The organism is Paraburkholderia sp. BL6669N2 (assembly GCF_003387275.1).
Lineage (GTDB): Bacteria > Pseudomonadota > Gammaproteobacteria > Burkholderiales > Burkholderiaceae > Paraburkholderia.
Genome location: NZ_QUNA01000002.1, coordinates 748064 through 1209436 on the forward strand (window position 1 = coordinate 748064; position 461373 = coordinate 1209436).

A 461373-nucleotide genomic window follows, 5' to 3' on the forward strand; every position below is an offset into this window, starting at 1 on the left:
TCCCCCTCGCGGGAACTCTCCAACCTTAAGCAGGTGTTTAAATTAAGGGGAAGGTCGCGTCGAGACCTGCAGTCGCCGCGTCATCGAGGCGAAAGCAGCTACTTCTCAGGCAGACACATAACTGTCAGCGGGTATGGGTTCAAAGCACGATAATCTGCGTTCTATCGGACATCAGGCATATCGACCCGGAGGTCGGGAGCGCTGGGGCGGTTCCGATCACTAGGGACGGCATTTCGCCCATCTCACTAGGGTTACACCTAATACGAATGCAACTTGCGTTCGCATTTCGACGTCAGTATATTTATCGAACGCTCATTTGAGGTCGCGTCGAACGGCGCAGACGCGCGACGGAGCGGCGAGCGGCTTTCTGTACGACCGCACTCAATGTGGAATCGAGATGCACGTTGGCAACCTGGTTCAATCGAGGTTGCAGTTGGCGCCCCGTCCTGGATGCTGGTGATGGAAAAAGTTTTGACGTCGAGAGCATCGGCTCACCGATGAAAATCCGGCTCAATCGGAGACAAATGAGTCTGTAAATGCGCGAAGACGCAACGACTAACGACAGAATTGTAGTCCCAGTCAGAGGAAATTATGCAACTGTTCGGTCAGATGATGTATCAGCCAATGCTCCTGTCGTCACTGCTTGAGCGAGCTGCGCGCCAATACTCCGGAGTGGAGATCGTTTCGCGCGACGCTGAGGGAGACATTCATCGCTACACCTACCGCGATTGCCATACTCGCTCGGGTCAGCTCGCTCAGGCTCTGCAAGCCTATGGAATAAAAGTCGGCGACCGAATCGGTACCCTTGCATGGAACGGCTATCGCCATATGGAGACTTACTACGGGGTGAGCGGTATAGGTGGGGTATGTCACACGATCAACCCGCGTTTGTTTCCCGACCAGATCGCTTACATCATCAACCATGCGCAGGACAGGATGGTCTTCTTTGACGCATCTTTCGCGGCCTTGGTTGAGCAAATTGCGGGGCAATGTCCCCGTGTCGAGCGCTGGGTCATGCTTTGTGAAAAAGCGCCACTTCCGCCAAGCTTCAGTATCAGTGTTGAAAGTTATGAGGATCTGATCGGCGGCCTCGACGAAAATTTCGAATGGCCTCACTTTGATGAGAGGTTAGCTGCGGTGCTTTGCTACACGTCTGGAACTACCGGTGATCCGAAAGGGGTTTTGTATTCACACCGGTCGCTCACGTTGATGGCTTTCAGTTCAGCACTGCCTGACTCGTTGGGACTGTCCGCTGTGGAAACGGTCGCCCCGGTTGTCCCCATGTTCCATGTGAACGCCTGGGGATTGCCGTTCTCCGCTCCGTTGGTCGGTGCGAAGCTCGTCTTCCCTGGCGCAAAGCTTGACGGGGAGTCTCTTCACTCGCTTTTTGAGCAAGAGGGCGTGACCTTGTCAGCAGCGGTTCCGACGGTGTGGCTGGGATTTGTTGACTACATGCGCCGTAGCGGCAAGGCGACCCAAACGTTCAAACGGGCCATTGTTGGCGGTGCTGCGTGTCCCCCTCAGCTTGCTGCCTCGATGCGGGAAGTTGGTGTGAAAGCTGTCCATGCATGGGGAATGACGGAGATGTCGCCACTTGGCACCGTCTGCTCCAGATCGCATGAACTTGCGCATGCGGGAGAGGATGAATGGGCGAGAGTGAGTACAAAACAGGGCCGAGCGCTTCCGGGCGTCGAGTTGAAAATCGTTGGACCAGATGAGACGGAACTTCCGTGGGACGGTACGTCGGCGGGAGAGTTGATGGCGCGCGGTCACTGGGTGGCGGACAGTTATTTCGGCAGCGATAAGTCGACCTTGCGAGATGGGTGGTTCCCCACCGGAGATATTGCAACCATCGACCCCGACGGTTACATGCATATCACCGATCGAAGTAAGGATGTTATCAAGTCGGGTGGCGAGTGGATTTCTTCGATTGAACTGGAAAATATCGCGCTTTCACATCCGGACGTTGAAAGCGCCGCTTGCATCGGTTGTGCGCATCCGAAGTGGGATGAACGCCCCCTACTGGTCGTCGTAAGGCGGGAAGGTTCATCATTGGATGCGTGGCAATTGCTCAGTTTCTACAGTGACAAGGTTGCCAAATGGTGTATTCCAGATGACGTCGTATTCGTTCCGTCTTTGCCGCTTACCGCGACAGGAAAGTTGCAGAAGGTCGCTTTGAGGCAAAAGTACGGCAACCACTTCGTCGATTCGCTTGGGCGAACATGACCCACTGGTCATACACCATTGTGCTATGCAGAACAACCGTTCAGTGGGAATGTGCACACTTCGGGGTGCCCACGCGTCGAAACTGCAATCGTAGACGGTGGCAATGGTGGTATCGGCCGGGAGCCGTGCATATCCGATCCACTCGGACAAGTGCACGGCGGAGAGAAAGCTACTGATGGTTGAGGAAGGAAGGCTGTCGTTCCTTCTTCGACGACCTGCAGCACTTGTCCTCAGCTCCCGAATCGCCGTATAGGCGTGACGAAGCCCAGCGGAGGCCACAGCTTGAGTCGAGATGCGTCGACACACGTAAATGCAATAGATGATCAGCTTCGCACACCGCCAAAGCGGATAGGAGCCGACTATTTCCCGTGGATCGGTGTCAGTCGGCACGCTAGCGCAGTACAGCTACCCGACCATAGACGTCCAATTTCCGGACGCCACCATGTGCATGGTCTTTCACGTGCTGAGTCCGCGGCCCCATATCACTTCTTGGAGAATCGCTTGTGAGTGCCGTTTTCAAAGACAACCAGAGGTGGCTCCGGAAATTCGGACAGTTCATTGAGTGGAAAAGCTGGGGCGTGAGTCGGTCATAATGGCCGGCGACAAGGAACCAGAAGATGACGAAACGAAACCGACGGACACACTCACCGGCATTCAAGGCAAAGGTGGCACTAGCGGCGCTCAAGGGCGACAAGACGCTGGCAGAGTTGGCCCAGCAATTTGATGTCCATCCGAACCAGATCACGGACTGGAAGAAGCAGTTGCAGGAGCGGGTTGCCGATGTGTTCGACGCGGGCAACGCGCCCCCAGCTGCACCGCCAATCGACGTGAGGGTGTTGCACGCGAAGATCGGACAGTTGACGTTGGAGAATGATTTTTTAGAAAGCGCGCTCAGCAAGGCGGGACTGCTGGGCGTAAAGCGATGATCGATCGTGATCACGCCCTGCCGGTGACGCAGCAGGCCCGGCTGTTAGGCATAAGCCGCTCGAGTGCCTATTATCAGCCGCGTGAGGTCAGCGAAGCGGATCTGAAATTGATGCGCCGGATTGACGAGCTTCACCTCGACCATCCATTTGCCGGGGCGCGAATGTTGGCACGTCTACTGCGTCGCGAAAGTATCACAGTCGGACGCAGGCACGTTGGCACCTTGATGAAGCGCATGGGCGTCGAGGCGTTGTATCGCAAGCCAAACACGAGCCGCAAGCATGCAGCCCACAGGATCTGGCCGTACCTGCTGCGCAACCGGAAAATCGATCGGGCCAATCAGGTCTGGGCGCTCGATACGAGCTATATCCCGATGGCGCGGGGCTTCGTCTATCTGACGGCCGTCGTGGACTGGGCGAGCCGCCGGGTGTTGGCGCACCGGGTGGCGATCACACTAGAGAGCTGCCATGCTGTCGAGGCGCTGGAGGAAGCGTTTGCGAAATACGGGCCGCCTGAGATCGTCAACACGGATCAAGGAAGCCAGTTCACCGCAACCGAATTCACCGACGCGGTTCTCGGCCGGAAGGTTCTCCTGTCGATGGACGGAAAAGGCGCCTGGCGTGACAACGTGTTCGTCGAACGGGTGTGGCGCAGCGTCAAATATGAAGAGGTTTATTTGAAAGCGTACGACTCGGTAGGCCACGCGCGTCGCTCAATCGGCAATTACCTGAACTGGTATAACCAGAATCGGCCTCATTCGAGGCTGGCCGATCAGACGCCGGATGAAGCATACTTCGCCACGCTGCCAGCGATAAAATCGGCAGCTTGATTGCCCCAACAATTCCACTTAAAAATCTCGGGACCCTGTCCGAACAAGCGGCGCCACCTCTACCTGCTCGCAGGACAGCATGCCATCATTAAGGGCGCCGGTCGTGGCATAAACAAGCGCATTGCCGAACGTCGGTGTAACCTCGGCTCGCTGCCGTTTGGCGACATGCTGCTCGACTCGTTGAAGTCACCTTGACACCTGTCGAATGCTTCGATCGGCTCTGTGCATAACCGTCTCAGTCGCGGAAGCGCGAATACGCTGGCCAATCAATTGAAACTTCCAGACATACTTCATTTCCACGAAAGTAACGCGCAATTCGTGTCTTTGTCAGCCTGCTTGGGTGATCTAACGCTTTCGAGCGCATTTCAGCCGATTTTTAGTATTTCGCATCGTCGTGCGATTGGATATGAGGCATTGCTTCGGGCGCGCGATCCTCTCGGAAACGAGGTTCAACCACTTTCGATTTTGGACGGTCCCATTGAACCGGGACGTTGGAGCAATCTCGAAAGGGGAGTCCAGTGGCTCCATGCTTCAAACTTCGTGCAGATGGCGAACGCCGGTGATCAGTTGTTTCTCAACGTCCGGCCGGATGGATTTATAGTCTCTGAGGCCTATCGCCAACTGGTCGAGAACAGCATGAGGCGCTTGCAGCTGGCACCTGACCAGGTTGTCTTGGAAGTGTTGGAGATGCCAAACGGTGATCTTCAGCAATTGGTGGACGGCGTTGCCTCATTTCGCCAGCTCGGCTTCCTGATAGCACTCGATGACTTCGGTGCCGGGCACTCCAATATTGACCGTGTCTGGCAACTTCAGCCCGACATCGTCAAACTTGACCGAAGGGTAATTGAGCGAGCCGCTCAGAACCCACGCTGGGCTCGTCAGCTTCCGAGGTTAGTGTCGTTATTACACGAAACCGGCGCGTTGGTTTTGGTCGAAGGCGTGGAGACGCAGCATGAAGCTTTGCTAGCGATAGAGGCCGATTCGGACTTTGTACAGGGATTTTATTTCGCACGTCCAGCTCAAAGCGGCGCTGACGAAGCTTCGAACCGGGCAACTATGGATTCGCTATGGCAGATGTTTCGTGCTCGCGTCGAGGAAAACGTGCGAAGGGAGTCGGTCCTGCTGGCGACTTACACTGCTGCCATGCAGAAAGCAGCCGAGCGTTTTGAGGCCGGCGTTGATCTGGCACAGACGTGCGAGGAATTTTTGCAGCTGGAAGGTGCTGAGCGTTGCTTCTTGTTAAACGCTCAAGGTGAGCAAAACGGTGCAGACCTCACCGCCACGCGAGGATGCGTTTCGCCGTCCGACCTGCTTCGCGCAGGTGTAGACGCGTCGGGAGCTTGCTGGGAACGGCGGCCCTACTTTCGAAATGCAATAGCTCAGCCGGGCAAGATACAAGTCACTCGCCCCTACCTGTCGATTAACGCGATTCATCTATGCGTCACGTTTTCGATCGCCGTCCTCGTTATGGAAGCGCTTTGGGTCTTATGCGCCGATATTAACTGGCAACATGTGGTGGATCGTTGCCGAACTGACAATGCGGCGCGCTGGGACTCGTGAAGAACAGTGCCACGTGATCTCTGCTTCCATCCGTTCGGGGAGGTAGTGCTCCAGGGCGTTCTAACAACCCGCGTTTGGCAACCACGTGCATCTCGTGCTGTCTAGAAAGGAACCATGGGAGAAGCGACCTTTGCCCGCCTTTGTGGCGGGCTTTTTTTCGCCGGAAGATTCCTATCAAAGCTGCACGGTCAATATGCTGTATCGCAAATCGCGAAATTTCGTGATGTCGAAAATCAGCGTATCGGCTACGCCGCACGTTATCCGCTGCTCGTTTGCCGTCGACTTGGCCCATGGCCCAGTCCAGAACGTTGCCGGCAAGCAATAAGAAAAATGAAAACTACTCAGAACCTTAGCGAATCAAGACGGGTGTCGCGCCGGGAAAGACCTCAGACTCGCTGCTATTGCTGGCTGGTCGTGGCCGATGACATCGGGGCACGCGGGGTGAGGTGCCCACGCCATCAGCCCGCATACCTTGCGGCTTGTTATTTGCGTAGCCAAATTCCGATACCTCACCAGCATCGTTGAGTAGTGCGCTAGGGTTGGCCCTAGCTTGTTGCTCTCGTCAGGTCGCTCTTACGATTAAAGCGGAACGAGAATCGCATTTACATTAGTGTAGGTGAAAAACCCAACCAACCGAGCGATGGACTGAATATGAAATTTTTGAAATTCGCCTCCGTGGCACTTGCAGTTGCTTCCGTGTTTGCGGCCACCCATGCCAACGCCGAATCCGCCAACATTCCGACTGCGCGAGAGGAGGTCGTGCTGCAGAATGGTCGAATAATGCTGTATGAGCAAAACGTCAAGGTACCGTTGCGGGACGGAAGTTACGTCTATGCCAACGTGTATCGACCCAAAGTGCCGGGCAAGTACCCGGTAATCATGGCGCAAGGCCCGTATGGCAAGGATGTGCCTTTCCAGGAAGCCTACGCATCGACGTGGGCGAAAACGATCAAATCCAACCCCGCGGTTTGCGCCGGGTCATCGTGCCGCTTTGTGCGCTGGGAGGAGACGGATCCGGAGCGATGGGTGGTAGACGGCTACGTCGTGATCGCCGTCGACGTGCGAGGTTCCGGCTATTCGCCCGGCTACTTGAACGTCCTGTCCGTTCGTGAGTCCCGCGACTACTATGACGCCATTGAATGGGCTGGCACCCGGCCATGGTCCAACGGAAAGGTCGGCCTGCTCGGCATTTCGTACATGGCGATCAACCAGTGGCAGGTTGCAGCGCTCCAGCCGCCGCACTTGGCCGCAATCGCCCCGTGGGAGGGAGCATCGGACCTGTACCGGGAGGTCTTCTTCCACGGGGGTATCGAAAGCGACAAGTTCTTCCAGATCTGGTTTAACGGGCAGATCCTGCCGAACCAGAATGGCAACGCAAAGACCCGCTATCGAGACCCGGGAACCCATGAGCCGCCGACGGGTGCACCGCTGCGCGACGATCAACTGAAGGCGAATCGCATCGACCCGTTAGACGAGGACCACGAGCACCCGCTGCTCGACGCGTTCAATGAGGAGCGTACTCCGGATCTGGCGCGCATCAGGACGCCGCTGCTGTCGGCCGGTAACCTTTCCGGCGCGGGGTTGCACGGGCGTGGCAACTACGAGGGATTTGTGCTGGCGTCGTCACCGAGCAAGAAGCTCTTCGTGCACGGTGGAACGCACGACGACAGCTTTTACGGTAAGGAGGGGATAGCATTGCAGCACAGGTTCTTTGACCGTTACCTCAAGGGCGTGAATAACGGCTGGGAATCTCTGCCACCGGTCACGATGACGGTTCGGGACCCGGCAGCGAAGCCCGCTGTCGACCGAGCGGAATCGACGTGGCCGATTTCCCGGATTGAGTGGAAGAAGTACCACCTCGACGCGGCGACGAAGCAGGTCGGCGAGCAGATGCCCGGCGCGCCGTCCACTGCAACGTTCAAGGCGGGACAAGGCGTCGCGACATTCGACACGACCTTCGATACCACTGAGGAGTTCTCTGGTCCGCTCGCTGCCCATCTTTGGGTGTCTTCGAGCACTACGGATGCCGATCTTTTCGTGACGCTGCAGTTGTTCGACGAGACCGGCAAGGAAGTCACCTTCCTCGGCGCGTCCGACGAAGCTGCGCCGCTTTCGCAGGGATGGCTGCGGGTCTCACAGCGCAAGCTCGATGAGAAGCGCAGCACGCCGGCGCAACCGTGGCATACACACGACGAAATACAGAAACTGACGCCGGGTCAGCTCTATCCGGTCGACGTGGAAATCTGGCCGACATCAATCGTGGTTCACCCCGGCTACAAGCTGAGAGTGCGTGTCGAAGGCTCGGATTTTGTCCGGCTGGGCGCTGATCCGACTCAAATGATCAATCGCGGGTCCGGATTTTTCCTTCACATGGACCCCGTGGATCGGCCGGCTGCGGAGTTTGGCGGCGAGACGACAATCGCAACCGGCGGCGACCATGACTCGTACCTGGTAATGCCTTTCGTGCCAGCGAAGAAATAGGCCCAGGGGCGGCTGCGCTAGAATGGGGGCATGAGATCTTTTGACACCTCTCCGTTCGTCGTGCCACCACAACAGGAGCGCAGCCGCGCCGCTCTGGCGCGTATTATTCAAGCCGCGGCGGAAGTGATGGTCGCGCGTGGGCTCGAGGGGTTCTCGATGGCTGAAATTGCCGCCGCCGCGGGCATGCCGGTCGGGAACATCTATCGACGCTTCAAGGGCAAGGACGACATCATCCAGGCCATCAAGTTAGACGCCACTGCACGACTTGAGGCGGCAGTGATGCAGAAACTTGACGGGCAAGATTTTTCCGAAGCGCGTGACCTCGTATTCGCCTATGCGCAATCGATGGCCGCCGCGTTCGAGAAGGACGAGGCGCTTCACAAGGTTCTTTTCAACCAGCCGACGATCAATCCAACTCTCTCGAAAATCGGAACCGAGGGCCGACTAAGGATCTACGACCAGTACAAGAAATCGCTCCTACCTTTGCTTGGCGACGTGCCGAATCGCCGCAAGGAGGTGTTAGTGCGCGTTTCTTTCCAGATTATTACTCTGGCATTTCTCGCCAAAGCGGCAGGAAACGACCAGCTAATGTCTGGCACCTCGTGGACTGCCGCTGCGCGCGAGTATGGAGAGGCGGCATTCCGGTATCTTGCTTCTCACGGTGATGGGGACGACTCGCTATCTGATCCGCGTTGAAGCGCCGGGTGTTGAAGTGCGTGGGTATGAGCGAGTCGTAAGATGGATGCCTACGAGCCCCGTAGGCCTGGTTGCCCAGAAGCTCGTTCAGGACTTTAGATAGGCTAGTGCCGCTGCGCCATACTCCGCTTTCAGCGCCGGCCAAGAAAGGGCATTGAGAATCGAGTCTCGACCACGTGCCTTTTCTACTACCGCTGATGTCATGATCTGGAAGGACACGCGCACTCGATTTTCGGCGCAAGCGCCGCTGACGTGAGGGAGCAGAAGCAAAAGAGTCTCGCGATAGACGCTGAAAATCCTTTGTCGGCCGCTCGTCCCGATTTCATCCTGGGCAGCGTCGCGCACGCGCTCATCATATAGCGCGAGGTGCACGGCTTCGTCTTGAGCGAATACCTTCACATTCAGAGCCATGTAGGCTGGGATGAAGGTGTCGATACTATGAAAGCGGCGTCGGGCGAGTTGCTGGACGATCGTGTGCTCAATGCGCGCGGTCACGTCTTCCTTTAACGCTTGCAGGATGTCGCCCTTGCCGCGGAATCTCCTATATAGGTTACCGACCGGAAGGCCCGCGGCTGTTGCGACCGCCTGAATCGAAAAGCCATCGATCCCGTCTCGACGCAAGACGAGACCGGCAGCTTCGACGATTCTCGCCAGCGCCTGCCGGCTGCGGTCTTGTTGCGGGGGCAGAACGTGGCGGGAAAATTCGAAGGTCGGCATGTTCGAAAGGTAAAACTCCTCAGTCGGGAAGATCTGCACAGCCCGCGGGCCTTGCACCCGCTTCTAAAAAGAAACGGGGCAGTTAGACCGCAGGCCAACGCTGCTGGGCATCGGCAACGCCGATGGCGCACGCACGCCCCAACGCGGGAGAGAGGATGTGTAGTTAGACTTGCTGAGTCTCGACCGCGTTGCGGGCCAGCCACGCCTTCAGATAGCCCGTCTCCAGCGCCTTGAACTGTTCCACAGCGGCCTCGCCCGACATCTCCAGATCCGGCTCGAGGCCGTCGGCCATCCGGTCGATTTGCACGTTGCACCAAGGCAGGATGAAGAAGACCTGCAAATTGGCCTCGGGGCTCGGGGCGTGGTCCGCTTCGCCGCGTAGAAGCTTCCCTGCGATGTCAGGGTCGACGCAGAAAGGCCGGCCGAGGCCCACCAGATCCACCTCGCCCCCTTCAATTGCGTGAGCCATGGCCTTGACGGTACGAAAGCCACCGGTGACCATCACCGGCATCTTGGCAATCTGGCGGATCTCGGCAGCGAATTCGACGAAATAGGCCTCGCGTTTGATGGTACTGGCCGAACGGCCGTCTTCGCCTTCATCCTGGAACGTAAGGCCGACGATCTTCGGCTGCTCCACCGAGCCCCCGGAGAGCTCCAGAAGGTCCAGGCTCGATTCGTTCAGCCAGCCTACGACCTCCAGGGCATCTGCTTTGGTGAAGCCGCCCTTCATGAAGTCCGACGAGTTTAGCTTCAGCCCGATAGGGAAGTCGGGTCCCACAGCGGAGCGGACGGCGGCAATCAGTTGCAGCAAAAACTCGGCGCGATTTCGCAGAGATCCACCCCAGGCATCGGTTCGGGTGTTGGAACGGCCGCTCAGGAACTGCGAGACGAGATAGCCGTGTGCGCCATGGATATGGATGCCTGTAAACCCGGCCCGTTTGACGAGTTGTGCGGCAGTCGCGAACTGCGCGATTGCATTGCGGATTTCCTCCGCACTCATCTCCCGTGGCTTGGCATAGCTGCGGCCGAGCGTCGCGGGGACTTCCATCTCTACGGACGACGGCGCAAGCGGCGCCGGGTTGATGGCGGAGGCAACCTGCCGGCCAGTATGGCCGAGTTGCGCCCAGAACGCGGCACCCTTCGACCGACCGGCCGCAGCTACCAGCGCCAAGTTGTCCAATCCGGTCTCGTCGACGACTACCACGTTGCCCGGGCGCTCCAAGTGCGTCGGGTCTACCTGGAAATTGCCAGAAAGCAGCAGGCCGGCGCCGGAATTTGCCCAGCGGTGGTAGAGATTCACGAGGCGCGTGGTCGCATGGTTTTGGTCGTCCGCCACGCCCTCGCTCATCGAGGCTTTTACCAATCGGTTTTGGAGCGTGGCTCCGCAAGGCAGGGTGATAGGTTTGGAAATTGTTTCAATCATGGTCGGTCTCACGGAAGGAAGAATCGGTTGATGAGTGAAGGGAAGAACTGCTTTCGCAGCCGCCGCCGGACTCAAGCGATGGCAGCGAGAATTCGATCGCGCATGGCCGCAGGGAACGTATCGGGGATGAGTTGCGCGTGTTCATTCGCAAGCTTGTCCCGCTCGCTTAGCGTCCGGCGGAGAAATAGCGCAACCGACTGGGCGACCATTTCGCCGAGGCTCGCGGACGAATCGAACCCGTGCCAAGCCCTAGAAATGATCTGTAGGTCAGTCGTAACCCCGTGCTGAATCAGCGCTTCATAGACGCAAAGGGTGTGGTGCGGCGGGACGAACCCGTCGGCGCCCCCATGCCACAGTGACGTTGGGGGGAAATCGGCTCCGATGTACGCGAGCGGAGAAATGGCGGTCGCAGCCTCCGGAGTGGATGCGTCGTCGAGCAACACGCCTGCCTGCAACTCCCCGGCCGCGTTGTTGTGCACCATCCCCGTAGGGGAGACATCCAATTCCGGCTCGTGGTAGAACAGCACTGGCGGATAGAGGGAAATGACGGCATCCGCGCGAGCAGAAGTCGGGTCGTTGAGCCCGGGTTCCAGCCACTCAGGATTGTCGGCTGTACCAGCCGCCATGAGCGCCAGGTGTGCACCGGCACTGAACCCTTGAATCGCAATTCGATTAGGCTCGACGCCCAGTGCCTCAGCGTTCGCGCGCACCCATCGGATGGCACGATGAACGTCGTGTATCTGCGCTGGCCACGGATCCTGTGGCACCAGACGGTATTCGATCGAGATGCAAGTGAAGCCGAGTGAGCTCAATTTCTCATTGCGTGCGGCGACCATCTTACGGTCGCCGAGCCGCCACGCGCCACCATGCACCTGAATGACCGCGGTCCGCTGCTGGTTCGTTGGTTCAGGAAAATACAGATCAGCGTGCAGATCACGACCGTCCGCTGTCCCGATCACCAAATCCGGCAGGATGCCGACCGTCGCACCGCGAAACGCGTGCGTGGGCGCGGAAACGTCGCTTTCTTCAATGTACGAATCAGTCTTCATGATTTCTCTCTAGAAAGTGCGAACGGCGAAGACGTCCGCGGGTACTGTTCGACGCTCTTGAACCATCTGCGCGTCGCTGAGGGCGTCGACAGCCCTTCCAACTTGCTCCAATTGAGCGCAGTCCTCTGTCAATCCAGTGCCCTCGGTGGACCTCGGGAGCGCTCGACGTGCTTCAATATAACGCAAATCGGATTCGCATTCGCATATTAGCAAACATTAGCCCCACTGGCGAGACTTCGGAAGAGGGAGGGATGCTGGTAGGCGTCGCATCCGGTCCGCCTGACTGACATGGCTCAAGCCACCGAAGCGATACGCTCCGAGACCTGGGAGCCGGGAGGCGCAGGAAATTGGCCGGGACAGTTTTGGGGGCCTGCATTTCAGTCCTGCGGGGCAGCCACGGGCCAGGCTTCCTGCGCCCGAGCCCGCGGTCATGTCGCGGACCGCGTTGCTCGTGGTTGTGGCCCGGTCAGGGCAGGGAAGTCAGAACAGCTTTCTGATACCGGCCGCAATTGCCAATTGGTTGCGGCCAATCAGGCCTGGGGTGAGAAGCGGAGTCGCGCCTTCCCCACCTGGTAGCACGTCTTGCGACTTGTTGTCCGCATACCCTATATCGGCGTAAATGCTCGAAGATTTTGAGAGGAAGTACGTCGTGCCAACTCTATAAACATTGGAGCCGGCGCCGCTATTCTGCAAATCCTGAAGGTGTGTGTAATCGGCGACAAAGGAGAGGAAAGGCGTGGTCTGCCAGCTCGTCGACACGTAATAGAAATTCTGATTGGCTCCCGTCGTGGGATTCCGGAATTTCGAGAACTCAGATCCGGTCTTTACTGATCCGAATACATACGTGATGCCGAGAGCGTATGCTCGCAGCCATGGATTGTTAGTCAGGCCGCTCGGATCTTTGGCGTCAAAAAACCCGGAAATTATGCCCAAAGTGCCGTTGGTCCAGTCCAGATTGGCAGACCACGTCGATTTGTTTTGTATGCTCCCGGCTGTCCCGCCGAAGGAGTAGAGTGCGCTGCCGCTGAATCCGTAGGTGTTATCGGGAATTGTGTACTTGACCGAGTTGTTCACCCACGCATACATCAATCCGCCGTTGACTCTGCTGTTGATACCGCTGATCTCTCCTGCGGGCCCTAATTTTGGATTGACGTTTGACGAATTCGACATCACGACAAGCGACATTGATCCAAAGTTGCTGATGGCAGTGTCCCCGGCGACCACGCCTTCATAGAAGGGGGAATAGTTGCGTCCGAGTCGAACCGTACCGAACGGGCTCTTGATGCCGACGATCGCCATGCGGTCAAAGAGAGAATTTGTATCGTTCGGGAAGGGGACGGAGAAGTTTCCTGCGCCAGTGACCGCGCTGAAGCCATTTTCGAGCTGAAAAATAGCTTTCATTCCGCCGCCAAGGTCTTCGTAGCCAAGCAGGCCCCAGCGACTGGTGAAGTCATTGCCAGAGGCGAGTACCAAGGCGCTGCCAGGTTTTCCAGAGGACGTTATCCCCGCCGAAGTCCGGTAGTTGATGCCCGTATCGATCAGGCCATAGAGTGTCACGCTCGATTGCGCCACTGCTGCGACGGGCGCGGTAGCAAGGATTCCCGTCAGAAGTCGAGATAGTATGCGTGCGCGTGATGGATATTTTGACCGCGCTCGCGTGAACAGACTTCCACCTCCGTTCCTTCGGTGATTCATCAATATCTCCTCATCATGTAGTATTGCTAACTAATATGTAAGGCAAAATCTTGTGTAATCACTGAACGAATGGACCTTACTCGTTCAGAATATGTCTTTCGTCGCCGACCATTTCCTCAACACCCATTCGCATGCGAGCGACGTCGTCTGTCGTGAGTGGGGCGCCCTCGCTTCATCATGGGAAGGTTGGGTATTCCTCGGCTCGCCCCAGGTTTTCCTATCCGACGCACGCACTTCGCGCATTGGTTGTTGGCATATCGATGCTTGCGGTAGAGCGATGATGCGCTTCGACGCCTGTAGGTGGACGGTTGCGGTGAGAGTAGCGCGGTCGCATCTTGACTCGTGTCGAAGTGATCTTGTGGTCAATATATCGGCGGTAAAATGTGAACGCAAGTTGCATTAGCATTAGGTTAACCCTAGAATTCCGAACGTCGGGCGCTTGAACGAGGGTGCGACCGCTCCACGAAGTGCACTGAACAGGCATGTTGGAACCTTGCTGGTGGCGACTGTCATGGCCGTCGTCTGCAACAGGCCTGTCAAGCAGATCCTTGCGGCACGCCGACGCTCTGCCAAATGTTTTGCAAAAAGACTGCAGAAAAAGGTCGAGCAAGTGGAGCCATTCGCTACCTTTGCTACCGCGAGTGCACCGTCATCTGTATCAATGCCATGTTCGTCCGCTTGTTGACCATCTCTTTGGATAATGTCATATGAGTTCCACCGTTAAGACGGCCGCGGCGAGGGGTCTCGATCCACGCGTGTTACGTATTGCTGCTGTGGTCATTCTTGGCAGTTTCATGTCGATTCTCGACACTACCATCGTCAACGTGGGCATCCAGGAACTATCTCGAACGTTCGGCGTGTCATTGTCGGTGACACAGTGGGTGTCCACGGGGTACATGTTGGCACTTGCAACTGTGATTCCCTTGACTGGTTGGGCAGCAGATCGCTTTGGCACCAAGCGTCTGTATATCGGCTCAATCCTGCTTTTCGTAATCGGGTCAGCGCTATGCGGCGTGGCGTGGTCGGCCACGTCGTTAATAGCATTTCGTGTGCTCCAAGGCTTGGGCGGCGGCATGATCATGCCGGCTGGCCTGACAATTCTTTCGCACGCTGCCGGTGGTGACCGCATGGGACGTGTGTTGGGCATCGTCGGCGTACCTATGCTGCTGGCGCCGATAGTCGGACCGATTCTTGGCGGCTGGTTCGTTGACGATGTCTCTTGGCGTTGCATTTTTTTCGTCAACGTACCAATCGGCGTCATCGCCCTGTTCGCTGGCACTCGCGTCCTGGAGCGCGATGAGCCGAGGCCACATCACGCCCTCGATTGGCGAGGCCTTGTGATGTTGTCGCCCGGACTTGCGATCTTCGTCTACGGGTTGGCGCAAACGGCGTCCGCCGGTAGTTTGAAGTCAGTCGATGCATCAGGTGGCGTGGTCGTTGGTCTGGCGCTAACGGCTGCATTTGTCTGGCACGCCAAGCGTCGAGAGGGTGCCCTGATCGATGTGCGCCTTTTTATGCGCCGTACCGTAGGTTCGGCAGCGCTTACGATGCTGCTGCTGGGCTCAGCGTTTTTTGGGACAGCGTTGCTGCTGCCTTTGTACTTTCAACTGGTACGCGGAGAGTCGGCCTTCCATGCAGGACTGTTAATCGCCGCTCAGGGGGTTGGTGCAGTGATTTCGATGCCCACAGCGGCCCGTGTAACTGACAGGATCGGCCCTGGTCGCGTTGTGCTGATAGGCCTGATTTTGGTGGGGTTGGCTATGTTGAGCCTGACCCAAATTCAGAGCGATACTTCGTTGTGGATCGTTGAAGGCACGCTATTCGTACTTGGTCTCGGTATGGGGGCGACGATGATGCCGACCATGAGCGCAGCGCTTGCTCCTTTGCGGCGTCATGAGATCGCGCGCGTGACCAGTGGCATGAACGTGGCCCAGCGCGTGGGTGGTTCCATAGGTACAGCTTTGCTCGCCGTAGTCTTGTCCCAGCAGATAGAGAAGGTCGCACCCGTAACCGAGATGAGCGAGACCGGCGTACGTGCAATGCGGAGTATGTCAACCAACGAGTATGCTGCGATGCTCCCCGCCCTTGGGCGGGCCTTCGGTCACACATTCGTGTGGCCCCTAGGCATCATCACGCTTGGCCTGGTGGTCGCAAGTTTCCTGCCGCGGAGGCGTTTCCCAGATACAACCGGAGTGCCGCCGGTACCCAATGCGATGGAATAAGTTGCCGCAGTATACGAACAATGTGACATTGCTGAGCGTGGACGGCGCCGGCGGGTATCCGTTCGCCGTTTCGCTCGTCTTGTCTGGCAGCTGCCGCTGCTTGGTCCGATGTGGCTTAGTGCGGCCGTCGCGAACACAGGGGGAACAATGGAAACTCTGGAAAACTTGCAGGCGGCAGGCTGCTACCGCGCGGTAGACCGTGATAACGAAATGCTTTATTGCCAAGAATCGATATTTGAACTCCACTATATTTCAAAAAGTTCTTAAACAAATACGCTTTTCGTTGCCGCCGCATTTTGAAACGCCAGCAACGGATACGGTATTCCCGTCATCGAATGACCTGTCCGCGATCGAAGGACGTGTTATACCTATATTGTCACCCGTCGCCGAGCACGAGCCGACCGACGGTTTGGACCACCCCTTCCACTGAAGGGCTTCGGTGAGTGACCGCTAGCGTGGACGGGGAAACCGGTGGCGCGCTGGGGAAATTGGACTACCACGGGGCAGGGTTGAAACAGTCCAACACGGTGGCGAAGACAGAGCCGTGATCCGCACGTCTATCGGAACCGATTAAGGATTAATCGGTGGAAGGGGCCTTGGCGATTGTTGCCAAGGGGCCTTCGGCAATTCCTTCTATGCTTACGTAAGCATCTGTTTTAACTCTAAAGAAACATATCCTCCCTTAAGGATATGTTTAAGTTTGGAGGGGTTTAGTGCGTGTGGATTTGTTCTGCACTCCTCGTGTATGTGCATCGCTGCGCGGCCGCTGACCAGGGTGGGCAGTGCGGGCTGGGGTCGAAGGTGCATTGGCATCGCACTCGGGCCACCGTCTCAGCTGGAGGCGTGGCGGTCGATGCCTCCGGGACACAGCGGTAGCAGCGGCGCCTTCGACATCAAGGGAGCCGGCGCAATTGCTGCGGCAGCTGGCTCGATGTACGGCGCGGATGAAGGTGAGGGCGGACTTTTGCTCAAATTTGCGATGCGGTCGCCGCGACGTTTTCCTTGCTCGGGTCGGTGAGAGGGCGTCGACGGCTGCATGTCAGCTACCGTCGTGTTTGCCTGCTTGGGCGAGGGCCGCAATGACCATCCGAAACCTGCACCGATCAGGATTGCCGTCAGCCTAAGCACAACCCGACGTGTGCAGAAAAAGCCTTCGATCTGCTGGTTGCGTTCTCGTCCGCTGAGACAAATACATGTCGCCCTATAGAAGGCACGATCACTTTCGTATCTTCAGGCCGGATCTGTATTTCGGTGACCTTCTTCGTAATTCCGGATTCGGCCATGAAGCGACCTTCAATGGAGCCTAAAATGAGTCACTCGGATGGCCGCACCACGTTCAGAAGCCGCCGGCTGGTGGCTTCCACGACCGGCCTCCGAGCGGAGTGTCGAGTCCAACTGGCCGGATGGTCGAAACGCTCTGTTCAAGGGCGGCCTACTTCCTACCGGCCATAAGCGATCTTCCGAATGAGTAGTCGCAAGGTACGAAAACGCTGTCAATGCCGGACTGGTGACGCAACTGGGCGATTGAAGTTGTTCGGTTCGGTCCCTTTTCTTGGCAACCTTCACCTGTTGGCTGCTCAATTACTGCTTCGCAATCAATCTCTAACAAGAAGTCTGGATTTGGTAACGAGGCCACGATTGCGGTGGCGCGCTGGATATTTTCGAGGCGACAAATGCGCTGCATAGAGTAACCGTCCGACGGCGACCGTTCTTGACAGCATGTTGATATCGAACAGTTGAACGCAGCGTTGAGTTCAGGCGGCGTCGTGGTGAAGCTGATCGGCGACGACCCATGGCAACAGCTCGTCGACGCGGTTGACGGGATGCTCGGCAATGCGAGCGATCACGTGGCGCAGGTAGGCCTCGGGATCAAGGCCATTCAGTTTGGCGGTACCAACCAGAGTGTAGATAGCGGCCCCGCGTTCGCCGCCGCTGTCAGAACCGAAGTGCAGGAAGTTTTTTCGGCCGAGAGCGACGGCACGTAAAGCGCGTTCGGCGGCGTTGTTGTCGATTTCCACGGCGCCGTCATCGACGTACAGCGTGAGCGCCGTCCACTGATTCAGCGCGTAGTTGATGGCTTTGGCGGTATCGCCTTTCTGCGACACCGCAGCCAATGTCGAGCGCAGCCAGATCTCGAAGGCATCGAGTAGCGGACGAGCCTGCTCCTGCCTGACACGTCTTCGTTCGTCCGGTGGCTTGCCGCGAATCGCGGCCTCAATTGCATACAGTTCGCCGATCCGGTGTAACGCTTCAGTGTTGACCTCGTTTCTGCGCGCGACGAACAGATCGTGGAATTTGCGGCGCGCGTGTGCCATGCATGCCGCCTCACGCACATCACCACCCTCGTAGATCGCGTTGTACCCCGCGAACGCATCGGCCTGCAACGTTCCCCTGAAGTCCTTCAGATGGGCCTGTGGATATTCACCAGCCCTGGTGGGGCTGTATGCGAACCAGACCGCTGGCGCGTCCTTCGAGCCAGCCGGCCGGTCATCCCGAAAGTACGTCCAGAGCCGTGCGGTACGGGGCTTGCCATTGCCGGGCTCCAGCACAGGTACCGGCGTGTCATCCGCGTGAATCTTCGAGGCGCCCATCACATACCGGCGAACGACCTCTACGAGTGGCCGGAGCAACGCACTGCACTGGCCGACCCAGTCCGCGAGTGTCGAACGGCTGAGTTCCACGCGGTCGCGCGCATAGATCACTGACTGTCGGTATAGGGGAAGGTGGTCACAGAATTTGGCGACCAGTACATGCGCGAGCAGCCCGGGACCGGGCATGCCGCGGTCGATTGGCCGATTGGGCGCAGCCGCCTGCACGATGCAGTCGCAACAGGTACAAGCCTTCTTGAGTCGGCGGTGACGAATCACTCGCCAGCGCCCCGGTACATAGTCAAGTTGCTCGGAAACGTCCTCGCCGAGGTCGCCAAGCGCGCCACCGCATTGCGGACAGCACGCGTCCTCAGGCTGATGTACCACGTCTTCGCGATGCAGATGTTCCGGAAGTGGCTTGCGTCCCGTCGACTTGCCGGCCTCAGAGTGAGGCTTTGCTGGTGCGTCGACCGTCGCCGCGCCATCGTCGGCCTGCAGATCTTCGAGACGCAATTCCAGTTGCTCGATCTGGCGATCAATCTTCTCCGACTTGCGCCCGAACTGCATGCGCTGGAGCTTCACGATCCACAGCTTCAGGTGCTCGATCTCGAGCGCCCGGTCCGAGAGTGTCTTCCGGAGCGTCGTTACAGTGTCGCGCAGATCCGTGAGCTCGTCTTCGTGCTCGCGTAACGCAGCCTCACGCGCGAGCAGGAGAGCCTTCAAGGCCTCGATATCGTCCGGAAACGTAGCGTCGCAGGATGCCATGCAGGCAGTTTACGCGCGTGCATTGCGCTACGCCCGGGTTGTCACATACGTTTACAAAGCGCTACAGGGGCGCGCTGCATCGACGGGCTGTCGCCAGTCGAAACCTTCGAGTAGGAGGCCAAGTTGAGCGCTGGTCAGCGAGACAACACCGCCGTCAGCACGAGGCCACGCAAAGCGCCCGCGCTCCGGCGTTTGGCGAACAGGCATAGGCCGCCGTCGCGCCAGTACAGGCACTTGATGAGGTCGCCAAGCCGCACGACATTCAACATACCGATCGCAAATCGTTACGATCGCATACCGCTGGCATCCCGCCTACGGCCAGGAATACAGGCTGGTCCGTCGTACTGGGCGCCGCGGAAATCAGATGGTTCACCTCGACGTGCCGCAACAGATCTCCCGCGAGTTGCCGGCCTGGATGCTCGATGCGTCGATATGCTCGGCAATGTCGCTCGGCGAACCGCGAGTGAGCGCCGAAGCGCTGGCCTTCCTGTGTCGCATCCTGTCTGAGCGAAAGCGCCACTCCGTCGAAGGAGGATCATCGAAACCTCTGTCAACGGAGGGCCATTCCGATGAGACGACTGCAAAGAGAACCCGGCGTACAGCTTCCGCTGGAACTGTATCGAGATCCAACCTTCAACGCAGCCATCGTGGGGAATCGACGGGAGGAAGTGATCGAAGCGCTCGCAGCACTTCTGCTGGAAGCGCTGGGCAGACCGGTGAACACAAACGGCCCAGGAGATCGTGATGAGCCAGAAGATTTCCGCTGAGCATCTCTGCCGCGGTGCAGTCGTTTATGTCCGGCAGTCAACCATGAGCCAGGTGGTGGAGCACACGGAGAGCCAGAATCGTCAGTACGCGCTCGCCGAATCTGCGCGAGCCATGGGCTTTGCTTCAGTAACAACCATCGACGATGATCTTGGACGTTCGGGGTCCGGCAGTGTCGAGCGGCCTGGATTCCAGAAGCTGGTCGCGTCAGTGTGCGCAGGATCCGTCGGCGCCGTGTTCTGTCTCGAGGCTTCACGACTTGCGCGCAACGGCCGCGATTGGCACCATCTCATTGATCTTTGCGCACTGGTCGGCACGGTCGTGGTTGATCACGACGGTATTTATGACCCCAGGCTGGTCAACGATCGACTCCTGCTTGGACTCAAAGGAACGATGTCGGAGTACGAACTCAGTCTGCTGCGACAGCGCGGCATTGCCGCCCGTGATTCGAAGGCCCGGCGTGGGGAGTTGCGCTTCGCGCTACCTCCCGGCTACTGCTGGAACGAGCCTGGACAGATCGAGATGGATGCGGACGAGCGGGTTGCCGAGGCGATCCGGGTGCTATTCCGTAAGTTTCGCGAACTCGGCAGTGCCCGTCAGGTGCTGCTATGGGCCATACAATCGGATGTCAAGCTGCCCGTAACGCGGCACGGCCCCGCCGGCATCCGGATCGAATGGAGCCGGCCTGCATATCACACGGTTGTCCAGATCCTGGAGCATCCGGTTTATGCTGGGGCGTATGTGTTTGGAAGGACGACCCACCGCACTGCTGTCATCGACGGACGGGCTCGCAAGACTGAAGGCCACTCCAAACCGATGAGAGACTGGAGCGTCCTGCTGCGGGACCATCACCCTGGGTATATCACGTGGGATCAGTTCGAGGAGCATCAAAGGATGATTGCCGAGAACACACACATGAAGAAGCGAGCCTCCCGCCGATCTGCTCGTGGCGGGCGGGCCTTGCTGACTGGCCTGGCTCGATGTGGCCGATGCGGTCGAATGATGCGAGTCAACTACGGCATGAGAGCCGGTCACGCGCATCGCTATTATTGCCGCGGCGACGAAGCACACGTCGGAGCATTTCGCTGTATCGGAATCGGTGGAATACGTATCGACAAAGCGGTGGCGGCCGCAATTCTCGAAGCGGTTTCGGAGCATGCAGTGGAAGCGGCCGTTCGCGCTGCACAGCAAACATCGCGCGCAGGCGATGATGTGCGTCGCGCGTTAGCCTGCGAACTCGAGGAAGCGCGCTACGATGCCTCTCTTGCCGCACGGCGGTATGAGGTTGTCGATCCGACGAAACGATTGGTTGCACGCGAGCTTGAAGGGCGTTGGAATACGGCCCTTGAACGTGTCGCTCATCTCGAAGAGCGCGCAGCGCTTCTGGACCGCGAGGTTGCAAGCCGGCCCGCGATCGACCAGACGCAGTTGATGACGCTCGCGCGCGATCTCCCGGCGGCGTGGAATGCGCCGGGCACCGATATGCGAACAAAGCAGCGGCTGACCCGCATTCTCATTCAGGAAGTCGTGATTGATCTGGATGACATCACGAATGAAGCGGTCGCCACGGTTCATTGGACGGGTGGTCGGCACACAGAACTGCGAGTTGCGCGGGTAAATGTTGGTCGATATCCATCCAGCCAACACTTCAGTGCTGTTGAGGTCATGCGCAAGCTCGGTGGACAGTGGCCGGACAGGGAGCTTGCGGTGACCATGAACCGGATGCGATGCAAATCGCCAGACAGCAGGACCTGGACCACGGTTCGTGTTACCGAAATGCGTGAACGGCTGGGCATTGCGCCTTTCGATCCAACCGCGTCGCATGCGGAGACGATCAGCGTGGAAGAGGCCTCACGACGACTGGGAATCTACGGGAGCTCGATTCACCGCCTGATACGGGAGGGAATACTGCCTGCGACTCAACTCATGCCCTCCGCGCCTTGGCAGGTTCCTGTTGCTGCGCTCGATTCCGACGCCGTCAGGGCAGGTGTACAGGCTATAAAGGACAGGCGACCGCCTCACTTCAAAGCCCGACAGGAAGCAGATAAGTCACTCAAGCTGCTAGGCTTCTAACCAAAGGATGCACTATGTCACGAGACTCCCACGTTTGCCCCTGAATACGAAGATGTGGCCAGAGAACGGATCCTTCGCCAGCACGGTCTGCACCTTCGCGGCCAGGCCGTCGAAGCCGCAGCGCATATCCGTAAATCCGGCGGCAACCCAGATGCGCGTGTTTGCGAGCGGACCAATCATCGGCTCAGGCACTGGATCACCACGCGCAGCGTGTCGGGATCGACGCTGCCTTCAACGAGTATCTCGCCTCGTGGCAACTGGATACGTATCTTGCCGGGCGCCGGTGCCAAAGGCGTAGATGCTGCCGGTTCGGCCACGCCGCTGTCACCGGCCTCATTCACGGTGACCGGCAGCAACGCGCATTCGCGACCGTTCATGCCAAGTCGTCCATCCAGATACTGCTTGCGCCAGTCGAACAGCTGATTCGCGTTCAATTCGTGATTGCGTGCAATCTCCGCCACCGAACGTCCACTGGATAACGTCTCTTCGACAATCTGGCGTTTCTCGTCCACGGTACGCCGGCGATACTTCCGGGCGACTTTGACTTCGGAGAACTCAGTCGCTGTGTCCATGATTCCTTTGTGGACACAGTCACATTTGTGCCCCGGGGAAAGCATGGCTTCACCTTCATCAGGCGTCTATACGGTCAGGGTCGGACGGTTACTGCATAGATGCGATTCATTTCTTTAAAGTCCTCACGTCGGACGAGCAATACGGTCACTTTGACGACGCGATCCCAACCCACGCCCGCAGCCTTCAGCCACCACTTACATTTTCCATTACCTGATTCATCTGCGCGGTGAAGTCATCGGCGGCGAATTTGAGTGAATCCTCTCTTTCCGCCCGGAAGGCGTGGGTAGATAATGCGCTAAAGCCCGCGCGCGGCGGGCTCTGCGTCAGTCGCGCTGCGCGGCTCTCGCGCCGCCCGCCTCCGCGCTATCGCCGTTATATTCACGGGCAGCGGCCTCGCACAGCAGACGGATATCGTCAAGATTTTTCAATAGAAAAGATACAGACACATCTTGAAAAGTTGGTTCTGGGTTGTGTCGTATTGCCCATTGGTGCACCTGCTCGGCGATAATAATTATTCGACGTGGCAAGTGGAATGGAAGTTCGGCAAATCTCGCACATAGAGGAAGGACCGAGAGCAGGACATAATAAAGAGTTAGAAAAAATGCGTTGACAACAACTGACACACCACGTAGAAACGGTGGCCCCGGGATTTTCCCGACGAAGTCGAGAGAAAACGTCCATTTCCCCAAAATGCAAAACAGCGTAAAAGAAGCTAATACGCCCGCCGCAACGCTAAAACTTTTGGCGATACCCCAAAACATCAGATCAATACTGCCACTGATCCATATCGGCGCTCGGGCGCAACCAAATATTCCGCAAAACATATAACTGAAGATCTGAGGCAAAATCACTAAAGATGCAATTGCCGTCACAAAGAAAAAATCAGAGCTCACATCAAAAAAGAACGGCAGCGCGTTGGTCCTGAGGAACTTCCCCAAGGGCCCTAATGGCACGCCGTCTTTCCCTATTTGCTTTGTTGCGATTAGTGCCAGAAAAATTATAGTTGTTGCCCAGAAGGCTAGTGAGAATACATAGCTGATGACTCGAATCGCGCCGGGATGCTTGATTTGCAACCATAGAAATGATGTGACCACCGCAAATAACGTGACAAGCAAACTCACACTTTCGATGATAGTATTTTCAAGCATGGCATTATCTCGCTCTGTGATCTTTCACGACAAAACACGCCCAATACAAACTTCGATACTTGTTGCGACCCGCATCTCGATGTAACTTAATATAGACGAGGATGGCAACGGCAGCGTGAATACGCAAAGACCCGCGCGCGGCGGGCCTTTCATTCTCATCAGTCGTCGATATGACGGCGTTCATGCTCCTCGCGCTACCGCTCCTCCCGCTCCTCGGCAGTCAGCGGGCGAACTTCGCCGAGCCATTCGTCCATGCCTTGCGTGAGCCAGTCGTCGTAGTTGTTCACTTGTGCGCCCTCCGGTTGCGAGCCTTGCGGGCTAGGCGCTTGCCGTGCGCGGGGCTGTGGCCGCCGCGGTTGATGCGCGGCGTGCGCTCGTGGATCGGCAAGCCGTTCACGTCGAGGTTGCGCGGCGCGAGGCTTGGCACTGCGATGGCCGCGGCGCCTCCTGCTGCACTCGCGAGTGTTGCGCCAATGGCGTCAATGCCAGCGATTGCGAGTCGGGTATCTCGCCATCGAGATAGAAGACGCACTGGAAATCGCCGAACAGACAGAGGTCTAGGCTGCCGGGCCGGTTGGCGAGTGGTTCGGTGAGCTGCCACAAGGCGTCACTCGCCCACGTCCCTAAAGCGACGCTCGAATGTCGGCGTCGTCGCAAGACCGGCCGTTGCGGCAGCGTTTGGGCGAGCGGCGGCTCAGGGTCCGAGTTGAGTCGGCACACACCGATCGACGGCGGGTTATTTATCTATTCGGCATCGGATCGTGCTCGACTCAGAAGACGACATATGCAGTTTTCCTCGACAATGATGGTTCAAGAACGGCTGGGTAAGAGGTTAAGACTGGACGCGGATCTCGCACAGTGCGTGCAACAGGGACAGCGTCAGCACGCAAGCAGTGGTCGCTGCGCTGAATGAACCCGCTGGCTTGCCGCGGCAAGTACCTACAAAGGCCAGTTCGCCCGTGCCCAGTCCACCAGATTTACCAGATTGTCTCCGCCGCTTACCGAATTGTCGGCGTCGCCGTTGAAACTCACCTCGCTCGATACAACGCCACACGCACGAACTTGACTTCCATTTTCAAACCAGGCGAAAAATGGTCCGCCAGAGTTTCCATGATTGAGGCTCGCCTCCGTTTCCAAGGTTTGACCGTCGTCGTCTTCATAATCGTCTTCGAAGGACTGCCAGCTCTGCACCGCCGGTCGCTCCCCGCTTGCGACATCGAATGGATAACCGACGTTCTCCCATACATTGAGCCCCCTCCATCCGTCGTCAAAGCTCGTCGTGCCGATGTAGCCCAGCCGGTTGCCCATCGGATCAAACAACCGCAAGACCGCATAGTCATGAGACAGATTGAAGTCTGAGTCGTCAGTCCCGTAGTGGCGGGCGTCACTCACATAGGAAGAGCCGAACGGTTCGGTGCCGTCAAAGTAGTAGGGAGTGAACTTCATCCACCAGTTACCGGTTGCGATGCTATTCCAGGGCATGACGTGACGAGCGGTCAAAACGAGGCGGTCGCCTATCAGCACGCCCGATCCGGACGTGCCGTCGCTGGTAACAATCTTTCCGGTGAGTAGCCATGGCCAACTTGTGTCGAACAGGACCTGGCGGGCATCTCCGGGAAATACCGTAAGCGGCTTCACCTTGCGCCCCTTCCCGTCTCGCATCTGCGGCCGCGGTCGCTGAATGCCGGTCTTCGGGGTGAATCGGACGCCCATCCATTCAGGCCTGAACGACGGATGGCCGGAGATCTTGCCCATCGTATCAGTCTGCTCGTGTCTCTGGACCGTGCCGCCCATCGGCAGCGCCTGGATCGATCCGACACTCTTCTCAATGGTGATTTTCCACAGGCTTTGATCGTCGGGGCGTACGTCGATTCGCTGACATCTCACTTTCGGCGAAAGCTCCACGCCGGATGGAACAGTTACGTAGATCGCCGGTCCGATAGATTTTGAGCGTAGATGAGGGTTTTCTTTGGTGGCGGAGAGCGGAGTGAGGGACTCGAGCTCTTCCCTTGTCATTGGGCGCGGGCGGTTTGCGTGAGAAGGCATCTCGATTCTCCCGAAGCGGTTGATGGATTTGACGCGAGCAGGCAATTGAAAACTTTTCTCTGCACTTAAAACGAACTTTGCGCTTCCGTTTTAAGAGCAGTGCCGACTGCCAGGAAGTACCAAGGTAGCCACTCGGGCTAGGGAACGCTTGCAGTGGAAGTTCGATCCACCCTTGAAGCAGGTGAACGGCGGAGACGGGTCGACAAACGTTAGCGGCCGTCGGGCGGCGGACGGCCAGTTGCGGTCCTTCGCACTTCGGAGGCGAGCGTCTGCTGACGAGCGACCAGCCGCCATTTTGCAAGGCGACGACGACGGCAAACTCGACAAACGAGCCAGCTCCGTTTTCCAGTGCTGCGTCCAGCCGCGCAGTTCGATGGCCCATTCCGGCCGACCCATGATTTCTGTTCGAGAAATCTCAGCATGTGATTCTTGTCAAGACAAGGCTTGCTGACCACGGCCTATCATTCCATTGTCATCTTTAATGGTAGCCCTAGATCTGATAGGTCACGTTGTCACAGACAAAATATCTTCAGAAAACAACGAACACTTCGCTGTCCGTATTTCGAATGTGCGGTAGACCACGTATTTGGTCAGAAACGCCATGTGAGATTGTTATACGATTTATCAAGGCAACAAAATCTTCCCTAGTCCAACGAAGTCCTGAGATTACTTTGACCCGGCTATGACCGCCGGACGGTGCTTCGCTAGGGCATCGATACCGTCAAATACAAACTTGTAACGCCGTCGATCTCGATGAGGGGATGTCATGCGACATCTACGCCATGCCTGGCTGGTAATAGCCCTCGCCATACTTCCGATCTCGTGCAACGCGACTGGGTAACCTAGTACGCTGATTCGGAGAAACCATGTCATTGTCTTTCGATCCCGGCTACGACCTGATGCCATTCCAAGAGTTGGTCGATCGGGCACCGGACAGCACCGTCTATCCCTTCGACTCATTTCGTACAGAATGGGGACCGATCTTTCACCGCGGTCGCCTGGACGGCACGGCAAGGATGCTGTGCATCGGGCAGGATCCGGCGCAGCACGAGGCAATCGCGCGGCGTATTCTGATTGGCACCGCCGGACACCGAGTCCAGGGATTCCTCTCCAAGCTCGGCCTGACTCGCAGCTATGTGCTGCTGAATACGTTCCTTTACAGCGTGTATGGCCAGACAGGTGGGAACCAGCACATCAACGATCCGGCGATCACCGTCTATCGAAATCAATGGCTTGCCGCCATCATGGGAACGGGGATGATCGAAGCGGTCGTCGCGTTCGGCACGCTCGCCGATGCCGCTTGGCAGAAGTTCATCGCCGACCCATCCGGCACGAGCTTCGCTCAAGTGGCATATCAGCACGTACCTCACCCCACGTCTGCGGAAGGACACGGAGGGACACCGGAGCAAGTCGCGGCAGCCACCAAGGTGTTGTTGGAGAAATGGAATTCGGCGATCCAGGCTTTGCGGCCGGCCATCAAGCATCCCGATGCCAGTCAGCCTTTTGTTCCTTACGGCATTAATTTCGCACCCGCTGACCTGATCACTATTCCCCGGTTCGATCTGCCCGCAGGCATGCCTGCCTGGATGTGCGGAGACGACGGCTGGGCGACGCGTACGGGAGTCTCTGCCGGTGACAAGCGCAAGACCATCACGATTGAGGTCCCACCGGGAGTAATTCCCTAATATGAAGCTGATTCTTACCGGGCGCATCGTTACCATGGACGCTGCCAGAACTGTGCTTGCGACGGGCGCCGTATTCGTCGATGGGAACGCCATCGTTGCCGTACAGGACGCCCAGGAGCCGGTACCGGCAGGGTTCGACGCTGCGCGCAGGATCGATACCCACGGCATTGTCTTCCCGGGGCTCATCGAACTCCTCAACCATCTGAGTTACAACGTTTTACGACTTTGGTCGGTTCCTGCATCTTTTAAAGATCGTGGGCAATGGCAGCGCCATCCGCAATACGTTCGGCAGGTCAATGGCCCGATGCTCAAACTTTCGCAATCGTCCGATCCGAGGGTTCTTGCCGCCATTGCCCGTTTCGCTGAGACGAAGTGCATTTTGGGTGGAGTAACGAGCAGCCAGGGGATTTCCCTCAAGTCGGATCATCTCCAGAAGTATTACCAAGGGGCGCTCAGAGTGGTCGAGGCCCCACGCGATGCCGATTTCTTCAAAGCGGCCACCCATATTCCTGATTTGCATGCAAAGGACTGGGACGCTTTCAATACGGAGCTACATAAAGCCCACTGTTTGCTGCTGCATCTCAGCGAGGGATTCGACCGAACCGCATTGGACGCTTTTAAAGCGCTGCAGAACCCAGCCACCGGCGCATGGGCCATTAACGAGGCGCTTGCGGGCATCCATTGTGCCGCGCTGGGCCAAGAAGAGTTTGGCGTGATGAAAACCCACGGGGGGGCGATGGTGTGGTCGCCGCTCAGCAATTTCATGCTTTATGGTCAAACTGCAAAGGTGGACCTGGCGAGAACGCGAGGTATTCCGATCGCCCTTGGGTCGGATTGGTCGCCGTCAGGCAGCAAGAACCTGCTCCACGAGTTGAAAGTTGCCAAGGTCGCGAACGATGTCCGGCGCTACGGGTTTAGCGACGCCGATATCGTCAGTCTGGCGACCAGCAGTGCTGCCGCAATCGTCAAATGGAATAACCAGGTCGGATCACTGGAGGTAGGCAAGCGTGCCGATATCGTTGTGATCACAGCCCCGGCAGCAACCGATCACTACTCGGCCATTATTGGTGCGAGCGAATCGGATATTCAACTCGTCCTGATCGACGGAAACGCTACAGTCGGCACGCCAACCCTGATGAAAGCAATTCGCGCCTCGGGCGAAAGCATAACGGTTGGTGGCGCTTTGCGGATCGTCAATTATGGGCAGCCGGATCCGGAGATCGCGCCGATCCCTTACACCGAGGCGGTCCAGGTGCTTACCGATGCGTTAGCTAACCTGCCAAACATTCCTACGGCTCCACCTGGACTAATACAAGCTGTTTCTGCGAGACCACAACGCCGGTGGACGCTGGCACTGGATGAGCAACATGACACAGGTTACTCGCTTCGCCCCATGTTACCGTTCATGGGGCAGCCGACGGGTCCTGATGTCACCAGGGTGGCTCAGGCCGGTATCGTGACCGCCCCCATCGGGCCGGTTCCCCTCGACAAGGCAAGTGTCCCGGACGATCACCAGTACGCTGCCAATCTCAACGGTCAGTTCAACATCCCTCAGGACATCAAGGATGGTCTGAAAATCTACTACCCCGTCTAGAGGAGAACACCAAGGAATGGTGGTAATCAAACGCTGCTTTCTAAAACGCCACTAGCGGTAGCCACACGGCCCTTCAAGACTCTGTCGTCCGACGGGACTAAAGACAGTACTGCGGCGTAACTGGCCATCTCAGAGGAACCCGGATAGTCAAAAAACATTTATGCAACGGAGGCGCCAGTATCGAAGGCGGCGAACAGTGCAGTGCCGTGGATTTTCGAGGTACGACCGGGGAACAACCCAACAAAGGAGCAATGGATCATGGCCAACAATACTCACGTCATCCTTCCGGGTAGCTACCGGGCGGCTGCTAAGGGTGCGACTCGTGTCGGCGACGTCGATCCCGATCGCCGTATCGAATTGATTCTCGACCTGAAGTCGCGGGAGGCTCTGCCTGATGGGGCCGTCACGTCAACATGGTCGCCGGAAAAACTAGCGGCGGCCTATGCGGCAGCTCCCGATACAATCGCGAAGGTCAAGGAGGTACTCAGTCAATATCACCTGCAGGTGGAGCAAAGCCCGACGCACACGCCCTCGCTATATGTCTCGGGGCGTGCTGCTGATGTGGAGAGCGCGTTTCGGCCGGGGCTGTCCATCTACCGCGAAGCCGGCCAGGGCGCCTACGTCGGTCGACGCGAGGGGACATATTCGATCCCAGCCGAATTGAAAGATCTCGTGCTGGGCGTACACGGCTTGGACGGCCGCCGGGTGTTCCGGCGTGCTACAAGGCCGCGCCCTTCTGCAGCGGCAGCCGTAGCAGCCGCAACGATCCCGGGCCTGTCGCCGGTGCAGTTGCAGCAACATTACAAGTTTCCCGATGGGGATTGCAATGGCCAACGCATCGGCATCGCGGAATTCGGCGGGGCCGTCTTCCAGCAGGACCTGGCCACGTTCGCTCAGCGATTTGGTATTGCTACCCCAAAGATCGAGATCAAGGCCCTGCTTACGAAGCAGGACCCAACTGACCTGGACACCAGTTCGGAAGTCAACATGGACGTCCAAATCGTCGCGGGCCTGTGCCCCGCAGCGGAGATTACCGTCTATTTTGCCAAGTTCACGCAGCAGGGATTCATCCGGATGATGGACGCGGTGATCGCCGATCGACCCGTGGTGCTATCGGTTAGCTACGGGGTTTCCGAGGATGACCGTCACACTTGGTCGACCACGGCCCTCGGCGCCATCGACCGGCGCCTGAATGCTGCTCGCCTGATCGGCATCACAGTATGCGTTTCCACGGGCGACGACGGGACCGGTTGCGACATGTTCGACGGCGGCGTCCACGTCGAGTTTCCCAGCACGAGTCCGCATGTACTCGCCGTTGGGGGAACAATGATCAAGGACGGCGTGGAATCGACCTGGTGGGACGCTCCGGGCACGCGCTTCGAGCCAAATAGCGAACAGCAGACAGGCGGTGGGTCGACTGGCGGCGGTGTTAGCGATCGCTTTGCGCGGCCCGACTGGCAGAACGGGATCCAGGTAACTTCGCTCAATCCCGTCAGCACGAATGGCCGCATCGTACCCGACGTCGCGGCGCTCGCGGGAGATCCGGGGTCGAGCTGCTTGATGCGGTTCCAGAAGCAAGATGGCAGCATAGCCGTGGGATGGGTGCCCGGCGAGGGCACCAGCGCAGCGACGCCGCTGTGGGCCGCACTGATCGCGCGCACGAATGCCAAGTTACCGGCGGGCAAACAGCAGCGCTTCATCGCTCCTCTGCTATACAAGGCGCTCCCCAGCGGCGGCACGGTGGGTGCCACTGCCTGTACGGCGGTCAATTCAGGCCACAACAACGACTCGGACCCCGATCCCGGCATCGGATATCCGGTGATCGCCGGAAGCTTCAGTGCCGTTACGGGTTGGGGCATCCCCGACGGCCAGAAGCTGCTCGCCACGCTCATCCAGGTGAGCTAAGGCTGCAAGCGCCACGGTTCGGCACCCAACGTATCCTGGCGGCGCTGGCGTCGTTAGGCCCTTCGGAACAAGCTGTCGGATTCGAAGGGCCGGCCAATCCAGACGACAAGCCTGTGACGTGAACTGCCTGTTGGCAAGCGTTTAGTTTATTTGAAGAAAAACCGAGTACTTCATTACAAAATAAAAATGAGGTGAGAAACATTGCATGCCGCGCAGCCTCGCTACAGGCAACTACTTAAGCTGTTACCGGCAGATCTTGCTGGGATCGAGCGAATACTTATGCACACGGGGTGACAAAGGCAAAGAATAAAACAGTGTGCCGTATTTCAATTGAAATAATGGACTCGCTCGTCGTTCTGGGTAAGAAGGGCCGCCCGTGTGTCAAAGGAGAATTGACGTGTCCCGCTATCACGCTCGCATCACAGGAAAAGATTTCGCAGCCTTGGTAGATCTCGTAACGAAGTACAAGATCACGGTCGCGCGCCACACGATCGAAAAGGTTTCCGACGGCTATTGTGTCGACGCGCACTTAACCGATGAGCAAATCACCGCGCTCACGGCGGCTGGCTATAAGGTCGAGCAGTTAGAGGACGCGGACGCACAGGGTAAGGTACGGCAGTCGGAGGTACGCGCACGGAACGCGGCGCCGCACATGGCCAATGCATTATCGGTGGCTGCGGCCACAGCGTATCTCGATGTCATACAGGTGGAAGCCGCGCTTGCCGCCGAGAGCGCCGCGCCCAACGACAGCTTCACTCAACTGATCAAGCTGCCTCATCCGACTTGGGAAAAGCGCACATGTCACGCGCTGAAGATCGCAAAAGGCAGCGGCGCGAAGCGTCCCGGCATCTATTTTTTGGGCGGCGTGCATGCACGCGAATGGGGAAGCCCAGACATCCTGATTCATTTCGTGCAACTGCTTTCGAATGCGTATCGAACGAACACGCCGATCACAATCGGCACGCGCACATTCGACGCGGCGGATATCAGGAACATTATCGAAACGAAAGACGTTTTTGTGTTTCCACAAGCCAATCCTGATGGGCGCCATTACAGTATGACTGCGGAGTCGATGTGGCGCAAGAACCGGCGGCCCGCGCCTGCGGGGCATACAGAGCAACAATGTTGCGGCGTCGATATCAACCGCAATTACAATTTCCTGTGGAATTTTCCGCAGTACTTCGATCCGCAGTGTCCTATTCAGAATTCCACCGATCCTTGCGACTACCAGGTTTATATTGGACCGTCGGCTGAGTCGGAGCCGGAGACGAAAAACGCCGTGTGGATGTTCGATACGTATCCGCACATCCAGTATTTCGTCGATCTGCACAGTTTTTCGGAAGACATTCTGTACAACTGGGGTGATGACGAGGACCAGAGCACTCATCCCGACATGAATTTCCAGAACCCGGCCTACGACGGCAAACGCGGTATCGCAAACGACCAGGCGTATCGCGAGTACATCGAAATGGGGGACAAGAAGATCGCGGTCGAACTAGCCAACGAGATGCGCGACGCGATCAAGGCGTCGCGCGGACGCGTTTACAAGACCGAGCAGTCGATGAGCCTCTATCCGACGGCAGGCACCTCCGACGACTACGCGTACAGCCGCCACATCATCGATTCAAAAAAGGCGAAGGTGTTCTCTTATACGATTGAGTGGGGTAGCAAACATAATTCGACGCCGTTTCATCCCGTGTATACGGAGATGAAGCAGATTATCGATGAGGTCACTTCGGGCCTGCTGGCGTTCTGTATTGCAGCCAAGTGAGATTGCCCAGCGCTGCGCGCTGGTGCGCCTTCCCGAACGGCGGTTTTTGCCGAGATGGAATGGACACCGCCCTCCCTTAAGGGACGCTGGGTCCCGCAAATACGCTGAGGCCCTCCAGACCCGATCGGCATCAATGCGAGAGTGGCGTTTCGACACGTCCACTTGAGGAACGGAGCGCCAAAATGAATTCTTCGATAGAGGCTGACATGGACTCAATCACGGCGGCAATCGTTGCGGTCCTACCTGCGCTCGCTGCTAACACGGTCAAGTCTGGCGTTGAGGATGCCTACGAGGGCCTGAAAGAAGTGATCCGCCGTAAGTGGGGCGACGCCAACCCGATCAGCAAGGCGATAACAGCGGTCGAGGAAGACCCTCACTCGAGCGCGCAGGATGCCGCTCTCGAAGAGAAGGTTGGCGCCGTCAATGCCAGTGAGGACGCCGAGGTGCTGCAGGCGCTTCACGTGTTGGTCGAGCAGATGAAGATTCACGGCATCGGGGGTGAGGCCGTCGCGCGCATCCAGCTCAACATCAGCGGCGGCACCCAGACCGGCATCATCGGAGCGCAGAACGTGAGCGCGGGATCGATGACCTTTGGCAAGACCTAGCCGCGGGAGGCGCTGCGATGACTGAACCGACGGTCAGAGCGACGATCTCAGGGGGCACCCAGACCGGGATCATCGGCGCGGCCACAGTCACGGCCGGGCAGATCATCATGTACAACTATCCGCCGCCCGTCGCGGAGCCGGCGGCTGTTGCTGAGGCAATCGACCCATGCCCGTATCCGGGGCTGGCGTATTTCGGGCCGGATGACGCGGACAGGTTCTTCGGTCGCAACGAGGCAATCGGCAAGCTGGTGACGGCGGTGGGTCGGCAGAGCTTGACGGCCCTGGTCGGTGCTTCCGGCAGCGGCAAGTCGTCGGTCGTCCTGGCGGGTCTGGCCCCGCGCCTGCATCTCGCAGGCGGATGGTTGTTCAGCTACTTCAGGATCGGAAATGAACTCGATGGCGACCCGTTCCTCGCGCTGGCCCGAGCCTTGGTGCCCTTCTACGTCGCGAGCAGCGATGAGACCGAGCGCCTCGTCGACACCAGGAAGCTCGCGCAGAAGCTGCGGTCAGGCGAGCTGACACTGCGCGACGTGTTCGCGGCCTGCCGCACTCGGAACAAAGGCAGCCGCATCCTGCTGATTGCCGACCAGTTCGAGGAAGCCTTCACGCTGGTTCCGGACGACGCGATTCGCAACCAGTTCATCGACGTGCTGCTGGCTGGCTTCCTCGATCGGGGATCCGGCGCCCCCGATATCAGTCTGGTCTTGACCTTGCGCGCCGACTTCTACGGCCGCGCGCTGCTGAATCGGCCGCTTGCCGATGCTCTGCAGGACCGCGTGGAGAATCTCGGCCCGATGAGCCGAGAGGAACTGCGGCTCGCGATCGAAAAGCCGGCTGAGAACGCCACAGTGTCGTTCGAGCCCGGCCTCATTGAGACGCTGCTCGACGATGTCGAGAGCAAACCGGGCAGCCTGCCGTTGCTGCAGTTCGCGTTGCGGGAGATGTGGGGGCGTCAGACGCAACGTAAGATCACCCGAAAGAGCTACGACGATATTGGCGGTGTCGAAAGGGCGGTGGCGCAGCGGGCCGAGACGATCTATGGGGCGATGACCGAGAATGGCGCGAACCCGCAAATGGCGCAGGCCTTTCAGCGCCTCTTTACCCGACTAGTGGCGCCCGGCGAAGGCCAGGAAGACACCCGGCGCATCGCCGACCGGCGCGAGCTCGGCGATGACGTCTGGGCGCTGGCGCAACACCTCGCCGGCGAAGACAACCGGTTGGTCGTGACCAACGCGCCGGCATTTGCGCGCGAGACCGCCGAGGTGGTCCATGAGGCCTTAATCCGCCACTGGCCCAAGCTCGTCGACTGGATCAATCGAGACCGCGCTTTCCATTCTTGGCTACGGCAGATCAAGTCGAACGTCGAGCTTTGGTCTACCGACCCGTCCGACGACGGGCCGCTGTTGCGCGGCGGCATGCTGGCTCAGGCCAGGGACTGGCTAGCTCGGCGCCGTGACGATCTCAGCACGGCAGAGAAGTGCTATATCGAAGCGAGCCTCGCGCTCCAGGAGCAGGTGGAAGGGGAGCGGGAGACCGCACGTCAGGCGGAGATCGGGCGACAGCGGGAATTGACAGAGGCAGCAGACAAAGTCGCAAACGAACAGCGTCGGCGCGCGAGGGCCTGGAAGGTAGGCGGATTGGCCGCTTTTGTGCTCGCCGCCGTCGCGGTATTTACCGGCTACGAAGCTTTTATGGCTAAAAAACGAGCCGATCTGGCGGCCATCCAGGCTTTGCAGGAGCGCGATCTTGCGAGTTTTACTGCGGATACGACGAAGAGGGTGTCTGGTGCCACGTTCGCCAAGGCTGCGGAGTTGGCGTCCATCATGCAAAAAGCCGTTGCGTCGAATTCGGCATCCGATAGAGCAGAAGCTTTTGATCAATTTGCGCTCTACTACAACGATGCCGGAGATTGGCAGCTTGGCCGCCTCGCGCGCCGGGAAGCGGAAGGCTTGTTGCGAGGGAGCTCTGATCGTGTCGCGGTTGCTCGCCATCACGAAGTATCCGGAGATCTCCAGTGGGGCGACCCCGCCTCCGCGCTGAGTCAATATGGAGCAGCCCTAACCCTTCTTCAGGGCTCTGGGGATTTTGCCACCGAGCGTGCCAGAGTCATGCGAAAAATGGCTCTTGCGCTGATTAATCAGGGAAAGCTTGACGAGGCAGTAAAAAAAGTCGACCAGGCCAATTCTATTATTAAGGACAAGGTACCCTCTTCCGAGCGAGCCTTCCTACTCTCCGTGTTGGGGCAAATTGAACTGGCTCGGCAAAATGACTTGGTTGCGATAGGATACTTTCAACAAGCAGCAGATCGTTTTGCTGACGTACTCGGCGCCACCCATAGAGATTTGCTCGCCGGGCTGAGATTAGGTCAAACTCTCCAAATGATGGGGGATGCGGAACGCCGAAAGGGATTGGCGCATGCTTACGATTCCTATGACGGGGCGATACAGTCTTTAGAGCCAGTGCTTGCCGATGATCCGGCACTCCTTGACGCCCTCCGATCCACTGAGTTAGCGCGTCGCGGGCTTCGCTTGATGTCAATGACCAGTAGGAATGATGCAGCAAGAGTAGCGTCATTTGATCGGGCGAAGTCCGATTTCGAAGCCAACTTCGGAGATGGCATAGGAAAGTTCCGATATGGCATGACGACTGCGGCAGTTAACCTCTTGTTGAAGCCACCGTTTGACCAAACGACGCTATCCAATCTGGACCGGGCTTGGGAGTACAGAACAAGCGATGTCCGGTATCTTTGCCGGTGGTTCGGAGGTCGCCCTCCTGACGGAGTAGGCTGTGGGGCCGGGATCCCTGCGGAAGACCTGACACTGTTGCTGTTTCCGAATGGGCCGGCCTGCATGTTAAACAATGGGTATGCGGTCTTTATGTTTGCCGACAATACCCTGTTCAGGATTGTGGTCAGGTTTTCCCGGAGCTCCGATGCCTGCCCGGAAAGGCTGGAAAGTATTGAGGAGTTTGCTCGCCGCTTTCGCATAACGGCGTCCGGCGGCTACGGTACGCGTCGCCTGCGGTATGAGACCGACAAGGTCGGACTTGTGGCATTTTCGGATGACGACGTAGTCGAATTTGATTTCGAACAGCGGTGAGGTTAGCGGTCATTCATGGGGCAGCCATGTCAAAGGGGGCGGGCGCGTGGTGGCGCCGCGAATTCAGACAGTGGAATAAGTGGAGCGACTGGTCTCATGCCCTTTTTAGGCGCATCTTGGCGGAGCGGGGCGGTCGGCGCATGTAACGCTTCTCAAGCGGTACCTGGCCTAACATCGCCGGGCTTCTACCTCCACCTTTCACGCGTTAAGCGGCCGAGCAATCTACGCTTAGATAGCACGCATCGAGGTGCTTTGCATGCACGGTTCCGTACGGGAGGCGAAGTCTTGCTTCTTGGAGTATGTATTCGTTACAGCCAATGGCCGTTGTGCACTCGTCACCACCCGTTCGACGGGTCGCTCGGCGAACGTCTCAGAAGGGTCGGGTGCCGTCCTCTGGCAGCGCGAGAAGCTGTCATTCGAAGTAACAGATCGTCCGACGAAGTCGCTTTGCCTGGTTTTCCTGGGCGGCGACAGTTCATGGTTGGAGTGACCGACGCAACATCTGTCAGCTATTGACCGCCGTCCATTCCACCGTAGCGGTTTGCGGACTGATGTGATTGTGGAGTTGTACGGCTTCGCTGCCATGCTGCCGTCGATTCCCTTCCCACCACGGCGTATGCCGGGCCGAGCAGTCCACGGCGGCGCATATTGCGGGAAAGGCAGTTTGATCCGCGGCGGGTGCGTGGCCGTGGCGTCCGTCAGATTGAGGGTCCAATCCATGTCGGTCTTTAGCCGCATCGAGCCGGATTCGAAGGCTGGGAGCGGGCTCGAGACCGGACGAAGGGCACTTGTGCACGACGCGCAATGCGCCTGTGCAAATGGTTGTGATAATCCCGTCTCTCCCTTTTCCACTGGGCCTTTCGAGGGCGTCCTTATGTTCCGAGCGAAGTGGAAAGTGGTCGCCTATTCCGCAGTTTATCAATGGATAAACTATACTCCGGTCAACGTTTCAACTGGTCTTGCCGCGGGTCGCGGTGTTGACCGATTCACATTGCCTGTGGCGATTGACGCCTCGGCATTCGGAAGCGTCGCGATAGCCGCGCGACCACCGATCTCACCAAATATTCGGCAGGAGAAAGTCATGACGTCAGCGCTGTTTTCGCCGGTTACCATCGGGCCGGTTACGCTCCCGAACCGCATTGTTGTGTCACCGATGTGCCAATACAGTGCGGATGACGGATGCGCAAACGACTGGCACCAGATGCACCTGATGCAGCTCGCCATGTCCGGCGCTGGGCTTATCGTTCTTGAGGCTACCGCTACTGAACGGCATGCGCGTATTACCCACGGATGCCTAGGCCTCTATAGTGACGCGAACGAGGCATCGATTGCGCGTGTAATGGATGCTGCACGGCGAGTGGCTGCGAAGGGAACTAAGTGGGGCATCCAGCTCAGCCATGCCGGCCGCAAGTCATCCGCGCAACGCCCGTGGGAAGGTCGTGCAGCGCTCGGCCCCCTCGAGGATCCGTGGCAGACCGAAAGTCCGTCCGCTCTGGCCGCTGGGGCGGACTGGCACACGCCTAAGGAGATGACGCGCTCCGATATGGACCGGGTGCGTGATGGCTTTGTGGCGGCGGCTGTGCGTGCAGCACGCCTTGGTTTCGACGTGGTCGAAATCCACGCCGCGCATGGATATCTCATCCATCAGTTCCTCTCGCCGATCGCCAATCTGCGCACTGACGCCTACGGCGGTTCGTTGGAGAACCGGATGGCCTTTCCGCTCGAGATCGCCGTTGCGGTTCGTAAGGCTCTTCCGGACAACGTCGGCTTCGGATTGAGAATTACGGGATCTGATTGGACGCCGGAAGGGCTGGGAGTCGCAGACGCCGTCGCTTTCGCATCGGCGCTGAAAGAAGTGGGGGCTGACTATGTGTGCGTGAGCTCAGGCGGAATTGCGACGGTCCGCATTCCCGTGGGACCGAACTATCAAGTTCCGTTCGCTGCCGAAGTGAAGGCGAACGTTGGAATTCATACGCGTGCCGTAGGCATGATTGCCGAAGCCAACCAGGCTGAAGAAATCATTGCATCGGGCCAGGCTGACACCGTGGCCGTGGGCCGAGCATTCCTGGATAATCCGCGGTGGGTATGGCACGCGGCCGAGCGACTTGGTGCTGAAGACCAGATGACATATCCGCCGCAATATGAACGCAGCAAGCGTGGTTTGTGGGCGGGTGCAAAGCTCGCACGACCCGTCGCTGATAGCGCGAAGTAAGCAGCTGATTCCCGGCAACAGGCAGAACCGGGGGAATCGCTGCGAACCCAACCTCGGTTCATTCGACCCTCAAGAAGGGTGTCTCGACGGTTGGGGAGAAGGTGCGCTCGCAGCTGAGTGAACGTCTCACATCTCAATATCTTGCGATGGCATCAGTAAGTTCAACACTGATTCCAGAATCATCGCGCCGGCGTTTGCGGGTTGGGGTTTAGATTGTCGCGGGTGATAGATCCTATCTCCGCGCACTATCAGCTGGCCGCTCAGTGCGCAGATTCCCGCTACGCGGGCATCTGCGACTCGCCATATCTGCTCGCCGTAAAAGCAACTCGTTGGATCTCGCCAAGCAAGTGTCACCGAAGACGGTGTGGATCTCTCAAGAAAACTAACGAATACATAGAGCGAGCGGCTCGTGCCTGAAGTCGGCGCGCGAATAGATGACCTGGAGTTTTTCTCCGGGAAGGCACCGCTGCTTTCTGAATGTTCAGGTCCGCGGCTCAGCATGAGTACAGTCTGACGCCATGGATCAATTCGCCTAGTCATCGTGGCGCACTCCATCGCAGTCACCGCGCTATCCCAAATTTCGGAAGAGTATTCTGGCTTTGCTCCAGCGGAAGAACACAGCAGCGAAACAATCACGGTCGAACGTGTGAGAAGCCTGATGCTGACGCTGCGGTTGCCCCAATCAAGCTTCTAGCCGGGGAAAAGACCTGTGGATGGCGATTGGTTCGGCATAGCGAAGCCTGTTCGTGGTGCATCGCTAACGCATCGCAGCGATGAATGCGGCTTTCGCCGGGGACCGCGCGAATTGACGAAGTTCTGGCAGATTGTTCAGGCGCGGGCATGTTCCGCGCCTTTATCAGAGCACTGGTAAATCACGAGTGTTTCAATGTCTCGCCGAGCCAGTCAAACATCGTCTGATGCGCGCGATACATTGCGCCCATATGGCAATGCTCACCCGCTCCTTCGGCCATAGTCAACGTGACAAGCTTCTTGGGAGCGACGAGCGCAGCATGGATTGCTGCGGGCTGGCCCTTCAGGAACTGGTCGTTCTCGGCGTCGAGCACGAGCGTCGCGGCTTTGATGTGGCCAGCAATGCCCTCCATTGTGTATTGTTTGCACTTTCGGACGAACTCCGCCGGCGAATCCGTGCCGAACGTCCACATGCCGTTGCTTAACAGCCAACGTGCACCGGTGCTACCCGCCATTATCATTCGCAAGACCTCATTCGCATCGACGTCGTTCTTGTCATGAATCCAGGACAGGAGGAACGACGGTAGCGAGTTGTCGAACACAGCGTGGAAGTCGAGAATCCCATCGTCCAGAATGATTGCAGCCAGTCGATGCTCGAAAGCGGCGGCGCGTGCAACGAGGTAGCCGCCCAAGCTGTAGCCAAAAAGTGCGATCTTGTCTGCGGCTACTTCCTTGCGGGTGAGTGCGAAGTCCACCACCGGTGTGATGACTGCCTCCCAATCATGCCGGAAAGTTAGCTGCTGCTTACGGATCGCAGCTCCTTGACCAGGCCCGTCGAAGGCAAGGACGTTATAACCGCGACTTAGAGCTGCTGCGCCGATGGCAAAATACGACTCTTCCTGCGTCGAATCGAATCCATTGTTATAGATGACTGTGGGACGGGGTTCACCTGACCGATCGGCTAGAAACAGATAGCCTGGGAGGGTGGTGTCTTCGTACGGAATCTCGACAACTTCGAACGGGGTTTCAAGCAGACGGGCGCCTTGAAGAAACACCTCCGTTGAACGGCCGGACAGTCGTGCTACGTCAGCATCTCCCACTGGATTTGCTCGTTTGAAAAATTCTGCCGTGCGATAGTAGTTCGAAGCACGAAGATAAGCCTCTCTCGCGCTGACTCGATGGCCGGCCGAAATTGACGTGTCCGCAATCTTCGCCACTCGGTCAGCAGTTGTTTCCCATTGAGCAAGCCATGCCGTTTCGTCACCTTCCGGGAATCGCACGCGCGGTTACTATGACCTCTCCAAGATCCGCGCCCCCGTAGTTGGAAAAGCCAGCGGTTCGAAGGGTCTCGAACGAAAACGACTCGTCGTCAAACAGGAACTTCATGTTCATCTCCTGATAAGACATGGCGCGATTCGGGGCGCGCTGTGAAGGTAGTCGCGCTAGCCATCGTCATGTAGGCGGTTGGGATCTGCTCGAAAAAGACTGGAAATCCTTTCTCTTCGGTGCGTCTGGTCACGTCCCGTCGATGTTTCTGACCATGAAGCTCAACAAGAAGTGCGTACCGGAGGAGTTGTTCTAGCAACGCTTCCAAAGCTCGACCAGGCGGTGTGATCGCGGTGCGCTGTGGCCAGTCACGCTGCCGCATAGTCACGGGACAATCGACGGAAATCACTACCTAGTCCAGGTCTCAGAAGCAATGTGCGACCGGACGGTCAATTCGAACCAGTGCCGGATTCTCAAACTCCAGAGCGGATACGGATCGGAGCGATCAAATCGAGTACCGAAGCTCCTGCTGCTATGAAGGCTGTCAGATCTGCACTTTCAAATTTTTGTTGTTCAAGCAAGCATGTCATCAATATAGTGAGGACATAACCAGAACGCAAGGTGCATTCGCATTATCACCGCCTGCGGCACCACCACGCATCGCACAATGTGAAGCCTCTCAGCTTGTAGATCGACGTCATTCAAACAGGATGAACGACCGAAGCAGTTTGTTGAATGCACGTGGATTTGCAACGTTCATGCCATGTGACGCACCCGCGATTGTTTGTCGGTCGGTGAGATAAAGCCATTCCGCGAGTCTGTCTACATTATTGCGGAACATCCGTGGGCTATTTTGGCCATCGATGAGCAGCGTTCTGCATTTGACGTCGGCGGCGGTGTCGCGAGAATACGCAGGCAAGGGATCTCGAAACTGGAGGGGAAGCGTTCGAGCGTTGTCAATAGCCATCGTGCGAAAGCTGCTGCTGCTTTTTTTCCAGGATCCGGGCCTGCTCACCGAATCTACGAACAGTTCCAGCCCCGCTTCGGTTTCGCTGGCTTCTATCAGATCTGAGACCTTGGCCCGTAGCGCATTGGTTGCTGCAGGCAAAGCTGAATCGACGGTTTCGTCGATTTGCAACGGTCCGGCGGGGTCGGCAAGCGTTAGCGTTCTTACGAGACGGGGATAACAGCGCGCGAGATTGAACGCAACTGATCCTCCTCTGGAGTGTCCGACGAGATGTACTGACTCAAGGCCCAGCGCGCTAATGAACTCGGCCAGTTCCGCGACGTGCGTTTCGAGACTAAAGTCGCCCCGTATCGATGCTTCCGTCGCGGGCCAGTAGTGACTCAGGCTTGGGGCGATGCAGTGAAACTCAGCCGACAGCGGATTGATCTGTTCGTCCCAGTACCGGTAGTCACACAGGGATCCGTGCACGAACAGGAGCGCGTCGCCGGACCCAGCATCGACATAGGGAATTGAAACACCGGACGAGATCGTCGCGAACAACGATTCAGGGCTCTGGGCGTCTGGCGGCCCATTACGCATGTCCATAATATGAATACTCCTCATCGCCCGTTAGCTCGAACCGTCCGCGACATCCGCATGGAACAAATTTAGATGTCGACCTATGCAGTGCTCTGCGCCTTTGCCTCTGCCACCTATGGCGACCCTATGGACGGGCGGCGCATATAAGACTCAGCTGGTAGACAGCTTATATGATCGTTCGATAAAGAGCGCTATGAAGGCATGCACAGGTTCATTGCGTCAGGAACAACTTTCTGCACGCGCGCACAGATGCCTGGTCGTTTTCTGCCTTGCTTCAGCGGGCTAATGCGCCGCGGGTGATGGGGGGTACGAGTCACTGAGCGGCGAACGACCTCTGCAGAAATGTCGGACTCTCAAGGGATACCGCTCACTGTCCACGCTGCAGCCTGCGGATCTCCGGAGGGAACGGAGTCCGCAGTTCGACAATCGTTATTGCGCGTTTGCTCACCGGGAGCGCGTCGCACGCGTACCAAAGATAATGCTCGTCGAAAATCGGGCGCAATCCATGAAGTCGCGCCGACCGGGCGTTGCCCAGTCCAATTACCCTTGTTTCACCATTCCCAACTCACAGTCGACGAGTTGGTTCTGGAAGAGACTGCGCTCACGCGCACCAGCAGCCGATCTGTCTGTGACCGAGAAAAGATAGACTCCTGCAAACGCGACCAGCATCGAGAAGAGGGCGGGGTACTCGTACGGATAGATTGCATGTGCATGCCCGAGAACCTGTACCCACACCGTCGGGCTGAGGATCGTGAGGATTACGGCGGTCGCCAAACCGAGGGAGCCTCCCCAGACAGCGCCGCGCGTAGTCAGTCCCCGCCAGTAAATCGAAAGCAGGAGCACGGGAAAATTCGAGCTCGCGGCTATCGAGAATGTCAGGCTGACGATGAACGCGATGTTTTGTTTCTCGAATGCGATACCCAGAAGGATCGCGAGGACGCCTAGCGCGAGCGTCGTCATGCGAGATACCCGCATCTCTTCCCTGTCTGTTGCCGTACCTTTGCGAATCACGTTTGCATAGAGGTCGTGCGATACGGCCGACGAACCGGCCAAAGTCAGCCCGGCCACTACGGCGAGAATGGTCGAGAAGGCAACGGCGCAGATGAAGCCGAGAAAGACGTTCCCGCCGACCGCGTGGGCAAGATGGATGGCCACCATGTTGACGCCCCCGATGATACTGCCGGACGCCGTATGGTACTGAGGGTCCGTCGCAACGAGAGCGATCGTTCCGAAGCCGATGATGATGATGAGCGCGTAGCCGATGCCGACGATTCCCGTCGCGTACAGAATGCTCTTGCGAGCCGCCTTGACGTCACCGACTGTAAAGAAACGCATGAGAATGTGGGGCAAGCCGGCGGTGCCAAAGATGAGTGCCAGGCCGAGAGAGACAGCTGAGACAGGATCTGAGACCAAGCCGCCAGGACTCATGATCGCGACATGTTTCGGGTGCGCGAGAATCGCTTGAGAAAACAACGCGTTCAAGCTGAAGCCAAAGCGGCTGAGGACCATGAATGCCATGAACGCGGCGCCGGCAAGCAGCAGCACCGCCTTGATGATCTGAATCCAGGTCGTAGCCAGCATGCCGCCAAAGAAGACATAGACGACCATTAGCACGCCGACTATCACAACTGCTGCGACATAGTTGAAGCCGAAAAGGAGCTCTACGAGTTTGCCCGCGCCGACCATCTGTGAGACGAGGTACAGGAGAACAATAACAATGGAACTGGACGCCGCAAATGCGCGAACTGGGCGCTGTTGCAAGCGATAGGACACCACATCCGCCAAGGTGTACCGGCCGAGGTTGCGCAACGGCTCGGCAATCAGGAACAGAATGATGGGCCAACTGGCAAGGAAGCCAATCGAATAGATCAGACCATCGTAACCGCTCGAGAAAACGAGCGCGGAGATACCTAGCAATGACGCCGCAGACATGTAGTCACCAGCGATTGCCCATCCGTTCTGGAAGCCGGTAATCTTGCCCCCCGCGGCGTAGTGGTCAGAGACGCTGTTGTTCTTCCGTGCCGCCCAACGGGTGATGAACAGCGTCGAGGCGACGAAGACAAGAAACATCCCGATGGCAATCGGGTTGTGACTCTGCTTGAGACCAGCAGGCACAGCAGCAAAAGCAGGTAGCGCGCCGAAAAGCAGGAATGTAAATAGTCCAAGGCGTTTCATTTCCATACCCCTTCCTTGATTTTGCTCGCAGCGATGTCAAAGACCGTATTAGCACGGACGACATAGACTGCAACAAGAGCGAACGTGATGGCAAACATGCCGAACCCGACGGGAATACCCCATGTGCAAGGCTGGTCGGCTGAGATGCGCCGTCCGAGCAAATCCGGTGCAAAAGCGAGCGTCAGGATGAAAGTGAAGTACAGGATCAGCATGAGCACTGTAAGTGACCACGAGAACCCCCGGCGTCTGCGGACTAGGGTTTGAAAGCGGACATCGTCAAGAATCGGATTAGCGACGACGGCGCGAGGCGTGCTGGCGTTCAGTGCGTCGCTGCTGTAGGCCGGGGAGGTCTGATCCACGGTGTCTCCTTGGGTACGTTGTGATGGGGAGAACGGAGCGGCCAGTCGATTTGGTCGCCACGCCTCGGATTTGTCAGAAGCGAGGAGAGACGGCGGTCTCCCGCATTACCGCTTCCGGTGTCCGGTAGCGTTCTGCCATCTCCCTATCAGTGTCGGTTTTCAGTTGAGCCTGCATGTAGGCGCCGAGATGCCGTGCGTGCTCAACGATCGAGCTTCCAAATTGAGTCCGGACATCGCTGTACGCCAGTAGCGCCTCGGGGATTGACGTGCCAGCGTTCAGCGAGGCCACGAGAGCCATCGCATCGCCTGCTGCCTTGGTGACACCCATGCCACAATGCGGTCGTGCGACGAACGCGGCATCACCGAGTAATGCGATGCGTCCAAACGCCATTTGCGGCACTTCTACGTCAAAGATGGGCTGAAACAGCGGCTGAGTAGCTTTCGTGACTACCTCGGCGAACTGGGGTGCGAGAAGAGCGTGCGCTGCTTCTTCCATTTCGGCGAGAACGTCGGGACGAATGAGAGTAGGAGGGATGCCACCGACCCATCGTTTGCCTGTTGCGTCCGTCAGCAGATTGGGCAGGTCAACGTCCTCACTGGTTGCCCGGTACCAGACGAAGTTGTAGCGACGCTCACCAGGTTTCGTGCTGTTGCCTGCGCCCGCTACGGGATATCCGATGATCTGCTCACGCGGAGGCAGACAGAAAGCGAACTTGTCGAACAGCGCTTCGTGAGTTTCCTTCGAAAGTGCGGCCTCATCGACGAGGCCCCGCCATGCGACATATCCTGCGTATTGCAACTCGACGTTCGGAAGGAACTTGTCGCGTAGCCCGGATTTGAATCCATCCGCTGCGATGACGAGATCGGCGCGATGCACACTTCCGTCGCCTAGAGTCACTGACGCACAATCGGTTTCATTCTGAACCGAGACAACTGAGCCGCCCGAATGATAATGGGCATCGGGAAAGGCAGAACGCAAGACGTGGTACATCTTGCCCCACGCCGTCAAGGTCTGCGGCAGATCACGCTCTGAAAGGACACTGCCATCCTGACCAAAGGTAACGCGCGATTGAACCTGAACACCGATCGAATCGTCGAGATCTACGCCCGCGGCAGTAAGTGCCTCGAACAACTCGGGGTGCGTGACGATACCGGCACCTCGGCCTGCCAGTTCTTCGGGCACGCGCTCGAATACGTCCACCTGCCAACCATTGCGGCTAAGCAGATTGGCGGCGAACAGGCCTCCCAGGGAGCCGCCCACCACAATGGCTTTGGGACGAGTTGAAAGCGTAGTCATCATCAGTCTCCAACGTTGTTTGCTGCGCCCGCTGTCGCTGCATGCGGGACTTTCAGGTTCGCCACTTCCGAGGCGGGGTAGTTCAGCTCAATCGTTACGCCCGACGGATCCTCGATGAATATCTGATGCAGGCCGAGACTTGGAACCGTTCGATCTCGCCAGGCGATCCCTTCGACTTCAAGCGTCTTCCACATGTCCGTAACGCCCGTCGCGAGAAAAGCGATGTGGTCGACGGTTCCTGTGCCGGAGGACGGGAGGTCCTTATCACCGAGGTAGGCGAGCAGACCTTCGGGATTGTCGGGGTCGATGCCGATGATATGCACCGTCCCGAAGTCGTTCTCGTCGCCGCCCTTATAGAGCCAGGCGCCGGGAAAATCGAACGGCGGCCGGTAACCCTGCCTGAAGCCGAGTACCCGTTCGTAGAATTCGCAAGACTTCTGAAGATCGGTCGTGCGGATCGAGTAGTGCGCGAGTTTCGAAATAGGCATGGCTGCCTCCTTTAATTTATCGATCGATCATTGATCGTTTGATAAATTATAGGGTGCACCTCACCGCACAGCCAAGGCGAATTGAATGAGGACTTACCCTAGTTTCCTGCTGCAGACGGTCACGACGTGACGATGCAACCGTGCGGGATCATGGGAACAGAGGGCCGCACTGCTAGCGTGCTTCCCGTTTGCCAAAACATGCCAATGAGACGATTGGGTGACGCTGCCATACCGGAAAAGACATGAGCGCGCGCGTCATTTATCCAACTTGTTTCGGTGAAGCCGACCCGAACAGCAGGTGGTTGCCCACCTGACGACCGTGTTCAAGCAGATACCGTCCAAGGGCAGTCTGCTGTGGCTCCCAGCTAGCAAGCGCCTTATCGACATCATCGGGGAGGCGTAGCAGAGCTGCTTGGAGCGCGAGTGCATTGGTCGCTGCTTTTGAAGTGCTTGCGGCAGTGTGCGGTCGCGGTATGGACCCCGCGTCGCCGACCAATATCACCCGCCCCTTAACCATCCGATCAACTGACAGGTCGCGGATAGCTTGCGCAAAGGGCTGTGAGGTGGCTCTGACTATCGCCCGGAATGCTGGTGGCAGTAACGCATCGGCGTCGCGCCAGACGTGCTCCCGCCACGCTGGCGCAAGCTGTCCTTCCGGAATGGAATATCCGCGATACCTTCCCGTCACGTCGGTCATCACGTCGCGCAGCTGGGCGTCGTCGACCGCGCGATACCAGACCCAGTTGTAGAACCGCCGTCCCTCCCGTGTATCGTTTCGCTCTCCTGGTACGAGATAGCCGAGGATGTGCGATTCGCGGTTGTTCGCAAAAGCAAAGTCGCCATGCAGCGTCTCGCGGGCGATTTCGGGCATCGCATCCTCTGGCACCAGCCCGCGCCATGCCAGATAACCCGCATAACTCGGTTCGGCGTTTGTCCACAACAGTTGCCGAACGGTCGAGTTGCTGCCGTCCGCGCCGACAAGCAGGTCGCCTGTTTCTTCGCGACCATCATCGAAAACGGCGGTCACACTTCCGCCTGGCTTCTGACGAATGTTGACCAGCCGGCGTCCTTGATGATAGTTGTCAGGACCGAATGCGCGACGCATGGTGGAATAAATTAGCGACCAGGAGGTCTGCGTCTGCGGCGCGAGTCGGCGACTCTGGATCGACCCGTCCGGATGGAACACGACGCGAGATTGTGAAGTAACGCCAAGCGCAAGCGTGCTGAGGTCAACGCCAGCCCGGCGGAAAACCTCGACCACTTCGGGCTGTAGGACAATGCCGCCACCCCGGCTGTCAAGATCGTCCGGCGAGCGTTCGAAGATGTCGACGTTCCATCCCGCTCGAAGCAGCAAAGTGCCGGTAAAGAGTCCGGCGAGCGATCCACCAATGACGAGCGCACGCATTGAAGGGGCAGCGCGCCCGGAAGACGACGCTTCGACGATATCAGACATAATTGGCTCCTTTCTCACGAAGCACTTTAGTCCACGTCGAACGACCTGATAATTGGCTGTAACTCGCTAATAGCTTTGCACGAGCTGCAAAGGTCACCGAACATATCGCCGCGTTTACGGCAGGCTTGCCAAGAGAGGGTCAGTTTGTGAGGTGCCAAGCGGCAGGCCGACCCTACGGCTGCAGCCAACAAGTCCGAGATGATTCGCACTGTGCGGAGTCAGCTCTCTTTGCATCTCGAGTGACTCTGGTGTCTTGGCGAGCACCACGGTGATCTGTTGAATCGTAGGTGCCCGTTTGTGTACACACGAAAGGTCGGATACCGCTATTCGCAGGAGTCGATTATTGAAGAAACGAAACCGATGAAAGCGCCGACACGACGCGAGCCGCGTTGGTTTGGCAGGAACAGCGCGTTGACAACGGCTTGCGCTTCATTTGGCCGGCAGTCGAAATCGACAAACAGCTCAGTCATCTTTCCGGCCCTGATGTCTTCGTGGACCAGCCAGTCCGGCAGTAGCGCGATGCCGGCGCCGCCGAGGACCGCTTCTCGAAGTAGCTCAGATGTGTTTGCTTTCAGTCGTCCCCGAACGGCCACACGTGTCGATGTTCCATCGCGCAAGAAGCTCCACACCTGCAAATCCGAGCCATATGTGAAGCGCAGGCATTCATGCGCCGCTAGCTCTTCAGGAGCCGTTGGTTGGCCGTGCGCAAGCACGTAGTCGGGACTCGCCACAACGCAGCGTTTAAACTCGGTCAGACGTTTGCTCACAACATCGGCTGTCGAGGCCGCTTCGCCGAGGCGGATCGCTACATCGATGCGCTCCGTCACGAGATCGACGATGGAATCGCTGAGCCTTACATCAAGTTCGATCTTCGGGTATTGAGACAGAAACGAGGCAATGTGCGGCGCGATAATTCGTGAGCCGAACGCCACTGGAATAGATACACGCAACGGTCCGGATGGTTCGCCTCCGCGATCTGAAACGGATGCGTCGGCGTCCGCTAGGTCGTCGAGCAACTTCTTGGCGCGTGTGTAGTAAGTTGTGCCGGCGTCCGAAAGGGTAACTTGCCTCGTCGTGCGATTGAAGAGCACTGTTCCGAGTGATTCCTCGAGAGCATCCACTGACCGCACGACCGACGAGGCGGCAAGATCAAGACGCCGCGATGCGCTGGAAAAGCCACCGGTCTCGGCAACTTCTACGAATGCGCGAAGCGCGGCCAGCTTGTCCATGCTCACACTCCCTTCAGAATTTGATGACCCACCCCGGCGAGCAGAAAAAGAATTTGAAGCAAGCACCGCGTGTGGGCGACCGCAGGAGAGCGCAACTGCTGGTTAGGCAGTCTTGCGGCGGCTTGCTCGTGGAACGCTTGCGTTCATTTTTTTCAAGGTTGCCGGTGTTCCGTTGAGGAACACGTCAAGCTGAAAGTCGATTGCCTCGTCTATGTCTTCTGGTACGGAAAGCCCATAGACCCATTTGCGGACGCCGAGATAGAAGATACTAGCGTGAAGACTCCAAACCAGTTCGATTTCGGCATCGAGTTGTGCGCCGGGCGAAGGCGCCGGGATGTCGTATGTTGCGTGCAATTCGCGCAACACTGGAATGAAGACGCGGTCCCGGAGCTTGGTCAGATATTTTGTGTTGAGACCATCACGGCTCAGCCCGGCGAAGATGAACGTCCGGATCCACTCACGCCGGAGGATCGTTCGCGCATAGGCCTTGTAGAAAGTCGATAAGCGCTGATGCAGAGGTACGGAGCGATCCGCGATGAGCTTTTCCCATGAGCTATCCCAGCTATACACTTCTTGATAGACGCGCTCGATGAGGGCTTCTTTGCTAGGGAAATAGCGATACAGAAGCGGCTGGGTGACTCCGAGCTGTCGGGCCAGTTCACGCGTGCTGCCTGAGAATCCATGTGTGGCGAAGTGTTCGATGGCCTTCGCAACAATCTGCTGTTCGCGCGCTTCGGGTGACAGCCTGCGGCCTGCAGGGACCTGCAACTGGTCTGTATCCGCCTCGTCGGACGGCGATATTGCATCTTTTTTTGGTCGTGGCATGGCCGGCTCCTGTCGGAACCCATATTCTTATCTATCGAACGACAATTAGCAAGCTGAACAGTCGGCGCGGTCAGGCGTAATAACGCGTTAACCTCCCTAGTACTACAGCCGTAGATCTGGGTAAACTGGAGGCACACATCCTCGTCTTCGGTAGTGGCACTGCTGGGCGCGGTACTGGTGTCGGCGCCGCCATGCCGAACAGGACAACACGTACGCGATAGAGTGGGCGCCGCGCCACAGGATGCGACAGAGCAGCCGGCGGATCTCCTGCACGCTGAGCGGCACCAAACCTTCAGGTGTTTTTTTTGCCGTGCACCCGCAGGGTGACGAGTACTGCATGGGCCAGCAGAGCCAGCGTGATGTGGCGATACCAGCCTTGCCATCGGCGCACCTCATACTGATCGAGTCCGCATTCGCCTTTGGTCGCCTCGAAGCCGGTCTCGATTTCCCACCTGCGGCCCGCGACGTTCACCAGGGTTTGCCGTGTGGCCTTGCTGCGCGGTGCGTATACGACGTAATACGCATGTTCGCGTTGCTCGTCCAGGCTGCGTCGCACCAGCAGGTAATGCCCGAAGCGGCGCTCCTCTTCGGTGATCTGCAAGCGCCACAGCGGAGTCAGCGCCCAGTCATACAGGCGCTCGCCCTTGGCGCCGGCACCCGCTGACAGGCGGCGCCATGCCCTTGCCGGCAGGGCCTCGGCGATCCGGTCTGCCCGTACGTACTCTGGACCTTTCCACCATAGGGGTTCGTTCTTCGCAACGGCCAGCACGAAAGACTGGCCGCGCGACTCGAGCCACAGCCGCAGGTGACGGTCACCGCCGTAGACTTCATCCCCCGTGACCCAGCCGCACGGCACCCCTGCGTCCAGCGCCCGCTCAAGCATACGACGCGCAAGCTGTGGCTTCGTTGCGAATTCCACCGACCCGGGAATGCCCGCTGCCTCGCAGCGCACCCGGTCATCGGTCCACACCTTGGGTACATACAGTTCGCGGTCGATGAACGCACTGCCGCCACGACCGGCATAGCAGAGGAACACGCCGATCTGGCTGTTCTCGATACGACCTGCCGTGCCACTGTACTGGCGTTGAACACCGGCCGAGTGCTGTCCCTTCTTGAGGAAGCCGGTCTCGTCCACAATCAGCACCGCGTCACGCTCGCCCAGTTCTTCCACTACATAGCTACGCAGCACATCGCGAGCGGCATCCGCGTCCCATTGCGCCCGCTCCAGCAGGTGCTGTACGCCATCGGGTGTCGCTTCGCCGATCCATTCGGCGAGTTGCCAGCCGTTCTTGCGCTCGACTGTACCCAGCAGGCCCTTCAGGTATGCGAGCGACCGCTGTCGGGGCTCCGGACGCCTGAACAGTTCCCCGAGCCGCTGGTGCAGTACCTCCAGTTCACGCTCCCACGCTTTTGCAGTCGAATGCATAGCCTTAACGTATAGTAATCCTTAATTATTTGAGTATAGTAAAAAAATCTACGGCTGTAGTACTAGGCCGGTTTTGCCGTGCGGTGAGCAATTGTCGCGAGCAAGAGTGCCGTCAGGGCAAGCGCTGCCGATAGCCAGGCTATCGCCGCGAATACGCCAATCCATGCAGACATCAGGCCAAAGGCGACAATCGGGACGATACCGCCAACGTACGCGACGGAAAAGAACGAAGAAACGATGCGACCCCCATGGTCGCCGGAAGGGATGTTGTTTACCATCGCGACCGCCGACATGAATGCCAGACCCTGACCGAAGCCGCCCAGCAGATCGCTTGCAATGAACAAGATGCCTGAATGCACTGCGAGCGAGAGAACCAGGAAGCCGACGCTGGCGGCGATTAGAGCTGCGCCAACTGTCAAACCATGGGTCGACGAGACCCTGCGGAGCGCGAGCTGCGCGAGCGCTGATCCCGCGAAGAGCAATGCTACGCCGGCACCGGTGACGGCCGGACCGCGCCATGGAAGCAGCTCAACCAAAAATGACGGTGCGAGGGAAGCATAAAGACTCAGCAATGTGTAGCCCACGAACGTCGTGAGAGCTGCTAGCGCGAATGGGCGCATAGCGTGCACCGCAGGCAGATGGAATCGCAGTTTCGGACGGAATTGGCGAATCAGCCCGATTGAGCCGTCGGCGGGCAGAGCGGTGAGGGCGATCCATGCCAGTACCGCGGCGACTGCAAACATCAGATATGGTGTGATAAGCGGGTGGGGAAGAAACTGAGCAGCCGCTCCGGCCACAAACGGTCCAAGACCGAAGCCTGCTACCGTCATCACCGAGCCGACAAGTGGCGCTCGCCAAACTTGTCCGCGCGGTTCCAAGGCGGCAAGACCGGCCGTCGCGGCGCTTGATGCCATACCGGCCGCCAGACCTATCGCGAACCGCCCGGCTGCCAGAACCGGCAGGGCGTGTGCGTCGGATGAGATAAGCAGACCGACCAGAAGAAGCAGGATGGCAACCCTCAGCGCGTGCACGAATCCGACGTGCTCGCTTAGATGCGCGAGCGAAAGCAGTGCGAGGAGGGCACCGGCCATGTAGGCCGAGTAGGCAATGGTGATTCCCGCAGGAGTGATGCCGAGCGTGTGCTCGTAAAGCGGATACAGCGGGCTTGCAAGTGTTGCGCTGGCCATGACGATGCCGAGAGTGACAGCAATTGCGATGAAGCGGTTCACTGCTGCTTTTACGGCTGACGGAGATTCCGAGAGGGGTTTCATGATGTCGCTCGTTTGTTTTGTCCAGCCCATAGAGTAGGGCGCATGCTGGCAGGGCGGAATCATGTCGCGACGCAAGGCACCTTTGCGTCCAGAGCTTTTCGACGTGCGGGCCGGGTGCCCAACGAGGAACGGGGCTACGTTGAGCCCCCGTGACATGGACATGAAGTGGCAGTGCCACCGGCGGTCTAATGCTGGGCAATGTTCATGATCTGGTTGCCCATTCCGATGCCCCAGTCGGTCATGCGCATGCCTTCCGCCAGTTGCTGCTGTTCCCATTGCCGAAGGGCATGCTCAAGATTCGGCATGCTCGCAATCCTCTGGGCCAGAGAAACAGCGTTGGCGGCTGCCTTAGCCGTGCTGCCAGCGGTATGTGGCCGTGGGATGAAAGCGGCGTCTCCGAGCAACAACACACGGCCGAAGAGCATCTGAGGCACCTGAAAATCCATGATCGCCTGGACGAAGATGTCGTCAGTGCTATCCACCAGCGCACGAAACGCTGGGTTCAGGCGCTCTTTGCTCATTCGGCGAATCCAATCTTCCGGCGATGGCGCGACCGCACCCGGCGGGACCGAATGACTGCGGCGGACGCCGTAGCGGTCAGTCAACACCGTGTCAAGCTCGGCGCCGGAATGCGCTTTCAGATACCACAGCCAGTTGAAGCGCCGGCGCCCTCGTTGGATAGATCCATCAACACCAGGCACCATGTATTCGAGCATCATCGATTCGAAATCGTGTTGAAAAACGAAGTGTTCGTAGATCTGGTCCCGGGCGCTATCGGGTAACTTCGGTTCGTCGACAAGTCCGCACCACACGACATACCCTGAGTACGACGGGTTGAGATCAGGCAGCAGCAGGCTTCGCAAGGTTGAGTTGCCTCCGTCCGCGCCAATGAGAAGGTCACCGTTCGCACGGCGACCATCTTCGAAGTTTGCAGTCACCCCATCGACGTGTTCGTCGAAACCAACGAATTTCGCCCCGCGATGATAATTTTCTTCGGGGATAGCCTGCTTCAGAGTGCTATAGAGAGTGTTCCACGAGGTCTGAGTTTGGGGCATGTACTGTCGGCTTAGCTCGTTGCCTTGCGGATCGAGGAACAGCCGGTCTTTTGAGCGAACGCCGAGCGGGTGGCCGAACTCAGTCTGAGCGAACTGCATTGCCCGCACCACGTCTCCCTGCAGGACGATGCCTCCGCCGCGGCTTTCGAGCGTGGCGGGAGAGCGTTCGAAGACATCCACGTCCCAGCCAATGGCCCGCAGGGCTGAGCCCGCGAACAGGCCCCCCAACGAGCCACCGATGATTAGCGCGCGGCGGCGATTCCCGGCATGCATGTCTGTTCTCCAATTGTTATCGACCACCGCAGTTCCTTCAATCGCATCTTTTTGGAGTCAAGCGAACGTCGGATAGTCCGTGTAGCCCGCCGCACCACCGCCGAAAAACGAGCTGCTGTCGGGGGTGTTGAGCGGTAAGTCCTGGAGCAGTCTTGAGGGCAGATCGGGATTGGCGATGAACGGTCGGCCGAACGCGATGATGTCGGCGCGTCCGCTTGCGAGTGCGGCCTCGGCGGTCGCACCGTTGTAGCCGCCTGCAAGCATCAGCACACCGTGGTATTCACCGCGGAGCTGCTTGACGATCGCATCCCAGCGCGGATCGAAGTTCTCGTCCTTGACAGTACCTACCATCGCCGGTTCCACCAGGTGCAGATACGCAAGGTTCTTCTTGTCGAGGCTGCGCACAATAAAGCCGAAAGTAGCTTCCGGTGTGTCGTCGCCCATCCCCATGAACCGGCCCATCGGCGTGAGGCGCACGGACACGTTTTGCGCGCCGACTTCGTCACAGACTGCATCAACGACTTCGAGCAGCAGACGCGACCGGTTTTCGATGCTGCCACCGTACGCATCTTCGCGACGGTTACTTGCACTGTTGATGAACTGGTCAAGCAGGTAGCCATTGCCCGCATGGATCTCAACGCCGTCCATACCCGCTGACATCGCGTTGCGTGCGGCGCGGCGATAGTCTTCGACGATCTCGCGGATTCCGTCCAAGGTCAGCTCCTGCGAGACAGGAATATCACCCCACACACCGTTACCCTGTTCGTCAACGATGAACGTCTTGCCAGGAACGGGCAACGCGCTCGGGGCAACTGGCAGTCCACCGTTGGGTTGGAATACCGGATGGGACACGCGTCCGACGTGCCACAGTTGCAAGAACATCTTGCCGCCTTCGGCATGTACGGCGTCGCTGACTGCGCGCCATGCTTCGACCTGTTCGCGCGTGTAGATCCCGGGGGTCCAGGCGTAGCCTTGACCCTGCTGCGAAATCTGCGTGGCTTCGCTGATGATCAGGGCGGCGCCAGCGCGCTGCCGGTAATACTCGACGTTCATCGAGGTCGGCACATTTCCCTGCTTCTCGGCACGCGAGCGTGTCAGCGGCGCCATGGCGACGCGGTGGTTGAGTGAGAGGCGGCCAACTTTGATCGGACTAAAGAGGTGGGTAGTCATCGTGCTGCTCCGTCGAGGGTGTTGGTTGTTAATGGGCTCAAAGATATGAGTTCTGCTTCGTCAAGAGAATCCGTGCGCCGTGCTAGGGAGCATTGCATCACGCGCAAAGGCCGTGTCGGCCGAGTGTTGTGGGTAATGTGCATGTCGGTAGCTAGGAAGAAGCGCTTGGCGCGGTCTTCACCACTAGGACCTGGTCACCCCATGCTTTCCGTCGGTTTGCGAGCTCTTTGGATTGATTTGAAAGAAAAATCAAAGAATTCGTTGCCCACATATGGCACAGGCTTACAATATGGCGGGAGCGCCTGTGGCGCGGCTTGCAATCAAACTTTAGACTCGTGATGAGTTAATCTAGGCATTCGATGGTCGCGCAAATACGACTTCGGCCATGACCGGCTACGATTGGTAGTTGTCACGCCGGTTACGAACAGGGGTAGATACGCAACCCGCGAGCTTTACTTTTTGCCGCTGCTATTGCATCTCGGCAAGCGGAACAACATCGAAGCTGTCCCTCACAATAAAGAAAAAATGTCTCGACTTGGGATAGACCGTGCGACCGGTCAGATATACGAAGGCAAGGAAGATCCGCGGTACCTCGCAGTACCGACACCCGTCGTGTCGCAGTGCAAGTTGATACAAGCGCCGTCGGACTTTTCGGATCTGCCCCAAGGAATTGACCGCAATCCATTTGCATGGATTTTCCGTGAGGAATCGTTCGATCCGGTATCACGCGTTCGACGTGGCAGGGTTTATCAAACGCTTGGTAACGCGGGATGGGAGAGTGCGCTCGTAGACGCTAGCCCGTTTTCAGCGGCAGATCTGGCGAGTGGAAGAAGCGACGGCAGAGTGTTGAAGCAACTGTGCGTTTACATGCATTGTTCAGAGCTGCTTCTCAAGCCAGCACAGGGCATGGGAATGCAGCTGGCGATCGGAACGGATGGATCATTCTCGACCTGGCGGATATTGCAAACTGAATCGACGGTCGGTCAGGATGTCCTGGTTATCCTTCGTGCTGAGTCGGCGCTCGCCGTTCTGCCATCCTTGAACGAATCGAGGGTCAGCCCGGACAACCTCGCCCCGGTGAAGCAGGCGTATCAGCGCGTGCTCGACGCAGCCTACCGTGAATTGCCGACATCGGTCGTCGACCAGTGCCGAAATCTCTGTGTTGTGCTGATCTCAAGGTGGCTTTACCAGCTCTCGAGCGACAGCTCTTTGCTCGGAGAGGATCTTGCCAGGTGTATGAGCGCAATTCAGAAGCACTTCGGCCAAGGTAGTCACATACTTCTTCGCTCCAGCCTTGAGGTGGTTAATACGTTGCATCCCCGTGGGAAAGAAAACGAGCGCCATCGCCGTAATCTGCGAGATGTTACGGAAGAGGATGCAAGCCTCGCCGTCCATGCAACGGGATTTGTGCTTCGTGAGATTGGCTGGGCGCTTTGAAAGCTCGCTCACCTAAGGCCGTTGAATGTACGAGAAATACAAACCGTTGCGCGATTTGATGTGTGGCCGAACAACTATAACAAAGCCCCCGCCGACAGGCACTGTACGAACCTGTACGCCGGGTATCCTCGGCTGTACGCTATTAAGCAATAGGTCCTGCAGACGTCGAGCTTCCTCGTCCGCGTTGCCAACCGCCGTGCTCGGCCCTCGCCGTCTTCCTCAATGCCGTACACCAAATCGCCACCCGACGCATTGGCAAATGCAGAAACGTCGGCGGTGAACTCATGCCTTGCTTCGTTGTTGCGGCGGGGAACGTGACGCCGCCGGATACTTCTAGTTCGGCACGCCCCTCGCTAATCCGCACAGCCTCGCGCATCTGCTCCAAGGAAAAGTTATCGAGCAGGATCGCATTCGCACCGGCCGCTAGCGCCTCGGCCAACTCGTCCAACGTCTCTACCTCGACCTGAAGTGGCACGCGTGCCCCAAGCCCGTGGGCGGCTCGAATCGTCGGCGCGAGGCCGCCGCCTGCTGCGATATGGTTTTCCTTGATGACGATGCCGTCATAAAGACCACGCCGATGGTTCTCGCCTCCGCCGATACGTACCGCGTACTTTTGTGCGAGCCGCGCGTCGCGGACGTTGCGCGCCATTGCTGAGTGGGTGGTTGCATCCATATTCGAGCCGGTCAATTTATCGAAAAAAGCACGCGGGCACTTGGCGTCGCGCATTGCACAGCGCATATTATTAGATATGTAATAAAAATACCACCACGGCCTGGTTGGAGCCGCCGCCACGCGTATCAGCCATCTCGTATTGTTCACCGTACAGTGTCAGATTTCGAACGCAGCTCACAATATTCATCTTGAGATTGCATATCGTTTACCTAAATGACGGACACGATAGTCACCTGACCGAGTGAGACATGATCGAAGACCGCAGGGAAGCAATACGTCGCCGCGGATCACGTGCTGGCGACCAAGGATGACCGGACAGCGTGACGCGAACTGTCACGTAGTTGACGTGGGTGGAATGAAATTCCTAAGTCGCAGCGACCCGGGTCACGCGACACTCAAGCGTCGTCAGTCGCCTCTCCGCGTTCGGCAATAAGCCGCCCGATTTCCCGCGTGGAGGGCACGCGACGGAGCGGATTTGTCGAGCCGGATTCGTCTTCGGCGAGATTCTCAATCACCGCGAGCAGCACCTTGCGAGCTGTCAGAATGTCACGTTCGCTCAGGCCCGCAACGCTGATTTCGTTGACTTCCTCAGCGAGCGGAACGAGTTTCTTCCTTAGAGCTCGACCAGCCGGCGTCAGAAAGACGTGTACATTCTTCTTGTTGTCCGGCATCTGTTGCCGCTCGACGTAGCCGAGCGTTTCCATGGCCTTCACCGCAGTGAAAGTAGTCGGCTCCATCACGCCAGCCTGTGCGCTGAGTTCGCGCTGCGTCAATCCGTCCGTTTCCCACAGAATCCGCAGAAAGGTCCAGTGTCCGAACGACACTTCATGCTCGGCGAGACGCATCTGCAATGCGCGCACGAGTGAACGTGTGGCGTCTTTGACAAGGTGCGCGAGGCGGTCGTTCGGGACAGCGTCGTGCCAGTGACGCAGCATCTCGGCGGTTTCACGCGGCGCGACGACCGCGGATTTTTTTCGGTTTGTCACGATGGCGAGCTTCATGTGTCGATGAACCCACATGATAGCCGTTTGCCGCACGGGATCCGTCGTAGAGCGAGCCGAGGGCCATGCTGCGTGTAGCTCCTCAAGATATTCCGCCTCAATCCGCCGACCTATATATGTTCCGCTGTCGGGGCAAACCCGAGCTTGTGGGAAAGCTGGCTGCTCCATATGATTATAGTTAGATATCTAAGCAACGAGACGCGGCAACGTGCGGCATAACCGCTCGTGCGTACGTCTTACCCTTTCGCGCAGTGGAGACAAACTGGTGGCTAAATCCGCAATGACCCCTTTTTCATCCGAGGCGGACGCCGCCAGGCATGCGCGCGTTGAAGCGACATATCAGAAGGTGACGTGGCGTCTGATGTCGTTCATCTTCGTATGTTGGGTGCTCAACTATTTGGACCGAGTCAACGTCAGCTTCGCGCAGTTGCATCTGAAACAGGACCTAGGACTCAGCGACGCCGCATATGGTCTTGGCGTCAGTCTGTTTTTCATCGGCTACATCACGCTCGAAGTGCCGAGCACGCTTCTGCTGAAGCGAATCGGCGCACGTCTGACGATTTCGCGGATTATGATCCTCTGGGGCGCGATCTCTACCTCGATGGCCTTCATGACGACGCCGACGCAGTTCTACGTCGCGCGCATTCTGCTCGGCGCAGCCGAAGCGGGCTTCTGGCCTGGCATCATTCTGTATCTGACGTACTGGTATCCGGGGGCACGGCGCGCGCGGATCACGTCGCGGTTTTTGCTCGCGATCGCAGCGGCGGGGATCATCGGGGGGCCGCTGTCGGGCTGGATTCTGCACAACTTCGTCGACGTGCTCGGTTTTCGCAATTGGCAATGGCTGTTCTTCCTCGAAGGCCTGCCCGCGCTGTTTATGGGGGTGGTCGCGTTCTTCTATCTGGTTGACAAACCAGAAGCGGCACGATGGCTAGATGCTGAACAGAAGAAGATTATCCTGGACGCGCTCGCCGCCGATCGCGCCGGGAAGAAGCCCGCTGTGCACAACCGCAGCCAGTTGCTCGCGGCGCTAAAAGACCCGCGCGTGTACATTCTTGCGGCCGGTTGGGGCACGGTCCCGCTGTGCGGGACGATCCTTAACTATTGGACGCCTACGATCATCCGCCAGGCCGGCGTCTCGGATGTGCTGCATGTTGGTTTGCTCTCAGCACTGCCTTATATCGTGGGTGCGCTCGGAATGTTCGTAGTTGCGAAAAGCTCGGACGTGACGCTCGAACGACGCTGGCACTTCTTTGCATCCACAGCAATCGGCGGTCTTGGTGGCTTCATGTTGCCGCTGGTCTCGAACAGTACGACGGCGGCGATCGTCTGTCTCAGCATGATCTCCATTTCGTACTTCGCTGCGGCCGCCATTATCTGGTCGATACCACCGGCGTATCTCGACGACAACGCAGCGGCCGCCGGTATCGGCGCGATCAGTAGTCTTGGGCAGGTTGGCGCGTTCTGCGGTCCGATTGCGCTCGGCTGGGTCAAGACCGTGACCGGCAGTCTGTCTATCGGACTGTCCGCGATTGCTGCACTCGTGGTGCTCGGCGGACTCGCCGTCCTGCTAGGTGTGCCCGCCAATTCTCTGCGCGAAAAGGCGCAGCGCAACTGACGTGCAGCTTTCTCGCGTCGTAGAACGGTGCCTTCCGGCGCCATTTTTTTACGCGTGTGCGTTGAGTCGACATTGCGTCTCAGGGAAAACCCGCTTGCGCCAATTTACTTAGAGATCTAATATAAAATTTATCGATAACGAGATTTGCTTTTCGTCCAGAGACATAGAGAGACAACACAGATCAGCAGGCAAGGAGCAGCAGATGAGCAACACCGAAGACCATCAGCCGAAGTTCGCGAAGCTTGTTGTCGCAGGCAAGCGGAACGTCGCGGACGGTATTGTCAGTTTCGAACTGCGCGATCCGGAAGGGTGCGAATTGCCGACGTTCACGGCGGGCGCACACGTTACGGTGCGTGTGCCGAGCGGCGCGAATCGTAATTACTCATTGAGCAACGACCCGGCCGAACGCGACCGCTATGTAATCGCGGTAAAGCGCGACGCGGCTGGACGCGGCGGTTCGATCAGCATGACCGACGATGTCGCCGAGGGCGATCTGATTGAGGTTTCCGAACCGCGCAACGAGTTCGAGTTGAACGACCGCGCACGCAGCTATGTGTTCGTTGCGGGAGGCATCGGCATCACGCCGATCCTGTCGATGATGCGTCATCTGAAAGCCACCGACGGTCCGCGTTTCAAGCTCTATTACCTTTCGCGCAGCCCCGAGATGACCGCGTTCATCGACGAACTGGCCGGTCCCGAATGGAAGTCGCACGTGGTCGTGCATCACGACCTCGGCGACACCGCGAACGCATTCGATTTCTGGCCCGTGTTCGAGAAACCGGGCAGCGGTACGCACGTTTACTGCTGCGGACCGCGCGCGCTGATGGATTGCGTGCGGGACATGACGGGCCACTGGCCGCAAGGCAGCGTGCACTTCGAGAGCTTCGGTGTCGATGCAGCGTTGAGCGCGCAAAACGAAGCCTTCGCGGTGAAGCTCGCACGCTCGGGTCAATGCTTCGATATTCCGGTGGACCGGTCAATTCTCGAAGTGCTGCGCGACAACGGCATTCGCGCACCTAGTTCGTGCGAGAGCGGCACCTGCGGTTCGTGCCGCACGACGCTGTGTGCTGGCGAAGCCGACCATCGCGACATGGTGCTAGGTGAAGACGAAAAGGCGTCGCAGATCATGATCTGCGTGTCAAGGGCGAAAGGCGGTGAACTGGTGCTCGATCTCTGAGCGCGCTGTTGCCGTAGACAAGTCAGGAGAGTCGAGAGATGCTTACGATCGAAGAAAATGAATTGCTTTGCCGCGTGGAAGGTGATGCGGCGATGGGTCAGATGATGCGTCGTCACTGGACGCCGGTTTGCCTGATCGAAGAAGTCAGCGAGCCGGACGGCGCACCCGTCAAGGCGCGTGTGTTTGGCGAAGACCTCGTGGTGTTCCGCGACACCGACGGCAATGTCGGCGTGATGGACGAGTATTGCCCGCACCGCCGCGTGTCGCTCGTCTATGGGCGTAATGAGGACTGTGGCCTACGCTGTCTGTATCACGGCTGGAAGATGGACGTGAAGGGCAACATCGTCGAAATGGTGTCCGAGCCGGCGGCAAGTGACATGGCGAAGAAGGTCAGGCACAAGGCATACGAAACGAAGGAATGGGGTGGGTTCGTGTGGGCGTACATGGGACCGCAGGACGCGATTCCAGCGTTCGTGCCGCCCGCTTGGGCGCCGACAGCCGACACGCGCGTGAGTATTGCAAAAGCAATATTGCCTTGCAACTGGGCGCAAGTGCTGGAAGGCGCAATCGATTCTGCACACAGTTCGAGCCTGCACTCCTCGGACTTCGTGCCGGCGCGGGTTGGCGGTGCAGAAGCCACGTCGAAGAACTGGCTCCGTCCGTCGACGGACAAGGCGCCGCGCATGCAGGTGCATCGCACCAGCTACGGCTTTCGCTACGCTGCGCTGCGCCGGCCGATCCAGAACGCGGCGACGCACGATTACGTGCGCTCGACAGTGTTCGTCGCACCGGCGACCGCGTTGATTCCGCCGAACAACCTGTACAACGTCGCGAACATCAACGTGCCATGCGACGACACGCATACCGCGTTCTACTTCATCGCATGGGGCGATCCTGCGATGACGCCGGAGACGGAAACATGGCGCAAGTTCCTCGGCCAACGCGTGGGTGTCGATCTCGACGAGCAGTACCGGCCGCTGCGAAATATGGAAAACCACTTCTGGCAGGACCGCGAAGCGATGAAAGCGGGAAACTTTACCGGCATCATGGGCTTTCCAAATCAGGACATCGCAATGTGGGTGACGATGGGTCCAATCGCGAATCGCTCGGACGAGCGGCTCGGTGCGAGCGACGTCGCGGTCGTCGAATTCCGTCGGGTGATGCTCGATGCAGTAAAAGCGTTCCAGGCGGGCGACACGGCGATCGGTACTGAGGACAAGGCGATTCCGCGTGACATATGTTCCTTTCAGTCGGTCGTACCAAAAGAAACCGACTGGCGTCAGTTCGCGGCGCAGCCTGTTCGCGCTGTCCGCGGGCGTGAGTTGGAACTCGAATCGAACTACCAGGTTAAGGCGTGATGGAGCCCGTACGGATAGGCGTCGCGGGACTGGGCCGCGCATTCTCGTTGATGTTACCGACCTTCCTCGCGGACGTGCGTGTCAAACTCGCGGGCGCGTGTGATCCGCGCGCCTCGGCGTGCGCGCAGTTTGCGGCGGACTTCGATGCGCCGACGTTCAGCAGCATCGACGAACTCGCTGCGATGGCGGACCTTGATGCGATCTATATCGCGAGTCCGCATCAGTTTCACGCGGCGCATACGCAGATCTCAGCGCGGCGCGGGAAGCACGTTCTGGTTGAAAAACCGATGGCACTGTCGCTTGCCGAGTGTGACGCGATGATCGAAGTGTGTCGCGATGCCAACGTGCATTTGATCGTCGGACATTGCCATAGCTTCGACACACCGTATCTGCGCACGCGAGACATGATTGGATCCGGCGCATACGGTCCGGTGCGGATGATTCACGCGTTGAACTATACCGACTACCTGTTTCGGCCGCGACGCCCTGAAGAATTGTCGACGGCAGAAGGCGGCGGCGCGATCTTCAGTCAGGCCGCACATCAGGTGGACGTCGTGCGGCTGCTGGCGGGTAGTCGGGCGACGCGCGTTCGTGCGGCGGTTGGCAACTGGGATACGACCCGCCCCACCGAAGGAGCGTATAGCGCAACGCTGTGGTTCGAGAGCGGCGCTTTCGCGACGCTTTCGTACAACGGTTACGCGCACTTCGATTCGGACGAGTGGACAGGCTGGACCGGTGAAATGGGACAGGCTAAGCGGCCTGACGATTACGGCAGCGCGCGGCGCAGACTGTCGGCCGTCCGTTCTTCCGACGAAGAAGCGCGCCTGAAAGCGGCGGGTACGTATGGGGGTAGTGCGTACAGGCCGCCGCTACGCGACGAGGACGATGTTCGCCAGCATCAGCACTTCGGGCCGGTGATCGTGTCGTGCGAACGAGGCGATCTGCGGCCGCTGCCAGACAGCATCATCGTGTATGGCGACGAGTTGCGCGAACGGATCGCGCTCGATACGCCGACGGTGCCGCGCAGCGAAGTGATCGACGAGCTGGTCGCAGCCGTGCAGGACGGCGTAGCGCCGCTGCATGATGGACGATGGGCACGCGGCACGCTGGAAATCTGCATCGCAATGCTGCGATCGGGTGAAGAACAACGCGACGTCCTTATCGAAGACTCAGCGATGCCTGCGATGTCGCAATCGAACCATCAGGTTAACGAGGAGAAGTGATGAGCAAGCTGAATCTGTCTGTGGCGGTGGGAAACTACGACCGCATGCGTCCGCTCGTGGATGGCGAGGTCCAGATCGATGGCGTCGATCCGGTCTTCATGTTGCAGGATCCGGAGGAGATTTTTTTCCGTGCGTTTCGTCACGCAGATTATGACATCTGTGAGTTGTCGCTGAGCAGCTATAGCGTGAAGACAGCGGCCGGCACAAGCCCGTACATTGCCGTGCCGGTGTTTCCGTCGCGTGCGTTTCGCCATACATCCATCTATGTACGCGACGATCGCGGCATCGATTCGCCGGCCGATCTGAAGGGAAAGCGGATCGGGGTGCCCGAGTATCAGTTGACGGCCAACGTCTGGGCGCGACTATTTCTCGAAGAAGATCATGGCGTGAAGGCGTCGGATGTGACGTGGGTGCGCGGTGGTTACGACGAGGCGGGCCGCAAGGAGAAGATCTCGCTGAATCTGCCCGCGGACGTGCGCTTGGAAAATGCGCCCGACCACGCGACGATCTCCGGGCTCCTCGCGTCCGGCGAAATCGACGCGGTGATTGGGCCGCGCGCGCCGTCGTGTTTCAGTAACGGCAATCCGCGCATCAAATACTTATATGACGATCCGCAGAAAGCCGCTGCGGATTGGTATCGACGCACGAAGCTGTTTCCGATCATGCATCTGCTCGGCGTGCGACGGACGCTCGCAGAGCAGCATCCGTGGCTGCCAGGCGCAATTGCCAAAGCTTTCGAACGTTCGAAACACGTGGCGCTTGCAAAACTGAGCGACACATCGGCGACGAAGGTGACGCTGCCGTTCGTGGAAGAACAGTTGCGCGCGGCGCGTCAACTGCTTGGGGACGATTTCTGGTCCTACGGTTTCGATACAAACCGCCACGTGCTGGACCGCTTCCTTGCGCGCCATCACGCGGAAGGCTTGTCGTGCCGCAGGCTCGAGCCCCAGGAATTGTTCCATCCGGCGACGCTGGAGAGCTTCAAGATCTGACGAAGGCTTCGACGCTTTCCGCGCGAGGGCGTGGATGGCGTCGAAGTTCCGGCCAGGAAACACGCGCGACGTTGGTTTAGCGCATCCGGAATAATACGGTATCCTTAAAATAAAAATCATGAAAAGCTTCTTGGTTGGCCCGCTCATTGCTGGCATGGGTCTGGTTGCATCGACGAGCGTGCATGCGCAGAGTTCGGTAACGTTATACGGCATTCTCGATGTCGGCATCGAGTACGCGAATCATGTCGTTGCGCAGGGCGGACTATCCTCGTCGGCGGTGCGCATGCAGTCGGGCAATCTCGCAGGATCCCGTTGGGGCTTGAAGGGTAGCGAAGACCTTGGAGGTGGCTACAAGGCGGTCTTTACCCTCGAGAGCGGATTCAACCTGAACAATGGAACGCTCGGACAGGGCGGGCGACTTTTTGGTCGCAAGGCGTTCGTCGGGATCTCGACGCCGTACGGCACGGTGACGTTGGGTCGGCATCAGAATCTCTTGTATGAGTTGATGTACAAATATGACCCACTGACACTGAATCCCAGTTATTCGGCGCAGTCACTTGACAGTCAACTGGTGAATCGTGCGGACAATTCGATTCGCTACGGCGTCAATGTAGCCTGCTTCACATTCGCGGCCCTCTATAGCACTGGCTTCGACTCGACGATCCCGAACGGCGCGAACGTTCCGGGCGCGACGAAAGTGGGCCGCGAAATGAGTGCGGCTCTGCTGTACGACCACGGTCCGCTAAGTGCAGGCGTTACGTACGATCAGATTCAAGGCACGTCGATCGCAACGCAAAACAATACGCAAAGTCGCGCACTTTTTGGTGGCTCGTACGACTTCGGTCCGGTGAAAGCGCTCGTGGGCGTGCGCTGGCTCAACGTCAGCAATACGTCAACGCCGGTTAGTTCGATGCTGTATTGGGGCGGCGTTAATTATCGCGTGACCGCGCCATTTGTGATTTCTGCGAGCGTGTATCACAGCCAGTATCGCAATCCGCACGGCGGACCGACCATGGGCGTCCTGCTTGCGGATTATGCGTTGTCTAAGCGCACGGAGTTGTACGCTGAGGGCGCCTACGTGAATAACCGCTCGTTCTCAACGGTCGGCGTACGCGGAGCAGGCAACGACGTCGCGCCCGGTGCCGATCAGACAGGCGTGACGGTTGGCATCCGTCATACGTTCTGACGTTGCCAAATAGGCTGATAATTCGAAAATACGGTGCCGACCATGTGACGGGTTCATTGTCCGCGTTGTTGCTTTCGGAAAGTCTATGCGAGCACGCGCCGGCTTGCCGGTGACCGCCGCGCTGGAGGCGATCATCGACAAGCCGGAGTCGGACGCACTGCAGAGTTGCGTGCCGTTCAGGTGCGCGGCGCCTTTGCGGTCACCGGACATCCGCGCCGCTGCGGCGGCCGGCAAGCCCTCGGCGTGTGCCCTCATTGCTCCATCGGCGGAATAGTTGGATAGAGTCCCTCGAATGTCCATTCGAGAGCCAGCAACTATGACGTCTTGTTCGGCTTGCGTAAGTTCGCGCTCCAGCGATAGCTGACCTTCAGTTATGCGAATGGGTGGCTTGCAATTCTCTCTTCGCCAGCTCACTAGCCATAAGCGACCGAATCGAAACCGCGCACGTCGCAGGCGCGGCAAGTGAAGCGTAGTTGCGCACGACATGGCGGCGACTTTTATCCTTCATGTGGGGCTGCGGGCGGGCCTCCCCCTAGCTGCACCCGCAAAAACTCGATGAACCGCTGTGTTTTCGCAGGCAGCAACCGCGTCTCGGTAATCGCATAGAAGGGAACCGATGGCGCTTGCCACATTGGCATCACCCGGCGCAACAGGCCTGCAGAGACGTCATCGGCCGCGATTTCCTCTGGTAGTACAGCGATACCGAGATCAAGTGTCGCCAGTCGCCGGATCATACCGACGCTGTTGAGCAGAAACCGGCCACCTACTGCAACCTCTACCGTTTCTTTTCCTTCTGGAGCTTCCACCCATTGACCTCGGCGGGGTTGAGGCGCAAGCACTCGTGTTGCACGACCGTCGTTGGCTCGCCTGGCAAGCCGAAGCGTTCGATATAGCGGGGCGATGCGTAGAGGTATCGCGGCAAACGAGCAAGCCGTCGCGCAATCGGATTCGAACCGTCTATCGCTCACGCGAAGAGGCTGATGGCGGCACATCTCGCGAATGAATGCTCGCGGTAGGGTGACGCGGCCGACGGAAAGAGGAAGCTCTATATGGATCGCGACGAAGCTCGGGTATTGATGGCCGGCCGTTGGGCGAGCAGTGAATGAAATTCCCCTCGCGCTCGTGTAAGCCAACCTACCTCAAGATCGATCCCGAGCCGGCGAACGAGGTTGAAGTACAAAGCGATACGGCGTCCCTCATTCTGCGCGGCGAGAGGGCAAGCGGGCAGGACAGCTTTTTGTGGCAAGTGATTCGCCATCGAATTGCGGAACGTCTCTCCAAATGGATAATCCGTTCTTGTCTCACCTGTAGAGGTTTGAAAGCATTTCTCAAGATGCATGCTCTGTTTTTCGAGATGCATCCTGGTGGAGTTGAGCCCAGCCCTCATCCCGCAGAGAGCCTTCAGACCCAACTCGCGAGCATCTATTCAATGCACCCCGGAGCCAGCGTCACCCGTCAGCCGTTCGTCTCAAGGCGCTAACTTCGCCACCTCGCCCGGGTTCTCAAGACTATCCCACAGTCCCGGGGTATCCCGTGGCCGCTGCTGTTTTTAACCGACCAGCCACGCGGCAGTCCTTCTCGAGGACTGCACCCAGTATACGATGGCAAAGATGGATGATTTCTGCACTTTGTGTATCCACTCGAAAATCTTAATGCTCCTGAGCGACAAATTTTGTCAAAAATTTTTCGAACTGAATTCGATGTCAAACGGGATATTGACGATGCTGGCGTCGTCTGCTGAACGGGCGGGTAGTGCCAGTGGTAGGCTGGATTCTCAATCACGATGCAAAAAGAAAAGGCCTACATGAAAGGAACCTGGACGCCGACCGACATCCCTCAGCTGGACGGCAAACGAATTCTGGTCACTGGAGCAAACAGCGGCATCGGCTACCACGCCGCGTTGGTGCTCGCGCAAAGGGGGGCGCATGTGATCCTGGCATGCCGGGACCTGCGTCGCGGAGAAGCGGCATTAGGCCGTCTAAAGACCAATGCGGCCGGCGCTAGTGCCGAGCTGGCAGCGTTGGACCTCGCATCTCTTGAATCGATTCGGGATTTTGCGCGTCGCCAGCTTGACGAGCAGCGTCCGCTTCATACGCTTATCAACAACGCAGGAGTAATGGCACCGCCAAAGAGGCTCGAAACCGCTGACGGGTTCGAACTTCAATTTGGTACCAACGTGCTCGGACATTTTGCTTTGACAGGCTTGTTGATGCCGCTGCTGGAAAGCTCCGACGCGGCTGAACGCCCGCGTGTTGTGACGGTTGCGTCTATTGCTCACAAACGTGGACGCCTCAATTTCGACGACCTCCAGTCCACACGACACTATTCGCCGATGAAGTCGTATCAGCAATCAAAGCTCGCCGATCTGATGTTCGCGCTCGACCTTGACCGTCGGTTGCGAGCGAGCGGCTCGCGTGTGATGTCGGTCGCCGTCCATCCGGGCGTCGCAAATACCAACTTGTTTCGTGCCGGAGAGCGCTCTGCGGTCGATAGCGCCATGCGCGCCGTGGCAAGCCATCTGATCGGCGCGCTCCTGAATAGTGACGACGCCGGCGCCTTGCCGACTCTGTATGCGGCGACATCGCCGGACGTGACTGGCGGCGGCTACTACGGTCCGACCGGTTGGATGGAGATGCGCGGCGACCGTGTGGGAAATGCTGCGATTGCGTCGCAAGCACAAGACCGGGCATCTGCGCGACGCTTGTGGGAAGTATGCGAAACACTCACGGAAGTTCGATTCCCGTAGCGCGTAAGCTGTCGCGCCAGGGAGACACAAGGATAATCCTGACCGCGATGCGCAACGCGCGGCTGCGCGGCCAACTATTGCTCCCGGGCCGGAGGAGGCGAAGCTCGGGATTCGGAAAAGGCGCGCCTCTCGCAAACACTAAGGGGAGTCAGGCTGAATATGGCCGCTCACTTTGGGGAAGGTCATTTGGGTTCTGGGATCTGGCGTCGGTTTGGCTAGCTATCTGCGGCACCATCGCGGCGGTGAGTGGCTTGCTCGCCATGGCGAACGAGCAATTATGGAGGGGGTGCTTTGGCGTTGGCACGAAATGCTGAAGGCAGACCTGATCGATGCAGAGGCTGCTCTTCGCAAGCGCGAGGCCGGCAGCGACGGTTTAGAAAATTTTGGGCAACCAGGATAGCAGTACACTCGAGTCGAGTAGGTTCCGCCGTTCACCTCAGCGTTTGAGCGGTTGACCGGAATGGCGAGTGTGGGCTCCGGCTACTCGATTCTTAGTCGTAAATCGATACCGCACGCTACACGAAAATGAAACGGAGACGAATCATGGATTTGAGACTGCGCGGGAAAGTTGCGGTGCTTACGGGCGCAAGTGTCGGCATTGGACTGGCGGTCGCGGAAGGGTTTGCAGCCGAAGGCGTGAATCTCGTCCTGGCTGCCCGACAACGCGAACGGCTCGAAAAGGTTGCCGTTGACATTGCTGCGCGTCACGGCGTGCGCGTCGTACCGGTTGCGTGCGATGTGGGGACGACGGAAGGCGTCGACGCCCTGGTCGGCGCGGCGATCCAAGAGTTTAACGGCGCAGACATCCTGTTCAACAACGCAGGCACCGGCAGCAACGAGACACTTATGGAAGCGCCAGACGAGAAATGGCAGGCCTACTGGGAGTTGCATGTGATGGCCGCGGTGCGACTCGCGCGTGGAATCGTGCCGGCGATGAAGCAGCGAGGCGGCGGAGCGATCCTGCACAACGCCTCGATCTGTGCGGCGCAGCCACTAGGTTACGAGCCAATTTATAACGTGACCAAAGCCGCGCTGATGATGTTTTCAAAGAATCTCGCGAACGAGGTTGTAAAAGACAATATTCGCGTCAACACGGTAAGGCGGCGACCGACGATTCGTCGGACGAGCTAGCTCCATTTTCAAGTGCTGTGTGCAGCGGCTCAGATTCGATGATTCGATGGCCATCCCGGCTGACGATGACTTCGGTTCGAGCGATGTCACCCCGTGCTTCTCGCCGAGACAGAGCTTCAGCAATGTGTCATCACGCCCAAGAGGGATGCTGCCTGGTTCCAGCCGAGCGGCGCGACGTGCGAGATCAGGCTGTCGCCGATTTCGCGCTGCTGCCATAAGGCGGCAATCGACCGCTCCAGGTACACCGTGTTCCACAGCGTAATCGCTGCCACCACCAGATTCAGGCCACAGCCGGCGCAAAAGGTCCATATGGATGTCGATGTAGTTCCCGTGCACGGACATCGCCCCTTGATACTCAAGTCCAGGCCCGATCGTCTTCATCCGTGCCTTCCGGATCACAGGCTCAGGGCGCGTGAGGTGAACTGACCGTTGAGCAGGCCCGTGCGCTGGCGCAAGAATGGCTGACCGAGGTGCGCCGGGGCGGCGACCCCAGCGCCGCCAAGGCAACCGTCCGCGCTGCCCCCACGGTCAAGGAGTTGTGCGTCACATTCATGGAGGATTACTCCAGACAGCGAAGCAAGTCCGGGTTGGTGCTGGCACCCGGGCTGCCCGGAGGCGACAGCTTGATGTCGAGCTGACCGTCGGCACTGCGCGCTGCGCCGTCGCGACCGCCCGTGGGGTGGGTCTTGCCGGTGTAGAGAACCTTGTCGGTCTCGGTAATCATGGGAATGCTCCTTCGGGTTGGGGTTGCCGGGATTGTTCTCAAAGCCTGTCGGCGTCGATGACGGCCTTGGCGAATTGCTCGGGTGCTTCCTGCGGCGGGTTATGGCCGACGCCGCCCTTGAACAGCCGGTGCTCGTACTTGCCGGTGAAGCGCTTGGCATAGGCCGCCGGGTCGGGATGCGGGGCGCCGTTGGCGTCTCCCTCGATAGTGATCGTCGGCACGCCGATGCCCGGCAGGGCCGCGAGTTTCTTCTCCAGCGCGTCGAACCGCGACTCGCCCTGCACCAGGCCGAGCCGCCAGCGGTAGTTGTGGATCGAGACCGCGACGTGGTCGGGGTTGTCGAAGGCCGCCGCTGAGCGCGCGAAGGTGGCGTCGTCGAACTGCCACTGCGGCGAGGCCAGCTCCCAGATCAGGCGTGCGAAATCATGGGTGTACCTGGCATAGCCGGCCGCGCCCCGCTCGGTGGCGAAGTAGTACTGGTACCACCACTGCAATTCGGCCTTCGGCGGCAGCGGCGCCCGGTTCAGTTCCTGGCTGCCGATGAGATAGCCGCTGACCGATACCAGCGCCTTGCAGCGCTCCGGCCGCAGCGCCGCGATGATGTCGGCGGTGCGCGCGCCCCAGTCATAGGCGGCGAAGACGACCTTGTCGATCTTCAGCGCATCCATGAACGCGATGATGTCGACGGCCACCGCCGCCTGTTGGCCGTTGCGTGGCGTCTCGGCGGAGAGGAAGCGGGTGCTGCCGTAGCCGCGCAGATAGGGCACGATCACCCGGTACCCGGCCCTAGCCAGGATCGGCGCGACATCGACATAGCTGTGGATGTCATAGGGCCAGCCGTGCAGCAGCAGCACGGGCGGCCCGTCTGCCGGGCCATCCTCGGCATAGCCCACATCGAGCACGCCCGCCTTGATCTGCTTGAGGGCAGCGAACGAGGTGTGGCCACCATTGGGGTTGGTCGCCCGGGTCTGGGCGTTGGCAAGGCCCATCGCGCCGAACTGCGCCAGGGCGGCGCCGAGCGCCAAGGAACTGAGGACAGTGCGACGCGAGGAATCGATCTGTTTCGACATGGCTTGCTCCTGGTTGAAAAAAGGAATGTCCTAGTGGCCCAGCGTGGTCACCATTCCGGACGAATAGCGTTCGCCCGCTGCGGCGCCGAACGGGGCGGCCTCGTCGAGCGCGCGCAGTTCGTCCAGGGTCAGCGTGACAGCGGCAGCGGCGACGTTCTCTTCGAGATACCTGATGCGCCGCGTCCCGGGAATCGGCACCGTGCCGGCATGCATCGCCCAGGCGATGGCGAGCTGGGAGGGCTCAATGCCCTTGGCTGCGGCAATGCCCGCAATGCAGTCGATCAGCCGCAGGTTGGCTTGCAGGTTCTCGCCTTGGAAGCGCGGGTCGAAGCGGCGGAAGTCGGTCGGATGCAGTGTGTCCAGGTCCTTCAGCGTGCCGGTCAGGAAGCCCCGGCCGAGCGGCGAGCAGGAGATGAAGCCGATGCCCAGTTCCCTGACGGCTGCCAACACGCCGTTGCGCTCGGCGCCGCGCTCGAACAGTGAGTACTCCATCTGGACCGCAGTGAGCGGGTGCACGGCGTGGGCCCTGCCGATCGTTGCTGCCGATGCCTCGGAGAGGCCGATGTAGCGGATCTTGCCATCGTGGACGAGGCCGGCGAGCGCGCCGATGGTGACCTCGATCGGCGTCGCGGGGTCGATGCGATGCAGGTAGACGAGGTCGATGACATCGGTCTTCAGGCGCCGCAGCGAGCCTTCGACTGCCTGGCGGATATGGGTCGGGTCGCCAGTGACTATGGGCACGTCGCCGTGCATGGCAAGCCTGCCGTCGTCGGTGTACCGAAAGCCCACCTTGGTGGACAGCACGATCTGATTGCGCCGGCCCGCGAAGGCCTTGCCAAGCAACGCTTCGTTCATGAACGGGCCATAGGCCTCGGCCGTGTCGAAGAAGGTCACGCCGAGGTCGAGCGCCCGCCCGAGCGTGGCGAGGCTTTCCTGCTCGTCGCCCGGCCCGTAGGTGGTGCTCATGCCCATGCATCCCAGGCCTTGTGCGCTGACCGTCAGGCCCTGGTTTCCAAGTGACAGCGTTCTCATCTTGATGCTCCTAACTCTGTTTTCGTGGTGATCTCAGCCCGGCGTCGCGCCAGTCAGCTGTTCGCTGAGCTGCCACAGGCGGCCGGCGGCGACGGAGTCGATGGCGCGGGGCCGGACGCCATGCATCTCGGGGCTATCGTCGCTGGGCAGTGCGACCGCGATATCGCAGTCGGCGCAGTACACGCCACCCATGCCGGCCAGTTGCGGGCTCGTCGCGCACCACACTGAGGTGGCGGCGCCTTGTTCGGGCGACTTCTTGTTGTTCTCCGGATCAATGACCGGCTGGCCCTCTGCGTCGAAGATCTGGCTGGCCTCGATCTCGGACGGCAGCATGTGGCGCGCGAGCGGCGTGGCAATGCCACCGGGGTGGACGGCGAACGCGCGCACGTTCTGGCCGCGGCCGATCGAATCCAGTGCGACGGCAAACAGCGCGTTGGCGGTCTTGGACTGGCCGTAGGCCACCCAGCGGTCGTACTCGCGCCGCTCGAAATGCGGGTCGTGGAAATCGACACCGGCGCGGCGATGCCCATAGGAACTGAGCGCCACGACGCGCGCGCCGCCGCCCCGGACAAGGACCGGCCAGAGCCTGCAGGTGAGCTGAAAATGGCCGAGGTGGTTGGCCGCAAACTGCATCTCGTAGCCGCGGACATCGCGCGTCAGCGGCGCGGCCATGACGCCGGCGTTGTTGACGAGGATGTCGACCTTGTCCGTCAGCGCCAGCGCGCGGCTGGCGAAGCGGTCGATCGATGCCGGGTCGAGCAGATCCATCGCTTCGACGACGATGTCCGGCATGGCGGCCAGGGCCTCCTTCGCCTTGCCCGTGTCGCGGGCTGGTACGATGACCCGGGCGCCCGCGGAGCGGAACGCGCGGACGGTCTCGATGCCGATCCCTGAGGCGCCGCCAGTCACGATGACGGTCTTGCCGGTCAGATCGATGCCCTGGATGACCCCGGCAGCGGTCGATGCGGCGCCGAAGCCGGAAGCGATGGGTTTTTGCGGTGTGTGCGTCATGACGGATTCCTTGTTCAACTTCGCGTTTGGGGATGCCTCATTGAATCGCGGGGGGGGTTTGCCGCGGTAGCGCGATGCCGCCAACCTCTTGCACAATCCTCTCAATCAGTGTTTCCGGAGGGGCGCAATGCCCTGAGGCGTTTGGAGGCAGGCGTGGACCACCTGAATGAACTTCGCGCGTTGGTGGAGAGTCATGGCCAGGAAGGCCCGACCGAGACGGATGTCGATGGACTGACGCTCTATGTCGAAACGGATCTTTCGGTGACGACCTACGTGGTCCATAGGCCAGTCCTCGCGTTGATCCTGGGTGGGGCGAAGCGGACGGTGCTTGGCGGCCGGGTTTTCGACATCGAGCCGGGCGACTATGTGGCCGTCTCCGTGGACCTGCCGGCGACAGGGCAGGTCACCCAGCCGCCATACTCCGCCGTCACGCTGGACCTGGACCTGGGGCTCGTCGCGAGCCTGATCGAGGAGGAGTCCGCGACATCCCGGTGGGGCGCCGCTGCCGGCGTGGAGGTCAACCGCGCGGAGCCGGATCTTCTGGATGCGATGTGGAGGTTGGTCAGATTGCTTGACTCGCCGCAGGACATAGCCGTCCTTGCGCCCATGATCCGGCGCGAGGTGTTCTGGCGAATCCTGCAAAGCCCATGCGGCCCCATGGTCCGTCAGATTGCCCTGGGAGATAGCCGCCTCTCGCAGGTGAGCCGTGCCATCACATGGCTGCGCACCAATTTTGCCGAGACGATGCGGGTGGAGCGTCTGGCTGCGTTGGCGGGGATGAGCCCAGCGTCATTCCACCGCCATTTCAAGGCAGCGACTGCCATGAGTCCGCTTCAATACCAGAAGCAGATCCGTCTCCAGACGGCCCGTGCTCGCCTTCTGGCCCAGCAAGGAGATGTCGCAGGCGTCGGCTTCAGCGTGGGGTATGAAAGTCCGAGTCAATTCAGCCGCGAATATGCACGCCAGTTTGGTGTGCCGCCCGCGCGTGATGCGGCGCGCTTTCGCGAACCACAATCGGTCGGGCTGGCCAGCATCTTTGGCGCCAGCGAGATGTCGCCGTGAACTGCGCCGCAGGCGCTAAGCGGGTCCCACTTAGCCTGGGGCCCATCAGCGATCACTTCTTGACATAACACCTGGATCTCCACAGCGGGCCCCTGCTGTGGCTGCTTTTGAGCGCCGTGGTGACATTCGAAGAAACTAACTGAAGGACAGAAACGGGTCGGGTCCAGCCTAACGCATCAGGCAGTAGTCGGCCAAAATGCGACCCTCACACATACAAGTAGAATCGTCAACAATCGGCTGAGCGCACCCAAAGGCCTTTCAAAATGGCGAGGTGGATCGATGACGGTTTTCCTGTAGCATCACAGCCTACCCGGCAACCATGCTGCAGCCAAGGCAGCGTGTTTCCATTATTTTGTTTCTCAGCGTCGTCGACTCACTCATCGATCCTTTTCGCATGGGGCTTGTATGCGTCGCATCGGACTAGTCGTCGTCCCACAATTTCAAGTGGTGAGTCTGCTTGCATTGTCTGTGTTTGAAATCGCTAACCTTAGAGCGGGGCGAACTTTATATGAAGTAAACGTGATCTCCGAAGACGGAGGGCCAGTCGAAGCGTCGTTCGGCATGCAGGCGTCGACTAAACCAGCTCAGGCACTTGACTTTCACACTGTATTTGTAGGCGCCTCTCTTGCGACGCCGCCGCTTAGCGACCGCATGCGCGAGCTACTGCTGCATTTTTCGAACCGGACGGAGCGAATGGCGTCTATCTGCCTCGGCGCGTTCCTGCTAGCGGAGGCGGGCCTGCTCGACGGCCGGCGCGCGACCACGCACTGGGCTTTTGTCGACCGACTGAGAGACCGTTACCCGACGGTCTCGGTCGTGAAAGATTCTGTTTTCGTACGTGATGGCGCGCGCTGGAGTTCGGCTGGCATGACTACGGCCGTCGATATGGCGCTTGCGATGCTGGAGCAAGATTTCGGAGCCGATGCCGCACTGCAGGTAGCGAAAGACATGGTCCTCGAACGATGGCGACGTTCTGGATCGCAGCCGCAATCGTCCGTGCTGCTCGAGCATCCGGCGCGCACGAACCGGATCCATGAGGTGATCACACACGTACGCGCGAACCTCAGCGCGGACCTGGCCGTCGAGAAACTGGCGGACCTGGCCAAGATGAGCAAGCGTCAGTTCACGCGCCGCTTCAAGGACGAGACTGGGTTGTCCCCTGCTAAAGCGGTCGAGCGGATCCGGGTCGAAGCGGCCAGGGACCTGGTGACGAGTTCGTCCTGGACTATCGACACGATCGCCCGGGAGACCGGCTTCGCAGATCCCGAACGCATGCGACGATCGTTTGTCCGCATGTACGGGGAGCCACCGCAGGCGTTGCGGCGCCAAGTCCGGCCCGAGTCGGAGGTCACGGGCACCGACTGAAGCGCGTTGCAGCGTTTCCTTTCAGTCTCCACACAACATGGCACAAAAGGAGGGAACTGCGTCCTGCCACCAACTTTTTTAGTCAATACAATTCCTAGTTGACGATGATACTGGCGGGCGAAAATGTTAGACGCGGAAGAAAACATCGATGCTATTCCCGTCGTGTACGTAGTCGACGACGATCCGGCGATGCGCGCGTCGCTCGACACACTTTTGCGTTCCGTTGGGCTGCGCGTGGTGGCATTTCCCAGCACCGCCGAGTTCCGGACAGCTGACCGGGAAGATGTCGCAAGCTGCCTGCTGCTTGACGTTCGCCTGCGCGGCGAGAGCGGCCTGGTATTCCAGCAGCAGACTGAGAGCCGTCCACCCATCCCAATCGTCTTCATGACAGGATTTGCCGACGTGCAAGTATGTCGTGCGGCTATGAAGGGCGGCGCGGTCGATTTTCTGGTCAAACCTTTCGCGGACCAGGAACTGATCGACGCCGTCAACTCGGCTTTATCCTCCGACGACAAGCGTCGAACCCGAAACAACGTGCGCGACCAGCTTCAACAATCCTTCGCCCTTCTGACGCGCCGCGAGCGCGAGGTGCTCTCGTATGTAATAAGCGGAGCGCTGAACAAGCAGATTGCTTCCTACCTCGGGCTTAGCGTGATTACCATCAAACTGCATCGCGCTTCTGTGATGCGCAAGATGAAGGCTTCTTCGCTTGCCGATCTGGTTCGGAAATCCGAGGCGATCGGCGTGCAAATGCCGGTTACGCAATAGACACCGTTACATAGAAGAACCCGAGTATGGATATTCACCCGCAAAGCGTGCATGTGCAATTCGGCAAATTAGGAGAGGCGTCGTCTGCAGTCGCTGGCTCCAGTCTCGACAGAATGCAGATATGGGCTCTCGTGGCCGCGAACACTTTCGAGTTCTTTGACTTCTTCATGTACACGACGCTCGCCGCTTATATCGGGCGCGCGTATTTCCCTCCTGGAGCATCAATAAATAGCGCCTTACTGCCCTTCGTCATTTTTGCAGTCGGCTATCTGTCGCGGCCGGTGGGCGGCATTGTCATCGGGCGCTATGCCGATACGCGCGGGCGCAAGCCTGCAATGTTGCTGACTGGAACGCTCATCACGCTCGGCGCGATCGGAATCGCCCTCACGCCGGCGTACGAAACGATCGGCGTATCGGCCGCATTTCTGATCCTTGCGTTCCGCATGCTTCAGGGCCTGGCAATCGGCGGAGAAATGGGGTCGTCGAGCGCACTATTGATCGAGCGCAGTCAGGCGGGGAAAACTGGGCTTTACGGTGGCTATCAGATGGCGGGACAAGGCATCGCGATGATGGCCGCTGGTGCCTGCGGGCTAGCACTTTTCATCGCGCTACCGGCATCGCTGCTTCTCGACTGGGGCTGGCGCCTGCCATTCGCATTGGGCGCAGTCCTCGTCCCGGTTCAACTGTTCTTGCGCAAATCGATCCGCGAGTCCGCCACAATCGTCAAACCTACAGCTATCAACAAGATAGCTGCACGCGATTGCGGTATGCCGCTGGTCCTTTCCTCGCTGTTGATCCTGGGGGGCACGGTACCGACTTACATCGTGATCTACGTCACGAGCTTCGGCCTGAGTGGACCGGCACCTTCCGCAACAGCGTCGTTTGTCACGACCGGCGTCACGGGTGCTGTCACGGTGGCGGCGTCGATAGCGGGCGGCGCGCTTGCGGACGTCGTTGGCTTGAATACCGTGATCATTGCATCTCGCGCTGCAACCGCGCTCGTCGTTTATCCCGCTTTCGCCATGGCCGTCTCGCATCATTCGGAGACCGTATCGATGCTTATGATTACGTTGATTGCGGGCCTGTCCGCGCTCGGTGGAGGTCCAACGATCGCGTTGATCCTACAGAAGTTCAGGCCTGATCACCGTGCAACCGGCCTGTCTCTCGCCTATGCGACAGGGGTCGGACTTTTTGGCGGCACGGCGCCGCTCGTCGCATCCACTTTGACCCGCTGGACCGGCAACCCGCTCGCAAGCGCATGGTATGTGATGGCTGCAGCGACTTGCGCCGTGATTGCACAACTTCTGCTGGCGAAGTGGCGGAGCTATCCGTTGCAGCCGTCGCAGGAGCCGGAGCGCGTGTCAACCGGTTAGCTGTGAAGAGCCGGAACAGGTCGGCAATGTAAAGCCGAAGCAGGTGCCCGAGCCAGGCTCACTATGTGCCCAGATGTGCCCGCCATGCGCCTCGACTATGGAGCGCGCGACAGGCAGGCCCATGCCCATGCCGTCGGCCTTGGTCGTGAAGAAGGGCTGGAAAAGTGCATCGATCCGGGCCGGGTCGATGCCCGGGCCGCTATCGCGCACCTCAAAAACGATTTCATTCGCGCCCGCCTTGACGGTTACCGCGAGTGTACGTCCGCTGGATGGGCCCGAATCGATTGCGTGAATTCCGTTCAATAGCAGGTTCGCAAGCACCTGCTGGATTTGGAGCGGGTCGGCGAACACGTGGACCTGGGGATCGGCATCACTGACGACACGTATCTCTTTTGCGTTTGCCTCGGGTGATATCAGGAACAGCGCGGCATTCACCGATTCCACCGCCGGGAATAGTACCGATTGCACGGGCACCTTTCCGACAAAGCCGCGAATCTTACGGCAGATCTCGCTTGCGTCACGCGCCCAGCGCGCGGCATCTCGGATTGCAGCGACAGCTTCCCCGACATCTGGCGTATCGCGCGTAAGCCAGCGCAACGAAGCATCGGCGGAAGCACGGGTGGCCGACAATGGCTGACTGATCTCATGAAGGATCGACGCCGATACTTCACCGAACAGCGATACGCGGGAGGCTCGCGCCATTTCTGCGCGCATAGCCTCGAGCCTATCGCTATTTTCCTTTTGCTCGGTGACGTCGAACGCATAGAAGTGAAGCCGCCGATAGCCTTCCTCGTCTTTTGGAAGTGAGCAGCGCCAGACAATCGGCACGGTGCGCCCAGCGAATGTGACCAGCGTGCGTTCGCCCTGACATGCAGTCTTATTTTCGAACATGGCACGAAACACCGCGCTGTTGCTGATCCGGTCGGCCGGCAACAGAACCTTGACACGTTCGAAGAACTGGTCCCTCGATTGCGCTTCGAAGAGACTGACCACCGCATCGTTGGCGTCGACGAACGAGTGCAGCGCACGCAGTTGCGACACGGCTTCGGGATGTTCGTCGAAATAGCTGTCGATACTCGTGATGCCCGATGCCTGCAGATTCTTGATGGCCCGATAGATGCGCGACCAGTCCTCTATCAGGATGGGAATAGGCGCTGACAGAAACAGATTGTCTTCTGCGGGCCGAACAGGTTCGGGGTGACCGCAACGGGTGACATCGTGTGCCGGTAGTGGGCGCGTTGTGTTCATAAGAAACCTGGTGCCTGGCGCAGTGCTGGTGGTGAAAACATGAAGGTCCAACTGACGGGCCGGAGTATCTATCCGTCATTCGATATAGCGACAACTATACCCTAGGGCGGGTGTCCTGCCTGGTCACTAACTACTGCGAATTTGGGCGGCACAAAGGCCGGTTGCGTGTTGTTCCGCTGACGCAACGTACGGTGAAGTAAGCCGCGGGCGCTGTTCCAAGCTAAACCTTGGTATAGCAAGCGGTCGACTACGGGCTGATAGAGCGAGAGGCATGGTTGCACTAGACTTTAATCCAACAGTGAATCAGTCGAGCAACCGTGGAGATCAGCATGGACCGAGTTCTACACGCGATGTCAGTATTTACGTATGTCGTCCGTCGGGGCAGCTTCACCGCCGCGGCGGACTCGCTCGGTATTACGGCGGCGTCTGCCAGCACGCTCGTCCGGCAACTCGAAGAACGGCTCGATGTGATGTTATTGCAGCGCTCGACGAGGTCCATGTCGCTGACCGCCGAAGGATCGCAGTACTACAAGCACTGCGTGGCCATTCTGAGCGAGATGCGTGAGATGGAAGAGCATTTGAGCGGCGCCAGCCGCCTTGTGCGCGGCCGCTTGTCCGTTGAAGTCGATCAGGAAGCAGGCTCAGTGCTGCTGCCGACACTCGCGGAATTCAGATCCCTGCACATGCAGCTCGACCTGCGCATTGAAGTGGGGGGCGAAGGCGAGCGGCTAATCGACCAGGGAATCGATTGCGCGATGGTAATCGGCCACCTTCGTGATTCGTCGCTGCAGTGCAAACGAGTGGGATCTTACCAGGCGGTCACCGTGGCGAGTCCCGCTTACCTCAGGAAGAACGGTGTGCCACGTCAGGTCGCGAACCTGCATGACCACGAATTCGTGCACTACGCGCCAAGACGCTCCGGCTGCGCTCGACATCCACGCTTCAATGGCGAAGCAGGAACTCAAACGCTCAGACTCGCTGCGCGTACGGTTGTCGGCGACGTGCAGACGGTCGTCAACTACGCGACGCGCGGACTTGGGCTTGCGCAGGTCGGCTTGCCGCTGGTCAGCCGGCTGATCGCTGCGGGCGAGCTGGTCGAACTGCTGGCATATGCCCGGCCGGCGGTGCTGCCGATCGTAGCTATCTATCCGCAGCGGCGGCATGTGTCGATGTCTTTGCGCGCATTCATTGAATGGGCCACGAGCCGGTTCGAAACAGATTTGCCCACGCGTTCGCAGCAGGCTTCCATTGACGCGAACGAATGGAATCCTTCGCGCGAGATCGGGCATGCGGCGGCTGCCTGACTCGCGCGGAGCAATCCGGGTCGGCGCGACTCGGTGCTTCTCTCGACGCTATACGAGGTGCGAATGACGCAAGCAACACATGGTGAGGAAGACGTGATCGAAAGCACCCTAATGCGCCTGCTCGATCCATCGCGGACGACGGGGATAGGCCAGACCACGATGGAACGGCTTCGCGCCAGCGACGCACGCACAGGCATGACGCTGGCGGGCGCGGCGCGGGACGACACGGGCCGTTTCGCCGTGCGGGTCCAGGTCGTCGAGGTCTTATCCAGCTCGACGGTCAGCTTGCGTTGGAGCGACCCGCTTTCCGGGCATATGGGGGAGCAGCTGTGGCACTGCGTGACCGCGCGCAGGCGATCCTTTTGCGCATTGACAGGCGCACCGGTCAAACGGGGCGATCGCGTCTACCAGCCGCGAGTGCGCGGAAGGAACGTGCCCTGTAACTCGGATCAGATGATCCACGCAGTGGCTATTCGCGCGTTACCTGGCGCCTCGTCCGCTGGCGAGTAACCCGCATCCGGGCGCTGTGGGATGACGCAATCAAGGCCCCCGGAGAGCGACTGCCTCGACGGGGCGACGCAACCATACCCGAGGATGGTTGTGGTTAAAAGGGCTCTACAGATAGTCTGCTGGGCACAAGTGCGCTTTAAGACTCGGACCCGCGAGCTTGGCGTCACTAGAGAGAATTCGTGGCCTATAAGACTGTTTGCATTATTGACGACGAGCTGTCGGTCAGGCGGTCGCTGGAATCGCTCGTCCGTTCGATGGGAGGCGAGGCGCGCGTGTACAAATCCGCCGAGGCGTTTCTGGCAAATGGCCGCGAAGCGCCGTTCGATTGCGTCGTGTGCGATATCCAGATGAGCGCCATGACCGGCATTGAACTGCTTGCACGGTTACGCGCCGACGCTTGCGAAGCGCCTTTTATCTTCGTGACGGGATATGTCACTGCGCGCAGCCGGCAGGAAGCCTTTAACCACGGCGCGTTGTGCGTGCTTGAGAAGCCGCTGGATCCCGAAGAGCTCGCGCAATGGATCGACAAAGCACTGACCACCAGGTGACCTGCCTGGCGTAGCGGTGGTTCGAAACAGGCAGGATACCGAGTGGTTTAGACACTGCGGCGTGCAGAGCAGATGATGTTCTTCGATTGACCAACATCAGCAAATATCGATTTCACAGTTCGTTCAGAAGGGACACAAAATCTATGGCTAATGTATCGCCGGGCAGTAGAGCGCAGACTCAGTTCATCGAAGTGGAGGGCCGGCGTCTTGCCTATCGCAGGTTCGGTAGCGGAATGCCGCTCGTGCTTTGCGTGCGCTTTCGCGGAACGATGGACTCATGGGATCCGCTGTTTCTCGACAGTCTCGTCGCTCGGGGTTTTGAAGTTACGATTTTCGATTACAGCGGCCTCGGACAGTCCACTGGCGAGCGTACCTACAGCCCGGCATCGCTCGCGAAGGACGCAATCGATCTTATTGTCGCGCTGAGGCTCGGCAAAGTAGTAATCGGTGGATGGTCGGTCGGTGGCATGGCCGCCCAGATCGTCATGGCCAAGGCGCCTGAACTGGTCAGCCACGCGGTGCTCATCGCCACCACGCCGCCGGGGCCGCTCGTCAAGCCGGGTGAGGCGATCTTCTACGCGATGGCCAGGCGCGAGAACGACTTCGAGGATTTCGTCGCACTGTTCTTCGAACCGGCATCCCCCACTAGCCGTGCAGCGGCCGCACGATCGGCGCAACGGCTTGCCGAACGCACGAGCGATGTCAGCCCCGCAGTGCCGTTCGAGTGGGCAGCACAACAACTCGGCGACGCCCCGAAGAACCCCGTGTTCCCCGCAGATGCAGTTCTGCAGGCCCTGAAATCCACTTCGATTCCCGTGCTTCATCTCGGCGCGGATCATGACATCGTATTTCCGGTTGAGAACTGGTACGCACTGAACGGCCAGCTTCCGACCTTGCATCTCGTGACGTTGCCGCGCACCGGGCACGGGCCTCAGCTCGAGTATCCCGAGGCATCGGCCAGTCATATCGCCTCATTTGTTCGAGCCCACGCGCAGGCCAATGCCTGATCGCGTGTTTCTATCTCCGTGAGTTTTTAATTTTCAAGTGAAGAACAAGAGATGAGCCTCCAAACGACTTATCGAGCCGCAGTAGTCAAGGCGTCCGGCCAGTTGCAACTCGTCGAGCGGCCAATTCCGCAACCGGTTCGCGGACAAGTGCGAATCCGCGTCGAAGCCTGCGGCGTGTGCCACTCCGACAGTGCAACCGTCGAGCGTGAAGTCCCTGAAGGTGCTCAATCTCGCGTGCCAGGTCATGAAGTGGTGGGCCGCATCGAGGCACTGGGCGAAGGCGTCGAGGGCTGGAGCATAGGTCAACGGGTCGGCGTGGGATTTCTCGCCGGCGAAGATCGCAGTTGCCCGTCGTGCCGGCAGGGCGACATCGTCAACTGTCAGAACCCGGTCATTACCGGCATCACGACCGACGGCGGATACGCGGAAATCATGCTGGCCGAGGCGCGCGGCCTGGTCCGCGTGCCCGACGATCTGATCGCGGCCGAAGCTGCGCCGCTGCTGTGCGCCGGGCTGACTACCTTCAATGCGCTTCGCAATGCCGGTGCGAGGGCCGGTGACGTAGTGGCGATCCAGGGCCTCGGCGGCCTCGGACATCTCGCCGTGCAATTTGCCCGCAAGATGGGCTTTTACACGGTCGCTATTGCGCGTGGCGCGGACAAGGCGGAACTGGCATTGCAACTCGGCGCGCATCGCTACATCGACGCCAAGGTCGAGGACGTCGCGGCGGCGCTGCAGGGGCTAGGCGGCGCGAAGGTGGTGCTCGGTACGGCGCCCAGCGGTACCGGCATGGCGGACACCGTTCGCGGTCTGGCGCCGCGAGGCAAGCTGGTGGTAGTCGCTGTGCCGGGCGAGCCGATCGCTGTAAATGCCGTCGACCTCGTATTCGGCGGACGCACCGTGGTGGGCGCATTGACCGGCACGGTGACTGATAACGAGCAAACGCTGGCATTTGCCCAACTGCAAAACATTCGTCCGCTGATCGAAACTTTCCCGCTCGAGCAGGCGCAGGAAGCCTACGACCGCATGATGCGCGCCGACGTGCGCTTTCGTGCGGTGTTACTCATGAATGTCGATAACACAGGAGTTAAAGCATGAACGCGGTTGCTCAATCCATCATCGAGGCCCATGGCGGCCTCTCGCAGTGGCGCAAGTTCAGTACGGTCCGCGCCGATCTCGTGCAGGGCGGGGCATTGTGGGCTCTGAAGGGCCACGCAGGCACCCTGGATCGCACGACGGTGACGGTCGCAACCGACCGCCAATGGGCGTCGCACGCTCCCTTTGGGGCGCTCGCGGCACGCAGCGACTTCACCGGCAGCCGTGTCGCTCTTCTGGACCAGGGCGGCGAAGTCCTGGCCGCTCACGACGATCCGCGCGCCTCATTCGAGGGCCATACGCTCGAAACACCGTGGGACGCTCTGCAACTCGCGTTCTTCGGGGGCTGCGCGATGTGGACCTACCTTAACACGCCGTTTGTGCTCGCCTGGGACGGCGTGGAATGCGAGGAGCAGGGCGTATGGAACGAGCAGGGCGAGGAGTGGCGCAAGATTGCCATTCACTACCCGGCTGGCCTCGAAGTGTTCAGCAAGGCGCAGGCAATCTACGTGGGCTCGGACAAGCTGGTCCGCCGTCTCGACTACGACGTCGAGATTGCGGGCAATACGCCGGGCGCGCACTACGTCAGCGACTATACGACTGTCTCCGGAATCCAACTTCCGACGAAGCGTCGCATCTATCCGAGAACGCCCGACGGAAAGTCATTGCCCGAGCCGCTGCTCGTCTCCATCGACTTGCATGACATCGCCCTCAGCTGACATCGAACAACACGAGGCGTTGCTTGCGCCTTCGGAGAAGAGAACCATGACTGCAATGACTTCATCGAACGCCGAGACGCGTTATGCCGACGTGTCTGGTCTGCGTTACGCTTATCGCCGCTTTGGCAATCGTAACGGCGGCCTGCCGGTTATCTGCCTGCAGCACTTCACGGGTACCCTGGACAATTGGGATCCCGCCATCGTCGACGCCCTCGCGGAAGACCGCGAAGTCATTCTCTTTGAGAATGCGGGCGTCGGTCGGTCGAGTGGCCATGTGCCAACCACGATTGCGCAAATGGCGGAACATGCGATGCGCTTTGTCGATGCGTTGTCGCTCGCACGAATCCACATCCTGGGTTTCTCGCTGGGCGGCTTCCTCGCGCAGGACATTGCAATCGCGAGACCCGCACTCGTCGAGCGCCTGATCATCTCCGGCAGCGCCCCGGAAGGCGGTGAGGGCGCTGGAATGGACCGCCCCGAACTCCTCGCGATCTATACCGACGGCTACATGCCGCCGAACGAGAAGCTCAAGCGGCTCTTTTTCCCCGCAACGACGGACGGGCAGGCCGCAGCCGAGGCATTCGTCGGTCGTCTGGAAACCCGCAGCGCGGAGCGCGACGTTCCGGCAGGCGCGGAGGTCGCCACGGCGCAGTTGCAGGCCATGATCGCGTGGGCAAACTGGAACGGCGACGTAAGAGAAAAGCTGGGCGGGATCGCGCATCCGGTTCTCGTCACGAACGGTGATAACGACATCATGATCCCGACCGCAAATAGTTTCGCGCTGGCGGAAGGCCTCCCGAACGCGACGTTGATCGTCTATCCGAATTCGGGGCATGGCGCGCTGTTTCAGTACGCGCAGAGCTATGTTGCTCACGTCCGGGAATTCCTACGCGGAGCCTGACTGTCCGCAGCCCTTAACGAACTCGAGAAAACACTTATGAAAGCAATTGTGTACGCTCAGGCGGGTCTACCCATCGAGGATCCGCAGGCCCTCTACGAGGCAGACTTGCCAAAGCCGCAACCCGGTCCGCGCGATCTGCTCGTAAAAATCCAGGCAATCTCCGTCAATCCGGTGGACAGCAAAGTCCGCATGAGCATGAAACCTGCCGCTCCGCGAGTGCTCGGATGGGATGCGGTCGGCACAGTGGAAGCCGTTGGCGCGGACGTTGAACTGTTCAAGGCGACGAAGTCTGGTACGCGGGCGACATCACACGAGCAGGCAGCTATGCAGAGTATGGCCTCGTCGACGAACGTATCGCTGGGCACCGGCCTATGTCCGTTTCCGCGGCCGAAGCCGCGGCGCTACCGCTCACCAGTATCACGGCGTGGGAACTGCTATTCGACCGCCTGAAGGTGACGGAGGGTAGCGGCAATGGCCAGAGTCTTCTAGTGATCGGTGCAGGGGGCGGCGTCGGCTCGATCCTCGTGCAATTGGCTCGCAAGTTGACGAAGCTGACGGTGATCGGCACAGCCTCGCGGCCCGCGAGCCAGGCGTGGGTGCGCGAACTGGGTGCCCATCACGTTATTGATCACGGCAAGCCGCTCCAACCGCAATTGGCCGAGGCCGGCATCCAGCAGGTCGATCATCTTGTCAGTCTGACCCATACCGACAGTTACTACTCGCAAATCGTCGAACTGCTCAAGCCCGAGGGACAACTGGCACTGATCGACGATCCGGCGACGCTGGACGCCATGCCGCTCAAGCGCAAATCCATTTCGTTGCACTGGGAGTTCATGTTCACCCGTTCGATGTTCCAAACGGGCGACATGATCAGACAGAACGCGTTGCTGAGTCGCGTCGCGTCGTTGATCGACCAGCGCGTCATAAAGACCACGCTGGGGCAGCATATCGGGTCAATCGGCGCGGATAACTTGCGGAAGGCGCACGCGTTGATCGAAAGCAACCGAGCCTTGGGCAAGATCGTTCTCGAAGGCTTCTGAAGAACGGTCAGCTGTGCATGGGTGGATGAACGCCCCAGAAAGAAGCGTGCGCTGCTCGAAGGCAGCGCACGCTTTCGCATTGGCGTTGGAGCAGAGAAAGGATGCGGCGCGTCCCGTGTGGGCTAAGCCTGCGTGCTTGTCTGATCCAGATGCGTATGGATCTGCGAAACAACGGCGGCGCCATCGCCGACGGCCGCGGCGACCCGCTTGGTCGAGCCGAAGCGAACGTCGCCGGCGCAGAAAACGCCCGGTATGCTCGTCTCGTGTTCGCTCGCTTGCGCCGCGGCCGCCCGCCCGGTAAGGACGAACCCGCTGCGTTCCACCAGAACACCGCATCCGGACAGCCACGCGGTGTTGGGCGATGCGCCGATAAACAGGAACACGTGTTCGGTTGGAGACACCGTGCATTGCCCACCACGCACGATTTCCACCGACTCCAGATTCCCCGCGCCATGCAGCGCCGTGATCTGCGTGTTGTACTGAACGTCGATGTTTTGCAGAGACGCGATGCGCTCGACAAGGTATTGAGACATGCTGGACTTCAGGTCCCGTCCGCGAACGAGCATGCTGACGCGCCGCGCGTGCGAGGCGAGGTAGACGGCCGCCTGGCCCGCTGAATTGCCGGCTCCGATCAGAAGGACGTCTTTGCTTGCGCAAGCCTTGGCTTCGACCGGCGACACCCAGTAGTAGGCGCCCTTGCCTTCGAATCGCTCGAGGCCCTGAATATTTGGCTTCCTGTACGCCGCGCCAGATGCGATGACGACGGTGCGCGTGCTGATCTCAACGCCGCTTCGAAGCCGCAGCCGTAGCGGTGATACCGCGCAGTCGAGCGATTCTACTTCCGCGGGAATGGCCACCCGTGCGCCGAACTTCTGGGCCTGCACGAAAGCACGAGCGGTCAATGCATGTCCGGAAATGCCGGTCGGGAAGCCGAAGAAGTTTTCGATGCGGGCACTCGCACCAGCCTGACCGCCCGGCGCGCGATGATCGAAGACGGCAACGCGCAGTCCTTCGGACGCAGCGTAGACCGCAGTCGCGAGTCCTGCGGGACCGGCACCTACCACAGCCACGTCGAACACCTCGCCCGCGACGAACTCGGGTAGCCAGCCGAGTGCGGTGGCGAGCTCCGACTCGTTCGGCGCGCGCAAGATCGTGCCGTTGGGGCTGAGGACGAGCGGGTAGTCCGAATCGTCAGCGGCCCATTTTCCGACGTACTGCGCCATGTCGCCGTCGGAGGCCGTGTTCACGACCGTGTGAGGAACATTGTTGCGCGCGAGGAAACTCTGCAAGGAGTTGAGTTTCGCGTTGTTGGCCTTGGTCACCAGAATGAGGCCGCTGCCGCCTTCGATCAGTCCCACGCGACGCAGGATGAGCGCGCGCAAGATGCGCTCGCCTAGCTCAGCTTCCGCAATCAGAAGCGCCCGCAGGCGTTCCGGCGGGACGTGAAGCGCACGCACGTCGCCCACTGCGTCGCCGTCGACCAGACAGCGGCCACTCGAAATCTGCCCGACCTCCGACACGAAGTGGCCCGGGCCTTGTTCATTGATCACGAGTTGTCGGTCGAACGCATCGCGACGGGTCACCTTGATCCTGCCGGACAACACCACGTACATCCCAAAGCCCGGATCGGCGACCTTGAAGATACGCGTGCCATCGCGCCAATGGCAAACGTCGCCGAATCGAGCGATCCGTGCGATTTCCGCATCGCTCAACATCGGATATTTCTGTTGTCGGCGCGATGCGTGTGGGTCCGATTCGGGATTCGGTTGCAACGATGACGCGCCGTTCGTATCATCCGTGTCTGGGGAGTGGTTCATGAGATTACTTCAAGGTCGCAAACAGAAGATTGAGTCCCTCGGACATCAGCGGGTGCGCAATGATCGCATCGCGCACGGCCGTATAGGGCAAGCCGCTGAGCATGGCCATCTGGACGGCTGTGGTGACTTCTCCCGCGCCTGAGCCGAGCATGGTGAAGCCGATGATCGCGCTGGATTCGGGGCTCACCAGTGCCTTCATGAAGCCGCGCGTCGCGCGGTTGGTACGGGCACGCGGCACGGCCGCTAGTGGCAGTTTGGCGACTCGATAAGGCACGTTGCTTGCCTTGGCTTGAGACTCGTTCATGCCAATGCGACCTAGCTCCGGGTCGATGAACAATGCGTAAGGTATGGTGCGTGACCTGACGCTTCGCGCCCGTCCTTCAATGCCGGCTTTGAGGACGCGATAGTCGTCAAAAGACGCGTGGGTGAACATCGGCGTGCCGGCGACTTCGCCAATGGCCCACGTTCGTTCCGCCGTCGTGGCGAGCGTGTCGTCAACCTTGATGAAACCACGAGCATCGCATTCCACCCCCGCGAGGTGCAGGTCCAACGTGCTGGTAGCCGGCGTCCTGCCGGTGGCGACGAGCACATGAGTGCCCTGCACCACGCTTTCGTCACTGAGCCTGATTCGTGCGCCGTCGCCGTTGCGACCCTGAGCTTCGACAGGCCGTACATTGAGCTTTACGTCGATTCCGTCGTGCTGGAACGACTGCAGAATTTCCGCACTGACATCTTCGTCTTCGCGCATTAGTAGCCGCGGCCCGTCGTTGACTACCGTGACGTCGCTGCCGAGTCGTCTGAACGCCTGGGCCATCTCCAGGCCGATATAGCCACCGCCGAGCACGACCAGATGCGAAGGCAGTTCCGTCAGTCGCAGTGCTTCGACATGGGTGAGAGGCTGAAGCTCAGGAAGGCCCGGAACGTCGGGAATCGTGGCGAACGTCCCCGTGTTGATATAGACATGATCGCCTTCGAACATCTGTTCGCTGCCGTCGGCAGTCTGAACGAGAATCTTGCGCGGACCGACGAATCGCCCGGTGCCAGTCACGAGATGTAGTCCGGAATCCTGGAACGCGCGGCGATTCAGTTCGACCATTCCGTCTACGACGGTTTTGACTGTAGCGCTGACTTGAGCCATGTCAGTTCTGGATCCGGACTCTTCGTCGATGAGACTCCGTGCGTGGAGGTGACGCGCGACCTGGATGAGCGTTTTGCTGGGGATGCACGCCACGTTTATGCATGAACCGCCGATCATGCCGCGCTCGATCACAGCAACGCGTTTTCCCGCTCGCGCCAGATCCATGGCGAGCGACTTGCCGCCCTTGCCACCGCCGAGAAACAGATAGTCGTAATGCAAGGCTTCGTTCATAAGTGACTCCAGATTCCTGATGAAGGAGATCGCGATACGATGCTCGGCGCGATTTGCGCGCGATGATCACCGCATAGATGGCTTTGTCTGCTATTGGTGCCCTGCAATGGAGGCGCGAACCCCGCCGGCGTAGGCGGGGTCGATTTGTTCGAAATGCGCGAGAATCCGCTCGACAATCTCCTGCGGAACGCCTTGAATCGCGCGAGCAATATTGCCGAACAGGCGCGAGCGTTCTTCGTCATCGAAAAGGCGGAAAAGCTGAGCCGGCTGGCTGTAGTAATCCGTGTCTTTCCGATGGTCGTAGCGATCAACGGCGCCTGCTTCAAGGGGCGGCTCTGCGACGCTCCGGTCTTGCGCGAAGTCGCCGAAGCGGTTCGGCTCGTAGTTCACGTTGCCGCCAAGATTGCCATCCACACGCATGAGTCCGTCGCGATGGAACGAGTGCTGCACCGCGGACCGCGAGGCGTTCACCGGAATCTGATGGTGATTGACGCCAAGCCGATAGCGCTGTGTGTCGCCATACGAGAAAAGTCTGCCTTGAAGGAGGCGGTCTGGTGAGAAGCCAATGCCAGGCACGACATTGGCCGGTGTGAATGCCGCTTGCTCGACATCGGCAAAGTAGTTTTGCGCATTGCGATTCAATTCGATCATGCCGACGTCGATCAACGGGTAGTCGGCGTGCGGCCAGACCTTCGTGATGTCAAACGGGTTATACCGGTACGCGGCTGCTTCGCCTTCAGGCATGACCTGGATCTGCAATTTCCACCGCGGGAAGTTCTCCGCTTCGATACTGGTCACGAGATCGCGCTGCGCGCTCTCGCGGTCTCGGGCAACTACTTGCGCGGCTTCCTCGTCCGTGTAGTTCGCGATTCCCTGCATCGACCTGAAGTGGAACTTCACGTAGAAGCGTTCGCTTGCCGCGTTGATGAATGAGAAAGTGTGGGAGCCGAAGCCGTGCATCTGCCGGTAATTCTGAGGAATACCGCGATCACTCATCAGGATCGTTACCTGATGCAGCGACTCGGGATGGCGCGACCAGAAATCCCAGGCTGCGACGTTGTTGCGCAGATTTGTGTAGGGGTCACGTTTCTGAGTGTGGATGAAGTCCGGGAACTTCAACGGATCGCGAATGAAGAACACGGGCGTATTGTTGCCGACGATGTCCCAGTTGCCCTCTTCAGTGTAAAACCTGATCGCGAAGCCTCGCACGTCGCGCTCGGCATCGGCTGCACCGCGCTCACCTGCGACTGTCGAAAAGCGCATGAACACTGGCGTCGCCTTGCCAGTTTCGGCGAATAGCTTCGCTTTCGTGAAGGGAGAAATGTCGTGCGTCACCGTGAGGGTACCAAACGCACCTGATCCTTTTGCATGGACGCGCCGCTCAGGGATAACCTCGCGATCGAAATGCGCCAGCTTCTCAAGCAGCCATACGTCTTGCAACACGACGGGGCCGCGGCTGCCGGCTGTCATTGAGTTCTGGTTGTCTGCCACTGGCGCGCCGCTGGCACTGGTTAAATGTTGTTCGGACATTCTTCGCTACTCCTCGTTGCTCTGTTGATTGCTCTTAACCGTCGATGCAGACTGTCGAATCTCGCCTCGGGGAATGTACACAAACGCTATGTCCCGGGAAACTGTGCCGCAGTCCGTATGGCCACGACCATGTGGATCGTGATCCCTATACCTGAGTATGAGTTGGGGAGCCCTATGCGAGTCGCTTGTGCGTTCCCACGTGTCCTGAAAACTGTTTCAGCAGAAAGCCTATGTAAGTTGCCGACGCGGGACTCTATGATTGGCCGCGAAAAGTGATGCTTCGTAAAAGAAGTGCACGACTTTTCACGCAACGACAACCACCATGGAGTCTGGAATGAAGAAGATCATTGCAACTGTTTTGTGCATCACCTATGCCGCGTTCGGCGTCGCGGCCCACGCCGCTGTTTCTACCTATTCGCCGCAGGTCGAAGATCATGCAACGAAAGCGGGCTTTACCAGTCCGGAGCGTAAAGCTGAACGCGCCGCAAACCGTGCGCTCTCGAAAAAGGTTCGTGCAGCGTTGACCAGCACCCGCGGACTCGACGTATCGAACGTAACGGTGCTCGCGCGCAAGGGCGCCGTCACGCTTGCCGGTACCGTGCCGGACGACCAGCAGATCGCGCTCGCAGAGAACGCTGCGCAGGGTGTGGAAGGCGTCGCCTCCGTGAAGAACAATTTGACTCCGGGTTACGCAGGCCACTAGTCAGTATCAGGCTAGCGATCAGTTCAGCCGGTTCGATTCGTACGACCGCTTAACACGCGATGCGGGCATTGCACTCGTACCGCCATCGCGTTTTATCAGAACCAGGAAAACCCAAGAATGATCACGCTACACAATAAGGCATTAATGGCAATGGCGATGGCGAGTGCAGCACTCGTTACGCCGGTCGAAGCCGCTCCAGTTCTGGAGCCGGTCACCCAAGGTTTTATCGACGCGCTTGCCAAACAATCTGGGCCGCCGATCTATGACCTGAAGCCGGAAGATGCACGTAACGTACTGGCGGGAGCACAGTCTAGGCCGGTCGCCAAGCTTCCGGCCAGTATCGAGATACCGTACCTTACCTGTGGGGCCAACAGGGTCAGTGAAGGTTCGAATCGTCAAACCCGAACATGCCACAGGACCGTTGCCTGTAGTCATGTATTTTCATGGAGGCGGCTGGGTATTGGGCGATACCAGCACGCACGACCGTCTGATTCGAGAGATTGCCAATGGGGCCAACGCGGCGGTTGTGTTCGTCGATTACGATCGTTCACCAGAAGCGCAATACCCTGTGCCCATCGAGCAGGCTTACGCAGCGACAGAATATGTCGCCAGACATGGACGCGAATTAGGCGTCGATTCATCCAGGATGGCGGTGGCGGGTGACAGCGTGGGCGGCAACATGACCGCGGCGGTTACGCTGCTCGCGAAGGAACGCCGTGGTCCGCAACTGCGCTATCAAGTATTGTTCTATCCGGTGACCGATGCGAACTTCGACGACGCTTCGTACAAGGAATTCGCGGAAGGCCCGTGGCTAACGCGCGCAGCCATGCAATGGTTCTGGAATGCCTATGCACCTAACGCAAGCGATCGCGAGAAGATCACTGCGTCGCCGTTGCGCGCGACCCAGGAAGACCTGAAAGAACTGCCCCCGGCGCTCGTTATAACCGATGAAAACGACGTGCTACGCGACGAAGGCGAAGCATATGCCCGCAACTTAATGCAGGCGGGTGTGAAGGTCACTGCGACCCGCTATCTCGGAACCATTCACGACTTCGTCATGCTCAACGCGCTGGCGGATACACCCGCGGCGCGTGCCGCTATCGCCCAAGCCGACGACGCGCTGCGGCACGCGCTAAGTAAATAACCGCAGCTATCGTGAACCGTAAGAAAGACCGGTCAACTGACGTGACCGGTCGTACACAATCCCTCTCATGGAGTGAAAAATGGCGACACGCTTGAACACGATCAATCCGGCCGACGCGTCCGGCAAAGCAGCGGAACTATTTGGTCAGATCAGCAAGGCAATGGGAAAGGTTCCAAACGCGTACGCAACGATCGGCACGAATAACCCTGAAGCACTGGCCGCGATGCTGGACGTGGATGCGGTGATCGCGTCCAGTACGCTCGACAAGGCAGACCGGGAAGCCATTCGCCTCATAGTGAGCGAAACGGCCGGATGCGACTACTGCATCGCGGCGCACACGATGCTCGGCAAGAAAGTCGGGCTTTCGCAAGAGGCAATGAAGCAGATCAGAGCGGGGGTCGCAACGGGTGACGCGAAGCGCGACGCGCTCGTCACGTTCGTGCGCACGCTCGCTACGACACGGGGCACCGTGCCTCTTCAGACGCTGGATGCGTTATTGTCGGCGGGCTATACGGAGCGGCAGGTCATCGAGACCATGCTGGTGGTGGCGTCGATCACTTTCACGAACGTCGTCAATCGTGTCAACGACACCACGTTGGATTTCCCTCCAGTTGAGTGAATCTGACCGTTCACTCAAGCGAGGATGCCGTGCGCCCGGTCGTGCCGTGAGGATGGCCAGCATGCAAGGTGGTGACGGTTTCAAACGACCCTGGTTTCAGGCGGACTCGGGTTTTGCCAAATAGAAATCGATGTCGAATGCGGTCCTCCATCGTCTTTGTCGTCGAAAACCGGCACGCATTCGGCCCGCTTCCGAGCTTCATCCATCGCGATCTGGTGCGCCGGACACAGTCGGCAGCTCCAATGCCGCCGAATTCGGTGATCTAAATCGCCGCCTTTTTCGGCGGGCGAGATTGGGCTGGCGCTTAAGAAGCCAGGCGAAGCAACCCCTCTCTTCGAGGAATCCCGGCATCGAGTCGAGGCCGAGGGAATTACCCATTAACTAGGATAAGAAAATGAATGATCTTGTTGAGTTGGCTGTGCGGGCTGCCGGTGGCCTAGAACGTTTCAGAAGCTATCGAAGCGTTTCGGCGACGCTGCATCACACGGGCGCGATATGGGACCTGAAACAACGCGGTGGGGTGTTGACCAACTCTCATGTGACGGTGCAGTTACACGAGCAGCGCGTGTCGCATTCGCCATTTGCGCCGACCACGGACCACTCGATCTACACACCGTCGCGGGTCGAAGTGCGGCGGCAGGACGAGAGCCTCGTCGAAGCGTTGGACGATCCACGCGCTTCGTTTGACGGCTACGAAATGCAGACGCCCTGGTCGAATCCGCAACTCGCTTACTTCGTCGGTTACACGATGTGGACGTATCTCAACTCGCCGTTCCTGCTCTGCGATAGCGGCGTGACGGCTCGTGAGATCGAACCGTGGCTCGTCGATGGACTCCCATGGCGGCGTCTTCTCGTCGAATTCGCGCCATCGATCGCGACGCACAGCGCAGTTCAGACGTTCTACTTCGACGCGGACGGACTGTTGCGGCGGCACGATTATGAAGTGGACATTCAGGGGCGCAACGCTGCTGCCCGTTACCTCAGTGACTATACCGAAGTGCAAGGCATTCGTATGCCAACCCGCTTCCGCATTTATCCGCGCAACGCCGACAACCTGGCGCTGCCCGAGCCTTTGATCGTGGGTGTGGATCTGTCCAACATCCGCTTCAAATGACGGACGAGCCACGAATCTTCCCGCTTACCACGCTGCGGTCCGTGTTGCGCCCGGCAAACTCGAACTGGACGAACGGTCGACCCCGTTACGGGCTTACTGCGAGATCGGCCCCGTTTCGACGCTTGCGGCGTATGTCGGTGCGTTGAACAAACAGATCGCCTCGCGTTTCGCAATCAGCCTGACCGAAGTCGAATCGAATCGCGCTGCGGCGATGTGAAATGAAAGTATCGTGCCGGCGCAACAGGTGCGGCAGTCTCAAGCGCTTGAGTGGTTGGAGTAGTTCAAGCGCGGCTTTGGCGGTGGCCAAGACAATATCGGAAAGCCGCCGGCGGCAAGTGGAAGCTTGTGCATCCATTGAGGGCCCCGCCGCGGTGTTGCGTGCGTTCGCATGAACGTCTGAACTGACGGTCGCATGTAGCGGTGGAACATCGCTGAACGAAATTGGCGGGCAATTTGCCAACAAAGCGGCCGGCGTCGTCACTATGAGCGGCCGCCGTGGGCGCGTCCCACCGTCTGTTGCAGGTCGTTACGTGTCCGACGCGGGGGCGAGACATGCGAGGGAACTGCCCCTACGATCGCCTCACCGATTTCTGTTTGCGAGGATCAGGGGGCTCTCACCGCAAGCGACGGGTCGACACGTGCGCCAATGCCGGGTATCGGCGTCCGATGCGGTTCCGCGGCATCATCTTTGCAACTTCATACCAATGCAGGAGGGTCCCATGGCAACTTACATTGTCTTCCGAAGGAAAGCACGCAAGATCAGGGTGAGCTCGACATCTACCAAAGCAAGGTGGGCGAGACCTTCAAAGGGCATCCTTTTAAGATCCTCGCTGCCTACGGACCGCAGCAGACCCTTGAGGGTGACGCGCCAGAGGGCGTCGTGATCGTGGAGTTTCCATCGACCGCTGACGCGCGCGCGTGGTATGACAGTCCGGCGTATCAGGATGTCGTACAGCACCGGTTCAAGGGCGCGCGCTATCGGGCCGTCCTAGTCGAAGGGATGTGAAGAAGTAGGCGATGATCAGCCGCGTGGAGCTCGGTGCACGGCTCAGCCATAATTTGAATGACGGCTTTTTCAGGAACGCCAATTTCCAGTTCGCATCGACCATGGAAATTCATGTCGGACCCGGTCCGGCCAAGAAGCGCTGCTGGTTCCGGGCGTGCGTCTGATATTGGATCTCGGCTTCGCGGTAGTCGCCGGCGGCCGGCGTACCGATGCCCATCGCAAGCACATCAGCCCGTTCGATGCTCCAGGCACAATGGCATCACGACCCGCTCCATAAAGTTAAAGTGCGTTGCCTCTTCGCACTCTCGGTTGGCAATCAAAGTGCAGCTAGCATCTGAGCCAACTGTGCGCCATCGACAAGTTCAAAACCAAGTTCCGCGCCTGTAGAAACTGCGCCGCTAGTGAAGATGCTGGTTGTGATGACCATTCCCTTGCTAGGCTGTTTTGCACCTTTGTCCGTAAGACTAATTGCACCCTGAAGCTCTCGAAGGACCTCAGGTCCTACTGGCCGGTGGGTTGCCCAGCATTTGCACTGCACAACCCAAGATTGATCTTCGCCGTCAACGGCGAACAGATCTACGCCTCCATCACCGTCGCGTTGCGCACCTTGGTGGATCACCCGCATCCCTCTCGCTCTGAGGATCCGCGCGCAGTCCTTCTCGAAGTCGAACCATGCTGGTCGAGTACCAGCCGGTGCCTGATCAATTTGCTCAAAGAGCATTCGCGATGCGGACCGGCTGCGATAAACCTTTACTCTGGCTGCGTCCAATTCCGACCCTCGAGCATGCGGACGTACGAAGGTGAAGCCCTCCGGAACCTGCCAGCCGTAACGTTGGGCGAGAAATCTCTGTGCAGGGGAGGCTACCTTCGCCCGCCGCAGGTGAGCTCCAACGTTGTGTTTGGGGCGAAGTCCCACATCTGTTTCTGGGGCCGCTCTCTCCAGCTTTGGCGTTGTATACCGGACTCTCGGCAGGTAAATTACAGTGCGAATATCCCGTCCGCGGATACGTCGACGCATTGGGCGGGCGTTGAACAGCGATTCCCGCTCTTCAACGACCAGAAAGTCCCGAATAATAGCGCCTGCAATCAGCTTCAGAGAAATGACCGCATCTTCGTTCCAAACGGCTTCGCCGTCGTCGGCGCGATGTCGGATGAGTTGATGCGTTCTGCTCGCGGGGGGATGCTGGCGTAAGCCGATCGCGACGTGGAAATACCGGTCGCAATCGTCGAGAAAATAGCAGGTAAATTCGCCGTCACTTTCGAAGATTTTTAGCGCGACGAACGGCCCAAATCGGATGTCGACGCGGGCGCCCCATGGAATCGACCACTGCCTGGCTTCCTGAGCTTCTAAAAGAAGCATCTCGAGGCGATCCTCAGCATCCTCTATTGAACCTTCAATCGCGACCGACTCGAAAGCGTCGCAAATGGTATCAAGGGGCGCGGGGAAGTCCGACGGATTCAAGTAAAGCCCGGCATCGACAAGGTCAATGATTTCGATCCCCGATCGCCAAAGCCGGGTGATATCTGCGAGCGGGGCAGTGACGTCGATGAGCATTGACTTCACATCAATCGCATATTCCTTTGTGTTGGCGAGCCATGGTCGGCGGGTGCCCTCCTTGGTGATGCGCGGGTCAAGCAAAGCGCCCTCGAACGAAAACTGCCACGCCATGCTGAGTGCTTCACTATCAATGTCTGCAAGAATGCCGAACAGCTTGTCAAGCATAGCAAAGACGGTTCGAGAATCGGAGAGCGCGGCGAATGCAGCGCTGTGCGCTTCCTTCGCATTCGCATCGGGTCCGGCCAATGCGACAAGCCAGTCACCAAGAAGTGGATATCGACTGACCAACTGATGCACACGGTCAGCCAGTTCGCCAGCCTCTACAAGCTGGCTACTACTGTTGAAAAGCGTGGATTCGCCGTCCAAGCGAACGCGATCCCGGAGGATCTGAATGAAGCCGGCGGCCCGATGACGTCGGTGCCACGCGTGATACCCCCATTCCGCCATGGCTTTGTCGAGCGGCGTAAGGTCTGGCGCCCATGGTCCTTCGTAATTCAGCGTGCGCCAGAAATCCGCTGTGGCGTCAGCCCAGAGAGGGATCTCTTCATCCTCGGTCTCATCGAGGGGTTCCTCGGGAAATGGGACATAGCGTTCGCGAATGCATGAATATGGAATTCCAGCACGAGTGAATTCCCATAGGCGTTCGAACGCGGCGAACGACGAAGAAGCACCAGGCGCAGCCGCGTCGTTGAAGACCGCCTCATGCCATCCACCGTGCTCACCCCTTGGGCCCACGACAGTCATCAAGAAGCGCCCATTCCGTCGGATTGCCTGAATGACGGGATCTTCGCTGGGACCCATCCATCGAACGTGCGACCCTGTCGTCTGTCTTCGTTGCAACAGCGTCAGCGAGAGATACATCGAGGGGGTATTGTCCCAGCGCCAAGCCAGCACTCCGCACCCACGCTCTTCACGTAGGAGACGGACTTTCCGCTCATCGGTCGCGATAAACACCAAGCAGCCGATGCCGTCGTCGGTGACCCACGCGGGGCCTCGGTATGTTTGCGCCACGCTCTTGCCCGAAAACGGAAGGACAAGGGCCGACAACTGTTCGTTGCTGATGGGACGAAGATTTGTAGGATTCGCTCGGGCGAGTGGCAGCGGGTCAGGCTCTGTGCGTTCAATGGGCATATTCGAGGAAGTCGGTACGGTCGGTTTCGCGGAGATTACCGCATTTCGCCCACCTACAATCAAGATGCTTGGAGGCAACGTGGCTGGATCAATTGCTCATGTCTCACGCATTTCGGTCTCAGGTGCCTGTACGCGTGTTCGCACGCGAGATACAGATTTCCCGCGTTCACGTCGGCGTCTCCGAGTAAAGTCGGCAGCCAAGAGGGCGGCTGCGAAGACGACAATCGCCAACAAGGCAGCAGCCAGGAAGCCGCTGCGACGAAGACGCCGGCAAGCGCACAGAAGTGTCGTCCCTGGCTGCTGATCAGGGATGCATAGGAACGAGCGCGACTGTGACGGCGAAACCCGTTTGATGCCCGGCTTCGATGCCGGATGGCGAACCACCCGGTCAGAATCGGCGTTTGGCGGGGAAAGATGCCTGGCGAACGTCACTGCTTAGCTGTGACGGCATGGCGTTTGGCGACGCACTGGTCCCGCCATTGCCGAGCGAACTGAGCGGCAGGGCTCACGTATTCAACTCCCGACGCAGCCTGCTCAAGACAACGCACAACTTCGAGAGCCTCATCACCGCAGTCGGGCCCTATCCATTGCGCGAACCTAAGCTTCGCGTTGAGCCCCCGGTCCCACAGCTCTGTGCAAATCCATTCCAAGGCGACATCGGCAGTCGTCGGGCGTGCCAGTTTTGGCAACGCCATCAGCATTTCCGCGTTTGCCTCATCCAATGCTTTGCGATTCAAGAGCTTCCTTAGTTTACGCAATACGTTTTGCGCACTTCGGTCGCGGCGCGCGACCGCGGTGCGCCAAGTGGGATATTGCCGTGCGACGGCTTCAATTACTGGTTGCAGTTCGAAGTCGCGCCAAAATCGCGGAAGTGGCTTGTATGTGTGGTTCATGGCGAACTGAAATTCTCCGGCGCTTATATCCAGCGTTGTCTGTTGTCTGGTTGAGTAAAGTACAGGTGCGCGGCCGTCACATGTTTTGTGGAAAGGTGTCGTGTACAATTTTGGTTGGCGCAACCAGCTTGTCAATTTTAAAAATCGTGTGTAAATAAATGTCTGTTTTTGGGATCGATGCATGTGCTGATGGGCGCCCAAAAAAATGTTAAAATCACGTATTGGCCGACCTTTCGGCGTGCATGAAAATAATAAGTATAAAGCGGTTGTTCGTATAAACGAAGTTTGAATTGGCCCTCTATTTTTATGTCTCCACCTTGGGCCCAAATTCCTGATCGTTAGGCCGCTGCTCGCACCCGGCGGGTCGCAGCCACCGTTGGCTAGCTGGCCGTCGGCGTAGGTCAACTCCCTGTACGCCGAGTCGGCAGAGCCATGATGAGCGAAAAATATTTACTCCAAAATCTCTCCGTTATTAAGGGGTGAATTTTGATAATGCGCTCGATAGTAGGGAAATCAACATGGAACTCCACTTGTTTGTCTCGAATTTGGATGATATAAATTCGCCCAACGGTGCCTTGGGGCGGGTTTGGAAATGCCGGTAGGACGGCATTCTCCTTTTTTCTGGGATTATCAAGCGCCGCCATGGCGTAAAAAATCTATACTATTTTCGGGGTGTTTTGTGGGTAGTCCAGTTTATTTTGTTGCGTGCCCTCGCAAATGACCAAAACCAGCATGCAAACTGCAGAAGCGAAGCAGCGGGCCACCGAAATCATCTGCACGGAGGTTGCCAATGCCGTAGTTGAATTCATGGTCGACTGCGGAATGAATGGCGACCAGGTCAACGTAGGCAACCTTTGTTTCGCGTTTGAGTACGCCTATAGACCGCTACCGCGATTCTGGCGAGACTTCGACCTTAAAGCGGTGCTTGAAGCCATAACGCGTCAATTTCCCGATTGGCGTGCGACCGCTGTGGTCCGCCAACAGTCTGTCAGCGACGTACTGAGTGAAGTCGAGGGCGTTCTGGCCACTTACGCCTTCGATGAAGCGAACGCGGAAATGATGATGGCTCTGCCGTTGGCGGCTCGTCCGCGGGATAGAGAGGCGGCATCTGAGTGGATTTTCTCGGAGCTTCGGAAACGAAATCTCCAGCGAGAGCTACGATATGCGCAGCGCGATGGCAATCGATGTGGCGAGGGTGCTCTTGAGACTTTGCACTGCGTCGAGCGGGCTGCGCTGGGAATTGTGTATGAGAGACTTGGGACTCAGGTCGCTCGGTCCATTCGAAACTGTCGGCTCGCAGGTGACTGACAGAGCATCGCGTCGAGCAGGCAGGCTCGCGTCAACATAGTTAGCTGAGCCGTGGATAGCAGTATCGTTCTCTGGATGTGTGTGGCGTTTGAGGGCGCGTTGGACAAGCACCACGTCGCAAATCGAATAGCTAAGAGAAGATCGGAGGGGCGCCAGATGAGCAATGAACAGAAGGGGCGGATGGCAACAGAAGAGCACGTCGCCGTGAGCAGAGTGCTGTCCAGGATACTGCGGCATGAGCCGGAAATGGTTGGCATCCGTCTGGATGCCCAAGGCTGGGTGGCAATCGAGGAACTCGTGCGCTCAATCAATCGCAGTGCCCGTGCTGCACAGGCTCCAAAGCGCTTAAGGTCGCTGCCCACTGTCACACAAGAACTCGTACTGGATGTGGTGGCTTCCAGCGACAAGCAGCGCTTTTCGGTTTCCCCCGATGGAAAGCGACTGCGTGCCGCGCAAGGGCATTCGATCGACGTCGACTTGGGGTATGCGGACACCGAACCGCCGCCGGTCCTCTATCACGGTACCGCGTGGAGCAGTTGGCCGTCCATAGCTAAAGAAGGACTAAAACCCGGTAGTCGTCACGCAGTTCACCTGAGCAGGGACATCGTTACGGCAACTCGGGTAGGGGAGCGCCATGGACGGCCCATCGTGCTGGAGGTTGACGCAGGCAGAATGCACGCGGACGGGCTTTCCTTTTCCCAGTCGGATAACGGTGTTTGGCTTACATCACATGTGCCGCCAGGATACCTGAAGCCGGTATCACAATAGGAGTCTCCCGCCTCCGCTGTCAATCATGCGGAAGAGCAGGGAAATCGCATTTTCATCCAGGTTATTCAAATTATCCCCGGTTGGTCTTCTTATACTGATTTGCAGGACATCAGTCGCGTCGGGGACGACAGAGAACAATCCGAGCGTTGTCATTCTCCGAGACATCTTGCGACGCGCGGTGCGGCGAAACTATGCGTTCGTCGCCCGGCAACCATACAATTGATACGGGAAAAACAATGCCAGTTAGCTTTTTGGCCTATAAAGGCTTAAAGAAAATTATCAGCTTCGATGACGAGGTCGACGCTGTTGAAAACGGGAACGAATTCGTTACTGTATATGGCCATCCGTGGAGCCCGTTTTTCACTGAGGGACTCGATGTCAACGCGCGGTACGTATGTGCAGAAAGAAAGAGGTTTTTTCTATTCGACGACCATGACGAGTTCGTTGATTGGGTGATGGAGCTATCTTATCTCGTAGGGTGCGAAGGGAAAATTCCTGCGGCTGACAGTAAGGTTGCTTTTCGCGACATCTTTCGCTCTGGAAATGGTGGAATGATAGGACCAGTCGCCTCGGCAAAGCTGGTGTGCGAATTCGATAAGTGGGATGACCGTGTCCGATTACATAGGAGAGGGAAGTTTTACAAGCACTATCTGTTGATGCGGAATATGTTTGAATATGCATCGGTGGATGGTGCTGTGAATATATATGGCTAGGAAGCTCGTCGCTGTGGGGATGACAAGCCGTGGCAACAGTGGCAGTCCCATGTCCCATAACCCAGGAAAAGGCAGCTTTGGTTTGGCCCAATCCGTGGAGTTGGGACAGTATTGCATCTCCGGCGAGCGCACCACAGGTTGCGCTCGCTTTTTCTTTTGTTGCTGACCGGGCCTTTTCGAAAGGGCGAGTGCGGCATTCGTTGCCGACGTGGCAGCCGAAGAATGCTCCGGACATCTCGAACCTGTCCGCATTTTTGTGTGCGAGGCGGTTAGCGGAGTTACCCGCGTGCGTTGGTAAAACGCTCTCCAAACAGAATAGCGAACTGGTTCATGGCGGAGGACCAGTCGAATGCCGCCCGTACAGACTTCGCCAGCACGTTGCGCAATGCCAGCCACAGTAGCTTGATGGCGGCCTCGTCGTTGGGGAAGTGGCCGCGGGTCTTGATGATCTTGCGTAGTTGCATGTTCAGACTCTCAATGGCATTCGTGGTGTAGACGACACGGCGTATGTCGGGCGGAAACACGAAGAAGGGTGTGACGTTCTCCCACGCCCGTCGCCACGACTGCACGATGGTCGGATACTTCGCGCCCCATGGCCCTTCGGCAAAGGCCTCCAGGGCCTGCTGCGCGGCCTGTTCGTTCGCGGCGGCATAGACCGGACGCAGCGCTGCGGCGACGCTTTTGCGATCCTTGTAGCTGGCGTATTCCAGGCTGTTGCGGATCAGGTGCACGATGCAGGTCTGCACGGCCGTGCGCGGGTACGCCGTGCCGATCGCCTCGGCCAGCCCCTTCAGGCCGTCGACCACCGCGATCAGGATGTCCTGGCAGCCCCGGGTCTTCAGTTCATTGAACACCTTCAGCCAGAACTTCGCACCTTCGGTCTGCTCGATCCACAGGCCGAGCACGTCGCGCTGGCCGTCGGCCTGAATGCCCAGCGCCAGATACACCGCCTTATTGCTCACCACACCGTCGCCACGGATCTTCACGCGCAGCGCGTCGAAGAACACCACCGGGTACATCGGCTCAAGTGGACGGCTTTGCCAGGCAAGCGTTTCGGCCATCACCTCATCGGTGACCGAGCTGATGAAGTCGGGCGAGACCTCGGTGCCATAGCTTTCGGCCAGAAACGACTGGATCTCGCGCACGCTCATGCCGCGTGCGTACATGGCAATGATGCGTTCGTCGAAGCCCGTGAAACGGCGCTCGTGCTTGGGAATCAGGATCGGCTCGAAGCTGCCTTCACGGTCGCGCGGCAGATCGACCCGCACCGGGCCACGCTCGGTGATGACTGTCTTGCCGCTGGCGCCGTTGCGTTCATTGGTCTGCTCCGCAGGCTTGGGCTGGCCGGGCCGGTAGCCCAGATGCATGTTCATTTCGGCGCCCATCGCGCGTTCGATGAGCGCCTTGTTGAACGCCAGCATCAGGTCCTGAACCTCGGCGGGCGTCATCGGACCCTTCACCAGTTCATCCAGCAGCGCTTCAGGCAGTTCAGGCAGCGGCCCGCGGGCCGCTGCCTGAGACGCGACGGTGCGTTTCTTTTTCATCGGCATATCCATGATCTTGATCCCTCATGATATGCCCCGCCCACGAAATTACGGATAGGTCCGACATCTCCACCACCTTCCGCTTGACTCGCGGCCGTGTGAATCGGCTTCGAGCTTCCAGTTTCACATCTGTTTTGGCTAGACTCCTGTACGACAGCACGAAAGTGACTCTGGATCGAGCGAACCCCGTTTCGTCTCGTAGCAGCTAAAGCAGAAAAACGTGCGCAACCGTCAGTCGCGCACATTGAGTTTAATATTCGTCCCTTCGCCCGAGCATGTCATCGAAGGTGATATCGCCCCGATGCAGCACAAACGACGTCACATCCAGCTCGCACACTGCGTTTCCATCCGTAATTTCAAGCAACGCCACCGCCATGTTGTTGAAGGTACTGCACGGAAATCCCAGGAGACCATGTTCAGGTTCAAGGTCTTCAAAGGGAGGCTTGTCCGGACCGGTGATGATGTCCACGTATGGATTGCCTGTCACTTTGAATGCTTCTGCAGCGCGTCGAGCGGGAGTTACGCCAGTTTCCACGGCAGTTTCAAGGGCATTGAGCCAACCACCGAGAGAGCCGGACATTCGGAACGCTTCGCCATAGGCTTCAGCGGACTCGCCGGTGAAATGCAGGCTTCCTCCTTCAGACATCATGCAAACCTTTTCATAATATTTCCAGAACTCCCTTTCCAACGTAGCACGGTTGTATCCCGCTCGGCCAAGTCGCCGACGAAGCGTGTCGGCCGTTATCGAGTACACAAACTCGAATTCGAGCGTCTCGGGACCCCGTTCCCGGCAACGGATGACCCGGTCTTCCGGTCTGAAGTACCACCGGTTGTACCGGTTGACTGTGCTCGACATTGGATAGCCACCGATGGTGGTGTGTACGACGCATTCCATATAAATTCCTGTGTTCGCTTACTTGATGGAGGACAGTCCGGGGAAGAAGCGATCTACTCGTTTGAGACGTCCAGTAATTGGCAGTCCCGTTCGATGCCTCAAACCAGGTCCTGTGTTCGTCCCGATTCGCGGGGCGGCGTGTTGCTAGATGTCGCTCTCGTCGTGAAAGACATTCTGAACGAGCTGCTTCTGCCGCAGCCTCATGTCATCGAACGTCGTATCGTCCAGATACTCGACGAACATGGACACCTCCTGCTCGCACCGTACGTGGCCATCTACAACCTCCAGCAGGGCGACCGACATGTTGTCGAGCGAACTGCATGGGAAGCCGAGAAGGCAGTGGTTGGGCATCAGGTTGAGGTCACCGGGTTTGTCCGAACCCGTGATGATGTCCACCAGGATGTCCTCGGGATGAGCAGCCTCACGTGCATTCCGTCGAACCCGGGTGACGTTCGCCCTGACCGCCTTCGCGAGCGCTTCCAGCCAGTCGTCCAGCGTGGCAGCCCGGAATGCATCGGCGCGAGCCTGTGCTTTTTCAGCGTCGGGGTAGGGGTTGAAGAACAGGGTCCCCGATTGCCGGCAAACGGCCTCGTGGTACCGCATGAACTCCTGTTCCAGCGTTGTTCGCGTAAAGCCCGCGCGCCCAAGACGCCTGCGCAGCACGTCAGCAGTCACCGAATATGCGTACTCGAGCACCATTCGCTGTTCACCGTCGGGCGTGTCCCAGTGGAGGGGATACTTGCGCGAGCGAATGACCCTGTCCTTTTTTTCGAATCGCTCCCACACGGTGTAGGAGCGTCGCATTACATCCAGTTCATAGCCGCCAATCGAAATTTCAGAGCTGCACGTCATTAAAATAGCCTCTTCGAATATGGAACTCGTTGTTGTCCGGAAGATGTGCGTCTGACGGACGTCCCGATGTCCGCAATGGCAGACCTCTTCGTATAAGCGCGTGAAGGGCGCATGAAAATCGCGAAATCACGAATCTGGAAGATGGACGCACGTCGAATTCGGGAAACTGGCTCACGTGCTTCGAGTTTTCGGCAGGAAATATTTTTGGCTGGCTGCGTCACGGCTGCAACGGATGCATAGAGCGCAATCTGTTTTGCCGGAAAACGATTGGCCAGAGCGGACCGTCCATCAATACGCAGTGGAAAAGCGAGCGTTCTGATGGCGGTGCAGGCGGGTGGTTAAGGGCAGGGTGCCGATGGTAGTGGTAGTTCAGTCTCAGCTGGGTCGCGGACACGTACTATCCACGCGTCACGCGTCGCCCGAATGCCGCGCCAACCTGATCTGCGCGCCGCGCATTGTCTCCGTGGAGATAGGTCGACGTCGTCGCGATGGACGCGTGCCGCAGATTGTCCCGGACCGCGACGAGTTCGACGCCATTCGCCAGTGCGTGCGACGCATGCGTATGCCGCAGCCAGTGGGGGCTGGCCCTGTCGATCCGCGCAGACTGTTCAACGTCATCACCGGCCAGCCGTGACGCGACGAGTGCGAAGAACGCATCTGTGACCTGGCGTAGTCGCGCCGGCGTGATGGCCCGGCGGCCGTGACCGGCGGGTTCGAGCGATGCGAGGAGTGGCGTCGACGGATGCCAGCGTCGCCGCGTGACGGGCAGGCCACGCTGCAACAGATAGCCGTCAAGCGCGTCGAGTGCAAGGGGCGGTAGTGCAACCGCGTCTGGCTGCGCGCCCTTGCCGGTGACATGCAGCCATAGTACGCCCCGGGCGTCGGGGCGAATGTCGCCGAGTGTAGCGCTGACCAGTTCATGTGCGCGCAGTCCGGTGCCATAGGTGAAATCGAGCACGAAGCGCAGGCGCTGGGCGGCGGGAGGCTGCCAGCCGTACGACCATTCAAGCCCGTCCGCGAGATTGCGTGCTGCCTGCCATTCACTGTCCGTGAGCGCGCGCGCCGTATCGAACGGCGTGGCGCGCTGGCCACCGCGTACGGTCAGTCCGGCGAACGGATTGCCAAGCAGATAGCGCTGCTCGACCAGCCAGCGGAACAGCGCGTTCAGCACCGCCAGCGCGTAGGCCGTCGAGTGGGCCGAAAGGCCGTCCGCGAAGGGACGCCACTCGACGGAGTTGCGCGGACGTGGCGGTCCGGCCCAGCGCGCCCGCGGCGTGGGATGGCGGAGGAACGCGCGGTAGGCGATCGCGTCGTCGGTCGTGAGCGATGAGAGCGCCTGGCGCCGCTCGACGATGGCCCACAGCATCAGCCGTTCGGCTTCCCGCCGGTACGCGCGCGCCGTGTGCGGGGCTTCGTGCAACGCCAGCCACGCGTGCGCCGCCTCGTAATCGTTGCGCGCGTTCAAGAGACAGCCGCGGCGTGGGGCCCGGAAGCGTCCGTGTGAGCCGTCCAGCTCAGGTGCGGGTTTGAGTCGTTCCCACGGCACGATGCCTTCGTCGTTCAACGACTTCATGCGCTCGACGAGTGCCCACGCTTGGCTAGTCAGCGCCGGATGCGTGGCGAACAGTGCTTCGACCTGGTGGGCGCCGACGCGGCCGACGCCCGGAATGCCGCGCCACCACAGCCGCCGGCGGGGCACCCGCACCGTCAGCTCGGCGAGCGTGCGCAGGCGGGCAGCGCATAGCGTCGCCGCGAGGCGAGGCGGCAGCCATGCGCCGACCGCGTCGGTCAGGCGTGGCTGCGGGATGGCCGTCCGACGCAGGACGTCGACCGCGTGCATGACGGCGGCAGCGGACCGGGTTCGTCCTTCCGCCGGGCACTGGAAGAGCGGGATGAGATCGTTGCGCTGGCGGGCGGCGGCGCACGCCACGAGCTGCCGGCGGATGCGGGCAAGCAGGCTACGGGAGGACTGACCGTCAGCGCGCACGTGACCGAGGTAGCGGGTGACGGCGGCGCGCGCGGTGAGGCCTTCGTGCCATGCGCGCAGCGCGGCAAGCGACGCGAGGTCGGGCAATGCAGCGGACAGGGCAGCGGGCGTTCCACCGGAAGGTCCGTTCCCCGGTCCGGAAGACTGGACAGGAACGGTTTTCATTAGAACAGTTTAGGTCGCTGCGAGCGCTCTTGCGATAAGATAATTTATCGCAAGTGTATTGTTTGGTCACCTACTATGTCCCGCCGTGCAACACGCCTTTCGGCGAAGCTGCCGGATACCTTCCGAGAAATTGAGCCGGTGGCACGCCACGCGGGCAGAATCTTTGCAGGCCCGCATGGACCGTCTCATGCGTTGGCTGACGGTCGGGCACGGTATGGCGGCGGCTGTCAAGACGGGCAGGATCGGGATAAAATGTCGCCCGGACATCGCGGGTCGGTGCCGCACGGCACCTGTAAATAACAGTGACAACGGGGATGCGAATGAGCGAATTGATCGAGACAGACGCCGGCGGGCCGCGATTTATTCACGTCGACGCGAAACCTGATCATCTTGCATCTCTCGCCCGCGGAAAACCAGTCAGCGCACTGGCTGAGCTCGTCTGGAATGCGCTTGACGCCGACGCAGACCGCGTGCGGATTGGCGTGACGGACAACGATCTTGGCAATCCTGTTTCCATTGAGGTGGTGGACAACGGTCTAGGCATCACGTTTGAAGATGCCGAAAGGACTTTTGGTAGTCTTGGCGGTTCGTGGAAACGGGAGCACCGCGTCACCGCTCGCTCAAACAAGAAAATGCACGGCCGGAACGGCAAGGGGCGTTTCAAGGCATTTGCGCTTGGACACGAAGTGGTGTGGGATTCGGTCTATCTGGGCAATAACGACACGCCACTGCACTTTGTCATAAGCGGGCGGAGCGACCGGTTGCAGGATTTCGAGATTGGCAAGGTGCGCAGCGCGCCGATGTCTCGATCGCGCGGCACCCGCGTGCGCATCGACAGTTTGCCCGAACCATTCGGTGTCTTGTCTAGCGATGGTTCTGCCAACCGGCAACTTGCCGAAACGTTTGCTCTGTACCTTCGCAACTATCCCGCCACGGAGATCATCTACCGCGGCGAGCGGATTGACCCGGCTTCCGTTCAGAAATCGCACGAAACCGTGCGACTCCCAGCGTTCATTGCTGCCGACGGCAGTGAAATCACAGCGGTACTAGATATCGTTGAATGGTCCTTCTCAAAAAAGGAGAGACGGATCTGCCTTTGCGATTCTGAGGGTTTCGCGCTACATGAAGTAGAGGCGGGCGTCCGACCCGGTACGGAATTCAACTTCACAGCCTATATCCGGTCGGACTACATCGCCAAGCTGAATCATGACAACGGCTTGGCGCTTGACGAACTCGACCCGGACTTGCGCCGTCTTGCCGAAAGCGCGCGAGGAGCGCTCCGTTCGCATTTCCGGCGGCGCAAGGCCGAGGCTGCCTCTGAGTTGGTGCAGCAATGGAAAGACGAGGGGGTCTATCCGTTTACCGGCGATGCAGCAGGTTCACTAGAAACCGCGCGGCGAGAGGTGTTCGACATATGCGCCCTGAATGTTCACCAATACCTCGACTCATTTCGCGAGGGCCGGCCCAAGGACCGGCAGTTCACTCTCAGGATGTTGAAGGCGGCGCTTGACGAAAACCCAGAGTCGCTCAAGCGGATCCTGTCAGATGTTTTGGAGTTGCCGAAAGAAAAACAGACGGAACTCGCAGATCTGCTTCAGTACACGACCCTGTCGTCAATCATCGAGGCGAGCAAGATGGTAGCCGACCGGTTGCAGTTTCTCACAGGCTTTCAGGAACTGCTGTTCCGGCCGGATACGAAAAAGAGCCTCCGCGAGCGAACCCAGCTACATCGCATGCTAGAAAACGAGACCTGGCTATTTGGGGAAGAGTACCTGTTGACCAGCAGCGACGAGAATCTGAATACGGTGTTGCGAAAGCATCTCGCGAAGCTTCGTCCGCCGGAAAAAGGTACGAGACGTAGGGCAGCTCCAGTGGTGCGAGACGACGGCACTCAGGCCGTGATTGATCTTTTGCTTGCGCGAGAAGTACCCGCCTACGCGCAAACCAGGCGGGAATTCCTAGTAGTGGAGCTGAAACGACCCTCCCAAAAGATTGATCTCGAAGTAGCGTCGCAGATACAAAGCTATGCGCTGACTGTGGCGAGCGACGAGAGGTTTGACGTCAGAAACACGCACTGGACCTTTATCGCCATCTCCAACGAGATGTCGCCGGAAGCGGCAAGAACTGTTCGGCAGCAAGGGAAGCCTTACGGTTTCTTTCATCAGGAAGACAATCTACGGATTGGCCTGGCGACATGGGCCGAAGTGATTGCGGCGTCTCGGGCGAGGTTGGAAGCGTTTCGAAGCAGGCTGGACTACACGGCAACGACAGATCAGGGTGTGGCACTCCTACACAGCAAGTATGCGCGATACTTGCCAGAAAGTTTCCTACCTCAGCAGGTCGATCCATCGACTGCTTGAAAATCGGCGCTTATTTGGCTGAGACATGCGCTCTCTGGCAAGCCTGAGCGAGATGGAAATCCATTGGAAACGGAATATCTCCGATCAACTGTCACCGAATTGTCGGTGCAGGGCCTTTATGCAAGCTACGACCTGGTTCCAGCGGCGATCTCGTCGCTTGTGCATTTCCTAACAGGTAGCTTAGCCCCTCTGATTCTCTTTATCGCGACGGCACTTACGACATCATTCATACTACAAAGCCGACACACCAAAAATTTGCATGTTACAAACCATGTTGACGTACCTCAAAATCTAGGTGGAGAAAAATTCACATAGATTTTTCCGCTTGGGCTGGTGAAATGCTCGGCTCTTTGGAACACGCTGATCGCAACCTTCATAACCTGACGTATGTTTCACGGAAATAGCAAGCTGCGACAGATCATCGAGTTCGGAGTAGTCAGGCCTCGAACGCGATTTGCCGAACGGAACCGCGAGCGGGAGTGGTTGCAAAGTGCAGACCTCACAATATCGAATATATATCACAGAAAGACATTCTTGAAAAATTAATTAAGGACGACAAATTAATGGATGTCGTGCTAGATGGGTATGAGACGATGGTATCTCAAAATTTGAGAAATTCGCTATGGCTCAGCGATGCTGACATGCAAGTTTGAACTTGCACAATTGATCCGCTGGAAGCCCGACGAGTGGGAAAGATAACAGTTAACTTCTGCGATTCGAAATTGCTTTACCACGAAATGCGCAGGCAAGACTGCTCAAGCAAATCTAGCAATCGCTAGAACAATCTCGATGACGCAACGCGCCTGGTGCAATATAAGTACGAGAAGCGTTCAAGGCGGGAAAATTGGGCTTGTGTTGCCGATTGATGTGTGACTAAGCTTCCTGCTATCGCACGCCAGTAGGGAAAAGCAAACGTACCGTTGATTCGCACGTCGGGACACAAACGGCTCAAAAAACTTCGATCAGGATGCTGGTTCCCAAGTTCAGATCGGGCGTATAGAAGGAGGCAGTTAGCAAAAGAATTTGTCTAGCGAGCTCGAGCTAGCCCCGCATTTCCGCAGGGCTGTCGCAGAGATCGCTGACCGGCTTGGCGCGGCCACCGATACCCGCGTAAAGAGAAAGCGGATGATCCGTCACGAAACGGAGCATCCGCTATTGTCGGCTCAACCAGCAAACCGATCCTGTCCTTCGACAAGACAGATGGTGGCCCTGACCGAGCCGTTTGTCAACCGTTCTCCGAAGGAGAAGGGGTATGCTTTCGTCTAACGTCTATGACCGCGCGTCTCGACTGTGCTCTGTGGGCTTTGCACAGATGGCAACAGAGGTGGGGTCCTCAGTTCAGAGCGCTTCACGCGCCGTTTGCCGCCCAACGTCTGACTCACAGGAACCCATCGCAGACGGCAACGGTCGCCGGCAGGCCGCTCATCGTCAGGAATGTGCTTTCGACCGCCCGGTCGAGGTAGTGCTGCTGGACGGTCCCGATTCGCCCTACCGAACGCGTGCAATGTCCGGCGTTTTGCAATTTCTGGCGAAGCGTAGCTCGTCTGCCGTGGGGAGCAACGAAGAGACACCACGATGCTGTTACATCCTCAGGGTGACGCGGCTGCAGAGCTTCGATTCGCGTTTGCGTATGGTCGTGGCGGGTGTGCGCTTTTCGGAAACCCGGTTTATCGCCCTCGATTCACCCGACGACCATTCTCGGTGTCTGTTCTCAACCGCCGTTCAAATTGCAAGGCTGGTTGCGCGGAGAGTCATTGTGATCTGTGCTGTTGATCTTTCGCATCAGACGGCCAAGACGTTGAAATCCGCGATGGAAACACTTGGCATCAGCTTGGGCGAAATTCATCTGAAGTCCCGTGCAAAGAGTCGGGATGTCGGCGCGGCTGTAGCGGAACGTTGTTGCGAATACATGACCTGGATGCCCAAGGCGGCGGTTGCTCCGGATGCTGCATTTTCCTCTCCGAAGTCAGTGGTTCGGGCTCTGATACGTTACCTCGCCGCGCGCAATCAAACTGATAGCTCTCGCCGTGTCCACACCGATAACGTCCTCCGCGTTCAAGTTGGTGCGACCGCCGTAGTTCATTACGGGACGCAAGTGGACAAGTCGTTGCAACGCAAAGCCGTGGAATGCGGATACGGAAATACCATGATCTCTCGGCTTGTCAGGAGTGCAGCTATCTACAACGTAAATAATCGCCCCGCTTGCACCAAAGCTTATTGCAACAATTTTGCCGTCAACCGCCTCCCGCGGGAGCGTCGCTGGCGATAGCGCGCGAAGTCGTTCTATCTAGCAGCAGGATAACGGGCTTAGGCGGAGGTGCGGACCCGTCACAGCCGATTACTCCGCCAACCGACAGCATCGTTGCTTTGTTCGTTGGCACGGATCGTTGTCTGGCACCTTCCTCCGAACTTAGCTTTTTGTGGAGGCTGACATGACAGTACCAGCACTGCCAATTCGGAAAGGAACGCTGGCGCGCTATAGAGAGCAGGCTCCGGCGACAAGTAGAGGAACACGCGTTAGATGGAGGCTCATCTTGGACATAACTGTTATCGGAATCAACAAGCAGCTCACTTGCATTGGGATAGCGATCGGTGCACTGCCGCCAATGTACGAGGGATCGCATGCGGAGATCTTGGAAGGTTGTTACATATATGAGAGGGCAGCGAAATGAGCGATCACAAAATGACCAAGGTCGTCTTCGATTGCAAGGTATCGGAGCGCAAGATTTTGGTTGTTCCTATCGCGACAATCTCGCGCACCCCGTACAACCCCGCAGCCCGAACCAAGGAGGGGGCAAAGCTGAAAAATTTGATCGACGGTATCAAGGAGTATGGGCAACTCTATCCTGTACTGATTACAGCTGAGCGCGAACTGGTGGATGGTAATCGTCGTTTGACCGCTTGCAGTGCGCTTGGCTACACCCATCTCGAATGCATCATCCTTGATATGGATAGGGATAAAGCTTTCACGGCCATTAACACAACACCCGAAAAGCTTGGTGGAAAGGGCTGGCTGGAAGTTGGCCGTGGGGGAGGATATCTGTTTAAGAAAGAGCGTGCCCAATATGACGAGCTTGCCGCATTGGTCGGGGAGTTTGGCATTGACCTTCTGATTCAAAAGAATCTCGGTCTGAACATCCTGCCATTGTGCAAGAGCGTCGCAAGTCTCGGCCTATCGCGCGGATTGGGTGAAATCATACTGCTTACCGCGAAGAATGGATTGACGAACAAAATCAACTTTGAGCTTCGCGCCGACAAGCCCAAGGTGGAAAAAGTGCTCGCCCTTGAAAAGATCTTCCGTGATGCAGCCCAGGAGATTGTATGACCGATAAACGCGAGGCATATCGGAACTCCTTCGCCATCGGACAATTGTTGCGAGCCGTCGACTCACTGAGTGCTCAATCGTCGCCTTAGCGCCGCCGGGGAGGTGGGGATCTCGCGCAGCGCTCGCAGAGGCTGCCATGAGGCAGACAGGGTTCGTTGCCGAGGTCGACCTCGCTCACGAATGTAACAACTCAACCGTCATTTCGTGCATCAGCATAGCGTCGTTTAATCATCGATTAACGTGATTACTTAGAGAAAAAAAGTTATGCGTAAAAATAGGAATACTAATATATGAGACTGTTTTGTACACGTGCCTAAATCCTGAAATGGAGATTTGCTATGACGTCACGAACGCTGAGAATGAAGGAGCACACTCTTAGCCGAAAGCTAAACGAGCAAGATTGTGCGAAAAGAGCTGGCACATATTTGCGCTGGCTCCACACACGGGATATGCCCGGATCAGGGATAAAAACCCGCTTGGCATGCGAAAAAGCCCCTGCTGAAGAACTACACCTTATGTCCGATGCGGAACACGCCGCTTTTTTGGAGGCATGGTACCGCGACGATGTCGTGGCAATTTTTGACCAGTACGCTCTTGAGAGGAACAAAACGCAACGTGCAGCACTCTCCGTCAACATCGACCATCCCAGATACGATGGTCGAACCGAACCAGCGGTACTAAGCACTGATCTAGTGCTCAACGTTCGACGCGGTAGAACGTATACAAGGGAAGCCAACTCCGTTAAGTCGGCACGCAGGAATGTTGGGAAGACGCTTACACGCACGCAGTTGATTGAGCGCCGGATGTGGGAGGACGAGGGAGCAATTTACCGATTCGTGACGGCTAACGGCATGCATGCAAACCGGTCGAAAAATCTGTCCTGGATTTTTCGTGCTCACAACGATACCGTCGGAAGACAGCTATCGAATTTCGAGTTAGTAGCTCGGCGGGAAATTCTCCGTATTTTTCGAAAGCGAAAATATATGCGCGTGATTGATGCGTGTCGGTACGTCGATCGCACCTTCGAACTGGCCTCGGGTACAGCTGTTCAAGCCTTTCGTCAACTCGCCGGCGGCAAACATTTGGCGTTCAATCTAAACGTTCCCGATCCTATTCAGTTGCTCTTTGGTGAGGTTTGGAGGCCGAAAAGGAATGGTTAACGCTTCGATGAAGCGATCCGGAGGGTGCCATGCCAATGAAATCCACATATCCGTCGCAGCCGCTCGCCGTGTGCGACGTTTTAAAAGAACGGTTTGGGAAGGCCGTTTACATCGTCCTTAAGACAGGGAAGGGTTCGCGTTGGACCCATATCATCGATATTGAACACGATAAGAAGTCAAGTAGCAATCGTAAGGCTTTACCAATAAAGCAAAAAACGGATGAGTTGATGGACCGTCTTTCTGAGCAATACAAAGACGTAGATGCGCTCGATCGATTGGATAAGTTGCCAACCGACGTATCAGATAGGCGAAGCATAAATCCGTTGGAATTGTCGAACAGATCAATTAAATATAAGGAAATATTGCTTGACCCAACAAAGTCAACAGGATGGAAGCTCATCTCGGGCCTGTTGACCTTCGACCTGCCTTTGAACGAAAAGGGCGAGGTACCCGAACCTTCATATTATGGAGACGAATTCGAGGCACTGCTTCATTCTGAGACCCGTCGAAAGCGCGTTTTGCGTTACTGCAAAGTTTCAAACATCTCTGAAGATACAGTATATCGAACGTTCCGCCGCTATTGTCAGCGAGGATTAACTAGCGCAGCCGCCGCCGATGACTATGATCTTAGTGGAGGAAGAGATCAGCAGAGAGAATGGAAATCCCGACCGGGCAAGGCTCCTCAGCATAGAAATTTCGGAGCATCGGCGTGCGATCAAGAGGTTCGACGACTCATTGCATTGGCTGCAGACTACTATTTCTCATTCCAGTACACAAAGGGAAAGAGATCCCAAAAGACCCTCGAACAGGCCTTGAACTGGCTACGCGCAACTTTCCTACGGGATAGGGCCGTGTACAACGAAAAAGGGGAAATAGTCGAGCTTAGCTTGAGTGGTCGAATTGTGATCACAGTCAGGCAGTTGCAATATTACATACTGAAAAATTATACATACGAGGAACGACGTATTCATAGGGTAGGTCTCCGACAATACCTGCTCCACGAGCGACCACTGAAAGGTCAACTTCGGACAACGAGGGGACCGGGAGAACGGTTTCATATCGACGCAACAGTTCTTGATATCTATCTGGTTGGCGAGATTTTGCGAACGAAAGTTATTGGTCGACCGGTTTTGTATCTGGTGATTGACGACTACTCTGGAATGGCCGTCGGCTTTCATCTCACATTCGATCCACCGTGTTGGGATGGGGCAATGATGGCGCTTGTCAACGCGATCAGTCCGAAGGTCGAATTCTGTAGGTCATTGGATATTTATATTCGTGAGGAACAGTGGCCCGCTTGCCGTCTCTGCGAGGGCATATACGCAGACCAAGGCGAGGTGAGTAGCGTTCACAAAGCGCACCCATTGATTTCTCACTACCGTGTGAACGTGTCGAATGCGCCGGCTTATCGTCCAGATCTTCGAAGCGTGATGGAGCGGCGCTTTGGGATTATTCCGGCAATTTGGACGCCGCTTGTTCCAGGGATAGTAGAGAAAAGCTCATTCGACCGTGGAGTCGCACATCCGGCGTACCACGCGGCGCTCGACCTGAAACAACTTCGGCGAGTCATTTGCCACGCATTGCTCAGCTACAACACTCGCGTAATCCGCGGCTATCCCACTCCTGAAGGAATGATCGAACGGGAACTCGCACCGACGCCGCTCAATCTTTGGACGTATGGAACCGAGGTGAACGGGTGCGGAAGGCACGTCGCTGTAGACGAGTTTCGGGCCAAGGTTATGCCAAAAACGACAGCTTCAATCGATGCTCGAGGAATACTGCACAACGATCTGCACTATGAATGTCCGACGTTTGATCTCGTCGAACGCCAAGCGATGTTCCGCGCAGAGGGAACCGAGACAAAAGTTCAAATTACATTCGACTCTACCGACAACAGCAGTATTCAGATACTTGGTTTGGGTGAGCCGATCACGTGCCCGATTTCAGAGCACAACGTCGGAAACTTGCAGGGGGTTACATACCAGGAACAGAGCCTTGGGAAAGACCTTGATGCAACCAATCGCGGAATGGCTAAAGAAGCGGGTGAACCTGATCGTGCTAAGACTGATTACAACATCTCAAAAATCGCGAAGGAAGCGACCTCGAAGACGGCAAAGGCCTTGCGTGAGGCGGGCATGACTCGGCCTGATATCAAGGATATAGATGAGATGCGTAACGTAGAGCGGTCGGCGAGCAAAGGTTTGCTGGCAGAAGATGCATCAAAGGATGCCAGGAAAGCTCGGCGGAACAGCAAGACCGGTGGATCTTTCAAGAACATCATCAAGAAGATCGTGCAAGGCGCCCGCGTGGGAGCCTCTGTAGAGCAGGAGGAAGCGTATGACGAGGAAGGAGATGCCTATGAGAGATCCGAAAATGATGCAAACGTCCCTTCGGATGAAACCGTTCAAATGACTTCCAAAGAGCTACGCGAGAAACGTGCGAGAGAGTTGCTCGAGGAAATGGACAGATAGGAGCATATGATGAACATCAAGGAAACGGTTGCGAAAGTGATCTCAGGTAAGAAGTCCAACCAGCCTGGGCCCATTATGCAATGCGTTGAGTCAGTTGAGGCATGCTATTACAGCGGAGATGATTTGCTGCCAGAGTATCGAAAAAATCCGTTGATCGCTGCATTGGGGCGCATTTGGGACAAACGTGCGATCTTGAAGGCTCTCGACGTGCCTATCGCCTTTTCGGAGGATGAACGGTCTAGGTCCGAAGAGTATCGCTTGCACGCCATAGGAAGACTATCACGATTTGTATTGGCTCTCCCTGCGCATCTCGACGTGGTGAGCACGTTGCAGCTGATGGTGCGACAGCACTATGTTGGAGTGAATATTGGGGACGACTACGTACAAGGTATCAAGGATCGCTATCGTGAGAATCAAGATGGGGAGCTCATGCCTATTTACCATCACGAGCGTTCGCATGCCTATTGCGCAGGCGTATTCGGACTTTCGGGTGGTGGGAAGACAACAGCATTAGAGTCGGCGCTGCGGCTACTGCCAAAGGTAATCCACCACAAGGATCACGGGTTGAATCAGGTCGTCTGGATAAAGGTAGATTGCCCTAAGAGTGCGAGCTTAAAAGACACGCTTAAACTTCTGATACTCGAGTTTGATAGCTTGCTCGGAACTGATTACTCGGCGGAAGTGGGGTCGCGAGCGACTCTGGCCGACTATGCAAATAAGCTACACCGTATTTCGAAGCGGCATCAGACAGGTCTCATTGTGATCGACGAAATGCAGAACGCGCTGCACGCGGTTGCGAAGAACGACCCGCTATTTGACTTTTTTGTCAATCTCACCAACGTTGTGCGAATTCCGGTCATTGTCAGTGGAACACCAAAGGGAGCCCAGCTATTTCGGAAGACGCTGCGATCGGCGCGACGTATCAGTAGTCAAGGCGTAATCACATGGGACGGAATGCGGAACGAAGATGACTGGCGCCGATTCTGTAATCAACTGCAGAAGTATCAATGGCTCGCTGATCCTGTTCCTCTGTCAGACGCCTTGCGACGGTACTTGTTATTCTTGACTCAAGGGCTTCCCGGCGTAACGGTGCCTCTTTACCAGCTGGCGCAGTACGCGGCAATCTCCTCTGGCGCGGAGAGACTTTCCAAAAAGCTAGTTAGAGATGTTTTCGATGAGAAGATGGGTTCTCTGAGGCCGATGATGAACGCTATCCGTTCCAGAGATAAGGCGAGGATGCTCGCATATGACGATTTGTTGGGCGATACGCTCGACGATATCGTTGAATCGGTCGAGGCCGAGGCGAAGCGGCATGGCAATCAGGAACTTGCGATGGAGCACGACAAGAATGAGTCGGCGATCAGCGCGGTGTCTAGGTTGTTGCTCTTGGGTGTGCCGCAGGAGTTGGCGTCTTCGCTCGTGAACGCGGTGCAAAAGGAATACCCGAGAGCATCATCTCAGGAATTGAGTAATGAAGCAGCACGACGGTTCTATCAGAAGAAAGCACCGGCGATCTCTCTGCAGAATGCCATCAGGTCGAAAGAAGAAGTCATTGGATCGCGGTAGATAGGAAACAGTGTAATCGATCTCCGTACTCGATCCTATTGATGGAGCGGTAATACGGGCGCTTGCAAACAATGAGAATTCGTTCGCTGGAAGCGGGAAAAGAAGAGCGTGCCCGCTTCCGTTATTCAAGTTTGGATAGAAGGAAGAAATCTCATGGCAATAGCTCTTCTCCCCATGTGCGAAGGAGAAACGATCGGTAGCAACTTAGGGCGATACGCAGATTTCGTTGGTCTTCATACTACCTTAAGGCTTAGACGAAGACTATTTGGTCATGCCTGTAGGCCCTATACAAAGCTCCCAAGTGGGATTCTACATCTCGCAGAGGAAACTTGCGACTATTGGGGGTTGCAGGCAGAAAAGATTATTTTGGAGCATACCGAATTCAACTACGCAACCTTAACTTTGCCGGAGGCTCAAAAACTCACGCTATTCTCAAATATGCTTTCCCAACCGGCAGGAAGATGCTTCCGTAGGAGCGCATGCGGTTGGGTCGGAGAGCGTGCTTCAAGGTTTCGATATTGCGAGCATTGCCTATCAGAGTGGAGGAGGAAACGAGTATGCCCCTATCGGATTTTGTGTCATCAGCTACCTGGAGTGTATCTTTGCTATCTACATTCGAACATTCTTAAAGGGGTGAAGAAGCAATTTTCGGAAGATATTACTGACCAAACGTTGACGGCGTTGAGATCGAAGGATGATGAACAGATCTTGATAACCACTTCAATTGAACACAAAGATGCGATTGAGGACGTTGCGAAACGAAGTGCTCGGTACCTGAGAGGGGTGGATAGGCTTCCATCGTTGACGTCTTTTCGGGATTTGCTGCGAGAGGCCGGCCTAGTGCGGTCTAGCGGTGAGACAGACCATCGAGGTTTGATCGAAAGCATGCTGACGCATTTCGGTGCCGAGTACTGCTGGCTTGCCGGATTAACCGGGCAAAAAATGAATGCTTGGTCGCGGAACATCGCGGATGTTAGGAGCACGTGCGAGCCATCTCATGCATTTATGTTCATCGCGGCCGAGTCAGTACTGTATCGGCGGTCTGCGTCACCGGGATCGTTTGTACCTTCGATACGGAAAGGTATTCGAGACAAGGAGGGGGCGCAGTTTTCCCAAGCAGAGATCGAGTGCCTTAGAACCCGCTGGCACTCTATTGTTCGGAGTGCCCGCCCGGACAAACGCATCACCGCAGCTTATCGGATCGATTCAAAGCTATATAGGACTTTGTCGCGATACGATCACTTATGGTTTATGGCATACAACCGTGACAATCGAACGCCACCCGGGCGTTCGTTGTACGTACCTCAAGGCATAAAAAACAGTGCATCGAATCCGGGAGGCGATTGATGCATCGGATTGAATCTTGGTTTCAATATGTGATTGCAGAAACGCTAGGGCAGGGTCACAAGTTTTGGCCGATTTGCCGCGGAATATCAACCACGTGTTCTTTGCAGACCATGTCCAGAAGGATTCTTTTGCGGGAGTTCTACGATGGCTATTTCACTATTTCCGCTTAACGAAGGCGAGACACTCGAAAGCAATTTTTCGCGTTATGCGTGTTATATGAATCTCAAATCCACGTCCAGCCTATGGCGACGCCTTTTTGGTCATCAATGCCGTTCGGGAACGAGACTGCCGTGCGGCATCTCCAATCTCGTACTACAGACTCGGGATTATTGGGGCCTTAAGGCAGATCAGATAATTGAGATGGCTACCGAATTCAACTACATTGCGATGATGGTGTCACCCGAGATACGGGCGAGAATGCGGGAGACCATGCGAAATCCTCGAGAGGCCGGCGCGTTGCGATTAGCTTTCCCGTTCAAGAGTAGATGCGACGTTGGCGTTCGGTATTGCGATGCATGCTTGAGCGATTGGCGTCGTGCGGGGGTAGCACCGTATTTGAAAATTAGTCATCAGTTGCCTGGGTCCTATTATTGCGAGATTCATCTTCGTTTGTTGAAAGCGGGAAGCTTTTCACCCGTATCGACGGCTTTGATGGAGATAACAGCAGCCGAAGAGAAGGCAATAAAAAAAATCTCAATCGATAATGCGCAGCAACTCGCAAGTGGAAGCAATAGGGAGAGGGCTCACTACGTCAGGTTAGTGCACGACGCAGGGTATATCACGCCTGACGGTCGCTTGCGGTCCACTGAACTGATACGCGACTGGCTAGCATTCTTTGGTCCCGCATACTGCCGGCTCACTGCAATACATGAAAGTAAGATACTGTGGTGGTGGAAGTTTGTCTCAACGGATTCGATTAAGCTTACTTTCCCTCACCCGTTTATTTTCTTAGCTGCCGACGTGTTATTCGAGGCTCACGGTAAGTTCGCTGGGCCGCACTTGCCCACCAGATCGCAAAGTATGCCAGCTGCCAACCAACCAACGATGCCGGAGTGTAGCGGATTACTGCACAGAGATTCGGATTCATTCGGTGCCGCAACTCGTGTTCGGCGCTCGGGGAGATGGATAGTGAAGTGCACGTGTGGGATTAGTTACAAGACGTCTCCTGACGCCAGCGTCTGCGGTGAGCGGATGGTGCCATACGCATATGGAGATCGCTATCGAGAGCATCTCCACGGGTTATTAGCTGCGGGCTGCACCAGGCTAGGTGCAGCTCGAGAAATCGGGATCGGGGAAAGCACTGCGGCCAACTGGATTCGAGCCAAGGTGTTCGCGAGAATGCCCGAAAAGGCAAGGGCGAAGAAGATTTCTCGCTCCGAGATTGAAGCGCTAAGGCGGAAATGGCAGAAATTGGTCCGCGACGCGCCACCAGATCGCCGAATAAGTTCAGCATATCTCGCTGGAACAACCATTTGGAATGCGTTGGCATTCCATGATCATGCATGGTTGATGGGATTTAACCATGCTCATAGATCTCCGAATCGTAGTAGGGTTCCGCCAAAGAATAATCCGTGCGAAAACGACATTGTTCGCTTGCACGAAATTCGTGACGAACAACTCCGCGTCGAGCCACCGGTTCGGATCAGTGGTAGCGGTATTCTTCGAGCAGCAGATCTTCGGGAAGCGGTGAGAAGTAACAAAAAGTGGTCGAGCTTATTACAAGAGCTCGCTGAATCTCGATCAGCGTACTTCGAACGCGTACTCGAATGGCTTGGTCGCGTTGCGCCGTCGGACCGGCCTCGTAACATTGCGGAGTTTGCGACGCTTACGCATCTATCATGGCACGCACTCACGGGGCAGCAACGAACGCGAGTTCGAGGTTGCTTTCGTGTACGTTGAACCATATCTATAATGATGCCGCAGCCTTACCGTGCTGCTGTTCGGCACAGCGATTTTGAACACCAACCAGTCTGAGGCAAAATTAGAGCTCGCCCCAGTTGATCAGATTGCGATCCCTCCGCTTGCAGGCGTGCAATGGATAGAGCAGTGCGAGCTGTTGCTAACCACACTGCGTTTTCCGGCCGGGATGCAAAGAAGCTGGAACCGACGCGTAGGTTGAGTCGTGAAGACTGCCAGCTGCCGGTCACACGGTGAGCTGCGGCCTGATTTCAGGGACAAACTTGATGGAGGAGTAGCTCGAGATCTTCTGGTAGGTGACCACAGAGGCTGTGCTGCAAATAGGTGGTGTGGTTGAAATGTTGAGCATAGATATGGATACCTTACCGATTGGACAGGACCGCATTCCAGACGGAGGGCACAGCAGTATCCCTGAGCCCGAGATCACAGAGGTCGAATTGCCCCTTGCGAATGCGATGCATCAGCTCGATACACGGAAATCGTGTTCGCAGCACTCCCGAACCGTTTGAAACCGGACGTCACGTTCGTCCTGGATTTGATTCAGACATTGCGCCCTTGCTTGCAGCGGATCCGCTTCGCGGACAGCCGCTGCAACCGCGAGTTTACTCATCGACGCTTGCGCAGGCAAACAGATCGCAGCCTGTGTATTCAACCATGCTTATGTGCCGGATCGTTGCAAGTGCACGCGTAATTCGAGTCGTTCCACGCATTTCCAAGAATGATGCTGCAGAAGTTCTTGCGACGGAAACCCACATCCTTCAGCGCAAGAACGTCGTCGTTGACAGTGCCAAATGTCGAGTCCGGCCGGTGCTGCATTCCATCGTTGAAAGCGGTGATAATCTGCTCCTTGAAGTTCTCCCCTCGAGGGTGAGCTGCAACCACCACCTTGCGTTGTTCCTCGGTGAACTCGTCATATGCAAAGCCGAGCACGTCCATCTCAACGCCTGCCGTGACCAGTTGGACAACCGGTTTCTTGAACGGCGGAATACCCGGCGTGGTATGTAACGCAATCGCGTCCCACACGAGGTCGACATCTCCTTCGGGAATACCGTGGCCCTCAAGGAAGCTGCGCGCTGCATTCGCGCTGTCCACCTCGAAGCGGTTCTGGGACGCACGGAATTTCTCGGTGAGCCCCATGTCGTGGAACATTGCGCCAATGTACAGAAGCTCCGGGTCATACTTCAACCGCTTGCGCTCACCGGTGAGAGCGCCGAAAAGAAACACGCGAGTGGAGTGATGGAAAAGCAGGTCCGACTCCGTGTCGCGAACGAGTTCGGTGGCAGCACGCGCCAATTTGCTGTCGGGGACTTTGATTCCTGCGATCGTCGTCATGTTCGTTGCTCCAATATCTGCCTGGTCGAACCGCGCGTCTTAGGAGCGGCTCAGCAAGCTATGTTGAGAATCAGGACATTCCTGTCCCGGAGTCTGGATTGCCAGTCTTTCACGGTGTTGGTCCAGCTGGTGTGTCTATCGCCGCGTACTTCGTCAAAGGAAAACCACAAGCCAAGTATCGGACGGCGACAGCCGACTTTCAATTGGATTGATGCTCGGAAGACGGCCAACAGAACGGTGTTTTCTGCCAAGGCTGGTGAGCACAGGCCTGGCCAGCTTGCAAGCAGGACGAAGTCCAGCACCGCTCGGCTCATTGAGGACGCAGCACGCGGTCACGCTGCATGAGACAGTTTTGCTATTCATCGTGAGTTGCATGCTGTGCATTCCGGCGTTGACGATTGATCGCTTGTGAGCAGTTGGACCAAGTGGCATTTTGAGCGCCGCGAACTCCACTCGCAAGCGCCAACTACCTGGCTGCTCGCGGTGGTCTTCATCCGCTTTTGTCTATCGATCTACGCGCGCGCTGACTGTATTAGCGGAATTGCATTGAGCCGCGCTTTGCCGGCTGGTTTGCTGCTCCTTAGCCGTTATCGCGCACGCGATAGCAGTCCCAGCTAGTGTACGGATCGGCCATGCCGATCTGTCGATCCGGTCCATGCTGGCTAGCGACGTTGTTGCGATGGCGCTGGGCGTGGAATCGAGTAGCGCGTCGCTCGGGATCGAGCGGCTCGTATATGGCCGCGACGGTGCGCCGGTTTTATTTGAGGCGCTGAGTTATCGTGGTGATGCGTTTCGACCAGTCGAGGGTGGAGCGTATAGCGCGGTAGGGGAGCGGAGATTTTCAAGCTAGTTGTCGCCTCAACGAATAAATTTCAGGTGGCCTTTCTCTCCTGGCTAGGGCGGTGTGGGGCGACACGCTGGTTGTCCATGCGGCCCGGGTTCAGATGCACGGCATCTACACGCTGCCAGTTGCGCGTGCGGCGTTTCCATCGAAGCGGATTGCGCTGCCGGGCGCTCTCGTAAAGCGTCGCGCGTCGGTCCAGGATGTCCTTGGTCGAGATTTGCATGGCGCTGCGCCGGCGTCACGAACCGGATCGCACTGTGACGATGTTCGGGGTTGTACCAGCTCACCAGTACGCCCACCCAGGCGCGTGCGGCAATCAGGGTGTCGAACGGCTTGAGTGGATAAGCAGGCCGGTACTTCAGGGTCTTGAACAGCGACTCGGAATAAGGGTTGTTGTTGCTTACGTCCGGACGACTCAACGACGGCATGACACCCAGCACCTGGAAGGTGGCGAGCATCGTCGCGCCTTTCATCGGGCCGCCGTTATCCGAATGCAGAATCACCTGATCGGACTGTATCGCTTCGCGTGCGCAAAGGTCCCGGAGGACTTCGCTGGCCAGCGCGCTGCTTTGCTCCGCATAGGCCTGCCAGCCGACGATCTTGCGGCCGAACACATCCAGAAACAGGTAGAGATAAAAATACTGTCCACGGATCGTCGTCGGCAAATACGTGATGTCCCAGGAATACAACTTGTTCGGCGCGTCGGCGCAAACCGAACGGGGTTTGCTGCGAGCATGGGCCGGCCGTTCGCTGCGCCGGTGGGCGAGTTGCTTCTCGGCCTTCAGTACCCGGTAGAACGTCGATTCGGAGGCGATATAGCGTTGCTGGTCTGCCAGTCGCGGCACGATCTGGCTTGGCGGCAGATGACCGAATTCGGGCGAGTTCGCGAGCGCCAGCAACTCGGCGCGTTCGTCGGCAGAAAGCTTGTGGCGCGGCTCATGGTGCCGTAACGAGCGCCCGTACACCGCGTCAGGTTCGCCGCGTTGCCGGCGTTGAACGGTCCGGGCACTGAGCCCCAGAATGTTGCCCGCGGGTGCCTGGCGAGCCCCGGCCAGGGTCGCCTCCCTGATCAGACCCGATCAATGTCTTGCGCTCTTCAGGGGCTGTCATTCGGCCTCGCCCTCGAACAGCGCACGGTACTTTTTTGCAGCACCAGCACCAGCACCAGCACCAGCACCAGCACCAGCACCAGCACCAGCACCAGCAGCGCTGCCGCTTCAGCCAGCGCCTTCTCCTTGCGTTTCAACTCGCGCTGCAGCTGGACATTGGCCTGTTTCAGATCCCGTGCCTCCTGCGCGTTCTCGCGCCGGCTGCCGGTCCCACTGGCACAGAAGTCTGCTCGCCATTGCACGAGATGATGCGCAAACAGGCCGCGCTCCCGACACCAGCCGTTCAATGCTTCGCCCACCAGCCCGTGACTCTCCTGCAAGGTCATCAGACGCTCTTCCATCGACCAGTCTTCCGGACGTCTTGCGTCTGCGGAGCTCGAGCTCCGGTTCGCGGCGGCGGCGCCTGTCATCCATTTCCTCAATGTCAATACGTTCACGTTCAATTCGTCAGCCACCGCTCCAACTGTGCGGCTGCCGCGCTGCACGACCTTCGACAGCGCCTGCTCCTTGAACTCAACAGAATACGTTTGTTTCGCCTTCAACCTGCACCTCTGACTCTTCCTGATAACAAAGTTCAGAAGCGACAAGTAGTCTGACGCCGGGGGGAGTGTCGCTGTCATCCCAGGTAAGCCGGCCACGTCCCCATGGTACGGCCCGATTCTCCAATCCTGGTACTGTCTGCCGACATGAAATGAGCGTAGTCTTTCAAGACCCCGCATGTATGAATGCGGCAGGCCAGCGCAATCGCCTGGTATCCCTGACTCACGCTGCATCGACCAGATCAAGGAAGACAGAACCATGTCAATGAACGGAATTTCCAGCATACAGATCCCGGACAGTAAATTGGCGCGCGAAGTGACCGAACTGATCCGCGATACGGAAAGCGAACTCCTTTTCCACCACTCCGCGCGCGTCTATTTTTGGGGCGCGTTTCTCGGGCAACAACGTCGTCTGGTGTTCGATCCGGAACTGCTGTATGTCGCGGCCATGTTCCACGACATTGGCCTGACGTCGACCTATAGTGAGAGCCAGCTTCGCTTCGAGGTGGATGGAGCAAACGCCGCGCGTGACTTTTTGCGCAGCCATCATATTGCCGAAAGCGATGTCGATAAGGTTTGGGCCGCTGTCGCTCTCCACACGACTCCCGGCATTCCCGAGCATATGCATGCCGAGATCGCGCTGGTTCAGGCGGGCGCGGGTATGGATGTGGCAGGACGAGGTTTCGAACAGTTTAGCGACTCGCAACGTGAGGCAGTGGTTGCCGCCTATCCACGCGAATCCGATTTCGCCAACAGGATGATCGACACATTCAATGACGGGATGAAGCATCGTCCGGCGACCACGTTTGGCACCTTCAACGACGACTTTCTCGCCTATAAAGACCCGGACTTCAAGCGGGTGAACTTATGTAGTGTCATTCTGAATTCGAATTGGGAACGCTGAGCTTTCCGCTTCATGCTCAGGCGCGCCGGTGGCGAATACCCGCGACGGCCCGACAAGAGATGTTAAAAGGCCGGTGTATCCTCTGAAGAATGTGCTTTGGAAGAGAAACCACATGCCCCGCCACGCAGGTCACCATAAACTGGAAGACGCCCGCGCCGAGTGGTCGCGATGAGCAATCTGGATTTGAATCTGCTGCGGGTCTTCGACGCCATTCTTCGCGAACGGAACGTACTTCGCGCGAGTGAGGCGATTCACCTGAGTCCGTCGGCGGTAAGTCACGCATTGTCGCGGCTGCGAGCATTTTTCAACGACGAACTGTTCGTGCGAACCGCAACGGGCATGGAACCGACGGCCCGCGCGCTGGAGATGGCGCCGCTCGTGCGGGACGCTCTCGTCACCATCGAGCGTGCGGTTGGGCCGAAGCAGTTCAATCCTAGCAGCACTGACCGGCATTTCTGCATCGCCGCGACCGACTACATGACCGCTGTCGTGCTACCGCATTTCTTTCGGGCCACGACAATTGCGGCGCCGCTTGCAAGCTTCACGGTGCTGCCCGCGAGCAGAATCGACCTGACCACGCAGATCGACGTCGGCCGCATAGAGATTGCGCTGGGTTCTTTTTCCAACGTTCCGCCAAGGCTTCGCGAACAGACGCTGTTCGAAGAGCGGGACATGCTGGCCATTGCCACCAACCATCCGTTGGCTGGGAGCAGGATCGGTATGGAACAGCTCGCCGGCTTGCCTCTGTTGGTGGTGTCGACCGGGGGTTCGGAAGATGGCCTCCTGTCCGAGCGCGGACTGACCCGGCGAACCGAAATGTTCGACCGCGCAGCCTTGATGGGTGCTTTTGATACGCTCGGCAAACGGCCAAACTTCAGGTTAGTCCAGCCTCATTCTCTCGCCATTCCGAGCCTGATTGCGGGCACGCAAACGGCCGCGATCGTGCCTGCGTCTCTCGCAAGGGTGTTCAGCGAAGCGGGCACTGCGCATGCCGGGGAGTTGCCATGGCACGCTCCCGCGCGCGCAGTACAAATGATCTGGCACGAACGGGACGACCAGGATCCGGGAAGCGTATGGTTGCGCACAACGCTTGCCGAGGCTGCGCGGAACGTGGCCCCAGTCAGTGGATAGCCGCCCGGCAGGAAGCGTCTGCATTCAACTGCACCACATGCATTTTCACTTTACGGAAATTGCACTTCTTGGGTGGCGACGTGCCGTGTAGCCTGTTAGTCAATCCATTGACCGCAAGGCTATCCAGATGATTACCGAGGAAATTGAAGCGCCGCAGACCGTCACCGAGCTGGAAAAGATCATGATGAGCCGATTCGCCAACCGGTTCTATTTGAACCGTGAGGTCGATCGCGAAACTATCGCTGGCATTCTCGCTTCCGCCCGTTACGCGGCCACCGGCGCGAACGTACAGCCGTGGCGCGTCTATGTCACCGCAGGTGACGCGAAAAAGCAGTTGATCGACGCGATCAGTACCGCACATGCAGACGCACCGGGCGAGCACTCTTCGGAATATCGTTACCTGCCTGATCCTTTGCCGGAACCGTTCGCGTCGCGCCGACGCGAGTTCGGCTCGGTGTTTTTTGGTTCGCTGGGCATTGGAGTTGAAGACGTTGCTGCACGCGCGGCGAATACGGCACGAAACTGCCGCTTCTTCGATGCGCCTGTAGCGCTGATCTTTACGATCGACCGGCGTCTTGAGAAAGGAAGCTGGCTGGATCTGGGAATGTTTATCCAGAACATCATGCTCGCCGCAAAAGCGCGTGGACTCGACACCTGCACGCAAGAGTTTCTATCCCGTTACCACGCTGTTATTCGCGAGAACCTTCCTCTCGATAGCGAGGAACTGGTTGTCTGCACAATGGCGATAGGCTTCGGCGATCCGGAGTGGGCCAAGCGCCGCCCGCAAATGCCGAAAGCTGGGCTCGAAGAATTTGCCTCGTTCCACGGACTTTAATGCTTTAAGGGGACGTCGAGACTTTAATCGTCGATGTCCCGTTCGAACGATGAACGCATTAGCGAGCCTCTCAGGAGGCTCGCGGTTTTTGTACCGTACGTTAGTGGAGAGGTGGTTCGATGTCGTAGGCAATACGGCCCGAGGGCAGGAAGAACAGTGCGATCACCGCTCCGCCTTTGACTTCCGGATAATGGTGACTTCCCGGCGCGGGCGCCGTCCAGCCTCCATAACACCATCCATTCGGACCCGCGAGTGTGGCGCCTGTATCAATTGGCACGACGAGATTGAATTCGCCGTACGGATGCGAATGGTAGTCACCGCGAAACGAGCCTTCGGGATTGCTTTGCGCGTTATCGCTGCTGTCCATCAGCACCGCAGTGATGCTGAAATAGAAGGTTTCCGCATTGGGTTCAACGAGCCGCGCGCGCCGATACTTCGGGCCAGCAATTTCGACGTTCGCTGCCCAGCCTTCCTCCACGCCATGCGTGATGAGTCGGGCAAGATCCGAATAGAGCACGCTGTCGACACCGTATTTCGTGTTGAGCCACTGCTCGACTTCCGCACTGGTGGTCAGGTCTTTGACTTCTTCGAGAAAGGGCAGACAACGCGCGACAAGCTGGCCTTTAGTACTTGACGTGAGGGATTTTGACATATCGCGTTCCCGGATAATGTAGTGATGTTGCATACCGTCGTGACGACGTGCTTGCCCTTCGATGGGCTGGTAGGAAACATCAAGATGCCATATCTGGAATCTTCGAAGAAGCGCAACGTTTGCACCAGCGAAATGCAACTCGTGCATTGTGCGAACTGATAACCCGGCTTTATCGCCGACTTGCCAGCGGGTGGATCACCGCTGTCGGCATCAGGTCCGCAATCGTTTTTCGCAGCCACACATTGCCGGCGTCACGATGAACGCGACCGTGCCAGTATTGGTGCACCGTATAGGCCGGTAAGACGTATGGAACGTCCATATGCCGGATCGACTCGCGCGATTGCATGGCGAGCGCGTAGTAGCGCGGCACGGTCGCAACGAGCTCGGTTTCGGCTACGATCTGCGCGACCGCGAGAAAGCTCGGCACGCGCAATGCAACATGACGACCAATACCGGCGCAGGTGAGTGCGGCTTCGAGCATTGCCATATGCCCGGTGCCGTGAGTAGAGACCTCGACATGTCTCTCTTCACAATAGGCCGCTTTGCTAAGGCGTTTGCCGATGCGAGGATGGGAGACACTCACGATACATTGGAAGTCCTGTTGGAATAAAGCCTGTTGATAGAAACCGGCCTCCAGTTGAGGCATGTGGCCCACCGCCAGGTCCAACGCGGCGTCTTCCAGCCGCCGCGGTGAGTCCGAGTTGATTTTTTCGGTTTCGATTCGAATGCCTGGGGCGCGTGATTGCAAGTAATTGAGCAGGCGCGGAAGCAGCGATATTTCACCCAGGTCGGTCATGCACAATCTGAAAACCCGCTGCGCACTGGCCGGATCGAAGCAGGCCGAGCCGGTTCTTGCCATTTCGAGATTCTCCCGCACCTGATGGAGCACCGGCTGCAATTCGTCCGCGCGCGGCGTTGGCAGCATGCCGCGTGAAGTTCGAACAAAAAGCGGGTCGCTGTAATAGGTACGCAGACGACTGAGTGCAGTGCTTGCGGCACCTTGCGTCATGCCGAGTTTGTCGGCTGCACGAGTGACGCTGAGGGTCGAATAGATCTCGTCGAAGACTGCTATCCATTCCAGATCGATCGATGCCATGCGCGGCTCCGTGTGAAATCGAAGTTTTCGGCAGATTGTAGGGTGTCGCGCGCTTGTCCATCAGTGTTCTCTTCGAGCGGGTGCGGCGCGAGAAACGGAGTCAGGACAAGCATGACGAGTGCGACGACAAGCGCCAGCCAGACTGATACGTTAAAAGAGCCGGTCAGATAAGAACAGAAAGTTGTCGCATGCGAGGAACAACGCGATCAGCCATGCCTTGCGGTTGATAACCGGCAGTGGTGCGGCCCGGGCCGGTTTTGCCACGTTTGCTGCGTTTGCCACGGGACGTCTGTTTGTCCGTGTTTCCCGACGGAAGATCGCCAGCCCCGCAAGCACCGCGATCAGCGCAACGATTGCCCAGACACCGGTTCCTACACGCCAGCCGTTCGTGCCGGCCCACTCGGCTACCGGCCCTGTCGCAGCCGCGGAAAGCGCGCTGCTGAGAGCGAGCGACATGACGAAGAGACTCATCATTACCGCAAGCCGGTTCGGGAATCGGGACTTGATCATGCCGCCGAACAGTGTTCCCGCGACCGCGATTCCCGCGCCGACGCCAATGGTGGTCAATAGAAGCGCCGCGATGTTCGACGTGAAAGGGCGCACTGCCATCGAAATGAAGAGTGTCACCAGGGAGACCAGCAACACCTCGTTCGTTCCATAACGTGCGGCGAGCCATGTTGCAGGCATCGCGAGTAGTCCCAGCATCATGATCGGCACAGTGGCCAGCAGGGACGCCATCGCGTGAGAAAGGGAGAATTCCCGGCTAATCAATGGCAATACCGGACCAATCGATGCGATGCCGGGCCGAAGCGCCATGGCAACCACGACCATCAGTATGGCGAAGTGTGCGGTGCCGGTGGATTGATCGGCAACATCGGACGATCCATACGCGTGCGCCCGCGTTCTGGTGGCGACTTTGTCCGCGGTTTGCATGTTTACTTCCTCTTTCAGAACCTGGAGTAGCCGGATATAGGAAGCATGCTCGAATCGATTAACCACGTCCAAGACCGGTTTGTAATTCGATCTATTGGCGAAGTCGATACTTGCGGCAATCTTGAGACGCAATTGAAAATCCCAGCGCGAACGCAGCGAAGCGCTGCTCTGCTCGTACGGAAAATTGCCTATCGAGACGAGTCCGAGCAAGCGCTTGCCACACTCGCGCTGGGAGAGAGATAGTCGCTACTGCGAGTCTCGATTAATCCGCAGCAGGGAAGTCGAGCACAGTGTCGTTGATGCGGTTGAACAGGTTCGTAAAGGCGATACTCGCGATGGCGAGCGTAACATCGACGATCTGCGTATCCGTCACACCGGCCTGTTTAACCGCGTCAACCACATCAACCGGAACCGTGCCGCTGGTGGTGAGCAGGTAATGCGTGAAGCTGGCTAGTGCGTCATTGCGGGCGTCGCCTGACGGTTGCACGTTGCGTATCGCCAGAATTGCTTCGCGGCTCATGCCGACTTTCTTGCCCATTAGCGTGTGGGCGGCAAGACAATAGTCGCAACCGGTGGTCTGGCTGACAACGAGCTTGACGACCTCGATATTCATTGGGCTGAGACTGCTCTTTTTGAGCGACGTTTCGAGGTTCAGTACGGCTTCGAGAGCAACCGGGCTATTGCCACCAATGCCGACATATGAATTAGGAACCTTGCCCATGGCGTTCTTGACGATAGTGAAAAGTTCAGCCGCGTGACCTGTTGCTTCGGTCAAGGCGATGGTAGGAAGGCGAGTCATGATAATTTCCTGCACGTTATACGAGTGTTGAAGAAAGCGGGTCGAGAAAGTCCACCGCGGCGACGTGCACGGGTAGATTTCGAATTGAACAGATGGCGTTAGTGTTTTTTCGTTATTGCAATCCGGCATAGACCATTCGCGTGAATTGGTCGCCGTTGAAAACGAAATTGCCCCATTTGGCGTCGAACGCAGCGGTTGGCTTGGCAGCGACAATCTCATCCAGCGATTTTCCCTGCTGCTTCAACGCGGCAACGTTGTCGCGCACCGTAACCAGCATGTCGCGAAATTCGATTAGCTGCGCCCGATTACCCACTGGGCCATGGCCGGGAATCAAAATCGTATGATCGGTGGAGTAGGCGACGGCTTTGTTGGCCCATTTGATCGCGCCATTGATGCTGCCGCCGTCCTCGTTGTCGATATACGGATAGATGCCGTTCCAGAAGGTGTCGCCCAGTGCCAGCACGTCAGCATCCTTGAAATAGACCCAAAGATCTCCATCGGTATGACCGCCGCCGAAATTTCGAACTTCAATCGTTTCGCCTGAAAAGGAGAACGTCTTTTCCGTGTCGACCAGCAGTGTCGGACGCGCTGCGGGCGTCACCGGGTCGAAAGTCCAGTTCCACGCGTCGACATGCGTCGTTTCGGTCAGATGCTTGAGCGTATTTTTGTGCGCGACGATTGTTGCACCCGCCAGATGCATCCATTCGTTCCCGTCGGTATGGTCCCAATGCCAGTGAGTGTTGACGACATACTTCAGTGGCCCGGGACTGAGCCGATTGACTGCAGTCTGCAGTTTTTCCTTTGACTTGCTGATACCGGCGTCGACCAGGAATTTCCCCTTATTTCCGGAGAGAACGGTGATGTTTCCACCGGATCCCATGATGACAGCGATGTTGCCCCGCAGCGGTTGCACCACGAGATCTGAATCGGCTCGGCGCAAATATCGCGCACCGGCGCCAGTGTGAAAGTAATCGTCTTTTGAAACCTCTCTGCCTGGCGGAGGTTGCGAAGCCGATTCTGCGCGGGCTGCCGGGGAAACGTACAGCACAGCAGATGAAACAATGAGCGAACACAGGAGTGCCGGTGTCGCACGCCGCTCGATCAACGTGCGTATCCAGGTAAGCACAGTCATTTTTATTGCCTCTTCATGTTCAATAATGATCGATTTATTATGGGTCAACGAGACGACGTTAGTGTCACGTTGTGACATGTATTGCTGCCAGAGTGACGTCGTTTCCTGCCAGAAGAGAGTCGTGTTTTCCCGGTAGGACGTGGGGATTCTGAACCTGTGTTACTCGATACTCGCCGGATATAGTTCCATACCCAATTGGTGTTGGACGCATGCTTCGCGCTTCCCATATGCTGCCCACTCGTATCGCTGCGATACGAATTCACATCTTCAGCCCTTTTCAAAGCCGCGAGGCAACGCACGACGTTGCCCGCATCCAAACGCTCGTAATAGCGAGGAGACACCCAATGAGTGATCGAAAAGCCATCGTTCCGGCAGGTATGGAAGCCGTATATGAAAAAATCCGTTATGCCCCTGCAGTCAAGGTCGGCAACACAGTTTATGTTTCCGGTCAGATAGGTCGAAATGCAGCCATGCAACTGGTGGAAGATCGCGAGGAGCAGATCGTGCAGGCCTTCGAAAACCTCAAGCTCGTGCTGGACGCCGCAGGCGCTTCTTTGAACGATGTAGTTGACCTGACCACGTTTCATACCGACACGCGCGATTTGCCATTGTTCATGCGAATCCGTGATCAATATCTCACAGCCGATCCTTTGCCGGCGTGGACAGCCGTCGGTGCGCATATGCTTGGCGGAGCACCAGGCTATATCGTCGAAATCAAGGCTGTGGCAGTGCTGCCGTCCTGAAGCCATGTTCATGTGTGCGGTTTCACTGCACACGTGGAGACATACTTGTCGCCATAACTCGATGCTTGATTGAAGCGCATTGTCGATGCGAGGGTTCGACGCGCCCGCGATATGCCCATAGTCGCGAGTCCATTCCTGCCCGATACCGCGCACATGTCCCCGTGATATCGAAATTTTCGATACAGCGTATTGCGTCACGCTGTTGTCCCAGCAATTTGCGTGGTGCGAGAATCCGGACACTTCTTCTTGCTATGCGACCTCATCCGCACTTATTCACGACGCGGTAGAAACGAGAGTAAGCAAGCACTCCATCCAGGACGACGATTTCATGCGAACCACGGTTCCACCGCAAGAAAAGCTTTCGCTCAACGTACTTCCCTCAGAAGTTTGGCGTTGGAGTGCCGCAAGCATTGCGCAACAGATTCGACTCGGCTCCATTTCATGCGTGGAAGTGCTGCAAGCGTTTCATCGGCGCATTGACGTCGTGAACCCACGCCTGAATGCAATTGTTCATGAGGACCGCGAGCAATCGATCGGCGCCGCGCGGCAACTGGATGGATTGCATCGGCAAGATTCGCATGCGAGAGGTATTTTGCGCGGCGTCCCTGTCACCATCAAACTTAATGTAGACATGGCGGGTGAAGCCACGACGAATGGCGTGCCCGCCTATTCGCGGCGAGTCGCGCCCGCCGATAGCGCCGTGGTGACCAATCTTCGTTGCGCGGAGGCGGTCATCAACGGCCGCACTAATGTGCCGCCGTTCTCGTTCCGGTGGTTCACCGAAGGGCCGCTATATGGGCGAACGCTTAATCCATGGAGCGCCGATATCACATCGGGCGGGTCGAGCGGTGGTGCCTCGGTATCGGTGGCCACGGGCATGTGCGCGATCGCGCACGGAACCGATATTGCTGGATCAATCCGCTACCCGGCGTATGTGAACGGCGTGGTTGGTCTGCGTACCACGTCAGGACGTATCCCCGCCTATCACCCGACAACGGCGCAACGCTTTTACGGCTTGCAATCGATGTCGGCACAAGGGCCGCTCGCCAGATCGGTCGAAGACGCGCGCCTCGGATTGCTGGCCATGCTTGGTGCCGACACACGCGATTCAACCTGGGTGAATGCGATTCTTGAACACGAAGACGATGCCGAGCCGGTAAGGGTCGCACTGGTCGATGAAATTCCGAATGTCGTTGTGAGCGATGAAATCAAAAAAGCCCTTCAGCAAGCCGCCGCATCGCTTGTTGAGGCAGGCTATGTGGTAGAACGCGCGCAGCCTCCAGCAATCGACCAGTGTGTCGAAATTTGGCAGTCGATCGCCATGACGGAATCCAGATTCGGAATGATCGCGGCAGTGGAGGAAACCGGTGATGCTTCAATCATGCGGTCGGTTCACAACATGGCGGCATGCGCGCCGTCTGTCGACCTGGGTGGCTACATCAAGGCAATTGCACTTCGCGATGAGTTGCGCCGCAAATGGAATGAGTTCCTGCGCGCCTACCCAATTCTGCTGATGCCTACGTCATGCCATATGCCGCAACCGTGGGGAGCGGATCTCGGAACTGTGGATGAAATGCGCGAACTGGTTGCTATACAGAGCCCGCTCATCGCCGTGGCGGCGTTGGGACTTCCAGGCATACATGTCCCGACCGGCATGTCGAACGGCTTACCGGTTGGAGTCCAGTTGGTGGCGGAAAGCTTTCGGGAGCTTCGCCTGCTTTGCACCGCGTCCGTCATTGAACGGGAAGCTGAAGCGGGATCCGCGTTGAACTACACGGCGAGCTAGTTCCTCATCTTGCGCAGATGAAGAATGAATTCGTGGTTCGTTAATTACAAACAATACACACGGATAGACGTGCACGATCAGGAGACAAACGATGTCATTAGCCAGTTCGCAAGCGGAAAAGGTCGATATAGAAGAATTTATAGACCGCCAGAAAGTTTCGGCGTTCCAATGGGTAATACTCGGATTGTGTTTTCTGATCGTCGCTGCCGATGGATTCGACACGGCAGCGGCTGGATTCGTCGCGCCTGCGGTGGCAAAAGATTGGGGGCTCACGCGGCTTGCACTTGGGCCGCTGCTCAGCTCGGCTCTCATTGGATCCGTACTGGGCGCATTGATCTCCGGACCGCTTGCGGACAGGATCGGCAGAAAGCGTGTGCTTGCTGTTTCTGTTCTGGTGTTCGGTGTGTTCACGCTTGCGTGTGCAAAGGCCGATTCTCTTCACGTACTGACGTTCCTGAGACTGGTGAGCGGCATTGGCTTAGGCGCTGCCATGCCTAATGCGACGACCATGGTGTCGGAGTACATGCCGAAGAAACATCGGGCGCTGCTGGTGAACGTGATGTTTTGCGGCTTTACGTTTGGCGCATCCGCGGGCGGTTTTGCGGCGGCTGCCCTGATTCCGGCATTCGGATGGGAAAGTGTCTTCGTTGTCGGCGGTGTGGTTCCCGTCCTGCTGTCCTTCGTCCTGTTTGCGTGGCTGCCCGAGTCGGTTCGATTCATGGTGGCGAACTCGTGGTCCGCAGAAAAGATAAACCTGGTGCTGGGCCGTATATCAGGGAAGGTGCTGGTCGAACAGCACTTTACGATCGACGAACCCGTGAACCAGGATGAACGTTCGCCGGTCGCATTGATCCTGTCCAAACAGTTCAGAAGCGGAAGCCTGCTGCTGTGGGTCACGTATTTCATGGGCCTGCTGGTCTACTACCTGCTGACAAACTGGCTCCCTACCTTGATGAAAGACGGTGGAATGAGCTTGCAACAGGCGTCGCTCATCACCGCGCTGTTTCCACTCGGTGGCGGTTTGGGCGCGATTGTCTGCGGCATTCTCATGGATCGCGTCAACGCTCACCGGGTGGTCGCATTGACCTATGTTCTCGCGGGCGTCTTCATCTGTTGTGTCGGGCACTCCGTTGGAAATACGCTGCTAGTCGGCTTATTGACGTTTCTGGCGGGTAGCTGCATGGCAGGCGCTCAAATATCCATGCCGGTTCTCGCGGTCGCCTTCTATCCGACAAATGGACGTGCTTCCGGTGTTGCGTGGATGCTCGGCATTGGGCGCATTGGCGGAATCGTTGGCGCTTTTGCGGGAGCCGTCATGCTGCAAGCGGGTTTTGCAATCGATACCATTCTTCAGGCTATGGCTGTCCCGGTGTTCGTCGCCGCCGCCGCGCTGTTGGTAAAAAATCAACTCGGAAAGAGACGGATTGATTTCGATTCAATCGCTCAAGAACCCCGGCCGGAGTCCAACTAGCCGTCACATGGCTGCATGAGCATTCGATGATCAAAGGCATACCCGATGTGGAATTCGCCAATCTCCGGCTGGGCCGGCGCAACGGTGCGCCGCTCCATCAGCAGATTTCGGAGCGCATCAAAGGCGCGATCTCGGCAGGCTCGTTAGCGCCGGGCGCGCGTCTGCCATCGTCGCGGAGTCTGGCTTCTCAACTGTCGGTGTCTCGCGCGACCGTTGAACTCGCGTATAGCATCCTCTCCGGCGAGGGTTATCTGAACCGGCAAAATGCGGCGGGCACGCGTGTAGCGTCGTGTCCGGCAGGACCACTGCCTCAACCGTCCGAACGTTTGCCACAACCGTTGATGCCCGGCCTGGCCTCTGAAGCTGGTCAGCTCCCGCGCCTGTTTCAACTAGGGCTGCCGGCACTCGATGCCTTTCCGCGCAAGCTCTGGTCGAGGCTCGCCGGGCGCCATGCCCGTTCGCTTTCGTTCTCCAACATGGTGTACCAGGCAACAGGTGGCTTTGGTCCCTTGCGGCAGGCTATTGCGAATCATCTGGCGATTGGCCGTGGCATTCCGTGCCGCAGTGAGCAGATCTTTATCACCGCTGGTTTTCTAGGCGCATTGGCACTGATCGCGCGTACGCTGCTGAACAAAGGAGACGAGGTGTGGGTCGAGGATCCGAACTTTTCGCCGGCGCGTCATACGCTCGAACTCGCCGGCGCACATCTGATTCCCGTTCCGGTAGATGAAGAAGGATTAAACGTGCAGGCGGGCGTCGCGCTTGCATCAGCCGCGCGGCTTGCGCTCGTTACGCCTGCCACGCAGTTTCCACTTGGCGTAGCGCTCTCGCCGCAGCGGCGCTCACAGCTGATGTCGTGGGCTGCGGACGCGGGCGCATGGGTTATCGAGGACGATTACGGCAGCGAATTCAATCGCGCGGATCGCGCTGCACCAGCAGTCGCGTCCGCATTCAATTGCCTCGATCATGTGAACCGGGTGTTGCATGTCGGTTCGTTTAGCCATGTTCTGTTTCCTGGTCTGCGTCTCGGTTATCTGGTCGTCCCTGCATCACTGGCTGATGATTTCGAACGGACATCCGCGCTGTTGCCCTCACAACCTTCGCTACTCGATCAGATGGTCGTGGCCGACTTCATCTTTCAAGGTCATTTCGGCCGCCACCTCGCGCGAATGCGGGGCGTGTACGCCGAACGCAAGCATGCACTTGTCGACGCATTGAGACATGTTCTCGGCGATTCGTTTCAGGTAGAAGAATCGAGAGGCATGCACGTGCTATTGCGCCTGCCGCCGAATCTCGATGATGTTGCCATAGCCAATCAGGCGCGCACGCATGCAATGGCGATAACCGCAATATCGCCAATGGGATCGCGAGTCAGCACCGGGCCCGGTTTGCTATTGGGATTCGCGAACATCACGCCGGACACGGCAAACGATGCTGCATTGCGCTTGAAAAGCCTGCTCACCACGCCATTGCAGAGAGAAAGTCGAGTTCAATGGTCTGGTCATCTTGAAGATTTTTGGTCGATGCCAGTTGGCTAGGCGTGAATTACTCTTCTCACTGGTCGAGTTCTCGCGGACGAGATCATGCCTGCGTTCAAACCGCGTTCGGTAGCGCCGTCCGCAGGGCTTTTTCCAACAAGCCAATCGAAGAATCCCTTCGAAGCCATTCATCAGGTCAGAAAGCTAATCACCATGTTCTCTTTTCGTTCCCTAAAGATGCGTCAGTTCGGTTTGCCCGGTGTCGTCACCTCGTTGATTTTCGCGGCAGCACCAGCGTGGTCGCAAACCACGGCTGCGCCGGTCAGCGGCCGCGCGATTGAAACCGTCCTTGCCGAAAAGCTTTCTGTGGCTCCGGGCAAGGTTCTAACCGCACAGGTTGTGCACTATGGGCCGGGCGGCTCTTCCCAGTCGCATCACCACGACGCGGACGTCTTCGCTTTTGTTCTGTCCGGCAAGATTCTGTCGGGCGAGGAGGGGGAGGAGGCGAAGGTTTACAACGTTGGCGAAGGGCATTTCGAGCGTCGCGACCAACATCATGTCATCAGTAAGAACGCCAGCGCGACCGAACCGGCGAGCATGCTCGTGGTGTTCATCGCCAACCAGAACGCCAGCCTCACCACCTTCGATCACTGATCCGCAAGAAGCACGTTCCCGGTCCTCGCATCACGTCCGACCGGGTGTGCGCAGCGCGATTGACGTAGATGACCTCTATAGCGAGCGCCAAAGATGCGCCGCAAGAAAACTGGCTGAAGCCAGACAAATAACGGAGACAGTTGATGGATTACCGGACATGTGCGCTCCGACGGGCGATCTCGTCGGCCGCGCTGCTGGCTGTTGCCTGCATTGCCGCGCCGTACGCCGGCGCTCAGATCACGACTTCTCGCGCTGTACTGGAAGCCGGCAAACCGCTCGCATCGAAATCCGGCAGCGGCAAAGTGATACGGTTGGAGGCAACACCGGCTACCACTCAGTTCGGCTGGTACGACAATGCACAGGCTCCCGTTCTCCGGATTCATTCGGGGGACACGGTTGTCATGGAAACGCTGATTCACGGTCACGCGCAGATCGTACCGGATATGACGATCGAACAGATGACGGCGCGCGCAAAGCAGGAACAGATCGATGCGCCCGGCCGTGGCGTGCATTCGCTCACGGGGCCGGTGTATGTGGAAGGAGCGAAACCCGGCGATACCTTGAAGATTGAAATCGGCCACATCGTGCCGACTGCTTACGGCCTCAATTTCAACTATCCCGGTTTTGCAGGTACGTTTCCAAAACAGTTCCCGCAAGGCCAGCTCAAGTACTTCTATCTGGACCTGGCCAGACAGCGCTTCGAGTTTGCGCCAGGTATCTTCGTCCCGCTACGGCCGTTTCCGGGGATTGTCAGTGTTGCGCGCGCCGAATCGGGCCGATTCGGCACCGTGCCTCCAGGTCCGTTCGGCGGCAATCTCGACATCAACGAAATGGTGTCGGGCACCACGCTGTATCTGCCGGTGTTCGTCGATGGCGGACTGCTATGGTCCGGGGATTCGCACGCCGCGCAAGGCAATGGCGAAGTCAACCTGACCGCGCTCGAAACCGCTTTCAAGGAATTGCCTCTCAAGGTTTCGGTGCTGAAGGGCGTCAAGCTGGAGTGGCCCAGAATCGAAACGCCGACGTATTGGATTGCCATTGGCTACGACCGCGACCTCAACGTCGGATACGAATTGCTGCAACAGCAGACGATCGAAATGATCGCCCAGCAAGACCGTCTATCACCCGAGGCAGCGCGAGCGCGGATGCTGGCGACGTGGGATTGCCGCATTTCAGAAGTGGTCAATATTCTGAAGGGAACCTACTGCATGGTTCCCAAAGCAGGGGATGTGGTCGCCCCTGTACTGCCCACCACAGACAATACGGACTATTTCGTCACCTACGCTGCCGACAAGGATCTCAACAAAGCGATGGATGCGGCGTCGCTGGCGATGATCGACAAGCTGACCACGGAAAGGCACCTCACACGGCTCGATGTTTATTCGCTCGCGAGCATCGCCATGGACTGCCGGCTTGGCTCTCCCGCGAGGCCCGAACGCGAAGTGCACTGCCTGATGAAGAAGAGCTATTGGACGGGAGCGTGAGCATGAGCAGGTTCGCCGTTCTGATGCGTCCGGCAGTGGCTTTTTTCACGCTCGGCTTGCTCGCTTTGCTGCTGCATGCGCAGACGGCGGCAGCGCAGCTTGCCGTGGTCGCGACGACGAGCGATGTGGCGAGCCTCGTCAGCGCGGTGGGGGGCGATCTCGTGCGCGTGCAGAGCATCATTCCACCGGCAGGCGATCCCGAGGCATTCGAGCCTCGCGTTAGCGATTTCGCGAAACTGGCTCACGCGGACCTGATCGTTCGTGTCGGGCTAGGTTACGACTTCTGGATCGACAGGCTCACGGACCGGCTGCAACGGCCTGAACTGCAGCAGGGCGGTCCGCGTTCGATCGATGCTTCGGCGGGCATACCGCTGCTGGAAGTGGGCGGCCTCAACCCGCTCGTTCCGGACGACGGTCACGGGCATGGCATCGCCAACCCGCATTACTGGCTCGACCCGGTGAATGCGGAAACGATCACGGCGAACATAGCGGCAGGCATCATCCGACTCGATCCCAATGCGCGCGATACCATTGAGGCGAACCGCAACCGCTTTCTCGCGAAGCTGCACGAGCGTCTTGCGGTGTGGTCGAGGCAGTTGTCGCCCTATCGCGGAACTGCCCTGCTGGCTTATCACAACGGTTGGCCGTATTTCGCGCGCCGCTTTCAGCTGGACATGGTCGGCTTCATCGAAACGAAAGAAGGGGTGCCGCCGAGCGCTGCGCATTTAACTGCGTTGCTCGCGCAGGCCCAGCGCCGCGGTGCGCGTGCGATCCTGCAAACGCCATACGAACCCACGCGCTTTTCGGACATGCTGTCCGCGCGCACAGGTGTACCTGTCGTCACGTTGGCGGCTTCGGTTGGGAGCCTGCCCCAGGCCGCGGATTATCTGGGCATGATGGATTACAACGTCGACGTGCTCACGCACGCGCTCGCATCGTCCGCACGGTGAACTGAACGTGACGATTTCCCTGTACGACATCTTCGTGCTACTTGCCCCTCCGTTCGCGGCGAGCATGCTGTTCGTCGCCATTCATGCCAATTTCGGACTGCATGTGTTAAGACGTGGTGTCATTTTCGTCGACCTCGCGTTGGCCCAGATGTCCGCGCTCGGCGCTACGATCGCTTTCGCCGTCGGACATGTGCCGACAAGCATGTCCGGTCTCATCTACACGTTTCTCTTTTCCGCCATCGGCGCGGGATTGCTCACCGTCGGCAGGGGTCTGCCGAAGGTCGTTCACACTGAGGCATATATCGGCATTCTGTATGTCGTTGCTACGGCGGCAACCATCCTCGTCGTCGATCGTTCCCCGCAGGGCGCGGAGCACGTAAAACAGATATTGGTCGGCAGCATTCTGACCGTTTCGGTGGATGACCTGCCCAAGTTCATCATGCTGTATGGTGCGATCGGAGTTTTTCACTGGCTCGCGCGCGGCCCTTTTCGAATGGCGACCGAAGCGGCCGCGGGATCACCGCAAGCCGCTCATAAACACAGCGCATGGATCTGGGATTTCCTGTTCTATCTGTCCTTCGGCGCGGTGGTCACGAGTTCGGTGGCAACGGCGGGCGTGCTTCTCGTCTTCTGCTTTCTGATCGTTCCCGCGATTATCGGGTCCCTGTTCACGCGCCGCTTCGTTGGCGCACTTCTGATCGGCTGGTTTGGCGGGGCGGTGGCGAGTGCGGTCGGTCTTGCCGCGTCGTTTGGATTCGATCTGCCTGCCGGTGCCGCGATGGTCCTCGCATTTTCATTGACGCTCGCGAGCGCGATGGTTCTGCGAGCGTTCGTGTCGGTGTCAGGGGCGGCGCGCAAAGCGCGGTTTTGTGCCTTTTTTCAAGGTGTATCCGCAATCGTTCTAACCATTGTCTGCGCAGGCATGATCTGGTTCATGTCGATGCCGACTGCGGATCAGCCTCTGCTCGACGTGCTGGAGTGGGCAAGCGGCATGGGTCCCGAGACGATCATGACGCCCGGTGAGCGGGCAGTTTATGCGGATGCCATGAAGGCCGTCAGTACGCGCCAGGCTCAGGCAATGCAATTCACGCTGCTGGAACGACAAACGCGTCCGCAAAGCCAGCCACTTTCGGATGATGAGGTGCGGCGCATGGGCGCGTTCCAGCAAGCTTTCAATGAAATGGCGCGCGGTGAGGATTTTGTCGCCACGTCGCTGTCCGGGCAAGCACGCGCGCGCGAACGCTGGTACGTCGGACCAGCCGTTCTCGTTGCCGCGATGCTTGGCCTGCTGGCGGTAACGCCACGCAAGATGCGCGCGCGGTTTTTCAACTTGTCGCGATGGCGACGACCTCGCCGGATGCGCCGGCGGCCTTCTTTATAGCAGGCAATCTGACGGATGGATCGTCGGACGGCCGCTTTGCGCTTGTCACGATTTAAAAATTTTCCGGGCGATTAATTCCGCCTGGGGTCCGCGCTCGCCTTCACGAATCGCGCACCTTGCGAGCTCACATCGTTTTATTTTAACAACTATGAGACAAAGCAAAATGAGCAAACTGCATTTGAAGGTGGCAGTTGCCGCCATCGCGGCATTGTCTGCGCCGATTGCATGGGCGCAATCGTCCGTCACGTTATATGGCATCGTCGATGCGGGCGTGGAGTTTCTGAACAAGGTCGGCCCACAAAGCAGTACGGTCACGCGCATGCTGAGCATATCGGGCACCGTGCCGTCGCGCTGGGGTGTTCGCGGCACGGAAGATCTGGGTGGAGGGCTCAGTACAGTCGTTGTGCTGGAATCCGGTTTTGCGCCGGGAACGGGCGTGTTGAATCAGGGCGGGCGTCTGTTTGGTCGCCAGGCCTGGGTCGGCCTTCAGTCCACTGCGTGGGGGCAAATCGGCTTGGGTAGACAGTACACAATGCTGCTGTGGGCCATGCTGAACACGGACCTTCTCGGTCCCAATGTGTACGGTTTGATGGACAGTTATCCCGCCAATGCTCGCGCGGACAATTCGATTTCCTACAAGGGCAAGTTCGGCGGTCTGACGGTCGGCTCCACCTATAGCTTCGGTCGCGACGCGACAGCGGTCGCCGTGCCGAACCCCTCGGCGACGAACTGTCCCGGCCAGAATCCAGCGGACTCGCGCCAATGCCGCGAATGGTCCGCAATGGTGATGTACGAGACAAGCTGGTGGGGCGTGAACGCCGCGTACGACTCGTTAAGCGGCGGCCCCGGCGCTTTCGCAGGCCTGTCCCGTAGCAATCTGAGGGACGACCGCGCATTGCTGAGCGGCTACGTTATCGCGGATAGCACCAAGCTTGGCGCCGGTGTCCTTGCACGCCGCAACCGTGCGAGTGCCACGCCGCGTAGCAACCAGTATTATCTGGGTGTCTCGTACGATGTTCGCCCGGATATCAACCTCACCGCCGAAGGCTATTACCTGGACTATCGCCACAGTGACGACAAGGCGTGGCTCGGCGCAGTGCGCGCAACCTACCTGCTCTCGAAGCGCACATCGGTGTATCTGACTGCGGGCTACGTCGAGAACAGCGGGCAACTCAATATTTCGGTCAGCGCCGGCGCCCCTGGCGGCAATCCCGTTGCGGGCGGCAACCAGTTAGGTGTGACCGCCGGGATCAAGCAGATTTTCTGAGGCGCGTTTCCACCACAATGCGCAGCGTGAGGCTCGTAGTGGATCGATTGCGGTCTGCTGCGAGTGCGACGCGCGCGCAACAGAGGTCGTCTCACCGCCGCAACTGCAACGCGTAAGTAAACCGATTAGCCGGGTAAACACTCGCCGCCGCTTCAAAAACCACGCCGCGGTCATCCACATAGCGCCGTGTGATCTCGAGCGCATCCCCATCCACTTCCGCGCCCAGCGGCTTCGCAAGCCGGGCCGGAATCCCCATCGCGCGGATCTCCTGCCGGACTTCACGCGCAGTGCGGCCAAATTTTTGTTCGACCAGTTTCCACCAAGGGCGAGCCATGACCGCGCATCGCATCGAAAACGACGAGGAATACCGCGAGGCGCTTAGCACCGTCTCGATGGTGGTTGACCTTGATCCGGCCCCCGGCTCGCCGCAGAAGTTCGCTGCGCCTTGGACGGTGCTTCGGTTGACTGGCGCAATGACGCGCTGAACGACTGCGTTCGGCAATGCGGATTGTTCCTCGTGCACGGGCAGCTCAATTCCGCCGTTGAAGGAGGCGGGGCGCCCGCTGTCAGGTGATTGAGAAGTTTCCTCACGGCAAGATAATCAAACTTATCTTCATAGACGTCACTTGCCCAACGGCTTCCGATGCAATGGTTTCCCGAAAACGCTCGACGTCGAACGCCGTCGAAGAGCGCTGCGTAACTCTCGCTCGCAATCGGGATTGAACGTAGTTAAAACGACTTCCCAAGTAGCTTCGCTCGCAGTCGCATGGCTCGGCTTTCTTTAATCTGCTTCTGCATATACGACGCAAATCGAGGCCTTGCATCTGGACCAAGTCGTCCGACCAGGTCCTGCCCGTGCCGAACGATTTTGTCTACGAATTTCTAACTCGGGACACTAGCGGATGTCTGCAAAAGAAGCGGGTATTGTCTGTCCTATCTTAAGCAGATTGCCAACGACGGTCGGTCGTCGAGAGAGATGGCGGCTCGGCCTGCGTTTATCTCCCGCATTGGACCTAAAATCAGCGCTAATACACGATTCACTACCAGCCTTCCAGCCGCAACGTAGCGCGTACGAGCCGTTGTCCTTCCTGTTCAATTTCGCGCAAATTTGCGCAGACGCTTTCAATATGCTCGGCCGCCGCCTTGCGTGCCTGCTCGGGCAGTTTGCCGGTGACGGCGTTATAGAGCCGCGCATGCTGACGATCAATTACGCGCTTTTGCGGCTCACGGTGATACAGATTGTTGACCGACGCAAACACCGAACTCAACAGGAGATCGGTCAGCGAACTCAGCGTATGCGCTAGCACCGGGTTATGTGAAGCCTCGCAAATTGCGAGGTGAAATGCGTGATCGAGCCGCGCGTGAGTCGATGCGCTTGTTTCCTCGCCGTGCGCCGAGACCATCTCCTCGTAGCGGCGCGTGATCAGCACGAAGTCAGCGGGTGTGCCGCGCAGCGCCGCGAGCCGCGCGGATTCCGCTTCCAGCATCCCGCGCACTTCAAGCAGATCGTAGAGCGTGCGCGGCTGCGAGCCGAGCAGATGCATCAGCGGCGTGAGCGTGGGTTGCGCGGTCAGGCTTGCGACGAACGAGCCCCTGCCATGCGAGGTCTCGATGATGCCGCGCGCGCGCAACAGCTTAAGCCCTTCGCGCAGCGCCGTGCGCGATACGCCGAGCTTGTCGGTGAGGCGCCGCTCGGACGGCAACGCTTGCCCGGTTTTCAGCACGCCGTCGACGATCAGCCGCTCGATTCGCTCGGCGACCACGTCGGCAACCTGCCTGGGGTTGTCCGGATCCGTTATCTGCATCGCTTATTCCAACTGGTGTGACCAGTTGAAAATACTATCACGCGTCGCATTGGGATTTTTAACACAAGCGATACAGGTAACCATTATTGCCGAAATAGGCTGGACGACATCTCGTCAAAAACTGGTATGACCACTTGAGATGGCCATCGACATTCATAGGCCTAACGACAACAATTCCCCCGGAGACACGATCCTGACCTGTTCGCACGGTGTATTTCCACCGGCTTACGGGTCAGGCGCGACGCCAGGAGACTTCCCATGAGCTATCACTACGACGAGAGCGTCGACGGCCCGCTCGCGACGCACGACAAAGCCACTGTCGTCGCGCAGTTGCGGGCATTGATCCCCGAGTTGCAACTGCTGCACGAGCAGGAAGATTTGCGGCCATTCGAATGCGATGGCCTTGCTGCTTATCGTGCGACGCCGATGCTGGTCGCTTTGCCCGACAAGGTCGAACAAGTCGAGGCACTGCTGGAATACGCGAACGCGTCAAAGATTCCGGTAGTCGCGCGGGGCGCCGGCACCGGTTTGTCAGGCGGCGCGCTGCCGCTCGACAAAGGCATCCTGCTGGTGATGGCGCGCTTCAACCGGATTCTCGACGTCGATCCCGAAGCCTGTACCGCCCGCGTGCAACCCGGCGTGCGCAACGTCGCCATCTCGCAGGCTGCAGCGCCTCACGGCCTGTACTACGCGCCGGACCCGTCGTCGCAGATCGCTTGCTCGATTGGCGGCAACGTTGCGGAGAACGCGGGCGGCGTGCACTGCCTGAAGTACGGACTGACGGTCAACAATATCCTCAAGCTGGAAATCCTCACCATCGACGGCGAGCGCATCACGCTCGGCTCGGATGCACTCGACGCCCCCGGCTTCGACTATCTCGCGCTGTTCACCGGCTCGGAAGGCATGCTCGGCATCGTTACCGAAGTCACCGTTAAGCTGCTTAGCAAACCGCCGAGCGCGAAGGTACTGCTCGCCAGTTTCGACGACGTCGAGAGGGCCGGCGCGGCGGTCGCGAGAATCATCGGTGCGGGCGTGATTCCGGGCGGCCTGGAGATGATGGACAACCTCGCGATTCGCGCGGCGGAAGATTTCATCCACGCAGGCTATCCGGTCGATGCCGCGGCGATCCTGCTGTGTGAAATCGACGGCGTCGAAAGCGACGTACAGGAAGACGTTAAATGTGTCGAAGCGCTGCTGCGCGACGCGGGCGCGACCGAGATCCGGGTCGCCCGAGACGAAGCCGAACGCCAGCGTTTCTGGGCCGGCCGCAAGAACGCCTTCCCGGCAGTGGGCCGCATCTCGCCCGACTACTACTGCATGGACGGTACCATTCCGCGCCGCGAATTGCCGCGCGTGCTCAAGGGTATCGAAGCGTTGTCGAACGAATACGGACTGAAAGTCGCCAACGTGTTTCACGCTGGCGACGGCAACATGCACCCGCTGATCCTGTTCGATGCGAATGCAACCGGCGAGACCGAACGCGCCGAAGCGCTTGGTGCCCGCATTCTCGAACTGTGCGTGGCGGTGGGCGGCAGCATCACCGGCGAACACGGCGTGGGCCGCGAAAAGATCAACCAGATGTGCGCGCAATTCAACAGCGACGAATTGAGCTTCTTTCACGCACTGAAAGCTGCGTTCGATCCGGCCGGACTGCTCAATCCCGGCAAGAACGTGCCGACCCTGCACCGCTGCGCCGAATTCGGTTCGATGCATGTTCACCACGGCGCGTTGCCTTTTCCCGAACTGGAGCGTTTCTGATGCGCGTCGAACCTGTCTCGATGGACGATAGCGAACGGCTCGTCGCCGAAGTCTCGCAAGCGCTCGCGAGCGGAACGCCACTCGCGATTCGCGGCGGCAATAGCAAGGCGTTCCTCGGCCGTCCCGCACAAGGCGCGTCGCTCGACACGCGCTCTCATCGGGGCGTGGTCAGTTACGACCCGACCGAACTGGTGATTACCGTGCGCGCCGGCACGCCGCTCACCGAGCTGAACGCGACTCTCGACGCCGCCGAACAGATGCTGCCGTGCGAGCCGCCGGCCTTCGGCGCGGCCGCCACGATCGGCGGCATGGTGGCCACGGGTCTCGCCGGACCACGCCGGCCGTGGGCCGGCTCGGTGCGCGACTTCGTGCTCGGCTGCCGCGTGATCACGGGCCAGGCGAAGCATCTGCGCTTCGGCGGCGAGGTGATGAAGAACGTGGCCGGCTATGACGTGTCGCGTTTGCTGGCGGGCAGCTTCGGCTGCCTCGGCTTGATCACGGAAGTGTCGCTGAAGGTGCTGCCCAAACCGCGTGCACTTGCAAGCGTCGCGCTTGAACTCGACGCGGCTGAAGCAATGCGCGAACTTTCGGCGTGGCGCCGCGCGGTGCTGCCGGTGAGCGCCGCGTGTCACGTCGACGGCCGCCTGCATGTGCGGCTCGAAGGCGGCATGGGATCGGTCGCGTCGGCGCTGGATCGCATCGGCGGCACCGAACTCGACCCGCGCTTCTGGGACGACCTGCGCGAGCACCGGCTGGCATTTTTCGACGACACGCGCCCGCTGTGGCGTCTGTCGTTGCCGAACGCTTCGCCGTTGTTCGACTTGCCGGGCGACACGCTGCTCGACTGGGCCGGCGCGCAACGCTGGCTGAAAAGCGATGCGCCGGCCGCGACGATCCGCCAGATCGCGCATGCCGCGGGGGGACATGCGACCTGCTTCACGCCGCATGCGGACACCGAGCCGTTCACGCCGCTGCCGCCCGCGTTGCTGCGCTTTCATCGGCAACTGAAGCAGCAACTTGATCCGCGCGGTCTCTTCAATCCCGGCCGCCTGTACGCCGGGCTCTGAATTTTGAAGGCGATCCATTGAAGGGAACATCAGCATGCAAACCAATCTCAGCGACGCCGCCAGGACCTTGTCGCGCGCGGACGAAGCCGAACAGATACTGCGCTCATGCGTGCACTGCGGCTTCTGCAACGCGACCTGCCCGACTTATCAACTGCTTGGCAACGAACTCGACGGCCCGCGTGGGCGCATCTATCTGATCAAGCAGATGCTCGAAGGCGAGGCGGTCACGCAGAAGACCCAATTGCACCTCGACCGCTGTCTCACCTGCCGCAACTGTGAAACCACCTGTCCGTCCGGTGTCAACTATCACGCGCTGCTCGACATCGGCCGCGCGGAACTGGAGCGGCGGGTTCCGCGGCCTGCGGCCGAACGGATGCTGCGCGAGGGTTTGCGCCGCGCGATCCCGCATCCGGCGGTGTTCGATGCGCTGCTGAAAGCCGGGCGTGCACTGCGGCCGATTCTTCCCGCTGCGCTTGGCCGGAAGATCCCCAGGCGTGGCGCTTCACCGAAAGCCCGGCCGGCGCCGAGGCATCCGCGCACGATGCTGATGCTCGAGGGCTGCGTGCAACCCGCGCTGTCACCGAACACCAACGCGGCCGCCGCGCGCGTCCTCGACCGGCTCGGCATCAGCATCGTCGATGCAGAGCGGGCCGGCTGCTGCGGCGCGACGGACTATCACCTGAATGCGCAGGAAGCAGGCTTGGTGCGCGCACGGCGCAATATCGACGCGTGGTGGCCCGCCATCGAGGCCGGCGCTGAAGCGATCGTGCAAACGGCGAGCGGTTGCGGTGCGTTCGTCAAGGAGTATGGGCATCTGTTGCGCGGCGACCCGCGCTATGCGTCGAAAGCGCAGCGTGTCAGCGAACTGGCGCGGGATCTCGTCGAAGTATTGGCTGGCGAGCCGCTCGATCGGTTGCAGGCGAATTCGCCGGTGACTCTGCCAACGAGCCTTCCGGCGACGTTGCCCGAGAGTTTGCCTGGACAGGCGCAACGGCGAATCGCGTTTCACTGCCCATGTACGTTGCAGCACGCGCAGAAACTGGGCGGCGCGGTCGAGTCGATCCTGCAACGGCTCGGCTTCGATCTGACCGCTGTGCCCGATGCTCACCTGTGCTGTGGGTCGGCGGGCACGTATTCGATCACTCAGCCCGAGCTGGCGGAAAGATTGCGCAACAATCGGCTTGATGCACTGGAAAGCGGCAAGCCGGCACTGATCGTTACGGCCAACATTGGCTGCCAGACGTATCTGGACAGTGCCGGGCGCACGCCAGTGCGTCATTGGATCGAACTTTTAGACGCATCGTTTCCATAACAGAGACTGGAGATTCATTATGCTGAGCAAAGCCGTGTTGACCGTTGCTGAAACAACCCGCATCCTCGAAGCCGCGCGCGCGGAAGCCGAGAAGCATCAGTGGGCGGTCGCGATTGTAGTGGTCGACGACGGCGGCCACCCGCTCGGACTGCTGCGGCTGGATGGCAGCGCGCCGGCCAGCTCATACATCGCGACGGAAAAGGCCCGCACCGCGGCGATCGGCCGTCGCGAGACCAAGCTCTATGAAGACATGATCAACAACGGCCGCACCGCCTTCCTCAGCGCGCCGCTGCAAGGCACGCTGGAAGGCGGCGTGCCGCTAATCGTCGACGGCCAGGTGGTCGGTGCGGTCGGGGTGTCGGGCGTGAAGCCAGATCAGGATGCGCTGATCGCGAGAGCAGGTGTTCAGGTCCTCGCCGGTTAAGTGGCTGTGCGGTAACGTTACTGCCAGGAAACTTTCGCCATATGCGTGCCGACCTGATAAGTGTCGAGGCCGTGGTTTGCGTCGTAAAATGAGCGGGGTCGATTGTGTCGATAAGCGTAGTTAAACGAGGTCTGCAAACCGGATTCCTAAGGATTGTTAAGGTCCGTCGAAAGATCCGGCGTTATTAGCTAAGCTCAGCTGACGCTGCAGCGCCCGGGAAGGCAGGAGCGAACGATGGACCGTTGGGCGCAAATCAAGCTGTTTGTTTTGACCGCGGACCTTGGGAGCCTTTCGAAGGCAGCCGCGAAACTGGAGATGTCGAACGCCGCGGCCAGCCGCTCGCTCAACGCGCTTGAGGACCAGCTCGGTGCACGGCTAATTGAGCGAACGACGCGACGATTGTGGCTGACGGCAGTAGGAGAGGAGTATCACCGCCGGTGCAGTTCTATTCTGTCGGAATTGGCGGAAGCCGAATTAATCGTGTCGGAGGAAGCGGTCAGTCCGCGTGGCGTTCTGAGAATCACAAGCTCAGCATCGTTTGCCGCCATGCACATCGCTCCCGCGCTTCCCGAGTTTCTCCAGCGATACCCAAACCTCTCGGTTCAGATTACAACCGCGAATGAATACCGGAACTTCATTGAGGCCGGTATCGACATCGCGATCCGTACGAAAGAGCACGAAGAAGATTCGGGGATTACCGTGCGGCGTCTCGCTGAAACTCGACGAGTCCTGGCTGCGTCGCCCTCGTATCTTGCGGAATACGGCCGGCCGACGGCGCCGGAAGACGTCGCGAAGCACCGCATGCTTGTCTACAACCTCGCGGCGGACCCGTATCTCCTACATTTGCGGCAGGGCGACGAGCAGCGCCATATCGCAATAACGAGCGCGCTCGACTCGAACGAAGGTCAAGTCATCGTGGCCGCCGGCCGTGCCGGCCTGGGTATTGTGATTCAACCGCTCTATATCATTCACGATGACGTTATCTCCGGACGGCTGATTCCCGTTCTGGAGGATTGGCAATTGCCGACACTGACCATCAACCTGGCTTATCAGAGCAGACGTTATCAGCCGGCGAAGATCAGGGTTTTCACCGAATTTCTCATCGAGCGTGTGAAGCGTCTGCATCTGGAAAAGCGCTGGATGACGGTAGCAAGCCCATGCCGCGCGCACATCATGCGCGAATGAAGAAGTCACATCTTGTAGCCACGGAGTTTTCCACCAGGTGGAAATGTGCTTTCCTCGAGGGGCATTTTTCTGCATGGAGTGAACCAGTAACTTCGGGAGTCTGCAATGCGCTGGGGAGAGGGACGGGGACAAGCAATGCGCAACATCAGCCAAGACACCATCACGCAAGCGTCATTGCGTCGATGGAAAAAGGCAAGACTCCTGATGTTGTCGCTGGTGTGCGTTCGTCACTCCCATGACTTTGCTCTGAATTAACAGGAGACACAAACGTGATTCGACATATCGTGATGTGGCGCATGCGTGGTGACACGCCGGCCGAGCGCGCCACGGCATCTCATCGGGTAAAGGCCGGCTTCGAGGGGTTGCGCGGTCTGATTCCGGGCATGAAGTACATCGAAGTGGGCTTGGACTCTAGCAAAGTCGACTACGCCTGCGACGTGGTGCTCGTCTCCGAGTTCGAGTCCACCGAAGCACTGGAGGCTTATACCTTGCACCCCGAGCATCTGCGGGTGCGCAAGGAACTCGGTGACTTGCGTACGGCTCGCTTCCAGGTGGACTACGCCATCGAAGCTTCAGGCAATACAGAACAAATCAGGGAGTGCGCTCATGCAAAAGCTTGACTTCGTCTACCAGGCTCGGGCTGGCCGGGTAATTTTCGGCCCCGGCAGCCTGGGGCATCTCGAGCGGGAAGTTCTGAATCTGAAGTCGGAACGCGCGCTCATTCTCTGTAGCGCGGAACAGAAGCAAACTGGCGAAGCCGTGGCGGCCCGGTTGGGCAGCCGTGCTGCGGCAGTGTTTGACCGGGCGGTCATGCATGTTCCGGTGGAATTGGCCAAGGAAGCACGAGCGCTTGCTCGCGAGTTGCATGCCGATTGCGCTATCGCTGTCGGTGGCGGCTCGACTGTCGGCCTCGGTAAGGCCATTGCGCTCGAATCAGACCTTCCCATTCTCGCGATCCCGACCACATATGCCGGCAGCGAGATGACGCCGATTTTTGGAATCACTGAAGCAGGGCTGAAGCGCACGGGAGTCGACCTGCGGGTGCTTCCGAAGACCGTCATATACGACCCGACCTTGACGACGAGCCTTCCGGTCGAGATGTCGGTCACCAGCGGTATCAACGCAATCGCGCACGCCGCGGAAGGGCTCTACTCGAAGGATGCGAATCCAGTCACGAGTTTGATGGCAGAGGAGGGCATCGCGGCGCTCGTTCGCGCAATTCCTGGGATTGTCGCAGAGCCGGCGGACATCGAAGCCCGCTCGCATGCACTCTATGGCGCATGGTTATGCGGAACCGTGCTCGGCAGCGTTGGCATGGCTTTGCATCACAAGCTTTGCCACACACTGGGTGGGAGCTTCAACTTGCCGCACGCGCAGACACACACCATTGTGTTGTCACATGCTCTCGCGTACAACCGCGACGCGGCTCCCGAGGCAATGAAGCGGATTGCTCGCGCGCTGGGTTCCGAAGATGCCGCGGTGGGGCTGTATCAGTTGGCAAAGAAAAACGGCGCACCCACGGCGCTCAAAGACATCGGGATGCGGGCGGAAGACGTGGAAAAGGCCGCTGACATCGCAATTGCCAACTCCTACTGGAATCCGCGACCAGTAGAACGCGAGGCCATCTTCGCTCTTCTCCGGGACGCGTATGAGGGCGTTGCGCCTCGTTGACGTTGCGCCCCGGACCGCTTTCGAAATGCAGAAGCAGTACCTGACGATTTTACGCGCGGTCAAAGCGCTCCGTTTCGTCAGGCACTGCAGACACAGTACCTTCGCCGGAAATAATTCATGGGCTCATGTACTCAAACCTGAACCTCGTCACGTCGCGTCTTTCAGCGTAGCAAGTAGTTCGAGCGTCCGGGCATTCGCCAAAGTTGTTGCCGCTTGGTCGAAATTCGGACTGGACGATCGTACAAATGAATGTCCCGCTGAATACCAGTGCAGGCTTACATTCTTATTCTTTCCAAAGTGTTCGTCGAGGGTGCTGGAGGATTCCGCCGTAACATAGTGATCCTGAGTGCCCATATGAAACATCGCTGGTCGTGAAATGGCCGGCACACGTGAGATCTTTTTTTCAAGCCCCACGCCGTAATAGCCAACTGCGCAATCGGCCAACGATAGCGCGGCTACATCAAACGCCAGTGCACCCCCCAGGCAGTATCCGACTACAGCGACACGACCATTCGAGAAAGGTAGCGCACGCGCGTATTCGATGGTGCATTTAAGGTCATCAACCCCTGCTTCCATGTCGAAGTTGCGAAACAAGGTAAGCGCCTGTTCCCGCTCCGATGGTATGTTCGCATCAAGTTCGATATTCGGCGCCTGTCTCCAGTACAGGTCAGGACACACACATCCAAAACCTGCGTCAACGAGCCAGTCCACGACCCCTTTGATGAAAGGCGTGATCCCGAAGATCTCTTGTGCGATCACGACGATTGGTGCAGAAGCGATCGCCGGTTTTGCGAGGTAAGCACCAATCGCCTCACCCGAACTCGAGGTGATCTTGACGCCGTCAGTTAACATATTGAGTCTCCCTTGCGATATTCCATATTTTGGCCCGCAGCTTGTGGTGCGTGAACGGCCTAGCTAACACGTGCGTACTGGCGCATCTTGTCATCGTCAAGCGTCATACCGTGACCAATGCCCGAGGGAACTTGCAGTTCATAGTCCCGGATCTCGAGCGATTCATGGCTTAGCGTGTCCGCCAAAACGAACGGTCCGATCAGTTCGCAACCGAACGGAAGCGATTGAACCGTCGAATAGAGTTGAAGTGCAACCGAAGTGCCGATCGTCGAGTCAAGCATCGTTCCGCCATACGAAGCAATTCCACTGGCTTCTGCGATCGCAGCGACCTTTTGCGTCGCCGAAATTCCGCCCATATTGCAAAGCTTTAACGAAAAGACGTCGACACTGCGGTCGCGTGCGAGGTCGAATGCCGAGGCCAATGTACTTAGACTCTCATCGGCCATGATAGCTACCCGGTTATTGTGGGAGAGCCGTCTCAAAGCATGCGGATTGTCGCGAGCGACCGGCTGTTCGACGAGTTCCACCCCGAGCGATTCCAGTTCCGGGATGTATACCGACGCTACCTGTTCGTCCCACGCCTGATTCACGTCGACGCGAAGATAAGCCTTTGATCCGAGGCTATTTGACAACGCCTCCATATGGATGAGATCTTCCGTTGGTGATCTGAAGCCAAGCTTGACCTTGAAACGATTGTGTCGTCTGCTTTCAATCATCTCGACAGCAGAATCGATATCGCGCTGGGTATCGCCGCTTGCCAAAGTCCATGTAATCGGAATCGAACTGCGCAGCCGGCCGCCAAGTATCTCGGAGATGGATACGTTCAATGCTCGCGCTTTCAGGTCGAGGAGTGCCATTTCGACCGCGGCTTTTGCGGAGGCATTTCCGGTGACGGCGCGCGACATGGTTTGCAGCGCACTGGAAATGTTGAACGCGTCGGTTCCAAGCAGATGAGGTGCGAGATACTGATCGACGATAATTTTGATCGTCTCGGCACACTCCGAACTCCAGACAGGACCACCAACGCTTCCTCCTTCGCCGGTACCAACGAGTCCTTCAGAAAAAACCCGAACAATGACGTAGCTTTGTCGTTGCACCGTAGTGATCGACATCTGGATCGGCCGCCTGGTCGGCACATCTACGATCACTGCCTCGATCGAATCGATCTTCATGTGTATGCTCCCCTCCGCGCAAGCGCAAGCTCAATAAAGACGCAGATATTCTCGACACGCGCAATTTCTTGCACCGCCGTCACAATCGCGCCAGCAAAACTCTCAATTTTTTTATTCACTTTCCTCCCGCATGGACCGCTTTGGTAGGGAGGCTACAGCTACCCGCATATCTGATGATGCTGGAAGCCAAATACCGGTTCGCTAGCGGCGCGCGCAAAGGACTCATTGATCAGCGTTCCCGTGGGCGCTGCTGAAATTCAGCCTCCAGTTGGCGCACAACGCGTGACGCGAACGGGCGGTGCGGGAGCCAATGTGGGGCTCCCGGCTTACGGAGAACAGTAATGTCCGCCGTTCGTAGTCGTACCGCGTCTGAGGCTGGTTACGCTGGATCGAGCACGAAGTCCATTTTGAGCACCTTGGCGTTCCCGCGAATTTCCGGATCGTGCACGAGAGGGGCACGGACGCCTTCAACGCAGTCGCTGTCGACCCAGTCGCCACCGGCGAAGTAAGCTTGAGTGGTGAATTCAAGAAAGCCCTGTGCACGCACTTTGAAATGCACGTGGGCGGGTCTCCAGGGGTGGCGTCCCATGAAACCAAGAAGTTCGCCGCTAGGTCCGTCGTGCGGGATCATGTAAGGAGCAGGCATCGTCGTGCGCACACTGTACTCACCTGTTGGACCGATTATTTTCTTGCCACGGTAGAGGTCGATCGGAAAATCACCGCTGAAGCCGCTGTAAAGCCCCTGCGAATCGGAGTGCCAGATGTACAACTCAGCACCTTCAATGGGGTTCCCCGACAGATCTCTTACCTGGCCCTCGATGATCAGTTCGTCACCCTCCTCGTCACGCGTACTGATGCGGTCCGTGATCGTTGGTGCGGCTTCGAGGAAATACGGCCCTTCAAGATTGCTGACCGAACCCTTTCGATGCTTCATCTCGATGTCCGAGATGGTTGCGTTGAACAGCATGTCGCATGTAAGCGGAATTTCAAACTCCGCGCTCTGAGCGTATTTCCTCAGAAAGCCTACTGCGGCACGGTACTCTTCAAAAGTCACGTCGTGATGCCACAGCGCCTCACGGACAGATTTCAGAATATCGTGGATCACTACTGCGGAGCGGGTCGACATGCCGGTTTCCTTATAGCTGAGGGGCGGGGATATTGATAATCGTTCGCTTCATAATTCGCCTCGACTATAGGGAGAACCGGTGCTATCTTCCAATACTGTTTTTGAAATCGCCAAGACCTAAAAGGTATCGCCCCTACGTGCTGTCAAGGACTCAGATTGGAACTTCGACATCTTCGCTACTTCGTGGCAGTCGCGGAGGAACATAGTTTCCGACGTGCCGCGGCGCGCCTCCACATTTCGCAACCCCCGCTTTCCCGGATGATCGGACAGCTGGAGGAGCAGGTAGGCGCACAGTTATTCGCGCGAACGGCTAGGGGCGTGGAGTTGACTGATGCGGGAGCAGCGTTCCTGGACGACGCGCGAAGAGCACTGCGTGCCGTCAACGACGCGGTCGAGCGTTCTCGTAGGGCAGCCCGGGGCGAGCTGGGCCACCTGCAGATCGCGTACTATGGCTCGACGATCTTTCGCGTGTTACCGAAATTGATCACGGAATTCGGAAAGTTGCAGCCGCAGGTCACCGTGGATCTTCACAATCTGCCGAAGGACCGCCAGATTCGTGCGCTCCGTGAGGGGTGGCTAGACATCGGTTTCAGCAGGCAATACCCCAAGGAACCGGATGTCGAGTGTGAAGAGGTGGTGTGCGAACCGGTTGTTCTCGCCGTTGCGTCGTCGAATCCAATTGCCAGGCGGACGGGATTGCCAATGACTGCGTTGCGCGATGAACCCATGGTGGTTTTCCCCGCCATGTCGAGGCCGAGCTTCGCTGACGAGGTGCTACGGTTTTGCGAAGAGACCGGGTTCACCCCCAATATTGTCAAGGAAACCGAAGATTTGATGGCTTGTCTGGCCCTTGTCTCTGCCGGGATTGGTCTGGCACTCGTACCGATCTCGGCCATGAGCATTCATCTGCCGGAGGTCTCTTTTCTGAAAGCAATCAAGCCGAAGCCCACTAGCAGCGTGTATTGTGTGTACCGGAAGAGTGAGCAGAATTCGAGTCTGCCGGGCTTCCTGAACCTGATTCGATTGCTCCGACGAACTGGGTATTGAGCTCATAGGTTCACCACTTCTTGTGGCACAGCGGCCCGGCGACGTCTGAATGGGCCTTGCCGACCCGACCACGGGTGGCGTCAGTAACCGCGAATGTCTCAGCGAACTACGCGCAGGAACAGGTTTTGGCATTCCTGCTGAGGTTTCGCATCTGCATCAAGTGCATGGTGTTCCGCCACCTTGACTTGCATCGTCCCCCTCCGAATAGGCGCCAGGCGCTATCACTAAGGCCGATCTGGCCGCATCCCTTCACGGCCGAGAAGCGCTGTGGTCCACCAGTCCGTCGGCATCAATTAATTGCAATTTGCAATAATTAAAATTTGCTTATACTATGCTGATCACGTGCCTTGATGGCGTGTACTGATCAATCGGGTCGGTGCTCGCGTGGAGAACGAGAGTGGATGAATTCTTCAGGGAAACGAAATTCTGCTCGCTGGACCAGGAGTGGGTCCGTACGTGGACCACGACATGACGTGTAAGTTGTCCTGCGGAATGTGTATTTCGCTGGGTAGCAGCGCGGGCTGAAGAAGAAAGCGCACCGCTTTGGTTATTGGTCTAAATAATAGAAAAACGACGCAATTTTGAGTGATTGAATCATCGTAATCACATAAATAATGGGCGGAGACATGTTTTCATTCAACGATAAGTGGCGGGCTTGGGTCGTGGTGGCCCTGCTGTTCCTATTTATGGTCATTAACTATGCCGACAAAGCGGTCATCGGATTAGTAGCCGTGTCCGTCATGCACGATTTGTCGCTGACGCCCAGGCAGTTTGGGTTAGTCGGCAGCAGTTTCTTCTTGTTGTACTCCGTTTCAGGAGTCGTATTCGGATTCGTCGCCAATCGTGTGAAGACACAATGGATCCTGGTCTTTCTGGCCGCGACATGGGCCATCGTGCAATTTCCCATGGTGGGCAGCGTGAGCCTGCCCATGTTAATTACGTGTCGGATATTGCTTGGGGTGGGTGAAGGTCCGGCCTATCCGGTTGCGTTGCATGCCTGCTACAAATGGTTCGATGATCGCGAGCGAAGTGTTCCTAATGCGATCATTGCTCAAGGACCCTTTGTCGGCATGATGTTGGCCGGACCGATCTTGACGTTCTTTATCGTACGTTACGGTTGGCACTCGGCATTTCTCGCGCTTGGTGTGATAGGCATCGTGTGGATCGTGCTGTGGTTGTTGTTGGGGAAAGAAGGAACCGTCGACGCCGATGGAGCAACGCAGAAGGAAGACCATCAAGAAACCGTGCCTTACGGAACGCTGTTGACCGATCCCACAGTCGTCGGTAATTTCATCTTGTGGTTCGCTGCATTCGCCGTGGTGGCGCTCTGCTTCACGTGGATTCCGGCCTATCTGCGCTTGGGCTTGGGCTATTCGGCGACAACTACGGGGTGGCTGTTTTCGATGATCGTGACTGCGCAGATTCCGGTTGCGATTGCGCTGTCATGGGTTTCAAAAAAACTGCTCGCTAGCGGTGTGTCGTCCAGAGTGGCAAGAGGAGTGCTGGCTGGCGGCCCGATCGTCATGGCTGGCGCAATTTTCTGGAGTATCGGCTCAATCGGGAGTCCGGGAGCGAAGGTCGCGTGCCTTGCTGCTGGCAGCGCGATGATTCAGCTCATTGGATGGCTCGGTCCGCTGATGCTGGGTGAAATCGTACCGACGCGACAACGAGGGGCGCTACTCGGGATACACAACTCGGTCGGTACCGTGGCCGGCCTGGTAGCCCCGGCAGTCATGGGTTTCGTTATCAATGATGCGCTGAGTCCCGCCGCGGGCTTCGAGCAAGGATTTGAGCTATTGGGAGCGCTGCTCGTGTTATCCGGATTGATCGGCCTTTATCTGGTCAACCCGGAGAAATCGCGGATGAGGTTTTTTAGGCTCATTCAAACGAGCGAATCGCCGCAGCCTGCCAATACCGGAATATCGAAGCGCATGTCCCACGATGGTGGACTCATCAATCAAAGTAAGGAGTAACTCCCGTGATTACAAAACAAGAGAACGTATTGCTTACGAATACGGACGCGGACAGTCCAATGGGAGAAGTGATCAGGAGCCATTGGATTCCATTTCTCTGCGAAAGCGAATTGCCAGCGGCTGACGCTCCACCGCAGCGCATCAAGTTGCTAGGAGAAGACTTGATTGTGTTCAGGGACAGTGAGGGCAGGCTGGGCGTCATTGACGAGTTCTGTCCGCATCGGGTCGCGAGTTTATTTTATGGCCGCAATGAGGAAAGCGGCATACGCTGTATCTACCACGGCTGGAAATTTGACATCAATGGAAGCTGTGTCGACATGCCATCGGAGCCAGCGTCAAGCACCTTCCGGGAGTGCATGAAGATCAAGTCTTATCCTGTTCGCGAATTTGTAGGCCTGGCTTGGGTATATATGGGCAGCGCAACACCCGCACCCGAATTGCCGCGATTCGAGTGGATGGAATATCCGGTATCGCATCGACACATGTCGCGTTGGCAGCAAGACTGCAACTTCCTGCAAGCGCTAGAGGGAGAGGTAGACGAAGCACACGTCGCCTTTTTGCATCGGCGCCTCGACAACCCTCAAGTACACAAAGAATCTTTGTTCGGCTCATATTTTCAGGAGGACCAGGCGCCGCGCTGGAAAATCCTGGAAACTGATTTTGGTCTTGCCTGTGGGGCACGCCGTCGCGTAAAGAATGACAAGCCATTTTTCTGGCGCGTAGATTTATTCCTGATGCCCTTTTACACCATGATCGCACCAAGTGACGATCAGAATTCACGGGTGTGGCGCGTTTGGATTCCACGTGACAATGAAAGCCTTTGGTCGATATGTGTGACCTACCGCAAAGATGGACCTCCTGATGCAGCTGAACTTGGCTCATGGCAAGAAGGTGTTGTTGCTCATCGCAGCGTAATCCCAGGAACGACTACGCCGGTGGAGAACAGGAGCAATGATTATCTGCTGGACCGCAACGTTCAGCAGAAGATTTCGTTCACGGGCATTCATGGTGTCCGCGGGCAAGATGCGGTGGTAACTGAAAGTTGCGGCCCTATTGTGGATCGGTCGCGTGAGCACCTGGCCTCGAGTGACACCTCGATTGTGGCAATGCGTACTGTAATGCTTCGCGCAGCCAGGGAAGTTGCGAAAGGCGTGTTACCGCGCACCAGTGCAGGTGGCGATATATACAAGGTGCAAAGCTATTCCGGGTTGCATGAAGATCCGACGGATTTCGACCATGTTCCGGAGGTGCTCGATATCATGGGGATTCAAACGAGAACAGAAAAACAGGCAAGTTGAAAGGGGAAAGCACATGTCAATATCAACGATGAATGGATTCGACTGCAAGGTCGACGTGGATACGATGTGCCTTACAGTCAGCGAAGTTGTCTCGTTGACTGGCGGCACGAAGCTATTGCGGCTGCGCGATATGAACGGCCGAATTCTTCCGCGGTATGAAGCGGGTGCGCACATCGAGGTCAAAGTCACACTCCCCGACGGCCAGCAGGCATGGAATGCCTATTCACTGATCGGAAATCCAGCCGATCGATCGGCCTTTGAGATTGCGATCAAGCGGGAAGAGAGCGGGCGGGGCGGGTCGCGGTACTTGCATGACGTATTATCCGCGGGAGAAATATTGGAGGCACGCAGGCCAATCAACGGTTTCTCGCTGGACGCAAGCGCTACCGGTCATCTGCTCGTGGCAGGCGGGATCGGTATTACTCCGATTTACTCGCTATCGTGTCAACTTTCCAGATTGAAGATCAAGCATCGTGTTATTTATTGTGTACGTGATTTGGACGATGCCCCGCTTCTCGAACGTTTGAAACAGAGCGCCTTTGCCGATGTTGAATGTCACGCGGATGAGGGACAGGCACAGCGCTATTACGATTTCGAGAATTTGCTACGCGACCCGGTGGACGGACAACGTATCTACGTATGCGGTCCTGAGCCGTTCATCCGGGCAATTTCGCGAATTTGCGACCGGCAGCAATGGAATCGCGGCACAGTACGATCCGAAAACTTTGGTGGTATCCGGGGCGTTCCCAACCCGAAGTTGACGGTGCATCTTGCAAAGAGAAACAAGACCATTGTGGTAGAGCAGCCAGAAACTATAGTTGATGCAATGGTGCGCAATGGGCTAGATCCGCTTTATGGGTGCAAGCGCGGCGAATGTGGCATATGTGCTGTCTCGGTGACGAGTGGCACTCCGCTTCATCGCGACACGTTTTTGTCGGAAGAGGAAAAGAAGTCCGAGAAATACATGTGTACATGCGTCTCATGGAGTGAGTCGAAAGAAATCACCTTAGACCTGTAGTCGCAAGCCGGAAAAGCCAGCTCTGCCTGCGCTTGAACTGCCACCGTTCACCAGGTCGTCAAGGGATTTCGCTGAGACTCCAATTCTGGGGGAACGGAGTCGTGGAAACTTTGAAGACCAAAATGAAGTACAAAGCAACCCGGCACTGAAGTATTCGCCGGAGTTGCCAGAACGCATCATGCGGATGGTTCCGGAGCGTTGGGTGGAGAGGGTTCTCAATGGAACGCCAAATGCAGCTCACCCTTACTGGAAATAGCGGCGCGCTACGTTCATTAAGCCCCTGGATCATCCAAAAACGACTTCCAGGAGCGATCTGGAGTGAGTAGTTTGCCGATATGCTCCTCCAGTTTCAAAAGAATCACGTCCAGTTGATCTGACTCCTTCTTCGACAGGACACTGAACACAGCCCGCTCAACTCCGAGTGCTACCGGAACTATCTGCTCATAAACTTTGCGCCCGCGCACAGAAAGCCTTAACTCGATCTTTCTTCTATCTTTTTGGTTTACGCGCCGGGTCAGAAGACCTCTTTTTACAAGAACGGATGTGGCCCGAGTAATCGAAAAAATATCAATGGCGATAAATTCAGCGAGGTCTTTGGCGGACATAGGGGCATGCTCAGCCACGGCAGCAATAATTCTCCACTCCGTTTGTGAGAGATCAAATTCTGCCTCGTACATTTCCGCAAGCGCCAGGGTCAGCTTATTCCCCAGAAAAACGAATCTCGCGTTGCGCCAATTTTTCACCCGAAATTCGGGATGGAGAGAATTCTCGTCTTCGCTTTTCATTGTATTTATGGAATGTTTGGGAACGAACCGGTTCTGGATTTGAACCGATTGATAATATGATCAGTTTCAGCGTATCCAAACAGGCAAGCAAGGGTGTTTACGATCATATGATTTTACCCCTCTTCGTCGGAAATGTGGCAGGGCTTGTCGTCAACTTACGGCACCATGACGCCAAAAAAAGAGGGCAGGTGGCGAAAAGTACTTGGCGACAGATCGACTCGAGTGCGCGAGCGTAGCCGCAGGTCTAAATCAAAACCAATTTGGACTCGACGCTGCAGACGCTCCTTACACCGATCTATCGAAGAGCTGCGGGTTTGCGAGCACTGGTTCGCGAAAAGAACGGCACCTCAACGTGGTGTCGTTGTTACACGGAGGACTTTGCGGGAAGTTGATTCCGCTCTTTCAATGAAATCACCAATGGCCTTCCACATCGCCACCGGATTGGAGTACATCGGGAAGTGTCCGCAGTTGGGAATCTCCGCCAGTTCGACTCCCTTGCTCTCGATATGGCTTAGATAGGTCAAGTTCGAGTTCTGCTCGCCGTACATGAACATTCGCGGAAATGGGAACCCAAGAAACTTCCGCATCAAATCTCCGTTGTCCGACAGGCTCACCATTGATCTGAAAATGCTGGGAACTGCATCGGCGCGCACTTTGTGGCGCAGACTGGACGAATAGAGAGCGCTTGCATATGCAGGCGCGTGAAGCGCGCGTTCGATGAATTCCGCAAAGAACTGCTCTGCGCTGTCGGACGGGTATTGGTCGATCTGCCTGCTGAGGAAGCAGTCCTCGGGGGCGATATTTCCCTCGATGTTGATAAAAGACAAGACGCGTTGGGGCAATTGCGACGAGAGCATCAATGCTGTAAGACCACCCATCGAATGCCCGACCAGGTGAAAGCGTTCAAACCAGAAATGGCCGGCGACCGCCGCGGCGGTATCGAGGAGAAATGGAATGTCGACCGTCGTGAGATCGGCACAGTCGGTCTCGCCGCAACCCGGTGCGTCGTATGCGGCAAACGCGCGCCCCTCGAATACGCCGTGTCGGACGATGTCGGCATAGTCCTCTTTGGTAGAGCCGAATCCGTGCAGCAACAGGACTGGCGCTTTCGGACCTTGGCGGCACAAAGCCGAAATGGTCACTGACGTTCCGGATATCGATAAGGGAATCGACGACCGCAGGAATTCTTGTGTCATGGTTTTGCGAATGAACGACAGTCCTCGAAAGACCTGTCTTGTTGAACGTGTGTGCCCGTCATGTCGGCTACGAGCGGCGTCAGCGCTCGAGAGTGACGCAGAATTCGCGGATGGCATCGCACGCGCGCGCCAAGGGACAATTTCGGAAGCCAAGCACCGGTATTGTTGGGCCCATGCGACCGATGCGAATCTCTTTACCGCAATCCAACACGACGACGGTCGATCGTCGATCGCGCAGCGACGTCGAGAATCAGCTGGCAGATGAAATCGCTCGCGGGTCTAGAATATTGACACTGAAGTCGCAGTATTTCGCAGCTAGTTGTGCGATTTGATCGCACAGTGAATAGCTGTGTTCCCCTCGATGAAGCGCGACGTAGTGGATAGGTGGAAGAGCGGGCCGGGTTCTAATAGCTTTCAGTGCGCCCGCCGAAATCATGTAGTTCAGGCAAGATTTTGGCAAGTGACTTACTCCCATTCCTGAGACCGTTAACCCGACCTGGGCGACGAGGTTATTGACTGTCAGCACTTTGGCGAGACTCACACCATTCTCGGAGAGAAATCGCGTGTAGATAAGTCCCGATCCCGACAGATTGCCTTGTAGAAGCAGCGGAAATTGAGCAATCTCTCCAAGGGGAATAGTGCTCTTCGCCGCATACCGTGACGGCGAGTACATCCACGTGTGCTCGGCTTTTCCGACTGGTACGCTGACAAACCGCTCGCTGGTAGGCAGCTCAGGCACGATGATCAGATCAACGGTATCGGCCGCGAGGCGTTCTCTTAGCGCGATGCTCAGATCCACCTCTGCCTCGACAATCACCTTCGGATACGCGTCCCGGACAGCCGATATCAGGCGTGGCAGCCAGGTTAGCGCGGTCAGTTCGGTGACACCGATACGGATGCGCCGCACCAGCACCTCATTCGCACTCACACGCTCGACGATCTCGTCGCGTCTCCCGAGCAGCTCCTTCGCATACTCGAACAGTTCGTTTCCCTTCTCGGTAATCCGCGCGGTACGGGACGTTCTGTCGAACACCGCGAAGTCAAACGTCGACTCGAGTTCGTGGATGCGCTTCGATATCGCCGACTGGCTCGAATTCAATTTGCCGGCGGCGGCTTCGAACGAGCCTAGCTGGACGATCCAGTACAGCGCTTCCATTTGCTTGAAAGTGAACATGACGGTCCGATGTATGCCTTCAGGAGATGCTATCCGTCACGGTAACATAATTTTTCGCTCAAATTCGCGCTGTCAAACTTTCGTCGTACCGGCCTTCAAAACGGCGTCTTTGTCGACATCCGCCGTGATGCGAAGGAAAGCGTCGATGTCTTCCGGCGAGTTGCAATGCAACGGCGAGATCCGGACGGCACCCTTCAGCCCGAATGATTCGAGCATCCGTCTTGGATACCGGTTGGTCGAAACGCGCTCGTAGCCGATGACGCCACGCCGTTCGTACTCTCTTACCGGGTCTATTTCGCCGATGTCTTCGAATGCCACTGCGAGGATCAGATCACGTCGGGTAAGGTCGTCATGATCGAGCAGTACGCATCCTCGACTCCACGCTGTTCGATCGCCTGCAACTCGCGCGCAATTTCATGCACTCGCTCGGCGTTATCAGGCGCTGAGTCGACCTCCGCGAATCGGTAGAGCGCTTTCTTCAACCGGAACGAACCACCCGCGTTGTCGAAGTAGAGTCGTTTGCGGCCGGTGAAACCTGAATCGACAAGGTGAAACTTTTCCCTGACGACGCGCATCAATGCATCGTCGAAGAGTTGGCCGTCGGCATTCTCCATTGCTTGTTCCTTGGGGCGCTTATTCGCGTGCCGCTCTCGCGAATATCCAGCGGACGATAAGCGCTCGAGAGTTGGAAGAAATGCCAATTTTTTTAGTGAATTTCCATCACTTTAATTCGGGTGTATAGAGGCACCCGGGGATGCGGCAAGTATGCGAACTGCACGGTTCGTGCCGCCTGCACTCGGACGGATGCAACGGTCGAAACACATGTAAAAAAGTGATCTCAACACATATAAAAATATCGTTTTCCGACATTTTTTTTGCATGGAACAATGGGTTTCCGGTAGCCAGTGTTTCACCAAACCCGAAGCGCTGCGCCGACCGTATTTATATTAAAGGACCTTGGAGATAGGCAGATGAATCGTCTCAATGCTTGCATGGGCGCTGCTGTATTCGTCATATCTATGACCGGAGCGGCTGCAGCGCAGGCCGACCGGCTTGCCGACATCAAGGCGCGCGGCACGCTGGTGTGTGGCATCGTTAGCAACAACCCCCCGTTTGGATTTCAAGATCCTGACACGCGTGAAATTGTGGGATATGACGTCGATTTCTGCAAAGGCGTGGCAAAACAGCTGGGTGTCAAACCGGTGATGAAAGTGCTATCGCTCGAAGCGCGCATTCCAGAGTTGACGCAAGGCCGGGTAGACATTCTCACGGCCACGCTTACCTACAATCCGGAGCGTGCGCAGCAAATCGACTTCTCGAACATGTACTTCGTCAGCAACGAAGTGATCGCGACGTCTGCAGGAAGCCCATACCACACGGTCAATGATCTGGCTGGAAAGCGGATCAGCACTGTCAAGGGTTCGAGCGATATTCCGACGGTGCAGCATGTGCTCCCGACGGCGCAGTTGGTGAGTTACGACGATCCATCTTCAGCATTCATGGCGCTGGCCCAGAAGAAGGTCGACGGCTATGTGATGTCGGAAAGCATCATGCATCGATTCATCGAACGGTTGGGGTCCAACGCAAACGCGATTGCCATTCTGTCACCGCCGGTTTCACGCGAATACTGGGGTCTGGGAATGAAAAAGGACGAGCCAAAAATGTTTGAAGCTGTCAACCATGCGCTCGACAAAATGGAGTCGTCGGGACAATCACAGCAAATCTTCGACAGGTGGCTTGGAGCCGCGTCTTCCTACAAGATGAAACGGGACTTCGCTAACGCGCCTATTCCGCGCTGATCCATTAAGCGGCGCTTGCCGATGGACGGAGTAAAGAGTGTTCAATCACCTCGAATTTGGCACAGTGTTCGCTGGAACGTTCACGCATCTGTTGCTGTCCGCGGCGATCAGCACACTAAAGCTGACAGCGGCAAGCTGGGTTCTTGCCATCGGGCTGGGAACGGTCCTGGCCGTCTTGCGGGCATCTGGAATATCCATCGTGACGAAAGGAGTTGCGGCGTTTGTTTCTTACCACCAGAACGTTCCATTGCTTGCGCAGATTTTTTTCTGGTACTTCGCGATGCCCACACTTCTGCCCGATGCAGCGCAATCCTGGGCTAACGCGCACGATGGGGAGTTGATCTACGCGTCGATTGCGATCGGCCTGTGTATGTCGGCGTTCTTTTCGGAAGATATTCGCAGCGGCCTACGTTCGGTTCATCACGGTCAGTATGAGGCGTCGAGATCGCTAGGCCTTGGCTTCTTCGCGACGCTGCGGTTTGTGACATTTCCGCAGGCTGTCAGGAGCGCGCTTCCGTCTTTCGTCAATCACACGGTGATGATGTTCAAGGACACCAGTCTCGCGATGACGATTGGCGCGGCGGAGATGACATATGTGATTCGCCAGATCGAGAACGAGACGTTCAGGACCTTCGAGGCCTACGCGGTCGCAACTGCTTTCTATCTGGCTGTGTCGCTCGGCTTGATGGGACTGGGCGCCGTGATCGGAAAACGCATCCAGATGAGGGCGAGATAAACACATGTTCGGAATCGTTCAAAAGTATGGATTGCTTCTTCTCGTCGGGCAATTTCCCAATGGACCGATTGGAGGACTCGCGCTCACGCTGATTCTCTCCGTCCTCGGACTTGCGTTGTCTTTCCCGTTGAGCGTTGCACTCGCGCTGTGCAGAATGTCGCCGATCAGGCTCTTCTACGCGACTTCGACCGTACTGGTCTATGTGGTGCGGGGCATTCCCCTGGTGATGTTCGTCTTCTGGGGATACTTTCTTGTTCCCATTCTGGTTGGGCACAGTGTAACGGCCTTTACGGCGTTGATCTGTACGTTGGTTGTTTATGAGTCGGCTTATCTGTCGGAAGTGATTCGCGCGGGCGTCGAAGCGCTCCCGAAAGGGCAATTCGAAGCGTCGCGCGCGTTGGGGATGGGGTACTGGAAGACGCACTTCTGGGTCATCCTGCCGCAAGCTTTGTACAACATGGTTCCCAGCATCATCAGCCAGTTCGTGTCGCTCATCAAGGAAACGTCCATTGGCTACGTGATCAGCGTACAGGAACTGACATACGAAGCGAATCAGGTCAACAACAGCCTGCTGACAAGCCCGTTCCAGGTGTTTGTGATTCTGGTCACCGTCTATTTCGTGGTCTGCTTCGTGCTCACGAAGTGTGCAAATTATCTGGAGCGCAATGTTACACGCAAGCGCTCGCCGAAGGCGGTGCCGCAAAGGAGCATTGAAAGTGATTCGATTCTCGAAGGTTAACAAGTGGTACGGGGAGTACCAGGCGCTCGCTGACGTGACCGCGGAAGTTAGCAATGGCGAGGTGGTCGTCGTTTGTGGCCCTTCAGGCTCGGGAAAATCGACGTTGATTCGCACGATCAACCGGTTGGAGGAAATCCAGTCAGGCACCATCCACGTGAACGGTCAGGACATTCATGCTCACGGGATGCGACTCAATGATTTCCGTGGCGGCATCGGCTTTGTGTTTCAGTCGTTCAATCTGTTTCCGCATCTGTCTGTGCTTGAAAACGTGTGCCTCGCGCCAGTCAGGGTCTCGAAGAAACGAACCGTCGACGCGAAAGAGCAGGCGATGTCGCTGCTTCATCGCGTAGGTCTTGCAAACAAGGCGTCTGCCTATCCGCATCAATTGTCAGGCGGTCAGCAGCAACGCGTTGCGATTGCCCGGGCGCTTGCGATGAACCCGCCCGTCATGCTCTTTGATGAACCGACGAGCGCGCTCGACCCTGAAATGGTGGGTGAAGTTTTGACTGTCATGCGATCACTGGCCCGTGACGGGATGACCATGGTCTGCGTGACGCACGAAATGGGTTTCGCACGCGAGGTGAGCGACCGTGTATGGTTTATGGATAAGGGCGTCATCCTCGAAGAAAGCTCTCCCGCTGAGTTTTTTAGTGCCCCTCGGCACGCCAGAGCGAAAGCTTTCCTGTCGGATCTAACGTCATACTAGCCATGATTAATCGATTCCAAATACACGTAGATGACGTGGAACTGGCCTCCTTGAGGACGAAACTCGATCAGGTTCGCTGGCCCGATGAGTTGGAGGACGCGGGCTGGAGCTTCGGTGCCGATCTTCAGTTCATGCAGGAACTCCATGGTTACTGGCGTGAGACGTACGACTGGCGTGCGCAGGAGAAGCGGCTGAACGCACTGCCTCACTACCAGTACCGCGGTGATGGGCCAGCCATCCATTTCATCCATCAACCGGGGCAGGGACCGGCGCCACTGCCGTTGATCATGACGCACGGATGGCCAGGCAGCTTCGTGGAGATGCTGAAGATACTTCCGCTGCTTACCGATCCCGGAGCGCATGGCGGTGACCCGGCAGACGCCTTTTCGGTCGTCGTACCATCGATCCCCGGCTATGGCTTTTCTGAACGGCCGTTGCAGCGCGGAACCAGTGTGTTCGCGGTCGCCGACCTCTGGGCAGAGCTAATGGCGGCTCTCGGTTACGAACGATTCGGCGCTCAGGGCGGCGACTGGGGCTCGTGGATCAGTTCCGCGCTGGGTTTGCGGCATCCGGAGCGTCTGATCGGCATTCACCTGAACTACGTTTCCACCGGCTTTCGTCCCGATCTCGGTTCGGGCACGCCGTCGCTGACCGAAGAAGAGACTGCGTATCTGGATCGAGTTGCGAAGTGGCGCGACGCCGAAGGTGCCTACATCGCGATCCAGAGCACAAAACCACAAACGCTTGCGTATGGGCTGACCGACTCGCCCATGGGTCTTGCAGCGTGGTTGATAGAAAAATTCCAGAGCTGGAGTGATTGTGACGCGAGGCCCGATGAGGTGCTGAGCAAAGACGAGTTGCTTACGAATGTCATGATTTACTGGCTCACCAATACGGTTCATTCGTCGCTTCGTTTCTACAACGAATCACGTTCCGCGCCGCTTCATCTTCAGCCTGGCCAGCGCATATTGCCTCCGTGCGGCATCGTGCGTCTGCCACGCGAATTGCCGATGCCGCCGCGTAGCTGGGTAGAACGCGCGTTCAATCTGACGCACTGGACAACCCTCCCGCGCGGCGGTCATTTCGCGGCGATGGAGGCGCCTGAGCAACTTGCCGAGGACATTCGTACTTTCTTCAGGCCATTGCGAAAGTAAAAGCGACCCTCGGAAGGCGTCCCAACTGATTTCGCGATTATCCCGCTCGATCGAAAACTCATATCCAATGACAGATGCCAAGCTCCGCTTCCTGAGCGCCAAGGAAGCCCGACAATTGATCGCCAGAAAGGAAGTGTCCGCGCTCGAGTACGTGGTGGACTCATTGGATGCGATCGGCGCGGAAAATGACACGCTGCACGCCTTTCTAGAGGTCTACCGTGACGACGCGCTCGCCGCCGCTCGTGAAGCGGACAAGAGCATGGCGCGCGGCGAAGTTAGTGGCCCGCTTCATGGTTTGCCGTTTGCGGTCAAAGATCTGATCGACGTCGAGGGCAAGCCGACCACTGCGCAATCCGCCGTCTTGCGCGGTCAGGTTGCAAAGCGGGACGCTGACGTGACGCGTCAACTGCGCAGTGCGGGTGCCATCCTGATCGGGAAGTTGACCCTGGAGGAATTCGGCATCGGTTCACCGTCGGATAGGTTGCCGTGGCCACCTGCACGTAATCCGTGGGACATGGAACGCACGCCCGGCGGCTCGTCGAGCGGCTGCGGCGTCGCACTGGCCGCGTGTCAAGTGCCGCTTACTATCGGCACCGACACAGCGGGCTCTGTCCGGAATCCCGCCGCGATGTGTGGCGTGACCGGTCTTAAACCGACTTACGATCTGCTCAGTCGCGAAGGCGTATTTCCGCTTGCCCCATCACTGGACCATGTCGGCTTGATGACGCGCAGCGCTGAAGACTGCGCACTTGTGCTCCGCGCTCTAAAGCGTGGCGCAAACTGGTCAGTGCTCGGACACGCGGCGGAAAACATGCCGCTACGCGGTCTCCGGGTCGGTCTGCTCGCACATTTCCATAGTCGCGATATCGTAGCTAGCGAAGAGACACGTTCCGCGATCACTTTAGCAGCGTATGAGTTCGCGCAACTCGGTGCTGTGGTGGAGACTGTCGACGCTGGCGATCTCGAGTCGTTTCGGCAGTGCGGCTCGACACTTCTGCGCTTCGAGGCGTACGCGGTCCACCGTAACTTTCTTGCGCAGGCTCCTGAGCGCTATGGTGCCCGTTGCCGCGACACGCTTCTAAACGGTGCTTCGGTGTCTGGGCAGGAATACCTGGACGCAAAAAGGCAACAACGTATTCTCACGGACCAGATCGATCGCGTGCTCGAAACATCGGACGTTCTGATTGCGGGAATCTCCGCGCACACGGCCGCGTTGCTTGCTGACGAAGAGGCCATCAACCGGTCGGCCAACCAGATGCGCGTGCCTTTCAATGTTACTGGTCACCCGGCGCTGTCGTTTTGTATCGGCTTTTCGTCCTCAAGCGGCTTGCCTATCGGTGCGCAATTGATCGGGCGACGCTTTGAAGAAGAGAAACTGCTGGCCATCGCCGCAGCATATCAAGGCGTGACCGCGTGGCATATGCAGCATCCGTGCATGCCCTTTACCCGCCGTCGCGGAACTGTTCACCGCGACGCCTGGCCCGCGTATGGGCAGTCTCAACGTGATCTTCCCCAATAGGAGCAGTCGATGATCGACGTCCCTTCAACTCCGTGGTTGCGTAGCGAGGGGGTAGCATGACCGCCCGTTCGCAGAGCCAGGATGATGCGGTGCGCCTTGCAAAAAACAGGAACGCCTGCAGCGCGCACATCGAAGCCGCGCTGGATGCCGTCGGCATGCACGACGCAGCGTTCACCCGCATCTATGCGGAAGCTGCAATAGCCCACGCGGCTACCGTCGATACACGCCGCGCGCAGGGCGTCGAAAGGCTGACTGCGCTCGCGGGAATGCCCATCACGATCAAGGACAACATGGATGTGGCGGGCGAGCCCACAGCGGCGGGCTCGCGCGTCCTCGCGGAGACAGCGTCTCCTGCAGCTACCGATGCCGATGTGGTCAAGCGCCTGCGCACGGCAGGGGCGATCATCCTGGGCAAAACGGCGATGGCGGAACTCGCGTTGTCGTCCGTCGGCCTCATCGAAGCAACGGGACAGCTTCCTAATCCGCTCGATCCTGAGCGCGTGCCCGGCGGTTCCTCATGCGGTGCGGCAGTGTCGGTCGCTGTCGGTGCAGCCTCCGCCGCACTGGGCACCGATACCGGCGGATCGGTGCAAATTCCGGCCGCGCTCTGCGGGCTTGTCGGTTTCAAGCCGACGGCGTCGCAGATTTCGCGTGAGGGCGTCGTTCCGCTTTCGCAGCATCTTGACTCGGTAGGCGTAATCGCCCATTCCGTTCGATGTTGTCGCATGGTCTACGAAGCGCTTGCACAAAATCCTGCAACGAGTTTTCCAGACCAGGTGCCGCGCTCGATTAAAGGGCTTCGGTTCGCGGTGCCTCAAAATTATGTGCTGAATGACCTCGAACCCGCAGTGGCGGCCGCCTTTGAGCGAACACTTAGTGTTTTGTCGAAACACGGTGCCGTGCTGCAGGATATCGACTTACCTGCGTTCGACCGCGTTCCGGACGTCTATCAAGGAGGTGGCTTCTCGATGGCCGAGCTATACGCGTGGCTAAGGTCTCGCGGGTCGCTAACGCGTTCGCTGATTTCATCGCGCGCGTACTCGCGAATTGAGCAGGGCGGTGTGCTCTTAGCCGCTGATATGCTCGACAGGCTCTCGCTGCGTGCTTCGCTTGTCGAGAGCGCTGCTCAGCAGACAAGCCGCTGGGACGCACTGTTGATGCCGACGTGCCCAATACTGCCACCGTTCATTCGAGCTGTTGCCGATGACGACGGCTATAACCGTTACAGCATGCTTCTGATGCGAAACACACGCGTCGCAAACGTACTCGATCGTTGTGCGGTGACCCTCCCTGTCAACGATCGTGATGGCCTACCTGTTGGAATGATGTTGATGGGACTGCGCGGACAGGATGATGCGCTGCTCGGAATCGCAGAAGCCGTCGAGGGGCTGCTTCCCCGGCGAATTGCCTGAGAAGGACCACCATGAAAGTTGTCCTACTCGATAGTGTTGGCGCTTCCAAAAAATCCGGGGCGGTTCACGATTGCGCGGTTGATAGGTTGATAGCCAACCGTACTTTTCGCTGCGCGCTGTCATGCCAAATAGGAATTTCTCATCTATCGGTTTAGGTCGCGGTAAGTAAGGAATTGACGGGAATAGCATCTCTTACCTGGGGACGCATTTGAACCGGGCGAATTCGCGCTGGTTGTCAACAGTCAAGAGACCTTTTGGGGCGGGTTAAAACTGAAGTTTGGGGATGGAAAATGATTGGTTTTCAAATCAAAAACCGGGAACGCTGCGTGAGTCCGGAGCTGACAGAGCAGTTCAGGTCGCTACCCGTCGCTAACGTAAGCGACGTGATGTCGCGACTTACTGCGGCCGGTGCCTCGCTGCGGCCAATGCACGACGGAACCGCGATGGCAGGGCCGGCTCTCACAGTTAAGTGCCGTCCCGGTGATAATCTGATGGTGCACAAAGCACTGGAGTGTGCGGTGACGGGAGACGTGATTGTCGTTGATGCCGGCGGCGACCTAACCAACGCGATTATCGGCGAACTGATGACGGCATACGCAGCAAGGAAGGGCATCGCTGGCATCGTCATCAACGGCGCCGTCCGAGACAGTGACACTCTGCGCAAGGGGAGTCTTCCGGTCTTCGCGGCAGGGGTCACGCACCGGGGACCCTATAAGGATGGTCCGGGCGAAATCAACGTTACGGTCGCCATTGGCGGCATGTGCATCGAGCCCGGCGACTTGGTCATCGGCGATGCCGATGGCCTTCTTTGTGTGCCATTCCAACTTGCGGACGAAATCTACGAAGCGGCGAGCGCAAAGCATTGCGCCGAGGAAGCTACAATTACTGAAATCTGGGAAGGAAGGCTCGATACTGGTTGGATTGACCAGCGCTTACGTTTGCTGGGCTGTGCAGGCGTGTAGTACTGCGGCGGGAAACGTTCGCGCGCTCGACCTTGTGCAATCCGGGCCGCAACTGTTTGCGACGATTGAATCGGCGGCCGACCGTGGACGCGTTGGCGATGCCGAAGGATTAGGGACCTCGCGATATCGCCACCTGCATACGAAGCAGCTCCAGCCCCTTTGCGCGAGAGTTCAACCCGACACTGGGAAGCTCCGCTGCGCCTTGCCTATCAGAGGTGGAGTCCGCACGGCGCGTATTTAAAAACGCCAATCGGGTCAGGGCGTTAGCTGGCGCGCTGGTGCCAATTTTCGCCGTCTTCAGTATCACTGTGCAGGTTTCGCCTGAGTCGTTCGCCACCACTGGTGGCGTGATGCTCGTTGCTTTTCAAGGTTGAGCTGACGATGAGGTGCACGAAATCGACGAGTTCGCTTTGTCAACGATGGCCGCTAGCCATTGCCGCCCACTGAGAATCGCTTTAACCGTTTCGGAAACACTAACTTCTTGTAAAAGAAACACTCTTCGTAGGCATCCATGAGTCAAGAGAAACTTCACGTTGTTTTTCTCGATAGAGAGACTATTTCGCCTCAAACGGTGCTGAGGCCATTTCAGTTCGAACATTCAATCGACGTGTTCGAACGAACATCTCCCCAAGAGCTTGCGAGCCGAATTGCTCAAGCAGATATCGTAATCACAAATAAGACAAAGCTCGGTGCCGAGGCCATCGCTGGGGCCAAGAGGTTGCGAATGGTAGCAGTGGCGGCAACGGGCACGGATGTAGTTGACCTGGCAGCCTGTTCCACACGAAATGTTGTGGTAACTAACATTAGGAACTACGCAACGAATACTGTACCTGAGCATACGTTTGCCTTGATATTCGCATTACGGAGAAGCCTCGTCGCGTACTCCAACGCAGTCAGGAGGGGGCGGTGGCAGGATTCTCGTCAGTTCTGCTTCTTTGACTATCCCATCCAGGATTTGAAGGGTTCCACCATCGGCATCATTGGGGATGGACTGCTGGGGCGCGCGGTCGGAGCCTTGGCGCGCGCGTTGGGGCTTAACGTACTTTTCGCTGCCTACAAAGGCCGAAGCGACATGGGGCCGCTCTACACTCAATTCGAAGACGTCTTGCGAGACAGCGATATCATCACGTTGCATTGTCCGCTTATCCCGGCGACTCGCAATATGATTGCAGCACCAGAATTCGACCTCATGCAAAGAAAGCCGCTAATCATTAACACTGCGCGTGGGGGGCTGGTCGATGAGCATGCACTCGTGCAGGCGCTGCGAGAGGGGAAGATCTCCGGGGCGGGTTTCGACGTAACAGTTCAAGAGCCTCCCCCAGAGGACCATCCTTTCATGGAGCTCCGTGATACTCCGAACTTTATCCTTACACCTCACGTTGCATGGGCGAGCGATGAAGCCGTGCGGTCGTTGACGGACCAACTCGTCGACAACATCGAAGCATTCGTAAGCGGACGGCCTCGAAACGTGGTCGCGTAGCATTCCCGCTGAATCTTCCGGTAAGGGCTTGTGGACAAACTTCTGTCGCAGGCCCTTGCCACTGCTCGACATGAGGAACCCGCGTAACGCTCGTGTAGCGGGCGCCGTGCGGTGCAGCGCACAGTGTCGTCGAGAAGTTGAGTCGACTGGCGCATATTCTCCAGCCAGCGCCCGCTTTCCTTTTCCTCAATCGGCGCGCGCATGCGATCGATATGGCGCTTAAGCTCAGAAGCCCCGTTGAACTGCTTTCTCGTCCAGAAATTTCACCGCAGTCAACCCAAGTGGCGTCCATCCGCAGCGACCGCAAGACTCGAATCTTTGAGGATGCCGCACTGTGTGAGCGGCTGCCGCGGACCCACGCCATTCTTTCCCGTTCGCAGGTTCGCCTTGCCCGTGTAGCCGATGAGTTCGGGACGCTCCCGTTGGTACGAGAATGTGGTCGTGTCCTGCAGGATAAGTACCGGTCCGTCTGTGGCGTTCACTCGTTCAGCGCTCGCATGGAAATGTCCGCTCAAGATATCGCATTCGCCGACGCGGTTGTTCGACAGAAAAGAGCAGGGTGCCGAAGTCGCAGCATTCTGCTGCGAGGCGTGCGACTTCCCGAGTCGGCGAGTAAGGGTGGTCGGAACGATAGCCGGCGTTGTAATCCACGGGCGGCAAGGGCGGATTCGTCTGTATTACTCCCAGTATTTCCTTTGCAACGAGTTGTTGCATGCACGCGGAAGGGAGGTAGCTTATACCGAGGCCAGAGACGGTCAGCCCATCTGCGCAATCAGTTTGTTGCTGGAAAACACTTTCCGAATGTGATCGCCTTGGTCTTGCAGAAAGCGTCCGCACACCATCCCAGTTCCGGAGGCGTTACCTTGAGTGAGCAACGGAAACTGAGAGATTTCTGCGAGCGGAATGGGAATACCCGGGGGTACTAGCTTTGGCGCGCACATTCAGGAGTTTGGAACCGACGCCAGATGTCTCGATACATACGCCTCGCTCAGAGCTGCTCCGGGCACGACTATGAAATCGATGCTGTCTTCTGCGAGTCTCTCAGGAAGAACCGAACTCAGCTTCACTTCAGCTTCAACGATGGCTTTTGGATACTCTCGCTTGATTGCCGCTATCAGCTTGGGAAGCCACGTCAGCGCGGTCAGTTCGGTAACGCCCGTCGCAGCCGGCGTACCAACACTTCCTTTGCGCTGACTCGTTCGACAATCTCGTCTCGCCGTTCCAGCAATTCGTTTGCGGACACATATAGCTCCTCGCCCTTCTCGGAGCGAGCGCTACGCCGGCTTCGGTCGAACACCTCAAGATTGAAGGTGCTTTCGAACTCCTGGATGCGTTTCGAAGTAGCTGACCGGCTTGCATGCAGCTTGCTCGCGCTGCTTCGAAGAAACCGAGCTCGACTATCCAGAAGAGCGCCTCTACTTGCTTGAATGTAAGCATCATCTTTTCACAACATGAATAAAAGAGATTAAATTACTTTAAAAAAAATCGCTTTTGCTCAGTTAATTTTACATCTATCGTTGCTCTATTAGGTGGCCGGTATGGCCGAAGAATTGCAGACGGAGCGATGTTGTCGGCAATCAGGCGAGCCAATGCACGCACCCGCAGTGCAATTGCGTTCGGCGCTTCAGGCTTGCTGCAACCGCATCTGTGAATCAGGAGAGCGCGCAGCGGCACTAGCGGCGGCGCAACTCGAACAGGAATGGCTAGGCACTGTACGCAGCCGTAAATCCCGGTGGCTGACTCTCATCGCAACCAAACAGGCTTCAAAATGAACTTTTTTTCCGACCGCATCAATCGAATCAAGCCGTCGCCTAGCATTGCAGCCAAAGCACTTGTTGACAAGTTGCGGGCGGAAGGTCGAGACATCGTCGACTTCACCATCGGCGAGCCTGACCTTGCCACACCGTCCCACGTCATCGAAGCAGCTGTAACGGCATTGCGCGATGGCGATACGAAATACACAGGTTCGAGCGGCACCCCGCAGCTGCGTAAGGCGATTGCCGAGAAGCTTGCCCGCGATAACGGATTGGACTACTCGGCCGAGAATGTCGTGGTGGGCACCGGTGGAAAGCACATTATCTTCCACGCTTTGGCCGTTACGCTGAACCATGGAGATGAAGTCATCATCCCCGCGCCTTTTTGGGTTTCGTACCCCGACATCGTAATGGTGAATGAGGGGATTCCGGTCATCGTCACAGGAGAGGCAAGCGACGGATTCAAGCTTTCCCCTCAGGCGCTGGAGGCGGCAATCACACCGCGCACAAAGTGGCTCATCCTGAATTCCCCCAATAACCCTACAGGTGCGGTGTACACAGCCGAAGAATTCGTGGCAATCGGCGAAGTACTCGAGCGGCACCCGCACGTATGGTTGATGTCCGACGAAATCTACGAGCATTTCGTGTACGGTGACGCCCGACACGTATCGCCGGTGCAAGCGATCCCTGGCATCAAGGAGCGCTGTCTGGTGGTCAACGGAGCGTCGAAGGGATATTGCATGACAGGATTTCGCATCGGTTTTGGCGCTGCTCCCGTCCCCCTTATCAAAGCGATTACCAAGCTGATTACTCAGACCACTACGTGTCCTAGCTCTGTCAGTCAGGCTGCTGCGGTTGCGGCGTTCTCCGAGAGCCAAGATGCACCCCGCCAGGCCGGGAAAATCTTTGAAGCACGCGGACGGCTGATGGCGGAACTGCTAGGCGGAGCGAGAGGGATGGCTGTTGAGCCTCCGCGGGGAGCGTTCTATCTGTTTCCCTCGGTCGCGGGTCTATTGGGAAAGAAAACACGGGCGGGTTCAATACTTCAGACTGACCTTGACGTCGTTCGCTACTTCTCCGAGGAAGCCGGAGTCGCGACGCTCGACGGTACCGCATACGGAGTCGCACCATACCTGAGGTTGTCTTTTGCGACCTCCGAAGATGCGATTCGAGAAGGCTGCCGCCGCATTGTCCAGGCGTGTGCAGCTCTAAAGTAGGCCTCCTGGCTCGACTTCGGAAAGGCAGAGCGGTCGAGGCGCATGATCCGTGTCTCAGCTCACATTCGCGAACCCAGGCATGCCGCCGCTCGCGTTCGGGTGTCGGCTGATGACTGTTTTCAACCTGGTTATTGATCCGCGCGCTGGCTTTGACGAAAACGTGTCTGATTTGAGCCAGCGCGCGAATCTCGGCTTTCGCCGCCGGATAGCTGCGCAGCGGGTCGGTCAAGATCTTGCGCGGTGCTGCAGCACATGAGGCAAGCACGCGCTTGAGAACCGCTTCGCTGCTGCCTTGCCGCGGTGTATCTGCAGCAGGATATCGAGTTCAGCCTCGTGTTGATCAGCGGCGCGTCATGGCAGAAATGATCTCCACGCAACGTCATAAATACTTCGTCAAGGAAGGGAGCATTGCGTTCTTCAACGTGATGGATCCAGAACGCACAACGATCTTTTCGACGAAACCCCTCGTTGCGACGGCGCAGGACGCAATCGATTATCTGAACAAGGCGTGGTTTTCGGAAGGGGGCGTCATTGGAGTGGTAGACGGAGACAATGTCGGCCTCCTTGAATGCCCCTGGATAGTGCACGAGGTTGGTGCCCATCGAGGCCAGACGCGACCCGGAGAGAGCGCCGCTGGGCGGCAGTGGGTGCCAAGACACCCAGTACCTAGCTGGGGCAATCCAATCCGATCGTTAAACCATAGGGCCGGTCAATTGCAACGGATTCTTTTCAATGCAGGTCCCATTCGCGTGCATTGAAAGCCTGACGAAAATCGACAACAGATGTGGCACTGACCAGGCTTCTTATGCGTTTTCGGCATAGGAAATGAACTCCAATAGCGAACCGTCGGGATCTCGAAAATAGATGCTCGTTCCGTTCCCGCGTGATCCAAATCTCGGGAGAGGTCCTAATTCGATCTCCACATCATGGCGTCCAAGATGGCTGATCGCGGTCGAGATTGGACCGTCCCATTCGAAGCACAAATCGCTGCCGCCCGGCGCAACAGGTATGTGTGCCACAGGTCTCGGAGTCGCACCAGGCCCATGTAGGTTGAGTTGCCCACGTTCGAACCGATAGGCCCAATGGCCCTTATGCGGGACAACCTCAGCGAACAAGACATCCCGATAGAAGACATTTGAACGTTCCCAGTCTGAAACGTGCAGAACGCAATGATCGAGTTTCACGTGCATTTTCCGCTCCTTATCTTCGCTGTTTTGTATCCATGCCCATTCATGTAATGAGGACAGTTCATCTGGATATCTCCAAAAGAGTATGAATCGGGTCAGTGCAGAGCTTCTTAGGGTGTTTTCTGATAGAAGCCTAGCTACCCTTAACCATTCTTCCACGCGAAAAAATTGTTAAAAAGCGATATTTTTATATGTGTTTCAATCGCTTTTTATCAGGTATTGCAGCCCCCCATCGCACGGCCGACGCCACGGCTCTTTGGCCGAAGCTGCTGCTCGATATTTGGATGACCTGCCGTGGATATTGCTCACTTCCAACACTTGCAGGCAAAAGAGCTCACGTTGCACCATACGCTGGCCGGAACGCCAGCTGCATTCATTCTGGTTGTGATAGGTCCGTGAGCGTACTCGCTAATTTTTAGTCGCGCTCGCCTGCGCGCGCCATGCTCCGTAGTGTCAACTCGACCTGCATCGATGCATCAACTTTAGAAGATGAATTAAAGAGATTTAAATTCATCGAAAAAAATCGCTTTCCGTCCGATTTGTGGAAGTTTATCGTGAGTCCGCTCATTCGTGAGAGTGGTTCGCGAACAAAAAGTACAGGGGAGGACGCAATGGAGAATGCTGATGGGCAGCTGTTCAGCGATGCGCTGATGCGCGTGATTAAAGAAAAGTTTCATTATGTTGATTCCGACTTCACGGGGCGCAAGCGGCTCTACTTTGACAACGCAGGTGGGTCATTCCGCTTAAAGAAGGCCGTTGAACGGTTCGCAGAGGTTGATTCCACGCCCGATAACCCGGAGCGAATACACGAGATTTCCCGCAAATTGCAGGTTATCCAGAAGTGCGGCGTGGAAGATGCTCGGCTAATCCTTAATGCATCAGATGGGACGGTTTATGCCTCTTTGACGGCTTCGGGAGCGATGTTCCAATTGGTCGAGGCGATAGCAGGAGCCGTCCCCGGGACTAACTTGGTCACGACGGTGCTGGAGCATCCGTGTTCGTTCGACGCGATGACCATGTATTCCGAGAAACTGGGTAAAGAGCTTCGCGTCGCAAGAAGCAACCAGGCTACGGGCGGAGTCGACGTGGAGGAAATCACTAGCTTGATAGATTCCGAGACCTGCCTGCTCAGCGTCATCTACGCTTCGAACATCACCGGTGCAAAGCTTGACCTTGAGCGAATCGTCCGAGCCGCGCGAGCTATCAAGCCAGATCTGTACATCGTTGTCGACGCGGTGCAGCACGCTCCACATGGAGTGATTGATTTAAAAAAGACGCCCGTTGACGCTATCAACTTCGCTCCCTACAAATTTTTCGGGTGTAGGGGCTCCGGCATTTCATGGCTTTCGCCTCGAGCGGCTAAGCTGCCTCATCACAAACTTGCAGCGAAACCAACGGATTTCTGGGATTTAGGTAGCGCAGCCCCGGCGCAATTTGCGGTCGTAAGTGAGATTGTGGACTATGTATGCTGGCTGGGCGAGCAGTTCGAACCGTCGTCCGACCGCCGAAAGCGCTTTGTCGCAGGCATGAAAGCCATCGGGCTCCATGAGCGAGCTCTTCTTACGAGGCTACTTAACGGAACTGAGGAGCTACGCGGGCTTCGTATGCTGCCGCGCGTGCAGGTACTTATGGACCACAGCGACCTTACTCGCCGCGACCTGATTCTCGCGCTGGCATTCGAGGATATCGCAGAGGTGGACGCCGTTAGGGAATACGAACGGCGTGGCGTCATTGTCTACGAAAGGGTTTCGACAAGTCTCTATTCCAAACGGATGCTCGAGTCATTTGGGTTGAGAGGCGCCGTCCGTATTTCCCCCTTGCACTGCAATTCGCCAGAAGACGTCGACGCCTTCCTCCGCATCACCGCTGATATTGCGGAAACTGTGGCCTCGAAAACTGGTAGATCGTGAACTTATCAATCGCACGTACTTCTTATGTCTGGGGAATTTTATTATGTTGATCCGCATATATCGCAATATCTGTGTCAGTTCGCTATCGATGTTTCTGGTATTTGGTGTTAGCCATGTAAATGCCGATGAGATCGCAAAGATAGGACATGTAGGACCCGTTACAGGGGGCAGCGCGCATCTCGGAAAAGATACGGAAAACGGTGCTCGCCTCGCAATTGAAGAAATCAACTCAAAAGGACTGGTCATCGGTGGTCAGAAAGTCCTCCTGAAGTTTGATCCTCAAGACGACGCAGGCGATCCGCGACAGGCGACTCAGATCGCGCAAAGACTCGTGGACGACAAAGTAGTCGCTGTGGTTGGGCACATGACTTCTGGTACTTCAATTCCAGCATCAAAAATATACAGCGATGCTGGAATAGTTCAAATTTCCCCAGCGGCGACTAATCCGGTCTACACTCAGCAAGGTTTCAAGACCGCTTACCGTGTAGTTGCGACCGACGCACAGCAAGGGCCCGCTCTGGCGGATTACGCATCGAAAATATTGCATGCGAGATCGGTTGCGATCGTCGATGATGCTACAGCTTATGGGCAAGGGTTAGCCAACGAGTTCGAGAAGCGTGCGAAGGCGAATGGAATGAGCGTGTTATCGCACGACGCAACAAACGATAAAGCGGTCGATTTTCGCGCGATTTTGACCAAGATCAAAGGCGAAAAACCTGACGTAATCATGTACGGCGGCATGGATGCTACCGGCGGCCCTTTTGCTAAACAGGAGGAACAACTCGCCATCTCCTCTAAAATATTGGGTGGCGACGGATTGTGTGCGACAACGCTATCACAGCTCGCTGGCGATGCCGCTGACAATGTCGTGTGTTCGATCGCTGGCGAGCCACTACAAAAAATGGCGGGTGGCGCGGCCTTTGAAAAGCGATTTGATGGCCGGTTCGGCCAGGCGGTACAGTTGAACGCACCGTTCTCCTACGACGCTGTGTATATTATTGTCGAAGCAATGAAGCGTGCAAATTCAATAGACCCGGCAAGAATATTGGCGGCAATGCCCGCGACAGACTATAGCGGGGTTCTTGGGAAAATTCAGTTTGATTCGCGTGGTGATTTGAGGAACAGTGTTATTTCTTTGTATCGTTACAAGGGTGGCATTCAACAATTGATCGACGTTGTAAAGTTGTAATGCAGATAGCAAGTGACGAAGAAGAGGAGAGGAGGAGAATAAATGGACAGGAGGGAGGAGAGCGTCTCCCTTCCTTCTCCTCCTCTTCCCGTCTTTTCTCCTCTCTCGTTTTCCCTTTCTTCTCCTTCTCTTTCCTCCCTTCCTCTTCGTGCTCCATAAGATGTGAGCACGTATAGCCCAAAGTGAGAAGCGGCACCAGCGGTCTGATAGACATAGATATCCGCAAACCTTCTCGATGGATCCACCGCTGGTTCTCGTTTCGGTGCGAAAGCAATCACGCTTTAACGAATCAGAAAAAGCCGGCGTCTCGTTTGGGGTGAACTTTCCTGCGGAGAGTCAGCAGGCAGTGAGGGCGCATTTCGGCGGCATGTGGGGTAAGCTTCACGCAAGCCCATGAGCTTGGGCATTGCATCCTGCACCGACAACTCACGGAGTCGTTCCAGTGCAGCGATGCCGACATATTGAAGTGGTCCAAGGATGACAAGGACATCGAGGCGCCAGCTGACCTGTTTGCGTCCTACCTGCTGATGCCGCTCGACGATTACCGTAAGCAGGTCACGTCCACAGTCGATCTGGACCTGCTCGGGCACTGCGCCAATCGCTATGGCGTGTCGCTGACGGCGCAATTCTGAAATGGTTGCAGTACACGGATGAGAAGGCCGTGCTTGTGATGTCCAATGATGGCTTCATCAATTGGGCGTGGTCCAGCGAGCCGGCGGCGAAGGCAGGCGCTTTCTTCAGGACGCGCAAGAGCGTTATTCCATGTGCCCCATGGAGCACTCGCTTCCAATCCCGACATCAAGCATGATCGAGCAGGCACGGAATTCCCCGCCTCTATCTGGTTTCGGCATGCCAGCGCCGACAGCCGCTCCGGGAGATGAAGATCCATGCCGAGCAATACGGTGTCGTTCTAAGTCTGTTGCACCTGCCGCGCTCTGCAGACGTCTGGACGCCTCGGGTCGAGGAGCAGTAGCGGTGCGGTGCCGGTCGGCATGTCGAAGCAATCCGATCCCCGCGATCGGTTATCCCAATACGAACTGATGAAGGGGCTGCAATATGATCGTCGCCATCGCACATTGCCTTTTTCCCCGCAAGCAAGGCAAGGAATCCTTGGTCGCGTTGTCAGCCGTTGCGGCAGGTGTGATCGGCTCCATCGCAACTTTGGTAACCTTGGCATGATAATTCTCAAACACTAAAAATGCGGGTGATTCGCGATATCGCCCTCATGGCCAGACGGGGCCGCGACCTGCTGTTACTAGACTGCGCAAACCACAAACCTCCCGCGAAGACCGATCACGAGTTGGTATTTGAGCTCACGGGGGGGGCGGATAGCAGTTGCGGCGCAGGATTTCCCGCTTTTTGCACCCAAAAGGTACGAGATTTGGTTCCCCGCGCTAATAGCGGGTTGCTGTGATGCAGCACAGAACTATACCGGCCCTTTTAGTTCGTGGCTCCATAACCCCTCTAGGGCCGGCTTCCCGCACACTTTATGTTTCCGAAAACCACGCAGTCAGAGGCTGATGGGGTCCTCACGTAAACTTTAGCGTTTCTGCCCAGATGTAACCTTAACGAAACGATGGCCCTCTGAGCTATTTTTCCCGCAGACTTTAGTGTTCGCAGATAGCGGCTATCGGGAGACAACAAGGTTCGCGGGAAGCGGAAAGGGCCGTTCAGAAACACTGATTTTCTGTCTGCCCCAATATGCGCCGGACGATCGCGGTCATTACCTGTGTTATCTCAGCCGCAAGCATCTGCCAGCCAGAATCCGCGTGTTCATCGACTACATGGCGGAGCAAACGAGCGCGCTCGATCTGCAATGCCTGACCAATGTGATGGCGGTGCCGACACGCTGATTGGTGCTTTGGAGGCAACACGGTGCATCGCGGCGCAAGCCTTCCCGACGGACCGTCGCGCGCCTACGATCCACCTATACGCTGACGGCGTATCAAGGTCGGTCCGGCACTATTCACAGAGAAAAACCATGATGATCGTTTCAATCGGCGGTGGCCTCAGCGCCAGCGGGCTTGTCGACGAGTGGTCTGCGCCGAACCAGAACGCACAACCTGAAGACAACACGCCGGCGGCACAGACCATCCCGTGTTCGGAGACTGCGAGCTTGCGCGCACAGTTCAGCCGGTTACGAGCCGCAGCGTAGGCCAACGGCTGTCAGCTGTCAGACACACACATGACGAGTCCTTTGTTTCCACCACCGCTCGCCCTGCTCGACAAGTACTTCGGGCAGGACTTTCAGACGCTGTATTCGACGACCGTAACCGTCTCGGGCGGCGAGGCGCGTCACGGTCGAGCATCGGGTATCGTCCGCTCGGACGACGGCGAACTCGACCTCGAACTGCGCTTACCCGAGCCGCTCGGCGGGCCGGGTGGCGGGACGAATCCCGAGCAGTTGTTCGCTGCCGCTTTTGCCGCATGTTTTCACGGCGCTCTGAACCTGCTCGCCGCAAAGGCGGAGATAGCGATTGCCGACGCGAAAGTGGAAGTTACTGTTGATTTCGGCCGCGATCCCGTCGATGGTCTGTTCAATCTGGTTGCGCGGGTCCGCATTCATTTGCCGGGCGTTGAACCTTGTATTGCCGAGGAACTCGTGCGTAACACGGAGCGCTTCTGTCCGTACGCGAAAATGGCGCGCGAGGGGATCGTGAGCGTCGTCGCGCTTGCGCGGCCGAACGGCGCAGCAAAGCCGTAATTTCACGCGCATTTCGTGCGAACGTGCGGACCGTTGCGACAGCAGGTTGAAGCAATCATGGGGGCGCCTGTGCTGCAGCCATGAGACTCGCAAGCTAGACGTGATTCGCGATGCACGCGACTGCTCCCGAAAATCGCATGAGAACCGGAGATGTGTGGACTCGACCCGTGGTCGCAGATTATCGGACGCCTAAGCTCGCGTTGGCATGAGGCCACTTCGACGGTTCGCCAGGCTTCGGGACGCCGCAAGCGACGCAGTCGCGCAGTGGCCGCGCGTGCGGTATACGGCGTTGCAACGATCAGGCGCATCGAATGGCAAACCGATACCGCCGTGCTCGTTTCCTGGAGCGACGCCACGCGCGGCAGTTTGTTGGTCACGGACATCACCCCAGGAACGCCTCTGGCGATTTCTGCGACTTTATCGATCGGTGAGACGTCCGACAGAGGCGTGCTGTCACGCTGAAGGCTTGAACCGTTTTCAGGCGCAACTATGCTGTAAGAGTCTAGGGCCTGTACGCAAAAAACCCCGAAAGCTCAGATGATTTCGTCCGTGTAATGCCGGTCCAAACGGACCGGGCGCAAGGCTCAATACGAAAAAATTCGGTGTTTATGATGCGTTTCCCTCGTGCATGGCCGCTATCATGCTTGTTTGGAGCTTGGATTTACTTACTGAGCGCACATTGCGCCGCGCTGCAACCGGCATCCGCGCCACCATCTGCGTCTGCACCACCGACAGCGTCCGCGCCGATTCCTGAGAGTGCGGCACGCAGCATCGATCTGACCAACAAGCCTTGGCGCGGCGATTTCGACGCGATGCTCGAGCGTCGCATGATTCGAGTTCTCGCCCCCTTTAGCCGCACGCTGTACTTCAATGATCGCGGACACGAGCGTGGGATGACCGCGGACACCGTGCGCGACTTTGAGCAATTCGTCAACAAGACGTACGCCGATCGCCTCGGCAAACGCCCGGTTACGGTCATCATGATTCCGACAACACGCGACCGGCTGTTGCCCGGGCTCAAGGAAGGCATCGGCGATATCGCAGCCGGCAATCTGACGGTAACTGAGGACCGCCTGAAGCAGGCCGACTTTGTTACCGCACACGCGCTTAAGCCGACGCGTGAACTCGTTCTGACCGGTCCGAAGTCACCGGCGCTTTCCACGCTCGATGACCTGAAGGGCAAGACTGTCGACGTTCGCCGCCATAGCAGCTATTACGAAAGCCTGATTGCACTGAACAACCGCTTCCGGCAGGCCGGCAAGCCACCGATGCGGATCGTGCTGCTACCGGATGCGCTCGAAGACGAAGATGCGATGGAGATGCTGAACGTCGGCCTGCTTCAGATCCTGGTCGTGGATGACTGGAAGGCACACATGTGGGCGCAGATGCTGCCGAACGTCAAGGTGCACGAGAACATGGCGGTGCGGGAGGGGGGCGTCATCGGCTGGGCCATTCGCAAGAATAGCCCCCAGCTGAAGGCGGTGATCGGCGGCTTCTATGAGAAGGTCATCAGGAAGCAAAGCGTGACGGAGATCCGCCTCAAACAATACGCGCAGGGTGCGAAGCAAATTCACAACAACACGGAAAGTGCCGAACTCAAACGTTTCAGACAGACGGTGGCATATTTTGAAAAGTATGGCCAGCAGTACGATTTCGATCCATTGATGCTCGCTGCCCAAGGGTTTCAGGAATCGCAGCTCAATCAGGATGCGAAGAGTCGGGTGGGCGCGGTCGGCATCATGCAGCTAATGCCGGCCACAGGGAAAGAACTCAACGTCGGGGACATCAAGGTTACGCAGTGGAACATTCAGGCTGGCGCGAAGTATCTTGATCAATTGATGACCCGCTACTTCCAGGACGCCCATTTTTCCGAGGTGGACCGGCCGTTATTCGCTTTTGCCAGCTATAACGCCGGGCCGGGGAACATCGCGAAGATGCGCAAGGAGGCCGCTGCCCGCGGACTCAACCCCGATGTCTGGTTCAACAACGTGGAGATCGTGGTGGCCGAGAAGATCGGCATCGAGACGACCACGTATGTGCGAAACATCTATAAGTACTACGCGTCCTACCGCCTTCTCAAGGAAGCGCAAGCGCAGCGAAGCCGCGTGGTTCGGCAGCAGAGCGGCTGACCGGGGGCAACGTAAATCGTGTGGCCGACGGTTCCGCCGACACGCGGCGAGGCTGCTTCGCATCTGGTGGAATGCGGCGATCGCGCGACGTGATTTTCGCCACTCCTCAAAGAACCCATATCACATGCCAAACAATCATTAAATAAATGACATTCATGCTCTCGTGAAATTGATCGGAAACACCGAGAATGCCTCTCAGCGCGGCACGGGCCGTAATCGAGGAGCGACAAACATGTTTGCAATTACCGGTGTGACAGGGCAGGTTGGCGGCGCGGCGGCACGCGCGCTATTGGACGCGGGGCATGCCGTGCGCGCCGTACTGCGCGACGAGAGCAAGGCGCAACAGTGGGCGAAGCGCGGCGCCGACGTGGCGATTGCCTCGTTCGAAGACGCCGACGCGCTCACCGCCGCGTTCCGCGGCACGGCGGGTGTCTTCGTGATGGTGGCGCCGAACTTTGCGCCGCAGCCGGGGTATCCGAACGCCCACGAGGCCGCGGCGGTGCTGAAGCAGGCGCTGACGGCGGCGCGGCCGGAACGCGTCGCGGCGTTGTCGTCGATTGGCGGGCAGCGCGAGTCCGGCCTCGGCCTGATTACGCAGGTGCATATTCTCGAGGCGGCGCTTGCCGGCCTGCCGGTTCCGACGGCGATCCTGCGGCCCGCGTGGTTCATGGAAAATTCGCTATGGGATATCGCCCCGGCCCGCGACACGGGTGCGATGCCGAGCTTTCTGCAACCACTCGAGCGCGCGTATCCGATGGTCGCCACCGCGGATATCGGCCGCGTGATCGCCGGCACGCTGACGCAGTCGTGGCAGGGCCGTCGCGTGATCGAGATTGAGGGCCCGCAGCGCTACACGCAGCATGAGATCGCCGCGCTGCTCGGCGGCGTGCTGGGGCGGTCGGTGAAGGCGCAGGCGGTGCCGCGCGATCAGTGGGAAGCGTTGTTCGAGACGCAAGGCACGGCGTGGCCGGCGCCGCGTATCGAGATGATCGATGGGTTCAACTCGGGGTGGATCGATTTCGAGGACGGGATGAATGAGCGGGTGGTTGGAGCGACCGCTTACGAGACCGTGCTGGCGGAATTGGTGGCGCGGGTGGGGTAGGTCGCCATAGGCGGCGTGGCGAGCGCCGCGCGCCCCGCCACGGCGGCAACACTCAAAAAATCGACTGCCCCGTATAAGTCGTCAACCATTCCAACGCCAGCACCCCCGCCGCCGAGTTGCCGTTGCTATCCAGCGCCGGCGACCACACGCACGCCGCCATCTCGCCCGGCAGCACGGCGACGATCCCTCCGCCCACGCCGCTTTTCGCCGGCAAGCCGACCCGGTAGACGAAATCGCCCGCCGCGTCGTAGGTGCCGCAGGTCAGCATCAACGCGGAAAGGCGCTTGGCCGAACTCGTGTCGAGAATCCGTTCACCGGTGGCCGGCGCCACGCCGTGATTGGTCAGGAACAGCGCGGCCTTCGCCAGCTCGACGCAACTCATCGAGATCGCGCATTGACGGCAATAAGCATCGACCACCACTTCCGGCGGCATCTCCATGTTGCCGAAGCTCGCCATGAAGTGCGCCATCGCGCGGTTGCGGTGGGCGTGCTGCAACTCCGACTGAGCGACGCGCGAATCGTAGTCGATGCTCGTTTCGCCTGTCAGCCGTCGCATGAATTCGACTAGCGCCGTCTCGGCCTGCACAAAGCGGCGGCACAGCACATCGGTCACGACCAGCGCGCCCGCGTTGATGAACGGATTGCGCGGCTTGCCGCGCTCGCTTTCAAGCTGGACGAGCGAATTGAACGCGGTGCCCGACGGCTCCCGGCCGACGCGTTCCCACAGCGCGTCGCCGAGCAACTGGAACGCGAGCGTGCAGGCGAACAGCTTGGAAATACTCTGAATGGAAAAGCGCGTGTCGGCGTCGCCGGTGCGAAAGACTTCACCGGATACCGTGACGATCGCCATGCCGAAACTGTCGGCGGGCACCGTGGCGAGTTCGGGAATGTAATCGGCCACCTTGCCGGCGCCCAGATAAGGCTGCAGATCGCCGCGGATCTGTTCGAGGATGGATGCGTAGTTCATTGGGCTCGGACCGTTGGAGCCGCAATTCTACTGGCAAGCCGGAGCGAAATGCTCGTGCGGCACGTCGCCGTGCGCCGCAATCCGGCGCGAGCGACGTTAGGCGAGCGCCTCAACCGGCTATGCTAATCTTGCTGCCTTTCTCGCAACAACCGGGCAAAACGGACTCCATGAGGGAGACTTTTGATCCAGACGGCGTCGAGCAACCGGTCTTCGTGACCGGCGAGCGGTACGAGACGCTGGACGAACCCTTGGGCGCCTATCGTCGCGCGCGGCTGATCCACGCGAGCGCCGGGGTGCTGATCGTGCGCACCGAAACCGAGCGCTGGGTCGTACCGCCGGGTCACGCGGTCTGGATGCCCGCAGGTTTGCTGCACCGCTTGTCCGCCGTCCATCCCGTCGAATTTCATTCGCTCTTTGTCATGGCGGACGCCGCGCCGCTTCCGCCGCACAGCGGCGCCGTCGTGCCCGACCCGCTGGTCACGGCGTTGCTGATCGCCGCGGCCCGTCTGCCGCGCGATCAACCGCTCGATGAACCGGCCGAGCGTCTCGTGCAGGTGTTGCTGGACCGGCTGCCGGGTCTGCGCACTGCGCCGTTAGGGTTGAACTGGCCGCGCGATCAACGCGCCCAGCGGATCGCGGACGCATTGAGCGCCAATCCGGCCGACGCCGCGGTACTCGAAGACCTGGCCGCAGCCGCCGGCGTAACGGCCCGCACGGCGGCGCGCCTGTTCGTCAAGGAAACGGGACAAACCTTCGGACAGTGGCGTCAGCAACTTCGCCTGCTGGTCGCATTGGAACGCCTGGGTGCCGGCGCGAGCGTCACGCAGGTGGCGCTCGAGGTGGGCTACAGCGACGTGTCGTCGTTCATTGCGGTGTTTCGGGACGCGTTTGGCGACACGCCCGCGCGTTATTTCCGCTAACGCGTCGCCGCCGCCCGCGGTAACAGGGTGCGCGAGTCGGCGTTAAAAATACCGTCGCGCTCAATGCGCGCCGGCCGCGTCCGGGCCACCGCCGCCCTTGGCCGGCCGCGTAATCCAGATCAGCGGAATGATCAGAATGAAGATGACCGCCGAGACGAAGAAGATATCGTTCAGGCCCATCATGGCCGCCTGCGTGTTCACGCTGAAATCGAATAACGCATGGGCCGATTGCGAATTCAGATGCAGCAGCGACTGGGTCGAATCGATCTGCTGATTGAACGTCGGATTATTGATGGAGGCCTGCTCGGTAAGCCGCGCGTGATGCAGCACCGTGCGGTTGTTCCATTCGTTGCCGGCGATCGAAGTGCCCACCGCACCGCAAAATACGCGGGCGAAATTAGACAGACCCGCCGCCGCGGGAATCTTGTTTGGCGGCTGGCCGGACAGGATGATCGCGGTCAGCGGCACGAAGAACAGCGCCATCGGAATGCCTTGCAGCAGAGTCGGCAGCACGAGATGCCACGTGTCGATCTCGATCACATACTTCGAGCGCATGTAAAACACGATCGCGAAGCCGACAAACGCCAGCGTGGCGATCACGCGCGCGTCCGAGCGCGGCAACACGCGGCCCATCACCGGCGCGAGGATCACCGCGAATATGCCGAGCGGCGCGGTCACGAGACCGGCGTCGATGGAACGGTAATTCAGATACTCCTGCATCCATTGCGGGAGCAGCACGAGGTTGCCGAAGAACACGCCATACGCGACGGAAATCGCAATCGTGCCGCCGAGAAAATTGCGCTGCTGAAACAGCCGCAAATCGACGATCGGATGTTCCTCGGTCAATTCCCACACGAGGAAGAATGCGAAGCTGATAAGCGCGGTAACGCCGAGAATCACGATCACCGGCGACGAGAACCAGTCGAGATCCTTGCCCTTATCCAGCATGATCTGCAGCGAGGCGACCCACGTGATCAGCAGGCCGAGCCCGACCACATCGATGGGCGGCTTGCGGGTCGGCGATTCGCGGGTGCGGTAGATCATCCACGTGACGCCGGCCGCGAAAATGCCGACCGGAATGTTGATGTAGAAGATCCACGACCAGCTGTAACTATCCGTGATCCAGCCGCCGAGCGCCGGGCCCGCAATCGGGCCGACGGTCGCGGTCATCGCCCACAAGGCGAGCGCGGTCGAGGATTTTTCCTTCGGATACGAGCCAAGCAGAATGGCTTGCGACAGCGGAATCAGCGGGCCGGCCACGGCGCCCTGGAAGATCCGCGCGAGCAGCAGGATCGGCAGCGTCGGCGCAATGCCGCACAACCACGATGCCAGCACGAACATCAGGATCGCGCCGACGAACAGCTTCACCTGGCCGATGCGCTGCGTGAGCCAGCCGGTAAGGGGAATCGACACGGCATTGGCTGCGGCGAACACCGTGATGACCCACGTGCCTTCATCGACCGAAACGCCGAGGTTGCCGGAAATGGTTGGAATCGCAACGTTCGCGATCGACGTGTCCAGCACGTTCATGAAGGTGGCGAGCGCGACGGCAATCGTGGCCAGCACCAGCTGGCCGCCCTTCAGCGGCGGCGGTGGTGCGGGCGGCGCCGCGGCGGGCGCTGGAGTGGGCTGGCTCAAACGGTTCTCCGGGTCGGTGTGCCGCGGACAACCGCGGCGACGTCGTATTGCATGCCCGCGCGAAGCGCCAGGCCGCAGGTCCGCTGAATGCTCGCAAAAGCATACCTGCATTCACGTTTGGACGTCATCGGCGCGTGCAAAGGCGAGGGCGAAAACAAATCCGGCAGCGTATGCTCGCGACTGAGGCTGCACGCAGCGCACGGCGCTATACATGACATGACGACGCCGCGCGTTCACGCATGCGGGACGACCATCCACGAATCAAGAGAGAAAGGGAGCGAATATGGCCTGGGAGCAATTCGAACACGGCTGGCGGCGCGCGCCGGCGAGCGCGCCTGCCAAAGGGCTGGTGGTGCTGATGCATGGCGTCGGCAGCAATGCGCGCGATCTGATGCCGCTGGCGGACATCTGGAGCGAGAGCCTGCCCGATGTGGCCTTCACTTCGCTCGACGGCACCGACGCCTTCGACGGCGGCTTCGGCGGACGCCAGTGGTTCAGTCTGCGCGACGTCAACGAAGGCAATCGCGAGGCGCGCGTCGCCGCGGCCTATCCGGCGTTGCGACGCATGCTCGAAACCGAACTCGCGCACTGGCAGGTGTCGTTCGGGCGCCTGGCGCTGGTCGGATTCTCGCAAGGCTCGATCATGGCGATGCACCATGTGGCGACCACCGCGGAAGGCGCGGCCGGCGTGGTCGCGTATTCCGGGCGGCTCGCCTCGGTGATCGTCGCGCAAAACGGCACGGCGCTCACGCTGATCCACGGCGAGGACGACGAAGTGATCCCGGTACAGGAACTCGAATCCGCCGCCGACGCCTTCAACGGCGCCGGCTATACCGTCGACGCCTATGCGCTGCCCGGCATTGGCCACACGATCAACGCCGACGGCGTCGCGCTCGGCCAGGAGGCGCTCGAACACGCGTTGGGCGCTTTGTCGCACGGCTAAAGATTCTGAACCGCTTGCCGTTAACTGCTCATAAGTATGAAAATCACCCCCGCCGCGCGGATCGCGGGACGCCCGACAGGGCGGCCCAAGCGGCTCGGGTGACCGGGGGCGCATTTTCCAGACTGCCCGGTACGGGCGGATAACGACACATCAGAGCCTTCCTATGGCCAGACCGACGCCGCATTACCCGCTTTTCGATCGCCTGTTCCGTCAATCCGTGACGGTGGACCTCGGCACGGCCAACACTCTGATCTATACCGACGACGGCGGCATCGTGCTGAATCAGCCGTCCGTCGTATGCTTCCAGAAAGATACCGCCGACCGGCCAAAACGCGTCGCCGCGGTCGGCACCCAGGCGCGCCAGATGCTGGGCCGCGCGCCGACCAATCTCGAAGCGGTGCGGCCGATGCGTCACGGCGTGATCGCCAACTTCTCCGCCGCCGAACACATGATCAAGCAATTCGTCGAAATGGCGCGCCCGCGGCCGCTGTTCAGCCGGCGCGCCGCGTTCACGCTGTGCGTGCCGGCCGGCGCGACCCAGGTCGAGCGCCGCGCGATCAAGGAAGCGGCCGTGGCGGCCGGCGCGTGGAAGGTGAGTCTGATCGGCGAATCGCTGGCGTCGGCGGTCGGCGCGGGTTTGCCGGTGTCGGAGGCGACCGGTTCGATGGTGGTCGATATCGGCGGCGGCACGACGGAAGTCGGCGTGATCGCCCTCGGCGGCATGGCGTATTCCGGCTCGATCCGCGTGGGCGGCGACAGCTTCGACATGGCGATCGTGAGCTACGTGCGCAATCTGTATGGCGTGCTGCTCGGCGAGCAGACCGCTGAGCACGTCAAGAAAAACATCGGCTCGGCCATGCGCGACGTGCCGCGCGAGCATATGAACGCGACCGGCCGTAGCGTCGACGACGGCTTGCCGCGCACGGTTCAACTGAGCAACCACGATATCGCCGATGCGATCGAGGGACCTCTGCGTCAGATGATCGGCGCGGTCAAGCGCGGGCTCGAAGAAGCGCCGGCCGAACTGGTGACCGACATCGCCAACAGCGGTATCGTGCTGACGGGCGGCGGTGCGCTGCTCGGCAACCTGAGCCGCCGCCTGACGGACGAAATCGGCCTCGACGTGCGCGTCGCCGATGAACCGCTCACCTGCGCGGTGCGCGGCGCGGGCACGGCGGCCACCGCCGGTCTGCTGGACGAATTCGCTTACGAATGATTTTGCACGCGGCGCTTGCCGCGCTGTCCCTACCTACTGGTGAATCGATCTGTGTGCGCTTCGCCTTCTTCGGCATCTTTCATCGAACTGCGAAGCGGTTTGCGCATGCCTTACGTGGAAGCCGGCGAGGGTGAGTTGCTGTTGTTCGTGCACGGTTCGTTGTGCGACTACCGCTACTGGCAACCGCAACTCTCGGGCCTGTCGACGCACTACCGTTGTGTCGCGGTGAGTCTCACGCACTACTGGCCGGCGGCCGATACCGAGCCCGGCCTGCCGTTCAGCTGGAGCCAGCACGCGAACGAAGTGGCGGAATTCATCGAGCGCTTCGGCGTTGGGCCGGCCCATGTGGTGGGACATTCGCGCGGCGGTTGCGTCGTGTTTCATTTCGCGCGGCGCCATCCTGAACACGTGCGGACGTTGACGCTCGCCGACCCGGGTGGTCCGTTGCAGATTGCCGGACGGACGCCCGCGAGTCTGCCGGAAACGGTCAATGCGTTGCGCGCGAAAGCGGTGCAACTGATCGAAAGCGGGGATGTGGAGGCCGGTCTGCAACTGTTCGTCGATTCGGTCAGCCGGCCCGGATTCTGGGCGATGAGCACGCCGGGTTTCCGCCGGATGGCGACCGACAATGCGCACACGCTGGCTCGTCAATTCCGTGATCCGTTGCCCGCCTATGTTCCCGAGCAGGCCGCCGAGGTGCGCTGTCCGGTGCTGTTGATCGACGGCGAGAAAAGTCCCGATATGTTTCGCCGCACGGCGGCCGCGCTGCAAAACTGGCTGCCGGATGCGCGCCGCGCAACAGTGCGCGGTGCGTCGCACGGAATGAACCTCGCGCACCCATCGGCGTTCAATCGCTACGTCGACGAATTCATTCGGTCAGTGAGCGCGCAATGGACGCAATAACCGCAATGAGCGCGTAATAAACGTGCAATCAATGCACGGCGACGCCGCGCCGGGTGGCTCGCGGCGATGATCCGCGGGCTGGCTCGATCCCGGCAACACCTCAAACGCTCGACCTCATGCCTTGCGATGCGCGTCTTTATCGAGCGCGCGTTCCGCCGCTTCGCCAACCAGTCCGTGATAGTACAGATGCACGCCGATCGCGAGCGAGTCGTTGCGAATTTCGTGGAACGCTTTCCACGCTTTCACGGGGTCTTTGAACAGCAGATAGTGCGCTTCCTGCGCGATCAGATCCGCGACCTCATGCAGGCCATGTCCGTGCAGCACATCCACGAGCGCATCGAGACTGCGATGGGTGCGCGCGTCGGTACGCGGGTAGAGCATATGCAACACGGCCACGTCCTGCGTTTTCAGCGCTGCTGAGAGCGCGACGACGATGTCCTGGTGATTCAGCGCGGTGACGATGTTCTCGTCGGTGTGGACGTGATCCGGAAACAGCGTTTCGAGCGAGGCGTTCATAAAGTCCTTCCTGTTCTTCTGGCTGATTAAAAAGGCCCGCCGCAGGACGGCGGGCCAAACACAGCGATGTGTTCGCAGGGGAAGCAAAACACGAATGCAGTATCGCAGATGCCCTCTTGCCTTCGCAGCCTGACTGCCGCAAAACATTGTTGCAGTAAGTGCTCAGCTTTCATTTTGCTGGCAGTGGGTGTGGGTACAGGTGCGGCGCGACCGGTTCCCCGCGGTATCCAGCCTTTGCAGGAGGACATGCCAGCAACGAATGTTGCGCCAGCCGAGATGCATTGTTGCGGTCATTCGTCGCAATCGGGGGGGGCGCCGGACCTTAAAATGCCGAGCGGAGCCTGAGCATGCCAATGCGTTTCTGACGATCGAGCATGCCGGCACGTGTGCGATGTGAAAGTAAAAGGAACGTGTAGATGAACTCGAAGACACACGCAACGCTGAGCTTTTCCGACAGCGACCAGACTATTGATTTGCCGATTTATCAGGGCACGCTCGGACCGGATGTTATCGACATTCGCAAGCTATACGGCCAGACCGGCAAGTTCACGTACGACCCGGGCTTCATGTCGACGGCGGCATGCAACTCCGAAATCACCTATATCGACGGCGACAAAGGCGAGCTGCTGTACCGCGGTTATCCGATCGACAATCTGGCGCAGAACGCCGACTTCCTCGAAACCTGCTACCTGCTGCTGAAGGGCGAATTGCCGAACGCGCAGCAGAAGCAAGAGTTCGCCCGGACCGTCACGCAGCACACGATGGTGCACGACCAGATGCACTTCTTCTTCCGCGGTTTCCGTCGCGACGCGCACCCCATGGCGATTCTGGTCGCCGCGGTCGGCGCGTTGTCGGCGTTCTATCACGACTCGCTCGACATCAGCAATCCGCTGCACCGCGATATCTCCGCTATCCGCATGATCGCGAAGCTGCCGACGCTGGTCGCGATGGCGTACAAGTACACCGTGGGTCAGCCGTTCGTTTATCCGAAGAACGACCTGTCGTATAGCGCGAACTTCATGCGCATGATGTTCTCGAACCCGGCGGAAGAGTACAAGGTCAACGACGTGCTGGTGCGCGCGCTGGACCGCATCCTGATCCTGCATGCGGATCACGAGCAGAATGCATCGACCTCGACCGTGCGTCTCGCCGGTTCGTCGGGCGCGAACCCGTTCGCATGTATCGCGGCCGGTATCGCATGTTTGTGGGGCCCGGCGCATGGCGGCGCGAACGAAGCTGCGCTGAACATGCTGGAAGAAATCGGCTCGGTCAACAACATCCCCGAATTCATCGCGAAGGTGAAGGACAAGGATTCCGGCGTGAAGCTGATGGGCTTCGGTCACCGCGTCTACAAGAACTACGATCCGCGCGCGAAACTGATGCGCGAGACCTGCCACGAAGTGCTGGAAGAGCTGGGTCTGCACGACGATCCGCTGTTCAAGCTCGCCATGGCGCTCGAAAAGATCGCGCTGGAAGATGAATACTTCGTGTCGCGCAAGCTGTACCCGAACGTCGACTTCTACTCGGGTATCGTGCAGCGCGCGCTGGGCATTCCGACAGCCATGTTCACGTGCATCTTCGCGATGGCGCGCACGGTCGGCTGGATTGCGCAGTGGAACGAAATGATCGCCGATCCGGAACAGAAAATCGGCCGTCCGCGTCAGCTTTTCGTCGGCGAAACGCAACGCGAAGCCGCGCCGCTGGCCGGGCGCTAAAGCGTCGGGGCGCTCACCCGCCTCACGCCCGCGCGGCGCTCTCACGAGGAGCGCCGCGCCCTTCCTCTGCACGTCCTGTGCCACTGAAAAAAAACCGCAACTCTCCTGTGATAAGTTCGTCTGACGCGGACAGACCCTCTACAATCGGAAGCGACTCAGACAGCAACCGGATGTAGACCGAACGCAACAGCGTGAACGCAGCAGCGAACCCATAGGAGTGACCCTGATGCAGCAGCCAGAAGCCCTCGGCGGCCTTTCGGGCGGAATCGATCACCGCGAACCCGAGCCGGACGGCGCATTCATCCCGACAGAAAACCTCAATGTGGCGAGCGCCACTCAGCATGTGCTGAAGTCGGGCGACACCTTCATCGTCAACGATCCGCTTGGCGATATCACCGGCCATGACGACGGCCTGTTCGTCAACGACACACGTGTTCTCTCGCAACTGCGCCTCACTTTCGGCGGACGCGCGCCTTCGCTGTTGTCGGGCAGCGTGAGCAGCGACAACACGTCGTTTACGGCACATCTGACCAACCGGCCGTTGCCGCCGCTCGGCGGCGATAGCACGCCTGAGGGCGTGATCCACGTCGAGCGCGTGCGGGTGCTGTCGGGCACCGTGCTCAACGAAGCCATCGAACTGACCAACTACGGCACGAGCGACGCCGTGGTGCCGCTGTCCATCTCGTTCGCGAGCGACTTCCGCGACATGTTCGAAGTGCGCGGCCTGAAGCGCGACAAGCAGGGCCGTGTCGAACCGGCGCGCGTCGAGCACGGCGAGGTGCTGCTCGGCTACGTCGGCCTCGACGACGTGGCGCGCAATGTGCGGATCGCTTTCTCGCCGGAACCGGACAAGCTTTTCGCCGACCGCGCCGACTACACCGTCAAGCTGCCGGCCCAGGCGTGCGTGTCGATCTATCTGTCGGTGGCGGTGCAGGTCGTCGCGCAGACGGACAAGCCGATTGCCGGCGTTTCGCAGCCCACACACGCGATGAGCGAAGCGCATCTGTCGCAGATCGACGCCGAGCGTCCGCGCGTCGGCCGCGCGGCTGTGCGCGCCGCGCTCGTCGACGCCCACCTCGTGATGCGCGAGCGTCGCCGCGTTACCGCGCGCGTGCGTTCGAGCAATCCGCTTTTCAATGCGTGGATCGACCGCTCGCTCGCCGATCTCGGCCTGCTGACCACCGACCTCGTGACCGGCCCGTATCCGTACGCCGGCATTCCGTGGTTCTCCACGCCGTTCGGCCGCGACGCCGTGATCACGTCGCTTCAAACGCTGTGGCTGCAGCCGCAGTTGGCCGCGGGCGTGTTGCGCTTTCTCGCCGAACATCAGGCGCGCGAGAACTCGCCGTTTCGCGATGCCGCGCCCGGCAAGATCATGCATGAGATGCGCAAGGGCGAAATGGCGGCCACCGGCGAAGTGCCGTTCGCGTTGTATTACGGCGGGGTCGACACCACGCCGTTGTTCATCGTGCTGGCCGGCGCTTATGCAGCCCGCACGGGCGACCTCGCGTTGATCGACGAATTGTGGCCGGCGCTGGAGCGCGCGGCGCAGTGGGTCATGGGCGTGTGCGACAAGAACCGCTACGGCCTGCTGGACTATCAGCGCGAGTCCGACGGCGGTCTCGCGAATCAAGGCTGGAAAGACAGCCACGACTCCGTCTTTCACGCCGACGGCCACTTCCCCGACGGCCCGATTGCGCTCGTCGAAGTGCAGGCCTATGCGAGTGCCGCCTTCGACACCATGGCGCACTTCGCGAAGCTGCGCGGCCTGCATGACGCGGCGGCGCAATACAGCGAGCGCGCGAAGAAAATTCGTCAGTGCGTCGAAGAAAAGTACTGGATGGAAGAGGCCGGCTTCTACGGCATCGCGCTCGACGGCCACGGCGAACTGTGCCGCGTGATGGCCTCGAATGCGGGACACCTGCTGGCCTTCGGTTTGCCTTCGCGCGAGCGCGGCGAAGCGGTGGTGCGCGCGCTCGACTCCACGCTCTTCCACACCGGCTGGGGCGTGCGCACGCTGGCCGCGAGCCAGTCGCGTTTCAACCCCATGGCGTATCACAACGGCTCGGTCTGGCCGCACGACAACGCGCTCTGCGCGCGCGGCCTGTCGCGCTACGGCGGCAAAGCGGCGGCCGTGCGGCTGTTGCAGGCGCTGTTCCAGGCGGCGGTCAACTTCGACATGCGCCTGCCTGAACTCTTTTGCGGCTTCCCACGGCGGCGCGGCGAGCCGCCCACCGCGTATCCGGTCGCCTGTCTGCCGCAGGCATGGGCAGCGGGCTCGCCGTTCATGATGCTCGAAGCGTGTCTGGGCATCACGATCGACGCCGAGCGGCGCGAAGTGGTGATCGAGCAGCCCATGCTGCCCGAAGGCATCGACTGGCTCGAAGTGGGCGACCTGCGGGTGGGCGACGCCTCGGTGTCGATCACATTCCGCCGCATCGGCGATAAGGTCGTGGCCTCGGCGGAGCAGGGCGACGTGCGGGTGGTCGCGCTTCTTTAAACAGGCACTGAAAGCACGCGAAGCGTATCGGAACCGCTGTTGGATGCGAGGTGCCGGGTGGTAACATTTGTTGTCATCCTTATCGACCGTTCGCCCGGTACCTCCGCATGCCAGACAGTTTCGACCAGCTCGCCGCCCTGATCCGGGCGCGCTTTTCCGAACTGAGTCCGCAGTTCCAGATGGGAGCGGGTTTCCTGCTCGATCATCCCGACGAGGTCGCGGTCTCCTCCATGCGCAAAGTGGCGGAAAGAGCGCAGGTGCAACCGGCTTCGCTGGTGCGCCTGTCGCAGCAACTCGGTTTCCCCGGCTGGAACGAATTGCGCAACCTGTTCGTCGCGCGCGTGCGCACGCGGCCCGAACCGCTCACGACCCGCGCGCGTTCGCTCGTCAAATCGAAAGACGCTCTGGCGAACGATCTGCTGGTCGCGCAGCAGCACAACCTCGAGGTCACCGCCGCGCATAACGGCCGTGTGATCGTTGAAGCGGCGCGTCTGCTGCGGCGTGCGCCGCATGTGCATGTGGCCGGCTTCCGCTCCTGTTACTCGGTCGCGTTCGGTCTCGTGTACGGTTACCGGCTCTTTCGGTCCTCGGTGTCTCTGCTCAACGGCGAGGCCGGCACGCTGGAAATGCAACTGCGCTCCGTCGAACGTGACAGCGCAACCATCGTGATCAGTTTCGCGCCGTATTCGGTGGAAGCCGCGCGCGTAGCCGAAGCTGCGCTGGAAAAGGGCAGCAAGCTGATTGCCATTACCGACAGCGCCGTCTCGCCGATCGCCTTGAACGCCGACAAGGTGCTGATCTTTTCGCACGAGAGTCCCTCGTTCTTTCCATCGCTGGTGGCGGCCACGGCGTTGGCCGAGTCGCTGGTCGCGCATCTGCTCGCGCTGGAAGGCGCGGATGCGGTCGAACAGCTCGCCATCGCGGAACAGTCGCTGCACGCGAAGGGCGCGTACGTGCCTTGAACATTCCCGTCTGATCGGGCCGAGGTCTCGCGTGAATGCGGGACCGCTCAATCTGGATAAATATGGCCTGGTTTGACAACAAATGTTGTTTTAAAGTATAAATACGTACCGATTGTTGAATGGGTGCGATGGTGACCTCGAAGCAGGGTTTGAATCTTGTGCAGGTGAGCGGTAAGCCGTATGACATAGGCTACCGGCTAGGTGAACTGGCGCGGCCGGTTTTCGCCGACTACATGAATCAGAGCAGCGCATGGCAGGCGGTTCGGCGCTGGCGCGGCACTGCGTTCGTGCAGGCACTGCGCGATGCAACGCAAGCGCATTTCCCGGCGTTGCTCGCCGAGCTCGATGGGATGGCGGCGGGCCTTGGCTGGTCGGCGGAAGATGTGTTTCTCTGGAACTGCCGCGGCGAACTGATCCACAACGCGCCGGACGGTTGCACCACGCTGGCGGCGGTCGTTGGCGACACGCGCTTCATCGCGCATAACGAAGACGGCGATCCGTTTCTGCGCGAGCGTTGTGCGCTTGTCGAGGTGCAGCCGACCGGCCAACCCGGCTTCGTGAGTTTCTATTACCCCGGATCGCTGCCGGGCCACACCTTCGCCGCGAGCCGCGCCGGTATCGTGCAGGCGATCAACAATTTGCGCATTCGCACGCCGGTCGCCGGCGTGCCGCGCATGATCCTCGCGCGGGCCGTACTCGATGCCGCTTCGCTCGATGAAGCGTTGCACATTCTGCGCAACACGCCGGCCGCGAGCGGCTTTCACCACACGCTCGGCTGCGCGGGCGACGCGCGCCTCTTCAGCGTGGAAGCCACTGCGCGGCGGTGTTCCGTGCAACCGGTGGCGAATCTCAGCGGCCACGCGAACCACATGATTCATCCAGGCTGCGAGGCCGAAGCGCAAATCGTCACGGATTCGTCGCGTGACCGTCAATTGCGCGTGGATGCCTTGTTGCCCACCGTCGCGCGCCCGTTGCAACCCGCCGCCTTGCTCGACGTCTTGCACGATCGCGCGCCTTCGGGCCTGCCGATCTACCGCGACGACCCGCGCGATCCGGACGACGAAAACACACTCGCCACCGCGCTCTTCGACATCGACGATGCTGGTGTGTCGATGAAAGTTTTCCGGCAGGGGCAGTGCGCATTCGACACCTTCATCGCCCGCGCGGCGTCTGCACGAGCCGGCGCATAAGCGCTTGCCGTCATCACAGGAAACCGAACACCATGTCCACCGTTTTTCATCGTTCGCCTAAACAGTCGCTGCCGGTTGCCGTCGCGGGCGACGGCATCGAGATCATCGATTCCACCGGCAAGCGCTATATCGACGCGTCCGGCGGCGCCGCCGTTTCCTGTCTCGGTCATAGCAACCAGCGCGTGATCGACGCGATCAAACGACAGTCGCAACAGTTGCCGTATGCGCACACGTCGTTCTTCACCACCGCGCCTGCCGAAGAACTCGCCGATCGGCTGGTGGCGAGCGCACCGCAGGGGCTCGAACACGTGTATTTCGTCTCGGGCGGTTCGGAGGCGATCGAGGCGGCGCTGAAACTCGCACGCCAGTACTTCGTGGAGAAGGGCGAGCCGCAGCGCCGCCATTTCATCGCGCGTCGGCAGAGTTATCACGGCAACACGCTCGGCGCGCTGGCGATAGGCGGCAATGCGTGGCGACGCGAGCCGTTCCTGCCGATTCTGATCGAAGCGCATCACGTGAGTCCGTGTTACGCGTACCGCGAGCAGCGCGCCGGCGAAACCGAAGAGGCCTTCGCGCAGCGTCTCGCCGACGAACTCGAGCAGAAGATTCTCGAACTCGGCGCGGATACGGTCGCCGCCTTCGTCGCGGAAACAGTGGTCGGCGCGACCGCCGGCGCGGTGCCGCCGGTGCGCGAATATTTCCGCAAGATTCGCGCGGTGTGCGATCGCTACGGCGTGCTGCTGATTCTCGACGAGATCATGTCGGGCATGGGCCGCACCGGCTACCTGTACGCCTGCGACGAAGACGGCGTGGCGCCGGACATCCTGACCATCGCCAAAGGGCTTGGCGCGGGCTATCAGCCCATCGGCGCGACGCTCGTGAGCGACCGGATTTATCAGACGATTGTCGGCGGCTCGGGGTTCTTTCAGCATGGCCATACCTATATCGGTCACGCCACCGCCTGCGCCGCGGCGCTCGAAGTGCAGCGCGTGATCGCGGATGACAATCTGCTGGCGAATGTGCTCGCCCGCGGTGAACAACTGCGCGGACGGCTGCGCGAGCATTACGCACAGCATCCGCATATCGGCGACGTCCGCGGCCGGGGGTTGTTCGTCGGTGTCGAGCTGGTCAAGGACCGTGCCGGCAAAACGCCGTTCGACGCCCGCCTCAAGCTGCACGCCGCAATCCGGCGCGAGGCGTTCGCGCGTGGTCTGATGGTATATCCGATGGGCGGCACCGTCGACGGCCGGATCGGCGATCATGTGCTGCTGGCGCCGCCGTTCATCTGCACCGAGCGCGACATCGACGAGATCGTCAGCCGGTTCACGGATGCGGTCGGCGGCGCGCTCGCCGCCGTTTGAGCATTCCGACACCACCAATCAAGAGAGCGATCATGACCGAGCGTTTGCCTCACTTCGACCCGTCCGCCGCCACGCCCGAACAGAAAGTGGTGCTCGACGAAATTCTGTCCGGCCCGCGCGGCAATCTGAACGGGCCGTTTCTCGGCTGGATTCATAGTCCGGAGCTGGCGCAGCAGGCGCAACGTCTGGGCGCGTTCTGCCGCTATCGGACGGGTTTGCCGCTGCGCCTGTCGGAGCTGGCGATTCTCGTGACCGCCGCGCGCTGGCAGGCGCAGGCGGAGTGGTACATCCACTACCCGATCGCGCTGCAGGCGGGCGTCTCCGAAGCGGACGCAGAGACGATTCGCGAAGGAGAGCGCCCGGATTTCGCGGACGCCGACGACGCGTTGATCCACGACTTCGCGAGCGAGCTGTACGACACCAAGCGCGTTTCGGACGCAATCTATGCGAAAGCGGTCGAACGCTTCGGACATCAGGTGGTCATCAACCTGGTAGGCCTGCTCGGCTATTACGCGTTGGTGGCCATGACGCTGAACGTCTTCGGCATGCGCGCGCTCGGGCAGGAGAGCTTGCCGTTCGCCGAATAGGCGGGCGGCATGGCGGCGCCGTTGTGCAGTTGCGCGCGCGCTGCGAGGGGCAACTTCGGAGCGGGCGGCTCCTGATAGGCTTCTGTTTGACCAATCGCCGCAGCGTCACGACGCTGGCACACGGAAGCGCCTATGATGGAGTTCGGTCCACGCCCGCGCCGGCGACGCCGCGCGACACTCTCGACCGATGCCGAAACCGCAAACCACCCGGGCGGGATCGTTGCGGCAGGCATCAGATCCGGTCGTGCAGCGCGCGAAGCAGGCACAAACAGGAGAGAGCGATGAAGCGCAAGGCATCAGCAGTCTGGCAAGGCGGCCTGCAAGACGGCAAGGGCTCGATTTCCACCGACAGCGGCGTCCTCAAGGAGACCCAATACTCGTTTTCGACACGCTTCGCGGACGGCATCGGCACCAATCCGGAAGAGCTGATTGCGGCTGCGCATGCGGGGTGTTTCTCCATGGCGCTATCGGCGGAACTGGGCAAGGCCGGCATTACGCCCGAACGCATCGGGACGACGGCCACCGTCACGCTCGACAAGGACGGCGGCGGTTTCTCAATCACCGCGGTGCATCTCGACGTAGCCGCGAAAATTCCCGGCGGCGACAAAGCCGCTTTCGATAAAGCGACCGCCGACGCCAAGGCCGGCTGCCCGGTGTCGAAAGTATTGAACGCCACGATCACGATGGACGCGAAACTCGAAACCTGAGTTCGCGACTTTCCTTGCTGATCGACAGGCGATAAAGCCGGCGCGCGGGTCAAACCCGGCGCCGGCTTTTGTGTGCTGGCGTTGAAAAGGGCCGCCTATGCCGTCGCACCTTGGCCTGCTCACAGCGCTACGCAGCAAAGTTCCGACGCGAAAACGAGCCGTCTTCATCCGGCTCGATCAGATAAGGCGCATCAAGGCGTTTCACCCTCGGCCTGCTGAACGGCGCGCATTGCATCGGGCGTCCCTTTGACGCGTTTCTTCACGAGCTTGTCGAGATCGAAAGTTGAAGTCTTGCCGACGCTCGGCAGACAATCGCGCACCCAGGTGTCGGCCGTCGCATGGCCCGCCTCGCGCAAGGCGCGGAAAAATTCGATGGAGGGCGTGCTCTTCGATGCCGCGCCGATCTCGTCCATGAAGCGGTCGGCGCGAATCACGTGAAAGCGCTTGGGCGAGTAAGGCTTTCCGTGGTGCTGAAGGCCGGGATTTTCGGCGACGAGTTCGTTGATCAGCTGGATCTGACGAACTTCCGCGACCCACGATGCGCCGAAGCTGATTTCGTTGATCCGGTTGTTGATCTCGCTGGGGCGTTCAGGCGGCCCACGCTTCGTGCGGAGCGGATCGATGAGAACGCTCAGGATGTCGTCGGCCCATTTGACGAGCGGTGCGAGCGCCGGGTTGGCCAGATAGCCGCCGTCCCAATAGAACTCGTCGTCGATTTTCACCGCCTCGAAGAGTGTGGGGAAGCAGGCTGAGGCCATCAGCGTTTTCGCCGAAATTTCGCCGGGACCGAAGATGCGCAGCGCGGTCAGGTTGACGTTGGTCGCCGCCACGTAGAGATGGGGCACGGCGTCTTTCGGGTGATTGACGACCCCGAAATCCGGAATCACCGTTTCCATGATGGAGCCGAGCGAATTGGTCAGCCACGGCATGGCGTACGGCGAACTGAGCGGCTCGAGCATGCTTTGCGCGAGCACCACCGGATTGAGATCCACATTCCAGCGCTCGGGAGAGTTCAGAAGATTCGTGGGGAAGTTGTAGAACGGCTGCCATTTCGACGCACCGCCGACCAGCGTCCAGAGTTGTTCGAGCGCCCGTTTGGCGTCGGTGGGACTTCTGCTCAGGCCGTACGTGCAGGCCGCGGCGTTGAGCGCTCCGCCGCTCGCGCCGCTGATCGCGAGAATCGACAGCGTTCCGCGCCCGACTTCGTCGAGCAGGCGGTCGAGCACGCCCCACGTGAACGCCGCGTGCGCGCCGCCGCCCTGGAGGGCGAGACCGATCGTGGGAATGTCTTTTGCCGTCGCCATGCTGACCTCCGTGCTGCGGTCGCGCAGCAGTCGTTGACCTCATAGGGGAAAACGAAAGTGCCGGCGCCGTTTTAACCGTTGTACTGCACCGCACGAATTTCCGGCCTTGGCGCGTGGTGGGCGCGCCTTTTGTCCGTGATCAATTAACCTGAAAAACGAGGGTTGTTGCATTCGTATGGCTTTTTAGCCGATAAGGAGCAAACGTTTCAGGAAACGAAATCGAATCGTAATGCCTCGCAGAACAAATCAGTATTATTTGCCAGATTTAGGGTTTTGTAATAGTTTCGCCGTCTTTTGTGCGACCCGCTGCGTCGTGAAGAGGCAACACTTCCTGTAGCCATGCGTAGCAATGTTTGATCGCATATAACATCGCTGGCCCATCTGCCGGCCACATTTCAGTGCGGCTTGGCTTGCGCGGATCGCAATCTGACGTCCATCACCACTACGGCCGACAGGATTTCGACATCCGGCTCGAATGGTACGGTTGCAGACCCGACAGGCACGGATTCGGTTGTCTTGGGTGCAAATTCAGTCGCAGACCGGGACAATACGGTTTCGGTCGGTGCGCCGGGTGCTGCGCGTCAGATTACCAACGTTGCAGACGGTACGGCTCCGACCGACGCTGTCGACGTGCGCCAGATGAATAGCGCGGTTAACAGCATCCGTGACGATGTGCAGAAATACCGCCGTGACGCGAACGCTGGTTCGGCCCCGGCGGATGCGCTCTCGATGCTTCCGCAAGCGCCGGCTCCCGGAAAATCAGTCATTGGCGCGGCGGTCGGCAATTATGCGGGCCAAACTGGTTCCGCTGTCGGTGATACGGAAAGCAGATCGGCAGTCGCGGGCAGATATGGAAGAAATCGAGGTGTTCGACGAAACGGACCGAACGGACTCCTATTTCTTCACCAGTTGTCTTGCATTTTTTTGCGTATTGCTAGCTGAAAACCGACGTAAAAAAATTAAGAAAAAATTACGGATATCCTGAAATTGATGTCAGGAAACCCTGACCAATTTCCGGGGTCGCGAGTAGGGTTAATGGAATTTAATTGTTGATTCCGCAGCACCTGAATATCGCCATAGGCTTTTTGTAGACAAATGAAAAGACCTATGAGAGAGTTCGCGCGGGCACTCATCTTTCCTTTTATTACTCGATTCAAATAGAGGGAGCCACCGCATCCAATGCGAATAGCGCGGGAGCTTCGTCTCACATAGTGCTCAATGCGTTGCGAGAAAGAAAAAACGGTCCGTGTAGCGGGCGCAAGGGCAGGTTGCCATGCCACGGCCGAGGAAGCGTTTTGCAGCAGGCTACTGAGGGGGCGGTAACGATGAGTAACCCAGTCGGAACAGAGTCGGGCACTGGCTCGGCAAAGAAAGGACTAAGGCCTGGCCGGCAATTGGCGTTCCACCATGTGATCGCCTTTCCTCTGCGTCTACCGTTCGGACCTTCCTAACCCAGACATTCGTCAAACGTCTCAGCGGCCAGCACCTCAAAAACTGGCCATCTGACCGAACTTCACTCTTTACTTAGTCATGCGAATCGCATCGCAGGCGTGGTATTCGCTCGCGCTCAAGATTCGTGGTTCGCCGGGAGTGAGGGCGGTTCGCAACCGGTCCAACGCTGAAGCACCTCGTGCCGCTACGAGACGGTTTGTAAATCATGAATAGGCATCCTGAATAAATCGGGTGCATGCACACGCTCGCGTTTTGTGAACTTCGAACTTCAATTCCTCGTGAGGCAACGGCATGAACAAAGCATATCGGACCATCTGGAACAACGCGTTAGGCGCCTTCGTAGCCGCGTCGGAGCTGGACGTATCGCGCGGCAAGGGAAAGTCGGGAGCGGCTGCTTCCATATGCGACGCACGCAGCGGCGAGCAGGGTTCTGCGGCGTCGCAAGGTTCGGGAGCGCGTGTCGTCACCGTGCTGTTGCTAATGGGTTTCGGGGGATGGGCCGCGCAGGCGCAAGCGCAGGCGAGCTGCTCGGCGGCACCGTACAACTTTTATAGCGGCAGCACCACGTGCGTGGGCTTTCAGTCCACTGCCTCTGGAGGCGGAGCCACAGCGGTAGGTTATGGCGCCAACAGTACGGGACTGAATGCCTTGTCTTTTGGCTTTCAGGCCATTGCGAGTGCGACCAACGCAATCTATATGGGCGCGCGTACGGCTGCGGGCACCGGCGCGACGGCGCAGTCGGCGATTGGCATCGGAACGGATGTCGTCGCTAGCGGAACGTCGGCCATTGGCATTGGCTTGGACAGCGTTTCTAGCGGGAATGTGTCTACCGCTGTCGGCCCGTTGGCGAAAGCAACCGGCGACAACAGCGTTGCCATGGGCTCGAGTGCCAACGCTGCCGCCTCGGGCGTGGTCGCATTGGGCAGCGGAGCCACAGGCTCCCAGACCAACGGTATAGCCGTTGGTTCGGGAGCCAGCGCCACCGGTGCAAACGCCCTTTATCTGGGCGCGCGCACTGCGGCGGGCACCGGCTCGACCGGTACGGCCTCCATCGCCATCGGCACGGACGTCACCTCGAATGCGGATTATGCCGCGGCGATTGGCTTCCAGGCCGTGGCCAGCGGACCCGCCGCCGTCGGCGTGGGCTATACCGCTGCGGCTTCCGGCACGCATGCTGTTGCTGTCGGCTTCCAGTCCATCGCCAGCGGACTCAACGCCGTCTATCTCGGACCGCGTTCTGTCGCCGGCACCGGCGCAACGGCGGCCGGAGCGATTGGTGTCGGCACGGACGTGACTGCGTCCGGTCCCTCTTCACTCGCCGCCGGCACAGTGTCCAAAGCGACGGCACAGAATGCCGTGGCTTTGGGAGCGGGCGCCGCCGCCTCAGGGCTCAACGCGCTCGGCATGATGAACGGCTCACAAGCCACCGGTGCCAATTCGATAGCGTTGGGGTCATCCGATACCGTTGCAGAAGGCGGCGCGTCTACCCCGGCGACGGTGGCAGGCGCCGCGGCGTCGGGCATTCGCGCCATTGCGATCGGCTCCGGCGCGAGCTCGGCGGGTTCCTCGTCCATCGCGATAGGCGATTCGGCGCTGACGGGCGCCAACACAGATGCCCTCGCCGTGGGTACCTCCGCAACGGCAAACGCGGCTAATGCTTCCGCCATCGGCAATGCGGCAAGAGCGCTTGCCGCCTCCACGGTTGCGATCGGCGACGGCAGCAGCGTCGCCGCGGCCGCCGGCGCGGGTTCGTTCGCCGGCGGCCATAACTCCCAGGTGCTCGGCGGGACGGGCGCAGTCGCGCTGGGTCAGGCGCAGACCGCGAGCGGCAACGGCGCAGTCGCGATTGGCGATCCGAATAGCGCGAGCGGCAATGGCGCGGTCGCCGTGGGCGCGAACAATACCGCCACGGGCGACGGCGCGGTAGCGCAGGGCAACGGCAATACTGCCAACGGTCAAGGCGCGGTCGCGCTGGGCAACGCGAGTACCGCGAACGGCGCGAGCGCGCTGGCGTTCGGCGATTCGGCGGTGGCCAACCAGACCCATGCGATTGCACTCGGTGCCGGCGCATCAACCAGCAACGCGAACGACGTCGCGTTGGGCGCGGGCAGTACGACCGCAGCGCCACATACGGGCACCACTGCGCTTTACGGCGGCACGGCGGCGGGCATCGCTAACGCGGCCAATGGCGTGGTGTCGGTCGGCTCGGCTGGCAAGGAGCGGCAACTGCAGAACGTGGCAGCGGGTGTGATTTCGGCTACCAGCACCGACGCGATCAACGGCTCGCAACTGAGCACGGTTGTGACCGGCGTTAATAATCTCGGTGCCTCGACGGCCGGCACATTGGGCGGCGGCGCCAGCTATAGCGCGACAACCGGCGATATCACCGGCTTTAGCCAGCCAGTCAACTCCGTCAGCGCTACCGGAGCCGTAAGCGGACCCAACCCGCAGACGACGGTTGCCGGTGCGTTGACCGCGCTGAATACGAATATCGACAACACCGCCAATATCGCGGTGAAGTACGACGCGGCGGGCGGAACGAAGATCACGCTCGGTGCGACCGGCGGGGCGGGAGCCGGATCTCCGGTGACCATCACCAACATGGCGCCGGCTGCACTGAACGCGACAAGCACGGACGCGGTGAATGGATCCCAGCTGTTCGCCACCAACCAGCAGGTGTCGACCAATACCACAGCGATTGCCAACATCAACAATGGCGGCGGGATCAAATATTTCCATACCAATTCGGTATTGGCTGACAGTGTTCCTACCGGCACCGATGCGATCGCGGTGGGACCGGTCGCCAATGCGTACGGTAACGATTCAATCGCCCAAGGCCTGAATGCGGTGGCCGGCGTAAACGGCGCACCGACCACCGCTAACGACATAGCGTTGGGCAACGGTGCTCAAGCCAGGGGTGGCGATTCGATCGCTCAGGGCACCGGTGCCATCGCGAACACGGCCGGCGCCATTGCGATCGGCCAGACGGCAACGGCCACCGGCGGCAAGGCGGTGTCGATCGGCGTGGGCAATACCGCGAGCGGTAACGGCGCGGTCGCTATCGGCGATCCGAACTCGGCGATCGGGACCGGCGCGATAACCATGGGCGCGAACAATACGTCCAACGGCCAGGGCGCGGTGGCGCTCGGCAATGCCAATACCGCGACCGGCCAGGGCGCGCTCGCACTGGGCAACGCATCGCAAGCGAAGAATGCCGGTTCGGTCGCGTTCGGCGACGCCGCAACGGTGTCGGCCGCGGCGACGCAAGGCGTAGCGATCGGCTCCGGCGCCACGGCGACCAACGCCGGCGCGGTGGCTCTGGGGGCGGGAAGCACGACTGCCGCCGCGGTGGGGACGCCGGGCGCGACGATCAATGGGACCGCGTACACGTTTGCCGGCACCACGCCGGCGAGCACAGTCAGCGTCGGCAAAGCGGGCGCCGAACGCACCGTGACGAATGTTGCCGCAGGCCAGTTGAACGCTTCGAGTACCGACGCGGTGAACGGCTCGCAACTGTACGCGACCGATCAGGCGGTCGATGCACTTGCCACGACGGTGACCGCCAACAAGACGCACTACTACAGTGTCAACGACGGCGGCACGCAGGGCGCCAACTATGCCGACGACGGCGCCACCGGTGTCAACGCGCTGGCCGCGGGTGTCGGCGCTCTGGCTTCCGGCGCGAGCAGCACGGCACTGGGCAACGGTGCGCAGGCGCTGGCGAACAACGCAACCGCATTCGGACTGCAAGCGACGGCTTCGGTGGTCGGCGGCGTGGCGATCGGCTCCGGATCGGTTTCGGATCGGACGGTTCTGCCCGGTTCGGGATCGATTGCCAACGGTTCCCACGCGATTCCGTTCAATACCTCCGATGAGACTTTGCTCGGCGCAGTGTCCGTCGGCAGCAGCACCGCCTACCGGCAGTTGACCAACGTGGCCGACGGCACGCAGGCGCAAGACGCGGTCACCGTCAGGCAACTGGCGGGCGCGTTGTCGTCGTTTTCGGTGACCGGCACGAACTATTTCCACGCGAATTCGACAGCGGCCGATTCGCTGGCCGTGGGCGCGCAGTCGATCGCGGTTGGACCGACGACCGTCGTCAACGGCGACAACGGCGTAGGTGTCGGCAACGGAGCGGTGGTCGATGCAACCGCGCCCGGCGGGGTCGCGATCGGCCAGCAATCGCATTCGGCCGCGGCCGACGCAATGGCGCTCGGCAGCGGCGCGGTAGCGAGCGGCGCGCAATCGATCGCGCAGGGCGCCAACGCGAGTGCCGCAAACCAGGGCGGCGTGGCAGTCGGCTCCGGCGCGCAAAGCAGCGCAACCGACGCCGTAGCGCTTGGTGCCGGAGCCAGCTCGACGTTCGCCAATAGCGTGGCGCTGGGCAGCGGTTCAACAACAGCCGCGGCGGTGGCCACGCCGGGTGTCACCATCAACGGCACGGCCTACACCTATGCAGGCGCGGCTCCGACCAGCACGGTCAGCGTGGGCAGCTCGGGTCACGAGCGCACGGTGACCAACGTGGCGGCCGGTCAGGTGAACGCGGCGAGCACCGACGCGGTGAACGGTTCGCAACTGTACGCAACCGATCAGGCAGTCAGCAGTCTGTCCGCGACGGTAACCGCCAACAAGACGCATTACTACAGCGTCAACGACAACGGTACACAGGGCGCCAACTACGCCGACGACGGCGCCACCGGTATCAATGCGCTGGCGGCCGGCGTAGCTGCCACGGCGGGCGGCGCCAACAGCACGGCGCTGGGGCAGGGCGCGGTGGCGAATAACGCCAATGCGGTCGCGCTCGGCAGCGGCTCGATCACGGCCGCGGCGGTGGCAACGACCGGCGCCACGATCAACGGCACGGCCTACACGTACGCCGGCACTGCTCCGACCAGCACGGTCAGCGTGGGTAGCGCGGGTCACGAGCGCACGGTGACCAACGTGGCGGCCGGGCAGCTGAACGCGGCGAGTACCGATGCCGTGAACGGTTCGCAGCTTTATGCGACGGATCAGGCGGTCGACAACCTCGCCGGGGTAGTGACGGCCAGCAAGACGCACTACTACAGCGTCAACGACGGCGGCACGCAAGGCGGCAACTACAACAACGACGGCGCCACCGGCGTCAATGCATTGGCGGCGGGCGTGGGGGCCACGGCCGCTGGCGTGAGCAGCTTTGCCGGCGGCAATGGCGCTGCCGCGCAGGCGAACAACGCGCTTGCATTAGGCGCGCTGTCGAGCGCTTCGGTGGCCGGCGGAGTCGCGATCGGCTCGGGATCCGTGTCCGATCGCGCGGTGCTGTCCGGGATCGGTTCGATTGCGAACGGCAGCCATGCGATCCCCTTCAACACGTCGGATCAAACCTTGCTCGGCGCCGTGTCTTTCGGCAGCGCGACCGGCAACACCTATCGCCAGTTGACTAACGTTGCGGACGGCACGCGGGCGCAGGACGCCGTCACGATCAGACAGCTTGCGGGCGCCCTGTCGTCGTTCGCCGTGTCCGGACAGATGTACTTTCATGCGAACTCGACGGCCGCGGATTCGCTGGCGGTCGGCGCGCAATCGATTGCCGTTGGACCGACGACCGTAGTCAACGGTGACAACGGCGTGGGCATCGGCAACGGCGCCGTCGTCGATGCCACGGCGCCGGGCGGCGTTGCGATCGGCGAGAGCTCGAATGCGGCGCAGGCCGACGCGATCGCGCTCGGCAGCGGCTCGATCGCAAGCGGCGCCCAGTCGATCGCACAAGGGGCGAACGCAAAGGCCGCCAACGCAGGCGGCGTGGCGATCGGCTCGGGGGCGCAAAGCAGCGCCATCGATGCCATCGCAATGGGCGCCGGCGCGAGCGCGACGATGGCAAACAGCGTTGCGCTGGGTGCCGGATCGGTGACGACGGTTGGCCCGTTGAGCAATTACATCGCGTATGGATTGAGCAGTCCGCAGTCGTCCGCGGGTGAGCTCAACATCGGTAATCGGCAGATCACCGGTGTGGCGGCCGGCAAGGCCGGTACCGACGCCGTGAACGTCTCGCAACTGGATTCGGTGTCGACCCAGTTGACCACGCTGATCAACCAAAGGACCACCAACAATGGTGGCAGCTTCTCGTCCTCGCCGGGCACGCCGACGCCACCGGCGTCCACAGGTTCGAATTCGTCGGCGGGCGGGCAGGGCGCGTCGGCATCAGGCTCCAATAGCACGGCGGTCGGCAACAGTTCGCAAGCCAGCGCGACGGGCGCGACAGCGGTGGGAGTCGGCGCGGCCGCGAGTGGGAATAATTCGGTGGCACTGGGTTCCAATAGCTCGGACGGGGGGCGAAGCAACGTGGTATCCGTCGGCTCACTTAACGATACCCGGCAGGTGGCGAACGTGGCAGCGGGAACGCAAGGGACGGACGCAGTCAACGTGGACCAGCTCAATGCCGGACTGGCGCAAGCCAATGCCTATACCGACCAGCGCGTGGACCAACTGCAATCCGGCATCAATTCGGTCGCGCGCAATGCCTATTCCGGCATCGCCGCGGCGACCGCATTGACGATGATTCCGGAGGTCGACAAGGACAAGACCCTGTCATTTGGCATCGGCACGGCGGGCTTCCGTGGCTATCAGGCCGTGGCGTTGGGCGGAACCGCTCGTCTCACCGAGAACGTCAAGATGAAAGCAGGCGTCGGCATGAGCCCCGGCGGCACCACCTTCGGGATGGGCGCGGCCATGCAATGGTAGGGCGTGGATGCCTTCGCTCAAGTGCGGACAACCCGACCGTGCGCCGAACCGGGCGTACAAAAAATCAGTACGGAGAACATAATGAATCAGATTTCTGGATGGAGTTTATCGCTGAGCCTCGCGTTGCTTGCCGGATGTTCGAGTGCCTCGGGGCCTACGTTCAATGCTTACTCGGTTACAGCCGCCGACGGTTCCACGCTTCATCAGGTGGAATGTCACGGGCTGTTCGAAGGACCGGCTACCTGCATGAAGGCCGCCGAGCGGATCTGTCACGGCGAACCGGTTCGCCCGGTGCAGAAAGTCGGGCGCCTGCTGCCGGACAATGACCAGACAGATGTCACGCGACGACTCACATTCGCGTGTGGCGACGCGCCGGATACCCCGGCTTCAGCGGCCTCGCAGCCGGTCGCACCTGCGGCGCAAACGGTCGATGAGTTCGTGCTGCGAAGCGATGCCCTGTTTGCTTTCGGGCAGTCAAGCCGCGCTTCGATCTTACCGGGCGGAGCGGCCGCTCTTGACCAGGTCACTACGCGTATCAGGCAGAGTCGCGGCGTTCAGTCCATTTCGGTCGTAGGTCACACCGACCGTCTTGGGCCCGAAGCGGTTAACTACCCGTTGTCCCTCGCGCGCGCCCAGACAGTGAGGGCGTACATGATTGATCATGGACTGGACGGTGAGTTGATTCATGCAACGGGCGTGGGCTCCCGCGATTCGACGAGCACGAAGTCAACCGTGTGCGCGGCTCGATCAACCGCTCAACGACCCAAGTCCACAGCGGCACCGTGCTAACGAGCAGCTCCATGGCCGTATCGGACAGCTCGTACTCGACTCGAGGGGCGTCGCATGGGACAAGAGTGGGACGTTCAACCAACGCCGCGCCATTCCGGTCACCGACGTGGCATCGTGGATCAAGGCAAACCTTACTTCGGGCCGCAGCGAGTAATCGGGAGTCCGACCATCCAGGCAAACGGCATCCACGACAGCTTCCCCGAACACAAAGCCCGACCCCGGCGATGGGGAAGGGCTCCCGTACTCCGTACTGACTTCCACCGAATTCTGCTCGGCAAAGTCGGCGTGTGAAAGCAATGCAGCAGGTGGCCGAAGTTGCTTGTCAGCGGTCGTTGTTGCGGAGAATCTGTCGCTGCGGATAAGCCGTCGTTCAGACCGCCGTCCCGGGTCGTTTCTGCGCGAGAAAATCGCAGCGACGCATGGTGCGCGCGCTGCGGCAAACCGAAGACCGCCGCATGCTCGCCAGGCGCCGCGTGCGCGAACGCGATGCCGTCGACGCAGACCGCGAGGCCCGGCGTCATGGAACGACTCACTGTCAGATCCGCGCGTAGATCGAACTGCCGATCGTCAGCGAAGTTGCCGTGGTCGACGCGAAACGGATCTCATAGAGGTCGCGTCCAAAATTGCCCGGCACCTTGATCGACATGCCGCCGAGCGTATCACTCAGCGGCACGATCAGTTGATAGCGAAGATCATCGTTGCCGTACAGCACGTAGCCCGGGAGTTCGGCGAGTGTCGCGAAGAACGCCGGCGGATTGCCAAGAACGACAATCGGCACGGCGCTCGGCGCATCGTTGGTCAACGTCCATTGTGTGCCAACGCGTTGCTGCCACGCGCTGTCGAGCGCCGCCAGCGGGGCGAGTTGCTGGCCGACCGGCAGCGTCAGATACGCGTAGCCCGCGCCCGGCACGACCCGCTTCATCAGATAGCGATAGTTGAACGCGTTTCCTTCGCTGTCGTTGCCCGACACGACTGCGAAGCGATACGACGCCGAATCGCTATCGCTCCACCACCAGCCGTCGCTGCGGTACTGGTACCCGCCGATCTTCGCCCAGCCTCGCGTAGCAGCGTCCCACTGGTTGATCTGCAGGCTACCATCCGCGTTGGCGAGCACTTGATACGGCAAATCCGAACTGCCGTAGATGCCCGCGCCGCTCGCAATGCCCGGCCCCGAAGCGACCGGCGGCGCCGTGGTGCCAAGCTTCGCCGGCAGCGACGAAATCGTGCCGTCTTCCTTCAACGCCGACAGCACCAGCGTTTCGGCAATCGCCCGGGCGTTGTAGCCCGCATTGCCGGTCACCAGCAGCGCGAACTGCGAGTTGGGCACCACGAAAAATTCGGTCGAGTAGAACGCAGTGCCGCCGTCTTTTTCCCAGCCGAGCACGCCCGCGGCGTCGAGCGCCGGCTGCACCACGGAGTCCCAGCCGAGACCCCAGCGCCACTCCGGCGACGGGTTGATCGTCAGGTTTTTTGTCTGATCCATGCCCATCTGCGCGATGCCCGCTGCAGACACAATGCGCTGTCCCTGGAACACGCCACCGCCGTAGATCATCTGCGCGAGATTCATCATGTCGGCGGGCGTCGAACTCAGTCCGCCGGTCGCGTACGCATTGACGAATTCCTGATGCTGCGTGCCGTTCACGTACGGCAGTGAGAACGATCCTCCGGACGGCACGCTCGTCAGATAGCTGGACTGGGTCATCTTCAGCGGCGCGAGAATCGCCGACTGGACGAAGTCCGCGAAGCTCTGACCCGTCATGGCGAGCACGATCTGCTCGACCATCGTGAAGCCGTCGTTGCAATAGACGGCCAGTTCACCCGGCAGATGCTTCAGGTGCGAGTTGGCGAGTTCGGCTTGCGTGTCGGCGGCGTATCCGGCAACCGGCTCAAACGTGAAGAGATTGCGCCCATTCGTGCCGGGCAGACCGGATGCATGCGACAGCAGATGACGCGTGGTGATCTGCGCGTATTCCGGCGACAGCATCGTGAAGGTCGGTAGATATTTGACGATCGGCGTGTCGAGCGTGATCCGACCGCGATCGACGAGGATCGTCGCCGCCAGTGCCGCGAACAACTTACTGACCGAGCCGATGTTAAAGCGCGTTTGCGGCGTTGCCTTGATCTGCCCCGGCACCGACGCCAACCCGAAGGCCTGCTGCCAGACCACGGTGTTGCCCTTGACCATCGCGATCGAGATCGCGGCGACGGGATTCGACGGATCGCTGACGGCCTGCTGGATCATCTGCTGACCGAGCGCAATGGTCTGCTGATACGCCGTCGACTGGATGTCGCCGTTGCCGCAGCCGGGTAGCACCGCCGCGAGCATCCCGGCGCCGGTGTAGCCGAGAAATTGCCGTCGGCCTACGCTGAAAAGAACCTCGTGATTGCGATCGCACTTGGTCACGGCATTCCCTTTTCTCTGGTTATCAGGATCTGCAAAAAGCGCGTTTCTTCAGCTACGGTGCCGCCAACATGGCAATGACGATCTTCTCAATTTCGACGCAGCGGGATAGCTTCTTTTGACCGGACCACCGTGCCCCAAATCATAGGCGTGCGGGCGAACTTGAGTAGCGACGTGTCGAGATGCTACGAAGCTTTGGCTTAAGAGCGCGCCCATAAGGTACCAAATTCTGCTCAACGCAGCACGAGATATCGTCTGACGCAATCGCCGATATACGATCTCTTTAATTTACGTTTCGCTGGCCTCATTCTCCATCACGGGCACACCAGGTGCGCAAAGCGGTCGTTCGAACGTCGGACGCATTGGGTAAGGCAACGGCCGGAATCCGCCGCCTGTACGCCTTCGTCCGCCGCGCCGGAAGCTTCCGCGTACGAGGCCATCTTTCGCCCGACGTCCGCCGACAGCGAGCGGCATTAACGCTAGACTTTAAGCATTTTCCGGGAATCTGACATGCTTACGACCAGGTGTCCGGCGCTTCGCCGAGCTGCAATGCTCCCGGGGAAAGTTTTAAGGCTGCTGACATGCAGCCTGATCGGTTTCGCCTGCATAAATGTCCCAGCTCAGCCCGTGTTGCAGATCGCGCGTATAGCGAATGTCCCGGACCAGGAGGTTGGTGCGGAGATTCTCACGGTTGTCTATGCCAAGCTCGGCATTCACGTTGAATTTGTCGACGTGCCGGCCAAGCGGTCGTTGATCGAGTCGAGTTCGGGCCGCCTGGACGGTGAGGTTCAGCGCGTGCTCGATGTGCAGAGAGAATATCCGACGCTCGTCGCTGTCAGGGAACCATTCAACTATATCGAGCCAGCGGCCTTCGTGAAGGAGTTGAATTTCCACGTCAACGGTTGGGAATCGCTGCGTCCTTACCGCGTCGGCATCATACGCGGTGTAGGTTCGTCTGAGCGCGGGACGGCCGGAATGCCGCAGGTTGAAATCACCGAGACGATGGATCAAATGATGTTGATGCTTGCCCACGATCGCATCGATGTTGCCGTCAACGATCTCTTCAGCGGTATGCTCGTCATACGCAGGCTGGGTCTGGATGCGCAGTTGCGAGCGGCGCTGCCGCCCCTGCAGCATATTGATATGTACCACTTCCTGAATGAGCGCAACCGCGAACTCGTGCCCCGGGTGGAGGCCGTCATTCGGGATATGCGGGCAAGCGGGGAGTTGCAGGCGCTTCGATCGCAGATTACTCACCGCATGCTGAATGGAGCGGCTCAAGGTGCGCCTTCGGTAGATCGGTGATCAGCTGCGTTTCCAGATGAGTCATTGCCCTCGGGAAGGCTTTGCTAGCCTGCTCCAACCATCCACTCAATCAGTTCATCGACAAGAGGCTACTAGAAGAGGCTACAAGAGGCTACTAGGCATCAGCGGCGAGCGCGGGGCCGACCAGTCAGAAGCGGCCGGCGACGCGCTTACCTATGCGCAGGAACGGATCGTCGGCGCATTTTGCATCGCCGCATGAAACGCGCGCCGACGACAACCCTTTGACGCACGCCAGGATTTGTACTCGCTGCAATTTGCTCGCTGCTTCCCTATAAATAAAAGAGGACGAGCGAGCAAACCGTTCGCGTCCTGATGGCCGTCGCTGGCAAACATGCTGCAGCCGAATCTCAAGTCGACTTTGATCCATCGAAGATCATGTATCGGGTCGATCGTATCCCTGCGCGCGAGCGCAATGGAACGCGCTCGGCGCTATCAGACGCGCGAAATAATTTCTTCACAGTGCAAGGCACCATGGGAGGTGCGCTGTGTTTAACCATACCAAATCGACCCACTCAACTCTGTCTCGCATCTGGTTTTACACCGCCGTAACAACGGCATGTCTGACCGGTTGTTCCTGCGCGGACGCAGCCGCAGTCGCCACTTCTCCGGCAGCCGCTTCCGCGGTTGCTCCTGCATCAGCACCACCACCGGCGCCCGCCACCGCGCGATCGAAGGATATGCGCGCTGCAACCGGCAGCACGCCCGCGCCAATCGACTTTCCTGCGATCGTCGAGCGCTATGGGCCAGCGGTTGTGAATATCCGCGTGACAGTGCCGGTGAATGCGCCCGCGAGCGCGACGCCCGCTTTTGGTCCCAGCGCCGAAGCGGTCGACGGTGACGATCCGATCTTTTCGTTCTTCAAGCAGGCCTTGCCACAATCGCAAAACGGCCTGGGCGCTACGCCGCGGGTGATGTCCGGCGTCGGATCTGGCTTCATCGTGAGCCCGAACGGTCTCATTCTGACGACGGCGCATGTCGTCGATCAGTCGGATGACGTGACCGTGCGCCTGACCGACCGGCGCGAGTTCAAGGCAAAAATCGTGGCTGTCGATACGCAAAGCGACGTCGCCGTGATCCAGATCGACGCGACGAAGCTGCCTACCGTCAAGCTCGGCGATTCGGCGCGCGTGCGCGTCGGCGAGCAGGTGCTGACGATCGGTTCGCCAGACAGCTATCAGAACACGGTCACGGCGGGCATCGTCAGCGCGACGTCGCGCACGCTCGCCGATGGCAGCACGTTTCCGTTCTTCCAGACGGACGTGTCGCTGAACCCCGACAACTCGGGCGGCCCCGTGTTCAACCACGCGGGCGAAGTGGTCGGCATCGACGTGCAGGTGTATGCCGATAGCGATCGTCTGCAGAGCCTGACGTTCGCAATCCCGATCAATATGGCGAACAAGGTGCGCTCACAGTTGCAGGGTGAGCAAGCCCAGCAGGGCCAGCCAAGCGCTCAAGACAATGCGCGCAGCAATCTGGGCATTCAGGTAGAGGACGTCGATATGAATCTGGCGAACGCGTTCGGCCTGCCGCGCGCGGCGGGCGCGCTGGTGACGTCGGTCGACCCGGGCAGTCCGGCGGCGGCGAGCAATCTGAAAGCGGGCGACGTGATCGTGCAACTCGCCGACAAGCCTATCGACCACGCGGCCGATCTAACCGGACAGAACCCGGCGTTGCAGACCGGAACGAAAGTCCCGCTGAAGCTGATCCGCGATCACAAGCCGATGACGGTGATGGTGAATGTCGGGCCAGCGTCGCAAGAGGCGAACGCAGGTGCGGGCGGGGTTGCAGGCCCAAGCTCTGACGCAGGCTCGCGGCAGTTTCACGCGCTCGATCATCTTGGCCTCACGATGCATTCTTTGACCGACCAGGAGCGGCGCAGCATGGATCTTCCTCAAGGCCTGATGGTCGATGACGTGTCGGGGACAGCGGCGGCTGCCGGCATCAAGCCGGGCGATGTCGTGCTGTCGTTGAACGGCACGCTGGTCGCGTCGCAGGATGAACTGGCATCGCTTGCGGCAAGGGCTGGCAAGAAGGCAGCGTTGCTGATCCAGCGCAATCACGCACGAAGCTTCGTCACGGTCGACCTCAAATAAAAACCGGAGTGCGAGAGCGGCTAATCGGTACACGATTCTCGCCTCGCATGCCGACGCGGTGAACTCATGCCGCTAACGCCCCGGGTGAAGGACGATCACGACCGTTCGCAGACCGGGCATATTCGCACAGCGTGTCTCAACCCTCTGCACAGGCAATGGAGTGCGGGGAACGTGAACCCCACGGAGTTCGCGCGACGTGGACGCTCTTCAAACGTGCGCGGCCCAAGCAAGTCACCCGGCAACGACGACGGCAATGTTTGCAGCGTGATCGCGCTGAACACCACCACGCGGCGCGGGCGCGCGAGGCCGCGCGCATAAATTTTCACGCTTTCGGTTTAATGTTCTGGTTGACTCGGAACAGGTTATTGGGATCGTACTTCGCCTTGATCGACGCAAGGCGCGTGTAGTTCTCGCCGTAGCTTAGTTCGACTCGGTTCTCGGCCTCGTCGGCGTCCAGGAAGTTGACGTAGGCGCCTTCCAGATTGAACGGGTGGATAGCCCCCCAGTAGGCACGGCCCCAGGTCTTAAGCGCCTCGGCATCCTTGGGATCCGGGCTGACCGCGGCAATTACCATCGAAAAAGACGCGTCCCGCGCGCTCCACGGCGTGGCATCCCTGGGGATCCGCCGAACGGCGCCGTCGATGGGGTAAAGATGCATCAGGCAGAACGGGGTCGGTGCCTTGAGCGCGTTAGCGATGTGCACGTCGATTGCCTCGTCAGGCAGCGCTTTGACAAAGTCGCCCTTCCAGTACCACTGCAAGCCTTTAGGGAAAAACGGGTCGAACAGACTGTTGATGGCAGTCCACGGCATCTCGCCCATCCAGTTGAACAGCGGGACGGGCAGTTTCTCGAGCAGCGAGGCCATGAGTTTCTGACCTTCCGCGATCGGCCCGTTGAAGGCACCGATCAGGGCACAGGCGCGTTTGTTCCAGTGCTCCTTGGGGAAGGGATCGGTTGGAGGTACGGTTTTGAGGCCGACAAACAGGCCAAGCTCTTCGGGGGCGTGTGGGATGAAGTCGCGGTACGTCGCCATAACTTGCCTGGCATCCTTGGCGTCCCAGAAGATCGGACCGGCGAACACCATTCTGGCTGGGTGGGCCTGAAATAGAAAACTTGTGACCACGCCGAAGTTGCCGCCGCCGCCGCGCACAGCCCAGAAGAGGTCAACATGCTTGTCCTTGTTAGCGGTGACGAAAGAGCCGTCGGCCAGCACTACATCCACCTCGAGCAAATTGTCGACTGTGAGGCCGTGCTTGCGCGTGAGGTAGCCGGTTCCTCCGCCCAGGGTCAGACCTGCGACGCCCGTGCTGCCGACGATGCCGAGCGGTACGGCGAGGCCAAAAGCGTGGGTCGCGTGATCGACATCCGCTGCAGTGCAGCCTGGTTCGACACGCACGGTGCGGCTCGCTGGGTCGACGCGCACGCTGCGCATCTGCGACAGGTCGATGACCAGGCCACCGTCGCAACTGCCCAAACCGGGACCGTTGTGTCCGCCTCCGCGGATTGCGAGAAGCAGTTTGTTTTCGCGCGCGTAGTTGACCGCTGCCATGACATCGGCGGCATCGGTGCAGCGGGCTATCACCTTGGGCCGCTTATCGATCATGCCGTTGTAGAGCGCTCGCGCCTCGTCGTAGTCCTTGTCTGACGGACCGATCGGCCTTCCGCGAAATCCCTGAATCGCAAACTCATCCATGACGCCGCCTCCTTGAATAGTTGGTCCATCGCGCACAGGCGCGATGAAGCGCTGCCGTCTTAAGAAGCCTCGCACCGAACTTTCGTTCGCGAGGCTGGCCTCGCACCCCACTTGATGAAAAGAATAGTGCGCCGACGCCATTGTCGGAAGGACCTTTCCGATTGACGACACTGACAGCAGAACGAGCGAGCAACGAGTCGAATGAAACTCGACCAAGCGGCGGTGGCTCTTTAGTTCAGCAGAAAAAAGGGGCGCGTCCAACCGGAGGACTTGACCGGCCAGACGGCATGAAAGCGTCCAGCGCAGCCTCAAATGGTCATTTGAATGGCCGGCATCGGGATTTCCGGAAGTCCCTTAACGGTCGGGAGTGTGAGTTCGCTGATGCGCGAGCCTGCCGACCGTGCTCAGCCAGATAGATGGTGCATACCGCTCGCCGCCTCTTCTTGCTGCCCGCAGTCTTCCAACGCTTGCAGAAATGTCGAACTCCACCAGTGCACATCGAACCTGCGGATTCGCTGAAGGAGCGCTTCATGCCGGTTGATCCGTTCATCGAGCGACATCGTTAGCGCCCGCTGGATGGCCTGCGCCGTGCCTTGCGTGTCGTAGGGATTGACCAGCAGCGCTTCCTTCAATTGCTCCGCGGCTCCGGCAAAGCGCGAGAGCACCAGCATGCCCGGATCGGCGGAGTCCTGTGCGGCGATGAATTCTTTCGCGACCAGATTCATGCCGTCCCGCAACGGCGTAACGAGCGCAACCCGACTCGCGCGATAAAGACCCGGCAGACGCTTTCGGGCCACGTTGCGATGAATGTAGCGCACCGGCATCCAGTCCAGTTCACCGAAGTCGCCATTGATCGCGCCGCACAGGCTATCCATCTGACGCCGCAGATCGTCGTAGGCGTCGACGTCCTCGCGGCTAGGGGAGGCGATCTGGATCAGCGTCGCACTATCGCGGTTTTCCGGGTAGAAGGTCAGCAGTTCGCGGAAAGCATGGACACGTTGCGGTAATCCCTTCGAGTAGTCCAACCGGTCGACGCCCACCAGCAAGCGCCGCCGCGAATACTCCTCGCGCATCCGCACAAACATGTCGCGCCCTTCCTTCGAGTCGGCAAGACGAATGAAGTCGTCGACGTCGATACCGATGGGGTACGCGCCGACCCGCAACGTTCGATTGAATGCCCGAAGACGATCCGGGCTCAACTGTCGTGCCTGCGCTTCCGATTCGACGTAGTGAGTGAAATGCGTCAGGTCGGCTTTGCTTTGAAAGCCCACCAGATCGTAGGCAAAGAGCGAGCGCATGAGCCATTCGTGTTCCGGAATCGCGGCCATGATTAGCGGCGGCGGCATCGGAATATGCAGGAAGAAGCCGATGCGGTTGTTACATCCCATGGCTCGCAACTCGGCCGCGAGCGGGATCAAATGATAGTCATGAACCCAGATGAGATCGTCAGGCTTCAATAGCGACAGCAACTTGTGCGCGAATAACTGGTTGACCCTCCGATAGCCTGCAGCGAATCGTGTGTCGAAATTGGCCAGGTCCAGCCGGTAGTGGAATACCGGCCATAAGACATTGTTGGCGTAACCCAGGTAATACGTATCGTGATCTTCCCGGCTTAAATCAAGTGTCGCGAGGGTGACGTTGCCCGCCGTTTGAACATGAACTTCGCCCCGGCCGACTGTTGCACCATCCGCCGCTTCGCAGATCTTGCCGCTCCAGCCAAACCAGAGCCCACCGGTCTGTAGCAGGCTGTCCTTTACCGCTACGGCGAGTCCGCCGGCTGCAGGCTTGCGAGGATCGGCAGTGCGATTTGAAACGACGACTAGACGACTCATGAGGTCCTTGTGCTGTTGCGCTCACGTGGCACCCACCGTCCGGACGCCAGGGGGGAGCGCCGACAGTGAATCATCCGCTCCATGGACGAGTTGTCGCGAACCAAGATTTCAGCTCTTTTTCGACGTCTTGGCGATAAATGGCGTGGGTACGTGCTGACACGTCTCGCTTCCGCACTTCGGGCAACTCGGATGGGCGCTCTCGTGTTCGGCGAGATGTTCAGCGTGCTCGAACAAATGGCCACACTTCTCGCAACGATATTGGTACGTTGGCATATGCACTTCTCCAACACGAATCCACCTGGCAGGCCTGATACGACTCACCAGCACTGCCCGGTACTGTGAGAAATCCATTCTAGTGCAGGAATGCACAGGCATGCGTCTCCGGTTCGTACTAGGCTTGATTATGGCCAAGACGGTCGCTGTCCGGCGAAACGTGATGAACTAACATCCGCCTGCTGGCCAAAACCGCCTCTGCGCAGTGTTCCTGGCGGCACAGAACGAGGTCAGATATGCAACTGCTTACGGTAACTATCGTCAAACCTGAAGCGACGAACTTCATCCTGGGGCAAAGCCACTTCATCAAGTCTGTCGAGGATCTGCACGAGGCAATGGTCGGTACCGTTCCGGGTATCAAGTTTGGTTTGGCCTTTTGTGAAGCGTCAGGTAAGCGTCTTGTGCGCCGGTCTGGCACCGACGCCGGCCTGGTCGAGTTGGCGTGCCAGAATGCGACGGCCATCGGCGCGGGCCACAGTTTCGTGATTTTTCTCGGCGACGGCTTTTACCCCGTCAATATTCTGAATGCGATAAAAACCGTGCCGGAGGTATGCCGGATATTCTGTGCGACAGCGAATCCCGCGCAGATTCTGGTTGCCGAGACGGAGCAAGGGCGCGGCATCGTGGGGGTGGTTGACGGGTTCCCGCCGCTCGGCGTGGAAAACGAGGAGGACGTTCAATGGCGTAAGGATCTGTTACGCGCTATCGGTTACAAAGCGTAGGTGTGGTGGCTCTCCTCGCGCGACTTGAGTGCCCATCGAACCATGGAACATTTACGCCGGCGGCCCGGCACCCTGTGGCCAGCCATCCTGCGTCAGAGTGAGCATGCGCTCCGTGGTGGCGCACTGCGGCCAATCGAGACAAGCCGGACGCTGCTCGAAGAACGCGGCCCACGCTTTCTCGTCCGCCAGATTTCCGGCTTTGCACGCAAGGAGGAAACGCGGCAGGCGCGCAAGATCGGAACGGGAGCGCCGCGCGGTGAAACCGTTCCTTCCTTACGATCCCGACCTCATTGTGGTCGATCTCTTGTCCGTGATCAAATTAACCTGAGAAACGAGGGTTGTTGCGTTTCGTAATGGTTTTTAGGCGGATAAGGAGCAAACGTTTCGGGAAACGAAATCGAATTGTCATGCCTCGGAAACAAATCAGTATTATTTGCCAGATTCAGGGCTTTGTAATGGTAGTTTCGCCGTCTTTTGGGCGACCCCGCTGCGTCGTGAAGGAGGCAACACTTCCCGTAGCCATGCGTAGCAATGTTTGGTCGCATATAACATCGCGCGCCTATCTGCCCGTCAAATTTCAGTGCGGCTTGGCTGGCGCGAATCGTTAATGACCCTGATCATCCGCATTTTGCATGTCTCAGAGGTCAACGCGTCTCCACGTTTCCTTCTTTTTGTTCCACTACCAAATCCCAGTTCGTGGAGGAAGTCACGATCATGCTCGAGAAGGTAGTGGTACGCTCTGGGATGATTTGTATACAGATTCTCTAGGCCGTCGGAGCCTAGAGCCGCACATCTTCGGGCCGTTTTTTGGTAGACACCATATGTGAGGCGGCTAGATCGCGCATTGCTCGATTTAATGTTTCGTGACCATTTCTCTGAACCGATCAGAGAAAATAAAGCCGAAACCGTGGGATCGGTGAGTAAATCATTCTAATTTTCCCTGCTAATATACGATCTCTTTTTGCGAATGGTCGCCCAACTGACTTCCGCAGTAAGTTCATAGAGGGCATCCGATGCCGGGACGAACTGACTTTGCATCAGGTTCAGAAAGTCAATCCGCTGTGCGGGAATGACATCCTCCATGCCACATTCTGAAGCGATCGCAGATTGCGGATTTGGCAGGGCGGACAATTGCGGAGTCCAATACTGGTGCTTCCGCAGGCGTTCTCTCAATCAAGGTACAGCAGCACTCGCCTCACCACGTTCGATACATTTAGCTTTCCATATTGAGTTGTGGAATTTTCGAAAAAGCTTCGCTGATAAAATCCATGAACACGATCGCCCTCTTCGGGACGAGGCGGTTTGCTGCATAGACTATTTGAATGGGCACCACGGGAGCGGCGAACTCACTTAGCGCTATCTGGTGACGGCTGGATTTGAGCCCTTCGGTGCGGCGCTCCGGGCGATATCGCGTTATCGAACTCCTCGACTTCCCAGAAACGGACGGCTACGCTAGCGGCGTTACTGAACTTGCTGGCGCTTCTGTGAACACTGCTAACGGCAATTGTGGGCGCCGACAATTGCCGCGCGCCGACGCGGTGGGTTTCGTGTGAATCACACTCTGTCCGAACTGAATCTCGTGCTGCCTCTGTCGTTTGCAATTACTCAGCGAGGCTGCCGATAAACTGCCTGATGTTGGCCAAGACAGGTTGCTGATCGCCCGCGAAGGCCCAGTGATCAGCGCCGTCGAGCTCGACAAATCGCGCCTGCGCGATGTGGCTGGCGAGATGCCGGCCCGCGCCGATGCGAACGGCGCGGTCGTCGCGACGGTGGAGTACCAACGTGGGCATTGAAATTCGCCCCAGAAGATGCCGCACGTCCATGTCGCGCAACGCCTCGAGCACGCCCTTGATGGTTCCCGGGCTTGACGCTGCCCGAAGCAAGCCGGCCCACCATGCTCTCGTTTGAGGATCGCCGGACAGGCTCGGCGCGAATGTCTCGATGCCTGCGGGCCCGCCCCAGACTGCGACGAGCTGCTGCAGCCACATTTCATACTGGCTGGCCTGCAGCGCGTGGGAATAGTCGTGCGTTGCAGTTCCCTTCGCCAACGAGGCGAACAGAATGAGACCAGCGACGCGGCTCGGCTGATCCACGGCAAACCTGATACATGGTGGTCCACCCTCTGACGCGCCGAACAGCACGACCCGGCGGCTGCCGGCGGCATCCAGCACGGTGCCGATGTCCTGCGCGGTCGCGTCGACGCTGGGATTGAATCCGATCCGGTCGGAGAGTCCGACGCCGCGACGATCGAGCAGGATGAGGCGACCCATTCCGGCGAGGGAGGACAGGAACGCCCGGCACCGGGGCTCCTCCCACAGCCGTTCGACGTGGGACACGAAACCGGGCAGTACCAGAAGATCAATACGGCCGGCGCCGTAGGTCTGGAATGCAAGATGAACACCGCCACCGCTGGCGTAGCGCGTCGACGGCGGGTCCGCGACGGGCAACGTTGCGCCGGCGCTCAGCAGCGCGCGGGTAGCGGATTCGGGGGCCACGTTGAGCTCGTCGTGAAGGCGCTGCGTCAGGGCCTCGAGGTGCCGCTGGGCCGTGGCGCGATCTCCGGCGAGCAGAAGGTTGCGGATCAGGTGACGTCCGTACACTTCGCTGAGCGGATCGAGTTCGACAAGACGGCCGGCGTGCTCGGCCGCGGCCGCGTAGTCACCGCCCGCATTCCTGTCGCGCACCACGCGTTCGAGCGCCTGGATCGCCCGGCCGCGCAAGGCCTCCCGGCGGAAAAAAGCCCAGTCGTCGAACTGTGGGCAGTCGCCAGGCGAAAAACCCTCGAGAAATTCGCCGAGATAGTAGCGGCTCGCCCGCTCGAAATCTCCGCAGTCGCAAGCCTGCTCGAACAGTTGGGAATCCACTCGCAGGTCGATCGCTGCCGACCAGCGAACTGTTGACCTGTCGGTGGTGAAAACGTCGTCGCCGAGCGTGAGCTGAAGGCGATGCAACAGACGCCGCAGCCGCGCCCGTACAACCTCCTCGGAGCCTTCCGGCCACAACATCGTGGCGATGACGTCGCGCCCGACTGGACCCTTCGCTTCGGCCAGGTAGATCAGCAGGGCCAGGCCTTTGCGCAAGGTTAACCGGCATAGTCCGTCGTCCCGGCGGATTTCCGGAAATCCAAGCGTGCGCACGTTGAACAGAGCCATGGCGAGGCGACCCTCAATGACGGCGTCCGGGGGACGCTCGGGGGACGAGGCAATCCTACCATTCCTGCAAACGGCGGGCGTCGGGCTCGTTTATAGATTTGACTGGAGGTTTGCCATGAAGCACCTGGGAGAGCATGCGATCGTAATCGGCGCCAGCATGGGTGGGTTGCTGGCCGCCCGCGCGCTGTCGGATTTCTATACCGTCGTCACCGTGCTCGAGCGCGACGCGTTTCCGGCGGCAGACATCGCGCGCAAGGGTGTGCCACAGGGTCGCCATACCCATGGGCTGCTTGCGCGCGGCAGCGCGGTACTCGAGGAATTCTTCCCGGGATATAACGCCGAGGTCGTCGCGCAAAGCGGCGGCTTGGTCGGTGACGTAGCCAACGATGTGATCTGGATCGGTCACAATGTTAGGCTTGCTAACGGGAAGAGCGACCTGATCGGCCTGCTTGCGAGCCGTCCGGTGCTCGAAGGCCATCTACGCCGACGACTGCTGGGGTTGTCGAACGTGCGCCTGATAGAAAATTGCGCTGTTCGGGGTCTCGCCACCGACTCCGTTCGCAAGCGCGTGACGGGTGTGCGCACAGGTGTCGAGGGCGAGCCGGGAGCGATCATCAACGCGGACCTTGTCGTTGATGCGAGTGGCCGTGGCTCGTCAAGTGCGGCGTGGCTTGAAGAGCTCGGCTACCAACCTCCCGCCAGTGAGAAAGTCGAGATCGGTATCTGCTACATGACCCGTACCTATCGGCGCTGGCCGACTGATCTCGACGGCAAGCACGATATCGTTGTCGCCGGTAGTGCGCCGACCTGGCGCAACGGCGTCATGCTCGCGCAGGAAAGCGACAGCTGGATCGTCAGCGCTGGCGGTTTTCTCGGTGACGATGCACCCGACAACGACCAGGGCTTTCTCACGTATCTGGCGACGCTGCCGACCATGGAGATTCACGACATTGTCGCACGTGCGGAGCCGCTAGCCGATTACAGGCGCTACCGCTACGTCTGTAGCCTGCGCCGCCGGTATGAGCAGCTTGCACGCTTCCCCGAGAGCTACCTGGTTTTCGGTGACGCCGTCTGCAGCTTCAACCCCGTGTACGGGCAGGGCATGACGGTCGCGGCGGAGGAAGCGCTGACGCTGCAGCAGTGCCTGCGCGCGGGCTCGAACGAGCTTGCGCGTCGATTCTTCAGGGCTGCCGCGAAGATCGTCGATATTCCGTGGCACATAGCGGTTGGTAACGACCTTCGCCATCCACGAGTCAAGGGAGCGCGCTCGCCGATGCTGCGTTTCATCAACTGGTACATCGGCAAGCTTCATGTTGCCGCGACACGCGACAGCACGCTGGCGACCGAGTTTTTGAAAGTTATAAACCTGATGATGCCGCCGTCGTCGCTGCTCAGTCCTGCGATTGCGAGGCGGGTCTGGCAGGGTAACCGGAGGCCAGTACTATCGGCTTCCTTGCCTGCAGTCGAAGCAGCGCCGCAAAAAGGCGCACCGTCATGACCGGACATCACGGTGGTGACCGGGAAAGGCGCCCAAAGCGTGCTCGCCACTCTGTCGCTACGATCCACCGTTTCTGAATCTAATACTACAGCCGTAGATCTGGGTAAACTGGAGGCACACATCCTCGTCTTCGGTAGTGGCACTGCTGGGCGCGGTACTGGTGTCGGCGCCGCCATGCCGAACAGGACAACACGTACGCGATAGAGTGGGCGCCGCGCCACAGGATGCGACAGAGCAGCCGGCGGATCTCCTGCACGCTGAGCGGCACCAAACCTTCAGGTGTTTTTTTTGCCGTGCACCCGCAGGGTGACGAGTACTGCATGGGCCAGCAGAGCCAGCGTGATGTGGCGATACCAGCCTTGCCATCGGCGCACCTCATACTGATCGAGTCCGCATTCGCCTTTGGTCGCCTCGAAGCCGGTCTCGATTTCCCACCTGCGGCCCGCGACGTTCACCAGGGTTTGCCGTGTGGCCTTGCTGCGCGGTGCGTATACGACGTAATACGCATGTTCGCGTTGCTCGTCCAGGCTGCGTCGCACCAGCAGGTAATGCCCGAAGCGGCGCTCCTCTTCGGTGATCTGCAAGCGCCACAGCGGAGTCAGCGCCCAGTCATACAGGCGCTCGCCCTTGGCGCCGGCACCCGCTGACAGGCGGCGCCATGCCCTTGCCGGCAGGGCCTCGGCGATCCGGTCTGCCCGTACGTACTCTGGACCTTTCCACCATAGGGGTTCGTTCTTCGCAACGGCCAGCACGAAAGACTGGCCGCGCGACTCGAGCCACAGCCGCAGGTGACGGTCACCGCCGTAGACTTCATCCCCCGTGACCCAGCCGCACGGCACCCCTGCGTCCAGCGCCCGCTCAAGCATACGACGCGCAAGCTGTGGCTTCGTTGCGAATTCCACCGACCCGGGAATGCCCGCTGCCTCGCAGCGCACCCGGTCATCGGTCCACACCTTGGGTACATACAGTTCGCGGTCGATGAACGCACTGCCGCCACGACCGGCATAGCAGAGGAACACGCCGATCTGGCTGTTCTCGATACGACCTGCCGTGCCACTGTACTGGCGTTGAACACCGGCCGAGTGCTGTCCCTTCTTGAGGAAGCCGGTCTCGTCCACAATCAGCACCGCGTCACGCTCGCCCAGTTCTTCCACTACATAGCTACGCAGCACATCGCGAGCGGCATCCGCGTCCCATTGCGCCCGCTCCAGCAGGTGCTGTACGCCATCGGGTGTCGCTTCGCCGATCCATTCGGCGAGTTGCCAGCCGTTCTTGCGCTCGACTGTACCCAGCAGGCCCTTCAGGTATGCGAGCGACCGCTGTCGGGGCTCCGGACGCCTGAACAGTTCCCCGAGCCGCTGGTGCAGTACCTCCAGTTCACGCTCCCACGCTTTTGCAGTCGAATGCATAGCCTTAACGTATAGTAATCCTTAATTATTTGAGTATAGTAAAAAAATCTACGGCTGTAGTACTAAGCGTTCACGGCGGCAGGTCAGGCGAGCGGTCGGAAAAACGGTTTCTTGCCATCCCTTACGCCAATTTCATGAATATTGGCAACGGCCGATGACCTGCCGACCAACTCGGCGCGGCGAACGTCCGCTGCACTCGATCTTAAGTCGCTCGACCTCTACGTTCATGGTCGGGTTGCACGTGGGGCGGCTCCATCCGGTTGGCGGGTGCAACGCGGGATGACCATGGAAGATTTATGGTTAGAACGTGTCAATTTCGGAAGTGATTTGGGTAAGAGATGCGGCAAAGGAGGGCATTTACGGGTTGAAATAAGGCAAAAACGGAAGTCATTTGGTTGAATCTCCAGAAGCGAATCGAGTTCCTCTTACATATTTTTGTGTAGTTAACCAAAACTTCCAGATGGAAGTTTTGGTTAACTACACACAGCGTGTTCGAAGCGGTGCCGACCAGGTTCCATACATTTGCTTTGTCCGGGTCGGCACTCGCCTGGCAGACGCGGCCTTGTGCGAAAACACCGATGCGCGACGCATCACATGAGCTTGTCGCACATCAGCTCGATCATCTTTCCCCGAAGCCACAAGCTCGCCTGGTCCTGCTCGCTGCTGCGATGCCAGTACAAATGCCATTCCAGTTCGGAGAGCGGAAACGGCAGATCGACCATGCGCGCGTCGTGACGCTTCAGCAACTGTGTCGGCGCGGTCAGCGCAAGGTCGGTTCGCAAGGCGACGAGCGGCGCGACCATGTAATGCTGCACGCGCATTTGTATGCGCCTCTGCTTGCCTAGCCGCTTAAGCTCGGCGTCGACGATCCCGCTCCCCTGACGCCGGCTCGACACCTGAATATGGCCAAGCGCGAGGTAGTCGTCCATCGTGAGTGTCTCGCCGGTGAACGGATGATCGTGGCGCAGCATGCAGGCGTACCGGTCGCGGCCGAGGCGCGCCTGATGCAGTTGCGGATCATCGATAAGCGGCGCGTCGATGGCAAAGTCGATCTTGCCAGTGGCGAGCGCGGTGCTGACCTCGCTTCGCGGGGTGAAATAAGACTCGATGCGCATGCCGGGCGCCTGCTGTTGCAACAGCTCGCCGAGCGTCGGCAGCAGGATTGCTTCGGTCAAATCGGGCATGCTGAGGCGAAAGGTGCGCTCGGACGCGGCCGGGGCGAACACGTCGCCTTCGGTCGCGCTCGCCTCGAGCAATTGCAGCCCTTCACGCACGCGCCCGATGATGTTCTCCGTGAACGGCGTAGGCACCATTCCGGACGACGTGCTGACGAACAGCGGATCATCGAACGCCTTGCGCATGCGTGCGAGCGCATTGCTGACCGCGGGCTGCGTGATGAAGAGCGCCTCGGCCGCGCGGGTCAGGTTGCGCTTCTCGTAGATCGACTCCAGTACCACGAACAGGTTCAGATCCAGCTTTGGTGAACGCATCTCACAGTCTCCGTTTGCCCATCATCATAAACGGGAGGCGCTGTGAGGATGCGTACGTTTGCTTCGATTTCGTCAGGCACAGTCACGCGGCGGCACGTTCAGATAGGCCGCCATTGCACCGGGTCGCTCCTTGCCTTGCGCCAGTTCCATTTTCGCGATTGCCTGGAGATGGACCTCGTCGGGACCGTCGGCGTAACGCAACGCCCGTCCCCAGGTCCAGTGATCGGCGAGCGGCGTGTCCGGGCTCACGCCCATCGCGCCGAATACCTGCATCGCACGATCGCACACCGCCGTATGCACCTGCGGAATCAGCGCCTTGATCATCGAGATTTCCTTGCGCGCCTCTTTCGCGCCGACCTCGTCGAGCAGCCACGCTGTCTTGAGCACGAGCAAGCGCGCCTGATCGATCTCGATGCGCGATTTCGCGATCCACTCGCCGATCGTGCCGTGCTGATGCAGATACTTGCCGAACGTCTTGCGCTCCTGAGCACGCTCGATCATCAGTTCGAGCGCGAGCTCGGCCGCGCCGATCGAGCGCATGCAGTGGTGAATGCGCCCCGGCCCGAGCCGCGCTTGCGCGAGCGCAAATCCGCTGCCTTCTTCGCCGAGCAGATTCGACGCGGGCACGCGAACATTCGTGAACGTGATCTCGCAATGTCCTTCCGGCGAGATGTGATTCATGACCGGGATATTGCGTACGACCGTCACGCCGGACGTGCCTGCCGGCACGAGGATCATGCTCTGCTGACGATGGCTTTCGGCATCCGGATCGGTCTTGCCCATCACGATGAACAGCTTGCAGTTCGGATGCGCAGCGTTCGTGATAAACCATTTGCGGCCATTGATCACGTAGTCGTCGCCATCGCGGCGAATGGAGGTCGTGATGTTGGTCGCGTCGGAGGAGGGCACATCCGGCTCGGTCATCGCGAACGCGGAGCGGATTCGGCCATCGAGCAGCGGCACGAGCCATGTTTCGCGCTGCGCGGGCGTCGCGAACATGTGCAGCAGTTCCATGTTGCCGGTATCGGGCGCATTGCAGTTGAAGACCTCGGACGCCCACGAAACGCGGCCCATGATCTCCGCGAGCGGCGCGTATTCGAGGTTCGTGAGACGCGTGCCGGGCTCGCCGTCCTTCAGGTGCGGCAGGAAGAGATTCCACAGGCCCTCTGCCTTGGCCATGGCTTTGAGATCTTCCATGAACGAGACGGGGAAGCGCCCCGCGTGCACTTCGTCGTGCCACTGACGCTGCCGCGGCACGATATGCTCGTCCATGAAACTGCGCACGCGGCGCATCAGGTCTTCAACTTTCGGGTAATGTGCGAAAAACATGATGGGTTCCTTTCGCGCGGTTGGCTAGATCGTCAGGCCGCCATCGACGACGATGCATTCGCCGTTCGTATAGCTCGCCGCATCGGATACGAGATAGAGCACGGTGCCGGCCATTTCGTCGGGTTCGCCGTGGCGGCGCAGCGGGATCGCGTTGATCCAGCGCTCGTAGACCGCCTTGTCATCGAACAGCGCGCCGGCGAACTTCGTTTTGGTGAGGCCCGGCAGAATCGCATTCACGCGGATGCCGAACGGGCCGCACTCTTTCGCGAACGCCTTCGTCATGTTGACGACGGCCGCTTTGGTGATCGAGTAAATGCCCTGCATGTCGCCCGGTTGGAGCGCGTTGACGGAAGCCGTGTTGACGATGCTGCCGCGGCCCTGCGCCTTCATCATCTTGCCGGCTTCGACGGACATGAAGAAGTAGCCGCGCAGGTTCACATCGACGGTCTTGTTGTAGGCGGCGAGGTCCGTATCGAGGATATGGCCGAAGTACGGATTGGCCGCGGCGTTGTTGACGAGTATGTCGAGCCGGCCGTGCTTCTCGCGGATATGGCTGAACAGGAGCGCGATATCTTCCATGCGGCCGACGTGGCATGCGAACGCTTCAGCGCTGGCGCCCGATACGCGGATGCGCGCGGCGACCGATTCGCAATCTTCCACTTTGCGGCTCGATACGATGACATGTGCACCTTGTTCGGCCAGCAGCGCCGCGATGGCCTCGCCGATGCCGCGGCTCGCGCCCGTCACGAGGGCGATGCGTCCCGTGAGGTCGAAGAGTTTCGTAGTCAATGTCGTTCCTTTTGACGGGTTGAGAAAGATCGTCCGCTACGCGAGCAGGTCCTCGGCGAGCCGGGCGAGCGGTTCGACCATGCGGCCGACCTCGTGCGCATCCGCGCTCGATGCATTGCCCTGCAACGCGCGCGCCTTCACGCCCTGAGCGATCGAGGCGAGGCGGAAGAAGCTGAATGCGAGACAGAAGTTCCAGTTGCCGATGTCGCTGAGACCGCGCAATGCGCAGTACTGTGCGAGGATCTCCTCCTCCTCGGGGATGCCCAGCGCAGTGCGATCGTGACCGCGAAGCCCGGTGATATGCCCCTTCGACGGCAGGCGCAGGCACATGCAGAAGTACGCGAGGTCCGCGAGCGGATTGCCGAGGGTCGAGAGTTCCCAGTCGAGCACGGCGCGCACGCGCGGTGCGTCGTCGGCAAAGATGAGGTTGTCGATGCGGAAATCGCCGTGCACGAGCGCCGGGCGTGGCGAATCGGTCTGGCAATGGCTCGGCAGCCAGTCGATGAGCGCTTCCATCGGCGGGATCCGCTCCGTTTCGGAAGCGCGATACTGCTTCGTCCAGAGTTCGACCTGTCGCTGAAAGTAGTTGCCGGGCCGGCCATAGTCACCGAGACCGACGCTTTCCGGATCGACGTCATGGAGTGCCGCGAGTGTCGAAACGATCGATGTGTAGTAGTCGCGCCGCGCGTCGCGATCGACTTCGGGCAGGGCAGGGTTCCAGAAGATGCGGCCGGGCTCGTAGCTCATCACATAGAACAGGCTGCCGATGACGTCGCGGTCTTCACAGAGATGCCAGACGCGCGCCACGGGAACCGGCGTTTGCGCGAGCGCGCTCAGCACGCGAAACTCGCGATCGACTGCGTGAGCGGACTTGAGCAAAGTCCCAGGCGGCTGGCGGCGCAGGACATAGCGGCGGCCTTGTGCGTCGAGTAGCCACGTAGGGTTGGACTGGCCGCCCGCGAACTTCGTCGCATGCACCGGCCCACGAAAGCCAGGGAGATGTTGCTCGAGATAAGGCGTGAGCCGGTCGATGTCGAGAGACGAGCTGGATCGTTCGCTGTTCATATGCTTCCGTGCATGACAGATGGACTAACCGTAGGTTTGAAACGCGTGACGCTGTGGATCGTCGAGATGCGCGATGCCGTTGAAGCTCGATAGCTGAATCGCTTCGCGGTTGAAGAAGCAATGCGTGACACTGCTGTTGCGGACCTGCATGTTGAGTTCGATGGCCATCGCAGCAGGGGCTTGCAAGATCTGCTGCATGAAAGCGCCTATCACGCCGCCGGAAGTGACCACCAGGACGCGTCGTGCGCCGCATTGCTGAATGGCCACGCGCGCAGCGGCCACGCGCTTCTGGAACGCGCGCCATGTTTCGGGCACGCGATCGTCGAGGGCGCATTCACACCAGAGATGCAGGACCGCCCGCAATGCCTTGAAGAATTCACGCGGGCTGCGTTTCGCGGATTCGACGAGACGGAGATCTTCATCGCGCAGGGCGCGAAAGAGGGCGTGAAAGTCGTATTCGTCGAGTCCGGGATGAATCTCGCATTCGACGTCTGCACCCGATGTGGCGAGGCGGATCGCGTCGAGCGTCTCGGCGTGACGCAGCAGCGAGCCGGTCATCACCCGATCGAATCGGATGCCGTTGCGCGCGAAGTGCTCACCAAGCCAGATGCTCTGCTGCTTGCCGGTATCCGAGAGACGATCGTAGTCCTGGCTGCCCAGTGACGCCTGTCCGTGCCGCACCAGAAAGAGTTCTGCCATTGCTTCTTCCGCGATTCGAGTCGGTGGAAGCAGCTTAGGGGCGTCGCCGGTATTGATGAACTTTATTTTTTGAATGCGTGGTCATTCACAGTGGTGATGGATGATCGCATGAGCCGATCGATCCCGGGGACAGCACACGGGAAATACATCGGCGCTGTGCTCGGCGATGCGTGGGAAGTCTCGCCCGGTCGACTTCCGCGCGCGGTGTTGCGTCTCGCTCGGCGTATTCCGCGCACAGCGCCTCGGGAACTCGCGCGCGCTAGCAGCGGCGCTTCGGTGACCGCACCCAATCGGTTGGGCGCAATTCAGTTGGTGTTTCCCCCTAGCTCGTTCACCTTGATTGTAGGCCTATGCGCCGCTAATATTTGGCCGTTAAGACGCTGTTTATAGGCCGCTAATACGTAATATTGATGAGGGTGATTTGAAAGGGCAGCGGCCGCTGGCCGCGAGCTGGATGGCAATCATGCGGCGGCCTGCGCCGCGACCCGGTGCACTTATCGGGCGTTGAGCATGTGCGAGGTCGAACAGATCGGACATCGTCACCCGATGTATTGCAAACGTTGTTGTCAAAGAGGAAGGAGGAGATTTCCATGCAAGTGACAGAGCAAATGAAGCGAGACTTGGCGCGTGACGGTGCCATCGTCGTCCGAGGTCTGTTCTCGCCGGAGCGGCTCAAGCGGATGCGGGAGGCTTTCGACTATGGGATCGCTCACCCGAGCCCGTTGCACGGCCTGGCCTATGAGGGGACGCCCTATGAGACCTTTAACGACTACGGCAACGTCGAGAACCGCGATGTGCACGTCGCGACGGTCAAGGAATTGGGACTCGATGAATTCGTGGCGTCTCTCTGGGACACTGAGAACCTGTGGTTTGTCGGAGAAGAACTGTTCATCAAGAAGGGCGGCAATGCCGGCCGGTCGCCTTGGCACCAGGACAACTCGTACGTGCCGGTGAGCGGGCCGCAGATGCTCAACATCTGGACCAGCTTCGAAAAGATTCCCCGGCATAACGCACTCGAATTCGTCCGCGGTTCCCACGCCGGCGTTCAGTACAACGGCACTTCCTACAACGATGCGAATGACCACACCGCGCCGCTGTGGATCGATTGCGAGTGGCCCCGGCTCCCCGATATCGAGGCCGACCGCGCCAAGGACCCGGCGGCGTGGGATGTCTTTACCTGGGATCTGGAGCCTGGCGATGCGCTGGTGTTTCATTCCGGCATGCTGCACGGCGGCGCTCCAGTGACCCCGGATTGCCCCGATCGCCACACGCTGGTCTACCGGTTCTACGGCGACAAGGTGTATTACCGGCCTCTGCCGACCCGCGGGTGCAACTTCCCTTACGACATCAGTGAACTCAACGATCCGTCGTTGGAACCGGGCGAACCGTACCGGTCGTCTTCTTGCACGCAGCTGCGATGACCCGCAGGACATCGAACCGGGCGCGACGATCATAATTTCGATGCCGTGTTCGCACGGCACTTCACTTTATTCTGCCAGGGCGCGGTCGGAAACGTTCATGAACTGTCGCGATACGTACTTCCAGAACCGTAGTCGCGACAGCCCTGGCCGATCCCGTCCGTTCGCTGGCGATGCGCCATGCTGCAGGGCCCATGCGCGGCTGACCGAACCTGGCGATCGCTCAACGAATCGCTGAACCGGACCCGCGCCACGCAGTTTCAGGTTGAACAGGAGAGTTTTTTCTGGTGCGCGCCTTCGTCAGGAGTTTGCAGACGGGCTCGTTGTGTACCTCGAGGTCGCGAAGCATCAATTCCTTTACCACTCTTTAGCAATCCGAATGGAATGCTTGTCGGCCAGCGGATGAACGATAGCGTCACACCAGTTTCGTAGACCCATGCATCGATGCGTCTTGCCGGCGATCTCCGGATCGTTGTCCACCTTCATGGATGTGGGCAAGCCTCGTGCTTTCTCCAAGCGCCTAAGAACATGCTTGACACACCCGGCAATGAGTTGTCAGCCCTGACAACCAGGAACTCGCGTGCTCGCGACTGCTTCGGTAACCGAATCAAATCGTTCTCGCGTCGTTCAGTCGGTGTTTCTCCCTAGCGTGACGACCTTGCTTATGGGCCGAGTCGCCGCTAATATTTGGCCATGCAGACGTTGTTTTTAGGCCAACAATACGTGGTTTGAGGCGAGCTTGCGAAAGGCGATGGCTGGAAAGGTGGCGGCCGCTCTGTTTCTCAACGAGATTTCAATTTGAAGGGTGGAGCAGCCGGTTTCGCACCCCCTGTTTTCGTCAATTCATCCAGGTAGAGAGGTTCACATCATGGCAGTGACCACGAAGCGTCAATCGATTGTTCCGCCTCCGTTTCAGGCGTTCTACGACGCGTACCACTTCTCGCCGGCGACACGCGTGGGCGACACGATCTGGGTCTCCGGTCAGGTCGGGGTCGACGCAGACGTAAAGCCCGCTGAAGGCATGCAGGCGCAGGCACAGATCGCGTTCGAGTGCGTGAAGCTCGTGCTCGAAGAAGCCGGTGCGAGCCTGGCTGACGTCGTTGAACTGACGACCTTCCACACTGATTTGCGCGGCGAATTGGAAGCGTTCACGACGATCAAGGATCAGTACTTCCCGAGCCGCTATCCGTCATGGACCGCCGTGGGTGTGACGCAGTTGGCCCTTCCCGGTCTGTGCGTCGAGATTCGCGCGGTGGCGGTGGCGGGGTCCGGCGAAGGCTGAGCGGTTTGGCCGCGACGCGTCAGGAATGAATCAGATACCACGTCTTACATATAAGAGTGAGATCGGAAGGAGAGTCATGATGAAAAAGCACACCATCGGAGCCTTGTCCGCCATTGCGGCCGCCTTTCTGCTGATGGCCGGCGCGGCCGTTGCGGACGACCTTACGCCCGAAGGCGGCGATCGGGCGGCGAGCAAGGATGGCGCGGTGCCGGCCTATACGGGCAAGCAGTCTGCGGAGCCTGGCTGGGAGTGGGGCAAGGTCCGCGGTGATTTCTGGAAGCACAAGAACGAGAAGCCGTTGTACTCGATTGACGCATCGAACGTCGATAAATACGCTGACCAGCTGACGCCGGGCCAGATTGCACTGCTCAGGCAGCAGAAGGGCTACCGGATGGATGTCTATCCATCGCATCGCGAATGCCAGGTACCAGACTTCGTTGCGCAGAACTCCAGGGAGAATCTCACGGCGGCAAAACTCGATTCAACGGGCGAGCAACTGCAGACCGCGGCGCTTCCGGGCGTCGCATTCCCGCAGCCGAAGAACGGAGCTGAAGCGATCCTGAACTACGAAACGCGATACCGGGGCGAAGGCATTGAATGGCCAACGGATCAAACTACCGTTTCGTCTCGCCCGGGTGGCGGCGAAGCGATCGATGTTGTCGGGCCGCAGGTGTACTACTTCCCGTCGGGCAAGGTTGGCAAGACCACCCCGCAGGACGTCGACCAGCTCAGCAACGCCATTTACTTCCAGATGAATTCGCCCGCGGCGCTGGCCGGACAGGCCTTCGTGCAGCGTCAGTATTTCGACAAGGACTCGGAAACCTATTACTACTTTCCCGGACAGCGACGGGTAAGACGCATGCCGGCCTACACGCACGACGCGCCGCTGATCGGCTTCGAGAACCAGTACCTGGTCGATGAATTCAACATGTTCAACGGCTCCATCGACCGCTTCAACTGGAAGCTGGTGGGCAAGAAGGAAATGATTGTCCCGTATGACGATTTCGGCATGTACAACTTCAAGGACAAGCTGCATGACGCCGCCACGCCCAATGGCCTCACATCCGGGCACCGTCGCTACGAGGTGCACCGCGTCTGGGTGGTCGAGGCGACGCTCAAGCCGACGGCGCGTCACGCCGCGTCGAAGAAGGTCTTCTACCTGGACGAGGATAGCTGGCTCGCGCTTGTAGGCGAGGACTATGACGCGCAGGGCAAGCTCTGGAAGGTGCGCGAGAGCTATCCGATCCCGGTGTGGGAGCTGGGTGGCACCTGCGACAACGAGGTCTGGGCACAGTACGACCTGACCAACGGACGTTACCTGGTCGATTCATCCACCTTCGGTCAGGGCAAAGACATCCACTGGTACCAGCAGATCAACGATCCGCGCTTCAAGGTTGACTTCTATTCGGCGGAGTCGCTGCGGTCGGTAAGCGAGCGCTGACGCTCGCTGGGAGGTCAGGGTCCGGCGCACGCGAATGGCGTGTGCCGGCTTGGAGGAGGACGGCAGGGCAGAACCATGAAAACGAAGATTATCGGCAGATATGTTGCGGTATCGCTGGCCATGTTCGGAGCGGCAGCGTCGAGCGCGTACGGTTACGAGTTCACGACAGGGATCAACGATCTCACGGGCTCGTGGGTGACCAACCTGACGGCAGGCGCGGCGATCCGGACCAAGAGCCCGAGCTGCTCGCTGACAGGCGATCCCAATTCCGGGGGGTGCGGCGCGGCGGCCAACACCAATCAATGGGGATTCGGCGACAACGGTGACCTGAATTACCGTAAAGGACAGGCCTTCAGTACCTACGTGAGCGCGACCAGCGAGCTGCTGATGAAGATGCCGAGCGCCGGTCTCAAGTTCATGATCCGCGGCACAGGGATGTACGACTTCCTCGCGAAAGACACAGCGAGAACGCCACTGTCGAGCACCGCATCGGCGCAGGTCGTCTACGATGCCCAATTGCTCGACCTGTGGGGCCAGAAAGATTTCACGATCGGCGGGCGGTCCGCTCACGTTCGGCTGGGCAACCAGGTGATCAACTGGGGCGAGAGCTTGTTCGCACAGGGCGGCATCAATACCACGAACTCGCTCGACATCCAGAAGCTGCTGGTACCGGGTTCGCAACTCAAGCAGGCGCTGCTTCCCGCGCCGATGGTCAGCTTCGCGGCTGATCTTTCGCATGGATTCAGTACTGAGGATTACTACCAGTTCAATTGGAACGGAAACCGCTATCCGCCCGTCGGGTCTTACTGGTCGACGACGAACAGCTTGGGCCGCGGTACGCAGCCACTCACGATCAGCACGGCTAACCTCAACGTGGCGGGTCCCAGTGCGGGGACGATTGCCGGTTCGAATAGCGGCAACCAGAATGTGCTCGACGGAATCAACAACGGTCTCGTCAATGGCGCATTCGCCGGGCCGCCCTTCTTTGATATCGGTCTTCCCGTCAACTGGCAGGCGCCGTCGAAGTACAAGCCGCAGTTCGGCTTCAAGTTCAACTATGCGCCGCGCTCCTTCGGAGCGAACTTCGCGTTCTACTACATCAACTACACGGACAAGTCCCCTGTGCTTTCGTCACTGGCCAACGGGACCGAGCAGTGGTCGTATCTGCAGAACCGGCAACTGTTCGGCGTCAGCGCGAATTTCGGGCTGGGCGACTGGGCGATCGGCACGGAGCTGTCGTACCGGCCTCATGACGCCGTGGCGCTGTCGAGTTGCTATGGCGCTGGTGGCCCGCTTGATCTGAACACCAATGGTGTGCCCGGTGTTAACTGCCAGCAGTGGACCGACATGAAGAAGTTTCAGTACGACATCAACGGCATCCTCGCCCTTACGCGCAGCGAGTATCCGTTCCTGAAGCTGATCGGCGCGGATTCAGCGACGCTGAGCGCGGAACTGACGTGGATCTACTACCCGGGCCTGAGGTCGAGCGGTATCACGCACACGATCAACGGACAGGGGGTGACGCAGGTGCCGCAGGCGGGCTACCTGCCGTGGCTGAACAACAACTCGGGTTTCGGCTATCCGATCGGCATGGCGCAGGGCACCTCGAGTTCCGTGGGCGCGACAGTCGACTTCAACTGGACTTACGACGGTACGCTGATTCACGGCTGGCAGGTTACGCCGGGCGTGACCTTCGCCGATAGCCTTTACGGGTACACGCCAACGCTCAGCGCGAACTACATGCAGGGCGCGAAGTCGTTGAACCTCTACGTGCTGTTCAACCAGAACCCGACCACCTGGCAGGCCGGCATCAACTACACGATGTTCTGGGGCGGCCATAACACCGTGGGGAATCCGTATTCGGACCGGAACTTCGTCGGGTTGTTCGTGACCCGGAACTTCTGACGGATCGATTGACGACCGACGGCGCACCGCGTGCGCCGTCGGGAGATTTAAGGGGTAATGTCGTGTTGAAACGTCTAGTCAGCCGCCTGGAAAAGGCCTTCTTCGGCCATCGCGCGCTCGTGATCGGCGTGATCGGCCTGTTTACTGCTGTGATGGCGGTGTTTGCCGTGCAACTGCGGATGGATGCCGGCTTCGAAAAGCAGATGCCGATCGGCCATGAATACATCCGCACGTTCCAGAAATACCGGAACGATCTGCTTGGTGCGAACCGGATCACGGTCGTCGTGCGCGCGCGGCATGGCTCGATCTGGACGCCGGAAGGCTTGACCCGCCTGTACAAGGTCACCCAGGCCGTCATCTATCTGCCGAACGTCGATCGCGTCGGGGTGCGCTCACTATGGACACCGAACGCGTTCGTCAACGAAATCACCGACGAAGGTTTCCGTGCGGAACCGGTCATCTCGGGCAACGTCACGCCGGATCAGCTGACGCCGGAGATCGTCGCGAAGATCCGTCACGCGACGACGGCGGGTGGCTATATCGGCACACTCGTGTCGCACAACGAAGACAGCGCGATGATCACCGCCGAGCTGAACGAGCGCGACGCGACCGGCAAGGTGCTCGACTACGTGGCGTTCAACCATACACTCGAAGCGAAGATCCGCGCGTTCGAGGATGCCGGCTACGAAGTGCAGATCATCGGCTTCGCGAAGCAGATCGGTGACATCGCCGACGGGGCGACCGGCGTGCTGGGCTTCTGCGCGATCGCGCTGTTGCTGACCGCGCTCGCGGTCTACACGTATTGCCGCTCGGTGCGCCTGACGGTGCTGCTGATCGTCTGCTCGCTGTCGTCGCTGGTCTGGCAGTTCGGCACGCTGAAGCTGCTGGGCTTCGGGCTCGATCCGCTCGCGGTGCTGGTGCCGTTCCTGGTGTTCTCCATCGGGGTCTCGCACGGCGTGCAGCAGGTCAACTTCATCGTGCGGCAGATCGCACGCGGACATAGCTCGTTCGATGCGGCGCGCCATAGTTTCATCGGGCTGCTGATCCCGGGTGTGCTGGCGCTCGTCACCGCCTTCGTGTCGTTCATCACGCTGCTGCTGATCCCGATTCCGATGGTGCGCGAACTGGCGATCACCGCGTCGCTGGGCGTGGGCTACAAGATCGTCACGAACCTTATCCTGCTGCCGGTCGCGGCGTCCTATTTCAACGTTACCCAGGCGTATGCCGAAAAGGCCCAGAAGCGTCAGGCGCGGCGCTCGGCGCTGCTGCGCCCGCTCGCGCGGGTGGCCCAGCCGAAGGTGGCGGAGGCGATGCTGGCCGTGACGCTGGTGGTGTTCGCGCTAGCGGTGTGGCAGAGCCGCGACCGCGTGATCGGCACGCTGCAGCCGGGCGCACCGGAGCTGCGCGAAGATGCGCGCTTCAACCGCGACGCGACGTCGATCGCCCGCAACTACGACATGGGTCTGGACTGGCTGACAGTGGCGGTCGAGTCGAACGGCAAGGCGTGCGACAACCCGGCGGTCGGTCAGTATGAAGACGAATTCTCGGCGGCGATGCGCACCGAGCCGGGCGTGGTGTCGGTGCAGTCGTACTCGGGACTGCTGCGCACCTACAACGCGGGCTACAACGAAGACTTCCCGAAGATGAACGTCGTGCCGATCGACGCCGAGAACTACGGCGCGGTGTCGGTCGATGTCCAGCGCATCAAGGGCTTCATGAAAGCGGACTGCAGCATGACCGCCGTCCACCTGTTCCTGACCGATCACAAGGCGACGACGATCAACCGGATCCTCGCCGACGTGAAGCAATACGCCGCGTCGCACCCGTTCCCCGGCGTCCACCTCCGCCTCGCGGCGGGCAACGCGGGCGTGCTCGCCGCCACCAACGACGAGGTAGAGAAGAGCGAACTGCCGATGATGCTGTACGTGTACGCCGCGATCGTCATTCTCGTGTTCGTGGCGTACCGCGACTGGCGCGCGATGGTGGCCTGCTGTGTGCCGCTGTCGGTGGCGACCTTCATCGGCTACTGGTTCATGAAGGAGCTCAGGATCGGTCTGACGGTGGCCACGCTGCCGGTGATGGTGCTGGCGGTGGGGGTCGGCGTGGACTACGCGCTTTACATCTATAACCGGTTGCAGATGCACCTGGCCGACGGTGATCCGATGCTGACGGCGATGGAACGCGCGCTGGAGTTCGAGTGCGTGGCGACGATCTTCACGGCGATCACGCTGGCGGTCGGCGTCGCGACGTGGAGCTTTTCCGCGCTGAAGTTTCAGGCCGACATGGGCAAGCTGCTCGCGTTCATGTTCCTCGTGAATCTGGTGATGGCGATGACGGTGCTGCCGGCGCTGGCGTCGGTCCTCGAGCGCTGGTTTCCGCGCAGCAAGCCGGCGCATGCGCCCAGCGTGCTGATCCACTGACGTCGGCGCCCCCATTTCAGAGACATAGCCATGATCAAGACTCTTGTAGCCGGAATCGTGCTTGCCGCGGCGACGGTATACGCAGCCCCGTCGGCTTTGGCCCAAGCCGACGGAACGATCGCAGCCTGGTCGGCGAAGCCGGCGCACGTGTGGGCGGCGCCGACCCACATGATGCTGATGGGCGCGACACGCGCCGGGTCGCGGATCGTCGCGGTCGGCGAGCACGGCATCGTGCTGCTGTCCGACGACGACGGCAAGACCTGGCGGCAGGCACGACGCGTGCCGGTGTCGGCGACGCTGTCGGCCGTGTCGTTCGCGGATGCGAAGCACGGCTGGGCCGTCGGCCAGTGGGGGGCGATTCTCGCGACCGACGACGGCGGCGACACGTGGGCCGCGCAGCGGCTCGATACGTCGGTCGACCAGCCGCTGTTCTCGGTGCTGTTCACCAGCGCGCAGGACGGCATTGCCGTCGGCCTGTGGTCGCTGATGCTGCAGACGCACGACGGCGGCAAGACGTGGGCACGCACGACGTTGCCGAAGCCGCCCGGCGGCGGCAAGGCCGACCGCAATCTCTATCATGTGTTTGCGGACTCCGCACACGCGCTCTACATCGTGTCCGAGCAAGGGATGGTGCTCAAGTCGGCCGATGCCGGCGCGAACTGGGCCTATCTGCCGACCGGCGGCAAGGGCACGTTGTGGTCGGGCGTTGCAATGCCGGATGGCCGGATCGTGGTCGGCGGCCTGCTCGGCAGCCTGTTCGAGAGTCGCGACGGCGGCACGACGTGGGCCGCGCTGAATACCGGCGCGCACAGCTCGATCACCGATCTGGTCGCGACCGGCGGCGGGCTGGTCGGCGTCGGGCTCGACGGGCTGACGTTCACGCAGCGCGTCGCGGGCGGCCCGGTCGATGTCGCGCAGCGCGCGGATCGCGCGACGCTCACCGCCGCGCTGATCGACGCGCGCGGGAAACCGATGTTGTTTTCGCAGGATGGTGTACTGACTGGGCTTTGAGCAGACTTTTGATTCTGGTCCAGACGCATCAGGCACCCTTAGCCATACCTGAAGAGTGAAAAAGAAAATGAAGGACGACATGGCATCGAGTGCAATGCCGGAAAACCAACCGGATGTACCGACCCGGCGCCAACTCCTGCGTATGGCGGCTGTGGGCGCCGCATCGCTGGTGGCTGGTAAGGTATCGATGGCTGAAGGTGCTGTCGCGGCACCGGCGGATCAAAGCATCCTGGACGTCGCCATCATCGGTGCCGGGCTGGCGGGGCTGACGGTCGCGCGTGACTTGAAGCGCGCCGGGTGCGAGTCGTTCGTCGTGTTGGAGGCGCGCAACCGCGTTGGCGGACGCACGTACAACCATGACCTTGGAAACGGTGTGGTGTCGGAAGCCGGCGGTCAGTGGATCGGCCCCGGCCAGACGGCCATTGCCGATCTGGCACGCGAGCTTGAAGTCGATACCTTCCCGACCTTCTACGCGGGCAAGACCACGGTGCTGGCTGGTGATGTCAGGGTGGCGCAGGATTTTCACGGCGGCATCGGCACCGACGATGCGATCGGCGCGAAGCTCGGAGAACTCGCGCGCGGCGTGCCTTCCGATGCACCGTGGGAAGCGAAGGATGCGGCCGAGCTCGACAAGCTGACATACGGTGACTGGCTGTTGAAACAAGGCTTGAAGTATGAGGACGGATACTTCATGGGCCTGGCCGCGAAGCTGACGACGGGCGGTGCCCCCGCACAGCTCGGGCTGCTGTTCTATCTGTCGATGATCAACAGCGCGAGCAACAGCCTGGACCAGCTCGAATCGACCAAGGGCGGCGCGCAGGAAACGCGCTTCGTCGGCGGCTCACAGATCCTCAGCATCAAGATGGCGAAGGGCCTGGGCGACAAGGTCCGACTGGCCAGCCCGGTACGCAAGATTGCCGGCTGGAATCGTGACGTTGTCGAGGTCTACACCGACCAGGGTGTGGTGCGCGCGCGCCGTGTGATCGTTGCGATGAATCCGGCGCTGTGCAACCAGGTCGTCTACGATCCCCCGTTGCCCGAAGGGCGCACGCAATTGCAGCGGCGCTGGCCGGCGAACGCGCCGATGCGCAAGACGGTGCACGTCTATGAGAGGCCGTTCTGGCGGGACGACGGCCTGAACGGCCAGATCTTCCAGGTCGGTGGTCCCGTTTCCATGGCCTATGACAACTCGCCTCCCGACCTGTCGGTTGGCATCATCAGCGCATTCGTGTCGCCGGCTTCGCTGCCAAGTCATGCCAAGGCGGCCGAGCAGATGCTGTCGGCGATTTACGCCAAGGCATTCGGAGGCAAGGCGCTGCAGCCGAAGCAGTTCCACGACCTGGACTGGGGCAAAGTCGATCCGTGGACGCTGCAATGCATTCATCCTTTGCCGCCCCGCTTCCTGACGACGTGGGGGAAGTTCCTTCATCCGTCGATCGGCAAGCTGATATGGTCGGGTACCGAGACGGCCGACATCTGGGCCGGCGCGATGGACGGTGCGGTGCGCTCCGGCCACCGGGCCGCGTTGCAAGCACTGGCGGCTCTGGCCCATCAAGGCGAGGTGGCGTAAATGCAGCGGACCTTATTCATGGTCACCATCGTGGCAGTTGCGGCAGCGGTCGGCGCGGGCGTGCTCTACGGACGCGATTTGACGGATGGCATGCGCTATGAAAAGGCCATGTCCCAGATCGGCGAGGCCAGCAAGGCCAACGCCGGCCCGTGGCCGCAGCCGCAGGAGACTTGCTTCGTCTGTCACGGCCCACGGGGCCGGTCGCTCAACGCCTGGTACCCGGCGCTGTCGGGCCAGCCCAAGGCCTATATCGCAGCCCAGTTGCACGCGTTTGCCAATGACCAGCGGCCCAACCCGTACATGGGGCCGCTCGCGAAGGGCCTCACCGATGCGCAGATCGACGCATTCGCAACCTATTTCGCGCAGCAGACGCCAGCGCGAAACGAAGATGTCCCGGCCGATGCAAAGCTCGAAAAGCGCGGGCTGGCGTTGGTCCAAGCCCGAAGTTGCCAGGCGTGCCACGGCGCGAACCTGATGGGCAAGGACTCGGCGGCACGTTTGGCAGGACAGGGGCGAGACTATCTCGCGAAGCAGCTAGCGGAGTTCAAGGCGGGCGCACGCAAGGACCCGACCGCCGCCATGAACGGCATCGCTGCAACACTGTCGAGCGAAGACATTTCCGCAGTTGCCCACTACCTGGCCGGAGTGTCGCCGGTCCGGGAGGGCATCGCTGCTCGCTGATTTGCCGGGAGGCCCTGAGATGTTCACGCCTGCGCACTGCGAGGGCGCCGCAGGCATGCCACCTGGATGGGGCGTTCCGTCATCAATCGGATGCCGTGTCGCTTGTGGCAAGGTGTCCGCGTGCGATGCGAGGCGTGATCGCTATCATCAGATCCACTACGCGGTTCATGTTCACACCTTGCGCTTGCGAGCCAAACCTCAGCAGCGATGCACCATCCATCAGTGCTGCGATAAGTGTCGCGCGGGCGAGGCATTCGCGCGCGGTCGCCGACGAATCAATCTCACGGATGAGATCAGCGTAGCTTACCCGGTAGGCGGCATAGACGCCTCCCACGATTTCACGCGTGATGTCCGAATGCTGGGCTAGTGCAAACATCTCTGCCCAGAGTCGAAACACCGCAGGATCTGCAGCTTCCGCAGCGACGGACGCGGCGATATCGCACAGACGTTCTAGAGCCGGTTTGCCACTCGGCTTGCCGACATCCGCGTAGTGGTCCAGATAAGCCTGCGTCAGCGCGCCAATTGTCGAGCGGAGCAGGTCATCGTGGGTCGGGAAATAGTTTTGGAGCGCGGACGGCAGGATGCCAAGCTCTCTCGCCACCCGCGCCAACGAGAAGCTCGCATAGCCTTCTGCCGCTAGCAGGTTGCCGGCGGTAGAGATGATCTCGTTGATCTTGGTTTCTCTACGCTTTCCCTGCGCCGTCGGTCGGTAATGGAAGGCGTCCTGAGCCGAGTGCTGCGCCCGCAGATCCAGCAACTCTGGCGGGAACCGCCCACCCTCTCCAAATATGCTGCCCTGGGTATCGCCACTGCCGTGAGCGGCACGAACGAGCGCTTCGCTTTCCAGCATCTCTGTAGGCGCGCTCACGACCATTTTGATGGTGCGCTTCGTCACACGAACGAACTCGATATAGTCCTTTCCGAGGTAATCGCCGTGGGAGGCGAATATAGTCATGCCGTCGATCTGCGCGACGATCACAGCCGCACGCACCAGGCACTCTTCGCCGGTCAGCGTCGGATGGAGTTCTGACAATAACTTCGCAAGGATCCCTCGAAACCGCACCTGAACCTCGTGCAGCAGTTCAGTGGCATAGGCTTCACGTGAGGCGAACGCCATGAGTTCCACCATGAACTTCGGCAGGTCGGTCTCGTTGATGGTCTGGAAAATATGGTTGATCAGCGCAGAGCAACGTTGCGCTGCACCGGTGCCCGGACGACTCGCGATCGCTGTGTAGTCCGCCATGACCTGGCTCATGTATGCCCGGAGCGCCGTGCTCAGCAATTCATCTTTCGTTCGAAAGTAGTACTGGAGATTTCCGTGTGTGATGCCCATGCGATCCGCCACGCGGCGTGTCGCGAATCCGGCATAGCCATCCTCCTGAAATACCTGGCGCGCTGTACCAAGGATCTCCCGGATACGCAGTTCCCGATTTCGTCGCGTTGACGGCTGCCTGGTTTCTTCGGAATGGTCAGGGTTGTTTTGCTTGACCGCGCCATTTTGCACTTTGGCTCTCCCATCACGTTAAAAGACAGTCCAAATTATAGGCCGATACGACGGAAGGGGGGAACGCCGCGCCGATTTTCCATGCCTGGGCGTGTCCATAGTGGCTACCTGAGTACAGCCGTCGAACACAGCCGGACTTCCTGCGCGCCACTCCGCCCACACCAGCCACGTACCGGACGCTTCGGCAGCCGCGCCACCCGTCTCCCGCAACACGCGAAATTGCCGCGATGCGACATCGTTTGTGCCGGGTTTGGTCGGTGTTTTCCCTATCGCGATCACCTTGCTTGTAGGCCGCATCAACGTTAATATTGGGCCAATTAAATGCAGTTTGTAGGCCATCAAAACGTCGAGATGTGGTGGCGGAGGCAGAATGGGACGCATCGCTCGATCTTGAGATCGAGCAGACATGCCGCACCGGCTTCGACCGACTGACGGCCAAGGCAGCTTTCCGCATCGATTTTGATTAACCCGATTTTCAACAACAGAGATATCAGGAGACAACCATGGCAAAGCACCCCGTCGTCGTCTATGGCGCAAGCGGTTACACCGGCATGTTGATCATGGACTGGCTGATCGATCAGAACATCCCGTTCACCGCGGTCGCGCGCAACGCAGGCCGGGCGAAGGAGATGATGGCGCAGCGTGTCGTGCGCCTCGAGTCGGCCAAATACGAAATCCTCGAAGTGGAACACAACGTGGATTCGCTCGCGAAGGCATTCAGCGGCGCAAAGGTTGTGTGCAACACCGTTGGTCCGTTCTTCAATTTTGGGCTGGTTGCGGTGGAGGCGGCACTCAAGGCAGGGTGTCATTACCTTGATACCACCGGCGAGCAGCACTTCATCCGCCAGGTGCGCGATCAGTTTGGCGAGCAGTTCCGTCAGGCCGGTTTGCTGGCGTCGCCGTCGAACGCGTACATGTACACGTTCGCTGAAATTGCGGCCGAACTCGCGCTCGAGACGCCGGGTGTCGATGCGCTGGAGACAGCGACCCTGGCGCGCGGACTGCGTGGCGCTGGTGCCGGCGTGAGCGTGGGCTCCGCCGCCACCATCTTCGAAAGCTATCGCCAGGAATCCTGCTATCTGTGGGAAAAGGAGCTGGTGCCGCACGAGAAGCACGCTTCGTTTTCCGTCGCCTCCCCCGATTTCCTGCAACCGGTATTCGCTCTGCCGTGGGGAGGCACTTCGCTGCCGGTGTACTTCCAGCACGATTCGCGCGTGCGCAGTTGCATCTCGAGCGTCGGCTTCTACGACAACAACGCGATGCGAATGGTCCATGAGCTCGGCCAAAAGTGGGATGCCGAGTACGCGCACCTGCCGCGCGAGCAGCAGGACGCGGTGCTGGCTAAGCTCGTCGATTCGACTACGCCGATCATGCCGCCGCGCGAGCGCACGTCGTCTCACCGTACCGTTGACTTTGCAATTGGCCGGGGTCAGCTCGCTGCGGTGCGCGCGACGGTGCACGGGATCACGCCGTATATCTCGACGGGTGCTATCCAGGCCGCCGGCGCGATCAAGCTGATCGACGGCGATACCGCCAAGGTCGGGTTCGCGTCCGGCTCGCAGGCGTTCGGGCATCGCTACCTGCTCGGCTTCCTTGAGCAGCGCGGCTTGGCGCGCGCCACGATCTCGCAGCTGTAGTTAAGTCGTCATGCGGCTGTGACTTGAACGTCAGGCCGTAGCAGGACACACGAAGCACGCCCCGGATGCTGTCTCGGGGCGGCACTGAACATCAATTTCGACCCGTATGCGGCAGGCAGGAGTCGTTCCGTCATCGACCCGGTACGGCTCCAGAGGAATACGAAAATGGCAATCATTGATTTTTTCGACCGCGGGTGGCGCATCAACCCCCACGGCGTCGCTTATATCCAGGGCGAGCGCAGCTTTTCGTTCCAGGAAATCGGCGAGCTTTCGTGTCGCATCGCCAACGGGCTGCTGGCTGCCGGGTTCGAAAAGGAAGCCAAGGCAGCGGTGTGGGCGGACAACGACGTAATGGGGTGGGGCTGCGCGCTCGGCATGTGGCGCGCCGGCATGGTGTACATCCCCGTCAACGGGCGCAACGCGGCGGCCGAAAACCAATACGTGCTGGACGCTTTCGACTGTGAAGCGCTGTTCTTCACTCAGGCATGTGCACCGATTCTGGAAGAACTGCGGTCCAGCCTGCCGAAAGTCAAGCTATGGGTGTGCGTTGACGCTGAACTTCCGTGGGCACCGTCGCTCGCCACCTGGAGCGACGGTCACCTGACCACCATGCCGCGCGTCGAGTACGACATGGACGATATCGTCACGTTGTCGGCAACGGGCGGTACCACGGGTGCCCCGAAGGGCGTCATGAACACGCACCGCGCGTTCCAGACGTACTTCGCGCAATTCATGATCGCGTTCCCATATGGAACGCAGCGCCCGGTGAATCTTGCCGCTGCGCCCATGACGCATACCGCGGGGATGATGTCGCTGCCGTGTACCGCACGCGGAGGCACGGTGGTCGTACTCCCGAAGCCGGATCCCGCGCTGCTGCTCGCCGCCATTGCAAAGCATCGCGTCACCGAGTTCTTCTTGCCTCCCACGGTTATCTATCGCCTGCTCGACATCCCCGGCATCGAGCAGCAGGATTTCTCGTCGCTCAAGTATTTCCTGTACGGCGCCGCACCGATGTCGGTGGAGAAGCTCAAGCGCGCCATCGAAGTATTCGGTCCGGTGATGGCCGGTGGTTACGGGCAGACCGAGGCCGCGGCATCGATCTCTAACATGGCGCCCGCCGAGCATTTCGTCGACGGCGAGATCGCGTCTGATGAACGGCTCTCGTCGGTTGGCCGACCGAACCCGCTGATCCGCGTCGAGATCATGAACGACCAGGACGAAGCGCTGCCGCAAGGCGAGACCGGCGAAATCTGCGTGCGTGGTGACCTCATCATGAAGGGCTATTACAAGGCACCGGACAAGACCGCCGAGACCATCGTCGGCGGCTGGCTGCACACTGGCGACATTGGCCACCTCGACGCCGAAGGCTACCTGCACATCACCGACCGCAAGAAGGACATGATCATCAGCGGCGGCTTCAACGTGTACCCGAGCGAGATCGAGCAGGTGATCTGGGCGCATCCGGCGGTGCAGGATTGCGCAGTGATCGGTGTGCCTGACGACAAGTGGGGCGAGGCGGTGAAGGCGATCGTGGAGCTCAACGTGGGCCAGACAGTAAGCGCCGAGGAACTCGTTGCCTTGTGCAAGGAGAAGCTCGGTTCGGTCAAGGCGCCGAAGAGCGTGGACTTTGTCGGCGCACTGCCGCGCAGCACGATCGGCAAGGTGTTGAAGAAAGACTTGCGCGAGCAGTACTGGCAAGGTCAGCAACGCAAAATCTGAGACGAGCGATAGACGAATGAGCAACATCTACATTGCCGGCATCGCCATGACGGTGTTTGGCCGTCACCTCGAACGCACAATCGACGACCTCGCTGGCGACGCGCTGCGCGGTGCGCTGCAGGACGCAGGCTGCAACGCCGATGCGATCGGTGTGGCCTACTATGGCGGCATTACCAATGGTCCGTTGCAAGGTCAACTGTCGATTCCAGGACAGGTTGTGTTCAGCAAGATCGGTCTGGAAGGCATTCCGGTTTTCAACGTCGAGAACGCGTGTGCGTCCGGCAGCACCGCCGTGCACCTGGCTGCGCAAAGCCTGAGAGCGGGCGTATGCGATGTGGCATTGGCCATCGGCGCGGAAAAGATGAACGTGCCGGACAAGGCGAAATCCTTCGCGCTGTTCGAGGGCGGGTGGGACGTGTCGCGTGTCGAGGAAAACTTTGCTCACCTGATGAGGATGGGCGAGGGCGTTGAGCCGCCACCCGGCTCGGAATCCGACCGGCCCTACAGCCGCTTCATGTCGGTCTACGCGGCGATGTGCCGCTATCACATGAAGACCTACGGCACGACGCAGCGTCAGATCGCTGCGGTCTCGGCAAAGAACCACGGACACTCGGTGCACAACCCGCTTTCGCAATTCCGCAAGCCGTTCACGATCGACGAGGTACTCGCGGCGCCGCCGATCACCTATCCGATCACACTGCCGATGTGCGCGCCGGTAACGGACGGGGCTGCCGCGGCCATCCTCTGCACGGAAGAGGGCCTGCGCCGCATCGGTGCCGATCGCAAGCGTTGCATCCGGATCGCGGCAAGTGTGATCCGCAGCTTCACGCATCGGCGCATCGAAGAGCCGGAAAAACACATCGGTCGCTTGGCGGCGCTACAGGCATACGAGCAGGCCGGACTGGGTCCCGAGGACATGGATGTAGCCGAGGTCCACGATGCCTCGGCCATGGGCGAAATCATCCAGGCCGAAAACCTCGGGTTGGTCGCGCTCGGTCAAGGTGGCCCCGCTGCCGAACGAGGCGATTTCACGATCGGCGGACGTATGCCCATCAATACGTCCGGTGGTCTCGAATCGAAGGGCCATCCGATCGGCGCGACCGGCATCGGTCAACTCTATGAACTGGTCACGCAATTGCGTGGGGAGGCCGGTGCACGCCAGGTGCTCGGCGCGCGGCATGCGATTCAGGAAAACGGGGGAGGCTTCCAGGGAATCGAAGAAGCAGCGCTTGCCGTTCATATTTTGAGTAAAGATTGACGGAGTTTGAGATGACCAAGGGGCTCGATACCAGGCAGGCCGGGCAGGCCGGTCAATCCGGACTGACGAGGCGTACTTTCGTAAAAGGTGCAGTAGCGACTGCCGTTGTCGTGCCGGCCGCCGCAGCCATGCAGAGTGCGCTCACGGCGCCGCGGGACGACGCCAAAGAAGTGGCCGACCTTGAAAAATATCGGGCGCTGGGCGGATGGGTCGAGAAGCCCGATGACATGCAATCCGCGCTTGAGGGCGATGTCAGCGCGGATGTGATCGTCGTGGGTGCTGGCTTCGCAGGCCTTTCCGCTGCACTGGAACTTGCCAGGCAGGGTGCGAAAGTGATTGTCCTCGAGCGTGAGTTTGCAGGCTTTGGCGCAAGCGGGCGCAATGCCGGCTACCTGGGCGGTGCTATTGCGCTTGAATACGATCTGTTCCTCAAGGATGTCGGCAAAGAACGCGCGCAGGAGATTGTCCGCTACTACGAAGACGCCGTCCCCTTCGTTGAAGGCAAGCTCAAGGAGCACGGCATCGACTGCGACTACAACCCGTCCGGGTTGATTCGCGCGGGCATTGATTGGTCACAGGAAAAAAAAGTACGCGAGGGCGTACAGGCGAGCGCGGAGTTTGGTGTCCAGTCAGCGTTTCTGGACGAGGCTCAGATGCGGGCACGGGGCATTCCCCCGGCGTTCCTGTTTGGCGAGTACACACCGCGCGGCGGCACGCTCCACCCGGGCAAGTACGTGATGGGTTTGCGGCGCGCAGCACTTCGGGCGGGTGTGAAGCTCTACGAGAACACGCCGCTGCTGTCCTATACGGAAGGGCCCCTGATTCAGGTGAAAACGCCACACGGTAGCGCAAGTGCTCCAGTGCTGATGCTCGCCACGAACGCTTATACCCCGCAGCTCGGCCTGCTTGCGGACAAGGTGGTGCCCTTGCGGGTATCAGCCATGGAGACCGAACCGCTTTCCGCGGCACAACTGAAATCGTTGGGCTGGGCGCGACGCGAAGGCATCATGACTGCACATTGGGTCATGGAAAGCCATCGGGTGACAGCGCAAAACACGCTGCTGGTGACCACCAAGCGACTGAACTATCCGTACGGATCGAAGACGCCGAATGTACCTGACTACGATCAGTACCGTGAGCTGAGGATCGCCATGCGCGACCGTTTCCCGACCTTGAGAGACGTTGCGATGCGGGCGTGTTGGAGCGGCTATATCAGCTTCGCCAACGACGCGCTCCCGGTGGTTGGCACGACCGGAGCGAACCAGAACATTTACTACTCCGCCGGGTGTTCGGGGCATGGTGTGGCGGCCCAATCCATGGTCGGCCACATGATTGCCCAACGGATTCTCGGTACCGAGCCGCCGCTGCTCACGGCGGTGCGCCACGAGTCGCCCTCGACGCTTCCCGAACCATTTCGATGGTGTGCCATGAAAGGGGCGCTGGCTGGCGCGGCCATTATGGACGACTGGGTAAACAGTAAGGTGAGAGGCGCCAAGGCATAAAGGCAAGCGCTTTTTAACTGCAAAAGGAAAGGAGGAGCACAACATGATTCGCCTGAAGAAAAACGTGGAGTTGCCAGCGGCCGGGCTGACCGGTTTCGAGACGCCGCTGAGTGAAGAGGAAAGTGCGATCCAGAGCAGCGTCCACCGCTTTGCGCGCGACGTGCTTCGTCCGATTGGCCGGGAGCTCGACCGCATGACGCCGGAAGATGTGATTGCCCCCGGGTCGCCATACTGGACGGCCATGATCGAGAGCGCAAAGCTCGGGCTCGACCCGCAACTGATTGCGCAATTCCCGCCAGAGATGGGTGTTCGGATCGAGTCGATTATCGGCGAAGAGCTCGGCTGGGGCGATTCCGGTCTGGCGGTTTCGCTCGGTGTTGCGGGCATGCCGTTGATGATGGCTCAATCGGTCGGCAATCAGGAACTGATCGACATGTGTACCGGCAAGATCGGCTGCTGGGCGAATACGCAGCCCGATCGCGGTTCTGACGGGGCGATTCTCTACCGCGAAGAGATCAGCGCGCATGGCAAGCAGCCGGTCGGGAACGTCTACGCCAAGGTCGGTGCAGACGAGATCATCATCAACGGGCAGTACTCGTCGTGGGTGTCGAACGGATCGGTGGCACAGGTCGCGCTCGCCTACATGGCAGCGGACTATGGGGATGGTTTCTACGGTACCGGTGAGAACGCTGCCCAGACGAACGGTATTGGCATGATCATTCCGCTCGATTTGCCAGGCATCTCGCGAGGCAAGCCGCTGGACAAGATCGGCCAGCGCGCGCTGCCGCAGGGCGAGATCTTCTTCGACAACGTCAGGGTTCCGAAGCGTTTCGCCATCGCGATGAAGGATGAATACCTCGGCAATCTGACCTCGACGTGGTCATTCGGTGGAACGCATATGTGCCAGGTCTTTACCGGCGTGGCTCGCGCCGCGTTTGAAATGGCGCTGGCCTATTGCCACGAACGCAAGCAGGGCGGCGGCTTCCTCATCGAGCACCAAATGACGCAACTGCGCCTGGGCGACATGCTGCGCCGGCTGGAGATGGCACGTGCCATTGCCCGTCGCAGTCTCGCGTTCGCGAGGATGTCGCCGCAAACCCATCCCTACGCGACTGCGCAGGCCAAGGTCAGCGTGACAGAGGAAGCCATGAAGATCACGCACGAGGCATTCCAGCTCTTCGGCGGCAACGGGACCACGCGCGAGTATCCGATCGAGAAGCTCTTCCGCGACGTCCGGTCCGCGTTGATCGAAGACGGCGAAAACTACCACCTCACAATGCGCCTTGGCGTGCTCGCAAGCCGGCTCTATCAGAACGGCTGGACGAAGGAATAAGCGGGACGCGCCGTCGCTCCCGGGTTGGAGCGGGCGGCGCATCTCCAGATTCCGCGACGGGCAGCGGCCGAGCGTTTCGGACCGCATTTGTTTGAGAGGCCGGTGCAATACGACGCTGTATTTGAATCGTGCAGCGCCTTGCCCGGCGAGCCCGGTTATGAAACATGGCACAACGTGACGTTTCCATTAAGGAGGTCATGATGAATATGATTAGTATTTCGAAGCAAGTTTCCATGGCGGTCCTGTTGGTTTCCGTGGCTGTTGTTGCCCACGCCCGTGGAGGCGGAGTATCTCGTCCTGACCGATCGATTCCGCATTCGGTGGCTTTGTCGAGTGAGAATCCGGCCGAATCGGACGCAGCGACGGCGAAAGCAAGCGTGAACATGGCTCAGGCGGCAAGCGCCAGTCCGGTTTCGGGAAAAACCCGGGCCCAAGTGCAGGCGGAAATCCTGCAGGCAGGAGAGGCGGGGATGCTTGCATCGCGTGGCTTCGACTACCCGCCGAACGCGGACACGATTTCACGGAATCGCGCGCGATATCTGCGGCTCGAGCAGGCGTGGAAAGACGACGGAGTGCTTCCTGGCGCGAGCCAGTAAGCAGCGTCGAGGATTGAATCAGGAGACGAAATGAAAGTGCTGGTAGCGGTGAAGCGTGTCGTTGATGCGAATGTGAAAGTTCGCGTCAAGGCTGACGGATCGGGAGTCGATTTGGCGAACGTGAAGATGAGCATCAATCCGTTCGACGAAATCGCGGTCGAGGAGGCGGTGCGGCTGAAGGAAGCCGGCGTTGCGACTGAGGTGATTGTCGTTTCGTGTGGCGCGAGCACGTGCCAAGAGACATTGCGGGGGGCGCTGGCGATCGGCGCGGATCGCGCGATCCTCGTCGAGTCGAACGACAGCGTCGAGCCGCTGGCCGTCGCGAAGATTCTGAAAGCGCTGGTCGACAAGGAACAGCCGCAGATGGTGATCCTCGGCAAGCAGGCGATCGACGACGACTCGAACCAGACGGGCCAGATGCTGGCTGCGCTGGCGGGGCTGCCGCAAGCGACGTTCGCGTCGAAGGTGACGATCGCCGATGGCAAGGCCACGGTTGCGCGTGAAGTGGACGGCGGCGCGGAAACGCTGTCCCTGACGCTGCCGGCCGTGGTCACGACCGACCTGCGCCTGAACGAGCCGCGTTACGTGACGCTGCCGAACATCATGAAGGCAAAGAAGAAGCCGCTGGAAACGGTGAAGCCGGAAGACCTCGGCGTCGATGTCGCGCCGCGTCTGAAGACGCTGAAGGTGGTCGAGCCGCCGAAGCGCGCGGCCGGCGTGAAGGTGCCGGACGTGAAGACGCTGGTCGAGAAGCTGAAGACCGAAGCCAAGGTGCTGTAAGAGGGAGCGGAAAGAAATGACGATTCTGGTGATTGCAGAACACGACAACGCGTCGATCAAGGCCGCGACGCTGAACACGGTGGCGGCGGCAGCGAAGATTGGCGGTGACATCCACGTGCTGGTCGCGGGCCACAACGCGCAAGCGGCGGCCGACGCGGCAGCGAAGATCGCAGGCGTGTCGAAGGTGCTGCTGGCCGATGCGCCGCAACTGGCCGCAGGCTTGGCGGAAAACGTCGAGATGACCGCGCTGAACATCGCGAAGGACTATTCGCACATCCTCGCGCCGGCCACCGCGTATGGCAAGAACATCGCGCCGCGTATCGCCGCGAAGCTGGACGTCGCGCAGGTCTCGGACATCACGGCGGTCGATTCGGCCGATACGTTCGAGCGCCCGATCTACGCCGGCAACGCGATCGCGACGGTGCAGTCGAGCGATCCGATCAAGGTCATCACGGTGCGTGCAACGGGTTTCGATCCGGTTGCAGCGGAAGGCGGCAGCGCGTCGGTCGACAAGATCGCAGCGGCGGCAGATGCAGGCAAGTCTCAGTTCGTGAGCCGTGAAGTGACGAAGCTGGACCGCCCGGAACTGACGTCGGCCAACATCATCGTGTCGGGTGGCCGCGGTCTGGGCAGCGGCGAGAACTACACGAAGGTGCTGGAGCCGCTGGCGGACAAGCTGTCGGCCGCACTCGGCGCGTCGCGCGCGGCGGTCGACGCCGGCTACGTGCCGAACGACTACCAGGTCGGCCAGACCGGCAAGATCGTCGCACCGCAGCTGTACATCGCGGTCGGCATCTCGGGTGCGATCCAGCATCTGGCCGGCATGAAGGATTCGAAGGTGATCGTCGCGATCAACAAGGATCCCGAAGCGCCGATCTTCAGCGTGGCCGATTATGGCCTCGTCGGCGATCTGTTCACGCTCGTGCCGGAGCTGACGTCGTCAATTTGAGCGGGCAAGCCGAAGCGGTGACCCGCACAGGGCGGGCACCGTCATCATGTAGATAGAGGCTGTATGGCAAAAAAATCTTCTCCAACCAGTACGGCAAACCTGCAGCGCAGGCAATGGCTCAAATATGCCGGGGCCTCGGCTGCCGCGGGCACGCTCGCCGTGAGCGCCCAACAGTCGTATGCCGCCGTCACTACGGGCGCGCGAAGCACTGACGGCATTCTCGATGTCGCCATCATCGGTGCTGGACTGGCCGGCCTGACTGCCGCGCGAGACCTGCGTAAGGCGGGCTGCGAGTCCTTTCTGGTGCTCGAAGCCCGGGATCGCGTGGGAGGGCGAACGCTCAACTACAACATTCCCGGTGGGTACGTTTCGGAAGTCGGCGGGCAATGGATCGGTCCGGGCCAGACTGCCGTCGCCGATCTCGCGCGCGAACTGGGCGTCGGAACTTTTCCAACCTATTACGACGGGAAGACAGTCGTTCTGGGCGGTGAAGGGCGCGTGACAGTCGATCTGAAGGGCACCTTCGGTACCGACGAGGCGGTCGCGGCCAAGCTCAGCAAGCTCTCGCGCGACGTCCCCGGTGGCGCGCCGTGGAAGTCTTCGAAGGTCGGCGAACTGGACAGGCTTTCGGTCGGGGATTGGCTGGCGAAGCAGGATATCAAGCCGGAAGACCAGGTGAGCTGGAATGCCAGCATCATTCTCTCGGGTGGCGCGGCGCCGGCAAAGATGGGGTTGCTGCATTTCCTTTCGATGATCAATTCGGCGGATTGCGATTATTCTCAACTCGACGCCATCAAGCACAGCGCCCAGGAAACCCGCTTCATCGGCGGCTCGCAAATCCTCAGTATCAAGCTGGCCCTGCAACTCGGCGACAAGGTCCGCTTGTCTTCACCGGTTCGCCAGATTTCCGGATGGGACAGCGACGTCGTCACCCTGCATACGGACCATGGAGAAGTACGGGCGCGTACCGTCATCATGGCCATCCATCCGGCCTTGTGTCATCAGATGCAGTTCGATCCGCCCTTGCCCGAAAAGCGTGCGGCCCTGCAGGGCGCCTGGCCCGCGCATTCCCCCGCGCGGAAGACGGCCATGGTTTATCGCCGCCCGTTCTGGCGCGACAAGGGCATGAACGGCAGCATCTTCCAGGTCAATGGCCCCATTCTTTGGGCCTTCGACAACTCCCCGCCCGGTGGGGAGATCGGGGTCATCAACGCGTTCGTCGGGAATGCGATGGTCCCGTCCGAGCGGGACGCTGCAATGGCCATGCACAAGCAGTTCTACGCGCAGGCATGGGGCGACGAAGCGCTTTCTCCCATCGCCTATCACGATCAGGACTGGAGCAAGGCCGATCCCTGGACGATTACCTGCGTTTCCGCAATTCCGCCGGGCTTCTGGAGCGCGCACGGCGAGGCGCTGCGCCCGTCGTGCGGCAAGCTGATCTGGTCGGGAACGGAGACGGCAGATATCTGGGCCGGTTACATGGATGGCGCAGTGCGTTCCGGCCATCATGGCGCACTTCAGGCGCTGAATTCCCTGCGTCGAGCGTAAAAGGGTATCAATGAAAAAAATTCTATTATTTGGCATTCCTCTGGTTGCCGTCCTGCTGCTCGCCATTTTTGGTTCCGATCTGCTGGGACTTTATCGACTTCAGAGCTATGTCACGACGTCGGCGGCCGCTTACGTTGCCGATGGCGGGCCATGGCCGCACGTGGTCGACACCTGCACCGTCTGCCATGGAGTCAAAGGAAACTCGCTCCATCAGGGATATCCGAGCCTGGCGGGGCAGCCCGCGCCTTACCTGGAAACACAGCTCCACAATTTCGCGAGTGAGGCACGGCGCAATCCGAACATGGGACCTCTCGCTAAGACGATGAGCGATCCGCAGATCAAATCGCTGGCTGCGTATTTCGCAAGTGTGACTCCGGTCGCGAATCACTACTTCAAGCCGGATGCACGGCTGCGCGAGAAGGGACAGCGCCTCGTGGCCGCGGGCAACTGTGTCGCATGTCATGGTGCTCAACTGATGGGCCACGACCAGTTTCCGCGGTTGGCCGGTCAGGGATACGACTATCTGCTTGCGCAGTTCGACGAGTTCGCTTCCGGCATCCGCAGTGAACCCACAGGCGTCATGAAAAATCTAGCGACTGGTTTTTCGCCAGAAGACCGCAAGGCCATTGCCATCTATCTGGCAAGCCTTGACCCGAAGAAAAATTGACCTATCAGATACAACCGGAGTTTGGAGTTTAGTCATGGACATCAGATCTGTCGTTCTCGTTCTCTCTAGTGCGTTGCTGGCGTGGAGTTCATTTTTCCACGGCTGGAAGTTCGTCAAAAGACGCAACTTTCTTCTCGGGCTGGAGATGTGGATTGTGGGTATCTCCGCGACGAACGCTATCGGATACTTTGCCACCGGGAACGCCGTTTCCTATGAGGTAGCGCATTTCTTTGACGCGTTCTCCCGTGGATTCGGCATGCCTATCATCGCCGTTGCGGGTCTGATGGCGATTACCCACGGGTACAAGCCGACAGTTCGCCAGGACGTCGCGGCATTTGTCGTCCCGGCTGCACTCACATTCGTCCTCGTGGGATCGGACTTCGTCGCTCCGGTTTTGCCCTACTTCTATCTGACGATGTGGATCCTGCTGTCGATCTATCTCGCGTACTTCATTAAAAGGCTCCTGGAAATAGGTGAGACGCTCCGTGGGCTGGCCTTGGCGTTAGGCCTGGTGACTTCACTCGGCATTGCGGGTATTTATGATTTTTACAAGATCCCGGGCGACGAAACGAACGTGTTTTTCAATTTCTACACCCTTGCTTTGTGCTCGTGGGCCTACCTCATGGCGGCGATCTATCACGGCTATTGTGCTATCGAGGGAACGAAAAGCGGCGGGGCCGTGCTGAAATCGCCCACACCGTACCGCAGCTGACTTGCTTCTCGACGCGCTCTCGAACGCCAGCGAGGTGGTCATCGTGCTGGTTCTGCCTCTGTGGATGTTGTTGTTCGGTGGGCAGTTGCTGGGCCGCGCACGAAAGCAGCCGGCACGCTTGCAAGGTGTTAGAGCGACCACCTAAGGCAACTCTCAAACGTATCTCAACACAGGATTGAATATGACTACCCTGATCGTGAACTACCCAAGCACGGAAGGTGCGACCTTTGACCGTGAGTATTACCTTTCGAAGCATGCTCCCCTTGTCGGCTCGGCGTGGAGCGAGTTCGGTCTGCAATCGGCCGAAGTCCTGTTTCCATCAACGAAAGCACAACCCTTCGCATGCGTTGCGATACTGCGTTTCAACGATCAGGCCGCGATCAATAGGGTCCTTTCTTCCGCCAAAACTGCCGAGGTAATGGGTGACGTGAAAAACTTCACCACTATCACTCCGACGATTTTCTGCGCGGACGATTGACAGATCGCTCGGCTGGCCCGACTTCGTCACTACCGTCGGGCCTGCAATCCCTGCGATGAACGACGCCATGTGAAAAATAGAATTGTCCGATGACACTAATGATTGGAATTCCTTTAGAAGCTGCCGCCGGCGAACGGCGCGTTGCGACCGTGCCCGAAGTGGTCGAGAAGCTGATCAAGCTGGGGTTTTCGGTCGCCGTCCAAAGCGGCGCCGGTGCCGGCGCGAATTTTGACGACGACGCGTATCGTGCGGCCGGTGCGAGCATCGCCGCTACGGCGGCCGAGCTGTGGTCGGGCAGCGATATCGTTTTCAAGGTGCGCCCGCCGAGCACGGAAGAAGTCGCGCTGATGCGCGAAGGCGGCACGCTGATCGGCTTCGTGTGGCCCGCACAGAATCCCGAACTGATGCAGCAACTGGCCGCGAAGCGTGCCACCGTGCTCGCGATCGATTCGCTGCCGCGCACGCTGTCGCGCGCACAGAAGATGGACGCGCTCACGTCAATGGCCGGCATCAGCGGCTACCGTGCAGTGATCGAGGCCGCGCATGCGTTCGGCCGCTTCCTGAACGGGCAGGTTACCGCGGCCGGCAAGGTCCCGCCGGCCAAGGTGTTCATCGCCGGCGCCGGTGTGGCCGGTCTGGCCGCGATCGGTACGGCGGCCAGCCTCGGCGCGATCGTGCGCGCGAACGACACGCGGGCGGAAGTGGCCGACCAGGTCAGGTCGCTCGGCGGCGAGTTCGTCAAGGTCGACTACGAAGAAGAAGGCTCGGGCGGCGGCGGTTACGCGAAGGTGATGAGCGAAGGCTTCCAGCAGGCGCAGCGCGCGATGTACGCGCAGCAGGCGAAGGATGCCGACATCATCATCACCACCGCGCTGATCCCCGGCAAGCCGGCGCCGAAGCTCATCATCGCCGAGATGGTGCAGTCGATGAAGCCCGGCAGCGTGATCGTGGACATGGCCGCCGAACAGGGCGGCAACTGCGAACTCACGGTGCCCGGCGAAGCCGTCGTGCGCCACGGCGTGACGATCGTCGGCTATACCGATCTCGCATCGCGCCTGTCGCGGCAATCTTCCACGCTGTATGGGACCAACCTGCTGCGTGTGGTCGAGGAGCTGTGCAAGGGCAAGGACGGCACGATCAACGTCGACTTCGACGACGATGCGATCCGCGGCCTCACCGTCATCAAGGAAGGCAAGGTCACGTGGCCGCCGCCGCCGATCAAGCAGGCGGTCGTCGCGCCGAAGCCGGCGGCAGCGGCACCCGCAGCCGCCGCACCGGCGAAATCGAAAGGCCACGGTCACGGCGGCGAGCCGATGTCGGCCAAGTCGCTCGCGATCGTATTCGCGATCGGCGCGCTGGCGTTCCTGTTCGTCGGCCAGTTCGCACCGGCCAGCTTCCTGTCGCATTTCACGGTGTTCGTGCTCGCGTGCTTCGTCGGCTACATGGTGATCTGGAACGTCACGCCGTCGCTGCACACGCCGCTGATGAGCGTGACCAACGCGATCTCGTCGATCATCGCGATCGGCGCGCTCGTGCAGGTCGCGCCGCCGCTTGGCGAGCTGGCCAACGCCGGCGACCGGCCGTCCGGGCTGATCCTCGGCCTCGCGGTGGGCGCACTCACGCTCACGGCCGTCAACATGTTCGGCGGCTTCGCGGTGACACGACGCATGCTGGCGATGTTCCGCAAATAAGGGGACGAAAAAGATGACTTCAAACCTGACTACCGTCTCCTATATCGGCGCCGCGATCCTGTTCATCCTCAGCCTCGGCGGCCTCGCCAATCCCGAGACCGCGCGCCGCGGCAACCTGTTCGGCATGATCGGCATGCTGACCGCCGTGCTGGCCACCGTGCTCGGCCCGCGCGTGTCGGCCGCGGGCATTCCGTACGTGAGCGCCGCGCTCGTGGTCGGCGGCGCCGGCGGCCTGTACGCCGCGAAGAAAGTGCAGATGACGCAGATGCCGGAACTGGTCGCGCTGATGCACAGCCTGGTCGGTCTCGCGGCCTGCCTGGTGGGTTTCGCGAGCTATATCGACACGTCGGTGCAGTTCACCGGCGCCGAGAAGGCGATCCATGAGGTCGAGATTTACGTCGGTATCCTGATCGGTGCCGTGACCTTCGCGGGCTCGATCATCGCGTTCGGCAAGTTGTCGGGCAAGATCGGCGGCAAGCCGCTGCTGCTGCCGGCGCGGCACTGGATGAACCTGGCCGCGCTGCTGATCGTGATCTACTACGGCCGCGCGTTCCTGCATGCGGAAAGCATTCGGGACGGCATGCTGCCGCTCGTCGTGATGACGGTGATCTCGCTGCTGTTCGGCGTGCACATGGTGATGGCGATCGGCGGCGCGGACATGCCGGTCGTGGTGTCGATGCTCAACAGCTACTCCGGGTGGGCGGCGGCGGCGACCGGCTTCATGCTCGGCAACGACCTGCTGATCGTGATCGGCGCGCTGGTCGGCTCGTCCGGTGCGATCCTGTCGTACATCATGTGCCGCGCGATGAACCGCAACTTCATCAGCGTGATCGCCGGCGGTTTCGGCAGCGGCGCGGGCGCACCGGCGGCAGCCGGCGGCGGCGCGGCACAGCCGGCAGGCGAAGCGGTGGCGGTGAGCGCGGCGGAGACGGCCGAGCTGCTGCGCGAGGCGAAGCGCGTGATCATCGTGCCGGGCTACGGGATGGCCGTGGCGCAGGCCCAGCACACGGTGTTCGAACTCACGAAGCTGCTGCGTGAAAAGGGTGTCGACGTGCGTTTCGCGATTCACCCGGTCGCGGGCCGCATGCCGGGGCACATGAACGTGTTGCTGGCCGAGGCGAAGGTGCCGTACGACATCGTGCTGGAAATGGACGAGATCAACGGCGACTTCCCGGAGGCCGACGTGTCGATGGTGATCGGCGCGAACGACATCGTGAACCCGGCCGCGCAGGACGATCCGACGAGCCCGATCGCCGGCATGCCGGTGCTCGAAGTGTGGAAGGCGAAGACGTCGATCGTGATGAAGCGCAGCACGGCCTCCGGCTATGCAGGCGTCGACAATCCGCTGTTCTACAAGGACAACAACCGCATGTTGTTCGGGGATGCGAAGTCGATGCTCAATGAAATCTTCGGCGCGCTGGCGGTCTGATTGTCCATTTTACTTGCCGCGAGATCGGGGCGGAACTGCGCCCCGACTTGCGGCACGATTCGTGACGTTTTCTCGGAGCGCGTACGCCCTGATGGCGCACGGGGTTCAATTCCTGACGACGCCTTTCTACCCAGCGAGAAACCGGCTAAAGCAGGCTTGACGGGACAATTGCGCCAGGCCGATGTCTGCGCCGCAAGTCTGCTGATCATCAACGAATTCAAGCGCGGGACCCTACGCTGCATCCTTGGCGTCAATTCTTCCGTGCGCAATGCGAATCGCCATGGCCATCATCAGTTCGAAAACGCGGTCAATGTCCCCCCATTGCTTCGGCAGACCGAACATCAGGGTCGCTACGCCCTCCATCTGTGCCGCGATGAGTGTCGCGCGAGCGAGGCATTCACGCGCTGTAGCAGACGAATCTATCTCGCGCACCAGGTCGGCGTAAATCGCTCGATAAGCAGCGTAGATTCGTCTTACGAGCTCACGGGTGACATCTGAGTGCTGAGCTAGCGCGAACATTTCGATCGCGAATCGACATACCCTCGGATCGCAGGCTTCCTCGAAAACGTCCTCGACGATTTCACGCAGGCGCTCGAGCGCAGGTTTGCCGCTTGGCCTGCCCATTTCCACATAGCGGTCCAAATAGGCCTTCAGCAGCGCGCTAATGGTCGAGTGGAGCAGGTCATCGTGCGTGGGAAAATAGTGCTGGAGCGCGGCCGGCAGGATACCGAGTTCCCTCGCAACTCGCGCCTGTGTGAAGTTCGCATATCCTTCCGACGCCAGGAGGTTAGCGGCAGAAGAGATTATCTCGTTGGTCTTTATCTCTCGACGCTTCCCTTGGAGCGTTGGCCGGTAGTCGAGGACGTCCTTTCCTGTTTGGCGCGTGCTCAGCTCAAGCAATCCGTGCTGGATATGCCCTTCGGACCCAAAGACGCCGACGTGAATCTTGCTGCTACCCTGTGCGTGGGGTTTGCGCGAGCTGTGAAGGGGGCCACCGTATTCGAGCACCTGCCCTGACAAGCTGACAATCAATTTTATAGCTCGCTTTGTCACGCGAATAAATTCTGTATGGTCCTTATCCGAGCCCCCGCTTTGATGGGAGAGAATCATCATTCCGGAGGTCTGCGCGATAAGAACGGATGCACGCACGAAGCACTCTTCGTTTGTCAAAGCCGGGTGGATTTCCGAGAGCAGCTTCACAAACATGCCCCGATATTCCGCGTACATATTGTCGACGAGTTCCGCAGCATAGGGTTCATGCTGAGCGAAAGCCCAAACTTCAAACAGGAACTTCGGTAGATCGGTTTCGTTGATATCGCGAAATATGCGCTCTACGAGCGCAGAGCAACGCCGCTCGGCGCTGGCGCCGGGCCGGCTTGCGATTTCCGCGTAGTCGTTGAGCGTCTGGCGCATATACGCCCGCAGCGCCGTACGCAGCAATTCATCTTTCGTGCGGAAGTAGTATTGGAGGTTTCCTTGTGCGATTCCGACCCGACGCGCTACGCGACGTGTCGCGAATCCAGCGTGCCCATCTTCCTGAAACGTCTGCCGAGCGGCAACGATGATCTGCCTGATGCGCAGTTCCCGGTTTCGCCCTGCAACTGGCCCGCCGTCGGGCCTTGCTTCCCCCAAGGTTCCTCGCTCCGGCGATCTCTCTTGCACGTCGGCTCTCCTCAATAGAACTACTTTAGATTATAGGTCGGTTCGATGGTATGCAAAAGCATCGTCGATGCGATCTCGGTGAAGCAAGTTTCGGACACCTGCTCGCATTTGTGACAATCGCCCTGTGTTGAATAATTAGGGGCAGATTTTCACGAGGCCGAGAAACAGCAAGTAACTGGAGAATTGTTCACACCAGTCGGTGTTTCCCCTGCGTTTTCCGAGCTTGATTTTAGGCCGGTGCACAGCTATTATTAGGTCATGAATAAAATAAATCTAGGTCGATCACATGGACAGATGGACTTGATGAGAGGATGGTTACGGGGCTAAGGATGAAGGAGTGCGAGATGAGCAGCAATGTAGTTTCTTTGCGGAGTCTGATCGACAAATGGTTGGCCCCGACACCGGCCTCGCCGGTCCGCTTGACCCGGTTCCGTTATGCGGCACCCAGACCCACGCGATGTGTCCGTGCAGAATCTCTTCTGGCGTCAGGCTCGCTGGCGCTCATCTTTTTCCAGCACGACGACGGATCGTGGTGTGTATTTCCTCCTTCTTCGGAGCGGCCGGCGATGCGAGCCTGGCTGAAGGCCGAATGAGGAAGGCAGGCGTATTCGTCGGGATTGAAGGGGAATTGCGATGGACATCGAAAAGATTGCAAGCGATTCGGGCATGCTGGTCGTGCTGGATGGGCGGATCGGCCGCGAAGAGTACAAGAGCGTGTACGGATCCTTGCAAGCTCTTCAGCGCTTTGCCAACAGCGTCCGCGAGTCGGTCGCGAGCGAAACGTGCGGTGTCCGCATTAATCGGGCGCCGGAATCTTTAATTTGATCCACGGTGTTAATGCTGTTGTTGTTGCTGGACAGTACGCCTCTGTTTTTTTTCGAGTGAGTGGTCAGGACGGAATATCCTGTTTCTACTCTATTTTTTCCTTTGTCGTTGTGACCTAACTTCGTCAGACCGTTCCAGGGAAGACTCCGCCTGAACCGTTCGTGACTACGTGGATTTAAGGGGATTAGTCATGCTAACGAACGCGAAGAAAGAGCGTATCGATAAGCCACGAACAATTGCTTATCGACTCCGCGGTAATGTCTTTGCGGCAGTTGTGGTGTTCGGGTCGCTAACGGGACTGTGCTATGGCGCTGGTTTTCCAGTTTGGCCAACATCCACTCAAGCTGTCGACGTGCCGCAAGGGGGAATGCCTACTGCGGAGGAAATCGCAACTGTTGTGAGTACCCGCTTTCACATCGGATTGCACGATGCGTTGCAAATCGGTCACGGGGTGCTGAATGCTGCGAAGCGTTCCACAATCTCACCGCTGTTATTGCTTGCAGTGATCGCCGTCGAATCCAGTTTCGACCGTTTCGCGGTAAGTGTGGTTGGCGCCATGGGACTCATGCAGGTGCTTCCGTCTCAACACGCAGACCGTGTCCTTCGCACGTCTGATTTGACAGACGCGCGCACAAACATCCGTATCGGGTGCGCAATTTTGCAAGACTACATAAGAGCGTCAGGTGGAAACCTCGACGACGCATTATATCGGTACAGTGGAGGCGCCAAGGGCTACGCGCGACGTGTAGCCGATCACTTGAGCATGATGAAAGCGGAACTCGGTTTGTAGTCGCGGTCCCGTTTGGATTGCCGATCTCGCCGGCAAGAAAACCCGACAAACCGGGCAACTTGTTGAGCCCCGAACCTCGCCGCGCTTGAAAGCATCCATGCCGATCGTGAAACACCCATCAAGATCCGCCAATCCAAATATTTCAATAACCTCGTCGAGCAGGATCATCGGATGGTCGAGCGGCGCATCCGGTCCATGCTGGGATTCAAGTCTATTCGGTGCGTCCTGATCCTGCCGGGAGGCATCGAAGTTATGCACATGATCGTCAAAGGACAGATGAAGTGCGTTCGCGCAACCCATCCGACCTCCACTGATCACTCCTATTGCACCAACGCTTTCTGGAGGTCGGGCCGGAAGCTTGCAAGTCGAGGGCGTTCCGGGCCGCTCAAGTACAATCCGATCGGTTTAGTCTACGGGCACGCGATGACCGGCTTACATTCCCGTTCCGCCCAGCGCGGGCGCGCACTGCCGTCGCCGGGCGCCACGGTGCCGATCTCGCTCGTCAACGGTTTCCTGGCGAGCGCGGGCGTGGGGCGCGATGTGATCGAAGGCTACCTGTATGAAGCCGGCATTGCAATCGAGTTGCTCGGCGAGCCGCATTCGCGCGTGACGGAAGAGCAATTCTCGACGCTGTACCGCACGCTCGCGATTGACCTCGACGACGAGATGCCCGGCATCTTCTCGCGCCCGCTGCGCGGCGGCACGCTGAAGTACCTGTGCCTGAGCCTGCTCGATGCCCGCAACCTTAGAACGGCGCTCCATCGTTTCGGCCAGTTCTTCCATATCCTGCTCGATGACTTCTTCGTCGAATCGAGGAACGACGGTCTCATTGTGCAGGTAATGCTGCGGCCGGATGCGGCTGTGGGTCCAATCAGCCCGCTCGGCCAGGAGCTGATGCTCAAGCTCGTTCACGGCGTGTGTTCATGGCTGATCGGGCAGAAGATCCCGCTGCTGCAGATCGAGCTTGCGTGCCCGCGACCGCGCCATGCGGTCGATCACCTGTACTTCTTCTCCGGGTCCGTGAAGTTCGACTGCGAGCGCACGCTTCTGCGCTTCAGCGTGGACTACCTCGACGCGCCAATCCGGCAGAGCAAGCGCAACCTGCAAAAGTTCCTCGCGCGCGCGCCAGGCGACTGGATATTTGAATCATTCAGCGAACAGCTCGTGTGCCATCGCGTGCGGCAATACCTGTCGGCGGCGCTGCCCGACCTGCCAGTGATCGATCTGGTGGCCGAGCATCTGCATTGCTCCGTACGCACCTTGAGCCGCCACCTGGCCGCCGAAGGCACGACGTTCCAGGTGCTCAAGGATGAACTGCGGCGAGATATCGCAATCCAGCGGCTCACCGACACGCCCGACACGATCGCGGCGATCGGCGCCGACGTTGGCTTTGACGATCCAAGCGCGTTCCATCGCGCGTTCCGGCACTGGACAGGCAGCACACCGGGGACTTATCGGCGGCGTGCATAGCGCGCGGAGCGGGTACAGCCGTTTTTCCGACGCTGAATCAGCTGGCCGACTCACTGCGCCCGCTCCAATGGCCGGCTCCCGTATGCGACCCACAGCCGGCTCCCGTTGCCGGCCCCTCCGCCAACTGTCACCACCGCTTCCGCCCCGCCGATCGGCACAACGATGCGCATGTCTTTTCGCAGAGACCGGATTCGGGGAAACCCGACGCGGCCGGCTGCCTTCAGCATCGCCCGTGCATCGCGTGGCCGGTTTTGTCACCATGAGGGCCGGATATGACAATGGGAATTCGTCACGGCGGCGGTAGGATGGTCACAACGTCTCCTGGATCTGGCCGGTTTTGCCGTATCGGCCTTGTGAGGCACTTCATTCACCGCCTGATTGGAACATTGACCATGAGCTATACCGCCCCCGTCAAGGACATGCTGTTCGTGCTCAGGGAACTCGCAGGCATCGACACCGTTGCGCAGCTTCCTGGCTTCGAGGATGCCGGTTACGACACCGCGCGTGCCGTGCTCGATGAGTCGGCGAAATTTTGCGGCGAGGTGCTGGCGCCGCTGAACGTCGAAGGCGACCGCAATCCGAGCAGCTGGAAGGACGGCGTCGTGACCGCTACCACGGGTTTCAAGGAAGCGTTCCATAAGTTCGTCGAGGGCGGCTGGCAGGGGCTGCAGCATCCGGCGGAGTACGACGGTCAGGGGTTGCCGAAGCTGATCGCGGCACCGTGCATCGAAATGCTGAACGCATCGAACCTGTCGTTCGCGCTGTGTCCGCTCCTCACCGACGGCGCGATCGAGGCGCTGCTGACGGCCGGCAGTGACGAACAGAAGCAGCGCTACGTGCCGAAGCTGATCTCGGGCGAATGGACGGGCACGATGAACCTGACCGAGCCGCAGGCCGGTTCAGATCTCGCACTGGTGCGCTCGCGCGCCGAGCCGCAGGGCGACGGCACGTACAACGTTTTCGGCACGAAGATCTTCATCACGTGGGGCGAACACGACATGGCGGACAACATCGTCCACCTGGTACTTGCGCGCACACCGAACGCGCCGGATGGCGTGAAGGGCATTTCGCTGTTCATCGTGCCGAAGTTTCTGGTCAACGAAGACGGCTCGCTCGGCGCACGCAACGACGTGCACTGCGTGTCGATCGAGCACAAGCTCGGGATCAAGGCAAGCCCGACCGCGGTGCTGCAATACGGCGACCATGGCGGCGCGATTGGCTACCTGATCGGCGAAGAGAATCGCGGCCTCGAATACATGTTCATCATGATGAACGCCGCGCGCTTCGGCGTCGGGATGCAGGGGATCGGCGTCGCCGACCGTGCATACCAGAAGGCCGCCGCCTTCGCGAGGGAGCGCGTGCAGAGCCGCCCGGTCGACGGATCGGCCCGGCAGTCAGTCACCATCATCCATCACCCGGACGTGCGCCGGATGCTCGGCACGATGCGCGCGCTGACCGAAGGCGCACGCTCGCTCGCGTATGTCGCGGCCGCACACAGCGACATTGCCCACCACCATTCGGACGAGGCGACGCGAGCACGTCATCAGGCAATCTACGAATATCTGGTGCCGGTCGTGAAGGGCTGGAGCACCGAGATGGTGAACGACGTGGCCAGCCTCGGCGTGCAGGTGCACGGCGGGATGGGCTTCATCGAGGAAACCGGGGCGGCGCAGTATTACCGCGACGCGCGGATCCTGGCGATCTACGAAGGCACGACGGCGATTCAGGCCAATGATCTGGTCGGCCGCAAGACGCTGCGCGACGGCGGCACGGTCGCGAAGGCGCTGATCGCCGAGGTCGGCGACACGGTCGCGGCGCTCGGCAAGGTCGACTGCGCGGCGGCCGCGTCGATGAAAGCGCAGTTGGAGAAGGGCGCGCACTCGTTGTCGACGGTGATCGACTACGTGCTCGCGAACGCGAAGCAGGACCCGAACGCGGTGTTCGCGGGCAGCGTGCCATATCTGAAGCTGGCGGGCATCGTGCTGTGCGGATGGCAGATGGCGCGTGCACTGCTGGCAGCGCGCGCGAACCGCGCGAGCGACACGGCATTCTTCGATGCGAAGATCGCGATCGCACAATGCTATGCGGAACACGTCCTCGTGCAGGCAGGCGGGCTCGAAGCGTCGATCGTCAGCGCGAAGGGCAACTACAGCGTGCTCGCGTTGTCGGAAGACCAGTTCTAACCGTCACGGTCGGGGCGCAGGAGGAGACAGGATTTTGACCACACAGGACTTGCTGGCGCAATATGGCCCGCGCGAATCGATGGAATACGACGTCGTGATCGTCGGCGGCGGCCCCGCCGGGCTGTCTGCGGCGATCCGGCTCAAGCAGCTGGCCGCCGGGAATGGCATCGAGATCGGCGTGTGCGTGCTCGAGAAGGGTTCCGAGATCGGCGCGCACATCCTGTCGGGCGCGGTGATGGACCCGCGCGCGATCACCGAACTGATTCCGGACTGGAAAGAAAAAGGCGCGCCGCTGACGGTGGACGTGACCGAAGACAAGTTCCTGTTCCTGACCGAAACCGGCTCGAAGAGCGTGCCGACCTGGGCGTTGCCGGACAATTTCAAGAATCACGGCAATTACGTGATCAGCCTCGCGAATGTCACGCGCTGGCTGGGTCAGCAGGCCGAGGTGCTGGGCGTGGAGATCTTCCCGGGCTTTCCGGCGGCGGAGATTCTGTATAACGACGATGGTTCGGTCAAAGGCGTCGCGACCGGCAACCTCGGCATCGGCAAGGACGGCGAGCCGACCGAGAACTTCCAGCTCGGCATGGAGCTGCACGCGAAATACACGCTCTTCTGCGAAGGCGCGCGTGGGCACCTCGGCCGTCAGCTGAACGATAAATTCAAGCTGCGCGAAGGCGCCGATCCGCAGGTCTACGGGATCGGCATCAAGGAACTGTGGGAAATCGATCCTTCGAAGCACAAGCCGGGTCTGGTGATGCACACCGCCGGCTGGCCGCTGGAGAACGATACTTACGGCGGCTCGTTCCTGTATCACATGGACAACAACCAGGTGGTGGTGGGCTTCGTAGTCGGCCTCGGCTACACGAACCCGTATCTGTCGCCGTTCGAGGAATTCCAGCGCTACAAGACGCATCCGGCGATTCGCGCTGTGCTCGAAGGTGGCAAACGTGTGTCGTACGGCGCACGCGCGATCACGGCCGGAGGCCTGATGTCGCTACCGAAGCTGGTGTTTCCGGGCGGCGCACTGGTCGGCGACGATGCAGGTTTCCTGAACGCGTCGCGGATCAAGGGCTCGCATGCGGCGATCAAGACCGGCATGCTGGCTGCCGAAGCTGCTTTTGAAGCCGTGCAGGCAGGTCGCACCAGCGATGAACTCACCGCGTATCCGGAGAGTTTCAAGACGTCGTGGCTGCACACCGAACTGCATCGCGCGCGCAACTTCAAGCAGTGGATGAGCAAGGGCCTGCACCTCGGCACGCTGATGGTGGGCATCGAGCAGAAGCTGCTGGGCGGCAATGTACCGTGGACGCTGCATCACCAGCATTGGGATCACGAGATGCTCAAGCCGGCTTCCCAATGCAAGCCGATCGTGTATCCGAAGCCCGATGGCAAGCTCACGTTCGACCGCCTTTCTTCCGTGTTCATCTCGAACACCAATCACGAAGAGAATCAGCCGGCTCACCTGACGCTGAAAGATCCGTCCGTGCCGGTGAATGTGAACTGGCAGACCTATGCCGGTCCGGAATCACGCTATTGCCCGGCGGCCGTGTACGAGTTCGTCAAGAATGACGACGGCAGCGAACGCCTCGTGATCAACGCGCAGAACTGCGTGCACTGCAAGACCTGCGACATCAAGGACCCGACGCAGAACATCGTCTGGGTCACGCCGGAAGGTGGTGGCGGGCCGAACTATCCGAACATGTAACGCAAACGCATCTCCGCGCCCGCGGGCGCGAACGAACCGGAGTGAGACGATGAGCAATGCAGCGAAGGAAGTCGTGGTGGTGAGCGGTGTCCGTACCCCGATCGGCGATTTCGGCGGGAGCCTGAAGGACTTCTCGCCGACCGATCTCGGTGCGAAGGTCGTGAGCGAAGTGCTGACGCGGGCGAACGTGCCGGGTGATGCGGTCGGGCACGTCGTATTCGGCCACGTCGTGAACACGGAACCGAAGGACATGTACCTCGCGCGCGTCGCGGCGATCAACGGCGGCGTCGCGCAGCACACGCCGGCGCTGACGGTGAACCGCCTATGCGGCTCGGGCCTGCAGGCGATCGTGTCGGCCGCGCAGACCATCATGCTCGGCGATGCCGACGTCGCAATCGGCGGCGGGTCGGAGAACATGAGCCGCGCGCCGTTCAGCGTGCCGTCCGCACGCTTCGGCCAGCGCATGGGCGACGCCAGGCTCGTCGACATGATGCTCGGCGCGCTGCACGACCCGTTTCAGGCGATCCACATGGGCGTGACGGCCGAGAACGTCGCGAGGAAATACGGCATTTCACGCGACGCGCAGGATGCGCTCGCGCTCGAATCGCATCGTCGTGCGGCGCGCGCGATCGCGGAAGGCCGCTTCAAGGATCAGATACTGCCGATCTCGATTCGCACGAAGAAAGGCGAGGTCGCGTTCGACACCGACGAGCACGTGCGTCACGACGCGGGCTCTGACGATTTCACGAAGCTCAAGCCGGTGTTCGCGAAGGAGGACGGTACCGTGACGGCTGGCAACGCATCGGGCATCAACGATGCGGCCGCGGCCGTGTTGATGATGAGCGCGGACGCCGCGCGCGCGCAGGGCGCGAAGCCGCTCGCGCGGCTCGTCGCGTATGCGCACGCGGGCGTCGACCCGGCCTACATGGGCATCGGCCCGGTGCCGGCCACGCGGAAGGCGCTCGAACGAGCGGGTCTGAAGATCACGGATCTCGATGTGATCGAAGCCAACGAAGCGTTCGCCGCGCAGGCCTGCGCGGTCACGCAGGAGCTCGGCCTCGATCCGGCCAAGGTCAACCCGAACGGCTCGGGCATTTCGCTCGGCCACCCGATCGGCGCGACGGGCGCGCTGATCACGGTGAAGGCGCTGTACGAGCTGAAGCGCATCGGCGGGCGTTATGCGCTCGTAACGATGTGTATCGGCGGCGGCCAAGGGATTGCGGCGATCTTCGAGAACATCTGATAATCGACCGCTCAGCACCCGAACACAACAGCACCGAACATAAGGAATCGTCATGGCCATTCAAACCGTCGGCGTCGTGGGCGCCGGAACCATGGGCAACGGCATCGCGCAGACCGCTGCCGTTGCAGGACTGAACGTCGTGATGATCGACGTCAGCGACGCGGCGCTCGACAAGGGCGTCGCCGCACTGAAGGGCAGCCTCGAGCGGCTCGTGTCGAAAGAGAAGCTCGACGCCGGCGCACGCGACGCCGCGCTCGCGCGCATCAATACGTCGACTGATTACGCGAAGCTTGCCGCGGTCGACATCGTGATCGAAGCCGCGACCGAAAACGTCGAGCTGAAGGGGCGCATCCTGAAGCAGATCGAGGCCGTCGCGCGCCCCGATGCGATCATCGCGACCAACACGTCGTCGATCTCGATCACCGCGCTCGCCGCGCTGCTTGCCGATCCGTCGCGCTTCGTCGGCATGCACTTCTTCAATCCAGTGCCGCTGATGCCGCTTGTCGAGATCATTCGCGGGCTGCAGACGAGCGATGCGACTGCGTCCGCGGTGCGTGCGCTGACCGAGCGTTTCGACAAGTCGCCGATCGGCGTGCGGAACGCGCCGGGCTTCGTCGTGAACCGGATCCTCGTGCCGATGATCAACGAGGCATTCTTCGTGCTTGCCGAAGGCATCGCGTCGGCCGAGGAGATCGACGCTGGGATGAAGCTCGGTGCGAACCATCCGATCGGGCCGCTCGCGCTGGCGGACCTCGTCGGCCTCGACGTGTGCCTCGCGGTGATGGACGTGTTCCAGAAGGACTTCGGGGATCCGAAGTATCGCGCGTGCCCGTTGCTGCGCGAGATGGTGACGGCGGGGCGGCTGGGGCGCAAGACGGGGCGCGGGGTGTACGACTACGGCAAATAAGCAGCCGCGAATAAGTGGCGCCCGATTGCCCGCGCGTGCGGCCGCGCCCCTTCGGTCGGCGCGGCCGAGTGCCGCGCGTCGGCACGTCCCGTCGTAGGGACACAGCGATGGATCATGGTGCGTCTATCCACTTGCAAGTTGCCGGCCGACGATGGAGCTGCGTCCTGGCCACAACCACTTAGTACTACAGCCGTAGATTTTTTTACTATACTCAAATAATTAAGGATTACTATACGTTAAGGCTATGCATTCGACTGCAAAAGCGTGGGAGCGTGAACTGGAGGTACTGCACCAGCGGCTCGGGGAACTGTTCAGGCGTCCGGAGCCCCGACAGCGGTCGCTCGCATACCTGAAGGGCCTGCTGGGTACAGTCGAGCGCAAGAACGGCTGGCAACTCGCCGAATGGATCGGCGAAGCGACACCCGATGGCGTACAGCACCTGCTGGAGCGGGCGCAATGGGACGCGGATGCCGCTCGCGATGTGCTGCGTAGCTATGTAGTGGAAGAACTGGGCGAGCGTGACGCGGTGCTGATTGTGGACGAGACCGGCTTCCTCAAGAAGGGACAGCACTCGGCCGGTGTTCAACGCCAGTACAGTGGCACGGCAGGTCGTATCGAGAACAGCCAGATCGGCGTGTTCCTCTGCTATGCCGGTCGTGGCGGCAGTGCGTTCATCGACCGCGAACTGTATGTACCCAAGGTGTGGACCGATGACCGGGTGCGCTGCGAGGCAGCGGGCATTCCCGGGTCGGTGGAATTCGCAACGAAGCCACAGCTTGCGCGTCGTATGCTTGAGCGGGCGCTGGACGCAGGGGTGCCGTGCGGCTGGGTCACGGGGGATGAAGTCTACGGCGGTGACCGTCACCTGCGGCTGTGGCTCGAGTCGCGCGGCCAGTCTTTCGTGCTGGCCGTTGCGAAGAACGAACCCCTATGGTGGAAAGGTCCAGAGTACGTACGGGCAGACCGGATCGCCGAGGCCCTGCCGGCAAGGGCATGGCGCCGCCTGTCAGCGGGTGCCGGCGCCAAGGGCGAGCGCCTGTATGACTGGGCGCTGACTCCGCTGTGGCGCTTGCAGATCACCGAAGAGGAGCGCCGCTTCGGGCATTACCTGCTGGTGCGACGCAGCCTGGACGAGCAACGCGAACATGCGTATTACGTCGTATACGCACCGCGCAGCAAGGCCACACGGCAAACCCTGGTGAACGTCGCGGGCCGCAGGTGGGAAATCGAGACCGGCTTCGAGGCGACCAAAGGCGAATGCGGACTCGATCAGTATGAGGTGCGCCGATGGCAAGGCTGGTATCGCCACATCACGCTGGCTCTGCTGGCCCATGCAGTACTCGTCACCCTGCGGGTGCACGGCAAAAAAAACACCTGAAGGTTTGGTGCCGCTCAGCGTGCAGGAGATCCGCCGGCTGCTCTGTCGCATCCTGTGGCGCGGCGCCCACTCTATCGCGTACGTGTTGTCCTGTTCGGCATGGCGGCGCCGACACCAGTACCGCGCCCAGCAGTGCCACTACCGAAGACGAGGATGTGTGCCTCCAGTTTACCCAGATCTACGGCTGTAGTATTAGACGCTGTTGCGAAATTAAATTTTGGGTCTGTTAACTTTTTCGGCTTGGTGTTAACTTCTGTCTTGTTTTGCCCGACAGGAAGCGATGCCAGAAGAACTTATAGACGACGAATTGTGGTCACTCATCGAACCCCTGCTGCCAGCGCGAGCACCGCGCAATCGCCAGTATGCGGGCCGCCAACCGATACCCGACCGCGCCGTGCTAACGGGCATAGTCTTCGTGTTGCGCTCGGGCATTGCGTGGAACCTTCTACCACAGGAAATGGGATGTGGTTCGGGCACAGCTTGCTGGCGACGGCTCGTCGCGTGGCAAGAAGCGGGTGTCTGGCAACACATCCACGAAACGTTGCTGGCCGAACTGCGTCGCCGTGGCGAAATCGATTTCTCGCGTGCGCTCGTCGACAGCTCATCGATTCGCGCCGTGCTGGCGGGAAAAAAACCGGCCCGAATCCACGGACCGACGCAAGCTCGGCAGCAAACACCACCTCATCGTCGACGCGCAAGGCATCCCGCTCGCGGTCATCCTGAGCGCGGCGAACCGGCACGACATTACCCAGCTTGATGCGCTGGTCGATGCCATTCCACACATCCGGGGCAAGCGGGGCCGTCCCCTGCACAAGCCGCAAATCGTTCAGGGCGACCGGGGCTACAGTTCCGAACCCCATCGGCGGCGCTTGCGCGAGCGAGGCATCACGCCAGTGCTCGCAAAAATCGGCTCGCCGCATGGCAGTGGGCTTGGAAAAACGCGTTGGCCAGTCGAGCGTTCGATCGCGTGGCTTCACTCGTTTCGACGGCTCAAGATTCGTTACGAACGCTATGCGCATGTTCACGAAGCATTCCTGTCTTTGGCTTGCGCCTTAATTTGCTGGACGCGCCTAAAGCCTCTGTTTAACTAATTTCGCAACAGCTTCTTATTCACGATAGGTGATAACTCGACGCTTGAGCGAATGCTGAAAGCCCGTCTGCTGGACTCCCAATTTTTCCAAGCCGCGCGACATGAATTAAAGGTCGCCGCAATGTGCGTTGTAGCCGGCTTCACACTCGAGTTCGAAGATGAACAGGATAATTCACGACGACACCCCGAGTTCGTCGCAATAGATCGATTCTCTCCCATAAAAATCGCGGTAGAGGTAAAGAGTAGGCACCGCAGAGGCGTCCAAGGATTCAATGGCGGAGGCGACATCGGGCCAGGTGATCAAGTTGACATCAGAAAATCACTGCTGGAAGCTTATAAAAAAGACGTCGACCTACCGTTTTACGTCTTCATCGATACAAACCTGCCGCCCGCTGATGACGAGTCGATATGGAATAGATGGATGGCTGAAATACGCAATACCATGCTTGATCTCGACGCAGAGGGCTACGCTAATTCTTCCCCCGCCAATGCGATATTCTTCGGCAATGATCCATCGCACTATTTGGCCGAGCAAGAGATCGGCAACGATGCTGACCGGTTGTGGATTACTTACTACGTCGCGAAGACACCACGCATTCCCCACCCCGAGCAAGATATCGTTTCCCGTTTGATGAGAGCGCACGAACAGCGACTGTCTCCGCCAGCGGATCTGAACGAATTCGTAGTTCGTTGATTGGATGATTGAACGGCGAACTGCCGCTCCCTGTCGTGGAGCAGCCGTCCGAACGTCTCAACGACACGAGGCGCGACGGACTCTTGATGACCCACTGTACGCATTCACGAAGCCGCCCGAAAGCTGCCGCTGAAGATTTCAACGGCAGCTCTACAGCACCCTCATTGAGTTGGTGCTCTCGGCCATCAAGAGGCGCTCGACGAAAGCGAGCGGCCGTCGGATCAGAATGCGGCAGCGGCCATTCGACGCGCGCCCGCTGGCTTCCGCCACGTCGCTGCGAGGAATATCCGGGCGCGGGAGGCGGAGGTCAGAAAAAGGTTTACATCCTCCTTCTCGCGGCTTACTTTGACCCGGTAGGATTCAAACCCATCGAGCGTTTTGTTTTCGTCCGTCTGCGTGTTTTACTTAATGCCTTACGTACTTTGCGAATAGTGGGCTGCACCGGTTGAGATTGGTAGTCTGCACGCGCAGTACGGTCCCTACCCAACAGACTACAAAACGATCATTGAGAGGTATCGCGAAGCACGGTTTGAGGAAACAACAAACGCACTGGTTCAGTACCTCAGCGTGCCGCAAAAGTCGTGGGGCGGGTACAGCTTCCAGCCGTACTTCGGTTATGTGGTGTGCTTGGCGATAAACGCCAAAGACAGTCTTGGCAGGTTTACAGAAAGCCGGTTGACTGGGGTGTTCATCACGGATGGGCAAGTGGTGGCCTATCAGTCTGCAGACCATTCGGCCGACGGCACGGATCTGCGCGTGCGCGACATGTGCAGAAGAGTGATCGGCAGATTCGATACCCTCGCTAACTTGAATTGACAGGGCAAGTTAACTTCGGACTAACGCGACGTGTCATGGGAGATGCTCGCGCATACCCTGCGAATAACTTTCGCTAATTGCGGCACCAATGCGCGGGGGCACCCATCGCATGGACGGATTGAAAAGCCTTCAGGCCAAAGCCGGGGTGCATGGGGGAGAATGTCCCGACGAACAGGCCAACTCCTCGTTGAGCAATTCGCATGCGGCTGAACCGACTCCAACTTCCTAAGAGCCATATAGATCATGCAAAACGCACATATGCTGCTGCCTGACGCGCTAGTAGTGCTCGGGTTTGTGATCGCCTCCCGGGTAGGAGATTTCTGCTCCGAAGCAACGAACCGGCGTCTTACTTACCTCATCGCGCTCGTGTCGTCGACCGCGGCAGGCGTCTGGTTCGCAATCCAATCGTCCGATCCGCACCACTACTATTTTTTCTCACGGATGATCGTGATTGATCCATTCGCCAGCGTGATGAAGGCAACCGTTTCGCTTGGCTTCGCGGTCTCACTCGTCTATTCGCGCAGATATCTTGAAGATCGCGACCTGTTTCGCGACCACGTGTTCCTGCTCGGCATGTTCTCGCTGCTCGGCCAGTTGGTCATGATCTCGGGCAACCACTTCCTGATGCTGTACCTCGGTCTTGAACTGATGTCGCTGTCGTTGTACGCAATGGTTGCAGTACGCCGCGACGTCGCGCAATCGAGCGAAGCGGCGATGAAGTACTACGTGCTTGGTGCACTGGCTACGGGTTTTCTGCTTTACGGCATCTCGATGCTCTATGGTGCGACCGGCTCGCTCGAACTGAACGAGGTGCTGAAGGCGGTTGCCTCGGGCCATATCGACGACTTCGTGCTGCTGTTCGGTGTCGTCTTCATCGTCGCGGGCGTTGCATTCAAGATGGGCGTGGTGCCGTTCCACATGTGGGTGCCGGACGTCTATCAGGGCGCGCCGACCGCGATGACGCTGTTCGTCGGCGGCGGTCCGAAGGTCGCGGCGTTCGCGTGGGGTCTGCGCTTCCTGGTGATGGGCCTGCTGCCGCTCGCCGTCGGCTGGCAGGAAATGCTGGTGATTCTCGCGGCGTTGTCGATGATCGTCGGCAACATCACGGGTATCGTTCAACGCAACGTGAAGCGAATGCTCGCCTATTCGACGATCTCGAACATGGGCTTCGTGCTACTTGGCCTGCTGTCCGGCGTGGCGGACGGCAACGCGGGTTCGGCGGCAAGCGCCTACGGTTCGGCGATGTTCTACAGCATCATCTATCTGGTGACGACACTCGGCTCGTTCGGCGTGTTGATGCTGCTTGCGCGCCGCAATTTTGAAGCTGACACGCTCGACGACTTCAAGGGTCTCAACCAGCGCAGCCCGGTGTCCGCATTCGTGATGATGGTGATGATGTTCTCGCTCGCCGGCATTCCACCGACCGTCGGCTTCTACGCGAAGCTCGCCGTGCTCGAAGCGACGATGAACGCGGGCCTCACGTGGCTCGCGGTGCTGGCCGTGGTGACGTCGCTGTTCGGCGCGTTCTACTACCTGCGTATCGTGAAGTTGATGTACTTCGACGACCCGCAAGACACATCGCCGATCTCGGCCGGCGCCGGTAACCGCACGCTGCTTGCGCTGAACGGTATGGCCGTGCTGGTGCTGGGTATTGTGCCTGGTCCGCTGATGACGGTCTGCCTGCAGGCAATCACGCATACGCTGCCGCTCTGACGTCGGCGGCGGGCTGATTCAGCGTGCTGTTGCCGGTGGTCGGCGTCAACCGGCCGCTCCTGACAACGCCAAGTGGAGGCATGCCAAACCACGCAGTCCCGCTGTTGCAGAAGATTTCAACAAGCTCTTCGCAGCGTTACGGGCGACTGTCGGCAACGCGGTCATTTAAACGCTTGCCCCGAGTCCATCCCGGCAGGAGAGGCCCGACGAGAGAGGGCAACGATGCCCAAGCAGAACCCAGCGCTTCAACGTACCCAGAAAGCCCCCATGACACCGGGGCGCCGGCGGTTTCTCGTCATTTGCGCGATAGTGCTGCTGGCCGCGCTAGGCTGGGCGTTGGTGACAATGCTCAAACCTGCCATCCAGCGCACGATCGTCATTACCACCGGGGCGGACCAGGGTATCTACCGTAACTTTGCCGATCGCTATGCACCCATCCTGAAGCGCGAAGGCATCACCCTCGATATCCGCAGTTCTTCCGGTTCGGTCGAAAACTATCAGCGGCTGACGAATCCGGACAGCGAATACGAAGTGGGTTTTATCCAATCGGGCACCACCAGTCCGAAAGCAACAGACCACCTGCAGACCATCGCCGCCGTCTCATACGAACCGATCTGGGTGTTCTTTCGTGGCGACATTACCGTCAACAGGCTGTCACAACTGCGCGGCAAGAGGATCGCCATAGGCGTTCCCGGCAGCGGCCTGCTTCACGTCTCCCGGGCATTGCTCGGCTATAGCGGCGTCACTGGCGACAACACCACGCTGCTGGAAATGGACGCCACCCAGGCATATGAAGGCCTCGAAACTGGCCAGCTGGATGCTGCTTTCTTTATTGGCAGGCCCGACGCCGCGATGCAGATAAGGCTGCTGAACAGCGATCTGAAGCTGATGAGTTTTGCCCAAGCCGACGCGCTGGTGCAAAAATTCCCGTCCCTGTCGAAAGTTATTTTCCCCCGCGCCTCAACCAGCATCGTCGACGATCTGCCACGGACTGATGTCACTCTGCTGGCCGCCACGGCTCTGCTCGTGTCCAAAGATACCCTACACCCGGCCTTAGTCTACCTGCTGCTGGATGCAGCCAGAACCGTCCACGGCGGTGAAGACTACTTCACGCCGCTGGGCGCGTTCCCCAATCTGACCACCGAGGAATTTCCCATTTCCGACGAAAGCGCGCGCTATTTCAGATCGGGTCGCCCCTTCCTGCAGCGCTACCTTCCATTCTGGCTCGCCAGTCTCATCGAAAGGCGGCTGCTGATCCTGCTCCCCTTCATGGCCCTTGTGCTAGGCCTGCTGCAGGCATTGCCGCGCATGCTGGAGGCGCGGATAAGAAGACGGCTTGTGGTCTGGTATCGCGAAATAAAATCGCTGGAAGACGAAATATGGAGAAACAGGCAACCCACCCCAGACCATATTGCGAAATGGCGCGATGAAATCGAGAACATTGATGCGCATGCCAGCCAGATACGTATTCCGTATCGTTATTTTCAGGATGTTTACGCCCTCAAACAGGCGATCGGCGTCGTGCGGAACCGGATTTCCCAAGTCGGTGAGAAGGTGAAGGAATAGCTGGGCCGCGACAATGGATCGGCAGAGGCGTTGGTTCAGCGATCGAACCATCGATGCTGCAGCGCAAGCGATGCAGCTTTGTAGCCGCTGCCCACGCTCGTCACCAGTCCTTTCGGCAATGTCAGTTTCGCCGACCAGCCGGCTGCAATCGGCACCGAGACTGTCAGCCGATCACGTAACGCACAGGTCGTCCGACGCCTCGCGTAGTTCCAGATATTGCATATTGGCGGTGAATCCTCCGCTATCGGACCAAAGTCCAATAGCGCTCGAGCCTCATGGCGAATACCCTGTACAAAGGACATTGTGCCGCCCAGGGAAGAACACCAAACGAAAAGATGTTTATCGCCTACCAGCGCGAGCGGCCTGGCCATATGAGCGAGCCGAAGGCATGGGCGCGTTCGAAGCCCAATGCTGACGCTGGCTTATACAGCGCGTCAGTTTGCCAGAATGGAGCATGAATCATGTGTGACACATGTGAGCCTCTTCTGCCCGGCAACGGTTCGGGCCGTCGGAATTTGCTTAAGTTCACCGGCACTGCGGTCGCGCTCGGGCTTGCCGGCGGCGCCCTCGTTGCGAGTCCCGCGCACGCCGACGCTTTGACCAGGGAGCAGCGCGACAGCATGACGCCAGAGCAGATTATCGAGGCGATGAAGCGAGGTAACGCACGCTTCCGGCGGGGCGAGAGGAAAGCACGCAATTACCTGAATGAACAGAGGGCGAGTGCCGGCGGACAGTATCCGGCAGCCGTGCTCCTCAGTTGTATCGATTCGCGCGCGCCGGCTGAAGTGATCATGGATCTCGGCATCGGTGATATCTTCAACTGCCGTGTTGCCGGCAATGTTGAAAACAACGACATCCTGGGTAGCATGGAGTTCGCGTGCAAGCTTGCTGGCGCAAAGGTAGTGCTCGTGATGGGTCACACAGCGTGTGGCGCGATCAAGGGAGCCATTGCCAACGCCGAGCTGGGCAATCTGACCGGGTTGCTGGACAAGATCAAGCCCGCGGTGCAGGCAACGACCTACAACGGTGATCGTTCCGCGACGAACTATGATTTCGTGGACGCGGTGGCGCGCAAGAACGTCGAATTGACGTTGGCGAACATTCGTAAGGATAGCCCGGTGCTTGCGGAGCTTGAAACCAAAGGCACGATCAGGATCGCTGGCGCGATGTACAACCTGAAAACCGGCGCTGTGGAGTTTCTCAGTTGATCTTCATTGATTGCGCACGACACGGTGCAACGGTGCCATTGAAATTGCGAGGCTGCGGAGAGGTCGCACGAGCTGCGACTCCGGCAACAGGGCCCGGGCATAGATGCCGTTCCGTCTACAAGAGAGATTCGATTGGCAGGATTGAAAGAAACCAGACCCCGAGCCGGCGCAGCCAGGTCGTGTTGGGCTCCGTGTCATAGCGCACTTCCACCCCGTCCTCCCGCTTCAGCCAGTACAGTCTGCCGTCGGCATCGAGGCGCGTCGAATAGGCGACCTGTGGTACGAGTGACACGAAGATGGATGCGATCCGGCTCGCAAGTGGCGCGCTGTCTATAACGAAGCCTAACTCGGTATTCAGATGGGCCGACCGCTGATCAAAATTGAATGATCCAACAAAGACGCGGCTGCTGTCCACTACGAAGGTCTTTGCATGCAGGCTCGACCCCGAGCTGCCGAATATGCCGGCATGCTCCTCACTTTTGTGTTCCACGCCAGGCAATCGTCGCAATTCGTACAGTTCCACCCCCGATTCGAGCAGTTCGACACGACGGGTCATATAACCGGAATGAACCGCTGTCACGTCGGTGGCTTCGAGTGAATTGGTTAGTATGCGCACGGCGACGCCGCGACGAGCGAGCTCGGTGAAATATTTTGTTCCGGCCGCGCCCGGAACGAAATACGGAGACACCAGATCCAGTTCATGCATCGGGTCGCCGAGAATCTCCCGAAACTGATGTACGACGCTTGCCTCAGGCGGCGCCTCGCTCAAAGCTTTCGCCGGGTCGTCGCTGACCATCTGCGTCCTCGCCCATTCCAGCGGTAGCGTGCCATCAAGCAGTTGCTGCACGATCGGTGCTTCACGCAGGGCGTCCAGGTAGGCGGCGGCCGTCGAGTCACTTTCGACTGCTCGAACTTTCCGGTCCAGTTCATCGGGCTTGTCGCTGGCGGCACGATGTACGATAAGGTCGACCGGATATGACGATCCGCTCGCCCAATACCGGTCGAACTCATTTGCGACATCGGTTGAAATCGGTCCTACTGCCAGTACATCGAGGTCGGCGAAAACGATGCCATCGGTGGCGCCGAAGTATTCGTCGCCGATATTGCGTCCGCCGACGATCGTTACGGCGCCGTCAGCGGTGAATGACTTGTTGTGCATGCGACGGTTGGCACGGGAAAAATCCGTCAGGAAGCCGATGAACTTCGGCTTGCGGATGACGAACGGATTGAACAACCGGACCTCGATGTTTGGATGCGTCTGAAGCGCGGCCAGCGTGCCATCGAGTGAAGACGATATACCGTAGTCGTCCAGCAGCAGGCGTACGCGTACGCCGCGATCGGCGGCAGCACGCAATGCATCGAGCAGGAGCGTGCCCGTGAGGTCACTTCGCCAGATGTAATATTGGACGTCCAGCGTACGCTCAGCCGTGCGAATTAGCTCCATGCGCGCAGCGAAGGCTGCACGCGGGTCCGCCAGCGGATGAATGCCGGCCAGATCATGGTGAGCAGCAAGCTCATGAGCGGCAGAACGCCCAAGCGTTGTGGCCTGCGCCTCCGCGTTGCTTATTGCCGTCGATGGCGTGCGGCTTTCAAGCGATGGCAACGCGCAACCGCATAGCGCGGCCGCGCAGACGACATTCAATGAAACGACAATAAGCGACCTTTGGAAGAAGCCGGGTGCAAAGTGTCTCGGCAATGGCATGGCTTAACCGGGCTCTGCGGACAAACAAATGGGACTTCATCTTTTCCTGAGCCGCAAGAGGAATCTGAGCGATTGGAACGCCGGGGAAAGTGTTCGCTCATTCATCTTTTTCACGGAAGACTCCCTTTCACTTCAGGTCCGCACAGGGAAATGCCGTGTCAGACAGGGCCTTGTTTTTGTCACGGGGCAGCTTGCACGACGTCACTTCCTTTCTTGAGGCTTTCTTTCACGCGGTCTGAGGCCCACCTTTACGTTATAGGCCCGTTTGACAATGCTTGCCATGCTCCGCGGGGCGGATCAGCAGTACAACTGTGGAACAGCTGCTCTTTCTTGCTGACGTGAGGACCGATTTGTCTTAACGCCATTTCGCGTACAGTTTCCGCCGTAGTGTCGCGAACATCTTTTTGGCAAGATCCTCGCATTCGAAATCGACAGGCCCGTGGCGCGTGGAAAACTCTGCCGCTCCTTGTCAGGATGTGACGGGCTTGTACAGCAAGTGCATTAAGCGATTCCATACCGTGGCAGCCGGCTTACAAAAATATGAGAGGTAGCGCCAACGGAGAGTCGCGACCCGAGCAGATAGATTGGGCCCGACTGCGTGACGTGGATTGAGGATGGCAGAATTTCTGATCGCCGGTCCTTGTGCAGACGGGCCTTCGCGGCTACAACCTGAGTGTGCCCGATACATGGGCCCTTGCTGTATCCATGGTTGTATCAGGGAGAATGCTTATGCTCGATGTCTTGAAGAGCGGGGCAGTTGCAGCCCGATTGGCTACCGGTGACTGGATTGCCATGACACTAACCATCGGAAAGCTGCATGGACGCGCTGTGTTGTTTCTGGCGTTGACGATAGCGGCGGCACTACCCGGTTCGAGTTTCTCGTTCGGCGCGGAGCCGGCGGACGCCAACGCGACTACCCGTGAAATCTGCATACCTAAAGGAACATATCCGACGGCGGGTGGTGGCACTACGGTTTTCTCGCACGAAAAGACCTGCTTTAGCCGTCCCGCGATTGACACCTACGCTTGGGAGAAGAAGAGCGCGCGGATAAAAAAAGGCGCGCCCGACGCCTTCAACGGATTACGAATCGTGATGTACGATTACCACGACGCGCTTTACCACTGTGCCAAGCGGCGTATGCGGCTGCCTACGCTTGATGAACTGAAGGCACTGTTTGCCTATACGAACGCGCATGGCAGTCCGGGTGGAGGAAGCCATAATGCAATCGTCGCGTCAAAAGACGACTCGCGTTATGAGGGTGGTATCTATGCTTGGGGCGGTTCCAGCCCGTATTGGACGCATACGCTTGCAGGGAACCGCATGCACAAGGTAGTGAATCTGGCCGACGGCCGGGTGAGCATCCGGCACGATCCGCAACCAAACTACGTATCGTGTGTACGTTGAAGAAATTAACGCGCTACTTGCAGACGGTCCTGCCCGCGTCGGATGACTGAAGGTCGCAGATGTGTGGAACTCGCGCCGCGCGCCCTTTCGCGGCTGACACGTAACCGTCAATGTGCGGAACGTTCATACCGCACTTTGCGGCGATTCCGCCAGGGAAGGTTTCGATCCGAAGCTCAGAAGGAGGCACCCGGCAATCCCGGAAAGTAATGAGCCGACGATGACGCCCAGCCGGACAGGAGTGAAGAATTCGGCTCCTTCGAACGCGAGGGAACCGATGAACAGACTCATCGTGAAGCCGACGCCGCACAATGAGGCGACGCCAGCGAATTGTCGCCAGCTTGCCCCCTCGGGAAGTTTTCCCAGCCCGACAGCGATGAGTGCTGCACCTGCACCATATACACCGGCGAGCTTGCCGACAAAGAGACCCGCCGCAATACCGAGTGGCAGCGGCGCCGACAGCGCAGCAAGGGTAACGCCGGCAAACGATACGCCGGCGTTTGCAAACGCAAAGACAGGCAGTACCGCGAAGGCAACCCACGGGTGCAGGCCGTGTTCAAGCTGATGCAGGGGAGCTTGTCCTGTGGCGTCCTTCGTCTTCAAGGGTATGGCGAACGCCAGTGCGACACCCGCAAGCGTTGCGTGAACACCGGACTTCAGAACGAATACCCACAGGACGATTCCGGTGAGAATATAGGGTGCAAGGCGCGTAACCCTTTGCCGGTTCAGTGCAATCAGGACCGCGATGGCGCAGGCCGCCAGAAAGAGCATTGCAAGCGAAAGATCAGCGGTATAGAAGAGCGCAATGATAACGATGGCCCCCAGGTCGTCGGCTATCGCAACTGCGGTCAGAAATACTTTCAGCGACATCGGCACCCGGCGGCCGAGGAGGGAAAGGATGCCGAGCGCAAACGCGATATCAGTTGCCGTCGGAATGGCCCAGCCGCGAAGGTTTGCCGTATCACCGCGGCAAATAAAGAAGAAAATGAATGCCGGCACCACCATGCCGCCAGCGCCGGCGACGACCGGCAGCACTACTTGCGCGAGCGTTGACAGTTCACCTTCGATCACCTCACGTTTCACTTCGAGGCCGACCAGAAGAAAGAAGATGGCCATCAATCCGTCGTTAATCCAGAGCAGTAGTGGCTTTCCGATGTGGAACGACCCGAACCGGATCTCGACCGGAATGTTCAGCAAATCGTCATAGACCTGCCGAAGCGGCGAGTTGCTGAAGATCAAGGCGAGAAGCGCGGCGGCCGCGAGCAGCAGGCCCCCGGCCGATTCCATTTTCAGGAATTCCGAAAGACCATCGGAAAGCTTACGAGACGCATTGTGATTCATCGTGTCGGCTCGCGCATCGGCAGGTTCTCGTGAGGGTGAAGCCTGGGATAGAAGCGGGGTCGCGTGGTCCCGTCCGTTCAGAAGGTAGAGTAACGTCTGTGCGTCGCAGTGCAACTAAAAGTGATTCCACATATCCGTCGTTCGTGCATGCATGCCCCGGATCGCTGAGATTGCATTCAGATACTGAGTGGGCTCACCTTGGTTCCCGAAAGGGAAACGTCGGCCATCAGCCCCGAGTTGGTCAGCACAATTGCGTCGACAGCGGCAGTTGCCGTCGACGTATCGATTGTGCCGTTTGCGCCTATTTTCACGAGTGCAACTGACGCGTCAGTGCCAACCGACCACCCCTTGGCGCCGCGGAATTTCTGGAGTGCATCTTCCGTCATGAAAAGGAAGATGATCGCCTTGGATTGTGCGCCGGCTGTAAGACCGAACGAACCTGATACCGTACTGTAGTAGCCGACCGTGCGCTCGGCTACCCGCAGCGCACCTTCGCCATACTGTCCACCTACAACGAACCCGACCTGAAGAACTGAGGGAAACACCAGCACGCCTTGTGCTTTGGACACGAGCTCGCGCGCGCCCGGCACCGACGCGTAGAGTCGCGATATCGTTCCATCAACGCTTGCGTCAATCGACTGGCGTTTTGACGCGTCAGTCGCCTCACTCCTGGTCCCACTCGGAGTCGTGGTGCATCCCGCCAGGAGTAGACCGGTGATGCCGGTCGCGGTGTGCAGCAGAAAATTACGTCGTTGCATGTCATCCTCCATTGCAATTCCCGCCGTCGTTTCCCGTTGATCGGTTTGATGGCGCTGGTCGAGTCGCCGCGCCTCCCGGGCAGAGGCGTATTGCAGCGCGCTACCGATCGGTCGGTGCTGCCATGTAGGTCCTCTCTGCTGCTCAATCTGCCCGCAGGCTCTATGGCCTACGAACAGTACGCATGTGAATAGCGTTAAGCCCTCGGTCCTGATGTCAGCGTCTGGCGAGTGCGTGCCCGCTAGAAGGACGAATGACCTGGCCTGACCTCGGAGCACTTCATACGTCCATTACATGCATCCTCGGTCTTCGTACGCACGTCGTGAAACAGTGCACTACGGGCGGCTGTTGAACAGCGCCACATGAACAGGCCGCGCAGCATGACGTCTCGATCTCGGCGTTCATTGGTCGGACAACATTGAAGCAATTTGAGCGCTGTTTTTTCGGCCGCTACGAATACGGGCCAAGGCGTCGCCTCCCGTTTGTCGGCGGCCATGACAGGCCGGTTGCGAGCTTCCGCCTGATGGCATCATGTCATACGGTCCGGATGCCGAGAAAGTGGACTTTGGTCCTAGGTGTATACACGCGTTCGAGGAAAGGTTTCTGGCTGAACCGGCAACAGCCGTTGCTGCCAGCACGTAATGAGAGGAAATTCACCCCGCACCGAAGTTTTGCGGAAGGTGACGCGTCAGTATGTGGTGGGCGACGTTGGGCGCATCGACATCGATCAGGCGCGCGTTGCCCTCCTTGAAAGTCAGTCAGCACACGTGAAGGAACAGATCGCGGTGATTCAGGCCCAGATCGCGATGTTTCGCGCGATGGGAGGTGGTCGGCAGATGCCCGGGGTGTTGCACAGGTAGCGCATTCCCGACGAGTGCAAAACATCGATGCTTGCTCCGACGCCGTCCCGGACGAAGTACAGCACGAAACGCGAGGGTGCAGAGCGCATCACGAAAGAGAGGTGCGGCAGCAGGACGCGCCGCGCGGAACAGACGAATCCGGCTATCACGCCCGGTTGGCAAGCGGACCTCTTCAACGAACGCTCCGGTCTCGCATCGCGTCCGGATGAGCGGCCGAGAGACGGACTTTAGCCATAGATAGGGAGCAGCAGAAACAACTTGATGACGATCGCGTTGGCAATGTCGATAAAAAATGCGCCCACCATCGGTACAACCAGAAAGGCGAGATGCGATGGGCCGAAACGTTCTGTAATGGCCTGCATGTTGGCGATGGCAGTCGGCGTAGCCCCGAGGCCGAAACCACAGTGTCCGGCGGCCAGCGCGGCCGCGTCATAGTTGCGGCCCATCACGCGAAAGGTGATGAAAATTGCGTACATCGCCATTGCGATGGCCTGCATGACCAGAATTGCGAGGAGTGGTAGTGCAAGCGAGGCGAGATCCCATAGGCGTAGGCTCATCAGTGCAATGGCGAGAAAGAGCCCGAGACTAACATTGCCGAGCAGCGACACCGCGAGCTCGAATGGCTGATATAGACCGCGCACGGCAAGCGCGTTGCGCAGGATGACGCCGATAAACAGGACGCACACGAACGTCGGCAGTTCGAACGCTGTGCCAGCAATCCACGATGCGAGTGCCGAACCAACGGCAAGGCAAACGGCTATGAGCGCAACTGTTTCGATTACGGCCTCTGCCGTGATCGGCCGGACTGCCTTTGGCTGTTCGAAGCCTGTTGTGCCCGCGACATCAGGTTTCGGGCGGGGGGAAAGACTGTACCGGCTGATGAGAAAACGCGCGACCGGTCCACCGATCAATCCGCCGAGGATCAGGCCGAATGTCGCGCAGGCAATCGCAATCTCCGTTGCCGAGGCAAGCCCGTGACGAGCTGCAAAAACCTTCGCCCACGCCGCTCCGGTTCCGTGTCCGCCGGATAGGGTCACCGATGCGCCGAGCAGACCGAGAAGGCGGTCTTGCCCCAACGCCCAGGCCAATCCGATGCCAAGCGCATCCTGCATCACGAGCAGTCCGACCACAGCACCGAGAAAGACGATCAACGCACGGCCGCCGGCCTTTAGTCCCGCCAGATCGGCATTAAGGCCGATGGTGGCAAAGAAGGTGAGCATGAGAGGCGCCTGAAGCGTCGTGTCGGACCGCACTTCTATTCGCAAGCTGCTGCGTAACGCAAACACGAGTAACGCGACCAGCAGGCCGCCGACCACCGGTTCGGGGATCGTATAAGTTCGAAGCACACGGATCCGGGCAAGAATCTGGCGACCGAGCAGAAGCACCAGGGCGGCAGCCATCAGCGTTTCCTGCGTGTCGAGCCTGAACATGTCCCACCCCCAGTCGGGAGGATGCTCACACGGACCCATACGGTGCGCCGGCGAGTGAACGATTTCACGCAAAGCCCACCAGGCAACCGGTAAATATCCAACGATGCAGTGCCAACGATCACGCCGAGACGGAGCGGTGTGACATGTTCGCGTCTTCGAAAGTGAGAGCGCCGATAACTTGCCTCTTGATAAAAACGACTCGTCGCAGTGCAGCGACGCAAGCACACTGGTCGGGAGGAATTGACCTTCTACAAAATGATAATAGGCGGCGCGTGTACCCATTGACACCCATTTTTTGTCGCCGAAGGAGTCGGCATTCAGCCGCCAGGAGTTGCAGTTTGATCAGTTGGCGCGCGGTCATGTCGACGCGGATTGCCGTCATTCGCCAACGCCCTGCTGCGACGAATGCGACGGGGCAGTTTGCGTTTGCAGGTAACCGGTATCGCGAAAGAAAGTTCGTTAGTAGGAAAGGGCCGTGGCATCATGGTTGAATGGCTCGGGAAAAGAGCGGGCATCCGTGCGAAAACTGAGCAGGGACATGGCTCCCGTAGGGTTAATAGAAGAGAGGACGTTCGCTCTGGCTCGGGTACGTTCGATTCTCATTCAATACAAGTCATCAGCGCCGGTCCATGCCGAAGTGTGGGCTCTCGCTGCGTGAGACGGTCAACGTAAGTCTCCGCGTGAAGTTTTAACGGTCTCGGACAAGGAGGCCAGCATGAGCGTGTTCAACTGGTTGTTTAGGCGCGAACCACCGCCCGGTGAAGCTACCGCGCGAGAGACACGTGAAGCGCTTGATCGAATCCTCAACCTGGCTCCGCAACTGCGGCTCGTGACGAACCATGCGGCGAGACTGGCACCGGCCATCAGATGTGCGTTGGAATATGTGCGCGCTCTGACCGAAGATGTCCCAATCGCACGCGAGGCGAGCGCCGCGGCGTGGTCATCGGACCCACACATTCACGCGTTCTTTGCGGTGTCGGAGGATGTCACCCGCGCGCTGAGTCGCTCGGCCGAACTGCGTGCGTACTTTGACCGAAATGCACTGGATCGCGAGGCGTTTATTTTGCTTGGTATGGCCATGACCGAGCGCCGCACCTTGGGCGTCGCGCAGCACGGCGATGCTGTACGTACCGACGTTGAGCGAACGACGGTCAGTTTTGGCGATCATCAGGTGCGCGTGTGCGAACGCAATGAATCGGAGTTGCGTGACGAAATTGTGTTGCGGGTCGTGGAGCAACTCGCGCTTGAAGCGCTCGACCGGATCGCCGCCGACGTATCGCGCCGTGGCCTGCTGGAACAGGAGCGTGCGCTGCTGAATACGCGACTCATGCTTCTAGGGCGACAGGGCAAGGGAATGAATTCACTTCTGGACGGTAACCGGTTGTCGGGTGTCGGAGAGATGGCTGCCTTGCAGGCGCAGCTCGAGGAGAACAACCGGAAACTGGCTGGCCTTGGGCTAAAGACCGACGCACTGGAGCGGGAGATCAGCATGGTATGCGAGATGCTGACGTCGCCGGGTCCTTACATTCAGGTGGAAAAGAGGACGCTGCGTCTTGACCGAACGAACGTGATCGTGGACGACGACCATCAACGTGAAAGTACCGAGATCCAGGTTCATCTCGCGCGGGTGCCGGGTGCGTTGCAGGAATCGCGTGCCTTCTGTCTGGTGCGTTTCGCGCGAAGCGATCTGCATGCGGTCCCACGCATGTCGGACGATGCAAACCAATGGCTTCTGTGACGCTCCGACACGTCATATGCCGAACTCGCGACACGGGGTGCGGCTGCACCTCGCGTCAGTCTGGAAAAGTCCTGTTGGGCGCCAATGGTTTTGGGCGCGACGATGTCGGCGTCGCCCGGTGGGGACAACGGCCACCGCCGCGCTCGCGTCGTTCAAGCTTGTGGCGATAGGCCCGGCGTAGTCGCTACAAGAAAGTGATTGCGTCAGTTGGACTGCGAACACCCTCATGCGCCTTATCGCCCAGTTCGGGTTCATTGGGACGGGGTAGTTAAAAATGGGAACAGGCACTCGCTTTGTCAGGATACTGGTGCGAGCGTTGCTATTAATCGCCGCATTGTCTTCACTCCTGCTTGCCGTCCGTGCGTACGATTCGCGCACGGGGCCTCCGCTCGAACTCTGGCACACCTATGTACCCGAAGAATTGAGCGCTGGGCAAATCGATGGATCGGACTGGAACGCGTATCTCAGGCACGAAGACAGTCTTTTCGAGCAGGTGCGCCGGGAGGTCACGGACCGTTTGCCAGCATCGGCGCACGTAATGTCGAATCGGTACTTTAAAAACAGTCCCATCTATCCGCCAGGTTTCGACCACGACTGGAACAGGTCATATGAGATGCTCCCGTCTGGAAAGCCCCTGGGCGCTGTCGTGCTGCTGCACGGTTTGACCGACTCTCCGTATAGTCTTCGGCACATTGCACGCATCTACGTCGCCCATGGATTTGTTGCAATCGGAATTCGCCTGCCCGGTCACGGCACGGTGCCCGCCGGGCTGACCGATGTCGACTGGGAGACATGGATGGCGGCAACGCGGCTTGCGATGCGTGAAGCCAGACGTCGAGTCGGGCCGAATTGCCCATTACAGATGGTCGGGTTCTCGAATGGTGGTGCGCTCGCGATGAAGTATGCACTGGACAGCCTCGAAGATAGTCGGCTGGACCGGCCAGAACGGATCGTGCTGTTCTCACCGATGATTGGCATTACACGTTACGCGCGTTTTGCCGGTCTCGCGTCACTTCCGGCGCTATTGCCACCATTTGCAAAAGCTGCGTGGCTCGGGATCGTGCCTGAATTCAATCCAGTCAAATACAACTCGTTTCCGGTCAATGGTGCAAGGCAATCGCACCGGCTGACAATGGCATTGCAGGAGGAATTGGCTCGTCTTGCGAGAATAGGACAACTCGCGAAACTTCCACCGGTATTAACCTTTCAATCCGTTATCGATTCCACGGTAAGCACACGCGCGATCCTGACCGCGATGTACGCGAATTTCCCATCAAACGGAAGCGAACTGGTACTGTTCGACGTGAACAGACGGGCAAAGATGGGCCAGATCCTTAATCCGGCATCACCACTGGCGCTATCACGCTTGATACCGCGTTTTCCTGTGGCATACCGGCTCACGGTCATCGCCAATGCTCCGTCGGGCTCCGAGAACATGAAGGAGCGCGTGGTCGAGCCGGGGAGCACTCAGTGGCAAACGCGTGAGCTTGACCTCGTCTACCCGCCGCAGGTGTTCTCACTGTCACATGTCGCCATTCCTTTTCCACCCGATGATCCGTTGTATGGAACCCGCCAGGACGAGGAATCAGGCACGAAGTAGGGCGCAGCACTCGGCACTCTCGTTCCACGCGGGGAGCGCGGAGGGCTGATTGTCAGTCTGGATACACTCTTTCGAATCGCATCTAATCCATTCTTTCCGTACGTTTTGACGCGACTCGACGCGACCATCGGCGAGCCCGTGCGGCGATCGGGCACGTCCCGTCAGTCGTTCGATCGTTCGACGTCAACTTCGGCTGCGACGACTTCTGCAGATTCGCCCGGCATTGAAACGGACGGGCTGAGCGACGATGCGGTGACCGAGGAGGATCTGTCTGCAGCGACACCTTGACGGTCGCGCACGCGACGAAATGTTCATGGCGCCCGACACGGAGTTTGCGCCCTGGTACGTCGTGAAGTCGGATGACAAGAAGCGCGCACGCCTCGATCTCATTAGCCACTTACTAAGCAAGATTCCCTATGAGGAAGTGGCCCGCGACAAAGTCACGTTGCCTAAACGACAGAAGCCCGGAGATTACAAAGAGCCCGACTATCCGTTCAGGTTTATCCCCGGAGGTTCGCAGATGACTTTCTGCTACCCGCCCCGTCGCAAACGCGGCGATCGATGAAACGCGTGCAGTAGTTGTGAACCACGCCGACGCGACAGGCCGGCACAACTCGCAGGGTGTTCTGCCTTTTGGCAGCGGCGGGGGAGACATGGTGGTCAGAACCCCGAAGCGGGTACATACTTGGCATGCGGCGCAGCATTGTCTTCCGTCGACGTGATCTCAACACTCGCACGGCTTTCCCGCACAGAGGAGAAGGGACAAGGAGGTCGCCATGACACCAATCCAGGGACTGTTCGCTGCGGCCTCCGCGGTTCTTCTTTTCCTTTACGGCCTTCAGGGCTTTAGTCGCGAACTGCAGGAGGTCGTGGGCACGGCGCTGCAGTCATGGCTCGAACGTGTGACTGCAAGCCGGCGGCTCGGGTTTCTGGTTGGTGCGTTCGCCACAGCGATTGTGCAGTCAAGCAGCGCAATCACAGCGCTTGCGGTCACTCTTGTGGACGCGTCCGTCATTTCCTTCCGCGCCAGTCTCGGGATCCTGCTCGGCAGCAATGTCGGGACCACTGCAACTGCCTGGCTGGTCTCCTTCAAGCTCACGGGTATCGGACCGATATTCATCGTACTTGGGGCCTTGATTTCGATGTTGCCGATCCGCGCCAGGTACATCGGAAAAGCTGTTTTCTATTTTGGATTGATCTTCTTCGCGTTGGATCTGATATCCGCGGAACTGAGGCCTCTGCAAAATCGCCCGCAGTTCAAGGAATGGCTTGAACTAGCAGAGGCTCCCTGGGCAGGCGTGCTTGCCGGCTTGCTATTCACTGCGTTGGTCCAGTCCAGCAGTGTCACCACTGGTCTGGCAATTCTCCTCGTCCAGCAAGGGGTGCTACCGCCGCAGGCCGCGATACCGATTGTCATTGGCTCGAACGTCGGCTCGACCTCAACCGCGTTGGTTGCAGGTCTCGGGATGAGTTCCATCGCAAGAGCCACGGCGATTACGAACTTTCTGTTCAATGCGACCGGGTTGCTGTGTTACTTTCCGTTCCTGAGATCCTTTTCAAGAGCAATGGTGGATTTGACAACCAACCCGGGGATGGCGGTGGCATGGGCGCATCTGATATTCAATTTTACCGTCGCAATCTGTTTTCTTATGGCGCTGACGTGGGTTGAACCCTTGCTCAGAAAGTGGCTGGGTGCCGAGGTTCGAAGTGCAAGTTCAGAGCCGGCGTCCTGAGTGGTCGCTATCACCGCCGCGTGAATTTTGGCTCGGCGAGAGGCAAGCCATTGCTGACTGAGCGGTCGCGCGTCCATCCATACGCTTTGACACCGTAAATAGGTGCGACCTTGAGCAAAGTGCGATTCCGGTTAGGACGATCAAGGCAATGCGTCAACTTGCGGACTGCCACCGACAAATGGTTTCGAATCAGCAGAGTTTGTCATGCGTAGAGATCGATGCACAGCATTCCTATCTATATGACATAAGCTTTAGTTGTCGTTCGCAGTAGTCGTAGTAGCTTTTTAGAAGTGTCCGGTTCCCGCTCATTAGAAATGTTCGGTTTCCTGCTCCGTGCTGACTCTTGTGGCGCATGCTGCAGCATCACAGCCAGCCCGGAGCCAGACCATGAACGGACGTGGATTCATCACGATCAGCATGAACCGCCGTTCGAGATGACCATGGTATCAACGGCCGGTGTCGAAAGTTGAACAGCCGTCCCGCCAGCGATCAACGAACGTCGGCAATGGCCGAATAGCAAGGACCCTGACGGTGCGAAGCGGCTATCAAGATGCCGGACGACAATCAAGCTCACCTCCAGAATAGTCACGCTGATCGTGATTTGGCGCTGTTCAATCTTGCGACCGACAGCAAAAGCCGTGAGCCGACGGTATGAGGAAACGTGGGCGTCTGTGAGACGTAGAAGGTTCCGACGGCATCGACGGCGACGCGGATGTCGTCGCGCCCGATTACGGGACTGCGCAACACTGAACTGACCAGCTCCGCGTCAACCGTCAGATCATCGAGAAACGGGTGACGACCTGGGTCTGTCGGAGAATTACGCTGCGGATAAGCGCTTCGAAGTCGATGGCGCCGACGCTGCGAGCAGGTTTCTGCATGCCCACGACTATCCTGAGACGAAAATCGACGTCGTCGGGGACGCCATTGCGCTTCACTCGTCTGCTGAGATTGCCGATCGCAGGGAGCCCCGGAAGTCGCGCTTGTCCACTTCGGCACTCATGTCGAGGTCATGGCGTCTCACGATGCATTTGAGTCGTTCATCTTTCACTGCTCTGAACGGCTCTTGCGGGTCCGGTGGGACCACCGCGGCGCAAAAACGGGACGAATGCGAAGTGATGCCGGCGAGAGAATCGGTTCCGGGGCCGATATCTATGGGCGCAACGAACTGACGCTCCCGCTACGTCGCGCATGAGGCTCTGCCCGGGACAGTGGCGTGCTTCATGTCGGACTGCTGGCCAGAGACGACGCATGATTGACGGCAGTAGCGCCCCATTTAAAACCCGAGCCCGACGCCGGCGCCTCCGAAACCACTCCCACCGAAACTGCCTGCCCCGATCCCGATGCCGAAACTGGGGCGCGGCGCATAATAGCCGGGCGGGTCGCCGTAGCCGTAGTAGGGCGGCTGGGCGGCGACGCAACCCGCAATACCGAACGCTAAAGCCAGGATGCCAAGTAGCTTGATCATGACACGCTCCCTTCCATCAGCAGGACAGGGACATCGCGAGCAAGATTCGGCCCTCGCTGGTTGTCCCCGAGGTAGCAACATTCCGCGCATGCATCCATGCATGCGTCGGCCTAATAGCCGTCCGATCAAACGTCCAAGTGCGATTCTTTGCATCGAGCCATCGAGCCATCGAGCCAACTCGTTTCGACAATGATCGCAGCGCCGACCGAAAGATTGAGATGGGGCGTCCCTGCGATGTCCGCCGTCCGGCTCAGTGCGTTTAGGGTTATTCGATGCCTGCCCTCATTCAGATTGCTGTGAGTGTGCCGCGGCGCCTGCGGGCAGGCGTCGGATAAGCCTCGAGGGAGGAAACCGCGGAGTGGTCCGAGGCGGTCGGAATGTCGGGTGGCTATGGCGATTGATGGTCCAGCATCCTCGGCCCTGGCAGAGCAAGGTGGCCCAAACGGGATGCTCGAAGTGCCCAGGCGCGTGGATGATGCGATGAATTCGCGCGACGATGGTGGCGAAGTGGGCGTGCGAGGGCGTGCTTGAAGCGGCGGGCGCGAACGTCCGCTCGTGGGTCGCGTTGCCGCAAAGCCGACGTTGGTAAGCATGGAACAGTAGCGTTCATGTTGCGTCCCGCGACATGGGTGGTGCGCGAATCGGTGCGGTGCGCTCAAGGATATCGATGACGATCATCGGGGCGCCACAGTGCCGGCAGATGAAGGCGGGCCGGGTTTCAACGACAGGATCGCCGGACGGCGTATCGGGCCTGGGCGCGACGTGCAGCAGCGCACGCACCCTGGCGAGACTGGCGCGGCGCACCGGGTTGGCGAGCAGGCCGTAGTGACGGATGCGATGGAACCCGCCAGGCAATACATGAAGCAGGAAGCGACGCATGAACTCGCCGGCCTCCAGCGTCATGGTCTTGTAGCGGGTGCGCCCCTTCTCGCGGTAGTCCTTCCAGCGGAAGGTCACGCCGTGCTCATCGAGGGCGAGCAGACGCTGGTTGGAGATCGCCACGCGGTGCGTATAGCGCGAGAGGTACGCGAGCACCGCTTCCGGTCCCGCAAAGGGACGCTTGGCGTACACGAACCATTCGCAGGTACGTAATGGCGCAAGCCACTGGGCAAAGGCGGTGGGATCAGCAAGTCCGGTGTACTCGCCGAAGAACTGCAGGTCGCCACGGTGGTGAGCCGCTCCGAGCGCATCGAGGAAGCGGCGCCGGAACAGACGTGAGAGCACGCGCACCGGCAGGAAGAATCCCGGTCGGCAGGCAATCCAGCGCTGATCATCGGGCGACAGCCCGCCACCGGGAACAATGCCGTGCACGTGCGGGTGATGCGTGAGCGCCGAGCCCCAGGTGTGCAGTACAAGCGTGGCACCGATCTGGGCGCCGAGATGCCTGGGATCGGCGGCGATCGTGCGCAGCGTGTCGGCGGCGACGTCGAACAGCAGCCCGTAAATGACCCGCTTGTTGTATCAGGCGATCGCGCTGATAAGCGCGGGCAGCGTGAAGACGACGTGGAAATACTCAACGGGTAGCAGATCCGCCTCGCGTGCCTCCAGCCAGCGGTGTGCGGCACTGGCCTGGCACTTCGGGCAATGGCGGTCCCGGCACGAGTTGAAGGACACCTCTGTCCTTGCGCAGCCGGAACAGCGCAGCACATGTCCGCCCAGTGCCGCCGTGCGGCACCGTTCGATGGCCGACATCACCTTCAGCTGCCCCAGGCTCAGGCGTGTCGCGGCTCGCCAGGTTGGCCCGTGGGCGCGGAAGATGTCCGCGACCTCCAGCATGAGGCACTACGCCGTGTCAGTTGGCGGGCAGGCGCTCCAGCGGACTGGTGACTTCGCGTAGCAGGTCGGTGGCTACCTGCGCATAAAGCGCGGTGGTCTCCAGCTTCTTGTGCCCGAGCAGCACCTGGATCACGCGGATGTCGACCTTCTGTTCGAGCAGGTGCGTCGCGAAACTGTGGCGCAGCGTATGCATCGACACGCGCTTGTCGATCTGTGCGGCCTCGGCTGCGGCATGGATGGCGCGGTTCAGTTGCCGCGTGCTGAGCGGGTCGACGGGATCGAGCCCGGGGAAGACCCACCCGCCGTCGGGCATCCTGCCCTGGGCACGGGCCACGCGCCACCAGACCCGCAGGCGTTCGAGCAGTACCGGTGAGAGCATCGCGTAGCGGTCCTTGCGACCCTTGCCCTGTTCGATGCGCAGCGTCATGCGTTGGCTGTCAACGTCGCTGACCTTAAGCGCCACCACTTCGCTGGCACGCAACCCGGTGCCGTAGGCCACCGACAGCGTGCTTGAGGTTGCCCGTAGCGGCAATGAGCCGCCGCACTTCATCAGGGCTGAGCACGACCGGTAGCGTACGGGGCACGCGCACGGGCTGCATCCGGGCCATCAGTTCGGGCTCGTGGAGCGTGATCTCGAAGAAGAACTTCAACCCGGTGATCGCGGCGTTCAGCGACACCGGTGACGTGCCATGATCGACCAGATGCAGCTGGTAGGTTCGCAGGTCCTCGACGGTGGCGGTATCAGGCGAGCGCCCGAGGTATCGGGTGAACTCACGCACGATGCGCAGGTAGTTGGCTTGTGTCTTGGGGGAAAGCTGGCGCATACGCATGTCATCGATCATGCGCTGGCGCAGCGGGCTGACGGTTGGTTGGGCGGAGGTCATGATTCGGCTCCTGCTGGAGAACGAGGCGGATTGCCTCATTCGCCAACATAAAACCGCGTGACCGGCCTCTCCCTGACCTCCAGCGTCGGACCGAAGCCTCCTACCGCGCGAGCGGTTTCGTTCGACGGCCCAGAACGGCCGTTGGCCTAAGCTTTTGCGCGGATGCTCGAATGTCGGCTCTGCCCTGGACAACGGACCTTCTTACGCCGATCATGTCGGTCGGATCGTCGGCCTTCTGGATAGGTTTGCACAACGCCACAACGCCGCCTTGCGCTCCGGGAACGATGAACTCAAACGCAAGCTCGAAGCTCTTGCCACAACGGGGAGGCTTCTCCGGTGAACGTCGTGCGGACCTTACGAGTCACGATTATGGAAAACTTCATTGGTATGTTTTCGATGTTGCTTGTCGGCCGGCGCCCAAGCCCAGCTTCCGCACCGGGCCGGGAAGCCAAGGAAGCAGTAGCGCACTCGCCGAGCGAGGCCTCGCCGCTCAAGCTGCAGTTGGCCGAGGCGTCGTGGGATTCACGCTCCACGAGTGCGCTTTGATGCGCAGCGTGGAGCCTTCCTGCTGGGCAATGAGTAGGAAGTTTCCGCCGATGTCCATGGTCCGCTCATCCGGCACATTGATATTCCCAGTCCAGGTTCCGGATTCCCAAGCCACATTTCCATCAGATCTGCAAAGCCCTTGCTGGATTTCCAAATGGTTCCAGACGGTCGTTGCCACTTCGGCCCATTCTTCGATCCCCTTTCGGCCGGTCACGGCTTCCTGGCCCGCCGGGACGAGAATGGCGTCTTCGGCAAACAGAGCCACCCAACCGATCGTATCGTGAGAATTGACTGTATCGACGAACCTACCGTTCAACGCGGCAAAAGCCTGTGAGATGTCCATGGTGCTGCCTCCATGAGGCGTGAAGTTGGTGAGACTAAACCCACCGGAATGAGATGTTCGGTTCTTCGCGTTACGCCAAGCGTTAATCACAACCAGACCATCGCGCTACGCGCGTGGCGAACCCTAAAAACATCCAAAGGGGCGTGCCCTGCCCAAGCTTAGTGCCACTAGGGCTGGCTGTCGAGTGGTGCGATTGATCGGACTAAAGGAACAGCACTTCTTCGACCTCTCCTGTCATCCATTGCGTGGGTGACGATGGAATTGTCGCGTCGCCCGTACCGCGGAAATCGTCAGTGGGGAGGAAATCGTAAGCAGGGTTTGCCGATGGCGTCGCCGATTACTTGACATTCGCCGTGACGACATGGATGGCTGAAAAAAACCCTTGACGCAAACTCGGCTTGCCAAACTACGTTATGGTCGGAAGCGCGGCTTTCCCGCGCTTCCGACCATGCAAGACTGGTTCTTTGCGGCCAACACCACTTGACGGACTAACTCAGGGCATGAAGCCGCCATTCAGGTTCTCCTCCGGGACTCAGCTTCAGTTCGATACGGCTATCGCGACTTGAAAATCGGGCTGGGGCCGTCTAGCGTCGTTCGGAGTGGAGAGGAGCCACAGATGATCGTATACAAATTCGGCTATGGAGGCAGCGCAGACTCGCCCGATATCAGTCCGTTCGTCGTCAAGCTCGAAACGTGGTTGCGCATGTCGGACCTGCCGTACGAGACGCGCATCGGCAACCTGGCAAAGATGCCGAAGCACAAACTGCCCGTGGCGTTGATCGATGGAAAACTCGTTCACGGACTTTAACTCAGCGACAGGTCATCGGCCTTTGGCTGCTTTGTTGAGGAACGAGCTCTCTTGCCGCTACCCGACACGTGACCGCGAATTCTGTCGCGTCTTCAGACCCAGACGCTCAACTGCGCGTCCGGGTTTGCGTCCACAAAACATGAAACCGCTACGTCACGTGCATCTGACGATACACACAACACACTGCATCAGAAGCGGTGCACAACACCCGCACCGACCGCAATCTGGCTGCGCGACGACGCCGGCGTGCTACTGAATCCATCGCCCAGCGATGGTTTCGCGATTATCACCTTGCCGTTACTCCACAAGGTGTCACCATTCGCACGCTGATAGGACTGGACCGCATAGACGCCGGTACGCTTCGACAGAGCGTAGTACTGCGACAACGTGAACTGTTGATACTGCGCGGCGCTCGTGATCCCGTTCGCTTTGGTAGCGCGCGTGTAGCTGTAGCCGGCAGCGAAATCCCACGCGCTGGCGGGCTTGAAATGCAGTACCGCGCCCGCCGTGTTGAAAATCGCAGTATCGCGAAACGTCGAGCCGATGCCGGGGATGTACTGGACGTTCGAGTACGACGCCGACACGTCCCAGGCGGCCGAGAAGTGATAGCCACCCGTCACCGCGACGCGCTGCTGCGCCTGCGCGGTCTGGTAGCCGTAGTTGATCGCCGACACGGCCGTTTGCGCGCCACCGTTTGAAGTCGTCGACGACGCGCCCCAAGCGCCACCGCCCGGCGTCGAGTTGTTCACCCGCTGAGCCGCAGCACCGATCCCGAATGGGCCGTCTTGGTATTGCAGCCCTGCGCTCCAGGTCGAGCCCGCGTTAACGCTGCCCGGCACGCCGCCGAACGCGTATGACGCACTGAATGTGAAGCCGCCCAGTGTCGGCGACTGGTAGACGAGCGAGTTATTGCCGCGATATATGTTGTCAAGCGAATCGATATCGCCCGGGTGCGCACCGAAATACCCGGTCAGCCAAGTGGTCGGGCTCCAAGGCGCCAGCATGTTGTAGTAGGCCGTGTACTGGCGTCCAGCAGTCAGTGTGCCGTAACGGTCGCTGGTCACACCAACCCACGATTGCCGAGTGAACATTCCCCCCGTGAACTGCGAAGAGCCATTCGTGCTGTTGAACCCCGATTCCAGCGTAAAGATGGCCTTGGTACCACTCCCGAGATCCTCGCTGCCTTTAAGGCCGAACCGGCTACCAGCCCACACACCCGCGGTCATCTTGACGAGAGAATGGCCGCCCGAAGTTGAGCCCAACGAAGTCGCGCTGTTCTGCCATGCGAGGCCGTTGTCGGCAACACCGTACAACGTCACGCTGCTTTGTGCATGGGCGCCCACGCAGACACCGCCCAGCATGCACGAGGCGACGATGGTCTTTTTCATCATTAGTAATCCTATTTTGTGTTGAAAAACGAAAAATGTCGCGGCTTCGCCTTCCCCGTTCAGGCGAGCATGGTCAGCCAGCGTGCCGCGCGGAGGAGCAGCTCGTCTGCCGAATCGAACGTCTCGACGCCCGCCACCTGCGGCGCGTCGCATACCGCGAATACCGGTTTGCCCCATTGCAACCCGAGCGCGATCTCGGACAGTGTGCCTAGCCCGCCGCCCACCGCCACGAGGCACAGCGATGAACGCGCGATCAACGCATTGCGTGTTATGCCGAGCCCGGTCGGCAGTGCGACGCTCAGGTACGGGTTTGCGCCTTCAGCGTCGTCCTCGGGCAGTAGGCCGATCGCGATGCCGTCAGCGCGGAAAGCTCCGCGAGCGGCCGCTTCCATTACGCCACCCTTACCGCCGCCGACGATCGCGATGCCCGCTTTTGCGAGCGCGTGCGCGATCGATTCAGCTATCCGCAGTTGTTCCTCAGTGGCCGCTCTCGGGCCGATCACGCCAACGGGCATCAGGTGCCGATTCGCGCAGCGCTGACGCTCCGCGAGATCGGCGAGGGCAACCGCGACGAGCCGCTCATGTTCAGTGTTGCCTTGGTCTGACAATCCATTCCCCCATTGCAAGAACGCAGGTGCAAAGCGCTGTCAGTACGATCGACAGTACGGCTGCCTGCGAGAAATCGGTTTGCCCATCGGACAGCTTCAGGTACAGCAAAAGCGGCAGAATGTTGATCTGCGTGCCGGCCAGAGCGATGGCGGTACCGTAGGTACCGAGCGCGATCGCTGCGACGAGGCACCAAGCCGCAGCCACCGACGGCCACAGCTCGCGCCAGGCCACGTCGAGCCAGGCGCGCCAAGGCCGCGCACCGAGCGTGAGCGCCGCATCGAGCGGCCGCCGGTCGAAGTTGGCAAAGGCCGGATAGAGCATCAGCGCGACGCGCGGGATCAGGTAGTACGCGTAGGCGATCGCCAGGCCCGCGCTGGTATAGATCAGGCCTCCGATCTGCGCCGGATTCGCGCCGAGCTTGGCGAGCAGCATCGTCACGAAGCCGGCGCGGCCGAAGCTCAGGATGAAGCCGTAGGCGATCACCAGGCCCGAGAAGGCGAGCGGCACGCCAAGCGCGGCGAGCGAGAGTCGCCGCCTCGCCGGCGACTGCCCGGCCAGCGCGATTGCCAGAACCATGCCGATCGCCGTCGACAGCGTGCCGGTGACGGCCGCCAGGCCCAGCGAGCGGCCGATCGCATCGGCCACCAGCGGGTCACCGAACACGGAGGCAAACGCGCGGCCGCCGCCGTCGAAAGCGGCGCCGACCAGAGCCGCGAGCGGCAGCGCGAATGCGATTGCGAACAGCAAGCCGGCCGGCAACGCGCCAAAGCGGCGCAGCAGCCCCGCGTCGCGGGTGGCGAGAGTCGAGCTCCGTGTCATCGCGGGCGTCCCTGATCGTTACCGGTGATCACTGGATTCACTGCCCGAGCGTAGCCTGCGACCACAGCTGGTCGACCTGCGCCTTCTTCGCGGCCGCCTTGGCCACGTCGAGCGGGTGCACCTGCGGCGCGTTCGGCATCTTGGCGGCGATCTCCGGCGCCAGCGTCAAGCCCGGCACGGCAGGCCGCACATAACCCTGCGCGAACAGCGCTTGCCCCGCATCGCTCATCACAAAGTTGAGCCAGAGTTGGGCTGCCGACGGATTGGGCGCATTCTTGACCAGGCTCATCGCATACGGCGCCGACACGCTGCCATCCTGCGGAATCACCACCTCGGCCGCGTCGCCCATGCCGTCCGTGTACTTGGCCTTCAGGCCGTCGTTCTCATAGCCGATCAGGACGGGGATCTCCCCCTTCACGAACTTCGCATAGGGCGTGGTGCCCTCCACGCGCAGGACATTGCCGGCCGTCTTCAGCTTGCCGAAGAAATCCGCGCCGGGCTTCGGATCGTCGACGCTGCCGCCCATCGCGTAGGCGGCGGCGAACACGTCCACCTGCCCCTGGCCGGTTGAGCGCGGGTCAAGATAGACTACTGCGTTCTTGTATTCGGGCTTCAGCAGATCGGACCAGCGCTTCGGCACGTCCTTGACCAGCTTACGGTTGACGAGGAAGGCAACGTTCAGCGAATGCACCGTGAACCAGCGGGCGCCGGGATCGCGGAACACTGGCGGCAGTTTGTCGAAGTTGAGCGGCTTGAACGGCGCGACCACGTCCCTGGCCGTCGCGTCGAGAGCCGAGGCGGCGAAGTAATAGGCCGTGTCGGCCTGCGGGCGGCGGCGCGACTTGTCGAGCGTGACGACGGTGGCGGCCGAACCGATGTCGTTGTAGGTGATCTCGACCTTCGGATAGCGCTTGCGGAATTCGGCGAACAGAGCTTTCCAGTTGGCCCACTCGGGACCCGTGTCAAACGAGGCCACCATACCTTCGTCGGCAGCCTTCTCATAGAGCGCGTCCTCGCCGGGATAAAGCGGCGCCGGTAGCGCGGCATGGGCCGCGCAGGCGACGAGCGTGCCGAACGCGAGCGCAGTCGCGCGTATGCGTTGAATCAGGGTGGGACCTGCAAACATCGTAGTTCTCCGTAATGCGTGTGGGTGTCCGCCGAGGCGGGCGAGTGTGTGTTGATCAGTCATGCGAACAGATGCGGCTACGATCCAGCCGATGGTGCGGTGTCGATGAGCGTTCATTCGCGCACCGAGGCCGGCAAAACGCGCAGATGGCACGGATCAATCGCGATGCTGTGCACGGCCACCTCGCGCCCCTCGCCAAGAAGGGGCGTGGTGGCGCCGTGCGGGATGAAGTCGTAGCGATGTGTCGAGCCGAAATAACGGACCTCGCCACACGCACCGTGGATGCGGTTTGCACACCCCTGCTCGGGATCAGCTTGCACGTGCTCGGGGCGCACCAACAGCTCGACGGCCTCGCCCTCGCGCAGCGAGCCGGACGGGGCGCACAGCGTCGTGAAGCCGACATCGATGCGATCAGTCGCGACCACGCGCCCGGGCAGGATCGTCGAATGGCCGATGAAGCGCGCGACACGTGCCGAGACCGGCTGTTCGTAGAGTTCGCGCGGTGTACCGACCTGCAGCACGCGGCCGCCGTCAACGATCGCGACGCGGTCGGCCATGCTGAGCGCTTCGTCCTGGTCGTGTGTGACAAGCAGAGTGGTCGCGCCACAGGCGCGTTGCAGTGTGCGGATTTCGTCGCGCAGTTGATGACGAATACCAGCGTCGAGCGCCGCCAGCGGCTCGTCGAGCAGCAGCACGCGCGGCTCAATCACGAGCGCGCGCGCCAGCGCGACGCGCTGCTGCTGGCCACCCGACAGTTGCGAGGGAAGTCGCCCGGCGTGACTCGTCAGGCCGACGCGTTCGAGCATTGCCAACGCCTGGCGGCGCCTCTCGGCCAAGCCGATGCCGCGCATCCTCAAACCGTACGCGACGTTGTCGGTCACACTTAGGTGCGGAAATAGCGCGTATTGCTGGAACACCATGCCGACACCGCGCTTCCAGACCGGCTGCTCAGCCACGTCCTGGTCGCCAATCACGATACGACCAGCATAGCCCCTCAGCAGGCCCGCCGTTAGCCGCAGCAGCGTCGACTTGCCCGAGCCGCTCTGGCCGATTACGGCGAGCAGCTCGCCCGGCGCAGCCTTCAGCGAGATGTCGGAGATGCCGTGCGAAGCGCCCGGGTAGGTATAGCTGACGGTATCGAATTCGAGGCTCATGGCATTACTTCAGTCGTTGCACGGTGGTGATTGAGGCGAGTGTGGCCGCCACGGCGAGCACGAGCAGCACGACGGTTGCCGCGCATGCAAAGCCCGATGCGCCATAGAACGCCTGTAGCAGCAGCACCGGATAGTTGCGGTAGCGAAAGCCCGCGATCAGATTCGAAATCTGGAATTCGCCGATGGATAGTGCCGCCACCATCACCAGGCCGGCGAACAGGCTGTGGCGTAGGTTCGGCAGTACCACGGTCAGGAACTGGCGCGAGGGCGCGGCGCCGAGCGTGGCAGCGCAGGCCTCGAGCGTGGCTAGATCGAGATGGCGCAAGTCGGCGAGTAGCGTCTGCAGCAGGTAGGGCAGCGTCAGCACCGCATGCGCGGCGATCATCAGCCACAGCGTGCCGAGCCAGGGCAGCGTGTCGCCGCCGAACACGGCGATATAGCCGAACCCGAGTGTGAGCGCCGGCACGGCGATCGGCATCAGCATCACGAGCCGGGCGACGAGCCCGCGCCCGGCTCTTGCCCGGTGGTTCAGCGCATAGGCGAGTGGCACACCAAGCAGTGTGTTCAGCGCGCAGCAGGCGAGTGCCACCGTGAGACTTGTCGCGAACGCGCGGCGAAAGCTACGGTCGGCCGCCAGTTCGGCGTACCAATGACCGGTCAGGCCGGTTGGCAGCAGCGTGTTGGTCCAGCTTTGACCCATCGAGCCGATCACCAGCAGCGCGATCGGAAGCAGCAGGTAGAGCGCGAACAGCACCACCACGGCACGTACCAGCATGCGGCCCGGCGATGGCGAACGGTTGCCACGACGAACAGGAACCCCAGCGGCGCTGGCCGCGGCAGCATGGGATGACATCAGCGAATCCGGTGGTAAGCAGAGGAGACAGCGCAAAACCCCGTCTAATCAAAGACTTGGAATTGCGATAACGAGCGTCATTGTGCGTTGCCGACATGGCATCGTCATGAAAAAAAAGTACAAAGTCCGCATCGTGCTTTGCGAATCTGGAATATCACGCAATGAAACATCTGTATCCGAACATCGCTGAACTGCATGCGTTCACCAGCTCGGCCAAGCATCTGAATTTTTCGTATGCGGCGCGCGAGCTGGGCCTGACGCCGAGCGCGGTGAGCCGGCAGATCGCGAATCTGGAGGTGCTGTTCGGAATGAAGCTATTCGTGAGAGAGGGGCGCAACCTGTCCCTGACGCGTGCCGGCCAGGTCTATCACGCGCGCGTCACAGGCCCGCTGCGCGAGATCGGCAACGCCTCGCTTGAATTGCTGAGTGTGCGCGAGGACAGCGACCTGCTGACCATCGCCAGTGTGCCGACCTTCACTACCAAGTGGCTAGTGCCGAGGTTAACGTCGTTCCTCACGGCAGCACCGAACATCACACTGAGCTTCCGGCGTCATCTCGCGCACGGCGATCCGTTCCCACTCGGACTCGATGCAGCGATCCGTTATGGCGACGGCCGCTGGGATGGGGTGAACTGCGACTATCTGGCGGGGCGCACTTTTGTGCCTGTCTGCTCGCCCGAATTCGCAGCGAAGCATGCGTTGCGCACGCCGGCTGACCTCGCGGCCGCGCCAAGGCTTGTGCACGAGCAGGCAGAAAGCGTCTGGCTTGTATGGTCGGAAAGACATGAGATCACGCACATGAACGCGTTCGCCGGACCGCGCTTCGAGCAGTACGCAGTGCTGATCCAGGCTGCGCAATCCGGACTCGGCCTTGCGCTCGTACCGGCGTTCCTGATTGGCGCAGCACTCGATGCGGGTACGCTCGTGCAGCCCGTCAATGCACCAGTTGATGTCGACAACCAGGGCCACTTCCTCTGCTACACACCGGAGCGCCTCGATAAAAGCGCGGCGCTGCGCAAGCTGCGCGACTGGATGCTGGAGGAATTCTCGACGCACGATCCGGCGGCACCGGCTACGAGAACGCCGACTCGACGGGGCGGCTGTTAGCCGCGTGCCGGGCTCCTGAACATTCTTCCGTATGCCACGTCCAGCGCGCCATTCGCAGGCAGCGATCGAACATTAGCGTGACTTTGTAGATGCGCGTTTCGGAGAAAAATCTGTTGCCATAGTCGGCCATTCGCTCATCCGGATTCTCATAGACGCCGAGATCACGGACGTAGTACTGGCGCAGCTGAGCTGACAGCTTCCGCGATTCTCTGATGGCAACGGTGGCCTCGTCGTCGTTGCCGTCAGCGGGCTCGGCGTTTCGCACATCAATTCACGTTAAAGTGCACGCGAACGTCCTGATGACTTTCGACGGGCCGTCCATTCTCGATTGCCGGGAAGAAACGCCATTGCCCAAGCGTGGCAAGCAGGATCTGATTCAGCCGCGGGTTCTGTGTGGGCTTGACCAGTTCGACATCGAACGTACCGTCTGCATGGACAGCGAAGCGTGCAACGGCAACCGCCTGAAAGGCCTGATCCCGAAGATCGTCGGGGACTTCCGGAAGCGGTTGCGAGAGCAGCCGGGCCTGCTGGCTGACGGTCGCGGGCGAGCCTGCGGCCGAAGATGGCGCGCCGTGCTGCGCGATGTCGTCGCTTGGGGCCGGCGCCGCTTTCGACTCTGGCGTGATGGGCGCATCTTGCCGCGCGGCCGTGGCGCCTTGCTGCGCGTCGGGGGCGGGGTGTGGCAGTGGCAGCACGCGAGGGGCCTGGTGCACGGCGCTGCTACGCGCCACCTGCGGCTGCCGTTGTGCAAGGGGCACGGCATGGGACGCGGTGACGGCATCACGCCGGACGTTGCCCTGGGGCGTTTCGCTTGTGCGTGGCGCGGGCGGCAACTCCACGACCTGCAGTTCGATCGCCTGCGGGGGCGCTGCGGGTTGCCCGGAGCCAATGAGCCAGCGCACGTGGGAAAGGAAGAACCACCAGACCATCGCTGCCAGCGTGGCGGCAACGATCACGCGACGCCCATTGCGGTTGCCGTACAGCAGCGATTCTCTACTCACGATGCACAGCAACGAGAAAGTGTTCGGCGCCGGCCTTGCGCGCTTCGAGTATGGCTTGCACAACCACGCCATGTGAAGCGCCGTCGTCGGCCGCCACGACAAGATTGCCGTCCTTTCGGAGCAGGTTCGTGACCGCCGCGCGAACTTCATCGAGCCGAACGGGCCGCTGGTTCACAAATATCTGGTTGGCGCGATTCACAGAGAGGGTGAGGGACTGCTCAACCTGCACCGGCTGCGCCTGTCCCCGCGGCAGGTCGACATGGACCGCGTCGAGCCGCTGCATAGCCAGTGTCGTGAGCATGAACGTGGCCAGCAGAAAGAACATCACGTCGATCATCGGGATGATCTCGATGCGGCCGCGTCGCGATATGCGCGCCCGCCGCAGCTTCATGAGACCGCTCCCGCACGTTCGCGCGCGAGGCGCAGGTCGCCAAGGCGCTCGTTCGCGAACGTCTCGATCTCCTCCATGAGCCGGTCCACGCGTCGCGAAAAATAGTTGAACGCAAAAAGCGCAACCAGTGCGATCACGAGACCGATGGCAGTAGCGACCAATGCCTGCGCGACGCCACCCGACACGCCCGAGGGACTGACGACGCCATCGCCGCCGATCAGCTGGAACGAATGCATCATGCCGACGATCGTGCCGAGCAATCCGAGCAGCGGCGCAGCGGTGACGATCGTTTCGAGCAGCCACAGACCGCGGCTCATGTCGCGCTCGATCTGCGAAGCGGCTTTTTCGATCTGCCCTTCGATACGCCAGACAGGCGTACTGTCGTCGTCGAACAGGACGTCCACACGCCGTAAAACGTGCTCGCCCGGCAGTGAATGCGCGGCGCCATTGTGCGGCATACGCGCGTAGCGCCAGCAGACGTAAGCCCGGTCGAACGCGATCGCGAGCGCGACGATCGCCAGCAGGCTAAGCGGGTAGATGACCCAGCCGCCGAGCCTCAACGCCTCGGCGACACCTTTCCATTCGTTCATGACTGGCTCCTTCGTGCCGGAATAATCAGAAGTGCTTGGTAAGGCCGGCGTAGATCGCTCGCTGCGGGCCATACTGTGGCGCGCCTACGCCGATGCCGGATCCATCACGCAGCTCGTAGACACGGCCGAAGGCATTGACCAGCACGAGCCGCGCATCGAACCTGCCGATCAGCGGCTCGCTGAAATGCTGGATCACGCCGAGGTTGACCTGCGCATACCATGGCAGGCGCCCGGTGTTCGCAAAGCCGCTGCGAAGGCCGCTACCGACGATCGCATCTGTCGTGAAAGTCGTCTGGCCCAGGGCGTAGCTGCCACCGAACGACGCGGTAATGCGTTGATCGTGATCGAGGTAGACCAGGTGGTTTGCGATGTAGGCCAGTTCGTCGGCGCCGAAGTTGAATTGCGCCGATTCGATGTTCTTTCCCTGCGCCCGGCTGTATGCGACATTCAGATACGCAGTCACATTGTCCTGGTGGTAGCTCGACGTGAACTCCACGCCGTAGACGCGCCCGTGCTGGTAGTTGAACGGCGTGAAGATGAGCGCAGTGCCGAATTGCCCCTCGTCGAGCAGATCGCTGGCGCGCTTGTAATACGCGTCGAGTCCTACGGTCAGTGCAGACGTGAGGCGCTGGGTGACGCCGATGTCAAAGTAATCGGCGCGTTCGGGCTTCACCGGGTCGTTCTGCGAGGTCGGGCTCTGATTGGTCGTGCCGTTGAACTTGCTGATCGTCGAATCGGACACGAGTTCGAAGGCGGGCGGCGTGAAGTAGCGCGCGTATCCGGCGTGCAGCGTCGTCGCGTTGGTCGGCTGGTACACGAGTCCGACGCGCGGGCTTAGCTGTCCGGCCTGCACATACTCGTCCATGCGGTCGTAACGCAGACCATAGTTGAGTGTCAGCTTCGGCGTGATTTTCCACTCGTCCTGCGCATAGAGGCTGTACAGGTAGCCTGACTTGCTGTTCGCATCCTGAATCGTGAGCGGCTGGTCGGAGGTCTGATTTCCGTTCGCGTCGACGGGAAACACGGCCACGGTGTTGTCGAACACGGCATGTTCCTGCTGGAACAGGAGACCGGCACGCAGCGTGTGGTGATCATTGAGCCGCCAGGTGAAATCGGTCTGGACGCCATTCGCCTGGTTGCTGTGGAAGTCCTCGGAAGCGACGCCGTTGAAAATGAGGTCGCCCACCGGGTCCGGATTGAACTTGGTACGTGTGTAGCGCGTGAAGAGCGCCACCTGATAGTCGAGCGCGCCACCGTTGGTGCCCTGCAGGGCGACTACCGCGAAGTTGTTCAGTTCCGACTGGGTCTCGTTGAGGTTCGCCGAGTCGAACGTGGACTGGCTGTTCAACGTGTAGACGGGGGCGAGCCCCGGCGTATTCGGAATCTGGAACTGGTTGCTTGCAGTCCCGAACATCACGGTCACGCGCGTGAGCGGGTTGAGCAGGTACGACATGTAACCGAAACCGTTACCTTGGCGCGTGTGATCGTGCAGGGGGCTGCCGTCCGAAGTGGGCGCCTCGATGCCGAGATTGTTCTGGCCGAGCGAACCGGCAAAGTAATAGCTGAACGGGCCGCTCGAGCCGAACACGTCGGCGCTCGTCTGGATCGTCTGGTGACTGCCGCCGTATACGTCGATCGTGCCGCCGTTGCCGCCGTCGCCGGACTTGGTGCGGATGTCGACGATGCCCGCCGTGCGATAGCCGTACTGGGCCGGCAGCGCGCCCGTCACGAGATTCACCTGATCGATGATCCGCGTGTCGAGCGACTGCCCGAAACCGCTGATCGGTTCGGGAATGATGATGCCGTTGAGTCGGTACTGCAGGTTCGCGTGGTCACCGCGCACGTGAAGCTGACCGTATGAATCGTTGGCGACGCCTGGTGCCTGCAGCAGAACCTGATTGAGCGGCGTGTTCGCGCCTTGTGGCGACGAGTCGATGTCGGCCTGCGTGATGCGGTAGACGCTCGCACCGACCTCGGGCAGCAGACCGTTGCGGGCGCGGTCAAGGCGCTGCACGTTGACGGTGACGTCGAGCGTGGTGTCTTTCTGGAGCACGACGGCGAGCGGCTCGGGCACCTGTCCCGGCGTCACCGTCGCGACGCGGGTGACGGTGCCGTAGCCGGAGGCCTCCCCCTTGACGGCGTAGGTTCCGGGCGTGATGTGGTCGAGCCGGAAGTGTCCGCTGGCGTCAGCCGTCGTCCGTGGGACGCTTTTGCCGCTGGCGTCCTGAAGTGAGATCTGGGCATGGGCGGGCACGTGGCCCTGGGCGTCGGCCACCGTGCCGGCAAGTGCGGCGTCGCCACCGGCAGCGACTGCGCGGGAGTAAAGCGTACAGGCGAGCAGCAGCATACCGGCCTGCGATAGCGGCGATCGGTTCATTGTCTTGTTGTGGTTGAGGGGTGGACGTGCCTGATGTCAGGCCACGATGCGCCATCGACGACAGGAGCGACGTTACGCAGCGGTGGCAATGTTATAACATAGCATTACGAGTTGGCAATCCCCCGCTTGGCGCAACCTGCGCTCCACAGGGAGAGGGAGCGAAAGACTCCGCTATCGTTGATCGACCGAGGTCCTCGCCTTCATATCGAACATCGGCCGCGAATGCCTCAAACGCATCGCGAAGCGGACCTTTAAAAAGCGACGCGGCAAGGCCGGAACTGCGCGCTTTCGGAACCGCGACCGTCCAATCTTGAAACGCGGGGAGCCGCGGCCTCAGGGGCGTGTTAAGTGCGCACCTTATTGCCTGTCCACAATAGGTCTGGATGCACTAACAGGTCCGCACTTCTCACGGCAAGTTGACCGCTGAAGTGGACTGCCTCAATACGCGAACTTCTGATACGCCTCCGGCGCGCGGGCAACGTCCAGTCGATCCACGCGCGGCATATAGCGCAGTAACCGCTTCGCCCGCAGGCTCAGGCGTTCGTCCACGTCGGCCGGCACGTCGATATGAACCTCGGGTCGAAAATACCAGCTCCTGCTGTAGCCGATCACCACCATTGGGCGCGGCTGATCCGTTCTATTCGGCGTACCTCGATGCAGAGCGCGAACGTCCCGCACCATGACATCGCCAAGTTCCATCTGGACGGCCTGCAGACCGACCCGGTTCTCGCGCCACGCCTTCATCGCTTCGTCCGGACGCATGCGATGAGTGCCTAGCGTGGTTTCAAAGGGACCGTTCTCGAGGGAGACGTCGCACAGCGGAAAATTGACCGCCAACTGAAAAGAGGGCATTTCCGGCTGGTCATCGAACAGCGGCGGCGTGTCGCGGTGGATGTCCTGGTACGTCGAGCCATTCAGCGGCGTGTCGGTGGCAAGCTGGCACATCACCGGGTCGTCGCCGGCGACCCGCTCGACGATACCGAGAATGGCCGGATCGCAAAAAATACTTTCGTCGGCGAACACACCCGTGAACGGCAGGGTGATGTAGTGCCGATTGTCACCGCGCACGGCAGTTGTCCCCGAGGCGACGCGCTCGCGTAGCAGCGGCTCGAATGCATCGCGCCAGGCCCTTAGCGTCGCCTGAGGGAAATGGTGTTTCAACACAACCATGCCATCGCGCTCGAACGTCGCCGCGTGCTCGTCCAGTTCGTCTGAAGAGAGGATGGTCATGCTTTGTCTCCTTTTGCAGTTGTAGAGCTTTTATCGAAAGCATTCTGTTGAGCGTGAACCCGCGAACCGACTGAGGAAGCTCACCGAGGAAGCGTCCGCACTTGAGCCCTTCAAAGCGGCCGCGGCACGCCGCATGCTTGCGTACGCAGCATTACGCGTCTGTTGGTATCAGTCTACCTATTGAAATGGAGTTTATATGACTACCGAGTCCGCACGCCCAACGCCACCACGTCAAACCGAATCCGATCCGACCGCCGCGGACCGCCGGTTGAGCGAGCAGCAGTAAGAGTCGCTGAAGAATGAACCGGAGCCGCCGAAGCCGAATAGCGGCGGAAAACTGCCCGACCCGAAAGAGGTGGGCGAAGCCGGCTGATAGGGAGGCAGGCTGCGCCGCGAGCCTTTTGCTCGCCCGCACGGATTGCGCACCGAGCAGCCTTTCGTTGTGCTCGAAATGGAAGCTTTCCATGAACGGTTCGATCGACTGTGTGATCGTAGGCGGAGGGCCGGCCGGCTTGACTGCGGCCCTCTATCTTGCGCGCTATCGCCGCACGACGAGAGTCTTTGACGCCGGCGAAAGTCGCGCGCGGCTTATCCCTGTTGCGCGCAACGTGCCGGGCTTTCCATCGGGCATTAACGGTGAGGCCTGGCTGGCCAACCTGCGCGAGCAACTCGCGCCGTACGACGTAACGCCCGAACCTGCCCGCGTGGAGGCCATCGAAGCTGTCAGCGATGGTTTCCGGATCGACTATCGTCCAATGGGAGGCGGCGACGCACAAACCGCGCGCTCGGTGCACGCCAGACGTGTGTTGCTCGCCGCCGGCATACGTGACGGATTGCCCTCAGTGCCCAACGCCGATGAACTGACACGCTGCGGCCTGTTTCGTCTCTGTCCGATATGCGACGGTTACGAGACTGAAGGCAAGGTTATAGCGATGTTAGGGCCGGCGAAGTGTGCGCTGTCACATGCCATCTTTATGCGGACATTTTCACGCGACGTGTCCGTGCTCGCTTCCGACCTCGACGCGCTATCCGACGCGGAAGTCGCTTCGGCTGCCGCTTGCGGCGTCAGTTTGATCGCGCTATCGAGACTCGACGCAATTCGGGGCGCTGACCAGGCGGTGCAGATCATCGGCCAGAGAGGAACTGTTCACCGTTTCGACGCGGTATATCCCGTCATGGGTTGCGATCCACGGACTGACGTATTGGGGCTCGACGTAGTGCGCGATGAGGACGGAATGGTGAGAACCGACAAACATCAGCGTACTAGCATCGAACGGCTCTATGCGGCCGGCGACATCGTCAATACCCTCAATCAGATCAGCGTCGCGGCCGGCGAAGCGGCCGTTGCCGCGACGGCGATTCATAAGAGTCTTCCGCACAACGCACTTTGAAGTGCTTACGGAGTGCGCCGATCAGGGCGAAGCAACGCCGTGGCTCTGTGTCCGTCATTTCCGCTGCGCTAGTGAGGAATCGCCGGCAGGCGGCACGCCGCTTGCGCCGCCTCATGCATGGGAAGGCAGCCCGCCTGCCTGAAATACCGTCCTTGGGGGTACGTCATGAAACATGGAAACAGGTCGTTCGTTGCTTTGGCTCTTGTCATCGCGTTGTCGTCTGCGGTAAGCGCGCGAGCTGGCGATAGCGCTGCGCGGGGCTCAACATCCGGCGCGGGCACTGGTTCCGCGCAAGCGTTGGATCAGCAGGACTATGGTTCGCCCGGGGACGCGCGCACTGACGCGGGGGCGCGAACCAGTGCGGGTTCCGGCTCGACTAGTTCCGCGACCACCCGTTCCAACAGCGGGAAGACCAACGGGTTAAATATGGGTACAAAAAGCGGCGCGAACAGCGACGTCAATAGCGGGCTTAGCCGTTCGAAACAGAACGGTGGCCAGTAAAGATCGTCACCGCTAGCGTCAGGAGTTACGAAGCCAAAAAAGCTTGAATGATTCAAAAGCGTTGACAAGCATGTAGCGTCGTTGACGCCGACTCAGGACGGTCGACATTTTGCGGTTGAGTCGGCGTCCGCGACAGACCGTGGATATTTTGTTGCTCAAGCGTGAAAACGCGTTATCGCAAAGCACCAACAGGCAGCGCGACTCGCGCAAGCGCGGCCATCGGCCCGAGCCGCTCGATCGCTCTCATCTGCGCCGCGTCGCGCACGAAGAGCGATCCGGCGAATCCGAGTGCGTTAATCGATACGCCCTCGACACACTCTTCCGATCTCGGTACGACCAACATCCATCGGCGTGTAACGAGCAGGTTATAGGGCGCCGATTGATGAAGTTCACCGCCGACTTCGACTGGCGCGATGCCGGCGGCTTCGAGCAGCGCGCGATAGCGGGACAGGAGCGACGGCGCCGCATCCACGGAAATCGCGGCACCGGGTTCGAGGCTCGCGAAAGCGTGCCGGAATGGCAGGCGCAGTACGGTTCGCGCCACACCATCAAGGAGCGCGGTTGCCAGAACAGACTCGATGGGAACCGGCGGTTCAGAATCGCCGAGCGGCAACGGCACCATTTGCAGATGCTTGTGCGCCTGGCTCGCCCCCGCAGCAGCGCCTGCATTGTAAAAACCGAGGCTGTCGAACTCGGCCATGCAGGCAATCAGCGACTCGAAGTCGGCCAGGTTGAGGAGTGCGTTCTGCGATTCCAAGTCACGGGTAACAATCAGCAGATGATTGTCGATGACATTGAACTTGTTGAGCAAAGCAAGGTGCGTATCGGAGATATCCGCGACAAAGAGGTCCGGCTCGTAGGGCAGGAATGGATCCGCCGATGGGTGCTCCCCGTCGTGAAGCTTGGGTGTTTGCCGGCGCTGCTGCTCCTTGCGGATCAGGCTCGAGACCTGCCGCACGACAAAGCGGATGCCGTCGCTTTCGAGCACCGTCTGCGAAGTCTCGATCCGTTGCAGCGCGCCGCAGCGTAGTGCGTGCTCCGCCTGGCGCAGCATGGCAGGCCATAGAGTTCCAGGTTGAAGGCGTCGATTTTCCATGCTTCGTCGCGGAGATTAATTTGCGATTGGGCCAGCCAGTGCACCGCTTTACCGCGACTTCCAGGCGGGTACTAACCGCCCGCCATCCGATTGGTCAGTGGACAGTTCTGAACTTCGCGTGCCGTCGGCAATATGTAATCGCGGAACTGCTCGCGCAGTTTCAGCTTGTGTAGCTTTCCGGTTGCAGTGTGCGGCAATTCGCCGACGAAAACGACATCGTCAGGAATCCACCACTTCGCGACCTTGCCTTCGTAGAACGTACGCAACTCGTTCTGTGTCACATCCATATCGGGGCGCTTGACGACCACCAGCAGTGGCCGCTCTGCCCACAAGGGATGCGCGCAGGCAATGCACGCGGCTTCCGCCACCGCGGGATGGGCGACCGCAATATTTTCTATGTCGATTGAGCTGATCCACTCGCAGCCGGACTTGATCAGGTCCTTGCTGCGATCGGTAATGCGCATGAAGCCGTCGCGGTCGATCGTGGCGACGTCGCCGGTCGGAAACCAGCCATCGACGAGCGGCGACGCATCGTGGCGGAAGTAGCGGTCGATCACCCACGGTCCGCGCACATGCAGATCGCCGAACGTGGCGCCGTCCCACGGCAATTCGCGCCCGTCGTCGCCGACGATCTTCATATCGACGCCATAGACCACATGTCCCTGCTTCTCGAGCAGCCTGCGTTGCTCGTCGGGCGGGCGCTGCGTCTGCTCCCAGTTGAGTCTTGCAAGGGTGCCGAGCGGCGACATCTCCGTCATGCCCCACCCGTGGATGGCTTCGACGCCGTAGTCGTCCTTGAACATTCTGAGCATGGCGGGCGGGCATGCCGAGCCGCCGATTATCGTGCGCTCCAGCGACGAGAACCGCACGCCCGTTTCACGCACGTAGTTGAGCAGTCCGAGCCACACGGTCGGCACGCCCGCCGAACACGTGACGCGTTCTGCTTCCATCAGATCGTAGAGCGACTTGCCGTCGAGGTCCTTGCCGGGGAACACCAGCTTCGCCCCAGTCAACGGCGCGGCATGCGCAATGCCCCACGCGTTCACATGGAACATCGGCACGACCGGCAACACAGAATCGCGCGCGGACAAGCCCATCGCATCGGGAAGCGATGCGCCGAACGCATGCAGCACCGTGGAGCGATGCGAATACAGCGCGCCTTTCGGATTGCCTGTCGTGCCCGAGGTGTAGCAGAGATTCGATGCGCTTCGCTCGTCGATGAGTGGCCAGTCGAAGTCACCGTCCTTCGCCATGAGCAACGCTTCGTAGCACGACGCGGCCGTCGACATGCGCGGCATATGCGCCTCGTCCGTCATCGCAATCCAGCCGAGCACGTTCGGGCATTGCGGCGCAAGCATGTCGACGAGCGGCGCGAACGTGATGTCGAACAGCACATAACTGTCGTCGGCGTGATTGACGATATAGGCGATCTGCTCGGGAAAAAGCCGCGGATTGATCGTGTGGCAGACGGCGCCGAAGCCCGTCGTGCCGTAGTACGTTTCCAGGTGCCGGTAGCCGTTCCATGCGAGGGTGCCGATCCGGTCGCCCGCTTCGACGCCGAGCGCGATCAGCGACTGCGCGAGTTGCTTCGCGCGCCGCTCGCAGTCGCGATACGTGTACCGATGCATATCGCCCTCGACGCGCTTCGACACGATCTCTGTCGTGCCGAAGTAGCGTGACGCATGCGCCAGCAACGAAGAAACCGTTAGCGGGACGTCCATCATCTGACCATGCAGCGGTGTTGTCATGGCCGCGTCTCCCTCGATCCGTGCTCGAATTGACTGGCTGCTGCTTCGATCGGCCTTTGACGCAAACGACGCGGCCAATCCCGCTCAGTGATTCAAGATAGGCTAACCCCAGACCTGTTGCAAATGGCTAATGGGGAATAGTTGCCGCCAGCTGATCCATTTCTGGAAGCATTTATTCCAGCAAGGAAAAACTGTTCTTCAGCGACACGCCGTGCCAAATAGCCGCCGCGACTCCTATAGTTCGCTTGGACCACAAGCAGATATTGTCAGTCAACATGCGCCAAGACTTTATGTGCGCGCTACTGCCCTTTATCGATCTGTTCACGCGCCATCGCGTCCCCGCACGGTGTAACCATGAAACGTTTTAGTCTGACCGCATCGCTATGTATTGCGTCGCTCGTGTCGCCGGCAAGTCAGGCACAAGACCCGCAGCCGTCCGGCTATCACTACACCTTGCCGCTCGACGTCGCGCTCGACGCGGCGAAAGAAGCGATTCGCGTGTGCGAAACGAAGCATTACTGGGTGACCGCGACGGTGCTCGATATGGATGGCGTGCCCCTGGTAGTACTGCGCGGAGACAGGAGCACGGTACACACCGCCGAATCGAGTATGCGTAAAGCGTTTACCGTCGTAACACTAGGGCCGGAATTTGGCTTCGACCGGTCGAGTGGCTTTTTCGAATTGATGAAAACGAGTCCATACGCGCCGCAACTCGCGACCGTGCACAACGTCATGGCATTGCCGGGCGCGGTAGCGTTCAAGGTGAATGGAGAGATAGTGGGCGCGCTTGGGATCGGTGGCGCACCCGGCGGCGACAAGGACGAGGTGTGCGCGGCGGCGGGCGTGGCGAAAGTCGCGGACCGTCTGCCGCACTAAGCTGCTTTCAGTAGCAGCGCGCGCTCAGGCCGCCGCGACTCGCGGATCGAAGTCGAACTCGAGCCGGATGCCGCCGGGTTCGAAAATCATCGTGTGCTGCTTCGGGCCGGCACCCAAGGTTTCCGGTGCAAATTGAACTTCGACGCCGGGCCATTTCGACACTTTCGAGAACACGTCCTCGAGCGCTGCTTCACTGCCCACTCGCAGCGCCAGATGGTGCAGGCCCACGTTCGTTTTGCGGTCGAATTCGACGCGGCCCGCCTGATTCTGGACTTCCCACAGCGTGAGCATCACCTGTCCGTCGGACACGAACGCAGCCGGATAGTCCGGCTTCTCGCCAACTTGCGTCCATCCCAGACAATCGATGAAAAAGTCGCGAGTGAGATTCAGATCGCGAACGGTCAAGCCGATGTGATCGATACCAAGTGTCAGCGGTTTCGCAGTCATGTTCGAGCCTCCAGGTTGTGGTGGTGATGCTACCGCAGAAGCGCAATGTGGATCGGTGGCGCGACCGGATCCCGGTTGATGGAGGCGAAATATTCACTTATGCGTTGCGAGTCAATCGTTGCGTGCATTCATGCGCGCCCCGTTGAAGCACAGACTTCATTCACTACTTCAGACAATTGAGTTTGTTACAGGCAGGTTCAACATTTTCGAGGTGTTTGCCATGAAATCGATTATCCGTGGAGTCCTTTTTGCCAGCGCGCTTGTGATTCCCGTTGCGTCGTTCGCTCAGTCGACCGAACACACGACACGTGCGCAGGTCCGTGCAGAGCTCGTGCAACTGGAGAGCGTGGGATGGCACGTCGGTGACGGCGATCCGACGCACTATCCCGATGAAGTCCAGGCCGCCGAAGCGAAGGTGGCGGCGCGCGATGCATCGACGAGCAACTACGCCGGCGCATCGATTACGTCCCGAGTGGGCGGAGGCGTGTCGGCTGAGGACTGGAATGCAATGTATAGCCGCTGAGCGTTCAACAGGCTCCGAGCGATTCCGCGAATTGACCATACGACCATCTATCACGGTGCCGCTGACTCGCTGATCGACTACCAGGTGAATGATCGCAGTCGAAAGGAATTCCGGTGACAACACCAGATGCGCATGTGTCTCAACGACTCGCATCCCGTGGCATGGGCGGCGTGGGTGGCATGTACAGCCGGCCGGTCACGAACATCACCACCGCCAGCACGGCAATTCCGGTGAGAATGCCGGATAGCCGCATGAGCGCAGGCAATGGATCGGACGACCAGTGGTGATCCTGGACGAACACCATGATGAAGGCGATGGTGAATTGCCGCCCCACGTAGCTTGCTCCTTCCTGTCCTGTTTGCACGTGACATCCTGCCCACACGCCGATGGACAGCGCGAGCATGCACAGGATTGCCTGTCCTTGCATCAGAGGGAGGAGCGCCACACCGATTACACCGGCCAGCAGGCAGCCGGCCACGCGTTGCACCATCTTTTCCATGACCGGCTGCCGCGTTCTGTCTGCTGCCAGACCCGGCGGCACGATCAGCACCGCGATCGCCGTGACCATTGCTTGCGCGAAACCCGGCAGATGCAGAACGTACGTCAGCGATGCAAGGATTGTGATGGATAGCGCGGCCTGCAAGCACAAGAACATACGAGTCGAGCGCGCCGATTCTAGTGGTGGCGTCAAATTTTCAGCGGCAGGTACACCGTCGGACTCACCCGCCCCACGAGCGGTTAAAGCCTCCAGTGCCGTCCTGTTCCTTCGATACCACTTCGGCCCGAAATGAAACACGCTCGCCACCAGCAGGCAAGCGAGCGTTCCAACCACGACCTCGGCGGCGCGCAGCGCCGCAAACAATGCGGTCGCCCGGAAGGACGCGAACTTGTGCGCTTCGTACATCACCATCAGGGCCGTCACGCCGCCCAGAACCCAGGCGTAGGTCGCCTTGGACCCGTTGGCCCGATACACCGCGACGGCGCCGATCGCCCCCAGCGCGGGCACGAACACCCACGGACGGTCGCCGATCCACGGCCCGGCGATAGCCCCGAGCGCGGCTCCTATCACCGTGCCGATGATGCGATGTGCGGCACGCTGCACGGAACCGGAAAAACTCGTTTGCATGACCGCGAAGCCGCTGATTGCGGCCCACCACGTGTCCGATAGGCCCAACGCGTTTGCAAGCGCGACAGAGAGCGCGACCGAGAGCATTGCCTCTGCGGCGAATGTGGCGCGCGCCCGGGAAGCCTTCCAGGCCGCCAGCTCACGTACGAGCCCGAAGACGGCCGTACGGCAGAGCTGAACAAGTGTGCCGGCGAGCGTCATCTATCTAACGCACTCAAAGCGAGAGGCCCAGGCACAATGCGGAAAGACAGCCTGATCCATGTAAAAGGAGCCTCCATTTATCGCGCGGCTATGACAATGATGTCGAGCCGTCCTCGCAGCCATGCGGCAGATTATATGGCTGGTGGCGCGAGAGGCCACGCGTTACGCAGCGGACGTGCCCGCTAACGCAACTTGTCGAACGGGACGGGCCGCAAGGTGCCACGCGTCGCGTAGCAGTCTCAGGAACTCGGCTTCGCGGTAGCAGTGGCGTTGGTCGGCCATGACCGCTTCGCTGCACAGTTCCATGATGTCGCGACGGAGTCGCCGGTCCTGCACATCAGCCGCGAGCCAGGCGAGCGTCGCGGGATCGACCTGACATACGTCGTTCCAATTCAGATAGCCAGACCGCGTCAGGTCTTCGTACAGTGTTTGCACGATCGAAAGCAATCGGTGCCGATCCAACTGCAGGCGCCTTTCCATACCACAACGGTCGAGCGTGTCGAGTTCAGTGAGACTGAGGTGTCCATCGATTAACAGGCATGCCGCCAGGATGCGGCCCGCTGCCTCGGGACTGTTGCATTGATAGTGACGCATTTGCTACTCCTTTCCATATCGACAAGAACGGGGCGGCGAAATGAACCCTGAGATAGTCCGGGCGAATCGCCGTGACAATTCAGCTAGCCTTACGCGGTCGCTAGCTGAGGAAAACGAATGATGGGTGTGTCATGTGGCGGGTTGGGGTCCACTGGCGGAGGCATAGCGGCGATCGCCCGGCTGGCGGCCAGTGTCGACATTGCCGACCGGTTGCAGCGCACCGTGGCTCGGCTGCGAGTCGCTTTGCAGGATCGTTTCGATTGCGGCGTGGTCGGCTTTTCCCTGTTCAGTAAGCGGCACGCGATCGGCCACGACGATACGAATCCGCCTCGCGACTAAAGAGCCGAGCGAAATTTCCAGCCTGCGCATGCACCGCGCGACGTTCACCTGCCCAGCGGTCCATGGTTCGATCAGCGCGTTCCATCCGTGCTCGCGGGCACTCTTGTTTGCGGCCAGCGCCACGGCGTAGCGAATGTCAGGTAAGCGGCACAAGACATCTTCTATCTGTGTCGGACCGATCGGCACTCCGTCGATTTCCGCGACGTCGGGCGCGCGGCCGAGAACGTGCAGATCGGCTGCTTCGTCGATGAAGCCGACGTCGCCGGTCAGGCACCAACCATGCTGAAACTTTTGTGCCTCTTCGAGCGGCTGGTGATAGTAACCATCCGCCACGGCGGCCGACTTCACTTCGATGTTTCCGCACTGTCCCGCACCTGCCAGCGTTCCGTCGGCGCGCCGCAAACGTACCTCGACGCCGGGTCGAATAGCGCCCGCGCAAAGCAGCAGTTCCGGATTGGCCTCATAGTTAGATGGCGGCAGAATACTGACGACACCGGTTTCGCTTGCACCGTAGAGATGGGTAAGCACAGGACCGAGACGCGCGATCGCGCGTTCCCGCAGTACCGCGGGCGCTGACCCGCCGATGTGCGCAATGGAGCGCAGCGACGACAGGTCGCGCCGGCCGACGTCCGGGTGGTCCATTGTTTCGAACAGCTGAGGCTCGACGAGCAGCACGTCGGTGATACGTTCCGATTCGATCGTCGCGAGCGTCTCCGCGGGATCGTAGCGACGCTTCAAGACGACCGTGCCGCCGCCGATGAGCGTCGTGTCCACCAGCACTTGCGAGAGGTACGCGAGCGGGCTATTGATAAGCTGGCGCCGGTCCTTGTCGTTCGCCGCGCAGACCATCGCTGAATACGCTGCGAAGGACCGGCGGCTGCATTTGGGTACACCCGTCGTGCCGCCTGACGAAACGACGACCGCGAGGTCATCGGCGCTCAGTGGTCTGCGCAACGGCTGATTCGCATGCACTTGCGCGAGCTTGTCTAGGCGTGCAGAAGCGGGACCGACGCCGACGAACAGCACGCGGCTCTCGAGCGCAATGGGTATGTCGTGAAGAGTTTCAGGGAAGGCCACGAGAAGCGTCGGTTGGACGCGGGCTAGCAAGGTTGCGTGCCGCCCAGCATTCGTTGATGCAGGCACGAACATCGTCGCCGAACCAAGCAGGTTTGCCGCGTAGCGGATCGCAAGCGCGTCCGGACAATTGGGAGCGAGCAGTGCGACCAGCGAGCCCCGGCCGATGCCGAGCGCCGCAAGCGCCCGCGCATAGCGAAAGATTGCCGTTCGCAGGGTACCGCCCGTTACGTCATGGTCGAAATAGCGCAGTACCGCCCGATCCGAATGTGTTTCCAGTTGATCGAGCAAGGCGTCGATATACGGCCGAAACGCTGCTTTCTCTTCGTGTTGCATGATTGCTCCGCTTCAGTGATGCGTGATTCGATAGGTGAATCAGGCTGTGCTGAGACGGATTGTGCGTTTGCATAATGAGCGGAGAATTAGCGGGTGTGGGTGCGAGTAGTGGAGCGTTACCGGGCGGCGCCGCGAGGAATTGATTCTTGACGATCAAGGTGGGCAGCTCCGGACGGCGATTGTCGAGCCCGGTCCGTAAGAAAAGCGGTGTGCCGCCGAATTCGCGTTAGCATCTCGGTACAGAGGGGCGACGGCGCCGAAGCGCTCGCCGCAGCTAATGCGGGCGCATCGGGTCGGAGTAAGCGCTAAAGCGCTAACTGTGGTCGACAGGAGACAGCGTTGGATCTATTCACGTCGATGGAAGCGTTCGTCCGCGCCGCGGAAGCACAGAGCTTCGCCGGCGCGGCGCGCCAGCTGGGTGTCGCCAAATCCGTGGTGACCTCGCGCGTCAAGCAACTGGAAGACCATTTCGGTGTGCCGCTCTTTCATCGTTCGACCCGGGCGGTGCGCCTGTCCGAACTCGGCGAGACCTACTACCGAGACTGCGCCGAACTGGTCACCAAGGTCCACGATCTGTCCGGGCGCTCGCGCGGCGATCCACAGGCGCTGGCGGGCACGCTCAATATCCACGTCCTGCCGGGCTTCGCGCTCGGCCATTTTTCGCAGACACTAATCGAATTTCGCGCCGCTTACCCACGCGTGGAATTTGTCGTGACCGTCAACGACCGCGTTATCGATCCGGTTCAGGAAGGCTTCGATCTGGCATTGCAAATCTATCCGCCGGCGTCGAACCTGCTGGTCGAGCGGCGTCTCTTTCCGGTGCGCGGCGTGCTCTGCGCCGCGCCCGGCTATCTGAAGGAGGAGCCGCTGATCGAGACACCGCTCGATTTGCTGCGCCACGATTTCGCGCGCTATTCGTATTACCCGTGGGGCGACAAGTGGCCGCTGATGCGCGGCAACGAGTGCTTCGAAATCGCGCTGAATCCGGTGCTAAAAACGAATAGCGTGCACCTGCTGCTGGAATTCGCGAGGGCCGGCGCGGGTGTCGTCTATCTGCCGACCATGGTCGCCGCCGCCGATCTGCTCGAACGCCGGCTCGAGCGCGTGCTGCCGGAGTACGCGGCGCCGCCGCTGTGGCTCTCGGCGGTGTATCCTGCTTCGCACCGCTCGACCACCAAGGTCAAGGCCTTCGTCGACTTCCTGCGCGCCCGCTATCTGCGCGAACCACAGTGGGACAGGGCGCTCGGCATCTCGCCGCCCGACGACGAAACGAAAAGCGTCGGCGAGGAACTGTCCGACAGCTGAGACCCGCCTCAAGCCTATGAGGGTTCGCCACCAGGTAGTTTCCCTGGCGCGATTCCGGCGCACCCAAGGTTCGCGTTTCCCGACCCTCAGAACATTGCTGTAGCGCCTGCCGCCGCTTAATCTTCGATGCAAGCAAAGCATTCGTGGATCAACTGGAGGCAGACATGCAACAAACCTGGTTCGGCAGCCTGGACAACTTTCGGAAAGGCTCCATCGAAATCATCAAGGGCAAACCGGAACATTACGCTATGTCGAATGTATTCGACGTAGCGAGCCGTGCAGAACCCTACGAGAAAATCGTTGTCGGCAAGAATCTCAAGTACGTGATCGAGACGCTGCGCGCGGAAGGTTCGTCGGCGTGGTTTGCTGCGTCGCACGATGAGTTCGCGGTCGTGCTCGACGGCGAGATCGACATCTATTTCATCAAGCCTTCAGATGGCCCGCTGGTCGACGCGCAGACCGAAGGCAGCGTGCGTCTGGAAGGCCAGCCGTCGGGCCAGTCGATGGGCCATGTGCGGCTGCGTCGCGGCCATCAGGCATTGCTGCCCGCCGGCGCCGCGTATCGCTTCGAAGCGAGGACCAAAGGCGTGCTGCTCGTGCAGACGATCCTCGGACGCTATTCGGTCGAGAAGTGGGCCGACATCTGCATCCACTGAATCCCTCTACACGATCCATCCATCCGGAGCCCATCATGGACAAACTCAGCACCCTGCAAAACGTCACCGCGAGCGAGGCCGACGCGGTCACCGGTTATCGCACCTTCTGCCTCGGCGATTTCGAGTTCAGCCGCGACGCTTACTTCGCCACCGTCAGATGGCCGGCCAAAGGCCAGATCCGCTCGCACCAGATGCACGCCGACGACTTCCTGCGCGCGATGATGCGCGATGTGGCGTGGGGTTTCTTCTACGGCTGGGTCAACTTCGACGAGGTGATCGGCACGCGCAATCACTACGGCAAGGTCGACATGTACGCCGGCGCATTTAACGCGAGCTTCAAGGAAGCAGGTGTCGATCATACGCAGCAGTTCGACACGCCGCTCATCATGGCGACCTTCAAGGCGATCCTGAAGGACTGGGTCAACGAAGGCTTCGACCCGTTCGCCGCGCCGGAAGAAACCGGCTCCGCATTCGGCACGAAACACGGCGATAACATTGCCGCGATCGAGCGTACGCGGATCGCCACCAAACGCATGCCGGGCCTGGAAGGCGACTCGCCGTTGCGCGACGACCTGCCCGTCAATCGCCAGTTTACCGACGTCGGTCAGGACGAACCCGAGATTCACGCCGAGCCGGGTTTTGAAGGCGCGCTACATGCGTTCAGTCTTTTTAAATACCTGTCGCGCTCGGACGTGACGTGGAATCCATCGGTCACGTCGGTGTGCCAGCAGAGCCTGTTCTGCCCGACCACCGAGGAATTCGTGCTGCCGGTGTTCCACGGCAACGACCGCGTCGAGTGGTTCCTGCAACTGTCCGACCAGATCATCTGGGACGTCGCCGACAAGGACAGCGGCGAGCCGCGCGCACGCATCACCATGAACGCGGGCGATATCGCCGCGATGCCGGCCGATATCCGCCACAAAGGCTACTCGCAGAAGCGTTCGATGCTGCTGGTGTGGGAGAACGCCACGCCCGATCTGCCCAAGCGTTACGAAAGCGGTGAACTGCCGCCGTATCCGATCCAGATGTAACTCTCCGGCATTCCCCTGATCGTCGATCGAACGGCGCCGGACCGCTGGCGCCGCGGGGAAAGTCGCGTCCAGGTTTTACTTGCTCAGGACTGTCATGCAAACGCAACTCTTCATCGGCGGCCGCTTCGTGCCGGCTGCAAACGGCGAAACGCTCGCCTCCCTCAATCCGCACGACAACTCGGTGATCGCCGAGGTCGCGATGGCGGGCCCGGCCGATGTCGATCGCGCCGTCGCGGCGGCGAAGGCGGCGTTTCCGAAGTGGAGCAATCTCGCTGCGATGGAGCGCGGGCGCCTGCTTCTCAAACTGGCCGACGCGATCGAAGCGAATGCCGATCGACTCGCGCGCCTCGAATCGCTCGATACGGGCCACCCGATCCGCGATACGCGCAATCTCGACGTGCCACGCACGGCAGCCACGTTCCGCTATTTCGGCGGCATGGCCGACAAGTTCGAAGGTTCGGTGATTCCGGTCGAGCAGGGTTTTCTGAACTATATGACCCGCGAGCCGGTCGGCATCGTCGGGCAAGTGGTGCCGTGGAATTTCCCGTTGATGTTCACGAGCTGGAAGATGGCGCCGGCACTTGCCGCGGGCAACTGCGTGATCATGAAGCCCGCCGAACTCACACCGCTGTCGAGTCTCGCGATTGCCGAACTGATGGCCGAAGTGGGTTTTCCGGAAGGCGTCGTCAATATTCTGCCGGGCCTCGGCCATGTAGCGGGTCAGTACATTGCCGAACATCCGGAGATCAGCAAGGTCGCCTTCACCGGTTCGACCGCGGTGGGCCGCAAGATCGTGCAGGCGTCGAGCGGCAATCTGAAGAAGGTGCAGCTCGAACTCGGCGGCAAGGGCGCGAACATCGTATTCGGCGACGCCAATATCGACGCCGTGGTGCAAGGCTCGGCGTTCGCGATCTTCCACAATCAGGGGCAGGCGTGCATTGCCGGCTCGCGGATGATCGTGCATGAATCGATCGCCGACGAAGTGCTCGAAAAGTTCGCCGCATTGAGCCGCACGATCAAGATCGGCGATCCGCTCGATCCGTCGACCGAGATGGGGCCGCTCACTTCGCGTCAGCACCGCGACCGCGTGCTGTCGTTCGTCGATGTCGCCCGCGAACAGGGTGGTCGCGTACTTGCCGGCGGCAAGGCGCCGGACATCGCGGCGTTGGCCAATGGCTGCTATGTCGAGCCGACAATCGTCGAAGCGAAGCCGGAGGATCGGGTCTCCCAGGAAGAAGTGTTCGGGCCGTTCATGACGGTCACCCGATTCCGCACCGACGAAGAAGCTCTCGCCATCGCGAACGGCACCGAATACGGTCTCGGCGCGGGTCTGTGGACGCGCGATCTGCAACGCGCGCATCTGGTGGCTCGCGAGATTCGCGCCGGCATGGTGTGGATCAACTGCTACAAGCGCGTGAGTCCCGCGTCGCCGTTCGGCGGCGTCGGCGCAAGCGGCTACGGCCGCGAAATGGGTTTCGAAGCGATGCGCGAATATACACAGCCCAAGTCAGTCTGGGTCAACGTGGATGCGCAGATTCCGCCTTACTACCCGCGCTGAACCACCATGGAACCGTTCATCTATAACGGCTTGCCGTCACGCGTGATTTTCGGCGCGGGCCGTCTTGAGCAGCTCGATCGCGAGATCGGTTTGCTCGGCGCCACGCGGGCGATCGTGCTGTCCACGCCGCAACAGCGCGCGCAGGCCGAAGCGCTCGCGGCAAGCCTCGGCTCGCGTGCGGCGGGCGTCTATGCCGAAGCCGTCATGCACGTGCCGGTCGAAACCGCTCGCGCGGCACGCGACTTTGCCGCAAGCGTTGGCGCCGATTGCGCGATCGCGATAGGCGGCGGTTCCACGACAGGACTCGGCAAAGCGATCGCGCTGGAAACCTCGCTGCCGATCATCGCGATTCCAACCACGTATGCAGGCTCGGAGATGACTCCGATCTACGGCCTCACCGAGAACGGCATCAAGAAGACCGGCCGCGATCTGCGTGTGTTGCCGAAAACGGTGATCTACGACCCGGCATTGACGACGTCGCTGCCAGCCGCGTTGTCGTTGACGAGCGGTATCAACGCGATCGCCCACGCGGCGGAAGGGCTCTACGCACAGGACGCGAATCCGATCATCAGCCTGATGGCGGAAGAGGGTATTCGCGCGCTCGGCCAAGGGCTGCCTCGCGTGATGCAACAACCGGAAGACCTCGCCGCGCGCGGCAATTGCCTGTATGGCGCCTGGCTATGCGGCGCGGTGCTCGGCAGTGTCGGCATGGCCTTGCATCACAAGCTGTGCCATACGCTTGGCGGCGCCTTCAATCTGCCGCACGCTGAGACGCACACCATCGTGCTGCCGCATGTGCTCGCCTACAACCGTGCGGCAGCGCCCGAGGCGATGAAGCGTATCGCGCACGCATTGCACGCCGACGATGCCGCGCAAGCCGTGTTCGATCTCGCAAGCGACCACGGTGCGCCGACGGCGCTGAAAGACATCGGCCTGAGCGCAACCGATCTCGATGCCGCACTCGATCTCGCCTTGAAGAACCCGTACTGGAATCCGCGGCCGGTCGAGCGAATACCGCTTCGCGCCTTACTCGAGGCCGCCTTCGACGGCCGACGGCCGGACTAGCGCGCTTACCTCACTCATACAAAAAATTCAGGAGACAACCATGGACTCACATACTTTCGATGCGAGGCGCCGCCGCTTTGTCAGCCTCGCGGCAGGCGGCGCGCTCGCCGCCACGACCTCGGCGTTCTCGCCACTCGTTTTCGCGGCCGGCCCGCGCACGCTGAAAATCGGCTATGTATCGCCGCAAACGGGGCCGCTCGCGCCATTCGGCGAGGCGGACCGCTTCACGATCCAGCAGATGCAGACGGCGCTGAAAAACGGCATCGTGATCGGCGGTAAAACATATCCGGTGTCGATTGTCGTCAAGGACAGCCAGTCGAATCCGAATCGCGCCGGCGAAGTCGCCAATGATCTGATTCTCAAGGACAAGGTCGACATCATGCTGGTATCCGGCACGCCGGAAACCGCCAATCCCGTGAGCGACGCATGTGAGCTGAACGAGATGCCGTGCGTTTCGACGGTAGTGCCGTGGCAGCCGTGGTTCTTCGGCAGAAAGGGCGATCCGAAGAAGGGCTTCCGCTTCACCTATCACTTCTTCTGGGGACTGGAAGATGTGATCACTGTCTATACCGGCATGTGGCAGTCGGTGCAGACCAATCACAGCGTAGGCGGTCTTTTCCCCAACGACGGCGACGGCAACGCCTGGGGCGACGCGAAGCTCGGCTTTCCGCCGGTGCTCGCGCAGAAGGGCTTCACGCTGAAGGACCCGGGCCGCTTCCAGAGCATGACGCAGGACTTCTCCGCGCAGATTTCCTCTTTCAAACAGTCGAATGCGCAGATCGTCACGGGCGTCGTGATTCCGCCCGACGCCAAGAACTTTCTCGTTCAGGCGCGTCAGCAAGGTCTCAAGCCCAAAGTCATTTCGATCGGCAAAGCGCTGTTGTTCCCGACCTCGATCGAAGCGCTCGGCAATCTCGGCGACGGACTCTCCACCGAAGTGTGGTGGTCGCCCTCGCATCCGTTCAAATCGTCGCTGACGGGGCAAAGCGCTCGGCAAGTCGCCGACGACTACGAGCGCGTCACCTCGAAGCAATGGACTCAACCAATCGGCTTCGCGCATGCGCTATTCGAAATCGCCGTCGACTCATTGAAGCGCGCGAAAGACATCGACTCGAACGAAGCGATCCGTGATGCGGTGGCCTCGACGAAGCTCGATACGCTGGTCGGTCATGTCGCGTGGGGCAGCGGTCCGGTGAAGAACGTTGCGAAGACGCCGCTTGTCGGCGGCCAATGGGTGAAAGGTCAAAAGCATCCTTTCGATCTCGCCATCGTCAACAACCAGCTCGCGCCGAGCGTACCGCTGTCCGGCCCGCTGAAGCTGATCGCTTGAACCCAACGCGGAGAGCAGTGATGAACCCTGTGCTCAGACTCACCGGCGTGTCGAAGCGTTACGGCGCGCTGCAGGTGACCGACGACATCAGCTTCGCGGTCGAACGCGGCGAAACCTACGGCATTCTCGGCCCGAACGGCGCCGGCAAGACCACGCTGTTCAACCTCGTCAGCGGCGACGTGCGGCCCGATCAGGGCAGCGTCGAATTCGACGGCGCCGATGTGAATCACTTGCCGCCGCATCGCCGTTGCGCGGCGGGGATCGGCCGCTCGTATCAGGTGCCGAGGCCGTTCGGCGGAATGACTGTGTTCGAAAACCTGCTGGTCGGCGCCACCTTCGGCGGTGAACTGACCGGCCACGCCGCCTACGACGTCTGCGCCGACGTGCTCGAACGCACCGGCCTCAAGGCCCGCGCCAACCAGTTGGCCGGAACGCTGGGGCTGCTCGACCGCAAGCGCCTCGAACTGGCTCGCGCGCTCGCGACGCAACCGCAACTGCTGCTGCTCGACGAGATCGCCGGCGGTCTCACCGAACCTGAAACGCACGCCCTCGTCGACGAGATTCGGCGCGTCAAGGAGCGTGGCGTGACGATCGTGTGGATCGAACATGTCGTGCATGCGCTGCTCGCGGTGGCCGACCGGCTGCTCGTCATCAACTTCGGCAAGCGGCTCGCGGAAGGTCTGCCTGCCGCCGTGATGGACGACCCCGAAGTGCGGCGCGTGTATCTCGGACTGGAGGCTTGACCATGTCGGCACTATTGGAAACACGCGCGCTGAGCGCGTTTTACGGCGACTTTCAGGCGCTGTTCGGCATCGACGTGGCGGTCGCGCCGGGCGAAGTAGTCGCGCTGATCGGATCGAACGGTGCGGGTAAATCGACCTTTCTGAAATCGGTGGCGGGCCTGCTGCGCCCACGCAGTGCCGGGCAGATTCTGTATCGCGGCGAGCCGATTGGCGGGGCGCCGGCAGCGAGCATCGTCGGCAAGGGCATTGCGTTGGTGCCGGAAGGGCGGCGCCTGTTCGCGAGTTTGACCGTCGAAGAAAACCTGTTGCTCGGCGCGTTCAGCCAGCGGCCGGGACGCTGGAATCTGCAAAGCGTCTATGCGCTGTTCCCAGCGTTGCGGGAGCGCCGCCATCACGCTGCCACCGCGTTGTCGGGCGGTCAGCAACAGATGGTGGCGATCGGCCGCGCCTTGATGAGCAATCCCGATCTGCTGATGTGCGATGAACTTTCGCTCGGCCTCGCGCCGGTGATCGTCCGCGAAATCTATGCGGCGTTGCCCGAGATCGTCGCGCATGGCATGAGCGCGATCGTCGTCGAACAGGACGTGCAACTCGCGCGCCGCGTCTCGTCGCGTTTTTATTGCTTGCAGGAAGGGCGCGTTTCGTTGACCGGCGTATCGGCCGAGGTATCCGACGAAGCGATCACGCAGGCGTATTTCGGAGTGGCCGCATGAACACGTTCATCAATATCGTCGTGCAGGGCGTGTTGTTGGGCGCACTTTATGGGCTCTTCGCGATGGGCCAGTCGCTGGTGTTCGGCGTGATGCGGCTCACCAATACCGCGCATGGCGACTTCATCGTGCTGCTGGTGTTCGTGCTGTTCGCGTTGACGAGCTTCGCCCATCTGCCGCTCGCCGTTGCGCTCGTGCTGTTGCTCGTGATCGCGTTCGGCGCGGGCTATGGCGTGCAGTTCGCGCTTTTGAACCGCGTCAGCAGCCGCGATCCGCTGCCGTCGCTGATCGTCACGTTCGGTCTGTCGATCGTGATCCAGAACGTGTTGCAGCAGATTTTCTCGGCGGACCCGCGCTCGATTGCCACCGGTAGTTTCGAGTCGCGCAGCATCACGCTCGCGGGCGGCATCACGCTCGGCTATCTTCCGCTCGTCACGCTGGTGGCGACGGTGGCGCTTGCCTTCGCGATGCAGTGGCTGTTCGGCCGCACGCCGCTTGGCCGCGCGTTTCGCGCCACCTCGGACGATCGCGAGATCGTGCAGCTGATGGGTGTCTCGTATCGCCGCACCTACGCGCTGGCGATGGGCATTGCCTTCGTGCTGATCGCGGTGGCCGCGGCGCTGTATTCGATGCGCACGGCGGTGTCGCCGACCGATGGCCCGGCGCTGCTGCTGTATGCGTTCGAGGCCGTGATCATCGGCGGCATGGGGTCGTTCTGGGGCACTTTCGTGGGCGGCATGGCGCTCGGTATCGCGCAGCAGGTGGGCTTTTACTTCGATCCCGGCTGGGGCATCTGGCTCGGCCACGTGGTGTTTCTCGGCGTGCTGGTGGCGCGGCCGCAGGGCTTGCTGCCCAAAACCGCATAGAGGCTTCGACATGACCATGCAATTGAACCGGCCCGCAGCGGGCTTCGAGGTGCGGCGCGCGACGCGTGCGAGCCGCTTGGCGGTGATCGTGCTGCTGATCGTCGCGCTGGCGGTGGCGAGCGCGCCCTGGTGGGCCGGACGCGATGCGATGCGCGACTTCGTACAGTTGGCGTCCTACCTGGTGTTCGCGTTGATGTGGAACCTGCTGGCGGGTTATGGCGGGATGGTGTCGATCGGCCAGCAGGCATTCTTCGGCATTGGCGGCTACGGCATGCTGATTCTCGCCAACTACTGCGGCATCTCGCCGTTTATCGCGGTGCCGGTTGCGGCCGTGATTGCGACGGTGGTGGCGATTCCTGTGTCGATGGTGGCATTCCGCCTCGAAGGCGGCTACTTTGCGATCGGCACGTGGGTGATCGCCGAAGTGTTCCGGCTCACGGTGGCGAACGTCACGGTGCTCGGCGGCGGCTCGGGCACGAGTCTCACCGCATTGCAGGAGGTACCACGTGCGCTGCGCGAATCGCTGACGCTGTGGCTCGCGCTCGCTATCGTCGTGGCGGCGATCGGCCTGCTGTATCTGTTTCTACGCTCGAAAGCCGGTCTCGCGCTCACTGCGATGCGCGACAACGCGGTGGCCGCCAGCAGCCAGGGTGTGGACGTGAAGCGCGCGCGCCTGATTGTCTACCTGGTATCGGCGTGCGGCACCGCGTTGGCGGGCGGCCTGTACTTCATCGGCAACCTGCGCATCTCGCCCGACGCCGCGTTCTCGGTGAACTGGAGCGCGTTCGGCATTTTCATCGTGATGATCGGCGGGCTGGGCACGCTCGAAGGGCCGATCATCGGCGCGCTGATCTTCTTCCTGCTGAACCGGTTCCTGTCCGATTTTGGCACCTGGTATCTGATCGGCCTCGGCGCGCTGGCGATCGTCGTGACCCTGTTCTTTCCGCAAGGGCTGTGGGGCTTCGTCTCACACCGCTATGGCCTGCAACTATTCCCCGTGGGCCGGCGCGTCGTGTTTCGCGACGCCGGTCCGTCTCAACAACGCTCGCCGGACGGCGCGTCGGATTCGCTCAACGCGGGCTCGGCGGCACACCGCGCATGAGGCCAACCATGAACGATAAGACCATTCATCCATTGACGCAGAACGTGCTCGACACGTTCGCCGATTGCACCGATCCACGCCTCAAGCAGATCATGACCGCGCTGGTGAGACACCTGCATGCTTTCGCCCGCGAAGTTGAACTGACCGGCGACGAATGGCTTCGAGGCATCGAGTTTCTGACAGCCACGGGCAAAATGTGCAAAGGCATCCGCCAGGAGTTCATCCTGCTGTCGGACACGCTCGGCCTGTCGATCATGGTCGATGCGATCAATCACGGGCGCGGCGGTGTCACCACCGAAAGCAGCCTGCTCGGCCCGTTCTATCGCGAAGGCGCGAAGGAAGAAGAATTCGGCGCCAACATCGCCCGCACGGAAGGCGAGCCGACGCTGATTCATGGCCGCCTCGTCGATGAGCGCGGCGCGCCGGTGGCCGGTGCGTTGATCGAGGTATGGGAAACGGCGAACAACGGCATGTATGAAGGCCAGGACCCCGACCAGCCCGAGAGCAACCTGCGCGGCAAATTTCGCTCGGGGCCGAACGGCGAATACGCGTTCAGGACCATCAAGCCGACCAGCTATCCCATTCCGACCGACGGCCCGGTCGGACAGATGCTGATGGCGAGCGGGCGTCATCCCATGCGGCCGGCCCACATCCATTTCCTGATCGTTGCGCCCGGCTACGAGACGCTGATCACTGCGCTGTACTCCGAGGGAGATCCCTACGTCCACTCCGACGCGGTGTTCGGCTCGAAGCCGTCGCTCGTGATCGACTACGTGCCGAACCACGACGCAGCCGCCGCACAAGAGTGGGCGCTGCCGAGTCCGTTCTTCGAAGTACAGCGCGACTTCGTGCTGTCCGATCGGCACGCATGAGGAGACGAGGCGATGAACGCGGCGAATCCCGAACCTCGCCAAGGCTTTCTCTGCGCGCTCGATGACATTCCCGACGGCGGCGCGCTCGAAATCCCCGCCGGGCAGGCCGGCGCGCCAGGCGTTGTGGTTCTGCGCCGCGGCGACGACGCATGGGCGTACCGCAACATGTGCCCGCATTTTTCGATTCCACTGAACTACGAACCGAACACGTTCTGGGCCTACGACGCCGAATTGCTGATGTGCGCGCATCACAGCGCGATGTTCCGCTTCGAAGACGGCGTGTGCATCGATGGGCCGTGCGAGGGGGCATCGCTCACGCCGGTCGATATCCGCATCGAACGACGACAGATATTCAACAACGACTGGAGGGGATAAGCATGAAGAGTAAAAAGCCGAAGCGCCTGGCTATCGCAGGCTGCACGTTCGCCTGCATCGCGCCGGGTATCGTGCCGAATATAGCCAGCGCGCAAAGCAGCGTGACGCTGCAAGGCGTGATCGATGCGGGCGTCACGTATGTGAATAACCAGCATGGCGGCGCCGCGACGCTGTTCGACAGCGGCGTGTTGTCGCCGGACTTGCTGACGTTCAAAGGCAGTGAAGATCTGGGCGGCGGCAACAAGGCGATTTTCGAACTCACGTCGCAGTTCGATCTGGGCAGCGGCGCGACGATTCCGGGCGCAGGGCAGATCTTCAACCGCACGGCGCTCGTCGGTCTCACCAACGACCGCTTCGGCTCGCTTACCTTCGGCAACCAGTACGACTTCATGTTCGAGACGCTGACGCTCGGACTGTATGACGGTGCGTTCCTCTTCGGCGGCATCTACGATTTTCGCCAGGGGCCGTTCACCGCGCTGGGTGTGCCGAATAATCCGACCGGTTCATTCGATTTCGACCGCATGGCAGGCGCGACGCGAGTAGGCAACTCGATCAAGTATCGCAGCCCGGACATTTCGGGCTTCACGTTCGGCGCGCTGTATGGATTCGGTGGCGTGCCCGGCTCGTTCTCGTCGGACTCGACTATCAGCTTCGGCGCGAACTATGCGAACGGCCCGTTGGGCATCGGCGCGGCGTACGTCGAAGTGAAGTATCCGCAACTGGGCGACGGTCACGACGGCATCCGCAATTTCGGCTTCGGCGCGCACTACAACTTCGGCAGCGTGCTGGGAATGCTGCTCTATACCAATACGAAAAATACCGCGAGCGGCGCGAAGATCGACGTCTACAAGGGCGGTGCGTCGTGGACGATTTCAGGTCCGTGGACGCTCGGTCTCGACTACGCGTATATGAAGGGCAACGACGTGCTGCTGAACAACAAGGCGCAACAGGTCACCACCGCGTTGCAGTACAACTTTTCGAAACGCACCACCGCCTATGTCGAAGCGATCTACCAGCGCGCCAGTGGCGACGCGGCTGTGACGCGGGCATGGATCAACGGTCTGCTGCAACCGGATGGCGCGGCGAGCAACCGGTCGCAGACGCTTGCGCGCATTGGTTTGCGTACGAGCTTTTGACAAGACAGGGCGCACGGTTTTGTCGAGAGGCTTCACGATGATCCGCTTAGTACTACAGCCGTAGATTTTTTTACTATACTCAAATAATTAAGGATTACTATACGTTAAGGCTATGCATTCGACTGCAAAAGCGTGGGAGCGTGAACTGGAGGTACTGCACCAGCGGCTCGGGGAACTGTTCAGGCGTCCGGAGCCCCGACAGCGGTCGCTCGCATACCTGAAGGGCCTGCTGGGTACAGTCGAGCGCAAGAACGGCTGGCAACTCGCCGAATGGATCGGCGAAGCGACACCCGATGGCGTACAGCACCTGCTGGAGCGGGCGCAATGGGACGCGGATGCCGCTCGCGATGTGCTGCGTAGCTATGTAGTGGAAGAACTGGGCGAGCGTGACGCGGTGCTGATTGTGGACGAGACCGGCTTCCTCAAGAAGGGACAGCACTCGGCCGGTGTTCAACGCCAGTACAGTGGCACGGCAGGTCGTATCGAGAACAGCCAGATCGGCGTGTTCCTCTGCTATGCCGGTCGTGGCGGCAGTGCGTTCATCGACCGCGAACTGTATGTACCCAAGGTGTGGACCGATGACCGGGTGCGCTGCGAGGCAGCGGGCATTCCCGGGTCGGTGGAATTCGCAACGAAGCCACAGCTTGCGCGTCGTATGCTTGAGCGGGCGCTGGACGCAGGGGTGCCGTGCGGCTGGGTCACGGGGGATGAAGTCTACGGCGGTGACCGTCACCTGCGGCTGTGGCTCGAGTCGCGCGGCCAGTCTTTCGTGCTGGCCGTTGCGAAGAACGAACCCCTATGGTGGAAAGGTCCAGAGTACGTACGGGCAGACCGGATCGCCGAGGCCCTGCCGGCAAGGGCATGGCGCCGCCTGTCAGCGGGTGCCGGCGCCAAGGGCGAGCGCCTGTATGACTGGGCGCTGACTCCGCTGTGGCGCTTGCAGATCACCGAAGAGGAGCGCCGCTTCGGGCATTACCTGCTGGTGCGACGCAGCCTGGACGAGCAACGCGAACATGCGTATTACGTCGTATACGCACCGCGCAGCAAGGCCACACGGCAAACCCTGGTGAACGTCGCGGGCCGCAGGTGGGAAATCGAGACCGGCTTCGAGGCGACCAAAGGCGAATGCGGACTCGATCAGTATGAGGTGCGCCGATGGCAAGGCTGGTATCGCCACATCACGCTGGCTCTGCTGGCCCATGCAGTACTCGTCACCCTGCGGGTGCACGGCAAAAAAAACACCTGAAGGTTTGGTGCCGCTCAGCGTGCAGGAGATCCGCCGGCTGCTCTGTCGCATCCTGTGGCGCGGCGCCCACTCTATCGCGTACGTGTTGTCCTGTTCGGCATGGCGGCGCCGACACCAGTACCGCGCCCAGCAGTGCCACTACCGAAGACGAGGATGTGTGCCTCCAGTTTACCCAGATCTACGGCTGTAGTATTAGGGCGCAAGAGGTTTCACACTGGCCCAATGCAGCGGCGCGCCTCCTCGCTCGACAAGACGCCGCGGTCCTTGCGATTCGCGGCGCTGGCCGCGTAGACGTCTTTTCGGGCGTGCGTGATGCCGAGCGGTTCGAAGCCGTTGGCCGGGTTGAAGGCCATCTGGTTGATGCGTGCTTCGTCGTCGGCGGAAGGCGGGGACGCAATCTCCAGCACGCCGATCGCAATCGGCGACCCGGCCCATACCACCGATGCATCGTTGACCGGCGTGCTTTCTTCATCCACGAAGAACTGCGCGCAGAGCTGCCACTTGAGCGGACCTTTTTGCAGGCGGTTCAACAGGTCTTCGCGCAGATAGTCGTCGCCGTGACGGTCGCCGTCGGTGCCTGGCGCCGTTGCGTCTTCGGGTTGCAGCGAGTACTTGATGGCTGCGGGACCAAGCTTCACCACCGAGCCCCAGAACCGCTCGGTCGTCAGGCTTTCGACGGAGTGCAACGTCGTTTCCCTGGTCAGGATCGCGACGATACGTGCCGTTTCGGCGGGCCCCAGCTTGCCGTTCAATAGTTCGATCGACGCCTGCTCCAGTGCTCCAATCGCGCCCTTGGCAATCTGGGCCACGAGGATATCGGCGAAGTCCATGAATTGCACCGCGTTCCGCGCGTGCGAACGGCCGCCCTCGTTGGTCATGAGGAGGTCGGTTTCCATGCCTTCGGCGGTGAAGAACTTGATGGCGACACCGCGAACATCCGCGGCCTGGTCGGAGAAAGGGCAGGGCTGGCCGTTCGAAAAACGGCAGGCGACCCGATAGCAAAGCGAGCGCTCCAGATCGTCCTGCTTCGCGAAAGGACCATGCTTGAGTGCGATGGGTATCGTTTCGAAGATCCGCAGCGTGCCGAAGGCGCCGAGCGTTTGCTTCTGATGCTGGCCGCGGTCGACGCGTCCGCCCAGATGAGTGGCGCTGCTCGCGGCAATCGTCGCCTGCTGTGCCTTGATTTTCTCGACCAGCAGCGCGATCGCCTGAGCATTGTCGGCTTGGTCGATCCAACCGGTGCCGCGTTCTGCCATGTCGGGGGAGTCGTTGGCCATGCTCGTGCTCCATCAAGATTCGCTGCGATGGGAATGCGTCCAGGCCTGCGCCGCGCTGTATTGGCGAACGTGCTGTTGCTGGCGCGCATGGATGTGCACTACATCGTAGACTACGGCGCAATCGAACGCATCATGGCTTGAGCAGCCGGCGCGTGATCACGGCAATCACGTGGATTACGGCGGCCGCACGAGCGGCGTTTCACCCGATTAGTGCACGCCCGATGGGTTCGGCGGCGGCAATGCCGGATCGAGCTTGGCGGACTCTCTGACGAGTTGTTCCGTCATTGCGGCCCCGACTGCGTTCGAGCCGCGACGAGGTTGGTCGTCGTGTGCAAACGGCTCGGGCGGTGGGAGCGCCGGATCGAGCTTGGCGGATTCCTTGACGAGTTCGTCCGTTGCCGGGGTCGAGAGCGAGGTGGAGTCGCGGCGGTGCAGACCGTCACGGCTGCGGCCGGGTTGCACAACGGTGGCTGTTTTTGAATCGGTGCCTGCAAGCACAGTGGCCACGGCGGGCGTTTGGACCGTTTGGGGATGCGGTTGTGCCGGTTGCTGCGGCAATTGCGCGGCGTGTTCAGTTGACCGTTCGGGGGCAGGCGCGGGCGCGGACGTGATGTGTCCCTGCACGGATTGAGCGGGGCTCGGCGCGAGAGCGCGAGTGGCGATATCCGCGCTCGCGCCGGGCGGCGGCGTGCCGATTGCGGGGTCGGCTGTCACATGTAACGTGCCGGACTGCACTTTGTCTGAAGCCGACGCCGCGGAGCCGTCCGAAACGGCTGCGGGATCGCGGGTCGCCGGATCACTTTTTGGGGACAGTAGGTAAACGGCGAATCCGACCTCTGCCAGCACCAGACCGACTACCAACGCTTTTCCGATCTTCCTCATAATTAGCCAACGGTGCTCAGAGCGATGCGAGCGCACATGATAACCAACCGGCGGCTGACGGTTTGTAACGAGAGGTATGCGGAAGTAACCAGAATACCCGGCGCGGAGCGTGCTAGATTGAACTTACTGCGCCATCAACGGAGTTGTTGCCATGGACACTCATTCGATTCTGGGCATGATCCACGCCGAAGAGGCGCTACTGGTCTCCATCGTGCGGTCGTTGCCACCAGACGTGCGGCGCACGGTCGCCAACGATTTCCACGAGCAGGCTCAACTCGCCGAGACGTCGCATCTGAATCCCACCACCGATCGCGAAGCCAGCGACGCGTTCAAGGCTCACATCAGACGGCTGTCGAATATGCTTGCTTCGCTATCCTGAGATAGTCGTCGCGCGGTTAACCGGGCTTTGTCGCGGCGTCGCCGACGCGGCATCGGATCGCCGGCGCGGTGGCGGCGAAAGATAACGACCAGCGTCCTTAGCGAACGGACCGGCAAGTCAGGGCTTAGGGCGACGCGCTCTGTTGCCCCGTCCTGCGCGGATCGCTCAGTTCACTATCGGACCAGCCGCCTCCTAGGTCGCCGATCAACGACGCCGCATCGAGCAAGCGTGTTTGTTGCACGTTCAATGCGGTTTGCTGGAGATTCAGTTGAGCGGCTTGCGCAGTCGCCACCGTCGTAAAGTCCACCGTGCCGGCCTGGTATTCGTTGCGTGCAATCTCGGTGCCGCGCGTCGCGTCGCGGACGGCGCGCTCCAGCACCTCGGATTGCTGCGCGAGGATGCGCAAGCCGGCAAGGTCATTCTCCACGCCCTGGAACGCCGCCAAAACGGTGCCGCGATAATTGGCCACGGCCGCTTCATACGACGCCTTTGCCGCATCGACCTGCGCACTGCGCTGCCCGCCGTCGAACAGCGTCTCGCTCGCCTGGCCACCCAACGACCACACGTAGTTGCTGATATGCAGCAGGCCGGCCAACGGCGACTGCGTGAAGCCGTCCAGCGCCGACAGCGAGATCGTCGGGTAATACGCGGCGACGGCCACGCCGATCGCGGCGTTCTGCGCCGCCATCTGACGCTCGGCGGCGGCAATGTCGGGCCGGCGCTGCAGTAGGGTGGACGGCACGCTGACCGGAATGGACGGCAGAGTCGGCAGCATGGTGTTCGGAGGGATGTCCAACTCTTCCGGGTTCTTGCCGACCAGCACGGCGATCGCATGAACGTTCTGGGCGCGCGCGACGCCCAGCGCGATCAGACTCGATTGCGCCGACTCCAGTTGTGTCTGCGCGCTCACCAGGTCTGACGGCGGCACGGTGCCGGCCTTGTCCTGCTCGGCGACGACGCGCAACGATTGCTGGAACGCGTCGACGGTGTGAGTGAGCAGATCGATATTCGCGTCCGTCACGCGCAGATCGATGATCGCGTTTGCCAGCGCGATCTGCTCGGAGAGCGTGGCGTTCGCGAGCGTCGCCTGACTCGCTTGCGCGGTGACGGCGCTCTGCTCGATATTGCGTCGCACGAGACCCCACAGGTCGGGCGCCCAGCTGGCGTTAGCTTCGAGCGAGCCGGCGTTGTTGATGCGCTGAAAACTGCTCGCCCCGCCCAGGCCGCCAAGTGAGCCGCTACTGAAGTTGCCGGTCGACGAACGTGCGCGGGTCGCCGATCCCGTCACTCCGATCGTCGGAAACAGCGCGCTGCGTGCAAGCCGCACTTCTGCCAGTGCCTGCTGGTAATTCGCATAGTCCTGGCGCACGGTCTGGTTCGACACCGACACGAGCGGCTCGAATTCATCCATGAGCGGGTCGTTAAAGCCCGTCCACCAGTCGCCCTTCGGAAACTCGGCGGCGGGCTGCGCTTCGGTCCAGCCAGGCAGTTCTTTCCACGTGGCGGGCGTCGCGACGGGCGGGCGATGATAGTCGGGGCCGACCGTGCAGCCGGCTGTCAACACCGTCGACAACGCAGTCGAAAACACCAGCATCGCGCCGGCCAGTCGGGTGAGGGAGATCGTCTTCATCATGAACTCGTATCCGGTGCTTCGCCGTGGCGATTCCACGGCAGGCGCGCTGACCATCTGGCGAGTCGCGCGCGCAGCCGGTCGAGGTACAGATAAATCACCGGCGTCGTGTACAACGTAAAAACCTGGCTGACGAGCAGGCCGCCCATGACCGTCACGCCGAGCGGCTGGCGCAACGACGCGCCCTGGCCGATGCCGATCGCGAGCGGCACGGCGCCCAGCACGGCGGCGGCGGTCGTCATCATGATCGGACGCAGGCGGACCACCGCGGCCTCGTGAATCGCATCGCGCGCGTTCCTGCCTTCGTGGCGCTGCAACTGGATCGCGACATCGACCATCATGATGCCGTTTTTCTTGACGATGCCGATCAGCAGAATGATGCCGATCATCGCGATCACAGAAAAGGGCGTGCCGAAGATCAGCAAGGCCAGCGTTGCGCCAATGCCCGCCGACGGCAGCGTCGACAGGATCGTGAGCGGGTGCACCGTGTTCTCGTACAGCACGCCGAGCACGAGATACACCACTACCAGCGCGGCGAGAATCAGCAGCGGCACCGCGCCCATCGACTGCCCATAAGCTTGCGCGGCGCCCGCGAACGCGCCATGCACCGACGCCGGCATGCCGATGTCACGCTCGGCCTGCGCAATGATCTGACCGGCTTCGCTCAGCGATCCGCCTGCCGGCAGATTGAACGAGATGGTGCCGGCCACGAGTCCGCTCTGGTGGTTCACCTGCGTCGCGGTGTGGCTGTTCGAGAAGGTCATCAGCGCGGCGAGCGGCACCATGGTTTCGGCCGCCGTGCTGTCGGCGCTGCCGCTGGAATTGCCGCCCTTGCTGTTCGAAATGCTGTTGGTCTGCTGATTCGCTTCGGCATCGGCGTTCAGCGAATTCGTGTTCGCGCTGGTGCTCGACGCGCTGCGGACAGCCGCCGGCTGCTGCACGGCTTTAACGGTGGCGCGCGACATCTGCGTCTGCTGCGTGCCGTTCGCGTTGCCCGCGGCGGTGCTCAGGTAGATCTGATTGAGCGCTTGCGGATATTGCCAATAGGCCGGCGCGACTTCCATCACGACAAAGTACTGATTCAGCGCGTTGTAAATGGTCGACACGGTGCGTTGTCCGAACGCGTCGTACAGCACGTTGTCGATCTGGTTCGGCTGAAAACCATAACGCGCGGCGGTCGCGCGGCTGAAATTCACATAGGTTTGCAAGCCGTTCTGTTGCAGATCCGAGTTCACGTCGTCCATCTTGCTGCGGTATTTGCCGAGTTCGGTCATGAGTTTCGGCACCCATGTGAAGAGTGCGTTCGCATCGTCGCTGGTGAGCGTGTACTGGTATTCGGCCGCGGCCTGGCGTCCGCCGATCTGCAGATCCTGTTGCGCCTGCAGGAAAAGCCGCGCGCCCGAGACGGCGTTGAGTTTCGGCCGCAAGCGGTTGACCACTTCAGTCGCCGACAGATGGCGTTCGGCGAGCGGTTTGAGTTCGATGAATACGTTCGCGGTATTCAGCGCGCGTCCGCCGGTAAAACCTGCGACCGAGGCTACCGCGGGGTCCTGCTTCACGATCGACTGCAATTGCGCGAGCTTCTTTTCCATGGCGCCGAACGAGACGCTCTGGTCGGCAATGATCTGTCCGATCAGAATGCCGGTGTCCTGCTCCGGAAAGAACGTCCCGGATAGGAGCCGTGCAAGAAAGACGTTGGCCACCAGCAGGCCGATCAGCAGCAGGACGACCGCGAGCGCGTGATCGAGCGCCGTTGCGAGCGAGCGGGAATAGGCCTGTTTGAAGCGCTCGAACTGCGCCTCGATCCAGCGTGCCCAGCGTGCCTTTGAATGCATCGCGCGTTCGTGGCTGAGCAGGTAGGCGCACATGACCGGCGTGACGGTCAGTGAAATGATCAGCGACAAAATGATCGCGATCGACAGCGTGACCGCGAACTCGTGAAACAGCAGCCCGACAATGCCGGGCATCAATAGGATCGGCAGGAACACCGCGATCAGCGAGAGGCTCATCGAGATCACGGTGAAGCCGACCTCGGCGCTGCCGCGCAGCGCGGCTTCTTTCGGCTCGAGGCCGGCTTCGAGATGACGCACGATATTTTCCAGCACCACGACCGCGTCGTCGACCACGAAGCCGGTGCCGATGGTCAGCGCCATCAGCGAGAGATTGTCGATGCTATACCCGAGCAGATACATCGGTCCGAAGGCGCCGACGATCGAGAGCGGCAGCGCGACCGCCGGAATCAGCGTGGCGCGCGGCGACAGCAGGAACACGAAGACCACGCCCACCACCAGCAGCACTGCGATGAACAACGTGCGCTCGGTATCGGCCACCGAAGAGTTCACCGACTCCGAGCGGTCGATGGCGACGTTCACATGAATCGCGCTCGGCAACGCGGCTTCGATGATCGGCAGACGTGCGCGGATTTGCCCGACGGTCTGCACGACGTTGCTGCCCGGCGTCGGATAAACGATCACGAGCACCGCCGACTTGCCGTTGTAGAGTCCGGCATTGCGAATGTTTTCATTCGAATCGCGCACCTGGGCGACGTCGCGCAACAGCACGGGTGCGCCGTCGCGATAGGCGATCACCACGTCGCGATACGGCGCGGCCTTGCTGATCTGATCGTTCGATGTCACCACGTAGCGCTGCTCGCCCTGATCGACATGGCCTTTCGCGCTGTTCGCGTTCGCCGCGCCGATCGCCGCGCGCACGTCTTCGAGGCCGATGCCGTAGCTGTTCAGCTTGCCCGGCTCCAGCTCGACGCGCACCGAGGGCAACGCGCCGCCACCGAGCGTGATCTGCCCGACGCCGGTGACTTGCGACAACTGCTGCTGGATCACGGAGTCGGCGGAGTCGTAGAGCTGAGCTTTGGTCAGCGTGTCGGAGGTCAGCGCGAGCACCATGATCGGCGCGCCGGCCGGGTTGTACTGGCGGTACGTCGGGTTGCTGCGCAGCGTGGTCGGCAGATCGGCGCGGGCGGCCTGAATGGCGGCCTGCACGTCGCGCGCCGCACCGTTGATATCGCGGTTCAGGCCGAATACGACGATGATCAGCGACGAACCCACGTAACTGATCGAGGTGAGCTGGTTGACGTCGGCGATGGTGGCGAGACGCCGCTCCAGCGGTGCGGCAACCGTGGCCGCCATAATTTCCGGACTCGCGCCCGCCATGTTCGCCTGCAACGCGATCACAGGAAAGGCGATGTTCGGCAGCGGCGCGACCGGCAGGCGGAAATAGGCAAGCGCGCCGGATATCAGAATCGCGAACGCCAGCAGGGCGGTCGCGACCGGGCGCCGGATGAAGAGCGCCGAGATGTTCACGGCGCGTTCTCCGGCGGCGCCGCGGTGCCGTCATTCGCGGCGCGGCGACGGTTCTTCACACGCTGCGCGAGGCGATCGAAGAAGAGATAGATCACCGGCGTCGTGAACAGCGTCAGCACCTGGCTGAGCGTGAGCCCGCCGATGATCGCAAGACCCAGCGGCCGGCGCAGTTCCGAGCCGGTGCCGGTGCCCAGCAGCATCGGCAGCGCGCCGAGCATGGCGGCGAGCGTGGTCATCAGGATCGGCCGGAAGCGCAGTAGCGACGCTTCGAAGATCGCTTCGCGCGGCGGCTTGCCGTGCACGCGTTCCGCTTCGAGCGCGAAGTCGACCATCATGATCGCGTTCTTCTTGACGATGCCGATCAGGAGCACGATGCCGATGATGCCGATCACGTCGAGATCGCTGCCCGCGATCATCAACGCAAGCAAAGCGCCGATGCCGGCCGAGGGCAGCGTCGAGAGAATCGTCACCGGGTGAATGTAGCTTTCGTACAGCACGCCGAGCACGATATACACCGCGACCAGCGCGGCGATCAGCAGATACACCTCGCTGGAAAGCGAATCCTCGAACGCCTGAGCCGCGCCCTGGAACGAGGTCGTGATGGAAGGCGGCAGATCCACCGCTTTCTCGGCGTCGCGGATCTGCGCGACGGCGGCGCTGAGCGACGCGTCCTGCGCGAGGTTGAACGAGATCGTGACGGAAGGGAACTGCGCAAGGTGGCTGATCAACAGCGGCGATTGTGTGATGCTGATCTTCGCGATGCCCGACAGCGGCACCTGCCCGGTGCTGCTCGTTTGACTCGGCAAATACAGATTGCCGATCGACTGCACCGTGGGAATCGTCTCGGGCTTCGCCACCAGAATCACGCGGTACTGATCGGACTGCTGGAAGATGGTCGAGACGATGCGTTGGCCGAGCGCATCGTACAGCGCGTTGTCGATCGTGGCCGCCGTGATGCCGTAGCGCGCGGCAAGCTGGCGGTTCACTTCGACGTTCACGCTCAAGCCGTTGGTGTTCAGATTGCTGGTGACGTCCGTGATCGCGGCAATCTGCTTCATGCGCGCGATCAGCGCGGGCACGTATTGATTGAAAGCCTGCTGGTTCGGCCCGCGCAGCACGAAGTTGTACTGGTTGCGCGAGATCGAGGTGTCGAGCGTCAGGTCCTGTTCGGGCTGCAGGTAGAGGCGAATGCCGGGCACGTCGGCCACTTCCTGCTGGATGCGGCGGCCGATCTCCTCGGCGGTGATCGAGCGGTCGTCGCGCGGGCGCAGATTGATCAGGAAGCGGCCGTTGTTCAGCGTCGGATTGGTGCCGTCGATGCCGACATACGAGGTCAGCGACACCACGTCGGGATCCTTCAGAATCGCGTCGGCGAGGGCGCTTTGACGCCGGACCATGGCAGTGTACGACACCGAGTTGTCGGCCACGCTGATGCCCTGAATCACGCCGACGTCCTGCACCGGAAACAGTCCCTTCGGAATCACGATGTACAGAATCGCCGTGAGCGCGACGGTGATCAGCGCGACCACCAGCGTCAGCAACTGGTGATCGAGCACCCAGACGAGGCCGCGCTCGTACGCGGCGAGCGTCTTGTCGAACAGGCCTTCGCTGATGCGCTCGAAGCGGCTCGGATGACGTTGCGCCTGCGCACGCAACAGACGCGCGCAGAGCATCGGCACGACGGTCAGCGAGACCACCGCGGAGATCACGATCGTCACGGCGAGCGTGATCGCGAATTCGCTGAAAAGCCGGCCGATCACGCCGCCCATGAACAGCAGTGGAATCAGCACGGCGATCAGCGAGACCGTCAGCGAGAGGATCGTGAAGCCGATCTGTCCGGCGCCTTCGAGCGCGGCTTCAAGCGGCGTCTTGCCTTCCTCCAGATAGCGCACGATGTTCTCGATCATCACGATCGAGTCGTCCACGACGAAACCGGTCGCGATGATCAGCGCCATCAGCGAGAGGTTGTCGATCGAATAGTTGAGCTGGTACATCACGGCGAGCGTGCCGATCAGCGAGACCGGCACGGAGATGCTCGGAATGATGGTGGCGGGCACGTTGCGCAGGAACACGAAAATCACCAGCACGACCAGCACGACGGCGAGCACCAGTTCGAACGCGGCGTCCGAGACCGACGAGCGGATCACGCCCGTGGTGTTGGCGACCACCGTGACTTGCAGGCCGGCGGGCAGCGTCGATTCGAGCGCCGGCAATTGCTTCATGATCTGGTTGACGGTGGCGATCACGTTCGCGCCCGGCTGACGCTGCACGTTCAACACGATGGCCGGCGTGCGGTTGTACCACGCGCCGCGTTCCACATCCTGCGCGGCCTGGCTCACGCGCGCGACGTCGCGCAAATACACCGGCGCGCCGTTCTGATACGCGATCACCGTGGCCAGATAGTCTTGCGGATCGACGATTTGGTCGTTCGCGTTGATGGTGTAATCGAGCTCCGGTCCGTCGAAATTGCCTTTCGGCTGGCTGACGTTGACGTTCGCGAGCAGCGTGCGCAGATCGTCGAGATTCAGGCCGTAGGCGGCGAGCTTCTGCGGGTCCGCTTCGACGCGCACGGCCGGCACATTGCCGCCGGCGGTTGTGACGAGACCGACGCCGGGCACTTCGGAGATCTTGGTGGCGAGGCGATTGTTGGCGGTGTCCTGCAACTGCGTCAACGACATGGACTTTGACGTGACCGCGAGCGTGAGGATCGGCTGATCGGCCGGATTGACCTTGGCGTAGGTCGGCGGCGCGGGCAGGCCGGCCGGCAGGAAGCTGTTGGCGGCGTTGATCGCCTGCTGCACGTTCTGTTCGGCGATGTCGAGATTCAGCGCGAGATCGAATTGCAGCGTGATCACCGACGCGCCTTCCGAACTGTAAGACACCATCTGCTGCAAGCCCGGAATCTCGCCGAGCTGGACTTCGAGCGGCGCGGTGACGGTGGTCGCCATCACATTCGGACTCGCGCCGGGGTAGAAGGTCTGGACCTGGATGGTCGGATAGTCGACAGCCGGCAGCGACGAGACCGGCAGGAAGCGCACCGCGACCAGGCCGACGAGCACGAGCGCGACCATCAGCAGCGACGTCGCCACGGGCCTCAGGATGAACAGACGGGAGAAGTTCATCGACGGGGCGGCGTGCTATGAAGCCGTGGATGCCGCGTTGGCCGCGGACGCAGAGGCCGGCGGTGCGGCCGGCGCTGCCGCCGACGAACCCGCGGCACCCGAGCCCGGCCGCGCTGTCGACGCCTTGATCTTCAAGCCGTCGCTCAAGCGGTCCATGCCGTCGGTGACGACCACGTTGCCGGCGGCGAGCCCTGTTGTGATCACCGTATGCTGACCGTCGCTGGGCCCCAGCGTAACCTTGCGCACCGATACGGTGTTGTCGGCGTTGACCAGATACACGTAGTCGCCGGGCGCGCCGCTCTGCACCGCGGGCGTCGGCACCAGCACCGCGTTTTGCAGCGTGTCGACCAGCAGTTTGACGTTGACGAATTCGTTGGGGAAGAGCGCCTCGTCGTCGTTGGGGACCGTTGCGCGCAACGTGACGGTGCCGGTCGCGGTCGCCATCTGATTGTTGATCGCGTAAAGCGTGCCGGTCGCTATCTGCCGCGAATTGTCGCTGCTGAACACGGCGACGGGTAACTGCGCCCCGGCGTTGACGCGTTGCAGCACCTTATCGAGCGCGGTTTGCGGAACCGTGAACTGGACGGTGGTCGGCTTCATCGTGGTGATGACCGCAATGCCCGGCTGACTCGACGCGGTCACGTAGTTGCCCGGGTCGACGAGCCGCAGCCCGACCCGGCCTGACACCGGCGCAGTGATGTGGCAGTAGATCAGGTCGAGATCGAACTGGGCGATGTTGGCTTCGTCGGCCTTGACGGCCGCCTCGTCCTGCAGGACGAGAAACTTCTGGTCCGCATAGGTCTGCTCGGCGATCGACTTACGCTCGTTGAGCTGGGTAAAGCGCGCGAGATCGGCGCGCGCCTGGGCAAGCGCCGCCTTGTCCTTGGCAAGTTGCGCCTCGGCTTGCCGCTTGCTGATTTCATACTGGCGCGGGTCGATCTGCGCGAGGAATTGGCCTTTCTGCACGTCCTGGCCTTCGCGATAGCCGACGGCGGTCAGGTAGCCGCTCAGTTGCGGCAGCACGGTCACGGTGGCAACGGGCGTCACGGTGCCCAGTTCGCTCAGCGTCTCCGGCATCGGTCCCGTGGTGGCTGCGGCGACCGTTACGACCTGGGGCGCCACGCCCGGCTTGGCCGGCTTCGAGCGCAACACATGAAACACCACGAGGGCGATCAGCGCCAGCACCACGATTGCGAACACGATGCGGCCACGCCGCGGACGCTTGACCGGGATCGTCGACGCTTCGCTCATAACGGTCTCCCGCCGGATGCGTGGCACCCGGCGAACGCCGTCGATGGACGGTCCGGCCAATGGCTGTCGAAGAGCGTCATACGAACTCCCAGGATGGGCATCGCCGGTGCCGGCGACAGGAATCCACACAATCACGCCCAGAGTCTATCCGACTGTGGAGCTAATTCTCGCGACACCACCTTGACGGGCGTTTCGATTTGTTACGGTCGGCCGGACCGTGGCGCCATGCCGTCTACCCCGGCGCGAGCGCGGCCATACGGAAAAAAGTAGCAACGACGCGGACCGTGACGGGAGAACAAGCGAGGCATACGCGCAGCCGAGGTGTAACCGCGAAACTCGACGCAACAGAACCGTAGCCCGACTGTCGGGGTCGCTCGCTAGCATGAGGGCCTTGTCCAGTCTCAACCGACGAGGTACCCGATGCTGAGCCATCATGAACTCGCGACTCTGCTGCGTCTCGCTGACACCGGGCGGCGTCCGGAAGCCATCGATCCCGATGTGCTCGCGCTGAGCCGGTACGAGCTGATCGAAATCGACCGGCGCGAGGAGGGCGTGATGGTGGGCGGCGCGTCGACGCTGCGGCTGACGAACCGGGGCCGTGAACTCGTGCGCCGTCTGTTCGGCGGCGGCGTGTGAAAGAACGACCTTGCGGCGTCGCCGGCGTTTCGATCACATGAGATCGGGGCGCGGCGCCGGCGTGCGTCTGATCTGCCGGGCCAGCGTGTCGCGATAGATGCCGGGCACGGCGGCCAGCTCGGCCGGCGTGCCTTGCTGAACGACGCGGCCGCGGTTGAGCACCACGATCCGGTCGAACGACTGCAAGGTCGACAGCCGGTGAGCGATCGCGATGACGGTGCGATGCTGCATGAGCCGTTCGAGCGCGGCCTGAATGGCGATCTCCGATGCGGTGTCGAGCGCCGAGGTCGCTTCGTCGAGCAGCAGGATGGGCGAGTCTTTCAGAATGGCGCGGGCAATCGCGATGCGCTGCCGCTGTCCGCCGGAGAGTTTGGTGCCGCGATCGCCCGCAATGGTGTTGAGCCCTTCCGGCATCGCGTTGATGAAATCGAGGCAGTAGGCGTCCTCGCACGCGCGGCGCACGTCGGCCTCGGTGGCGTCGGGGCAACCGTAGCGGATGTTGTCCAGCAGCGAGCGGTGAAACAGCGACGCGTCCTGCGGCACGACCGAGATGGCGCCTTGCAAGCTTTGCAACGTGACATGCGCGATGTCCTGGCCGGAAATGCGCACGCAGCCGGAGACCGGCTCGTAGAAGTGCTGAAGGAGCGCGAGGATGGTCGATTTGCCCGCCCCCGAAGGACCGATCAGACCGACGCGCTCGCCCGCGCCGATATGCAGGTTCAGACCGCTCACCACCGGGCGGCGGCCCGGATACGCGAAGGTCACGTTTTCGAAGTCCACGGTGGGCTGCCGGACTTCCAGCGGCGCCGCTCTGGTGGGTTCGGGCATGGCGTGCGGGATCAGTAATGTTTCGGACGCTTCGCCGAGCCGGGCGACATGCTGGGTCAGGTCGACGAACGCCACGGCGATGTCGCGCGAGCCATGCAGGATCGAGAAACCGAGCGAGCCGACCAGAACCACGTCGCCGGTGGTCGCACGGCCGACGCTCCACAGCCACACGGTCCACCCGAGCACGCACGCCGACAGGACGGAAGTGGCGAGCGCGTGCAGCAGGCGCAGCTTTTCGAGGTAAAGCACGCTGCTCTTGCGGGCGTCGCTTTCGACCGCGAGCAGTTCGTCGAAGCGACGCCGTTCCATCACCACGGCGCAGAAGGCGCGCACGAGGCCCATATTGCCGATCACGTCGACGAGTTCGCCGTCGACCGAGGCGGCCCGCGCGGCGAACGCCTCGTGCCGGGCCGTGCCTTTGCGCGCCAGCAGGAACAGGCAGAACGCCAGCACGGCGGACATGGCGACCAGCGTCAGGCTCATGGGAATGCTGACCGCGCCGACCATGACGATCGCCCCGACCACGGTCAGGCTCGGCGGCAACGCCGTCCACGCCACGGTGTTTTCAATCACGTACACCGCGTTGGCCGTCGCCGAAATCCGGCTCGACAGAACGCCGGGTTGCTTGTCGGCGAAGAAGGTGGGGGCGTGCACCGTGAGATAGTCGAACATCTCGCGCCGGATATCGCCCGTCACGGCCACGAACGTGCGCGCCGAGACCCAACCCGCGATGCGCCAGAACAGATTGTCGGCGAGGATCAGCGCGACCAGCACGGCAAACGCGTGAATCACGTGTTGCGGGTGGGCGCGGCCGTTCGGCAACGCGTCGATCAGATTGCGGATCCCATATTGTGATGCCAGCGCGCAGCCGACCGCCGCCACGACACTCGCCAGCACCACGGTGTGCGTCAGCTTGCGGCGCGCCACGTAGCGCCAGATCAGCCGGATGGGCCGCCCGGCGTAGCGCGACAGCACGCGGGATTGCCGCCGTCTGCGCACGCGCCCGGCCCGGCCGGCATCACCATCGTTGGACAGTTCCATGGCACCGCACTGGTTCGAAGGGTTCCGGCGTCCATGCTGTGCGGTCCCGCGGCGCAGGCGACAGTGGATCAGTCCGGCTCTGTCGGTACGCAAGCAACGTGCCGTTATGCGCGGCGAGCCGGTCTGGTTTGCGCTGATGCATATCGGATAAGGCTGTGCGGTGATTCCCCATTTTTCGCGAGACGCGATACCCTATACTTCCAAACGCCAAAACGATCCGGTGCTTGCCGCGCGGCAAGCCATTTTTATCATCCGTAACGTGGGTTTCGTTCAATGTCGACCCGCCGCCATCCGCTGGGAATGCGATGAGTGACCCTATGCAGCCGCCGTTTTCCGTTCTCTTCGTCGACGACGACGAGATGTCGCGCAATCACTTCGCGCGCGCGATGAGCGCCGATTACAAAGTGTATGTCGCCCAAGGCGCCGATGAGGCGATAACGGTGCTCGGCAAGCACGCCTCGGAGATTGCCGTGCTGGTGACGGACTTCCGCATGCCGGGCCGCGACGGCGACGATCTGCTGCGCCAGGTGGCGCGCGAGTATCCGCAAATCGTGCGCATTCTCGTGACCGCTTATGCCGACAAGGACATGCTGCTGCAAACGGTCAATACCGGCGACGTGTTCCGCATTATCGAAAAGCCGCTGCGAACGGACATGGTGCGCGAGGTGCTGCAACTCGCAACCGCGCGCTACACGGAACGCGAAACGCGTCAGCAGCGGCTGCTGGCCATGGACGAGACGCTCGCCTTCCTCGCCCACGAACTGAACACGCCGTTGGCGACGATCTCGCTGTTCGCGCGCTCCGTCGAGAATGACGTGGCCGAGCAATACGATCCTGAGCGTCAGCGGGAGATCGGCCTCGCCGCGAAGTCGATGTTGAACAATGCGCAGTATTGCCTGACGCTGATCTCGTCGTTCTGGGCGACGGTGCACAAGAGCGGCGGCCAGAAGTCCGCCTCGGGCGGCGGTACGCGCGCCGTTAGGGCGACGCGCCTGATCGCCACGCTGCTCGACACCTATCCGTTCGTCGCGTCGCAGCGCGATTGGGTCAAGGTCGACGTGGAAGGGGATTTTATCGTGCATGCCATGCCCAATTGCGTGGCGCTCGTGCTGTCTTCGCTGTTGTCCAACGCGCTGCGCGCGCTCGACGGCAGCAGCGCGCCTGCATTGCGGCTCGAAGTGGTGGCGTTCCCTGAGCCCGAGATCCGCATTCGCGACAACGGCCCGGGGATCGCGCCGGAGGTCAAGGCGCGTCTGCTGCAGGATCCGGTCACCACGTACGCCGGCGCCGGCGGCCACGGCATGGGGATGATCTTTTGCAACCGGATCATGCAGTCGTTCGGCGGATGCCTGCGAGTCGATTCGACGGTCGGCGCGGGGACGACGGTGACGATGGGTTTTCCGGGGTTCAATAGCCGCCTGCATGCCGCTGATGACGAGGAGCCGTCCGCTAGTCAGGCGGCTTTGCGGTGAACTGGATGGCCCGCATGGCAACTTGCGTCACTCCTGATCGCTGAAATAATCCCGATGCTCACGGCCAGCCTTGGCCGTGGCGAAATACGTCTGCAATGCATCGGTCGAACGCTCGCTCAGGATATCGATTCGCGCGAGCCAATCGGGTTCCACCGGCCATTCGCCTTGCACCACGCGCGGATAGATTTGCCGCGCGAACTGATGCAGCGCTCGCGCGCCGAGATTGCCGCTCACGCCGAGCAGGATGTGCAACACGCCGTGCGTCGATTCGAGGTCGCCGGCCGCGACACCTGTCGCAAGCCGCGCCACCAGCTGGCGGATCTGCTCGATGCCTTTGAGGAACGATTCGTCGAGCAGATCGAGCGAGGCCAGTTCTTCGAGGTGTTTCTCGTCGAGCAGTTCGCTGTCCGTCACGATCGGCAGATTGCCGGCCGGCGTGGCCGCCGTCGTCGACGAGAGTTCGGTTTGCGCCGGCGCGTTCGAGTCACGTTGCCGGCCAAACTGTCGCGCGAGGCACGCGTAGAGCGAACCGGCTTGCACCGGTTTGATCATGACTTCGTTCATGCCCACGGCGAGACAGGTCTGCACGGCCTTCAGATCGGACTGGCTGGTCAGCGCGATGATCGGCACGGTGGCATATGAGTCGGCACGGGCGCGAATCGACGCGGTCGTCTCCAGGCCGCCCATGCCCGGCATATTCATATCCATGACGATGGCGTCGATTACGCCGTCCCCCTGCAGATGCGCGAGCACGGCCTGCCCATGCTCGGCCTCGACGACGCTTGCGCCGCATCGCTCCAGATAGGCTTTGGCCACCAGCCGGCTGTAGGTGTCGTCGTCCGCGACGAGGATCGATTTGCCGGAGAACGCGTCGGATTGCTGGCTCAGAGGGTGGCGGTTGCCGTTTTCGAGAAGCGCCTGCAGCGTCGTGATCAATTCGAGCACGCTGCAGGACTTGCTGATGATTCCGTCCATGCCGGCGCGCCGCGCGAGCACGCGCACCACGCTTCCGGGCTCGGCCGTATAGGCGGCAATCAGGACATTCCAGCTCGGATAGTCGTGAGCGGCGCGAATTTTTTCGGCGGCCGTATAGCCGTCCAGAACCGGCATGTTGATGTCCATCAATACGAGGTCGTAAGGGGCCGACTCGCGGAGCACGGTCAATGCAACCGCGCCGTTTTCCGCTTCGCTCACGCACGCGCCCACTTTCGACAACGCACGACAGGCGCGCGCACGCTGACCGGCGTCGTCGTCCACGACCAGAATACGCCTGTCTTTGAAGACCGGCGTGGCGCGTTCAAATATGTGCCGCTCGTGGTCCACGATTTCGCTCTTTGGCACGACGGGAAATTGCAGCGTGAATTCCGTGAACCTGCCGACTTCCGAGCGGCAACTGATACTGCCGCCGAAGGCGCGCATGGCGCGCTGGCAATAGGCGAGTCCGAGCCCCGTGCCGCCCGAAGTCTCCGCGGTACGGAACGGCTCGAACAGATGCGATACCATCGCGGGCGCAATGCCGGGACCGGTGTCGCGAACCATGACCGACTGCTGCTCGATGGTCAGGGTAAGCGTGGCCGCCGGATGCGTGGCGATGTGATGGAGCGCGTTCTTGATCAGATTGAACAGCGTGAACAGATAGACGGTTTCGTCGACCTTGAAGGTGAAGTCCTCCCGCACCACGAGCCTGACCTTGTCGCGTTCCTTTTCGTCGGCAAAGCCGTATTCTTCCAGCGCCTTACGCGTGGTGCTCGCGGCGCTCAGATAAGCGAGGTAGTCCGGGCGAATGGGTTTGGCGCTGACTTCGTCCAGCGTCATGGCAATGATGCGCAGTCCGCGCTCGATCGACAATTGCCCTTGCGCGAGATGACGATACAGTCCGGCGGTATTCCCATTCCTGTCGCGTCGATCGTGCGTGTCGTGCACGAGCGCGAGCGGGCTATCGGGTCCCATGGTTGCGGGTAGCGCTTCTTCCACGCGATCCAGCACGTAGCGCAACTGGCTCAGGGGATTGCGCATTTCATGCGCGATCGAACCGGCGAGCGCCTGCAGCGCACGGTTCTTTTCAACGAAGATGCGTCCTTTACTGATCGCATGACTAAACGCCATGCTGCACAGGACGACGACCGGCAGCAAGGCGAGATTCGACTGATCGGCGGCGGTCACGACAATCGGCACCGGCGAACTGAGCACCGCGGCAAGTGCCCCGGAGAACACGCCAATGCCGATGCAGCCCATCAGCAAAAGCGGATTGTCGATGCACAGCGCCATGATGAAAATCATCATGACCTCGGTCATCATCCACATGGTGGAGAATGAATTTCTGATCGCGAGGAATGTGCAAACGAATGGCAGGACGTAGATCAGGCAGCAATGCCAATAGATCAGCAGGTAATGATTGAACCGCTTCGGCCAGCGCGCCTGAAAAATCAACGGAATGCAGACTAGCGCCGCACTCAGTCGAAGGGAAAGATTGTCGTAAGGCTGCGGCAGGACATAAGTCCAGACTACGTAGTAGATCGGGTGGCACAGGAGGCCCAGTGCGCCGCCCCATCCTATTGCAAACCGGCTTCGTTCCAGCACGTCCCGCATGCTCTCGCGCGGCATGACCATCAGGCCTCCAGTGACATTTACGAGCCCATCAATTCTTGCTTGCCGCGAAGTTGCGCAGCCGCCGGCTCGATCGGCGAACCGTCCTTTCCGTGGAAAGGGCCGACCGCGAAACCGTGCTTCTTCAGCAGGCTGTGCGTGTACGAGACGGACCACACGGGCGGGCTGCCGATGATGAAGTCGGACGCAATGCCTTCCTGCCAGGCGGAGTAGCCTTCGGCGAAACAGGTATAGCAGTCGCGCGTGGTCGGCAGCCGGAACGGGAACGCGGTGTTGAGTCCGGCCGGCCCACGCGCGAAGCACTCAATATATAGCGTATGTCCGCGTGACGCGAGTTCGGCCTCGACGCTCGCCGCCCGCGGGTGGGAGTCGTCGATCCAGAACTGCGCGCGCCTGAGATCGGCCGCGGTAAGGTAGGGCACGCTGGTGCTGCTCGCCAGAATCGCGCCGTCGAAGTCCGGCAGTGGGGTGTTTGGACTGAAGGTGTGCACAGAGACGCGCGTTTTACCGAGCAGGTCCGATGCCATCAACTCCCTGGCTTGCTCGGTGAGCAGATTCACCTTGTCCGGCAGATCGATCAGAACAAGCTCGCGCGGCGCATCTTTGTAGAGCGCGTATTTGGCCACCGTCGTGCCGAGCCGGCCGGCCGCGCCGAATAGAGCAAGCTTGGTGTTGCCGAATTCGAGGTCGAGTTCATTGCAGCAGTGCATGGCCCAGTCTTTCAGCATCGCGGCGGTGGCGGCGTGGCCGGTGGTGATATGCGGCGGTTTGATGTCGCGCGGCAGGGCTCCGTAGTTGCACGCATAAGGCGTGGAGGCGCCCATCGCCACCATGTTCAGGCCGGCCTGTCTTGCCAGCTCCAGGGCCGGGAAAAATTGCGTCTCGCGAAATCGCTTGATGCCGCGCGGGCTGCCGAGCCACATTTCGAGCGGAACGGGACACGCGATATTGGCGCCGATGATCTGCGATCCCGAATAGATGGGTGAGGCAATGAAAGGCCTGGTGTTCCAAAGCTCTTCTTCGAATGACGCATTTCGATGCTTCACATTGTGAAACGAAAAGGAAAGGGTTTCCCAGTCGGTAGCGTGAAAGAGAAATCCGACGCCGCCTTGACCGGCCGGCAGGTTATCCCGGATCTCGTCCGGGGGGATGGTGTGCTTAAGTTTTAAGGCGCCCGTTTGAAGTTGACGACCCCCGATTTGCCCGTCGGAATAGGTCTGTATTTCGTGGTGAACAGAAGTTTTCATTTGTTTTTCCCTTTGATTGAAACTCGCGTTGGACGATCAGCGCGACAAAGTCGACTGGCGTGTTAGATGGTCGACCCTTCAACTCTAGAGAAAACTGATGCTGTGTGCGCGTCTGTTGCTTCGCATTGCCGAGAATTGGCATCCCCGGCGATTCGGCCCGGTAGATTTTTCCAACGAGAAGATGCGATGGCCAAACGGGCCGGAGAAGCTGGAATCTTTCCGTTGGAAAATTTTGGGCAGCCGTATGAACGAGTGGCGTCACTGCCTTCGGCGCATCGCCGGAGCACGCGAGCCAGTCGGTCTGCACCTCGTGGGCACGTTTGAGCGACGCGCCCATGAAAGCGTGGGCGGCACGACGTGCTTCACATTCTCCCTTCATGCGGCGTGCTCGCCCCATACCAGCGTACCGAATCCGCATGCGTTTCGACCACGTTGATGCGGTGCTCCAGATCGACCAGATCGGCCGACGACGCCAGATAGGCGTCGCGTTCGTGGTCGTCGGTGGTGATCAGCAAGGCGCTCAGTTTCTTCGCAAGCTCGGTGAACATGATTTTCTCCAGTCCGTGTTGCGACGAGCGTTGCGATCCGGCTATGGGAGTTGGCGTTGCCCGTCGATGGAATAGAGCTTAGGCGCGAAGAATGAGCCGGAAATGAGCGCGTGAAACCGGCGAACCACGGCTCGGCCCGGGTGAATTTCGAACTGAAACGCGCGCGGCGCCGGCCGAGGCTGGGGGATTTATTCGGCGCTGCTGGGCGGGCGCGACGTTGCGATAAACGTGTTGATCGCGGCGGCCAGCGCGTGCGGGTATTGATACATCATCGCGTGGCCCGCCGCACGCACCACGAGCAGTTGCGCATGCGGAATCTGTTCGGCGAGCGCTTCCGAGTTCTGCTTCGGCAAGACCTGATCGTCGGCGCCCGTCAGGATCAGGGTGGCGAGGCGGACGTTTTTCAGCGCCGCCGCGGCGGCCTCGTCACCGGCCCAATCGTGCAGCAACGCCGACTGCCCTTCGGTCACGGTCGCGGACATGGCGGGCGACTGATAGCCGGCCGGCTGGAACATATTCCGACGGAAGCACCGCTGCGCTGCGTCCACGGCGTTGGGTGCAAACAGGACCCGCATGACGTCCATGAAGGTGGTGCCCGCTTTGCCTGACAAGGTGGCTTCGACCTCCGGCGTCACCGGCACGCCGAGCGATCCCGGCGCGGGCGCGCTCATGAGGACGATGCGCCGCACGGCGAGCGGCGCATCGAGCGCGAGTTGCTGGGCAATGGCGCCGCCCATCGACCAGCCGACGAAGGTGACGTCGGAGAGTCGCAGCGTGTCGATCAGCGCAGCCGCGTCGAGCGTCATGTCCCGCATCGTAAAGCTCGATGCAGCCGGTTCGGAGCGGCCGATGCCGCGGTTGTCGAAGACGATGACTTCGTGCCGTTTGGCGAGATCGGTCAGAAAGGCCGCGTCCCATTCCGCGACCGTCGCGCGAAAACCGGTTTGCAGCACGATCGGCGTGCCGTGGCCGAAACGGTAGTACGCGATGTCGCCGTTCACCGTATGCGCGATCTGTTCACGAATCGACGGTTTGTGGTCCGGGCGATCGGCAACGACAGGGCAGGCCTTCTCGTTCGCGAAGTGGACGGTTTTCGCTTCGACAAGCGCGGGCTGCGTGGCGCCGAATAGCGCGACCAGCGACGTTGCCGCGACGAGCGCACATAGGCGCCTCATGACGCCGGGCCCTTGCCGGCTTCGCCGAGCATCACGGTCCAGCCGAGCCCGCGGACATTGCGAATCACCGAGAGGCCGAATTTCTTGCGCACCGAATGAATCAGCACGTCCACCGCGTTGCTTTCGACCTCTTTGCCCCAGCCGTACAAACGGTCCTCGAGCTGCTCGCGCGACAGGATCGTGCCGGGGCGTTCGAGAAATGCGAGCATCAGCGCGAATTCGCGTGCGGACAGCACGGTCGTTGCGCCGTTGCAGGTCAGCGTGCGCTTGTCGAGATCGAGGCTCAGCGATTCGTCGCCGAGACGCGACGAAGCGTAGCCCGCTTTGCGCCGCAGCACGGCACGGATGCGGGCGAGCAGTTCGGGGACGTCGAAAGGTTTGAGCAGGTAGTCGTCGGCGCCGACATCGAGACCCTGTACGCGCGAATCGAGATCGTCGCGGGCGGTCAGGATCAGCACCGGCACCGCGTTGCCGGCCGCGCGCGACGACTTCAGCAACTCGATGCCGCTCATGCCGGGCAAGCCCAGATCGAGCAGCACGACGGTGTATTCGGCATTGGCCATCGCGTCGCGCCCGGCGACGCCGTCTCTCACCCAGTCGACGCTATAGTCGGCGTCCTTGAGTGCACGCAGCAGACTTTGACCAATCTGCAGGTCGTCTTCAACAAGGAGAACTCTCATGATCGTCCTGTCGGCAACAGTCAGGTTGTGCCTGACTCGCAGCTCGCGCGCGCATGGCCGGACCACGGTAAGCGGGCGATTGAATGATAACCGATGCACGCGCGGCGGCATGATCCGGCGTGCCGTTCTGGACGAACGGATGAGAAGTCTTGTGCGTGCCGACGCAAGCGTGGATGCGGAACGATTCGAGGACTTCGCTGCGCGCGAAGCGCTGAGGTGGAGGGGACTCGTGGCGTGCCGACATCCCGCTGGCGTTGATCTGGATATACGAGCCGCCCGCGCCGATCCAGATTTCCTTCGACGCGGTGATGGCGATCTTGCCGTCCGTGCTGGTGATCGTGATGTCCTTCAGGGCCGCGAGCGCGATCTAGTCGCTCTGCGCCTGGATATCGACCTTGCCTTTCGCGGCGACCCGTTTCAGCCCAAGCTGGTAGGCGAACATCGAGATCGCACCGCGCACCGACGCGAACAGTGAGCGCCCGGACGACACGCTTACGTCGCGACCCGCTGTCACCGCATGATCCTGTCCACTCACGATGTGCGTTCCCTGCGCGGCGGTCATGCCGATGCCCGCCGCGCTCGCAACGACAAGATCAGGTCGCGTCATTTCGGGGAACGGATTTTCACGCCAGTGGGCGGTGCCGCCCCGGATCGCGTCGTTCTGCGCCTTGATGGCTTTCGCGGCGTCGTGCTGGCTCGCGTCGGACGACTGCGCGTTGTGCTGCTGCGCGAGCTGCGCCATGTCCTCGTGTTGCGCGCGCGCCTGCGTCAGGCGCTGCACCGTCTCGCCCATGTCCTTCGCGGGCGACTGCGCACCGCTGCGCGTCTCGGTGGTCACCAGCATGCCCCGGTTTGCGCAGTACGCCCATGTTGTGGAAGCGACCTGAGCAGGTGAAATCAGACGATGCTGGATATAGTGGAATGGCCTCGTCCCACCCTCGGTGGTAGTGCACGAAGGTGCTCCGCCTGAGAGCGTGGCAGTATCAGAGCTCCTGATCTGCAGTTGACCGGAGGCCGTCATGAGCGTCGCGTTGCTGAGCATCGATCTTGCAAAAAATATCTTGCAGCTGTACGGCGTGGACGAACGCGGTCATCCAGTGTTGAGTCGGCGAGTCAGCCGCAACAAGCTCCTCGAATCCATTGTCAATCTGCCCTCTTGCCGTATCGTGATGGAAGCCTGTGGTGGAGCGCATTACTGGGCCCGCCGGTTCTCGGCGATGGGACATCATGTGCAGATCATTGCGCCCCGATTCGTCAAGCCGTTCGTCAAATCCCAGAAGAACGATCGCAACGATGCGGAAGCGATCGTCGAAGCTGCGTCCCGTCCGACCATGCGCTACGTTGCGGTCAACAGCGTTCAGCAGCAGGATATCCAGTCCATGCACCGCATCCGCAGCCTGCTCATGCGAGACCGTATCGCGCAGATCAACCAGATACGAGGCCTGTTAGCCGAATACGGTGTGGTCATTGCACAAACCGCACTGAAAGTACGGCAGCAGCTTCCGTCAATTATTGACGACGAACGCAACGAGCTCACAGGGTTGGGTCGATCAATGATGCGGGATATGTACGAGCGACTCGTACTGCTGGATAAGCAGATCGCCCGGTATGATGAATTGATCCATCAAGTGCACAAGGCATCCCCTGTCAGTCAGCGACTTGAGAAGATTCGAGGCGTTGGGCCACTGATCGCAACTGCTGTCATCGCCGCAGCGGGGAGTGCCACTGAATTCTCAAACGGCAGACAGTTTGCGGCGTGGCTGGGCTTGACCCCACGCCAGCACTCATCAGGCGGCAAGGATCGTCTGTTCGGTATCACGAAGCGCGGTAACGGATATCTGCGAATGCTGCTGGTACACGGCGCCAGATCGGTCGTCCAGCAAGCCATAAAACATACCGATACGCTCTCCCGATGGATACGCGAGGTTCAGGCGAGACGGGGAACAAACATCGCCGTCGTGGCACTTGCCAACAAGATCGCCAGGACGATCTGGGTATTGCTCGCACGCGGCCTGGAGTACGCACCGCCGGTATGAACGGAGCAACGATCGGATGGCGGCAATTGTTTTACCTCTTCATTGGTTGCACAAGTGATCTGATTCAATGGCAAACAGGTCGGACCGTCGGTGACAAAACCTGCGCAGTCTTAGGGCTCCCGAAGCCGTGGATATAAGTAGGAGTCGCCGGGCGAAATCCATTGGGGCCAGGCACATGCGTGCCACAGAAAGGCCGAATGTATATATGCAATCCTGCACCTGCTCGCTGTAGAAAAGATCGTTTGGCAAACGGGACGAGGCCATGTATAAGGCTGCAACCGCATGTAGCATGGTGGCCCTGACGCGCGACGGGCACACCGTGGTCCGTGATCCTGTCGTCGCCCTCAACGATGACGTTGGGCACCACCTCGGGGTGAAGCGGACAGGTCACTTCGTCGCCCTTGCGGGCCACGCGCACGCCGCCATAGCGCATGACTTCCGAGGCGGTGATAACTTCGCCGCCGTGGTCGGTGGTGTCACCGAGTCGAATCAGGTTTATCATGGAATTGTTCCTCGTTCATTGCCTGCTGGTCGGCGGAAAGGGATTAACCAAGTTGGCCGAGCGAACCCAACCGGTTGAAACCCGACCGGAATCTGTCGCGTTCGCTCGTGGGTCTGCGAACCGGACATAGGAAAACTGACCATATGTCCTTAACACGATGACTCCGTTCGACTTCGTTAGATAGCCCTTTCTAGCAATGAATTTCCCACCCCGCAAGTCATAAAAAAACGTCTTCGTATTTACCAGTCTAATACCTGTTGCTGGAATTCTTTTTGATTCAATATAATTTTCGGCTCGGATATCCGGTGGATCAAATTCGAAAACCCCCGTGGCATTTCCGCATCCAGCTTGCGGACGGGATGTTCTAATAATCCATTCACCGTTCTTCCTATACAAAAGCCCTTGTATGTCGAATTGTTTATACCTCTCCTCGAATTCAAGGGAACTATCACTTGGAACGAAGGTAAGCATCTTGGTGACTGAATATTCTTGAACATTTTGGACTTTTTCATCTTTCTGGGAATTTTGCGAGAATAAAAAGTAGCATGAGAACTTGTTATCCTCAGAATCATAAAATCCTGCAACCCTCCCGCTATCACTAAAAGCGAGCAAATTTGCTTGGTCGAAGATGATGGCTTCCCCGGCAACCGTAGACCGGCAAAGGCATGTTAGCAACGCAAAAATGATGATTTTATTTAAATTGCGCATAGTATTTGGCCAAGTTAGCCGCATAGCTTGGATTAATTTTCTTCCAATTCTTTCCGTTATACGAAAGTGCCACTTGCTCCCAGTGGCGAGTTCGCAGCCCCTCCACACCCTCTGGTTTCAGATTTAGCATAAATGCGGTAAATATTTTCGCCTGTCCGTCCGTACCTGACATGAAATGATTCGCAAACTCGAATAACGTCGCACAGTCGCAGGAAGAGTAGTATTCGCCCAAAATCTGAACGAATGAGATCAATCGTGATTTTTCCCAGTTTAAGGCCGAAAGCGAATTATTTATCTTCAACAGAACGGATTATTTCAGTTGCAGCCTTAACAGCTTGTCGCCTTGAGCGATGACGTGACTTAGGCCCAATCCAGTATGTCAGGGAGATCGTTTTATTCTGTGTACTGGCGACTAGCTCATAGCAATCTCCGGCATATGCTGACGCTCCACCAGCCTCTGTAGCAGGGCACGCAGGGAAAGCTTCGTACACTGTTTCTCCTGGGATCACTGATTTCTTCGTCACCGCAGTAGTCGCGCTGAATAGCATCAGAGTTCCTTCTGCATCGTACCAGTACGGTTGAACCAATCCCGCATCGGTTCCGCAGTCGTGTATATTCTTTTCACACACCGTTAAAACATCCTCAGCCTCGACACCCTTCAGTCGCAGAGAATATGCATGAAAATCAGTTTGAGACGTATCGAGCTTTTCAATTTTTGCATACCGATTGGCTGGGTACGAAAAACGGACATGTTCGTCAGTGTAAATTTTTATCGCCGCTTGCGATGTGCCAGTGGCATTTTCAACAAAGGCGCATGCAAACAAAGCGACAGCGATGAACCGATTCGCTAGGTGCATTATTGATCTCCAATGAGTTTATACAACCGCATCGTGTGATAGGTCCGATTCTCCAGGCCGTAGATGCCGCCGTTTATTTGTGTTGTAAGCACATGTGCGATTTCTGCCGTTACCCCTCTATCAGCGTAGCTATTCATGGTGCTTTGGGGATGCGGGAGCCCGTGGTTCGGTCCCGCTTCCCAGTACCAAGTGCCGGTGTCTATAGTGTTGTAGTGCACTGTCAGCAGGATGTCCGGCGTCGCGATGTTTGGCCTCGTCGGATGCGGATGACTCCACCAGGACGCTGTAAAACTTTGCCGGCTTAACCAGCCTCTATATACCCAATATTCCGCATAATTAAATTTACCTGTTAGCTGCTTCATACCTCTTCCTCGAAATTTGTAGCCATCTCCCGGAAGGTCGTTACCGTTGAGATGCCCATATAAGGAGTTGCATGAAGCTTCGCTTCGATGTTCTTCCATCCACGCGAGCGTTCTTGACTCTTCTGCTCCTTGGCCCAAGAAGTGGGACATTCGCATCGGATTTCGGGTAATAGAGTGCTTTTCCATTAGTCGGTTCAGTATGGTTCTATAACGCTCACGCACCTCATTCGATAAAGCATTCGCGGCCTGATGCAGATGTCCACCCGATTTTTCGACGTAGGTATTTGGGTAGACTTGTTCCAGTTCTTCACACGAGAGCCAACGGCACGGTCTGAAATGCCGCAGAAATGCCGTTGGCGGAAAATGCCACACCTCATCGGCATGCGGAAATTCAGGATCGCTGACGTCCTCCCAGAACGCCAGGGCACGCGCGTGATCCACCAGATTGTTAAAAGCTGCGTCCGATAGTGGACTGGTCAATGCCTCATGCGGACTCCTGAGCCAGTTGTATAGCGCCTCTAGTCCATCGCGACTCCACTCGGATGGAAACTTACACACCGCTCGCGCCGTGCGCTGCAGGATCGCTTCCATGCCCAGAGCGCTGATAGCATCGGCGTGGCTGATATGTCCGGAATGATTGACGTCCAGCCACCGCTTTACAGTCGGTGAATCGCACAGGCTGTCGGGTGTCGGATCATCGTTGATGAAGCTCCAGCCGGCCCACTCCGGGAAATCGGCGTCGCTATAGGCGCGCACGCCTGCCTTGGACAGGTTGATCCATCCATCACCGTCTGGCGTCTTCACTTTCCGCCAGTGATTGAAGCGCGCGCCGGCGGGCAGTTGATCGTTGATGCAGCGTCCGAAACGGATCATCTCGAAGATGGCACTCGGAGAGGCCACAGCCATGCCTGGAGCAATTGCCGACAGAGAATCGTCTGTAAAGCGTCCGTGAAGGGCGTTAGCACGCTGATACAGGTTGTACTCTGCCTGTCTTTCCGCGGGCATTGCACCGCACACGGACCAGCTCAAATCCGCATTCTGCCTGTAGGTCGTCAGAGTGCAATCCTTCTCGTAATGCATGCGGACGACAAGCTCGCAACCGGTTCCCGTCGGCACGAGAGACGGCTGGGGGTGCAACGTCGCGACAGGCGGCGCGCTGTCGTCATCACGGAAAGGGTGTGGTTCGTTGGCAAAGAGCTTCGCACCACGAGGAATGAAGAACCAGCTGTCGCCATAGACCGCATCGGTACGAGCCGGGGTGCTGCCCAGCGGCCCGGGGGCGCGCCCGATGAACTTCCTCAGGTTTGCCTCGTTGCAGACGATCTCGAAGTGGATCTGCGGAAACTGCCCGTAAATCTGGCCCGGTGTGCCCAGGATATCCTTGCGATAAACCTTCTTGCCCACGGACAGCGACGACAGCGCGGCCTGGAGGTGCATGTACACCGAGTAATAGGTGACCTTCGCGTTGTCGCCTTCGCCAATTTCCGTATCGTGCCGGATGACGACACAGCCGTCGTCCGTACGCACGTTGCGGTACTGAAGCGTCGGCTTATGGGTCGTATCCGTCTGGCGCACGTACACGATTGTGCCGTCCGCGATGGCGCGCACGGAAGTGACCTGATTGCCGTCCAGCGGGGCTTTCAGATGCGCACCGCCATGCCAGCCAAGATTGAAGCTGACCGGATAGGCGCCGTTGCCCGGCGCACATTCGAGCATGTTGGCGGCACACACATCACCGTCGGGTACGACCGTGTTGCCCGCATCCGCTGTGGGCATTGCGTCATTCTGCTGCGGGTCGGCTGCTGAAAGAAAGGGCGGGCTGATAATCATAGGTCTGTCAAGAGGAAGAGTTACAGCGAATGGATGTAGTCATCAGTGGGCGTACCCGACCCGAACGGAGGGAAGCTCGGTATGCGAGCGTCTGCGTCCTGCACATCCCAAAGTCCCTTCTCCAGAATCACCCCCGGCGAGCCGTTGATAATCCCGCTGCCGTTGATCTGGATATACGACCCACCCGCGCCGATCCAGACTTCCTTCGACGCGGTGATGACGACCTTGCCGTCCGTGCTGGTGACCGTGATGTCCTTCAGGGCCGCGAGCGCCATCTGGTCGCTCTGCGCCTGAATATCGACGCGGCCCTTCGCGGCGATCAGTTTCAGCCCAAGCTGGTAGGCGAACATCGAGATCGCACCGCGCACCGACGCGAACAGTGAGCGCCCCGACGACACGCTTACGTCACGTCCTGCTGTCACCGCATGATCCTGTCCACTCACGATGTGCGTTCCCTGCGCAGCGGTCATGCCGATGCCCGCCGCGCTCGCAACGACAAGATCGGGTCGCGTCATTTCGGGGAACGGATTTTCACGCCAGTGGGCGGTGCCGCCCCGGATCGCGTCGTTCTGCGCCTTGATGGCTTTCGCGGCGTCGTGCTGGCTCGCGTCGGACGACTGCGCGTTGTGCTGCTGCGCGAGCTGCGCCATGTCCTCGTGTTGCGCGCGCGCCTGCGTCAGGCGCTGCACCGTCTCGCCCATGTCCTTGGCGGGCGACTGCGCGCCGCTGCGCGTCTCGGTGGTCACCAGCATGCCCCGGTTTGCGCGGACCACGCCCCATGAATCGGTGGCGAGTTCCCAGCCGATGCCGCGCGCCTGTTTGCGTCCCTCGCCGGGCACGATGCGCGTGTTGTAACCCACCACCAGCCGCGAGTTCGCCTGATCGCTCGTCACCTGCGCCTGTAACCGGTCCGGTGTGTCGTCCGCAACGAACTGGTTCGACCCGCTCCCTTCCAGATTGCGACTGAGCAGGCCTGACAGGGCATGGTTGTCCTGCAACGGCCACGGCGGCATGTTGTCCGCGTTGTAGGCCTGCCCGATGACGAACGGCCGGTCCGGGTCGCCGTCGATGAAATCCACGATCACTTCCGTGCCGATGCGAGGCAGGCTGATGGCCCCGTGACCATTGCCCGCCCACGGCGACATGACCCGCGCCCAGCACGACGAATTCTCGTCCCGGTTCGGCGAGCGGTCCCAGCGGAACTTGAGCGTCACGCGGCCATACGGCTCGGTGGACACGACGTTTCTATCGAAGCCCGTCACCACGGCGCTCTGCGGTCCGGTGGTGCGCGGCTTCGGGACCGTGCGCGCCGGACGGAATACATTGGTCGCCGGTTGCACGGTGAAGTCGGTGTCGAACCGGTAGACGCCCGGACCGGTCGATTCCATTGTCTCTTCGGCATCGAGCTTCGCGCGGATCACCATGTATTCCTGGTTCGCCTTGCGATACGGGTGGTTCTCCAGATGGAAGGTCGTCCCGCATACGACATTGCGCAGCGCGCCGCGGCCTTCGGCGCGTTCGCCGCGCGCGAACAGTTCCTCGATGCGGATCTGCGCGGACTTCTCGCCTTCGGCCGGGTCGGTGTAGTCGCCGGGCCACTCGTAGCGCGCCAGATCATTGTGGATCGTCTTCTGCGGCTGGACCTTGCGCACCCCGAGATTGGCTTCGGGCTGCTTGAAGTCATAGTCGCCGGTGGTCCAGACGCCCGACTGCAACGTCTGGGCAATATCGAACGCGTCGATATACTCCGCGTCGATCCTGTGGCCCGGCGGGTAGTACGCGAGCGTGTGATACGCCTCGCTCTGCACCGGCTTGTGCGCGCCCACGTGGTCCACGAACACCATCCGGTGAAAGCCCTTCGAGTGTTCGAAAAACCAGTAGATGCCGTTCTCAGCCATCAGCCGCTGCACGAAACTGAAATCCGTTTCGCCATACTGGACCTGATAGTCCAGTCGCGGGTATATCCGGCTGGTGCGCCAGGCGCAGGAAAACGGATAGATCCGCAGCACTTCGCGAATGATGTCGATAACATTCTTACGCTGGAAGATCCGGTAGTCCGAGCGCTGCCCGGCAAGCCAGAGGCCGGGTTGCAGCGTGAGCCGGTAATGGCTCTGCCGGTCCTGCTGTTCGACAAAGCGCGCGCTGGTCACGATGCCGCTGATCTCACGCATGCCGCAGCCGATGTTCGACGTCCACGAAGGGCCGGAAACCCCGCTCATCCCTTCAAGCTGGATAGCCACGGTCAGTGGCCTGCCGATCATGGCGCGCAGGTCGAGGTTCGCCGCGTCGTCGCCGAACATGTCGAGGTCTTGCGGCGTCACCATGTCCAGCGTGTACGTGTAGATTTCCGACAGGGCTTCCTCGCCACGGATTGATCTGAGCACCAGTGCGGGCTCGCCTGACGGCGATTCCGGCAGCGCCGCGCCGCTCACGGTGATGGTGCGGCGGGTCGAAAAATCCAGCATGAGTGTCCTTCCTCCAGGATGAATGAATGCGGCTCACGGCCACTCAGGCCGCTCAGGCCGCGCTGCGGGTGCCCATGCGGGGCGGCCAGAGCGCGACGGGGCCGCGCTGTACCGAGCGCATCGAGGTCTGCACGAAGGTATGCGTCGGGACGTGGCGCGCCAGGTAGTGTTCAAGGATCACGCCGAGCAGATACGGGCTTTCACCTGCAAGCGCTCCTTCGTCGACGGTGAGCGTGCAGCCGGTGCCGCAGCCGAAGACGAGATCACCGGCACCGGGAAGGCGGCGCGTCACCGTCTGCATCTGCACGCCTGTGATTGCCTGCACCTGCTTCACGAAGCCGGGGTTGTCGCCGGTCCGGTAGAGCAGGAGCAGTTCGCGCAGTCCCGCGCCGCCTGTGTCCTCCAGCGGCAGATGATTGAAATTGAGCTGGCGCACCAGCCGCCAGGCGGTGGTGCCCTGTGCAAGCGGCCGCTTTGGCGTGCCCGGCGCGCGTATCAGTCCGACGCTGGCAAGCGGTGCATTGACGACCGTGCTGAGATCGTCCACCCCGTTGACGGCCAGCAGGTTCGGCAGATCGCGATTCGTCACCCATACCTGCGCGGTGATGAACCGGATATTGTCATGAGCGGGCGTGCCGTTTGCATCGACCAGCGACACCAGTGTGTCGCCCGGCGCGTAGGTGGCGCGTGTCTGGTAGCGACGCGCCAGGTCGGTGCCCCGGGCGGGCTCGCGACGGGTGACGAAATAGCGGCCGGTGCTGTTCTCGTCGCGCGCCAGTGTCGGATACCGCGGCTGGAACTCAAGACTCGCGGATTCCCTGGTTTCGAATCCCGAGAGTGTCCCGACTGAAAACACTTCGTAGTCGGCGGGCGCGAGTGGATCGACATGCAGGGATGCTGTCGTACTGTTCTCAGGCAGTTCGAGCCGGTCTATCGTGACAGGAAACAGGTTGATGACAGGGGTGCAGAACAGCGCAAAATGCGAGGCATCGACCCGGTTGACCAGCTCGCCTGCCGGACGGTCGAGCAGCACGACGATCTCGACCTCCTGAGCTTCGATCCGGCGCAGGCCCGCCTCGAGTCCGGTGAGCGTGAAGAACAGGAAGCGCTCGGGACAGGTGGCATATTCGTGCAGCAGGTTGTGGCCGTGAAACTTCGGCCAGACAAGCGGCAGCATTGCCTGATCCGTGCCGAAGCCTTCATGCATCACGGCCTGGTTTCGCACCACGTGCAGCGGCTCCTGGGCAGTGGCAAAACTCCCCGGCGCGGCGAGTACCGATGCGGCCGCCCCGGTATGCAGGAGTTCGAACAGTTGGGAGGCAAGCCGCACGTCGCCCGCCAGATAGACCGGCAGGCGATCCAGACCGCGCAGCTGTCCGATGGTGGCGCTGCCGGTGGCTCGCAGCCGCAGGCGTAACGCGGAGCGTACGTTCCGGTCCGGGCGCACGTAGCGGTCAAGCGCGGAGATATCGGGCGGAATGCCGGTGAGCCGGGCGCTGACGATTTCCAGCGGATAGAGCGTGACGTCCTGGGTGCTGCGGAACTGGCAGACGCAGCCGCCGCCCTCCGGCACGGGGGAGGCGAACGGACTGCCGCGTGGCACATGGAACCCCTGTGCAAGTTTGCTCCTGGCGTGATCCGGGTATAGCCGTGCCACCGCCATCGATGGCGTCGGCGCGAGGTAATTCGGATAGAGGCATTGCAGCAGGGGGCGCGTGAAGTCGGGGAATGCGGCGTCCAGTTTCATGCGCATGCGGGCGGACATGAAAGCGAATGCCTGGACGAGCCGCTCGACATACCTATCGCCGATTTCACCCGCCTGCATGCCCAGACGCCTGGCGATTTTTACATGCGCCTGCCCGAATTCGGCGGCAAGTTCACGCAGGTACAGCAACTCCTCGTTGTAGTACGCCAGCAGATCACCCGCGCCGGTTTCCGGGCGTTGACGGTACGGTACGGATCGCCTCGCCAACTGCTCCACGTACTGTTCCGGTTCGAAGCGCATGCCGGTAATCGGCGCATCCGTGGGCGCCTGTCCAAGCCAGCTGGACCAGCCGAGTTGTTCCGTTCCACCCAGCACCGCAGGCGGTGCGCCCTGTGGCTTGATGCGCAGTTCCAGTTCCCACCGGTAGCCGCGCCCGACAAATTCCCTCACGCATTCGACCAGCTTCGGCAGGTCCACGCCCTGCGCCGTGAAACGCAGATACGCCTGCAAGTCGAGCGGCCCCAGGACAATGCGGAACCGGTGCTGGCGGTCCGGCACCTGCTCACCGAGCATCGCGCCCATCGCAAGCGTCGAAGACTCCACGGGCTTGCCGAGATAACTGTGGCTGGCCGGCGCCATTTCCAGCCAGTGAAAGACGTATTCCTCGATTGCGACCGGTACGTCGAAGTACTGCTCAAGCGTCGCGCGCAGGCCGTCGGGATTACGCGCCTCGCGCACCAGATGCGCAGAGGCGGCGAGGCGCGCATGGCCAGGAAACGGCCGGCCGGCGATTTCGGCGGGATCGTGGCCGGCGAGGCTCGCGACAAAAAAGGAGAATGTTTCGTCATCCTTCCGGTCGAGGCCCGCTGCGGCCTGGGCGGAGGCCCACGCCCGGTACAGCAGAGTCAGGTAGCGGTGGTGAAAGATGTCGAGGAAGTTGACGAGCGTCGCATCCCGCCGGTTCTGCTCACGCTCGCGTGCAATCTCGGTGACGTGAATCGGCAGTGGCCCGTTCGGCCCGAACATGCCCAGACTGAGAAGCCGTATCTTCAGACGCCCGTTGACCTCACGCACGTCGGCAATCTCGCGCGGCGCGAATGCGAGGCTCGGTGCCTGGCCGAGACGGAACGGCTCCGCCTGCGGACGCCGCGCGGTGCCGACCGGGTCAATGTGGGGATCGGCGCCGATACGGCGCAGCAGGGAAATAAACCCGTAGCGCCAGGGTTCGGCCATCAGACGTTCAACGCTTTCCGGTGAAAGCGCCACGCCGGGCATGGGCAGATCGAAGCGGGCGCGCTCCATCAATCACGACGCGCCTGATGCGGCCCGCACGGGAAAGACAGGAGCCGTGAGGCGTGGATACGTAAGACGTGGATACCTGTCGCAGCGTACAGCTTTCATCGTTTGACCTCTTCCCCGAGTTTTTTCAATCATCGGGGATAGTCGTTCGATAGTCAGCAGGACTATTTCGCAATAACGCTGGGAAATGTCAGCGGCGTCCAGTTGCATTGACGGTTATCCACCCCGTCCTGAGCATGTTATGTATCGTGCATCGACACGGACCACCGGGCTGGCGTCGGCGCAGGCATAAAAAAGCTTGCGACGGGCGCGGGCAACGAGAGAGCGTCTGCAGATCAGGAGGGGAATTGTGCCGACATGCAGAATCAATGCGCGGGTCGTGTACGCAGCCGTGACATCGGACAAATCCGGGAACGCGCAGCAAGCGACCTGATAAAAAAGGGCGACCGGAGTCGCCCTGAATGGTCACGCAAAACACCTGCCGTGTCCCGATGATGCGGACAACCGGAGGCCGTGTGCCAGCAACCAGGTTGTTAAATTCGAACGGAACAGATGTTTGTAGCTCTTGCGCGTCGCGGGCGAATTTATCCACAGAAATTGTTCACATCCCTGTGGACAACTCCTGGCCAAGCGACATAACTGATTGAGCGCAGAAGGATTTCTTCGCTGGAGCAGCGAACGCGGTCACTCCGTCGGCGAAGCGAGCAGCGACACCGGCACGCCGCGGCAGCTGACCCGGGCGACGAGCTCCGCGCCGAGACCCGCACTCGATTTCTCGTGCGCATCGAACGAGGTCATCTCCCTGTCGACCCGCAGAATGTTGATCGGCCATGACGCGCGCGACAGCCGTTCGTGCGCGAAAGCGCCCACCCATAGCGGCGTGACGGAGGTGCCGTTGCCCACCGCGTAACCGCTGGGCCAGAACCGCAGCACGTCGCGTTCGTCGCGCGTGTCGCCCGGACGCATGAACACCACCGAAGACGGCACGCCGTTGTTGAGCTTCGGCAAGACCGGCAGCGACACCGCCGCCACATTGGGCGAGGCTAGCGAGAGCAGACTGTGCGCCGAGACGTCCGTGCCTTCCACCCAGCCTTGGGCGCGTAACTGTCCGCGGATCGAATCGAGGTTCGAGACCCACTGCAGCGTGAGCGGCTCCTTGCGATCGCCGCCCATGTCCGAGCGGTAACACGGCAGGCGCTTCCATACGGAGAGTGTCCACTGCGATTGCGACACCAGCACGGGAGGCGGGCGCAGCGCGCTGTCCGGCGGCGGCGTGGGCATGTTGAAGCCGACCTGGACGCCCACGCTGAGCAGCATGACCACCAGCACCACGACGGGCATGAACGCGCGTTCGGGCGGCGTTTCCGGGTGCCGCCACATCGCTGTCAACGCAACGACCGCTACCCAGAGGTAGGCGAGCGCGGCGCCGCCGAGCGCGTCGGACACCCAGTACCTGCCGAAGTACAGTCCCGCGAGCGCGACCAGGATCACCACGATCGCACTCGCGGCCGCCACCAGCACCCCTTCCAGCCTGTCGACCCGGCGCGCCAGCAGAAATGCCAGGAAACCGTACACGATGACGGTTGCGGCGACGTGATTGCTCGGAAACACATAGGCGCCGATCAGCGACGTATTGGGCGGCGCGCGGTGCATCGCGAACTGCAGCAGGTAGATCAGCAATTGGGAAAACACCACCGCCGCGAGCCAGTAGCCGACGGTTCGCCAGCGCCGCTCCAACAGCATCCACACCGTGACCGTCACGACCAGCGCCGCGAGTGTGATGCTGCTGCCGAGCGTCGAGAGACCGGCGAGAACGGTATCGCTCCAGGGCGTGCGTACCGATTGCAGGAAGTGATAGACGGAGACGTCCACTTGCGTCAGCGGATCGCCGCTGGCGACGTCGTCGAGCACGCCGAAAAAAAGCGCGCCCGACACGAGTACGACCAGCGAAGTCAGCAGGATGCTGCTGGCGTCAGGCGTACTGGGGTCGAGCATCTTGCGTGCGAAACGGCCGAACGGACCCGGATGCCGACAGGCCCAGCTGCCCAGCTGTTGGCCCGCCGCGCTCGACCACGCATTGGCGTGCGAAAGCAGAAAACGCGCCGCGCGAAAGCTTAGCCAGACAATCCCCACCAGCAGCGCGATGATCACGACGAGCCTGAACGACACCGCGCCGGCCAGCAGCACCGAGGCGCCGAAGATCATGCCCGGCAGGATATGGGCCGGCGCCCAGATCAGCGCCGACAGCACGTTCATTGCGTAAAAGCGCAGCGGCGGCATGCCCAGCATGCCCGCCACCACCGGCACGATTGCCCGCAAAGGGCCGATGAAGCGCGCCAGCACGACGCTCTTCGCGCCATGTTTGCGGAAGAAGCGGTGGCCTGCCTCGAGCACCTCGGGATGTTTGCGGAACGGCCAGAACTGGACGATGCGGTCCTTGTAACGGCTGCCGATCCAGAAGCTCATGCCGTCGCCGGCGATGGCGCCCGCGATCGCCCACACGAGCGCCCAGCCGAGACTCAGCGAGCCGGTGCCGATCAGCGCGCCGGCGAGGAACATGGCGGTGCTGCCCGGAACGAAGGTGCCGATGACGGCGAGCGACTCCAGAAACGCCGCCAGGAAGATGACCGTCAGCGTCCAGCCGGGATGGCCGGCTAACTGGTGCAAGAGGTGGATGTAGGCGTGCTCCATCGTGCGCGATCAGCCGTTCTGGCGTAACGATTGATCATAACGCGCGACGGAGCCGTCTTATTCCTTTTTGGACCCCGGCCGCAGGTTCACGAAGCGCTAAGCGAATCGCCGGAGACGTGAACGCGTTGGCCGATCTGCACGGCCGGCTGCGTCGGGTAGCTGAAGTTGCGGTAGCTGCCGTCCTGCATGCGGACCTGGACCTGGTAGGTGGTCTGCTTGCGCACCGCGTGTTCGATGCCGTTCCCGGCGAGGCCGCCGCCGACCGCGCCGGCAATCGTCGTGAGAATCTTGCCGCGGCCGCCGCCGATCTGGTTGCCGACCAGCCCACCCGCCACCGCGCCGCCCAGCGCGCCGAGGCCCGTGGTCGGCTCGGGCGCCTGCACCGTATTGATGGCGACGACTTCGCCCGCGTACGGGTCGGCGGCGACCGGGCGCGGTGCTGCGGCGTCGTAAGGTGCCTGGTAGCCCTGATTGTTTGCGGAATTCGGCGCGGCCACCGGTGTCGCGCGGTGCGGATGATGAACCGGCGGCCGGGCAGGGGCGGTTTGCTGCGCCGTCTGCTGAACCGGAGCCGCTTGCGGTGCCACGACCGGCGTGCTGGCGAGCGGCGCCGCCGCTGCCGTGACCGGCAGCGCGGGTTCCGTGACGGCGTGCGAAGTCGGCAGCAAACCGGTCATCGCGGCGATGCCGGTTGCGCTCGCCAGGATGACTGCGACAGCCGCGCCGGCAACTAGCGGATGAATGCGGCTGCGTTGCGGTTGGCTGGAAGTGAGGTTCGTATTCATGGCGGACTCCGCGGGTAGGTGCCTGCAATAACGCCGCGAAAGTGCGTTCGGTGCACACGGTTTGCGTGCTGCTTTGTAAGGATTTGTACGCTTTCGCGCGAGCGGTTACACGTTTGGATTTCGTCGCTGAGTTCGTCGAGGAAAGGTTGCAGGCGGTCGTGGCGGATGCTCGCTAGGCGTGCGCCGGTCGTCGCCTGAAAACCCTCGGACAGTTTCAGCAGCCTGGTGTGGAAGTGGTCGAGCGTGTACCGCGTGTCATCCAATGGACGCTGGGTCGTATGCGGATCTGCCGGGTCGTGCGGCGGCGAACGAAGCGGGCCGGGCGCCGTCTTACTATTTGAGCGGCCGGGCAACTCGGACCTCGCGCTCGCGCAATTCGACGAAGTAACGGAGTGGGCTATGAAGATCGTAAAGGGCAGTATCGCGGCGTCGGCAATGATGATCGGTGCCGTTGCCGCAGCGTATGGGCAGTCGGTCACGCAGCCAGGCGCGACCGGAGCGGCTGCCGTCAATGGCGCGCCTTCCGGCATGACCAACAATGCGGGGGCCACAGCGGGAACGGGTCCGTCGACGGCCGCCGGCATGAGCCCGATGTCGCCGGGTGCGGGAACGATGGGCGGCGTAAGAGCCGGTCCCGCACTCAACACCATGCGGGCGAACGGCACGAGCCTGAACGCGAACCCGGACCCGCGCGTGCCGAATTTCGCCGGCAGGGGCGCGCCGCCGCCGCCGCGGAATTAGTCAGCAAGCGGGGCGTGTCCATCGCGTGAGCGCCGCGGATAAAATGCACGCCTCGGCAAGCGGATCCGATTCGACGGCAAGGAGATGGGCATGGCGTACGGCGAGCACAAATACAAGGTGTCGGTGCAATGGACCGGCAATCGCGGAAGCGGCACTTCCGGCTACCGCGATTACGGGCGCGATCATGTGATCGCAGCGGGCAACAAGCCGGAGATTCCAGGTTCATCGGACGCGGCCTTTCTCGGCGACGCCAACCGCTGGAACCCCGAAGACCTGCTGGTCGCCTCGGCCAGCGCCTGCCACAAACTCTGGTATCTGCATCTGTGCGCGGATGCCGGCATCACGGTGACGGCGTATCGCGACGACGCCGAAGGCACCATGCTAGACGACCCGAAACAAGGCCGTTTTTCACAGATCGTGCTGCGCCCGCGCGTCGTGATTCGCGCGGGCGATGCCGAGCTTGCCGCGCGTTTGCATCACGTGGCGCACGAGAAGTGCTATATCGCGAACTCGGTCAATTTTCCGATTCTCTGCGAAGCGGTCATCGAAACGGATACTGATTGACCGAGGCAGGCCCGGCCGCCGGCTGTGCGCTATCGATTCAATGCAGCAGCGCCATTTGCACGACCTTTACGATCACCAGCGCGACCGCCACGATCAGATAGCCGCGCAGCACGCCCATCCAGACCCGCTTGGACAGCGTCAATTGCGGCGCCGGCAACTCGTCCAGAGGCGGCATGCGCCACGCTGCGCGCGTTTCCTTCGACCACCCGAATTCGGTTTCCTGAGCCACTGCGCTCCCGGATTTCCGCCGCAGCTTGCGGGCCACGACGGTGGCCGCATAACCTGCCACGGCCATCAGCGTGCCGGCTGCGAGCACTTCAAGCATGACTTCGCCGGTGATGTCCGGATACATGACGGAAGCCGTGAGAATGATGGATAGCATGACGAGCACCCAGACCACTGCGCCTGTGAAGACGTTGAGCTTCTTCGAGTTCACCCACGGTCCGAGCACCGCGCGGTCGTTGCACAACAGCAGCAGAAACACGGTCGCGCTCGGCAACAGCACGCCGGCGAGCGTCTGCACCGCTTCCGTCAGAAGGCCGAGCGGGCTGCCCGGAATCAGCACCAGCGTCGCCGCGGCCGCCACGATGGCGAAATAGACGAGGTAGAAGCCCTTCGCGTCCGACACTCCGCGATGCAGCGAGTGGCGAATCTTGAAGACGTCGCCGATCGCGTAGGCGCTCGACAACGACACCGCCGCCGCGCCGATGATGCACGCGTCGAGCAGCGCCACGGCGAACAGCACGGCGGGCGTGCGGCCGGCATATCTTTCGAGGTCGGCGATCACGCCGCCCGCGTCGGTGAAATGGCCGAACTCGGGCTTGCCCGCGTAGAGCGCCGCGCAAAACGAGATCATGGCCACGGCGCCGATCATCACGAAGACGATACCGATCCACAGGTCGGCCTTTTCGTACTTCATGAAGCGCGGCGTAATGCGTTTATCGACGATGTAGCTCTGCTGGAAGAACAATTGCCACGGCGCGACGGTGGTGCCGACAATGCCGATCACGAGCAGCATCACGTCGCTCAGCTTCGAGTGGGCGGGCCAGCCCGGGATCAGAAAATCGTGCGCCATCTGGCTGACCGGCGGGTGGATCGATACCAGCACTGGCACGAGCAACAGGCTCATCACGCACAGCACCACGGCGAAACGTTCGAAGCGCCGGAAGTCGCCCGTGCTCACCGCGGCCATGGTTACCGCCGCGGCGATGCAAACGCCGGCCACCTTCGAAATGCCAAAGAACTGGAGCACGAACGTAATGCCGATGAACTCGGTCACGATCGTCAACGCGTTGAGGATGAACAGATCCACGACGCTGAAGGCTCCCCAGAATTTGCCGAAGCGCTCGAAGATCAGCCGTGCATGACCGACGCCGGTCACCGCGCCGAGACGCAGCACCATCTCCTGATTGACGAACAGCACGGGCACGAGCAGCAGCATGGTCCACAGCAAGGTGGTGCCATAGTTCTGTCCCACTTGCGTGTAGGTGCCGAAGGCGCCGGCGTCGTTATCGCCGACCATCACGATGAGGCCGGGCCCAAGAATCGCGAGCAGCGTGCGAACGCGGGCCCACCAGCAGTTGCGCGCACCCGTGTCGTGATGGGCGATGGTGCCGAGTGCGCCCTTGATGTCGCCGAGGTGCGCGTCGTCGAGAACGGCGCTGCGGGGTGGTGAGACGTTGATTGGAGTGGACATGCTGGCCGCCTGAGTAGGTTTGATTGGATTGAGCGGGGCGTCTTCAGGATCCGCCGGATGCGCGGCCGAACGGGGCGGCGGCGCGGGCGGAAACGCGAAGACGCGCTGAGCGTGTGTGCTTACGAAGCGGGCCGCGAGACGGCACGCAAGCGAGCGCCCTGACGCGGTGCCAGGCCACGGCGAGCCAGTGCGGCTTGACGCCGTGCAGTGCGAGGGCGGCGTCGCTATGGGTGTGGGTTTGCTGCCGTGTCGGTACGAGAGTGGCGAGGTACATGTTTTTCTCCGGGCGTAGGGCTTGACGCGGATTGCGGAAAGCCAGCAGACACGGAGCGCGGCGCATCAGGCGCGCGGCGAAGCAAGTCTACTCGCTTTCCTTGGGCAAATGATTGTTTGCCTGTCCGCTCGGTCGTGACTGAGCGGCCATTGAGCGGCAACCAGGCGGCGTATGGGATAACTGTCACTGTCCATGGCGGCTCCTTATCGGCGTTCGGTACGCACGTGTTGGTCCACGCGTTCGGCCGCACCGCATGTCGAACGAATCGAAACGGTGCGAGCGAACGCTGCCGCGAGCGAAGGCTCGCGACGGGATGCCAATCGGCAGGACGCATGTGCGTAAGCACGGCGCGGCCGGATGGCGCTAGTCGAGGTGCACGGAGTGAGTTACTGCGGCGCGCACCGTCTGCCTGTCGGCAAGACGGCGGCTGAGAAATAAAGCGCGGGCGTCGGGCCGGTCAGGCAGTGAAACTGTTCGAAGGTCGACTACTGCTGGTGTCCAAGGCATGGGCCTCGTTTATGAAGACGGCGAATTTTAGGCACCGCAGCAAGCGGAAGTCAACATGCTTCGTTAAACGAAGCAAATATTCTTTGGTGGGGTGTGGGCCAGGCCACGTTGTGGTGGTGGCAGGCGTCTTGTCTTTCAATTTAGATAGAAAAGAAAGGCTAATGAAGGCTATTTCCGCTGCTGCTGGTGAGAGCGGCTTGAGCCGATATAGCGGCCCGCGACGCGTGCATAACTCGGCTCGATCCGCCGCCCCGCGCCGACGAAAACACGAGGCGGTTGCCGTGCATTGCGACGCGCGACTACGCGCGCGCTTCGCTGTTGCCACACCGCGAAGCACGCCTTCAAATGTCTCAACGATTGCCGTCGAGCAGATCGCCAAGCAGTTCATCGAATGCGGCTTGCGCGTCTTCGAGCTCCTGCAGCGCGGCGTCGAATGTTTGCAGCGCGAACTGCGAAGGCGTGCCGCTGCCGGCCGGCGGGAATTGCGATTGCAGCGACGCGAACGCCGACTGCACGCGTTGGGTCGCGGTCAATACACGCTGCATTGCCGCGGTTTCTTCGGCTCGCGCCTGTTCGTGATCCATGAGAACTCCGTGTTCGACTGGTCGGCTCGCGCCGTTTCAAAGGGGTGACTATGCCACGTTAGCGTTCAGGACAGCGGCAAGCCGCCGTTGGCCTTCACTTCGCGCAACGACAGCGCCGATTCCACCGATGTCACGCCCGGCAGGCTACGCATTTCATCGCGCATGAAGGTGCCGTAGTCGTCGAGATCGCGCGCCACCACCTGCAGGATGTAATCGGCGCTGCCCGACACGTTGTGACACGCGAGGATGCGCGGGATGGCCTGCACCTCGCGCTCGAAGCGCGTCGCCACCGCGCGGTCGTGCACGGCAAAACGCACGTAGACGAACGCGACCACGCCGAAGCCGAGCGCGGAGCGCGACAGCATCGCGCGGTACTGGTCGATATAGCCATCGTTTTCGAGGCGCTTCAGCCGGCGTGCGCAGGGCGTTTCGCTGAGGCCGACCGTTTCGGCCAGCCGCGCGTTGGACATACGGCCATCTTTCTGAAGCGCGGCGAGGATCGCGCGGTCGGTTTTATCGAGGTCGGTTGTCATGGCTTTGTGGTGCTGATGACGGATTGGAGGAAAGCCGGTGCTCGGGCCGCAATATTAGCGCATTCCTCCACAGGTGAGCACTCCGGGCCGGTAAGTCGCCAGCAAACCCTCCGCCGACGATAGCAAGATAGAGCCTTGAAAACAGGAGAATTCGATGATTTCCGCACATCTGCTGGCCGTGTATATCGCGGCGCTTTTTGTCGTCTATGCCGTGCCTGGACCGGACATGGCGCTGGTGCTGCAAACCAGTATCGGACGCGGCGTGCGCAGCGGCTTTGCGGCTGCCGGCGGCCTCGGGCTCGCGCGCGCGACGCACGTTACGCTCTCGGCATGCGGCGTGGCCGCGCTATTGCGCAGCGCGCCGTGGTTATACGAAGTGGTGCGCTATGGCGGCGCGGTTTATCTCGCGTGGGTTGGAATTCAGATTTTTCGTTCGCCGGTGTTCGCGCTGCCTGGCGGTCATGCCGCTGGCGGCCGCGCGGATGCTACGGCAAGCGTCGAGTCTCGTCCGCTGCGGGCTGCTTTTGTCAAGGGCTTGCTCACCAACTTGCTGAACCCGAAGGCGCTGCTGTTCTGCTCTGTGCTGCTGCCGCAGTTCGTGCGTCCGGAGGCGGGGCCGGTGGCTTTGCAGATGGTCGAACTCGGTCTGGTGCTGCTCGCTATCGGCGCCTGTTTCGACGTGCTGTACGCGATCGGCGCCGCGCGGATCGCCGGCTGGATGCGCGCCCATCCGCTAGCGCAGACGCTGCAGCGCTGGACCTTCTCGGCCGCGCTGATCGGTTTCGCGTTGCGGCTCTCGCTGGACTGATCCTGGCTGGATACGGCGCGACGCTTCTCCTGACCGCCCGGCCGTGCGCCATGCAGGAGAGGCCGCTTATCTGCTCAGCTTATGCTCGCGCCGCGAGCGGTCCTCGATGATTTTCCGGCGATGCTTGTCTTTCATCTTCTTCCAGCTTTTGCATTCGTCGCGCGTGCGCATGCAGCCGATGCAGAAGCCGGTTTTGCTGTCGAACTTGCAGATGTCGATGCAGGGTGACGCGATGCTCATGACCATTGGCAATTAAAGGAAATGCCAAGACTCTCGCATGCGCCATGCCCGCGCGCTAAGTGATTGTGTTAATAAAGCCAATAGAGCGCCAGACCTTATTCGTGGCGGCACAATCACTCGCTTTCCCACTCGATGAAAACTTTTTTGCTCTATGCCGTGACCGCCATTGCCGAAATTGTCGGTTGCTATTTGCCGTGGCGCTGGCTGAAAGAGGGCGGTTCCATCTGGCTGCTGGTGCCGGGCGCGTTGAGCCTCGCGCTGTTCGCCTGGCTGCTGACCCTGCACGGTACCGCCGCAGGCCGCGTGTATGCGGCTTACGGCGGTGTATATGTAGCGGTGGCGATTGCCTGGCTATGGTGCGTCGACAAGGTGCGCCCCACGCTGTGGGACGCTGCCGGCGTGGCTTTCACGCTCGCCGGCATGGCGATCATCGCATTCCAGCCGCGCGTTTGAGCAGGCGGGCGAGCCGATCTTTGCCGCTCCGAAAGGCCTCTCTCTGTGCGCGCTCGTTGCCGCTTCCGCGCCAACTTCGAGTCCGCGGGCTCGCGCTTTACTTGATGCCGCCGAGATAATCGAGCTTGCCGAGATCGACGCCGTTGTGACGCAGAATGTCATACGCCGTCGTGACGTGAAAAAAGAAGTTCGGCAGCACGAAACCGAGCAGATACGACTGGCCTGTGAACTCGACCGGACCCGAACGCAGCTTCAGCGTGATCGGGCGTTCTTCCGAACCGTCGATCTGCTCAGGCTTGAATTCCTTCAAATAATCGATCGTCTTTTGAAGGCGGGCAATCAGTTCTTCAAAAGTCTGCTCGACGTCGTCGTACTTCGGCGCTTCGACGTCGGCCAGCCGGGCGGCGCAGCCCTTCGCGGTGTCGCTCGCGATATAGACCTGGCGTGTGAGCGGCAGCATGTCCGGTGCGAGCCGGCCGGTGGTGAACACCGTGGGCTCGATCTGTTTCGCGGCGGCATGCGCTTCGGCTTTGCCCAGAATGACCTGCAGGTTCGTCAGGCCGCGAATCAATACGGGCAGTGATGCTTGATACATCGAAATTGACATGGGGCTTCCTCTGATTCTTTGATCGTGCGCGCGGATGGCGCGCGAGGCAATGTAACGGCTGGATTGCCGCTGCAGCATCATAGCGCGAGCGGCGAAAGACGCGCATCGCGGCGACGCGGCGTTAGCCATTCGGACAACTGCCGCGCGCGCCGGAACTGTGTTTGAATGGATTGGTCGGACCGTTTGACGTCCTCGAAACAGCGAACTTGCCGCCGCCTTCAGGCGATGAGGTTGTGAGAGGCGCGTGGCGAGTGGATCCAACTCGTGGAACCCGCCGTCACGCTAACTGGAGAGTCGACACCATGGTCAATAAGCAGCCGCTGCCAGGCAGTGAGCGAACAGTGGAACAGGGTTCGAAAGTCGTCGGGCAATGCGATCCCACGGAGCGGATCGAGGTATTCGTCATGTTGCGCCGTCAGCAGCAGGCGCAATTCGACGCATTGATGAGCAAGATCGAAGCCGGTGATCCCAGCGTCAAGCCGTTGTCGCGCGAGACGCTCGCGAAGGACTACGGCGCCGCGCCGGACGACATCGCCAAGGTCAAGGCCTTCGCCAGCGCACACGGTTTGACGGTGGTGCGCGAAGATCCGGCGGCGCGCACGGTGCTGCTGAGCGGCACGATTGCCCAGTTCCAGGACGCGTTCGCCGTGAAGCTCGAACATTACGAACATCACACGTCTGGCCAGTTTCGCGGCCGCACCGGCGCGATCAGCGTGCCCGACGATCTGCACGGCGTGGTGCAGGCCGTGCTCGGCCTCGACAACCGCCCGCAGGCGCGGCCGCACTTTCGCATCCGGCCGCCGTTCCAGCCGGCCCGTGGTCATCAGGTTTCGTTCACGCCGCCGCAGCTCGCATCGCTCTACCATTTTCCGCAAGGCGACGGCGGCGGGCAGTGCGTCGGCATCATCGAACTGGGCGGCGGGTATAACGCCAGCGATCTCAAGTCCTATTTCGCGAGTCTCGGTGTTGCGTCGCCCAAGGTGAAGTCGGTCGGCGTCGATCAAGGCAGCAACCAACCCACGGGCGATCCGAACGGACCGGACGGCGAAGTCACGCTCGACATCGAAATTGTCGGCGCAATCGCGCCTGGGGCGGAAATCGCGGTGTATTTCACGCAGAACAGCGACGCCGGCTTTATCGACGCGGTGAGCCGCGCGGTGCACGACACGACCAACAAACCGTCGGTGATTTCGATCAGTTGGGGCGGTCCGGAGTCGAACTGGACCAGCCAGTCGTTGCAGGCCTTCAACAGCGTGCTGCAGTCAGCGGCAACCCTTGGCGTGACGGTCTGCGCGGCGTCGGGCGACAGTGGTTCGAGCGACGGCACGGGCAGCGACCAGGTCGACTTCCCGGCGTCGAGCCCCTATGTGCTGGCCTGCGGCGGCACGAGCCTGACCGCGTCGGGCACCGCGATCTCACACGAGGCAGTCTGGAACGACGGCGCGCAAGGCGGCGCGACCGGCGGCGGCGTGAGCCAGGCTTTCCCTCTGCCGGTCTGGCAGAAGGGCTTGTCCGCCACGTCGACGAAGGGCGGCAAGAAAGCGCTCAGCGGGCGCGGCGTGCCCGACGTGGCGGGCGACGCTTCGCCGGTGACCGGCTACAGTGTATTGATCGACGGTACGCAGACGGTGGTCGGCGGCACCAGCGCGGTCGCGCCGCTGTGGGCCGCGCTGATCGCGCGCATCAATGCGGCGAAAGGGCAGCCGGCCGGCTTCATCAACCCTAAGCTGTACAAGGCGGCGGGCGCGTGCAACGACATCACGCAAGGCAACAACGGCAGTTTCGCGGCATCCGCGGGTTGGGACGCCTGCACGGGGCTCGGCAGTCCCAATGGTCAGAAGGTGGCGGCAGCACTATAGTCTGCAACACACGCCCCGAAGAAAGTCCTTCGGGGCGCACAAAAGACGTGAACGAACCCATGGAGCGATCATGACGAATACCGAGTCAGCTTCTGTTAGTCCGCAGCCGTCGCACAATTCGCATGCTTCGGGCACGCCGGCTCCGGCGCCCGCGCCCGCCAGCGCGCCGCACAAAGCCAAAGATCAGCCGTTCTTCGATCCGGTCGCCTACGGCAACGGGCCTGACGATTCCGTCACCGCAACCGATGAAAGCGCCGCGATCACGCACCACTCGGTCACCATCGGCGGGCACAGGATCAACTACACGGCAACCGTGGGCCACCTCGTGATCGTCGATCCGAGTAGTTCGCAGCCGGAAGCCCGCATGTTCTACGTGGCGTTCACGCAGGACAACCAGAAGGAAGAAGCCCGGCCGGTCACGTTCTTCTATAACGGCGGCCCGGGATCGTCGTCGGTATTCGTGCTGCTGGGTTCGTTCGCGCCGCGTCGCATCAAGACCTCAATGCCGAGCTTCACGCCGCCCGCGCCGTATTCGATGGAAGACAATCCGGATAGCCTGCTCGACAAGAGCGACCTCGTTTTCATCAACCCGGTCGGCACCGGCTACTCGGCGGCGATCGCGCCGAAGAAGAACCGCGACTTCTGGGGCGTCGACCAGGACGCGGACTCGATCAAGCAGTTCATCAAGCGTTTTCTGACGAAGAACAACCGCTGGAATTCGCCGAAGTACCTGTTCGGCGAGTCGTATGGCACGGCGCGCAGTTGCGTGCTGGCGTACCGCTTGCATGAAGACGGCGTGGATCTGAATGGCATTACGCTGCAATCGTCGATTCTCGATTACACGCAGGCCGGCAACCCGGTCGGCGCGCTGCCCACGGCGGCCGCGGACGCGTGGTATCACAAGAAGCTCGGCATCGCGCCACGACCGACCGATCTCGGCACGTTCGCCGAAGAAGTCGCGCAGTTCGCGCGCACTGACTATCTGGCCGCGCTGCGCAAGTTTCCGACCACCGATGCGACCACGGTCGAAAAGCTCAGCGAATACACGGGCATCGACAAAACGACCTTGCTCGCGTGGAGCCTGGATGTCGCCTCGTACGACAGCCGGGGCAATTCGCTGTTCCTCACCACGCTGCTGAAATCCAAGGGGCTTGCGCTCGGCGAGTACGACGGCCGCGTGACGGCGATCGGCACGGGCATTGCCGGCAAGATCGACCCGAATTCCGGCGGCAACGACCCGACCATGACGGCGGTCACCGGCGTCTACACGACGATGTGGAACGTGTATCTGAACGAACAACTGAAGTACACGTCGAATTCGTCGTTCACGGATCTGAACGACCAGGCCTTCAAGTACTGGGACTTCAGCCACATCGATCCGACGGGCGCGCAGAAGGGCGTCGACTCGAAGGGCAACATCATTCTGTACACCGCCGGCGATCTGGCCGCCGTGATGGCGCTCAATCCCGATCTGAAGGTGCTGTCGGCGAACGGCTTCTTCGATTTCGTCACGCCGTTTTATCAGACCGTACTCGATCTGCAGCAAATGCCGTTGCTCAGCCAGCAGGTCCGGCAGAACCTGTCGGCGCGCTTTTATCCTTCGGGACATATGATTTATCTCGACGGCGGATCGCGCACCGCGCTAAAGGCCGATCTCGCGACGATGTACGACACGACGGTGTCCAACACGCAGGCGCTGTTTCGTATCCGCGCATTGCAGGCGCGTGTGCCGCAGTAGCGGCGAATCGACGCGCCGCGTCGCAGACGCGGCGCGTGCGGGACGCCTTGGCATCGCGAGGGCGTCTGGCTATCAGACGGCTGGGACCGGCGACGCGCGAGCGGTCGCGCCGCCGGTTTCCTCAGCCTGTCAAACCGGCTAAATGCGGCCTATGCGCGCGGCGCGCGTAGTCAAGCTTTTTTACTTATCCATATTGAATGTGTTTTAATTAGTCTGCGAATTGAACTATTGCGTGCCGCTCCCGGCGCGCCGACGAATGAACGCAGGCATTGCAGACAGGCGTCGCACAGAGTATTCCAGCGACGCGACCAGCAGTACGTACGGCACGGCTTTGCCGGCGCTCGCGCGCCGGTGCGGCGTTGCGCGTCCCCGCGGCACTGCGCGTTTTGCGCTCGCGCTTGGCTTCACGGCGCTGGCGATGCTACGCACGGTCGACGCTTGCGCGCAGGACGCCGCCATGCTCGACGAGCGCGTCACGCAGCAATCGGTGGGGGACACGATTTGCCGTCCCGGTTACGCTGACACGGTCGCACCGCCGTTCGACGAACTGATGGCGCACAAAGACCGCATGCTCGCCGCGCGCGGCATCGAGGCGGACAACGGCGCCTCCTTCGCGCTCGATCGCCGCGTGCCTATCGTGCTCGGCGGCTCGCCGGACGCTCGCGCTAATCTCGATCTTCTGCCGTGGGCCGGCCATCAGGGCGAGCGCCGCAAGGCGCGCGCGGCAGTCATGCTCAAGCGCTGCGTCTGCGAAGGCAAACTGAGCCTCGCCGAAGCGCAAGCCGCGATTATCGGCAACTGGTCGGTGGTTTATTCGGGCTTCAGTCAAACGTCCTGCGACGTCAGCCGGCTCGACGTGGCCACCGGCGGCGACAACGGTCATGGCGCCGGCCGCGACAACCCGCCATGAAGCCGGCCGCCTCGTTTGCGGCGCCTGCTTCGTTCATGCGCATCTGGCATCTGTTCAGCCGCGCGGCTTGCAACTCGCAGGCCGTGACCCCATCTAGTTTTCGGAGAATCATCATGATCCATTCACGTCTTGCCGCCATGGCTCTTTCTATCGGCTGCGTATTCGGCAGTGCTGCGGTGTTCGCCGCCGAGCCGGTGCATTGCGGCCAGGCCGACACGCTGAAGATTCGTGGCGATGTGCCCGCGGCCATCAGCTTCGACGTGTATCGCCAGTTGCGGCCGTTGAGCGCGCAACGTGTTGCGCTGTTCCAGTCGGCCGGCGAGGTGAAGCGCCTGCCCGACGGTCTGGCAGTATGCGAAATTGCGGATGACGGCGTCGACGATCCGTCCGCGGTGCTGGTTCAGCTGCCGCAAGGCAAGAACGCATGGTGGGTGAGTTCGGCCAACGTGCAAGCGGCGGACTGATCGCGACAACCAGTCCGCCTTTTGCGCAGGTCCCCCGCAGGATGCCGTGGCGATGCGTGTCGCGGCCCGGTTTTTGCATTCAGCGCCCGCGTTCGATGCGATTGCCGGGCCTATCACGCAAAATGAACAGCTGTTTTGCTATTTTTGACGCCGCTTATTCAGGTACAGTGCATTGACGGCGATATTTAAGTCCGTTTTTTGACGACACTGTGTTACATCGCTTTTACTGTCGATTGTGGCTATCCTGAGTACAGGACGAAACTCGCAGGGGAGAATTAAATGATCGCCTTCTATCTGTCATTGGCCGCCTTGGCCGCCGCCGGTGCTGCCTTGATCCGCCAACTCGCTGCCGAGCAGGCGAAACAGCGTGCCGCATTGCGCCCTGTGCGCGTGCAGTCCGCGGACCGTGGCGCTGGCCGCAACGCGCGCAGAGGGTAGACCGCATGAACCTGATCGTGCGCAACATCGCCGAATCGTGCAGCGAGCAGGAAGTGCGGGAGTTCCTCAAGCACGAACTTGGGCATTACGCGAAGAACATCGAGGTGGTCGACGCCGGCAAGCCCAGTGCGTACGCCACGGTCGAACTGGACGCCGAAGTGCCCTATGTAGGCGAAGTGATCGCGCGGCAGATTCACGGCAAGCAGTTGGGCGGTCAGACGCTGGAAGCCAGCGCCGATCTGTTCACCGACGAACCGCCGGCGGCGCAGTAACCCGGCGCGATCGATTCATCCTCAATGCGTTGCGCGACAAGAGCGCACGTAAGCTGACACGCCGCGCAGCGCCCGGCGCGGCGCATTCGGCGCGTCACCTGCATACCCATCCCTTTCTCAATCTCCGCTTGTCCGCGTCGGCCAATCGAACGGCGTGTACGGCAACGCGCGCTTGTGACGCGTGACGTCGTAAAAGCGCAAGATGGTCTCGCGCGCCGCATCGCTCACCGGTTTGCGCTCCAGGAAGTCGTCGATAGCGTCGTATGGAATGCCGTAGGCATCCTCATCGGGCCGTTGCGGCCGCAACATTTCGAGGTCGGCGGTCGGCACTTTGTGCGCTAATGCTTCGGGCGCACCCAGCGCTTTGGACAGCGCGCGCACGCGACGCTTGTTGAGCCCCGTGAGCGGCAACACATCGGCGCCGCCGTCGCCGAACTTCGTGAAGAAGCCCATCACCGATTCGGCCGCGTGATCCGTACCGATGACCACGCCGGCCCGCGCGCCCGCCACCGCGTATTGTGCGATCATGCGCTGCCGCGCCTTGATATTGCCGTGCACGAAGTCCTGTTGCGATTCGTCCTTGTAGAGCAGGCCACTTTGATCGAGCGCGGCGAGCATGGCATCGGCCGCGGCTTTGATATCGATGGTGAGATTTTCGTCCGCGCGAATAAAGCGCAATGCCTGCTGCGCGTCCGCTTCGTCTTTCTGTTCACCGTAAGGCAGACGTATTGCGACGAAGTGCGCGTCGTAATGTTCGGCGCGCAATCGCTCAACCGCGAGTTGCGCGAGCCGCCCCGCGGTTGTCGAGTCGACGCCGCCGCTGATCCCGAGCACATACGTTTTCAGGCCGCTGCTACGCAGATAATTCGCGAGAAAAGCCACCCGGCGCTCGATTTCATCTTCAGCATCGAACCCGGCGCTGATGTGCATTTCCTCAGCGATGCTTGCCTGGCGTGCGACTGGATCGTGTTGCGTCATGATTCCTTTTTGCTCCTTGCGCGCTCGCGCACATGTCGAACCGTAACCGGCCCGGTTCAATTCACCTTCGCACCGCTTTAAATCCGCCGCTTTGACCGGCAAAGACGTCCGCTTATTACAGGGGTATCAATGAGTCAGCGAATCTTCATCGACAGATCGCAATGTGCTTAGTAACATCCTCGTTCTGAGAGCGCCGCATGAGCCGGCGAGCAGTCAATAATAATCAGGTTTGCTCAAACACGCGATGAACCACACCAAGCGGCCTGGCCAGCCTGTAATAGACCATCTGTCTTTCGCGCCGGTCGATCGTCCGCGCGACGTGTCGTGTATGCCGTATCGACTTTCCGTGCGGAGCATCGCGCGCCCGTTGCCTTCTTTACGCCGTTTGGCGCGTGCGTTGAGCGCCGCATTTTGCATGGCGTCATGCGGCGCGGCGACCGCAGCTTCGGCGCCCGTCGCGGCCTCGGCACCAAAGCAGGCGGATCGTCCGGTGGTTGCCGTCAGCGCGTCGGCTGTCGCGGCGCCGGATGCCGCCGGCGTGGTCGATCCGCGTCGCGCGTTCATGCTGCGGGACGTGTTCGCGCAGAACGTCACGCGCACGCTGAAAGTGCCGGCCGCGGATCAGCGAGCCTATGCCGATCGGCTGGAAGCCGCGCTCGGCGCGCACATGCTCGGCGATCTGTCGGGCGAGTATGTCGTGCTGGTCGATCGCAATGCCAACGTGCAGGCGCTCTTCATCTATTTTCGGGCCGCGCCGGCCGACAGTTGGCAGATGATCGGCGCGTCGCCGGTTTCGACGGGTCAGCCGGGCGAATACGACCACTTCATCACACCGCTCGGCGTATTCGAGCATACGCCGGCCAACATGGATTTCCGTTCGGAAGGCACGCAGAACGAAAACCATATTCGCGGCTATGGCAAGCGCGACATGCGGATCTTCGACCTCGGCTGGGCCCAGGGCGAGCGCGGTTGGGGCAAGGGCGGCATGTCGCAGATGCGTTTCCAGATGCACGCCACCGACCCCGACCATCTCGAATCGCTACTCGGCATGCGTCACTCGAAGGGTTGCGTGCGCATTCCCGCGTCGCTCAATTCGTTTATCGATCACTACGGCATTCTCGACGCCGAATATGTTGCGCTCGTCGAGTCGGGTAAGTCGCTGTGGGTGTTGAAAAGCGATCGACAGGTGACGCCGTGGGCGGGGCGTTACATTGCCGTGGTGGATTCGGCGCGCAAGAGCCGCCCGGTGTGGGCGCCTGCGCCCGGCAGCAAGGCGCGCGCCAAAGTGCCGGCCGGAGCGGACACGGCGGATTGATTCGAGGCGGTACTCGTCGGGCCCGCGCCGCTCGTTTTGAGCAAGCCGCCCATCACGACCGCGCGAGCAAGACGCCCACCAACGCAACCGCGAACCCTGCAATCTGCAGCGGCACCAGCGTCTCGCCGAAGCCCACATAGCCTTCGAGCGCGGCGAGCGGCGGTGCGAGAAACATCAGCGCAGTCGCGCGCGCCGCGTCGCCGCGTCTGATCATCCACACCAGCAAGGTCACGCTGATCCCGGAAAGCATCACGATCCCCCACGCGAGCGATCCCCACAGCGTGGCGGACGCAATCCAGCGATGTTCCCCGAGCGCAAGCGCAAGCCCGGCCGCGACAAGCGCCGCGCCGAAGTTCTGCACCGCGCTCGCGCTGCGAATATCGGCCTTGGCCAAAGAAGTCTTCTGGAACAAGGTGCCCGCCGTAATCGCGCCGATCGCGGCGATCGAAATCAGCACGACGAGCCAGGTGGGCGCGCTGCCGTGCGGCGTCGGTGCCGTGGCCGCCGTCAGCTTCGGTTCGAGCACGAGCACGACGCCCGCAAGGCCGAGCGCCATGCCGGCCCAGCCGCGCCGCGACAGGCGTTCGCCGAAGAGTGGCGCCGCGACCGCGGCCGTCGCGAGCGGTTGCAGCGCGCCGAGCAAAGCCATCACGCCCGCGCTCAGGCCTTGGGCGACGGCCCAGTAGCCCGCGCCGAGATAGACGCCTTGCAGCAGTGCGCCCGCTACCAGATGTTTGCCGAAGTCGCGCCCGCCGGGCCACGCGGCGCGTGCAAACAGCGCGGCCAGCGCGAATATCAGCGCCGTGCCGCCGAAGCGCGCGAGCAGGAACAGGTTGGGATCCGCATACGGTGTAATCGCCCGGGCGACCACGAAACCGGTCGACCACAACACGACGAAAACAGCGGCGATAAAGGAAGCGAGCATCGGCAAGCGTCAAGAGAAAAGCCGCCATCTTGTCGGGAGACGCAACGCGCGTCTTGCTTGAAACTGCAATCGGCCGAACGTGTTGGCGGAGTGTGGTTTGAACCGCGAACCGGCGCACTTCACCACATCAGCAGCACCGTCCCCGCGCCGAGCACGCCGCCGCACACCGCGCACGCCCACAGCAGCACACGCGTGCGGCGATATTCGCGGCCGATCTCCGTCATCAGTTGCGCATTCTGCTGCGGCGTGCGCGCGAGATCGTGCTCGTGTTGCAAATAGCGCACCGCCAGTTTCGGCACACGCGGCAGCATATGCGCGAGATGCGGCAACTCGCGGCCGATCCGTTTGAGCCAGCCGCGGTGATCGACGTCGCGCCGCGCGATATCCGCCAGCACGCCGCGGGTGATATTCCACGTGTCGACGCCGGGATGGAGCGCGCGCGCCAGCAGTTCCGCTTGATGAAACGAGCGCTGGGCGGTCGCGAGCCGCCCGGGCACCGCGCCCTCGAACGGATGCACCGCATGCAGCAGATGATGAAACAGCGAACCCGCCGATCGGTCTTCCGGCGCGGCCGCGAAATGCGCCTCCGCGCGCGTGCGCAACTCGGCTTCGAGCAATTCGGCGCGCGTGTCGTGCGGCACGTGCCCGGCATCGCGATGCATTTCGGCGAGCCGCCCGTAGTCCTGTTCGAACAGCGCGGTTGCGCCGTGCACGAAGAACTCGCGCTCGCCGGTCGAGAGACTCGACATGATCGAGAATTCCGCCAGCACGAGGCGCCCCTGCGTGTCCGGCTCGATGCTCACGCGCACGCGGCGCGCGTCGAGCGTGGCGTGAAAGAAACCATGCTCGAACGCTTGCTCGGTCACCACTTCGACGATATGCGCGGCGAGCGGCGCGAGTTTGATGTGATGCGCATGCAGGCCGGGCAGGTCGCTCACCGGCAAGGTGCTGACGCGTTGCATGGTCAGCGTATAGGCGGTGCAAAGATCCCAGATCACGTCCGGCACGACGATGCGCTTGTCGTCGTCGAAATGATGGCCGGTCTGGCTCAGATTGGCGGCTTCGGCACGCAGATCGAAGCGGCGCAGGATGTCGTCCGTGAAGGTCTGCGCCAGCGTGCGCAATTGCAGGCGGCGCGCGGTGCCGGAAAACTTCTCCAGCCAGCGCGCGACCCAGCGCAGCAGCGCGAGTTCATCGCCGATCTGTTGCAACTGGTCGGCGCGCACCAGCTTGATGGCGACTTCGTAATGGCCGTTCACCGGCACGATGAGCCGCGCGAGATGCGTCTGTTCGGCGAAGCCGCTGCGCACCGGCACCAGATCCACGGCGCTGAACAGCGTGGCGAGCGGCCTGCCGAAAGCGCACGCGAGCGCCTGTTCGGACTCGCGCGGCGGCAGCGGGGCTTCCATGTGATCGATTGCGTCGATGGCGTCGTGCAAGGTGCCGGTCGCGAGTTCGGGCCGTTCGGCCAGCGTTTGCGCGAACCGGGCCGCCAGCGGCCCGAGTGCCGGCAGCACGCCGCTCAGGCTCTTGCCGCTGCGTTCAGCCGTATGCAAGCGGCCGATCAGCTCGATCATCCAGTGCAGCTTGTGGTCTTGCGGCGCGGCAAGCCAGATCAGGCGCGCGCCGTAACGCAGCGCGTGGAACAGCAGCAGTAGACGGCGAAACAGTGGCGGCATCGGCAGTTCGGTTGATGGGCCACGCGGCGTCCCCATCTCTCGAGGGGCGCTCGCGCACGGCCAAGGCGGTTAGGTTAGCAGGTAAGCGCGGCAAGGGAGCATTGCCGCGCGACGCGTAACACAATACTCCGGCGTTCCCTACCGTGGCGAAACTTGAGCGTGCTGCCATCTGTTCAAAACAACGCCCCATGCGCGCTTTGAGCACCTGAGCCACGTCGGCCAGCCACATGCTTTCGCCCGCGATGGCAAGAAAGCGCTCGCCGCTGGGGGCTTCGTGAGTCATGGCCCGCACATGCAGATCGGACACGTCCCGCACGTCGACGAAGCCGGAATTGATCTTCGGATTTCCGGGCTGGCCGTCGAGCCATCGTCACGCTGATTCCGGAGCGCGGATTTGCCATCGCAATCTTTGCCAACAACCAGTTGACGGTTTTTCCGGAAGCCGTCCGCGCGGAGTTTGTCGAGCGCGTACTTGCACCGTCAGGGCGGGATTTGCAAAGGCAGATTCACGCAATGGACTAAAAATAAAAGTCGTGGCCTGTAATGTCTGGCGCCTTCACGCGACTAAGCCCAACTGTTTCAGCTAAACGGTAATCATACGGGGGCGTCCGCACTCGTGTGTGTCTGCCGGACTTGTAGCTGGATAACCGGACCGCGTCGCGCGACGCAAGGGCTATGAGACATGGATATCGATTTTGCGTGCACGATGTGTGGCAAGTGTTGCCACGACCTGCGTTTGCCGTTGACAGTGAGCGAGGCGATTGCCTGGCTGGAGCACGGCGACGAAGTGCAGATTCTTTGCGAGGCGCTGCCGTGGCCAGAAGAGCCCGCTGAGGCCAATCTCCAGGCGGCGCAAAAACGTCGTCGATCGTTTGCCGCGATGAGTGGGTCCTTGCCGGCGAGAATCGTGGTCATTCTGGCGGGCACGCATCCCGGCCCATGCCCGAATCTTAGGGACGACATGCGCTGCGGTATCTATGAAGAGAGGCCGTTGGTATGCCGGATCTATCCGGCGGAAATCAATCCATTCATCGCGCTGACACCCGCGCATAAAGCGTGTCCGCCCGAGGCCTGGACGCCGGGATTGCCACCGTTGTTGCGCGCTGGCAAGCTGGTCGATGCGGGCGTCGCGCAACTGATCCAGCAGTCGCGCGATGCCGATGAGAAAGACGTTCCCGTCAAGCAGCAGGTGTGTGCGGCGATGGGTATCGATCAGGCGGCGGTGTCGAACGAAGGTTTTGTCGCGTATTCGCCCGATCGCGCCGATCTGCTGGCAGCGCTGCGTCAGGCGAGCAACGAACCCTCCATTCCTGCTATGCCTCCAACGTGGCATTTCGTGTCGAAGCGCCGAACGACGGTCGATGTTCTTGTGTCGGTGGGAGCGCTCAGTTCTCTCGTCGATGTGAACAGTGCTCCGAGGTTCGAATATCTGGGGTTTTCGGTGGAATCTGAATGAAGCGCAGGGGCGTAGAGCGTGCGCGTGCTGACCAGTTCGTCCGAGATCCAGCATTGGTATCGCTGCACGGTTTTCATGATCTGCTGCCGACGCTTATCGAGCTTGCTAGCCGTGCAATTCCTGTCGCGACTGTATGACGCCTTGAATTTGCTACCGTCGGTGGTCACCATGTCACTGGATAGTAGCGTCAGCCCGCGACATAGTTCGATGAAACGCCCGCATACATTGCGAATGGCTGCGCCGCTGTCACGGCGAAAGTCGGCGATCGTCTGTCCTGTCCTATTTGTTCGTCAACACATTAGGAAGTAGTGCGACCTGGTTGCGGCCATCGCCTTCAACGAATCGCTTTATGAGTCACCCGGTCTCGGCGCGTTGACTCAGTTCAGGCGCTAACGTTTTGACACACGCTGTGTCCTCTCGGTCGTTGACCACTGGCATTAGGGCAAGCTTCCAAAGCTTGCAATTTCTCCAGAAAGTTTCAACAATGCTCCGGCAGGGCCAGAACACAGGGACATCCCTTTCCAACGGAGGTAGTACATGCATGGTTGCGCGGCGGCGAGGCGGGTATTTGCAAGCGGTGTAGTAGCGTTGGCTCTCGCAGCCGGCATTGGAATCCCAGGTGCGGCGTTTTCGCAGTCGCAAACGGCGGCAGTTGCGAAACCCGATGAACGTACCGTGACTGACGCCTACATATACCTACTGGGCCGTCTCCTGGTGATCCGGCAGGAGAAAGTGGACCGTGCAGCGCCTGACTTTGCGTGGAATGCGATCAGGTACAACCCGCTCGGATCAGCCGATTTCGCCAACCCCAACTTCGACGTGGCGTATATGGAGGGGTGGATTGCAACCGATGATCACGCCGGCGTGTTATTGGAAGTACCTGAAATCAAGGGGCGCTACTATACGGCGCAAGTCCTCGATGAATGGGGCGAAGTCATCGCCAATATCAACGAGCGGACCTTTCCTTCCAAACCCTATGGGAAATTCGCGCTGGTCAAGCCTGGCTCGACAGTTGCGATCCCGCCTGATGCAGCACGCATCGAACTTCATTCCAGCAAGGCAAAGTTGCTCGCGCGCGTCGAGATAAAGGGCGACCGCGACGGCGCGCTCGCCCTGCAGAAGCAGTTCAAGCTCACTCCACTTGGCGACGTGGCGACATCGCCGTCGCCGACCATTGGTGAGTTTGACAACGCAACACTGTTGGGAGCGGAAGCGTTCGATAACGTAGATGCCGTATTCGCGAGTGCTCTCGATGTGTCGCCTGTCGCAGCGCGGATGCAGCAGCAGGTGCGGTCGGTTGCCGCCTACGTGGCATCGGGTCCGGCCGCACGCGCCGAAATCGATAGACTCCTGCGCGACAAGATCGTGCCGGACTTTGTGAAGAACGCCATTGCGAAAAGCGGGCCCGTTCATAACCATTGGGTTGGTGGCGCTCAGACCGGCAACTACGGCAGCGACTACTCGTTGCGCACCGTCGTGAACTACGCGGGCATCTGGGCGAATGTGACCGATGAGGTCATTTACTTTTTCGCCGGCAGCGACGCCGGCAACAAGCCGCTGGACGGTAGCAAGAGCTACGTGATCCATTTCCCCGCGAACAGTTTGCCGTCGAGCGTGGTGAACGGCTATTGGTCCGTGATTCTGGTCGGCGTGCCCGACTATCGCGTGGTGCCCAACCCGCTGAACCGCTTCAATTTCAACAGTTACTCCAGTCTCACGAAAGAGCCAGATGGATCACTGAAAATCGCGATCGGCCCGCAACCTGTCAAGGGCGTGCCGCAAACGAACTGGCTGCCATCCGCGCCTGGCAAACAATTCTCGCTGACGTTTCGCACGTACGTGCCCAAGGACATCGTCAAGCAGGGTAAATGGGCTCCGCCAGCCGTTACCGAAGTGCGTTGACGCGCTTGCGCTACGACGCCATTCCAGATCAGATAAGCAAAAGGACAGGTATGAAATACTCAATCACGTTGGCAGCGCTTCTGTTTGCCGCGGGAGTCGTGGCCGCCCAGACCCAGTCGTCTGGCGGATCGCCCGTACCGGTGACGGTCGACAATTTTGTTCGCGCCGAGTCGGACCTGTATTTCACTTCACTGGTAAAGGAAGGGGGCCTTGGCAAACTGCAACACCGCCGGGAGCCTGCATCGATCGATCATCAGACGGTCATACGCCTGAACCGCGACACGCTCTATACGTCGGGAGTGTTCGATCTCGATGCGGGACCGGTTACGATCGGCATGCCTGATCCTGGCAAGCGCTTCATGGCGTTACAGATCATCAATGAGGATCAGTACGTGCCGAATGTGTTTTATGGCGAAGGCACGCATGTCCTCACGCGGGAGAGCGTCGGCACGCGTTACGTTGCCGTTGCGATTCGAACCCTTGTCGAACCGTCTAGCCCGGATGATATCGAGCAGGTTCACAAGCTACAGGACTCGATCACAGTAAGCCAGAAGACGCCTGGCAAGCTCGACCTGCCGAACTGGGATCCGGTAAGTCAGCAAAAGGTCCGCGCCGCGCTACTGGTTCTTGCGTCGACGATTCCAGATTTCAAGCACGCCTTCGGTACCAAGGAGGAAGTCGACCCGGTGCGACACCTGCTCGGAGCCGCCGCTGCATGGGGAGGCAATCCGGACAGGGACGCGACTTACCTCAACTTCACACCGCCGCGAAACGACGGGAAGACGGTCTATCGACTTGTGGTTAAAAACGTTCCCGTGGACGCCTTCTGGTCGGTGAGCCTCTACAATGCACGGGGCTATTTTCAAAAGAACTCGTCGAACGCGTACTCGATCAACGACCTTACTGCAAAAAAGGGCGCTGACGGTTCGATCGCCATACAGTTCGGCGGCTGCGATGGCCACGTCGAAAATTGCCTTCCAATCGTTGCCGGATGGAACTATACGGTGCGACTCTATCGGCCACGTGCTGAGATTCTGAACGGCGCATGGACGTTTCCGGATGCCACTCCAGTGAATTGACGAGATGACTCGCGCATAACCTATCGACTGCGCCCCCTCGTACGCGAATGGAGCGATCCTGTGACAACGACCGAAGTGGTGAAACTGTACGGAGCAGCATGGAGTGTGTACGTGCGAATCGCCCGGCTGGCTCTGGAGGAGAAGCAGATCAAATATAGTCTGGTCGAGGTAGACGTATTCGCAGCGACCGGCGTTCCACAGGAGCATTTGGAACGCCATCCGTTCGGTCGCATTCCGGCCTTCGAGCATGGCGATTTCCATCTTTACGAGACAAGCGCGGTCGTGCGTTATATCGACGAAGCTTTCCCCGGCGTCAAGCTGCAGCCGAGAGATCCGAAAGCTCGTGCCAGGGCAAACCAGATTATCGCGATACTGGATGCTTATGCATATCGAACGCTTGTTTGGGATATATACGTTGAACGCGTAGTTTCAACCCGCGAAGGCCGTCGAGCAAACGAGCCGAAGATCGCCGCCGCGTTGCCGCGTGCCGCTGTGTGTTTATCTGAGCTGACCCGTCTGTCCGATGACCAAGGGTTCCTGATTGGCGGCGAGGTGACACTTGCCGATCTGTACGCCGCTCCGATTTTCGCGTGCTTCATGCAGGCTCCTGAAGCGGCTTCTTTAATGGAAGGATGCGAAAAACTGAACCATTGGTGGCGGCGATTCTCCACCCGCGAGAGCATGTCACGGACGCAGCCGTGATCAGCGGCGTGCGGTACGCAACGGTCAATTTCGGCCGGTCGACACGACCCGGCAGATCGCTGACAATCGCAACCATGGAGCCGGATTTTAACGAGGCCTCCAGCACGTTGTGATCCGCCCTAAGCGAAGAATCAATACGCATAAAAGCAGAAGAACGATTTCCGTTCGTTGGTAACGATATAAAAAATGCACCAATTTCCCGATAACCTCGGTCTCGCTACTGATCTATTGCTGCACACGGAAACCGGGATGGTCGAGTCACGGGATGACTATATCGTCGTTCGCACACCAGACGCGCCCGAATACTTTTTCGGCAACATGCTGGTCCTGCAGCAGGAACCAGCGGAAAGTGATCTGAAACGGCTGGAGCATGATTTTGCCCAACTCGTCGGGACACCACCGCTGATTGCACACCAGACATTTACGTGGCCGGAAAGCGCCGACAGCGTGGTGACCCTCGACGCATTCGTGAAACAAGGCTACGAGGCGACTGTCTGTCGGGTGCTGGTGGCCCATCCTGATGAGATAAATCAAGTTGCGACCAATTCATTGGTCAAGGTGCGCCCGTTTGCCATGCAGCAGGAATGGGACGATCGGTCCCGAATGCAACTCGCCGACATGCCAAATCCGACGGGCATTAGCTCGCAGCGTTACATGGCGCATCAACAGAGGGCTTACAGGAACCTGATCGAACGCGGTCTAGGAAACTGGTGGGGAGCCTTTATCGATGATGAGCAGGTAGGAAGTCTTGGTTTATTCTTCTTCGACGGCATTGGACGTTTCCAGGCAGTTATTACCGAGACACGGCATAGAAACAAAAATGTCTGCAAGACTTTGGTAAGCGAGGTTGTCAAGCTGACCGCCGGACGCTCGGACCGGCTTGTCATGGTTGCAGATGAAACCTACCATGCCGGAGCGATATACGAGGCGATGGGTTTCCGGCAGCAAGGCCGCGTCGCCAGCTTGTGTCGAGAGCCGGGTAATACAAGCGGGCGCTGATCCATGCGGAGCGATTCGACGCTCAAGGGCATCGGGCAAAGTTCGGCTATTTTGAGCCATTCGACGGCACCGCTTAAACTGTTGACAATCTTTGCTCCCTGACACGCACCGAACAAAATGCTCGCAATTGAACTGTTGAGACCTACGACCGCATTGCTGCCGAGCTACGTTTCGGCCCTTGAGACGGGATGGTCACCGGACAATGTTCGTAAAGACGTCGCTGCGCGCGAACAATTGCACGCTATCGAAGTGAACGCGGAGGCATTTGTCGACGGCCTGGATGACCCAACCGCATCGGGCGGCCCGATTCCTTTGCCCGATGGCTCGACCGTCGCGCGTCTGCCAAGCATTGTCCGATGGATTTGGGATGGCGAAGTTAGCGGCGCAATCGGATTTCGTTGGCAGTCTGGAACCGCCGAATTGCCGCCGAATGTACTCGGACACATCGGCTTCTCAGTCGTACCGTGGAAGAGAGGCAAGGGCTACGCCAGGCAAGCGCTCAATTTAATGCTGGGCGAAGCGAGGCGACAAAGTTTGTCCTACGTCGAGCTAACGGTTGACCCGGAGAATTTAGCCTCGCAGCGGGTTATCGCAGCATGCAGTGGTGTCTTGATCGAGCGCTTCAAAAAGACGGCGGCCTATGGATTCGCTGAGTCTCTTCGCTACCGCATTGCGCTAGATCACTGAGGTTTAGTTGGGGCTCTGTTCGGTCAGGAAGAGGCGGTCGACTACACCCTAAATCGCCGACAATCCGATAACTAAGAACTCATCGGGGGGTGAAGGTGTCGCTGCACGTTGATAACGAAAGCTACCTCAGTTGGCTGAGGAAAAAGGTTGGTAGCGATTTGCTATTGAGTCCCTCCGTTGCAGCCGTGATTCACGATAACGAAGGCAAACTGCTCCTTCAGGAAAAGTCGTCAGGTGAGGCGTGGAGTTTGCCAGCCGGTGGAATTGAACTGGGAGAAAGTGGCATGAGGCTCCTCTGGCGTAGGTCGGATTAGTCACGTCGCAGCTGAAGTAGGTGGCAACTTGCGAGCACCTAGTCGTCAAATGGAAGACAAAACCTCACTTTCGTTCGTCTGGGCTAGGCGCCGCAAAATGGGTAAGGGGCGAATCGGGGGAGTGCGCCGCTTCCGTTCGTCGCGTGACCACCATCGCGGCAGAGAATGCAGCAGTGGTAAGCCAATTCCGGTAGGTCGACACCCCGAAGTGGATTTGCGCCGTCGTTGAGAGTTCAGCCTCTCAAGGGACAGTGGCAAGGTCATCGGTCTAGCGCCAGTTAGTGTCTGTATAGGCCACACGTTCACGTTCAAGCAGACCATACAACGCGCTATCTGACACCTCGTCGCCAACTATCCAACGATCACGCAACCGTCCTTCACGGATAAACCCGAGCCGCTCGAGAAGACGCGCCGAGGCTGAATTCCGTGGGTCGATATCCGCTTCAATCCGGTGTAAATTCAGCGTGCCGAAACCATGCTCGATTAGCGCGGAAGCCGCCTCTCGCATAAATCCGTTTCCCCAATGCTTGCGTTTAAGACTAAAGCCTATCTCCGCGCGCCGACATTGCTCGTTTGCATTAAAGAGAGTGCAGTCGCCGAGCACTTCGCGAGTCGCTCGCAATTCAACTACGCAGATAAAATCCTGGCCGTCGGCTGACGTCTTCAATTTGCGTGAGACGCGATCCGTTGCCTGGTCTAGCGATGTCATCGCTCGAAACGGAAAATAGCGCATTGCCTCAGGATCTGACCAGATCGCAAACAGCCCTTGCGCGTCGTCGTGGCGCAGCGGCCGCAGAATGAGACGAGGGGTAGACAATGTGACCGGTTCAAAGGTTGTCATGACGAAGGCGTTGCATCGCGAAAGGATAGTTCTATTGAAGCATGTGAGCAGGCGACGTGTCCGGGCAGTTAGCCGTACCTGCAGCCGTCTGCCGGGAACGCTAGGCTACCTCTTGACCAGCCCACCGTCTTCGAGCGCATCAGCGGGGATGGAGTCGTCGATGCGCGGCCACTCCAGCTCGACATGCGCATTCCAGTGGCGAAGCGCTTTCGCACGACCGTCCTCTTCGAGAACGAATTCAAACGTGATGTCCGGGAAATCGCTGCTGCGAAATTGCAGGCCTTTGAATGGCTTTAGGACATCGGCCGGTTCGCCCGGATGGAACAGCGAAATATCGCCGTCCCGACTCAGCTTGACACCGACCTTCCTGCCAAGAGGCGTTTCGTAGGTACCGACAAGTCGCGCAAGGACATCCGCATCGGGTCGCGTTGGCCGGCGAACGAACACCGCTTCCGCCTCATCGAGCCGTATCGCCGCGCGATCTATATCGCCGAGCATGCTCGTGAGAAACGAAACCGACCACGCGCCATTTGTCTCGTCATTAGCCGTGTCGAAGCGGTCGTAATGGAAATGGTTAAGGGGCAGCTTGACCTGACGGAATGCGAACTGGAGTTGCGTGCCGTCGGTTGCGATATCCAACGTTCCATACGCCGGATGCTCGTACGAACCGGCGTAATCGGCTAAGCCGTGCGACGGCTGTGTGTTCGGAACCGCACGCGGCACGGCCCGTTCTCGCGCCTCGCGCATTGTCGCCTTTGCCTTCCTGCGAAAGTCGAGCAGCCGCGCCGTCCAGTCGGTCTCTTTGAGGCCAAGCGCGCGACTATAAATATCGAAGCCGATGGCGTTGCTCAGCGGGGCGCAATGGTCGCCTATGACGAATACAGAAACACCGATCTTCTCTTCCGGCAGATATGACACCTGCGAATGAAACGCACGCAGCGTGCCGCCATGACTCGTCAACAGATGACCCCGAAACGCGGCCGTCATGCGTCCCATGCCATAGATGCCGTTAAGCTCGGTTTTAAAGCCGTACACGTCGCTCATTTCGGTTGGCCACGGCAAGCCGGGAGCGAGCGTCGCTTTTAGAACGCTCTCAGGTATGACTTGCTTGCCGTCGATCAGTCCGTTGTTCATCAGCATGATCGACCAGCGCGCGATGTCCTCCAGGCTGGCCACGATGCTGCCCGCCGCACCGCAGTCGTCATCTTTCGGCGCAGGTGGTTGCCAAAATTCATTGCTGTCGCGTCGTTCAGAGAAAGGTAACGCGTAGTCTCCCTGGTCGTCGGCTTTTGCGTCGCCATACGTGAACAAGGTTCGGTGCATACCAAGGGGCACCAGAATCTCGTCGCTCACGAATTGTTGCCATGGCTTGCCGCTTATCAACTCGATGATATGGCCGACCGCTTCGTACATCATGTTGTTGTAAATGAGCCGCGAGCGCAGCGGAGCAATCGGCTTCATGAACCGGATGCGATCAAACAGATCTTTCGCCGAGTAATCCGATTCGTACCAGATCATGTCATATCGCGGCACACCGGTTCTGTGCCCGAGCATGTCGCGTAATGTGACTGCCGCATCAAGTGATTGATCATAAAACCGTAGACTGGGCACTGCATTGCGAATCGGTTCATCGAAACTTAGCAGGCCGCGTTCAACCAGCAAACCTGCGGCGACAGCAGTAAAGAGCTTCGTATTCGACGCGATTGGAAACAGTGTCGAGGAAGTAAATGGCAGCGCGTTCGCAACGTCGCGATAGCCGTACCCCTGCGTCATCACCACCTCGTTATTCCTGACGATACTCACACCGACTCCCGGCACGTGCCAGTCACGCACGAGAGTTTCCATATACCTCTCGAAATCGCCCAAATCCAGTTTGCTCGAATCGCCTGACATAGAGTCTTCCTTCTAATCAAAAATGTTTTGTTAGAAAAGCTGGATGTATCGGGAATAGCGTGACGGACCGGTTGCAGCCGGTGATTCTAGCGAGAAAAATAAAGCAGCAACGGAATGGCTCCCAAAGTGGCCTGAATGACGATTCAGGGTGATTGCCGCTTCGCGATCAAGGCCTGCATGAGATTCTCGACGAAGATTGAAAGGCCGCTATATGCAATTCGAAAGGCGGTTCAGAGCCATTCATGCCGCTTGCATACGGGTCGCTATCGGCAAACGCCTTCGCAAGGATCAGTGGGTGAGCATGCCAGAGCGGCTAATATGCGACTTCTTCGACCGCAAGGAATCCATCTTGAATTTAGCCAAGCGCGTTATATGCGGTTTTGCAGGGGCAGTTTTCCTGGCGTTCCTGGCAATATTGGCGCTGCATCATAACGGTTCGATTGAAACAGAGACTTTGATTGACAGTCCACCTCAGACGGTGTGGACGCTCCTCACGGCGACCGATGACTACCCATTGTGGAATCCGGAGATTTCACAATTACGAGGGCAGCTTCGTGAAGGCAACGTCATCGAGTTTGTGGAGGGGACGGGGCCAGACGCAATGGTGTTTCATCCCAAGATATTGGCGGTGCAGGCTGTTCGAGAACTACGTTGGAAAGGGTATGTTTGGTTTCCTGGTCTTTTTGACGGCGAGCACCGCTTCATTCTCGAACCTGTCGGCAGCAAAACGCGCTTTATCCAGGCTGAAACATTCACCGGCATTCTTGCTGGCACCCTGACTCAGAGCGTCCTAATGGACACTGTTATTAGCATGCATGCGATGAATGACGCATTGAAAAAGCGAGCCGAGCTAGCGTCTGGTCAACCGCGGAAATAGTCGGTTGGAGCGCTTGGGCAACCCCTACGAAGATATTTGCGTCTTCGCGCTACCGTGTCTCACATTCGCGGCGATCGGGAAATAACCGGGCGCACATAGCCGCAATGGCCGGCCACAGTGCGAAAAAGTATGCGGACGTGCCTTCAAAAAAATCGCCCGCTCCCGGCGCGGAAGCCATGTCTCCCACGATATGCCGGGGCGGAAATAAAGGACGAGTCAAAACCCGCACCCGATGCAAAACTCAACTACGACACATGCCTTAAAAAGTCCTTCAATCGTTGCGTAGGCGGGTTATCGATCAACTCTGCCGGCTGGCCGTCTTCCGCAATTCCTCCGTTGTCCATAAACAGCAGACGTGTCCCCACCCGTTTCGCGAAGCCGATCTCATGCGTGACGACGATCATCGTCATGCCTTCCGTCGCCAGGTCCTGCATGACCTTCAGCACTTCGTGACGCAGCTCGGGATCAAGGGCGGACGTCGGCTCATCGAACAGCATCAGCTTGGGTTTGATGGCCAATGCACGGGCGATGGCCACACGCTGCTGTTGTCCGCCGGACAACTCCGACGGATAGTGATTGGCTCGCGATTCGAGACCGACTTTGTCGAGCAACGCCATCGCCTGATCACGTGCTTCGGTGCGTGTTGCGCCGCGTACCTCGATGGGACCGAACATGACATTTTCGAGAGCTGTCATCTGCGGAAACAGATTGAACTGCTGAAACACCATGCCGGCTTCGAGGCGAATGCTGCGTATGTCGGATGCGTTACCTTTGACGCTCACACCATCGACAAGCAACTCACCGCCGCTAATTTTTTCGAGCGCGTTGATGCAACGGAGAAGGGTGGATTTGCCCGAGCCCGAGGGCCCGACGATCACCACCACCTCGCCGTTCTCGATACGAAGATCGATGTTCTTAAGCACGGGCACGTGGCCGAAGCTCTTTGAGACACTTTGGAATTCGACCGTGCTCATAGTATGCGCATCCTTCGTTCAACGAGACGCAACGACAGTGTCATCACGCCGGTGAGAACCAGATAGATCACTGCGACGACAGACCAGATTTCAACCGCTCGAAAATTCCCGGCAATGATCTCCTGGCCTTGGCGTGTCAGTTCTCCCACCCCAATGACGATGAACAGTGACGTATCTTTCAGACTTACGATGCACTGATTGCCCAGTGGCGGAATCAGCCGGCGGAATGCCAGCGGTCCGATAATTTTCAGCAGCACGCGCGGCATCGACAATCCCATTGCGAGGCCGGCTTCCATCAAGCCCTTCGGAATGGACAGCAACGCACCGCGTACGACCTCGGCAAGATAGGCGCCCGAGTTCACGATGATCGCGACGACGGCGGCGGTGAGCCCGTCGACCTTGATGTGCGCGAGCAGTGGCAGCGCGAAGTAAAGGAACATCACCTGAACCACAATCGGCGTGCCGCGAATGAGTTCAATGTAGACCTGCGCGGCGACGTTCAGCGCGAGTGGGCCGTATGCGCGGAACATGCCGGCTATGACGCCGACGATGAATCCGCCGATCAGTCCCACGAACGCAATGAACACCGTCAATTTCACGCCGGCCATCAAGTCTGGAAGCGCAGTCCAGATAACTGACCAATCAAATTCCACACACCGCTCCTGGTTGAGTCGTCTCTCGCGCAGCGGGGCTCGCCGCGCGTCCTGCTGATGACGATTACGACTTGGGCGGCTCCGAACCGAACCACTTCTTGTACAGCGTCGCGTAGCGGCCGTCGGTCTTCATCTTGGCCAACTCTGCGTTGACCTTGGCGACCAGCGGACTTCCCTTCGGAAAACCGATGCCGTATTTGTCGCCGCTGACCGGCGTGCCGGCGACCTGCACTTTGCCTTTGCCGGCGGTGCTGACGAAATAGAGCACATTCGGCGTGTCGTGCATGGCGGCATCCACCCGGCCTGCTTCCAGCGCGAGATAGGCCTGGTCGATGTTCGGGAACTGCTGGATTTCCTTGGGCTTCAGATGCGCCTTGATCCAGTCGATGGTGGCGGTGCCTGTTTTGGCCGCAATGACTTTCCCATTCAGGTCGTCGATGGATTTGATGCTGGTGTTGCCGGTTTGCACCATCGCGGCGAGCCCGCTGTCATAGTACGGATCGGAGAAATCGATCGCCTTCTTGCGTTCTTCCTTGATCGTCATGCCCGAAAGCGCGACATCGATGTTCTGCGTCTGCAGGGCCGAGATGAGTCCGCTGAAATCCATCGGTTGAATCTTGTATTTCCAACCCTGATCTTTCGCGATTTCTGCCCACAAATCGAGGTCGAAGCCGACATACTTGTCGCCCTGCTTGAATTCGAAGGGCATGAAGGAGGTGTCGGTGCCGACAACGAGTTCTTTGGTGTCAGCGTGGGCGAAGGTTGTGCCGAGCATGGCGACAGCAACCATAGACATGAGGAAGGAGCGACGTCCCATAATTTCTCCGCGGTGGTGGGCAATGTCCCCTGACAAGGTCAAGGGAGGGCTGCCGGACAGCGGGTGGCGTCGCAACATGCAATGCACAACCGGCCCGGAAATCAACAAGTGTTGTCAAAACGGATAATACGACAACAAAAAGTTTGGCAACAGAAATTTTTGCCGGTGCAAACCATGAGGTGAGAACGCTCGTTTCGTTGTGCGGTAATGCGGGGCATCACGGGCGTCAGGTAGTCGGCGGCTTTGGGGCTCGCTGACGCGTCGGTAACACGCATAGGTTTGAGATCGGGCATTTGCCACGATTACCGGCTTGCGAGGGCGCTACGGAAGCTCAATGTGGCCCGCGAGGAAATCCTCACACAATTTTCGCACCGTGTATGATTCCGGCGTCGAAACCATCACTGGCGGGCTCAATTCCTTGCGTATGAGAACGGGGTATTCTCCAGCGTCGCGGCGCGCGCGAATGAGTTGCCACTCGACTAATCCTGCCGTCGACCGGAGATTGGAATCGGCAGGTCCAACTGCGCCGCGATGCGGTCGCTTCCAGACGAACGCAAGGGAACGCCTTGAAGCCTATGTGGGTATCCGGCTTTAGCTGTTTCGATGCCTTGGCGTCAACTCGCGCAGCCGGCGTAGGTTGTCGGCGAGTGAGCTAAGAAGTTGCGCCAACATCTGGAGTCCAGCAACTTGCAGATAACCGTAGATGCCGCATGCAGTGCAGATTACAGATGCAAAAAGCCCTTATCTGAAGGGCGTTTGATCAAGAAACGCCCCGCGTGACAAGCCCCTCGCGGGATGATGAAGGAAACGCCGTCGATGCTCGCAGAACAACGTCACCAATACATCCTGGCGCAAGTCGCCAAAACCGGCGCGCTCTCGGTCGCGGAGCTGGTGCGCGAACTGAACGTGTCGCGCGAGACCATTCGCCGTGACCTGAACGCGCTGGCCGGGCGCGGCCTGCTGGTCACGACTCATGGCGGCGCACTGTCGAGCGACCGGCGCGAGCCCGACCTCGATACACGCGAAGCCGCGAATGCCGGCGCGAAGCGCGCCATCGGCGAGCGCGCGGCGGAGTTCGTGCCGGACGGCGCGTCCCTGATCATCGATTCGGGCAGCACCACGCAGGCGGTGGCGCGGGCGTTGCTCGACCGGCATCGCTTGTCCGTGTACACGAACGACTGGCGGATCGCGCTGCTGCTCGGCCGCCGCAACGACAATCGCATCACGCTGCTGGGCGGCGAATTGTCCGACATCGAAGACGCCACCTTCGGGCTCGATACCGTCCATCAACTGACGCAGTATCACGCGGACTTTGCCTTCATCGGCGCGGGCGGGATTTCGCCGGACGGCTATCTGACCGACTACAGCCGCATGGCCGCCGAGGTGCGCAGCCGCATGATCGCCGCGGCGGACATGGTGGTGGTCGTCGCCGATCATTCGAAGTTCGGCCGCGTGACGCCGGTGCGTATCAACGGTATCGAGTCGGCGCGCTATCTGGTGACCGAACTGGCTCCCGAGCGCACGCTCGGCAAGGCCATCACGGCGCACGGGCCGGAAATCCTGATTGCCTGAGCGGCGCTCATTGACTGCCGCTGGCGGCGGGCGTCCCTGCGTCGAATGCCGCCGGGCCGCCTTCAAGATGCAGCCGATCCGGCTCGCACTGTGCTGTCGTTCACCTTAATCGCGCGGATGCAACACACGCGCCGCGTTTCCACTATCCCCATCCGCTGCAATATTCCGATTGACCGGGCACAATACGCGCCGTCGATCGGAACCAGCCGACAGGCGCGGCGTGTCGGCTGCGCAAAATTCGTGGCAAAAGCGACCTTCGCCACGAACTTGCGCTGCCGCGAAGCGTTACGCATACATCGTCATTTTCGCCATGTAGGATCGCGTTGAGTCGGCACATAGGGTGTCAGGCGTGGCCGGACCGGCTCGGTTCCAGCCATCGCGCAAGCCTTTGTCGTTGTCTGAACGAGCGCCGCCCCGCACGGCGACGGCAGAATTGATTTGGATATTATTGGCGAATTGTGTCATTTTTTGGAAATCGGCAAAATCGTCATGGCGCTGTCATGGAAACCTGTGATCCTTGCCGTGCCCATTCAGGCAAGGCCGGCGGCGCGAGTATCGTAGCGGGGCTGTGAGTCAGGCTGGAAAGAGGCGACAAGAGGACAGCGAAGTTGTTGGCAATCTGCAATCCGCATGAATCCGCACGACAGCTTCGTGCGGGCAACACGCAAGCGGCGCGGCGCTACCGCCGTTCAATCACAACAGGTATCGGGATCTCCCGACCGTCTGGTTTTTTGCCTTTCGGAGAAAACGACATGACAAAGACAAATTCCCTTCACGCCACGGCCGGCCTCGCTCGCAAACTGCTGCCGGCGCTGGTCGCCGCGGCAGCATTCGGCGCCACGGCCATGCAGGCGCACGCGGCCGACGCCGTGGTGCTGTACACCGCCGACGGCCTCGAGAATCTCTACAAGGATGTGCTGCCGGCCTTCGAAAAGAAGGAAGGCGTGAAGGTCAACATCGTCACGGCGGGTAGCGGCGAAGTGGTGAACCGCGCCACCATCGAAAAAGATCAGCCGAAGGCGGACGTACTCGTCACGCTGCCGCCGTTCATTCAGCAAGCCGACCAGAGCGGCCTGCTGCAGGCTTATCAGAGCGCCAACTACAAGAACGTGCCGGCGATCGCCAAGGCGCCGAACGGCGCGTGGGCGACTTTCGTGAACAACTACTTCTCGTTCGCGATCAACCCGGAAGTCACCAAGACCCAGCCGAAGACCTTCGCCGACCTGCTGCACCCGGACTTCAGCGGCAAGGTTGCCTACTCGAACCCTGCCACGGCGGGCGACGGCATGGCGGTGATCATCCTCACCTCGTCGCTGATGGGCGAAGACAAGGCGTTCGACTATCTGAAGAAGCTCGAAAACAGCGCCAAGTTCCACACCAAGGGCACGGGCTACCTCGACGTGCTGCTCTCGCGTAACGAGATCGCGGTTGCCAACGGCGACCTGCAAATGGATCTGGACGACGCAGCCAACGGCGGCCTGTCGCTCAAGCCGATTTTCCTCGCGCACGAAGGCGGCCAGCCGACCACGTTCCAACTGCCGTACGCCATCGGCCTGATCAAGAACGGTCCGAACCAGGCGGAAGGCAAGAAGCTGATCGACTACCTGATGTCGACGGAAGTGCAGGCGAAGGTACCGGACATCTTCGGCATTCCGGCGCGCACCGACGTGCCGCTCACCGGCAAGAACGGCGAAGCGGTCAAGCAGGCGATCGCGGGCGTGAAGCTGATTCCGGTGGACTGGAATCATGTGATGGCGAAGAAGGCCGACTGGACGGCGCGCTGGAAGAACGATGTGATCGGTTCGTCGGGCAAGCAGATCGAAGTGGTCAAACCGAAGTAAGCCGTCGTTCGTCGCGTTATCGACGTCACCCGGTCACGTAACCGGGCGACGTCGCGGAATCAGGCGGCGCCTGCGGAATCCCGAGGCGCTGCGTCAGCATTAATCCAGTTGGAGGGTGAACCCGGTGAATACCGCCAGTCTTGCTCAGCCAGGCGCGCTCGGCGCCGCACCGGACACGCTCGATGCCGCGCGTTCGACTACGCCGGGCGGCGTGCAGATCGATCATCTGACGGTGCGCTTCGGTTCGCGCACGGTGCTCGACGACCTGTCGTTGACCATCCAGCGCGGCGAGTTGCTTACCGTGCTCGGCCGCAGCGGTTGCGGCAAGACGACGTTGTTGCGCTTCATCGCCGGGTTTATCGAAGCGGACGGCCTCGCTGGCACGCTGACCGTGGCCGGTCACGATCTCACGCACGTGCCGCCGCATAAGCGCAATCTCGGTCTGCTGTTCCAGAGCTATGCGCTGTTTCCTCATTTGTCGGTGTTCGAGAACGTGGCCTTCGGGTTGCGCGCGCGCCGCACGCCGTCCAAAGATGTCGCGCGCCGCGTCGCCGACGCGCTTAAGCTCGTGCAGCTCGGCGACGCCGGCCATGTGATGCCCGCGCAATTGTCGGGCGGCATGCAGCAGCGCGTGGCGCTCGCGCGCGCACTCGTGATCGAACCCGATGTGCTGCTGCTCGACGAACCCCTTTCCGCACTCGACGCCAATCTGCGCGCCTCGGTGCGTTCCGAACTCAAGGCGCTGCACGAGCGCCTGCCGAATCTGACGATCGTCTGCGTGACGCACGATCAGGACGACGCGCTGGTGCTGTCCGACCGCACGCTGTTGATGCGCGAAGGCCGCATCGCCCAGCTCGGCACGCCGCAGCAGTTGTACGACACGCCCGCCGACGGTTTCGTCGCGCGTTATCTGGGCGCGGCCAATCTGCTGCCGCCGCAGGTCGCCTTCGGTTTGGGCGACGCACGCTATAACGAGCGCGATCGCGTGGCCTGTCTGCGTCCGGAGGCGTTACGGATCGTGCCGCTCGGCGAAGGGCAGTTGCACGGCGCGATCACGTCGGTCGAATGGTATGGCGCTGTGTTGTCGGTCTCCGTCGCACTGGACGCGATGCCCAACGAGCCTGTGCTCGTCACCATGCCGCGCGGCCACGGCATGATGCCGGAGAAGGGCGCGCGCATTTCCCTGCGTTACGAGGCTGACGATGTCGTCCTTATCAACCCCTGATACGCCCAATCCGCTCGGCTCGGCCACAGCCGATGCCGCCGCCGCGCGCCGCAGCGCCAGCGCCGCTTCGCACACGGCCGCGGTAAAGCGTCGCGAACGCGCGGCGCAATGGCATCTGTTGTTCATCCTGGTGGTGGTGCTTGGGCCGCTGGTCGTCTATCCGCTCGTGCGCCTGGTGCTGCTGAGCCTGACCGGCCCTCACGGCCTGAGCCTGCACGCTTACTCGGCGTTCTTCGGCAATCCGGAAACGAGCGGCGTGATCGGCACGACGCTGTGGATTCTGTTCGCCAGCGCCGGGCTCGCGTCGCTGCTCGGCGTTGCGCTGGCGTCGCTCCTGTTCTTCAAACCGTTTCCCGGCGCGCGGATGATCACGCGCTTTCTCGAACTGTTCGTCGCGTTCCCGTCGTTTCTGGTCGCCTTCACGCTGATCTTTCTGTACGGCTCGCAAGGCTCAGTCAGCATCGGCTTGCAGCGGCTCTTTCATCTGCAGGCGCCGCCGCTCGACTTCCTGTTCGGCGTGGGCGGCGTGATTCTCGCGGAAGTGGTGTTCTACGCGCCGTTCGTCGTGCGTCCCACACTGGCTTCGTTCGCCACGCTCGACATGCGGCTGATCGAAGCCGCGCGAAGTCTCGGTGCGAGCGGCTGGATGGTCGCGTTCAAGGTGATTCTGCCGCTCGCGTGGCCGGGCATCGCGGCCGGGACGATTCTTTGCTTCCTGCTCACGCTCAACGAGTTCGGCATTCTGCTCGTGCTCGGCAGCGCGCACCTGATCACGCTGCCGGTGGCGATCTACAGTTCCGCCACCGTCGATCTCGATCTGCCGACCGCCGCCGCCGGCGCGGTCGTGATGCTGATCATGTCTTTGTCGCTGTACGCGTTGTACCGCCAGGTCAACCGTCGCAAGGTGAAGGGAGCGGGCCATGGCCGTTGAACTCGACCCGACCGTTTTGCCGGTCATGCACAAGAAAGCGCGGCCGGTGCGCCGCAGTCTGGCGGTGCGCATGCTCGGCGGCGTGTTGCTCGGCCTGGCGGGGTTGCTGTGCTTCTGGCTGTTCGTGTTGCCGGTGCTGGTCGTCGCACTGTCGAGCGTGGCCGCGCACTGGTCCGGCACGATCCTGCCCGACGGCTTCAGCATGCGCTGGTTCGAGCGTCTTGGTTCGAGCGATTTCGACGCGCTCACCACGAGCCTCGAAATCGGCATGGGCGTCGCGGTGCTCGGCACGATTCTCGGCCTGTGGCTCGCGCTGGCGCTCGAAGGGCGCGACCGCCGCGGCCTCGGCGCGATCGTCGACACCATCGCGATGATGCCCAACGGCGTGCCGAGCGTGGTGCTCGGGCTCGCGGTGCTGATCGCGTATCACAAGCGGCCGTTCGATCTGTCGAGCTCCGCGGCGATCGTCGTGTTCGTGCAATTGGCGCTGGTGCTGCCGTTCTGCTACCGCTGCGCCGCCGCCGCATTGCGCCCGGAACTGACGATTCTGCGCGAAGCCGCGGCAAGCCTCGGTGCGCCGCCTTCCATGGTGTTGCGCCGCGTCGTGCTGCCGCAACTGGTGCCGGCGATCCGCGCTAGTCTCGCGCTGGGCTTCGCGCTCTCGCTCGGCGAACTCGGCGCCACGCTCACCGTGTATCCGCCGGGATTCGCGACGGTGCCGATCGTGGTCGTCGGCCAGGTGGAGCGCGGCTATTACCTGCCGGCTTCCGCGCTGTCGCTGATTCTTCTGCTGGTCTCGCTTGCTGCGCTGTTGCTGATCGCGGCGCGCGTCCCACGCCGTCGGGTCGACTGACGCCCGAACCCTGAACGTTGTGTTTGCGCGCCATGACGGCGCGCAAGCCCATACACATATCGATGTGGCAAAATTTGTCAAAATGACCGAATATATGCAAACTGCTTCTGTCGATCCGATTGAGGTTGTGCGCAGGCATTCGCTCACGACGCTGGTTCGCGACGAGATCGAGCGGCACATCATCGAGGGGGCGCTCGCGCCCGGCGACAAGCTCAACGAAGCCGACTGGGCGGCGCGCCTGCAGGTGTCGCGCGGTCCGGTGCGCGAGGCGTTTCGCGCGCTGGAGCAGGCCGGACTCGTGCGTACCGAGAAGAACCGCGGTGTGTTCGTACGGACGGTGTCGCTGGCGGAAGCGGATGAGATTTACGCGGTGCGCGCGGTGCTCGAAGAGGCGGCGTGCCGGATGCTAGCGGCGAGTATCGATGCCCGCACGCTCGCCGTGTTGCGCGACTGGCTCGACGCGATGCGCGCGGCGCTCGACGCCGAGGATCACGATGCCTATGCGCGCGCGAACGTGGCGTTTCACGATGCGTTGGTGGCGGCATCGGGTAATTCGAAGCTGTATGAAACGTACCGGCGCCTGGTGTGCGAATTGAGTCTGTTTCGACGTGCCGCGTTGGTGGTGCATGCCGACGCGATGGAGCGCTCGCTTGCCGAGCATCGCGCGATCTTGACGGCGCTCGCTTCGCGCGACGCCGAGCATGCCGCGGCGTTGATGCATGCGCACGTGAACGGCGGCTTGCGGCGCGCCCACGCGGCGTGCGAAACGGCGGGGCCGTTGAACGTGTTGCGGCCGCCGGCGGCGTCGAACGATTGAGATGGCTGCAACGAACTGACTACGACGCGTGTGTCCGGCACGCATGGAAGGGAACGATGGCGAATACAAGCGAACGCACGATCGAAGTCAACGGCCGCAGCTACCGGCTGCCCTCGCAACCGACGGTGGTGGTGTGCGTCGACGGCTGCGAATTCGATTATCTCGAAGCCGCGGTCGCGGCGGGTGTCGCGCCGTTCATCGGCAAGATGCTCAAGGGCGGCGGCGCCTTCAAGGGCGACTGCGTGATCCCGTCGTTCACCAACCCGAACAATCTGTCGATCGTGTGCGGCGTGCCGCCTTCGGTGCACGGCATCTGCGGCAATTACTTCTGGGACCCGGACGCGAACGGCGGCGAGGGCGCGGAAGTGATGATGAACGACCCCGCGTATCTGCGCGCGGGCACCTTGCTCGCCGCTGCCGCCGAAGCCGGCGCCGCAGTCGCCGTGGTCACCGCGAAAGACAAGTTGCGCCGCCTGCTCGGCTGGCAGTTGAAGGGCATCTGTTTCTCGGCGGAGAAAGCCGACAAGGTGACGCTCGAGGAAAACGGCATCGGCGAAGTACTCGATCTGGTCGGCATGCCGGTGCCCGACGTGTATAGCGCGGGGCTGTCCGAATTCGTGTTTGCCGCCGGCGTGCGGCTCGCGCAAACGCGCAAGCTCGACCTGATGTATCTGTCGACCACCGACTATATCCAGCACAAATGGGCGCCGGGCACCGAGGGCGCGAACGCGTTCTACGCGATGATGGACGGCTACCTCGCGAAGCTCGACGCGCTCGGCTGGGTGATCGGCCTGACCGCCGACCACGGCATGAATGCGAAGCACGATCCGCAGACCGGCGAGCCGAACGTGATCTATCTGCAGGACGTACTCGACGACTGGCTCGGCGCCGGCCGCGCGCGTGTGATTCTGCCGATCACGGATCCGTATGTGGTGCATCACGGCGCGCTCGGTTCTTTCGCGACCGTCTATCTACCGCGCGATGTCAGCGTCGCGCAGGTGATCGAGCGGATCGGCGGCTTGCAGGGGGTCGATACTGTGCTAGACAACGCGGCGGCCTGCGAGCGTTTTGAACTGCCGAACGACCGCGTTGGCGATATCGTCGTGGTCAGCACGAAGCACGTCGTGCTCGGCACGCGGCGCGCTGAACACGATCTGTCCGGGTTGACCGTTCCGTTGCGCTCGCATGGCGGGATTTCCGAGCAGGAAGTGCCGCTGCTGTTCAACCGGCGTGTCGAAGCGTTGCCGCCCAGCGGCGGCGATGGCGGCAAGAGGCTGCGCAACTTCGATATCTTCGACATCGCCTTGAATCGCGTGTCGTCATCATGAACGCCGTGCTGCGGGACCATCCGGCTTTTCGGGCGGAAGCGCTGCGGCTCAAAGGCGAGCGCGTGACGCGCTCGCGCACGCTCGACGTGTTCGATCCTTATACGGGAACGCGCGTGGGCACGGTCCCGCTGGCGAGCGTCGACGACGTGCGTGCCGCGTTCGAGTACGCGGCGGCCTATCAGACCCAGCTCACGCGTTACGAGCGCTCGCAGATTCTGGAGCGCGCGGCTTCGCTCATGCGAGAGCGGACCGAAGAGGCGTCGGATCTGATTTCGCTCGAGTCGGGTTTGTCGAAGCAGGACTCGCGGTATGAGATCGGCCGCGTCGCCGATGTGTTGAAGTTCGCGTCGATCGAGGCATTGCGCGACGACGGACAGAGCTTCTCCTGCGATCTCACGCCGCACGGCAAGAAGCGCCGCGTGTTTTCGCAGCGCGAGCCGCTGGCGGGCGTCATTGTCGCGATTACGCCGTTCAACCATCCGATGAACCAGGTCGCGCATAAGATCGCGCCGGCCATCGCGACGAACAATCGGGTCGTGCTGAAGCCATCGGAAAAGGTGCCGCTGTCGGCGCTGTATCTCGCCGATGTCCTGTACGAAGCCGGTCTGCCCGCGCCGATGCTGCAGGTGCTGACCGGCGATGCGCGCGAAATCGCCGATGAACTGATCACGCATCCGTTGGCGGAACTCGTCACGTTCACGGGCGGCGTGGCGATCGGCAAATATATTGCGGGCAAGGCGGCGTACCGGCGCGTCGTGCTGGAACTGGGCGGCAACGATCCGCTGATCGTGCTCGACGACGCCGATCTCGAACGTGCGGCGACGCTTGCCGTGCAGGGCTCGTATAAGAATTCCGGGCAGCGTTGTACCGCGGTCAAGCGGATGCTGGTGCAGAAAAGCGTGGCCGCGGATTTCGCCGATCTGGTCGTCGAGAAGACGCGCGCCTGGTCTTTTGGCGATCCGTTCGATGCATCGAACCAGATGGGCACGGTGATCGACGTCGCCGCTGCGCAGCTGTTCGAGGCGCGTGTGAATGAGGCGGTGGCGAGCGGGGCGCGTCTGCGGATCGGCAATCAGCGTAAGGGCGCGTTGTATGCGCCGACGGTGCTCGACGGCGTCGATCCGTCCATGACGCTGGTGCGCGAGGAAACCTTCGGACCGGTGTCGCCAATCATCACCTTCGACACAATCGACGACGCGATTCGCATTGGCAATGGCACGGCGTTCGGGTTGTCGTCGGGCGTGTGCACGAACCGGCAGGATGCGATCACGCGCTTCATCAACGAATTGCGCGTGGGAACGGTCAACGTGTGGGAAGTGCCCGGCTACCGGATCGAGTTGACGCCGTTCGGCGGCATCAAGGACTCCGGGCTTGGCTATAAGGAAGGCGTTCAGGAAGCCATGAAGAGCTTCACCAATCTGAAGACCTTTTCATTACCGTGGGAGTGAGAGCGTGGCATTGAGTGTGAAGGATATTCGTTCCCTGTTCGAGCAGTACGGCAAGCTGGCCTATAGCGGCGAGCCGGTGACGCAACTCGAACATGCGTTGCAGAGTGGTTTATTGGCCGAAGAGGCTGGCGCTGACGAGGAACTGGTTGCCGCGGCGTTTCTGCACGACCTTGGCCACCTGCTCAATCTGCAAGGCGAGACGCCGACGGAGCGGGGCATCGACGATCTGCATCAGTATTTTGCGCTGCCGTTCTTGCGGCCGGTTTTGTCGAGCGCGGTGTTGGAGCCGATCCGTTTGCACGTCGACGCCAAGCGCTGCCTGTGCGCCATCGACGACACGTATTTCGGCCAGCTTTCCGCCGATTCGGTGCGGAGCCTGGAGTTACAGGGTGGCATTTTCAGCAAGGAGGAGGCTGAGGCGTTCCTGCAAAAGCCTTACGCGGAAGACGCGTTGCGTCTGCGCAGATGGGACGATCTTGCCAAAGAAGAGAATCGCGCGACGCCGGATCTTGACCACTATTTAGGTGTGGTTGAACGAGTGATGCTGATGCACGCGGCTGTTTGATTATGCGTTCGGGACCGTCGGGGATAGCGCGGGTTTTCGGTCCCGTTTTCGGTTTTTTTGCACTTGCTGGTCGTCCGGTTTTGTCGTCGTCCTCGCGCCGTTTCTGGCGCAATCCATGCCTATCAAAATAACGCTTGCAAGGCGGAGTCTGGCTCGCTAGAATCTCGCTCTTTCGTGCTTCGGACAACGGAGCACGGGAGGCGGGAGAGCCAGCAGTGGCAAGGCTTTCAGCGAAGCGGGCAGGTTCAGGAAGTTAGAAAAACCTGTTGACGGCGTAGCGGAAGTTCTTCATAATCTCGTTTCTCTGCTGCTGATGCAGCGACGCAGAACGAAGCGGTGCCGGGTGGTTGTGATGTTGGCGACCTGCGGTGCGGATTCGGTGGTGAATGCGTAATCGATCTTTAAAAATTAACAGCCGATAAGTGTGGGCGCTTGATGCGCGACGCGCCGGCGGGCCCTTCGGGATCTGCCGGATGAAGCGAAAGTATCAAGTCTCACACAGTAATGAAAGGAAGGTTTTTCCATTGAAAGATGGAGAGATCATTCGTCAGTACGTTGAGTGAGCGACCGGTTCTTAACTGAACCGAAAAACAGTAACAGGTTTGAACTGAAGAGTTTGATCCTGGCTCAGATTGAACGCTGGCGGCATGCCTTACACATGCAAGTCGAACGGCAGCACGGGAGCAATCCTGGTGGCGAGTGGCGAACGGGTGAGTAATACATCGGAACGTGTCCTGTAGTGGGGGATAGCCCGGCGAAAGCCGGATTAATACCGCATACGATCTGTGGATGAAAGCGGGGGATCTTAGGACCTCGCGCTACAGGGGCGGCCGATGGCAGATTAGCTAGTTGGTGGGGTAAAGGCCTACCAAGGCGACGATCTGTAGCTGGTCTGAGAGGACGACCAGCCACACTGGGACTGAGACACGGCCCAGACTCCTACGGGAGGCAGCAGTGGGGAATTTTGGACAATGGGCGCAAGCCTGATCCAGCAATGCCGCGTGTGTGAAGAAGGCCTTCGGGTTGTAAAGCACTTTTGTCCGGAAAGAAAACCTCTGCCCTAATACGGTGGGGGGATGACGGTACCGGAAGAATAAGCACCGGCTAACTACGTGCCAGCAGCCGCGGTAATACGTAGGGTGCAAGCGTTAATCGGAATTACTGGGCGTAAAGCGTGCGCAGGCGGTCCGCTAAGACAGATGTGAAATCCCCGGGCTTAACCTGGGAACTGCATTTGTGACTGGCGGGCTAGAGTATGGCAGAGGGGGGTAGAATTCCACGTGTAGCAGTGAAATGCGTAGAGATGTGGAGGAATACCGATGGCGAAGGCAGCCCCCTGGGCCAATACTGACGCTCATGCACGAAAGCGTGGGGAGCAAACAGGATTAGATACCCTGGTAGTCCACGCCCTAAACGATGTCAACTAGTTGTCGGGTCTTCATTGACTTGGTAACGTAGCTAACGCGTGAAGTTGACCGCCTGGGGAGTACGGTCGCAAGATTAAAACTCAAAGGAATTGACGGGGACCCGCACAAGCGGTGGATGATGTGGATTAATTCGATGCAACGCGAAAAACCTTACCTACCCTTGACATGTATGGAATCCTGCTGAGAGGTGGGAGTGCCCGAAAGGGAGCCATAACACAGGTGCTGCATGGCTGTCGTCAGCTCGTGTCGTGAGATGTTGGGTTAAGTCCCGCAACGAGCGCAACCCTTGTCCCTAGTTGCTACGCAAGAGCACTCTAGGGAGACTGCCGGTGACAAACCGGAGGAAGGTGGGGATGACGTCAAGTCCTCATGGCCCTTATGGGTAGGGCTTCACACGTCATACAATGGTCGGAACAGAGGGTCGCCAACCCGCGAGGGGGAGCCAATCCCAGAAAACCGATCGTAGTCCGGATCGCACTCTGCAACTCGAGTGCGTGAAGCTGGAATCGCTAGTAATCGCGGATCAGCATGCCGCGGTGAATACGTTCCCGGGTCTTGTACACACCGCCCGTCACACCATGGGAGTGGGTTTTACCAGAAGTGGCTAGTCTAACCGCAAGGAGGACGGTCACCACGGTAGGATTCATGACTGGGGTGAAGTCGTAACAAGGTAGCCGTATCGGAAGGTGCGGCTGGATCACCTCCTTTCTCGAGCGAACGTGTCAGTTGCGTAAAAGCAATGCGTTGAGCGCTCACGCTTATCGGCTGTGAAATCAGGACAGACTCAGGGGTCTGTAGCTCAGTCGGTTAGAGCACCGTCTTGATAAGGCGGGGGTCGATGGTTCGAATCCATCCAGACCCACCAAAGTCTTGTCTGGTGTGCTGATCGTCTGAAACCTCTGGGGTAGCTGTATGACTGGGGGATTAGCTCAGCTGGGAGAGCACCTGCTTTGCAAGCAGGGGGTCGTCGGTTCGATCCCGTCATCCTCCACCAATCCTCAATGCGTAGCGTTCTGTGCAAGAAGCAGAGCGTTGTGCATTGGCGATTGAGCCAGTCAGAGTGATATGAAGCAGAGCTTTATATCGGCTGTCGTTCTTTAACAATCAGGAAGAAGTAGTAAAGAGATTCACGAAAGCATACTTAGAGATGGGTGTGCGAGTAGGTGAATCAGGGTTGTGATTGTATCAATGTATGAAAAGAGAGATCGAAAGATCGCTTTTGGAATACGGCGCAACACGAATACTCAACCTGTAGCGAGCGTGGCGAGCGTGTGATTCCCAGTGGATCATGCAGGAGACACACCCGTTATAGGGTCAAGCGAACAAGTGCATGTGGTGGATGCCTTGGCGATCACAGGCGATGAAGGACGCGGTAGCCTGCGAAAAGCGGTGGGGAGCTGGCAAACGAGCTTTGATCCACCGATATCCGAATGGGGAAACCCGGCCCGTATGGGTCATCCGTAGCTGAATACATAGGCTACGTGAAGCGAACGCGGTGAACTGAAACATCTAAGTAACCGCAGGAAAAGAAATCAACCGAGATTCCCAGAGTAGTGGCGAGCGAAATGGGACCAGCCTGCATTCTTTATCTGAACTGTTAGCCAAACGCTCTGGAAAGTGCGGCCATAGCGGGTGATAGCCCCGTAGGCGAAAACAGATTGGAAGAACTAGGTATGCGACAAGTAGGGCGGGACACGTGAAATCCTGTCTGAAGATGGGGGGACCATCCTCCAAGGCTAAATACTCGTGATCGACCGATAGTGAACCAGTACCGTGAGGGAAAGGCGAAAAGAACCCCGGGAGGGGAGTGAAACAGATCCTGAAACCGCATGCATACAAACAGTCGGAGCCTTTGAAAGAGGGTGACGGCGTACCTTTTGTATAATGGGTCAGCGACTTACATTCAGTGGCAAGCTTAACCGATTAGGGCAGGCGTAGCGAAAGCGAGTCCGAACAGGGCGATTCAGTCGCTGGGTGTAGACCCGAAACCAGGTGATCTATCCATGGCCAGGATGAAGGTGCGGTAACACGTACTGGAGGTCCGAACCCACTAACGTTGAAAAGTTAGGGGATGAGCTGTGGATAGGGGTGAAAGGCTAAACAAACCTGGAAATAGCTGGTTCTCTCCGAAAACTATTTAGGTAGTGCCTCGTGTATCACCTTCGGGGGTAGAGCACTGTCATGGTTGTGGGGTCCATTGCGGATTACTACGCCATAGCAAACTCCGAATACCGAAGAGTGCAATCACGGGAGACAGACATCGGGTGCTAACGTCCGGTGTCAAGAGGGAAACAACCCAGACCGCCAGCTAAGGTCCCCAAATATTGCTAAGTGGGAAACGAAGTGGGAAGGCTAAAACAGTCAGGAGGTTGGCTTAGAAGCAGCCATCCTTTAAAGAAAGCGTAATAGCTCACTGATCGAGTCGTCCTGCGCGGAAGATGTAACGGGGCTAAGCAATATACCGAAGCTGCGGATGCACATTTATGTGCATGGTAGGAGAGCGTTCCGTAAGCCTGCGAAGGTGCACTGGAAAGTGTGCTGGAGGTATCGGAAGTGCGAATGCTGACATGAGTAGCGATAAAGGGGGTGAAAAGCCCCCTCGCCGTAAGCCCAAGGTTTCCTACGCAACGTTCATCGGCGTAGGGTGAGTCGGCCCCTAAGGCGAGGCAGAAATGCGTAGCTGATGGGAAGCAGGTTAATATTCCTGCACCATTGTTAAATGCGATGGGGGGACGGATCGCGGAAGGTTGTCCGGGTGTTGGAAGTCCCGGTCCTTGCATTGGAGAAGGCGCTTTGGCAAATCCGGGCGCGGAATTCAAGGGTGCGAGGCCATTCACTTCGGTGAAGAAGCAATCGGAAGTGGTTCCAAGAAAAGCCTCTAAGCTTCAGTTTAACAAGACCGTACCGCAAACCGACACAGGTGGGCGAGATGAGTATTCTAAGGCGCTTGAGAGAACTCGGGAGAAGGAACTCGGCAAATTGGTACCGTAACTTCGGGATAAGGTACGCCCCTGTAGCCTGACTGGCCTGCGCCAGAAGGGTGAAGGGGTTGCAATAAACTGGTGGCTGCGACTGTTTAATAAAAACACAGCACTCTGCAAACACGAAAGTGGACGTATAGGGTGTGACGCCTGCCCGGTGCCGGAAGATTAAATGATGGGGTGCAAGCTCTTGATTGAAGTCCCGGTAAACGGCGGCCGTAACTATAACGGTCCTAAGGTAGCGAAATTCCTTGTCGGGTAAGTTCCGACCTGCACGAATGGCGTAACGATGGCCACACTGTCTCCTCCCGAGACTCAGCGAAGTTGAAGTGTTTGTGATGATGCAATCTCCCCGCGGCTAGACGGAAAGACCCCATGAACCTTTACTGTAGCTTTGCATTGGACTTTGAACCGGTCTGTGTAGGATAGGTGGGAGGCTTTGAAGCGTGGACGCCAGTCTGCGTGGAGCCGACCTTGAAATACCACCCTGGTTTGTTTGAGGTTCTAACCTTGGTCCGTAATCCGGATCGGGGACAGTGCATGGTAGGCAGTTTGACTGGGGCGGTCTCCTCCCAAAGTGTAACGGAGGAGTACGAAGGTACGCTAGGTACGGTCGGAAATCGTGCTGATAGTGCAATGGCATAAGCGTGCTTAACTGCGAGACCGACAAGTCGAGCAGGTGCGAAAGCAGGTCATAGTGATCCGGTGGTTCTGTATGGAAGGGCCATCGCTCAACGGATAAAAGGTACTCTGGGGATAACAGGCTGATACCGCCCAAGAGTTCATATCGACGGCGGTGTTTGGCACCTCGATGTCGGCTCATCTCATCCTGGGGCTGTAGCCGGTCCCAAGGGTATGGCTGTTCGCCATTTAAAGAGGTACGTGAGCTGGGTTTAAAACGTCGTGAGACAGTTTGGTCCCTATCTGCCGTGGGCGCTGGATATTTGAAGGGGGCTGCTCCTAGTACGAGAGGACCGGAGTGGACGAACCTCTGGTGTACCGGTTGTCACGCCAGTGGCATCGCCGGGTAGCTATGTTCGGAAGAGATAACCGCTGAAAGCATCTAAGCGGGAAACTCGCCTTAAGATGAGATATCCCCGGGGCTTCGAGCCCCTTGAAGGGTCGTTCAAGACCAGGACGTTGATAGGTCAGGTGTGGAAGCGCAGTAATGCGTTAAGCTAACTGATACTAATTGCCCGTAAGGCTTGATCCTATAACAGGTGTGTTTTGCGATGATCGTCAGTGCTTCAGCACTGACGGGCATCCCACCCCCGAAGGGGGCAAGGACACTCAGGTTAAGTGATCGTGTTGTGCCAGAAACAACACAACCCCAACAGCTTTACCCCTGGTGAGCATCACCAGAAACTACTTCTTCCCGATTGGTTGCATTGCTCCACGAGCAGTGCAGCAACAAGTCATGCCTGATGACCATAGCGAGTCGGTCCCACCCCTTCCCATCCCGAACAGGACCGTGAAACGACTCCACGCCGATGATAGTGCGGATTACCCGTGTGAAAGTAGGTAATCGTCAGGCTCCCCAGCAGCAGACAGAAACCCCACCCCGCAAAGGTGGGGTTTCTGCGTTTACAACCCCACCGTACAACCCGCCTTCACTCCCGCCCCATCCGCCGTGCATCCGCGTAGCCCGTCAGTTCCAGATACGCCCGTCCCACATCCACACCTTCGCGGCTCACCCGCACTGCGCCTTCCCAGTACACCGCGCCCGTCGATTGACCGAGTACGCGGTGCGACGCTTCGCCATGGGCGGCGCACCCTGCTCAAAAGGATAGCTGTCCACGAAAGCGGGTCTAGTCCAGTTCGGGCTGGGTCGGAACTTCAACGGGTTCCACGTTAGAGTGGGGCTTAAATATAGGCGTAAGACCACCTCAAAGTTTATGCGCTACCTCATGTCCGGTTTTCACCGGAGCCGGCCCGTCGGCCTGCGCTTCTCCGACTTCCGCGAGCAGCGCCTCATCGCGTGCGATGACTTTTGGCAGATGGGTGCGCAGGAATTCAACCCAGGTCCGCGTCTTCGCGTCGATGAACTTACGCGACGGATACAGCGCATAAACATGCATCTTCTGCGCGGTATAGTCCGGCAACACGCGCACTAGCGTGCCATCACGCAATCCGGAAATGGCGGCGTACAGCGGCACCATGCCAATGCCCATCCCTTCGCGAATCGCGACAATCAGCGATTCAGCGATGTTCACGTGCACCGGCCCATTCACCTCCATCATTTCGCTGCCATTCGGCCCATCGAGCACCCACTCGTGCGGCGGAAACGCCGGCGTGTGCAGGATCAGACATTCGTGGTGCGCCAGATCGGCGGGCTGCTGCGGCGCGCCGTGTGCGCGCACATACGCGGGCGATGCGCACATGATGCTAAAAGTCGTCCCCAACGGAAGCGACACGAGTTCCGAATCAGGCAAGGTGGAAGCGCCGATCACCGCGACATCGGCGCTACCTTCGAAAAGATCCGGCATGCGCTGCGACAATGTCAGTTCGACCGTGACTTCCGGATACAGTGCGCGATAACGCGAAATGGCCGGCAAAACGTAGTGCTGGCCGATGCTGGCAAAGCTGTGCATCCGCAAAGCGCCGCTTGGCCGCTCATGCGCACAACTGGCTTCTTCTTCCGCCGTGTCGACATCTGCCAGTATCTGCTGACATCGTTTCAGATAACGCTCGCCTGCCGTGGTGAGCGCAAGTCGTCGCGTCGAGCGGTTGAGCAGCCGCGTGCGCAAATGAGCTTCGAGTTCCGAGACCGCGCGGGACATCGCGCCGGTCGTTGAATTGAGCGACTGAGCGGCGGCGGTAAAACTACCGGCTTCGACCACGCGCACGAACACTCGCATATTTTGTAACGTATCCATCGATCCTTCCATTTCACGGCTTATGCCGTATTGTCCGCCTGTCCCGGATGCGCATTGTTGTTCATTCTGGAACGGACGTTCCGCAGCCGTCCTCTTAATGCGCACATAGCATGCTCCTACAATCGGCGGCTTGCGTGCCGGTGTCCGCAGTATTCCCGCCGGTGCTTCCTTAAGCGGCCAACCGGGGCGCCCAGATTCCAGATGAAACGCGAACATGCGATCGAGCCGACGGCGGATTCCCGCCGGCAGTGGGGCCGCATGTTGCAAATGCTAAGCCCGGCCGTCCGCGACTGGGCGGCCGGCGAGAGTCTGATCTGGCTGCATCTGCTGAAAACCGTCACGGCGGGCTTGCTGGCGCTGGGCATTGCGATGCTGCTGGATCTGCCGCAGCCGCGCATTGCGATGACCACCGTGTTCGTGCTGATGCAGCCGTTCAGCGGCATGGTGCTGGCGAAGAGTTTCTACCGGATTCTCGGGACCGCGGCGGGCACGGTCGCCGCGCTGGTGCTCGGCGCGCTGTTCGTCCAGCAGCCCGAGTTGTATATGCTCGGCATGATCGGCTGGGTGAGCGCCTGCATTGCGGCAGCGGTCCGGTATCGGCATTTCAGATGGTACGGCTTTGTGCTCGCGGGTTATACCGCTGCGCTGATCGGCATCCCGAACGTCACAGTGCCTCACGACCTGTTCCTGGCGGCGCTCACGCGCGCGGCGGAAGTAGCTGTCGGTATCGTGTCTTCGAGCGCGGTGAGCGCGCTGATCGTGCCGCAGCGGTCCAGCCTCGCGCTGCGGCGCGCGCTACAAATTCGGTACGGAAATTTTACTGCGTTCGCTGCCGACGTGTTGGCTCGCGGCATCAAGCGGGGCCAGTTCGAGCGACGCTTCGCGAATCTCGTCGACGAGATCGTCGGGTTCGAGGCGACACGTACTTTTGCCGCCTTCGAAGACCCGGCCATGCGTTCACGCAGTCAGCATCTCGGTCGTCTGAACGGCGAGTTCATGGATGCCTGTGCGCGGCTGCATGCGCTGCATCAACTGCTCAAGCGGCTACATGCGAACGGCTCGGCGCCGATCGTCGCGGCGATCAAACCGTATTTCGACGAACTGGCCGCGCTCATGGCGCCGCAGTTCGAGGCCCCGGTGGATGCATCGCGCATGGCAGCCCGTTTGCAACATTTCCAGGCGAGCCTGCCGAGGCGTGTGCGTGAAACGAGACGGCCGCTGGAAGCCGCGTCCGCCGAATCGCTGGCGGACTTCGATACGGCGGCGGAACTGCTGTACCGGTTCGTCGACGAATGGATCCGCTACTCGCGGACCTACGCATCCGTGACGCAGCGAAAGCGTGACGACAGCCATCCGCGAACGAAAAGCCGCTATGTGAGCAAAACCAACACCTTTGTCGTTGCGCTGACGTTTATCCGCTCGGCTGTGGTGATGGCGATCGCGGGCTGGTTCTGGTTCATGACCGACTGGCCGAGCGGCGGCCTTGCGGTGATCGGCGCGGCGCTGGCGTGCGCGCTGACATCGACTGCGCCGAACCCGTCGAAGATGGCCGTGCAGATGGCCGTCGGCGCGGTGCTGGCCACCGTGACCGGCTACGTGTTCACGTGCTACGTGTATCCGAACATCGACGGCTTTCCGCTGCTGTGCGCGACGCTGGCGCCGGTGCTCGCGCTCGGCGCATTCATCGCCACGCGCAAGCTGGCGGCGGGATACGGGATCGGTTTCTCTGTGTTCTTCTGCCTGCTCGCCGGACCCGACAACGTCGTCACTTACGCGCCGGATCTGCTGATCAACAACGGCATCGCGTTGAGCGCGTCGATGCTGTTGGCGGCGCTCGTTTTCGCGGTGGTTTTCCCGGCCGACATGCCCTGGCTCATCGGGAAAATCATGGGCGATTTACGCGCGCAAGTCGTATTCGCGTGCAAGGACGCACTGCCGGGTCTCAATCAACGCTTTCAGTCGAGCACGCACGACCTGACTTCACAGTTGCGCATGCTGTTGACGCGACGCTCCCGCCGCCGCCGCGATGCGTTGCGCTGGACACTCGCGACGCTCGAAGTCGGCCACGCCGTGATCGACCTGCGCAACGAAATGGCGCGCGCCGACTACGTGCAGACTCTTCATCCGCGCTGGATCAGCACCGTAGAGCATGCGCGCGACGACCTCGCGCGGCTCTTCGAGCGGCCCGACGCGCGTGGTCTCGAGCGAGCGCTGCTGTCCGTGCGCGCGGCCACGTGGCTTGCGCAGGACGTGCTGCAAATGGTTCATGCCGATCGCGACAAGCGTCACGATCTGCAGCGCATCCTGAGTTGCCTGCATTTCATTCGCACAGCGTTGCTCGACAAGGACGCGCCGTTCAACCCGCATTGACCGATGCACGCGGCGACGGACTCTGTGCAGCGATCCTTCTGCAAGATGGAAGGATCACTTCCGGACCGCCCCATTTATCCGCGGGACAGGCAGCCATATAGTTTCATCACTACCCCACGGTTTCCCCAAAGGGTTTCCCGCGGGGCAGCACCGTAAGTCCTGGAGAACGAAATGAATGTGTTGAAGATTGCCCTGATTGCCTGCTCTTTGTCCGCTGTCATCGCTCACGCGCAAACGGCGCCGGCCGCACCGGAACAACAGGTTGCCCAAGCGAATGCGCAGCGCGCGAAGAATGCCGAAACGCAAAGCCGCAGCGCCACACCGGCAATCAAAGCTGACGAGTGCGTCGGACCCGTGAGCTTCTGCAACATCTACTTTGGCAGCTAGGCTGCGCCACTCGTTATATCTGACGTATGTGCAAGACCTGTCGCGAATGTTCGACGCGCGACGAATCACCTGACCGCGACCGCGTCCCATCGTGACGCCGCGGCGGGTGCGACAATCCGGCTACCGAGCGAAGCACACCGCAGACGTGCGCACCGGTAGTCTGGACGGGTGACTATGGAGAGACCCAGTTTCATGTACCAAGACCGGATTCGCTGCGCTGAGTTGCGCGCAAAAATCACTTCAGCCGCCGAGGCGGCGCTTCTGATTCAGGACGGTATGTGTGTCGGCGCGAGCGGCTTCACGCGCGCAGGCGATGCCAAAGCGGTCCCCGTTGCGCTTGCCGAGCGCGCCCGTCAGGAAGGCAAGCCGCTGCGCATTACGTTGATGACCGGTGCGTCGCTGGGTCACGACGTGGACCGTACGCTCACCGAGGCGCACGTGCTGGCGCGCCGCTTGCCGTTTCAGGTGGACAAGACGCTGCGCGACGCGATCAATCGCGGCGAAGTCATGTTCGTCGATCAACATTTGTCTGAAACGGTCGAGATGCTGCGCGCGAACCAGCTCGGCAAACTCGATATCGCCATTATCGAAGCCACCGCGATCACCGAGACCGGCGGCATCGTGCCGACCACCTCGGTGGGCAACTCGGCGAGCTTCGCGATTCTCGCCGACAAGGTGATCGTCGAGATCAATCTTGCGCAACCGCTTGCGCTCGAGGGACTGCACGACATCTGGATTCCGGGCCGCAGGCCGAACCGCGAGCCGCTGCCGATCGTCCGTCCGCAAGACCGGGTCGGCACGCCGGCTATCGAGATTCCGCGCGAGAAAATCGCGGCGATCGTCATCACCAATATGGCCGACAGTTCGTCCACCGTGTTGCCGGCGGATGCCGAGACCGAGTCGATCGCGGGTCATCTGATCGAGTTTTTCCAGCACGAAGTATCGCGCGGGCGCATGCCCAAACGCTTGCCGCCGTTGCAGGCCGGCATCGGCACGATTGCCAATGCCGTGCTGGCCGGTTTCGTCGATTCGCCATTCGACGCCTTCGAAATTTACTCAGAGGTACTGCAGGATTCGACCTTCGATCTGATGGATGCCGGCAAGGTGACGTTCGCCTCCGGCGCGTCGATCACGTTGTCGGCCGCGCGCCAGGCGCAGGTGTTCAGCGAACTCGAACGCTATCGCGATCGACTTGTTCTGCGTCCGCAAGAAGTCAGCAATCATCCTGAAGTGATCCGCCGGCTCGGATTAATCGCGTTGAATACCGCGCTCGAATTCGACATCTATGGCAACGTGAATTCGACACACGTGGGCGGCACGCACATGATGAACGGCATCGGCGGTTCAGGCGACTTTGCGCGCAACGCGTCGTGCGCGATCTTCGCGACCAAGTCGATGGCGAAGGGCGGCCGCATTTCGAGCATCGTGCCGATGGTGCCGCATTGCGATCACAACGAACACGACGTGGACGTGGTCGTGACCGAGCAGGGACTTGCCGACTTGCGCGGTCTCGCGCCGCGGGAACGCGCAACGTTGATCATCGACAATTGCGTGCATCCGCTCTATCGCGATCTGTTGCGCGACTACTATAGGGAAGCATTGAAGGGAGGCGGGCAAACGCCGCATCAGTTGGATCAGGCTTTCGCCTGGCATACGCGGCTGCGGGACACCGGCTCGATGTTGCCGGCGGTGGAGACAAGGCTTTAAACGCGGGTTGTCGGATCAAACCGGCGTCAGGTGGCATTTGCCCCTGACGCCGAAAGACATCAGGTGCTACGCTCAGGTGCCTCGTCGAATGAGGCGGATAAGAAACAATAGAATGACCGCGCCGATCACCGCCGTGATGATCGAGCCGATCCAGCCGCCGCCCAGCGAAATGTGCAGCACGCCGGCGAGCCAGCCGCCGATAAACGCGCCGACAATCCCGACGATGATGTCGACGATCAGGCCGAAGCCGCCGCCCTTGACGAGCACGCCTGCCAGCCAGCCAGCGATCGCGCCGATGATGAGCCATGCAATGATGCCGTGTTCCATAATCGAGACTCCCTAGTTGAGTGTGAAAAATTCACGGTGACAGAGCTTAGTCGATGGTTATGGGACAGTCCATATTCAGGACGCGGAATTAACATTGTCTAAATCTATTGCAGATCAAGTGTAGACGATGCGCGCGCAGATAGGGAACTTACACGTCACGCTTACTCCGGCGTCGGCTCCGCTTCTCTGGCCGTCCAACTGACGCTGGAAACGCTCTTCTCCATGCTGATGCGGCTGGCCATCTGTTCGAGCTTCGACTGATCCTTGGGGTGCATCTTCAACGTTGCCGTAACGCGAATGCGTCCTGGGTTGTTTTCAACGTCCTCGCTCGTCAGGCTTTGAAACGACAGCGGCGTCGAATACATGGAGTTGGAGACGGCGGTACGAATGTGGATCTCGTCGGCTTCCCGGCAGACGATCGTCAATACATATTCGCGGACCAGGTCGGCGTTCGATACCGGCGTCGCGTTGATCGTACGGCTGACTTCGCGCAGCACGGTATTGGTCAACAGCACGACGAGGGTGCCGGCGAGCGCCGGCCCGTAATGACCCGCGCCGCACAAAACGCCCACCGCGGCCGAGCACCACAAGGTTGCCGCAGTGTTGATTCCCTGGATGGAACCCTTATCGCGCATGATCACGCCTCCGCCGAGAAAGCCGACGCCGGAGACCACATAGGCGGCGATCTGGGTGATGCCGGCCGTGCCGTTGCCGGTCAGTACGCCGAGCGTGACGAACAGGCACGCGCCGCTCGCGACCAGCGTGATGGTGCGCAGGCCGGCATTGCGCTGACGCATTTGCCGTTCGAGGCCGATCGCGACGCCGCAGGCGAAGGCGGCGAGTAGCCGCCAGACGAATTCAATGGTCATCGGTAAGCAAGGTTGAGGCGCAAAACTGCACAGTGTGAACCGTACACGTGACAGCAGCACGTCCGTCTCGATGGGACGCGGGCGCGTTCAGGCGTGGCGCAGCGGGAACCAACGGTTCACGGCGCCGACAGTCGAGCAAGGTCGGCACGGCATGGAGCCGTGCGGCACTTCACTGCAACTTACTGGCAATTTCGCTGGTAAAAAGTGGGTATCAACGACGTGCACCGTCGGCCCGAAGGCAAGACGGCGACAGCAAAGACTGGCGCGGAAATCTTGCCGATCAGGCGATCGGGCGAATCGAAGCTCGACGGGTACTACTGCTACTGTCCAAGATCGTGATTCCGGGTAAATGAACTGGGCGGATTTTAAGCATCTCTGCAAAGGTAAGTCAAGTCGCGACGGCGCGAGGCGGCGAATGAATTGCATGCCATCTTTGGGGAAGTTTCCGCATGCATGGGAGAGCTATTCCTACATAAATACGGACTCCGAATATTGACGGTCGCCGTCCCGGAAAACACACTGTCTGCATCATCCGTAACACGTCGCGGGGCCTTGGCGCTCAAATGCGCGGTCCTATTTGTCGGGTATTCGCTCTTGCAGCGTTGCGCCGTGATCCGCACGACGTCGTTATTTCCGCCGCTCATCCGAATCGAGGAATCTATGAAAGTTAAAGCTCTTGGCGTCATCGCCGGCGCGTTGATCGCTGCCGCTCCGCTCGTGTCGTCAGCCGCAGCTCTGCCGGCGCCGTTTGAAGGCAGCAGCACGCTGCAGGCAGACGGTGTCGTGAAGTCGGTCGATCAGGCTAACCATTCAGTCACTGTGCTCGACGCGCAAGGCGGTGAAGCGTCATTCACCATTACCGACACGCGCAATCTCGGGCAGATCCGGCAAGGCGGCAAGGTTCACATCCGCATGATGCGCAATGCCGTGATCAGCGTCACGCAGAGCGCCAGCGGTCAAGCGGCAGCGGCTCAGATTGCCCAGCAGAACACGGTGCAGAGCGTGCACGCCCGGGTCGAGTCCATCGACCACGTTTCCGGCATCATGGCGCTCAAAGACCCGAATGGCTCCCTGTTTCATATCCAGGGCCGCGATCCCGCCAAGATCACCGGCGTGACACCGGGTATGCAAGTGGTGGTGGCGTTCGCACCGCAAGTCAGCGTGGCCGTGGCGCCCGCGCAGTAACGGGCGCCTTGATCGGACCTGTCGGGCCTTAATCGGGCTCGCCGGGTACGAGGCGCAAGCGCGTGATTTCGGAAGGTGCACCCAGGCGCTTCGGCGGTCCCCAGTAGCCTGTGCCGCGGCTCGTGTACACCCAGAGTCCATTCAGCCGCGCGAGGCCGGCGGTGAAAGGCTGCTGAAGGCGCACGAAGAAATTCCACGGGAAGAACTGGCCGCCATGCGTGTGGCCGGATAGCTGCAGCGTGAAGCCGGCTGCGGCGGCGGCTTCGGCTGAGCGCGGCTGGTGGGCGAGCAGCACCTTGATCAGTACGTCGCCGGGTGCGCCGGCCAGCGCCGCGACTGGATCGCTGCGGTGCGCCGGATCGTGATGGCCCGCCGAATAATCGGTCACGCCGGCGATCACGGCACGTGCGCCGTCGTGATCCACGATCACGTGCTCGTTCAGCAGGACGTTCAATCCCAGGCGCCGGAATTCGTCGATCCAGGCGTTGGCGCCAGCGTAATACTCGTGATTTCCGGTAACGAGAAAAGCGCCATGGCGTGCGCTCAACCGTGACAGCGGTTGGGTATGGTTGGTCAGTTGCGGCACGCTCCCGTCCACGACATCGCCGGTGACAGCGATCAGATCCGGCTTGAGGCGATTCACCGCGTCGACGATTGCATCGACATAGCGTCGTTTGATAGTCGGGCCGACGTGAATATCGCTGATCTGCACGATCGTGAAACCGTCGAGCGCGGCGGGCAGATCGTCGATGGGCACTTCGATCGTCACCACCTTGGCGCGGCGGCGAGCGTTGAACAGGCCGACCAGCGTGGAAAGCAGCGCGAGCAGCGGCACAGCCGCGGCGGAGCCGGTTCGCCAGTGCGGGATGGCAATGGTGTTCGGCCAGATTGCATCGACGGTAAGGAGCGAAGCGAGCACGAGATCGCGCGCGAATGTCAGGACCAGGAGCGACGAAAAGAAGCCCATCGCCAGCAGGCCGACCCATGCGAGCCGGTCGCCCAGTGGTTGTTGTTTGATCGTGCGCGCCAGCATGCCGAGCGGAATCAGAAAGATCGACAGCACGAGCCACAGCGCGCACAGCCAGCGGCCGGTCATGTCGATCGGCATGTCCGGTATCAGACGCAAGCCCACGTAGATATGCAGGAGAATGCCAATCAGGATGAAACGAACAAGAAACGATGAGCGGCGCATAGAGAGGATCAGGGCGGGAAGGGGCCGGCACACGGCGGAGCGGCGGCGGCTCGTCGACCGCGGCAATGCCGCGGCGAACGAGCCGATCCATTCTACCGAGATGTGCAACCGCCTGCCGGCCGCGCCAAATTGACGCCGCTATGGCAAAACGTCCAAGGCTAACAGGCACGCGCACGGTATTGCATTGCAGCAGCCCAAGCGGCTGAGGGTGGGCCGCTCAGGCCGCCGATGTGCTCGAATTAAATGGGCTTTGAATTGTGGTCGGGCGTGGACTATTCTCAAATAGAACCGGCTTGTATCGCAGTCAGGGCAAAGGCCACAGCGAGGGCCCGCGCAGTCCGCTCGCGGTTCGTACTGTCGCCGGCAGAGGGCAAAGCAGGAGGCACATATGAAGCTGATCAGATCAGGCAACCCGTTCCGCCACGCGCATCACGTCGGATACGAGGGCAGCCACGTCATGCTGCCACTCGTGGTCATTTCGGTAATGGCGATCGGCTTGTACTTCGGCGTGCGCAACATCGATTTTTCCGAGTTGGGCAAAAGCGCGCTGTTCTATGTCGTCATGCTTAGCGTCGCTCTCGGCATCGCGGGACTGTTCGGCGTCGTGGGGGCCTGGGTGCGGTCCAACGGCGACGAAGCCGAAGAGGGCTTCTGCTTCATCGGCGCCTTGATCGGCGCCGTGGTCTTCTACGTGGCGATCTTGACTTGACCGCGCAGGGACGTGACAGGCACCGTGCGTCAGACGATCCGCGCGGCCTCGTCGAAAGCGAAGCGCGGGCTGCGCGGGAACAGTTTCGATGGGTCGCCGTAGCCCAGGTTGATCAGAAAGTTCGACTTCACGGTGGTGCCGGCAAAGAACGCTTCGTCGACCTTGGCGGCATCAAATCCTGACATTGGGCCCGTGTCCAGGCCAAGTGCGCGCGCGGCGAGAATCAGATAGCCGCCTTGCAGCGTCGAATTGCGAAATGCCGTGTCGGCGATCGCTTTCTCGTTACCGGCAAACCAGCTGCGTGCATCGGCATGCGGAAACAGCTTCGGCAGGTGCTCGTAAAACGCCATATCCATGCCGACGATCGCCGTGACCGGCGCTGCCATCGTCTTCTCGAGATTGCCTGGTGACAAAGCCGGGCGCAGTTTTTCCTTGCCCTCCTGCGTTCTGACAAAGACGAAGCGGCCCGGACTCGAATTGGCCGATGTCGGGCCGAGCAGCACGAGTTCGATGAGTTGCTTGAGCACGGCGTCGTCGACTGGTTTTTGCTGCCAGCCGTTATGCGTGCGCGCTTCGCGGAAAAGCTGATCGAGCGCCTGGTCGGAAAGAATCATTGGATGGTTCCTTGAAGGTGACGTGGGCGAAATGAAGAGGACGGCGCCGGATCAAACCGCAAGCTACGCGAGTAGCGTCGTTATCGTTGCCGCCATAATAGCCAAGGTTCTCATCCAGTCGCGCTTTGTGCGCGCGATTGTACTCAGGCATTCTCATGACGGATCTTTTTGCGGATTTTTCTGATGCTCTGCCGACGCCCGACGTCGACTGGTATCCAGATTGGCTGTCGCCTGAGGCGGCGGCACGGGCCTTGACGCATCTCTTCGACGAAGTCGAATGGCGTCAGGACATGATGGGCACGCCTGCCGGGCGTGTGCCGTTGCCACGGCTGACCGCGTGGCAAGGGGAGCCTGACGCCGTCTATGTTTACTCGGGTATTCGCAACGTGCCACAAGCCTGGACGCCGACCGTCGCCGAACTGAAGTCCGCGGTGGAGTCGATTTGCGACGCGCATTTTAATAGCGTGCTGATCAACCGCTACCGAAGCGGCACGGACAGCATGGGCTGGCATGCGGATCGCGAGCCCGAACTCGGCACGCATCCGGTGATTGCCTCGGTGAGCCTGGGTGTCGCTCGCACGTTCGATCTGCGGCACAACAAGACCGGCGTCGTGCAGTCTTTTTCGCTGAAAGGCGGCAGCTTGCTGGTGATGAAGGGCGACACGCAGGCGGATTGGCGGCATCGGGTGCCCAAAGAGCCGCGAGTGGCGGGCGAGCGCATCAACCTGACGTTTCGATGGGTGACGCCGAGTGCAGGTGTGCGCTAATGCGGCGTGCATTGCGCGAGGGCGTTTCGCCGCAGATCTGACCAAGCCGACCAGGCTACCAGGCCGCCAAGCCACCAGGCCACCAGGCCACCAGGCCACCAGGCTACCAGGCCGCCAAGCCACCAGGCCACCAGGCCACCAAGCCACCAAGCCACCAAGCCACCAAGCCACCAAGCCACCAAGCCACCAAGCCACCAAGCCACCAAGCCACCAAGCCACCAAGGCACGGAACATGTAAGCGCATAAAAAAAGCGCAAACGCAGTAACGCCAGGCAACGCGCCCGAGCCACATCAACATCACGTCCCGCGACCACCCACAACCGCCAGGCGCGCTATACCAAAATTGATATCGCCGACGCGAATCATATGATTGGACGGTTAACGCCCTACACACTACGCTACATCACGATCCACGCACCGTGAGCGCCGCAACGGCTGGGCGGATTCGATGGGTCGCCTACACAACAACGATCAGGAGACAGTCATGGCGAATACACGACGCGCCGCATGTCGTGCGTTGGGCGCGCTCGCACTTTGCGCGGGCTTCGGTGCGCTGACGCTGGCCACGCCGGGCGCTTACGCGCAGGACAAACAGATCACACTGGGTTTTGCGCAGGTCGGCGCGGAAAGCGCATGGCGCACCGCCAACACGGAGTCGGTCAAGTCCGCGGCGGCCGACGCGAAGATCAAGCTCAAATTCTCCGACGCCCAGCAGAAGCAGGAAAACCAGATCAAGGCGATCCGCTCCTACATCGCGCAAAAAGTCGACGTGATTGCGTTTTCGCCGGTCGTCGAGTCGGGCTGGGAACCGGTACTGCGCGAGGCTAAAGCCGCGAAAATTCCGGTGATTCTCACCGACCGGAACATCGATACGAAAGACCCCTCGCTCTATGTGACGATGATCGGATCGGACTTCCTGGAAGAAGGCCGGCGCGGTGGTCATTGGCTCGCGGATCACTACAAGAACGACCAAGGCCCGGTCAACATCGCTGAACTTCAGGGCACGGTCGGATCGGCGCCCGCCAACGACCGGCACTCGGGTCTCCTCGAAGTGATCAAGAACGATCCCAAGTTCAAGATTATTGCGTCGCAAAGCGGCGACTTCACGCTCGCCGGCGGCAAGCAGGTCATGGAAGCGTTTATAAAGACATATGGAAATAAAATAAATGTAGTTTATGCGCATAACGACGATATGGCGCTCGGCGCCATCCAGGCGATGGAAGAGGCCGGCATGCATCCGGGCAAGGACATCATCGTCGTTTCGTTCGATGCGACCAAGGGCGGCTTCCAGGCCATGGCCGCGGGCAAGATGAATGTCGATGTGGAGTGCAGTCCGCTGCTTGGTCCGCAATTGATGTCGGCGGTGAAAGATGTGGTGGCCGGCAAGCAACTGCCTAAGCGCATCCTGACGGAAGAGACGGTCTTCCCGATGAGTGTCGCCGCGCAGACACTGCCGACGCGCAAGTACTGACGGCAATTGATAAGGCTTCCTGACTGTCAAAAGCGGGCATAGAAACGCGGACAAAAGCGCAACCGGGAAGCGCGGTACCGACACACGAAAAAAGGTTTCTCCAGTGGTGCCTGGCCGTCCGACTGCTTGGGCAGCGGCGGCCTCTTTTCCGCGCACTGCCGGCTTGAGGCCGCTGGAGGCCGCCGAACCACGCACCGCCGATCGAGCGAGGCCTATGACGCATCCCGCATCTGAACCGAACCCGCCGGCCGGCATCATCGGCGCCGCCGCAACCCATGCCGACGGCACCACGAACCGCGTCGAGCCGATTCTCGCGACCGCCGGAATCAGCAAGACATTTCCTGGCGTGAAGGCGCTGCAGCGGGTCGATTTCCGCCTGTTCCCCGGCGAGATCCACACGTTGATGGGGCAGAACGGCGCGGGCAAATCCACTTTGATCAATGTGCTTACCGGTGTGTTAGCGCCGGACGCCGGCACGATCAGCCTCGGTGGCCAGGTGGTGGCGTTCGCCTCGCCACAGGAAGCTGAAGCGGCCGGCGTGCGCACGCTGTACCAGGAAGTGAATCTGTGCCCGAACCTCTCCGTTGCGGAGAACATTTTTGCGGGGCGGCAGCCACGGCGCTTCGGCGCGATAGATTGGCCCGATATCAAGCGGCGCGCCCAAGCTGCGCTGGCGCGCCTCGACGTGATACTCGACGTCACGCGATCGCTCGACGCCTATCCGATCGCCGTGCAGCAGATGGTGGCCATCGCGCGAGCGCTTTCGGTCGACGCGCGCGTGCTGATCCTCGACGAACCGACCTCGAGCCTCGACGACGGCGAAGTCAGCCAGCTTTTCAAAATACTTCGGCATCTTAAGCAATCGGGCATTGCAATTCTGTTCGTCACGCATTTCATCGAACAGACGTACGCCATCTCCGACCGCATCACGGTAATGCGCAACGGCGAGCGCGAAGGCGAATATCTCGCGCGCGATCTGCCGGCCGATCAACTGGTATCGAAGATGGTCGGCCACGAGCGGATGAGCGCGCGTTTGCGCGAAGCCGCGCAGGAAGGGCACGGCACGGAAGAAAGACAGGCCGCGCAGACCGGCCAGCCGTTCGTCGAGTTGCGCGGCGTGGGACGGCGCGGCACGCTGCAGCCGATCGATCTCGACGTGCAGCCCGGCCAGATCCTCGGTCTCGCTGGTTTGCTCGGCTCGGGCCGCACGGAAACCGCGCGGCTGCTGTTCGGTGCGGACCGAGCCGACAGCGGCACGATCCTGGTGAAAGGGCGCCCGGTGCGGCTGCGTTCGCCGCGCGACGCGGTGCGCCACGGCATCGGCTATTGCGCGGAAGACCGCAAGAAAGAGGGCATCGTCGCGGAACTGTCGATCCGCGAAAACATTCTGCTGGCGTTGCAGGCGCGGCGCGGCTGGTGGCGCAAGATCAGCCGGCAACGCGCGCGCGAACTGGCCGATCTATGGATCGAGCGGCTCGGCATCAAGGCCGCGGATGCGGAACAGCCGATCGGCCTGCTGTCCGGCGGCAATCAGCAGAAAGCGCTGCTGGCGCGCTGGCTCGCCACCGATCCCAAACTGCTGATCCTCGACGAACCCACGCGCGGCATCGACGTTGCGGCCAAGTTCGACATCATGGATCGTCTGCTGGCGCTATGCGCAAGCGGTCTGAGCATCCTGTTCATTTCGTCGGAGATCAGCGAGGTGCTGCGCGTGAGCCATCGCGTGGTGGTGTTGCGCGACCGTCGCAAGATCGCCGAAGTGGCCGGCAAGGCGTCGAACGAAGACAATATCTATCGACTCATCGCGGGGAGCGGCGAATGAAGCTATCTAACTGGTTCGTACGTGACGGCGCCGAGCGTCCTTTGATCTGGCCGTGCGTCACGCTGGTGTTGTTGTGCGGGCTGAACCTGTGGGTCAATCCGCATTTCCTGTCGCTACGCATGCTCGACGGCCATCTGTTCGGCGCGCCGATCGATGTGCTGAATCGTGCCGCGCCGCTGGTGCTCGTCGCGACCGGCATGACGCTGGTGATCGCGACGCGCGGCATCGATATTTCGGTCGGCGCGGTGGTGGCGATCGCGGGCGCCGCCGCGGCCACGATACTCGCCACGCAGCCGGTGCCGACTGGCGGACTGATCGCGCAGGCACTGCTGGCGGCTTTGATCGTCGGCGTGCTGAGCGGCATGTGGAATGGCTTGCTGGTGTCGTTCGTCGGGATGCAGCCGATCATCGCCACCTTGATCCTGATGGTCGCCGGGCGCGGCATCGCGCAATTGCTAACGGCGGGGCAGATCATCCCGATCGGCGCGCCGGGCTATCTGTTTGTAGGCGGCGGTTATTGGCTCGGCGTGCCGTGTTCGGTGTGGATCGCCACGGTGTCGGTGCTGGCAACCGCCGCGCTCGTCGAAGGCACCGCGCTCGGACTGTTCATTCGCGCGATCGGCGTCAATCCGGTCGCCACGCGTCTGGTCGGCTTGCGCTCCAAGGCGCTCGTTTTCGCGGTGTACGGCTTCTCGGGACTGACCGCGGCGATGGCGGGCATTCTGATCAGTTCGAACGTACGCAGCGCCGACGGCAACAACGCCGGCCTGCTGCTCGAACTCGATGCGATCCTCGCGGTGACGCTCGGCGGCACGTCGCTGCTCGGCGGCCGCTTCAGTCTCGCGGGCACGGTGCTGGGCGCGCTCATCATTCAGACGCTCACGTACACCACCTATTCGATCGGCGTACCGCCGGAAGCCACACTCGTCGTCAAGGCGGCCGTCGTGCTCGCGGTGAGCGTGATCCAGTCGCCGTCGGCGCGCGCGCTCGGTATGGCGCTTGTCACGCAACGGAGGGTGGCGCGATGAGACGCATCCTCGAAGCCTGGGCTCATATTGTCGACCCGCGTACGCTGCCGATCGCCGTGACGATCCTGTTGTTCTGCGCGCTGTTCGGATTCGGCTCGGTCATGTACACGGGATTCTTCTCGTGGCAAGTGCTGCTCGATCTGCTGGTCGACAACGCGTTCCTGCTGATCGTGGCGATCGGCATGACGTTTGTGATCGTGTCCGGCGGCATCGACCTGTCGGTGGGTTCGGTCGTCGCGCTGACGACCATCGTCGAGGCGGTGCTGTCTGAACATCTGCATTGGCCGGTCTGGGTGATCCTGCCGATCGTGCTGTTGATGGGCACGGTGTTCGGCGCGGTGCAAGGCGCGTTGATTCACTTCTTCCGCTTGCAGGCCTTTATCGTCACTCTAGCAGGCATGTTCTTCGCGCGCGGCTTGTGTTTTCTGATCACGACACAGTCGATCACCATCACCGATCCGACGTTCCAGAAGATCTCGGCGTTTCGCCTCGACATCGGCATCGGCTCGGTGACGGCTAATGTGCTGATCGCGTTCGTCACGCTGCTGGCCGCGATTTACGTGGCGCATTTCACGCGCTTCGGCCGCAACGTCTACGCGATCGGCGGCAACGCGCGTTCGGCTTTGCTGATGGGCTTGCCGGTGGCGCACACGCGCATCGGCGTGTATGCGCTGAGCGGCTTCTGTTCGGCGCTCGGCGGCGCGGTCTTCACGTTTTACGTGCTGTCGGGTTACGGCTTGCAAGGGCAGGGCATGGAGCTCGATGCGATCGCCGCGACGGTGATCGGCGGCACGCTGCTGACGGGCGGCGTCGGCTATGTGATCGGCTCGCTGTTCGGCGTTGGCATTCTGGGAACGATCCAGACGCTGATCACGTTCGACGGCACGCTCAGTTCGTGGTGGACCCGCATCGTGATCGGCGCCTTGCTGTGCGCGTTCTGCTTACTGCAACGGCTGATCGAGCGTCATGCGAAGTCCGTGGGCCGTCCGGGCGGCACCGGCGCGGTCGTGACCGCGGGACGCGAGCGCGGGCGTGCGGACGGCTCGGCGGCGTCGGATTCGCATGTGATCGGGCGCGCGCCGGAACAGGCTTGAACGCGCGCGCCGCGGCGGCTCACGCGCTGAGTTGCCGTCCTCTGGTTTCAGGCAGCGTCAACGCGGCGAGGATCACTATGCCGTACGCCGCCGCAGCGAACACGCCGATCGCATGGCCGAGCGTCGTCGTCTGCGACACATAGCCGATCAGGAACGGAAACGTCGCGCCGACCGCCCGCCCGAAGTTGTAGCAGAAGCCCTGACCGGAGCCGCGAATCCGCGTGGGAAACAACTCGGTGAGGAACGCGCCCATGCCCGAGAAAATGCCGGACGCGCAGAAGCCGAGCGGGAAACCGAGCGCGAGCATCGAAAGGTTATCGAGCGGCAGTTGCGTATAGATCAGCGCAATCGCGCACGACGCCAGAGCGAACGCGATGAAGGCGCGCTTGCGGCCGATTCTGTCGCTGACATAAGCGCCGGTCAGGTAGCCGCAATACGAACCGACGATCACCACGCCCAGATAGCTGCCGGTGCCGATCACACTCAGATGCCGTTCGGTCTTCAGATACGTCGGCAGCCACGTGGTCACCGCGTAGTAGCCGCCTTGCACGCCGGTTGCCAGCACGGACGCGCGCAGCGTCGTCCAGACGATCTCGCCACGGAAAATATCGAGCAGCGAAGTGCGCGTTTGCGTGGCGGCCTGCGCCGCTTTCTGCGCCCGATGCACCTCGGGCTCGTCGACGAAGCGGCGGATCCAGATCACGAACGGCGCCGGCGCAATGCCGATCGCGAACAGCACGCGCCACGCGTAATCGGCCGGGACCAGTGAGAACACGGCCATGAAGAGCAGCGTTGAGATACCCCAGCCGATCGCCCAGCCCGCCTGCACGAGTCCGACCGCCTTGCCGCGATCGCGCGCGCGGATCACTTCGCCGATCAGCACCGCGCCGGCCGTCCACTCGCCGCCGAAGCCGAGGCCCATCAGCCCGCGCGCCCACAACAGCTGCGAGAAATTCTGCGCCAGCGCGCAAGCCAGCGTGAAGACCGCGAACCAGAGAATCGTGATCTGCAAGGTCTTCACCCGGCCGATGCGATCCGACAGCACGCCGGCACCCCAGCCGCCAAGCGCTGAACTCAGCAGCGTGACGGTGCCGATCAGACCGGCGTCGCCGCGCGTGATGCCCCACGTCGCTATGAGTGTCGGAATCACGAAGCTCAGGAACTGCGTGTCCATGGCGTCGAGCACGTAGCCGATCTTGCAACTCCAGAAGGCGCGCTTCTCGCTGGCGGAGATCTGCCGATACCACGCGAACGGGCCTTGTCCTGCACCGGACTCGCCATAATGCTCGGCATCGGCGGTCAACTGCGCTTCGGTTTCCATGCTTGTACTCCGGTCGTCGTTGGCCGTGTCTCGTCGCACGGCGGGTGAGGGTACAAAGGCTGCGGCTACAGCACCGCCAGCGTGGTGTTGGGAATATCGGTAACGAGCATGTGCCCCGGTTTATGAGCGATCGCGAACGGCAGACGCGCGCTTTCGATGGCGGCTTGCGGTGTGACTCCGCAAGCCCAGAACACGGGCAGCTCGTCGCCGCGTACTTCGACGGCGTCGCCGAAATCGGGACGCGCCAGATCGCGAATGCCGATCAGCGACGGATCGCCGATATGAACCGGCGCGCCGTGCACCGCGGGAAAGCGGCTGGTGATCTGGATCGCGCGGATGGCGTCGGCGGCTTTCATCGGCCGCATCGACACGACGCGATTGCCGCCGAACACGCCGGCCGCCACGTTACGCTCGCGGGTGCGATACATCGGCACGTTGACCTGCTGTTCGATATGACGCAGCGCGATGCCTTCACGCCGCAACATCTCTTCGAAGGAAAACGAGCAGCCGATCGCGAACACCACCAGATCGTCGCGCCACAATTCGTCGAGGCTGCGCACTTCTTCGGCGCGCTCGCCATGCCGGTACACGTAAAACGCCGGCACGTCATTGCGGATGTCGAGATCGGCGCCGAGCGCGGGCACGCGCCAGTCGCCCGGTTCACCGATGCCGAGCAGCGGACAGGCTTTCGGATTCAGCGTACAGAAGCGCAGGAAATCGTCGGCGTGCTGTTTGGGCAGGATGGCGAGATTGGCTTGCGCATAGTCGCCGCAATAACCCGCAGTGGGGCCGGACAGGCGACGGTTGCGTATCTGCTGACGAAACTCGGACGGCGTGTAGGACATGGACTGCTCGACTCCAGGTAGATCGCGTGGCTGAAAAACTGTCGCGGATGCAACCCAGATTAGTAACGTCAAAAATATCCATCCAGCGAGTTTTTATTGGGTTTCGTTAAATTAAACTTAACAGCGCCGTGGCCCGTTCACGGCGATGATCGCGTGCAACCCGCCGCTGTTAAGAGAGCTCCGTCATGAATACCCGCTTTGTCGAAACGTTTCTGACGCTCGCCCGTCTGGGTAGTTTTCGCGCGACGGCCGCCGCCATGCACGCGACGCCCGCGGCGATTTCGCTGCGCATCAAAACGCTCGAAGCGGAGTTGGGCGTCGAGTTGATCGAGCGCGATGCGGCCGAATTTCAGCTCACGGCGAATGGCGAGCGGCTGCTCGCGCATGTGCGCTCGGTGGTGCAGGCCACGCGCTCGCTGCAACTGGCCGCGCAGGACGAGACACAAGTGGCGACGCGTTTGCGCCTCGGCGTGATCGAGACGGTGGTGCATAGCTGGCTGCCGGACTACATCCGCCTGCTGAACCTCGAGTACAACCGTATCGTCGTGGATCTCACGGTCGATTCGAGCGCGATACTCGGGCCGCGCTTGCGCGCGGGCGACCTGGATCTGGTGATTCAAGTGGAAGAAACCGCGGAGCCTGAGGCGTCGATCGTGTCGACCTTATTGGCGAGCTACCCCGTGCGCTGGATCGCGCGCAGCGATCTGATTCCGGCCAACCGCGCGAAACACGTGCAGACCGTGTTGAGCAAGCCCGTGCTGACGTTTGGCCGTGGCACCGCGCCGCAAGTCGCCGTCGAGGCGATCGTGCAGGCGCTCGCCAAACGCGCCGGCGTGCCGCTCGCGCAGACTCAGGTGACCTGCATGCCATCGGTCGCGGTGATCGTGAAACTGCTGCGCGACGGCTATGGGATTGCCGCGGTGCCCGCGCTATTTGTCGAGCCCTATCTGAGCAGCGGCGAACTGGGGCAATTGCAGGTGCGTCCACTGCCGCCGCCGATCGACGTCGCGATGTATTACCGCGACGACGCCGATGTCGGCGTGCTCGCGGCATCACGTGTCGCGCGAAACGCCCTCGATCAGTATGTGAAGGCGATGGGGCGGCAGTTGATCGAGAAACGCTGAGGCAAGCATGAGGAACACGCCGTCCATCATTCAATGCGCGTCGAGACGCCGTCGTGCGGTGGCCACGAGTCGATCGAACGAGAAAGTGCTGGCGGCGAGCGCGGCGGTCTCCGGCAAGTATTCGCGCGCGATATCGGTCAAGACCTGGCCCGGCGGCGCTTCGATCAGCACATGCGCGCCCATTTCCTGCATCACCGTGAGCGCGTCGAACCAGCGCACGGTGTAACGCATATTGGTGGCGAGGTCGTCGCGGATCGCGTCCGCCGTGTACAACGGACGGCCACCGCGATTGCCGACATAGATGCTTTGCGGCGTGTGAAAAGGGACGTCCTTCGCGTAGGCGATCAGTTCGTCCGTGGCTTGCGCGAGCAATTCGCAATGCGACGGCACGCTCACCGCGAGGCGAGTGGCCTTGCGCGCGCCCGCAGCCAGTGCGCGTGTGATGAAGGCGTCAAGTGCATCATTTGCGCCCGCTATGACGATCTGGCGCGGCGCGTTGACATTGCCGATGTAGACATGTTGCTGAACTTCATCCGCATGTCGCGCAGCGAGCGTTTCCACTTGATACTCGGTCAAGCCCGCTATCGCGGCGAGCCCGTAGCCGGATGGGTACGCTGTCTCCATCAGCTCGGCCCGGCGGCGAACCATTTTCAACGCGTCTTCGAAGTGAATCGCGCCGCAGCTCACTGCCGCCGGATACGCGCCGACCGACAAGCCCGCACTGATCTCCGGCACGAACCGTTCAGCAGCCAGCGCACGCGTGAGCGCCACGCCCGCGACCGTCAGGCCGATCTGCACGGCGACGGTCGAGCGCAAGGCGTCCGGCGTGTCCAGTGTGAGCACATCGACGCCGAGCACGTGTGACGCTTCGTCGAGCGTGTCGCGCACCGCATGATGCTCCGGCAAACGATGCAGGAAGCCATCGCTCTGCGCGCCCTGCCCGGGGAAAAGCAGCGCGAGCATCAGGCGTCGTCGCCATGAGACGCGGAGCCCCACGGATCGGCGATCAGTTGCGGGCCGCGCGCGTGGCGTGCCAGCACACGTGGTTTGCCCGCGGCCCATTCGGCCAGCGCCACACCGCCAGCGGGTGTATCGAGTTGCGCGTCCACGCGAACGCCGATGCGTTGTGCGAGCGTTTGCAGATAGTGCAGCAATTCGCCCGCAATGTCTGACGTGAGCGGTTTATCGTGCGTTCGGATGAGCAGATCGAGATCGCTTGATGCCGTCACCGTCGGCACGTGTGTGGCCAGTTCGAAACCGGCGCTGCCGGTCGGTCCCCAGACGAATGCATGCAACGGGCCGGTCGCGTCGTTTTGCAATGCGGCGAGTGCGGCGAAGGCGGGCAACGCGTCACGGCCGGCGAGCGGTCGGCGTGAAAGAGCTTCCGGCGACACGGCGCTCACCACATCCGCCGACGATGCCCACGTGCCATAACGCTCCGAACGTCCAATACCGCGCATCCCGATCGCGACGAACCCATCCGCCGCCAGCGCGCGCCGTACGACCGCATACGGCGCGCGCCCGAAAGCCTCGCGCACCCACGACGGTTCATCGTCAAACGCTTCCAGGCGTTGCAGACGCAGCAAGTCGTGCGGCCGCCATCGCACATCGCACGAGAGCGCGTGGTCGATTGCAAACGGCGGCGCGGCACAGACTTGCATCACACCGCGTCCCACTGTTCGGCGAGACGCCGGCGCACTTCGATCGACGCCGCGCGATTCTTCCGCGCCGCCTCGGATTCCAGCCGATGCGCGAGATTGCGGCGGCCATCGTCGCGCACGCTCCGGATCTGCTCGGCCAACATCTGGCGCACGCGCTCGATCTGCGCGGCGTCCGGCGCATCGGCATCGACGCCGTCGATCAACTGATCGAGCAAGCCGAGCTTGGCGAACGACGCCATCGAGTACGACATCGGCACGATGGTTTCGCCGAGCGCGTCGAGTTCTTCGACCGTGCGGCGCGTGACGCGCGCGGCGGCTTCCTTGCCCATCGCATGAACCATGGTGCCGGGCGCGTCGAGCGCGACGATGCGGTTGCCTTGATAGCCGTGCGCGAGGAAAGCGCCCGACATGGCCGGCCCGACGATCAGCGCGATCACCGGATGACCGGCATCGCGCGCGGCGGCGTAGGCGTCCACGGCCGCGGCGCACGCCAGGTGAATGCCGAGCATCTCCTCGCGATATCCGTACGCCTGGCTTTTCACATCGACGATCGCGACGATCGGGCGGCGCGTGCCGCTGGCTTCGTCCCGCGCAATGGCGCCGCGCACGGCGCGCGCGAGCCGCCAGCCCTGTTCGAGTCCGACCACGTTGTCGGTGGCGCGCGGAAAGCGGTTGGCGGGGTCCGGCACGACTGAGAAGAAGTGCGCGGTCTCTTCGCCGAGCGGCGCGTCGCCGCTCAACACAGGCGCCTGGCTGGCCGATTCGCCGGCCAGTGCCTGGAACCAGCGCGCGCCGCGGCTGAGTTTTGCGTCGCTCATGCTTGCTCCTTGCGCGAATCGCTTTGCGTTTGACGGTTGAACACGTCACGCATGGTTTCGGGCGTGACGCGGGCGGGATCGATCCGCGCGAGCCGGTCGAGGAACATGTCGACCTGTTCGCTGCGATGCGCGGCGGGCACGCCTTGCTCGAAGGCGGAACGCACGGCGGTGCGCACCGCGTCGGAATCGTCGTCGACCAGTTGATCGGCGAGCGCCGTCGCCGTGCGCTGTTCGCCGCCGATCAGTTGCCATACGCGGCGGCGATCGCTGGCATCGAGTTCGTCGATGCCGGCTTCCTGTTCGATCACTTCGGGCCCATTCATGCCGAGCCGCCCTTGCTTCGTGACAACCAGGTACGAGCACAAGGCAGCCGCCAGCGACATGCCGCCGAAGCAGCCCACCATGCCCGCGATCACGCCGACCACAGGCACATGCCGCCGCAGTGCGACGATCGCCGCCTGAATCTCCGCGATCACCGCGAGGCCGAGGTTGGCTTCCTGAAGCCGCACGCCGCCGGTTTCGAACAGCACGACCGGCCGCACGGTCTTGCCGCGTTCGCAGTCGCGCAAGGCCAGCTCGAGCGCCGCGGCGATCTTGCTGCCCGACACTTCGCCGATGCTGCCGCCCTGGAACGCGGATTCGATCGCGGCGACCACGGCGGGCTCGCCGCCGATGGTGCCGCGCGCGATCACGCAGCCGTCATCCGTCTGGCAGACCACGCCCTGCAGCGGCAGCCACGGCGATTCGATCTTGTCGAACGGGCCGAGCAGTTCGCGGAAGGTGCCCGCGTCCAGCAGCGAGCGGGCGCGCTCACGCGCCGGCAGTTCGATGAAACTCTCGCGCAGCATCGGCGCGGGATGAGCGGTCGCAACCGTAGTCATGCGTCGTCTCCCCGTTCGGCGGCTTCGGCGGCTTCGACCGCTTCCGCGAGACGCAACGCGACCACGCCGGGCGTCGCCCCGAAGTCGTTGATTTCGATTTGCGCGGCGCCGTCATAGCGCGTGAAGAAGCGATCGAACACGCTCTTCCAGATGTGGCTGTAACCATCGACGCTGGTGCGCACGACCACGTGTGCGCTCAGCGCGCTAGCCTGGTCGGCGGGCGAGAGCAGCACTTCCAGATCGCCCGAGCCCACCACGCCGACGTGCGCGCGGGTCGTGACGGCGCGTTGCGCCGGATAGTCGAAGGTCAGATGTTCCATGAGTCGGGGCTCCTGTCGGCGTCGTGATGCGCCAGCATGTCGAGAAAGAGGGTGGCGGCGAGCAGATCGGCTGCGCCGCCGGGCGATGCGTTGAGCGTCAGCAAGTCGTGTTCGAGCGCGGCGAGCGCGGCGCTGCCTGCGGGCGTCGAACTGCCTCCCGCGTCCAGCACGCGTTGCGCGCCGTGTTGTCCGGCATGCAAACCGGGCAAGCCCGCGCGATGCAGCAGGCAGGTGTCGTCTAGTGTGGCCATGATCGAGAGCAGGGTGTCGACGCGCGCGGCGTTTTCGTCGATGCCTCGCTGACGCGCCGCGAGCAACGCGGGCAGGCCTACGTCGATCACATGCGGGAAGCCGTCTTGCGCTTCACGGCGCGCGCCACCGACCTGGTAGCGCTGACGCGCGCGTTCGCCGTGGCTGTCGGAAGGCGCGGCGAAGCGATCCGGGAAGCAGGCGATCTGCGCGGCTCGCGTGCAGATCTGCGATGGATTCGCGCGCCTGGTGCCGGCGGGCAGCGACGCCCCCGCGACCAGCAGGCCGACGATCCAGATCGCGCCGCGATGCGCATTGCTGCCGCCCGTGGCGTGCAGCATGTCGAGCTCGCCGGCGCGGCCGATCTGCGCGAGTTCGGCGCGCAGCAACGCGGACGCCTCCCTGCGGCGGCGCGCCGCGCGCGCGAGCGCCGCGAACGTCGGCTCGAGCGCGTGCGCCGAGCGCAGCATGGTGTCGAGATCGAGGTCGCGATGCGCGCCGCTGCCGCGCCGGTCGACCAGCGCGGGCTTGGGCGTGAGTTGGGCTTCGTCGATCAGCGCGGTGATGGCGTAATGGGCGAGTTGCGCGTCGGAAGGCGTGGGTACAGCGTTAGCGCAAGGCGCCTGCGCTTCTCCTCGCGCGAGCAAAGCAACGGGCGCCATGCTCACCAGCTCCTGAAGCGTGCCGGCGGTTCGTACAAGCCGCCCGACCACGTCACCAGATCGTCGATGCTGCGTGCCGCCAGCAGCGAGCGCTTGGCCTCGCCGCGCCGGATACCGAGATCCTCGGGATACGCGACGATGCCGCGCCGGCGCAGCTCCGCCGTTTTTTCCGGCTTCGCCCGCAGCCCGATCGGCGTCACGCCGGCCACGGCGGCGATCGCCGCGCGCCGTTCGTCGATGCCCTCGGCCTTGTGCAGATGCGCGATGCCTTCCTCGGTGACCACATGGCTGACGTCGTCGCCGTAGATCATCACGGGCGCAACCGGCATGCCGCTTTTCGCGCCGACCGCGACGGCGTCGAGTTCATCGACGAAGGTCGGCTCGCCGCCTTTCTTGTAGGTCTCGGCCATCTGCACGACCAGCTTGTGGCCACGCGACACCGGACCCTCGTCGCGCAGCAGCTTGAGCCACGCTTCGCTCGAATGACGCCGGCCGTGCGGATCGTGGCCCATGTTCGGCGCGCCGCCGAACCCGGCGAGACGCCCGCGGGTGACGGTGGACGAATTGGCGTCGGCATCGATCTGCAAGGTCGAGCCGATGAACAGATCGACGCCGTATTGCCCGGCCAGCTGGCACAGCACGCGGTTCGAGCGCAGGCTGCCGTCGTTGCCGGTGAAGAACACGTCCGGACGCGCCTCGATATACGCCTCCATGCCGACTTCGCTGCCGAAACAATGGATGCTGTCGACCCAGCCCGATTCGATCGCGGGAATCATGGTGGGATGCGGATTGAGTGTCCAGTTGCGGCAGATCTTGCCCTTCAGGCCGAGCGACTCGCCGTACGTGGGCAGCAGCAATTCGATCGCGGCCGTATCGAAGCCAATGCCGTGGTTCAGCGACGTCACGCCATAGGGCTCATAAATGCCGCGAATCACCATCATCGCGGTCAGCACCTGCAGGTCGCCGATGTGGCGCGGATCGCGCGTGAACAGCGGCTCGACGGCGAACGGCCGGTCCGCCTGCACGACCACGTCGACCCATGAACCCGGAATATCGACGCGCGGCAGTTCGTCGACGATCTCGTTGACCTGCACGATCACGATGCCATGACGAAACGCGGCGGCCTCGGCGATGGTGGGCGTGTCTTCGGTATTCGCGCCGGTGTACAGGTTGCCGTGACGGTCCGCCTTTTCCGCGCACAGCAGCGCGACGTGCGGCGTCAGATCCACGAACATGCGCGCGTACAACTCGACGTAGGTATAGATCGCACCGATTTCCAACTGGCCGTCTTCGAGCAGTTGCGCGACCCGCAGACTCTGCGGGCCGGCAAACGAAAAGTCGACCTTATGCGCGATGCCACGCTCGAATAGCGTCAGATGCTCGGGCCGGCCGATGCTCGAAATCAGCAGATGCACGTCGTGAATCTTTTGTGGATCGACGTTGGCGAACGAGCGGGAGAGGAAATCGGCCTGCTTCTGGTTGTCGCCTTCGAGAGCGACGCGATCGCCCGGCTGAATCAGCGTTTCGAGCGCGTCGACAATGCGCTCCGGCCGCAGCACGCCGTCTTTGAGCCACGGGGCAATGGCGGCGAGGCGGCGGTTCTTTTCGTCGCGGCGCGTGGTCCACGAACGGGCGGCGGTGGGTGTCGATACTGCGGACGCAGCGGCTTCGGCGGGTCGGTTCATCGGCTTAGTCAGGTCCCGGTGGTGGCGCGCGGGCGTCTGCCGCGCGGCTTGGGTTGATTCGCAAGCGCGGCTTCGGCCTGCGCGCGTTCGGTGAGGAAACGATAAAGCAGTTCGCCCGTGCCCAGCAGATGCGCGACGACCAGTTGTTGTGCGGCGGGAATGTCGTGGCGTTTTACGGCGTCGAGCAGCGCGGCGTGTTCATTGTCGGACTCGCCCTTGTACGACGGCAAGCCGAATTTCAGACGCAGATATCTTTCCCCGCGCCGGTGTAGCGTGCCGATCATGTCCTCGAGTTGCGGACGGCCAGCGGGCGCGTACAGGCTCATGTGAAACGCGACATTGCGCTCGACATACAGCGACGGGTTCGACTCGCGTTCGGCGGCGCGGCACAGGCTGGCTGACTCGCGCAACGTGGCGGCCGTGTGCCTGGGTATGGCGAGCCCGATGGCGAGACTCTCCAGCGCGGAACGGATCTCGTAGATTTCGCGCGCTTCTTCCGCCGACAAGGGCGCGACGGTTGCGCCCTTATGCACGGCGGCTTTGGCCCAGCCTTCGCTCTCCAACTGCCGCAGCGCTTCGCGCACGGGAATTGCGCTGACTGAAAAATGCCGCGCGATCGCGTCCTGCCGCAGCGGCGCGCCGGGCGCCAGCGTGCCGTCGACAATCGCCGCCCGAAGCGCCTCCGCGATCACGCGGGACGTGCTTTCACGCGGCGCCGCCGCGGGTAAAAGCGGGGTGCGCGCCGGGGCGTCCAGGGGAAAACCATCTATTGCGTCGTTCATGATATCAAATATTATATATGAAAAGACGCGAATTAAACGCGGACAAACCCGGAAAAAATACTCCCCGTTCTGTCCGCGAAGTCCGCTGACCGGTGGTGCAAGGACACTCCGGTTCATCACTAACGCGCTATCTCGTCGTTCCTGTTACGTACGCCAACTGTTGGACCGGAGGAGCATGATGAATTCACTCACCGACCGCACGTCGGTCACGCGGCGCCGCACGCCGCTCAATCGTTCGCAGATCGCAGGTTTTTGGGGAGCGTGGGCCGGCTGGACGCTCGACGGGATGGACTCGTTCATCTACGCGCTCGTGTTGACGCCGGCCCTGACCGAACTGCTGCCGCGTTCGGGTTATGCGGCGACGCCGGCGAACGTCGGTCTGGCCGGCTCGATCCTGTTTGCGCTGTTCCTGGTCGGGTGGGGCCTGTCGTTCATCTGGGGGCCGCTCGCCGACCGCTACGGCCGCACCAAGGTATTGGCCGGCACAATTTTTACGTTCGCCATTTTCACGGGACTCGCGGCGACCTCGCATAACGTGTGGGAACTCGGCATCTATCGCTTCATTGCGGGCGTCGGCATTGGCGGCGAGTGGGCGCTGGCCGGGACCTATGTGGCCGAAGCGTGGCCGGAGGATCGGCGCAAGATGGGCGCCGGTTATCTGCAAACGGGCTACTACGCCGGGTTCTTCCTCGCCGCGGCGCTGAATTACACGGTTGGCGTGCATTACGGCTGGCGCGCGATGTTCCTGACCGGCGCGGTGCCGGTGGTGGTCGCGATTCTGATCCTGCTGCGGGTGAAGGAGTCGGAGAAATGGGAGAAGGCCGAGGCGCGCACCGTGCGCACCAAGCCGCTGCGCGAGATCATGGGACCGGCTTATCGACGCCGCACCTGGGTCGCGTGCATTCTGCTGACCATCGCCATCATCGGGTTGTGGGCGGGCGCGGTGTACGAGCCGTCCGCCGTGATCCAACTGGCGACCAAAGCCGGCATGGCGAAGAACGACGCGATCAAAACCGCTTCGCTGGCCACGGGGTTGCTGTCGATCGCGACGATCCTCGGTTGTCTCGCGTTACCGCCGCTTGCCGAGCGCATCGGCCGCAAGAAGACGCTGGCGATTTACTTTGTCGGGATGGCCGTGGCGATCGTCGGCAGTTTCGGCTGGGCGTTTTACTTGCCCAATGGGCTTGCGCCGTTTATTGCGTGGCTGTTCGTGCTGGGTTTCTTCGGCGGCAATTTCGCGCTGTTCAGCTTGTGGCTGCCGGAGCAGTTCGAAACCCGCGTGCGGGCGACGGCGTTCGCGTTCTGCACGTCGTTCGGACGGTTCGTCGGCGCGGGCGTCAACTTTCTGCTCGGCGCAGCGGTGCTGCATATGCATACGCTCGGGGTGCCGGTGGCGTTGACGGCGATCGCCTTTATCGTCGGGCTGTTCGTGATTCCGTTTGCGCCGGAGACGAAGGGCGAGGTGTTGCCGCAATGAGGTTGGCCGTTTGGCTGAGTGGCGGGTGGGGTGACGAACGGGCATCCTTTTCATCCGTTAGACGACGTATTTTTCCGCTGTTCCGAGTTTGCTGATTTGTACAGAACTCCGTACAATGATTGCCGATGGCTTCGAGGCGTTTCCGCTCCGTGCCATCGGCTCACCCCGTGGTCCCGCAGTGCGGCCATCCGTTCGGCGGTGGAATCGTCCCTAACTTTTGACAGGAGCGACTGGAGGGCAACCTCTCAGGTCGAGAAACGAATGAACGTCCTTACTTACAGCGAGGCGCGTGCCGGCTTTAAGCAAGCGATGGACGACGTCTGCCGCGATCACACACCCATGCTGATCACGAGGCAGACCGGCGAAAACGTGGTCATGGTTTCACTCGAGGATTTCAATGCGATGCAGGAGACCCTGTATCTGTTGAGTTCGTCGAAGAATGCCCAGCGGCTCGCCAGGTCTATCGCCCAGTTGAATGCCGGCAGTGCGACTGCTCGCGAACTGCTGAACGATGAACAAACAGAAAAGCCGCAACGAGGAGGCCGCAAAGGCTGACAGCATTTTTATGTTCACCGACGACGCGTGGGACGACTACCTGTATTGGCAGGAGACCGACCGACAGGTCTTGCGCAAGATCAATACGCTGCTGGAGGAATGCCGGCGCGATCCTTATCGTGGCACGGGGAAACCGGAGGCGCTGCTTGGGAGTTTGAGCGGATTGTGGTCGCGCCGTATCACACTTGCCGACCGCCTCGTCTACTTGCCGCGAGAGGGAAAGATCTACGTGATCGCCTGTCGCTTCCACTACGACCGCTGAGAGAAACCGGGCGCATGTGCCCGGTTTTGTTCAATGTTTCGACTGACGGCCGGATGCGCTGGACTCTCAATCCACCTGCCGCCGCACCCGTCCGCCGGGCCGCAACAACGAAAGCAGCGGCCACCCCAGATTCACTCCAAGACTCGCCACCACGATCAGCACCATGCCCGCCAGTTGCGGCATCGACAGCGCCCGTCCATACACGAGCGCATCGACCACGATCGCCGTCAGCGGATACACGAACAGCAACACGGCGATGATCGGCGTGCTCAGCTTGGGCAGCGCGCCGTAAATCAACACATACGAGAGCCCCGTATGCAGTACGCCCATGCCGACCAGCCAGAACCACTGCATCGGCCCGATATGCACGGCGGTCAGCGGCGCGATGAACGGCAGGCACACCACGCCGACCGCGCACTGCGCGAGCGTCAGCAGATGCGGCCGCAGATTACCGAGCCCTTTGGCGATCAACGTGACGCTCGCATACAGCACCGACCCCACCAGCGCTTCGCCGATGCCGATCAGATAGCTCGTATGACCCTGCAGATTCTCCGTCGCCGCGACGCCCGACGCGAGCACGAGCCCGACGAAAGCGGTCGCGATCCAGCCGAGCCGGTCCACGCCGAGCCGCTCGTTGAACAACGCCGCGCCGATCAGCACGACCCAGAACGGCTGCACATGAAACACCACGGTGGCCACCGCGATGCTGGTGCGATGAATCGCATCGAAGAAACCGACCCACTGCGTGACCATCAGCACGCCCGTGATCAGCGCCAGCGTGACGGTGCGCCGCGTGAAATGCGCGCGCGTGAAGAAGCCTTTCCACGCGCAATACGCGGCGAGCGAGAGAAAGCCGAACAGGCAGCGAAAGAAGACCAGCGTCAGCGCGCCGAGCCGCGCTTCCTCGACGAAGATCCCGAGCGTGCCCATCAGAAGCCCGCCGCTGGCCAGCGTGATAGCGCCTTGTTGACGTTGGGTGAGGGACATGCGCAACGGCTCCGTGAATGGATGCGATGAGGTGATGTCCCGAGTATTGCGCGTCTTGCATGGCGCGGACAAACGAATTAAATTGAGCAATTCCATAAGCTGGATTGATAAATCATGCATCCCGAATTCGACGTCGATCTGCTGCGCACCTTCGTCGCGGTGGTGGAAACGGGCAGCTTCACGAAGGCGTCGACGACCGTGCATCGTTCGCAGGCGGCGGTCAGCATGCAGATCAAGCGGCTCGAAACCATGCTCGGCACGACGCTGTTCGCCCGCAACACACGCAATCTATCGCTCACGCGGCCGGGCAATACGCTGCTCGAATACGCGCGGCGTGTGCTGGCGTTGCATGAGGAGGCGTGGTCGGCGATCGTACGGCCGGAGGTGACCGGACGCGTGGTTCTCGGCGCGCCGGACGACTACGTGTCGTCGTTGCTGTCGCCGGTGTTGCGGCGCTTTTCGAATCTGTATCCGCACGTGGAGATCGAGATCGTCTGCGCGCAGAGCACGTCGCTCGCGCCGATGCTCGCCGACAACAAGATCGATCTCGCCTTCGTCACGCGCGACCGCAAGCTGCGCGGTGAATTCGTGCGCAGTGAGCCGATGGTGTGGGTGGGGGCGTCGGTGGATACGCCGGTTCTGGCGGCCTCGCCGCTGCCGGTGGGCCTCTATGAGCCCGGCTGCGTGGCGCGCCAGCACACGCTCGCCGCGCTCGACGGCGCGCGCATTCGTTATCGCGCCGCGTTCAGCAGCGCGAGCCTGATGGGACTGGTGGCGACCGTGGATGCGGGTTTATCGGTGATTGCGCTCACGCGTTGCAGCGTGCCGCCGCGGTTCGCGATTCTCGGCGAGGCGCAGGGCTTGCCGAAAATCGCACCGCTCGAAATCGTGGTGGCGCGCAGCGCCAAGTCGGATCGTCCGACCTGCGATTATCTGGCCGCGCAGATGATGCAGGATCTGTCGCAGAGGCCTCAGGCTCAGGCACGCGCGTAGGCCGTCACTTCGCCATCCACCGCGAGCCGCACCTGCTCGCCCGGCCGCGGGCAAAGATAGCCCGGCACCCGCGCGCGGACCATCGTCCGTGTGTCCGAACGCAATTGCAGCGCGACGCCCGCGTCCTGCCCCTGAAAGATCACTTCCGTGACAACAGCGTCATAAGATGCCGCCCCGTTGGGCATTGTTTCATCAGCGCGCAGCAGACGGATCTGCTCGGGCCGCACCATCACGTCGACAGCGCCCTGGCCAATCGGCCCGGACAATGGCAATTCACCCAGTTCGCAACTCACGCGATCCCGCGTGGCCATGCCCGGCAGCAACACCGCCTCGCCGACGAACGATGCAAGCTCGCGCGTCACGGGCCGGCGATAAAGCGTCTCCGGCGTCGCCGTCTGGATCAGCCGGCCGTTCCACAACACCGCCACTTCATGCCCGAGCGACAACGCCTCAGACTGATCGTGCGTGACCAGCACAGCCGTCGCGCCGGTCGCGGCCAGCGCGCTTGCCACGGCTTGCCGCGTTTCGAGCCGCAACGCGGCGTCGAGCGACGAGAAGGGTTCGTCCAGCATTACGAGTGTCGGCGAGGGCGCGAGCGCGCGCGCCAGCGCGACGCGTTGCTGCTGGCCGCCCGACAACTGCTGCGGCGCGCGTTCGCCGAAGTTCGCCGGCAAGCCGACCAGTTCCAGCAACTCGGCCACGCGGTGCCGCGCGCGCCGCTGGGCACGAGGCAAGCCGAACACGATGTTGTCCGCCACCGACAGATGCGGAAACAGCGCGCCTTCCTGCGGCACATAGCCAACGCGCCGTTGTTCGGAAGGCACATGCAGACCGTCGCCGACCACGCGGCGGCCGTCGATTTCCACACTGCCACTATCGGCGCGTTCGAAACCGCACAGCAAACGCAATAAGGTGGTCTTGCCGCTGCCCGACGGACCCAGCAGCGCCAGCAGCGTGCCGCGTTCGACGGAGAGGTCGATGCCGTGCAGCACAGGCGTGCCGTCGAATGATTTTTGCAGCCCGCGGATACGAAGTTCGCTCATGAAAATCCGATGGTATAAGCGCGGCGCATTAGCTGCGTTCGCCGAGTAGTGCCGATTTACCGAGCAACGCGAACAGAAGGCCCGAGGCGAACAGCGAAATGCCGGTGAGCAACGCGGCGTAGGGCGCTGCGGCGGCGAACGCCATTGTCGAGGTGTCGGCCCAGACCTGGGTGGCGAGCGTCTGCGTGTCGAGCGGGGAGAGCAGCAGCGTGGCGTTCAGTTCGGTGACGACCGAGATGAACACCATCGCCGCGGCCGCGCCGAGTCCAGGCCCGGCGAGCGGCAAGACCACGCGGAACAGCGTCTGCGACCAGCTCAGGCCGAGCGCGCGCGCGGTCTCTTCGAGACGCGGCTGCGCTTGTATGAAGGCGGCGCGCACACTGACCAGCGCAAGCGGCATGAACAGCATGGCGTAGGCGATCACCAGCAGCGTCGCGCTCTGATAGAGCGGTTGCAGCGCATGCACGGCGAGCGACACGATCGCCAGCGCGATCACCAGACCCGGCACGCCTTGCGCGAGAAACACGGTGCGTTCGAACAAGGTCGCGAAACGCGTCGGATAGCGCACCAGCAGAAACGCGAGCGGCACCACGAGCAAGGTAGTCAGCAACGCCGCGGCGAGGCCGAAGCCAAGCGACGAGACCGTGGCATTGAACAGCAATTCAGGTGAGACGTCAGCCGGTGTGACGGCCGCGGCGCCAGGCTGCGTGAGCCAGTAGCCGATCATGGCGAGCGGCACGCCGAGCGTCGTGATCGAGAGCAACGCAAAACCGGCGACGACGACCCAGCGCCATACGCCCAACTCGTAGCGCAAAACCGCGCGACGTGTCCCGCGATCGACGCGTTCATAACGCGCCGCACCGCGCACGCGAAACTCGAAGGCCAGCACGATCAGGCAGATCACGATCAGCAGACATGCGAACAACGAGGCGCCGCCGCCATCGAAACTGGTGCGGAATTCCGCGTAGATCTGCGTGGTGAACGTGCGAAAGCGCAGCAGCGTAAACGCGCCGAACTCGGACAATACACCGAGCGCGACCAGCAGCATGCCGCCGAGCAACGCGGGGCGCAGTTGCGGCAGCACCACGCGAATAAACGTGGTCCAACGGTTGCAGCCCAGTGCGCGCGCGCTTTCTTCGAGCGCGGGATCCATGCCGCGCAACGCGGCGGCGACCGGCAGATAGACGAGCGGAAAATACGCGCAGGTCAGCACGAGCAATGCGCCGTTGAAGTCCTGCAAGTCCTGGCTTAGCGAGACCCACGCATAGCTCGAGATAAACGCCGGCATGGCGAGCGGCGCGGCGCTCAACACGGCCCACGCGCGGCGCCCTGGCAAATGCGTGCGTTCGACGAACCACGCAGCCGCCGTGCCGATCACGGCCGACACCAGCGTGGTCGAGACGGTGATCATCAACGTATTGATCAGCAGTTCGCCGACCAGCGGCCGGAAGATCAGGTCGACCGCCTCGCCGACGCCGAAGCTCGCGGCGCGCCAGAACGTAAACGCAATCGGCAGCAACACCAGCAAAGCGCTAAGTGCCGCTGCCGCGAACAGACCGCGCGGCGCGCGCGAACGCGCGCGCGCCGGGACGGTGGAGGCAGCCGGTGGCCCGGCTGACAAAGCTTCGCTCATTACAGCAGGCCTGCCTGGCGCAGCAGCTTGCCGGCCTGGCTGTCGTCACCGAGTTGCTGGATCGTCAGCGGCGGCGGGCTCAGTTCGGCGAACGGCTTGAGGATCGGGTCCGGTGCGACGCCTGCGTGCAGCGGATACTCGAACATCACGTGGCTCTTCGCCATCAGCTCCTGCGCGCGGTCGCTCACCAGATACGCGAGAAACTTCTGCGCGCCGTCCGTGTTGTGCGCGGACTTCAGCACCGCCGCGCCCGACACGTTCACCGCAGCGCCGGCGTCGCCGTTGCCGAAGTGATAGATCGCGCTGCGAGTCTTGCCGTCGCCGAGTTCGGCGTGCAGGCGCGCCCAGTAGTAGTTGTTGATCAGACCGGTCGCGACACCGCCGCGGTTCACGGCGGCGACCACGCCTTCGTCGTCGTCGAAAATTTGTGCGTTGGCTTTCAGGCCCTTGAGCCATTGCACCGTTTGCGCTTCGCCCTTCAGTGCGAGCACGGCGCTCACGAGCGGCAGGAAGTCGCCATCGCTCGGGGCAATGCCGATCTTGCCTTTCCATTCCGGCTTGGCGAGATCGAACAGCGATTGCGGCAGTTGCGATGCCTGCACCTTGGTGGTGTTGTAGGCGAGCACGTTTTCACGCGCGGTCACCGCGACCCATGCGCCGCTCGGCGAGTTGAAGCGCGTCGGCACGGTGGCGAGCGTCGAGGGGTCCACCTTGTTCAGCAGACCCTTCTCTTCGAGCAGCATCAGCTCCGGCGAGTTCTCCGTGAAGTACACGTCGGCGGGCGTGGCGGCGCCTTCGGCGACGATCTGCGCGGCCATGGCCGGGCCTTCGCCGTTGCGGATCTTCACGGAGATGCCCGACTGCTTTTCGAAGTCCTTGGCGAGCAGATTGACGACCTGCTCGTGCTGCGCGTTATACAGCGTGATCGACGCGGCTGCGGCCGCCGAGGGCACCGTCGCGACAGCGGCCAGCGTGAGGGCGACCGCGCTGCCTAGCGTATTGGCCAGGACACGCAGACGCGTGCCAAACGAGTTGTAAGCCATGATCCAGAAGTCCGTTGTGATGTTGTTTTGATCTGTGTTTTGTCGACTGCGTCTGCTTTACGTCTCGAACAAGCCCGCTCCGATATACGAACCCGGCTTCGCGCCCGGCGGCACGGCGAAGATCGCGCTGCCGACGTGCGTGGTGAACTGGTTCATCATGTCGAACTTCGCGAGCCTGTCGTTGATCGGGATGAAGCCGGTACGCGGGTCGCTTTGATGCGCGATAAAAATCAAGCCCGCGTCGTACTCGGTTTCCTGGCGCCATGGCGGCCAGCGCTCGATGTAGAAGTTCGTGCCGTCGTTATACGAGTACGAACGGCGCAAGATTTGCGCGCCGTTGTTGCTCGCCTGATTCGACAGACGCACGTGCGAGTTCTCCGGAATCACCGGATTGCCGTCCTTGTCTTCTTCCTTCAGGTCGACGGCGTCGAACTCGTTCTTCTTGCCGATCGGCGCGCCG

At 60.3% G+C, this 461373-nt stretch carries 374 protein-coding genes, 2 tRNA genes, 3 rRNA genes and 26 pseudogenes (1 of these 405 running past the window's edge); 234 read left to right on the plus strand and 171 right to left on the minus strand.

The window, feature by feature from the left end; translation table 11 throughout:
- The first annotated feature begins 591 nt into the window (after window positions 1-591).
- The 5 genes from B0G80_RS25985 (at window position 592) to B0G80_RS26010 (ending at window position 8716) form a co-directional block, all read left to right on the plus strand.
- Window positions 592-2226: a 3-(methylthio)propionyl-CoA ligase gene (locus B0G80_RS25985; protein ID WP_116120753.1), complete on the plus strand. Its 1635-nt coding sequence runs from the start codon at window positions 592-594 to the stop codon at window positions 2224-2226.
- A gap of 617 nt (window positions 2227-2843) precedes the next feature.
- Window positions 2844-3979, plus strand: a protein-coding gene (locus B0G80_RS25990) for an IS3 family transposase (protein WP_408967691.1) whose coding sequence is annotated in 2 segments (ribosomal slippage) — window positions 2844-3108 and window positions 3108-3979 — 1137 coding nt in all. Because the reading frame shifts where the segments join, the coding sequence is not laid out codon by codon here.
- A 270-nt stretch (window positions 3980-4249) separates the two neighbouring features.
- Window positions 4250-5539 (plus strand): EAL domain-containing protein, encoded by a 1290-nt coding sequence (locus B0G80_RS25995; RefSeq protein WP_181920068.1) that lies wholly within the window; start codon window positions 4250-4252, stop codon window positions 5537-5539.
- Between the two features lie 651 nt (window positions 5540-6190).
- Window positions 6191-8020: a CocE/NonD family hydrolase gene (locus B0G80_RS26005; RefSeq protein WP_258879035.1), complete on the plus strand. Its 1830-nt coding sequence runs from the start codon at window positions 6191-6193 to the stop codon at window positions 8018-8020.
- A gap of 30 nt (window positions 8021-8050) precedes the next feature.
- On the plus strand, window positions 8051-8716 hold the full coding sequence (locus B0G80_RS26010) for a TetR/AcrR family transcriptional regulator (protein ID WP_116120759.1): 666 nt from the start codon (window positions 8051-8053) through the stop codon (window positions 8714-8716).
- Window positions 8717-8803: 87 nt separating this feature from the next.
- Here B0G80_RS26010 and B0G80_RS26015 read toward each other — a convergent pair whose 3' ends face one another.
- The 4 genes from B0G80_RS26015 to B0G80_RS26030 all read right to left on the minus strand — a co-directional run bounded on the left by B0G80_RS26015 (window position 8804) and on the right by B0G80_RS26030 (window position 13600).
- A complete protein-coding gene (locus B0G80_RS26015; RefSeq protein WP_116120761.1) occupies window positions 8804-9472 on the minus strand; it encodes a TetR/AcrR family transcriptional regulator in 669 nt (222 codons plus the stop codon).
- Window positions 9473-9596: 124 nt separating this feature from the next.
- Window positions 9597-10856: an NADH:flavin oxidoreductase/NADH oxidase family protein gene (locus B0G80_RS26020; RefSeq protein ID WP_116120763.1), complete on the minus strand. Its 1260-nt coding sequence runs from the start codon at window positions 10854-10856 to the stop codon at window positions 9597-9599.
- Between the two features lie 71 nt (window positions 10857-10927).
- On the minus strand, window positions 10928-11905 hold the full coding sequence (locus B0G80_RS26025) for an alpha/beta hydrolase (protein ID WP_116120765.1): 978 nt from the start codon (window positions 11903-11905) through the stop codon (window positions 10928-10930).
- A gap of 480 nt (window positions 11906-12385) precedes the next feature.
- Entirely contained in the window at window positions 12386-13600 is a 1215-nt protein-coding gene (locus B0G80_RS26030; protein WP_116120767.1) for a porin, read from the minus strand.
- A gap of 707 nt (window positions 13601-14307) precedes the next feature.
- Here B0G80_RS26030 and B0G80_RS26035 point away from each other — a divergent pair.
- Window positions 14308-15822, plus strand: a complete 1515-nt coding sequence (locus B0G80_RS26035) for a DHA2 family efflux MFS transporter permease subunit (RefSeq protein ID WP_116120769.1) — start codon at window positions 14308-14310, stop codon at window positions 15820-15822.
- A gap of 1754 nt (window positions 15823-17576) precedes the next feature.
- On the opposite strand, the gene tnpC is transcribed toward B0G80_RS26035, so the two are convergent.
- Both tnpC and tnpB (B0G80_RS48210) read right to left on the minus strand, forming a co-directional pair.
- A complete protein-coding gene (tnpC, locus tag B0G80_RS26040; RefSeq protein WP_116120771.1) occupies window positions 17577-19175 on the minus strand; it encodes an IS66 family transposase in 1599 nt (532 codons plus the stop codon).
- A gap of 51 nt (window positions 19176-19226) precedes the next feature.
- Window positions 19227-19382 (minus strand): IS66 family insertion sequence element accessory protein TnpB, encoded by a 156-nt coding sequence (gene tnpB / locus B0G80_RS48210; protein ID WP_220377493.1) that lies wholly within the window; start codon window positions 19380-19382, stop codon window positions 19227-19229.
- A gap of 362 nt (window positions 19383-19744) precedes the next feature.
- Between tnpB (B0G80_RS48210) and B0G80_RS45390 the strand changes: the two genes are divergently transcribed.
- Together B0G80_RS45390 and B0G80_RS26050 are read left to right on the plus strand one after the other, a co-directional pair.
- A complete protein-coding gene (locus B0G80_RS45390) occupies window positions 19745-19942 on the plus strand; it encodes a hypothetical protein (protein ID WP_147309914.1) in 198 nt (65 codons plus the stop codon).
- Complete coding sequence (locus B0G80_RS26050) at window positions 19920-22013, plus strand: recombinase family protein (RefSeq protein ID WP_116120773.1); 2094 nt, start codon at window positions 19920-19922, stop codon at window positions 22011-22013. Before B0G80_RS45390 ends, B0G80_RS26050 begins: the two co-directional genes overlap by 23 nt.
- A gap of 12 nt (window positions 22014-22025) precedes the next feature.
- Here B0G80_RS26050 and tnpB (B0G80_RS26055) read toward each other — a convergent pair whose 3' ends face one another.
- From tnpB (B0G80_RS26055) to B0G80_RS26075, 5 genes are all read right to left on the minus strand, one after another.
- The gene (gene tnpB, locus B0G80_RS26055; protein ID WP_030101453.1) at window positions 22026-22193 is read right to left on the minus strand and encodes an IS66 family insertion sequence element accessory protein TnpB; all 168 of its coding nucleotides are present in this window, start codon (window positions 22191-22193) and stop codon (window positions 22026-22028) included.
- On the minus strand, window positions 22190-22585 hold the full coding sequence (tnpA, locus tag B0G80_RS26060; RefSeq protein WP_181920071.1) for an IS66-like element accessory protein TnpA: 396 nt from the start codon (window positions 22583-22585) through the stop codon (window positions 22190-22192). Before tnpA ends, tnpB (B0G80_RS26055) begins: the two co-directional genes overlap by 4 nt.
- A gap of 74 nt (window positions 22586-22659) precedes the next feature.
- Window positions 22660-22758: a RidA family protein gene (locus B0G80_RS48215; protein ID WP_408968289.1), complete on the minus strand. Its 99-nt coding sequence runs from the start codon at window positions 22756-22758 to the stop codon at window positions 22660-22662.
- A 151-nt stretch (window positions 22759-22909) separates the two neighbouring features.
- Window positions 22910-23734 carry a hypothetical protein gene (locus B0G80_RS26070; protein ID WP_116120777.1) on the minus strand — a complete coding sequence of 275 codons (825 nt, stop codon included), beginning with the start codon at window positions 23732-23734 and terminating at the stop codon, window positions 22910-22912.
- 939 nt (window positions 23735-24673) lie between these two features.
- Window positions 24674-25780 (minus strand): serine protease, encoded by a 1107-nt coding sequence (locus B0G80_RS26075; RefSeq protein WP_116120779.1) that lies wholly within the window; start codon window positions 25778-25780, stop codon window positions 24674-24676.
- Between the two features lie 866 nt (window positions 25781-26646).
- Here B0G80_RS26075 and B0G80_RS26080 point away from each other — a divergent pair.
- The 7 genes from B0G80_RS26080 to B0G80_RS26110 all read left to right on the plus strand — a co-directional run bounded on the left by B0G80_RS26080 (window position 26647) and on the right by B0G80_RS26110 (window position 38650).
- The gene (locus tag B0G80_RS26080) at window positions 26647-27465 is read left to right on the plus strand and encodes a uracil-DNA glycosylase (protein ID WP_116120781.1); all 819 of its coding nucleotides are present in this window, start codon (window positions 26647-26649) and stop codon (window positions 27463-27465) included.
- Between the two features lies 1 nt (window position 27466).
- On the plus strand, window positions 27467-29059 hold the full coding sequence (locus B0G80_RS26085) for an amidohydrolase family protein (protein WP_116120783.1): 1593 nt from the start codon (window positions 27467-27469) through the stop codon (window positions 29057-29059).
- Window positions 29060-29317: 258 nt separating this feature from the next.
- Window positions 29318-30964: a protease pro-enzyme activation domain-containing protein gene (locus B0G80_RS26090; RefSeq protein ID WP_116120785.1), complete on the plus strand. Its 1647-nt coding sequence runs from the start codon at window positions 29318-29320 to the stop codon at window positions 30962-30964.
- Window positions 30965-31361: 397 nt separating this feature from the next.
- Window positions 31362-32735 carry a M14 family metallopeptidase gene (locus B0G80_RS26095; protein WP_116120787.1) on the plus strand — a complete coding sequence of 458 codons (1374 nt, stop codon included), beginning with the start codon at window positions 31362-31364 and terminating at the stop codon, window positions 32733-32735.
- Window positions 32736-32941: 206 nt separating this feature from the next.
- Window positions 32942-33340, plus strand: coding sequence for a hypothetical protein (locus tag B0G80_RS26100; protein ID WP_147309915.1), 399 nt, complete (start codon window positions 32942-32944; stop codon window positions 33338-33340).
- Between the two features lie 17 nt (window positions 33341-33357).
- Window positions 33358-36438: a lipopolysaccharide assembly protein LapB gene (locus tag B0G80_RS26105; protein WP_116120791.1), complete on the plus strand. Its 3081-nt coding sequence runs from the start codon at window positions 33358-33360 to the stop codon at window positions 36436-36438.
- A gap of 1081 nt (window positions 36439-37519) precedes the next feature.
- Window positions 37520-38650, plus strand: coding sequence for an NADH:flavin oxidoreductase/NADH oxidase (locus tag B0G80_RS26110; RefSeq protein WP_116120793.1), 1131 nt, complete (start codon window positions 37520-37522; stop codon window positions 38648-38650).
- A 126-nt stretch (window positions 38651-38776) separates the two neighbouring features.
- On the opposite strand, the gene B0G80_RS26115 is transcribed toward B0G80_RS26110, so the two are convergent.
- From B0G80_RS26115 to B0G80_RS26180, 15 genes and pseudogenes are all read right to left on the minus strand, one after another.
- Complete coding sequence (locus tag B0G80_RS26115) at window positions 38777-39205, minus strand: DUF3331 domain-containing protein (protein WP_116120794.1); 429 nt, start codon at window positions 39203-39205, stop codon at window positions 38777-38779.
- Window positions 39206-39522: 317 nt separating this feature from the next.
- On the minus strand, window positions 39523-40620 hold the full coding sequence (locus B0G80_RS26120) for a S9 family peptidase (RefSeq protein WP_220377494.1): 1098 nt from the start codon (window positions 40618-40620) through the stop codon (window positions 39523-39525).
- Window positions 40601-40726, minus strand: coding sequence for a hypothetical protein (locus B0G80_RS47225; protein WP_258879037.1), 126 nt, complete (start codon window positions 40724-40726; stop codon window positions 40601-40603). Before B0G80_RS47225 ends, B0G80_RS26120 begins: the two co-directional genes overlap by 20 nt.
- 577 nt (window positions 40727-41303) lie before the next feature.
- A complete protein-coding gene (locus tag B0G80_RS26125) occupies window positions 41304-42158 on the minus strand; it encodes an alpha/beta fold hydrolase (RefSeq protein WP_116120796.1) in 855 nt (284 codons plus the stop codon).
- 534 nt (window positions 42159-42692) lie between these two features.
- The gene (locus B0G80_RS26130; RefSeq protein WP_116123717.1) at window positions 42693-44327 is read right to left on the minus strand and encodes a cation acetate symporter; all 1635 of its coding nucleotides are present in this window, start codon (window positions 44325-44327) and stop codon (window positions 42693-42695) included.
- On the minus strand, window positions 44324-44686 hold the full coding sequence (locus tag B0G80_RS26135; protein WP_116120798.1) for a DUF485 domain-containing protein: 363 nt from the start codon (window positions 44684-44686) through the stop codon (window positions 44324-44326). Before B0G80_RS26135 ends, B0G80_RS26130 begins: the two co-directional genes overlap by 4 nt.
- 73 nt (window positions 44687-44759) lie before the next feature.
- Window positions 44760-45983: an FAD binding domain-containing protein gene (locus B0G80_RS26140; RefSeq protein WP_116120800.1), complete on the minus strand. Its 1224-nt coding sequence runs from the start codon at window positions 45981-45983 to the stop codon at window positions 44760-44762.
- A 2-nt stretch (window positions 45984-45985) separates the two neighbouring features.
- The gene (locus tag B0G80_RS26145; protein ID WP_116120802.1) at window positions 45986-46471 is read right to left on the minus strand and encodes a VOC family protein; all 486 of its coding nucleotides are present in this window, start codon (window positions 46469-46471) and stop codon (window positions 45986-45988) included.
- Between the two features lie 259 nt (window positions 46472-46730).
- Window positions 46731-47924 carry an FAD binding domain-containing protein gene (locus tag B0G80_RS26150; protein WP_181920072.1) on the minus strand — a complete coding sequence of 398 codons (1194 nt, stop codon included), beginning with the start codon at window positions 47922-47924 and terminating at the stop codon, window positions 46731-46733.
- Between the two features lie 323 nt (window positions 47925-48247).
- Complete coding sequence (locus tag B0G80_RS26155) at window positions 48248-49153, minus strand: LysR family transcriptional regulator (protein ID WP_116120804.1); 906 nt, start codon at window positions 49151-49153, stop codon at window positions 48248-48250.
- A 102-nt stretch (window positions 49154-49255) separates the two neighbouring features.
- Window positions 49256-49978 (minus strand): TetR/AcrR family transcriptional regulator, encoded by a 723-nt coding sequence (locus B0G80_RS26160; protein WP_116120806.1) that lies wholly within the window; start codon window positions 49976-49978, stop codon window positions 49256-49258.
- A 301-nt stretch (window positions 49979-50279) separates the two neighbouring features.
- Window positions 50280-51404 (minus strand): annotated as a pseudogene (locus tag B0G80_RS26165) (IS701 family transposase); the annotation flags it as partial.
- Window positions 51405-51466: 62 nt separating this feature from the next.
- Window positions 51467-52675 (minus strand): MFS transporter, encoded by a 1209-nt coding sequence (locus tag B0G80_RS26170; RefSeq protein ID WP_181920073.1) that lies wholly within the window; start codon window positions 52673-52675, stop codon window positions 51467-51469.
- Between the two features lie 185 nt (window positions 52676-52860).
- Window positions 52861-54030, minus strand: coding sequence for an FAD binding domain-containing protein (locus tag B0G80_RS26175; protein ID WP_309568788.1), 1170 nt, complete (start codon window positions 54028-54030; stop codon window positions 52861-52863).
- A 30-nt stretch (window positions 54031-54060) separates the two neighbouring features.
- Window positions 54061-55173: an alkene reductase gene (locus tag B0G80_RS26180; RefSeq protein WP_116120811.1), complete on the minus strand. Its 1113-nt coding sequence runs from the start codon at window positions 55171-55173 to the stop codon at window positions 54061-54063.
- Between the two features lie 459 nt (window positions 55174-55632).
- Between B0G80_RS26180 and B0G80_RS26185 the strand changes: the two genes are divergently transcribed.
- A complete protein-coding gene (locus tag B0G80_RS26185) occupies window positions 55633-56610 on the plus strand; it encodes a hypothetical protein (protein ID WP_258879038.1) in 978 nt (325 codons plus the stop codon).
- A 313-nt stretch (window positions 56611-56923) separates the two neighbouring features.
- Here B0G80_RS26185 and B0G80_RS47230 read toward each other — a convergent pair.
- Together B0G80_RS47230 and B0G80_RS26200 are read right to left on the minus strand one after the other, a co-directional pair.
- Window positions 56924-57235: pseudogene (locus B0G80_RS47230) on the minus strand (nicotinate-nucleotide diphosphorylase (carboxylating)); the annotation flags it as partial.
- Window positions 57236-57678: 443 nt separating this feature from the next.
- Complete coding sequence (locus tag B0G80_RS26200) at window positions 57679-58218, minus strand: MarR family winged helix-turn-helix transcriptional regulator (RefSeq protein WP_258879225.1); 540 nt, start codon at window positions 58216-58218, stop codon at window positions 57679-57681.
- 346 nt (window positions 58219-58564) lie between these two features.
- Here B0G80_RS26200 and B0G80_RS26205 point away from each other — a divergent pair, with 346 nt between their 5' ends.
- The 7 genes from B0G80_RS26205 (at window position 58565) to B0G80_RS26235 (ending at window position 66112) form a co-directional block, all read left to right on the plus strand.
- Window positions 58565-59902: an MFS transporter gene (locus B0G80_RS26205; RefSeq protein WP_116120818.1), complete on the plus strand. Its 1338-nt coding sequence runs from the start codon at window positions 58565-58567 to the stop codon at window positions 59900-59902.
- A gap of 202 nt (window positions 59903-60104) precedes the next feature.
- Window positions 60105-61079: a PDR/VanB family oxidoreductase gene (locus B0G80_RS26210; RefSeq protein ID WP_116120820.1), complete on the plus strand. Its 975-nt coding sequence runs from the start codon at window positions 60105-60107 to the stop codon at window positions 61077-61079.
- A gap of 38 nt (window positions 61080-61117) precedes the next feature.
- Window positions 61118-62437 carry a Rieske 2Fe-2S domain-containing protein gene (locus B0G80_RS26215; protein WP_116120822.1) on the plus strand — a complete coding sequence of 440 codons (1320 nt, stop codon included), beginning with the start codon at window positions 61118-61120 and terminating at the stop codon, window positions 62435-62437.
- Window positions 62437-63660, plus strand: coding sequence for a Gfo/Idh/MocA family protein (locus B0G80_RS26220; RefSeq protein WP_116120824.1), 1224 nt, complete (start codon window positions 62437-62439; stop codon window positions 63658-63660). Before B0G80_RS26215 ends, B0G80_RS26220 begins: the two co-directional genes overlap by 1 nt.
- Entirely contained in the window at window positions 63660-64652 is a 993-nt protein-coding gene (locus B0G80_RS26225; protein ID WP_116120826.1) for an ABC transporter substrate-binding protein, read from the plus strand. Before B0G80_RS26220 ends, B0G80_RS26225 begins: the two co-directional genes overlap by 1 nt.
- Window positions 64653-64770: 118 nt before the next feature.
- Complete coding sequence (locus B0G80_RS26230; protein ID WP_116120828.1) at window positions 64771-65838, plus strand: porin; 1068 nt, start codon at window positions 64771-64773, stop codon at window positions 65836-65838.
- Between the two features lie 85 nt (window positions 65839-65923).
- Window positions 65924-66112, plus strand: a complete 189-nt coding sequence (locus B0G80_RS26235; protein WP_116120830.1) for a hypothetical protein — start codon at window positions 65924-65926, stop codon at window positions 66110-66112.
- A gap of 223 nt (window positions 66113-66335) precedes the next feature.
- On the opposite strand, the pseudogene B0G80_RS26240 reads toward B0G80_RS26235, so the two are convergent.
- A pseudogene (locus tag B0G80_RS26240) lies at window positions 66336-66790 on the minus strand (LysR substrate-binding domain-containing protein); the annotation flags it as partial.
- Between the two features lie 150 nt (window positions 66791-66940).
- Between B0G80_RS26240 and B0G80_RS26245 the strand changes: the two are divergent.
- From B0G80_RS26245 to B0G80_RS26255, 4 genes are all read left to right on the plus strand, one after another.
- The gene (locus B0G80_RS26245; RefSeq protein WP_116120831.1) at window positions 66941-67318 is read left to right on the plus strand and encodes a hypothetical protein; all 378 of its coding nucleotides are present in this window, start codon (window positions 66941-66943) and stop codon (window positions 67316-67318) included.
- Window positions 67319-67621: 303 nt separating this feature from the next.
- Window positions 67622-68584 carry an oxidoreductase gene (locus B0G80_RS26250; RefSeq protein ID WP_258879039.1) on the plus strand — a complete coding sequence of 321 codons (963 nt, stop codon included), beginning with the start codon at window positions 67622-67624 and terminating at the stop codon, window positions 68582-68584.
- 211 nt (window positions 68585-68795) lie between these two features.
- Window positions 68796-68984 carry a hypothetical protein gene (locus B0G80_RS45395; protein WP_147309916.1) on the plus strand — a complete coding sequence of 63 codons (189 nt, stop codon included), beginning with the start codon at window positions 68796-68798 and terminating at the stop codon, window positions 68982-68984.
- A 143-nt stretch (window positions 68985-69127) separates the two neighbouring features.
- A complete protein-coding gene (locus B0G80_RS26255) occupies window positions 69128-69715 on the plus strand; it encodes an SDR family NAD(P)-dependent oxidoreductase (protein WP_258879040.1) in 588 nt (195 codons plus the stop codon).
- Window positions 69716-69873: 158 nt separating this feature from the next.
- On the opposite strand, the pseudogene B0G80_RS46080 reads toward B0G80_RS26255, so the two are convergent.
- A pseudogene (locus B0G80_RS46080) lies at window positions 69874-70002 on the minus strand (Tn3 family transposase); the annotation flags it as partial.
- A gap of 129 nt (window positions 70003-70131) precedes the next feature.
- Here B0G80_RS46080 and B0G80_RS47235 point away from each other — a divergent pair.
- Window positions 70132-70296 (plus strand): annotated as a pseudogene (locus tag B0G80_RS47235) (integrase); the annotation flags it as partial.
- Here B0G80_RS47235 and B0G80_RS26270 read toward each other — a convergent pair.
- The 4 genes and pseudogenes from B0G80_RS26270 to B0G80_RS26285 form a co-directional block, all read right to left on the minus strand.
- Window positions 70290-70439, minus strand: a pseudogene (locus B0G80_RS26270) (peroxiredoxin); the annotation flags it as partial. The pseudogenes B0G80_RS47235 and B0G80_RS26270 sit on opposite strands and share 7 nt — an antisense overlap.
- A gap of 38 nt (window positions 70440-70477) precedes the next feature.
- A complete protein-coding gene (locus tag B0G80_RS26275; protein ID WP_116120835.1) occupies window positions 70478-71509 on the minus strand; it encodes an alpha/beta fold hydrolase in 1032 nt (343 codons plus the stop codon).
- Window positions 71510-71539: 30 nt separating this feature from the next.
- The gene (locus tag B0G80_RS26280; RefSeq protein ID WP_116120837.1) at window positions 71540-72541 is read right to left on the minus strand and encodes an aldo/keto reductase; all 1002 of its coding nucleotides are present in this window, start codon (window positions 72539-72541) and stop codon (window positions 71540-71542) included.
- Window positions 72542-72574: 33 nt separating this feature from the next.
- On the minus strand, window positions 72575-73552 hold the full coding sequence (locus B0G80_RS26285) for an oxidoreductase (protein ID WP_116120839.1): 978 nt from the start codon (window positions 73550-73552) through the stop codon (window positions 72575-72577).
- Between the two features lie 153 nt (window positions 73553-73705).
- Here B0G80_RS26285 and B0G80_RS26290 point away from each other — a divergent pair, with 153 nt between their 5' ends.
- From B0G80_RS26290 to B0G80_RS26305, 4 genes are all read left to right on the plus strand, one after another.
- Window positions 73706-74614, plus strand: coding sequence for an AraC family transcriptional regulator (locus tag B0G80_RS26290; protein ID WP_116120841.1), 909 nt, complete (start codon window positions 73706-73708; stop codon window positions 74612-74614).
- Window positions 74615-75019: 405 nt separating this feature from the next.
- Complete coding sequence (locus B0G80_RS26295; protein WP_116120843.1) at window positions 75020-75979, plus strand: GlxA family transcriptional regulator; 960 nt, start codon at window positions 75020-75022, stop codon at window positions 75977-75979.
- A gap of 123 nt (window positions 75980-76102) precedes the next feature.
- Window positions 76103-76747 carry a response regulator transcription factor gene (locus B0G80_RS26300; protein ID WP_116120845.1) on the plus strand — a complete coding sequence of 215 codons (645 nt, stop codon included), beginning with the start codon at window positions 76103-76105 and terminating at the stop codon, window positions 76745-76747.
- A gap of 131 nt (window positions 76748-76878) precedes the next feature.
- Entirely contained in the window at window positions 76879-78120 is a 1242-nt protein-coding gene (locus B0G80_RS26305) for an MFS transporter (RefSeq protein ID WP_181920075.1), read from the plus strand.
- On the opposite strand, the gene B0G80_RS26310 is transcribed toward B0G80_RS26305, so the two are convergent.
- Window positions 78109-79368, minus strand: coding sequence for a sensor histidine kinase (locus B0G80_RS26310; RefSeq protein WP_116120849.1), 1260 nt, complete (start codon window positions 79366-79368; stop codon window positions 78109-78111). The two genes, B0G80_RS26305 and B0G80_RS26310, sit on opposite strands and share 12 nt — an antisense overlap.
- A 329-nt stretch (window positions 79369-79697) precedes the next feature.
- Here B0G80_RS26310 and B0G80_RS26315 point away from each other — a divergent pair, with 329 nt between their 5' ends.
- The 8 genes and pseudogenes from B0G80_RS26315 to B0G80_RS26350 all read left to right on the plus strand — a co-directional run bounded on the left by B0G80_RS26315 (window position 79698) and on the right by B0G80_RS26350 (window position 86492).
- The gene (locus B0G80_RS26315; protein ID WP_116120851.1) at window positions 79698-80672 is read left to right on the plus strand and encodes a LysR family transcriptional regulator; all 975 of its coding nucleotides are present in this window, start codon (window positions 79698-79700) and stop codon (window positions 80670-80672) included.
- Between the two features lie 63 nt (window positions 80673-80735).
- Window positions 80736-81182 (plus strand): DUF3331 domain-containing protein, encoded by a 447-nt coding sequence (locus tag B0G80_RS26320; protein ID WP_116120853.1) that lies wholly within the window; start codon window positions 80736-80738, stop codon window positions 81180-81182.
- 179 nt (window positions 81183-81361) lie between these two features.
- Window positions 81362-81730, plus strand: coding sequence for a response regulator transcription factor (locus B0G80_RS26325; RefSeq protein WP_116120854.1), 369 nt, complete (start codon window positions 81362-81364; stop codon window positions 81728-81730).
- 86 nt (window positions 81731-81816) lie between these two features.
- Window positions 81817-82737, plus strand: a complete 921-nt coding sequence (locus B0G80_RS26330) for an alpha/beta fold hydrolase (protein ID WP_258879041.1) — start codon at window positions 81817-81819, stop codon at window positions 82735-82737.
- Between the two features lie 51 nt (window positions 82738-82788).
- Window positions 82789-83835 (plus strand): alcohol dehydrogenase, encoded by a 1047-nt coding sequence (locus tag B0G80_RS26335; RefSeq protein WP_106281049.1) that lies wholly within the window; start codon window positions 82789-82791, stop codon window positions 83833-83835.
- Window positions 83832-84551, plus strand: coding sequence for a hypothetical protein (locus B0G80_RS26340; RefSeq protein WP_116120858.1), 720 nt, complete (start codon window positions 83832-83834; stop codon window positions 84549-84551). Before B0G80_RS26335 ends, B0G80_RS26340 begins: the two co-directional genes overlap by 4 nt.
- 46 nt (window positions 84552-84597) lie before the next feature.
- Window positions 84598-85452, plus strand: a complete 855-nt coding sequence (locus B0G80_RS26345) for an alpha/beta fold hydrolase (protein WP_116120860.1) — start codon at window positions 84598-84600, stop codon at window positions 85450-85452.
- A 36-nt stretch (window positions 85453-85488) separates the two neighbouring features.
- Window positions 85489-86492, plus strand: a pseudogene (locus B0G80_RS26350) (zinc-binding alcohol dehydrogenase family protein).
- Window positions 86493-86614: 122 nt separating this feature from the next.
- Here the strand turns inward: B0G80_RS26350 and B0G80_RS26355 are convergent.
- The 3 genes from B0G80_RS26355 to B0G80_RS26365 all read right to left on the minus strand — a co-directional run bounded on the left by B0G80_RS26355 (window position 86615) and on the right by B0G80_RS26365 (window position 91208).
- Window positions 86615-88309, minus strand: a complete 1695-nt coding sequence (locus B0G80_RS26355; RefSeq protein ID WP_116120862.1) for an FAD-dependent oxidoreductase — start codon at window positions 88307-88309, stop codon at window positions 86615-86617.
- A 4-nt stretch (window positions 88310-88313) separates the two neighbouring features.
- Complete coding sequence (locus B0G80_RS26360; protein ID WP_116120864.1) at window positions 88314-89678, minus strand: FAD-dependent oxidoreductase; 1365 nt, start codon at window positions 89676-89678, stop codon at window positions 88314-88316.
- A gap of 90 nt (window positions 89679-89768) precedes the next feature.
- A complete protein-coding gene (locus tag B0G80_RS26365) occupies window positions 89769-91208 on the minus strand; it encodes a catalase (RefSeq protein WP_116120866.1) in 1440 nt (479 codons plus the stop codon).
- A gap of 334 nt (window positions 91209-91542) precedes the next feature.
- Here B0G80_RS26365 and B0G80_RS26370 point away from each other — a divergent pair, with 334 nt between their 5' ends.
- The 4 genes from B0G80_RS26370 (at window position 91543) to B0G80_RS26385 (ending at window position 94788) form a co-directional block, all read left to right on the plus strand.
- Window positions 91543-91911: a BON domain-containing protein gene (locus B0G80_RS26370; protein ID WP_116120868.1), complete on the plus strand. Its 369-nt coding sequence runs from the start codon at window positions 91543-91545 to the stop codon at window positions 91909-91911.
- Window positions 91912-92344: 433 nt separating this feature from the next.
- Window positions 92345-93055, plus strand: a complete 711-nt coding sequence (locus B0G80_RS26375) for an alpha/beta hydrolase (RefSeq protein WP_258879042.1) — start codon at window positions 92345-92347, stop codon at window positions 93053-93055.
- Window positions 93056-93134: 79 nt separating this feature from the next.
- Window positions 93135-93674 carry a carboxymuconolactone decarboxylase family protein gene (locus B0G80_RS26380; protein WP_116120870.1) on the plus strand — a complete coding sequence of 180 codons (540 nt, stop codon included), beginning with the start codon at window positions 93135-93137 and terminating at the stop codon, window positions 93672-93674.
- Window positions 93675-94068: 394 nt separating this feature from the next.
- Window positions 94069-94788 (plus strand): hypothetical protein, encoded by a 720-nt coding sequence (locus B0G80_RS26385; RefSeq protein WP_116120872.1) that lies wholly within the window; start codon window positions 94069-94071, stop codon window positions 94786-94788.
- A gap of 85 nt (window positions 94789-94873) precedes the next feature.
- Here the strand turns inward: B0G80_RS26385 and B0G80_RS26390 are convergent, their stop codons facing one another.
- Window positions 94874-95143: a hypothetical protein gene (locus B0G80_RS26390; RefSeq protein ID WP_116120874.1), complete on the minus strand. Its 270-nt coding sequence runs from the start codon at window positions 95141-95143 to the stop codon at window positions 94874-94876.
- 364 nt (window positions 95144-95507) lie between these two features.
- On the opposite strand from B0G80_RS26390, the pseudogene B0G80_RS26395 reads away from it, so the two are divergent.
- Window positions 95508-95794, plus strand: a pseudogene (locus B0G80_RS26395) (DUF1330 domain-containing protein).
- Between the two features lie 11 nt (window positions 95795-95805).
- Window positions 95806-95958, plus strand: a complete 153-nt coding sequence (locus B0G80_RS46085; protein ID WP_181920076.1) for a hypothetical protein — start codon at window positions 95806-95808, stop codon at window positions 95956-95958.
- A 152-nt stretch (window positions 95959-96110) separates the two neighbouring features.
- Here B0G80_RS46085 and B0G80_RS26400 read toward each other — a convergent pair whose 3' ends face one another.
- Window positions 96111-98483: a restriction endonuclease gene (locus B0G80_RS26400; protein WP_116120875.1), complete on the minus strand. Its 2373-nt coding sequence runs from the start codon at window positions 98481-98483 to the stop codon at window positions 96111-96113.
- A gap of 428 nt (window positions 98484-98911) precedes the next feature.
- Window positions 98912-99376, minus strand: coding sequence for a hypothetical protein (locus B0G80_RS45400; RefSeq protein WP_147309917.1), 465 nt, complete (start codon window positions 99374-99376; stop codon window positions 98912-98914).
- A 717-nt stretch (window positions 99377-100093) separates the two neighbouring features.
- On the opposite strand from B0G80_RS45400, the gene B0G80_RS47240 reads away from it, so the two are divergent.
- The 3 genes from B0G80_RS47240 to B0G80_RS26420 all read left to right on the plus strand — a co-directional run bounded on the left by B0G80_RS47240 (window position 100094) and on the right by B0G80_RS26420 (window position 102165).
- Window positions 100094-100684, plus strand: coding sequence for a hypothetical protein (locus B0G80_RS47240; protein ID WP_258879043.1), 591 nt, complete (start codon window positions 100094-100096; stop codon window positions 100682-100684).
- A 156-nt stretch (window positions 100685-100840) separates the two neighbouring features.
- The gene (locus tag B0G80_RS26415; protein WP_258879044.1) at window positions 100841-101452 is read left to right on the plus strand and encodes an RNA 2'-phosphotransferase; all 612 of its coding nucleotides are present in this window, start codon (window positions 100841-100843) and stop codon (window positions 101450-101452) included.
- A 191-nt stretch (window positions 101453-101643) separates the two neighbouring features.
- Entirely contained in the window at window positions 101644-102165 is a 522-nt protein-coding gene (locus B0G80_RS26420) for a hypothetical protein (RefSeq protein ID WP_147309918.1), read from the plus strand.
- A gap of 278 nt (window positions 102166-102443) precedes the next feature.
- Here B0G80_RS26420 and B0G80_RS26425 read toward each other — a convergent pair whose 3' ends face one another.
- From B0G80_RS26425 to B0G80_RS26440, 4 genes are all read right to left on the minus strand, one after another.
- Window positions 102444-103715 carry an IS256 family transposase gene (locus tag B0G80_RS26425; protein ID WP_408967704.1) on the minus strand — a complete coding sequence of 424 codons (1272 nt, stop codon included), beginning with the start codon at window positions 103713-103715 and terminating at the stop codon, window positions 102444-102446.
- A 244-nt stretch (window positions 103716-103959) separates the two neighbouring features.
- Window positions 103960-104604 carry a HEPN/Toprim-associated domain-containing protein gene (locus B0G80_RS26430; protein ID WP_116120880.1) on the minus strand — a complete coding sequence of 215 codons (645 nt, stop codon included), beginning with the start codon at window positions 104602-104604 and terminating at the stop codon, window positions 103960-103962.
- A 144-nt stretch (window positions 104605-104748) separates the two neighbouring features.
- Window positions 104749-105456: a HEPN/Toprim-associated domain-containing protein gene (locus tag B0G80_RS26435; protein WP_116120882.1), complete on the minus strand. Its 708-nt coding sequence runs from the start codon at window positions 105454-105456 to the stop codon at window positions 104749-104751.
- A 397-nt stretch (window positions 105457-105853) separates the two neighbouring features.
- Window positions 105854-107608 carry a phage integrase family protein gene (locus B0G80_RS26440; protein WP_116120884.1) on the minus strand — a complete coding sequence of 585 codons (1755 nt, stop codon included), beginning with the start codon at window positions 107606-107608 and terminating at the stop codon, window positions 105854-105856.
- Between the two features lie 320 nt (window positions 107609-107928).
- Here B0G80_RS26440 and B0G80_RS26445 point away from each other — a divergent pair, with 320 nt between their 5' ends.
- The 9 genes from B0G80_RS26445 (at window position 107929) to B0G80_RS45410 (ending at window position 121956) form a co-directional block, all read left to right on the plus strand.
- Window positions 107929-109968, plus strand: a complete 2040-nt coding sequence (locus B0G80_RS26445; RefSeq protein WP_181920077.1) for an ATP-binding protein — start codon at window positions 107929-107931, stop codon at window positions 109966-109968.
- Window positions 109969-111220: 1252 nt separating this feature from the next.
- Entirely contained in the window at window positions 111221-112237 is a 1017-nt protein-coding gene (locus B0G80_RS45405) for a hypothetical protein (RefSeq protein ID WP_147309919.1), read from the plus strand.
- 414 nt (window positions 112238-112651) lie between these two features.
- Entirely contained in the window at window positions 112652-113293 is a 642-nt protein-coding gene (locus B0G80_RS26450; protein ID WP_220377495.1) for a ParB/RepB/Spo0J family partition protein, read from the plus strand.
- Between the two features lie 338 nt (window positions 113294-113631).
- Window positions 113632-114453, plus strand: coding sequence for a TnsA endonuclease C-terminal domain-containing protein (locus B0G80_RS26455; protein WP_116120890.1), 822 nt, complete (start codon window positions 113632-113634; stop codon window positions 114451-114453).
- A 29-nt stretch (window positions 114454-114482) separates the two neighbouring features.
- Window positions 114483-116924, plus strand: coding sequence for a DDE-type integrase/transposase/recombinase (locus B0G80_RS26460; protein ID WP_116120892.1), 2442 nt, complete (start codon window positions 114483-114485; stop codon window positions 116922-116924).
- Window positions 116925-116930: 6 nt separating this feature from the next.
- Window positions 116931-118490 (plus strand): ATP-binding protein, encoded by a 1560-nt coding sequence (locus tag B0G80_RS26465; RefSeq protein WP_258879045.1) that lies wholly within the window; start codon window positions 116931-116933, stop codon window positions 118488-118490.
- 174 nt (window positions 118491-118664) lie between these two features.
- Window positions 118665-119837 (plus strand): TniQ family protein, encoded by a 1173-nt coding sequence (locus B0G80_RS48220; RefSeq protein ID WP_408969427.1) that lies wholly within the window; start codon window positions 118665-118667, stop codon window positions 119835-119837.
- A 144-nt stretch (window positions 119838-119981) separates the two neighbouring features.
- Entirely contained in the window at window positions 119982-121736 is a 1755-nt protein-coding gene (locus B0G80_RS48225) for a TnsD family Tn7-like transposition protein (protein ID WP_116120906.1), read from the plus strand.
- 31 nt (window positions 121737-121767) lie between these two features.
- Window positions 121768-121956: a hypothetical protein gene (locus B0G80_RS45410; protein ID WP_147309920.1), complete on the plus strand. Its 189-nt coding sequence runs from the start codon at window positions 121768-121770 to the stop codon at window positions 121954-121956.
- A gap of 446 nt (window positions 121957-122402) precedes the next feature.
- Here B0G80_RS45410 and B0G80_RS26485 read toward each other — a convergent pair whose 3' ends face one another.
- Window positions 122403-123086: an HD domain-containing protein gene (locus tag B0G80_RS26485; RefSeq protein WP_116120907.1), complete on the minus strand. Its 684-nt coding sequence runs from the start codon at window positions 123084-123086 to the stop codon at window positions 122403-122405.
- A gap of 625 nt (window positions 123087-123711) precedes the next feature.
- Between B0G80_RS26485 and B0G80_RS26490 the strand changes: the two genes are divergently transcribed.
- Window positions 123712-123936, plus strand: a complete 225-nt coding sequence (locus B0G80_RS26490) for a UTRA domain-containing protein (RefSeq protein ID WP_258879226.1) — start codon at window positions 123712-123714, stop codon at window positions 123934-123936.
- 44 nt (window positions 123937-123980) lie between these two features.
- Here the strand turns inward: B0G80_RS26490 and B0G80_RS26495 are convergent, their stop codons facing one another.
- The 3 genes and pseudogenes from B0G80_RS26495 to B0G80_RS48230 all read right to left on the minus strand — a co-directional run.
- Window positions 123981-125003 (minus strand): IS3 family transposase, encoded by a 1023-nt coding sequence (locus tag B0G80_RS26495; protein WP_116120909.1) that lies wholly within the window; start codon window positions 125001-125003, stop codon window positions 123981-123983.
- A 23-nt stretch (window positions 125004-125026) separates the two neighbouring features.
- The gene (locus tag B0G80_RS47245; protein ID WP_258879046.1) at window positions 125027-125380 is read right to left on the minus strand and encodes a hypothetical protein; all 354 of its coding nucleotides are present in this window, start codon (window positions 125378-125380) and stop codon (window positions 125027-125029) included.
- A gap of 21 nt (window positions 125381-125401) precedes the next feature.
- Window positions 125402-125863, minus strand: a pseudogene (locus B0G80_RS48230) (transposase); the annotation flags it as partial.
- Here B0G80_RS48230 and B0G80_RS26510 point away from each other — a divergent pair.
- The 3 genes from B0G80_RS26510 to B0G80_RS26520 all read left to right on the plus strand — a co-directional run bounded on the left by B0G80_RS26510 (window position 125838) and on the right by B0G80_RS26520 (window position 128448).
- Window positions 125838-126482 carry an HD domain-containing protein gene (locus B0G80_RS26510; RefSeq protein WP_116120911.1) on the plus strand — a complete coding sequence of 215 codons (645 nt, stop codon included), beginning with the start codon at window positions 125838-125840 and terminating at the stop codon, window positions 126480-126482. The pseudogene B0G80_RS48230 and the gene B0G80_RS26510 overlap by 26 nt on opposite strands.
- Before the next feature lie 168 nt (window positions 126483-126650).
- A complete protein-coding gene (locus tag B0G80_RS26515) occupies window positions 126651-127613 on the plus strand; it encodes a LysR family transcriptional regulator (RefSeq protein WP_116120913.1) in 963 nt (320 codons plus the stop codon).
- A 127-nt stretch (window positions 127614-127740) separates the two neighbouring features.
- Window positions 127741-128448 (plus strand): nitroreductase, encoded by a 708-nt coding sequence (locus B0G80_RS26520; protein WP_116120915.1) that lies wholly within the window; start codon window positions 127741-127743, stop codon window positions 128446-128448.
- Window positions 128449-128548: 100 nt separating this feature from the next.
- On the opposite strand, the gene B0G80_RS26525 is transcribed toward B0G80_RS26520, so the two are convergent.
- The 5 genes from B0G80_RS26525 to B0G80_RS26545 all read right to left on the minus strand — a co-directional run bounded on the left by B0G80_RS26525 (window position 128549) and on the right by B0G80_RS26545 (window position 133138).
- On the minus strand, window positions 128549-129100 hold the full coding sequence (locus B0G80_RS26525) for a DUF4863 family protein (protein ID WP_116123722.1): 552 nt from the start codon (window positions 129098-129100) through the stop codon (window positions 128549-128551).
- A 169-nt stretch (window positions 129101-129269) separates the two neighbouring features.
- A complete protein-coding gene (locus tag B0G80_RS26530) occupies window positions 129270-130196 on the minus strand; it encodes a LysR family transcriptional regulator (protein ID WP_116120916.1) in 927 nt (308 codons plus the stop codon).
- Between the two features lie 150 nt (window positions 130197-130346).
- On the minus strand, window positions 130347-131339 hold the full coding sequence (locus B0G80_RS26535; protein WP_116120918.1) for a CynX/NimT family MFS transporter: 993 nt from the start codon (window positions 131337-131339) through the stop codon (window positions 130347-130349).
- 52 nt (window positions 131340-131391) lie between these two features.
- The gene (locus B0G80_RS26540; RefSeq protein WP_116120920.1) at window positions 131392-131928 is read right to left on the minus strand and encodes a carboxymuconolactone decarboxylase family protein; all 537 of its coding nucleotides are present in this window, start codon (window positions 131926-131928) and stop codon (window positions 131392-131394) included.
- 112 nt (window positions 131929-132040) lie between these two features.
- Entirely contained in the window at window positions 132041-133138 is a 1098-nt protein-coding gene (locus B0G80_RS26545) for an MBL fold metallo-hydrolase (RefSeq protein WP_258879047.1), read from the minus strand.
- A 266-nt stretch (window positions 133139-133404) separates the two neighbouring features.
- On the opposite strand from B0G80_RS26545, the gene B0G80_RS26550 reads away from it, so the two are divergent.
- The 9 genes from B0G80_RS26550 to B0G80_RS26590 all read left to right on the plus strand — a co-directional run bounded on the left by B0G80_RS26550 (window position 133405) and on the right by B0G80_RS26590 (window position 144274).
- On the plus strand, window positions 133405-133803 hold the full coding sequence (locus tag B0G80_RS26550) for a RidA family protein (RefSeq protein WP_116120923.1): 399 nt from the start codon (window positions 133405-133407) through the stop codon (window positions 133801-133803).
- A 202-nt stretch (window positions 133804-134005) separates the two neighbouring features.
- Window positions 134006-135589, plus strand: a complete 1584-nt coding sequence (locus B0G80_RS26555) for an amidase (RefSeq protein ID WP_258879048.1) — start codon at window positions 134006-134008, stop codon at window positions 135587-135589.
- A 91-nt stretch (window positions 135590-135680) separates the two neighbouring features.
- Window positions 135681-137060 (plus strand): MFS transporter, encoded by a 1380-nt coding sequence (locus tag B0G80_RS26560; RefSeq protein ID WP_116120927.1) that lies wholly within the window; start codon window positions 135681-135683, stop codon window positions 137058-137060.
- A gap of 26 nt (window positions 137061-137086) precedes the next feature.
- The gene (locus tag B0G80_RS26565; protein ID WP_116120929.1) at window positions 137087-138598 is read left to right on the plus strand and encodes a PLP-dependent aminotransferase family protein; all 1512 of its coding nucleotides are present in this window, start codon (window positions 137087-137089) and stop codon (window positions 138596-138598) included.
- Window positions 138599-138643: 45 nt separating this feature from the next.
- Window positions 138644-139192, plus strand: coding sequence for a cupin domain-containing protein (locus B0G80_RS26570; RefSeq protein WP_116120931.1), 549 nt, complete (start codon window positions 138644-138646; stop codon window positions 139190-139192).
- 143 nt (window positions 139193-139335) lie between these two features.
- Window positions 139336-140676 carry an acetamidase/formamidase family protein gene (locus B0G80_RS26575; protein ID WP_116120933.1) on the plus strand — a complete coding sequence of 447 codons (1341 nt, stop codon included), beginning with the start codon at window positions 139336-139338 and terminating at the stop codon, window positions 140674-140676.
- A 2-nt stretch (window positions 140677-140678) separates the two neighbouring features.
- Window positions 140679-141626: a metal ABC transporter substrate-binding protein gene (locus B0G80_RS26580; RefSeq protein ID WP_116120935.1), complete on the plus strand. Its 948-nt coding sequence runs from the start codon at window positions 140679-140681 to the stop codon at window positions 141624-141626.
- A 7-nt stretch (window positions 141627-141633) separates the two neighbouring features.
- Entirely contained in the window at window positions 141634-143007 is a 1374-nt protein-coding gene (locus B0G80_RS26585; RefSeq protein ID WP_116120937.1) for a metal ABC transporter permease, read from the plus strand.
- Between the two features lie 163 nt (window positions 143008-143170).
- Window positions 143171-144274, plus strand: coding sequence for a porin (locus B0G80_RS26590; RefSeq protein WP_116120938.1), 1104 nt, complete (start codon window positions 143171-143173; stop codon window positions 144272-144274).
- A 91-nt stretch (window positions 144275-144365) separates the two neighbouring features.
- On the opposite strand, the gene B0G80_RS26595 is transcribed toward B0G80_RS26590, so the two are convergent.
- Together B0G80_RS26595 and glcC are read right to left on the minus strand one after the other, a co-directional pair.
- Window positions 144366-144776 carry a UTRA domain-containing protein gene (locus B0G80_RS26595; RefSeq protein WP_220377496.1) on the minus strand — a complete coding sequence of 137 codons (411 nt, stop codon included), beginning with the start codon at window positions 144774-144776 and terminating at the stop codon, window positions 144366-144368.
- 538 nt (window positions 144777-145314) lie between these two features.
- Window positions 145315-146079, minus strand: coding sequence for a transcriptional regulator GlcC (gene glcC, locus B0G80_RS26600; protein ID WP_116120943.1), 765 nt, complete (start codon window positions 146077-146079; stop codon window positions 145315-145317).
- 258 nt (window positions 146080-146337) lie between these two features.
- Here glcC and glcD point away from each other — a divergent pair, with 258 nt between their 5' ends.
- From glcD to B0G80_RS26635, 7 genes are all read left to right on the plus strand, one after another.
- A complete protein-coding gene (glcD, locus tag B0G80_RS26605) occupies window positions 146338-147837 on the plus strand; it encodes a glycolate oxidase subunit GlcD (RefSeq protein ID WP_116120945.1) in 1500 nt (499 codons plus the stop codon).
- A complete protein-coding gene (gene glcE, locus B0G80_RS26610; protein ID WP_116120946.1) occupies window positions 147837-148904 on the plus strand; it encodes a glycolate oxidase subunit GlcE in 1068 nt (355 codons plus the stop codon). Before glcD ends, glcE begins: the two co-directional genes overlap by 1 nt.
- 34 nt (window positions 148905-148938) lie before the next feature.
- Window positions 148939-150216: a glycolate oxidase subunit GlcF gene (glcF, locus tag B0G80_RS26615; protein ID WP_116120948.1), complete on the plus strand. Its 1278-nt coding sequence runs from the start codon at window positions 148939-148941 to the stop codon at window positions 150214-150216.
- 19 nt (window positions 150217-150235) lie between these two features.
- On the plus strand, window positions 150236-150640 hold the full coding sequence (locus B0G80_RS26620) for a heme-binding protein (protein WP_116120950.1): 405 nt from the start codon (window positions 150236-150238) through the stop codon (window positions 150638-150640).
- Window positions 150641-150874: 234 nt separating this feature from the next.
- Window positions 150875-151825, plus strand: a complete 951-nt coding sequence (locus B0G80_RS26625) for a LysR family transcriptional regulator (protein ID WP_116120952.1) — start codon at window positions 150875-150877, stop codon at window positions 151823-151825.
- A gap of 269 nt (window positions 151826-152094) precedes the next feature.
- Window positions 152095-152445, plus strand: a complete 351-nt coding sequence (locus B0G80_RS26630; protein ID WP_220377497.1) for a Dabb family protein — start codon at window positions 152095-152097, stop codon at window positions 152443-152445.
- A complete protein-coding gene (locus B0G80_RS26635) occupies window positions 152432-153496 on the plus strand; it encodes a maleylacetate reductase (protein ID WP_116120956.1) in 1065 nt (354 codons plus the stop codon). The genes B0G80_RS26630 and B0G80_RS26635 overlap by 14 nt, the downstream gene beginning before the upstream one ends.
- Window positions 153497-153643: 147 nt before the next feature.
- Here the strand turns inward: B0G80_RS26635 and B0G80_RS26640 are convergent, their stop codons facing one another.
- From B0G80_RS26640 to B0G80_RS26650, 4 genes are all read right to left on the minus strand, one after another.
- Entirely contained in the window at window positions 153644-154348 is a 705-nt protein-coding gene (locus B0G80_RS26640; RefSeq protein ID WP_116120957.1) for a dienelactone hydrolase family protein, read from the minus strand.
- Between the two features lie 59 nt (window positions 154349-154407).
- Window positions 154408-155520 (minus strand): muconate cycloisomerase family protein, encoded by a 1113-nt coding sequence (locus B0G80_RS26645; protein WP_116120959.1) that lies wholly within the window; start codon window positions 155518-155520, stop codon window positions 154408-154410.
- The gene (locus tag B0G80_RS47250) at window positions 155517-155639 is read right to left on the minus strand and encodes a hypothetical protein (protein ID WP_258879049.1); all 123 of its coding nucleotides are present in this window, start codon (window positions 155637-155639) and stop codon (window positions 155517-155519) included. Before B0G80_RS47250 ends, B0G80_RS26645 begins: the two co-directional genes overlap by 4 nt.
- Window positions 155640-155899: 260 nt before the next feature.
- A complete protein-coding gene (locus B0G80_RS26650) occupies window positions 155900-156646 on the minus strand; it encodes a dioxygenase (RefSeq protein ID WP_116120961.1) in 747 nt (248 codons plus the stop codon).
- Window positions 156647-156802: 156 nt separating this feature from the next.
- Here B0G80_RS26650 and B0G80_RS26655 point away from each other — a divergent pair, with 156 nt between their 5' ends.
- The 4 genes from B0G80_RS26655 (at window position 156803) to B0G80_RS26670 (ending at window position 161982) form a co-directional block, all read left to right on the plus strand.
- On the plus strand, window positions 156803-157693 hold the full coding sequence (locus tag B0G80_RS26655; protein ID WP_116120963.1) for a LysR substrate-binding domain-containing protein: 891 nt from the start codon (window positions 156803-156805) through the stop codon (window positions 157691-157693).
- 626 nt (window positions 157694-158319) lie between these two features.
- Window positions 158320-159666, plus strand: coding sequence for an MFS transporter (locus tag B0G80_RS26660; RefSeq protein WP_116123723.1), 1347 nt, complete (start codon window positions 158320-158322; stop codon window positions 159664-159666).
- A gap of 5 nt (window positions 159667-159671) precedes the next feature.
- The gene (locus tag B0G80_RS26665) at window positions 159672-160964 is read left to right on the plus strand and encodes a Rieske 2Fe-2S domain-containing protein (RefSeq protein ID WP_116120965.1); all 1293 of its coding nucleotides are present in this window, start codon (window positions 159672-159674) and stop codon (window positions 160962-160964) included.
- 13 nt (window positions 160965-160977) lie between these two features.
- A complete protein-coding gene (locus B0G80_RS26670) occupies window positions 160978-161982 on the plus strand; it encodes a PDR/VanB family oxidoreductase (RefSeq protein ID WP_116120967.1) in 1005 nt (334 codons plus the stop codon).
- Between the two features lie 272 nt (window positions 161983-162254).
- Here the strand turns inward: B0G80_RS26670 and B0G80_RS26675 are convergent, their stop codons facing one another.
- The 5 genes from B0G80_RS26675 to B0G80_RS26690 all read right to left on the minus strand — a co-directional run bounded on the left by B0G80_RS26675 (window position 162255) and on the right by B0G80_RS26690 (window position 165751).
- On the minus strand, window positions 162255-162767 hold the full coding sequence (locus tag B0G80_RS26675) for a MarR family winged helix-turn-helix transcriptional regulator (protein ID WP_116120968.1): 513 nt from the start codon (window positions 162765-162767) through the stop codon (window positions 162255-162257).
- A 347-nt stretch (window positions 162768-163114) separates the two neighbouring features.
- On the minus strand, window positions 163115-163963 hold the full coding sequence (locus tag B0G80_RS26680; protein ID WP_116120970.1) for an alpha/beta fold hydrolase: 849 nt from the start codon (window positions 163961-163963) through the stop codon (window positions 163115-163117).
- Window positions 163964-164213: 250 nt separating this feature from the next.
- Window positions 164214-165137, minus strand: coding sequence for a LysR family transcriptional regulator (locus tag B0G80_RS26685; RefSeq protein WP_116120972.1), 924 nt, complete (start codon window positions 165135-165137; stop codon window positions 164214-164216).
- Window positions 165138-165209: 72 nt separating this feature from the next.
- Window positions 165210-165455: a hypothetical protein gene (locus B0G80_RS45415; RefSeq protein ID WP_147309921.1), complete on the minus strand. Its 246-nt coding sequence runs from the start codon at window positions 165453-165455 to the stop codon at window positions 165210-165212.
- An 8-nt stretch (window positions 165456-165463) separates the two neighbouring features.
- The gene (locus B0G80_RS26690) at window positions 165464-165751 is read right to left on the minus strand and encodes a hypothetical protein (RefSeq protein ID WP_116120974.1); all 288 of its coding nucleotides are present in this window, start codon (window positions 165749-165751) and stop codon (window positions 165464-165466) included.
- A gap of 357 nt (window positions 165752-166108) precedes the next feature.
- On the opposite strand from B0G80_RS26690, the gene B0G80_RS26695 reads away from it, so the two are divergent.
- The 9 genes from B0G80_RS26695 (at window position 166109) to B0G80_RS26735 (ending at window position 175644) form a co-directional block, all read left to right on the plus strand.
- Window positions 166109-166936 (plus strand): ABC transporter substrate-binding protein, encoded by an 828-nt coding sequence (locus B0G80_RS26695; RefSeq protein ID WP_116120976.1) that lies wholly within the window; start codon window positions 166109-166111, stop codon window positions 166934-166936.
- A gap of 37 nt (window positions 166937-166973) precedes the next feature.
- Window positions 166974-167672, plus strand: a complete 699-nt coding sequence (locus B0G80_RS26700; protein ID WP_116120978.1) for an amino acid ABC transporter permease — start codon at window positions 166974-166976, stop codon at window positions 167670-167672.
- A gap of 4 nt (window positions 167673-167676) precedes the next feature.
- The gene (locus B0G80_RS26705; RefSeq protein WP_116120980.1) at window positions 167677-168411 is read left to right on the plus strand and encodes an amino acid ABC transporter permease; all 735 of its coding nucleotides are present in this window, start codon (window positions 167677-167679) and stop codon (window positions 168409-168411) included.
- Window positions 168389-169117 (plus strand): amino acid ABC transporter ATP-binding protein, encoded by a 729-nt coding sequence (locus B0G80_RS26710; protein ID WP_116120982.1) that lies wholly within the window; start codon window positions 168389-168391, stop codon window positions 169115-169117. The genes B0G80_RS26705 and B0G80_RS26710 overlap by 23 nt, the downstream gene beginning before the upstream one ends.
- A 2-nt stretch (window positions 169118-169119) precedes the next feature.
- Window positions 169120-170271, plus strand: coding sequence for an epoxide hydrolase family protein (locus tag B0G80_RS26715; protein WP_116120984.1), 1152 nt, complete (start codon window positions 169120-169122; stop codon window positions 170269-170271).
- A gap of 67 nt (window positions 170272-170338) precedes the next feature.
- A complete protein-coding gene (locus B0G80_RS26720) occupies window positions 170339-171790 on the plus strand; it encodes an amidase (protein WP_116120986.1) in 1452 nt (483 codons plus the stop codon).
- 56 nt (window positions 171791-171846) lie between these two features.
- Window positions 171847-173202, plus strand: coding sequence for an amidase family protein (locus B0G80_RS26725; protein WP_116120988.1), 1356 nt, complete (start codon window positions 171847-171849; stop codon window positions 173200-173202).
- 290 nt (window positions 173203-173492) lie between these two features.
- The gene (locus tag B0G80_RS26730) at window positions 173493-174164 is read left to right on the plus strand and encodes an RraA family protein (RefSeq protein WP_116120990.1); all 672 of its coding nucleotides are present in this window, start codon (window positions 173493-173495) and stop codon (window positions 174162-174164) included.
- Between the two features lie 511 nt (window positions 174165-174675).
- The gene (locus B0G80_RS26735) at window positions 174676-175644 is read left to right on the plus strand and encodes a D-2-hydroxyacid dehydrogenase (RefSeq protein WP_116120992.1); all 969 of its coding nucleotides are present in this window, start codon (window positions 174676-174678) and stop codon (window positions 175642-175644) included.
- A 941-nt stretch (window positions 175645-176585) separates the two neighbouring features.
- Here B0G80_RS26735 and B0G80_RS47870 read toward each other — a convergent pair.
- Window positions 176586-176891 carry a LysR substrate-binding domain-containing protein gene (locus tag B0G80_RS47870; RefSeq protein ID WP_309568816.1) on the minus strand — a complete coding sequence of 102 codons (306 nt, stop codon included), beginning with the start codon at window positions 176889-176891 and terminating at the stop codon, window positions 176586-176588.
- 521 nt (window positions 176892-177412) lie between these two features.
- Between B0G80_RS47870 and B0G80_RS26745 the strand changes: the two genes are divergently transcribed.
- Window positions 177413-178615, plus strand: coding sequence for a pyridoxal phosphate-dependent aminotransferase (locus B0G80_RS26745; protein ID WP_116120994.1), 1203 nt, complete (start codon window positions 177413-177415; stop codon window positions 178613-178615).
- Window positions 178616-178679: 64 nt separating this feature from the next.
- Here B0G80_RS26745 and B0G80_RS46470 read toward each other — a convergent pair.
- A pseudogene (locus tag B0G80_RS46470) lies at window positions 178680-179013 on the minus strand (DDE-type integrase/transposase/recombinase); the annotation flags it as partial.
- On the opposite strand from B0G80_RS46470, the gene B0G80_RS48235 reads away from it, so the two are divergent.
- Window positions 178969-179373: a hypothetical protein gene (locus tag B0G80_RS48235; protein WP_181920079.1), complete on the plus strand. Its 405-nt coding sequence runs from the start codon at window positions 178969-178971 to the stop codon at window positions 179371-179373. The pseudogene B0G80_RS46470 and the gene B0G80_RS48235 sit on opposite strands and share 45 nt — an antisense overlap.
- Before the next feature lie 45 nt (window positions 179374-179418).
- Here B0G80_RS48235 and B0G80_RS48240 read toward each other — a convergent pair whose 3' ends face one another.
- Window positions 179419-179805, minus strand: coding sequence for a VOC family protein (locus B0G80_RS48240; RefSeq protein ID WP_116120995.1), 387 nt, complete (start codon window positions 179803-179805; stop codon window positions 179419-179421).
- 608 nt (window positions 179806-180413) lie between these two features.
- Here B0G80_RS48240 and B0G80_RS26760 point away from each other — a divergent pair.
- The 9 genes and pseudogenes from B0G80_RS26760 (at window position 180414) to B0G80_RS26800 (ending at window position 188836) form a co-directional block, all read left to right on the plus strand.
- The gene (locus B0G80_RS26760) at window positions 180414-181712 is read left to right on the plus strand and encodes an aminotransferase class V-fold PLP-dependent enzyme (protein WP_116123724.1); all 1299 of its coding nucleotides are present in this window, start codon (window positions 180414-180416) and stop codon (window positions 181710-181712) included.
- Between the two features lie 43 nt (window positions 181713-181755).
- Window positions 181756-182901 carry a branched-chain amino acid ABC transporter substrate-binding protein gene (locus B0G80_RS26765; RefSeq protein WP_116120997.1) on the plus strand — a complete coding sequence of 382 codons (1146 nt, stop codon included), beginning with the start codon at window positions 181756-181758 and terminating at the stop codon, window positions 182899-182901.
- A gap of 235 nt (window positions 182902-183136) precedes the next feature.
- Window positions 183137-183298, plus strand: coding sequence for a flavin reductase family protein (locus B0G80_RS48245; protein WP_116120999.1), 162 nt, complete (start codon window positions 183137-183139; stop codon window positions 183296-183298).
- A 16-nt stretch (window positions 183299-183314) separates the two neighbouring features.
- A complete protein-coding gene (locus tag B0G80_RS47260; RefSeq protein ID WP_258879227.1) occupies window positions 183315-183533 on the plus strand; it encodes an ImmA/IrrE family metallo-endopeptidase in 219 nt (72 codons plus the stop codon).
- Between the two features lie 424 nt (window positions 183534-183957).
- Entirely contained in the window at window positions 183958-184080 is a 123-nt protein-coding gene (locus B0G80_RS47265; protein WP_258879050.1) for a hypothetical protein, read from the plus strand.
- Window positions 184081-184568: 488 nt separating this feature from the next.
- A pseudogene (locus tag B0G80_RS26780) lies at window positions 184569-184754 on the plus strand (LysR family transcriptional regulator); the annotation flags it as partial.
- A 332-nt stretch (window positions 184755-185086) separates the two neighbouring features.
- Complete coding sequence (locus B0G80_RS26785) at window positions 185087-185605, plus strand: Ohr family peroxiredoxin (RefSeq protein ID WP_116121001.1); 519 nt, start codon at window positions 185087-185089, stop codon at window positions 185603-185605.
- A gap of 608 nt (window positions 185606-186213) precedes the next feature.
- On the plus strand, window positions 186214-187734 hold the full coding sequence (locus B0G80_RS26795) for a transglycosylase SLT domain-containing protein (RefSeq protein WP_116121003.1): 1521 nt from the start codon (window positions 186214-186216) through the stop codon (window positions 187732-187734).
- 232 nt (window positions 187735-187966) lie between these two features.
- Window positions 187967-188836, plus strand: coding sequence for an NmrA family NAD(P)-binding protein (locus B0G80_RS26800; RefSeq protein ID WP_116121005.1), 870 nt, complete (start codon window positions 187967-187969; stop codon window positions 188834-188836).
- A gap of 52 nt (window positions 188837-188888) precedes the next feature.
- Here B0G80_RS26800 and B0G80_RS26805 read toward each other — a convergent pair whose 3' ends face one another.
- A complete protein-coding gene (locus B0G80_RS26805) occupies window positions 188889-189803 on the minus strand; it encodes a glutaminase (protein WP_116121007.1) in 915 nt (304 codons plus the stop codon).
- Window positions 189804-189970: 167 nt separating this feature from the next.
- Between B0G80_RS26805 and B0G80_RS26810 the strand changes: the two genes are divergently transcribed.
- Window positions 189971-190723: a helix-turn-helix domain-containing protein gene (locus tag B0G80_RS26810; protein WP_116123725.1), complete on the plus strand. Its 753-nt coding sequence runs from the start codon at window positions 189971-189973 to the stop codon at window positions 190721-190723.
- A gap of 60 nt (window positions 190724-190783) precedes the next feature.
- On the opposite strand, the gene B0G80_RS26815 is transcribed toward B0G80_RS26810, so the two are convergent.
- Complete coding sequence (locus tag B0G80_RS26815) at window positions 190784-192361, minus strand: DHA2 family efflux MFS transporter permease subunit (protein WP_106277621.1); 1578 nt, start codon at window positions 192359-192361, stop codon at window positions 190784-190786.
- A 283-nt stretch (window positions 192362-192644) separates the two neighbouring features.
- Between B0G80_RS26815 and B0G80_RS26820 the strand changes: the two genes are divergently transcribed.
- From B0G80_RS26820 to B0G80_RS26830, 3 genes are all read left to right on the plus strand, one after another.
- Window positions 192645-193304 (plus strand): alpha/beta hydrolase, encoded by a 660-nt coding sequence (locus B0G80_RS26820; RefSeq protein WP_116121009.1) that lies wholly within the window; start codon window positions 192645-192647, stop codon window positions 193302-193304.
- Between the two features lie 163 nt (window positions 193305-193467).
- On the plus strand, window positions 193468-194520 hold the full coding sequence (locus tag B0G80_RS26825) for a rod shape-determining protein (RefSeq protein ID WP_106277624.1): 1053 nt from the start codon (window positions 193468-193470) through the stop codon (window positions 194518-194520).
- Between the two features lie 105 nt (window positions 194521-194625).
- Window positions 194626-195423 (plus strand): alpha/beta fold hydrolase, encoded by a 798-nt coding sequence (locus B0G80_RS26830; protein WP_116121011.1) that lies wholly within the window; start codon window positions 194626-194628, stop codon window positions 195421-195423.
- 114 nt (window positions 195424-195537) lie between these two features.
- Here the strand turns inward: B0G80_RS26830 and B0G80_RS26835 are convergent, their stop codons facing one another.
- Complete coding sequence (locus B0G80_RS26835) at window positions 195538-195939, minus strand: hypothetical protein (RefSeq protein WP_012427389.1); 402 nt, start codon at window positions 195937-195939, stop codon at window positions 195538-195540.
- Window positions 195940-196355: 416 nt separating this feature from the next.
- On the opposite strand from B0G80_RS26835, the gene gltA reads away from it, so the two are divergent.
- The 7 genes from gltA (at window position 196356) to B0G80_RS26870 (ending at window position 204961) form a co-directional block, all read left to right on the plus strand.
- Window positions 196356-197654: a citrate synthase gene (gene gltA, locus B0G80_RS26840; protein WP_116121013.1), complete on the plus strand. Its 1299-nt coding sequence runs from the start codon at window positions 196356-196358 to the stop codon at window positions 197652-197654.
- 226 nt (window positions 197655-197880) lie between these two features.
- Entirely contained in the window at window positions 197881-200154 is a 2274-nt protein-coding gene (locus B0G80_RS26845) for an amylo-alpha-1,6-glucosidase (RefSeq protein ID WP_116121015.1), read from the plus strand.
- Window positions 200155-200261: 107 nt separating this feature from the next.
- Window positions 200262-201116 carry a MurR/RpiR family transcriptional regulator gene (locus B0G80_RS26850; protein ID WP_116121017.1) on the plus strand — a complete coding sequence of 285 codons (855 nt, stop codon included), beginning with the start codon at window positions 200262-200264 and terminating at the stop codon, window positions 201114-201116.
- 128 nt (window positions 201117-201244) lie between these two features.
- Window positions 201245-202306: a C45 family peptidase gene (locus B0G80_RS26855; protein WP_116123726.1), complete on the plus strand. Its 1062-nt coding sequence runs from the start codon at window positions 201245-201247 to the stop codon at window positions 202304-202306.
- 32 nt (window positions 202307-202338) lie between these two features.
- The gene (locus B0G80_RS26860) at window positions 202339-203667 is read left to right on the plus strand and encodes an aspartate aminotransferase family protein (protein WP_116121019.1); all 1329 of its coding nucleotides are present in this window, start codon (window positions 202339-202341) and stop codon (window positions 203665-203667) included.
- 32 nt (window positions 203668-203699) lie between these two features.
- Complete coding sequence (locus B0G80_RS26865; protein ID WP_116121021.1) at window positions 203700-204254, plus strand: carboxymuconolactone decarboxylase family protein; 555 nt, start codon at window positions 203700-203702, stop codon at window positions 204252-204254.
- Between the two features lie 281 nt (window positions 204255-204535).
- Window positions 204536-204961 (plus strand): OsmC family protein, encoded by a 426-nt coding sequence (locus B0G80_RS26870; protein ID WP_116121022.1) that lies wholly within the window; start codon window positions 204536-204538, stop codon window positions 204959-204961.
- A 191-nt stretch (window positions 204962-205152) separates the two neighbouring features.
- Here B0G80_RS26870 and B0G80_RS26875 read toward each other — a convergent pair whose 3' ends face one another.
- The gene (locus B0G80_RS26875) at window positions 205153-206265 is read right to left on the minus strand and encodes a patatin-like phospholipase family protein (protein WP_116121024.1); all 1113 of its coding nucleotides are present in this window, start codon (window positions 206263-206265) and stop codon (window positions 205153-205155) included.
- Window positions 206266-206781: 516 nt separating this feature from the next.
- Between B0G80_RS26875 and B0G80_RS48250 the strand changes: the two are divergent.
- The 5 genes and pseudogenes from B0G80_RS48250 to B0G80_RS47280 form a co-directional block, all read left to right on the plus strand.
- A pseudogene (locus B0G80_RS48250) lies at window positions 206782-206901 on the plus strand (hemagglutinin); the annotation flags it as partial.
- Between the two features lie 52 nt (window positions 206902-206953).
- Entirely contained in the window at window positions 206954-207250 is a 297-nt protein-coding gene (locus B0G80_RS48255) for a hypothetical protein (protein ID WP_258879273.1), read from the plus strand.
- 758 nt (window positions 207251-208008) lie between these two features.
- A complete protein-coding gene (locus tag B0G80_RS26885) occupies window positions 208009-214434 on the plus strand; it encodes an ESPR-type extended signal peptide-containing protein (protein ID WP_116121026.1) in 6426 nt (2141 codons plus the stop codon).
- A gap of 246 nt (window positions 214435-214680) precedes the next feature.
- Window positions 214681-215223: an OmpA family protein gene (locus B0G80_RS26890; RefSeq protein WP_258879051.1), complete on the plus strand. Its 543-nt coding sequence runs from the start codon at window positions 214681-214683 to the stop codon at window positions 215221-215223.
- 43 nt (window positions 215224-215266) lie between these two features.
- Window positions 215267-215377: pseudogene (locus B0G80_RS47280) on the plus strand (aromatic alcohol reductase); the annotation flags it as partial.
- A 381-nt stretch (window positions 215378-215758) separates the two neighbouring features.
- Here the strand turns inward: B0G80_RS47280 and B0G80_RS26905 are convergent.
- Window positions 215759-217627: a serine hydrolase domain-containing protein gene (locus tag B0G80_RS26905; RefSeq protein ID WP_408968338.1), complete on the minus strand. Its 1869-nt coding sequence runs from the start codon at window positions 217625-217627 to the stop codon at window positions 215759-215761.
- 624 nt (window positions 217628-218251) lie between these two features.
- Here B0G80_RS26905 and B0G80_RS26910 point away from each other — a divergent pair.
- Together B0G80_RS26910 and B0G80_RS26920 are read left to right on the plus strand one after the other, a co-directional pair.
- Window positions 218252-218929 carry an ABC transporter substrate-binding protein gene (locus B0G80_RS26910; protein ID WP_220377498.1) on the plus strand — a complete coding sequence of 226 codons (678 nt, stop codon included), beginning with the start codon at window positions 218252-218254 and terminating at the stop codon, window positions 218927-218929.
- 698 nt (window positions 218930-219627) lie between these two features.
- The gene (locus B0G80_RS26920) at window positions 219628-221043 is read left to right on the plus strand and encodes a trypsin-like peptidase domain-containing protein (protein WP_258879052.1); all 1416 of its coding nucleotides are present in this window, start codon (window positions 219628-219630) and stop codon (window positions 221041-221043) included.
- A gap of 322 nt (window positions 221044-221365) precedes the next feature.
- On the opposite strand, the gene B0G80_RS26925 is transcribed toward B0G80_RS26920, so the two are convergent.
- The 3 genes from B0G80_RS26925 to B0G80_RS26935 all read right to left on the minus strand — a co-directional run bounded on the left by B0G80_RS26925 (window position 221366) and on the right by B0G80_RS26935 (window position 224841).
- Window positions 221366-222736, minus strand: a complete 1371-nt coding sequence (locus tag B0G80_RS26925) for an FAD-binding oxidoreductase (protein ID WP_116121032.1) — start codon at window positions 222734-222736, stop codon at window positions 221366-221368.
- 404 nt (window positions 222737-223140) lie between these two features.
- Complete coding sequence (gene otsA / locus B0G80_RS26930) at window positions 223141-224568, minus strand: alpha,alpha-trehalose-phosphate synthase (UDP-forming) (protein ID WP_116121034.1); 1428 nt, start codon at window positions 224566-224568, stop codon at window positions 223141-223143.
- Window positions 224569-224676: 108 nt separating this feature from the next.
- Entirely contained in the window at window positions 224677-224841 is a 165-nt protein-coding gene (locus tag B0G80_RS26935) for a zinc ribbon domain-containing protein (RefSeq protein WP_106286471.1), read from the minus strand.
- 236 nt (window positions 224842-225077) lie between these two features.
- Between B0G80_RS26935 and B0G80_RS26940 the strand changes: the two genes are divergently transcribed.
- Window positions 225078-225563: an adenosine-specific kinase gene (locus B0G80_RS26940; protein ID WP_116121036.1), complete on the plus strand. Its 486-nt coding sequence runs from the start codon at window positions 225078-225080 to the stop codon at window positions 225561-225563.
- A gap of 42 nt (window positions 225564-225605) precedes the next feature.
- Window positions 225606-225917 carry a hypothetical protein gene (locus B0G80_RS48260; protein WP_408968342.1) on the plus strand — a complete coding sequence of 104 codons (312 nt, stop codon included), beginning with the start codon at window positions 225606-225608 and terminating at the stop codon, window positions 225915-225917.
- Between the two features lie 1247 nt (window positions 225918-227164).
- Here the strand turns inward: B0G80_RS48260 and B0G80_RS26950 are convergent.
- Window positions 227165-228715: an alpha/beta fold hydrolase gene (locus tag B0G80_RS26950; RefSeq protein ID WP_116121038.1), complete on the minus strand. Its 1551-nt coding sequence runs from the start codon at window positions 228713-228715 to the stop codon at window positions 227165-227167.
- 115 nt (window positions 228716-228830) lie between these two features.
- Here B0G80_RS26950 and B0G80_RS26955 point away from each other — a divergent pair, with 115 nt between their 5' ends.
- Window positions 228831-230213 (plus strand): NAD(P)/FAD-dependent oxidoreductase, encoded by a 1383-nt coding sequence (locus B0G80_RS26955; RefSeq protein ID WP_116121040.1) that lies wholly within the window; start codon window positions 228831-228833, stop codon window positions 230211-230213.
- Between the two features lie 284 nt (window positions 230214-230497).
- Here B0G80_RS26955 and B0G80_RS26960 read toward each other — a convergent pair.
- The 6 genes and pseudogenes from B0G80_RS26960 to B0G80_RS26985 all read right to left on the minus strand — a co-directional run.
- Window positions 230498-231622, minus strand: a pseudogene (locus tag B0G80_RS26960) (IS701 family transposase); the annotation flags it as partial.
- Window positions 231623-232212: 590 nt separating this feature from the next.
- Window positions 232213-233112: a LysR family transcriptional regulator gene (locus B0G80_RS26965; protein WP_106285759.1), complete on the minus strand. Its 900-nt coding sequence runs from the start codon at window positions 233110-233112 to the stop codon at window positions 232213-232215.
- A gap of 72 nt (window positions 233113-233184) precedes the next feature.
- Window positions 233185-234441 (minus strand): acyl-CoA dehydrogenase family protein, encoded by a 1257-nt coding sequence (locus B0G80_RS26970; RefSeq protein ID WP_116121042.1) that lies wholly within the window; start codon window positions 234439-234441, stop codon window positions 233185-233187.
- A gap of 24 nt (window positions 234442-234465) precedes the next feature.
- Window positions 234466-235230, minus strand: a complete 765-nt coding sequence (locus B0G80_RS26975; protein WP_116121044.1) for an SDR family oxidoreductase — start codon at window positions 235228-235230, stop codon at window positions 234466-234468.
- A gap of 36 nt (window positions 235231-235266) precedes the next feature.
- Window positions 235267-236295, minus strand: coding sequence for a phosphotransferase (locus B0G80_RS26980; RefSeq protein ID WP_116121046.1), 1029 nt, complete (start codon window positions 236293-236295; stop codon window positions 235267-235269).
- Window positions 236296-236319: 24 nt separating this feature from the next.
- On the minus strand, window positions 236320-236994 hold the full coding sequence (locus tag B0G80_RS26985) for a histidine phosphatase family protein (RefSeq protein WP_116121048.1): 675 nt from the start codon (window positions 236992-236994) through the stop codon (window positions 236320-236322).
- A gap of 590 nt (window positions 236995-237584) precedes the next feature.
- On the opposite strand from B0G80_RS26985, the gene B0G80_RS26990 reads away from it, so the two are divergent.
- The 8 genes from B0G80_RS26990 to B0G80_RS27025 all read left to right on the plus strand — a co-directional run bounded on the left by B0G80_RS26990 (window position 237585) and on the right by B0G80_RS27025 (window position 248722).
- Window positions 237585-238415, plus strand: coding sequence for a phytanoyl-CoA dioxygenase family protein (locus B0G80_RS26990; protein WP_116121050.1), 831 nt, complete (start codon window positions 237585-237587; stop codon window positions 238413-238415).
- Between the two features lie 865 nt (window positions 238416-239280).
- The gene (locus tag B0G80_RS26995; RefSeq protein WP_106285752.1) at window positions 239281-239694 is read left to right on the plus strand and encodes a RidA family protein; all 414 of its coding nucleotides are present in this window, start codon (window positions 239281-239283) and stop codon (window positions 239692-239694) included.
- A gap of 76 nt (window positions 239695-239770) precedes the next feature.
- Entirely contained in the window at window positions 239771-241135 is a 1365-nt protein-coding gene (locus B0G80_RS27000) for a DUF1329 domain-containing protein (protein ID WP_116121052.1), read from the plus strand.
- Between the two features lie 75 nt (window positions 241136-241210).
- Window positions 241211-243040 (plus strand): DUF1302 domain-containing protein, encoded by a 1830-nt coding sequence (locus tag B0G80_RS27005; RefSeq protein ID WP_116121054.1) that lies wholly within the window; start codon window positions 241211-241213, stop codon window positions 243038-243040.
- 62 nt (window positions 243041-243102) lie between these two features.
- Window positions 243103-245460 (plus strand): RND family transporter, encoded by a 2358-nt coding sequence (locus B0G80_RS27010; RefSeq protein WP_116121056.1) that lies wholly within the window; start codon window positions 243103-243105, stop codon window positions 245458-245460.
- Between the two features lie 30 nt (window positions 245461-245490).
- Window positions 245491-246471, plus strand: coding sequence for a YCF48-related protein (locus B0G80_RS27015; RefSeq protein ID WP_116121058.1), 981 nt, complete (start codon window positions 245491-245493; stop codon window positions 246469-246471).
- A gap of 67 nt (window positions 246472-246538) precedes the next feature.
- Window positions 246539-248041, plus strand: coding sequence for an FAD-dependent oxidoreductase (locus tag B0G80_RS27020; protein WP_258879053.1), 1503 nt, complete (start codon window positions 246539-246541; stop codon window positions 248039-248041).
- 18 nt (window positions 248042-248059) lie between these two features.
- Window positions 248060-248722 (plus strand): c-type cytochrome, encoded by a 663-nt coding sequence (locus B0G80_RS27025; protein WP_408968349.1) that lies wholly within the window; start codon window positions 248060-248062, stop codon window positions 248720-248722.
- 82 nt (window positions 248723-248804) lie between these two features.
- Here the strand turns inward: B0G80_RS27025 and B0G80_RS27030 are convergent, their stop codons facing one another.
- Window positions 248805-250226 carry a TetR/AcrR family transcriptional regulator gene (locus B0G80_RS27030; RefSeq protein WP_116121061.1) on the minus strand — a complete coding sequence of 474 codons (1422 nt, stop codon included), beginning with the start codon at window positions 250224-250226 and terminating at the stop codon, window positions 248805-248807.
- Between the two features lie 503 nt (window positions 250227-250729).
- Between B0G80_RS27030 and B0G80_RS27035 the strand changes: the two genes are divergently transcribed.
- The 14 genes from B0G80_RS27035 to pntB all read left to right on the plus strand — a co-directional run bounded on the left by B0G80_RS27035 (window position 250730) and on the right by pntB (window position 266525).
- Window positions 250730-251863: a trans-acting enoyl reductase family protein gene (locus B0G80_RS27035; protein ID WP_106285744.1), complete on the plus strand. Its 1134-nt coding sequence runs from the start codon at window positions 250730-250732 to the stop codon at window positions 251861-251863.
- Between the two features lie 165 nt (window positions 251864-252028).
- A complete protein-coding gene (locus B0G80_RS27040) occupies window positions 252029-253582 on the plus strand; it encodes a class I adenylate-forming enzyme family protein (RefSeq protein WP_116121063.1) in 1554 nt (517 codons plus the stop codon).
- Between the two features lie 16 nt (window positions 253583-253598).
- Window positions 253599-254840: a thiolase family protein gene (locus B0G80_RS27045; RefSeq protein WP_116121065.1), complete on the plus strand. Its 1242-nt coding sequence runs from the start codon at window positions 253599-253601 to the stop codon at window positions 254838-254840.
- Between the two features lie 11 nt (window positions 254841-254851).
- Window positions 254852-256342 (plus strand): FAD-binding oxidoreductase, encoded by a 1491-nt coding sequence (locus tag B0G80_RS27050; protein WP_116121067.1) that lies wholly within the window; start codon window positions 254852-254854, stop codon window positions 256340-256342.
- Between the two features lie 43 nt (window positions 256343-256385).
- Entirely contained in the window at window positions 256386-257675 is a 1290-nt protein-coding gene (locus tag B0G80_RS27055; protein WP_116121069.1) for an acyl-CoA dehydrogenase family protein, read from the plus strand.
- A 164-nt stretch (window positions 257676-257839) separates the two neighbouring features.
- Window positions 257840-258271, plus strand: a complete 432-nt coding sequence (locus tag B0G80_RS45420) for a DUF4148 domain-containing protein (RefSeq protein ID WP_147309922.1) — start codon at window positions 257840-257842, stop codon at window positions 258269-258271.
- Window positions 258272-258301: 30 nt separating this feature from the next.
- The gene (locus B0G80_RS27060) at window positions 258302-259051 is read left to right on the plus strand and encodes an electron transfer flavoprotein subunit beta/FixA family protein (protein WP_116121070.1); all 750 of its coding nucleotides are present in this window, start codon (window positions 258302-258304) and stop codon (window positions 259049-259051) included.
- A 16-nt stretch (window positions 259052-259067) separates the two neighbouring features.
- A complete protein-coding gene (locus B0G80_RS27065) occupies window positions 259068-260000 on the plus strand; it encodes an electron transfer flavoprotein subunit alpha/FixB family protein (RefSeq protein ID WP_116121072.1) in 933 nt (310 codons plus the stop codon).
- A gap of 63 nt (window positions 260001-260063) precedes the next feature.
- Window positions 260064-261548 carry an FAD-dependent oxidoreductase gene (locus B0G80_RS27070; RefSeq protein ID WP_116121074.1) on the plus strand — a complete coding sequence of 495 codons (1485 nt, stop codon included), beginning with the start codon at window positions 260064-260066 and terminating at the stop codon, window positions 261546-261548.
- A gap of 10 nt (window positions 261549-261558) precedes the next feature.
- Complete coding sequence (locus tag B0G80_RS27075; RefSeq protein WP_116121076.1) at window positions 261559-262215, plus strand: c-type cytochrome; 657 nt, start codon at window positions 261559-261561, stop codon at window positions 262213-262215.
- A gap of 34 nt (window positions 262216-262249) precedes the next feature.
- Window positions 262250-262927 carry a hypothetical protein gene (locus B0G80_RS27080; RefSeq protein WP_116121078.1) on the plus strand — a complete coding sequence of 226 codons (678 nt, stop codon included), beginning with the start codon at window positions 262250-262252 and terminating at the stop codon, window positions 262925-262927.
- 181 nt (window positions 262928-263108) lie between these two features.
- The gene (locus B0G80_RS27085; RefSeq protein ID WP_106285734.1) at window positions 263109-263405 is read left to right on the plus strand and encodes an EthD family reductase; all 297 of its coding nucleotides are present in this window, start codon (window positions 263109-263111) and stop codon (window positions 263403-263405) included.
- Between the two features lie 89 nt (window positions 263406-263494).
- A complete protein-coding gene (locus B0G80_RS27090) occupies window positions 263495-265096 on the plus strand; it encodes a Re/Si-specific NAD(P)(+) transhydrogenase subunit alpha (RefSeq protein ID WP_116121080.1) in 1602 nt (533 codons plus the stop codon).
- Window positions 265097-265109: 13 nt separating this feature from the next.
- On the plus strand, window positions 265110-266525 hold the full coding sequence (pntB, locus tag B0G80_RS27095; RefSeq protein WP_116121082.1) for a Re/Si-specific NAD(P)(+) transhydrogenase subunit beta: 1416 nt from the start codon (window positions 265110-265112) through the stop codon (window positions 266523-266525).
- 231 nt (window positions 266526-266756) lie between these two features.
- Here the strand turns inward: pntB and B0G80_RS27100 are convergent, their stop codons facing one another.
- Window positions 266757-268187, minus strand: coding sequence for a TetR/AcrR family transcriptional regulator (locus B0G80_RS27100; RefSeq protein ID WP_116121084.1), 1431 nt, complete (start codon window positions 268185-268187; stop codon window positions 266757-266759).
- A gap of 633 nt (window positions 268188-268820) precedes the next feature.
- Here B0G80_RS27100 and B0G80_RS27110 point away from each other — a divergent pair.
- The 14 genes and pseudogenes from B0G80_RS27110 to B0G80_RS27175 all read left to right on the plus strand — a co-directional run bounded on the left by B0G80_RS27110 (window position 268821) and on the right by B0G80_RS27175 (window position 285778).
- Window positions 268821-269012, plus strand: a complete 192-nt coding sequence (locus B0G80_RS27110) for a hypothetical protein (protein WP_116121086.1) — start codon at window positions 268821-268823, stop codon at window positions 269010-269012.
- 190 nt (window positions 269013-269202) lie between these two features.
- Window positions 269203-269802: a lytic transglycosylase domain-containing protein gene (locus B0G80_RS27115; RefSeq protein WP_116121087.1), complete on the plus strand. Its 600-nt coding sequence runs from the start codon at window positions 269203-269205 to the stop codon at window positions 269800-269802.
- 72 nt (window positions 269803-269874) lie between these two features.
- A pseudogene (locus tag B0G80_RS46095) lies at window positions 269875-270111 on the plus strand (DDE-type integrase/transposase/recombinase); the annotation flags it as partial.
- Window positions 270112-270201: 90 nt separating this feature from the next.
- A complete protein-coding gene (locus B0G80_RS27120; RefSeq protein WP_408969431.1) occupies window positions 270202-271272 on the plus strand; it encodes an AraC family transcriptional regulator ligand-binding domain-containing protein in 1071 nt (356 codons plus the stop codon).
- 392 nt (window positions 271273-271664) lie between these two features.
- Window positions 271665-273455: an acyl-CoA dehydrogenase gene (locus tag B0G80_RS27125; protein ID WP_116121091.1), complete on the plus strand. Its 1791-nt coding sequence runs from the start codon at window positions 271665-271667 to the stop codon at window positions 273453-273455.
- Between the two features lie 79 nt (window positions 273456-273534).
- Window positions 273535-275163 carry an electron transfer flavoprotein-ubiquinone oxidoreductase gene (locus B0G80_RS27130; protein WP_408969433.1) on the plus strand — a complete coding sequence of 543 codons (1629 nt, stop codon included), beginning with the start codon at window positions 273535-273537 and terminating at the stop codon, window positions 275161-275163.
- Between the two features lie 49 nt (window positions 275164-275212).
- Window positions 275213-276406 carry a beta-ketothiolase BktB gene (gene bktB / locus B0G80_RS27135; RefSeq protein WP_116121095.1) on the plus strand — a complete coding sequence of 398 codons (1194 nt, stop codon included), beginning with the start codon at window positions 275213-275215 and terminating at the stop codon, window positions 276404-276406.
- Window positions 276407-276458: 52 nt separating this feature from the next.
- Window positions 276459-277313, plus strand: coding sequence for a 3-hydroxybutyryl-CoA dehydrogenase (locus tag B0G80_RS27140; protein ID WP_116121097.1), 855 nt, complete (start codon window positions 276459-276461; stop codon window positions 277311-277313).
- 244 nt (window positions 277314-277557) lie between these two features.
- Window positions 277558-278682 (plus strand): annotated as a pseudogene (locus B0G80_RS27145) (IS701 family transposase); the annotation flags it as partial.
- A gap of 289 nt (window positions 278683-278971) precedes the next feature.
- Window positions 278972-279782 (plus strand): IS5 family transposase gene (locus B0G80_RS27150; protein ID WP_116121099.1). Its coding sequence is split into 2 segments (ribosomal slippage): window positions 278972-279330 and window positions 279329-279782, totalling 813 coding nucleotides; the frame shifts between segments, so codons are not numbered across the junction.
- Window positions 279783-279833: 51 nt separating this feature from the next.
- Window positions 279834-280475, plus strand: coding sequence for a hypothetical protein (locus B0G80_RS27155; RefSeq protein WP_116121101.1), 642 nt, complete (start codon window positions 279834-279836; stop codon window positions 280473-280475).
- A 1059-nt stretch (window positions 280476-281534) separates the two neighbouring features.
- Window positions 281535-283004, plus strand: a complete 1470-nt coding sequence (nuoN, locus tag B0G80_RS27165; RefSeq protein ID WP_116121105.1) for an NADH-quinone oxidoreductase subunit NuoN — start codon at window positions 281535-281537, stop codon at window positions 283002-283004.
- Window positions 283005-283271: 267 nt separating this feature from the next.
- Window positions 283272-284570, plus strand: a complete 1299-nt coding sequence (locus B0G80_RS27170; RefSeq protein WP_116123730.1) for a TAXI family TRAP transporter solute-binding subunit — start codon at window positions 283272-283274, stop codon at window positions 284568-284570.
- Between the two features lie 461 nt (window positions 284571-285031).
- Complete coding sequence (locus B0G80_RS27175) at window positions 285032-285778, plus strand: carbonic anhydrase family protein (RefSeq protein ID WP_116121107.1); 747 nt, start codon at window positions 285032-285034, stop codon at window positions 285776-285778.
- A 115-nt stretch (window positions 285779-285893) separates the two neighbouring features.
- Here the strand turns inward: B0G80_RS27175 and B0G80_RS27180 are convergent, their stop codons facing one another.
- Entirely contained in the window at window positions 285894-287480 is a 1587-nt protein-coding gene (locus B0G80_RS27180; RefSeq protein ID WP_116121108.1) for a phospholipase D family protein, read from the minus strand.
- 729 nt (window positions 287481-288209) lie between these two features.
- Here B0G80_RS27180 and B0G80_RS27185 point away from each other — a divergent pair.
- On the plus strand, window positions 288210-288884 hold the full coding sequence (locus B0G80_RS27185) for a hypothetical protein (RefSeq protein WP_116121109.1): 675 nt from the start codon (window positions 288210-288212) through the stop codon (window positions 288882-288884).
- Window positions 288885-289007: 123 nt separating this feature from the next.
- Here the strand turns inward: B0G80_RS27185 and nhaA are convergent, their stop codons facing one another.
- The 3 genes from nhaA to gltS form a co-directional block, all read right to left on the minus strand.
- Window positions 289008-290222 carry a Na+/H+ antiporter NhaA gene (gene nhaA / locus B0G80_RS27190; RefSeq protein ID WP_116121111.1) on the minus strand — a complete coding sequence of 405 codons (1215 nt, stop codon included), beginning with the start codon at window positions 290220-290222 and terminating at the stop codon, window positions 289008-289010.
- Window positions 290223-290398: 176 nt separating this feature from the next.
- Window positions 290399-290980 carry a YSC84-related protein gene (locus B0G80_RS27195; RefSeq protein ID WP_106284734.1) on the minus strand — a complete coding sequence of 194 codons (582 nt, stop codon included), beginning with the start codon at window positions 290978-290980 and terminating at the stop codon, window positions 290399-290401.
- Window positions 290981-292065: 1085 nt separating this feature from the next.
- A complete protein-coding gene (gltS, locus tag B0G80_RS27205; RefSeq protein WP_116121116.1) occupies window positions 292066-293268 on the minus strand; it encodes a sodium/glutamate symporter in 1203 nt (400 codons plus the stop codon).
- A gap of 715 nt (window positions 293269-293983) precedes the next feature.
- On the opposite strand from gltS, the gene B0G80_RS27210 reads away from it, so the two are divergent.
- The 4 genes and pseudogenes from B0G80_RS27210 (at window position 293984) to B0G80_RS27225 (ending at window position 298339) form a co-directional block, all read left to right on the plus strand.
- Window positions 293984-295006, plus strand: coding sequence for a hypothetical protein (locus B0G80_RS27210; RefSeq protein ID WP_116121118.1), 1023 nt, complete (start codon window positions 293984-293986; stop codon window positions 295004-295006).
- Between the two features lie 274 nt (window positions 295007-295280).
- Complete coding sequence (locus B0G80_RS27215) at window positions 295281-296606, plus strand: carboxylesterase (protein WP_258879055.1); 1326 nt, start codon at window positions 295281-295283, stop codon at window positions 296604-296606.
- Window positions 296607-296898: 292 nt separating this feature from the next.
- Window positions 296899-297171, plus strand: a pseudogene (locus B0G80_RS27220) (hypothetical protein); the annotation flags it as partial.
- 211 nt (window positions 297172-297382) lie between these two features.
- The gene (locus B0G80_RS27225; protein WP_116121120.1) at window positions 297383-298339 is read left to right on the plus strand and encodes a Na/Pi cotransporter family protein; all 957 of its coding nucleotides are present in this window, start codon (window positions 297383-297385) and stop codon (window positions 298337-298339) included.
- A 773-nt stretch (window positions 298340-299112) separates the two neighbouring features.
- Here B0G80_RS27225 and B0G80_RS47875 read toward each other — a convergent pair.
- From B0G80_RS47875 to B0G80_RS27250, 5 genes and pseudogenes are all read right to left on the minus strand, one after another.
- Entirely contained in the window at window positions 299113-299274 is a 162-nt protein-coding gene (locus tag B0G80_RS47875; RefSeq protein ID WP_181920081.1) for a hypothetical protein, read from the minus strand.
- Between the two features lie 338 nt (window positions 299275-299612).
- Window positions 299613-299804: a hypothetical protein gene (locus tag B0G80_RS27235; RefSeq protein ID WP_116121122.1), complete on the minus strand. Its 192-nt coding sequence runs from the start codon at window positions 299802-299804 to the stop codon at window positions 299613-299615.
- Window positions 299805-300410: 606 nt separating this feature from the next.
- Window positions 300411-301580 (minus strand): annotated as a pseudogene (locus B0G80_RS27240) (IS91 family transposase).
- A 16-nt stretch (window positions 301581-301596) separates the two neighbouring features.
- Window positions 301597-302464 (minus strand): annotated as a pseudogene (locus B0G80_RS27245) (tyrosine-type recombinase/integrase).
- A gap of 490 nt (window positions 302465-302954) precedes the next feature.
- Window positions 302955-303353: a DUF4440 domain-containing protein gene (locus B0G80_RS27250; RefSeq protein WP_116121124.1), complete on the minus strand. Its 399-nt coding sequence runs from the start codon at window positions 303351-303353 to the stop codon at window positions 302955-302957.
- A 616-nt stretch (window positions 303354-303969) separates the two neighbouring features.
- Here B0G80_RS27250 and B0G80_RS27255 point away from each other — a divergent pair.
- Window positions 303970-304161: a hypothetical protein gene (locus tag B0G80_RS27255; protein ID WP_116121126.1), complete on the plus strand. Its 192-nt coding sequence runs from the start codon at window positions 303970-303972 to the stop codon at window positions 304159-304161.
- Window positions 304162-304349: 188 nt separating this feature from the next.
- Here B0G80_RS27255 and B0G80_RS27260 read toward each other — a convergent pair whose 3' ends face one another.
- From B0G80_RS27260 to B0G80_RS27285, 6 genes are all read right to left on the minus strand, one after another.
- Complete coding sequence (locus B0G80_RS27260; RefSeq protein WP_116121128.1) at window positions 304350-305552, minus strand: porin; 1203 nt, start codon at window positions 305550-305552, stop codon at window positions 304350-304352.
- Window positions 305553-305608: 56 nt separating this feature from the next.
- Complete coding sequence (locus B0G80_RS27265; protein ID WP_116123731.1) at window positions 305609-306064, minus strand: TIGR00725 family protein; 456 nt, start codon at window positions 306062-306064, stop codon at window positions 305609-305611.
- A gap of 70 nt (window positions 306065-306134) precedes the next feature.
- Window positions 306135-306977: an ABC transporter permease gene (locus B0G80_RS27270; RefSeq protein WP_116121130.1), complete on the minus strand. Its 843-nt coding sequence runs from the start codon at window positions 306975-306977 to the stop codon at window positions 306135-306137.
- Window positions 306978-307014: 37 nt separating this feature from the next.
- Window positions 307015-308103: an extracellular solute-binding protein gene (locus tag B0G80_RS27275; protein ID WP_116121132.1), complete on the minus strand. Its 1089-nt coding sequence runs from the start codon at window positions 308101-308103 to the stop codon at window positions 307015-307017.
- A 113-nt stretch (window positions 308104-308216) separates the two neighbouring features.
- Complete coding sequence (locus B0G80_RS27280; protein WP_116121134.1) at window positions 308217-309257, minus strand: ABC transporter ATP-binding protein; 1041 nt, start codon at window positions 309255-309257, stop codon at window positions 308217-308219.
- A 4-nt stretch (window positions 309258-309261) separates the two neighbouring features.
- The gene (locus B0G80_RS27285) at window positions 309262-310110 is read right to left on the minus strand and encodes an ABC transporter permease (RefSeq protein ID WP_116121136.1); all 849 of its coding nucleotides are present in this window, start codon (window positions 310108-310110) and stop codon (window positions 309262-309264) included.
- A 161-nt stretch (window positions 310111-310271) separates the two neighbouring features.
- Here B0G80_RS27285 and B0G80_RS27290 point away from each other — a divergent pair, with 161 nt between their 5' ends.
- On the plus strand, window positions 310272-311216 hold the full coding sequence (locus B0G80_RS27290) for a LysR substrate-binding domain-containing protein (protein ID WP_116121138.1): 945 nt from the start codon (window positions 310272-310274) through the stop codon (window positions 311214-311216).
- Here B0G80_RS27290 and B0G80_RS27295 read toward each other — a convergent pair.
- The 6 genes from B0G80_RS27295 to B0G80_RS27320 form a co-directional block, all read right to left on the minus strand.
- Window positions 311182-311481, minus strand: a complete 300-nt coding sequence (locus tag B0G80_RS27295) for a hypothetical protein (protein ID WP_116121140.1) — start codon at window positions 311479-311481, stop codon at window positions 311182-311184. The genes B0G80_RS27290 and B0G80_RS27295 overlap by 35 nt on opposite strands.
- A gap of 1 nt (window position 311482) precedes the next feature.
- Complete coding sequence (locus tag B0G80_RS27300; RefSeq protein ID WP_258879056.1) at window positions 311483-312229, minus strand: energy transducer TonB; 747 nt, start codon at window positions 312227-312229, stop codon at window positions 311483-311485.
- Complete coding sequence (locus B0G80_RS27305; RefSeq protein WP_106284693.1) at window positions 312210-312608, minus strand: biopolymer transporter ExbD; 399 nt, start codon at window positions 312606-312608, stop codon at window positions 312210-312212. Before B0G80_RS27305 ends, B0G80_RS27300 begins: the two co-directional genes overlap by 20 nt.
- Window positions 312605-313198 carry a MotA/TolQ/ExbB proton channel family protein gene (locus tag B0G80_RS27310; RefSeq protein WP_116121142.1) on the minus strand — a complete coding sequence of 198 codons (594 nt, stop codon included), beginning with the start codon at window positions 313196-313198 and terminating at the stop codon, window positions 312605-312607. Before B0G80_RS27310 ends, B0G80_RS27305 begins: the two co-directional genes overlap by 4 nt.
- Before the next feature lie 25 nt (window positions 313199-313223).
- Window positions 313224-315575, minus strand: coding sequence for a TonB-dependent receptor (locus tag B0G80_RS27315; RefSeq protein ID WP_181920082.1), 2352 nt, complete (start codon window positions 315573-315575; stop codon window positions 313224-313226).
- A gap of 438 nt (window positions 315576-316013) precedes the next feature.
- Window positions 316014-316805, minus strand: a complete 792-nt coding sequence (locus tag B0G80_RS27320) for a phytanoyl-CoA dioxygenase family protein (protein ID WP_116121146.1) — start codon at window positions 316803-316805, stop codon at window positions 316014-316016.
- A gap of 464 nt (window positions 316806-317269) precedes the next feature.
- On the opposite strand from B0G80_RS27320, the gene B0G80_RS27325 reads away from it, so the two are divergent.
- Window positions 317270-318196: an NAD(P)/FAD-dependent oxidoreductase gene (locus B0G80_RS27325; protein WP_181920083.1), complete on the plus strand. Its 927-nt coding sequence runs from the start codon at window positions 317270-317272 to the stop codon at window positions 318194-318196.
- 673 nt (window positions 318197-318869) lie between these two features.
- On the opposite strand, the gene B0G80_RS27330 is transcribed toward B0G80_RS27325, so the two are convergent.
- Together B0G80_RS27330 and B0G80_RS27335 are read right to left on the minus strand one after the other, a co-directional pair.
- Entirely contained in the window at window positions 318870-319793 is a 924-nt protein-coding gene (locus B0G80_RS27330; RefSeq protein WP_116121150.1) for a phosphorylase, read from the minus strand.
- 71 nt (window positions 319794-319864) lie between these two features.
- Window positions 319865-321541: a 3-(methylthio)propionyl-CoA ligase gene (locus B0G80_RS27335; protein ID WP_116121152.1), complete on the minus strand. Its 1677-nt coding sequence runs from the start codon at window positions 321539-321541 to the stop codon at window positions 319865-319867.
- A gap of 354 nt (window positions 321542-321895) precedes the next feature.
- Here B0G80_RS27335 and B0G80_RS27340 point away from each other — a divergent pair, with 354 nt between their 5' ends.
- On the plus strand, window positions 321896-322417 hold the full coding sequence (locus tag B0G80_RS27340) for a heme-binding protein (RefSeq protein WP_116121154.1): 522 nt from the start codon (window positions 321896-321898) through the stop codon (window positions 322415-322417).
- 24 nt (window positions 322418-322441) lie between these two features.
- Here B0G80_RS27340 and B0G80_RS27345 read toward each other — a convergent pair whose 3' ends face one another.
- Entirely contained in the window at window positions 322442-322864 is a 423-nt protein-coding gene (locus B0G80_RS27345; protein WP_116121156.1) for a VOC family protein, read from the minus strand.
- Window positions 322865-323084: 220 nt separating this feature from the next.
- On the opposite strand from B0G80_RS27345, the gene B0G80_RS27350 reads away from it, so the two are divergent.
- Window positions 323085-323387 carry a DUF4148 domain-containing protein gene (locus tag B0G80_RS27350; protein WP_116121158.1) on the plus strand — a complete coding sequence of 101 codons (303 nt, stop codon included), beginning with the start codon at window positions 323085-323087 and terminating at the stop codon, window positions 323385-323387.
- Window positions 323388-323526: 139 nt separating this feature from the next.
- Here the strand turns inward: B0G80_RS27350 and B0G80_RS27355 are convergent, their stop codons facing one another.
- The 3 genes from B0G80_RS27355 to B0G80_RS27365 all read right to left on the minus strand — a co-directional run bounded on the left by B0G80_RS27355 (window position 323527) and on the right by B0G80_RS27365 (window position 327057).
- The gene (locus B0G80_RS27355; protein ID WP_116121160.1) at window positions 323527-324714 is read right to left on the minus strand and encodes an FUSC family protein; all 1188 of its coding nucleotides are present in this window, start codon (window positions 324712-324714) and stop codon (window positions 323527-323529) included.
- A gap of 162 nt (window positions 324715-324876) precedes the next feature.
- On the minus strand, window positions 324877-325308 hold the full coding sequence (locus B0G80_RS27360; protein ID WP_116121162.1) for a TerB family tellurite resistance protein: 432 nt from the start codon (window positions 325306-325308) through the stop codon (window positions 324877-324879).
- Between the two features lie 129 nt (window positions 325309-325437).
- Window positions 325438-327057, minus strand: coding sequence for a class I adenylate-forming enzyme family protein (locus B0G80_RS27365; protein WP_116121164.1), 1620 nt, complete (start codon window positions 327055-327057; stop codon window positions 325438-325440).
- 339 nt (window positions 327058-327396) lie between these two features.
- On the opposite strand from B0G80_RS27365, the gene B0G80_RS27370 reads away from it, so the two are divergent.
- The 14 genes and pseudogenes from B0G80_RS27370 to B0G80_RS27435 all read left to right on the plus strand — a co-directional run.
- Window positions 327397-328362 (plus strand): LysR family transcriptional regulator, encoded by a 966-nt coding sequence (locus tag B0G80_RS27370; protein WP_116121166.1) that lies wholly within the window; start codon window positions 327397-327399, stop codon window positions 328360-328362.
- 164 nt (window positions 328363-328526) lie between these two features.
- A complete protein-coding gene (locus tag B0G80_RS27375; protein WP_116121168.1) occupies window positions 328527-329018 on the plus strand; it encodes a hydroxyquinol 1,2-dioxygenase in 492 nt (163 codons plus the stop codon).
- 35 nt (window positions 329019-329053) lie between these two features.
- Window positions 329054-330049, plus strand: a complete 996-nt coding sequence (locus tag B0G80_RS27380) for a hydroxyquinol 1,2-dioxygenase (RefSeq protein WP_116121170.1) — start codon at window positions 329054-329056, stop codon at window positions 330047-330049.
- A gap of 94 nt (window positions 330050-330143) precedes the next feature.
- Complete coding sequence (locus B0G80_RS27385) at window positions 330144-331607, plus strand: aldehyde dehydrogenase family protein (RefSeq protein WP_116121172.1); 1464 nt, start codon at window positions 330144-330146, stop codon at window positions 331605-331607.
- A gap of 6 nt (window positions 331608-331613) precedes the next feature.
- The gene (locus B0G80_RS27390) at window positions 331614-332672 is read left to right on the plus strand and encodes a maleylacetate reductase (RefSeq protein ID WP_116121174.1); all 1059 of its coding nucleotides are present in this window, start codon (window positions 331614-331616) and stop codon (window positions 332670-332672) included.
- A 40-nt stretch (window positions 332673-332712) separates the two neighbouring features.
- Window positions 332713-334002 (plus strand): ABC transporter substrate-binding protein, encoded by a 1290-nt coding sequence (locus B0G80_RS27395; protein WP_106284710.1) that lies wholly within the window; start codon window positions 332713-332715, stop codon window positions 334000-334002.
- A 20-nt stretch (window positions 334003-334022) separates the two neighbouring features.
- Entirely contained in the window at window positions 334023-334745 is a 723-nt protein-coding gene (locus tag B0G80_RS27400) for an ABC transporter ATP-binding protein (RefSeq protein ID WP_106284711.1), read from the plus strand.
- 2 nt (window positions 334746-334747) lie between these two features.
- Entirely contained in the window at window positions 334748-335458 is a 711-nt protein-coding gene (locus tag B0G80_RS27405) for an ABC transporter ATP-binding protein (RefSeq protein ID WP_116121176.1), read from the plus strand.
- Entirely contained in the window at window positions 335455-336321 is an 867-nt protein-coding gene (locus B0G80_RS27410) for a branched-chain amino acid ABC transporter permease (protein ID WP_116121178.1), read from the plus strand. Before B0G80_RS27405 ends, B0G80_RS27410 begins: the two co-directional genes overlap by 4 nt.
- Window positions 336322-336331: 10 nt before the next feature.
- Entirely contained in the window at window positions 336332-337423 is a 1092-nt protein-coding gene (locus B0G80_RS27415) for a branched-chain amino acid ABC transporter permease (RefSeq protein ID WP_258879057.1), read from the plus strand.
- A complete protein-coding gene (locus tag B0G80_RS27420; RefSeq protein ID WP_116121179.1) occupies window positions 337420-338295 on the plus strand; it encodes an intradiol ring-cleavage dioxygenase in 876 nt (291 codons plus the stop codon). The genes B0G80_RS27415 and B0G80_RS27420 overlap by 4 nt, the downstream gene beginning before the upstream one ends.
- A 12-nt stretch (window positions 338296-338307) precedes the next feature.
- Window positions 338308-338670, plus strand: coding sequence for a Rieske 2Fe-2S domain-containing protein (locus tag B0G80_RS27425; RefSeq protein WP_116121181.1), 363 nt, complete (start codon window positions 338308-338310; stop codon window positions 338668-338670).
- Between the two features lie 2 nt (window positions 338671-338672).
- Window positions 338673-339806 (plus strand): porin, encoded by a 1134-nt coding sequence (locus B0G80_RS27430; RefSeq protein ID WP_116121183.1) that lies wholly within the window; start codon window positions 338673-338675, stop codon window positions 339804-339806.
- 112 nt (window positions 339807-339918) lie between these two features.
- Window positions 339919-341043 (plus strand): annotated as a pseudogene (locus tag B0G80_RS27435) (IS701 family transposase); the annotation flags it as partial.
- A gap of 218 nt (window positions 341044-341261) precedes the next feature.
- Here B0G80_RS27435 and B0G80_RS27440 read toward each other — a convergent pair.
- A complete protein-coding gene (locus B0G80_RS27440) occupies window positions 341262-342329 on the minus strand; it encodes a catalase (protein WP_116121185.1) in 1068 nt (355 codons plus the stop codon).
- 207 nt (window positions 342330-342536) lie between these two features.
- Entirely contained in the window at window positions 342537-343043 is a 507-nt protein-coding gene (locus B0G80_RS27445) for a hypothetical protein (RefSeq protein ID WP_147309923.1), read from the minus strand.
- 319 nt (window positions 343044-343362) lie between these two features.
- Here B0G80_RS27445 and B0G80_RS27450 point away from each other — a divergent pair, with 319 nt between their 5' ends.
- Window positions 343363-343590 carry a hypothetical protein gene (locus B0G80_RS27450; RefSeq protein ID WP_116121189.1) on the plus strand — a complete coding sequence of 76 codons (228 nt, stop codon included), beginning with the start codon at window positions 343363-343365 and terminating at the stop codon, window positions 343588-343590.
- A 124-nt stretch (window positions 343591-343714) separates the two neighbouring features.
- On the opposite strand, the gene B0G80_RS27455 is transcribed toward B0G80_RS27450, so the two are convergent.
- Genes B0G80_RS27455 through B0G80_RS27470 form a run of 4 tightly spaced genes read right to left on the minus strand, consistent with a single transcriptional unit; the run spans window position 343715 to window position 352913 of the window.
- Window positions 343715-345223 carry an efflux transporter outer membrane subunit gene (locus B0G80_RS27455; RefSeq protein WP_116121191.1) on the minus strand — a complete coding sequence of 503 codons (1509 nt, stop codon included), beginning with the start codon at window positions 345221-345223 and terminating at the stop codon, window positions 343715-343717.
- Window positions 345220-348540 carry an efflux RND transporter permease subunit gene (locus tag B0G80_RS27460; protein ID WP_116121193.1) on the minus strand — a complete coding sequence of 1107 codons (3321 nt, stop codon included), beginning with the start codon at window positions 348538-348540 and terminating at the stop codon, window positions 345220-345222. The genes B0G80_RS27455 and B0G80_RS27460 overlap by 4 nt, the downstream gene beginning before the upstream one ends.
- Window positions 348537-351662 (minus strand): efflux RND transporter permease subunit, encoded by a 3126-nt coding sequence (locus B0G80_RS27465; RefSeq protein WP_116121195.1) that lies wholly within the window; start codon window positions 351660-351662, stop codon window positions 348537-348539. The genes B0G80_RS27460 and B0G80_RS27465 overlap by 4 nt, the downstream gene beginning before the upstream one ends.
- A 15-nt stretch (window positions 351663-351677) precedes the next feature.
- Window positions 351678-352913, minus strand: a complete 1236-nt coding sequence (locus tag B0G80_RS27470) for an efflux RND transporter periplasmic adaptor subunit (RefSeq protein WP_116121197.1) — start codon at window positions 352911-352913, stop codon at window positions 351678-351680.
- 420 nt (window positions 352914-353333) lie between these two features.
- Here B0G80_RS27470 and B0G80_RS27475 point away from each other — a divergent pair, with 420 nt between their 5' ends.
- The gene (locus B0G80_RS27475; RefSeq protein WP_116121199.1) at window positions 353334-353549 is read left to right on the plus strand and encodes a hypothetical protein; all 216 of its coding nucleotides are present in this window, start codon (window positions 353334-353336) and stop codon (window positions 353547-353549) included.
- Between the two features lie 33 nt (window positions 353550-353582).
- Here the strand turns inward: B0G80_RS27475 and B0G80_RS27480 are convergent, their stop codons facing one another.
- Window positions 353583-355418, minus strand: coding sequence for an ABC transporter ATP-binding protein (locus tag B0G80_RS27480; RefSeq protein WP_116121201.1), 1836 nt, complete (start codon window positions 355416-355418; stop codon window positions 353583-353585).
- Between the two features lie 305 nt (window positions 355419-355723).
- Between B0G80_RS27480 and B0G80_RS27485 the strand changes: the two genes are divergently transcribed.
- On the plus strand, window positions 355724-356890 hold the full coding sequence (locus B0G80_RS27485; protein WP_116121202.1) for a hybrid sensor histidine kinase/response regulator: 1167 nt from the start codon (window positions 355724-355726) through the stop codon (window positions 356888-356890).
- Window positions 356891-356917: 27 nt separating this feature from the next.
- Here B0G80_RS27485 and B0G80_RS27490 read toward each other — a convergent pair whose 3' ends face one another.
- From B0G80_RS27490 to B0G80_RS47295, 6 genes and pseudogenes are all read right to left on the minus strand, one after another.
- Window positions 356918-359500, minus strand: coding sequence for a response regulator (locus B0G80_RS27490; protein WP_116121203.1), 2583 nt, complete (start codon window positions 359498-359500; stop codon window positions 356918-356920).
- Between the two features lie 17 nt (window positions 359501-359517).
- The gene (locus B0G80_RS27495; protein WP_116121204.1) at window positions 359518-360744 is read right to left on the minus strand and encodes a hypothetical protein; all 1227 of its coding nucleotides are present in this window, start codon (window positions 360742-360744) and stop codon (window positions 359518-359520) included.
- A gap of 362 nt (window positions 360745-361106) precedes the next feature.
- Window positions 361107-361292 carry a DUF3563 family protein gene (locus B0G80_RS27500; protein WP_116121205.1) on the minus strand — a complete coding sequence of 62 codons (186 nt, stop codon included), beginning with the start codon at window positions 361290-361292 and terminating at the stop codon, window positions 361107-361109.
- Window positions 361293-361480: 188 nt separating this feature from the next.
- Window positions 361481-362467, minus strand: coding sequence for an alpha/beta fold hydrolase (locus B0G80_RS27505; protein WP_116121206.1), 987 nt, complete (start codon window positions 362465-362467; stop codon window positions 361481-361483).
- Window positions 362464-363147 carry a response regulator transcription factor gene (locus tag B0G80_RS27510; protein WP_116121207.1) on the minus strand — a complete coding sequence of 228 codons (684 nt, stop codon included), beginning with the start codon at window positions 363145-363147 and terminating at the stop codon, window positions 362464-362466. Before B0G80_RS27510 ends, B0G80_RS27505 begins: the two co-directional genes overlap by 4 nt.
- A 241-nt stretch (window positions 363148-363388) precedes the next feature.
- A pseudogene (locus B0G80_RS47295) lies at window positions 363389-364003 on the minus strand (DUF2345 domain-containing protein); the annotation flags it as partial.
- Between the two features lie 163 nt (window positions 364004-364166).
- Here B0G80_RS47295 and B0G80_RS27520 point away from each other — a divergent pair.
- Window positions 364167-365183 (plus strand): IS110 family transposase, encoded by a 1017-nt coding sequence (locus B0G80_RS27520; protein ID WP_116121208.1) that lies wholly within the window; start codon window positions 364167-364169, stop codon window positions 365181-365183.
- A 253-nt stretch (window positions 365184-365436) separates the two neighbouring features.
- On the opposite strand, the pseudogene B0G80_RS47300 reads toward B0G80_RS27520, so the two are convergent.
- The 10 genes and pseudogenes from B0G80_RS47300 to B0G80_RS27555 all read right to left on the minus strand — a co-directional run.
- Window positions 365437-365685 (minus strand): annotated as a pseudogene (locus tag B0G80_RS47300) (PAAR domain-containing protein); the annotation flags it as partial.
- Between the two features lie 15 nt (window positions 365686-365700).
- Window positions 365701-366393: a hypothetical protein gene (locus B0G80_RS45425; protein ID WP_147309924.1), complete on the minus strand. Its 693-nt coding sequence runs from the start codon at window positions 366391-366393 to the stop codon at window positions 365701-365703.
- The gene (locus B0G80_RS27530; RefSeq protein WP_309568791.1) at window positions 366377-366694 is read right to left on the minus strand and encodes an N-acetylmuramidase domain-containing protein; all 318 of its coding nucleotides are present in this window, start codon (window positions 366692-366694) and stop codon (window positions 366377-366379) included. Before B0G80_RS27530 ends, B0G80_RS45425 begins: the two co-directional genes overlap by 17 nt.
- Window positions 366681-367250 (minus strand): hypothetical protein, encoded by a 570-nt coding sequence (locus B0G80_RS45430; RefSeq protein WP_147309925.1) that lies wholly within the window; start codon window positions 367248-367250, stop codon window positions 366681-366683. The genes B0G80_RS27530 and B0G80_RS45430 overlap by 14 nt, the downstream gene beginning before the upstream one ends.
- Window positions 367250-369442 carry a peptidoglycan DD-metalloendopeptidase family protein gene (locus tag B0G80_RS27535; protein WP_116121211.1) on the minus strand — a complete coding sequence of 731 codons (2193 nt, stop codon included), beginning with the start codon at window positions 369440-369442 and terminating at the stop codon, window positions 367250-367252. Before B0G80_RS27535 ends, B0G80_RS45430 begins: the two co-directional genes overlap by 1 nt.
- Before the next feature lie 20 nt (window positions 369443-369462).
- On the minus strand, window positions 369463-371907 hold the full coding sequence (locus B0G80_RS27540; RefSeq protein ID WP_116121212.1) for a type VI secretion system Vgr family protein: 2445 nt from the start codon (window positions 371905-371907) through the stop codon (window positions 369463-369465).
- 52 nt (window positions 371908-371959) lie between these two features.
- Window positions 371960-373825: a type VI secretion system baseplate subunit TssF gene (tssF, locus tag B0G80_RS27545; protein WP_258879230.1), complete on the minus strand. Its 1866-nt coding sequence runs from the start codon at window positions 373823-373825 to the stop codon at window positions 371960-371962.
- Window positions 373826-373870: 45 nt separating this feature from the next.
- Window positions 373871-374914, minus strand: a pseudogene (tssG, locus tag B0G80_RS46105) (type VI secretion system baseplate subunit TssG); the annotation flags it as partial.
- Between the two features lie 681 nt (window positions 374915-375595).
- On the minus strand, window positions 375596-377602 hold the full coding sequence (locus B0G80_RS27550; RefSeq protein ID WP_116121213.1) for a bifunctional DedA family/phosphatase PAP2 family protein: 2007 nt from the start codon (window positions 377600-377602) through the stop codon (window positions 375596-375598).
- Window positions 377603-377688: 86 nt separating this feature from the next.
- Window positions 377689-378387, minus strand: a complete 699-nt coding sequence (locus B0G80_RS27555) for a glycine zipper 2TM domain-containing protein (protein WP_116121214.1) — start codon at window positions 378385-378387, stop codon at window positions 377689-377691.
- A gap of 399 nt (window positions 378388-378786) precedes the next feature.
- Between B0G80_RS27555 and B0G80_RS27565 the strand changes: the two genes are divergently transcribed.
- On the plus strand, window positions 378787-379128 hold the full coding sequence (locus B0G80_RS27565; RefSeq protein ID WP_116121215.1) for a hypothetical protein: 342 nt from the start codon (window positions 378787-378789) through the stop codon (window positions 379126-379128).
- A 90-nt stretch (window positions 379129-379218) separates the two neighbouring features.
- Window positions 379219-379692, plus strand: a complete 474-nt coding sequence (locus B0G80_RS27570; RefSeq protein ID WP_116121216.1) for an OsmC family protein — start codon at window positions 379219-379221, stop codon at window positions 379690-379692.
- A 37-nt stretch (window positions 379693-379729) separates the two neighbouring features.
- On the opposite strand, the gene B0G80_RS27575 is transcribed toward B0G80_RS27570, so the two are convergent.
- The 3 genes from B0G80_RS27575 to B0G80_RS27585 all read right to left on the minus strand — a co-directional run bounded on the left by B0G80_RS27575 (window position 379730) and on the right by B0G80_RS27585 (window position 383286).
- Window positions 379730-381388, minus strand: a complete 1659-nt coding sequence (locus tag B0G80_RS27575; RefSeq protein ID WP_116121217.1) for an NRAMP family divalent metal transporter — start codon at window positions 381386-381388, stop codon at window positions 379730-379732.
- A gap of 1131 nt (window positions 381389-382519) precedes the next feature.
- Window positions 382520-382753: a hypothetical protein gene (locus tag B0G80_RS27580; protein ID WP_106286340.1), complete on the minus strand. Its 234-nt coding sequence runs from the start codon at window positions 382751-382753 to the stop codon at window positions 382520-382522.
- 65 nt (window positions 382754-382818) lie between these two features.
- The gene (locus B0G80_RS27585; RefSeq protein WP_012426651.1) at window positions 382819-383286 is read right to left on the minus strand and encodes an Lrp/AsnC family transcriptional regulator; all 468 of its coding nucleotides are present in this window, start codon (window positions 383284-383286) and stop codon (window positions 382819-382821) included.
- Between the two features lie 154 nt (window positions 383287-383440).
- Here B0G80_RS27585 and B0G80_RS27590 point away from each other — a divergent pair, with 154 nt between their 5' ends.
- Window positions 383441-384094, plus strand: a complete 654-nt coding sequence (locus tag B0G80_RS27590; RefSeq protein WP_116121218.1) for a LysE family translocator — start codon at window positions 383441-383443, stop codon at window positions 384092-384094.
- A gap of 66 nt (window positions 384095-384160) precedes the next feature.
- On the opposite strand, the gene B0G80_RS27595 is transcribed toward B0G80_RS27590, so the two are convergent.
- Window positions 384161-384334 carry a DUF1289 domain-containing protein gene (locus tag B0G80_RS27595; RefSeq protein WP_106286349.1) on the minus strand — a complete coding sequence of 58 codons (174 nt, stop codon included), beginning with the start codon at window positions 384332-384334 and terminating at the stop codon, window positions 384161-384163.
- 132 nt (window positions 384335-384466) lie between these two features.
- Between B0G80_RS27595 and B0G80_RS27600 the strand changes: the two genes are divergently transcribed.
- Window positions 384467-384787, plus strand: a complete 321-nt coding sequence (locus B0G80_RS27600) for a YnfA family protein (protein WP_116121219.1) — start codon at window positions 384467-384469, stop codon at window positions 384785-384787.
- A 97-nt stretch (window positions 384788-384884) separates the two neighbouring features.
- Here B0G80_RS27600 and B0G80_RS27605 read toward each other — a convergent pair whose 3' ends face one another.
- Entirely contained in the window at window positions 384885-385394 is a 510-nt protein-coding gene (locus B0G80_RS27605) for a DUF1993 family protein (RefSeq protein ID WP_106286337.1), read from the minus strand.
- A 302-nt stretch (window positions 385395-385696) separates the two neighbouring features.
- On the opposite strand from B0G80_RS27605, the gene B0G80_RS27610 reads away from it, so the two are divergent.
- The 5 genes from B0G80_RS27610 to B0G80_RS27630 all read left to right on the plus strand — a co-directional run bounded on the left by B0G80_RS27610 (window position 385697) and on the right by B0G80_RS27630 (window position 391075).
- Entirely contained in the window at window positions 385697-387253 is a 1557-nt protein-coding gene (locus B0G80_RS27610; protein WP_116121220.1) for a protease pro-enzyme activation domain-containing protein, read from the plus strand.
- Window positions 387254-387323: 70 nt separating this feature from the next.
- Window positions 387324-388991 (plus strand): S10 family peptidase, encoded by a 1668-nt coding sequence (locus B0G80_RS27615; protein ID WP_116121221.1) that lies wholly within the window; start codon window positions 387324-387326, stop codon window positions 388989-388991.
- Between the two features lie 256 nt (window positions 388992-389247).
- Window positions 389248-389901, plus strand: coding sequence for a hypothetical protein (locus tag B0G80_RS27620; RefSeq protein WP_116121222.1), 654 nt, complete (start codon window positions 389248-389250; stop codon window positions 389899-389901).
- A gap of 113 nt (window positions 389902-390014) precedes the next feature.
- Window positions 390015-390365, plus strand: a complete 351-nt coding sequence (locus tag B0G80_RS27625; RefSeq protein WP_106286348.1) for a hypothetical protein — start codon at window positions 390015-390017, stop codon at window positions 390363-390365.
- Between the two features lie 443 nt (window positions 390366-390808).
- Window positions 390809-391075: an RNA-binding protein gene (locus B0G80_RS27630; RefSeq protein WP_106286333.1), complete on the plus strand. Its 267-nt coding sequence runs from the start codon at window positions 390809-390811 to the stop codon at window positions 391073-391075.
- A 117-nt stretch (window positions 391076-391192) separates the two neighbouring features.
- On the opposite strand, the gene nadE is transcribed toward B0G80_RS27630, so the two are convergent.
- Window positions 391193-392053, minus strand: coding sequence for an ammonia-dependent NAD(+) synthetase (gene nadE / locus B0G80_RS27635; RefSeq protein WP_116121223.1), 861 nt, complete (start codon window positions 392051-392053; stop codon window positions 391193-391195).
- Between the two features lie 328 nt (window positions 392054-392381).
- On the opposite strand from nadE, the gene B0G80_RS27640 reads away from it, so the two are divergent.
- Window positions 392382-393368: a L,D-transpeptidase gene (locus B0G80_RS27640; protein WP_116123735.1), complete on the plus strand. Its 987-nt coding sequence runs from the start codon at window positions 392382-392384 to the stop codon at window positions 393366-393368.
- A 52-nt stretch (window positions 393369-393420) separates the two neighbouring features.
- On the opposite strand, the gene B0G80_RS27645 is transcribed toward B0G80_RS27640, so the two are convergent.
- From B0G80_RS27645 to B0G80_RS47305, 3 genes and pseudogenes are all read right to left on the minus strand, one after another.
- Window positions 393421-394293 carry a DMT family transporter gene (locus B0G80_RS27645; RefSeq protein WP_116121224.1) on the minus strand — a complete coding sequence of 291 codons (873 nt, stop codon included), beginning with the start codon at window positions 394291-394293 and terminating at the stop codon, window positions 393421-393423.
- A 119-nt stretch (window positions 394294-394412) separates the two neighbouring features.
- Window positions 394413-395972 carry an AarF/ABC1/UbiB kinase family protein gene (locus B0G80_RS27650; RefSeq protein WP_116121225.1) on the minus strand — a complete coding sequence of 520 codons (1560 nt, stop codon included), beginning with the start codon at window positions 395970-395972 and terminating at the stop codon, window positions 394413-394415.
- 180 nt (window positions 395973-396152) lie between these two features.
- Window positions 396153-396336 (minus strand): annotated as a pseudogene (locus B0G80_RS47305) (aldehyde reductase); the annotation flags it as partial.
- A 318-nt stretch (window positions 396337-396654) separates the two neighbouring features.
- On the opposite strand from B0G80_RS47305, the gene B0G80_RS27660 reads away from it, so the two are divergent.
- Window positions 396655-397428 carry a YkgJ family cysteine cluster protein gene (locus B0G80_RS27660; protein ID WP_116121226.1) on the plus strand — a complete coding sequence of 258 codons (774 nt, stop codon included), beginning with the start codon at window positions 396655-396657 and terminating at the stop codon, window positions 397426-397428.
- Between the two features lie 56 nt (window positions 397429-397484).
- Here the strand turns inward: B0G80_RS27660 and B0G80_RS27665 are convergent.
- A pseudogene (locus B0G80_RS27665) lies at window positions 397485-397700 on the minus strand (IS5/IS1182 family transposase); the annotation flags it as partial.
- 403 nt (window positions 397701-398103) lie between these two features.
- On the opposite strand from B0G80_RS27665, the gene B0G80_RS27670 reads away from it, so the two are divergent.
- The 6 genes from B0G80_RS27670 (at window position 398104) to B0G80_RS27695 (ending at window position 403111) form a co-directional block, all read left to right on the plus strand.
- On the plus strand, window positions 398104-399330 hold the full coding sequence (locus tag B0G80_RS27670) for a DUF1214 domain-containing protein (protein ID WP_220377499.1): 1227 nt from the start codon (window positions 398104-398106) through the stop codon (window positions 399328-399330).
- A 50-nt stretch (window positions 399331-399380) separates the two neighbouring features.
- A complete protein-coding gene (locus tag B0G80_RS27675) occupies window positions 399381-400409 on the plus strand; it encodes a DUF1214 domain-containing protein (protein ID WP_116121228.1) in 1029 nt (342 codons plus the stop codon).
- Window positions 400410-400469: 60 nt separating this feature from the next.
- Window positions 400470-401111, plus strand: a complete 642-nt coding sequence (locus B0G80_RS27680; protein WP_116121229.1) for a glutathione S-transferase family protein — start codon at window positions 400470-400472, stop codon at window positions 401109-401111.
- Window positions 401112-401297: 186 nt separating this feature from the next.
- On the plus strand, window positions 401298-402110 hold the full coding sequence (locus B0G80_RS27685; protein ID WP_116121230.1) for a GNAT family N-acetyltransferase: 813 nt from the start codon (window positions 401298-401300) through the stop codon (window positions 402108-402110).
- Window positions 402111-402227: 117 nt separating this feature from the next.
- Window positions 402228-402797 carry a GNAT family N-acetyltransferase gene (locus tag B0G80_RS27690; RefSeq protein ID WP_116121231.1) on the plus strand — a complete coding sequence of 190 codons (570 nt, stop codon included), beginning with the start codon at window positions 402228-402230 and terminating at the stop codon, window positions 402795-402797.
- A gap of 95 nt (window positions 402798-402892) precedes the next feature.
- Window positions 402893-403111: an NUDIX domain-containing protein gene (locus B0G80_RS27695; RefSeq protein ID WP_258879231.1), complete on the plus strand. Its 219-nt coding sequence runs from the start codon at window positions 402893-402895 to the stop codon at window positions 403109-403111.
- Window positions 403112-403379: 268 nt separating this feature from the next.
- On the opposite strand, the gene B0G80_RS27700 is transcribed toward B0G80_RS27695, so the two are convergent.
- Window positions 403380-403952, minus strand: coding sequence for a GNAT family N-acetyltransferase (locus B0G80_RS27700; RefSeq protein ID WP_116121232.1), 573 nt, complete (start codon window positions 403950-403952; stop codon window positions 403380-403382).
- A gap of 105 nt (window positions 403953-404057) precedes the next feature.
- Complete coding sequence (locus tag B0G80_RS27705) at window positions 404058-405845, minus strand: serine hydrolase (protein WP_116121233.1); 1788 nt, start codon at window positions 405843-405845, stop codon at window positions 404058-404060.
- Window positions 405846-406146: 301 nt separating this feature from the next.
- Between B0G80_RS27705 and B0G80_RS27710 the strand changes: the two genes are divergently transcribed.
- Entirely contained in the window at window positions 406147-406722 is a 576-nt protein-coding gene (locus B0G80_RS27710; RefSeq protein ID WP_258879232.1) for an SRPBCC domain-containing protein, read from the plus strand.
- A 245-nt stretch (window positions 406723-406967) separates the two neighbouring features.
- Here the strand turns inward: B0G80_RS27710 and glnQ are convergent, their stop codons facing one another.
- The 3 genes from glnQ to glnH all read right to left on the minus strand — a co-directional run bounded on the left by glnQ (window position 406968) and on the right by glnH (window position 409166).
- Window positions 406968-407696 carry a glutamine ABC transporter ATP-binding protein GlnQ gene (gene glnQ, locus B0G80_RS27715; protein WP_116121235.1) on the minus strand — a complete coding sequence of 243 codons (729 nt, stop codon included), beginning with the start codon at window positions 407694-407696 and terminating at the stop codon, window positions 406968-406970.
- A complete protein-coding gene (glnP, locus tag B0G80_RS27720; protein WP_116121236.1) occupies window positions 407693-408349 on the minus strand; it encodes a glutamine ABC transporter permease GlnP in 657 nt (218 codons plus the stop codon). Before glnP ends, glnQ begins: the two co-directional genes overlap by 4 nt.
- Window positions 408350-408413: 64 nt before the next feature.
- Complete coding sequence (gene glnH / locus B0G80_RS27725; RefSeq protein WP_116121237.1) at window positions 408414-409166, minus strand: glutamine ABC transporter substrate-binding protein GlnH; 753 nt, start codon at window positions 409164-409166, stop codon at window positions 408414-408416.
- Between the two features lie 816 nt (window positions 409167-409982).
- On the opposite strand from glnH, the gene B0G80_RS27730 reads away from it, so the two are divergent.
- From B0G80_RS27730 to rrf, 14 genes are all read left to right on the plus strand, one after another.
- Window positions 409983-410738 carry a DeoR/GlpR family DNA-binding transcription regulator gene (locus tag B0G80_RS27730; RefSeq protein ID WP_106286413.1) on the plus strand — a complete coding sequence of 252 codons (756 nt, stop codon included), beginning with the start codon at window positions 409983-409985 and terminating at the stop codon, window positions 410736-410738.
- 752 nt (window positions 410739-411490) lie between these two features.
- Window positions 411491-412579 carry a 2-aminoethylphosphonate ABC transporter substrate-binding protein gene (phnS, locus tag B0G80_RS27740; RefSeq protein WP_106286411.1) on the plus strand — a complete coding sequence of 363 codons (1089 nt, stop codon included), beginning with the start codon at window positions 411491-411493 and terminating at the stop codon, window positions 412577-412579.
- 124 nt (window positions 412580-412703) lie between these two features.
- A complete protein-coding gene (phnT, locus tag B0G80_RS27745; protein WP_116121239.1) occupies window positions 412704-413804 on the plus strand; it encodes a 2-aminoethylphosphonate ABC transport system ATP-binding subunit PhnT in 1101 nt (366 codons plus the stop codon).
- Window positions 413782-414735 (plus strand): 2-aminoethylphosphonate ABC transporter permease subunit, encoded by a 954-nt coding sequence (locus B0G80_RS27750; protein WP_116121240.1) that lies wholly within the window; start codon window positions 413782-413784, stop codon window positions 414733-414735. Before phnT ends, B0G80_RS27750 begins: the two co-directional genes overlap by 23 nt.
- Entirely contained in the window at window positions 414725-415588 is an 864-nt protein-coding gene (gene phnV / locus B0G80_RS27755; RefSeq protein ID WP_106286409.1) for a 2-aminoethylphosphonate ABC transport system, membrane component PhnV, read from the plus strand. The genes B0G80_RS27750 and phnV overlap by 11 nt, the downstream gene beginning before the upstream one ends.
- A gap of 82 nt (window positions 415589-415670) precedes the next feature.
- Window positions 415671-416405, plus strand: coding sequence for a phosphonate utilization associated transcriptional regulator (locus B0G80_RS27760; protein WP_116123736.1), 735 nt, complete (start codon window positions 415671-415673; stop codon window positions 416403-416405).
- Window positions 416406-416461: 56 nt separating this feature from the next.
- Window positions 416462-417733: a phosphonoacetate hydrolase gene (phnA, locus tag B0G80_RS27765; RefSeq protein ID WP_116121241.1), complete on the plus strand. Its 1272-nt coding sequence runs from the start codon at window positions 416462-416464 to the stop codon at window positions 417731-417733.
- Complete coding sequence (gene phnY / locus B0G80_RS27770; protein WP_116121242.1) at window positions 417730-419181, plus strand: phosphonoacetaldehyde dehydrogenase; 1452 nt, start codon at window positions 417730-417732, stop codon at window positions 419179-419181. Before phnA ends, phnY begins: the two co-directional genes overlap by 4 nt.
- A gap of 4 nt (window positions 419182-419185) precedes the next feature.
- A complete protein-coding gene (locus B0G80_RS27775; protein WP_116121243.1) occupies window positions 419186-419746 on the plus strand; it encodes a phosphonate degradation HD-domain oxygenase in 561 nt (186 codons plus the stop codon).
- 604 nt (window positions 419747-420350) lie between these two features.
- A 16S ribosomal RNA gene (locus tag B0G80_RS27780) occupies window positions 420351-421881 on the plus strand.
- A gap of 80 nt (window positions 421882-421961) precedes the next feature.
- Window positions 421962-422038, plus strand: a tRNA-Ile gene (locus B0G80_RS27785).
- 53 nt (window positions 422039-422091) lie between these two features.
- Window positions 422092-422167, plus strand: a tRNA-Ala gene (locus B0G80_RS27790).
- 318 nt (window positions 422168-422485) lie between these two features.
- Window positions 422486-425367: ribosomal RNA gene (locus B0G80_RS27795) — 23S ribosomal RNA — on the plus strand.
- A gap of 207 nt (window positions 425368-425574) precedes the next feature.
- A 5S ribosomal RNA gene (gene rrf / locus B0G80_RS27800) occupies window positions 425575-425688 on the plus strand.
- Together the 16S, 23S and 5S rRNA genes with 2 tRNA genes alongside form the textbook arrangement of a ribosomal RNA operon.
- A 76-nt stretch (window positions 425689-425764) precedes the next feature.
- On the opposite strand, the pseudogene B0G80_RS27805 reads toward rrf, so the two are convergent.
- Window positions 425765-425887 (minus strand): annotated as a pseudogene (locus B0G80_RS27805) (lipocalin family protein); the annotation flags it as partial.
- A 153-nt stretch (window positions 425888-426040) separates the two neighbouring features.
- Window positions 426041-427030, minus strand: coding sequence for a LysR family transcriptional regulator (locus B0G80_RS27810; protein ID WP_116121245.1), 990 nt, complete (start codon window positions 427028-427030; stop codon window positions 426041-426043).
- A 201-nt stretch (window positions 427031-427231) separates the two neighbouring features.
- Here B0G80_RS27810 and B0G80_RS27815 point away from each other — a divergent pair, with 201 nt between their 5' ends.
- From B0G80_RS27815 to B0G80_RS27825, 3 genes are all read left to right on the plus strand, one after another.
- Window positions 427232-429400 (plus strand): FUSC family protein, encoded by a 2169-nt coding sequence (locus B0G80_RS27815; RefSeq protein WP_116121246.1) that lies wholly within the window; start codon window positions 427232-427234, stop codon window positions 429398-429400.
- Between the two features lie 171 nt (window positions 429401-429571).
- Window positions 429572-429787, plus strand: a complete 216-nt coding sequence (locus B0G80_RS27820) for a hypothetical protein (RefSeq protein WP_116121247.1) — start codon at window positions 429572-429574, stop codon at window positions 429785-429787.
- Between the two features lie 192 nt (window positions 429788-429979).
- Window positions 429980-431494 carry an acetyl-CoA hydrolase/transferase family protein gene (locus B0G80_RS27825; protein WP_116121248.1) on the plus strand — a complete coding sequence of 505 codons (1515 nt, stop codon included), beginning with the start codon at window positions 429980-429982 and terminating at the stop codon, window positions 431492-431494.
- A gap of 72 nt (window positions 431495-431566) precedes the next feature.
- Here B0G80_RS27825 and B0G80_RS27830 read toward each other — a convergent pair whose 3' ends face one another.
- Window positions 431567-431821 carry a GlsB/YeaQ/YmgE family stress response membrane protein gene (locus B0G80_RS27830; protein ID WP_007176844.1) on the minus strand — a complete coding sequence of 85 codons (255 nt, stop codon included), beginning with the start codon at window positions 431819-431821 and terminating at the stop codon, window positions 431567-431569.
- A 161-nt stretch (window positions 431822-431982) separates the two neighbouring features.
- Window positions 431983-432690 (minus strand): MgtC/SapB family protein, encoded by a 708-nt coding sequence (locus tag B0G80_RS27835; protein ID WP_116121249.1) that lies wholly within the window; start codon window positions 432688-432690, stop codon window positions 431983-431985.
- A gap of 660 nt (window positions 432691-433350) precedes the next feature.
- Between B0G80_RS27835 and B0G80_RS27840 the strand changes: the two genes are divergently transcribed.
- Window positions 433351-433875: a hypothetical protein gene (locus B0G80_RS27840; protein WP_116123737.1), complete on the plus strand. Its 525-nt coding sequence runs from the start codon at window positions 433351-433353 to the stop codon at window positions 433873-433875.
- A 28-nt stretch (window positions 433876-433903) separates the two neighbouring features.
- On the opposite strand, the gene B0G80_RS27845 is transcribed toward B0G80_RS27840, so the two are convergent.
- The gene (locus tag B0G80_RS27845) at window positions 433904-435067 is read right to left on the minus strand and encodes a metallophosphoesterase (RefSeq protein WP_106311902.1); all 1164 of its coding nucleotides are present in this window, start codon (window positions 435065-435067) and stop codon (window positions 433904-433906) included.
- A 388-nt stretch (window positions 435068-435455) separates the two neighbouring features.
- On the opposite strand from B0G80_RS27845, the gene B0G80_RS27850 reads away from it, so the two are divergent.
- The gene (locus B0G80_RS27850) at window positions 435456-435776 is read left to right on the plus strand and encodes a hypothetical protein (RefSeq protein ID WP_106280475.1); all 321 of its coding nucleotides are present in this window, start codon (window positions 435456-435458) and stop codon (window positions 435774-435776) included.
- A gap of 29 nt (window positions 435777-435805) precedes the next feature.
- Here B0G80_RS27850 and B0G80_RS27855 read toward each other — a convergent pair whose 3' ends face one another.
- Entirely contained in the window at window positions 435806-436390 is a 585-nt protein-coding gene (locus B0G80_RS27855; RefSeq protein ID WP_116121250.1) for a malonic semialdehyde reductase, read from the minus strand.
- A gap of 155 nt (window positions 436391-436545) precedes the next feature.
- Between B0G80_RS27855 and B0G80_RS27860 the strand changes: the two genes are divergently transcribed.
- From B0G80_RS27860 to yjfF, 5 genes are all read left to right on the plus strand, one after another.
- Entirely contained in the window at window positions 436546-437157 is a 612-nt protein-coding gene (locus B0G80_RS27860) for an alpha-ketoglutarate-dependent dioxygenase AlkB (RefSeq protein ID WP_116121251.1), read from the plus strand.
- Between the two features lie 484 nt (window positions 437158-437641).
- Entirely contained in the window at window positions 437642-438628 is a 987-nt protein-coding gene (locus B0G80_RS27870) for an ABC transporter substrate-binding protein (protein ID WP_116121252.1), read from the plus strand.
- Between the two features lie 214 nt (window positions 438629-438842).
- Window positions 438843-440450, plus strand: a complete 1608-nt coding sequence (locus tag B0G80_RS27875) for a sugar ABC transporter ATP-binding protein (protein ID WP_116121253.1) — start codon at window positions 438843-438845, stop codon at window positions 440448-440450.
- Window positions 440447-441478, plus strand: coding sequence for an ABC transporter permease (locus B0G80_RS27880; RefSeq protein WP_106280483.1), 1032 nt, complete (start codon window positions 440447-440449; stop codon window positions 441476-441478). Before B0G80_RS27875 ends, B0G80_RS27880 begins: the two co-directional genes overlap by 4 nt.
- Window positions 441475-442572 (plus strand): galactofuranose ABC transporter, permease protein YjfF, encoded by a 1098-nt coding sequence (yjfF, locus tag B0G80_RS27885; RefSeq protein WP_116121254.1) that lies wholly within the window; start codon window positions 441475-441477, stop codon window positions 442570-442572. Before B0G80_RS27880 ends, yjfF begins: the two co-directional genes overlap by 4 nt.
- 19 nt (window positions 442573-442591) lie before the next feature.
- On the opposite strand, the gene B0G80_RS27890 is transcribed toward yjfF, so the two are convergent.
- Both B0G80_RS27890 and B0G80_RS27895 read right to left on the minus strand, forming a co-directional pair.
- Complete coding sequence (locus B0G80_RS27890) at window positions 442592-443893, minus strand: MFS transporter (protein ID WP_116121255.1); 1302 nt, start codon at window positions 443891-443893, stop codon at window positions 442592-442594.
- 65 nt (window positions 443894-443958) lie between these two features.
- Window positions 443959-444738 (minus strand): putative hydro-lyase, encoded by a 780-nt coding sequence (locus tag B0G80_RS27895; protein WP_116121256.1) that lies wholly within the window; start codon window positions 444736-444738, stop codon window positions 443959-443961.
- A 185-nt stretch (window positions 444739-444923) separates the two neighbouring features.
- Here B0G80_RS27895 and B0G80_RS27900 point away from each other — a divergent pair, with 185 nt between their 5' ends.
- Window positions 444924-445862, plus strand: coding sequence for a LysR family transcriptional regulator (locus tag B0G80_RS27900; RefSeq protein ID WP_116121257.1), 939 nt, complete (start codon window positions 444924-444926; stop codon window positions 445860-445862).
- A 30-nt stretch (window positions 445863-445892) separates the two neighbouring features.
- Here the strand turns inward: B0G80_RS27900 and mdcH are convergent, their stop codons facing one another.
- The 8 genes from mdcH to B0G80_RS27940 are packed head-to-tail and all read right to left on the minus strand — an operon-like array spanning window position 445893 to window position 452920.
- The gene (gene mdcH, locus B0G80_RS27905; protein WP_116121258.1) at window positions 445893-446825 is read right to left on the minus strand and encodes a malonate decarboxylase subunit epsilon; all 933 of its coding nucleotides are present in this window, start codon (window positions 446823-446825) and stop codon (window positions 445893-445895) included.
- Window positions 446825-447523, minus strand: coding sequence for a malonate decarboxylase holo-ACP synthase (locus B0G80_RS27910; RefSeq protein WP_116123739.1), 699 nt, complete (start codon window positions 447521-447523; stop codon window positions 446825-446827). The genes mdcH and B0G80_RS27910 overlap by 1 nt, the downstream gene beginning before the upstream one ends.
- Window positions 447523-448341 carry a biotin-independent malonate decarboxylase subunit gamma gene (gene mdcE, locus B0G80_RS27915; RefSeq protein WP_116121259.1) on the minus strand — a complete coding sequence of 273 codons (819 nt, stop codon included), beginning with the start codon at window positions 448339-448341 and terminating at the stop codon, window positions 447523-447525. Before mdcE ends, B0G80_RS27910 begins: the two co-directional genes overlap by 1 nt.
- Window positions 448338-449222, minus strand: a complete 885-nt coding sequence (locus tag B0G80_RS27920) for a biotin-independent malonate decarboxylase subunit beta (protein ID WP_116121260.1) — start codon at window positions 449220-449222, stop codon at window positions 448338-448340. The genes mdcE and B0G80_RS27920 overlap by 4 nt, the downstream gene beginning before the upstream one ends.
- Entirely contained in the window at window positions 449219-449542 is a 324-nt protein-coding gene (locus tag B0G80_RS27925) for a malonate decarboxylase subunit delta (protein WP_116121261.1), read from the minus strand. Before B0G80_RS27925 ends, B0G80_RS27920 begins: the two co-directional genes overlap by 4 nt.
- Window positions 449530-450453 carry a triphosphoribosyl-dephospho-CoA synthase gene (locus B0G80_RS27930; protein ID WP_116121262.1) on the minus strand — a complete coding sequence of 308 codons (924 nt, stop codon included), beginning with the start codon at window positions 450451-450453 and terminating at the stop codon, window positions 449530-449532. The genes B0G80_RS27925 and B0G80_RS27930 overlap by 13 nt, the downstream gene beginning before the upstream one ends.
- Before the next feature lie 2 nt (window positions 450454-450455).
- Window positions 450456-452138 (minus strand): malonate decarboxylase subunit alpha, encoded by a 1683-nt coding sequence (mdcA, locus tag B0G80_RS27935; RefSeq protein WP_116121263.1) that lies wholly within the window; start codon window positions 452136-452138, stop codon window positions 450456-450458.
- Window positions 452139-452146: 8 nt separating this feature from the next.
- Window positions 452147-452920: a GntR family transcriptional regulator gene (locus tag B0G80_RS27940; RefSeq protein WP_116121264.1), complete on the minus strand. Its 774-nt coding sequence runs from the start codon at window positions 452918-452920 to the stop codon at window positions 452147-452149.
- A 178-nt stretch (window positions 452921-453098) separates the two neighbouring features.
- Here B0G80_RS27940 and B0G80_RS27945 point away from each other — a divergent pair, with 178 nt between their 5' ends.
- From B0G80_RS27945 to B0G80_RS27955, 3 genes are all read left to right on the plus strand, one after another.
- Window positions 453099-454397 carry an MFS transporter gene (locus B0G80_RS27945; RefSeq protein ID WP_181196531.1) on the plus strand — a complete coding sequence of 433 codons (1299 nt, stop codon included), beginning with the start codon at window positions 453099-453101 and terminating at the stop codon, window positions 454395-454397.
- A 261-nt stretch (window positions 454398-454658) separates the two neighbouring features.
- Window positions 454659-454952, plus strand: coding sequence for a type II toxin-antitoxin system Phd/YefM family antitoxin (locus tag B0G80_RS27950; protein ID WP_106280509.1), 294 nt, complete (start codon window positions 454659-454661; stop codon window positions 454950-454952).
- Window positions 454909-455214, plus strand: a complete 306-nt coding sequence (locus B0G80_RS27955; RefSeq protein WP_408968408.1) for a Txe/YoeB family addiction module toxin — start codon at window positions 454909-454911, stop codon at window positions 455212-455214. The genes B0G80_RS27950 and B0G80_RS27955 overlap by 44 nt, the downstream gene beginning before the upstream one ends.
- Before the next feature lie 66 nt (window positions 455215-455280).
- On the opposite strand, the gene B0G80_RS27960 is transcribed toward B0G80_RS27955, so the two are convergent.
- Complete coding sequence (locus B0G80_RS27960; protein ID WP_116123740.1) at window positions 455281-456201, minus strand: DMT family transporter; 921 nt, start codon at window positions 456199-456201, stop codon at window positions 455281-455283.
- Between the two features lie 114 nt (window positions 456202-456315).
- Between B0G80_RS27960 and B0G80_RS27965 the strand changes: the two genes are divergently transcribed.
- On the plus strand, window positions 456316-457194 hold the full coding sequence (locus tag B0G80_RS27965) for a LysR substrate-binding domain-containing protein (protein WP_116121266.1): 879 nt from the start codon (window positions 456316-456318) through the stop codon (window positions 457192-457194).
- Here B0G80_RS27965 and B0G80_RS27970 read toward each other — a convergent pair.
- The 4 genes in view from B0G80_RS27970 to efeB are tightly spaced (at most 57 nt apart) and all read right to left on the minus strand, a layout consistent with a single transcriptional unit that may run on beyond the window.
- A complete protein-coding gene (locus B0G80_RS27970; RefSeq protein ID WP_116121267.1) occupies window positions 457179-458237 on the minus strand; it encodes an ABC transporter ATP-binding protein in 1059 nt (352 codons plus the stop codon). The two genes, B0G80_RS27965 and B0G80_RS27970, sit on opposite strands and share 16 nt — an antisense overlap.
- Before the next feature lie 28 nt (window positions 458238-458265).
- Complete coding sequence (locus tag B0G80_RS27975; protein ID WP_116121268.1) at window positions 458266-459870, minus strand: iron ABC transporter permease; 1605 nt, start codon at window positions 459868-459870, stop codon at window positions 458266-458268.
- Window positions 459870-460913 (minus strand): iron ABC transporter substrate-binding protein, encoded by a 1044-nt coding sequence (locus B0G80_RS27980; RefSeq protein ID WP_116121269.1) that lies wholly within the window; start codon window positions 460911-460913, stop codon window positions 459870-459872. Before B0G80_RS27980 ends, B0G80_RS27975 begins: the two co-directional genes overlap by 1 nt.
- A gap of 57 nt (window positions 460914-460970) precedes the next feature.
- Window positions 460971-461373, minus strand: partial view of an iron uptake transporter deferrochelatase/peroxidase subunit gene (gene efeB, locus B0G80_RS27985; RefSeq protein WP_116121270.1) — the final stretch only. The gene runs 905 nt beyond the window's last position; the window shows 403 of its 1308 coding nt (coding positions 906-1308); its start codon lies off the right edge, out of view; it ends in the stop codon at window positions 460971-460973.

Bases quoted from the DNA above. Each gene is read 5' to 3' on its own strand.
- phnS (WP_106286411.1), top strand. From the start codon at position 411,491: ATGACAAAGACAAATTCCCTTCACGCCACGGCCGGCCTCGCTCGCAAA.
- B0G80_RS26670 (WP_116120967.1), top strand. From the start codon at position 160,978: ATGTCAATATCAACGATGAATGGATTCGACTGCAAGGTCGACGTGGAT.
- B0G80_RS26150 (WP_181920072.1), bottom strand. From the start codon at position 47,924: ATGTCTGATATCGTCGAAGCGTCGTCTTCCGGGCGCGCTGCCCCTTCA.
- B0G80_RS45390 (WP_147309914.1), top strand. From the start codon at position 19,745: ATGAGACGACTGCAAAGAGAACCCGGCGTACAGCTTCCGCTGGAACTG.
- B0G80_RS27820 (WP_116121247.1), top strand. From the start codon at position 429,572: ATGAATGTGTTGAAGATTGCCCTGATTGCCTGCTCTTTGTCCGCTGTC.
- B0G80_RS26310 (WP_116120849.1), bottom strand. From the start codon at position 79,368: ATGAACACAACGCGCCCACTACCGGCACACGATGTCACCCGTTGCGGT.
- B0G80_RS27080 (WP_116121078.1), top strand. From the start codon at position 262,250: ATGGACATCAGATCTGTCGTTCTCGTTCTCTCTAGTGCGTTGCTGGCG.
- B0G80_RS26375 (WP_258879042.1), top strand. From the start codon at position 92,345: ATGTATTTTCATGGAGGCGGCTGGGTATTGGGCGATACCAGCACGCAC.
- glnQ (WP_116121235.1), bottom strand. From the start codon at position 407,696: ATGAGCACGGTCGAATTCCAAAGTGTCTCAAAGAGCTTCGGCCACGTG.
- B0G80_RS27730 (WP_106286413.1), top strand. From the start codon at position 409,983: ATGCTCGCAGAACAACGTCACCAATACATCCTGGCGCAAGTCGCCAAA.
- B0G80_RS26220 (WP_116120824.1), top strand. From the start codon at position 62,437: ATGGAGCCCGTACGGATAGGCGTCGCGGGACTGGGCCGCGCATTCTCG.
- B0G80_RS26235 (WP_116120830.1), top strand. From the start codon at position 65,924: ATGCGAGCACGCGCCGGCTTGCCGGTGACCGCCGCGCTGGAGGCGATC.
- B0G80_RS27040 (WP_116121063.1), top strand. From the start codon at position 252,029: ATGGCAATCATTGATTTTTTCGACCGCGGGTGGCGCATCAACCCCCAC.
- B0G80_RS27520 (WP_116121208.1), top strand. From the start codon at position 364,167: ATGAGCGTCGCGTTGCTGAGCATCGATCTTGCAAAAAATATCTTGCAG.
- B0G80_RS26795 (WP_116121003.1), top strand. From the start codon at position 186,214: ATGATGCGTTTCCCTCGTGCATGGCCGCTATCATGCTTGTTTGGAGCT.
- B0G80_RS27485 (WP_116121202.1), top strand. From the start codon at position 355,724: ATGAGTGACCCTATGCAGCCGCCGTTTTCCGTTCTCTTCGTCGACGAC.
- B0G80_RS27595 (WP_106286349.1), bottom strand. From the start codon at position 384,334: ATGAGCATCGCGTCACCCTGCATCGACATCTGCAAGTTCGACAGCAAA.
- B0G80_RS27685 (WP_116121230.1), top strand. From the start codon at position 401,298: ATGCACCAATTTCCCGATAACCTCGGTCTCGCTACTGATCTATTGCTG.
- B0G80_RS26255 (WP_258879040.1), top strand. From the start codon at position 69,128: ATGGATTTGAGACTGCGCGGGAAAGTTGCGGTGCTTACGGGCGCAAGT.
- B0G80_RS27610 (WP_116121220.1), top strand. From the start codon at position 385,697: ATGGTCAATAAGCAGCCGCTGCCAGGCAGTGAGCGAACAGTGGAACAG.
- B0G80_RS27450 (WP_116121189.1), top strand. From the start codon at position 343,363: ATGGACACTCATTCGATTCTGGGCATGATCCACGCCGAAGAGGCGCTA.
- B0G80_RS27250 (WP_116121124.1), bottom strand. From the start codon at position 303,353: ATGGACATCTCACAGGCTTTTGCCGCGTTGAACGGTAGGTTCGTCGAT.
- B0G80_RS27825 (WP_116121248.1), top strand. From the start codon at position 429,980: ATGTACCAAGACCGGATTCGCTGCGCTGAGTTGCGCGCAAAAATCACT.
- B0G80_RS26360 (WP_116120864.1), bottom strand. From the start codon at position 89,678: ATGAACGAAGCCTTGCATTACGACTATCTGTTTCTCGGCGGTGGCAAG.
- B0G80_RS27280 (WP_116121134.1), bottom strand. From the start codon at position 309,257: ATGAGCCTCGAATTCGATACCGTCAGCTATACCTACCCGGGCGCTTCG.
- phnA (WP_116121241.1), top strand. From the start codon at position 416,462: ATGGCGAATACAAGCGAACGCACGATCGAAGTCAACGGCCGCAGCTAC.
- B0G80_RS26130 (WP_116123717.1), bottom strand. From the start codon at position 44,327: ATGAAACGCCTTGGACTATTTACATTCCTGCTTTTCGGCGCGCTACCT.
- B0G80_RS26990 (WP_116121050.1), top strand. From the start codon at position 237,585: ATGCAAGTGACAGAGCAAATGAAGCGAGACTTGGCGCGTGACGGTGCC.
- B0G80_RS26455 (WP_116120890.1), top strand. From the start codon at position 113,632: ATGACGTCACGAACGCTGAGAATGAAGGAGCACACTCTTAGCCGAAAG.
- glcD (WP_116120945.1), top strand. From the start codon at position 146,338: ATGAGCTATCACTACGACGAGAGCGTCGACGGCCCGCTCGCGACGCAC.
- B0G80_RS26835 (WP_012427389.1), bottom strand. From the start codon at position 195,939: ATGAACGCCTCGCTCGAAACGCTGTTTCCGGATCACGTCCACACCGAC.
- B0G80_RS26070 (WP_116120777.1), bottom strand. From the start codon at position 23,734: ATGCTTGAAAATACTATCATCGAAAGTGTGAGTTTGCTTGTCACGTTA.
- B0G80_RS27835 (WP_116121249.1), bottom strand. From the start codon at position 432,690: ATGACCATTGAATTCGTCTGGCGGCTACTCGCCGCCTTCGCCTGCGGC.
- B0G80_RS45430 (WP_147309925.1), bottom strand. From the start codon at position 367,250: ATGCACCTAGCGAATCGGTTCATCGCTGTCGCTTTGTTTGCATGCGCC.
- nadE (WP_116121223.1), bottom strand. From the start codon at position 392,053: ATGACGCAACACGATCCAGTCGCACGCCAGGCAAGCATCGCTGAGGAA.
- glnH (WP_116121237.1), bottom strand. From the start codon at position 409,166: ATGGGACGTCGCTCCTTCCTCATGTCTATGGTTGCTGTCGCCATGCTC.
- B0G80_RS27085 (WP_106285734.1), top strand. From the start codon at position 263,109: ATGACTACCCTGATCGTGAACTACCCAAGCACGGAAGGTGCGACCTTT.
- B0G80_RS27060 (WP_116121070.1), top strand. From the start codon at position 258,302: ATGAAAGTGCTGGTAGCGGTGAAGCGTGTCGTTGATGCGAATGTGAAA.
- B0G80_RS27195 (WP_106284734.1), bottom strand. From the start codon at position 290,980: ATGCAACGACGTAATTTTCTGCTGCACACCGCGACCGGCATCACCGGT.
- B0G80_RS26925 (WP_116121032.1), bottom strand. From the start codon at position 222,736: ATGGATGAGTTTGCGATTCAGGGATTTCGCGGAAGGCCGATCGGTCCG.
- B0G80_RS27335 (WP_116121152.1), bottom strand. From the start codon at position 321,541: ATGACAACACCGCTGCATGGTCAGATGATGGACGTCCCGCTAACGGTT.
- B0G80_RS26550 (WP_116120923.1), top strand. From the start codon at position 133,405: ATGAGTGATCGAAAAGCCATCGTTCCGGCAGGTATGGAAGCCGTATAT.
- B0G80_RS27360 (WP_116121162.1), bottom strand. From the start codon at position 325,308: ATGCGTCACTATCAATGCAACAGTCCCGAGGCAGCGGGCCGCATCCTG.
- B0G80_RS26035 (WP_116120769.1), top strand. From the start codon at position 14,308: ATGAGTTCCACCGTTAAGACGGCCGCGGCGAGGGGTCTCGATCCACGC.
- B0G80_RS27215 (WP_258879055.1), top strand. From the start codon at position 295,281: ATGGGAACAGGCACTCGCTTTGTCAGGATACTGGTGCGAGCGTTGCTA.
- B0G80_RS26245 (WP_116120831.1), top strand. From the start codon at position 66,941: ATGAAATTCCCCTCGCGCTCGTGTAAGCCAACCTACCTCAAGATCGAT.
- B0G80_RS27420 (WP_116121179.1), top strand. From the start codon at position 337,420: ATGAGGCCAACCATGAACGATAAGACCATTCATCCATTGACGCAGAAC.
- pntB (WP_116121082.1), top strand. From the start codon at position 265,110: ATGACTTCAAACCTGACTACCGTCTCCTATATCGGCGCCGCGATCCTG.
- B0G80_RS27840 (WP_116123737.1), top strand. From the start codon at position 433,351: ATGAAAGTTAAAGCTCTTGGCGTCATCGCCGGCGCGTTGATCGCTGCC.
- mdcE (WP_116121259.1), bottom strand. From the start codon at position 448,341: ATGAGCGACGCAAAACTCAGCCGCGGCGCGCGCTGGTTCCAGGCACTG.
- B0G80_RS27580 (WP_106286340.1), bottom strand. From the start codon at position 382,753: ATGGATCACGAACAGGCGCGAGCCGAAGAAACCGCGGCAATGCAGCGT.
- B0G80_RS27430 (WP_116121183.1), top strand. From the start codon at position 338,673: ATGAAGAGTAAAAAGCCGAAGCGCCTGGCTATCGCAGGCTGCACGTTC.
- B0G80_RS27355 (WP_116121160.1), bottom strand. From the start codon at position 324,714: ATGACGCTCGCCGGCACACTTGTTCAGCTCTGCCGTACGGCCGTCTTC.
- B0G80_RS26890 (WP_258879051.1), top strand. From the start codon at position 214,681: ATGAAGGCCGCCGAGCGGATCTGTCACGGCGAACCGGTTCGCCCGGTG.
- B0G80_RS26340 (WP_116120858.1), top strand. From the start codon at position 83,832: ATGAACGCGGTTGCTCAATCCATCATCGAGGCCCATGGCGGCCTCTCG.
- B0G80_RS27870 (WP_116121252.1), top strand. From the start codon at position 437,642: ATGGCGAATACACGACGCGCCGCATGTCGTGCGTTGGGCGCGCTCGCA.
- B0G80_RS27925 (WP_116121261.1), bottom strand. From the start codon at position 449,542: ATGGAACATCTGACCTTCGACTATCCGGCGCAACGCGCCGTCACGACC.
- B0G80_RS26160 (WP_116120806.1), bottom strand. From the start codon at position 49,978: ATGCCACGACCAAAAAAAGATGCAATATCGCCGTCCGACGAGGCGGAT.
- B0G80_RS26730 (WP_116120990.1), top strand. From the start codon at position 173,493: ATGATTGGTTTTCAAATCAAAAACCGGGAACGCTGCGTGAGTCCGGAG.
- B0G80_RS26860 (WP_116121019.1), top strand. From the start codon at position 202,339: ATGTCCACCGTTTTTCATCGTTCGCCTAAACAGTCGCTGCCGGTTGCC.
- B0G80_RS26515 (WP_116120913.1), top strand. From the start codon at position 126,651: ATGAGCAATCTGGATTTGAATCTGCTGCGGGTCTTCGACGCCATTCTT.
- B0G80_RS27005 (WP_116121054.1), top strand. From the start codon at position 241,211: ATGAAAACGAAGATTATCGGCAGATATGTTGCGGTATCGCTGGCCATG.
- B0G80_RS46085 (WP_181920076.1), top strand. From the start codon at position 95,806: ATGATCAGCCGCGTGGAGCTCGGTGCACGGCTCAGCCATAATTTGAAT.
- B0G80_RS27385 (WP_116121172.1), top strand. From the start codon at position 330,144: ATGCAAACGCAACTCTTCATCGGCGGCCGCTTCGTGCCGGCTGCAAAC.
- phnV (WP_106286409.1), top strand. From the start codon at position 414,725: ATGGCCGTTGAACTCGACCCGACCGTTTTGCCGGTCATGCACAAGAAA.
- B0G80_RS26560 (WP_116120927.1), top strand. From the start codon at position 135,681: ATGTCATTAGCCAGTTCGCAAGCGGAAAAGGTCGATATAGAAGAATTT.
- B0G80_RS27500 (WP_116121205.1), bottom strand. From the start codon at position 361,292: ATGTTCACCGAGCTTGCGAAGAAACTGAGCGCCTTGCTGATCACCACC.
- B0G80_RS48225 (WP_116120906.1), top strand. From the start codon at position 119,982: ATGGCTATTTCACTATTTCCGCTTAACGAAGGCGAGACACTCGAAAGC.
- B0G80_RS27585 (WP_012426651.1), bottom strand. From the start codon at position 383,286: ATGACAACCGACCTCGATAAAACCGACCGCGCGATCCTCGCCGCGCTT.
- gltA (WP_116121013.1), top strand. From the start codon at position 196,356: ATGAACTCGAAGACACACGCAACGCTGAGCTTTTCCGACAGCGACCAG.
- B0G80_RS26315 (WP_116120851.1), top strand. From the start codon at position 79,698: ATGGACCGAGTTCTACACGCGATGTCAGTATTTACGTATGTCGTCCGT.
- B0G80_RS26010 (WP_116120759.1), top strand. From the start codon at position 8,051: ATGAGATCTTTTGACACCTCTCCGTTCGTCGTGCCACCACAACAGGAG.
- B0G80_RS27345 (WP_116121156.1), bottom strand. From the start codon at position 322,864: ATGACTGCGAAACCGCTGACACTTGGTATCGATCACATCGGCTTGACC.
- nhaA (WP_116121111.1), bottom strand. From the start codon at position 290,222: ATGAATCACAATGCGTCTCGTAAGCTTTCCGATGGTCTTTCGGAATTC.
- B0G80_RS48220 (WP_408969427.1), top strand. From the start codon at position 118,665: ATGTGCGAAGGAGAAACGATCGGTAGCAACTTAGGGCGATACGCAGAT.
- B0G80_RS26365 (WP_116120866.1), bottom strand. From the start codon at position 91,208: ATGTCCGAACAACATTTAACCAGTGCCAGCGGCGCGCCAGTGGCAGAC.
- B0G80_RS27615 (WP_116121221.1), top strand. From the start codon at position 387,324: ATGACGAATACCGAGTCAGCTTCTGTTAGTCCGCAGCCGTCGCACAAT.
- B0G80_RS26980 (WP_116121046.1), bottom strand. From the start codon at position 236,295: ATGAACAGCGAACGATCCAGCTCGTCTCTCGACATCGACCGGCTCACG.
- B0G80_RS26525 (WP_116123722.1), bottom strand. From the start codon at position 129,100: ATGTCAAAATCCCTCACGTCAAGTACTAAAGGCCAGCTTGTCGCGCGT.
- B0G80_RS27555 (WP_116121214.1), bottom strand. From the start codon at position 378,387: ATGAATACGAACCTCACTTCCAGCCAACCGCAACGCAGCCGCATTCAT.
- B0G80_RS26435 (WP_116120882.1), bottom strand. From the start codon at position 105,456: ATGACGTGCAGCTCTGAAATTTCGATTGGCGGCTATGAACTGGATGTA.
- B0G80_RS27570 (WP_116121216.1), top strand. From the start codon at position 379,219: ATGGCGTACGGCGAGCACAAATACAAGGTGTCGGTGCAATGGACCGGC.
- B0G80_RS27035 (WP_106285744.1), top strand. From the start codon at position 250,730: ATGGCAAAGCACCCCGTCGTCGTCTATGGCGCAAGCGGTTACACCGGC.
- B0G80_RS26520 (WP_116120915.1), top strand. From the start codon at position 127,741: ATGATTACCGAGGAAATTGAAGCGCCGCAGACCGTCACCGAGCTGGAA.
- B0G80_RS26855 (WP_116123726.1), top strand. From the start codon at position 201,245: ATGGTGACCTCGAAGCAGGGTTTGAATCTTGTGCAGGTGAGCGGTAAG.
- B0G80_RS27170 (WP_116123730.1), top strand. From the start codon at position 283,272: ATGACACCGGGGCGCCGGCGGTTTCTCGTCATTTGCGCGATAGTGCTG.
- tnpA (WP_181920071.1), bottom strand. From the start codon at position 22,585: ATGGACACAGCGACTGAGTTCTCCGAAGTCAAAGTCGCCCGGAAGTAT.
- B0G80_RS27290 (WP_116121138.1), top strand. From the start codon at position 310,272: ATGAAACATCTGTATCCGAACATCGCTGAACTGCATGCGTTCACCAGC.
- B0G80_RS27510 (WP_116121207.1), bottom strand. From the start codon at position 363,147: ATGAGAGTTCTCCTTGTTGAAGACGACCTGCAGATTGGTCAAAGTCTG.
- B0G80_RS26820 (WP_116121009.1), top strand. From the start codon at position 192,645: ATGGCCTGGGAGCAATTCGAACACGGCTGGCGGCGCGCGCCGGCGAGC.
- B0G80_RS27950 (WP_106280509.1), top strand. From the start codon at position 454,659: ATGAACGTCCTTACTTACAGCGAGGCGCGTGCCGGCTTTAAGCAAGCG.
- B0G80_RS26825 (WP_106277624.1), top strand. From the start codon at position 193,468: ATGGCCAGACCGACGCCGCATTACCCGCTTTTCGATCGCCTGTTCCGT.
- B0G80_RS27625 (WP_106286348.1), top strand. From the start codon at position 390,015: ATGATCCATTCACGTCTTGCCGCCATGGCTCTTTCTATCGGCTGCGTA.
- B0G80_RS27690 (WP_116121231.1), top strand. From the start codon at position 402,228: ATGCTCGCAATTGAACTGTTGAGACCTACGACCGCATTGCTGCCGAGC.
- B0G80_RS27910 (WP_116123739.1), bottom strand. From the start codon at position 447,523: ATGCAAGTCTGTGCCGCGCCGCCGTTTGCAATCGACCACGCGCTCTCG.
- B0G80_RS27490 (WP_116121203.1), bottom strand. From the start codon at position 359,500: ATGGTCATGCCGCGCGAGAGCATGCGGGACGTGCTGGAACGAAGCCGG.
- B0G80_RS47265 (WP_258879050.1), top strand. From the start codon at position 183,958: ATGATCGTCGCCATCGCACATTGCCTTTTTCCCCGCAAGCAAGGCAAG.
- B0G80_RS27260 (WP_116121128.1), bottom strand. From the start codon at position 305,552: ATGATGAAAAAGACCATCGTCGCCTCGTGCATGCTGGGCGGTGTCTGC.
- B0G80_RS27405 (WP_116121176.1), top strand. From the start codon at position 334,748: ATGTCGGCACTATTGGAAACACGCGCGCTGAGCGCGTTTTACGGCGAC.
- B0G80_RS27025 (WP_408968349.1), top strand. From the start codon at position 248,060: ATGGTCACCATCGTGGCAGTTGCGGCAGCGGTCGGCGCGGGCGTGCTC.
- B0G80_RS27175 (WP_116121107.1), top strand. From the start codon at position 285,032: ATGTGTGACACATGTGAGCCTCTTCTGCCCGGCAACGGTTCGGGCCGT.
- B0G80_RS27350 (WP_116121158.1), top strand. From the start codon at position 323,085: ATGAAATCGATTATCCGTGGAGTCCTTTTTGCCAGCGCGCTTGTGATT.
- B0G80_RS26870 (WP_116121022.1), top strand. From the start codon at position 204,536: ATGAAGCGCAAGGCATCAGCAGTCTGGCAAGGCGGCCTGCAAGACGGC.
- B0G80_RS27380 (WP_116121170.1), top strand. From the start codon at position 329,054: ATGGACAAACTCAGCACCCTGCAAAACGTCACCGCGAGCGAGGCCGAC.
- B0G80_RS27955 (WP_408968408.1), top strand. From the start codon at position 454,909: ATGAACAAACAGAAAAGCCGCAACGAGGAGGCCGCAAAGGCTGACAGC.
- B0G80_RS26320 (WP_116120853.1), top strand. From the start codon at position 80,736: ATGACGCAAGCAACACATGGTGAGGAAGACGTGATCGAAAGCACCCTA.
- B0G80_RS27115 (WP_116121087.1), top strand. From the start codon at position 269,203: ATGCTAACGAACGCGAAGAAAGAGCGTATCGATAAGCCACGAACAATT.
- B0G80_RS26745 (WP_116120994.1), top strand. From the start codon at position 177,413: ATGAACTTTTTTTCCGACCGCATCAATCGAATCAAGCCGTCGCCTAGC.
- B0G80_RS26420 (WP_147309918.1), top strand. From the start codon at position 101,644: ATGCGTTCGTCGCCCGGCAACCATACAATTGATACGGGAAAAACAATG.
- nuoN (WP_116121105.1), top strand. From the start codon at position 281,535: ATGCAAAACGCACATATGCTGCTGCCTGACGCGCTAGTAGTGCTCGGG.
- tnpC (WP_116120771.1), bottom strand. From the start codon at position 19,175: ATGGCATCCTGCGACGCTACGTTTCCGGACGATATCGAGGCCTTGAAG.
- glcF (WP_116120948.1), top strand. From the start codon at position 148,939: ATGCAAACCAATCTCAGCGACGCCGCCAGGACCTTGTCGCGCGCGGAC.
- B0G80_RS26685 (WP_116120972.1), bottom strand. From the start codon at position 165,137: ATGTTCACTTTCAAGCAAATGGAAGCGCTGTACTGGATCGTCCAGCTA.
- B0G80_RS27965 (WP_116121266.1), top strand. From the start codon at position 456,316: ATGCATCCCGAATTCGACGTCGATCTGCTGCGCACCTTCGTCGCGGTG.
- B0G80_RS26125 (WP_116120796.1), bottom strand. From the start codon at position 42,158: ATGGACATGCGTAATGGGCCGCCAGACGCCCAGAGCCCTGAATCGTTG.
- B0G80_RS26075 (WP_116120779.1), bottom strand. From the start codon at position 25,780: ATGCCTTCTCACGCAAACCGCCCGCGCCCAATGACAAGGGAAGAGCTC.
- B0G80_RS27265 (WP_116123731.1), bottom strand. From the start codon at position 306,064: ATGCCCGTTGGCGTGATCGGCCCGAGAGCGGCCACTGAGGAACAACTG.
- B0G80_RS27470 (WP_116121197.1), bottom strand. From the start codon at position 352,913: ATGAGCGAAGCGTCGACGATCCCGGTCAAGCGTCCGCGGCGTGGCCGC.
- B0G80_RS27620 (WP_116121222.1), top strand. From the start codon at position 389,248: ATGAACGCAGGCATTGCAGACAGGCGTCGCACAGAGTATTCCAGCGAC.
- B0G80_RS27130 (WP_408969433.1), top strand. From the start codon at position 273,535: ATGGAATACGACGTCGTGATCGTCGGCGGCGGCCCCGCCGGGCTGTCT.
- B0G80_RS26465 (WP_258879045.1), top strand. From the start codon at position 116,931: ATGATGAACATCAAGGAAACGGTTGCGAAAGTGATCTCAGGTAAGAAG.
- B0G80_RS27000 (WP_116121052.1), top strand. From the start codon at position 239,771: ATGATGAAAAAGCACACCATCGGAGCCTTGTCCGCCATTGCGGCCGCC.
- B0G80_RS26885 (WP_116121026.1), top strand. From the start codon at position 208,009: ATGAACAAAGCATATCGGACCATCTGGAACAACGCGTTAGGCGCCTTC.
- B0G80_RS27875 (WP_116121253.1), top strand. From the start codon at position 438,843: ATGACGCATCCCGCATCTGAACCGAACCCGCCGGCCGGCATCATCGGC.
- B0G80_RS27900 (WP_116121257.1), top strand. From the start codon at position 444,924: ATGAATACCCGCTTTGTCGAAACGTTTCTGACGCTCGCCCGTCTGGGT.
- B0G80_RS47225 (WP_258879037.1), bottom strand. From the start codon at position 40,726: ATGAAGTTCCTGTTTGACGACGAGTCGTTTTCGTTCGAGACCCTTCGA.
- B0G80_RS26385 (WP_116120872.1), top strand. From the start codon at position 94,069: ATGAATGATCTTGTTGAGTTGGCTGTGCGGGCTGCCGGTGGCCTAGAA.
- B0G80_RS26105 (WP_116120791.1), top strand. From the start codon at position 33,358: ATGACTGAACCGACGGTCAGAGCGACGATCTCAGGGGGCACCCAGACC.
- B0G80_RS27845 (WP_106311902.1), bottom strand. From the start codon at position 435,067: ATGCGCCGCTCATCGTTTCTTGTTCGTTTCATCCTGATTGGCATTCTC.
- mdcA (WP_116121263.1), bottom strand. From the start codon at position 452,138: ATGAACCGACCCGCCGAAGCCGCTGCGTCCGCAGTATCGACACCCACC.
- B0G80_RS26805 (WP_116121007.1), bottom strand. From the start codon at position 189,803: ATGAACTACGCATCCATCCTCGAACAGATCCGCGGCGATCTGCAGCCT.
- B0G80_RS27475 (WP_116121199.1), top strand. From the start codon at position 353,334: ATGCTGAGCCATCATGAACTCGCGACTCTGCTGCGTCTCGCTGACACC.
- B0G80_RS26570 (WP_116120931.1), top strand. From the start codon at position 138,644: ATGCCTGCGTTCAAACCGCGTTCGGTAGCGCCGTCCGCAGGGCTTTTT.
- B0G80_RS26400 (WP_116120875.1), bottom strand. From the start codon at position 98,483: ATGCCCATTGAACGCACAGAGCCTGACCCGCTGCCACTCGCCCGAGCG.
- B0G80_RS27455 (WP_116121191.1), bottom strand. From the start codon at position 345,223: ATGATGAAGACGATCTCCCTCACCCGACTGGCCGGCGCGATGCTGGTG.
- B0G80_RS27440 (WP_116121185.1), bottom strand. From the start codon at position 342,329: ATGGCCAACGACTCCCCCGACATGGCAGAACGCGGCACCGGTTGGATC.
- B0G80_RS26950 (WP_116121038.1), bottom strand. From the start codon at position 228,715: ATGGCTCTGTTCAACGTGCGCACGCTTGGATTTCCGGAAATCCGCCGG.
- B0G80_RS26140 (WP_116120800.1), bottom strand. From the start codon at position 45,983: ATGACTACGCTTTCAACTCGTCCCAAAGCCATTGTGGTGGGCGGCTCC.
- B0G80_RS26645 (WP_116120959.1), bottom strand. From the start codon at position 155,520: ATGAAGATCGATTCGATCGAGGCAGTGATCGTAGATGTGCCGACCAGG.
- B0G80_RS26940 (WP_116121036.1), top strand. From the start codon at position 225,078: ATGCAACTGCTTACGGTAACTATCGTCAAACCTGAAGCGACGAACTTC.
- B0G80_RS26620 (WP_116120950.1), top strand. From the start codon at position 150,236: ATGCTGAGCAAAGCCGTGTTGACCGTTGCTGAAACAACCCGCATCCTC.
- B0G80_RS27750 (WP_116121240.1), top strand. From the start codon at position 413,782: ATGTCGTCCTTATCAACCCCTGATACGCCCAATCCGCTCGGCTCGGCC.
- B0G80_RS45405 (WP_147309919.1), top strand. From the start codon at position 111,221: ATGCTTTCGTCTAACGTCTATGACCGCGCGTCTCGACTGTGCTCTGTG.
- B0G80_RS26995 (WP_106285752.1), top strand. From the start codon at position 239,281: ATGGCAGTGACCACGAAGCGTCAATCGATTGTTCCGCCTCCGTTTCAG.
- B0G80_RS27275 (WP_116121132.1), bottom strand. From the start codon at position 308,103: ATGTTTGCAGGTCCCACCCTGATTCAACGCATACGCGCGACTGCGCTC.
- B0G80_RS26965 (WP_106285759.1), bottom strand. From the start codon at position 233,112: ATGCGTTCACCAAAGCTGGATCTGAACCTGTTCGTGGTACTGGAGTCG.
- B0G80_RS26970 (WP_116121042.1), bottom strand. From the start codon at position 234,441: ATGTTTTTCGCACATTACCCGAAAGTTGAAGACCTGATGCGCCGCGTG.
- tnpB (WP_030101453.1), bottom strand. From the start codon at position 22,193: ATGATTGGTCCGCTCGCAAACACGCGCATCTGGGTTGCCGCCGGATTT.
- B0G80_RS27640 (WP_116123735.1), top strand. From the start codon at position 392,382: ATGCCGTATCGACTTTCCGTGCGGAGCATCGCGCGCCCGTTGCCTTCT.
- B0G80_RS27125 (WP_116121091.1), top strand. From the start codon at position 271,665: ATGAGCTATACCGCCCCCGTCAAGGACATGCTGTTCGTGCTCAGGGAA.
- B0G80_RS26460 (WP_116120892.1), top strand. From the start codon at position 114,483: ATGCCAATGAAATCCACATATCCGTCGCAGCCGCTCGCCGTGTGCGAC.
- B0G80_RS27210 (WP_116121118.1), top strand. From the start codon at position 293,984: ATGAGCGTGTTCAACTGGTTGTTTAGGCGCGAACCACCGCCCGGTGAA.
- B0G80_RS27270 (WP_116121130.1), bottom strand. From the start codon at position 306,977: ATGACACGGAGCTCGACTCTCGCCACCCGCGACGCGGGGCTGCTGCGC.
- B0G80_RS26280 (WP_116120837.1), bottom strand. From the start codon at position 72,541: ATGAGAACGCTGTCACTTGGAAACCAGGGCCTGACGGTCAGCGCACAA.
- B0G80_RS48260 (WP_408968342.1), top strand. From the start codon at position 225,606: ATGGAACATTTACGCCGGCGGCCCGGCACCCTGTGGCCAGCCATCCTG.
- B0G80_RS26590 (WP_116120938.1), top strand. From the start codon at position 143,171: ATGAGCAAACTGCATTTGAAGGTGGCAGTTGCCGCCATCGCGGCATTG.
- glcE (WP_116120946.1), top strand. From the start codon at position 147,837: ATGCGCGTCGAACCTGTCTCGATGGACGATAGCGAACGGCTCGTCGCC.
- B0G80_RS26285 (WP_116120839.1), bottom strand. From the start codon at position 73,552: ATGACGCACACACCGCAAAAACCCATCGCTTCCGGCTTCGGCGCCGCA.
- B0G80_RS27920 (WP_116121260.1), bottom strand. From the start codon at position 449,222: ATGACTACGGTTGCGACCGCTCATCCCGCGCCGATGCTGCGCGAGAGT.
- B0G80_RS27970 (WP_116121267.1), bottom strand. From the start codon at position 458,237: ATGAGCGAACTTCGTATCCGCGGGCTGCAAAAATCATTCGACGGCACG.
- B0G80_RS26660 (WP_116123723.1), top strand. From the start codon at position 158,320: ATGTTTTCATTCAACGATAAGTGGCGGGCTTGGGTCGTGGTGGCCCTG.
- B0G80_RS26715 (WP_116120984.1), top strand. From the start codon at position 169,120: ATGATTAATCGATTCCAAATACACGTAGATGACGTGGAACTGGCCTCC.
- B0G80_RS27930 (WP_116121262.1), bottom strand. From the start codon at position 450,453: ATGGCGCCCGTTGCTTTGCTCGCGCGAGGAGAAGCGCAGGCGCCTTGC.
- B0G80_RS27890 (WP_116121255.1), bottom strand. From the start codon at position 443,893: ATGGAAACCGAAGCGCAGTTGACCGCCGATGCCGAGCATTATGGCGAG.
- B0G80_RS26300 (WP_116120845.1), top strand. From the start codon at position 76,103: ATGTTAGACGCGGAAGAAAACATCGATGCTATTCCCGTCGTGTACGTA.
- B0G80_RS27940 (WP_116121264.1), bottom strand. From the start codon at position 452,920: ATGAACGACGCAATAGATGGTTTTCCCCTGGACGCCCCGGCGCGCACC.
- B0G80_RS27650 (WP_116121225.1), bottom strand. From the start codon at position 395,972: ATGCCGCCACTGTTTCGCCGTCTACTGCTGCTGTTCCACGCGCTGCGT.
- B0G80_RS27630 (WP_106286333.1), top strand. From the start codon at position 390,809: ATGAACCTGATCGTGCGCAACATCGCCGAATCGTGCAGCGAGCAGGAA.
- B0G80_RS27340 (WP_116121154.1), top strand. From the start codon at position 321,896: ATGAAACGTTTTAGTCTGACCGCATCGCTATGTATTGCGTCGCTCGTG.
- tnpB (WP_220377493.1), bottom strand. From the start codon at position 19,382: ATGCCTGTTCGCCAAACGCCGGAGCGCGGGCGCTTTGCGTGGCCTCGT.
- B0G80_RS26155 (WP_116120804.1), bottom strand. From the start codon at position 49,153: ATGGACAAGCTGGCCGCGCTTCGCGCATTCGTAGAAGTTGCCGAGACC.
- B0G80_RS27495 (WP_116121204.1), bottom strand. From the start codon at position 360,744: ATGAAAACTTCTGTTCACCACGAAATACAGACCTATTCCGACGGGCAA.
- B0G80_RS26230 (WP_116120828.1), top strand. From the start codon at position 64,771: ATGAAAAGCTTCTTGGTTGGCCCGCTCATTGCTGGCATGGGTCTGGTT.
- B0G80_RS27015 (WP_116121058.1), top strand. From the start codon at position 245,491: ATGATCAAGACTCTTGTAGCCGGAATCGTGCTTGCCGCGGCGACGGTA.
- gltS (WP_116121116.1), bottom strand. From the start codon at position 293,268: ATGTTCAGGCTCGACACGCAGGAAACGCTGATGGCTGCCGCCCTGGTG.
- B0G80_RS27945 (WP_181196531.1), top strand. From the start codon at position 453,099: ATGAATTCACTCACCGACCGCACGTCGGTCACGCGGCGCCGCACGCCG.
- B0G80_RS26425 (WP_408967704.1), bottom strand. From the start codon at position 103,715: ATGCCGATGAAAAAGAAACGCACCGTCGCGTCTCAGGCAGCGGCCCGC.
- B0G80_RS27660 (WP_116121226.1), top strand. From the start codon at position 396,655: ATGGATATCGATTTTGCGTGCACGATGTGTGGCAAGTGTTGCCACGAC.
- B0G80_RS47245 (WP_258879046.1), bottom strand. From the start codon at position 125,380: ATGGAAGAGCGTCTGATGACCTTGCAGGAGAGTCACGGGCTGGTGGGC.
- B0G80_RS27710 (WP_258879232.1), top strand. From the start codon at position 406,147: ATGCCAGAGCGGCTAATATGCGACTTCTTCGACCGCAAGGAATCCATC.
- B0G80_RS26640 (WP_116120957.1), bottom strand. From the start codon at position 154,348: ATGTTAACTGACGGCGTCAAGATCACCTCGAGTTCGGGTGAGGCGATT.
- B0G80_RS26445 (WP_181920077.1), top strand. From the start codon at position 107,929: ATGAGCGAATTGATCGAGACAGACGCCGGCGGGCCGCGATTTATTCAC.
- B0G80_RS26275 (WP_116120835.1), bottom strand. From the start codon at position 71,509: ATGTCGAAACAGATCGATTCCTCGCGTCGCACTGTCCTCAGTTCCTTG.
- B0G80_RS26355 (WP_116120862.1), bottom strand. From the start codon at position 88,309: ATGAACCACTCCCCAGACACGGATGATACGAACGGCGCGTCATCGTTG.
- B0G80_RS26510 (WP_116120911.1), top strand. From the start codon at position 125,838: ATGTCAATGAACGGAATTTCCAGCATACAGATCCCGGACAGTAAATTG.
- B0G80_RS27050 (WP_116121067.1), top strand. From the start codon at position 254,852: ATGACCAAGGGGCTCGATACCAGGCAGGCCGGGCAGGCCGGTCAATCC.
- B0G80_RS27070 (WP_116121074.1), top strand. From the start codon at position 260,064: ATGGCAAAAAAATCTTCTCCAACCAGTACGGCAAACCTGCAGCGCAGG.
- B0G80_RS27365 (WP_116121164.1), bottom strand. From the start codon at position 327,057: ATGCAACACGAAGAGAAAGCAGCGTTTCGGCCGTATATCGACGCCTTG.
- B0G80_RS26295 (WP_116120843.1), top strand. From the start codon at position 75,020: ATGCGTCGCATCGGACTAGTCGTCGTCCCACAATTTCAAGTGGTGAGT.
- B0G80_RS27550 (WP_116121213.1), bottom strand. From the start codon at position 377,602: ATGGAGCACGCCTACATCCACCTCTTGCACCAGTTAGCCGGCCATCCC.
- B0G80_RS26650 (WP_116120961.1), bottom strand. From the start codon at position 156,646: ATGTCGACCCGCTCCGCAGTAGTGATCCACGATATTCTGAAATCTGTC.
- B0G80_RS26530 (WP_116120916.1), bottom strand. From the start codon at position 130,196: ATGGCATCGATCGATCTGGAATGGATAGCAGTCTTCGACGAGATCTAT.
- B0G80_RS27410 (WP_116121178.1), top strand. From the start codon at position 335,455: ATGAACACGTTCATCAATATCGTCGTGCAGGGCGTGTTGTTGGGCGCA.
- B0G80_RS26690 (WP_116120974.1), bottom strand. From the start codon at position 165,751: ATGGAGAATGCCGACGGCCAACTCTTCGACGATGCATTGATGCGCGTC.
- B0G80_RS26760 (WP_116123724.1), top strand. From the start codon at position 180,414: ATGGAGAATGCTGATGGGCAGCTGTTCAGCGATGCGCTGATGCGCGTG.
- B0G80_RS27155 (WP_116121101.1), top strand. From the start codon at position 279,834: ATGCTGAAAGCCCGTCTGCTGGACTCCCAATTTTTCCAAGCCGCGCGA.
- B0G80_RS26345 (WP_116120860.1), top strand. From the start codon at position 84,598: ATGACTGCAATGACTTCATCGAACGCCGAGACGCGTTATGCCGACGTG.
- B0G80_RS26810 (WP_116123725.1), top strand. From the start codon at position 189,971: ATGAGGGAGACTTTTGATCCAGACGGCGTCGAGCAACCGGTCTTCGTG.
- mdcH (WP_116121258.1), bottom strand. From the start codon at position 446,825: ATGCTCGCGCTGCTTTTCCCCGGGCAGGGCGCGCAGAGCGATGGCTTC.
- yjfF (WP_116121254.1), top strand. From the start codon at position 441,475: ATGAGACGCATCCTCGAAGCCTGGGCTCATATTGTCGACCCGCGTACG.
- B0G80_RS27055 (WP_116121069.1), top strand. From the start codon at position 256,386: ATGATTCGCCTGAAGAAAAACGTGGAGTTGCCAGCGGCCGGGCTGACC.
- B0G80_RS27400 (WP_106284711.1), top strand. From the start codon at position 334,023: ATGAACCCTGTGCTCAGACTCACCGGCGTGTCGAAGCGTTACGGCGCG.
- B0G80_RS26090 (WP_116120785.1), top strand. From the start codon at position 29,318: ATGGCCAACAATACTCACGTCATCCTTCCGGGTAGCTACCGGGCGGCT.
- B0G80_RS26920 (WP_258879052.1), top strand. From the start codon at position 219,628: ATGCGCGCTGCAACCGGCAGCACGCCCGCGCCAATCGACTTTCCTGCG.
- B0G80_RS27045 (WP_116121065.1), top strand. From the start codon at position 253,599: ATGAGCAACATCTACATTGCCGGCATCGCCATGACGGTGTTTGGCCGT.
- B0G80_RS26565 (WP_116120929.1), top strand. From the start codon at position 137,087: ATGATCAAAGGCATACCCGATGTGGAATTCGCCAATCTCCGGCTGGGC.
- B0G80_RS26680 (WP_116120970.1), bottom strand. From the start codon at position 163,963: ATGACACAAGAATTCCTGCGGTCGTCGATTCCCTTATCGATATCCGGA.
- B0G80_RS27090 (WP_116121080.1), top strand. From the start codon at position 263,495: ATGACACTAATGATTGGAATTCCTTTAGAAGCTGCCGCCGGCGAACGG.
- B0G80_RS26020 (WP_116120763.1), bottom strand. From the start codon at position 10,856: ATGATTGAAACAATTTCCAAACCTATCACCCTGCCTTGCGGAGCCACG.
- B0G80_RS26145 (WP_116120802.1), bottom strand. From the start codon at position 46,471: ATGCCTATTTCGAAACTCGCGCACTACTCGATCCGCACGACCGATCTT.
- B0G80_RS27575 (WP_116121217.1), bottom strand. From the start codon at position 381,388: ATGTCCACTCCAATCAACGTCTCACCACCCCGCAGCGCCGTTCTCGAC.
- B0G80_RS48240 (WP_116120995.1), bottom strand. From the start codon at position 179,805: ATGCACGTGAAACTCGATCATTGCGTTCTGCACGTTTCAGACTGGGAA.
- B0G80_RS26875 (WP_116121024.1), bottom strand. From the start codon at position 206,265: ATGGCGACGGCAAAAGACATTCCCACGATCGGTCTCGCCCTCCAGGGC.
- B0G80_RS27310 (WP_116121142.1), bottom strand. From the start codon at position 313,198: ATGAACGAATGGAAAGGTGTCGCCGAGGCGTTGAGGCTCGGCGGCTGG.
- B0G80_RS27850 (WP_106280475.1), top strand. From the start codon at position 435,456: ATGAAGCTGATCAGATCAGGCAACCCGTTCCGCCACGCGCATCACGTC.
- B0G80_RS26050 (WP_116120773.1), top strand. From the start codon at position 19,920: ATGAGCCAGAAGATTTCCGCTGAGCATCTCTGCCGCGGTGCAGTCGTT.
- B0G80_RS27810 (WP_116121245.1), bottom strand. From the start codon at position 427,030: ATGGATACGTTACAAAATATGCGAGTGTTCGTGCGCGTGGTCGAAGCC.
- B0G80_RS26575 (WP_116120933.1), top strand. From the start codon at position 139,336: ATGGATTACCGGACATGTGCGCTCCGACGGGCGATCTCGTCGGCCGCG.
- B0G80_RS26735 (WP_116120992.1), top strand. From the start codon at position 174,676: ATGAGTCAAGAGAAACTTCACGTTGTTTTTCTCGATAGAGAGACTATT.
- B0G80_RS26695 (WP_116120976.1), top strand. From the start codon at position 166,109: ATGAATCGTCTCAATGCTTGCATGGGCGCTGCTGTATTCGTCATATCT.
- B0G80_RS26830 (WP_116121011.1), top strand. From the start codon at position 194,626: ATGCCTTACGTGGAAGCCGGCGAGGGTGAGTTGCTGTTGTTCGTGCAC.
- B0G80_RS26115 (WP_116120794.1), bottom strand. From the start codon at position 39,205: ATGGAGTGCGCCACGATGACTAGGCGAATTGATCCATGGCGTCAGACT.
- B0G80_RS26985 (WP_116121048.1), bottom strand. From the start codon at position 236,994: ATGGCAGAACTCTTTCTGGTGCGGCACGGACAGGCGTCACTGGGCAGC.
- B0G80_RS27815 (WP_116121246.1), top strand. From the start codon at position 427,232: ATGAAACGCGAACATGCGATCGAGCCGACGGCGGATTCCCGCCGGCAG.
- B0G80_RS27480 (WP_116121201.1), bottom strand. From the start codon at position 355,418: ATGGAACTGTCCAACGATGGTGATGCCGGCCGGGCCGGGCGCGTGCGC.
- B0G80_RS26675 (WP_116120968.1), bottom strand. From the start codon at position 162,767: ATGAAAAGCGAAGACGAGAATTCTCTCCATCCCGAATTTCGGGTGAAA.
- B0G80_RS45400 (WP_147309917.1), bottom strand. From the start codon at position 99,376: ATGAACCACACATACAAGCCACTTCCGCGATTTTGGCGCGACTTCGAA.
- B0G80_RS27180 (WP_116121108.1), bottom strand. From the start codon at position 287,480: ATGCCATTGCCGAGACACTTTGCACCCGGCTTCTTCCAAAGGTCGCTT.
- B0G80_RS26580 (WP_116120935.1), top strand. From the start codon at position 140,679: ATGAGCAGGTTCGCCGTTCTGATGCGTCCGGCAGTGGCTTTTTTCACG.
- B0G80_RS27540 (WP_116121212.1), bottom strand. From the start codon at position 371,907: ATGCTGGATTTTTCGACCCGCCGCACCATCACCGTGAGCGGCGCGGCG.
- B0G80_RS27600 (WP_116121219.1), top strand. From the start codon at position 384,467: ATGAAAACTTTTTTGCTCTATGCCGTGACCGCCATTGCCGAAATTGTC.
- B0G80_RS26005 (WP_258879035.1), top strand. From the start codon at position 6,191: ATGAAATTTTTGAAATTCGCCTCCGTGGCACTTGCAGTTGCTTCCGTG.
- B0G80_RS27465 (WP_116121195.1), bottom strand. From the start codon at position 351,662: ATGAACTTCTCCCGTCTGTTCATCCTGAGGCCCGTGGCGACGTCGCTG.
- B0G80_RS48245 (WP_116120999.1), top strand. From the start codon at position 183,137: ATGGATCCACCGCTGGTTCTCGTTTCGGTGCGAAAGCAATCACGCTTT.
- B0G80_RS26335 (WP_106281049.1), top strand. From the start codon at position 82,789: ATGAGCCTCCAAACGACTTATCGAGCCGCAGTAGTCAAGGCGTCCGGC.
- B0G80_RS26100 (WP_147309915.1), top strand. From the start codon at position 32,942: ATGGACTCAATCACGGCGGCAATCGTTGCGGTCCTACCTGCGCTCGCT.
- B0G80_RS26200 (WP_258879225.1), bottom strand. From the start codon at position 58,218: ATGCTGCGTCACTGGCACGACGCTGTCCCGAACGACCGCCTCGCGCAC.
- B0G80_RS26250 (WP_258879039.1), top strand. From the start codon at position 67,622: ATGCAAAAAGAAAAGGCCTACATGAAAGGAACCTGGACGCCGACCGAC.
- B0G80_RS27675 (WP_116121228.1), top strand. From the start codon at position 399,381: ATGAAATACTCAATCACGTTGGCAGCGCTTCTGTTTGCCGCGGGAGTC.
- B0G80_RS26725 (WP_116120988.1), top strand. From the start codon at position 171,847: ATGACCGCCCGTTCGCAGAGCCAGGATGATGCGGTGCGCCTTGCAAAA.
- B0G80_RS27590 (WP_116121218.1), top strand. From the start codon at position 383,441: ATGATTTCCGCACATCTGCTGGCCGTGTATATCGCGGCGCTTTTTGTC.
- B0G80_RS26170 (WP_181920073.1), bottom strand. From the start codon at position 52,675: ATGAAACCCCTCTCGGAATCTCCGTCAGCCGTAAAAGCAGCAGTGAAC.
- B0G80_RS27975 (WP_116121268.1), bottom strand. From the start codon at position 459,870: ATGAGCGAAGCTTTGTCAGCCGGGCCACCGGCTGCCTCCACCGTCCCG.
- B0G80_RS26865 (WP_116121021.1), top strand. From the start codon at position 203,700: ATGACCGAGCGTTTGCCTCACTTCGACCCGTCCGCCGCCACGCCCGAA.
- B0G80_RS26720 (WP_116120986.1), top strand. From the start codon at position 170,339: ATGACAGATGCCAAGCTCCGCTTCCTGAGCGCCAAGGAAGCCCGACAA.
- B0G80_RS27700 (WP_116121232.1), bottom strand. From the start codon at position 403,952: ATGACAACCTTTGAACCGGTCACATTGTCTACCCCTCGTCTCATTCTG.
- B0G80_RS27830 (WP_007176844.1), bottom strand. From the start codon at position 431,821: ATGGAACACGGCATCATTGCATGGCTCATCATCGGCGCGATCGCTGGC.
- glcC (WP_116120943.1), bottom strand. From the start codon at position 146,079: ATGCAGATAACGGATCCGGACAACCCCAGGCAGGTTGCCGACGTGGTC.
- B0G80_RS27390 (WP_116121174.1), top strand. From the start codon at position 331,614: ATGGAACCGTTCATCTATAACGGCTTGCCGTCACGCGTGATTTTCGGC.
- B0G80_RS26180 (WP_116120811.1), bottom strand. From the start codon at position 55,173: ATGACTACCCACCTCTTTAGTCCGATCAAAGTTGGCCGCCTCTCACTC.
- B0G80_RS26210 (WP_116120820.1), top strand. From the start codon at position 60,105: ATGAGCAACACCGAAGACCATCAGCCGAAGTTCGCGAAGCTTGTTGTC.
- B0G80_RS48235 (WP_181920079.1), top strand. From the start codon at position 178,969: ATGGCAGAAATGATCTCCACGCAACGTCATAAATACTTCGTCAAGGAA.
- B0G80_RS27895 (WP_116121256.1), bottom strand. From the start codon at position 444,738: ATGTCCTACACGCCGTCCGAGTTTCGTCAGCAGATACGCAACCGTCGC.
- B0G80_RS45425 (WP_147309924.1), bottom strand. From the start codon at position 366,393: ATGCGCAATTTAAATAAAATCATCATTTTTGCGTTGCTAACATGCCTT.
- B0G80_RS27330 (WP_116121150.1), bottom strand. From the start codon at position 319,793: ATGGAAAATCGACGCCTTCAACCTGGAACTCTATGGCCTGCCATGCTG.
- B0G80_RS27075 (WP_116121076.1), top strand. From the start codon at position 261,559: ATGAAAAAAATTCTATTATTTGGCATTCCTCTGGTTGCCGTCCTGCTG.
- B0G80_RS26785 (WP_116121001.1), top strand. From the start codon at position 185,087: ATGACGAGTCCTTTGTTTCCACCACCGCTCGCCCTGCTCGACAAGTAC.
- B0G80_RS27110 (WP_116121086.1), top strand. From the start codon at position 268,821: ATGGACATCGAAAAGATTGCAAGCGATTCGGGCATGCTGGTCGTGCTG.
- B0G80_RS26030 (WP_116120767.1), bottom strand. From the start codon at position 13,600: ATGAATCACCGAAGGAACGGAGGTGGAAGTCTGTTCACGCGAGCGCGG.
- B0G80_RS26430 (WP_116120880.1), bottom strand. From the start codon at position 104,604: ATGGAATGCGTCGTACACACCACCATCGGTGGCTATCCAATGTCGAGC.
- B0G80_RS26370 (WP_116120868.1), top strand. From the start codon at position 91,543: ATGAAGAAGATCATTGCAACTGTTTTGTGCATCACCTATGCCGCGTTC.
- B0G80_RS27505 (WP_116121206.1), bottom strand. From the start codon at position 362,467: ATGAGGCGCCTATGTGCGCTCGTCGCGGCAACGTCGCTGGTCGCGCTA.
- B0G80_RS27185 (WP_116121109.1), top strand. From the start codon at position 288,210: ATGCTCGATGTCTTGAAGAGCGGGGCAGTTGCAGCCCGATTGGCTACC.
- B0G80_RS25985 (WP_116120753.1), top strand. From the start codon at position 592: ATGCAACTGTTCGGTCAGATGATGTATCAGCCAATGCTCCTGTCGTCA.
- B0G80_RS27020 (WP_258879053.1), top strand. From the start codon at position 246,539: ATGAAGGACGACATGGCATCGAGTGCAATGCCGGAAAACCAACCGGAT.
- B0G80_RS26955 (WP_116121040.1), top strand. From the start codon at position 228,831: ATGAAGCACCTGGGAGAGCATGCGATCGTAATCGGCGCCAGCATGGGT.
- B0G80_RS26440 (WP_116120884.1), bottom strand. From the start codon at position 107,608: ATGAAAACCGTTCCTGTCCAGTCTTCCGGACCGGGGAACGGACCTTCC.
- B0G80_RS27285 (WP_116121136.1), bottom strand. From the start codon at position 310,110: ATGTCATCCCATGCTGCCGCGGCCAGCGCCGCTGGGGTTCCTGTTCGT.
- B0G80_RS27705 (WP_116121233.1), bottom strand. From the start codon at position 405,845: ATGTCAGGCGATTCGAGCAAACTGGATTTGGGCGATTTCGAGAGGTAT.
- B0G80_RS26705 (WP_116120980.1), top strand. From the start codon at position 167,677: ATGTTCGGAATCGTTCAAAAGTATGGATTGCTTCTTCTCGTCGGGCAA.
- B0G80_RS26380 (WP_116120870.1), top strand. From the start codon at position 93,135: ATGGCGACACGCTTGAACACGATCAATCCGGCCGACGCGTCCGGCAAA.
- B0G80_RS27415 (WP_258879057.1), top strand. From the start codon at position 336,332: ATGACCATGCAATTGAACCGGCCCGCAGCGGGCTTCGAGGTGCGGCGC.
- B0G80_RS26085 (WP_116120783.1), top strand. From the start codon at position 27,467: ATGAAGCTGATTCTTACCGGGCGCATCGTTACCATGGACGCTGCCAGA.
- otsA (WP_116121034.1), bottom strand. From the start codon at position 224,568: ATGAGTCGTCTAGTCGTCGTTTCAAATCGCACTGCCGATCCTCGCAAG.
- B0G80_RS26800 (WP_116121005.1), top strand. From the start codon at position 187,967: ATGTTTGCAATTACCGGTGTGACAGGGCAGGTTGGCGGCGCGGCGGCA.
- B0G80_RS27760 (WP_116123736.1), top strand. From the start codon at position 415,671: ATGACCGAATATATGCAAACTGCTTCTGTCGATCCGATTGAGGTTGTG.
- B0G80_RS27980 (WP_116121269.1), bottom strand. From the start codon at position 460,913: ATGGCTTACAACTCGTTTGGCACGCGTCTGCGTGTCCTGGCCAATACG.
- B0G80_RS27225 (WP_116121120.1), top strand. From the start codon at position 297,383: ATGACACCAATCCAGGGACTGTTCGCTGCGGCCTCCGCGGTTCTTCTT.
- B0G80_RS26765 (WP_116120997.1), top strand. From the start codon at position 181,756: ATGTTGATCCGCATATATCGCAATATCTGTGTCAGTTCGCTATCGATG.
- B0G80_RS27320 (WP_116121146.1), bottom strand. From the start codon at position 316,805: ATGACCATCCTCTCTTCAGACGAACTGGACGAGCACGCGGCGACGTTC.
- B0G80_RS26625 (WP_116120952.1), top strand. From the start codon at position 150,875: ATGGACCGTTGGGCGCAAATCAAGCTGTTTGTTTTGACCGCGGACCTT.
- B0G80_RS27140 (WP_116121097.1), top strand. From the start codon at position 276,459: ATGGCCATTCAAACCGTCGGCGTCGTGGGCGCCGGAACCATGGGCAAC.
- B0G80_RS27065 (WP_116121072.1), top strand. From the start codon at position 259,068: ATGACGATTCTGGTGATTGCAGAACACGACAACGCGTCGATCAAGGCC.
- B0G80_RS27605 (WP_106286337.1), bottom strand. From the start codon at position 385,394: ATGTCAATTTCGATGTATCAAGCATCACTGCCCGTATTGATTCGCGGC.
- B0G80_RS26205 (WP_116120818.1), top strand. From the start codon at position 58,565: ATGACCCCTTTTTCATCCGAGGCGGACGCCGCCAGGCATGCGCGCGTT.
- B0G80_RS26545 (WP_258879047.1), bottom strand. From the start codon at position 133,138: ATGTCACAACGTGACACTAACGTCGTCTCGTTGACCCATAATAAATCG.
- B0G80_RS27960 (WP_116123740.1), bottom strand. From the start codon at position 456,201: ATGTCCCTCACCCAACGTCAACAAGGCGCTATCACGCTGGCCAGCGGC.
- B0G80_RS26935 (WP_106286471.1), bottom strand. From the start codon at position 224,841: ATGCCAACGTACCAATATCGTTGCGAGAAGTGTGGCCATTTGTTCGAG.
- B0G80_RS26225 (WP_116120826.1), top strand. From the start codon at position 63,660: ATGAGCAAGCTGAATCTGTCTGTGGCGGTGGGAAACTACGACCGCATG.
- B0G80_RS27235 (WP_116121122.1), bottom strand. From the start codon at position 299,804: ATGATCAAGCTACTTGGCATCCTGGCTTTAGCGTTCGGTATTGCGGGT.
- B0G80_RS27535 (WP_116121211.1), bottom strand. From the start codon at position 369,442: ATGATTATCAGCCCGCCCTTTCTTTCAGCAGCCGACCCGCAGCAGAAT.
- B0G80_RS26080 (WP_116120781.1), top strand. From the start codon at position 26,647: ATGTCATTGTCTTTCGATCCCGGCTACGACCTGATGCCATTCCAAGAG.
- B0G80_RS26025 (WP_116120765.1), bottom strand. From the start codon at position 11,905: ATGAAGACTGATTCGTACATTGAAGAAAGCGACGTTTCCGCGCCCACG.
- bktB (WP_116121095.1), top strand. From the start codon at position 275,213: ATGAGCAATGCAGCGAAGGAAGTCGTGGTGGTGAGCGGTGTCCGTACC.
- B0G80_RS27565 (WP_116121215.1), top strand. From the start codon at position 378,787: ATGAAGATCGTAAAGGGCAGTATCGCGGCGTCGGCAATGATGATCGGT.
- B0G80_RS27375 (WP_116121168.1), top strand. From the start codon at position 328,527: ATGCAACAAACCTGGTTCGGCAGCCTGGACAACTTTCGGAAAGGCTCC.
- B0G80_RS26850 (WP_116121017.1), top strand. From the start codon at position 200,262: ATGCCAGACAGTTTCGACCAGCTCGCCGCCCTGATCCGGGCGCGCTTT.
- B0G80_RS27255 (WP_116121126.1), top strand. From the start codon at position 303,970: ATGATCGTATACAAATTCGGCTATGGAGGCAGCGCAGACTCGCCCGAT.
- B0G80_RS26635 (WP_116120956.1), top strand. From the start codon at position 152,432: ATGCAAAAGCTTGACTTCGTCTACCAGGCTCGGGCTGGCCGGGTAATT.
- B0G80_RS47240 (WP_258879043.1), top strand. From the start codon at position 100,094: ATGACCAAAACCAGCATGCAAACTGCAGAAGCGAAGCAGCGGGCCACC.
- B0G80_RS27315 (WP_181920082.1), bottom strand. From the start codon at position 315,575: ATGAACCGATCGCCGCTATCGCAGGCCGGTATGCTGCTGCTCGCCTGT.
- B0G80_RS26845 (WP_116121015.1), top strand. From the start codon at position 197,881: ATGCAGCAGCCAGAAGCCCTCGGCGGCCTTTCGGGCGGAATCGATCAC.
- B0G80_RS26110 (WP_116120793.1), top strand. From the start codon at position 37,520: ATGACGTCAGCGCTGTTTTCGCCGGTTACCATCGGGCCGGTTACGCTC.
- B0G80_RS45420 (WP_147309922.1), top strand. From the start codon at position 257,840: ATGGCACAACGTGACGTTTCCATTAAGGAGGTCATGATGAATATGATT.
- B0G80_RS26485 (WP_116120907.1), bottom strand. From the start codon at position 123,086: ATGACGACGATCGCAGGAATCAAAGTCCCCGACAGCAAATTGGCGCGT.
- B0G80_RS27325 (WP_181920083.1), top strand. From the start codon at position 317,270: ATGAACGGTTCGATCGACTGTGTGATCGTAGGCGGAGGGCCGGCCGGC.
- phnY (WP_116121242.1), top strand. From the start codon at position 417,730: ATGAACGCCGTGCTGCGGGACCATCCGGCTTTTCGGGCGGAAGCGCTG.
- B0G80_RS27425 (WP_116121181.1), top strand. From the start codon at position 338,308: ATGAACGCGGCGAATCCCGAACCTCGCCAAGGCTTTCTCTGCGCGCTC.
- B0G80_RS26540 (WP_116120920.1), bottom strand. From the start codon at position 131,928: ATGACTCGCCTTCCTACCATCGCCTTGACCGAAGCAACAGGTCACGCG.
- B0G80_RS27855 (WP_116121250.1), bottom strand. From the start codon at position 436,390: ATGATTCTTTCCGACCAGGCGCTCGATCAGCTTTTCCGCGAAGCGCGC.
- B0G80_RS26390 (WP_116120874.1), bottom strand. From the start codon at position 95,143: ATGGATGCACAAGCTTCCACTTGCCGCCGGCGGCTTTCCGATATTGTC.
- B0G80_RS27880 (WP_106280483.1), top strand. From the start codon at position 440,447: ATGAAGCTATCTAACTGGTTCGTACGTGACGGCGCCGAGCGTCCTTTG.
- B0G80_RS26415 (WP_258879044.1), top strand. From the start codon at position 100,841: ATGAGCAATGAACAGAAGGGGCGGATGGCAACAGAAGAGCACGTCGCC.
- B0G80_RS27860 (WP_116121251.1), top strand. From the start codon at position 436,546: ATGACGGATCTTTTTGCGGATTTTTCTGATGCTCTGCCGACGCCCGAC.
- B0G80_RS26215 (WP_116120822.1), top strand. From the start codon at position 61,118: ATGCTTACGATCGAAGAAAATGAATTGCTTTGCCGCGTGGAAGGTGAT.
- B0G80_RS27645 (WP_116121224.1), bottom strand. From the start codon at position 394,293: ATGCTCGCTTCCTTTATCGCCGCTGTTTTCGTCGTGTTGTGGTCGACC.
- B0G80_RS27395 (WP_106284710.1), top strand. From the start codon at position 332,713: ATGGACTCACATACTTTCGATGCGAGGCGCCGCCGCTTTGTCAGCCTC.
- B0G80_RS26450 (WP_220377495.1), top strand. From the start codon at position 112,652: ATGACCAAGGTCGTCTTCGATTGCAAGGTATCGGAGCGCAAGATTTTG.
- B0G80_RS27305 (WP_106284693.1), bottom strand. From the start codon at position 312,608: ATGAAGCTGCGGCGGGCGCGCATATCGCGACGCGGCCGCATCGAGATC.